This is a genomic window from Pseudomonas sp. TH31 (assembly GCF_016650815.1).
Lineage (GTDB): Bacteria > Pseudomonadota > Gammaproteobacteria > Pseudomonadales > Pseudomonadaceae > Aquipseudomonas.
Window position 1 is genome coordinate 180515 of sequence record NZ_JAEKEZ010000006.1, and the last position, 461373, is coordinate 641887.

Here is a 461373-nt window from a genome sequence, read left to right on the forward strand (position 1 = left end):
ACGAGGCTGCGTTGCGTGTCCGTAGGACCGCCCTCGGGGGCCGCTTCGCAGCCCGACGCAGCCTCGTACCTCGGCAGCTGCTACAAGGAATCGTTGTTCAAGTGGGCTTATTCGCCCCAGACGTCTTTCAAGACGTTGACCCAGTTCTCGCCCATGATCTTGCGGACCACGCGCTCGGAATGGCCGCGCTTGAGCAGCGTCTCGGTCAGGTTCGGGAACTCGCCGACGGTGCGGATGCCCAGCGGGTTGATGATCTTGCCGAAGCTGGTCAGACGGCGGGCGTAGCCTTTGTCGTGGGTCAGGTATTCGAAGAAGTCCTGGCCATGGCCCTGGGTGAAGTCGGTGCCGATGCCGATGGCGTCTTCGCCGACGATGTTCATGGTGTATTCGATGGCTTCGGCGTAGTCGTCGATGGTCGAATCGATGCCCTTGGCCAGGAACGGCGCGAACATGGTCACGCCGACGAAACCGCCGTGATCGGCGATGAACTTCAGTTCTTCATCGGATTTGTTGCGCGGGTGGATTTTCAGACCCGACGGCAGGCAATGGGAGTAGCAAACCGGCTTCTTGGATTCGAGGATGACTTCTTCGGAAGTCTTGGAGCCGACGTGGGACAGGTCACACATGACGCCGACGCGGTTCATCTCGGCAACGATTTCACGACCGAAGCCCGACAGGCCGCCATCGCGTTCGTAGCAACCGGTGCCCACCAGGTTCTGGGTGTTGTAGCACATCTGCACGATACCGACGCCGAGCTGCTTGAACACCTCGACATAGCCGATCTGGTCTTCAAAGGCGTGGGCATTCTGGAAGCCGAAGAGGATGCCGGTTTTGCCCTGCTCCTTGGCTTTGCGGATATCGGCGGTGGTGCGCACCGGAATCACCAGGTCGCTGTTCTCGCGGATCAGCTTCTGGCTCGCGGCGATGTTATTGATCGTGGCCTGAAAGCCTTCCCACACCGACACAGTGCAGTTGGCTGCGGTCAGACCGCCCTTGCGCATGTCTTCGAACAGCTCGCGGTTCCACTTGGCGATAATCAGCCCGTCGATAACGATGCTGTCGGCGTGCAATTCGGCTGGGCTCATCAGGCAGTCCCCTATTAGCGATTCATGCGCCGAATCGTGTGCCGGCGCTTTGGGGCCAGCATATGCCTGAGGACCGGGGCAGCCGGGTGCAAAAACGACAGGGGGTTTGCCGAAAGCGTCAATCTGCGACAAAGGGTCGTCGCCGGGCGTCATCGCACACCTGTTCAAGGGCCTGCGCATGGGCCAGAATTCGGCGCATCACTGGATGCTTACTGGATTTAGGGCGACGCAATGAAATCGATCTTCCTGGCTTTGGCACTGATAGCGACTGGCGTACAGGCAGCTGAAGAGTCCGACAACAACCCCTGCGATGCGGTCGAAAACGACGTCCAGACCCTGGAATGCTCGGCCTACAGCAGAACCACCGCCGAGCAACTGCTCAAGGACAACTATCAGGGGCTGAACGAGCGTCTGCAGTCGGTTTACGGCAAGAACAAGGCACAGTTGAGCGACATCACTGAAAAGCTCAAGGTTGCCCAGCAGCAATGGTTGAAGACACGTGATGCGGATTGCGCGGTGGAAGCGTTCCCGGCGACGAGTGGTAGCAAGGCATTCACCATTGCGCAGAATGACTGTATGGCGCGGATGAGTGACGAGCGGTCGGAGTTTTTGGAGTCGATTTCGCAGGAATAAAAGACAACGTCTGGTCTTTTTTTCTGCAGGCCATCAGATCGCCAAGATCGCAGCCTTCGGCAGCGCCTACGCTGGACGTGCTCGCTGTAGGAGCTGCCGAAGGCTGCGATCTTTTCACTCCTCTCACCGCGGCCGACAATCCGCTTTGACCCTCGCTTCAAGGTGCGCGACCATCGCCCCCAATTCAACGTCCCCCAAGGCCCGACCATGAAAATCTGCGGCATCGAAATCAAAGGCAGCGAAGCGATCATCGCCCTGGCCTCCCTCGACGGTCAGGCGCTGAGCCACGTCGCCCTGGCCACCAAGAAAATCGCCCTGGACGATGACGACGAAGCCGCGAACGTCAAAGTCTTCGCCGCTCAGGTCGCGTCGTTTGTGCGGGAGAATTCGATTGATCGGATTGCGATCAAGAAGCGCAGCAAGAAGGGTGAGTTTGCCGGTGGGCCGACGACGTTCAAGATCGAGGGTGTTTTTCAGTTGCTGGAAAATTGCGAGGTGACGCTGTTGTCGCCGCAGACGATCAATGCGCAGGCTAAAAAGCACAACTTCGAACTGCCGGGGACGCTGAACAAGTATCAGCATGAGGCTTATAAGGCGGCATGTTCGGCGTTGGTGAAGAAATAACAGCGCAAGCAGATCTCCCTGTGGGAGCGGGCTTGCTCGCGAAAGCGGAGTGTCAGTCACTTCAAATCTAGACTGACACACCGCTTTCGCGAGCAAGCCCGCTCCCACATTGGTTTGTGTCTGGCTCAGACCTTCGCGGTGCGCCGGTCTTCCCGCGGACACCGCTCAAACCGAGCCCGATAACTGCGGGTGAAATACGACGGCGATTCAAACCCGCACGCAATGCTCACTTCCAGAACGCTCATATCGGTCTGGCGCAATAACTTCCGGGCCTTTTCCAGCCGTAACCGCAGGTAGAAGTTGCTCGGTGTGTCGTTCAGGTGCAACCGAAACAACCGCTCCAGTTGCCGCCGCGTCACTTTGATCGACTCCGCCAGTTCCAGCGTGCTCAGCGGCGGTTCGCTGTGCTGTTCCATCTCGCCGATCACGTGAACCAGCTTCTTGTTGCTGATGCCATAGCGCGTGGCGACTTCCATGCGCTGGTGGTCTTTGCGCGGGCGGATGCGCCCGAGTACGAATTGTTCGCTGACCTGGATCGCCAGTTCCGGGCCGTGGGCCTGGCCGATGAGGTCGAGCATCAGGTCGATGGAGGCGGTGCCGCCGGCGGAGGTGATGCGGCGGCGGTCGATCTCGAACAGCTCCTGGGTGACGCTGAGCTGTGGATAGGATTCCTTGAACGCGTCGATGGCTTCCCAGTGCAGGGTTAGGCGATGGCCGTCGAGCAGACCGGCTTCGGCGAGGACGAAGCTGCCGGTGTCGATAGCGCCGAGGGTCACGCCTTCGTTGTCGAGTCGGCGCAGCCAGTGTTCCAGCGCTGGCGTGGCGAATTTCAAAGGTTCGAAACCGGCGACCACCAACAGCGTCACGCCTTTTTTCAACGGCTCCAGCCCCGCGTCGGCGTTGACCGACATGCCATTACTCGCCAACACCGCCCCGCCATCGGCGCTCAAGACATGCCAGCGATACAACTCGCCGCGAAAGCGATTGGCGACCCGCAGCGGCTCGATGGCCGAGATAAACCCGATGGCCGAGAAACCCGGCATCAACAAGAAGTAGAAATCCTGGGACATGGAGCGCACTCGACTGGCAGGTAACGAGAGGGCGGGAAGCGTGTGGACGTTGATACGCCAGTTGTCGCCGGCATTCAAGGGCTCAGGTCGCTGCAGTGCAAGAGCTGGTCGCCGTAGTGCGTTTGTACGGGGGCTTAGCTGCGTAACTTGGCATCACCGGCGCACGAAGACACCGGGACCCACAATAACGACCTGCCGAGGAACCCACCATGAAACGACTGATCAGCAGCTGTGTTCTTGCACTCAGCGGTACCGCTTTATTGAGCGCCAGTGTCATGGCGGCCGAACCTGCTGCGTGCCAGAACGTGCGCATGGGCGTAGTGAACTGGACCGACGTGATCGCCACCAGCGCCATGACCCAGGTATTGCTCGATGGCCTCGGCTACAACACCAAACAAACCAGCGCGTCCCAGCAAATCATCTTCGCCGGGATCCGCGACCAGCGCCTGGACATGTTCCTCGGCTACTGGAACCCGCTGATGACCCAGACCATCACCCCGTTCGTGGATGGCAAGCAGGTCAAAGTACTGGAAGCGCCGAGCCTGAAAGACGCCCGCGCGACCCTCGCCGTACCGACCTACCTCGCCGACAAAGGCCTGAAAACCTTTGCCGACATCGCCAGGTTCGAAAAAGAACTGGGCGGCAAGATTTACGGCATCGAGCCTGGCTCGGGCGCCAACACCCAGATCAAGGCAATGATCGCCAAGAACCAGTTTGGCCTCGGTAAATTCCAGCTGGTCGAGTCCAGCGAGGCCGGCATGCTCGCGGCGGTGGATCGCGCCGTGCGTCGTAACGAAGCGGTGGTGTTCTTCGGCTGGGCGCCGCACCCGATGAACGTCAACGTGAAAATGACCTACCTCACCGGCAGCGACGACGCCCTGGGCCCGAACGAAGGCATGGCCACGGTCTGGACCGTCACCGCGCCGAAATACGCCGAACAATGCCCGAACGTCAGCCGTTTGCTGAACAACCTGACATTCACCGCCGCCGACGAGAGCCGGATGATGCAGCCGCTGCTGGATCACAAGGACGCCTTCGAATCGGCCAAGCAATGGCTCAAGGATCACCCGCAAGACAAACAGCGCTGGCTCGAAGGTGTGACCACATTCGATGGCAAACCGGCCGCTGACAACCTGAAACTGACCAGTAAATAAACCCGACATCAATAACCGACTCGCAGCCCGTGAAGGGCTGCGTCCGGACACATCACGCCTGCAAGGAACCCGCCTCATGAACCACGACGTCATCATCACCTGCGCACTCACCGGTGCTGGCGACACGACCGCCAGAAGCCCCCACGTGCCGGTCACCCCGAAACAAATCGCGGCGGCCGCCGTGGAAGCCGCCAAGGCGGGCGCCACCGTGGTTCATTGCCACGTTCGTGATCCCGAAACCGGCAAGTTCAGCCGTGACGTGGCGCTGTACCGCGAAGTGATGGAGCGGATCCGCGAGGCGGACGTCGACATCATCGTCAACCTCACCGCCGGCATGGGCGGCGACCTGGAAATCGGCGCGGGCGAAAACCCGATGGAGTTCGGCCCGAATACTGATCTGGTCGGCCCGCTGACCCGTCTGGCCCACGTGGAAGCACTGCTGCCGGAAATCTGCACCCTCGATTGCGGCACCCTGAACTTCGGCGATGGCGACACCATTTATGTCTCCACCCCGGCCCAGTTACGCGCGGGCGCCAAACGTATTCAAGAGCTGGGCGTGAAGGCCGAGCTGGAAATCTTCGACACCGGTCACCTGTGGTTCGCCAAGCAGATGATCAAGGAAGGCTTGCTCGACAATCCGCTGTTCCAGCTGTGCCTGGGCATCCCGTGGGGCGCGCCGGCCGACACCACGACCATGAAAGCCATGGTCGACAATCTGCCGGCGAACGCAGTCTGGGCCGGGTTTGGCATCGGTCGCATGCAAATGCCGATGGCCGCCCAAGCGGTGCTGCTGGGCGGCAACGTGCGGGTCGGGCTGGAAGACAACCTGTGGCTGGACAAAGGCGTGCTGGCGACTAACGGCCAACTGGTCGAACGCGCCAGCGAAATCCTCAGCCGCCTCGGTGCCCGAGTCCTGACGCCGGCGCAAGGCCGGGAAAAAATGGGTCTGACCAAGCGCGGCTGATCTCACTCATAACCCCTGTAGGAGCTGCCGCAGGCTGCGATCTTTTGATCTTGATCTTGATCTTGAAAAACAAAATCAAAAGATCGCAGCCTGCGGCAGCTCTACGAGGATCACCGAATTATTCAGGAAGTCGCCATGAGCTTTATCACCGAAATCAAAACTTTTGCAGCGCTGGGCAGCGGTGTCATCGGCAGCGGTTGGGTCTCCCGCGCCCTCGCCCACGGCCTCGACGTGGTGGCGTGGGACCCGGCGCCCGGTGCCGAAGCCGCGCTGCGCAAGCGTGTCGCCAATGCCTGGGGCGCGCTGGAAAAACAAGGCCTGGCACCGGGTGCATCACAGGATCGACTGCGCTTTGTCGCGACGATTGAAGAGTGCGTGCGCGATGCGGATTTCATCCAGGAAAGTGCCCCTGAACGCCTGGAACTGAAACTGGAATTGCACGGCAAAATCAGCGCGGCAGCCAAACCTGATGCCTTGATCGGTTCCAGCACCTCGGGGCTGTTGCCAAGCGAGTTCTACGAAGGTTCGACCCACCCAGAACGTTGCGTGGTCGGGCATCCGTTCAACCCGGTTTATCTGTTGCCGTTGGTGGAAGTGGTCGGCGGCAAAAACACCGCGCCAGACGCCATTCAAGCGGCGATAAAAGTCTATGAATCCTTGGGCATGCGCCCGCTGCATGTACGCAAGGAAGTGCCGGGGTTTATCGCCGACCGTTTGCTCGAAGCGCTGTGGCGTGAGGCACTGCACCTGGTCAACGACGGTGTGGCGACCACCGGTGAAATCGACGATGCGATTCGCTTTGGCGCCGGGCTGCGCTGGTCGTTTATGGGGACGTTTTTGACCTACACCTTGGCGGGCGGCGATGCCGGGATGCGGCACTTCATGGCGCAGTTTGGGCCGGCGTTGCAGTTGCCGTGGACTTATCTGCCGGCGCCGGAGCTGACGGATAAGTTGATTGATGATGTGGTGGACGGGACCAGTGATCAGTTGGGGACGCACAGCATTTCGGCACTGGAGCGCTATCGTGATGATTGCTTGCTGGCAGTGCTGGAGGCGGTGAAGACCACCAAAGAGAAGCATGGAATGGCCTTCAGCGAGTAACCAGTCAGCAGGCCTGGCCCCTTCGCGAGCAAGCCCGCTCCCACATTGGTTCTGCGTTGTGACATAGACAGTGTTCACACCACAATTCCCCTGTGGGAGCGGGCTTGCTCGCAAAGGCGGCAGCTCAGTCACCACCAACATCGGAACCTCACCCATGCCCACCCTCACCACCTACCAAACCAGAATCATCCCCGACTGGGTCGACTACAACGGCCACCTGCGCGACGCCTTCTACCTGCTGATCTTCAGCTACGCCACCGACGCGTTGATGGATCGCCTGGGCATGGACAGCAACAACCGCGAAGCCAGCGGCCATTCGCTGTTCACCCTCGAACTGCACCTCAACTACCTGCACGAAGTGAAGCTCGACGCCAACGTTGAGGTACACACCCAAATCATCGCCCACGACCAAAAACGCCTGCATCTCTACCACAGCCTCCACCTGGTGGGCAGTGACAAGGCACTGGCCGGCAACGAACAAATGCTACTGCACGTCGACCTCGCCGGGCCGCGCTCCGCACCGTTCAGCGCGCAAACCTTGAGTAAGCTGCAAACCATCGTCGCCGAGCAAACCGACCTGCCAACCCCCGACTACATTGGCCGAGTGATCGCACTGCCCCCACAAAAATAACAAGGAGATCGCCATGAACACCGCCGCCGCTTTTGCCGACTTCCGTACCTACCCGATGATCAGCGCATTATCCGCCGTGCACACCCTGGCGGACCGAGTTCAAGTGAAGTGGGCCGATGGCCGCGTCAGCCCCTTTCATCACCAATGGCTGCGGGATAATTGCCCGTGCCCGTTGTGCGTGTACACCGTGACCCGCGAACAAGTGCTGGAAATCGTTGATGTCGCGGAAGACCTGATACCCGGTGCTGCTCACATCGAAACGGATGGTTGCCTCCATGTCGACTGGCAGGACGGACATCTCAGCCGCTTCGATCCGGGCTGGTTGCGAGCGCACGCCTATGACGACGAATCCCGCGCCGAGCGCCAGGCAGGCAAGCCAAAATCCAGATTATGGAACAGCGTGCTAAAGCTGCCGGTGTTCGAGTATCAAGCACTGATGGACGACAGCGATGCCTTGCTGCAATGGCTGCTGGCAGTGCGGGATATCGGCCTGACCCAGGTTCGCGGCCTACCCACCGAGCCCGGCTCGCTGAAGCTGATCGCCCAGCGGATTTCCTTCATCCGCGAGAGCAATTTCGGCGTGTTGTTCAACGTGCAATCCAAGGCCGATGCCGACAGCAACGCCTACACCGCTTTCAACCTGCCATTGCACAGCGACCTGCCGACCCGGAGCTGCAACCGGGGCTGCAGTTTCTGCATTGCCTGGTCAATGACGCCGAGGGTGGCGAGAGTATTTTCGTCGACGGTTTTGCGATTGCCGAGGCGTTGCGCCAGGAAGATCCCGAGTCGTTCAAAGCCCTATGTGAAATCCCCGTGGAGTTCCGTAACAAGGACCGCCACAGCGACTACCGCTGCCTCGCGCCAATCATTGCGCTGGATGCGTTGGGGCAGGTCTCGGAAATCCGCATGGCGAACTTCCTGCGCGGGCCGTTCGATGCTTCGGTGGAGCAAATGCCGGCGCTGTATCGCGCCTATCGACGCTTTATTGCGATGACCCGCGAGGCGCGGTTTCGGGTGATGACGCGGCTTAATCCGGGGGAGTTGTGGTGCTTCGATAACCGCCGCACCCTGCATGCGCGCAATGCGTTCGACCCGGCTACCGGCGCCCGGCATTTCCAGGGGTGCTATGTGGACCGGGATGAGTTGTTGTCGCGGATTTTGGTGTTGCAGCGTTAGACCGCAAAAGATCGCAGCCTTCGGCAGCTCCTACAGGGGGATATCACGGATGTACCCGTTTCCTGTAGGAGCTGCCGAAGGCTGCGATCTTTTGCTTTTCAACAGGCCAAAAAAAGCCCCGATCAAGCCGTCACAGGATCGGGGCAGAGGGTAGTGTTGAGGAGCTGTTGCGCGAGGGTGACCAAACCTTCGTGAAGCCAGCTGAATCCAGTGTGCCTACTCCCGGCACCGGCGAGTTAGCCGAAAACGACCTGTTCATAGGTATTGCGGCCATTGCGACAAATCGTCCTTGCCGACACCCCGTGCCCCTACCAGAATCGAGCCACGACACCGTTCCCTGAAGAAGGATTGCGTCATGATGTACGCCGATTTGATTGACCAGGAAGACCTGCTGGGCCAGCTAAAGTCGTTGGGGTTCCAAGTACCGAGCGGCGCCACCGCCGAGCAGGCTTGCGAATGTGCAGTGCGAGGTTTGAACGATGAGCGGGCGATGACGCTGCGCACCATGGTCAAGCAGATGTACACCAGCAGCGCGACCATCCTGCCGGCCGTGCGCCAGGCGATCGACAAGCAATTGTTGCCGGCATTGGCGGTGTACCAGCAGAGCCGCAGCGTCTGATAGAAGATCAAAAGATCGCAGCCTTCGGCAGCTCCTACAGATCTACATCAATCCCTGTAGGAGCTGCCGAAGGCTCGGGCCGCGGTCGGACGATCTTGTCTAAAGGCCCCTCGGTTTAGAGCCTTACACTGGCGAAGGTCGATTCATTGCGCGCCTGACTCAACGCCGACAACGGCCCGGACAACGGCGACAGCACCAAGGCTTGCGGCAACGGCATCATCGCCACCTGTTGCGTGGTGTTCGAGCCTACGCGCTCGTCACGCGGCGGAATGCCGAAGTATTCGCGGTAGCACTTGGAGAAGTGCGGCGTGGAAACAAACCCGCACACCGACGCCACTTCGATGATCGACATCGGCGTCTGCTTGAGCAACTGCCGGGCGCGGATCAAGCGTAGCTTCAGGTAGTAGCGCGACGGCGAGCAGTGCAGGTATTTCTGGAACAGCCGCTCCAGCTGTCGGCGCGAAACGGCGACGTACACCGCCAGTTCGTCGAGGTCGATCGGCTCTTCCAGGTTGGCTTCCATCAGCGCGACGATTTCCTGCAACTTCGGCTGATTGGTGCCAAGCATGTGCTTGAGTGGTACGCGTTGGTGATCCTGCTCGTTGCGGATGCGCTCGTAGACGAACATCTCCGAGATCGCCGCCGACAACTCACGGCCATGATCGCGGCTGATCAGGTGCAGCATCATGTCCAGCGGCGCGGTGCCGCCGGAACTGGTGAAGCGGTTACGGTCGAGGGTGAACAACCGGGTGCTCATGGCCACACGCGGGAAAGCTTCCTGCATCGAGGCCAGGCATTCCCAGTGCACGCTGCAATCGAAGCCGTCCAGCAGGCCGGCGCAGGCCAGGGCCCAGCTGCCGGTGCAGACCGCGCCGAGGCGACGGGACTGACGGGCCTGGCTTTGCAGCCACGACACGTGTTCGCGAGTGACGGTGCGCTGGATACCGATACCGCCGCAGACCATGATGGTGTCCAGGGCCGGGGCTTTGTGCATGGAGCAATCCGGGGTGATTTGTAGACCGTCACTGGCCCAGACCTGACCACCATCAACGGTGAGTGTGGTCCAGCGATACAGCTCGCGGCCGGACAATTGGTTGGCCATCCGCAGGGGTTCTACTGCGGAGGCCAGAGAAATCAGCGTGAAATTGTCCAGCAGCAAAAAGCCGATGGATTGAGGCGCACGGTTCTGGGGTTGGGCCCCGGAGTTGAACGTCGTCATCGCGGTATCTCCTCACACAAAGCGGGTGATGGCCTCAGGCGGAGGCTCTTGTTATTGCCATCGTTCTCGCGTGGGAGACGGGCTTTGTAATGACAGAGCAATTGCCATGCCTAAAGTTGAATGGTCATTCAATAACTCCTGAAAACGACGTCGCGGCGTGTCTATATAAGCCGTGCGCAGAATGGGGGTTATAAGTGCCATCAACGCGAGCAAATGCGCTGCGCCGCAGGCTGTGAGCAAATCGGTAGCACTTGTGGGAACAGGGGCTGCGACGTGCTGGAGAAGAGTGTCACCGCAAGCACAGGTGACAGGTGGTAATGGCCAACTTGGATCCCGGATCCGGGGAAAGTCACTTGTCTGATTACGACGCGCTAAAAGGTGGCGCGTTTTGGAGCGTGTGTTCACTTAGCGCGCAGTTTTGACTGGTCTGGCGCCTTCGCGGGCAAGTCGGAACGCCGCCCGCTCGCTCCTACAGGGCCGATCACAAAATAGCTGATGACCGTAGGAGCAAAGCTTGCTCGCGATGCAGGCGCCTCGGTCTCAACACTCGACCGCGCTAACCGCCAACCCACCGCGCGATGTCTCTTTATATTTGTCATGCATGTCGGCGCCGGTATCGCGCATGGTGCGAATCACCCGATCCAGCGAGATAAAGTGCTGACCATCACCACGCAACGCCATCTGCGCCGCGTTGATCGCTTTCACTGCGGCAATCGCATTGCGCTCGATGCACGGCACTTGCACCAATCCGCCGACCGGGTCGCAAGTCAGGCCGAGGTTATGCTCCAGGCCGATTTCCGCCGCGTTGCACAACTGCTCAGGCGTAGCGCCAAGAATCTCCGCCAACCCGGCCGCCGCCATGGCGCACGCCGATCCGACTTCACCCTGGCAACCGACTTCGGCACCGGAGATCGATGCGTTCTTTTTACAGAGAATCCCCACCGCGGCGGCGCTGAGGAAATAGTCGACCACGTTGGCGTCAGTCACCGCCTCGCTGAATTTCATAAAGTAGTGCAACACCGCCGGAATGATCCCCGCCGCGCCATTGGTCGGCGCCGTGACCATGCGCCCGCCGGCCGCGTTCTCTTCGTTGACCGCCAGGGCGAACAGGTTGACCCATTCCATCGCGCTCAACGTCGAGCCGATCACGTTGGGCTTACCCAGCTCTTGCAGGCTGCGATGCAACCTGGCCGCGCGACGACGCACATTCAAACCGCCGGGCAGGATGCCTTCGTGCTTAAGGCCTTGGTCGACGCAATCTTGCATGGCACGCCACAGCTTCATCAGGCCGCTGCGGATGTCCTCTTCGCTGCGCCAGACCTTCTCGTTGGCCATCATCAACTCGGCCACGCGCAGGTTGTGCTTCTGGCAAAGCTCTAGCAGCTCTACCGCACTGGAGAAGTCATAAGGCAATACGGTGCGATCCAGATCGACCACACCGCTGGACGCTTGCGCTTCATCGACGACAAAACCGCCGCCAATCGAATAGTAGGTGTCGCGGTGCAGCTCGCCGTGATCGCCTTCTACAATTAAGGTCATGGCATTCGGGTGAAAGGGCAGATTCTCGTCGATCAGGCGCATGTCCCGAGCCCAAATGAATGGCACCGACAAGCGACCGTCGAGCAACAAGGTGTGGGTTTCGCGCAGGCTCTCGATGCGGATGCCGATCTGCGACGGGTCGATCGCGTCCGGCCACTCGCCCATCAGGCCCATGATCACGGCGTTATCGCTGCCGTGACCGATGCCGGTGGCCGACAACGAACCGTAAAGCTGAACTTCGACGCGTCTTACTTGTTCCAAAAGACCCTGCTCACGCAAACCTTGCACGAACAACGCCGCTGCCCGCATAGGCCCGACGGTGTGCGAGCTGGAAGGGCCAATACCGATTTTGAACAGGTCGAAAACGCTGATAGCCATTACTGCTGAACTCCTGGATGTGCCAACTCCGGACGCAAAAGCGCCCAGTGACGGAGCTGCTACGCTCAAGCTGCAATCCGCCGAGATGGCCGCATCATCAGGCTTTTGTCATGTCGCTCGACGTCTCACACCGACGCACTCATGTCCACCAACGCCGCGTGTCTTTTACGTAGCGCTTTCGCCGTTTTTTTGCGGTTCAGAGGGGAAAACAGGGCTGAAAAAAGCTGTAAACGACGTCACTGACACTGGATGCGACCATCCCTGTACTGGTTACGACGCACCCTGTAGGCGTCAGATTTTCACTGGTACATGATCGTATCGACTCGATTGCAAGGCGCCGTGGTAGAGCTGTCTCCAAAACGCCATCCAACCGCAACCCATAAGTGCGGTGGTCCAGTCGGAACACTGCCAAAAAAACACTAAGGAGTCCACCCATGAAAGGTTCCCCGTCGTTGTTGTTGGCCGCCATGCTGAGTCTGCCGTTACTGGCTCAAGCCGCAGAACCCGCTCAGTGCAGCACCGTAAACTTCTCCGATGTCGGCTGGACTGACATCACCGCCACTACCGCCACCACCAGCGTCGTGCTCGACGCCCTGGGTTACAAAACCAAGACCACCATGATTTCCGTGCCCGTGACCTACAAGTCCCTGGCCGATGGCAAGAACATGGACGTGTTCCTCGGTAACTGGATGCCGACCATGGAAAACGACATCAAGGCCTACCGCGATGCCGGTAGCGTTGACGTCGTGCGCACCAACCTCATCGGCGCCAAGTACACCCTCGCCGTACCGCAGGCGCTGTACGATAAAGGGCTGCATGACTTCGCCGACATCGCCAAATTCAAGAAAGAACTCGACGGCAAGATCTACGGCATCGAACCGGGTAACGACGGTAACCGCCTGATCCAGACCATGATCGACAAAAACGCCTTCGGCCTCAAAGACGCGGGCTTCAAAGTCGTCGAGTCCAGCGAAGCGGGGATGCTGTCGCAGGTCGACCGCGCCCAGAAACGCGATACCGCCGTGGTCTTCCTCGGCTGGGCACCGCACCCGATGAACAAGCGTTTCAAGATTCAATACCTGACCGGTGGCGATGACTTCTTTGGCCCGGACTTCGGTGCGGCCACGGTGGCCACCAACACCCGCAAGGGCTACGTCCAGGAATGCAGCAACGTCGGCACTCTGCTGAAGAACCTGGAATTTACCGTGGACATGGAAAGTTCGCTGATGGGCAACATCCTGGACGACAAGATGAAGCCTGACGCAGCGGCCAAGGCCTGGCTGAAAAAGAATCCAAAGGTGCTTGATACCTGGCTCGCTGGCGTGACCACCATTGACGGTAAACCAGGCCTGGAGGCCGTGAAAGCCAAGCTCGCACAGCCTTGAATTAAGGAGCATCGCTTACGCCGGGCGAGCTAGCTCGCCCGGGCAGTTCATTTCCTTGCATGCGGACGTTCACTACCATGCTGATTGATCAGAAAATCCCCTTAGGCCAGTACATCGCGAGCTTCGTTGAATGGTTGACGCAACACGGCGCCAGCACATTCGACGCAATCGCCGTGACACTGGAAACGATGATCCACGGCGTGACGTTTGCGCTGACCTGGTTCAACCCGCTGGCATTGATCGGCCTCATCGCGCTACTGGCACACTTCATTCAACGCAAGTGGGGACTGACCGTTTTCGTCATCCTCTCCTTTCTGCTGATCCTCAATCTGGGGTACTGGCAGGAAACCATGGAAACCCTGGCCCAGGTGCTGTTTGCCACCTTCGTCTGCGTGATCATCGGCGTGCCGTTGGGCATCGTCGCCGCGCACAAACCGATGTTCTACACACTGATGCGTCCGGTGCTCGATCTGATGCAGACCGTGCCGACCTTCGTGTACCTCATTCCGACCCTGACCCTCTTCGGGCTGGGCGTGGTCCCGGGTCTGATCTCGACGGTGGTGTTCGCGATTGCCGCGCCTATCCGCCTGACCTACCTGGGTATCCGTGATGTTCCCGCAGAACTGATGGACGCCGGCAAAGCCTTCGGCTGCTCGCGCCGTCAACTGCTCTCCCGTATCGAGCTGCCCCACGCGATGCCAAGCATTGCGGCCGGTATCACCCAGTGCATCATGCTGTCGTTGTCGATGGTGGTGATCGCGGCACTGGTGGGCGCCGATGGCCTGGGCAAACCCGTGGTCAACGCACTGAACACCGCCGATATCGCCCTGGGCTTCGAAGCCGGGTTGGCAATCGTACTGCTGGCGATCATGCTCGACCGTATCTGCAAACAACCCGACGCCAAAGTAGGGGGTGACGCATGAGCATTATTCGCTTCGAAGACGTCGATGTAGTCTTCTCCAAAGACCCGCGCGAGGCGCTCAAGCTCCTCGACCAGGGCATGACCCGCGACCAGATCCTGAAAAAAACCGGTCAGATCGTCGGCGTTGAAAAAGCCAGCCTCGACATCGAAAAAGGCGAAATCTGCGTGCTGATGGGCCTGTCCGGCTCCGGCAAATCCAGCCTGCTGCGTTGCATCAACGGTCTCAACACCGTCAGCCGTGGCAAGTTGTTCGTCGAGCACGAAGGCAAGCAGATCGATATCGCTTCCTGTACCCCGGCAGAACTGAAAATGATGCGCACCAAGCGCATCGCAATGGTGTTCCAGAAGTTCGCCCTGATGCCGTGGCTGACGGTGCGCGAGAACATCAGTTTCGGTCTGGAAATGCAGGGTCGCCCTGAGAAAGAACGCCGTAAATTGGTGGACGACAAGCTTGAGCTGGTGGGCCTGGCCCAGTGGCGCAACAAAAAGCCCGACGAGCTCTCCGGCGGTATGCAGCAACGTGTCGGCCTGGCCCGTGCGCTGGCGATGGATGCGGACATTCTGCTGATGGACGAACCGTTCTCGGCCCTCGACCCGCTGATCCGACAAGGCCTGCAAGACGAACTGCTGGAACTGCAAAGCAAGCTCAACAAGACCATCGTTTTCGTCAGCCACGACCTTGATGAAGCGCTGAAACTCGGCAGCCGTATCGCAATCATGAAAGACGGCCGCATCGTGCAGTACAGCGTGCCGGAAGAAATCGTATTGAACCCTGCGGACGATTACGTGCGGACCTTCGTGGCCCATACCAACCCGCTGAACGTGCTGTGCGGTCGCAGCCTGATGCGCACGCTGGACAACTGCAAACGCATCAACGGTTCGGTGTGCCTCGATCCGGGCGGCGATTCGTGGCTCGACCTGGCCGAAGGCAACACCATCAAGGGCGCTCGTCAGAACGGTGCCAGCCTGGACCTGCAGAACTGGGCGCCGGGGCAAGCGGTTGAAGCCTTGGGTCGTCGGCCAACGCTGGTGGACTCCAACATCGGCATGCGCGATGCGCTGCAGATTCGTTACCAGACCGGCAACAAACTGGTGCTGCACGACAACAACAAAGTGGTGGGGATTCTGGGCGACAGCGAGCTGTATCACGCGCTGCTCGGCAAGAACCTGGGTTAAGGCAACAGACACAAAAACGCCGCGAGAGGATCGCGGCGTTTTTGTTTGAGGGGCAAAGATCAAAAGATCGTCCGAACGCGGCCCGAGCCTTCGGCAGCTCCTACAGAGGAATGCGTTCGGCGTAGGAGCTGCCGAAGGCTGCGATCTTTAGAAAGGCAACGCGGTGCATCTGCTGCACCGCGCCCTCAACCTTTAGCTATAGACACGGCCAAGGAGCTGCCGATGGCTTTCAAACTGATCGAGCACGTCACGGGTGATCTGATCCTGAGCGAAACCCATCAAGTCGTAGTCCTGGCTGCCGTTGTGCAGGTACACCTCGGCGCGGTAGTAACGTGCACGCGGTTCATCGGCGCTTTCAGCCGACACCGTGTCACTCGCTGCGGCCAGGTAACCGTCCAGGCTCACTTCGTAGACAAAAGGGTTGCCCTCTTCCATCTCGACCCGCAGGCCCATGCAACGCTTGGACTTGCCCAGCAACGTTTGCACGTCCAGGCCCTGAGCGCGCAATTGCACCGCCGCATCTTCCAGCGCCGGGCTGACTTGCTTGTCCATGAAACGCTGAACGATCGACTGGTTCGGTTGCAGGTCCAGTTGAGTCAAACGCTCGCTGAAACCACGACGACCGCGCGCAGCCAACTCCGCTTGCTCCTGTTCGATCTGCACGTCCTGGCGCATGGCCTTGTGCAAACCGAACATGAAGAACACCAGCACCACCGAGAACGGCAGGCCGGCCAGCACCACCATGGTTTGCATGGCTTCGAAGTTACCGGCGAACAACAGGCCGATGGTTACCAGGGTAATCACCGCCGACCAGAAGATCCGCAGCCAGTGCGGCGCATCTTCGTCAACGTTGCCGCCCTTGCAGGAAAGGTTGGCCATCATCACCGCGCCGGAATCCGCCGGGGTCAGGAACAGCACGAAACCCACAAAAATCGACACTCCGATCACGATTTTCGAAGCCGGGTAGTGCTCAAGCAACTGATAGATCGCCATGGACGGCTGTTCGAGTGCCGTCTTCCCGAGCTCCGCCGCCCCATGGTTCATCACCAGGTCCAGGGCCGAGTTACCGAAGATCGACAGCCACGCCAGGGTGAAACCCAGCGGGATCAGCAGCACACCGGCAACCAGTTCACGCACCGTGCGACCGCGGGAAATACGCGCGATAAACATGCCCACGAATGGCGCCCAGGAAATCCACCAGGCCCAGTAGAACAGGGTCCACAGGCCCATCCAGCGTTCGGTCTTCTCGGCGCTGCCTTCGTACACATAGAGGTCGAAGGTTTTCAGCACGATGCCGTTCAGGTAGTCACCGATGTTCTGCACGAAGCCATTGAGCAGGTGCAGGGTCGGGCCGAACAGCAGCACGAAGATCAGCAGACCGCTGAACAGCACAATGTTCAGGTTGGACAGACGACGGATGCCGTTTTCCACACCGGACACGGCCGCGATGGTCGCCACGGTGCTCATCACGATGATCACGATCAGCAGGTTGGTGTTGCTGTGTTCCATGCCGAACAGGTTTTCAAGCCCCGACGACACTTGCAGCGAACCAATCCCCAGGTTCGTCACCAGACCCAGCAGGGTCACGAACATGCCAAAGCCATCCACCGCATGACCGGCCGCGCCTTTGACCCAACGCTCACCCACCAGCGGATACAGCGCCGAACGCAACGCCAGCGGTTGGTTATGACGGTAGGCAAAGTACGCCACGGCCAGACCGACCAATGCGTAGATCGCCCAGCCGTGCAGGCCCCAGTGCAGGAACGTCAGTTGAACCGCCTGACGCGCCGCCATGTTGCTGGCGGCCACGCCTTCCGGCGGGTTGAAGTAGTGGTCCAGCGGTTCGGACGCACCGAAGTACAGCAGCGAGATGCCGATACCCGACGAGAACAGCATCCCAGCCCAGGCGCCGTAGCTGAAGTCCGGGGTGTCGTCCTTGCTGCCCAGTTTGAGTTTGCCGTAGGACGAAAACGCCAGGCCGACCACGAACACCAGGTAAGCGGCAATCACCACCATGTAGTACCAGCCGAAGCTGCGGGCCAACCAGGCCTGGGCGATACCGAGCAATCTGCCGGCCTCTTGCGGGGCAATGATCAGAATGGCGGTCAACAACAGGATCAACGCGGTAGAGGTGTAGAACACCCAACCGTTGACCGTCACCTTCTCGGGTGGGGTCTTTATAAGAGAGGCAGAACTCATGGCACAGATGCTCCGGGCAGTGCGGGAGAAGAACACAAGGCAACGCGTTACCCGGCCAATCGGTTGGTTGGCAGCCGACCGGCGGGTGATATAAAGACACCCCGAAAAAGCCAGAAACCCTGAAAGCGCCGGGGCGTATAGGTTTCGAGCCGTTATTAGATGTCGAACAACGCCGCTCAGAAGTAGGAAAACTCTGTAAGTAGCGACGAATTGTCGCAGATCTTATTCTTTGTTGATTGAACGTTCAATCAAAACAAAATAGACTGGCCTTCAATCCGATAGACGTTTTTCGTCCGTCGGAAGGCCTAAGGAGATGTGCAAGATGCCCAAGGTCGGTATGCAACCCATCCGCCGCCAGCAATTGATCGAAGCCACATTGCAGGCTGTCGATCAGGTCGGAATGGGGGACGCCAGCATTGCGCTGATCGCCCGTTTGGCCGGTGTCTCGAATGGCATCATCAGTCACTATTTTCAGGACAAGAATGGCCTGATTGCCGCCACGATGCGGTATCTGATGAACGTCCTCAGCGAGAACGTCACCGCGCGCCGCCAGGCGCTGGCAGATGACAGCCCTCGGGCACATCTGCAGGTGATTATCGAAGGCAACTTCGACGCCAGCCAGGTCAATGGCCCGGCAATGAAAACCTGGTTGGCCTTTTGGGCCACCAGCATGCACCAGCCGTCTTTGCACAGGTTGCAGCGGATCAACGATCACCGTCTGTACTCCAACCTGTGCTGCCAGTTCCGCCGTGTATTGCCGCTTGATCAAGCGCGCAGTGCCGCCCGTGGCCTGGCAGCCCTCATTGATGGCTTGTGGTTGCGCGGCGCGCTGTCGGGAGACGCTTTCGACACCGGGCAGGCGCAACAGATCGCTTACGAATACATGGATTTCCAATTGGCCAAGCAGGTGAGTTAGAGCACACATAAACGCTCAACCCCTGAACTGCTGCTGATCGGTGTTGCCACAACCTTATGGCATCACTCCAGTGGTCACCGCCAACCAACTTATGCACTTGCGAGGACTATATGGCCCGTTTCGAACTGCAAAAACTCTACATCGATGGCGGCTACAGTGACGCCAGCAGCGACGCCACTTTCGAAGCCATCAACCCGGCTAACGGTGAAGTCCTCGCAAAAGTACAGCGTGCGACGAAAGAAGACGTCGAACGCGCCGTGGTCAGCGCTGAAAAGGGCCAGAAAATCTGGGCGGCCATGACCGCCATGGAGCGTTCGCGCATCCTGCGTCGTGCCGTTGATATCCTGCGCGAGCGCAACGATGAACTGGCTGCCCTGGAAACCCTGGACACCGGCAAGTCGTTCTCCGAAACCAAGTATGTCGACATCGTCACCGGCGCTGACGTGCTGGAATACTACGCAGGTCTGGTTCCGGCCATCGAAGGCGAGCAGATCCCGCTGCGCACCACTTCGTTCGTCTACACCCGTCGCGAGCCGCTGGGCGTTGTCGCCGGGATCGGCGCGTGGAACTACCCGATCCAGATCGCCCTGTGGAAGTCCGCACCCGCCCTGGCGGCCGGTAACGCAATGATCTTCAAGCCAAGCGAAGTCACGTCCCTGACCACCCTGAAACTGGCCGAGATCTACACCGAAGCTGGCGTTCCGGCTGGCGTGTTCAACGTCCTGACCGGCAGCGGTCGTGAAGTCGGCACCTGGTTGACCGAGCACCCACGCATCGAAAAAATCTCCTTCACCGGCGGCACCGACACCGGCAAGAAGGTTATGGCCAGCGCTTCCGCCTCGTCGCTCAAAGACGTGACCATGGAACTGGGCGGCAAATCCCCGCTGATCATTTTCGACGACGCCGACCTCGATCGCGCCGCCGACACCGCAATGATGGCCAACTTCTACAGCTCCGGCCAGGTCTGCACCAACGGCACTCGCGTGTTCGTACCGACTCACCTCAAAGCTGCTTTCGAAGCCAAGATTGCCGAGCGCGTCGCGCGCATCCGCATCGGCAACCCGGAAGACGAGAACACCAACTTCGGCCCTCTGGTCAGCTTTGCCCACATGGAAAGCGTATTGGGCTATATCGCCAAAGGTAAGGAAGAAGGCGCCCGCGTACTGTGCGGCGGCTCCCGCCTGACCGACGGCGACTTCGCCAAAGGCGCATTCGTGGCACCCACCGTGTTCACCGACTGCACCGACGAGATGACCATCGTTCGCGAAGAAATCTTCGGTCCGGTCATGGCCATCCTGACCTACGACACCGAAGAAGAAGTGATCCGTCGTGCCAACGACACCGACTTCGGCCTGGCGGCCGGCATCGTCACCAAAGACCTGAACCGTGCTCACCGCGTGATTCATCAACTGGAAGCCGGTATCTGCTGGATCAACGCCTGGGGCGAGTCCGACGCCAAGATGCCGGTCGGCGGCTACAAGCAATCGGGTGTTGGCCGTGAGAACGGCATCAGCTCGCTGAATAACTTCACACGCATCAAATCGGTACAGGTCGAACTGGGCGATTACGCCTCGGTTTTCTAAGACGCCAAATATGCGTCGCCTGTGATGCCGTCATCGCGGGCAAGCCATGCTCCTACAGGTTTTGTGTCGTGCACAAAACCTGCGCCAGACCTCGGTTCTGTAGGAGCAAGGCTTGCCCGCGATCGAGTGCGAAGCACTCGCAAGGCCTCAAGGCAATTTCGACCTGCAACCATTCAAAGAGGGTGCATTTAATGTCCCAAGAATACGATTACATCATCATTGGTGCCGGCTCGGCCGGTAACACCCTGGCGACCCGTCTGACTGAAGACGAAGGCGTCACCGTCCTGCTGCTCGAAGCAGGCGGCCCGGATTACCGTTTCGACTTCCGCACGCAAATGCCGGCCGCCTTGGCGTTCCCGCTGCAAGGCCGTCGCTACAACTGGGCCTACGAAACCGATCCAGAGCCACACATGGAAGGTCGCCGGATGGAATGCGGTCGCGGCAAAGGCCTCGGCGGTTCCTCGCTGATCAACGGCATGTGCTACATCCGCGGCAACGCGATGGATTACGACAACTGGTCGAAACTGCCAGGCCTGGAAGACTGGGACTACCTGAACTGCCTGCCCTATTTCAGAAAAGCGGAAACTCGGGACATCGGCCCGAACGACTACCACGGCGGCGAAGGTCCGGTCAGCGTGACCACGCCAAAAGCCGGCAACAACCCGCTGTTCCACGCGATGGTTGAAGCAGGCGTGCAAGCCGGTTACCCGCGTACCGAAGACCTGAACGGCTACCAGCAGGAAGGTTTCGGCCCGATGGACCGTACCGTGACGCCGAACGGCCGTCGCGCCAGCACCGCTCGCGGTTACCTGGACACTGCCAAGAAGCGTTCGACCCTGACCATCGTCACTCACGCCCTGACCGACAAGATCCTGTTCGACGGCAAGCGTGCGGTCGGCGTGCGTTACCTGATCGGCGCCGCTGAAGAGCGCGTTGAAGCCAAGGCCCGCAAAGAAGTGCTGCTGTGCTCCGGCGCCATCGCTTCGCCGCAGATTCTGCAACGCTCCGGCGTCGGCCCGGCCGAACTGCTGAACAAGCTCGATATCCCGGTGGTCCACGACCTGCCAGGCGTCGGCGAAAACCTGCAGGATCACCTTGAGCTGTACCTGCAATACGCTTGCACCCAACCGGTCTCGCTGTACCCGTCGCTGCTCTGGTACAACCAGCCAGCCATCGGTGCCGAGTGGCTGTTCAACGGCACCGGCATCGGCGCCAGCAACCAGTTCGAAGCCGGCGGTTTCATCCGCACCCGCGAAGAATTCGATTGGCCGAACATCCAGTACCACTTCCTGCCGGTCGCGATTAACTACAACGGCAGCAACGGTGTGAAAGAGCACGGTTTCCAGGCGCACATGGGTTCCATGCGTTCGCCGAGTCGTGGCCGCATCCAGGCCAAGTCCAAGGATCCGCGCGAGTACCCGAGCATCCTGTTCAACTACATGGCCACCGAGCAAGACTGGCAGGAATTTCGCGATGGCATCCGCCTGACCCGCGAAATCATGCAACAGCCTGCTTTGGACGCCTACCGTGGCCGCGAAATCAGCCCAGGCATCGACGTGCAAACCGATGAGCAACTCGACAAGTTCATCCGTGAACACGCCGAAACCGCGTTCCACCCGTCCTGCTCCTGCAAAATGGGCACCGACGACATGGCCGTGGTTGACGCTGAAGGTCGCGTGCACGGCATGCAGAGCCTGCGGGTGGTCGATGCTTCGATCATGCCGATCATCACCACCGGCAACCTGAATGCACCAACGATCATGATCGCCGAGAAAATCGCCGACAAGATCCGTGGTCGTCAACCGTTGCCGCGTAGCAAGGCTGCTTACTTTGTGGCCGGTGATGCACCGGTGCGTGGCAAGCCGATGCGGGATGTGAGCCCTACTGCTCAGTAAGACCGTTACACCGCGGCGCAGCCTTCGCGAGCAAGCCCGCTCCCATATTGGATCTCCAGTGAACACAGCATTTGTGAACACAGATAATCCAATGTGGGAGCGGGCTTGCTCGCGAAGGGGCCCGACCAGACAGCACATCTTCTCCTGACCCACCTCGGGTAAACCTTTCCTACACCGTTTCAAGCTTGATCCTACCCCCGCGCAGGCCTAATCTAGCGCCACGCAAACGTTTCACTCCCCCTCGCAGCACCGATACGCCGCTTCCCCTACCAAGGAGGTTCTCGAATGTTCGATTTCCACCCCCAGCTCAAGCAGCGTTTTGCTGCGTTGCGCACGGGCGCTGAATTCTTTTCGCTGCGTTATGTACGCGAGACCGGCCAATACCTCTCGGTGCGCAAGAATGTTGCCGAACCGCCGAGCCTGAGCCGTGACGAAGGCGCGATGCTGACCGTTCGGGTCAACGGCGTCGAAGCCTACGCGGCGACCAACGACCTGTCGCAACAAGGCCTGCAAGCCGCACTGCAGAAGGCCGAGCAACAAGCCCGCCGACTCAAGCCCCATGCCTTGCTCGACCTCAGCGCGCAAGTGGTCTCCAGCGACCGCGCCGATTATCTATCGCCGAACCTCGACCAGCCCTTCCCGTCCCTGAGCGATTGCTACCAACTGCTCGCCGCCGAATCCGCTGCCGTGCCCAAAGACGAGCGACTGGTGAACTGGCAGGTCAGCATCGGCATCACCAACGTCGAACAGATCTACCTCAGCAGCGCCGGCGCCGAACTGCGCCAGGCCCAGCGATTTGTCTACCCGAGCCTGGAAGTCACCGCCTACGACGGCAGCGACAGCCAGACCCGCACCCTGGGCCGCGAGAACTTCGGCCAACAGGGCGGTTTTGATGTGATCAGCCGCTGCGGCCTGGTCGGCGCCGCACCGAAAATCGCCGATGAAGCACTGCAATTGCTGCTGGCACCCAACACCCCGCAGGGCCCGCGCGACCTGCTGCTGATGCCGGACCAGATGATGCTGCAGATCCACGAGTCCATCGGTCACCCGCTGGAGCTGGACCGCATCCTCGGCGATGAGCGCAATTACGCCGGCACCAGTTTCGTCAAGGCCGAAGACTTCGGCAGCCTGCAATACGGCTCCAAACTGCTCAACGTGACCTTCGACCCGGACATTCCCGAGCAGCTTGCCAGCTACGGGCATGACGACGACGGCACCGCCGCCAGCAAGCAATTCCTGATCAAGGAAGGCCTGTTGCTGCGTCCATTAGGCGGCGCGCTCTCGCAATTTCGCGCCGGCATGGACGGTGTCGCCAACAGCCGCGCCTGCGGCTGGAACCGCCCGCCGATCGACCGCATGGCCAACCTGAACATCGAGTCCGGCGATCAACCGCTGGAGCAAATGATCGGCAACATTGAAAACGGCATCTTGATGCGCACCAACCGTTCCTGGTCCATCGACGATGCGCGCAACAAATTCCAGTTCGGCTGCGAGTGGGGCCAGTTGATCGAAAACGGCGAGCTTAAAGGCGTGGTCAAGAACCCGAACTACCGGGCGATCTCTGCACACTTCTGGAAAAACCTCAGCGCCGTCGGCAACGCCGACACCGTCAAGGTCCTCGGTACGCCGAACTGCGGCAAGGGCGAACCGAACCAGGTTATCCGCGTCGGCCATGCATCGCCTGCCTGCGTGTTCAGCCATGTTGATGTGTTTGGGGGAGATGCCTGATGAGCACTTCAAAAATCAGGCTGATGCGTTTAAAGCCTTGGTCCACTGGCTGCGCGATGCGATTCGCGAGCCGGAGCAATTCACCCTTGGCTACGCCGCCGAGTCCTCGGCCTTCGTGCGCTTCAACCATGCCAAGGTCCGTCAGGCCGGGCAGGTGCAGCAGGCGAGCGTCGGTTTCAAACTGATCAATGAGGGTCGCCACGCCGACCTGGATATCACCCTTTCCGGTGATGCTCAAACCGATGTCCAGCGTCTGGCCGAAGGTCTGCAACAGCTGCGCGAAACCCTGCCGCTGCTGCCGCCGGACCCGTACCTGATGCTCAATCAAAATGGCTGGCAGAGCAAAAACGTCCAGGACCATCCGTTGCCGGAGATCGAGCAGGTCGTGGCTGAAATCACCCAGGCCGCCGAAGGGCTGGATCTGGTGGGTTTCTACGCTGCCGGGCCGATCAGTCGCGGCTTCGCCAGTTCTTCGGGCGCGTTCGGCTGGCATCAGGCCAACAGCTTCAACTTCGATTTCAGTCTGTTCCATGCCAACGGCCAAGCGGTGAAAGCCAGCTACGCCGGGCACGACTGGAACAGCGAAGGGTTTGCCAAGCGCTTCCAGCAGGCCCGCGAGCAGTTGGCGTTTCTCGGTCGGCCATTGCGCACCTTGCCACCGGGTAACTACCGCGCTTACTTGGCTCCAGCGGCCATGGAAGAAATCATGGACATGCTCGGCTGGGGCGGTTTCTCGGCACAGTCGATTGCCAGCAAAGGCAGCCCGTTGCAGAAACTTTATGCGGGCGACCAATCGTTCAGCCCGCTGGTTTCGCTGGATGAAAAAGTCAGCGGCTCCCTGAGCCCGGCGTTCTCCGGCGAAGGTTATCCGCGCAGCGACCTGGGCTTGATCGTCGAAGGCAAGGCTGGCGCGCAAATGGTCAGCTCACGCAGTGCGGCCGAGTATGGCCTGACGGCCAACGGTGCCGGCGGTGGTGAAATGCCGAGCGCGCTGAACATGGCGGCCGGCACGTTGCCTGAAGCGCAGATTCTCAAGCAACTGGGCACGGGGCTGTACATCAGCAATCTCTGGTACCTGAACTACTCGGATCAACCGGCGGCGCGACTGACCGGCATGACCCGGTTTGCGACCTTCTGGGTCGAGAACGGCGAGATTCAGGCGCCGGTGAGCACCATGCGCTTTGATGACAGCGCCTACAGTCTGCTTGGTTCGCAGCTGGAAGCGTTGACCCAGGAGCGTGAGTTGCTGCTGTCGGCAAGTACTTACAGTCAGCGGGCGACGGCCTCGGCGGTGTTGCCGGGCGCGTTGGTCAGCCGACTCACTTTGACGCTGTAAACACTTTGTAGCAACTGGCGAAGCCTGCGTTCGAGGACGCAGTCCTCGCCAGCTCAGCAAAGGCGGGATTACAGACGGAACGTGGTTTCCGGTTTGCGAGGACTTCGTCCTCGAACGCAGGCTTCGCCAGCTGCTACAGGGTTTCATCAGCCTGCGGATTGTTTCATCTCACACTAACAAGAGGTCCCATGCCCAGCCGCCCGCCTCTCGACCCTGTCACCGCCCGCTGGTTACCGTGGGTCGTGGCCATTGCCTTCTTCATGCAGTCCCTCGACGGGACGATCCTTAACACGGCCCTGCCGGCCATGGCCCAGGACCTGGCGGAAAACCCGCTGCGCATGCAAGGCGTGATCATTGCCTACATGCTCACCGTCGCGCTGCTGATCCCCGCCTCCGGCTGGATTGCCGACCGCTTCGGCACCAAGAAAATCTTCTTCGGTGCAATTCTGTTGTTCAGCCTCGGCTCACTGCTCTGCGCCTTGTCGCCTAACCTGACGATGCTGATCGGTTCGCGGGTCATTCAAGGTCTGGGCGGTGCCTTGATGTTGCCGGTAGGCCGGCTGGTGGTGCTGCGGGCTTACCCGCGCTCGGAGCTGGTGCGGATCATGGGCTTCATCACGATTCCCGGACTGCTCGGCCCCTTGATGGGGCCAACCACCGGCGGCTGGATGGTGCAATACCTGTCGTGGCACTGGATCTTTCTGGTCAACCTGCCGGTGGGGCTGATCGGTTGCTACGCGGTGTGGAAATTCATTCCTGACCTGCGCGGTACCGAGCGTACCCGCTTCGACGGCGTCGGCTTTATGCTGTTCGGCGCTTCGATGGTGCTGATCACCATTGCCATGGAAGGTCTCGGCGAACTGCACCTGCCGCACTTGCGGGTGATGTTGTTGCTGGTGGCCGGCATGGCGTGCCTCGCGGCGTACTGGCTGCGCGCCGGGCGCATCGACAACCCGTTGTTCTCGCCGTCACTGTTCAAGACCCGGACCTTCGCCGTCGGCATCCTCGGCAACCTGTTCGCCCGACTCGGCGGCGGTGCGCTGCCGTTTCTGGTGCCGTTGCTGCTGCAAGTGGCACTGGGTTATTCGCCGTCACAGGCCGGGATGAGCATGCTGCCGCTGTCGGCGGCGGCGATGCTGGCCAAGTGGGTAGCGCGGCCGATCATCGAGCGTTTGGGTTACCGCATCGTGCTCACCGGCAACACCCTGTTTCTGGGGATTATGCTGGCCGCCATGGGCCTGGTCAGCGAACAGACACCGTACTGGTTGCTGCTGGCGATGCTGTCCATTCTCGGCGCGATCAACTCCCTGCAGTTCACCGCGATGAACACCGTCACCCTGATCGACCTCGACGATGCCAGCGCCAGCAGCGGCAACAGCTTGCTGTCGGTGGTCGCGCAATTGTCCCTGGGCCTTGGCGTGGCCTGCGCCGGTGCCCTGCTCGGAGGCTTCACGGCAGAGGTCGGAAATGATGGTGTGGACACCGTGCTGGGCGCGTTCCAACTGACCTTTGTGACCGTGGGCGTCATGGCGATGCTGGCCGCGACGATCTTCTCGCAACTGTCACCCACCGACGGCCGACGGATGGTCAATCGCGAGCACGACATAGAACACTGATGTAGCAGCTGCCGAGGCACGAGGCTGCGTTGGGGTGCGAAGCGGTCCCCTCGGGCGGTCCTGCGGACACGCAACGCAGCCTCGTGCCTCGGCAGCTGCTACACGCTGCCCGTCTGGAAACTTCGGGCGAATGGCCCCGGGACTGATACACTGCGCGACATTTTGTTTTGCAGGCCCGTCCCGTGACCACCATCGCCACCGCTTTTAATACTTTGCCGCTGTCCGCTGCCATGCTGGCTAACCTCGACTCCCTCGGTTATGCCCAGATGACGCCGATCCAGGCGCAAAGCTTGCCGGTGATCCTCAAGGGGATGGACCTGATCGCGCAAGCCAAGACCGGCAGCGGCAAGACCGCCGCCTTCGGTATCGGCCTGCTGAACCCGATCAATCCGCGCTTCTTCGGTTGCCAGGCGCTGGTCATTTGCCCGACTCGCGAGCTGGCTGACCAGGTCGCCAAGGAAATCCGTCGCCTGGCCCGCGCCGAAGACAACATCAAGGTCCTGACCCTGTGTGGCGGCGTGTCCTTCGGCCCGCAGATCGGTTCGCTGGAGCACGGCGCGCACATCATTGTCGGCACTCCGGGCCGCATCCAGCAGCACTTGCGCAAGGGTTCGCTGGTGCTGCATGGCCTGAACACGCTGATCCTCGACGAAGCCGACCGCATGCTCGACATGGGTTTCTACGATTCCATCGAAGAAATCATTGCCCAGACCCCGGAGCGCCGCCAGACCCTGCTGTTTTCGGCCACGTACCCGTCGGGTATCAAGCAGTTGGCCGCGAAGTTCATGCGCAACCCGCAGATCGTCAAGGCCGAGGCGTTCCACGACGACACGCAGATCGAACAGCGTTTCTACGAAATCTCCCCGGACGAGCGCATGAGCGCCGTGACCAAGGTGCTCGGCCACTTCCGCCCGGCGTCTTGCGTGGCGTTCTGCTTCACCAAGCAGCAGGTTCAGGAAACCGTAGATCACCTGACGTCCAAAGGCATTTCCGCCGTCGGCCTGCACGGCGACCTGGAACAGCGTGACCGCGACCAGGTGCTGGCGATGTTCTCCAACCGCAGTACTTCGGTACTGGTTGCCACCGACGTCGCCGCCCGCGGTCTCGATATCGATGCGCTGGACATGGTGATCAACGTCGAACTGGCCCGTGACTCGGAAATCCACATCCACCGTGTGGGCCGTACCGGCCGCGCCGGTGAGAAAGGCATCGCGATCAGCCTGGTTGCCCCGTCCGAAGCGCACCGTGCCCAGGCCATCGAGAAACTGCAACAGTCGCCGTTGAGCTGGGATCAGTTGGACAATCTCACCTCCCAGGGTGGCGGTCCGCTGCTGCCGGTGATGAGTACGTTGTGCATCGGCGCAGGCCGCAAAGACAAGGTTCGCCCGGGCGACATTCTCGGCGCATTGACGGGCGATGCCGGCATTCCGGGTGCCCAGGTCGGCAAGATCGCGATCTTCGACTTCCAGGCGTACGTGGCTGTAGAACGCGGGATTGCCAAGCAGGCCTTGCAGCGCCTGAACGACGGCAAGATCAAAGGCCGTTCGTTGCGCGTGCGTATCCTGTAAAACCGCCACCGCCCTGTAGGAGCAAGGCTTGCCCGCGATGAACGATGACGCGATCCTCTGACGGACCGCGGCGCCTCAATCGCGAGCAAGCTTTGCTCCTACCAGTCTCGCCAGGCCCTGAATTTTGTGTGAGGACACCGTTTTGCGCTCTACCGAAGTCGTGATCATTGGCGCTGGCGCCGCAGGGTTGATGTGTGCGCTGACCGCCGCCGGGCGCGGGCGCAAGGTGATGTTGCTCGACCACGCCAACAAGGCCGGCAAGAAAATCCTGATGTCGGGCGGTGGCCGCTGCAATTTCACCAACATGTACAGCGAACCTGGCAATTTTCTCTCGCAGAACGAGCACTTCTGCAAATCCGCACTGGCGCGCTATACCCAGTGGGATTTCATCGGCATGGTCGCCAAACACGGCGTGCCGTACCACGAGAAGAAACTCGGCCAATTGTTCTGCGATAACAAATCCAGCGACATCCTCGAAATGCTGCTCAACGAGTGCGATCAGGTCGGCGTCAGCCTGCACCTGGACACCTCGATCCAGAGCATCGAGAAACTCGAAAGTGGTTACCTGCTGGACACCACGCTTGGTCAGTTGACCTGCGAATCGTTGGTGATCGCCACCGGCGGCTTGTCGATCCCGACCCTGGGTGCGACCGGTTTTGGCTATCAGGTGGCCAAGCAGTTCGGCCACGACCTGCTGCCAACCCGCGCCGGCCTGGTGCCCTTCACCATCACCGATCAGCTCAAAGAGTTATGCACCGAGCTGTCCGGTACGTCGGTGGATTGCCTGGTGAGCTGCAACGAGCAGAGCTTTCGCGAGAACATCCTGTTCACTCACCGTGGCCTTAGCGGCCCGGCGATTTTACAAATTTCTTCGTTCTGGGAATCCGGCGATGCGGTTGAGATCAACCTGATGCCGGACCACGACGTGCCGAGCTGGCTGCAGCAGCAACAGGCCGAACGCCCGAACAGCGAATTGAAAACCCTGCTGGGGAAATCTTCACCAGGAAGATGGCCAACCTGCTGGCGGACAGCTGGTTCGTTTCCAAACCGATGAAGCAATACACCCACGCGGAAATTGCCGACATCGCCGAAAAACTGGCGAGCTGGACAGTCGTGCCCGCCGGCACCGAAGGCTACCGTACTGCCGAAGTGACCTTGGGCGGGGTCGATACCCACGAGGTGTCGTCCAAGACAATGGAATCGCTGAAAAGCCCTGGCCTGTACTTCATCGGTGAAGTACTCGACGTCACCGGGCACCTGGGCGGCTTCAACTTCCAGTGGGCCTGGGCTTCAGGTTACGCGGCGGCACAATACGTCTGACCCCACCGCCCCTGTAGGAGCTGCCGAAGGCTCGGGCCGCGTTCGGACGATCTTTTGATCTTGAAAAGCAACGTCAAAAGATCGTCCGAACGCGGCCCGAGCCTTCGGCAGCTCCTACAGGGGATTTCATTTCAAGTTGATAAACCCATGTTCGCCACGCAAGGAACAGATTTTGCTGTCAGATGTGATCGACGCCATTGCGTCGGCGTCATTACTGGCTCAATTTAGCGTCATCGCCTCGGAAGGCCCTCGCACTTCATGTCATCGACCCCATTCAGTCAGTCTCTGCGTCGCCTCTGGGCGCTGGATAAATTCAGCTACAGCGTGCGGGTGTTCATCGCCCTGACCGGCAGCATGGCCGTTTGTTGGTATCAGGATGAAATGGGGCTGTTGATCCCGTTGTTCCTGGGCATCATCGCCAGCGCCCTGGCCGAGACCGACGACAGCTGGCAGGGCCGCCTCAACGCGCTGGCCGTGACACTGGTGTGTTTCAGCATTGCCGCGTTCTCGGTCGAATTGCTGTTCCCCTACCCCATCATCTTTATCATCGCCCTGGCGCTGGCCGCCTTCGGCCTGACCATGCTCGGCGCCCTCGGCGAACGCTATGGCGCGATTGCCTCGGCGACGCTGATTCTGTCGGTCTACACCATGATCGGCGTGGACCAGCGTGGCGGCGCAGTGACTGATTTCTGGCACGAGCCGGTGCTGCTGGTGGCCGGCGCAGCCTGGTACGGTTTGCTCTCGGTGTTGTGGCAGGCGTTGTTTTCCAACCAACCGGTGCAGCAAAGCCTGGCGCGGTTGTTCCGTGAGTTGGGGTTGTACCTGAAGCTCAAATCGTCGCTGTTCGAACCGATCCGGCAAATGGACGTGGAAGCGCGACGCCTGGAACTGGCGCAGCAAAACGGTCGGGTGGTGGCGGCCCTGAACGTCGCCAAGGAAATCATCCTGCACCGAGTCGGCAACGGTCGGCCGGGCTCGAAAGTCAGCCGTTACCTCAAGCTGTACTTCCTCGCCCAGGACATCCACGAACGTGCCAGTTCCTCGCACTACCCTTACAACGCCCTGGCCGATGCGTTCTTCCACAGCGACGTGATGTTCCGCTGCCAGCGCCTGCTGCGCCAGCAAGGCAAAGCCTGCCGGGCCCTGGCCGAATCGATCCAGATGCGCCAGCCCTTCGTCTATGACGCCAGCTTCGCCGAAGCCCTGAGCGACCTGCACGCCTCCCTCGAACACCTGCGCATCCAGAGCAACCCGGCCTGGCGCGGGCTGCTGCGCTCCTTGCGCGCATTGGCTGCCAACCTCGGCACCCTCGACCGTTTGCTCAGCGACGCCAGCAACCCCGACGCCCTCGCCGACGCCACCGACAGCAGCCTGCTCGACCGTTCGCCGCGCAACCTCAAGGATGTATGGATTCGTTTGCGCACACAGCTGACGCCGACCTCGTTGCTGTTCCGCCACGCCCTGCGCTTGCCCCTGGCCTTGAGTATCGGCTACGGCATGGTGCATTTGATCCATCCGTCCCAGGGATACTGGATCATCCTCACCACGCTGTTTGTCTGTCAGCCGAACTACGGCGCCACCCGGCGCAAACTCGGCCAGCGGATTATCGGCACCGCCATCGGCCTGACCCTGGCCTGGGCGCTGTTCGATCTGTTCCCGAGCCCGTTGATCCAGTCATGCTTCGCCATCGCCGCCGGGGTGGTGTTCTTTATCAACCGCACCACCCGCTACACCCTGGCGACCGCCGCGATCACCTTGATGGTGCTGTTCTGCTTCAACCAGGTGGGGGACGGTTACGGGCTGTTCCTGCCGCGACTGTTCGATACCTTGCTTGGCAGCCTGATCGCCGGGCTCGCGGTGTTCCTGTTCCTGCCGGACTGGCAGGGCCGACGCCTGAACAAAGTGCTGGCCAATACCCTGACCTGCAACAGCATTTACCTGCGTCAGATCATGCAGCAATACGCCGCCGGCAAAAGCGATGACTTGGCTTATCGCCTGGCCCGACGCAACGCGCACAACGCCGATGCGGCGCTGTCGACCACGCTGGCGAACATGCTCATGGAGCCGGGGCATTTCCGCAAGGAAGCGGATGTCGGCTTCCGCTTTCTGGTGCTGTCCCACACGCTCTTGAGTTACTTGTCAGGCCTGGGCGCGCACCGCGAGACCCAACTGCCGCCGGATGTCCACGAGCAGTTGATCGACGGCGCCGGGGTCAGCCTGGCAGCGAGCATCGATGAGATCGCCCAAGGGCTGGCGAGCAAACTGCCGATTGCGATTCAGAGCGATGAAGAAGAAGCGCTGGCCAATACGCTGGAGCAGATGCCGGATGAGATTGATGAAGGTCAACGGTTGGTGCAGACGCAGTTGGCGTTGATCTGCCGGCAGTTGGGGCCGTTGCGCACGTTGGCGGCGCATTTGATTAAAGACACCAGCGAGACCTGAGATTTATAGTGGCTGGGCGGGCCTCTTCGCGAGCAGGCTCGCTCCCACAGCTGTACGCATTCCAAGGTGGGAGCGAGCCTGCTCGCGAAGGCAATATCAGCCACACCCCTACAACTGGATCAACCCGCCTCACATCCCATGCTGCCTCATCAACCGCTCATAACTCCCGTCCGCCTTCATCGCCGCAATCTCTCGATCAAAACCCGCCACAATCTGCTCATGCTCCGGGTTCTTCAGGCTGACCAGAATATGCAGGCTGTTTTCACTCAGCGGCTTGGGTAAAAATTCGACCGAGTTACGCACCTTGGCCGATTCACGCGCCAGGTAGTAGCGGGCGACGTACTCATCTTCCAGGGTCAGCTTGACCCGGTCAGCCGCCAGCATGCGCACGGCCATGGCGAAGTTATGTACAGGGACTTTCTGCAACGCTGCATCCTCATCGAATTCCGATGAGTAGGCGTAACCCCGCACCACCGCGATCGGGTAGGTGTGAAGTTGCTGAAGGTTGTTGTATTCGATCGGCGCGTCTTTGCGCTTGATGAAGCGCACGCGGTTGAGCAAGTACTCATCGGAAAACTGGCCAAGCTTGGTGCGCTCGTCGTTATACCAGGCGTTGACCAGCACGTCGTAACGGCCCTCACCCACACCCAGCAAGGCCCGCGCCCAGGGCACCTGCTCGAAATCGCTGGCATAGCCGGCCCGGGCCAGCGCGGTACTGACGATGTCCGTGGCCAACCCGCCATTGACCAGCGTGGCATCGGTAAAGGGCGGCCAGGCATCGGCCACCAGACGCAGCTTTTCCGCCGCCGCGTACTGAGTCAGCAACAGCAATCCAATCAAGGCAAAAGCTCGATGCAATCGCGGCATACTAGAAAATCCTTAGCGGGCGGGCTGCCCGGCGTATTTTTCAGCCAAAACTCCAAGACTTCGTTACCGACTTGCCGACACTGAACCTTAGCTCATTGAAGCCACTGCACAGCGCTTACTTGCAGATTACACAAAGAAGACAATGCCGCACGAAATGAATGATGGCATTTTGGCCTTTGTCACAGATTTCTCTGCCATCAAGACATCTTTCTTCAGGACGCTTAGTATCTGTAGGACGTTGTTCAAGGAATGTGAAGATGACAATCGAGTGGGTCTGCAAACATCACAGCGATCTGGGTAAAGAACAGCTGTATGCCCTTTTGAAACTGCGTGCCGAGGTGTTCGTCGTCGAGCAGCAGTGTGCCTACCAGGATGTCGATGGCCAGGATCTGGAAGGCGACACCTGCCATTTGATGGGTTGGGACGGGGAGCGACTGGTGGCTTATCTGCGTTTGCTCGACCCGCAGCTACAGGGCGGCGATGTGGTGATCGGTCGGGTGGTGACCGCGCCAGAAGGTCGTGGCCAGGGGCTGGGGCATGAAATGATGGACCAGGCATTGAAGCAGGCTGACAAACGCTGGCCTGAAGTGCCGATCTATCTCTCGGCCCAGGCACATTTACAGGGGTATTACGGGCGGTACGGGTTTGTTGTCGCCGGTGAGGAATATGTCGAGGATGGCATTCCGCACATAGGGATGCGTCGTTCCTGAAATCTCTATCGCGAGCAGGCTCGCTCCCACATTGGAATGCGATCCCCTGTGGGAGCGAGCCTGCTCGCGAAGACGCCGGAACAGACGCTGCAAATCTCAGGGATACTCCAACACCGCTTTAATCTGCCGCAAATTACGCTCAATCCACCCGCGATCAATCGCTCCCCAATCCCGAATCCGATAACGCCCGGCATGGTTACGCGCGCCGTCCTCCTGCTCGAACTCACAGACGATATCCAGATCCGCCAGTGCCGCGATGGTGTCCTGGGCTGTGCGCCGAGGCATGCCGGTCACTTCGGTCAATGTCGGGACGCTGCTGGCCAGCCCGCTGTCGATCAGGTACGCCACGTATAGCCGGCGGTAGAAGCTGCTTTTGGTCTTGCTGACATCCATCCATATGCTCCTGATTTATTAGAGATCAAGATCAAAAGATCGTCCGAACGCGGCCCGAGCCTTCGGCAGCTCCTACGCGCCTGTGCGCGCTGCCGAAGGCTGCGATCTTTTGATCTTTTATTGCATATCCCGCCAAGTCAGATAAACCCGCAAATCAAACTCGACCTGGTGATACCCCGGCAACATGTGTTCGCACAGCTTGTAGAACGCCTTGTTGTGATCCGACTCTTTGAAATGCGCGAGTTCATGCACCACGATCATTTTCAAAAACTCTGACGGCGCCTCCTTGAACAGCGAAGCAACGCGAATCTCCTTCTTGGCCTTGAGCTTGCCGCCCTGCACCCGGAAATCGTGGTGTGCAGGCCGAGGGCGCGGTGGGTCAGGTCCAGGCGGTTATCGAATAACACCTTGTCGATGGCCGGCGCGTTACGCAGGTATTCCTGCTTCAGGTCCAGGGCATAGGTGTACAACGCCTTGTCGCTTTGCACGCCGTGCTTTTGCGGATAGCGCTGACTCAGGTAGTCGCCCAGCCGACCTTCGGCGATCAGCTGGCGCACTTGGTCCTGCAACGCTGCGGGGTAGGCCTGGAGGTATTTCAACGCGGTCATTGGGCGGGCAACACGAATCACGAAAAGGTCGCCAGTGTAGCGAATTCAGCTGAGCAGCGCGCTCCAGTCGAAGGGCTGCACAAACTCGCCCGCATCTTCGGCCGTCAGCGGCCGCGCCACCAGGAATCCCTGTACACACTCGCAGCCATTGGCCTGCAGCCACTCGTATTGCGCAACCGTTTCCACGCCTTCGGCGATCACCAGCAGACCATACTCCTTGCACAGATCGATAACCGTGCGCACCAGCGCCGCATCACGCGACGACTCCGGCAACCGGGCAATCAGATGCCGGTCGAACTTGAGGGTGTCCAACTCCAGGTCACGCAGATGAGACAACGAGCACGGCCCCGAGCCGAAGTCATCCAACGCCACCCGAACCCCCAGATTGCGCAGCAAACGCAACTGCTTGCGGGTTTCCTCGGGATTTTGCAGCAGGGCTTCTTCGGTGACTTCGACTTCAATTTGACGCGGCTCCAGGCCATGGCGCTCCAGTACCTGGCGCAACTCGGTCACCAGGTTGGGCATGCCGAACTGCGTACTGCTCAAACTCACGCCCAGCACCAGATCCTCGGTAAACAAGGTTTCCCAGACTTTACGTTGCTTGGCACTGCGGTGGTATATCCAACTGCCCAGTCGACTGATCAGCCGTGCCTCTTCCAGCAACGGCAAAAACAGCCCCGGCGGAACATCGCCGACGCTTGGGTGCTGCCAGCGCAGCAACGCCTCGAAGCCGCGAATCTGTCCGCCATTGATTGCCACTTGCGGTTGATAGACCAGGTTGAAATCACGGTTCTCAATGGCCGTGCGCACGCTTTCTTCAAGCATCAAACGCGAGCGCGCCCGACCGTTCATTTCGTGGTCGTAAAAGCGATATTGCTGACGTCCGGCGCGCTTGGCTTCGTACATCGCAATGTCGGAGGCCCGCAGTAAACCGTCGAGGTTGGAACCGCAATCCGGGTACGTGGCTATGCCAATACTGGCGCCCAGAGCAATGTCCAACCCTTCGATCTGCTGACAGATCGACACTCGCTCGATCAGCTTCTCGGCAATCTTCGCTGCTTGTTCGGGGAACTCCAGATCCAGCAGCGCGGTGAACTCATCGCCGCCCATGCGCGCCAGAATGTCGAAGGGTCGCAAGCAGGCTTTCAGCTGTTCGGACACCCAGCGCAATACCCGGTCACCGGCATCGTGACCGAGGGAATCATTGACCCGCTTGAAACCGTCAAGATCGAGGTAGAGCAGCACCCAGGCGCTGTCTGAACGTTCGCCGCGCAGCAGCAGGTTTTCCACGGTCTGGTAAAAGCCCCGTCGATTGAGCAGCCCGGTCAGCGGATCGGTGACGGCCTGGAACTCCAGTTGCTGATGCAGGTGCCGCACCACCGACATGTCCAGCACCGTCACCACCATCGCGTGCTGCTCGGAGGGCAATGGCGCACAGGACAATGCCACCGGCACTTGCTGGCCCGGCGCTGTACGCAACAACGCATCATGCAGACGCAGGGTTTCGCCGCGTTTGTAACCAATATAAAGGTCGGACTCGGACCAGATCGGAATATGCGGCTTTTGCAGAAAATCCAGAAACTCCCGGCCCTGCAAATCCTTGATCGTGGCATTGAGCAGCCGCGACATCGCTGGGTTGGCAAAGCGAATGAGGCCGTCCTCGCCCACCACCAGAATGCCTTCGGCAGCATTGTCCAGCACCGAGGCATTGAAGGCGCGGGCCACCTCCAGATCATGGCTCAAGCGCTGCAACGCCCGACGGTTACGCTGATGCTCAAGCAACGCCTGGACCTTGGGCTTGAGGATCTGCGGGTCGAAGGGTTTGAACAGGTAATCCACCGCGCCACTGGCGTAACCCTTGATCACGGCGTCCTGCGACTGTTCGTTGGCGGTGAGGAAAATGATTGGCGTAAGGCGAGTGCGCTGACTGCCGCGCATCAACCGCGCGACTTCAAAGCCGTCCATGCCCGGCATCTGCACATCCAGCAGCACCAGGTCGACTTCGTGTTCAAGGAGCAAACTGAGTGCCTCGAAGCCCGAGGCGGCGGTCATGACCTGCCAGTCATGGCGCTGCAACAACGCGCGCATGCTGATCAGGTTTTCAGGGTAATCATCAACGATCAAAAGGACAGAGTTGCCTTCACCTGGCGTGGGTTGCGCGCATTCCATGCTGCTTCTCTTGTTCGGGGCGACAGGCCGGTTTCTCGTGAAAACCGGACAAATACTGAGCCTTCACTCTAGACCCGGATACGCAAAAGCAGTAGGTGTCATCGCGCCATCATTTAACCAAAGCGTCCATAAGCCGACTAACGGTCGGCTCTACAGCCCCCTGAAACCGGGAAAGATGGCCTTTTGACCGGATATTGACGCCAATTATCTGCCTGGCGGGCATTAACAAAAAGGCCGACTACGCTTATAAAGACTGCCTCCAAGGCCCGTGCTAGAGCTTCTGGCACGAGCGTGCAGCATGAATTTGTGGAAGCTTTGTCTATGATCGATCTCGCAACCTGGAACCTGAGCGTTCCCGTCGGCAATCCGCCGTACACCGTTGAAACAGCCAAACTGGTGGACGGTTTCAAGGACCAATACTTCCATTCCGATACCGGCACCCTGTTTTTCTGGTCACCGGTCACTGGCTCCAAAACCGAAAACGCAAAATACCCCCGCACCGAACTTCGCGAAACCTACAGCAACGGCACCCTGCGCAACTGGCTCTACCCGGAAGCCGACAATTCCCTGCGTGCCACCCTGGTGGTCAATCAGGTACCGAGTTCCGGTAAAATCGTCATCGGCCAGATCCATGCCTATGAAAGCCAGAAACCCTTGATCAAGCTTGAGTACCAATACAAGACGGGGGCTCAGACGGGCAACATCGTCGCCAAAGTGCGCATGCACCCCGATGACGACGAAGGCCGGGTCATCACCATCGCCACTGGCGTGAAACTGGATCAGGAGTTTTCCTACCTCATCCACTTGAGTCCTGGTGGTCAGTTGGGCATTAGTGCGGCGGGTTATCAGTGGGACACGGATATCAGCGCGACGTGGCGTGACAAGCCGCTGTACTTCAAGGCTGGGGTCTATGTGCAGGACAACACCGGGTATACGAGCGAGGGCGGGAAAGTGACGTTCAGCAAGCTGGATATTGATCACGATAAGTAGCGAAACCGTATTCACCGCCTTAAAAGATCGCAGCCTTCGGCAGCTCCTACGGTTTACGCGATCCCCTGCAGGAGCTGCCGAAGGCTCGGGCCGCATTCGGACGATCTTTTGATCCTCTCCTCCGAAACCCACGCAGCAATCTACCCCGCCCGCGCAAAGTTGCCAGCCAATTAAGAATCGATTTTCAGGCAATAAAAAACCCGCCTCTCGGCGGGTTTTTCATCAACACGGTTTAACGCTCAGGCTTAGTTAACCTTAGCGTTCAACTCACCTTTCAGGTAACGCTGATACATCGCTTCCAACGAGATCGGCTTGATCTTCGATGCATTACCAGCCGTACCAAACGCTTCATAACGTGCGATACACACATCACGCATTGCAGTAACGGTCGCGCCGAAGAACTTACGCGGGTCAAATTCGCTCGGGTTGGTGGCCATCAGGCGACGCATCGCACCGGTGGACGCCAGGCGCAGGTCGGTGTCGATGTTGACCTTGCGCACGCCGTGCTTGATGCCTTCGACGATTTCTTCAACCGGGACGCCGTAGGTTTCTTTGATGTCGCCGCCGTACTGGTTGATGATCGCCAGCCAGTCTTGTGGCACCGAAGAAGAACCGTGCATCACCAGGTGGGTGTTCGGGATGCGCTTGTGGATTTCTTTGATGCGGTCGATCGCCAGCACGTCGCCGGTAGGTGGCTTGGTGAACTTGTAGGCGCCGTGGCTGGTACCGATGGCGATGGCCAGGGCGTCGACCTGGGTGCGTTTGACGAAGTCAGCGGCTTCTTCCGGGTCGGTCAGCATTTGGCTGTGATCGAGCACGCCCTCTGCGCCGATGCCGTCTTCTTCACCGGCCATGCCGGTTTCCAGCGAACCCAGGCAGCCCAGCTCGCCTTCTACCGAAACGCCGCAGGCGTGAGCCATGGCCACGGTTTGTTGGGTAACGCGGATGTTGTAGTCGTAGTCGGTCGGGGTCTTGCCGTCTTCGCCCAGGGAACCGTCCATCATCACCGAGCTGAAGCCCAGTTGAATGGAGCGCTGGCAGACGTCAGGGCTGGTGCCGTGGTCCTGGTGCATGCACACCGGGATGTGCGGGAATTCTTCGATTGCCGCGAGGATCAGGTGACGCAGAAACGGGGCGCCTGCGTATTTGCGGGCACCGGCCGAAGCCTGGACGATCACCGGGGAGTCAGTCTTGTCAGCGGCTTCCATGATGGCGCGCATCTGCTCAAGGTTGTTGACGTTGAAGGCTGGAACGCCGTAGCCGAACTCGGCTGCGTGGTCCAGCATCTGGCGCATGCTGATAAGTGCCATTGTGTGTGTCTCTCCCGGTTTGGGTCGTTAATCATGCCAGCCTGCCGTAGCGGCGGCGGCTATTCAAGTTATTGCAGATCGGGGGTTGGTCCGGTCCGCTCATTCGGTGTTGCAAAATCTTAAGAACTCCACGTATCCCTTGTGGGAGCGAGCCTGCTCGCTCCCACATTGGCTCCGTGGTGTGTCAATTACTGCGTTTTACAACCGCGGCCAATCAAATCGTTGGTGGCGACCCAGTACACCAGGCCTTCCTCACCTTTTATGTGAAACGCCAGCATGTCATTGCTGTAAAGCGACCCTTCGGCGCCTGGTTCAAGCTTCAAGCGGTAGACCTGATCGGCTCCGCCGAGGCGCACGTCGACTTCCTTGCGGCTGTCGTCGGTGTAGCGCCAGAGCACTTTGGCCTGACTGTCGCAGGTCCAGGTGGTCCAGTTGTCCGCAGATGCCGACGCGTTGAACAGGTTCAAATTCAAACTTGAGCAACCTGCCAGCAGTGCCAACGCCATGACGGCGATAAAACCTTTCATCCGTGTTCCTCGACCGACGGCGCACGCCGCCGACCTTGAGTAAAGAGTCAGACCCGTCAAGGGCAGCCACGTTCCTTGGCCGGGGTCTGGGTCTCGTATTTTTCCAGGCCATCCGGCCCGGAACGCTTGTTGAGCACCGGGTTGGTTTCTGCCTGCCAGTCGGCCTGGTAGCAACCTTTATCCGACGCAGACGGCGCGGGTTCCGGCGTGGCTTTCGGGTTACTCCCGCAAGCCGCCAGGGAACCTGCGACGATCAACAGCGCTAGCGTCCTGACCATGTAAACACTCCTTTGCCTGGTCATTGGGGCGGCCTCAGGCCTTGGCCCGGCTTTCCAGGACTTCAACGGCCGGCAGCACCTTGCCTTCAACGAACTCGAGGAATGCCCCGCCGCCGGTCGAAATGTAGGAGATCTGATCCGCTACGCCATATTTATCGATAGCGGCCAGGGTGTCGCCGCCGCCCGCGATGGAGAACGCCGAGCTGTCAGCGATGGCCTGGGCCAGCACTTTGGTGCCGTTACCGAACTGGTCGAATTCGAACACACCGACCGGGCCGTTCCACAGAATGGTCCTGGACGACTTCAGCAACTCGGCGAAATTCGCCGCGGTCTGTGGGCCGATGTCCAGGATCATATCGTCGGCAGCCACGTCCGCGATCAGCTTGACGGTAGCGGTGGCGCTTTCAGCGAATTCCTTGGCAACCACAACATCCACTGGCAGCGGCACGCTGACTTTGGCGGCGATGGCGCGGGCGGTGTCCAGCAAATCAGGCTCGTACAGCGACTTGCCCACCGGGTGACCGGCGGCGGCCAGGAAAGTGTTGGCAATGCCGCCGCCAACGATCAACTGATTGCAGATCTGGCTCAGGCTATTGAGCACGTCGAGTTTGGTCGAGACCTTGGAACCGGCAACGATGGCCGCCATTGGCTGGGCCGGGGCGCCGAGGGCTTTGCCCAGTGCGTCCAGTTCAGCGGCCAGCAACGGGCCCGCAGCAGCGACTTTGGCGAACTTGGACACACCATGAGTCGAACCCTCGGCACGGTGAGCGGTGCCGAAGGCGTCCATCACGAACACGTCGCACAGGGCGGCGTATTGCTGGGCCAGTTCGTCAGCGTTCTTTTTCTCGCCTTTGTTGAAGCGTACGTTTTCCAACAGCACGATGTCGCCGGCCTTCACGTCAACGCCGCCCAGGTAGTCGGACACCAGCGGCACTTCGCGACCCAGGGCCTTGCTCAGGTAGTCGGCGACAGGCTTGAGGCTGTTCTCGGCCGAGAACTCGCCTTCGGTCGGACGGCCAAGGTGCGAGCAGACCATCACGGCCGCGCCTTTTTCCAGGGCCAGCTTGATGGTCGGCAGCGAGGCCAGGATACGCGCATCGCTGGTGACAACACCGTCCTTGATTGGGACGTTGAGGTCTTCGCGGATCAGTACGCGCTTACCTTGCAGATCGAGGTCGGTCATCTTCAACACGGTCATGGGTCGCAATTCCTGAGTTACTGTTTTGAAGTAGCTGGTTTTGAAGTGGCTGTTTGCAGATAGTGTTCCGCAACGTCCAGCATTCGGTTGGCAAACCCCCATTCGTTGTCGAACCAGGCCAGGATGTTCACCAGCCGTGGGCCGGAAACGCGGGTCTGACTGGCATCGACGATGGCCGAATGTGGATCATGGTTGAAATCACAGCTTGCATGGGGAGCTCGGTGTAGGCCAACAGGCCTTTGAGCGGGCCGCTGGTGGCGGCCTCACGCAGAATCCGGTTGACCTCGGTGGCGTCGGTGTCGCTCACGGTCTGCATCGTAATGTCGAGGCAGGACACGTTCACCGTCGGCACCCGTACCGCTTTGGCCTGAATTCGCCCGGCAAGTTCCGGCAGCAGGCGTTCGATGCCACGCGCCAGACCAGTGGACACCGGGATCACCGACTGGAACGCCGAGCGGGTCCGGCGCAGGTCTTCGTGGTGATAGGCGTCGATCACCGGTTGATCGTTCATCGCCGAGTGGATGGTGGTGATCGACACGTATTCCAGGCCAATGGCCTGGTCCAGCAGGCGCAACAGCGGCACGCCGCAGTTGGTGGTGCAGGACGCGTTGGACACCAGCAGTTCGTCGCCGGTCAGGCAATCCTGGTTCACGCCGTAGACGATGGTGGCGTCGACATCTGCCTCGCTGGCCATCGGCTGGGAAAACAGCACCCGCGGGGCGCCGGCGTCGAGGAAACGCTGGCCGTCTTCACGGGTGTGGTAAGCGCCGGAGCACTCCAGCACCAGATCGACGCCCAGGGACGCCCAATCGATGCCTTCGGGGATAGCACTGCGCAGGACCTTCACGCAGTTGCCTTGAATATGCAGACAATCGCCCTCAACCCGCACTTCGCCGGGGAAACGCCCGTGAGTGGAGTCGAAGCGTGTCAGGTATTCGATGCTGGCCATGTCAGCCAGATCGTTGATCGCGACAATTTCAAACCCGGCCATCGAGCCTCGCTCAAACAACGCACGCAAGACGCAACGACCAATCCGGCCGTAGCCGTTGAGTGCAACTTTGTAGGGACGCGGTTGAGGCATGGGGTTCTCGATAGACGCAGGCAGACGAATACTCGTTAACAACACAATCCCCTGTAGGAGCCGGTAGGAGCCGGTAGGAGCTGTCGAGTGAAACGAGGCTGCGATCTTTTGATCCTGATCTTAAAAAACAAGATCAAAAGATCGCAGCCTCGTTTCTCTCGGCAGCTCCTACAGGGGAACGCGGCAGCCAGGGCCACCGCGTCGTGCTTAGTCTTCCAGCAGCTCTTCAGCCTGACCCAGGATGTTTTCCAGGGTGAAGCCGAACTCTTCGAACAAGGCTGGCGCAGGCGCCGACTCGCCGTAGGTGGTCATGCCAATGACGCGACCTTCCAGGCCCACGTACTTGTACCAGTAGTCCGCGTGAGCAGCTTCGATGGCGATACGGGCGCTGACTTGCAACGGCAGAACCGATTGCTTGTAGCCGGCGTCCTGGGCATCGAACACGCTGGTGCACGGCATCGAAACAACACGCACCTTGCGACCTTGCTCGGTCAGCTTGTCGTAAGCCTGAACCGTCAGGCCCACTTCCGAACCGGTGGAGATCAGGATCAGCTCAGGCTCACCGGAGCAGTCCTTCAACACGTAACCGCCACGGGCGATGTCGGCGATCTGGCCGGCATCACGGGTTTGGTGCTGCAGGTTCTGACGCGAGAAGATCAGCGCCGAAGGGCCGTCCTTGCGTTCCAGAGCCAGTTTCCAGCAAACCGCCGATTCAACGGCATCAGCTGGACGCCAGGTGTCGAGGTTCGGGGTGCTGCGCAGGCTGGTCAGTTGCTCGACCGGCTGGTGAGTCGGGCCGTCTTCGCCCAGACCGATGGAGTCGTGTGTGTAGACGAACACCACGCGCTTCTTCATCAGCGAGGCCATGCGTACCGCGTTGCGCGCGTATTCCATGAACATCAGGAAGGTCGCGCCGTAAGGCACCAGGCCGCCGTGCAGGGACACGCCGTTCATGATCGCGCTCATGCCGAACTCGCGAACGCCGTAGTACATGTAGTTGCCGCTGGCGTCTTCAGCCGAAACACCTTTGCAACCTTTCCACAGGGTCAGGTTGGAGCCGGCCAGGTCAGCGGAGCCGCCCAGCAGTTCAGGCAACAGCGGGCCGTAGGCATTCAGTGCGTTCTGGCTGGCTTTACGGCTGGCGATGGTTTCGCCCTTGGCCGCGACTTCAGCGATATAAGCCGAGGCTTTTTCCGCGAAGTCAGCTGGCAATTCACCGCTCAGACGACGAACCAGCTCATTGGCCAGCTCAGGGAAAGCCGCGGAGTAAGCAGCGAAACGCTGATCCCATTCGGCTTCCGTCGCGCGGCCAGCTTCCTTGGCGTCCCACTCGGCATAAATGTCGGCCGGGATTTCGAACGGTGCGTAGTTCCAGTTCAGCGCCTTGCGGGTCAGAGCGATTTCCGCGTCACCCAGCGGGGCGCCGTGGCAGTCTTCCTTACCTTGCTTGTTCGGCGAACCGAAACCGATGGTGGTCTTGCAGCAGATCAGCGTTGGCTGAGTGCTTTTACGAGCGGTTTCGATCGCCATCTTGATCTCTTCCGGGTCGTGACCGTTGACGTTGCGAATCACTTGCCAGTTGTAGGCTTCGAAACGTTTCGGCGTGTCATCGGTGAACCAGCCTTCGACTTCGCCGTCGATGGAGATGCCGTTGTCATCGTAGAAAGCAATCAGCTTACCCAGGCCCAACGTACCGGCCAGGGAGCCGACTTCGTGGGAAATGCCTTCCATCATGCAGCCATCACCCAGGAACACGTAGGTGTGGTGGTCAACGATGTTATGCCCCGGACGGTTGAACTGCGCCGCCATGACTTTTTCTGCCAGGGCAAAACCCACACCGTTGGCCAGGCCCTGGCCCAGTGGACCGGTGGTGGTTTCAACGCCAGGGGTGTAGCCGAATTCCGGGTGACCCGGGGTACGGCTGTGCAGTTGGCGGAAGTTTTTCAGGTCATCGATCGACAGGTCGTAGCCGGTCAGGTGCAGCAACGAGTAGACCAGCATCGAACCATGACCGTTGGACATTACGAAGCGGTCACGGTCGGCGAACGATGGATTACTCGGGTTGTGCTTCAGGTAGTCACGCCAAAGTACTTCGGCGATATCCGCCATACCCATAGGGGCACCGGGATGGCCGCTGTTGGCTTTTTGCACGGCATCCATGCTGAGGGCACGAATGGCGTTGGCACGCTCACGACGGCTTGGCATCGCTGATCTCCTGAGGTTTGAATAAATTGAAACGGAAAAAAGGCGAGTATTTTCCCTCACCCACCCGCCTCGGGGCAATGACAGATAGTCATCTGGAGGCGTTTTTCCGGCGGATAAAGTCGCATTCGCCTGGTGAAACCTTTCCGCACACGTTTTGTATGAGGTCCCTTTACCCGAGAAGTGCCATCTATCGAGCAATATCAAAACTTTTTGATATTGCTCTTGCAGGGTTTTCTGACCGTCACTAGACTGCTGGCCTTATGAATTTACGTGTGCCTTCCATTCAACATGACGATTGCGATGAGCTGGCGGCCCTGTGCAAGGCCGGCGGCGACCCTCTGCGGCTGAATGTATTGCGCGCGCTGGCCAACGATTCGTTTGGCGTGCTGGAACTGGCGCAGATCTTCGGCATGGGGCAATCCGGCATGAGTCACCACCTCAAGGTGCTGGCCCAGGCCGATCTGGTGGCGACCCGCCGTGAAGGTAATGCGATTTTCTACCGTCGCGCCCTGCCCCACACCGACCTGCTGGGCGGCAAGCTGCACGCAGCCTTGCTGGAAGAAGTGGATAACCTGACCCTGCCGGCCGATGTACAGTCGCGGATCGCTCAGGTACACGGGCAACGGGCGGCCGCCAGCCAGGACTTTTTCTCACGGGTAGCGGAGAAGTTTCGCGCCCAGCAAGACTTGATCGCCGGCCTGGCGCAGTACCGCGAAAGCGTGGTGGCGCTGCTCGACAAGCTGAGTTTCAGTGAAGGCGCCACTGCCATAGAAGTTGGCCCAGGCGATGGCGGTTTTCTGCCGGAACTGGCTCGCCGCTTCACCCAGGTGACCGCGCTGGACAACAGCACGGCGATGCTCGAACTGGCGCGCCAGGTCTGCGAACGTGAAACGCTGACTAATGTCAGCCTGCAATTGGCCGATGCACTGAACGGTGTAAGCCTTACCGCCGATTGCGTTGTACTGAACATGGTGCTGCACCATTTTGCCGCGCCGGCCGAAGCGCTCAAGCACATGGCCGGCTTGCTGCAACCAGGCGGTAGCCTGTTAGTGACAGAGTTATGTAGCCACAACCAGAGTTGGGCCAGGGAGGCCTGCGGTGATCTGTGGTTGGGGTTTGAACAGGACGATTTGGCCCGTTGGGCCACCGCTGCGGGACTCGTTCCCGGGGAAAGCCTCTATGTAGGCTTACGCAATGGTTTCCAGATCCAGGTCCGCCATTTTCAGCGACCGGCTGGCGACACTCACCATCGGTAAATTCAGGAAAACATCGAGATGAGCGAATACTCCCTCTTCACCTCCGAGTCCGTGTCTGAAGGGCATCCGGATAAAATCGCCGACCAGATTTCCGATGCAGTGCTGGACGCCATCATTGCTGAAGACAAGTTCGCCCGCGTGGCGTGCGAAACCATGGTCAAAACCGGCGTAGCCATCATCGCAGGTGAAGTCACCACGTCGGCCTGGGTCGACCTGGAAGACATCGTCCGTAACGTGATTCTCGATATCGGCTACAACAGCTCCGACGTCGGCTTCGACGGCGCGACCTGCGGCGTGATGAACATCATCGGCAAGCAGTCCCCTGACATCAACCAGGGTGTTGACCGTGCCAAGCCTGAAGATCAGGGTGCCGGCGACCAGGGCCTGATGTTCGGCTACGCCAGTAACGAAACCGACGTGCTGATGCCTGCACCGATCACCTTCTCGCACCAACTGGTTCAGCGCCAGGCCGAAGCCCGTAAATCCGGCCTGCTGCCTTGGCTGCGCCCGGACGCCAAGTCGCAAGTGACTTGCCGTTACGAAGGCGGCAAGGTTGTCGGTATCGACGCCGTTGTACTGTCGACCCAGCACAACCCTGAAGTGTCGTACAAAGACCTGCGCGAAGGCGTGATGGAACTGATCGTCAAGCACGTACTGCCTGCCGAGCTGCTGTCCAAGGACACCCAGTTCCACATCAACCCGACTGGCCAGTTCATCATCGGCGGCCCGGTTGGCGACTGCGGCCTGACCGGTCGCAAGATCATCGTCGACAGCTACGGCGGCATGGCTCGCCACGGCGGCGGCGCGTTCTCCGGTAAAGATCCATCGAAGGTTGACCGCTCGGCGGCCTACGCCGGTCGTTACGTGGCCAAGAACATCGTTGCGGCCGGCCTGGCCGAGCGTTGCGAGATTCAGGTTTCCTACGCGATCGGTGTGGCTCAGCCTACGTCGATCTCGTTGAACACCTTCGGCACTGGCAAAATCAGCGATGACAAAATCGTCAAACTGGTTCGCGAAGTGTTCGACCTGCGTCCATACGCAATCACCACCATGCTCGACCTGCTGCACCCGATGTACCAGGAAACCGCAGCGTACGGCCACTTCGGTCGCACCCCGCAAACCAAGACTGTTGGCGAAGATACTTTCACCACCTTCACCTGGGAAAAAACCGACCGCGCCGACGACCTGCGTCTGGCTGCCGGCCTGTAAGACTTCCCTGGCGGTACCAAAAGCCCCGCACGGTTCGCCGTGCGGGGCTTTTTTATGATGAATGTCTCGTCCTGAAATGGGTGTAAACCTATTTCAGGACGATCTTTTGATCTTAACTCTCTCGAAACACCCCGCAAAACACCCCCCGACCACAACATTTGAAGACCAACTAGCCTTCCAGCATCCCAATGAGCAAGGACGCTCTCGATGCGCCCCAACCTGCACCTGTTTTTCGCCCTCCTGCTGACATCCCTGACCACCAACGCCACCGAATGCCCCGACTGGCCACCCACCCGCGCCCTAGCCGAAATCACCACCCTGCAAGAAAAAATCGACCTCTGGGATGACAGCTACCACCGCAACGGCCGCTCACTGATCGCCGACGAACTCTACGACCAGTCCCGCGTGCGGCTGACGCAATGGCGCAATTGCTTCAACCTCGGCTCATCCGTCGAACCGCTGCGGACGGCGCGCGGCAAGGTGCCTCACCCGATCGTCCACACCGGCCTGGAAAAACTGCACGACGAACCTGCCGTCGAAGACTGGCTGCGCAACCGCGAGGACGTCTGGATTCAACCCAAGGTCGATGGCGTGGCGGTGTCATTGATTTACCGCAACGGTCGGCTGCATCAAGCGATCAGTCGCGGCGACGGAATAAACGGCCAGGACTGGACCGTCTCGGCAAGCCAGATCGCCGGTATCCCCCAACAACTCACACAACCGCTGGATGTGTTGCTGCAAGGTGAACTCTATTGGCGCCTGAGCGATCACGTACAAGCCAAGGACGGCAGCCTCAATGCCCGCGCCAACGTGGCCGGGTTGATGGCGCGCAAGTCACTGAGTGCCGAGCAGGCCGCCGGGATCGGATTTTTGTCTGGGACTGGCCACAAGGCCCTGCAAGTCTGCCGGCCCGGGTGGCAGCGCTGGATGAAATGGGGTTTGCGACCACCCAGCCATACAGCCAACCGATCAGCACATTTGCCGATGCGCAGCGCTGGCGCGATCACTGGTATCGCTCGCCGCTGCCCTTTGCCAGCGATGGCGTTGTCCTGCGCCGGAGTCAGCGCCCACCCGCCGAGCGCTGGCAGCCCCGGCCACCTTATTGGAGCGTCGCCTGGAAGTACCCCTTTGCCCAGGCGCTGGCCGAGGTGCGAAAGGTCAACTTCAAGATCGGCCGGACCGGGCGGATCACGCCGGTACTGGAGCTTTCGCCGGTGAAGCTCGATGACCGGCAGATCAGGCGTGTGAGTGTCAGTTCGCTGCAGCGCTGGGAGCAAATGGACATTCGCCCCGGGGATCAGGTGGCCATCAGCCTCGCAGGCCTGACCATTCCCAGGCTCGACGGCGTGGTGCTGCGCAGCACCGAACGCCCTGAAGTGCACGCACCGTTGGCGTCGGATTTTCATCCATTGAGCTGCTGGCAGCCGACACCTGGGTGCGAGAGTCAATTCCTCGCGCGGCTGACCTGGCTCAGCGGCAAGCAGGGCCTGGCCCTGCCCCATGTTGGTCCCGGCGCCTGGGAGAAACTTCTCGAAACAGGCCGCCTCAACAGCCTGCTGGATTGGTTGACCCTCGATGCTCAAGAGCTTGCTAACATTGCCGGCTTCGGCGAGCACCGCAGTGCTCGTCTTTTAAACAGCTTTGCAAGCGCCCGGCAACGGCCCTTCGCTCGCTGGCTCAAAGCCCTGGGCTTGCCACCGACGGGCCAGGCACGGCTTGCCGATTCATGGCAGGCATTGGCGCAACGCAGCAACGAACAATGGCAGGCCGAGGCAGGCATCAGCCCAGGACGCGCAGCGCAATTGAGCGCGTTTTTCCGCGATCCGCAGGTCCTGGCCTTGAGTGAAACATTACGCATTGCGGGGGTTGACGGTTTTTAGCGACCAACAATGCCTGTCAGCCTGGGAACCCAATGGTGGCGCTGCGCTCAAACAGCCCATTGCCACATCGACCCGATTGCCTCTTCGCATGGAGCTTTTATGAAATTTCTTTCACCGCTCGCCCTGCTGACCCTTTGCAGCGTGCTGGCCGCTCCACTGATGGCTGCTGAAGAAATCCCGGAACTGACCGGCTGCGCGGCCAAAAAACAGGGCATCGTCAACCAGATCGAACTGGCCAAGAGCCACGGCAACGCCGATCAGCAGGCCGGACTGGAGAGAGCCCTGAGCGAAGTCACCGCCCACTGCACCGACGCCTCCCTGAAGAAAGAACGTGAAAACAAGGTGCTCGACGCCAAGCATGAAGTCAGCAAGCGTCAGGCTGATCTCGACAAGGCCATGAAAAAAGGCGACGCCGACAAGATCAACAAACGCAAAGACAAACTCGCCGATTCCCGCAAGCAATTGCAGGATGCGTTGGACGAATTGGATAAATAAAAAATCGTTTAAAGATCAAAAGATCGCAGCCTTCGGCAGCTCCTACCCTGCGATCTTTTAAAAATCAATGATCCCGAAACTGTTTATGGCACGCACTGCAGGCATCTTCGACTTTCTGCACCGCTGGCCCAAGGTTGCTGGCCTGGTAAGGCTGAACCTTGCTGGCAACCACCAACTCACCGGTGGCGCCTTCAAGGTTGCGGGCCATTTCCTGGAAGCGTGCCTGCTGCTGCCACACAGAGTCCTTGGCGCTGGTGTGATCTTCCTCGCGTACTTGCGGGAAATGTTTCCACGGTTCGTGGGACAGCGAATCGAGCTTCACCGCACCGTCGGCAAATTTCGGCCCGTCGAACGGAATGCGTCCACGCAACATGCCACCCAGGTCTTCGCCGGTCTTGAGCATTTGTTTGAAAATCGCCTTGCGCTGACCCAACGGCGAGTTCGGGTCAACACCGCCGCAGGCGGACAGAGTCAGGCAGGCCAGCAATACAACAGAAAGTCTTTTAAGAGTCATGGTGGCTTCAGGTCACGGGGAACGGCGGCCAGTATCCTCGCGTCATCGTTAAAGACCAATAGCCCTATTATCAATAAGGGTTGCTTGAGCGCATGGAGCACTCAGGCAACCGTCAAAGGAATTACTCCATGAACAGCCGTTTCAAGGCTTGGCAATATCGCCTGGCCTGGACCCTTCCGATGGTGGCCGTGCTCGCAGGCTGCACCGGGGACGACAACAAGCCGAAAACCCACGCGCTGGCCACTTACACCAGCGCCACGTGGGAAGCGCTACCGGCCGTGTCAGACAACGACCTGGTGGCCGGCTTCGGTTCCTGGCGCAGCGCCTGCACCCGACTCAAGGCCGACCCGGTCTGGGGATCGACCTGCGCGGCATCCGCGACGGTGCCGCAAACCGCCGATGACATTCGTGGTTTCCTCAAGCAGAACCTGGAGGTCTACGGCCTGCGTGCCGCCAATGACAATCCCAACGGCCTGATCACCGGCTACTACGAACCGGTGTACCCCGGCAGCCTGACCCAGACTGAAGTAGCGAACATCCCGGTGTACGGCGTGCCCGAGGACATGATCATTGTGTCCCTGGACAGTATTTACCCGGAACTCAAGGGCAAACGCCTGCGCGGGCGACTCGAAGGTCGCGTGCTCAAGCCTTATGACGACGCCGCCACCATCGAGAGCAAAGGGGTCAAGGCACCGGTCGTTGCCTGGCTGACCGACCCGATGAACCTGCAGTTCCTGCAAATCCAGGGCTCCGGGCGTATCCAGCTCGACGACGGCCGTCAACTGCGCATCGCTTATGCCGACCAGAACGGCCACCCCTATCGACCGATCGGGCGCTGGCTGGTGGATCAGGGCGAGCTGAAAAAAGAAGACGTGACCATGGACGCTATCAGCACTTGGGCTAAAGCGAATCCGTCTCGTATTCCGCAACTGCTGGGCAGCAACCCGAGCTACGTGTTTTTCACCCGTAATCCGGATAGCAATGAAGGGCCGCGTGGTTCGCTGAACGTACCACTGACTGCGGGTTACAGCGCAGCGGTGGATCGCAAGGTGATTCCGCTGGGCAGCCTGTTGTGGTTATCGACCACTAAACCGGACGGCACCGCACTGGTACGCCCGGTGGCAGCTCAAGATACCGGCGGTGCGATTGCTGGCGAGGTTCGCGCGGACTTGTTCTGGGGCACAGGCGAGGCGGCCGGGCAACTGGCCGGAGACATGAAACAGCAAGGGCAGATCTGGATGTTGTGGCCAAAAGGCGCGGCGTTACCGCAAGTGCCGCAGGTGGCCGATACACCTTAAAAATCAAAAGATCGCAGGCTTCGCCAGCGCCTACATGGACCGTGTTTGCAACATCGATCCCCCGTAGGAGCTGCCGCAGGCTGCGATCTTTTGATCTTGATCTCAGATCGACACAAAAAAGAAACTGGCAATCAACCCCATCCCCACAAACCACACCAGCGACCGCAAAATCGCCCAGTCCGCCAGGTAGCAAATGATGTACAGCAGGCGGCTGGTGATAAACAGCACCGCCAGCACGTTAACCGTCACCAACTGCGCCGTCCCCACCAAATGCGCCACGATCACTGCCGCCGCGAACGCCGGAGTCACTTCAAAACTGTTCAACTGCGCCGCATGCGCACGCCGACCCAAACCATTAAGCGACTCGAGAAAGTCCCGGGGATCATGGTTGTCTTTCAACCCAAACCCGCCACTGGCCTTGGCGACGCCCGTGCAGATATAAGGCAGGAAAATCGCAATCATCACGCACCACAGAGCAACCGTCATAAAGCAGTCCCTTCTTCAGTTTTTAGAAATGTGGGGGTCGTCAAAATTTCATCACCAGCATGCCGATCAGCACCAGCCCACAAGCTAAGAGCCGTGGCCGGCCGAAAGGTTCTTTCAGATAGCGCATGCCAAACAGCACCACCAGAATCACACTGATCTCACGCAGCGCTGCCGCCTCGGCAATCGAACCGAGTTGCATCGCCCACAGCACCAAAGCGTAGCTGAACAACACACAGAACCCGACCGCCAACCCCAGCCACCACTGTTCACGCCAGAACAACATGAACGCCGGCCGCTTGCGTACCAACGCCAGCAACGGGAACGGCCAGGCGCTGAGCAGCGTGACCCAGACCAGATAGTCCAGCGGATGAGACCAGCGCCGTAACGCCTGGCCATCGATGAAGGTGTAGCAGCCGATACACAGACCGATCAGCGCCACCACCGGCAGCATCGACCACGGCAGCCGCGCACCGCCTCCGCCCTGCCAGAGCAGGCACAGCATGCCGAACGGGATCAGCAAAATGCCGAATATCTGCTGATTCGTCAGCACTTCACCGGCGAAGATCAGTGTCAACGCCAGCACCACCAATGGCGACAAGCCGCGCATCAGCGGATAGACCAACCCCAGGTCACCGACTCGATAGGCCTGAATCAATAGATAACGATAGAGCAGCTCGAACGCCGCCGACGCCAGAATCCATGGCCAGATTTCCATCGGCGGCAGACTCACGAACGGCAGCATCACCGCGACAAACAGCATCGCCACGCTGTCCATGCAAGCCACGACCAACAGCCGTTCGGCGCTGAATTTGATCAGGGTATTCCACGCCGCGTGCAACAGCGCCGCCACCAACACCAACACTGTTGCAAGCACGGCTTACTCCTTTTTTTGACCTCCTCGCCCCTGTAGGAGCATGGCTTGCCCGCGATGGCGTTCTCGAGGCCGTCATCGCGGGCAAGCCATGCTCCTACAAGAAGCCGGTCAGATAATTGATTCGCCATATGTCCGCAGCTGTTTATACTGCAAGCGACCACGCCGCACTCAGTTGCGCACAGACCAATACCAATAATTTCTGCCACCGCCCGCGCTCATCGAGCACGGTCGTCGGCCTGCGTATGCCTGATCAGAGCGTCAAGACTACCGACGAGACCTTGCGCATGCCACTCGCCTTGCTTGCCCTTGCTGTTGCCGCGTTCGGCATCGGCACCACTGAATTCGTCATCATGGGCTTGCTGCCCGATGTCGCCCGCGACCTCGCCGTGAGCATTCCCCACGCCGGCCTGCTGATCACCGGCTACGCCCTGGGCGTGGTGTTCGGCGCACCGATCCTGGCGATCGGCACCGCCAACATGCCGCGCAAAGCCACGCTGCTGGGGATGACGTTGATGTTCATCCTCGGCAACATCCTCTGCGCCCTGGCGCCGAACTACGCGACGCTGATGGCCGCGCGGGTGGTCACCGCGTTGTGCCACGGTGCCTTTTTCGGCATCGGCTCGGTGGTCGCGGCAGGCTTGGTGGCACCAAACAAACGGGCCCAGGCGATTGCCATGATGTTCACCGGCTTGACCCTGGCCAACGTGCTCGGCGTGCCATTGGGCACGGCGCTCGGGCAATATGCCGGTTGGCGCTCGACGTTCTGGGCGGTGTCGGTGATTGGCGTGATCGCCGCCATTGCCCAGTGGGTGTGGTTGCCGAAAGACATCGCCATGGACAAGGCCAACCTGGCCAGCGAGTTCAAGGTGCTGGGCAAGGTCAATGTGCTGCTGGCCCTGGGCATGAGCGTGCTGGCGTCCACCAGTCTGTTCAGCGTGTTCACTTACATCGCGCCGATCCTGCAAGACATCACCGGCGTCAGCCCGCACGGCATCACCATCATGCTGCTGTTGTTCGGCGTAGGCCTGACCGCGGGCAGTATGCTCGGCGGCCGGTTGGCGGACAGTCGTTTGCTACCTTCGCTGGTCGGCATGGCGCTGGCTGTCGCGGTGGTGTTAGCGGCGTTCAGCCAGACCAGCCACTCGGTGATTCCGGCGGCGATTACGTTGGTGCTATGGGGCATATTTGCGTTTGCCCTGTGCCCGATTCTGCAATTGCTGATTATCGATCAGGCGCATGAGGCGCCAAATCTCGGCTCAACGTTGAACCAAAGCGCATTCAACCTCGGCAACGCGGCCGGTGCGTGGATTGGCGGGCTGGTGGTTGCCAGTGGCGCGGACCTCGCGGACTTGCCGTGGACGGGCGCGCTGGTCAGTGGGTTGACGGTGCTGACGGCACTTTTCTACATCTATCTGCAACGCCGGGGCGCGTCTGCGGTCAATGTGTCCGGCTAAGTCATTGAGTCGCCCGTGACATTGCTTTCTCGAGCAGGCTCGCTCCCACAGGACATGCGCTGTCCATGTGGGAGCGAGCCTGCTCGCGAAGAAGTCGACGCCGTGTAACGACCCAACCCCATTTTTCCTCCCCCATCCAAAGGACCCCGGATGCTTGAACTTGTCGCTGCGTTTATCTGCCTCACCTCCCTGCTCACCTACGTGAATTTCCGCTTCATCGGCCTGCCCCCGACCATCGGCGTCATGGTCACCGCGCTAATGTTTTCCCTGCTGTTGCAAGGCCTGAGCTTCATCGGCTATCCCGGTCTGGAAGAGCGCGTGCAACAGCTGATCGGCCAGATCGATTTCGGCGATCTGCTGATGAACTGGATGCTGTCCTTCCTGCTGTTCGCCGGCGCCCTGCACGTCAACCTCAATGACCTGCGCAGCTACCGCTGGCCCATCGGCTTGCTGGCGACGTTCGGTGTGTTGATCGCCACGGCTGTAATCGGCAGCCTCGCCTATTACATTTTTGCCCTGTTCGGCTGGCACGTGAGCTTCCTTTACTGCCTGTTGTTCGGCGCGCTGATTTCCCCGACCGACCCGATTGCGGTGCTCGGCGTGCTGCGGACCGCCAATGCGTCAAAGCCACTGAAAACCACCATCGTCGGCGAGTCGCTGTTCAATGACGGCACGGCCGTCGTGGTGTTCACCGTGTTGCTGGGCATCGCGCAATTGGGCGAAACCCCGACCGTCGGCGCCACGGCCATGCTGTTCGCCCACGAGGCGATTGGCGGCGTGGTGTTTGGCGGGCTGATTGGTTATCTGGTGTACCTGATGATCAAGAGTATCGAGCAGCATCAGATCGAAGTGATGCTGACCCTGGCGCTGGTGATCGGCGGCTCGGCCATGGCCTCGGAGCTGCACGTTTCCGCACCGATCGCGATGGTGGTCGCCGGCCTGATCATCGGTAACCTGGGCCGCAACCTGGCGATGAACGACATGACCCGAAAGTACCTGGACGGTTTCTGGGAACTGCTCGATGACATGCTCAACGCCCTGCTGTTCGCGCTGATTGGCATGGAGCTGTTGCTGCTGCCGTTCAACTGGCTGCACGTGCTGGCCGCGAGCTTGCTGGCGTTGGCGATCCTGCTCTCGCGCCTGCTGACCGTGGCGCCGGCCATCATGCTGCTGCGGCGTTGGCGCACGGTTCCGCGCGGGACAATCCGGATTCTGACCTGGGGTGGTTTGCGCGGTGGTGTGTCGGTGGCGTTAGCCTTGGCATTGCCGCTGGGTCCGGAGCGCGATCTGATTTTGAGCATCACCTACATCGTGGTGCTGTCGTCGATCCTGTTGCAGGGCTTGAGCATCGGCAAACTGGTCAAGCACGTGACCAGGGACGAGCCTGCGCCAACGGCCCAGGCTGAGCATCACTGATCATTTTTTGATCTTCTGCGGCTCGGGCTCTGCGGCCTGATCCGCAGACTTCTTCGGCGCGCCGCTTTCGCTGCGAATCTGCGCATGGCTGATCAGCGCAAAGATGAAGCTGCCGCCAATGATGTTGCCCGCCAGCGTCGGCCCGGCAAACACCAGCCAGAAATCCTGCCACGGCAACTCGCCGGCAAACACCAGATACGACACTTCCGCCGAACCGACGACAATGTGGGTGAAATCCCCCAGCGCCATCAGGTAGGTGATGAGGATGATGATCAACATCTTGGCGCTTTCCATGGACGGAATCATCCAGACCATGGTGGCGATCATCCAGCCGGAAATGATGCCTTTGGAAAACATCTGGCTGGCGCTGTTTTCCATGATTTTGCGACCGATATCGAGGAAGGCCAGGTCGGTCTTGGTGTCGAAAATCGGCAGGTGCAACATTACGTAAGCCACCAGCAACGTGCCGCACAGGTTGCCGAACAGCACCACGCTCCACAACCGCAGCAGCCGACCGACATTACTCAGTGTGGGTTTACTCATGATCGGCAGCACGGCCGTCAGGGTGTTTTCGGTGAACAGTTGCTGGCGCGCCAGAATGACCGCGAGAAAACCGGCGCAGTAGCCGAAACTGGCAATCACCTTGAAGCCGTCACCGGCAGGCAGGCGGGAGTTGAGCAGCCCCATGGCCATTAGCGACAGGCCCATGGTCAGGCCGGCAGCGAGGGCTGACCACCAGAGCGCGGCGACACTGCGCTCGAGTTCCTGATCGCCCTGGGTGCGGATGATTTCGTGCAGCACCGCCGCGCGAGGCGGCTGGTTGCGGTCGGCTTCGTGTTGTTCTTCAGCCGAGAGGTTCGGGGTTTTGCCGTCTTTTTGAGTGTCCATGGAGCTCCGCAACCGTGGCGTGTCATTTAAGTACGACACGCGGGGTTCGGATTCCGTTCTGTAGGAGCTGCCGAAGGCTGCGATCTTTTGATTTTGACGTTGACTTTGGCGTTGTCACCGAAGATCAAGATCAAAAGATCGCAGCCTTCGGCAGCTCCTACGGGGCTCGCATTACTCGCTGATGCCATCACCCTTGAACTGGTCTTTGACGTACATGATCTCGGTCCGGCCGTGCGGTGCGGGCAAGCCGTCTTCGCCCAGATTCACGAAGACCATCTTCTCTACGGTCAGGATGCTTTTGCGAGTGATCTTGTTGCGCACTTCGCAGGTCAGCGTGATTGAGGTGCGGCCGAACTCGGTGGCGGTGATGCCCAGTTCGATGATGTCGCCCTGGCGCGAGGCGCTGACAAAGTTGATTTCGGAAATGTACTTGGTCACCACGCGTTGATTGCCCAGCTGGACGATGGCGTAGATCGCTGCTTCTTCGTCGATCCAGCGCAACAGGCTGCCGCCGAACAGCGTGCCGTTGGGGTTGAGGTCTTCGGGTTTTACCCATTTGCGGGTGTGGAAATTCATGTTCACTCCTGAGCGTCTGGCCGAATGGTGGGCGCCATGATGGCAGAGCCCGACCTAGAGCTCTATTAAGCATCCACTATGGTCTCGATTACCGTTCAGAGATTGATCAACAGAAAGGCTTTGGAAGATAAGAATAGCCCGCTATAATCGCCACCGTTTCAGAACGGTAACTTTGCACTGATACCGTTTTCCCGCCACCTGTCCGAGGGGCGCTGCAGCAGGTTCGACCTGTCAGGCTCGGATGGGGCGTTGACTGGCCCAGGCCAGACACTAAACGCACAACGGCGCCCATTCGCATACATTACGAATGGAGGCTCATCATGAGCGCTGTTATCACGCCCGCAGATTTTACCGATTACAAAGTGGCCGACATGTCCCTGGCTGCCTGGGGTCGTCGCGAAACCATCATCGCCGAATCCGAAATGCCAGCCCTGATGGGTCTGCGCCGCAAGTACGCCGGTGAGCAGCCGCTCAAAGGCGCCAAGATTCTCGGCTGCATCCACATGACCATTCAGACTGCCGTGCTGATCGAAACCCTGGTTGCCCTGGGTGCCGAAGTACGTTGGTCGTCCTGCAACATTTTCTCGACTCAGGATCAGGCCGCCGCCGCTATCGCCGCTGCCGGCATCGCGGTTTACGCCTGGAAAGGCGAGACCGAAGAAGAGTACGAGTGGTGCCTGGAGCAAACCATCCTGAAAGATGGCACGCCATGGGATGCCAACATGATCCTCGACGACGGCGGCGACCTGACCGAGCTGCTGCACAAGAAATACCCGGCGATCCTGGACCGCGTCCACGGCGTTACCGAAGAAACCACCACCGGCGTTCACCGCCTGCTGGACATGCTGGCCAAGGGCGAGCTGAAAATCCCGGCCATCAACGTCAACGACTCGGTGACCAAGAGCAAGAACGACAACAAGTACGGCTGCCGTCACAGCCTGAACGACGCAATCAAGCGCGGTACCGACCACCTGTTGTCCGGCAAGCAAGCGCTGGTCATCGGTTACGGTGACGTGGGCAAGGGCTCGGCCCAGTCCCTGCGTCAGGAAGGCATGATCGTTAAAGTCTCCGAAGTCGACCCGATCTGCGCCATGCAAGCCTGCATGGACGGTTTCGAACTGGTTTCGCCATTCATCGACGGCATCAACACCGGCACCGAAGCCAGCATCGACAAAGCGCTGCTGGGCAAGATCGACCTGATCGTGACCACCACCGGCAACGTCAATGTTTGCGACTCGAACATGCTCAAAGCCCTGAAGAAGCGCGCCGTTGTCTGCAACATCGGCCACTTCGACAACGAAATCGACACCGCTTTCATGCGCAAGAACTGGGCATGGGAAGAAGTGAAGCCACAGGTTCACAAGATCCACCGTACCGGTCCTGGCGCGTTCGACGCCCAGAACGACGACTACCTGATCCTGCTGGCCGAAGGCCGCCTGGTTAACCTGGGTAATGCCACCGGTCACCCAAGCCGCATCATGGACGGCTCGTTCGCCAACCAGGTACTGGCTCAGATTTTCCTGTTCGGTCAAAAGTACGCCGACCTGTCGCCAGCCCAAAAAGCTGAGCGCCTGACCGTTGAAGTACTGCCGAAGAAACTCGACGAAGAAGTGGCCCTGGAAATGGTCCGCGGTTTCGGCGGCGTTGTGACTCAACTGACCAAGACCCAGGCCGACTACATCGGCGTGACTGTCGAAGGTCCGTTCAAGCCGCACGCTTACCGCTACTGATCGGCTGAGCGTCGACGCGGTGCGCCTGGCACACCGCGCTGCCTGACTGGCGCTGCTTGACCGCTTTTGTAGGAGCTGCCGCAGGCTGCGATCTTTTGATCTTAAAAGATCGCAGCCTGCGGCAGCTCCTACAGGGGCAGCGTCCGGCTTACGAGTTACCAAGGATATGACCATGTCCCAAGATCGTCGCTTCAGCTTCGAGTTCTTCCCGACCAAGACCGATGCTGGGCATGAAAAACTGCTCGCCACTGCCCGTCAACTGGCGACTTATAACCCCGATTTCTTTTCCTGCACCTATGGCGCTGGCGGTTCTACCCGTGATCGCACCATCAACACCGTGTTGCAGCTTGAAAGCGAAGTAAAAGTCCCTGCCGCACCGCATTTGTCTTGCGTTGGCGACAGCAAGGACGACCTGCGCGGCCTGCTGACACAATACAAGGCAGCCGGCATCACCCGTATCGTTGCCCTGCGCGGCGACCTGCCTTCGGGCATGGGCATGGCCAGCGGTGAACTGCGCCACGCCAACGACCTGGTTGAATTCATTCGTGAAGAGACCGGCGATCATTTCCACATCGAAGTCGCCGCTTACCCGGAAATGCATCCGCAGGCGCGCAATTTCGAAGACGATATCGCCAACTTCGTGCGCAAGGCCAACGCTGGCGCCGACAGTGCGATCACCCAGTACTTCTTCAACGCCGACAGCTACTTCTACTTCGTCGAGCGTGTACGGGCAGCGGGTGTGAACATCCCGATCGTGCCGGGGATCATGCCGATCACCAACTACAGCAAACTCGCGCGCTTCTCTGATGCCTGCGGTGCGGAAATCCCGCGCTGGATCCGCAAGCAGCTGGAAGCCTACGGCGACGACACCCAGAGCATTCAAGGCTTTGGTGAGCAAGTCATCACCGAGATGTGCGAACGCCTGCTGCAAGGTGGCGCTCCCGGTTGCATTTCTACACGCTGAACCAGGCTGAGCCGAGCCTGGCGGTGTGGAACAACCTGAAGTTGCCGCGGTAAAAAGCGTTAAAGCAAGATCAAAGATCGCAGCCTTCGGCAGCTCCTACAGGGTGTACGCAATCCCATGTAGGAGCTGGCGAAGCCTGCGATCTTTTGCGTTCAGCGCCCCTTTATTGGGCAGCAACACACTGAGTTAGAGCTTCTGAAGCCAGTTTCTGGCTCTTTCCGGTTTCTCGTCGTAATCTCAAGTCATGCCTTTGATCGCGCAGTTCATGACCCTGCTTCTTTTCACTTGCCTGAGCTTTGCCGCCCGGGGCGAGAAATTGCGCATTGTCACAGAACCATGGGCACCGTACGTGTATGAGGAAAACGGCAAATCCCTGGGCCTGGACTACGAAACCACCGCCATTGTATTCAATCGCCTGGGCATCGAAGTGGAATGGCAGTTCCTGCCCTGGAAGCGCTGCCTGTCGATGCTCGACACCGGCCAGGCCGACGGCGCACTGGACATCTTCCACAGCGACGAACGCGATGCCACCCTGCTCTACCCCAGCGAACCGCTCTCGGAAGTCCAGTTCGTGATGTTCTACGCCAATGAACGCCCTCATCCGTTCAGCACACTCGACGATCTGAAAGGCCTGACCATTGGCACCTCGCCGGGTTATCTCTACAGCGCGGACTTCAGCGACTCGACGCTGTTTACCCGCGAGCCGGCGCCGACCCATGAAGCCAACTTCGGCAAACTGGTACGCGGGCGCATCGACCTGTTGATCACCGACCGGCGGGTCGGCCAGCATCTGCTGGATGAGCTGAACATTCGTGATCAGATCACCGAAAACCCCACGGTCATCAGCCACCAGAGCCAATACCTGGCGGTACGCCGCAACGCCGGCATGGATTTGCTGGTGCAGCGTTTCGGGGCCGAGCTCAAGCGCTTCAAGCGCGAGCCCGCCTACGCTGAGCTGAGCGCTCGCTATGGCGCCAGCCCGGCTCCCGATGTGCAAGCGACAAGCGCCAGCGCCACCCGCGCAAAAACCGTTGAGCAGCAGGAAAGCGGCGCGCAGTGATTGCTCTGTTATACTCCGGCCTTCCCGCCAGGCTCACGCCCGGACGCTCGGACTTGTTCAAGGCATCTCGACCCCGCTACAGCGCAGCTTTTCAGCCCGCGCGAGCGCTCCAGACGAGCCGTCAAGCCCCAGCAGGACCGGACGGGATTGCGTCCTCTTAAACGCCATTCGCGCCAGGCAAGACTCCCATTGGGCCAAGCCCTAACTAAAACAGGATTACTCATGTCCTTTGCTTCCCTCGGTCTCTCCGAGGCTTTAGTCCGCGCCATCGAGGCAGCGGGCTATACCGAGCCTACTCCGGTGCAACAGCGGGCCATTCCCGCCGTGTTGCAAGGTCGCGACCTGATGGTCGCGGCACAGACAGGTACTGGTAAAACCGGCGGCTTCGCCCTTCCGATTCTGGAGCGGTTGTTCCCTAACGGTCACCCGGACAAATCCCAGCGTCACGGCCCGCGCCAACCGCGCGTGCTGGTTCTGACCCCTACCCGCGAACTCGCGGCGCAAGTACACGAGAGCTTCAAGGTCTATGCCCGTGACCTGAAGTTCGTCAGCGCCTGCATTTTCGGCGGCGTCGGCATGAACCCTCAGGTTCAGGCCATGTCCCGTGGTGTTGACGTGCTGGTGGCCTGCCCTGGCCGCCTGCTCGACCTCGCAGGCCAAGGCAGCGTCGACCTGTCCCACGTGGAAATCCTCGTGCTGGACGAAGCCGACCGCATGCTCGACATGGGCTTTGTCCATGACGTGAAAAAGGTCCTTGCCCGTCTGCCGAGCAAACGCCAGAACCTGCTGTTCTCGGCGACCTTCTCCAAAGACATCACCGACCTCGCCGGCAAATTGCTGCACAACCCGGAACGCATCGAAGTTACGCCGCCGAACACCACGGTCGAGCGTATCGAACAGCGCGTATTCCGCCTGGCGGCCAGCCACAAGCGTTCGCTGCTGGCGCACCTGATTACTGCTGGCGCCTGGGAACAGGTTCTGGTCTTCACCCGTACCAAGCACGGCGCCAACCGCCTGGCCGAGTACCTGGACAAGCACGGCCTCAGCGCCGTCGCAATCCACGGTAACAAGAGCCAGAACGCTCGCACCAAAGCCCTGGCCGACTTCAAGGCCGGTGAAGTGCGCATCCTGGTCGCCACCGACATCGCCGCTCGCGGCCTCGACATCGACCAGTTGCCACACGTGGTCAACTTCGAACTGCCGAACGTCGACGAAGACTACGTGCACCGTATCGGCCGTACTGGCCGTGCCGGTCGTTCGGGCGAGGCCATCTCTCTGGTTGCCCCGGACGAAGAAAAGCTGCTGAAAAGCATCGAGCGCATGACCAAGCAGAAGATTGCCGACGGCAACCTGATGGGCTTCGACTCCAGCGCTGTAGAAGCCGAGAAGCCTGAAGTCCGCGAGCGTCCGGATGTGCGTAACCCGCGCAACCCACGTGGCCCGCGCGGCGACGGTCCGAATGGCACTGGCGGTGGCGGCGGTCGTAAAGACAAAGGCAAGGACAAGGGCGGCAAGGAAAAACCTGCTGCCACTGGCCGTGGCGATCGTCCGGCTCGTGAACACAAGCCGCGCGAAGGCACCCCCGCTCGCGAACAACAGCGTCCGGCACCACGCGCTGCCGCCGCTGATCGTGCTCCGGACGAGTTCCTGGACGATGACGTGGATAACTTCGGCAACCGTGTTGACTACGTGCCTCAAGCCAAACCGGCCCAGGGTCGTGGTCGTCGTCCGAGTACTCCGGCACAAGGCACGGCCGCTGCTGGCGCCGGCGCAGGTGCTCCACGCACCGGCGGCAAGCCACAAGGTCGTCAAAGCGGCCCGCGCAGCAGCGACGGCGCAACCACCGGCACGCCGCCGGCCAAGCGCAGTGGCCCACGCAACGGCGCTCCACGTGACGGTCAGGCCCGTCGCGAAGAGTCCCGCAACCGCCGCCCGGCCCGTACCGACGACCAGCCTCGTTCGGAACCCGCCGTGCAGAACCCGCGTGGCCCGGCACCGAAGATTATCCATAAAGAGTCGAAAACCGATCGTTTCCCGACTCCAGAGCAACTGGATCAACTGCCAGGCCGTCCGCGCGGCGAGAAGCCAGCGTTGCTGACCCGCAATCGCTAAGTTTTTGAAGTAACCAAAAAATGCCCCGGATCGCGAGATCCGGGGCATTTTTGTTTTCCGGGATGAACATAAATCCCCAACCCACCGGAGATCCCCTGCGGAAGCGAGCTTGCTCGCGATAGCGTTAAAACAGTCAGTAGAGATGCGGAATGTTAATCCCCCATCGCGAGCAAGCTCGCTCCCACAATGGATCTTCAGTGAACACAGATTTTGTGTACGACAGGGATCAAATGTGGGAGCGGGCTTGCTCGCGAAGGCGTCGTGTCAGTCGACATCAATGTTGAATGCTCAACCGCATTCGCGAGCAAGCCCGCTCCCACTTGGGGTTTGCGGCGGTCATGGAGATTTTGGCAGGCAATAAAAAACGCCCCCGATCGTGAGATCGGGGGCGTTTTTGTGGGCGCAGCGAAAAGCTTTTGTAGGAGCTGGCTAAGCCTGCGATCTTTTGATCTTAAAAGATCGCAGCCTGCGGCAGCTCCTACGGTCTCAGCATTACTTCGCTTTAACACCTTCAAACGTGATGTACAGATCAACAGCGTCGGACTGTGGACCCAGGTCCATCATCTTGCCGAAATCAGAGCGCTTGATGCTGGTGGTGCCTTCGAAACCGGCACGGTAGCCGCCCCATGGATCCTTGCCTTCACCCAGGAACGTGGCTTTGACCACGATTGGCTTGGTCACGCCGTGGATAGTCAAATCACCCGCCACGTCGGCAGTAACTTTGCCATCGGCATTCTTGCCGGTGGTTTTGACGCTGGTGGAAACGAACGTGGCCTTGGCGAATTTATCCACTTCCAGGAAGTCTTTGCTGGAGATGTGCTTGTCGCGCTCGGCATTGTTAGTGAAAACGCTGGCGGTGTTCACGTTGAACTCTATCTTGCTGTCTTCCGGCTTGGCAGCGTCAAAGCTGAACTTGCCGTCGATGTCCTTGAAAGTACCGGTGATGTAGCTGTAACCCAGGTGGCTGATCTTGAAGTCGACGAAGGCGTGCTGGCCTTGTTTGTCGACGGTGTAGTCAGCGGCCATTACGTTAGCGGACAGCAGAGCAGAACCGATTGCCAGAGCGGCGAGAGTCTTCTTCAACATGTTTTGTATTCCTAGGGGGCTAGTGGAATGTCAGGCCTTGCGACCGAGCATTCGTTTCAGAGTCACATCACGGTCGATAAAGTGGTGCTTCAATGCTGCCAACGCATGGAGACCGGAAAAAATTACCAGTGCCCACGCCAGATACAGATGAATCGCACCGGCGGTATCTGCCTGATCCGGTAGTCCGGAAACCAGTGCAGGTACTTCAAACCAGTCAAACACCGGAATCCCGACGCCTTCTGCGGTGGAAATCAGGTAACCGGCAATCATCACAGCGAACAAACAGAGGTACAGAAAACCATGGCCGAACTTGGCGCCAAGGCGCGTCATGCGGCTATAGCTGGTCAGAGTTGGCGGCGGTGGGCTGATGAAGCGCCACAACACGCGCAACACCATGAACCCAAGTAGCAGCAAACCGATGCTCTTGTGGATATCCGGGCCTGCCTTGCGCCAAGGGTCGTAGTAGCCGAGATCGACCATCCACAGGCCCAAGGCGAACATACCGAACACTGCCAGCGCTATGCCCCAGTGCAGAAAGATGCTGACCCAGCCATAGCGAGAAGTAGAGTTTCGTAGTTGCATTGCCGAGTCCCTGTAAGTGCTGGCCCAAGACTATCGAGTTATCTATCGATTTAAAGCGGAAAATTTCGCTTTGAAATATCGAGAAATACGATCAAGAGTCTGAAATAGCCAAGTTAAGGAGAGATTAAAGACCAATGTGCAATAAAAAATGAACACCTACCAAAGAACACCTCGGCGTTCAGGTTTATTCGATGCTTGATGTCGGTTTTCTTCGGGCATAAAAAAACGCGGCATTTACGCCGCGTTTCTTTAGTCCCAACGCTTACTGCGCTTTAGTGTCAGTGGCTACCGGGGTCGTTGCTGCCGGGGCGGTTGCGGCAGGCTTGGCCGCCGGTTTCTTCGCGGGCTCGGCTTTCTTCGCTGCCGGTTTGGCCGCAGCCTTTTTGGCCTCGGTTTTAGTCGCAGGCTTCTTCGCCGCCGGTTTGGCCGCTGCTTTTTTGGCCGGCTCGGCTTTCACCGGTGCTGCAGGCTTAGGTGTTTCAACCGGTGCAGGAGCTGGCGCAGGTACTGGCGCGGGTGCCGGAGCAGGCGTTACTGGCTCTGGCGCCTTGGCCGGTGCTGGTTTGTCGTCGGAACCACCGAACAGATTGGTGAAGAAATTACCTTTCTTCGCCACTACCGCGCCCGCCGCCGCAGTCGCTACCGCCGCCGGAACAACTTTCACCGGCTCAAACGACTTGCCTGCTGCGAGGTCTTCAACCTGACTGGCCGCACGTTCACCAGTGCGCAATGCACCTTCCAGGGTGCCTGGGTACAAGGTGTCGGTGTGTTCACCCGCAAAGGCTACGCGTTGCAGTGGACGCTCCCACAGACGCCAGTACTTGCTGATCTGACCCGGACCGAAGGCCAGGTAAGCGCCGCCCATCGACGGGTCGGTGCTGTAGCGGCGGATTTCATAACCGGTGAACGAGCCGCGGGCCTGTGGGTAAAACGCGTGCAGGCGAATCAGTACCTGATCGGCCATCTGCTTGTCGCCGAAGGCCTGCATCACCCGTGCGTTGTCGCCGGAAATATTTATCACCACGTTGGCGCCGCCCTTCAGCGCCGGCTCTATCCACAGCATGCCCAGACCGGCGTTGCTGTAAATCTCACCGGACATCCGCGACTTGCTTTCCCATACCGGCGTCTTGAACTTCAGCATGATCTGGTCACGCCAACCGTAGTTGGTGCCTTTGATCGCGCCCATGTGCTGGGCATCCAGCGCCGGGATCATGTCGATCTTGCTCAGTGCACGCAATGGCACCGCCAACACAACGTAATCCGCCTGGTAGCCGACGCTGCCGACTTTGACGGTCACGCCGTCCTTGTCCTGGATGACCGAAGAGACCGGGGAGTTGGTCTTGATGGTTTTCAGCTGTTTGACGAAGGCCTGGGCCAGCACCGGGCTGCCACCGATCAGGCGCGCAGCGCGCAGGTCACGGTCGGAAATGCCACGGTACACACGGCTCTGTTGTGCGAAATACAGCAGCGACAGGCGCGAAGGTTCGTCATAACGGCTACGAATCTGTTGATTCACCAACTGACGAGCCGTGGCCGGCAGGTTCAGGCGATCGAGCCAGTTGGACACGTTGATCTGGTCCAGGGCGAACAGTGTGCTGTTGGCCGCCGGGTTCTGCGGATCAGTGATCGAGCTCGCCAGATCATCCAGCGTCTTTTCGTAGCGCTTGAGTGCATCGGCAGTGGCTGGCTGCTTGGTCGCAAGGTCCGCGGCGGTGAAGTATTCGCCGTCGATCAGGTAGCTTGGCGTGCGCACGAATTCAGGGGCCGGCGTGGTGCCCAGCTTGAAGGTCGAGACGTATTTGTTCAGGACCGGTTGGGTCTTGTCGTTGCCGATCCACTCGCTGGTGGCCATGCCGGAGCGACCGCCCAGGCTGGGCTTGGCTTCCAGCACGGTGACCTGCCAGCCTTTGTTTTGCAGCTCATAAGCGGCGGTCAGGCCCGAAAGCCCGCCGCCGATCACGATCGCGGTTTTATCCTTGGCCAGCGCCGAAACGCTGAACAGCCCCAACATCACCAGCGCACAGGCGCGCAGCCAACCAGCAGACATTCAGCGAACTCCGGAAAATACACGAGAAAAAAGCAGTTTTACGGGCCAAACGGCCCAAAGAACCGCGAAGAATACGTTAGCCATCAAAACGCCGCCAGCGACGTCTACTGCCCCCTACAAAGTAGCTCAATCGACACAATGGGTTGTCCCGGCGCGATGCATTGCATAGGCTAGCGCGATTGTTTGCCCGCGCCTGCCGCGGACCGCCTCGAGGAGACTGTAAATGGGCCTGAATAATCAGTGGATGCAACGGGACCTGGCCGTGTTGTGGCACCCCTGCACCCAGATGAAAGACCACGAACAGCTGCCGCTGATCCCGATCAAGCGCGGTGAAGGCATCTGGCTGGAAGACTTCGAAGGCAAACGCTACCTCGACGCCGTCAGTTCCTGGTGGGTCAACGTGTTCGGCCACGCCAACCCGCGGATCAACCAGCGCATCAAGGACCAGGTCGATCAACTGGAACACGTGATCCTCGCCGGTTTCAGCCATCAGCCGGTGATCGAGCTGTCCGAGCGCCTGGTGAAGATGACCCCGGAAGGCCTGACCCGGTGCTTCTACGCCGATAACGGTTCGTCCTGCATCGAAGTCGCGCTGAAAATGAGCTTTCACTACTGGCTCAACCGCGGCCAGCCGAACAAAAAGCGTTTCGTCACCCTGACCAATGGCTACCACGGCGAGACCATGGCGGCGATGGCAGTCGGCGACGTGCCGCTGTTCACCGAAACCTACAAAGCCCTGCTGATGGACACCATCAAGGTGCCGAGCCCGGACTGCTATCTGCGCCCTGAAGGCATGAGCTGGGAAGAACACTCGCGCAACATGTTCGCCGCCATGGAACAGACCCTGGCCGAGAACCACGACACCGTCGCCGCCGTGATCCTCGAGCCACTGATTCAAGGCGCGGGCGGCATGCGCATGTACCACCCGGTGTACCTGAAACTGCTGCGCGAGGCTTGCGACCGCTATGGCGTGCACCTGATCCACGACGAAATCGCCGTCGGCTTCGGCCGCACCGGGACGATGTTCGCCTGCGAACAGGCCGGCATCCGCCCGGACTTCCTCTGCCTGTCCAAGGCCCTGACCGGCGGCTACCTGCCGTTGGCCGCGGTGTTGACCACCGATGATGTCTACAGCGCGTTCTACGACGATTACCCGACCCTGCGCGCCTTCCTGCACTCCCACAGCTACACCGGCAATCCGCTGGCGTGCGCGGCGGCATTGGCGACGCTGGATATCTTCGAAGAAGACAACGTTATCGAGAACAACAAGGCCCTGGCGCAGCGCATGGCGACGTCCACCGCGCATCTGGTAGATCACCCGAACGTCGCGGAAGTGCGCCAGACCGGCATGGTGCTGGCCATCGAGATGGTCAAGGACAAGGCCACCAAGGAAGCCTATCCGTGGCAAGAGCGACGTGGTTTGAAAGTGTTCAAGCATGCGCTGGAGCGCGGTGCTTTACTTCGACCGCTGGGCAGCGTGGTGTATTTCCTGCCGCCGTACGTGATTACGCCGGAGCAGATCGACTTTTTGGCCGAAGTGGCCAGTGAAGGGATCGATATCGCGACCCGCAATAGCGTCAGCGTCGCCGTACCGCAGGACTTCCACCCAGGCTTCCGTGATCCGGGCTAACAGACCGCACGATGCAACCAATGTGGGAGCGAGCCCGCTCGCGAAGACGTTAGACCAGTCGATATCATTGTTGAATGTGCCGACCTCTTCGCGAGCAGGCTCGCTCCCACAGAGAGCACCACCCATTCAAATGATTCACACCCTTTCCAGAGACCCAAGATGAGACTGTCCCGCTTCTTTATCGACGCCCCCCTGAGCACCGGCGAACACGAGTTGCCCGAAGCCCAGGCGCATTACATCAGCCGCGTGCTGCGCATGGCCGAGGGCGATGCGGTGCAACTGTTCGACGGCTCGGGCCAAGAGTTTCGCGGCACGCTGGCGCAAGTGGGCAAGAAACACGTCACGGTGCAGATCGATGAAAGCTTCGCCGGGCAGCTCGAGTCGCCGCTACAGATCCACCTCGGCCAGGGTTTGTCCCGTGGCGAGCGGATGGACTGGGCGATACAGAAAGCCACCGAACTGGGCGTCACTGAAATCACCCCGATCTTCACCGACCGCTGCGAAGTCCGCCTCAAGGACGAACGCGCCGACAAACGCCGGCTGCATTGGCGCCAGGTAGCGATCAGTGCGTGCGAGCAGTGCGGGCGCTCAACGGTGCCGGTGATTCATCCGCCGTTGCTGTTGGCCGATTGGTTGAAGCAGACTCAGGCTGAATTGAAGTTGGTGCTGCACCCGGTGGCGGAGCCGTTGGTGAGTCATGCCAAGCCCGGGACGCTGGCATTTCTGATTGGCCCGGAGGGTGGGTTGTCTGATGTTGAGGTGGATCAGGCCAAAGGGACTGGTTTTCATGCTGCCCGGCTTGGGCCTCGGGTGTTGCGCACTGAGACTGCGCCGGTCGTTGCGTTGGCGGTGGCCCAGCAGTTGTGGGGTGACTTCTAAAAAGATCGCAGCCTGCGGCAGCTCCTACAGGTGATCGCGTTCAAACTGTAGGAGCTGCCGCAGGCTGCGATCTTTTGATCTTATTGCACCGGGTCACTCACCGGTTTGGCGATAATCGCTTTCAGTTCGCTGGTCATCGGAAACTCCAGGTTCAGGCCCTTGGGCGGAATCGGCTGCTCGAACCAACGATTGTAGATGCCGTTGATTTCCCCTGAGCGGTACAGATCGGCAAGCGTCGAATTCACCAACTCGAGAAATTGCGGGTCGCCCTTGCGCACCATGCAGCTGTAGATTTCCCGCGATTGCTCCTCGCCCACCACGACCCAGTTATGCGGATCGCGAGCCTTGGCCCGCTCGCCATAGAGCAGCGCATCGTCCATATAGAACGCCGCCGCCCGCCCGGACTGCAGCATCTGGAACGCTTCGCCATGGTCCTTGGCACTGATCACGAACATATCGATCTTGTGATCGACGTTGTAGCTCTTCAAAAACCGCTCATTGGTGGTGCCGGCGGTGGTTACGACATTCTTGCCGCGCAGGTCGGCGAAGCTTTTGATGCCGCTGTCCCTGGCCGTGAGCAACTGACCCTTCACATAAATAAACCCGTAGGAAAACGCCACTTGTTGCATGCGCTCGGCCGTCACCCCGGTGGAGCCGCACTCAAGGTCGACCGTACCGTTCTGCACCAACGGAATACGGGTTTGCGAGGTCACCAGGTTGTACTTCACCTGCAGGTTCGGCTGATCGAGTTTTTGCTTGATGCGCTCGACTATCTTGCTCGCCAGATCCACCGAGTAGCCCATCGGCTGCCCCGATTGATCACCCACGTAGGAGAACGGCACCGACGCATCGCGATAGCCCAGCGTGATGCTCTTGGCACTGGCGACCTTGTTCAGCGTGCCGGTCAGCGGCGCCTCAGTGGCCTGGACCTGACTGGCGAGCAGCAGGCCGAGGGTGCAGCCGATCAACGTGATTTTTTGCATTGTTATTCTCCGTTGTGGGTGGATCGATTAGCGGCGGGCGGCGATCACGGTGATTTCCACCAGAATCTCCGGACGGGCCAGTTGCGCCTGCAATGTGGTGCGGGTCGGCGCCTTGCCCGGCGAAAACCAGTGTGACCAGACCTCGTTCATGGCCGCGAAATCGCGGCCAATGTCGCTCAAGTAAATGGTCGCGCTGAGCAGGTGGTCCTTGTCGCTGCCAGCCTCGGCCAGCAGCGCATCGATTTTCGCCAGCACTTCGGCGGTTTGACCGCTGATGTCGCGGCTGTCACCCGGCACCTGCCCGGATAAAAACACCAGTTCGCCAAAGGTCAGGGCGCCAGAGAGTCGGTTGTTGCTGTTGATTCGGCTGATGCTCATCGGTGCTTCCTTTTCAAGTCAGGCGACGCGAGGCGCGAGGCCATGCATTTCAATCGAAGGTGCGCGCTGGGTCATCAAATCGCTGAGCAGCCGCGCGCTGCCGCAGGCCAACGTGAACCCCAGCGCACCATGGCCGAGGTTGAGCCAGAGGTTGCGGTACGCCGTGGCGCCAATCAACGGCACGCCGCTGGGGGTGGCCGGGCGCATGCCGGCCCATTCGATGGCGTCATCGTATGTGCCAGCATTGGGCAAGGTTTCCTGCGCCTGGTGTTTGATCAGCGCCAGGCGCTTGGGATCGAGCGCCGGGTCGAAGCCGACAATATCGACCATCGCCGCCACGCGCAGTTGAGCACCGATGCGGGCATAAACGATCTTGCGGTTGTAATCGGTGATGCTCAGGTCCGGCGCGCGATGTTCGGCGCGAATGGGCATGGTCAGGCTGTAGCCCTTGAGCGGGTACAGCGGCAAGCTCATACCGGGCAACGCCAGCGCCGGGCTGCGATGCCCGGCGGCGATCACCAGTTGCTCGACCGGCAACACCTGCGAGCCCATTTCGATGGCCTGCACCGCGCCGTCCGTGTGGCGAATGCCGGTGACCTGTTGGCCGAGCAAAAACTCGCAACGCCCCGACGCCTTGAGCCGGGCCACCAGTTGCTGGCAGAACGCGTGGCAGTCGGCGACTTCTTCATCGGGTGTGTAAATCGCGCCCACGAACGGCGCCTCGGCGAGCGCCGGCTCCAGTTCGGCGCATTCGGCCCGGGACAACACTTGTTGCTGCTGCGGATCAGCCAGGCCGTGGCGCGCATGCTCAAAGCTCGCGGCTTCACGAAACGTCACCAGTTTGCCGTTGCACCGCCAATCGAAACCGTCGAGGCGATCTTCGTCGCGCCAGCCTTGCAGCGTGGCCTGGCTCAGCAGCGCCAGGCGCAGCAAATGCGCGCCGTTGCGCTGATTCACCGAACGCCGGCAGGCTGCCAGAAAGGATGCCATCCAGCGCCATTGCGCCGGGTCCAGCCGTGGGCGCAGCTTCAGGGGCGAGTCACCACGCAGCATCCAGCCGATTGCTTGCAGCGGTACGCCGGCATCGGCCAATGGCGCGACGTAACGGTAGGACAACTGGCCGCCGTTGGCGAAACTGGTTTCGCTGGCCAGCGAATCCCGGGCCTCGACCAGCGTCACGTCAATGCCGTCGCGAACCAGTGCGTAAGCCGTTGTCAGCCCGATGACGCCGCCGCCAATGATGCAAACCCGCTGAGCCATGTCTGTCCTTAACCGTTGTTGAAACAGGCCTCAGGTTAGGACCAGGTGACAGCCGTTGAACAATGCATAAAGATGGCTGACCCATAAACAAAGGTTATGGACTCGCCATGCGCCTGCGTCACATCGAGATTTTCCAAGCCATTCGCCAGACCGGTTCGGTCAGTGGCGCCGCACAGTTGCTGCACGTCTCGCAGCCGGCAGTGAGCAAAGTGCTGCAACACGCCGAACAGCAATTGGGCTTTGCGTTATTCCTGCGGGTGCGCGGTAAATTGCAGGCCACGCCCGAAGCGCTGGAGCTTGAGCGCGAAGTCGATAAAGTCACCGAAAGCCTGCAAGGCGTACGGCGCCTGGCCCAGAGCCTGCGCCGCGAGCCGGGCCACAGCATGCGGATCGGTGCGATCCCGGCGTTGGCACTGTCGCTGCTGCCACCGGCGATTAATGAATGGACACAACGTTACCCGGACATCGTCTGCGAACTGTCCAGCGCCCACAGTCGTGAGCTGATGCAGAACCTGTTGATGCGCGAAGTGGATATCGCCCTGACGTTGCAGCCGCCGGATCATCCAGGGCTGAAGGCTCAGGCTCTGGCCAGCGCAATGCTGGTGGCGCTGGCGCCGCTGGGCTATTGGCCCGACGGCAGCCACGGTCAACCGTTGCCATTGATTGAACTCGCCGGCGCGCCGCTGATCGGTCTGTCCAGTGCCGACCCGCTAGCCGCCAGGCTCGACAGCTACCTTGAAGCGGTTGATCCGCCACCACGGGTGCGCATCGCCGTGCAGACCTATTCGCTGGCACGGGCGATGGTGGAATCCGGCGCCGGGTTGGCGGTCATCGACCCGTTCACCGCGCTCGGCGCCTCCCCCGCCACCACGGCGATTCGCCCCCTGGCGCCGGCGCTGCCGATCACCCTGTACGCCGTGACCCGCGCCGACGAACCGCCGCCCCACACCTTGAGCGCCTTGTTGCAGGTCTTCAGCCGACGGGCGCAGGCGCAACTGGATCGCCTGATTCCGTAGCGTGTCGCTGTGGGAGCGAGCTTGCTCGCGAAAGCGTCAGGTCAATCGACATCATCGCTGACTGATCCACCGCATTCGCGAGCAGGCTCGCTCCCACAGGTTTTTCAAATAGCGGTAGTACGATCTACAAGACGTAAAACAAAATCGCCACAAAGTGCAGCAAACTCCCGGCAATCACGAACAAATGCCAGATCCCGTGGGCATGCCGCAACCGATGGTCCAGGGCAAAAAAGATAATCCCCACGGTGTACAACACCCCGCCCGACGCCAGCCAGACAAACCCGGCAGTGCCCAGCGCCGCAAGCAGCGGCTTGACCGCCACCAGCACGATCCAGCCCATCACCGCGTAGATCACGATCGACAGAATCCGCGCTTCCGAACGCGGCTTGATCTCTTGCAGGATGCCAATCAGCGCCAGGCCCCAGACGATCCCGAACAACGTCCAGCCCCACGCCCCGCGCAAGGTCACGAGGCAGAATGGCGTATAGCTGCCGGCGATCAGCAGATAGATCGAAAAGTGATCAACCTTCTGCATGATCTCTTTCTTGCGCCCGCGCACACTGTGGTACACGGTCGAGGCGCTGTAGAGCACCAGCAAGGTGAACCCATAAATCGCCACGCTGACGATCTTCCACGGGCTGCCGTCCATGCTGGCGATCACCAGCATCCACACCACCCCGACAAACGCCGCCACCGCCCCGACCAAATGGGTCCAGGCGTTCAATCTTTCCCCGTGATACATGTAGCGCTCACCTCAAAATTCGTTGCCGCATTGCCCAAGGCTCAGCCCTTGAGACTAAAAGCGCAATGTTTCAAGACACGTGTCCCCCGGCCGTCCCTCTCTGGAGCCCGCAGGAGCTGCGTAGGAGCTGTCGAGAGAAACGAGGCTGCGATCTTTTGTTCTTGCTTTTCAGCACCCTTGAATACGCCAAAGATCAAAAGATCGCAGCCTTCGGCAGCTCCTACAAAGGTCTGCGTGCGCCGGAGGATTTGGGCACAATCGAGCCATTCGAATAAGAGTCCGGCCCAGCCCTTGAGACTAAAAGCGCAATGTTTCAAGACACGCGTCCCCCGGCCGTCCCTCTCTGGCGCCCGCAGGAGCTGCGTAGGAGCTGTCGAGAGAAACGAGGCTGCGATCTTTTGATCTTGCTTTTCAGCACCCTTGAATACGCCAAAGATCAAAAGATCGCAGCCTTCGGCAGCTCCTACAAAGGTCTGCGTGCGCCGGAGGAATTGGGCACAATCGAGCCATTCGAATAAGAGTCCGGCCCATGCTGATCGACGAAGAGTTGACCCTGAAAAAGCTCGAGGTGTTCCTCGCCTTCATGCGCACCGGCAACCTGGCCCGGGCCGCCGCCGAGTTGCAGACCAGTAATGTCAGCGTACACCGGGCGATTCACTCGCTGGAAAGCGCCCTGCGCTGCCCGCTGTTCAAGCACGAAGGTCGCAACCTGACGCCGCTGGAGAGCGCCTACGTGCTGGAAGAGCGGGCACAGAAGCTGATTCAGGACGTGGTTGAGACAGTACGCCTGACCCGCGAAGCCGCCGGGTTCTCGGCGGAACGCTTCAAGCTTGGCTCGCTGTATTCGCTGACGGTGAAGACCGTGCCGCAGCTGATCATGGGCCTGAAGATCCGCCGCAGCGAACTCAACATCGACCTGATCCTCGGCTCGAACATCGACCTGCTGTACAAGCTCAAGAACATGGAAGTCGACGCGATCCTGGTGTCCCTGGACGACAGCGTCAACGACCCGGACTGCGAGCATATCCAACTGTTCTCCGACGATATCTTCCTCGCCACCCCGGCGGATTCGAAATTCGCCCAACGGACTGAGGTCGACCTGGCGCAAGTGCGCAACGAAACCTTCATCACCCTGACCCAGGGCTTCGCCACACACCAGGACGGGATCCGGGTGTTCAAGCAGGCGGGGTTCGAGCCGAAGGTGGCGATGCAGGTCAACGACATCTTCACCCTGCTGAGCATGGTCAGCTCGGGGGTGGGTTATGCGTTGCTGCCAGGAAGGATTGCGGCAGTGTATGAGAACCGCGTGAAGCTGATTCCATTGCAGGAAAAGTATCGGTTGCAGCAGCACATCGGCGTGGTGTTCTTGAAGGCCAAGGAACGCGATCCGAACTTGCTGGCGCTGTTGGCGGAGTGTCGGATGTATGCCAATCGCCAGGCTTGAGACCGTGTTGCCTGCATCGCGGGCAAGCCTTGCTCCTACGGATTTGCGTATGCCATAGATTGGGCCACAACACATAACCTGTAGGAGCGAGGCTTACCCGCGAAGGCGTCGGTACAGTCAACGAAGATCCCGCGGCTTAACCCACAATCGCGCGAACAATGAAGTACAACAACGAAGGCCCCAGCAAGCACCCAAGCCCGGTGTGGAACGTTGCCGTCAATGCCCCATAAGGCACCAACCGCCGATCCGTCGCCGCCAGCCCGGCCGTGACGCCGCTGACCGTCCCGGCCAACCCGCCAAACACCATCGCCGAACGCGGGTTATCCAGCCCCATCCACTTGGCTGCCATCGGCGTGCCGACCATCACCAGAATCGCCTTGATCAACCCGGTGGCAATCGACAGCGCCACCACATCGGAACTGGCGCCAATTGCCGCACCGGTCACCGGCCCGACGATGTACGTCACCGCCCCCGCACCGATGGTGGTCATGCTGATCGCATCGCGATAGCCGAACGCCCAGGCAATGCTCGCGCCGACAATGAACGGCAGGATCGTTCCCAGCAGCAGCGCGATCACGCCGATCAGCCCGGCCTTTTTCGCTTCGGTAGCCTGCACTTCAAACGCCGTGGCGACGATGGCAAAGTCCCGCAGCATCGCACCGCCCATCAAACCGATGCCGGAGAACAACGTCAGGTCCGCCAGGCCTTTTTGCCCGCCGGTCATGGTGCCGCCGACCCAGGCCAGCACCAGGCCAATGACGATGGCAATCGCCGAGCCGTGAATCCGCCCGAACGTCAGGCGTTTGGACAACACCACCGACACCCACATGATGATGCCGACAAACGCGAACGCGGTGACCAGGCTGTTATTGGCCAGGCCTTTCTCGATGAGTTCCCACATATCAGCGGCCTCCTACTGGCGTGCCAACCGGCGTGACTTCGGCCGGTTCATCGGGCAACGGTTCGCCTTTGTGAGTCCGACTGATCAGGGCAATGGTGCAGCCGCAGACCACCACCGAACCGATGGCCGCCAGCACCGCCACCGGGCCACCGTGCAAGGCAGTCACGACGTTTTGTTGTGCGGCCATCGCCACCACCACCGGAATGTACATCGCGCCCCAGAAGCCGACGCCCATCTCGCAGTCCTTGGTCATGCCGCCGCGTTTTTGCATCCACAACCGTGCGCAGATCAACAGGATCATCGCGATCCCGACTCCACCGACATTGGATTTGACACCCAGTAGCAGGCCAAGCGCATCGCCCATGATCACCCCTGCCAGCGTACAGATCGCCAGCAGCGCCACACCGTAAATAATCATTGTTGTAGTCCTCAAAGTGCATCGTCGAAGTTGTTGTTTTTGTGCTTCGCAAGCCTGAGTCGGTGTTCTAGTGTCCTGTCTCGCAAATACTGTTCCTTTTTGACGGCGTCTGTTGCCGTCATGCTGCGTTGCCGCTCCTCGCCATAGCGGGCTATGACTCGTCGCGGCGCCTTGCCTGACGACAACAGCCACTCGTCAAAAGAGGAACGTATTGGTGAGACAGGACACTAGGATTGGCGGCTTCCCTCCTCACGCAGCAACGCTTGCAAGGTATCCAGGCGAGCACCGTCGTAGGCAATCACGGTGCCCTGCTCGAACACCCGGCGCGCCATTCCGGTCAGTACTGATCCGGGCGGCAGTTCGATTTGTAGACGGACACCGCGCTCGTAGGCGCTTTGCACCGTGCCGCGCCAATCAACGACTCGGCACATGTTGAAAGCGAGGTCGTCGCGCAACGCTTCAAGGTTGATGATGGGCCGGGCACGACTGCCGCTCAGGTAGCCCATCGTTGGCGTTTTCAATGTCACGTTGGCGAAGGCTTCAGCCAGGGTTTTCGCTGGTGCATCCAGTAGTGGACAGTGCGACGGCACGCTGACCGCCAGACGTTTGGCCAGGGCTGCGCCGTGATCTTTCGCCAGCGTGACAAGCGCTTTCATCGCCCCGTCGCTGCCGGCAATCACCACCTGGTTATCAGCGTTGATATTGGCCAGATACACCGGCGTGTCGACGCGGTGAACCTGCGCCAGCAAGCCTTCCACTGTGGATAAATCGAGACCGATGATCGCGGTCATGCCGTAGCCCTGTGGATAAGCCTGTTGCATCAGCTCACCGCGCAGGCTGACCAGATGCAATGCATCACTGAAGTCCAAGGCACCCGCAACCACCGCTGCCGGGTAGGCACCGATGGACAATCCCGACACGTAGTCAGCCGTCGCAGACAACTGCCTTGAAGCAGCCACTGCGGCGATCAGCAGGCAAAGCTGAACCGCCCTCGTCGATTTCAACGCCTCGGCAGAATCCAGCAGCAAAACATCTTCGCCGAGGACTTCACTTGCCTCGTCCACAGTTTCCCGAGGCCAGCGATGAAGCATGCCCGGCTGCTGCGCGCCCTGACCGGGAAACACCAGCAAGCTGCTCACGCTGCTTGCTCCTGAGGGTTCCAGGGATCAAGCACCAGACAGGCTTCAACAGCGTTTTTCAGCAGGACTCGCGGTGAAGGGCCGGCCCATTCGCGCAAGGCGATGGCGCCGCGAGGTGTCTGCAATTGCATGTCCACTCGGCACGCCGCGGTATCAAAAATCTTCACCAGTTCCTGAGCCTGTTCACGGCCCAGCGGCTGCGGTGTGCGCAGAATCAAGTCGAGATCACTGCGCTGATGCAACGCCTCAACACCACTGGCCAATTCAAACCCCGCGCTACCGCCGATACCCCAAACCCAACCGCAGGCATCCAGCATCGCGCGCAATTGAGTCAGGGCACGCAATGCCGGCAGATCCCGATCAATCGAGACATGACAAAGATCTTCGGGTTTTACCCGACGCTGAATCCCATCGACCGACATTGCCGTCGCATAACGCTGTTCACGCAACGACCCGCGCACGCCGACCGCGACCTGACCCGGCGCGCTCAACGCACGCCGAACCACCACAGGCTGACCCGCATTGAGCGATTCGATCACCCACCCAGGCGCAGCCGCAGGCAACTGCTCCGAGGTCATGCCCCAGAGCAGATCGTGGGCCAGAAACGTGTTCACCACTGCGCTCTCAGGAGTTCGCGAACCCTGCTCGACGCCGCCCGGTTACTGGCGCCCAAACGACTGCTCAGATCACGGCCCTTCGCGGCGACATCACTGATCGCCAGGCTCAGACATTCAGTCACTCGCGTCAGATCCTGCACCGTAGGCTGCTCAATCTGTTCCACCGACAAGGTTTCCCAGAGCAACCCAAGGCTCGCATAGCTGTCGATGTCATACGCCATCGGCGGCACGCTCGCGGCCAACGCTTCAAGCTCTTCGACACTGCGCAACGTCACCCGCGCCGCCGATGCCTTGCCCATCGCATGCACCATCACGCCCGGATCACGCAGGGCGATCAGTCGATTGGCCTGATAACCATGCGCCAGAAACGCCCCGGACATCGCCTTGCCCACCAGCAAACCGATCACCGCATGGCCAGCCAATCGGGCGCGAGCGTAACTGTCCGCCGCACCGGCCAACGCCTGGTGAATGCCGAGGGCTTCTTCACGGCGACCGTAGGCCTGGCTCGGCACATCGACGATCGCGATCAAGGCGCGTTTGTTCGGTTTATCAACGTCAGCGGCGATGACTTCATCCACCGCCCTGGCCAAACCCCAGCCTTCCAGCAGACCGACTTCGCCATTGCAAGCGCGGGCGAAGCGATTCTCGGGATCAGCCACTACGGCGATAAACCGCACGGGTTGATCAGCCAAAAATCCGTCAGCCACTTTCAACGACGCCGGTAAACCTTCGACCGGTTTCGCCCCGGCGCTCAACGCGTTGAACCAGCTCAAACCTCTCAGCGAATACGTGCTCATGCGCCCTCTCCCTGATACAGATCACGAACCACTGACGGCTCGATTTGCGGCTCGGCATCCAGTCGGGCCAAGCGTTGCAAGAACAGCTGCGACTGTTGGCTACGTTGTTGCGCCGGCAAACCCTGCTTGAGCAACTCACTGACCTGCTGCTGAATCTGCGCCACGTCATCAGCGACATAACGATCCACCAAGCCACTGGCGAACCGCTGCTCGCCACCGGTCAGGCTCCAGATAAAAGGACGATCCCGAGAGTCGTATTCCTCAATCCCGGCCTCCTGTTCGATCACCTGCGGACCGTTCAGGCCAAGTCGCGCTTCCTGGGTCACCAGCAAATAACTGCACAACCCGGCGGCAATCGACATCCCGCCAAAGCAACCGACGCTGCCGGCCACTACGCCAACCACCGGTTGGTACTGGCGCAGATCGACAATCGCCGCATGAATATCGGCAATCGCTGCGAGCCCGAGGTTAGCTTCCTGCAACCGCACACCACCGGTTTCCAGCAGCAGTACGGCGCGAGTTGGAATGCCCTTGCGGTTATCTTCGGCGGCCAGTTCCAGCGCACCAGAAATCTTCGCCCCGCCGACTTCACCGAGGCTGCCGCCCTGAAATGCACCTTCAATCGCGGCGATCACCACCGGCAATCCACCGATGCTGCCCTTGGCGATCACCACGCCGTCATCGGCCTGCGGCACTACGCCTTGACGCGAGAGCCACGGCGACATGACGCGTTGAAACGGGTCAAGCAATTCGCGAAAAGTACCGGCATCGAGCAAGGCTTTCGCCCGTTGCCGAGCGCCGAGTTCGACGAAGCTATGTTTGTGGAGAAGATCAGTCATGGCCAATCTCCTCAAAGCCTTGTTCCAGGCGCAAGCGCACCACGCCCGGCGTTGCGCCGAAGTCGTGAATATCGATGGCCATGGCCGGCGGTGTCTGACCGTCAAACATCCGCGCAAACAGATGCTGCCAGCGCTGTTCGGCGCCATTCACCGAGGTTTGCACCTGGATGGTCAGCTTGCCGGCCTGACCCGGCTCGATCAGCACTTCCAGATCGCCCGAGCCGACACAGCCCACTAGCGTGCGGCCCTTGGGCGGCTGCCCGGCGGGGAATTCAAAGGATAAGGTTTCCATCAGAAAGCTCCGGACTCGATGCGGTCGATAAACAGGCAGGCGGCGAGCAAGTCGGCGGCGCCACCGGGCGAGGCATTCAACGCAATTAATTGTTCATCCAACTCATGCAACCGACGGCGACCGGCGAGGCTGGCACTGCCGCCCGCGTCGAGTACGGCTTGGGCACCGAGTTGCATGGTCTGCAAACCCGCTTCGCCGGCGCGGTAGAGCACGCAGGTGTCGGCCAGTCGGGTCATGATCGCCAACAAGGCGTCGAGGCGAGCGTTCTGTTCGCCGTGGCCCAAGGCGCGGCTGCGTTTGAGTTGTGGCAGCGCGCGTTGCAGCACTGCCGGGAAACCCAGCTGCGCTTCTTCACGGGCACCGCGTGCGCCATAACGTTGGGCGACTTGGGCGCCGTGGCTCAACGGACGCGGGGCGTAACGGTCGTCGAGCAAAGCAAGGCGTGCAGCACGCAAAGTCACTGCGCTTGCTTTGGTGTTCGTGGATACCAGCGCTGCGGCAGCTACCAAAAGCCCCAAGGCCCAAATCGCCCCGCGATGGGTATTCACGCCATTGGTGGTGGCGAGCATCGCGTGCTCCCCTTCCCGACCAATCCGCCCGAGGGCTTCGCGCAGCGGCAAACCGACGTCGCCAAACTCGATGGCCGCTTCGGCCATTTCCTTGAACGCCGGCCACAACGACAGTGCCGAGGCATGCATCAGCCCAAGGTGCAAATCGGTATGCGCGCCATTGCCGCGACGGTCTACCAGTGCCGGCTTCGGCGACAGGTCCGCCTCGTCGATCAGCGCGTCCACCGCCAGGTCCGCCAGCCGCTCGGCCAGGCTTAAAGTCTTCGGTTGCAGGTTAAGTGCGTGCATTTACCAGCTCCTGAACTTGGCAGGCGGGTTGTAGAGGCCGCCGGACCACTCCACCAGATCGGCCACGCTTTTCGCAGCGAGCAGTTCGCGGGTGGCGTCGGTGCGGCGGATGCCGAGGTCTTCGGGCAAGGCGATCAAGCCTTCGCGGCGCATGCGGGCGGTGTCTTTCGGGTTGTGGCGCAGGCCGATGACGGTGACGCCAGCGACGGCGGCGATCATCGCCTGGCGTTCTTCCAGTGAACGGGCCTTGTACAAATAGGCGATGCCTTCTTCGGTCAACAAGTGCGTGACGTCGTCGCCGTAGATCATGATCGGCGCCAGCGGCATGCCGCTTTTGCGCGCCACTTCCACCGCGTCGAGGGTGTCGACGAAGGTCGGTTTGCCGCCCTCCTGGAAGGTCTCGACCATTTGCACCACGAGTTTCTTGCCGCGCTCGAGCAACGCTTGCGGTGCATCGTCGTGGCGCATGTCGAGCCAGGCCGGTGTGCCGTGGCGGCGACCGCGCGGGTCGTGGCCCATGTTCGGCGCACCGCCGAAACCGGCCAGCCGTCCGCGAGTCACAGTGGAGGAATGACCGTCGCCATCGACTTGCAGGGTCGCGCCGATAAACAGGTCCACCGCGTACTGTCCGGCCAATTGGCAGAACATCCGGTTGGACCGCAGCGAGCCGTCGCGCCCGGTGAAGAACACGTCGGGCCGGGCGGCGATGTAGTTTTCCATCCCCAGTTCAGTGCCAAAGCAATGCACGCTTTCGACCCAGCCGCTTTCGATGGCCGGGATCAGGGTTGGGTGAGGATTGAGCGTCCAGTTGCGGCAGATCTTGCCTTTGAGGCCGAGGGATTCGCCATAGGTTGGCAGAATCAATTCGATGGCGGCGGTGTTGAAACCGATGCCGTGGTTCAGGGACTGGACGTTGTGTTTTTCGTAGATCCCGCGGATCGCCATCATCGCCATCAGTACGTGCACAGGCTTGATGTGCCGTGGGTCCCGGGTAAACAGCGGTTCGATGTAGAACGGCTTGTCCGCCACCACGACGAAATCGACCCAGGACGCGGGGATATCGACGCGGGGCAGATCAGTGACGTCGTCCACCAATTGGTTGACCTGAACGATGACGATGCCATCGCTGAACGCCGCCGGTTCGATCAATGCGGGCGTGTCTTCGGTGCTCGGGCCGGTGTAGATGTTGCCGGCGCGGTCAGCCATGAAACCGGCCGAGAGCACGACGTTGGGAATCAGGTCCACCACCAGCCGCGCGTAGAGCTCGATGTAAGTGTGGATCGCGCCGATTTCCAGCAAGCCGTCTTCCAGCAACTGGCTGATGCGCAGGCTCTGGGTGCCGGCGAAGGAGAAGTCGAGCTTGCGGGCGATACCGCGCTCGAACAGGTCCAGGTGTTCGGCGCGACCGACGCTGGGCATGATCATGTGCAGGTCATGCAGCTTGGCCGGATCGGCCTTGACCAGCGAGCGAGAAAGGAAATCCGCCTGTTTCTGGTTATTGCCCTCCAGCACCACACGGTCGCCGGGCAGGATCAACGCCTCCAGCGCCGCCACGATCTTGTCGGTGGGCAGGACCACACCGTCAGCCAGATCCTTGACCAACGCCAGACGCCGCTGCTTCTCGCTGCGCCGCCGCGTCCATCGCGAGTCGGGGGTTATTGTTGTTGTCATGACCACTCCACGGGTTCGCTGTCGTGGGGTCACCTTAGGAGGGTCGGGGGCGGGGTATCAATCAAGCAGAGCGTTGGATCGTTACGGTTAGGGTAATGGTTGATCGGGCCTATTCGCGGGCAAGCCTCGCTCCTACAGGGGGTGCGTAAACCCTGTAGGAGCGAGGCTTGCCCGCGAATAGGCCCATCAGACGAGCCCGGCACCCACCAACAACTCCTCGAGCGCCAGCAAGTCAGGCACCTTCGCCACTTGCTCACCCACCTGCACCGCCGCCTGTTCCAGCGAACACAACGGCACATCGACATAGCTCAACTGGCTATCGAGCTTGTAAGACCGCGGAATCCCCTGCACCAGCAGCGCAATAAACTTCAACTCAGCCCGCCCGCCCAGTGCATTGAGGATGACGATCCGCGCCCGTTCGCCAATCACCACTTTATTCCCACACGCCGACTCAAAGCTGAGCAACGGAATCTGCCGATCCCGCCACGCCACCAGCCCCAAGTACCACGGTGGCGTATCGAGGTCGAACGCCCGGGTTGATAGTCGATCAACTCCGCAACGGCGACGTTGGGCAGGATCAGGTTGCGATCCACCAAGGGCAGCAGCAGCCCGGTGAGGTTGTCGGTGCGCTGGTAAAAATGGTGATCAAGCATGGGTTTTGCTCCACAACGCGATGCTTTCGAGCAACACCGACTCCTGGTACGGCTTGCCGAGGTAGTCGTTGACGCCGATGGCCATGGCACGGTCGCGGTGTTTCTGGCCAGTGCGCGAGGTGATCATGATGATCGGCAGGTGCTGCAAGCGTTCGTCGGCACGCACCTGGGTCGCCACTTCAAAACCGTCCATGCGCGGCATTTCGATGTCCAGCAGCATCAGGTCGGGTATGTGTTCTTCGAGCAGCAGCATGGCGTCGACCCCGTCCTTGGCGGTCAGCACGTTCATGCCGTGGCGCTCAAGCAACCGGCTGGTGACCTTGCGCACGGTGACCGAGTCGTCGACCACCAACACCAGCAGCGGCTTGTGCGGCTCAGCCTCAATCCCTTGAGTCACCGGCCGCTGCGGCAGTCGCGCCTGCATGGCGCGGATCGGCGCCAGCAGGTCGAGAATCAGCACCACCCGGCCGTCCCCGAGGATCGTCGCCCCGGACAAGCCCTGCACCGCCGCAAATTGCGGGCCGAGGCTTTTGACCACAATCTCGCGGGTGCCGGCCATCGAGTCGACCTGCACCGCGATGTGCCGTTCGTTGCATTGCACCAGCAACACCGGCAGCGGCAGGCTCTGGCCCAACAGTTTCGGGCGAGTGCTGGTTTTCAGCAGTTCGCCGAGGTAGCACAGTTCATAGTGTTGCCCGGCGTACTTGTAGGTTGGCGGATCGAGCCGGTAATGCCCTTCCAGTTCATTGGGCAGCACGCGGACGATGCCGTCGATGGTGTTCAGCGGGATCGCGTATTGATCATCAAAGCACTGCACCATCAGCGCCCGGTTGACCGACACCGTGAACGGCAGGCGAATGCGGAAATGCACGCCCTGCCCCGCCGTCGAGTCGATGCTCATCGTGCCACCGAGTTGCCGCACCTCTTCATGCACCACGTCCATGCCGACGCCACGCCCGGAGATCTGGGTGATTTTCTCGGCAGTGGAGAACCCCGGTTGCAGGATGAATTGCAGCACGTCGCGGTCGCTGATATCGCTGTCGGGCGCCAGCATGCCGCGCTTGATCGCCTTGCGCCGCACCGCGTCCAGCGGCACACCGGCACCGTCGTCGCGGATGTCGAAAATGATGTCGCCGCCCTCGCGGGACAAGTCGAGGGTGATCCGCCCCTGGGCCGGTTTACCCGCCGCGATCCGCGCTTCGGTGGATTCCAGACCATGATCCACGGCGTTACGCAGCATGTGTTCCAGCGGCGCAGCCATGCGTTCCAGCACGTTGCGATCCATTTCGCCTTCAGCGTTGCCGACGACGAACTCCACGTCCTTGCCCAGTTCGCTGGACACCTGGCGGACGATACGCTTCAAACGCGGCAGCATCCGTTCGAACGGCACCATGCGCGTGCGCATCAGGCCCTCCTGCAATTCGGTGTTGATGCGGCCCTGCTGTTGCAGCAGGTTTTCCGCGTCCTGATTGCGCCGGTCGAGGGTTTCCTTGAGATCGAGCAAATCGGAGGCGGATTCGAACAGTGCTCGGGACAGTTGCTGCAATTGCGAATGACGGTCCATTTCCAACGGATCGAACTCTTCGTAGCCCAGGCGTTCGGCTTCGACCTGCTGACGACTGAGAATCCGCCCCTGGGTTTCGGTGTCGAGGCGACGCAACTGGTCGCGCATCCGCTCGATGGTGGTTTCCATCTCGCTCAGGGCCACTCGGGCATCGTTGACCTGCTGCTCGATACGGCCACGGAAGATCGAGGTTTCACCGGCCAGGTTGACCAGATCATCGAGCAACTCGGCCGATACCTTGACCATGTCGGCGCCGGCATCAGGCGCCGGGTTCTCCATTTTGGCGGTGGCTGGCGCGACGACTGGCGCCTCGGGCACCGCCGGATGGCTGAAGTTTTTGATCGCATCGATCAATCGATCCGCTGGCGGGCAAGGCTGCCCGGCACGAGTAGCGTCAAGCATCTGCGCCAGTCGATCATGGCTGCTTTGCAACAGCGTGAACAGCGCCGCCGCCGGTTGCAGCACGCCGGCCGACAGGCCTTCGTAGAGAAACTCCAGTTCGTGGGCCAGGTCGCCAATCGCGGCGATTTCCACCATCCGCGCACCGCCCTTGAGGGTGTGCAGGTCACGCAGCAGGGTTTCGACTTCCTGACGGCTCGACGGTTCGGCCTGCCAGCGCACCAGCGCTGCGCCGGAGTTTTCGATGATGTCGAAACCTTCCTCGAGGAAGATCTCCAGCAGCTCCGGGTCGTGGCCGGGCGAATCATGATCGTGCGTCGGTTCGACGGTTTCAGCCGTACCGGCATTGCCCTGGCGGAACGCGCGTATCGCTTCGATCAGTTCGTTCGGGTCGCCCAGAGGCTTGTGCTTTTGCAATTGTTCAAGCAACACCGCCAGTCGGTCATGACTGGTTTGCAGCAACTGGGCCAGTGCTTCGCTGTGGCTGTAGCGGCGGTCCACCAGTCCTTCGTAAAGGTTCTCAAGTTCATGAGCCAGGTTACCGACAGGCACGATGTCGGCCATCCGCGCGCCCCCTTGAGGGTGTGCAAATCCCGCTGCAAGGACGATAGCGGCGCGGCGTTGTCCGGGTCGCTCAACCAGCGCTGCAAAGCCTGGCCGGCGCTTTCAAGGATATCCACCGCTTCTTCGAGGAAGATCGAAACGATCTCGTCGCTCTGCTCACTCCGAGTCGAGGACTGCGTCATCTCGGCGGTGGCACTGCCCAGTTCACGAATGCTCAACGTCCGGCTGCCGTCGCTGCGGATCAGGCCCGTGGCCGACGGATCGAGGCTGGTATCGAGCAAATCGCGCAAGGCCCGGACGCGCTCCGGTTGCGGGCTGACTTCCTGGCCGGCGGCCAGTTCGTCGAGCATGTTGATCAGCGCTTCATGGGCACTTTGCGCTTCATGGAAAAATCCGTTGCTGACCGCCAGGCTGCTTTCTTCCACAGCGCCATACAGGTCGAGCAGCGCTTCGCAGAGTTCATCCACCGGGTGCAGGTCGGCGAGGTGCGCGCCTTCGCCGAGGGTGGTCAATTCATCCAGCAGCGCGCTGAGTTCCTGGCGCTCGCCGGGGTGTTGCTGCCAACCGCGCAGCAGGCTTTCGGCATCCAGCAGGATGTCCATGCCCTGGGCCAGGAAGTTGTTGACCAGTTGTGGATCACGCTTGATCCGCAAGCCGCGGTTTGGCGCGGTGAGAATGGAATGCAGGTGTTCTTCCAGCAACTCGTGGGTGCGTTCGATCAACGAACGGGCACCAGGAATTTCGCCCAGCGGATCAGTCTTGAGTTGGCGCAATCCGAGGCGGAACAGCCCTTCGGCCTCCAGCAGCAACTCGACTTCATCCAGGTCCAGGGCGATCAGGTGCGCCTTGTACTCGCGGGCCAGTTGATCCAGCGGCGCCGCCAGTTCGACAATCGGCAACACACCGGCCATCGAGGCGCTGCCCTTGAGCGTATGCAAGGCACGCTGCAACTCGTCGCTGGCTTGCAGCGGTACATGTTCGGCGGCCTGATCGAGAAAACGATTGAGGCTGGCGAGATGGGTTTCGGCCTCTTTGCGGAAGATCTCCAGCAACAACGGATCAAGGGCGGCGACGTCTTGCGTGTCCTCATCCGACAGCGCCTCATCGCCCTTGGCCAAGGCGTGCGCCCGAGCGGCCAAGCGGTCTACATCGTCGCGTTGACGCTGGGCATTGGCGGCAAATTCGGCCACCAGTTCCGGCAGCAGGTCCAGCGCATCGTTCAGCAATTGCTGCACCGCGGGCCCCGGTTCGACGCTGTGCTCCAGCACCCGGTTCAACAGGTTTTCCATCGCCCAGGCCAATTCGCCCAGCACCAGCGCGCGGACCATCCGGCCACTGCCCTTCAAGGTGTGGAAGGCCCGGCGCAGCTCACTTAATGCGCCTGTGTGATCAGCATTGGCCGGCCAGCGCGGCAGGTATTCGCGCAAGACTTCCAGGACTTCGTCAGTTTCTTCGAGGAAGACGTCCCGTAGTTCATCGTCCACCGGTTCTTCGCCCGACGGCGGCGGCAACAGGCTGCCCGGGGTGTTCAGGGCGGGCGGATTGACGGCGCAAACCGGGCTGGCCAGCACAGCGGCCAACGACTGCAAGGTATCGGGATCGTCCAGTTCCTGCAGATCCTGCATGACCTGGGCTTCATTGGGACTGAGCACGTCTTCGAGCACCGGCACCCGTTTTTCGCTGGGGAAGAACCCGAGCGCTGCCAGGCTCTTTTGCGCCACGTCGAGCAGTTGTTCGCCGGACGTTTGCGGGTCGTCGTTGAGCCGCTCCAGGTAATATTCGATGCTGGTGATGACGTCGGCCAGGCGGTCCAGTTGCTGCCAACCGGGATGATCGGTGTCCACCAGCAGGTGTTCGCGAATGAAGCCGTTGCACGCTTCGATCAGGCTCGCGGCACGGCTCAGCGGAATCATCGCCAGCGCACCGCGCACCTGGGTCAGCAACGCCGGCAACGGCTGGAGTTGCTGGCGATCCCAGTCGGCGTCGATGTAGTCGACGATCATGTCCTTGGCTTGTTGCAGGCAGATGCGTGCTTCACGGATCACGATCTGGTGGATCTGGGTCAGGTCGATGGTCGGCAGGCGACTTTCTTCCTGGCTCTCCGTTTCCACGGTGCCGACCATCCCGGCCAGCGTCGCTTCGACGTAGAGCAAGGCGCCGGCCACGTCCATCAGGATCGCGTCGTTGGGTTCGCGCTGACCCTGGGCGAGGCTCAGCAGCACCGCCAGTTGATCGATGATGACTTTGCGCGGCTGGCCGAAACCGAGCACCGCCAGGGTATCGGCGATTTGCCGCAGCGGCGCCAGCAGGCTTTCGAGGTCCGAGGTGTGCTGGCGGTCGCTGCGCACAAACAGGTCCAGGCGCTCCTTGACCCGCACCAGCTCTTCGCACAGGGCGCAGAGCACCGAGCGCATGGCGTCGCGGTCAGGGCCGGCCAGCCGTGCGCGTTCTTCGTCGACCATCGCGCTGTCGGGCAGCGCATCGTCCAGTCCGTAGCGATCTTTCATGGTCAGCATCTGCCCGGTGGGATGTTCGGCTTTGGCAATGTAGAACAACAAGCTTTTGAACAGCTCTGGCGGTGGCGCCTGATTGACGCCGGACATGCCCTGTTCCAGCAAGCGTTTGAGTTCTTTGTCGGCGTCCTTGAACAGGCTGCGAAGCGCCGGACTGTTGGCAATCGAGCCACCGCGCATGCCGTCGACCAGCGCCGAAGCGACCTGCCACAACGGGCTCAGAGGCGCGTCACTGCACAACGCTTCAAGCCTGGCGAAGACTTTGGTCAGGTAGTCGAGATTGGTCTCGCCATCCTGTTCACGCAATAAACCGACCAGCGCCATCTGCAATATCTGCCGCAACTTGCGCAGCACATTGGGTAATTGCGCCGGCTCCAGCAGCGCCAGGGCTTTCTCGTCCAACGCTGGCAAATGCGGCAGTTGCGGGCTGAACAGGCTGGTTTCCGACAGCAGACCTTCACCCGGGCACTGCGCAGATCGTTGATCAGCGGCAGCACCACCAGCGGCAAGTCACGTCGGGCGCCCTGCACCCGGTCGAGGTAGATCGGCAGTTGTCCCAGTGCCTGTCTTAACAGGTGGATGGCTTCATCGCGATGATTGACACGGTTTTGTTGCAAGGCGGCGGTCAGTTGTTCCATTTCTTCGGCGAGCAGGGCCGCGCCGTAGAACTCGACCATCTGCAAACTGCCGTGAACCTGATGGATACACACCAGGCACTCGTCCAGCGCAGATGTCGCCTGCGGGTCATCCAGCAAGGTTTCCAGTGCCTGATGAGCCTGCTTCAGCGTTTCGGCAATCTCGCCCTTGACCCACTCGAGGGCCACATAGTCGTGCCGATCACCCATAACCACTCCAATCCCCACTTCACTCAAAATGCAGTCGCCCGCAGGCGGTTCAAGCTTTGTCCGTGGCCTCGGCCGGCGCGGTCGGCAAGGTGAAACCCGATACCGAGCGCCGCAGCTGGCTGGCCATTTTTGCCAGGTTGCCGATGCTTTCGGCCGTCGCCGTGGAGCCGGACGAAGTCTGCGTGGTGATCTGCTGGATCACGTTCATCGTCAGGGAAATCTGCCCGGCCGACGATGTCTGTTGCTGCGCGGCGTTGGAAATACTCTGGATCAGTGCCGCCAGGGTCTTCGAAACGCCTTCAATTTCTTCCAGAGCCACACCGGCATCCTGCGCCAACCGCGCACCGCGCACCACCTCGGTGGTGGTCTGCTCCATCGAGATCACCGCTTCATTAGTATCGGTCTGGATCGCCCGCACCAGGGTTTCAATTTGTCGGGTCGCAGCGGACGAGCGCTCGGCCAGGCGCTGCACTTCGTCCGCCACCACGGCAAACCCGCGCCCGGCATCACCGGCCATCGAGGCCTGGATCGCCGCGTTGAGGGCGAGGATGTTGGTCTGGTCGGCAATGTCGTCGATCAGGCTGACGATGTCGCCGATTTCCTGGGAAGACTCGCCCAGACGCTTGATCCGTTTGGCGGTGTCCTGGATCTGCTCGCGGATGTTATCCATGCCGTGGATGGTGTTGTGCACCACCTCGTTGCCCTTGTTGGCGATTTCCACCGAACGCTCGGCCACCGCCGAAGACTCGGCGGCGTTGGCCGAGACTTGATCGATGGACTGCGCCATGTCGTTGATCGCCGTGGAAGCTTCGCAAATCTGCTGCGCCTGATGCTCCGAGGCCTGGGCCAGGTGCATGGCAGTGGCCTGGGTTTCCTGCACGGCGGCGGCGACCTGGCCGGCGGTGAGGTTGATGGTCGCCACCAGGTCGCGCAATTGGTCCACGGAATAGTTGATCGAGTCGGCGATGGTCCCGGTGAAGTCTTCAGTCACTGAAGCGGTCACGGTCAGGTCGCCGTCGGCCAGGTCTTCGATTTCGTCGAGCAGGCGCATGATCGCGTTCTGGTTGCGCTCGTTCTTCTCGGCGGTTTCCTGGAGCTGACGATTGGTTTCGCGGACCATCACCAGGCCGATAAGGATGATCGACATCAGCGCCAGCAAGCCCAGTACATAGCCGCCGATGGTGTCGGTGCTGCGCCCGCCCGCGAGGTTTTCGAAACCGCTGGCCAGGTGCGAGGCTTCGTCGAGCAGGGTTTGCGACAGGGTGAAGATAGTGGTCGCCGATTCGCGAACCTTGAACAGCTCCGGCGAGGTTTCGAGGATTTCATCCACCGAGCCCGAGACGAATTCGAACAGCTCGGCAATTTCGCTCAGTCGGGCGCGTGCATCCTTGTCTTCGACCTGGCTGATTTTCAACGCCGGGTTGCCCTGGAGCATGCCGTTGAGCACCTGGCCGAACCGCGCCGCATCGCGACCGAAGGCGTCGGCGGCCTGTTGCGAGTTTTCGTCGCCGGACAACACCGTGTTCACCGCACCCAGAATCCGCTCAGCCAACAACGACTGACGCTGAGCCAGCACCACCTGGGCCGCCGGGGCGCCGCGCTGGAGGAGGATCTCGACGACCTTCTCGTACTCCACCTGCAACTGCGGCACGGTTTCGGCCAGGGTCGCGGCGACTTGATGCAGGGACAGTACGGTCTGCTCACTGGAGAGAATGGCATCGGTATTTTTCAGCAGGCGCTCCCAGTCCAGCTGCACGGCGCGCATTTCCGGGCGCACGGTGGACGGGGCTGGCGGCAGGCCGGTGCTCGAATCGCCTTTTTTCAGGTAACCCCAGCGCTGGGCAAAGTCGTTGCGCGCATCGCCGAGCAACTTGAACGCGGCAGCCTTGCCGGCAGCGGCTTCGGTGGCGTTCTTGGCGATGCGCTGGGACAGCACGCGCAGCTCTCCGGCGTGACCGATGTACTGTTTGTCGTAGGTTGCCTGGGTGTTGAGGTGAGCGAAGTTGGCGAACAGCAGCATGATGAAGACGATCAGCGCGATAAACAGCACGATAATCTGCGAACGGCTGCGCGATCCTTCTGGCTTGCCTGTTTTTGCTTTTGTCATCAGTCCTCGCCTGAACAGCTGAATTATCTGTGGCCGCCAATCACTCGACGCCTACGCGGTTCCTTGTAGCAGCTGGCGTAGCCTGCGTCCGGCCGCGAAGCGGTCGTAAACCCTGGCGCCGCGGTGTATCTGGAAAACTGCGGGGCCTGATCATGCGAGGGCTTCGCCCTCGAACGCAGCCTTCGGCAGCTGCTACAGAAGAGCAACGCGTTCGGACCTACACCGCGACGTTCATGAAGCCCTGCGACTGCGCCAGCGCAAACGGGCTGAACACTTGCCAGCTCTGCTCACGCTGGAACCGGCCTTTGACGAAAGCACCGATCGGGCCGTTCAGCTCGTTCGGCGGCACCGGCTCCAGGCTGTCCTGGGCAAAGTGCTGCAAACCGTAGACTTCATCGACCATCAACCCGGCAAACACATCGTTGTATTCCACCACCAGCACCCGCCGCTGCTTGCGCACCACTGACAGCTCATGACCAAAGAAGCCGCACATATCCATGATCGGCAACAACCGCCCACGCAGGTTGGCCACGCCCTTGACCCAGGGCTTGACCCCCGGCAGCTGGGTGAAGCGCGGTTCATGCAGGACTTCGCTGACTTCGCCCATCGGCGCGACATACCAGTGCTCGCCCAGGCGAAAACCGATGCCGCTCCAGCTGTCCTGTCGGGTCGGCTGGGACGGCAAGTCTGCCGCCAGCACGCGACAACGCTGGTCAATCTGCAGCAGCAGTTCGAATGCCGTCAGCGACTCGGTCATGGCCGCACGATCAACCGGCCAGCACGTTGTTCAGGGTTTTGATCAGGGTTTCTTCATCGACCGGTTTGGTCAGGTAGTCCTTGGCGCCCTGGCGCGTGCCCCAGACCTTGTCGGTTTCCTGATCCTTGGTGGTGATGATGATGACCGGGATGTGCCCGGTTTCCGGGTCTTTGGTCAACTGACGGGTCGCCTGAAAACCGTTGAGGCCGGGCATGACGATGTCCATCAGCACGGCGTCGGGTTTTTCCTGACGGGCCAGGGCCACGCCATCGGCGCCGTTTTCGGCTTTCAACACTTCATGACCGTGCTTTTCCAGCATGCCGGTCAGTTTGTACATTTCGGTCGGCGAATCATCGACGATCAGAATACGTGCCATGGTCTTCCCCATTCTTCTTGTCGACGCCGGGCCCGCTGGCCGAGCGTCACTGTGCGTGTCCTACTGCGGCAAAACGGCGGCAAAGCCCGGTACATGGGCCTGGATCGCGTTCAGCAGTTCTTCCTTGCTGAAAGGCTTGGTCAAAAACTGGTCGGAGCCGACGATGCGCCCCTTGGCCTTGTCGAACAGCCCGTCCTTGGACGACAGCATAATCACTGGCGTGGACTTGAACGCACTGTTGTTCTTGATTAAAGCGCAGGTCTGATAACCATCCAGGCGCGGCATCATGATGTCGACAAAGATAATGCCGGGGTGATGGTCGGCAATCTTGGCCAGCGCATCGAAACCATCGATGGCGGTGATCACTTCACAGCCCACGTTCTTCAACAGCGTTTCGGCGGTGCGGCGAATCGTCTTCGAATCGTCGATCACCATGACCTTCAAGGCGCTGGAATGCTGTTCCATAAATGCTCTACCGTCGCCTTTGCGAATCAATTTGTCCGTTTGACGGCTCGAAACCCTTGATACTCAAGGGCCAGCACCATATGGCAGCCTTTTTAGCACAGTCTCCAAATCCAATCTATCGGGCGACCTTTGCGGTGGTTTTTCCTTGACCGGGAACACACTCAGCGCCACTCTGACGCCACTTTTTCTGGCCTTGCGCCTACCCAAATTTCGAGGAAATACCCATGAGCGTTCGCGTCGGGATTGTCATGGACCCAATCGCCAGCATCTCCTATAAAAAGGATAGCTCGCTGGCCATGCTGCTGGCCGCGCAAAAGCGCGGCTGGGAACTGTTCTATATGGAACAGCGGGATTTGTACCAGGGCGAAGGTGAAGCACGGGCGCGGATGCGGCCACTGAAGGTCTTCGCCAACCCGCAAAAGTGGTTCGAGCTGGAAGCCGAGACCGATGCGTTGCTGAGCGATCTGGACGTGATCCTGATGCGCAAGGATCCGCCGTTCGACATGGAATTCGTCTACTCCACGTATCTGCTGGAGCAAGCCGAGCGCGCGGGCGTGCTGGTGGTCAACAAGCCGCAAAGCCTGCGCGACTGCAACGAAAAGCTGTTCGCCACACTGTTCCCGCAGTGCACGCCGCCGACCGTGGTCAGCCGCCGCGCCGACGTGCTGCGTGAATTCGCCGCCAAGCACGGCGACGTGATCCTCAAGCCGCTGGACGGCATGGGTGGCACCTCGATCTTCCGTCACCGCGTGGGTGATCCGAACCTGTCGGTCATCCTCGAAACCCTGACCGCGCTGGGCACCCAGCAGATCATGGGCCAGGCTTACCTGCCGGCAATCAAGGATGGCGACAAGCGCATCCTGATGATCGACGGCGAGCCGGTGGATTACTGCCTGGCGCGGATTCCTGCCGCTGGCGAAACCCGTGGCAACCTGGCCGCCGGTGGCCGTGGCGAAGCCCGACCGCTGACCGACAAGGATCGCTGGATTGCCGCCCAAGTCGGCCCGACCCTGCGCGAGAAAGGCCTGCTGTTCGTCGGCCTGGACGTGATCGGCGAAAGCCTGACCGAAATCAACGTCACCAGCCCGACCTGCATTCGCGAGATTGATAACGCGTTTGGCACCGACATCGGCGGCCTGTTGATGGATGCCATCGATCAGAAGCTCAAGGCCCGTTGATATAGAACAGCCAAGGTGAATCCAACATTGCGTTATCATGCGCGGCCTGTGAAAAACGCGATGTTGGTTTTCTTGTCATGACGCTCCCGTCCGATCTGCCCGCTGAACTCGCCCATCGTGGCGTGCGCCCGGCCGATCGCCTCGGTTTTACCCTGTTTCTGGCAGCGCTGATTCACCTGGCCTTGCTGTTGGGCGTCGGGTTCACCATGGTCGAACCCAAGCAAATCAGCAAAACCCTGGAAATCACCCTCGCCACTTTCAAAAGCGAAACCAAGCCGAAAAAAGCTGATTTCCTCGCTCAAGACAATCAGCAAGGCAGCGGCACCCTGGATAAGAAGGCGATTCCCAAGACCACCGAGGTCGCGCCGTTCCAGGACACCAAGGTGCAAAAAGTCACCCCGCCGCCGGCCGCCAAGCCTGAAGTACAGGCCGCCGCGCCCAAGGCTGCCGTGACGACCATCGCGCCGAAGCCGAAAAAAGCCGTCGCCAAAAACGAAGAACCCAAGACTGAACCCAAACCCGCCGTGGCCGCGCCGACGTTCGACAGCTCGCAACTGTCCAGCGACATCGCCAGCCTCGAAGCGGAACTGGCCAACGAACAACAGCTGTACGCCAAACGCCCGCGTATCCACCGTTTGAGCGCGGCCTCGACCATGCGTGACAAGGGCGCCTGGTATAAGGACGAATGGCGCAAGAAAGTCGAGCGCATCGGCAACCTCAATTACCCCGACGAAGCACGGCGCAAGCAGATCTACGGCAATTTGCGGCTGATGGTTTCGATCAACAGCGACGGTTCGCTGTTTGAAGTGCTGGTGCTGGAGTCGTCCGGGCAACCGTTGCTGGATCAGGCAGCGCAGCGGATTGTGCGGCTCGCGGCGCCGTTTGCACCGTTTACCGGGGATTTGTCGGATGTCGACCGGCTGGAAATCATCCGCACGTGGAAGTTTGCCCGTGGGGACAAGTTGTCGAGTAATTAGGGGGCACGCGGTCTGTGTAGCAGCTGGCGAAGCCTGCGTTCGAGGACGTAGTCCTCGCAAACCCGCGAAACGCGGTCATCCTGAAGAAATGATGTATGGTTATTTACGACTGCTTCGCAGCCGAACGCAGGCTTCGCCAGCTGCTACAGGGGTGTGCGACACCATTTCCTGTGCATCCCCAGCTTGTCAGTTCGCCCCTCCAACGCCACACTAGCGCTCATGAAGAACGTCAGCCCCAGCTACCTCAAGCATCACTTCCTGATCGCCATGCCGCACATGGCCGACCCGAACTTTGCGCACACCTTGACCTACATCGTCGAGCACACGGCCAATGGTGCCATGGGGCTGGTAGTCAACCGCCCACAAGAACTGAACCTGGCCGATATCCTCGAGCAACTGCGCCCGGACATCGAGCCGCCGATGCTCTGCCAGCATGTGCCGATCTTTATCGGCGGTCCGGTGCAGACGGATCGCGGGTTTGTCCTGCATCCGTCGGGAAAAACCTTTCAGGCCACCGTCGAACTCGACGGCGAACTGGCCCTGTCGACCTCCCAGGATGTGCTGTTCGCCATCGCTGACGGCGTCGGCCCGGCGAAAAGCGTGATCACTCTCGGCTATGCCGGCTGGGAAGCCGGGCAACTGGAGGCCGAACTGGCCGACAACGCCTGGCTGACCTGCCCTTACAACGCCGACATCCTGTTCAACACCAGCAGCGAACTGCGCCTCGAAGCGGCGGCCAGGCACCTGGGCGTCAATCTCAGCCTGCTGACCAGCCAGGCGGGCCACGCCTGATGGCCCTGCGACTGATTTTGGGATTTGACTACGGCACCAAACAGATCGGCGTAGCGGTCGGCCAGGTGATTACCGGCCAGGCCCGCGAGCTCTGCACCTTGAAGGCACAAAACGGTATTCCCGACTGGAATCAGGTCGAAGCCCTGATCAAGGAATGGAAGCCCGACGCCGTGGTCGTCGGACTGCCGCTGAACATGGACGGCACGCCAAGCGACATGTGCCTGCGGGCCGAAAAGTTCGCCCGCCGCCTCAACGGTCGTTACAACCTGCCCTTCTATACCCACGACGAGCGCCTGACCACGTTCGAGGCCAAGGGCGAGCGGCGTGATCGTGGCGGCCAGAAAGGCAGTTACCGCGACAACCCGGTCGATGCCATCGCCGCCGCCCTGCTGCTGCAAGGCTGGCTCGACGAAAACACCGCACTGTTCGAATCCTGAAGAGCCGCCCCGGCGTCTCTATTAGCTACAACCCGAGCCACCACTCAAGCACCACTCGGTTCGGGCCCAAGAAGGAGCAACCATGAGCCTGCCCAATCCCGTTGAACTGATCAGCCAGATGGCGACCCGGCTTGACGCCTATCTGGCCAAACGTGGCATCAGCGAACCGCGCTATATCGGTATTCGTACCGGCGGCGTCTGGGTCGCCCAGGCGTTGCTCGATGAACTGGGCAGCGATTCTCCGCTCGGCACCCTGGACGTTTCCTTCTACCGCGACGACTTCAGCCAGAACGGCCTGCACCCGCAAGTGCGCCCCTCGGCCCTGCCGTTCGAGATCGAAGGCCAGCACCTGGTGCTGATCGACGACGTACTGATGAGCGGCCGGACCATCCGCGCCGCCCTGAACGAACTGTTCGACTATGGCCGACCGGCCAGCGTAACGCTGGTGTGCCTGCTGGACCTGGACGCCGGCGAGCTGCCGATCCGCCCGAACGTGGTGGGCGCGACCTTGTCGCTGGCCGCCCACGAGCGGGTGAAGCTGTCCGGTCCGGAGCTCAAGCTCGAACTGCAAGACCTTGCCCTTTAACTCGCCCTATTGAGAGTCCCCCTCGCGATGACGCCTCTAGAAACCAAGCGCCCGCTGCAGCTCAATGATCAGGGCCAGCTGCGCCACTTCCTCTCGCTCGACGGTTTGCGCCGCGAGCTGCTGACGGAAATCCTCGACACCGCCGACTCGTTCCTCGAAGTCGGCGCCCGGGCGGTGAAGAAGGTCCCGTTGCTGCGCGGCAAGACCGTGTGCAACGTGTTCTTCGAGAACTCCACCCGCACCCGTACCACTTTCGAACTGGCGGCCCAACGCCTGTCTGCGGATGTGATCACCCTGAACGTGTCGACGTCGTCGGCGAGCAAGGGCGAAACCCTGCTCGACACCTTGCGCAACCTCGAAGCCATGGCCGCCGACATGTTCGTCGTGCGTCACGGTGATTCCGGCGCGGCGCACTTTATCGCCGAACACGTGTGCCCACAGGTGGCGATCATCAACGGCGGCGACGGCCGTCACGCCCACCCGACCCAGGGCATGCTCGACATGCTCACCATCCGTCGACACAAGGGCGGCTTCGAAAACCTCTCGGTGGCCATCGTTGGCGACATCCTGCACTCGCGGGTGGCGCGCTCGAACATGCTCGCGCTGAAAACCCTCGGCTGCCCGGACATCCGTGTGATCGCGCCAAAAACCCTGCTGCCGATCGGCATCGAGCAATACGGCGTGAAGGTGTACACCGACATGACCGAAGGCCTGAAAGACGTCGATGTCGTGATCATGCTGCGTCTGCAGCGCGAACGCATGACCGGCGGCCTGCTGCCGAGCGAAGGCGAGTTCTACCGCCTGTTCGGCCTGACCACCGCGCGCCTGGCCGGGGCCAAACCCGATTGCATCGTCATGCACCCGGGGCCGATCAACCGAGGGGTGGAGATTGAGTCGGCGGTGGCCGACGGCCCGCACTCGGTGATCCTCAACCAGGTCACCTACGGTATTGCGATTCGTATGGCCGTGCTGTCCATGGCCATGAGCGGGCAGACTGCCCAGCGCCAATTCGAGCAGGAGAACGCCCAGTGAAGCTCAGCATTCTCGGCGCCCGCGTCATCGACCCCACCTCGGGTCTGGATAAAGTTACCGACATTCACATCGAAGCCTGCAAGATCGTCGCCCTTGGTGCTGCGCCGGCCGGTTTTGTCCCGGTCGAGACCATCGACGCCAAAGGCCTGGTGGCCGCGCCTGGCCTGGTTGACCTGAACGTCGCCCTGCGCGAGCCGGGTTACAGCCGCAAAGGTTCGATTGCCAGCGAAACCCGCGCTGCGGCGGCCGGTGGCGTGACCAGCCTGTGCTGCCCGCCAAAGACCAAACCGGTGCTGGACACCTCGGCCGTGGCCGAATTGATCCTCGACCGCGCCCGCGAAGCCGGCAACACCAAAGTCTTCCCGATTGGCGCCCTGAGCAAAGGCCTGGACGGCGAACAGCTTGCAGAGCTCGTTGCACTGCGCGATGCCGGCTGCGTGGCCTTCGGCAACGGTCTGGAGAGCTTCCGCAACACCCGCACGCTGTGCCGGGCGCTGGAATATGCAGCGACCTTCGATCTGACGGTGATTTTCAACTCGCAGGATCATGATCTGGCCGAAGGTGGCCTGGCCCACGAAGGCCCGACCGCCAGTTTCCTTGGCTTGCCGGGGATTCCGGAAACGGCTGAAACCGTGGCCCTGGCCCGAGATCTGTTGCTGGTCGAGCAAAGCGGCGTGCGTGCGCACTTCAGCCAGCTCACCAGCGCTCGCGGCGTGGCCCTGATCGCCCAGGCCCAGGCCCGTGGACTGCCAGTGACCGCCGATGTGGCGTTGTACCAACTGATCCTGACCGACGAAGCACTGATTGGCTTCAGCAGCCTGTATCACGTCCAGCCGCCGCTGCGCACCCGCGCTGACCGCGATGGCCTGCGTGCGGCAGTGAAGTCGGGGGTGGTTTCGGCCATCTCCAGCCATCACCAGCCTCACGAGCGCGACGCCAAACTGGCGCCGTTCGGTGCCACCGAGCCGGGCATCAGCAGCGTCGAGCTGTTGCTGCCGCTGGCAATGACGCTGGTGGAGGACGGTTTGCTCGATCTGCCGACACTGTTGACGCGTCTCAGTGCCGGACCTGCCGAGGCGTTGCGCCTGCCAGCGGGTAAATTGACCGTCGGTGGGGCGGCGGACATCGTGCTGTTCGACCCGGCGGCTTCGACCGTGGCCGGCGAAACCTGGCTGTCCAAGGGTGAGAACTGCCCGTTTATTGGCCACAGCTTGCCGAGCGTGGTGCGCTACACCTTGGTGGATGGGCGGATTAGCCACCAGGCCTAAAAGCAAAAGATCGCAGCCTGCGGCAGCTCCTACAGGGAAACGCATATCTCGTGTAGGAGCTGGCGAAGCCTGCGATTTTTTGATCTTTACTTAACGGCTCTGCGCGTTACGCACTGAAACCTAAAAAGCAAAAGATCGCAGCCTGCGGCAGCGCCTACAGGGAAACGCATATCTCGTGTAGGAGCTGGCGAAGCCTGCGATCTTTTGATCTTTACTTAACGGCTCTGCGCGTTACGCACTGAAACCTAAAAAGCAAAAGATCGCAGCCTGCGGCAGCTCCTACAGGGAAACGCATATCTCGTGTAGGAGCTGGCGAAGCCTGCGATCTTTTGATCTTTACTTAACGGCTCTGCGCGTTACGCACTGAAACCTAAAAAGCAAAAGATCGCAGCCTGCGGCAGCTCCTACAGGGAAACGCATATCTCGTGTAGGAGCTGGCGAAGCCTGCGATCTTTTGATCTTTACTTAACGGCTCTGTGCGTTACGCACTGAAACCTGGTCGTTCAGCGTCCAGAAGTCATACAGCACCCCCACGAAGAACAACCCGCCCGTCACCAGGTACAGCAACCCGCTGATCCACTTCCCTTGATACATCCGGTGCACGCCGAACACCCCAAGGAATGTCAGCAGAATCCACGCCACGCTGTATTCGAGCGGCCCGGCGGTAAATCGCAGGTCGGCTTCCCGGTCCATGGCCGGAATCAGAAACAGGTCGATCAGCCAACCGATGCCCAGCAAACCAAACGTGAAGAACCAGATCGTCCCGGTCACCGGCTTGCCGTAATAGAAGCGATGAGCCCCGGTAAAACCGAAAATCCACAACAGGTATCCGATCACTTTGCTGTGGGTGTCTTGCTGCGCTCCAGACTGTTGATAGGTGTTCATGAAGGACCTCGATTCACACGATAGATAAATATTGTTGAATTCTTTGTGACTTTTTTACAGGCGTCCGACGTATGGCAAATGCTACCTTCACTCCCGTCAAAGCCTTATAACACCTGACCTCTGTCCGACAATTGCCTCCAACTGCCGCTTATTTGCCTCAGTTGACCGCCAGGTTCAATCGACCAACGGCCTCGGAAGGGACAAAAAAGCTGTTATAAAGTTGCGCGCTAACCCATATGAGCCTTGCCTAATGCGTCCATTTTTCAAGACATGGCTAACCATTTGCCTATTAATGCCACTGGCCGCCCACGCCACCAATCGTGAGCAACGTCTTCCTAACGTTAATGGTTACACCCCTAAATCCCATGTTTCTGCTCCTTCGAGCAAAAACAAACAAACTGCAAAAAATTCCACCCACCTGGCCACTGCCAACAGCAAGCTGGTTCCGCCGATGGCGACCAAGCAAAGCAGCAACGTGTTGAGCCGTGCCGTGAATGTCCTCGGCACTCCTTACCGTTGGGGCGGCAGCAGCCCAAGTAAAGGGTTCGACTGCAGTGGCTTGGTGAAATACGCGTTTAACGACGCCACGTTCGACCTGCCACGGACTTCCAACGCCATGGCCAGCGGTCATGGGCAGAAAGTCGAGCGCAAGGATCTGAAGCCGGGCGATCTGATTTTCTTCAATATCAAGAGCCGCAAGGTCAATCACGTTGCCATCTACCTGGGCAACGACCGCTTCATCCACGCACCGCGCCGTGGCAAGTCGGTGACCATCGATACGCTGAAGAAGCCGTACTGGGAAAGCCACTACGTGGTGGCCAAGCGGGTTCTGCCGAAAGAACCGCATCAGATGCGCGTCGTTCAGCGCTGATTTGAAGCAAGATCAAAAGATCGCCGCCTTCGGCAGCTCCTACAGGGAAACGCGTATCCCTGTAGGAGCTGCCGAAGGTTCGGGCTGCGTTCGGACGATCTTTTGCTTTAAGGCTTAAAAATTATCCGGCGACCGCGCCTTCTCCCGCGCATGCTCACGGCTGATCAAGCCCTTGGTCACCAACTCCTTCAAACACATATCCAGCGTCTGCATCCCCAGGTTGCCCCCGGTCTGAATCGACGAGTACATCTGTGCCACCTTATCCTCGCGGATCAGGTTACGGATCGCCGACGTACCGAGCATGATTTCGTGCGCCGCAATCCGCCCGCCGCCGATCTTCTTGACCAGCGTCTGGGACACCACCGCCAGCAACGACTCGGACAACATCGAGCGCACCATCGACTTCTCATCCCCCGGAAACACGTCCACCACCCGGTCTATGGTTTTCGCCGCCGACGTGGTGTGCAGCGTGCCAAACACCAGGTGGCCAGTCTCGGCAGCCGTCAGGGCCAGGCGGATGGTCTCCAGATCGCGCATCTCCCCGACCAGAATCACATCTGGGTCTTCCCGCAGGGCCGAGCGCAGGGCGGTGGCGAAGCTGCGGGTATCTCGATGGACTTCGCGCTGGTTGATCAGGCATTTACGCGATTCATGGACGAACTCGATCGGGTCTTCGATGGTGAGGATATGGTGATGGCGATGGTTGTTCAGGTAATCGATCATCGCCGCCAGGGTGGTGGATTTGCCGGAACCGGTCGGACCGGTCACCAGCACCAGGCCACGGGGCGCTTCGGTAATCTTGCGAAACACATCTCCCATGCCCAAGTCGTCCATGCTCAGGACCTTCGAAGGGATGGTCCGGAACACCGCGCCGGCGCCACGGTTCTGGTTGAACGCATTGACCCGAAAACGCGCCACACCCGGCACTTCAAAGGAGAAGTCGGTTTCCAGGTGCTTCTCGAAGTCCACCCGCTGGGTGTCGTTCATGATGTCGTAGATCAGCTCATGCACCTGCTTGTGGTCCAGGGCCGGCAGGTTGATGCGCCGCACGTCGCCGTCGACGCGAATCATCGGTGGCAGGCCGGCAGACAGGTGCAAGTCGGACGCGCCCTGTTTGGCGCTGAATGCCAGCAGCTCAGTGATATCCATAGCGCTCCTCAATTCCAGTAGAATGCCGCGAACCTTCAGACCAGCGGCGCCTCTTGATGTCCACGATAGCAGACAACATTCTCCAGGTTAGTTCGCGCATCCAGGCAGCGACCCAAGCGGCTCACCGCGACGAGCACAGCGTCCAGCTGCTGGCCGTGAGCAAGACCAAGCCTGCCGAGGCCCTGCGTGAAGCCCATGCCGCCGGGATCCGTGACTTTGGCGAGAACTATCTGCAGGAAGCCCTGGGCAAACAGCTCGAATTGACTGACCTGCCCTTGATCTGGCACTTCATCGGCCCCATTCAATCGAACAAGACTCGCGCTATCGCCGAGCACTTCGCTTGGGTGCATTCCGTGGATCGTTTGAAAATCGCACAACGCCTGTCCGAACAACGTCCTGCCGAGCTGCCCCCGCTGAACATCTGCATCCAGGTCAACGTCAGCGGCGAAGACAGCAAGTCCGGCTGCACCCCGGCCGACCTGCCGGCCCTCGCCACTGCCATCTGCGCCCTGCCGCGCCTCAAGTTGCGCGGGTTGATGGCGATTCCCGAGCCGACTGAAGATCGCGCCGCCCAGGACGCTGCTTTTGCGGCGGTGCAACGCCTGCAAGCCAGCCTCAATCTGCCGCTCGACACACTTTCCATGGGCATGAGCCACGACCTTGAGTCGGCCATTGCCCAAGGCGCCACCTGGGTCCGCATTGGTACGGCCCTGTTTGGCGCCCGTGATTACAGTCAACCGTGAACCATGGCTGACTTCTCTCTTGATAAGGACCTGACATGAGCAAGACTCGTATTGCCTTTATCGGTGCCGGCAACATGGCCGCCAGCCTGATCGGTGGCCTGCGCGCCAAAGGCCTGGACGCAGCCCACATCCGCGCCAGCGATCCGGGCGCTGAAACCCGCGCACGCGTGAGCGCTGAGCACGGCATCGAAGTATTCGCCGACAACGCCGACGCGATTCAAGACGCCGATGTGGTCGTGCTGGCGGTCAAACCCCAGGCGATGAAAGCCGTGTGCGAAGCGATTCGCCCGAGCCTCAAGCCGAATCAACTGGTGGTGTCCATCGCCGCCGGCATCACCTGCGCCAGCATGAACAACTGGCTCGGCGCCCAGCCGATCGTGCGCTGCATGCCCAACACCCCGGCGCTGCTGCGCCAGGGCGTGAGCGGTTTGTACGCCACGACTGAGGTGAACGCCGAACAACGCCAGCAGGCCCAAGAGCTGTTGTCCGCCGTCGGCATCGCGCTGTGGCTGGACGAAGAGCAGCAACTGGACGCGGTGACCGCCGTTTCCGGCTCGGGCCCGGCGTACTTCTTCCTGTTGATCGAAGCGATGACCGCTGCAGGTGTAAAACTCGGCCTGCCCGCAGAAATCGCCGCACAACTGACCGTGCAAACCGCCCTGGGCGCCGCCCATATGGCGGTCGCGAGTGACGTCGACGCCGCCGAACTGCGTCGCCGCGTGACTTCGCCGGCCGGCACCACGGAAGCGGCCATCAAGTCGTTCCAGGCCGGGGGCTTCGAAGCCCTGGTCGAAAAAGCACTCGGCGCCGCCGCCCACCGTTCAGCCGAGATGGCCGAGCAACTGGGTCGCTAATCAGCTCTTACAAAGGAATCAATAATGCTCGGACTCAATGACGCTGCCATTTTCATCATTAAAACCCTGGGCAGCCTGTACCTGCTGATCGTGCTGATGCGCTTCATCCTGCAACTGGTTCGGGCGAATTTCTACAACCCGCTCTGCCAGTTCATCGTGAAAGCCACTCAACCACTGCTCAAGCCTCTGCGCCGGGTTATCCCGAGCATGTTCGGGCTGGACATGTCGTCACTGGTGCTGGCGCTGATCATTCAAATGGCCCTGATCGCGATCATCCTGACGCTCAAGGGCTTCCAGGTCGACTGGCTGTTCTTGATCCCTTGGGCACTGATCGCCCTCTTCGCGCTGTTTTTGAACATTCTGTTCTACGCGATGATCATCAGCGTGATTCTGTCCTGGGTCGCACCGGGCAGCCACAATCCGGGCGCCGAACTGGTGGCTCAGATCACTGAACCGGTACTCGCGCCGTTCCGCCGGATCCTTCCGAGCCTCGGCGGCCTCGACATCTCGCCGATCTTCGCGTTTATCCTGATCCAGTTGCTGCAAAGCTGGGTGATCCCGCGCCTGGCTTACTTCGCCTTCATGCCGCAGGGTCTGCTCGGGCTGATCTGATGAGCTACTTTCGCTGGGACGGTGATGACCTGATTCTGGAGTGTCACCTGCAACCGGCGGCCCGCAGCGATGATTTCTGCGGGCTGCACGGCGATCGATTGAAGATCCGCCTGACCGCGCCGCCGGTAGAGGGCAAGGCCAATGCGTACTTGATGGCATTTTTGGCCAAGGCGTTCGGGGTTTCCAAAAGTCAGGTGAGTTTGCTCAGCGGCGAATTGAACCGGCAGAAACGGGTGCGGATTTGTTCGCCGAAGAAGTTGCCGCAGTTGCCTGGCTTGATGCGGTAGAACTGATAAACCGAGGCGTTGCATTCGCGAGCAAGCCCGCTCCCACAAGGGAATGCGTACCCCTGTGGGAGCGGGCTTGCTCGCGAATGGCGCACCTCGGTCTGACTGAATGAAATCAAGCCCGGCCTTTGCTTGCCGCTAGCCACACTGGTCTTTAGACTTACGCCTCATTTCAACGAGAGCAGGGTCGATGCCAACTGCCTTTCCCGCCGATTCTGTTGGCCTGGTGACGCCGCAAGTGGCGCACTTCAGTGAACCCCTGGCCCTGGCCTGCGGCCGTTCGCTCCCAGCTTATGACCTGATCTATGAAACCTACGGCACGCTGAACGCCACGGCGAGCAATGCCGTGCTGATCTGCCACGCGTTGTCGGGTCACCATCACGCTGCCGGCTTCCACAGCCCCGACGAGCGCAAACCCGGTTGGTGGGACAGCTGCATCGGCCCCGGCAAGCCGATCGACACCCGCAAGTTCTTCGTGGTCAGCCTGAACAACCTCGGCGGCTGCAACGGCTCCACCGGTCCGAGCAGCATCAACCCGGAAACCGGCAAGCCGTTCGGCGCCGACTTCCCGGTGCTGACCGTGGAAGACTGGGTGCACAGCCAGGAGCGCCTGTCCGACCTGCTCGGCATCCGCCAGTGGGCGGCGGTGATTGGCGGCAGCCTCGGCGGCATGCAGGCCTTGCAATGGACCATCACCTACCCGGACCGCGTGCGGCATTGCCTGGCCATCGCCTCGGCGCCCAAGCTGTCGGCGCAGAACATCGCCTTCAACGAAGTCGCGCGCCAGGCGATCCTGACCGACCCCGAGTTCCACGGCGGTTCATTCCAGGAAGCGGGCGTGATCCCCAAGCGCGGCTTGATGCTGGCGCGAATGGTCGGGCACATCACCTACCTGTCCGATGATTCCATGGGCGAGAAATTCGGCCGTGGCCTGAAGAGTGAAAAGCTCAACTACGACTTCCACAGCGTCGAGTTCCAGGTCGAGAGCTACCTGCGTTATCAGGGCGAAGAGTTCTCCGGGCGTTTCGACGCCAACACCTACCTGCTGATGACCAAGGCGCTGGACTACTTCGACCCGGCGGCGAACTTCGACGATGACCTGGCAAAAACCTTCGCCGGAGCCACCGCCAAGTTCTGCGTGATGTCCTTCACCACCGACTGGCGCTTCTCCCCTGCGCGCTCGCGGGAACTGGTGGATGCGCTGATGGCGGCCAAAAAAGACGTCTGCTACCTCGAGATCGATGCTCCGCAAGGCCACGACGCCTTCCTGATTCCGATCCCGCGCTACTTGCAGGCGTTCAGCAACTACATGAACCGTATTAGTTTGTGAGAAAGCCATGAGAGCTGATCTGGAAATCATCCAGGAATGGATTCCCGCCGGTAGCCGCGTGCTCGACCTCGGTTGCGGCGACGGCGAACTGCTGACCTGGCTGCGGGACAACAAGCAAGTCACCGGCTACGGCCTGGAAAACGACCCGGACAACATCGCCGAGTGCGTGGCCAAAGGCATCAACGTGATCGAGCAGGACCTGGACAAAGGCCTCGGCAACTTTGCCAGCAACAGCTTCGACGTCGTGGTCATGACCCAGGCGTTGCAAGCCGTGCACTACCCGGACAAGATTCTCGACGAAATGCTGCGGGTCGGGCGCCAGTGCATCATCACCTTCCCCAATTTCGGTCACTGGCGTTGCCGCTGGTACCTGGCGAGCAAGGGCCGGATGCCAGTTTCCGAGTTCCTGCCGTACACCTGGTACAACACGCCGAACATCCACTTCTGCACTTTCGGCGACTTTGAAGAGTTGTGCCGCGAACGTGAAGCGAAGGTCATTGATCGGCTTGCTGTGGATCAACAGCACCGACACGGGTGGGCCAGTAAGCTATGGCCTAATCTATTAGGTGAGATCGGTATCTACCGCGTCAGCAGCCCCGGGCTGCAAGACCACAAGGTCGCGGTCTGAACCACGCCATTTCAAGGAGAACGATCATGGGTCGTCTAGCACTGTTTCTACTTACTGCCTGCCTGAGCGTCACCGCCATGGCCGCCGACGTTATCAAAGGCGAGCGTCAGGAAACTTTTGGCGACGTGACGGTGCACTACAACACCTTCAATTCCACCTACCTGACGCCGGACATTGCCAAAGCGGCGGAGCTGATCCGCAGCAAGAGTCAGGGCGTGATCAACGTTTCGGTAATCAAGGACGGCAAACCGCTGATCTCTCAGGTCAGCGGCACGGTCAAAGACCTGACCAGCCAAAGCGTCCCGCTGAGCTTCAAACAGGTGACTGAGCAAGGCGCGGTTTACTACATTGCCCAGTACCCGGTGCCTCAGCAGGAAATCCGCACGTTCGAGATCAAGGTCCAGAACGGCGACAAAATCAACACCATCAATTTCAACCAAGAGCTTTTCCCCGGCGAATGATGAACTTCACGCAACTCGTACTGGCCAGCCATAACGCCGGCAAACTCAAGGAACTCCAGGCCATGCTCGGCGAATCGGTGCAACTGCGCTCGATCGGCGAGTTCAGCAGCGTCGAGCCGGAAGAAACCGGCCTGTCGTTCGTCGAGAACGCCATCCTCAAGGCGCGCAATGCCGCGCGCATCTCAGGTTTGCCGGCGCTGGCCGATGATTCGGGGCTGGCGGTGGATTTCCTTGGCGGTGCGCCGGGGATCTACTCCGCGCGTTACGCCGACGGTCAGGGTGATGCGGCGAACAACGCCAAGCTGCTCGACGTGCTCAAAGACGTGCCTGAGGCCGAACGCGGTGCGCAGTTCGTCTGCGTCCTGGCGCTGGTACGGCATGCCGACGATCCGTTGCCGATCCTTTGCGAAGGCCTGTGGCATGGGCGCATTCTGCCGGCGGCCAGCGGCCAGCACGGTTTTGGCTACGACCCGCTGTTCTGGGTGCCCGAGCGTGACTGCTCCAGCGCCGAGCTGAGCCCGAGCGACAAGAACCTGATCAGCCACCGCGCCCGTGCAATGGATCTGCTGCGCCAGCGTCTGGGCCTGAAATGACCCACGACTCATCCGCGTCGCCGCTGATCTTCGGCGGCGCCGCCCAATCGCCTCGGGCTGCGCTCCCCACACTGCCGCCCTTGGCGCTGTATATCCATATCCCGTGGTGTGTGCGCAAATGCCCTTATTGCGACTTCAATTCCCACACCGCCAGCCCGGTGCTGCCGGAAGAAGAGTATGTCGACGCATTGCTGGCCGACCTCGATCAGGACCTGCACGCGGTTTACAGCCGTGAGCTGAGTTCGATTTTCTTTGGTGGCGGCACGCCAAGCCTGTTCAGCGCCGGGGCCTTGGGCCGTTTGCTCAAAGGCGTGGAGCAGCGCATTCCGTTTGCCAGCGACATCGAAATCACCCTGGAAGCCAATCCCGGGACGTTCGAGCAGGAGAAGTTCGTCGCCTACCGGGCGCTGGGCATCAATCGCCTGTCGATCGGCATCCAGAGCTTCCAGGAAGAGAAACTCAAGGCCCTGGGGCGGATTCACAACGGTGACGAGGCGGTGCGTGCCGCCGGCATGGCCCGTCAGGCCGGGTTCGACAACTTCAACCTGGACCTGATGCACGGTTTGCCCGATCAGTCGCTGGACGACGCCTTGAGCGACCTGCGCCAGGCCATCGCACTGAAACCGACCCACTTGTCCTGGTATCAGCTGACGCTGGAGCCGAACACGGTGTTCTGGAACCAGCCGCCAACGCTGCCGGAAGACGACACGTTGTGGGATATCCAGGAGGCCGGCCAGGCGCTGCTGGCCGAACACGGTTACGCGCAATACGAAGTCTCGGCCTATGCCCAGCCTGGTCGCCCGGCGCGGCATAACCTCAATTACTGGAGTTTCGGCGACTTCATCGGGATCGGCGCTGGCGCCCACGGCAAGCTCAGCCACCCGGACGGGCGCATCGTCCGTACCTGGAAGACCCGCTTGCCGAAGGACTACCTCAACCCGGCCAAAAGCTTCAAGGCCGGCGAGAAAGCCCTGACCAACGACGAACTGCCATTCGAGTTCCTGATGAACGCCTTGCGCCTGACCGAGGGCGTGGAATCTCGCCTGTATCCGGAGCGCACCGGGCTCGCGCTGGAAAGCCTCGCCGAAGGTCGCCGTGAAGCCGAACAAAGCGGCTTGTTGCAGGTCGAACCGTCACGTCTGGCGGCGACGATGCGCGGACAACTGTTTCTCAACGACTTGCTGCAGACATTTCTGAGCTGATTTCAGCCTTAAGGGAAAACCAATGGATTTGATCCTCGACCTGCTCGCCACCGTGTCCCGCTGGAGCCGTAGCAACCTGTCGGAAATCTCTCTGGCACTGGTGGGCTGCCTGCTGGTGCTGTTTGGCGCGGACATCAAAGGCTGGGTCGAACAGCGCCTGGGCGGCCTCGCCGGCGCCTTGCGCGTCCCAATGATGGCCCTGCTGTGCATGGTCGGCAGCGGCCTCGCGCTGATCTACGCCACGCCATGGATCATCAAAGGCCTGAGCCAGTTCAACAACTACAGCCTCGCGCCCGTGTTGCTGGTGGTGCTGGTGTTGATCGGCGTAGTCGCCGACCGCCGCTGAATTTCGAAACACCACAAAACAACTGTGGGAGCGGGCTTGCTCGCGAAGGCGCCGTGTCAGCCGACATTAGAGTTGAATGACACACCGCTTTCGCGAGCAAGCCCGCTCCCACATTGGATATTGCGTAGGGCTCAGGACTGCTTTTCGAACTTCAGGTCCCACACGCCATGCCCAAGCCGTTCGCCGCGGCGTTCGAACTTGGTGATCGGGCGCTCGGTCGGGCGCGGGACGCATTTGCCGTCTTCGGCAAGGTTGCGATAACCCGGCGCAACGTTCATCACTTCCAGCATGTACTCGGCGTACGGCTCCCAGTCGGTCGCCATGTGCAACACACCGCCGACCTTCAACTTGCTGCGCACCAGCTCAGCGAACGACGCTTGAACAATGCGGCGCTTGTGATGGCGGCTCTTGTGCCACGGGTCCGGGAAAAACAGCATCAGACGATCAAGGCTGTTATCGGCCACGCAGTTGTTGAGCACTTCGATCGCGTCGCAATCGTAGACCCGCAGATTGGTCAGGCCCTGAGTCAGCACGCCATTGAGCAGCGCGCCAACACCCGGACGGTGAACTTCCACACCGATGAAATCCTGCTCCGGCGAAGCGGCAGCCATTTCCAGCAGCGAATGGCCCATGCCGAAACCGATTTCCAGGGAACGCGGCGCCGAACGGCCGAACACCTGGTCGAAATCCACCGGCGCATCGGCCAGCGGCAGGACGAACAGCGGGGTGCCCTGCTCCAGGCCTTTTTGCTGGCCTTCGGTCATGCGCCCGGCGCGCATCACGAAACTCTTGATGCGGCGGTGTTGGCGTTCTTCGCCTTCTGCAGGCGTGACAGGCGTGTCGTTTGATTCAGTCATCAATGGCTCTTACTTGATCAGACCATCCAGCGGCGAGGAGGCGCTGGCATAGAGTTTTTTCGGCATGCGGCCGGCGAGGTAGGCCAGGCGGCCTGCCACGATGGCGTGTTTCATGGCTTCAGCCATCATGATCGGCTGCTGGGCATGGGCGATGGCCGAGTTCATCAGCACCGCCTCGCAACCCAGTTCCATGGCGATGGTGGCGTCGGAAGCAGTACCGACACCGGCATCCACCAGCACCGGAATCCTGGCTTCTTCGAGGATGATCTGCAGGTTGTACGGGTTGCAGATCCCCAGGCCCGTGCCGATCAGACCGGCCAGCGGCATGACTGCAATGCAGCCGATTTCCGCGAGTTGACGGGCGATGATCGGGTCATCGCTGGTGTAAACCATCACGTCGAAACCTTCCTTGACCAGCACTTCGGCGGCCTTGAGGGTTTCGATCACGTTGGGAAACAGGGTTTTCTGGTCCGCCAGCACTTCCAGCTTCACCAGGTTGTGGCCGCCGAGCAGTTCACGGGCCAGGCGACAGGTGCGCACAGCCTCGGTAGCGTCGAAGCAACCGGCGGTGTTAGGCAGGAAGGTGTAGCGATCCGGCGACAGCACTTCGAGCAGGTTCGGTTCGCCCGGTTCTGGCCGAGGTTGGTGCGGCGCACGGCGAAGGTGACGATCTCGGCACCCGAGGCTTCGATGGCCAGGCGGGTTTCTTCCATGTCGCGGTACTTGCCGGTACCTACCAGCAAACGCGACTGGTAAGTACGACCGGCCAGGACGAAGGGCTTGTCGCTACGAACGATGCTCATGGGAAATCCTCTGTAGGGGTGAGGTTCTTGCAGAATTCTGTGCCCTTGCGGGCCTGGCGACTAGCCGCCGCCGATGGCGTGCACGACTTCGACGCTGTCGCCGTCGTTCAGCGTGGTGTCGGCATGCTGGCTGCGCGGGACGATATCCAGATTGAGCTCGACCGCCACCCGGCGTCCGGTCAGATCCAGACGGGTCAGCAGGGCCGCAACGGTTTCACCGTCGGGCAGTTCAAGGGATTCGCCGTTCAACTGAATGCGCATGCCGGATGCCGCCATCATTTTTAGGGGCTGGCATTCTAGCCCGATCGGTCAGGCTGACCCAAGCCATTCGTCTTGAAACACGATCCGTAGGAGCTGCCGCAGGTTCGGGCCGCGTTCGGACGATCTTTTGATCTTGCTCTTTTGAAGATCAAAAGATCGTCCGAACGCGGCCCGAACCTGCGGCAGCTCCTACAAGGTCAAGTCAAGCGCCAGGCGGCAAGGCCCAGGCAAAACCAGCCGACAAGGAATGCCAGGCCACCGAAAGGCGTAATGATGCCCAGCTTGCTGATGCCGGTGATGGTCAGCAGGTACAGGCTGCCGGAGAACAGCAGGATACCGATGGCAAAGGACGCACCGGCCCAAGTGATCAAGCGCCCCGGAATCTGCGTAGCCAGCAGCGCCACACCCAGCAACGCCAGGGTGTGTACCAGTTGATAGGTGACGCCGGTGTGGAAAATCGCCAGGTACTCGGGCGTCAGGCGGTTTTTCAAGCCATGGGCGGCAAACGCGCCAAGGGCAACGCCGGTGAAACCGAAGAAAGCGGCCAGCATCAGAAAGCCACGCAGCATGAAGAACTCCAGTCAGTTTCGATCAACAGGGTCTGTATAATGGCCCGCTCAACGGGTTCGGCCAAGCCATCTCTATGCTGCGTTTAATTTTCCGTCGTTTCACGAAGGCCCTGCTCTGGTTCGCAGGCGGCAGCATATTGCTGGTGCTGATTTTTCGCGTGGTACCGCCACCGGGCACGGCGCTGATGGTCGAGCGCAAGGTCGAATCCTGGTTCGACGGCGAGCCCATTGACCTGCAGCGCACCTGGCAACCCTGGGATCAGATTTCCGACGACCTGAAAGTCGCGGTGATTGCCGGCGAGGACCAGAAATTCCCGGAGCATTGGGGTTTTGACTTTGGGGCGATCCAGGCGGCCCTGGTCCATAACGAACTCGGCGGCTCGGTTCGGGGCGCCAGCACCTTGAGCCAGCAGGTCTCGAAGAACCTCTTTCTTTGGTCCGGTCGCAGTTGGCTGCGCAAAGGGCTGGAAGCCTGGTTTACCGGGCTGATCGAAGTGTTCTGGCCCAAGCAGCGGATTCTCGAGGTCTACCTCAACAGCGTCGAGTGGGATGACGGGGTGTTTGGCGCCGAAGCGGCGGCCCGGCATCACTTTGGAGTCAGCGCCAAAGGCCTGAGTCGCCAGCAATCGAGCTTGCTGGCCGCTGTATTACCGAACCCGCGGGTGTGGAGTGCGAGTCACCCGACCAACTACGTCGCACGCCGGGCCGGCTGGATTCGGCAGCAGATGAGTCAGTTGGGTGGGGACAGCTATTTGCTTGGCCTCAACGATTCGCGTCGGGCGCCTTGGTCTCAGTGATCCCGAAAATCAAAGATCGCAGCCTTCGGCAGCTCCTACAGGTGTACGCATTCCCATGTAGGAGCTGCCGAAGGCTGCGATCTTTTGATCTTAAAAACAAAAACGCCCCGATCATCACTGATCGGGGCGTTTTTTATTGCCGGGGCGCGGGTCAGGCGGCGATCGACAACTTGAGCTTGTTCATCGCGCTCTTTTCAAGCTGACGAATACGCTCGGCCGACACGTTGTACTTCTGCGCCAGGTCGTGCAGCGTGGCTTTTTCTTCTGCCAGCCAGCGCTGGTAGAGGATGTCACGGCTGCGATCGTCCAGCACTTCCAGCGCTTCGTGCAGGTTGTGGTTGGAATTGTCGCTCCAGTCGGCATCTTCCAGTTGACGGGCCGGGTCGTACCGGTGGTCTTCCAGATAGTTGGCCGGCGATTGGAAAGCACTGTCGTCATCCGCTTCTGCGGCCGGGTCGAAGGCCATGTCATGGCCTGTCAGGCGACTTTCCATCTCGCGCACTTCCCGCGGCTCCACCCCGAGGCTTTCCGCCACACGGTGGACTTCCTCGTTGTTCAGCCACGCCAGACGTTTCTTCTGGCTGCGCAGGTTGAAGAACAGCTTGCGCTGGGCCTTGGTGGTCGCGACTTTCACAATGCGCCAGTTGCGCAGGATGAACTCGTGAATTTCCGCCTTGATCCAGTGCACGGCGAACGAAACCAGACGCACACCCATTTCCGGGTTGAAGCGTTTTACCGCCTTCATCAGGCCGACGTTGCCTTCCTGGATCAGGTCAGCCTGGGCCAGGCCGTAGCCGGAATAGCTACGGGCAATGTGTACAACAAAACGCAGGTGGGCGAGCACCATCTGCCGAGCCGCCCCCAAATCCTGCTCATAATAGAGACTCTCGGCCAGTTCACGCTCCTGCTCCGGTGTCAGCAATGGAATGCTGTTCACGGTGTGCACATAGGCCTCCAGGTTTGCGCCTGGGACCAGAGCATAAGCAGGTTGCAAAGAAGTGGTCATACGAAAAAACCTCCGACTTACATAACTCGTGCAGTTCAGCACTGCGAAAATTGACCGGAAACCGTTGAGCAAGTTCCCTTAAAAACCGAAAGGTCAATACGCGCAAAAAGATACTACTTCGGCGCCAGCTCCCTGAGATGGCGTGCGACTGCAATCCATGCACCGATATAACCCAACAGCACCGCGCCAAGCAAGAGCGACAGACCATCGGCAACTGGCACTCCGGCCAGTGCAAAATTACTGCCGTACAAGCCGGCCAATCCAACCACCGCGTCGTTCAGCCAATTCAGGCCGAACGCCAGGACACCCCAGGAAAGAATCCCCGCACCGAAGCCATAAAGCGCGCCCATGTACAGAAAGGGCCTGCGCACATAGCTGTCCGTGCCGCCGACGAGTTTAATCACTTCTATCTCTGTGCGGCGGTTTTCAATATGAAGACGAATGGTATTGCCTATCACCAAAAGTAATGCAGACACCAAAAGCACGGTCAGACCGAAGACAAATCGGTCGCCCAGCTTGAGGATGGCGGCCAGACGCTCGACCCAGACTAGATCAAGTTGCGCCTGTTGTACCTTCGGCAGTTCGGAAAGTTTTTGTCGTAATGCTTCAAGGGTCGGCTTATCGACCTCTTTTGGCGTTACCAGGACCACGCCTGGCAGCGGGTTTTCCGGCAACTCCTTGAGCGCCTCACCCAGGCCCGACTGCTGCTGGAACTCTTCCAGTGCCTGATCACGACCGACATATTCAGCATCCGCTACGCCGGGCATGCCTTTGATCTGCTCGCGCAACGACTCGCCCTGTTCCGGGCTGGCGTTGAGTTCCAGATACAAGGAAATCTGCGCCGCACGCTGCCAGGAGCCGCCGAGTCGCTCGACGTTATTCAGCAAAAGTGACAGGCCCATCGGCAAACTCAGGGCCACCGCCATCACCATGCAGGTGAAAAAGCTGCCGATCGGCTGTTTACCCAACCGGCGCAGACTGTCCACCAGGCTGGCGCGATGGCTTTCGATCCAGGCACGCAACAGCGTGGCGAAATCCGGGCCGTCGTCATCGTCGCGTTTTTCTTTTTCGGTTGCTGATCGGCAGCCTTGGGGGCTACGCGCTCGGAAACCTTGGGGCTGCGTGTCGCACTCATACGCCGGCCTCCCCGTCACCGATCAATCGGCCGCGCTGCAAGGTCAGCATGCGATGGCGCATACGGGCGATCAGTGCCAGGTCGTGACTGGCGATGAGTACGCTGGTACCCAAGCGGTTGATGTCTTCGAACACACCCATGATCTCGGCCGCCAGACGCGGATCGAGGTTACCGGTCGGTTCGTCCGCCAGCAGCAAGGCCGGACGGTGGACGATGGCGCGGGCGATGCCGACGCGCTGTTGTTGACCGGTGGACAGGTCGCCGGGGTACAGATCGGTCTTGTCCGAGAGCGCCACGCGCTCCAGGGCCGAGTCGACACGCTTGGCGATCTCGGGCTTGGACAGGCCGAGGATCTGCAACGGCAGCGCGATGTTGTTGAACACCGTGCGATCGAACAGCAGTTGGTGGTTCTGGAACACCACGCCGATCTGCCGCCGCAGGTACGGAATCTGTGCGTTGCTGATGGTGCCCAGGTCCTGTCCGGCCAGCAGCAATTTGCCGGTGGTCGGACGCTCCATGGCCAGCAACAGCCGCAGCAAGGTGCTTTTACCGGCGCCGGAATGGCCGGTCACAAACAAGAATTCGCCCCGACGGACTCGAAAGCTCAGCTCATGCAAGCCGACGTGACCATTCGGGTAGCGTTTACCGACCTGTTCGAAACGAATCATGAACGCTCCCGCTCGGCAAACAATGCCTGGACAAAGGGTTCTGCTTCAAAAGTACGCAAGTCGTCGATGCCTTCACCGACGCCGATGTAGCGAATCGGCAGGCCAAACTGCTTGGCCAGGGCGAAAATCACCCCGCCCTTGGCGGTGCCGTCGAGCTTGGTCAGCGCCAGGCCCGTCAACTGCACGGTCTGGTTGAATTGCTTGGCCTGGTTGATGGCGTTCTGACCGGTACCGGCGTCGAGCACCAACAGCACTTCGTGCGGCGCGTCGGCGTCAAGTTTGCCGATCACCCGACGAACCTTCTTCAGTTCTTCCATCAGGTTGTCTTTGGTGTGCAGGCGACCGGCGGTGTCGGCGATCAGCACGTCGATGCCCCGGGCCTTGGCGGCCTGCACGGCGTCGAAGATCACCGAAGCCGAATCGGCGCCCGTGTGCTGGGCGATCACCGGGATCTTGTTGCGCTCACCCCAGACCTGCAATTGCTCCACCGCAGCGGCGCGGAAGGTGTCACCGGCGGCGAGCATGACTTTCTTGCCCTCCAGCTGGAGCTTCTTCGCCAGTTTGCCGATGGTGGTGGTTTTGCCGGCGCCGTTGACGCCGACCACCAGAATCACGAACGGCTTGGTCTGCGAGGTGATTTTCAGTGGCTGCTCGACAGGCTTGAGCATCGCTGCCAGTTCCGCTTGCAGGGATTTGTACAGCGCATCGGCATCGGCCAGCTCCTTGCGCGCGACTTTCTGGGTCAGGCGCTGAATGATCACCGACGTCGCTTCGACGCCAACGTCAGCCGTCAGCAGACGGGTTTCGATGTCTTCGAGCAACTCGTCATCGATGATCTTCTTGCCCAGGAACAGGCTGGCCATGCCTTCGCCGATGCTGGCACTGGTCTTGGACAGGCCTTGCTTGAGGCGAGCGAAGAAACCGGCTTTGGTTTCTTCGGTGCGCGGCAGCTCGGCCGGAGTTTCAACGATGGCCACGGGCGCCGCGGCAACCGGCGCGATAACCGGCACAGGCGCGGGCTCTGGTGCTTGAACAATCGGGACAACCGGGGCAACGAATGCTGGCGCTACAGGCGCAGGAATTACCGGCTCGGGCTCGGCCACAACCACTGGCACAACAACCTCAACCACTGGCACATGAACCGGCGCAGGGGTAAACGCAATCGGGGATGGAATGGGCGGCGCGACGTGAGGCGCCTGCTCGTCTTCGACCAACGCCACCGGCTCTTCCGCTACCGGCAGGGTCAGCCAGGGCGCAGCGGCCGGCGTCACTGGCAACTCGGCCACGACTTCGACTTGGGGTTCCGGTTCAGGCTCGGCAACCGGTTGCAACACCGGCTCGGCAATCGCCAGGACAATCGGCGCCGGCTCTTCTTCTATTACCGGCTCAGGAATTGGCTCAGGCAGTGGCTGTGGCTGTTCGACGACGGGTTCCTGCGGCTTTTTGCGCAGCCATCCGAACAGGCTTTTCTTCTCGCCAGCCGCAGCTGGGGTCTTCTTGTCGTCGTTGGAACCAAACATGGAGGACGGCTATCTCACGGTAGCGACGCGCCAAAGGGCGCCCCGGCAAATAAATATTCGATGCAGAACAGACTGCGATTCATCCAGCTTGTTCACGCGCAACTATTTGTCGAGGCACCCACGGCACCTCAAAGGTCGACTAATACGAAGGACTGGACCGGCATCGTCGGCGAAAACGCAGAGTTTAGCTGACAAACTGAAAGCTTCTGCCGAGAACCCATACAACCTGCAGGCCGATTAATGGCCTGATAGGCGTGGCCGCCAGTAAAACGGATCAGTATCCTAGCACCTCCTCGCCCGCCTAGGCTAAGACCAAGCGGGCAGCTCAACAGGTTTAAAAACGTATGAATGCTCTAGCCCGCCGCGCCGCAGGCCTACTGCTCAGCACAGTTTGTCTGCCCCTCTCGGCCCTGGCTGCCGATCCACAACCCACCCACGAATTCACCCTCGACAACGGCTTGAAGGTCGTCGTGCGCGAAGACCATCGTGCGCCGGTGGTGGTTTCCCAGATCTGGTACAAGGTCGGCTCAAGCTACGAGACGCCAGGGCAGACCGGTTTGTCCCACGCCCTGGAACACATGATGTTCAAGGGCAGCGAGAAGGTTGGCCCCGGCGAAGCGTCGCTGATCCTGCGCGACCTCGGCGCCGAAGAGAACGCTTTCACCAGCGACGACTTCACCGCGTACTACCAAGTGCTGGCCCGTGATCGCCTGGGCGTGGCCTTCGAGCTGGAAGCCGACCGCATGGCCAACCTGCGCCTGCCGGCCGACGAGTTCAGCCGCGAGATCGAGGTTATTAAAGAAGAACGTCGCCTGCGCACTGACGACAAGCCAATGTCCAAGGCCTACGAACGCTTCAAGGCCATGGCCTACCCGGCCAGCGGCTATCACACGCCGACCATCGGCTGGATGGCTGACCTCGACCGCATGAAGGTCGAGGAACTGCGCCACTGGTACAAGTCCTGGTACGTGCCGAACAACGCCACCCTGGTGGTGGTCGGCGACGTGACCCCGGATGAAGTCAAAGCCTTGGCCCAGCGTTACTTCGGCCCGATCGCCAAGCGCGACGTACCGCCAGCGAAAATCCCGCTGGAACTGGCCGAGCCCGGCGAACGGCAGATCACCCTGCACGTGCAAACCGAACTGCCGGCCCTGATGCTGGCCTTCAACGTGCCCAGCATCGCCACCGCCGAAGACAAGCGCTCGGTGAATGCCTTGCGCCTGATCTCGGCCCTGCTCGACGGCGGCTACAGCGGACGTATCCCGACGCAACTGGAACGCGGCGAAGAGCTGGTGTCCGGCGGCTCGTCGAGCTATGACGCCTACACCCGTGGCGACAGCCTGTTCACCCTGTCGGCCAGCCCGAACACCCAGAAAAACAAAACCATGGCCCAGGCTGAGGCCGGTCTGTGGAAGCTGCTCGAACAGCTGAAAACCACCGCGCCATCGGCGCAAGAGCTGGAGCGCGTGCGGGCGCAGGTCATTGCCGGCCTGGTCTACGAACGTGACTCGATCACCAGCCAGGCCACCTCGATCGGCCAACTGGAAACCGTCGGTCTGTCGTGGAAGCTGATGGACACCGAACTCGCCGATCTGGAAAGCGTCACCCCCGAAGACATCCAGAAAGCCGCCAAGCTGTATTTCACCCGCGAACGTCTCAGCGTCGCCCATGTACTTCCACTGGAGACGACTCATGAGTGAGCGTAAAAAACCGCGCCTGGCCCTGATTGGCCTGATCGCTGTCGCCCTGATCGGCTCGGCCGCTTTCTACCTGTCCAAAACCGATGAATCCAAGGCCAGCGAAGCCCTCGATAAAGCCAAGACCAGCCAGAAGCTGCAATCTCTGGCCGAACTCGACGGCAAGGCGCCGGGCCATCGCAACATGAACGTACAGTCCTGGACCACCGCCGAAGGCGCCAAGGTATTGTTCGTCGAAGCCCGGAGCTGCCGATGTTCGACATGCGCCTGATCTTTGCCGCCGGCAGCAGCCAGGACGGCAATGCGCCCGGCCTCGCCCTGCTGACCAATGCCATGCTCAACGAAGGCGTGGCCGGTAAAGACGTCGGCGCCATCGCCCAGGGCTTTGAAGGCTTGGGTGCAGACTTCGGCAACGGTGCTTACAAAGACATGGCGATTGCGTCGCTGCGCAGTCTGAGTGCTGCGGACAAACGCGAGCCGGCCTTGAAGCTGTTCTCTGAAGTCATCGGCCAACCGACCTTCCCTGCCGACTCGTTCGCGCGCATCAAGAACCAGTTGCTTGCCGGCTTCGACTACCAGAAGCAGAACCCCGGCAAACTGGCGGGCCTGGAGTTGATGAAGCGTCTCTACGGCGATCACCCTTACGCCAGCTCCAGCGACGGCACGGCGAAAACCGTCCCGGCGATCACCCTGGCGCAGTTGCGGGCCTTCCATGAAAAAGCCTACGCCGCTGGCAACGTGGTGATTGCGCTGGTCGGTGACCTGTCCCGCGCTGAAGCCGAGGCGATTGCCGCACAAGTCTCCAGCGCCCTGCCAAAAGGCCCGGCCCTGGCGAAGATTGCGCAGCCGACCGAACCGAAGGCCAGCCTCACCCACATCGAATTCCCGTCCAAACAAACCAACCTGATGCTCGCGCAACTGGGTATCGACCGTGACGACCCGGACTACGCAGCACTGTCCATGGGCAACCAGATCCTTGGCGGCGGTGGTTTCGGCACGCGGTTGATGAGCGAAGTGCGCGAGAAGCGTGGCCTGACTTATGGCGTGTCCTCGGGCTTCACCCCGATGCAGGCTCGCGGCCCGTTCATGATCAACCTGCAAACCCGCGCCGAAATGAGCGAAGGCACCCTGAAACTGGTGCAGGACGTACTCGCCGACTACCTTAAAACCGGTCCGACCCAGAAAGAACTCGACGACGCCAAGCGTGAACTGGCCGGCAGTTTCCCTCTGTCGACCGCCAGCAATGCCGATATCGTCGGCCAACTCGGCGCCATGGGCTTCTACAACTTGCCGCTGAGCTATCTCGAAGACTTCATGCAGCAGTCCCAGAGCCTGACCGTCGAGCAGGTCAAAACCGCACTGAACAAACACTTGAGCACGGACAAAATGGTCATCGTCACCGCTGGCCCGACCGTGCCACAAAAGCCGTTACCGGCCCCATCTGATAAACCCACCGAGCAGCCGCTCGGGGTTCCGGAGCATTAATGGCCAGTCCATCGCGTCCTAAAAAACCTGTTCACAACGTGCATAACGGCGTGAACCAACTGCGCATCATCGGCGGTGAATGGGGCAGCCGAAAGCTGAGCTTCCCCGATGCGCCTGGCTTGCGCCCGACGCCGGACCGGGTGCGTGAAACCCTGTTCAACTGGCTGGCGCCGTATGTCGCCGGGGCCAAGGTGCTGGACCCGTTTGCCGGCAGCGGCGCGCTGTTCCTTGAAGCCCTGTCCCGTGGCGCTGCCATGGGCCAGGCGCTGGACGCCAGCAACATCGCGGTCTCCAGCATCAAGGAACACTTGGGCACCCTGCGTTGCACCACCGGCCAGGTCCAGACCGCCGACGCCTTGCGCTATCTGGAAACCCAGACCGCAACCGCGTACGACGTGGTGTTCCTCGACCCGCCGTTCAACCAGAACCTGTTGCCGGGCGTTTGCGCCTTGCTCGAAGAGCGTCAGTGGCTGGCCGACGAGGCGTGGGTCTACACCGAAAGCGAAAACGCGCCGTCATCGCTCGGTTTGCCGGGCAACTGGCGCCTGCACCGCGAGCAGAAATCCGGGCGGGTTTACTATGCGCTGTGGCAACGTATGGCAGTGATCGCTGGCTAATCGACTAGCCTGAAAAAGGTGCGCACCCGTTGCGCACCGCTGCATCGAGAGCAATCGTGGCCCTTGCACCCAATCGCTTCACCCCGGCCTTCGGCCTCAGTAACCCGCACTTGCAAACCTTGTGGGGGCCGCTGTGGCGCAAAACCACGCATATCGAGCGCACACGCGAACGGCTTTGGCTCGAGGACGGCGACTTCCTCGACCTCGACTGGCACGGCCCGCACACCGCCAACGCCCCCTGGTGCTGGTGTTGCACGGGCTGACCGGCTCGTCGAACTCGCCTTACGTGGCCGGCCTGCAAAAAGTCCTGGGAGATCAAGGTTGGGCCAGTGTTGCGCTGAACTGGCGCGGCTGCTCGGGCGAGCCAAATCTGTTGCCGCGCAGCTACCATTCCGGCGCCAGTGAAGACCTGGCCGAAGCCATCAAGCACCTGAAAGCCAAACGACCGCTCGCGCCGTTGTATGCCGTCGGCTATTCCCTGGGCGGCAATGTGTTGCTCAAACACTTGGGCGAGACCGGCAGTGACAGTGGCGTGCTCGGCGCCGTGGCGGTGTCGGTGCCGTTTCGCCTCGATCAGTGCGCCGACAGGATCGGCCAGGGATTTTCCAAGGTCTACCAGGCGCACTTCATGCGCGAGATGCTGGCCTACATCAAGAACAAGCAGCGCCAGTTCCAGCACGACGGACGCCATGAGGGCCTGGCTGAATTGGCCGCGCTGGGTTCGCTGAAAAACCTGCGCACCTTCTGGGATTTCGATGGCCGGGTCACCGCGCCGCTGAATGGTTTCGCGAACGCCGAGGATTACTATCGCCGCGCCTCGAGTCGCTATTTCCTCGGCGAAATCCGCACGCCAACCCTGATCATCCAGGCCGCTGACGACCCGTTCGTCTTCCCTCACAGCCTGCCCGAAGCCAGCGAGTTGTCCGCCTGCACCCAATTCGAGTTACAGGCCAAGGGCGGGCATGTCGGCTTCGTCGACGGTTCATTCCGGTATCCGGGTTACTACCTGGAGCGGCGCATTCCCCAATGGCTGACCGCTGCGGGTCGTGAGTAACGCCATGGACAACGATCAGGGCGAGTCGATTCGGTTCTGGCAAACGGCGCCACTGGCCGGGGTCGAACTGTTGTCCGCACGCTACATCGAACACCGCTTCGCGCCCCATGTGCATGACGGTTATGTGATCGGACGATCTTTTGATCTTTATTCGCCGGTCGCGACGCCTCGCGCCGGTTCATTGATCCACTCGCTCCACGACCCGGCATACAACGATCCCAACGGATAACCCGCCAGGCACAACGCAAACAGGTTGTGGCACGCCGTCACGCCAGAGCCGCAATACGCGACCAACTCCGTTGGCGGACGATCACCGAGCTTTCCGGCAAAGCGTTGCTTGAGTTGATCGGCCGGCAGGAAACGCCCATCACTGCCCAGGTTGTCGGTGAACGCGGCGCATTGCGCACCGGGGATATGCCCGGCAATCGGATCGATCGGCTCCACTTCACCCTTGAAGCGCGGCAAGCCCGGGCGTCGAGCAGGGTCAGCGATGGCTGGCCGAGACGCTGCTGGAGTTGATCAGCGCTGAGCAACAACGAAGCATCCGGCGCACCGCTGAAGGTGCCATGGATAACCGACGGTGCATCGAGACTCAACGGCAACCCGGCCGCATGCCAGGCCTTGAGCCCGCCATCGAGGATAAACACGCCGTCGCGCTTGCCCAGCCAGGCCAGCAACCACCAGGCCCGCGCCGCATAGGCACCGGGCCCGTCGTCGTACAGCACCACTTCGCTGTCGGCATTGATACCCCAGGCTTGCAGGCGTTCGATCAAATCTTCGGGCTCAGGCAGCGGATGGCGCCCGGTGACGCCCTTGATGATCGCCCCGCTGAGATCACGCTCCAGATCGGCAAAAATCGACCCGGCGACATGCCCGTCCGCGTAGCTGCGCTGCCCGTAATCCGGGTCCTCGAGGGCAAAACGACAATCCAGAATCACCAGCCCCGGCTGCTCCTTCTTCAGGTCCAACGCTTGCGGGCTGATCAGTTGCGCAATGGGCATAACGGGCTCCTGTGATTAACTCGGTATTTGATCCTGCGGCCCATCTTCCAGGGCTTGGGCCAGAGGCACGTAAAACTCCTCGAACAGTGCATTCACCTCAGCGCGAGACTGATCGGAGACAAAACCGGCTTCCAGCACCAACACCTGATAAACCCCACGCTTAATCGCTTGTTCGCTCAAGTGATTGGAGTTTTCCCGCGTGGTGCACAGAAAACGCACCCAGGACGTGAGGATGATCCAGGCATTGATGGTCAGGGATTCAATCTGCACCCGGTCCATGTTCAGGATGCCAGCCTCGACGAACCCTTTGTAGATGGCCGTGCCCTGAATCACGCAGCGCTGGGAAAAGCGCCGGTAACGGGCGGCCAGGTCAGGGTCGCTTTCGAGCAGGTGTTCGAGGTCACGGTGCAAAAACCGGTAGCGCCACATCGCCGACAGCAGTTCCTTGAGGTAGTAACGCTTGTCCTCAACCGTAGCGGCGCGGCCCTGGGGCGGGTGCAGGAAGCTGTCCACCAGGCTTTCGTACTCACTGAACAACACGGCGATAATCGCCTGCTTGTTGGGGAAGTGGTAGTAAAGGTTGCCCGGGAAATTTCCATGTGGGCAGCAATGTGGTTGGTGCTGATGCTGCGCTCGCCCTGCTGATTGAACAGCTCCAGGCTGTTCTGCACGATGCGCTCGCTGGTTTTGATCCTTGGGGCCATGGCTTGAGCTTTAATTCAGAGTGCGGTGACGGGCATCTTACGACCTATCCGCGAACGGATAAAACAAAGCTGCGCCAGGATGTCATTTGACTTTCTAGAGCACAAACTCTAAAAAGCTCCTTATTACAATAAATCCGGAGCCGACCATGACTGCCGACATCGCCTACCTGCAGAACCTACAGCAGCCTCTGGACGAACTCCAAACACTGTTTGATGCGCAGCGGGCCGCCTACGCCGCCAACCCGATGCCATCCGCCGCCCAACGCCAGCAATGGCTCAAGGCATTGCGGGATCTGCTGAGCAATGAGCGCCAGGCGTTGATCGACGCCATCAGCCAGGATTTCAGCCACCGCAGCGCCGATGAAACCCTCCTCGCCGAGCTGATGCCGAGCCTGCACGGCATTCATTACGCCAGCCAACACCTCAAAGGCTGGATGAAACCGTCGCGGCGCAAGGTTGGCATCGCCTTTCAACCGGCATCCGCCAAAGTCGTTTATCAACCGCTCGGCGTGGTCGGCGTGATCGTGCCCTGGAACTACCCGCTGTACCTGGCCATCGGGCCGCTGGTGGGGGCGTTGTCGGCGGGTAATCGGGTGATGCTCAAACTCAGCGAGTCGACCCCGGCCACCGGCTTGCTGCTCAAGGAATTGCTCGGCCGAGTGTTCCCGCAAGATCTGGTCTGCGTGGTGCTGGGCGAGGCTGATATCGGCGTCGCGTTCTCCCGGCTGCGTTTTGATCACTTGCTGTTCACCGGCGCCACCAGCATCGGCAAACACGTCATGCGCGCGGCGGCGGAAAACCTGACACCGGTGACCCTGGAACTGGGTGGCAAGTCCCCGGCCATCGTGTCCCGCGACGTGCCGCTCAAGGACGCTGCCGAACGCATCGCTTTCGGTAAAACCCTTAACGCCGGGCAAACCTGCGTGGCGCCGGACTACGTGCTGGTGCCCGAGGATCGTGTCGGATCGTTCGTCGAAGCCTATCGCCAAGCGGTTCGCGGGTTTTATCCGACCCTGGCCGACAACCCGGACTACACCGCCATCATCAATGACCGACAACTGGCGCGGCTCAACGGTTACCTCAGCGACGCCACCAGCAAGGGCGCGCTGTTGATTCCGCTGTTCGACCAGGGCCAGGGCCGGCGCATGGGCCACAGCCTGCTGCTGAATGTCAGCGACGATATGACGGTAATGCAGGACGAAATCTTCGGCCCGGTGCTGCCGATCGTGCCGTACACCGATTTGGATCAGGCGTTTGCCTACATCAATCAACGGCCTCGTCCGCTGGCGCTGTACTACTTCGGCTACGACAAGCGCGAGCAGAATCGCGTACTGCACGAAACTCATTCCGGCGGCGTGTGCCTGAACGACACGCTGCTGCACGTCGCCCAGGACGACATGCCGTTCGGCGGCATCGGCGCCTCGGGCATGGGCCATTACCACGGCCACGAAGGTTTCCTGACCTTCAGCAAGGCCAAGGGTGTGCTGATCAAACAGCGGTTCAATGCGGCAAAGTTGATTTACCCGCCGTATGGCAAGTCCATCCAGAAACTGATTCAGAAGCTGTTTATCCGCTAACAATCCTCACCGCCGGGTAATAACAATAATGAGCCCAAGCCTGTCCGATACACCCGCGCTGTCACGGCGCGGCCTGCTCAAATTCAGCCTGGGCGCCAGCGCCTTTCTCGCCACCGCCGGCCTGGGCGCCAGCCTCAGTGGATGCTCGTCGAGCATTGCGGCCAACGGTTTTGCGATTCTGCGCAGCGCTGACCTGCTGTTTTTGCGGGCGCTGATCCCGGTGATGCTCGATGGCGCCGTGGCCGCAGGGAACATGCCGACGGCCGTCGATGGCACCCTTAAAAACCTGGATAGCGGCCTTAATCACCTGTCGCCGCAAATGCTCAAACTGACTCAACAGCTGTTCGATGTGCTCGGGATGGCCGTGACTCGTGGACCACTGACCGGGATCTGGGGCAGTTGGGAAAACGCCAGTGGCGATGAGATCCGGCATTTCCTTGAGCGTTGGGAAAACAGCTCGTTGAGCTTGCTGCGCATGGGGCATAGCTCGTTGCTGCAACTGGTGATGATGGCGTGGTACAGCCGGAAGGAGTCATGGGCGCATTGCGGGTACCCGGGGCCGCCTGTCGTTTGAGAATGGCGCCAGCCGCTTCACCACCGCAACCAAAATAAAAAAGAGAACCTGAACATGCCCGTACCCGATCCGTTCCGCGAAGGCCTGGCCCGTGGCTGGAAAACCTACAACGGCGCGCAATTGACCCAGGACCTGACCCTGGAAGCCGACGTGGCAATCATCGGCAGCGGTGCCGGCGGCGGCACCACGGCCGAAATCCTCAGCGCCGCCGGCTACAAGGTGCTGCTGATAGAAGAAGGCCCGCTCAAGACCAGCAGCGACTTCAAGATGCTCGAAGACCAGGCCTATGCCAGCCTCTATCAGGAAGGCATCGGCCGCATGAGCAAGGATGGCGCGATCACCATACTGCAAGGCCGGGCGGTGGGCGGCACCACGCTGATCAACTGGACCTCGAGCTTCCGCACCCCGACCCCGACCCTGGAACACTGGGCCAAAGAGCACAACGTCAAAGGCCACAGCCCCACCGAGATGGCGCCGTGGTTCGAAAAAATGGAACAACGCCTGGGCGTCGCCCCGTGGATGATTGCGCCCAACGCCAACAACGACGTGATCCGCAAAGGCTGCGAGCAACTCGGCTATAGCTGGCACGTGATCCCGCGCAATGTGCGCGGCTGCTGGAACCTCGGCTATTGCGGCATGGGCTGCCCGACCAACGCCAAGCAATCAATGCTGGTGACGACCATTCCGGCGACCCTGGAAAAGGGCGGCGAACTGCTCTACCTGGCCCGAGCCGAGAAACTGTCGATCAAGGACGGCAAAGTCACCGGCCTCAATTGCGTGGCGATGGACGACCGTTGTGTTGCACCCACCGGGCGCACCATCACGGTCAAGGCGCGGCACTACGTGCTGGCCGGCGGCGGGATCAACAGCCCGGCGTTGCTGTTGCGTTCCGACGCACCCGACCCGCACAAACGGCTGGGCACCAGGACTTTCCTGCATTTGGTGAACATGTCCGCCGGGCTGTTCGACGAGGTGATCAACCCGTTCTACGGTGCACCGCAGTCGATCTATTCCGACCATTTCCAATGGCAGGACGGCACCACCGGAAAGATGTCCTACAAGCTCGAAGTCCCGCCGCTGCAACCAGCCTTGGCCGCGACCCTGCTGGGCGGTTTCGGCAAAGAAAACTCACAACACATGGAAAACCTGCCCCACACCCACGCCATGCTGGCGTTGCTGCGGGACGGCTTCCACCCGGACAGCCCCGGCGGCAGCGTCGAGTTGCGCGGCGATGGCACGCCGGTGCTCGACTACCAGGTTTCACCCTACGCCTGGGACGGCTTGCGGCGGGCGTTTCACAGCATGGCCGAGATCCAGTTCGCCGGTGGCGCCAAAGCGGTGATGCCGATGCACGCCGATGCGCGCTACGTAAAAACCCTCGCCGAGGCCCGGACCTTGATCGATGGTTTGAGCCTTGAGCTGTATCGCACGCGCCTGGGCAGCGCTCACGTGATGGGCGGTTGTGCGATGGGTGAAGACCCGAAAAGCGCGGTGACCGACAGCCTTGGCCGCCATCATCAGATCAGCAATCTGTCGATCCACGATGGCTCGCTGTTTCCCACCAGCATTGGCGCAAACCCGCAACTGTCGGTCTACGGGCTGACCGCGCAACTGGCGACTGCCCTGGCCGATCGCCTGAAAAACCCATGAAAAAACCAATTATCCCTATCGTCTATAGTGCTTTCTTACCCAACAGGCGACTTTCCCGACCGGGAAGGCTGCGATACCATCCGACTCCCCAACGGACTCCCGCCAGGACGACGCGATGAACCGAGTGTTGTACCCAGGTACCTTCGACCCTATTACCAAGGGCCATGGCGATCTGGTCGAACGCGCCGCGCGCCTGTTCGATCACGTGATCATCGCCGTCGCCGCCAGCCCGAAGAAAAACCCGTTGTTTCCCCTGGAACAGCGTGTGGAGCTGGCCCGCGAGGTCACTAAACATCTGCCCAACGTTGAAGTCGTCGGCTTCTCGACGCTGCTGGCGCACTTTGCCAAAGAGAAGAACGCCAACGTGTTCCTGCGTGGTTTGCGCGCGGTATCGGACTTCGAATACGAATTCCAGCTGGCCAACATGAACCGCCAACTGGCGCCGGATGTGGAAAGCCTGTTTCTTACGCCTTCCGAGCGTTATTCGTTCATTTCCTCGACGCTGGTGCGTGAAATTGCTGCCTTGGGCGGCGATATCACCAAGTTTGTCCACCCGGCGGTGGCGGACGCCCTCACCGAACGCTTCAAGAAGTAGGAGCTGCCGAAGGCTCGGGCCGCGTTCGTACGATCTTTTGGGGCTAACACCCCAATTCTGGCAGTCATCGCAGCCTGCGATCTTTTGCCCTTGATCGCGCCCGCGTGCACTGCGGGCGCCAATGCGGCACAATTGCGCGCATTGGTTTATTGCGCCCGGGCCTGCCGCCCTGGCTGGAGTTAGCATGTCCCTGATCATCACCGACGATTGCATCAATTGCGATGTCTGCGAACCCGAGTGCCCGAACGCCGCCATTTCCCAGGGCGAAGAGATCTATGTGATCGACCCTAACCTGTGTACGCAGTGTGTCGGGCACTACGACGAGCCTCAGTGCCAACAAGTCTGCCCGGTGGATTGCATTCCGCTGGATGAAACGCATCCGGAGACTGAAGAACAGTTGATGGCGAAGTACCGGGTGATTACCGGTAAGGCTTGAGGACCAAAAAGATCGTCCGAAGGCTCGGGCCGCGTTCGGACGATCTTTTGATCTTGCTTCATTACTCGCGCTGCTCAAACCCATCCCCGGTACACCCCAGGCACCGCACAAATGCGGCTTTCGCCGGGTCAACCACCAACGCCTGCCCCGCATCGCCAACACCGCCACCCAACGCGGTAAACGGCAATGACACCACAAACACACCCGCACCGATCACTGTCGCCACCACCAATAGAGGTCGGGCAATCAGCAAATCGCCGATCATCGCGTAGGCCGGTGGGTTCTGGATGGTGTAACGGGGGTCGCCGCTGCCACTGCTCTCAGCCGCCAGCGTCGGCAGACCGACACTCAGCAGCAAAACAACGACAAAGGTTCGAAACGAATTCATGGCACGGTCCTTCGGCTAGGCAGTGAGAACACTGACTATAGACCGTAGGACGTATCAGCTCTGACAGCGTGGGCAAAAGACACTGGCGCGCTGCCCCAGGCGCACGTCCCGCAGCTCCGTGCCGCAGACTTTGCAGGGCTCACTGCCACGGCCGTAGACAAACAGTTCCTGCTGGAAGTAGCCCGGCTGGCCGTCACCGCCGATAAAGTCGCGCAACGTGGTGCCGCCCCGCTCGATGGCATGGGCGAGGATGCGTTTGATCTCGATCGCCAGTTTCAGGTAACGCGCCCGAGAAATACTTTTGGCTTCCCGGCGCGGGTCAATACCGGCGGCGAACAACGCTTCCGTCGCATAGATATTGCCGACCCCCACCACCACCGCGTTGTCCATGATGAACGGCTTGACCGCCATCGAACGACTACGAGACTGCTGGAACAAACGCTCGCCATCGAACAGGTCGGTCAACGGCTCCGGCCCCAGGCGAATCAACAGTTCGTGATTGAGCGGGTCGAGGCTCCAGAGCATCGCGCCAAACCGGCGTGGGTCGGTGTAGCGCAGGGCCAGGCCAGACTCGAGTTCAATATCCACATGCTCATGCTTGGCCGCCGGCGTGCCAACTTCGACCAGGCGCAAATTCCCCGACATGCCCAAATGACTGATCAAGGTGCCGACCTCGGCATTGATCAACAGGTACTTGGCGCGCCGTTCCACCAGCACAATGCGCTGGCCGGACAGCCGCACATCCAGGTCTTCGGGAATGGGCCAGCGCAAACGCCGGTCACGCACGATCACCCGGCTGACGCGTTGGCCTTCCAGGTGCGGGGCGATGCCCCGGCGGGTGGTTTCGACTTCTGGCAGTTCAGGCATGGTGTTCTCGAATCAGACGCTTTGATCAGGAAAAACCGCTCCCTCAGTGATGAGCGCCGAGGTCACGAATCGTTTGCTTGAGGGTCTCGAAATCGTAATCCGAGAGACCGACATAATCGAGTACCAAAGCCCCGATACTGTTCCACTCGTGGTCCTCGGACTGGTTACCCAGCACCCGATAGGACGCGCAAATGTGTTCGGCCATTTTCAGGATCGACAGCAGGTTTTTCAACTGACTGTTGCGCGAGGACTCATCACTGAAGATCGCCAGCGCATTGTGGTGATTGGCGATGGCGGCGCTGATGTGTTCCGGCAAGCGCCAGGACTTGGCGGTGTAATAACCGACCACGGCGTGGTTGGTGTTGAATACCCGGTTCTCGGTGTCCACTACCCGGCATTCGGCACTCGCGCTGGCATAGGCCTCTTCCAGGGTTTTCATGTAGTCCGGGAAACGCTTGAGCATCAGCGGCACGCCGCAGTCGTGAAACAAGCCCAGTGCGTAAGCCTCGTCGCCGGCCTGGGAGCCGATGCGCTTGGCCAGCGTGAGGCATGTCATCGCCACATCCTGAGCGGTGTCCCAGAACCGGTTCAGGGTCACGATGGTGTCATCGTTCATCTCGCCCTTGATCGACTGCGCGTTGATCAGGTTGATGATCGAACGGCTGCCCAGCAAATTCACCGCACGCTGGATCGAGGCAATCTTGTTACTCAAGCCGTAGTAAGGCGAGTTGACGATTTTCAGCAGTGCCCCGGAGAGACCTGGGTCCTGGGCAATCAGTTTCGCGATCACCTCCAGGTCCGGGTCAGGCATGTACTGCTCCATCTGCAGATCCACCATGATCTGCGGCTGGGCCGGCACACTGATGCCTTGCAGCGACTGTTGGATTTGTTCGCAGCTCAGCTCTTGGGACATAAGTACACACTCTGGGACAGGCAGGGATTCTAACCTTTAAAAAGTTGGATCCGACACATTGGCCGGCAGATCCCCGGAAATTTCATCGATTGCCAAACACAGGTGAGCGTCCTCGCCACAGGTCTATCTGCCAAGCCGAGGCCTTGCGCAACGCGCTATACTCCCGCTCTTTTTTCCGGAGCGACGTCATGTCCCTGCCTAGCCTGCGCCTCAAAGCCAACGCCGACCGTCGCCTGCGAAACGGCCACTTGTGGGTCTACAGCAACGAAATCGATGTAGCGGCGACCCCTTTGCACGGTTTCAAAGCTGGCGACCAGGCGATCCTCGAAGCCGCCGGCGGCAAGCCGCTGGGCATCGTCGCCATGAGCCCGAACAACCTGATCTGCGCGCGCCTGCTGTCGCGCGACATCAAGTTGCCGCTGGACAAGTCGCTGCTGGTGCATCGCCTGAACGTCGCCCTGTCCCTGCGCGATCGCCTGTTCGACAAGCCGTTCTATCGCCTGGTCTACGGTGATTCGGATCTGTTGCCAGGCCTGGTCGTCGACCGATTCGGCGACATCCTGGTGGTCCAGATCGCTTCGGCGACCATGGAAGCGCATAAAGAAGACGTGATCGCGGCGCTGACCCAAGTGCTCAAGCCAAGCGGCATTCTGTTCAAGAACGACTCCGCGGCCCGTGACGCCGAAGGCCTCAACCGCTACGTCGAAACCGTGTTCGGCCTGGTGCCGGAATGGGTTGCCCTGGAAGAGAACGGCGTGAAGTTCGAAGCACCGGTCATCCAGGGCCAGAAAACCGGCTGGTTCTACGACCACCGCATGAACCGCGCACGCCTGGCGCCGTATGCCAAAGGCAAGCGCGTACTCGACCTGTACAGCTACATCGGCGGCTGGGGCGTGCAAGCGGCCGCGTTCGGCGCCAGTGAAGTATTCTGCGTCGACGCTTCGGCCTTTGCCCTTGACGGCGTCGAGCGCAATGCCGCGCTGAACGGTGTCGCCGAAAAAATGACCTGCATTGAAGGCGACGTGTTCGAAGCCCTCAAAGAGCTGAAAGCCAGCGAAGAACGTTTCGACGTGATCGTAGCCGACCCGCCTGCCTTCATCAAACGCAAGAAAGACATGAAGAACGGTGAAGGCGCCTACCGTCGCCTGAACGAACAAGCCATGCGCCTGCTCAGCAAGGACGGCATCCTGGTCAGCGCCTCGTGCTCGATGCACCTGCCGGAAGATGATCTGCAGAACATCCTGCTGACCAGCGCCCGTCACCTGGACCGCAACATCCAGATGCTGGAGCGTGGCGGTCAGGGCCCGGATCACCCGGTGCACCCGGCGATTGCCGAGACACGGTACATCAAGAGCATTACTTGCCGGTTGTTGCCGAATAGCTAATAAGTCTAAAACCGCCATGGGTGGAATTTATCCATGGCGGATTAATCATGAGACTTGCCCTGAATAAAACCTGGCGCCCAACCATCTGCCGATGACGATAGCCATCGGTTTCAGCCTGTGGGGCTTAGTGACAAATGCGAGGGTCGGTCACTGATTGAGCGCCCTGCCGACCGGCTGATCCAAGCTTTCTTCCTGACGCCAGCGGTGTAGAATCGCGGGATTCATCGCCATTCATCCCCCGGCGGGTTTATGAGCTCAGGCTGAGGCAAGCGGCGATCCCGCAAAGTCATCGGCAACTTCCGGACACACGGCCATTTCTGAGTGTTCCAGACGTCAATAGAAGCTCACTCCCCTTTGATACCTGATTAGCCGCCCGGAGTGCTCCATGCCTGATTACCGCTCGAAAACATCCACCCACGGCCGCAACATGGCCGGCGCCCGCGCACTGTGGCGCGCCACCGGGATGAAAGATGACGACTTCAAGAAGCCGATCATCGCCATTGCCAACTCCTTCACCCAGTTCGTACCGGGCCACGTCCATCTCAAGGACCTGGGCCAACTGGTCGCCCGTGAAATCGAGCGGGCCGGCGGTGTAGCCAAAGAATTCAACACCATCGCCGTGGATGACGGCATCGCCATGGGCCACGACGGCATGCTGTATTCGCTGCCGAGCCGCGAGATCATCGCCGACTCCGTCGAATACATGGTCAACGCCCACTGCGCCGACGCCATCGTCTGCATCTCCAACTGCGACAAGATCACCCCTGGCATGCTGATGGCCGCCTTGCGCCTGAACGTCCCGGTGATCTTCGTTTCCGGCGGTCCGATGGAAGCCGGCAAGACCAAACTGGCCAGCCACGGTCTTGACCTGGTTGATGCCATGGTGATCGCCGCCGACTCCAGCGCGTCTGACGAGAAAGTCGCTGAGTACGAGCGCAGCGCCTGCCCGACCTGCGGTTCGTGCTCCGGCATGTTCACCGCCAACTCGATGAACTGCCTGGTTGAAGCCCTGGGCCTGGCATTGCCGGGCAACGGTTCGACCCTGGCCACCCACAGCGACCGCGAGCAGCTGTTCCTGCAAGCCGGGCGCACCATCGTCGACCTGTGCAAGCGTTACTACGGCGACAACGATGAGTCGGTATTGCCGCGCAACATTGCCAACTTCAAGGCGTTCGAAAACGCCATGACCCTGGACATCGCCATGGGCGGTTCCACCAACACCATCCTGCACTTGCTGGCCGCCGCCCAGGAAGCCGAGATCGACTTCGACCTGAAGGACATCGACCGCCTCTCCCGCCACGTGCCGCAACTGTGCAAAGTCGCGCCGAACATCCAGAAGTACCACATGGAAGACGTGCACCGCGCCGGCGGGATCTTCAGCATCCTCGGCTCGCTGGCCCGTGGTGGCCTGCTGCACACCGAGCTGCCGACCGTGCACAGCAAGACCATGGCCGAAGGCATCGCCAAGTGGGACATCACCCAGACCACCGACGAAGCCGTGCATCACTTCTTCAAGGCCGGTCCTGCGGGCATCCCGACGCAAACCGCGTTCAGCCAGTCGACCCGCTGGGAAACCCTGGACGACGACCGTGAAAACGGCTGCATCCGCAGTGTCGAGCATGCTTACTCGCAAGAAGGTGGCCTGGCCGTTCTGTACGGCAACATCGCCCTGGACGGTTGCGTGGTGAAAACCGCCGGCGTCGACGAGTCGATCCACGTCTTCGAAGGCAACGCGAAGATCTTCGAAAGCCAGGACAGCGCCGTACGCGGCATCCTCGCTGACGAAGTGAAGGCCGGCGACATCGTGATCATCCGTTACGAAGGCCCGAAAGGCGGCCCGGCATGCAGGAAATGCTATACCCGACGTCCTACCTGAAATCCAAAGGCCTGGGCAAAGCCTGTGCGCTGCTCACCGACGGTCGTTTCTCCGGTGGCACCTCGGGCCTGTCCATCGGTCACGCTTCACCAGAAGCCGCTGCCGGTGGCGCGATTGGCCTGGTGCAGGATGGTGACAAAGTGCTGATCGACATTCCGAACCGCTCGATCAACCTGTTGATCAGCGATGAAGAACTGGCTGCACGCCGGGTCGAGCAGGACCGCAAAGGCTGGAAGCCAGTAGAGAAGCGTCCGCGCAAAGTCACTACCGCGCTCAAAGCCTACGCCCTGCTGGCCACCAGTGCCGACAAGGGTGCCGTGCGTAACAAGGCGATGCTCGACGGGCTGTAAGGCTTAACCGTCGGATAAAAAATGCCCCGCCAAGTGCGGGGCATTTTTGTTTGCGCAGATATTCTGTAGGGGCGAGCCTGCTCCGGGCGGCGTTCCGACGATGCTCGTCAACGATAATGCTGAAAGCCTGACACCGCGCGGCGCTCTCAGGTTTTTCGCGAGCACGCTCGCTCCTGCAAAGGGGGATTGGCGTTAATCCTGCGGGTCGAGGTTATCCAGCGCCTGATTGACCGCCAGCTCGCCCAGCATGATGACCTGCGCAATCCCCAACATCGTGCTGCGCTGCGTGCCTTCCAGGTGTGCGGCGAAATCACTGGCCATGATGCTGGCTGAGGAGAGGGATTCACAGGCGTGGGCCAATAGGCTTTCCGTGTCGATACCGGGGGCGATCATGAATGTTCTGCGGGGTTTGCGAGGGGTGGCGTTGATGCGCTCGGACAGGTTGTCCGATTCTGGCGGATCGGGGGTGATTTTTAGCATTGATGGATCTCCTGAAAACATAAGGAGCCAGCACCCTCGCTACCAAACGAAGGGTGGCGGCCATACGCAGGTTGGTAGACCGGTTCAGGAACCCGGCGCGCCCGAAAGCGCCCTACGCATGGCCACCATGAAAGCAGAGACGGAAAACCTGCTAGGGGCAGAACCATGCGCCTGAAAACCCGGGCTACCAAACCCGATCGCTGATGTTCAGCGACGCGGAAAACGATAGAGCCCGAGACTTAGACGCACAAGCGGCGGATTCTGAAGTAGTCGTAGTACGTTACGCAAGGATGCGTAGGAAGTGAGAGTGTCTGGAGATATCGATCAGCAGAGGTTTTCATTGCGCCTGCTGGCCTCTTCGCGAGCAGGCTCGCTCCCACAGGGATCTACTGTGAACGCGGGCCCCCTGTAGGAGCTGCCGGAGGCTGCGATCTTTTGATCTTTTTTAGGGCAAGATCAAAAGATCGCAGCCTCCGGCAGCTCCTACAGGGGGGCCGACGATCCGGGGAATCAGGGGAATCCGACGATCCGGGGAAGTCCAGAGGAGCCAGCGGTTACTGAATCTCTTCCGGCTTGACGATCACCCAGTTCTTGTCTGCCGTCACCGGCAAGCCTTCTTTGGCCTGGGCCGCTGCGTGCTTGGCCATCATGCCGTTGAGCTGGGTCATGTATTTGTCTTTGCGGTTGACCCACAAATGAATGCCACCCTTGGCCACATCAACACTGTGGAACAGCATGTAGCCATCGCTGGTCGGGGTATCGCCACCCACCAGCACCGGTTTTTTCCACTCATCGATGTAGGTCAGGATCGCCGCTTGCTTGCCGGCCATCCAGGTTGCCGGGGTCCACAGGTACGGGGTCAACTCGAGGCCAAGGTTGGCCTTCTCGTCATACTTGCCCGCGGTGATTTGCTTGCGCGCCGTGGTCAGTTCGCCAGTCTTGCGGTCCTTGAGCAGCGTGCTCACGCCAATCACGTTCTGCGGTTTGACGTTGTAGCCGTACTTTGGATCGGCAGCGACCATGCGCACCAGCTCTTCGGAAGCGGCGGTCATTACGTAGACCTCAATGCCGTTTTCCATCAGCTTGTTATACAGCTCAGCCTGGCCGGTGAAGACCTTCGGCGGCTGGACATCGATGTTCTTGACCACATCACCGTCGTAATAAGTGCTGGGCACCGGTTTGCCGGACGCCATCAGCTCATCGACATACCCCTTGAGCTCTTGAAGGGTGAAGCCTGCGAACACTTGGGCGACCCATGGATAGCAAACCATGTCGTCGATTTCACAGAGGCGATAGTAGTAGCTGAACAGGCTTTCCTTGTGGTCGGCGGTGTCCTTGAACGGAATCAGTTTCAGGGAGGGGTCGAGAGTCTCGCGGGTAATCAGGCCCTTGTTTTCCAGGAACGGCAGCAACGACTCTTCAAGGTCGTAGCGGTAACTGGTGTTGTCCATGTCGAACACCGCGAAGTTACCTTTGTTGGCATTGGCGGCGATCATCACGTCCAGTGCCTTGGCCTGATCGGCTGGCCAGTGTTTCAGGTCAGTTGCGAATGCTTGGCCAGCAAGGCCGAAGCAGATTGCGGCAGCGAGCATTTTCGGTGCGAATTTCATCTGCTATTTCTCCCCGGATCAAAGAGATCGACGCTAACAAAAAAGTGTGACAGTTCTCGTCTGCCCGCGACCGCTTGCGTCCTGATTCCGTCAGCGGCATTCCCCTGCGCGGCATCGGCTTATTCCAAAAACGACAGTCCACCTCTGTTTTTGGTATTAATTCATTAGATATCAAACTGTTAGGCTTGCCGGTTCGCAGTCACACAAGAAGGTGGCTGGCACAAGTCTATGGAGTCCTTATGAATCTGCCGCTGATTCTCAATCTGCTGGTATTCCTCGCCCTGCTCTTCGGCCTGGCGCAAACACGTCACACCTCTTGGAGCCTGGCCAAGAAAGTCTTGCTTGCACTGGCCTTGGGCGTGGGTTTCGGCGTGGCGTTGCACGCCATTTACGGTGACGGCAACCCGGTGCTCAAATCCTCGATCGGCTGGTTCGATCTGGTCGGCAACGGTTACGTGCAGTTGCTGCAGATGATCGTGATCCCGCTGGTTTTCGCCTCGATCCTCAGCGCCGTGGCCCGTCTGCACAACGCCTCGTCGCTGGGCAAGATCAGCTTCCTGACCATCGGCACGCTGCTGTTCACCACCGCCATCGCAGCGCTGATCGGCATCGGCCTGACCAACCTGTTCGGCCTGACCGCCGATGGCCTGGTGGCCGGCACTCAGGAAATGGCCCGCCTGCAAACCATCCAGACCGACTACGCCGGCAAGGTCGCTGACCTGAATGTGCCGCAGTTGCTGCTGTCGTTCATCCCGCAGAACCCGTTCGCCGACCTGGCCCGCGCCAAGCCGACGTCGATCATCAGCGTGGTGATCTTCGCGGCCTTCCTCGGGGTCGCGGCGCTGCAACTGCTCAAGGATGATGTCGAGAAAGGTCAGAAAGTGATCAACGCCATCGACACCCTGCAAGCCTGGGTGATGCGCCTGGTGCGCCTGGTGATGAAGCTGACCCCATACGGCGTTTTGGCGCTGATGACCAAAGTGGTCGCCGGCTCCAACCTGCAAGACATCATCAAACTCGGCAGTTTCGTGGTGGTGTCCTACATCGGCCTCGGCCTGATGTTCGTCATCCATGGCCTGCTGGTATCGGCGTCCGGGATTAACCCGCTGCGCTTCTTCCGTAAAATCTGGCCCGTGCTGACCTTTGCCTTCACCAGCCGCTCCAGCGCAGCAAGCATTCCGTTGAGCATCGAGGTGCAGACCCGGCGCCTGGGCCTCCCGCAGTCCATCGCCAGTTTTGCCGCCTCGTTCGGCGCGACCATTGGCCAGAACGGCTGTGCCGGCCTGTACCCGGCGATGTTGGCGGTGATGGTCGCGCCGACCGTGGGCATCAACCCGCTGGATCCGCTGTGGATCGCGACGTTGGTGGCGATTGTGACCCTGAGTTCGGCCGGTGTGGCCGGGGTCGGTGGCGGCGCGACGTTTGCCGCGTTGATCGTGCTGCCGGCCATGGGTTTGCCGGTGTCACTGGTGGCGTTGCTGATTTCGGTCGAGCCGCTGATCGATATGGGCCGCACGGCGTTGAACGTCAGCGGGTCGATTACGGCAGGGGCGATTACCAGCCAGATCATGCAGCAGACGGATAAAGAGCTGCTGGATGCGGATGAGCATGCGCAGTTGGCGCAGGCGTAGGAGCTGCCGAAGGCTGCGATTTTTTCGCGGCTGATAAAGATCAAAAGATCGCAGGCTTCGCCAGCTCCTACAGGGCTCTACGCTGAATCTGTAGGAGCTGCCGCAGGCTGCGATCTTTTCGTGGCTGATAAAGATCAAAAGATCGCAGGCTTCGCCAGCTCCTACAGGGTTCTACGCTGAGTCTGTAGGAGCTGCCGCAGGCTGCGATCTTTTCGTGGCTGATAAAGATCAAAAGATCGCAGGCTTCGCCAGCTCCTACAGGGCTCTGCGCTGAATCTGTAGGAGCTGCCGAAGGCTGCGATCTTTTCGCGGCGGGTAAAAATCAAAAGATCGCAGGCTTCGCCAGCTCCTACAGGGCTCTGCGCGGGACCTGTAGGAGCTGCCGCAGGCTGCGATCTTTTAGGCCTTCTCCCAAACCTCAAAGCTGTAAGCCGGCTTATCCCCCTCCGCCGGATTCGGCACATTCGACACCAGTTTCCACTGGTTCAAATCAAACGCCGGAAACCACGCATCGCCTTCCGGGCTCAACGCGACCCGCGTCAGGTACAGCCGATCGGCCTGTGCCAAGCCCTGGGCATACAACTGCGCCCCGCCGATCAGCATCAGCTCATCAACGCCCTGCTCCTTCGCCCAAGCCTCGGCGCGAACAACCGCAGCCTCCAGCGACGGATAAACCTCCGCGCCCTCCAGCACCAGATCCGCCCGGCGGCTGACCACGATGTTCAACCGGCCCGGCAGCGGACGACCGAGGGAATCCCAAGTCTTGCGACCCATGATGATCGGCTTGCCCAGGGTGGTGGCCTTGAAGTATTTGAAGTCCCCCGGCAGGTGCCAGGGCATGCTGTTGTCGACGCCGATCACCCGGTTTTCACCGAGGGCTGCGATCAGGCTGAGGGGGAGTGATTTAGTCATGCCGCGAGGATACCAGAGCCTCCCTTTCCCCGATAAGCGCCACAGCGGTTATGCTCACCGTTCATTTAAGCGACGGGATGCCGCGTGACTGAACTGAATAACCTCTGGCTGACGGAAACCATCCGTCTGCGCGAAGAACATGCCGGGCCACTGGACGATCTGGAAGCCAACCGACTGGCCCGCACGGCTGGCGGCGACCTGCCGACACGGATTCAACGCCGTGCCCTGTGGCTGGCCGAGCGCGATGGACTGAGCAACGCGCTCACCCACTGGCTGCAAGGTGCGCGACTGGCATTGCTGGTGCTGGCAATACTGGCCGTGGTCAGCGGTGCCGGCCTCGCGTTTGCGGCGCTGAGCGACGGGCAAATGGCAGTGAATGTGTTCTGGGCCCTGGGCAGTTTGCTCGGGCTGAACCTGATTCTGCTACTGAGCTGGGCCTTGGGCCTGGTGTTTGCCGGTGAACACGGCGCCACCCTCGCACGCTTATGGCTGTGGCTCAGCGAAAAACTCGCCCGCGACGCCAAAGCCGCACAACTGGCCCCGGCCCTGCTGCTGTTGCTGCAACGGCACAAACTCAATCGCTGGGCCATCGGCGTGCTGGTCAACAGCTTGTGGCTGTTGGCGATGCTCAGTGCCCTGGCGATTCTGCTGACGCTGATGGCAACGCGGCGCTACGGCTTTGTCTGGGAAACCACCCTGCTCAGCGCCGACACCTTTGTCGCCATGACCCAAACCCTCGGCACCCTGCCGGCGTTGTTCGGTTTCAACGTGCCGAGCGTGGACATGATCCGCGCCAGCGGCGACACCGCGCTCAACATCGAAAGCGCCCGTCAGGCCTGGGCAACCTGGCTGGTCGGCGTCTTGGTGGTTTACGGCGTGGTGCCGCGCCTGCTGCTGGCGCTGTTTTGCCTGTGGCGCTGGAAAACCGGCCAGGCTGCCTTGCGTCTGGACCTGAACCTGCCCGGCTACGCCCAATTACGCGAACGCCTGATGCCCACCAGCGAACGCCTGGGCATCAGCGATGCCGCCCCGGATCAGCTTCACCGCGTCGAAAGCAGCGTCAGCGAATTGCACAGTGATGGCGCGCTGCTGGTGGCCATCGAACTGGACGGTCAACGTCCATGGCCGCCACAACTGCCGAAAACCGTGAGCGATGCCGGCATCCTCGACAGCCGCGAGTCGCGCAACAAACTCCTCGAACAGCTCAGCCGCTTCCCCCGGCTCGCCTGTTGATTGCCTGCGACCCACGCCGTTCACCGGATCGCGGCAGCCTGGCGTTGATCGCCGAACTGGCGCGCAACGCCAGCGCCACCCGCGTCTGGCTGCTGCAAGCGCCGCCCGGCGAAGCGCTGGATGCCGAGCGACTGGGTGACTGGCACGCCGCGCTGCAACAGCTTGAACTGCCATTCGCTGATTGCGCGCCGATGAACTGGCTGGAGGCCGGTTATGACTAAGCCGTTGAAACTCGCCGTCGTCGGCCACACCAACGTCGGCAAGACCTCGTTGCTGCGCACCCTGACCCGGGACGTCGGTTTCGGTGACGTGTCCCATCGGCCCAGCACCACCCGCCACGTCGAAGGCGCGCGGTTGTCGGTGGACGGTGAGCCGCTGCTCGACCTCTACGACACGCCCGGCCTGGAAGACGCCATCGCCCTGCTCGATTACCTCGAACGCCTGGAACGCCCCGGCGAACGCCTCGACGGCCCGGCACGTTTGGCGCGATTCCTCGAGGGCAGCGAGGCCCGACAGCGGTTCGAACAAGAGGCCAAGGTGCTGCGCCAACTGCTGGCCTCGGACGCCGGGCTCTATGTGATCGACGCCCGGGAACCGGTGCTGGCCAAATACCGCGACGAACTGGAAGTGCTGGCCAGTTGCGGCAAACCGTTGCTGCCGGTGCTGAATTTCGTCAGCAGTGCCAACCATCGCGAGCCGGATTGGCGCGAAGCGCTGGCGCGGCTGGGTTTGCATGCGTTGGTGCGCTTCGACAGCGTTGCTCCGCCAGAAGATGGCGAACGCCGACTCTATGAAAGCCTCGCCCTGTTGCTGGAAAACGCCCGCGAGCCGCTTGAACGGCTGATCGCCGATCAACAGGCCCAACGCCTGGCCCGCCAGCAAAGTGCAGCGCAGCTGATGGCTGAATTATTGATCGATTGCGCCGCGTGCCGGCGCAGCGTGGCGAGTAAACCTGAGCTGGAACAACAAGCGATCAACGAACTGCGCAAAGCCGTTCGGCAACGGGAACAACGTTGCGTCGAAGCGTTGCTTAAGCTCTACGCCTTCCGCCCACAGGACGCGGCAGCCAGTGACTTGCCGCTGCTCGATGGCCGTTGGGGCGACGACCTGTTTAACCCGGAAACCCTCAAGCAATTGGGCGTGCGAGTTGGCAGCGGCATCGCGGCCGGCGCGGCGGCGGGGGCTGGCGTCGATCTATTGGTGGGCGGCCTGACCCTCGGCGCAGCGGCACTGGCCGGTGCGATTGCCGGCGGCGCCCTGCAAACCGCGCGCAGCTATGGCGGCCGGTTGCTGGGCAAGATCAAAGGGCAGCGGGAGCTGACTGTCGATGACAGCGTGTTGCGGTTGCTGGCGTTGCGTCAGCGGCAACTGGTACAGGCCTTGAACCAGCGCGGACATGCGGCGATGGACAGCATCCAGGTCGCCACGCCTCAGGACAAGACCTGGCGCGAAGGCAAACTGCCCGAAGCCCTGCACAAGGCTCGGGCGCATCCGCAGTGGTCGTCACTCAATCCGCAGGCGAAGTTAAGTCAGGGGGAAAGGCAGGAACAGGTTGAGGTGTTGGCGCAGCAGCTGTAGACATACAGTGTTGGTGCCGGCCCCTTCGCGAGCAAGCCCGCTCCCACAGGGGAACGCATTCCAATGTGGGAGCGGGCTTGCTCGCGAAAGCCGCACCTCGGTCTTGGGGCCCTACGCAACCAACAGCCGCAATGCCTTTTCCTTCAAGACGCCAAGGTCCATCACCGGCACCCACTCTTCCTTGGCCAACTCATCCCAGTGCCGCATCCGCAAACTGACGGCACACAACGGGTCCTGCTCAAACGCCTCAGCCTCGGCCACCGTCATCACCCCACCCTGATACGCCAGCGTCCGGCGACTGGCTTCGCTCAAACGCTCGTGGTACCCCGGTTCCTTGAGCGTCAGATAACGCTTGGCCTGAACGTGATACTCCACCAGCCGCGCCATCCGCTCGCTGAAACCGGCGCGACGCAAGTAGTCCGCGCCGAGGCGCTCGTGGCTGACCACGCCAAACCCGCCCATGTTCTCGGCATCTTCAGCACAGATATGCCCGATATCGTGAAAGAACGCCGCCAACACCACTTCATCGTCAAAGCCCTCGGCCATGGCCAGTTCGGCGGCCTGGGACATGTGCTCGATCTGCGACACCGGCTCGCCGATGTAGTCGCTGTCGCCAAAGCGCTCGTACAGCGCGAAGAGCTCGGCGATCGCGTGTTCGTTGCGCGCCATCAATCCTCTCCCAGCAACAGGGCCACGTTACGTTCGGCCATCGCCGGTCCGACGCTCATGCCGACGCCAGTGTGCATCAACGCCACATTCACACCCGGAGCCGGGCGCAGGAACGAGAACGGCCCCGGCCCGCGTGAACCGTAGACACCCTGCCAGCGCTCAAGCACTTGCACCTTACAGCCCAACGTTTGCTCGGCCAGCTCGATCATCCAGTCGTCCACTTGCTCGGCGTTGAACGGTGAAGGGTCGCTGCCGTAATGGTGGGAGTCGCCGATGATCAATTCGCCATAAGGCGTCGGGCTGATCAGCAGGTGAATGCCGTTCTCTTGCAAGTGCGGCGCCTCCCGCAGAATCTGCGCGTGCACCGCCGCCGCTTCCGGCAGGTCGGCAAACGCGCCGTAATGCACGCAACTCAATCCGGTGAGCAACGCGTGCTGCAAGTTGAGGTCGATCTGCGGCCGGGCGCGGAGCATTTGCAGTCGGCAGATTTGCGGGTTCAGCGCGGCGATCGGCTCGGCAAGCAGGGTCTGATAGTCGTGGCCGGAGCAGACGATGATCTGCTCGGCGCTGAAGCTGCCGGCGGTGCTGTACAAGCGACCGGGCTCGATGTCGCGCACCAGGGTGGAAAAGTGAAACCCTACGCCCAATTCGCGGCGCAGGTAGTCGATCAGCGCTGGAATCGCGACCCGGGAATACAGCTGCTGATCGTCCTTGCCGTGCAATGCGGCACGGTGATGGCCGAACTGGCCGCCGTACAAGTCCCGCAATGGCGCGCCGCGCAGCAACTCGACGTTGTAGTTGTGTTCCACGGCGCGGCCATTGCAAAAGGCATGCAGCAGGTGTTCTTCAGCTTCGGTGCGGGCGAACAGGTATGAGCCGTTGCGCTTGAGTTGCAGGCCGGCCAACTCCGCCCATTGGCCCCAGATTTCGCGGCTGGCCTTGGCCAGTTCAAGCATCTGGCCCGGTGGCTGGCCGGTGACCAGGGCTTGGCCGAAGTTGCGGACCGAAGCGCCCAGGGGCGTTTCGCTGCGTTCGAAAACCGTGACCTTGAGGCCGCGTTTGGCGGCGGCGTAGGCGTGGGACAGGCCCAGGATGCCGGCGCCGACGATCAGCATGTCGTTGTGTTGTGTCATTAAGAGTTGTCCTGAATTCGAAGCCGCCTTCGCGGGCAAGCCTCGCTCCTACAGGTGTTGTATCGGACGCAATATTTGCGAACGACATAAATCCGTAGGAGCAAGGCTTGCCCGCGAAGGGGCCCTGTCAGCCGATAGAGATCTTACTTGGCGACCACCTTCTCGGACTTGCCGTCATAGCGCTTGCGCCACTCGGTCAAAATCTCGTCGCGATTCTTCGAGGCCCAGGCAAAGTCGTTCTTGATCAAACGCTGCTCGTAATCCGCCGGCAATTCGGTCTGCGGCTTGGCAATACCCGGTTGCGCGAGCACCGCGAAGTTCTCTTTGTACAACTCCATCGCCGCCGGGCTGGCCGAGAAGTCCGCCAGTTTCTTCGCCGCGTCTTCGTGCTGCGTGCCCTTGATCACGGCGGTGGCTTCAATCTCCCAGCCCAGGCCTTCCTTGGGCAGGATGATGTCCAGCGGCGCACCCTGACGCTTCAACTGAACCGCCGGGTATTCAAAGGAAATACCAATCGGGAATTCGCCTGAGGCCGCCAGTTTGCAAGGCTTGGAGCCGGAGTGAACGTACTGGCCGATGTTCTGGTGCAAGTCGTCCATGAACTGCCAACCCTGCTTCTCGCCAAAGGTTTGCAGCCAGGCGCTGACGTCGAGGAAACCGGTGCCGGACGAGGCCGGGTTGGGCATGACGATCTTGCCTTTGTACTCAGGCTTGGTCAGGTCTTGCCAGCTCACCGGTTTGCTCAGGCCCTGCTTCTCGGCTTCGACGGTGTTGAAGCAAATGGTCGCGGCCCAGACGTCCATACCGACCCAGGCTGGCGGGTTGGCGGCGTCGCGGTAGTTGCCGCCGATCTTGGCCAGGTCCTTCGGCGCGTAGCTTTGCAGCATGCCTTGTTGATCGAGGATCGCCAGGCTCGATGCGGCCAGGCCCCAAACGGCATCGGCCTGCGGGCGGGCTTTTTCAGCCAGCAGCTTGGCGGTGATGATCCCGGTGGAGTCACGCACCCACTTGATCTCGACGTCCGGGTTGGCCTTTTCGAAAGCATCCTTGTAGGTCTTCAGTTGTTCGGCTTCGAGGGCGGTGTACACCGTCAACTCGGTTTTCGCCGCGAAGGCGTTCAGGCTGAAAGCGGTGAGCACAGCAGCGGCCAGGGCCAAAGGCTTGAACATGATGCATTTCCTGTTTGAGTTGAGGGCTTTGGGGTGGAGGAGTAGCGAATCAGTTGCCGGGCGCGGTCTGCCGCCAGGCCTGGGAGCGGCGCAGCAAACCGCGCGAGGCCCAGGCCAGCAGCAGGGACACGCCCGCCGAGGTGAACAGAATCAGAGTCGACATCGCTGCCGCGCCACCGACGTTGCCGGCGTCGTCCATATTCAGCACCGCCACCGCCGCGAGGAGGGTGTCGGGGCTGTAGAGGAATATCGCCGCCGAAACAGTGGTCATGGCCGAGACGAACAGGTAGCGCACGATGTCCAGCAAGGCAGGCAGGCAGATCGGCACGGTGACCCGCAGGTAATGCCGATACAGCGGCGCCTTGAGCGACAGCGCGGCGGCTTCGAACTCGGCGTCGAGTTGGCGCAGCGCGGTGGTGGCGGACATTTGCGCGGTGGTCAAATAATGAGCAATGGTGCAGACCACCAGCAGGGTCATGGTCCCGTAGAGCACATGCAACGGGTTGCCGTTGAGGTTGAAAAAGAAGACGTAGCCCAGGCCCAACACCAGACCCGGCACCGCCATCGGAACGAAACTGAGCATGCGCAGGGTCAGATTCAGTCCGCGCTGGCCCTTGGTTTTTTCCATCAGGTAAGCGCCAGTGAAAATCAGCCCGCTGCCGATCAACGCCGTGCACAGGGCCATCTTCACGCTGTTGCTGTAGGCCAGCCAACCGCCGCCCGCGGTGTCGTTGAACTGATAATGGTTGAGCGACAGCGACAGGTTGTACGGCCAGAATTTCACCAGCGACGAGTACACCGCCATGCCGAACACCAACAGCAACACCGCGCAGATCAACAACACGATGGCCAGGTAGCAACCGTCGCGCAGCTTCGACGGCGCGGGTTTAAAGACTTGCGCCCGGCCGCTCATGGAATCGCCGTGACGCCGACGCAACCAGGCATCGACGCCGAAACTGAATAGCGCCGGCAGCAGCAGAACCATACCGATCAACGCACCGCGACCGAATTGTTGCTGGCCGACCACGGCTTTGTAGGCTTCCAGCGCCAACACCTGATAGTCGCCACCGACCACCACGGGTACGCCGAAGTCGGTGATGGTCAGGGTGAAGACCAGACAGAACGCGGCGAACACGGCCTGACGGGTCGCCGGCCAGGTGATGCTGCGAAAGGCTTTCGCTGGGCTGGCGCCCATGCTTGAAGCGGCATCGAACAGTCGCGCATCCGCCAGGGACAGCGCCGACAGAAGAATCATCAAGGCGTGCGGGAAGGTGTAGATCACCTCGCCGAGCACAATGCCCCAGAAACCGTAGATATTGTCCGAGAGCAAACCACGCAACATGCCCTGGTTGCCGAACAGGTAAACCAGCGCAATCCCCGGCAGCATCGACGGCGCCATCAGCGGCAACAGCGACATACCGCGCCAGATGCCTTTGCCCGGAATCAACGTACGTTGCAGGGCGTAGGCAAACAGGTAAGCCAGCGGTACGACGATGGCCGCGACGCTCAGGGAAACTTTCAGACTGTTGCCGAGCAACCAGTGGAAATTCGCACTGGTGACCAGTTCACGGGCGGCCACCCAACCACCGCCCTGCCCGGCCTCAGAGCTAAAACCGCGCCAGAAGATCGCCAGCAACGGCATCAACACCGCGACACCCAGCAACACCAGCAACAGCACTTTGCCGCCGACCACAAACACCCGGTCGCCGATTTCGGCGCGGGAGGTCTGCCGAACCTGCTTGTGCGGTATCGGCAGCGCGAGGTTCGCGCTCATCAGGTAAACACCTGCAGGCTACGCGGTGGCAAGGCAACCATGATCTGCTGCGCGCCGAGGCGCGGCATGTCTTGCGGCGCCAGTTCCGCCAGCAAAGCGTGACCCGGCAGTTGATCGAGTTCGAAACTCATGCGGCAGCGATTGCCGAGGAAAGTGATTTCGCGAACCTTGGCCGGGAACAGGTTTTCTTCATGCACCGGCGGGTTGACGTTGATTGCCTCCGGGCGGCAGAACAGTCGGCCGGACGCGGTTTTCGCACTGCCTTCGGCCAGGCGCATGTTCATCCCACCGACCTGGGCGTGGCTGTCGCTGCTGCGGCGGAACGGCAGCCAGTTGCCCTGGCCGACGAACTCCGCCACAAACGGCGTCGCCGGGCGGTCGTAGATTTCCTGCGGCGTGGCGTACTGCTCGACTCTGCCGTTGTTCATCACCGCAATGCGGTCGGCCATCAGCATCGCTTCGTCCTGATTGTGGGTGACCATCAGGGTGGTGACGCCGAGGTTGCGCTGCAATTGGCGCAACTCGGTGCACAAATGCTCGCGAACCCGGGCGTCGAGGGCCGACATCGGTTCATCCAGCAGCAACAACGATGGCGCCGGAGCCAAGGCGCGAGCCAGCGCAACCCGCTGTTGTTGGCCGCCAGACAATTGACCGGGGTACTTTTTCTCGCTGCCGAGCAAGCCGACCAGTTCCAGCATCTGACCGACACGCTTGCGCACTTCATCGCGACCACTGCCGGCAAGGCCGTAGGCAATGTTCGCTTCGACGGTCAGATTGGGGAACAGCGCGTAGGACTGGAACAGAATGCCGTAGTCCCGGGCTTGCGGTGCCAGGTGGGAAACGTCGCGATCACCGAGGTACAACTCGCCGCTGTCCTGTTTCTCCAGACCGGCGATGCAGCGCAGCAAGGTGGTTTTGCCACACCCCGACGGGCCCAGCAGACACACCAGCTCACCAGCCGCCACGTCGAGGGAAACGTTATCCAGCGCGGTGAAGGCGCCGAAGCGTTTCTGCACGCCGCGCACCTTCATGGGTACGCCGGGGTTGGTCAGGGCAGTTGCGATCGAGTGGTTCATGGACAGGCCTCATCAAGCAGATGAAGGCCATCCTAGGTTTGTAATGCGTCCGTCATGTGGCAGTGAGGCAAAAACGGCTGATAGTGGTATTCGGGGATTTTGGTTGACCTCAAAAGATCGTCCGATCGCGCGCCTTTGCGCTCCTTCAGGCAATACAAATACTCCGGAATCCTGATCTGCCGCCATCGCGAGCAGGCTCGCTCCCACATTGGAATGCGTTCTCCTGTGGGAACGAGCTTGCTCGCGATGAAGAATTCAAGGCTTGGGAAGGTCCATTTTGTAACCCGCCCCAGGCGTACCTTCGTGCATCGCTGCCTGAATGTCCGCATACAAGGCGTTCGCCTCAGCGGTCGTGATTGATCGCGAACAATCACGCAGCACTACTCGCAGCAGGACATTCTCCTGGCCCGGCAACAGACCGAGACGTCCAATGGCCTGCACGGGTAAATCGGAGAATCCCCAACGCCCCTTGACCTGCATCTCCTCAATCCAGTCAGAGCAGTCACCGGCAGCCTGCAACATTCTTTCGGTCAATACTTCCTCACTCAACCCCGGTGTTAGCGCCAACGAAATGTCACGGGCAATCGACGGCAAACGTGATACCGGAGTCCATGGATTCAAATCATGCATCTGCGCCTGTACTCGCACATTCTGATCGCGCAGCAAGCGAATATCAGGGATGCCTTTGCGCAACATGGTCAAGCGATCCAAGCCCATCCCGAGTGCCAGTCCTGCATGTCGCAACGGATCTATCTTCAAGCGCTCCAACAAAGACCTCGCAATGCGACCGCATTCCAGCACCTCGACCGGCGCACCGTCGTTCAACACATTCACTTCGATTCCGCCCTCCGTATAGTGATGCGGACTGTCGCTGTAGACCCAAGGCTTTTCGGGAACGGCGGATTCAAGGATGTCGCTGACCAGACGCAACAGATGTTCATGCGTAGACAATTGCGGATCACCCAGCACCCAGATGTCCATTTGATGCGGTTCCGCGCAATGCCACCTGTCCCGACTGTCGCGACGGAAAGTGATACCTGGCGCGGCCAGCAAGATCGTCTCTCCCGGTTGCCGCACCTCAGCTGCTCGCTGAAGCGCCGCCGGAATCTGACTGGTGGTTTGTGTTCGCAACAAAGAACACTCATCGACCCATCGGGTGTGCTCGCTCCCAAGCGTGACTTCTGCCGGGTCATACCCCAGCAAACCGTAATTTTCCTCCGCGGACACAATCCGCGGCCCCGTTTGCAGTTTCGCCTGGGGCCAGCCTTTTTCTGCGAGTCCTTGAAGGATTTCATTGAGCATCAATCGGACGGCGTGCTCAGGAGCGCTTGTTTCGGTCAGATCAACCAGTAAAAGGGCCTGATGGACAGACGTGTCGGCTAAATATTTCTTTGATGCTTGCACTCCGTAATCCTCAACCTGTAGTTGGACATCGAGCTAAAAAAAACAAGCCCATAAATAAACCTAACGACGAAAGTTCATCGACTGCAATCATAAAAATCAAAAAACCAAATTTTCAGAACAGGACTACAGACGCAACTTACACAAATAACCCATTGAACTTACCAAAAATCAAGACAGCAGAATTCATTCTAAAAATCGCCTAACAACTCATTTAACACATCAAAAAATCTGTATTAATAATTCCACTCCCAAGCACTGCCGGGAGCAACAAAAACCAAAAAAACGAAAAAGTAATATCAAATGAAAAATAAAAAACTCGTCAAATACAATCTTAACCGGATCACTTCCGGACCGGAAAACTTCGGGTGGGCGCCGCTGGCATGGGCTCATACTGAAGAGTAAATAATACCAATGCGCGGCAAGCATCGTGCCGCGCATTGGAAATCTGGAGGTATTTATGTCGTCAGCTAATATGATATCTACGCTCTTCGGCAATGAAAAATTTTCGATCATTGCGGATTCCAGGGAGTTCCTCGGAGACTGTGAGCATTTAGGCTTCGATACTGCCCATATTTCAGAATTAGAAAGCCTTCCAACAAACAGTATTATTTTTTCTTTTAGCAATGACGCTGCAAAAATGACTTTTGAGCTAGCCAAAAAAACAGAAAACAAGAAAAGCGTTTTCTGCGCGACTCAAGTGTTTGAGCCCTCTGTAGCGAACGCGCTCTATAGCCTGAAGCTTTTGCTGAGCAGCAATTTCGAGCACGCTTTGAGCACGCAGCGCTCGGTACTAAACATGCTCAATTCAAACGAATCATTTTTTCTTTCAGGTAACTAAGCCAATGCACAAGTCGCGCTTTTGCCGCACGCCCAACCTTACGCCCTCCTTACAGAAGATGTGTCAGGCAACTTTGTTCAGTCGGTAGCGGAGTTTTTTGAAGTGCATTACGCACACATGAACCCACATGAACAATGCCCATTTTCCTTTAGCGGCACGCTGAAGATTGAAGGAATACTAACGATACTAAGAAAGCATAACCCTGAACTGCCAGATGGCCTTAAAATTTCGCTTAAATGTTTAAGTGATCGCATCTCTCAACACAGTGCAACCTTAGTAGTCAGGGACAACATCATCACTTCATTAAAAACAAATAACGAGGAACATATAAAGCCTCTGAATCTTGCGACTGGCGCTCGAGGACTAAGACTTACGGAGTTTGCGATCGGAGTAAACGACGCTATCGCACCAACTATTGACTACAAAATAAACTCACAAATGAATGAAGGCATACGTGGAGTACATGTGGCTATCGGCGATGGTTCTTCCGGGTATCACATAGACTTTCTTAGCCCAGCTGTAACCGTACGCCCAACGCATTAAAAACATCGTTCTTAACTTTCGAGTTAATACGCGCGATTTTCTATTTTTTTGCAATAGTAGGTCGGCTTTTAAACCAATATCAGGTGCCGGCACCCACAGGAGGGGAATGCGTCGCCTGCATGAGCGACGTTTGCCCAAGAAGAGACTAGTCAGGTCGCCGCAGTTTTCTGATAGTGATATTCGGGGATTTGGGGTGGGGTCAAAAGATCGCAGCCTTCGGCAGCTCCTACGCCGAACGCATTCCCATGTAGGAGCTGCCGAAGGCTCGGGCCGCGATCGGACGATCTTTTGATCTTAGGCCGGAGCCATCTCCTGCGCCAACCCCAGAAACGCCGCCGGCAACCGCGCGCCCTTTCGCTCCTTGAGGCAATACAAATACTCGGGAATCTGCGGTGCATTCTCAATCGTCAGTACCCGCAACTGCGGGTCATGCGGCACTTCCTGCCGGGCGATGATGCTGATGCCGATATTGCGCAGCACCGCTTCACGAATCGACTCACGGCTACCGATCTCCAGCAAGGGCCCGAAACTCACCCCGGCACTGGCCAGCAACTCTTCGGTCAGCCGCCGAGTGGTCGAGCCCGACTCCCGCATCAACAAGGTATGCCCGGCCAAGGCACTGAGCGGCACATGATCATGCACGGCCAGCGGATGATTGCGATGCACCGCCAGCACCAGCGGATCGCTGCCGAGCACCCGGCGAATCAACCGCGCATCGTCGAGTAACTGCGAGGACGCGGCGACATCGACCCGGTAATCCTCCAGCGCTTCGAGCACTTGTTGGGAGTTGCCGATTTCCACCGATACCTCCACTTGCGGCAAACGCTCGCGGAAGGTCTTCACCAGATCGAGGATGTAGTAAGGCGCCGTGGCGGCGATGCGCAACGTGCCCTGGACCTGGCCACTGTTGCGCAGGAAGAACTCGATGTCGGCTTCCTGCTGCAACAGCGTCTTGACCATCGGCAGCAACCGCGCGCCTTCATCGCTGACGCTGAGGCGGCGGCCGCCACGGTAGAACAGCTCAACCGAGTACTGACTTTCCAGATGGCGAATCTGGGTCGTCACGGTGGGTTGGCTCAGGCCGAGCTTCTTGGCCGCCAGGGTAATGCTGCCCAAGCGGGCCACCATGTAAAACGCCTTTAGCTCGGCACTCAGCACAGCCGTTCCTCATCGCTTACTTGCGCAACAGGCGCAAACCGTTGAACACCACCAACAGGCTGACGCCCATGTCAGCGAACACCGCCATCCACATGGTGGCGATCCCGGCGAAGGTTACCCCAAGAAAGATAGCCTTGATGACCAAAGCGAGGGCGATGTTCTGTTTCAGGATGGTGGAGGTCTGGCGCGACAGTCGAATGAATGCGGGGATCTTGCGCAGATCGTCGTCCATCAGGGCGACATCAGCGGTCTCAATGGCCGTGTCGGTGCCAGCCGCCGCCATGGCAAAACCGATTTCGGCCCGGGCCAGCGCCGGGGCGTCGTTGATGCCGTCGCCGACCATGCCGACGTTATGACCCTTCGCACAAAGCGCTTCGATGGCTTGCAACTTGTCGGTCGGCAGCAGGTCGCCCTTGGCTTCGTCGATGCCGACTTGCGCGGCGATAGCCTGGGCGGTGTGGACGTTGTCGCCGGTGAGCATCAGGGTTTTGATGCCCAGCTCATGCAATTGCTGGATCGCTTCGCGGCTGGACTCTTTCACCGTGTCGGCCACGGCAAACAGCGCCAAGGGGCCGGACTTGTCGAGCAGCAGCACCACCGATTTGCCCTGTTTCTCCAGGGCGAACAGTTTTTCTTCCAGCGCTGGCGAGCAGAGGTTCAGCTCTTCAACCAGTCGATGGTTACCCAAGTGGTAGACCTGGCCATTGATCTCACCGCGGACACCGCGACCGGCCAAGGCTTCGAAGTTATCCACAACCCGCGGCGCCAGTTGTTTATCCACAGCGGCGTTGGCGATAGCCAGCGATACCGGGTGATCGGAACGGCCCGCCAACGCCGCCGCAATGGCTGGCGCGGTTTCATCGGCGGTCGGGTCGAGGGACAGATAATCGGTCTGTACCGGTTTGCCGTGGGTGATGGTGCCGGTCTTGTCCAGGGCCAGGTAATCGAGCTTGTAACCGCCCTCCAGATAGACGCCGCCCTTGACCAGAATCCCTTTTCGCGCCGCTGCCGCGAGGCCGCTGACGATGGTCACCGGGGTGGAAATCACCAGCGCACATGGGCAAGCGACTACCAGCAACACCAGTGCCCGGTAGATCCAGTCGAACCACAGCGCGCCCATGAACAATGGTGGAATAACGGCGACTGCCAGGGCGAAGATGAACACTGCCGGGGTGTAGATTTTCGAGAACTGATCGACGAAACGCTGGGTCGGTGCCCGCGCGCCCTGGGCCTGCTCGACGGCATGAATGATTCGCGCCAGGGTCGAGTTGTTGGCCGCAGCGGTCACGGTGTATTCCAGCGAACCCGCCTGGTTGATGGTGCCGGCAAAGACTTTATCGCCCACAGTCTTCTCGATCGGCAGGCTTTCACCGGTGATCGGTGCCTGATCGATGGTTGAAGTGCCGGAAACCACTTGGCCATCGAGGCCGATGCGTTCGCCGGGACGCACCCGCACCCGCGCGCCCAGTTCGATGATTTTGACCTCCTGTTCGACCCAACTACCGTCAGCCTGCTGCACCGTGGCCTGTTCCGGGGTCATCTGCATCAGCCCGCCGATGGCGTTGCGGGCGCGGTCCAGGGACTTGGCTTCGATCAGCTCGGCCACGGTGAAGAGGAACATCACCATCGCCGCTTCCGGCCATTGGCCGATCAACACCGCGCCGGTCACCGCGATGCTCATCAGCGCGTTGATGTTCAGGTTGAGGTTCTTGAGGGCGATCCAGCCTTTCTTGTAAGTGGTTAGGCCACCGCTGAGGATCGAGATCAACGCGATGATCGCCACCACCCAGGTCGGTGCGGCGTTGGTGAAGTGGATCACTTCAGCCGCCAGCGCACCGACGCCGGACAGCGCCAACGGCCACCAGTGTTTCTTCTCGGCGGCCGGCGCGGGGGCTTCGACCCCCTGTTCCAATGGCTCCGCGACCATGCCCAGCGACTTGATCGCCTCGATGATCGGCGCAGTGCTCGGCAGGTCGTGGGTCACGCCCAATACCCGGTTGATCAGGTTGAATTCCAGTTGCTGCACACCCGACAGCTTGCCCAGTTTGTTCTGGATCAGTGTCTGTTCGGTCGGACAGTCCATCGCGTCGATGCGGAAACTGCTCAGCCGCGCGCCGTCGGTCGGCTTGTCGCTCAGCTTGATCAGCGATGGCGCTGCCACTTTGGAGGAACAGCAGGAATCTCCGTGACCGCCATGGTCATGCTTCTTCTGCACAGGCTGCAGCTTGTGGCTGTGATCGTGATCGTGATCGTGATCGTGACCAGCCTCGGGTTTGTGGGTGTGAAGGGAATCGCTCATCGGGTTGCGTCCATAAAGATGCCTGTTGCCAAGTAAAGACCCTGTAGCCACTATAGGGTCAAGCAACCTTTTGGAGATTGTCGCGATGAAGATCGGAGAACTGGCCAAACTGACCGATTGCGCAGTGGAAACCATCCGCTATTACGAGCGCGAAAACCTGCTCCCGGAGCCGGCCCGCAGCGATGGCAACTACCGCGTCTACACCCAGGCCCACGCCGAGCGGCTGACCTTTATCCGCAATTGCCGCACCCTCGACATGACCCTCGAGGAAATCCGCAGCCTGTTGACCCTGCGCGACAGCCCGCAGGATCAGTGCGAAAACGTCAATGCACTGATCGACGAACACATCCACCACGTCAAGGCGCGGATCGACGGTTTGCTGGCCTTGCAGACACAACTGCTCGACCTGCGCCAACGTTGCAGCGAAAGGCCGGATATCGATCAGTGCGGGATTTTGCAGCGGCTGGAGGTCAGTGGCGGGGTTGTCGCGACGGAGGTGGAGCACTCCCATGTGGGCCGCAGCCACGGCCACTAAGACCACCGCATAACCCTGTAGGAGCTGCCGAACGCGGCCCGAGCCTTCGGCAGCTCCTACATTGGGATCGCGGTGAAGGCTTAGACCGCCATCGGCGCCGTCATCGGCGCATGGTGCTGATAACCCTCAAGCGAGAAATCGCCCGGTTCGATCAACTCCAGCCACTCCGGCTGGTACTCGCCCGTCCTGGCAAATTCCGGCACACGATCACTGATCACCAATTTCGGCATCGGGAACGGCTCGCGGGTGAGCTGTTCATTCAGCATGTCCAGGTGGTTTTCGTAGACGTGGGCGTCACCGATGAAATAGGTGAACCAGCGCGGCGTGTAACCGGTCAGGCGCCCGATCAGGCTCAGCAGTGCGGCGCCTTCGGTGAGGTTGAACGGTGTGCCCAGGCCCAAATCATTGGAACGGATGTAGAGGGTCAGGGAGATCTCCCTGGTCTCGACATTCGGGTGGAACTGGTACAGCAGGTGGCATGGCGGCAAGGCCATTTCATCGAGCTGGGCGACGTTCCAGCCGTGGAACAGGATGCGACGGCTGCCCGGGTCTTTGATGATGGTGTCGACACACTGGCGAATCTGGTCGATCGCCTTGTACAGCACCACGTAGGCCTGACCGTCTTCTTCGCCTTCAGCAATCTGCCGATAGCCTTGCTTCAGGGTCTGCTCGATGGCCGCCGGGTTGCTGAGCGGGATCTGCTTGTACGCCGGCCATTTGCGCCATTGCACGCCGTAGATCTCGCCGAGGTCGTCTTCGCCCTGACGGAATGGGTTGGCCAGCCACTGCGCGTTTTCGTTGGCGTTCTGGTCCCAGACCTTGCAGCCGAGTGCCCGGAATTCGGCGGCGTTGTTCACCCCGCGCAGGAAACCGCACATCTCGCCGATGGCCGATTTGAAGGCCATCTTGCGGGTGGTGATCGCCGGAAAACCTTCCTTCAGGTCATAACGCAGCATCGCGCCAGGGAAACTGATGGTGTTGACGCCGGTACGGTTGGCCTGTTTGGTGCCGTTCTTGATGACGTGAGCCACCAGATCGAGATATTGCTTCATGAGTTACCTGTGTCCTTGAATCCGCAGCCGTGGCTGCGGATTCGAATCTAAAGCGCGGCGTCTTAAGCGGCCGAAGTCACTGGGGTCTTTGGCTCGCGATGATAAGCCAGCCAGATCAGGAATAGACCGGCGACGATCATCGGGATGCACAGAATCTGCCCCATGGTCACCCAACCGAACGCCAGGTAACCGAGTTGCGCATCAGGTACGCGAACGAACTCGACAACAAAACGGAAGATTCCGTAGAACAGGGCGAACATGCCGGACACCGCCATGGTTGGCCGTGGCTTGCGCGAGAACAACCAGAGAATCAGGAACAGCGCGACGCCTTCCAGTGCGAACTGGTACAGCTGCGAAGGATGGCGCGGCAGTTGCGCCGGATCGCTGAACGGAGGAAACACCATCGCCCATGGCAGATCGGTCGGCTTGCCCCACAACTCGGCGTTGATGAAGTTACCGATACGCCCGGCGCCCAGACCAATCGGCACCATCGGCGCGACGAAGTCCATCAGTTGGAAGAACGACTTGCCGTTGCGGCGACCGAACCACCAGGCCGCGATCATCACCCCGATAAACCCGCCGTGGAACGCCATGCCGCCCTTCCACACTTCGAAAATCAGCGTCGGGTTGGCCAGGTAAGCGCTCAGGTCGTAGAACAGCACGTAGCCCAAACGGCCACCGACAATGACCCCCATCGACAACCAGAAGATCAGGTCGGAGAGTTTTTCCTTGGTCCAGGTCGGGTCGAAGCGGTTCAGCCGACGGGACGCCAACAGCCAGGCGCCGCCGATGCCGATCAGGTACATCAGACCGTACCAGTGGATTTTCAGCGGACCGATGGCCAGGGCCACCGGGTCGATCTGCGGGTAAGGCAGCATTGCGACTCCTCGTTAGAGTTGAAACCTTCAAAATTCCCAGGGGACGCTGCCACCTCAGGATTAAGCCAGGATTGCGATGGGCGTCAGAGCAGGAAATTCAGCCCGACGCAGAACAGCAAAGCGGCGAATAGTCTTTTGAGCAAGCGCGGCGACAAATTGTGAGCCAGTCGCGCACCGAAGCGGGCAAAGAACATGCTGGTCAGGGCAATCCCCAGCAACGCCGGTAAATAAATAAAACCGAGACTATGGGCCGGCAACAACGGATCGTGCCAGCCCAGAATCATGAAACTTAATGCACTTGCCAGGGCAATCGGCAGCCCGCAGGCCGACGATGTGGCCACCGCCTGTTGCATCGACACGCTGCGCCAGGTCAGGAACGGCACGGTCAACGAACCACCGCCAATCCCGAAAATCGCCGATGCCCAGCCAATCACGCTACCGGCCACGGTCAGACCGACTTTACCCGGCACCGTTCGGCTGGCCTTGGGTTTGAAGTCCAGGGCGAGCTGAGCGGCGACGATCAAGGCGAATACGCCGATGATCTTCTGCAAATTCGGGCCGGAGATCGCTTCAGCGGTCAACGCGCCGAAACCGGCGCCGATGAGAATGCCGACGGTCATCCAGGCAAAAATCGGCCAGCGCACGGCGCCACGGCGGTGATGCTCGCGAACCGCATTGACCGAGGTAAAGATGATCGTAGCCAGTGAAGTGCCGATGGCCAGGTGCGTAAGGATCGACGGATCGAAGCCTTGCAGTTTGAAACTGAACACCAGCACCGGGACGATGATGATCCCGCCACCTACCCCGAACAGCCCGGCCAGCACGCCCGCACAGGCGCCGAGCGCCAGGTAGAGCAGAAATTCCACGACCGTATCCTCACACATCCCCAAAAACAGGTGCGGCATGGTAACGGATGCATGGCCTCGAGCTCTACTACGCAAGCCGATGGATCGACGGGCGATGTCTGCGTAGAGTGAGCAAAAAACACACAAGGACCACCTTATGTGCCTGATTGTCTTTGCCTGGCGGCCCGGCCACGCCCAGCCGCTGATCGTGGCGGCCAACCGCGACGAATTCTATGCCCGGCCTACCTCGCCCCTGGCCCAGTGGCCGCATGCGCCCCACGTGCATGCCGGCCGGGACCTGGAAGCGGGCGGTACCTGGCTCGGTGTGGGGGCCAACGGGCGCTTTGCCGCGCTGACGAATATCCGCGATCCGCATCAACCTCCGTCGCGCAAGTCACGGGGTGAGCTGGTCGCGGAGTTTCTCAGCGGAGACCTGTCGATTGATCACTATTTGAGCGACGTTGTCGGACGTTCGCTGGAATATGCCGGGTTTAACCTGCTGATCGGCAATACCAACGAGCTGTGGTACTTCAATGCGCGGGAAACCGCGGCGGTGATGCTCGCGCCTGGGGTTTATGGATTGTCGAATGCCGGGCTGGATACGCCGTGGCCGAAGGTGCTCAAGGCCAAGGCTGCGTTGAGTGAAGTGCTGGACGATCCGCGGCCCGAGGCGTTGTTGGCGATTTTGAGTGATTCGCAGACGGCGCCGTTTGCGCAGCTGCCGGATACCGGGGTGGGCTTGGCCACCGAGACGTTGTTGTCGAGTGTGTTTATTGCCAGCCCGACGTATGGGACACGGGCGAGTACGGCGTTGATTGTTCAGGCGGATGGGTCGCGGGTGATGGTGGAGCGCAGTTTTGGGCCGTATGGCGGGCATTTGGGGGAAGTGGAGTTGACGATTTAGATTGGTGTTATCTGGGCGGACGCCTTCGCGAGCAAGCCCGCTCCCACATTTGGAATGCATTTCAAATGTGGGAGCGGGCTTGCTCGCGAAGAGGCCGCAGCAGGTTTAGAGGGTCTTGACCGAAGCCGGATTTATCATCCGCGCCAACCCAAGGTTCTTCAGCGCCAGTTGCAGCGAGCTGTGAATCACTTGCGGGTTGTCGATGGTCATCAACTCAGCCAGCAATTCCTTGGCCTTGCTCAGGTTGATCTGGCGCAGCATCCACTTCACCTTCGGCAAGTTGGTGGCGTTCATCGACAGGCTGTCGAAGCCCATCGCCATCAACAACACCGCTGCCGCCGGGTCGCCGGCCATTTCGCCGCAGATACTCACCGGCTTGCCTTCGGCATGGGCGTCACGCACCACGTTCTGCAAGGCTTGCAGCACTGCCGGATGCAGGTAGTCGTAGAGGTCGGCCACTCGCGGGTTGTTCCGGTCCACCGCCAGCAGGTATTGGGTCAGGTCGTTGGAGCCAACCGACAGGAAGTCCACCATCCGCGCCAGTTCCTTGGTCTGGTACACCGCCGCCGGAATCTCGATCATCACGCCAATCGGCGGCATCGGCACGTCGGTGCCTTCGTCTCGGACTTCGCCCCAGGCCCGGTGAATCAGGTGCAGGGCTTCTTCCAGCTCATGAATACCGGAGATCATCGGCAGCAGAATCCGCAGGTTGTTCAAGCCTTCGCTGGCCTTGAGCATCGCGCGGGTCTGGACCAGGAAGATTTCCGGATGGTCGAGGGTGACGCGAATCCCGCGCCAGCCGAGGAACGGGTTGTCTTCCTTGATCGGGAAGTACGACAGCGACTTGTCGCCGCCGATGTCCAGGCTGCGCATGGTCACTGGTTGCGGGTGGAACGCGGCGAGCTGCTCGCGATAGATCGCCAGTTGCTCTTTTTCGCTCGGGAAGCGCTGGTTGATCATGAACGGCACTTCGGTGCGGTACAGGCCCACGCCTTCAGCGCCACGCTTCTGCGCCCGCGCCACGTCCGCCAGCAGGCCGGTGTTGACCCACAGCGGCATGCGATGGCCATCGAGGGTCACGCACGGCAAGTCGCGCAGCGCATCAAGCCCGAGGGACAGTTGTTTTTCTTCCTCGACCACTTCGGCGAACTGCTTGCGCAGCAAATCGCTCGGGTTGGTGTAGACCTCGCCGTGGTAGCCGTCGACGATCATCTGGATGCCGTCGACCTTGGCGTACGGCAGGTCGACCAGGCCCATCACCGTCGGGATGCCCATGGCACGGGCCAGGATCGCGACGTGGGAGTTACCGGAACCAAGTACCGAGACCAGACCGACCAGCTTGCCTTCCGGCACCTCGCCGAGCATCGCCGGCGTCAGTTCTTCGCTGATCAGAATGGTGTTGTCGGGGTAGACCAGGGTCTGCTGGCGCTCTTCCTGCAAGTAGGCGAGCAGACGGCGACCGAGGTCCTTGACGTCCGAGGCGCGCTCACGCAGATAGGCGTCGTCCATCAATTCGAAACGGTTGACGTGCTCGGTGACCACCTGACGCAACGCGCCCTGGGCCCACTGGCCGGTCTTGATCACGGTGGTGATTTCGCTGCCCAGCGAGGCATCGTCGAGCATCATCAGGTAGACGTCGAACAGCGCGCGCTCTTCCGGGCGCAACTGGGTCGCGAGCTTGGCGGACAAGGCACGCATGTCGGCGCGCACGCCTTCGATGGCGGTCTTGAACAGCCCGAGCTCGGCGTCGATGTCGGTGATGGTCTTGTCCGGCACCACGTCCAGATCGGCGGGCGGCAGCATGACTACTGCCGTACCGACCGCCGCACCCGGCGAACCCGGCACGCCGACGAACTTGGCTTCCTGGATACCTTTGCCCTGGCGGCCCAGGCCACGGATCGACCCGGTGGCCTCGGCGTGGGCGATAACGCCCGCCAGTTGCGCGCTCATGGTCACGAGGAAGGCTTCTTCACCTTCATCGAACTGGCGGCGTTCTTTTTGCTGAATGACCAGCACGCCGACAACGCGACGGTGGTGAATGATCGGCGCCCCGAGGAATGAGGCGTAGCGTTCTTCACCGGTCTCGGCGAAGTAACGGTAGCGCGGGTGATCCGCGGCGTTTTCGAGGTTCAGGGGTTCTTCACGCGTGCCGACCAGACCAACCAGACCTTCGTTGGGTGCCATGCTGACTTTGCCGATCGAGCGCTTGTTCAAGCCCTCGGTGGCCATCAGCACGAAGCGGTTGGTCTCTGGATCAAGCAGGTAGACCGAGCAGACCTGGCTGCCCATGGCCTCTTTGACGCGCAACACAATAATCCCCAACGCCGCCTTGAGATCCTTGGCGGAGTTAACTTCCTGGACGATCTTGCGCAGCGTATTGAGCATGGCTCGGGGTCGAACTCCGTCGTCAGTCGCGCGTTAAAAGGCGCGGGGCAAGCTCTTTGAGAGCGCGTCGATACACCTCGCGCTTGAATGTCACCACCTGGCCCAACGGATACCAATAGCTGACCCAGCGCCAGCCATCGAATTCCGGTTTACCGGTCAAATCCATCCGCACCCGCTGCTCGTTGGAGATCAGGCGCAGGAGAAACCACTTCTGTTTCTGGCCGATGCACAGCGGTTGGCTGTGGGTACGGACCAGACGTTGCGGCAAACGATAGCGCAACCAGCCCCGGGTGCAGGCGAGAATTTCAACATCTTCGCGCTCCAGACCCACTTCTTCGTTCAACTCGCGGTACAAGGCGTCTTCCGGCGTCTCCTGGGGGTTGATCCCACCCTGTGGAAACTGCCAGGCATCTTGATTGATACGGCGAGCCCATAGCACCTGGCCGGCATCATTCGTGAGAATGATCCCGACATTGGGGCGGAAACCATCGGGGTCGATCACGGCAACAACCTCGCAAACGCATGTCGCCGCATTGTTCCACAAAGGTTGTGAAGGCAGCAACGAGCCGGCCCACCTTATGTGCACTCTTGTGAAAAGTACGTATTCTGGGGGCCTTTCTACAGACTTTTCAGCGAGTAACTGCAATGCGGCTGGCTTTATTCGACTTGGACAACACCCTTTTGGGCGGCGACAGTGACCATGCCTGGGGCGATTACCTGTGCGAACGCGGCTTTCTCGATGCCGTGACGTACAAGGCACGCAACGACGAGTTCTACCAGGATTACCTGGCCGGCAAGCTGGATAACGCCGAGTACCTGAACTTTTGCCTGGAAATCCTCGGCCGCACCGAAATGGCGACGCTGGATCAGTGGCATTCGGACTACATGCGCGACTGCATCGAACCGATCATGTTGCCCAAGGCCATCAAACTGCTGGCCCAACACCGCGAAGCCGGCGACAAACTGGTGATCATCACCGCCACCAACCGCTTCGTCACCGGGCCGATTGCCCAGCGTCTGGGCGTCGAAACCCTGATCGCCACTGAATGCGAAATGGTCGATGGCCGTTATAGCGGGCGCAGCACCGACATTCCGTGCTTCCGTGAGGGCAAGGTGACGCGGTTGAATCGCTGGCTGGAAGAGACCGGGCATTCGCTAGAAGACAGCTATTTCTACAGCGACTCGATGAATGATCTGCCGTTGCTGGAGCAGGTGGCGAATCCGGTTGCGGTCGATCCGGATCCGAATCTGCGGGCCGAGGCCGAGAAGCGTGGTTGGCCGGTGATGTCGTTGCGCGATTGAAAATCAAAGATCGCAGCCTTCGGCAGCTCCTACGGGTGTACGCAAAACCCTGTAGGAGCTGCCGAAGGCTGCGATCTTTTCTGGTTAAACCGGCTTGGCGCCCATCAACCCCGCAATTGCGATAAAACAGACAAAACTGAACAGCGCCAAGGCAAAGGTAAATTTACCCACGCCACCCGGCGCCTTGCGCAGTTTGTTGAGGCGCACCAGCAGCCAGAACCACGCCAGCGCCGCCACGGTGTAGAGCACGCTCGACGCCAGAATCCACGTCTGCCCCAGCGGCCAGCCCACCAGATGCACCATCCACCAGCCCGTGAACGGCATGCTCAGCAACGCCAGGCCCATCAGCAGCCAAACAAACACCCAAGGCCGCTGCAACGTGCGACTTCCCGCCGTTGCGTCCCCCTTGCGCCGCGCCAGCCAGACCCGGATCGCCAGACCCAAGGCACTGGCCAGCAGCAACACCGTTGCCACCATATGCGCCATTTTCAGGGCGGTTAACGTTTCCATTGTTCTATTTCCTTATGACGTGCCCATCAGCGTAGCCGCTCAGCCGAGAAACAGCTTATAGGCCGGGTTGTCGCTTTCGTCCCAGTATGGGTAACCGATTTCTTCCAGCGCTGCAGGCACCAGATGACGCTCATCGTGGGGCACTTGCAGGCCGGCGACCACACGACCGTCGGCCGCGCCGTGGTTGCGGTAGTGGAACATCGAAATATTCCAGCGCCCGCCCAGTTTGTTGAGGAAGTTGAACAGCGCTCCCGGACGTTCCGGGAACTCGAAGCGCAGAATCACTTCATCGACCACATGGGCCGCACGACCACCGACCATGTGGCGGATGTGCAACTTGGCCAGTTCGTTGTCGGTCAGGTCGAGTACAGGGAAACCCTGCTCGCTCAGGCTGGCGATCAACGCACTGCGCGGGTCGGTTTCCGGGTGCGTCTGCACGCCAACGAAGATGTGCGCTTCGCTGCCGGTGTTGTAGCGGTAGTTGAATTCGGTGATCTGGCGCTTGCCGATGGCCTCGCAGAACGCCTTGAAGCTGCCCGGTTTCTCGGGGATGGTCACGGCGATGATGGCTTCGCGACCTTCGCCGAGCTCGGCGCGCTCGGCAACGTGGCGCAGGCGGTCGAAGTTGACGTTGGCGCCGGAGTCGATGGCCACAAAGGTGTGCCCGGTAACGCCATTCAGCTCGACGTACTTCTTGATCCCGGCGACACCCAGCGCGCCCGCAGGCTCGGTGATCGAGCGGGTATCGTCGTAGATATCCTTGATCGCCGCGCAGATCTCGTCAGTGCTGACGGTGATCACATCATCGACATAGTCTTTGCAGATATCGAAGGTGTGCTGGCCGATCTGGGCCACTGCAACGCCATCGGCGAAGATGCCCACAGTCGGCAGGATCACCCGCTCGCCAGCGGCCATCGCAGCTTGCAGGCAGTTGGAATCGTCCGGCTCGACGCCGATGATCTTGATTTCCGGGCGCAGGTATTTCACGTAGGCCGCGATACCGGCGATCAGGCCGCCGCCGCCCACCGGGACGAAAATCGCATCCAGACGCCCCAGGTGCTGACGCAGAATCTCCATGGCCACCGTGCCCTGCCCGGCAATGGTGTGGGGATCGTCGTACGGGTGGATGTAGACGTAGCCTTTTTCGTCGACCAGTTTCAGCGAGTAGGCCAGGGCTTCCGGGAATGAATCACCGTGCAGCACCACTTTGCCGCCACGCGAGCGCACGCCTTCGACTTTGATCTCGGGGGTGGTCTTGGGCATGACGATGGTCGCTTTCACGCCCAACACCTTGGCCGCCAGGGCCAGGCCTTGCGCATGATTGCCCGCCGAAGCAGTGACCACGCCGCGCGCGCGCTCTTCATCGCTCAACTGGGTCAGCTTGTTGTAAGCGCCGCGAATCTTGAACGAGAACACCGGCTGCAAGTCTTCGCGCTTGAGCCAAATATTATTGCCCAGCCGCTCGGAGAGCTGGCGAGCAGTCTGCAATGGGGTTTCTACGGCAACGTCATAAACGCGCGAGGTGAGGATCTTCTTGACGTACTGTTCGAGCATCGGAAAGCATCACTGAGCGGGTTGGGCAGGGCCAAGGAGTCTAACCCGGCTTTTACCTGAGCGACCACACTAAACAGGTGGTTTTAGGTCTGTCGGAAAAGATCGCAGCCTTCGGCAGCTCCTACAGGGACACGCGATCATTCTGTAGGAGCTGCCGAAGGCTGCGATCTTTGACCTGCCAATCGGGCAATGACCTTCCCCGCCCCGAAGCCTATAATGCCGGCCTTTCCGTTCTCTCCTTGCCCGCTTCGGAGCCCGCATGACCCAGGATCAACTCAAACAGGCAGTGGCTCAGGCCGCCGTCGACTTCATCCTTCCGAAACTCGACGACAAGAGCGTCGTCGGTGTCGGCACCGGCTCCACCGCCAACTGCTTCATTGATGCACTGGCCAAGCACAAGGGCGCTTTCGATGGCGCCGTCGCCAGTTCCGAAGCCACCGCCGCCCGCCTCAAGGGCCACGGTATTCCGGTGTATGAGCTGAACACCGTCAGCGACCTGGAGTTCTACGTCGACGGCGCCGACGAAAGCGACGAACACCTGAACCTGATCAAGGGCGGCGGCGCCGCGCTGACCCGCGAGAAGATCGTTGCGGCCGTGGCCAAGACCTTCATCTGCATCGCCGATGGCAGCAAACTGGTGCCGGTACTCGGCGCATTCCCGCTGCCGGTGGAAGTGATCCCGATGGCCCGCAGCCACGTGGCCCGCGAGCTGGTGAAACTGGGCGGCGACCCGGTTTACCGTGAAGGCGTGCTGACCGACAACGGCAACATCATCCTCGACGTGTTCAACATGCAGATCACTAATCCAGTGGAGCTGGAGATGCAGATCAATGCGATCGTCGGCGTGGTCACCAACGGTTTGTTTGCGGCGCGTCCAGCGGATTTGCTGTTGTTGGGCACCAGTGATGGCGTGAAAACCCTAAAAGCCTGAGGACTCCATGCCTCTGTAGGAGCTAAGCTTGCTCGCGATGGCGGTGTATCTGACGCATCACGTTATCGTTCATCGCGAGCAAGCTTTGCTCCTACAACTTCCTCAAAGCCGGTTTTTTGAAGGTGTAGAACAGGTTGGGTTCGCTGACGAGGTACAAGGTGCCGTCGTCGTCCATCGCCATCCCTTCCGCCTGCGGCACAGTCTTTTTCAGGCCCTGACGCCCCTTGCTCAATGACATCGTGCTCAACGGCCGACCGTCGATATCCAATTCCAGAATCAGCCGCGACTCATCGGACAGCGCCATCAAGTGGCCGCTGCGCTCGTCGTATTGCAGGCTCGACAGGTCTCGCACAAACATCCCCGCATCGCGTTTGGGGTTGTTGACCACGTGCACGGCGTAGGATTTCTCCGGATTGTAATGCGGGAAGCCCTGCACTTCGTAGATCAGCATCGGGTCGCGCTCCTTGGCGACAAACAGCCGCTTGCCCACCGAGTCATACGCCAACCCTTCAAAGCCCTTGTTGCCGCTCATGTGCACGCCAAGGGTCATTTGCTCGGCGTCCGCGGCATCGAGGAACGTCGTGTCCTTCTCCAGATGAATCTTGATCAGCCGCTGCTGGCGTTCATCGGTCACCACGTAGGTGTCGGCACTGATGAACTCCACCGCCTCCGGGTCACCGAAGCCGATCAGCGCCACCCGCCGCAGGATCTTGCCGTCCAGCGACAGCTCGATCAGCTCGGCGTTTTTGTTGGTCACGGTGAACAGGCTTTTGCGCACAGGATCGAAGGTCAGCGCCGAGACGTCGTCGTTCAACCCGTCAATGACGTGCGCCTCAACCATGACTTGATACTGATCAAGGCCAATCGACCGGGCATTTTCCGGCAGCCAGACCGTCTGAAGGTTGAACCAGGCACGCTCGAACAGACGCAAGTACTGGCCCACCGCGACGAGCACGCTCAGCGCAATCACCGACAGGATCAAAATCAGGGGTTTGGGGCGGGCAAGTCGACGCATTCAGGCAAGCTCGGAAACAGGGCGGTCGGATGAAATACCACGACCGTCTGAATTCAAGCTTAATGGCCAGTGGCCTTGAACCACAACCGCCAGCGTAGGAGCTGCCGAAGGCTGCGATCTTTTGATCTTGATCTTCGCCAGTCCCGCCTCACCCAAAGATCAAAAGATCGCAGCCTTCGGCAGCTCCTACGCGGGGGAATGCTGCTATTTTTGTTTTTCGAAGCGATAGAACAGGTTCGGCTCGCTGACCATGTACAGCGTGCCCGCTTCGTCCATGGCCACGCCCTCGGCGCGGGGGATGGTTTTCTTCAAGCCGTTGAAACCGCCCAGCAGGGTCATGAAGCTGACCTGATCGCCCTTCTCGTCCAGCTCCAGCAGCAGGTGCGAGTCGGCGGACAGCACCAGGGGGTGACCGGTGCGCGGGTCGATGGCCAGGGCCGACAGGTTGCGGATGTCCAGATCGTTATTGATCAGTTTCTCTTTGTCGCCCTTGAGGGTCTGGCTGCCATCGCTCTTCCAGCGGAACAGTGCCGGCGGGCGCTCTTCACCCAGCAAAAGCTGGTGATTGCGCGGGTCCCAGGCGACGGCTTCGAAGGCCTTGTTCTGGTCTTTTGACGGGCCCAGATCGTATTTCGGGAAGTTGTCGCGATTGAGTTCGCGGGTAGTGGCGTCGACCTTGATGATGGACAGCATGTGCTCTCGCTCATCGGTGATGGCCAGCAGACCGTTGCCCATCACCGTCACGCCTTCCGGATTGACCCAACCCACCAGCGGCATCTTGCGCAGCACGTCGCCTTGCAACGTCAACTCGACCAGGAACGGGTTCTTGCCCATGACCGAAAACAGGGTTTTTGTCTGGGGGTCGTAGGACAGGTCCGAAGCTTCGTCCTTTTCCATGCCCGGCAGCAGCTTGGCGTCGATCACCGCCCGGTAATCCGGCAGCCAGACACTTTGCTGGCGTTCGGCCGGGCTTTCGAAGCTCTCCTTGACCCAATGCACAGCGCGGTTGTCCCAATGCATCGCGAACGCCAGGCCATAGCCCGCCGCCGCAGCCAGCAACAGCCAGTAATACCAGCGCATGAGGAATCGTGGACGACGAGAGGTTTTCAGGGGCGGGAGCGGTTGCGTTGCCATCAGGGGATGCGTTCCAGAAATTCAGACTAAAGGTAATAGCACAAACGGGCAGGCTCAGACGCCAGGAGCCGCGGAATTATCCAGACAGGAGGTGAAAAAACGGGAAATGGCCGCAAAGCCCTGTACGGGCAATCACAAAACCAATGTGGAGCGAGCCTGCTCGCGATGAGGCCAGAACATCCAACAATGATGTTGAATGACAGACCGCTATCGCGAGCAGGCTCACTCCCACAGGGTTCAGCGATGTTTCGACTAGCGGACGCTGCTGGTGAAGCTGCTTGCACCTGCCAATTCCAGCACCAGGTCGTCACCCACATTCAGCGGGCCAACACCCACCGGCGTACCGGTCAGAATCACATCACCGGCCTGCAGCGAGAAGCAGCCGGCCATGTACTGGATCATCGGCACGATCGGGTTGAGCATGTCCTTGCTGTTGCCATCCTGGCGAACCTCACCGTTGATGGTCAGGCGGATGCCGATATCGGTCAGGTCGGCAAAGGTGCCGGCGGACACGAACGGGGCAATCACTGCCGCGCCGTCGAAGGACTTGGCGATTTCCCACGGCAAGCCCTTGGATTTCAGCTCGGCCTGTTTGTCCCGCAGGGTCAGGTCCAGGGCCGGAGCGAAACCGGAGATCGCGTCGAGCACTTCTTCACGGCTCGGCTTGGTCGACAGCGGCTTGCCGATCAACACCGCGATTTCTGCTTCGTAGTGCACCGAGCCACGCTCGGTCGGAATGGCAAAACCGCCTTCCAGCGCTACCACGCAACTGCCCGGCTTGATGAACAGCAACGGCTCGGTAGGCACCGGATTGTCCAGTTCCTTGGCGTGTTCGGCGTAGTTGCGGCCGATGCACACCACTTTCCCGAGCGGGAAGTGAATACGCGTACCGTCGACATACTGGTGCTGATAGCTCATTACCGCCTCCTGCCTCGTGGATTCTTAAAACTCGCGGATCACACCGCGAAGATCTTGCCCGGGTTCATGATGCCGTTCGGGTCGAACACCGCCTTGACGGCTTTCATGTACTCGATCTCAACCGGGGAACGGCTGTAGGTCAAGTAGTCACGCTTGGTCATGCCCACGCCGTGCTCAGCGGAAATCGAACCGTTGTACTTCTCGACGGTTTCAAATACCCACTTGTTCACCGTAGCGCACTTGGCGAAGAACTCGTCCTTGCTCAGGTTATCCGGCTTGAGAATGTTCAAGTGCAGGTTGCCGTCGCCGATGTGGCCGAACCAGACAATTTCGAAGTCCGGGTAATGTTCGCCGACGATCGCGTCGATTTCCTTCAGGAACGCCGGGACTTTCGATACGGTGACCGAAATATCGTTCTTGTACGGCGTCCAGTGGGAGATCGTTTCGGAGATGTATTCGCGCAGTTTCCAGAGGTTCTGCAACTGGGTTTCGCTCTGGCTCATCACGCCGTCCAGCACCCAGCCCTGCTCGACGCAGTGCTCGAAAGTTTCCAGGGCATGGTTGGCCACTTCTTCGGTGGTCGCTTCGAATTCCAGCAGCGCGTAGAACGGGCAATCGGTTTCGAACGGTGCCGGCACATCGCCGCGGCCCATGACCTTGGCCAGGGCCTTGTCGGAGAAGAATTCGAACGCGGTCAGGTCCAGTTTGCTCTGGAACGCATGCAGTACCGGCATGATCGAGTCGAAATCGGTGGTGCCGAGGACCATCGCGGTGAGGTTTTTCGGCGCACGGTCCAGACGCATGGTCGCTTCAACCACAAAGCCGAGGGTGCCTTCGGCGCCGATGAACAGCTGGCGCAGGTCGTAGCCGGTAGCGTTCTTGATCAGGTCGCGGTTCAGCTCCAGCAGATCGCCCTTGCCGGTGACGACTTTCATGCCGGCCACCCAGTTGCGGGTCATGCCATAGCGAATCACCTTGATCCCGCCGGCATTGGTGCCGATATTGCCGCCAATCTGGCTCGAACCTGCCGAGGCGAAGTCCACCGGGTAGTACAACCCGTGCTCTTCGGCCCTGTTCTGCAACTGTTCGGTGACCACACCCGGCTGACAAACGGCCGTACGGTCAGTGAGGTTCACGTCGAGGATCTGGTTCATGTAGTCGAACGAGACGACCACCTCGCCATTGGCCGCCACGGCAGCGGCAGACAGCCCGGTGCGACCGCCGGACGGCACCAGCGCGACCTTGTGCTCATTGGCCCAACGGACAATCGCCTGGACCTGCTCGGTGGTCTTGGGAAACACGATGGCGGTGGGGGCCGGGGCGAAATGCTTGGTCCAATCCTTACCATAAGCATTCAGGGAGTCGGCGTCGGTCAGGACCTTGCCAGGCTCAACCAGGGTCTTCAGCTCTTCAATCAGGGCAGGATTGGTCATCGACAGAACTCTCGAACAATTCATGGTCATCCTGAGAACGCTTCACGTCGCAGGAATGAGTGTTTAGCGGGGTGCGTATGCTAGCATACCGACCCCGCAGGGTAGTGCCCAAAGGCTATTCTGCGGTGACGGCATTGTTGCCGTCCGGGTCAGCATCCAGTGCCCTGCCTTACACGTACGTTCCTCTTTGACGAGTGGCAGTTGTCGTCATGCAAGGCGCCGCGACGAGTCATAGCCCGCTATGGCGAGGAGCGGCAACGCAGCATGACGGCAACAGACGCCGTCAAAAAGGAACGTACGTGCAAGGCAGGGCACTTTGACTACTTCCTGCCATTTTTCTCCGGGATACAGGTTTACGCAGATGAGCAAGACTTCTCTCGATAAGAGCAAGATCAAGTTCCTTCTTCTCGAAGGCGTCCACCAATCGGCTGTCGACGTTCTCAAGTCGGCTGGCTACACCAGCATCGAGTACCTTACAGGTTCTCTGCCGGAAGCCCAGTTGAAGGAAAAGATCGCTGATGCGCATTTCATCGGCATTCGCTCTCGCACTCAACTGACCGAAGAGATCTTCGATCACGCGAAGAAGCTCGTGGCTGTAGGGTGTTTCTGCATCGGCACCAACCAGGTTGACCTGAACGCTGCCCGCGAACGCGGTATCGCGGTGTTCAACGCGCCGTACTCCAACACTCGCTCCGTTGCCGAGCTGGTGCTGGCCGAAGCGATCCTGTTGCTGCGCGGCATCCCTGAGAAGAACGCTTCCTGCCACCGTGGCGGCTGGATCAAGAGCGCGGCCAACTCCTTCGAGATCCGTGGCAAGAAGCTCGGCATCGTCGGTTACGGCTCGATCGGTACGCAACTGTCGGTCCTGGCGGAAGGCCTGGGCATGCAGGTGTACTTCTACGACACCGTGACCAAGCTGCCATTGGGCAACGCCACTCAGGTCGGCAAGCTGACCGATCTGCTGGGCATGTCCGACATCGTCACCCTGCACGTTCCGGAAACCGCAGCCACCCAGTGGATGATCGGCGAGAAGGAAATCCGCGCCATCAAGAAGGGCGGCATCCTGATCAACGCCGCTCGCGGCACCGTGGTCGAACTGGACGCCCTGGCGGACGCGATCAAGGACAAGCACCTGATCGGCGCGGCCATCGACGTATTCCCGGTGGAGCCTCGCTCCAACGACGAAGAGTTCGAGAGCCCGCTGCGTGGCCTGGACAACGTGATCCTGACCCCGCACATCGGTGGTTCCACCGCTGAAGCGCAAGCCAACATCGGCCTGGAAGTGGCAGAAAAACTGGTCAAGTACAGCGACAACGGTACGTCCGTATCGTCGGTGAACTTCCCGGAAGTGGCCCTGCCGGCTCACCCTGGCAAGCACCGCCTGCTGCACATCCACCAGAACATCCCGGGGTGATGAGCGAGATCAACAAGGTCTTCGCCGAAAACGGTATCAACATCTCCGGTCAGTTCCTGCAGACCAACGAGAAAGTCGGCTACGTGGTTATCGACGTAGACGCCGACTACTCGGAAATCGCCCAAGAGAAACTGCAGCACATCAACGGCACCATTCGTTGCCGCGTGTTGTTCTGATAGCGATTTGAGCGACAAAAAAAGGGAACCCTCGGGTTCCCTTTTTCATACCGGCAGAAAAATTATTTCACCGTCACGGTGATCTTTTCCGAGACGATTGGCGGATCGAAAGCCATGTGGTTCTTGTCGCCCAGTTCGAGCTGCAACGTGTGCTGGCCTGGGGTCAATGTCACCTCGGTTTCAGTCTGAGCCTTACCGAAGTGCACATGATTGGCGTCTACCGGGATCACCGAACCGGCAGGAACGATTTCCTTGGCGTCGATCAGCAGGTGGTGGTGGCCGGTGTTCGCGGTGCTGTCGCCCGCCGGAGCCAGAGCAATACCTTTTACTTCAAACTTGACCTTGAAAGTCTTGCCAACAGATTCGCCGCTTGTTGGCGAGCCGATGTTCACTGCAGCACCTTGCGGGGCCGGGGTAGCCGCGCTGGCCATCATCGAAGCCCCCAGCAAAAGGGCCGCCAAAGCAGCACGTGACATGAATGTTTGCATTCTCTTCTCCAGTTTTTCCGTAAAATCCGCTTGGCCGTGACAACTTCACGGCTATTCGTTGTCGAAGGACCTTGATAACCATAGCAAAGCGCGCCTGAACCAGAGCGACGCGATAATGAATTCAAAGGAGTGACCATGCGTTTTTTGCCTGGCCTGATCTGCCTGCTACCCCTTTTGAGCCCTCTGGCTCATGCCGAACTGATTGATGACGTTAACGACCGTGGCGAATTGCGCATTGCCCTGGAAGCCAATACACCGCCATTCAATTTCAAGGACGACGGCAAACTCACCGGGTTTGAAGTCGAGCTGGGTCAGTTGCTGGCCAATGAACTCGATGTGCGGGCCGACTTCGTTGTCACTGAGTCCGACGATCTGCTGCCAGGCGTTGAAACCGGCAAGTACGACGTCGCCATTAACCACATAGCAGAGACCGCGGATCTGAAGGATCGTTTCGACTATAGCGAACCTTACAGCCACACGGATGCGCAATTGATCACGCACAAGGAAGAAGCGCCACGCTCGATGCTGCTGGTGCAGTCGTTGAAAGAAGAGGCGCCGAAGGCGAGCCAGCCAGTGAGCCTGGTGATTCCGTTCCAGAAAGGAAACCCGGCGTTCCACGCCAGCTTCGACAATGCGTTGCAGCGGATCAAGGCGGATGGTCGGTTGGAGGCGTTGACGCAGAAGTGGTTTGGGGCGGATACCAGCGTAGAGCCGAAACCTTGATCAACCCGCAATAGATCAAGTGCTGGAGATCCAATGTGGGAGCGGGCTTGCTCGCGAATGCGGTGTGTCATTCAATGATGATTGCTGACTGATCCACCGCTTTCGCGAGCAAGCCCGCTCCCACAGGGGTTTTGTGTAAGTCGTCAGTTTTGCGCGATTAATGCAGCGGCGGCCTGCGGCAATTCCAGTTCACTGAACACTTGAACCCCATGGCGCTTGAGCAACGCCGCCGTCACCCCTTCGCCACTGATCTTCACCCCACTGAAACTACCGTCATAGGTCAGAAAATTCCCGCAAGACGGGCTGTTAGCCTTCAAAACGGCGATGCGAATGCCGTGCTTTTGCACCAGCTCCAACGCCTGATAAGCCCCCGAAAGAAACTCCGCGCTGACATCCTCACCCGCGGTAGTGATCACCTGCGCATGGCCATCCAGCACCTCACCACCCTGCCCGCCCGGAATTTCCGCCGCAGCCCTTGGCGTCGGCAACCCGCCGGCCACTTCCGGGCACAACGGTACGATTCGCCCTTCGGCTATCCATTGGTCCAGCAAATCGAACGGCCCGCTGGCCCCGCCGTCATAACGCACGCGATGGCCCAGCAGGCAGCGACTCACCAGAATCTTTTGCATGATCAGAACGGCTCGTTGCCGCGACGGCGGAACCAGCCCGTCAACGACAGGCGTTCCCGGGTCGCAGGCAGGACTTCGTGGGGCACTTCGCCCGACAGGAACACCACCAGGCAGCCACCGGTAGGCACGACGTTGTGTTCGACGCCGCCCTCCAGGTACATGCGCAGCTCGCCGCCATGTTCGGGCAGCCAGCCATCATTGAGGTAGATCACCGCCGAGACCATGCGCCGGTCGTCATCGCGAAAACGGTCCACATGCTTGAGGTAGAACGCACCGGGCGGGTACAGGGCAAAGTGGCTTTCGAAATCTTCAAGGCCGAGGAACAACCCGCGATTCATCGCCTCGCGCAGGCTGTCCATCAAGCTCAGGTAGCTGTCGCAGGCCACGGTTTCGCCGGGTTCAAGCCACTGAATGTGGTCGCCGCGAATGCCTTCGCGAATCTCTGAACTCGGCCCACGGCCTACCGCCGCCGGCGCCAGCTCACCCTCGGCCGCACGTTTACGGCACTCAGCCGCCAGTTCCCGGGTCAGACCCAGAGGCAGGAAAATATTCTGCCGCGACCAACCCCGTTCGGCCAGGTCGTCGACGATACGTAACAGCAGCGGGTGATCAGAGGGTATTTGCATGGTGCGCATAGTATTCCTGTGCCTGCAAATCCGACAGAGCCGCGCAGCGGGCTGATACGAATTCTCGACAAGTTCTTGTACCGCACGGAGAATAGTCGCCTGCTGACAGGAGTCCCTATGCGCCGTTTGCTTTTTTCACTGTTGATGTTCTGTGTTTTGCCCGCTTGGGCAGACGGCCACGACCAGTTGTACAAGGTCGCCGGTTGGCCAGACCAACGCGCGCATTTCAACGACGCCCTCTCGGCCGCTCAGCAGCGCTACCAGAACAGCCTGCCGCCAGCGGTGTTTCAGGCATTGGTGAATAACAGCAACCAGCGCTTCGCCCCCAGGCCATGGACCAGCGCGCCGAAGCACAACTGCGCAAGACCCTCGCTGACCCGAAACCGGCCCTGACGTTCTTCCAGACTCCGCTGGGCAAGAAAATCGTCGCGGCCGAGTTGCTGGCGACCCGGCGCGATCAACTGGCGAAAAACGCCAAGGGTTTGCCCAAGATCGAGGCCAGCGACACCCGTCTGCTGATCATCGGCCATCTCGCCCAAGCCCTGCCCGCGCGCGAAGCCGGTGCCGAAGTCACCTTGGCGATTGCCGGCATCGCGGCCGACAGTTTGAGTTCAATGATCCCCGGCTTGCTCGGTGGCGGTCAGGCGCCAGGGATGTTGAATGGTCAGCGCCAGCGCTTGATGGATCAGATTGGCACCGACCTCAACAACACGCTGCTCTACGTTTATCGCGACTTGTCGGATGACGAACTGGAAGAATTCGCCACGTTTGCCGAGTCGGCTGAGGGCAAGGCGTATTACCAGGCGGCGCTGGCGGCGATACGCGCGGGGTTGGCGGTGGGGCAAAGTACCTCGAACCTTGGCCAGTAATCTTCAGTACCTGATCAATCGCTATCGCGAGCAAGCTTTGCTCCTACATTTGGAATGCATCCCCCTGTAGGAGCAAGGCTTGCCCGCGATGGGGCCGCCACGCTCGTTAGAGATTCCGCCCCTTGATCCGCTTCGTCAAAAACCCGAAATACTCCTCCCGCAACGCCGGCGTCTCGTTCGCCAGATGATGCCGCGCATCAGGCAGCATCAACACCTGCGGCCGATCAAACTTGGCCTTCAACACCTCAAGGTTGTGCTCCCAATCCACCGTCATGTCCGCCTGCCCCTGCACGATCAGCGGCCGTCGTGGGCTGTTCGCCGACGCCTCGATACGCTTGATCCAGCGCCCCAGCGCGCCGACCCAGGCCGTCGGCAAACGCAGCGGCTGCAATGGGTCGGCTAACAGGAACGGCAAGAACGCCGGGTCATTGGAATTCTCGCTGAAGCGCCGGGCAATGCCTTTGACGAAGGGCTTGAGCAGGTAATAACTCAACTGCGACCAACCCCAGGCTCGCGGTCGTACCAGCGGCGACAGCAAAATCAACTGCCCCTGAGCCGGACTGTTCGCACCTTGGTTCAGCACATGATCAATCACGATCGCCCCGCCAGTGCTCTGCCCGCACAGGTGCCACGGCTGCGGCAAATCCAGCGACTGCGCTTCGGTGAACAAGCCTTGCAGGGTGTCCTGATACTCGGCGAAATCCTTGATGCTCGCGCGCTCGCCGCTGGACAGGCCATGCCCCGGCAAATCGCAGGCGATCACCGCAAACCCCTGATCGAGCGCCCACTCGATCACATGCCGATAGAGCCCGGTGTGATCGTAGAAGCCGTGAAACAGGAACAACGTCGCCTTCGCCCGCTCCGGCCACCAGACCTGGCTGGCGACCTCGTAACCATCGACCGCGAAACGACCGAGCCCCTTGCGCAGCGTACGTCCGGGAAAATCCAGCCCATAAAACGCCTGATAGGCCTGGCCCTCCGTCGACAACGGCTGCCACTGGGCCAATGGCCGCAGGCTGGCGCGTAAATGATCGGGGTCGAAAGTGGCAGGCATGGTTATTCCAGAACGTGAAACAGACTTTATGGGCCTGCGATATTCATCTGTCGCGGCAAGCATGGCAAGCTAGCCGACCTTCGAGGATTGAAACCCATGCGCCCGGCCTACCGCACCACACTGCTTGCCAGCCTGCTCGCCCTCGTGTGTGCGGGCGTGTTGTGGGCGGCGTACGACTGGTTTCAAGGTCGCTACCTGCGGGCGTTCAGCGAGCACACGGCGGTGTTTTCCGGCGACCCATTGCGCCTGCCCGACAACCTCGCCGGCCCCGGCGCCATCCGCCTCGTACATTTCTGGGACCCGGCCTGCCCGTGCAACGTTGGCAATCAACAGCACCTCACCGAACTGGTTGAGCGCTATGCAGCGCAGGGCGTCGAGTTTTACTCGGTACAAAAACCCGGCAGCCACGGTCAGTTGCCCAGTACCTTGAGCAGCCTGAAAACCATCACTGTACTGCCCGGCTCCGAGCAGATCCCCGCCAGCCCGGCGGTGGCGATCTGGGACCGCGCCGGCAAGCTCGCCTATTTCGGCCCGTACAGCGAAGGCCTGACCTGCAACTCGAGCAACAGCTTTATTGAACCAATCCTGCAAGCGCTGAACGACGGCCGCACGGTGAATGCTACGCACACGCTGGCGGTGGGTTGCTACTGCCCGTGGGCGGTGGAAGTGAAGTAAGGCATTCCGGACTATTCAAGGACGGCAGGTGCCCGGCACAGAAAGTCTGTGCTACATGTTTGCAGCCCACACGGGCGGCAACCGAAGAAGAACAAGGAGTCACCATGAAACGCGTCCTGACCGTACTTGCCTTGCTGATCATCGCGCTCGCCATCGGCGTGGGCGGCTACATCTACAGCAAGCAGCCGACGCGCCAAGGCCAGGTGGAGCTGCAACACCTGCATGGTTCGGTGACCGTGCGCTACGACGAGCGCGGCGTGCCGCATATTCGCGCCGAGAACGAAACCGACCTCTACCGCGCCCTCGGCTACGTGCACGCCCAGGACCGCTTGTTCCAGATGGAAATCATGCGCCGGCTGGCCCGTGGCGAGCTGGCGGAAGTCCTCGGCCCGAAACTGGTCGACACCGACAAACTGTTCCGCAGCCTGCGCATCCGCGAGCGTGCCGAGAGTTATGTGGCCGCGCTGGATCGTCAGTCACCGGCGTGGAAGGCCCTGCAAGCCTACCTGGACGGCATCAACCAATATCAGGACAGCCACGCTGCGCCCGCCGAGTTCGACGTACTGGGGATCCACAAGCGCACCTTCACCGCCGAAGACAGCATCAGCGTCGCCGGCTACATGGCCTACAGCTTTGCCGCCGCGTTTCGCACCGAGCCGTTGCTGACCTACGTGCGTGATCAGCTCGGCCCTGACTACCTGAACATCTTCGACCTCGACTGGCAGCCCAAAGGCGTGCTGGCCAAGACTCGCGCCAAGCCCGGCCCGGCGTTGGCCGCCAGCGACTGGAAAGACTTGAATGCCCTCGCCCGCCTGAGCGAACAGGCAATGACCGACAACGGCCTGCCGCAGTTCGAAGGCAGCAACGCCTGGGTCATTTCCGGTAGCCGCAGCAAAAGTGGCAAGCCGCTGCTGGCCGGTGACCCGCACATTCGCTTTTCGGTGCCGTCGGTGTGGTACGAGGCGCAACTCTCGGCGCCGGGTTTCGAGCTCTACGGCCACCATCAGGCGCTGGTGCCGTTCGCGTTCCTGGGGCACAACCTGGATTTCGGCTGGAGCCTGACCATGTTCCAGAACGACGACCTGGACCTGATCGCCGAGAAGGTCAACCCGGACAATCCGAACCAGGTCTGGTATCGCGGCAAATGGATGGACATGCTCAGCACCGAGCAGCAGATCGCCGTGAAGGGCCAGGCGCCGGTCACCCTGACCCTGCGTCAGTCGCCCCACGGCCCGATCATCAACGACGTGCTCGGCACCGCCGCCGGCAAGACGCCGGTCGCGATGTGGTGGGCGTTCCTCGAAACCCCGAACCCGATCCTGGAAGGTTTCTATCAGCTCAACCGCGCTGACACCCTGGCCAAGGCCCGCGCCGCAGCGGCCAAGGTTCAGGCGCCGGGGCTGAACATCGTTTACGCCAACGCCAAGGGTGATATCGGCTGGTGGGCCTCGGCCCTGCTGCCCAAGCGCCCGGCCGGGGTGAAGCCCGGTTTCATCCTCGACGGCAGCACCAATCAGGCGGACAAGGATGGCTTCTACCCGTTCAGCGCCAACCCCCAGGAAGAGAACCCGGCGCGGGGCTACATCGTCTCGGCCAACTTCCAGCCGGTTTCGTCCACCGGCATGGAGATCCCCGGTTACTACAACCTGGCGGATCGTGGTCAGCAGCTCAATCGCCAACTCAGCGACAAAAACGTGAAGTGGGACAACGACGCCAACCAGAAGCTGCAACTGGGCACCACCACCGGCTACGGTCCGCGCTTGCTGGCGCCGTTGCTGCCGGTATTGCGTGAAGTGGTCACTGACCCGGCCGAGCTGAAACTGGTGGAGCAACTGGCCCAGTGGCCCGGCGATTACCCGCTGGACTCAATCAACGCGACGGTGTTCAACCAGTTCCTCTACAACCTGGCCGACGCGACGATGCGCGATGAGTTGGGCAACGACTTCTTTGAAACGCTGCTCTCGACCGGGTGATCGACGCGGCATTACCGCGCCTGGCCGCCAGCCCGGATTCGCCGTGGTGGGACAACCGCAACACTCCGGCCAAGGAAACCCGCGCCGACACGGTCAAAGTCGCGTGGCAGGCGAGCATTGCGCACCTCAAGACCACGCTGGGTACTGATTTCACCCAGTGGCAGTGGGGCAAGGCGCACACGCTGACTCACGGTCATCCGCTGGGGATACAGAAGCCTTTGGAGCGGATTTTCAACGTTGGCCCGTTTGCCGCCCCCGGCAGCCACGAAGTACCGAACAACCTCTCGGCCAAGATCGGCCCGGCGCCATGGCCGGTGGCTTACGGCCCGTCGACCCGGCGGCTGATCGACTTCGCCGACCCGGCCCACAGCCTGACCATCAACCCGGTCGGCCAGAGCGGCGTGCCGTTTGACAGCCACTATGACGACCAGGCGGAGGCGTATATCGAAGGCATGTACTTGCAGGCGCATTTCAGTGATGAAGAAGTGACGGCCAATACTCGCAGTACGTTGAAGCTGTTGCCGGCACGGGCTGCGCAATAGTTCTGTATTGCCCGGGCGGCCGCTATCGCGAGCAAGCTCGCTCCCATAGGTGATCTCCAGTGATCACAAATACAATGTGGGAGCGAGCTTGCTCGCGATGAGGCCATCACTGACAACCAAAATCTAAATCCCCCGCCGCACTCTCCCCGGCGCCTCACCATAAGTCTCCTTGAATTTCTTGCTGAACGCCGCCTGCGATTGATACCCAACCTGCAGCGCAATATCGCTCAACCCCAAGTGCGACTGACTCAGCAAACTGAACGCCAACTCCATCCGCACCTGCGTCAGCAACACCCACGGCGACACGCCAGCCACCTTCACAAACGCCCGCATGAACGTCGCCCGGGACATGCTCGCCGTTTTCGCCAGGCCTTCGATGGTCCACTCATGGGCCGGATCGGCCAGCATCGCCTGCCACGCGCGGCCCAGGCGTTTGTCGCCGAGTAACGCCAGTGTGCCGCTGGCCTGACCCAGCGTTGCCAGGTGCGCCCTCAGCATCAGGGTGAACAACGCCTGGGACAGTGCGTCGAGCAAAAACTTCGCCCCGGCCTGATTGCCTTCCGCCTCCCCGCGCAACACCTCGACCAGCGCCGGCAACGGCCCGTTGACCGACAGTGCGCCGCTGGGGATCACCAGGTAATCGGGCAACGCGGCAAACAGCAGCGAGGCACGGTTGTAGTGGAAGTTTCCGCAAAGCATGTCCAGATCTGCGCTGGCGCCACCAATGCGATGCACCGGCAACGCACCACCGACGATGATCTTCGGCGCCGTGGGCGCGACGGTTTTTCCAGGGCTGTGGATAACGTGGGGGTGCCGCCTGGCAGCAACAGAATGTCGCCGGCACGCATGGGCAGGCGCTGGCCCTCAGGAAACTCGACGCGACATTCACCCGCGAGCACGATGTGATACGGCGCCATGCCCAGCGCCTCTTGCTCGTGCTCCAGCGCCCAGTTGCCCTGGAATTGGCAACGTAAATCCAGACTGCCGCGAACGTTGGCCAGCGTGATGAGCTTATCGATCGAATTCATTTGAGCGCTTCGAGGAAATAACTGAGCGGATCGAGCAAACCCGAACCGAGCCAAAGGGTAAGACTGAACGTGTCGAAACAGTACACCCAACCTGCCGAGGAGTTAACGCAATGTTCAATAACTGGTCCGAACTGCTGCCCACTATCCAGAAAGCCTTTGGCGCTTTAGGTAAGAGCAACCCGAAAATGGTCAAGGCCTACATGGCCCTCGGCGAAGCCGCTGCTGAAAACGACGTGCTGGATGCCAAGACTCGCGAACTGATCTCCATCGCCGTGGCCATCACCACCCGTTGCGACGGTTGTATCGCCGCGCATACCGATGCGGCGATCAAGGCTGGGGCCAGTCGCGAGGAAGTCGCTGCAACGCTGGCAACAGCGATTTCGCTGAATGCGGGGGCGGCGTACATCTACTCGCTGCGCACGCTTGAGGCGTATGACACGCTGAAGAAATAGTTGCCCTTGAGCTTCAACCCAAGCCCTGCACACCTGAGTGCCGGGGCTTTTTTCATGGCCGCGCAACAGCCCTTCCAGGTTGAGACGATCGAACAATAACTTGAGCGCGACGCACAAAAGCAGGACCCACCAACAAACCAGACTGGCACCACGTTCAAATCGTCTGGAGAAGTCTGATGCGCAATTCCTTTACGGTCGGCCTGCAGGTGATCGGCAAGCTCGACACCCTTGGCACGCATCTCATGCGTGTGGCCATCGCTGTGGTTTTCCTATGGATCGGCGCGCTCAAATTTGTCCCTTTTGAAGCCGACAGCATCACCCCGTTTGTCGCCAACAGCCCGTTCATGTCGTTCTTCTACGAACACCCCATGGACTACAAGGCGCACCTGACCCATGAGGGTGAACTGGACCTGAACAAGCGTGCCTGGCAGACAGCTAACAACACTTACGGCTTTTCCCATGGACTAGGCGTGGTCGAGATTCTGATCGGGTTGCTGGTGCTCTCCAACCCGCTCTCACGCCGCACCGGCTTGCTCGGTGGCGCCCTGGCCTTCGGCACGCCGTTGGTGACGTTGAGTTTTTCTGCTCACGACCCCAGAAGCCTGGGTACCCGCCCTCGGCGATGCACAGCACGGCTTCCCCTACCTCTCCGGCGGCGGACGCCTGGTGCTCAACGACGTTCTGATGCTGGCCGGCGCCCTGCCGGTGATGGCCGACTCCGCTCGCCGATTGCTGCAAGAACGCAACGCCTGAACTCGTCTTTTACTCTGGAGCAATACCCATGAAAACCTTGATCATTTTGTTTTTGAGCATCGCTGCCAGCAGCGCATATGCCGCCTCTGATGTGGCGACTATAGGCACTGGCACGCCACTGGATGTGGCGAAAACCATCAGCATCACCGACACCGGCAATGCCTGTGGGATTGTCCCGGTGGAGTGGACGTATGAGGACTCCCAAGGGCAGCGGCATACCGTGAGTTATCAGGTATGGGGAAATGGGTGCGGTGGCGGTTGAACGCCGATCAGCCACTACACCATCACCGCAAAGTTCAGCCTGAACTGCTGCGGCGTCACGCCCAGCCTGCGGTTGAACACGCTGCGCATGTGCTGGGCATCGCGAAACCCGCACTGGTACGCCACGGTCTTGAGCGGCGAACGCGTGCTTTCCAGCAGCACCCGCGCCGCATCCACCCTCGCCCGTTCGACGAACTCCGCCGGGGTCACTTTCGCGTCCTTGGCGAAGACCCGGGAAAAATTGCGGGCGCTCATGTTGGCCGCGCTGGCCAGGTCGGCGATGGTCAGGTCGCCATTGAGGTTGGCCAGCACATAGAGCTGCACCAGCGCCACCGCCGAAGTCGGTTCGGCATGCGGCGTGAGGAACGGGCTGAACTGCGATTGTCCGCCCGAGCGCTGGGTGAACACGACCAGGCGTTTGGCAACGCTGAGCGCGACTTCCGGGCCGTGATCACGCCCCAGCAGGTACAGCGACAGATCAATCCCCGCCGTGACCCCGGCCGAGGTATACAGCTCGGCGTCCTGCACGTACAAGCGATCAGCCTCCACCTGAGTCGACGGACACAATGCCGCCAACGCCGCTGCATCACCCCAATGTGTGGTGACGGTCCGCCCTTCGAGCAATCCCGCCCGGGCCAGCATGAACGCCCCATTGCAAATCGAACCAAACCGCCGCGCCCGCGCGCAGGCATCCCGCAGCCAGGCGTCGAACGCCGCACCGAAATCCATGAACGGCAACTGCGGCCCACCGGCCACCAGCAGCAAGTCATAAGCCTGCAGCGCTTCACTGAAATGCCGGTGAGCGTTCAAGGACAGGCCGTTGGAGCACGGCATCACCCCGCGCTCCACGCCGATCACTTCCAGCCGATAGTGATCCTCCGGCGCCAGAAAGCGATTGGCCTCGGCGAACACATCCATAGGCCCGGTGACGTCCAGCGACTGGACGCCGGAAAACACCACGATGGCGACGGTTTTTTGCATGGTTCGGGTTCACCTTGAATGTAAAAAAGATCGCAGCCTTCGGCAGCTCCTACAGGGGATCGCATACCAATGTAGGAGCTGCCGAAGGCTGCGATCTTTTCAGGAGTCCACGCCAACCCTAGCCAATCCAGCCCCAACAAGCGAGGTTGGCGCGATATGCACGCTCATTGGCCGGGATCGCAGCCACGGATCGTTTGTCCGCTTCCGGATGCAGGAACAGACTTTACCCATCAGCGCCGCCACGGCGTTCCCCATGAGGAAAGCACCATGAGCAGCATCATTGCCGGGATCAAAATCCCCGACAGCGCATTGGCCAAAGCCACCACCGAATACATCCGCGACGTCGAATCCGATCTGCTGTATCACCACTCGCGCCGGGTGTTTCTGTTCGGTGCCTTGAGCGGTGAACGCAAGCAACTGGCCTACAACCCGGAGTTGCTGTACGTCGGCGCGATGTTCCATGACTTGGGTCTGGTGGAAGGTCAGCGCAGTGATAACGAGCGTTTTGAAGTCGACAGTGCCAATGCCGCCAAGGCGTTCCTCAAGCCGTTCGGGCTGAGCGATGACGACATCGAACAAGTGTGGTTGTCGATTGCGCTGCACACCACGCCGGGCGTGCCGCAACACCTGCGGCCGAACGTGGCGCTGGTCACGGCGGGGGTCGAGATGGATGTGCTGGGCATCGATTACGCGGCATTCGCGACGGAACAACGCGAGGCGGTGGTGCACGCCCACCCGCGTGGCGAAGGGTTCAAGGAATGCATCCTGTGTGCGTTCGCCAACGGTTTCAAACACAAGCCGGACACCACATTCGGCACGGTGAACGCCGATGTGCTGGTGGACAGCGAACCGGGGTTCAAGCCGATGAACTTCGTCGAGATCATCCGCAAATCGCCTTGGGCTGCCTGACCCATAAAGTCAAAAGATCGCAGCCTGCGGCAGCTCCTACAGGTTTTGAGTACATCCGCAAAATGGCGGGTGTATCGATTTCTGTAGGAGCTGCCGCAGGCTGCGATCTTTGATCTACAGCAGTATTAAGCCGCTTCCGGCGCCTGCGCGCGACGCACGTCCGGTTGCTTCCAGGAATCGGCAGCACCTTCTTCGATCGCTTGCTGAATCGCCCGCTTGCGGCTTTCTTCGGCACGGCGGCTGAAGAACCAGACCATGAAGGTCACAATCGATACCGCCAGCAGGATCAGGCTGGCCACGGCGTTGATCTCAGGTTTCACACCCAGGCGCACCGCCGAGAACACTTCCATCGGCAGGGTCGTGGAACCCGGACCCGACACGAAGCTCGCCAACACCAGGTCATCCAGCGACAGCGCGAAGGACATCATCCCGCCCGCCGCCAGCGATGGCGCGATCATTGGGATGGTGATCAGGATGAACACCTTCCACGGCCGCGCGCCAAGGTCCATGGCCGCCTCTTCGATGGACAGGTCCAGCTCACGCAAGCGCGCCGACACCACCACCGCCACATACGCCGCACAGAACGTGGTGTGGGCGATCCAGATCGTGACGATGCCGCGTTCCCGGGGCCAACCGATCATCTGCGCCATGGCCACGAACAGCAGCAACAGCGACAGACCGGTGATCACTTCGGGCATTACCAACGGCGCGGTGACCAGGCCACCGAACAGCGTGCGGCCCTTGAAGCGGGTGATCCGGGTCAGGACGAACGCCGCCAGAGTGCCCAGCGCCACCGCCGCAATCGCGGTGTAGCAGGCGATCTCCAGCGAGCGCATCACCGAGCCCATCAGTTGGGTGTTGTCGAGCAGGCCGACGTACCACTTGATCGACCAGCCGCCCCACACCGTCACCAGCTTCGAGGCGTTGAACGAGTAGATCACCAGGATCAGCATCGGCGCGTAGATGAACAGCAAACCGAACACCAACATAAAGCTCGAGAAACTGAAGCGCTTCATTCCTTGCCCTCCATTTCTTTGGCCTGGCTACGGTTGAACAGGATGATGGGCACAATCAGGATCAACAGCATCACCACCGCCAGGGCAGACGCCACCGGCCAGTCACGGTTGTTGAAGAACTCTTGCCAGAGCACTTTACCGATCATCAGGGTTTCCGGGCCGCCGAGCAGTTCCGGGATCACGAACTCGCCCACCACCGGAATGAACACCAGCATGCAGCCGGCGATGATGCCGTTCTTGGACAGCGGAATGGTGATCTTCCAGAAGCTGTTGAAGGTACTCGAACCGAGGTCCGATGCGGCTTCCAGCAGGCTGTGGTCGTGCTTCACCAGGTTGGCGTACAGCGGCAGGATCATGAACGGCAGATAGGAGTAAACGACACCGATATAGACCGCCAGGTTGGTGTTGAGGATCTGCAGCGGCTCGTTGATCCAGCCCATGCTCATCAGGAAACCGTTGAGCAGACCGTTGTTGCTGAGGATGCCCATCCACGCGTAGACGCGGATCAGGATCGCGGTCCAGGTCGGCATCATGATCAGCAGCACCAGCACCGTTTGCAGCTCTTTACGGGCACTGGCGATGGCGTAGGCCATCGGGTAGCCGATCAGCAGGCAAAGGATGGTGCTGAAAAACGCCATCTTCAGCGAGCCGAGGTAGGCGGCGATGTACAACTCGTCGTCGCCGAGCATCGCGTAGTTGCCCAGGTTCAGCAGCACCTGGAGCTTCTGGTCGATGAAGCTGTAGATTTCGGTGTACGGCGGGATGGCCACGTCGGCTTCGGCGAAGCTGATCTTCAAGACGATGAAGAACGGCAGCATGAAGAACATGAACAGCCAGATGAACGGAACCCCGATGACCAGTTGGCGGCCACCGGGAATTATTCGATTGAGGCGGCGTTTGAATTTGCGCAGGTTCATGAGCGAAGTACCACGCCGCTGTCGTCTTCCCAGTACACGTAGACCTGGTCGCCCCAGGTCGGGCGCTGGCCACGGCGCTCGGCGTTGGCAACGAACGACTGCACCAGTTTGCCACTCGGCAATTCGACGTAGAACACTGAGTGGCCGCCGAGATAAGCGATGTCGTGGACTTTGCCGCTGGACCAGTTGTATTGGCAGGTCGGCATTTGGGCGGTGACCAGCAGTTTTTCCGGACGGATCGCGTAGGTGACCGACTTGTCCTGCACCGAGGTGCTGATGCCATGGCCGACGTAGATCTGGCGATCCAGGTCTTTGCAGGTGATGGTCGCGTGGCCTTCGGCGTCGTCGATCACTTCACCTTCGAAGATGTTGACGTTACCGATGAATTCGCAGACCAGGCGGCTGGTCGGGGTTTCGTAGATGTCGATCGGGCTGCCGATCTGGGCGATCCAGCCCAGGTGCATGATCGCGATGCGCTCGGCCATGGTCATGGCCTCTTCCTGATCGTGGGTCACCATGACGCAGGTTACGCCGACGCGCTCGATGATCTCGACCAGTTCCAGTTGCATTTGCGAACGCAGCTTTTTATCCAGTGCACCCATCGGCTCGTCGAGCAGCAACAGCTTCGGCCGCTTGGCCAACGAACGCGCCAAGGCCACCCGCTGACGCTGGCCACCGGACAACTGATGCGGCTTGCGCTTGGCGTACTGGCTCATCTGCACCAGCTTGAGCATTTCAGTCACGCGGGCATCGACTTCCGACGACGAGATCTTGTCCTGCTTGAGGCCGAAGGCAATGTTCTGCGCCACGGTCATGTGCGGGAACAAGGCGTAGGACTGGAACATCATGTTGATCGGTCGCTCGTACGGCGGCATCTCGGTGATGTCGACGCCGTCGAGGTAAATGCGCCCCTCCGTGGGCCGTTCAAACCCTGCGAGCATCCGCAGCAAGGTGGATTTGCCCGATCCCGAACCGCCGAGCAGGGCGAAGATCTCGCCTTTTTTGATTTCCAGGGACACATCGTCCACGGCAATCGTCTCGTCGAACTTCTTCGTGACCCGGTCGATTTTGACCAACACCTGTTTAGGTGATTGGTCGCCCTCGAGGGCTTTCTTATAGGCGCCGGAGGCAACTGCCATTTACGAAACTCCCAGAAAAAAGAGTGCAGTTCGCTCAAGGTGAGCCAACCTTGGATAGTTTGAGCCTTGAAGCTATTTACCCGACTTGACCTTGGTCCAGCTGCGGGTCATCAAACGTTGGATGTTCGGTGGTAACTCGACCGACACATAGGTCTTGTCGAGGACTGCTTGCGGTGGATAAACCGCTTCGTCGGTGCGGATGGACTGCTCCATCAGTTTGTCCGACCCCGGATTAGGGTTGGCATAGCCGACCGAATCACTGACCTGGGCAATCACCTCAGGTTTGAGCAAATAGTTGATGAACGCGTGGGCCTCTTTGACGTTGCTCGAATCCTTCGGGATCGCCAGCATGTCGAACCACAGTGCACCGCCCTCTTTCGGAATGACATAGGCGACGTTCACGCCTTTACCGGCTTCGGCTGCGCGGGACCGGGCCTGGAACATGTCACCGGAGAAACCGATCGCGATGCAGATGTCGCCGTTGGCCAGGTCCGAGATGTATTTGGACGAGTGGAAGTAGGTCACGTAAGGCCGCACCGCGAGCAGCTTGGCTTCGGCCTTTTTGTAGTCTTCGGGGTTGGTGCTGTTGGCGTTCAGGCCCATGTAGTTGAGGACCGTCGGCATCATTTCATCAGCCGAATCGAGGAACGCCACGCCGCAGCTGTGCAGTTTTTTGATGTTCTCTGGCTCAAACAGCACGCTCCAGGAATCGATCTTGTCGACACCGAGCACTGCCTTGATCTTGTCGACGTTGTAACCGATGCCGTTGGTACCCCACAGGTAAGGCACCGCGTACTGGTTACCCGGATCGTTTTGCTCCAGACGCTTGAGCAGCACCGGGTCGAGGTTGGCGTAGTTGGTCAGCTTCGAGCGGTCGAGCTTCTGGAACGCGCCGGCCTTGATCTGCTTGCCGAGGAAGTGGTTGGACGGCACGACCACGTCATACCCGGTACGCCCGGCCAGCAACTTGCCTTCCAGGGTTTCGTTGGAGTCGAACACGTCGTACACCGGCTTGATGCCGGTTGCTTTCTGGAAGTCCGCCAGTGTGGTCGGGCCGATGTAATCCGACCAATTATAAATATGCACCGTAGGGGCAGCCTGGACACTGACGGCAATCGTCAGCCCGGCGCCGACCAGCAGGGCATTGCGCAACAAAGAAAAAATAGGCAAGTGGTGGTCCTCTAAAATTAGTTGGGCCCAAGTTGCCCCGTGTTACATGACAGCCTTGGCTGCCCAACAACAAAACCGGCGCGCAACTTACCCTCGATAAACCGTTCCAGCAAAACTTTTATGCAGATACCTGTAGCAGCTGCCGAAGGCTGCGTTAAGGTCCGAAGGACCTTCCCGCGTTTTCAACGGCACAACTGCTTCGCCGTTGAACGCCGCCTGCGGCAGCTGCTACAGGGTTTAACGGCTTATTTACCGGATTTGATCTTGGTCCAACTGCGGGTCAGGTCACGCTGGGTGGCCGCTGGCAAATCAGCGATCGCATACAGCTTGGCCTGCACTTCGGCGGACGGGTAGATGCCCGGGTCCGAAGTGATTTCCTTGTTCACGTACTGAGTTGCTTCGGCGTTACCGTTAGGGAAGCGCACGGCGTTGGTGATGTCGGCCATCACTTTCGGCTGCAACAGGTAGTTCATGAACTTGTAGGCACCGTCGACGTTTTCCGCGTCTTTCGGAATAGCGACCATGTCGTAGAAGCTGCCAGCGCCTTCTTTTGGAATGGCGTAGCTGACTTTCACTTTGTCACCGGCCTCAGCAGCGCGGGACTTGGCTTGCTGGACGTCACCCGAGTAACCGACGGCTACGCAGATGTTGCCGTTGGCCAGGTCCGAGATGTACTTGGACGAGTGGAAGTAGGTGACCGAAGGACGAATCTTCAGGAACAGATCTTCGGCTTTCTTGATGTCTTCTTTCTTCTGGCTGTCGGTAGGCAGGCCCAGGTAGTGCAGCGCGACCGGCAGCATTTCGGTCGGCGAATCGAGGAAGCTCACGCCGCAGCCTTTGAGCTTGGCGATGTTTTCAGGCTTGAACAGGATGTCCCAGGAATCGATCGTGTCGACGCCCAGCGCAGCCTTGACCTTCTCGGGGTTGTAACCGATACCGATCGAGCCCCACATGTACGGGAAGGCGTGTTTGTTGTCCGGGTCGCTGATGGACACCGCTTTAAGCAGCGATTTGTTCAGGTTGCCGTAGTTGGACAGCTTGGACTTGTCCAGCTCCTGGTAAACCCCGGCCTTGATCTGCTTGGCGAGGAAGTTGTTCGACGGCACGACGACGTCGTAGCCGGACTTGCCTGCCAGCAACTTGGCTTCGAGGGTTTCGTTGCTGTCGAAAACGTCGTACACCACCTTGATCCCGGACTCTTTCTCGAAGTTCGCGATGGTGTCCGGTGCGATGTAATCGGACCAGTTGTAGATATGCAGCACCTTGTCATCGGCCTGTACTGCACCCGCCATCACGCCCATCAGGGACATGGCGAGGAGGGTCTTGCCAGCTATCTTCATACCTAATGCCTTCATGGGTAATGCTCCAATTTTTTCTTTTTAACCACGTGCTCAGCGGCCTGTTACTGGGCATCCGAACAAACGGTAGTCTGGCAAGTTACAAGGCAGGCTTTCAAGGAAAGACCCATCCTTTGTTTGCTCCGGGCGAAGTGCCGACTTCGCACCCCGCCCAGAGCCTAGCACTTAGGCCTGCAACGCACTCAGGGTCAGGTCCAGGCACTTGCGCGCCTTGGCCACCAGCTCATCGATTTCAGCCGGTGTAATCACCAGTGGCGGAGCAATGATCATGGTGTCGCCCACGGCACGCATGATCAGGCCGTTGTCGAAGCAGAACGTGCGGCAAATCATGCCGACGCCCTTCCCTTCGTAACGCTTGCGAGTGGCCTTGTCCTGGACCAGTTCGATGGCCCCCAACAGACCAACGCCGCGCACTTCCCCCACCAACGGGTGATCGCTCAGTTCCCGTAGACGCTTTTGCAAATAGGGTGCCGTTTCTGCGTGAACGCGCTCGATAATTTTTTCTTCGCGCAGGATACGGATGTTTTCCAGTGCCACCGCCGCAGCCACCGGGTGACCGGAATAGGTGAAGCCGTGGTTGAAATCGCCGCCCTCATTGAGCACCGCCACCACGTCGTCACGCACGATCAGGCCACCCATCGGGATGTAGCCGGACGTCAGGCCTTTGGCGATGGTCATCATGTCGGGCTTGAGGTCGTAGTAATCGCTACCGAACCACTCACCGGTACGGCCGAAACCGCAGATCACTTCGTCGGCCACGAACAGAATGTCGTACTTGGCGAGGATTTCCTTGATGCGCGGCCAGTAGCTTTCAGGCGGAACGATCACGCCACCGGCACCCTGGATGGGTTCGGCAATAAAGGCACCGACGTTGTCCACGCCGACTTCCAGAATCTTCTCTTCCAGCTGATTGGCGGCCCAGATCCCGAATTCTTCCGGGCTCATGTCGCCACCTTCACCGAACCAGTACGGCTGGGCGATGTGGACAATGCCCGGGATCGGCAAGTCGCCTTGTTCGTGCATGTAAGTCATGCCACCCAGGCTCGCGCCAGCCACGGTGGAACCGTGATAGCCGTTCTTGCGGCTGATGATGACTTTCTTCTTCGGCTGGCCTTTGATCGCCCAGTAGTGGCGAACCATGCGCAGCATGGTGTCGTTGCCTTCGGAACCGGAACCGGTGAAGAACACGTGGTTCATGCCTTGCGGTGCGATGTCGGCGATGGCTTTGGCCAGTTCCAGCACCGGCGGGTGAGCGGTCTGGAAGAACAGGTTGTAATAAGGCAGCTCGCGCATTTGTTTGCTGGCCGCGTCGGCCAGTTCGTCACGACCGTAACCGATGGCAACGCACCACAGGCCGGCCATGCCGTCGAGGATCTTGTTGCCTTCGCTGTCCCAGAGGTAAACGCCCTTGGCGCTGGTGATGATGCGCGGGCCTTTCTCTTTAAGCTGTTTGAAGTCGCTGAACGGCGCCAGGTGGTGATCGTTGCTCAGGGCCTGCCATTCACGGGTTTGCGGGTTATTGCTGGTCATGCGAATTCTCCTTGTTATTGGTTAGAGCGCCGCCAAAAGCAGCGGCGCCCGGCGTATCAGACGGCGAAGAGCAGGAATTCCCGCTCCCACGAACTGATCACGCGCTTGAAGTTTTCATGCTCGGCCCGCTTGACCGCGACGTAGCCAGTAATGAATTTCTTGCCCAGGTATTTCTCGATGGTCGCGCTGTGTTCCATCCGGTCCAGCGCGTCTTCGATGGTCAGTGGCAGGCGCAGATTGCGGCGTTCATAGCCTCGACCCACCACCGGCGCACTCGGGTTCAAGCCTTCGACCATGCCGACATAACCGCAGAGCAGGCTCGCGGCAATCGCCAGGTACGGGTTGGCGTCGGCGCCCGGCAGGCGGTTTTCCACCCGACGGTTTTGCGGGCCGGCATCCGGCACCCGCAGGCCCACGGTTCGGTTCTCTTCGCCCCATTCCACGTTCACCGGTGCCGAGGTGTCCGGCAGGAAGCGGCGGAACGAGTTGACGTTCGGGGCGAACAGCGGCAACAGCTCCGGGATCAGCTTCTGCAAGCCACCGATGTGGTGCAGGAACAACTGGCTCATGGTCCCGTCTTCATTAGAGAAGACGTTCCTGCCGGTCTCGATGTCGATGATGCTTTGGTGCAAGTGCATCGCACTGCCCGGCTCGCCGGTCATGGGCTTGGCCATGAAGGTCGCCGCCACGTTGTGCTTGAGCGCGGCTTCGCGCATGGTGCGCTTGAACACCAGGATCTGGTCGGCCAGGGACAGGGCATCGCCGTGACGGAAGTTGATTTCCATCTGCGCCGTGCCGTCCTCGTGGATCAGCGTGTCGAGGTCCAGCTCCTGCAGTTCGCACCAGTCATAGACGTCTTCGAACAGCGGATCGAACTCGTTCGCCGCTTCAATCGAGAACGACTGGCGACCGGTTTCCGGGCGACCGGAACGGCCAATCGGCGGTTGCAGCGGGAAGTCCGGGTCTTCACAACGCTTGGTCAGGTAAAACTCCATTTCCGGCGCCACGATCGGCTGCCAGCCCCTGTCGGCATAGAGTTTCAGGACCTTCTTGAGCACGTTGCGCGGCGACAGCTCGATCGGGTTGCCTTGCTTGTCGTAGGTATCGTGGATCACCTGAGCGGTGGGCTCGATAGCCCACGGCACCAGGAACACCGCGTTTTGGTCGGGGCGGCAGATCATGTCGATGTCGGCCGGGTCGAGCAGTTCGTAATAGATGTCGTCTTCGACGTAGTCGCCGGTCACGGTCTGCAACAGAACACTCTCGGGCAGGCGCATGCCTTTTTCAGCAATGAACTTGTTGGTCGGCGAAATCTTGCCCCGGGTGATCCCGGTCAAGTCGGCGATCATGCATTCGACTTCTGTGATCTTGTGGTCTTTCAACCAATCGGTGAGCTGGTCGAGGTTGTTACTCATAAATGCCTCTAGGCTGAGTTTCCTGACTCTTATAAGTCAGGCATTGTTTGACGCGTCGGCGTCGCGTGATACAGATTGCCACTGCAATGGCCGGGCACAAATACCCGTCGCAACCCTGGAGAGGGTCAGCGAAAGCGTAGATGCGCGTGCAGAATCATGAGCAGGGCCAAGCGTATTGGCTGGGCTGCCAGGCAGAAACGGTTCTATATTGGAGGGAGCGCCGGTAAAGAGAATGCCGTCCAGACCGTCCAGAATATCGGACGGGGCCAGCAAATCCGCCAAGGACGGAATAATCAACGGCAGGCCATTGGCAACTGAAGCCACGGCATGTACGTATTTGTCGCCACTGATGTGATAAGCATGCAGACCGATCTGCCTGGAGCAGATGGTGACGCCGATTAACGGCAGGCGAGACATGAAGCACCCCGGTATTATTGCTGTTATGGGTTTGAATCGAGCTTAGCCTTGTTCATTTTTTTACACAACACCCCCGTAAAAAATACAACACGGCCCGCTCAAGCCCGCGGACGCCAAAGCGTTCAAAGGCAAAAAAACGCCCCAAAGTGCCTCAAAAAAGCCCTGCGAGCGCTTTTTTAGGGCAAAAAAGGCCTCGCTTGACTTCGGCATGCCGTTCGGGTTGACTGAAACCCGAAGAGATCAATGATTGATATTTTTAACAACAAAGGTGTTGCATCATGTCGGTACCCCCGCGTGCCGTTCAGCTTAACGAAGCGAACGCGTTCCTTAAGGAACATCCTGAGGTTCTGTACGTTGACCTTCTGATTGCGGATATGAATGGTGTGGTGCGCGGCAAGCGCATTGAACGCACCAGCCTCCACAAGGTTTACGAGAAAGGCATCAACCTGCCGGCCTCTCTATTTGCTCTGGATATCAATGGCTCTACGGTGGAAAGCACCGGCCTGGGTCTGGACATCGGCGATGCTGACCGAATCTGCTATCCAATCCCCGACACCCTGTGCAATGAGCCCTGGCAGAAGCGCCCTACCGCGCAACTGTTAATGACCATGCACGAAATCGAAGGTGAACCTTTCTTCGCCGATCCTCGCGAAGTCTTGCGTCAAGTCGTGACCAAGTTCGATGACCTGGGTCTGACGATCTGCGCCGCGTTCGAACTGGAGTTCTACCTGATCGACCAGGAGAACGTTAACGGTCGACCGCAACCGCCTCGTTCGCCGATCTCCGGCAAACGCCCGCATTCGACACAGGTCTACCTGATCGACGACCTCGACGAATACGTCGACTGCCTCCAGGACATTCTGGAAGGTGCGAAAGAGCAAGGCATCCCGGCCGACGCCATCGTCAAGGAAAGTGCCCCGGCGCAGTTCGAAGTGAACCTGCACCACGTGGCCGACCCGATCAAGGCTTGCGACTACGCGGTATTGCTCAAGCGCCTGATCAAGAACATCGCCTACGACCATGAGATGGACACCACCTTCATGGCCAAGCCTTACCCAGGCCAGGCGGGTAACGGTCTGCACGTGCACATTTCGATTCTCGACAAAGACGGCAAGAATATTTTTGCCAGTGAGGATCCCGAGCAGAACGCCGCATTGCGTCACGCGATCGGCGGTGTGCTCGAGACCCTACCGGCGCAGATGGCTTTCCTCTGCCCGAACGTCAACTCGTACCGTCGTTTCGGCGCACAGTTCTATGTGCCGAACTCGCCGTGCTGGGGCCTGGACAACCGCACCGTAGCGATTCGCGTACCGACCGGCTCTTCCGATGCCGTACGTATCGAACACCGCGTTGCCGGCGCCGATGCCAACCCGTACCTGTTGATGGCGTCGGTCCTGGCCGGTATTCACCACGGCCTGACCAACAAGATCGAGCCGGGCGCGCCCGTAGAAGGCAACTCCTACGAGCAGAACGAGCAAAGCCTGCCGAACAACCTGCGCGATGCATTGCGTGAGCTGGACGACAGCGAAGTCATGGCCAAGTACATCGATCCGAAATACATCGATATCTTTGTGGCCTGCAAGGAAAGTGAGCTGGAGGAGTTCGAACACTCCATCTCCGACCTTGAGTACAACTGGTACCTGCATACCGTTTAAGCGGTTGCGGTAAAAAAGAAACGCCGTCGGCCTTACAGCTTGCGGCGTTTTTTTATGGCCGCCTGCGGCGGATCGCGGGCAAGCCATGCTCCTACAGGTTTTGTGTCGAACCAAAAATCCGTTGACCAACACGATCCCGTAGGAGCAAGGCTTGCCCGCGATGGCGTCTGGGCAGACAACACACAACCCGCCTCGTACAATGCCCGCTGCCCCGCAGGAGATTCCAATGACGCGCCCCGCCCCTATTCGCAAACCCCGCGCACGCAGCCAGGCGCGGATCGACTCGATACTCGATGCCGCCCGCACGCTGCTGGCCGCCGAGGGCGTGGCCAGCCTGTCGATCTACAGCGTCGCCGAGCGCGCGCAGATCCCGCCGTCCTCGGTCTACCACTTCTTCGCCAGTGTCCCGGCCCTGCTCGAAGCCTTGACCGCCGACGTCCACGCGGCATTCCGCGCCTGCCTGCAAGCACCGATCAACCAGGAAACCCTCCACGGCTGGCGTGACCTGTCGCGACTGGTGGAACAGCGCATGCTCGACATCTACGGCGAAGACGCGGCCGCCCGCCAACTGATCCTCGCCCAGCACGGCCTGACCGAAGTCACCCAGGCCGACCGCCAGCACGACATCGAACTGGGCGACCTGATGCACAAACTGTTCAACCATCACTTCGAGCTGCCAAGACTGCCGATCGATGTCGACGTGTTTGCCTTGGCCATGGAGCTGGGGGATCGGGTGTATGCGCGCTCGGTGCAGTTGCATGGGCAGATCACACCGCGCATGGCTGAGGAAGGGATGCGGGTGTTTGATGCGTATCTGGGGCTGTACCTGCCGCCGTATTTATCGAAGCGGTCAGTTGCAAGCTGATGCTTAATAATTTTTCCCGCCAGTTGGTTTCCCGCGTCTTTCTTCAAATGACCGGAGTAATATTTTATCAATGGAGTGATCTGGTGACTTCTTGACAATCAGACTCGCCCTATCACGGGAGGGCAGTATGTTTTCAACTAGGTTTTTAAAGTTGACTCGATTCCAAGTATCGCACGCCATTGAAACAGCTTCATCGTCCGTCAAGTATTTGAACTTGTTGAAGTAAGATTCAGAAGACTGAAAGGCCGTATTCTTAAGCTGGACAAACCGTTCGAGATACCACTTTTTGATTGACTCTGCTGAGGCATCGATATAAATGGAAAAGTCTACAAAATCCAAAATATTCAAGCCCGGGTTTTTATTCTCCTGCAAAACATTCAATCCTTCTAAAACAATAATGTCGGACGCCTGGACTTGCTGCATTTCGTTGGGAAGTATGTCGTATCGTACATGAGAATATATCGGGATCTGAACCGCTTGCCCTTCATGGCGCACCAAGTGCAAAAAATCAAGAAGACTAGATGTATCGTATGACTCCGGAAACCCCTTTCTATGCAGAATATTTTTCTCCTCTAGCGTCGCCAGAGGGAAGAGAAATGAGTCAGTGGTTACCAATTGCACACTTGGCGAACCAGGCCAGGATGATAAGAGTGCCGACAACACCCTGGCGAAGCTGCTTTTGCCTACCGCGACACTACCGGATATACCGATAACATAGGGTTGCTTGAGGAACGGTACGCCCATAAATTCGGCGTGTACCCGACTGAAAGACTGAGCGGAAGCAGAATGCAGATTCAGCAGGCGCGACAGAGGAAGTAATATATTCATTACCTCCTCCGTAGTGATGGGCTGAGTAGCACTATTCAGCGCGCTCATTTCCGAAGAAGATAGACTCGTCGCCACCTCATCCCGAAAGGAGGACCACTGCTCGCGACTAAACTCCCAATACCCGTGATGGGCTTGGGAAAACGCTAATGCATCCTGCTGTATCCTCATATTCTTCCTGTATATGGCTAGCACAAAGCAGGAAACATATCAGATCTGATCGTTGTATCCAAATCGATACTTCGCAAACCCCTCAGGAAAAACACGATGCTCATGAGGATTTATCCAGACGCGATGCAATAACCTGTTCGTCGCTACGTTAGGGCTGCTCACAAACGGCGTACGCGCGTGTAAGGTAGCGTTGTTGTCGTAAAAGACAATATCGCCAGGCTCCATTTTAAAAGAAACATAATTAGCCGGATCCTCACATAACCGAGTAAAAAGTGCGAGCGCGTCGAGTTCGGCTTTACTCGGCTTGAGCCGCATTTTTTCAAGTCCAGGCAAAACATAATCGCTCAAATAAAAGCGACAACTCAGCTTATTATCTTTATGATAAAAAACCGAATTGCGATAAGCAGGAGGTAATCCGAGATTTTCTTCGCCGCGGTTATCGTATAAAAAACCATGATAGAAAAGTGATAAAAATTCTTTATGTTCTGCTAGGATCAAATTGTGGATATTACCAGCACTGACCACCAACGAGTCACCGCCTTCTTGCGAGTTATGAATACACAACAGGCCCGTAATGTCTGATGAATCACTGTGAAAACTCAAACCCTGATCTGTGTTATAAGCTCGCACGTTCAAATCAGCCAAAGTACCAGACATCTTATTTGATACACTAACAACTTTATCACCCTTGTGATTTTGTGAAACCAACGTACCAATTCGACTGGAGAGTGCAAGATAAAAACGCAGCAATTGTTCTTCGCTATAGTCTTGAGTCGACAAACCTTTCAACACCGCAAAACCCTGCCCGCTCTCGCAAATATCGGTGATACAGACTGCAAGATCCCTAATTGCGTCGTGGCTCTCGAATGATGTATCCGATGTTTCCAGCAGTGCATGCCATTCACCTACAAAAAAATCGCTCAATTTGAGAAGTGATTCTTTTGAATCATAGGTTTTTGACGTCCAGCAGTGGCGACCTTCCATTTTATTCAGCAACATACTTGAATCTCCCTAAGCTCTCCCATCTTGAGGTGGGCATCCTTACAGACCGCTTCTACTCTGATGTATTAGCCACTCAAATCAAAAATTTAGTACAACTGAAGGAACTTGAATTCGCATGGGTAACATCTCATGCGAATCAAGTGAGTCAAAAGGATTAGTGTTATGCAGTAGCGCTGTAGGACGACGGGTGAAAAATATCAACATATCACGAGTTGCCTCTTGGCTTTTATCTAAAGCGTAGACCGGCGACAGACTATGTTTTTTTTCGCTATCCATAATTAACAAAGTGTCGAGAAAGTGCCTGTGCTGAACTTTTCCCAGCAGATAGTACTCGCGAGCATTATCCCAACTGACACCGTTGTCCTCCCGCGCATCATGGATAAAGGTAACAGCACTGTCAGACGACATATTCTTCGTTCCCAACAAGGTAGTCATCGTATGTTCCACGCCATCACTATGCACCCCCTCAAGTGCCGGCTCACCTAGTAAATTCGGCGTGGTGAGTGTCCTGAGGTTAAACACGGTGCAGACATTACGATGCCGATCCGGAAGCAGATTTTTCCGGGGATGGATATAAACTTTATTAATAATCATAGATTTGATACAAAGCAACGCCTGAAACGCCGTATTCAATTGTAGGTCATCATTTATTTCATCGAAGGACCTTAGTTTATTTGAATCGAAGCGGACAAAATCCTCATCGTGCGAAAGTACGAAAGGCTGATACTCTAGCCTGGAGATACTGGAGCGATGATAGTCAAACAAAAACCGACCATTTCGCGATTTCCTGAAAGGCAGCGTGGGATCAGATTGCAGATTCTCACTAACGCGCTGCAACGACGCGATATCGGAGTCGCTTGCGCCAAGACAACGAAGATAACCCTGCAACTTATGACCTTCAATAAAAATAAATCGATCACGTATATATCGAGTTCTCAACTGCGCGAGCTCAATACAGATCCAAGTCGGCAAATTATTCATGATCGCTCATCCCGAATATAAGTTTTTTTCATTCGCCAAACATGAAATGCCTTGGCGGAACATGACTGGCCAGATGTAAGCACGCTCCTAAGCATCCGTCACCTGTACCTTGAGGCAGGTTGTCATTGCCGGTACGTTTATGACATAAATTTTCCAATGTCTCGGCACAAAGAAGGCGTCTAAGAAGACGACAAACGAGTTTTTATCATCGTTTTCTACTCTTCTTATGATGGCCTCCGTCGAGATGAAGGCTCTCACAAGGTAACTTGTGCACCTATGAATATATACTGGGATATCTATAAATGCGCACTGTTCTGCACGCCAAGCTTCATAACGCCATTGTGACCGAGGCGAACCTTGCTTACGTTGGATCCATTACCATCGACCAAAATATTCTGGACAAAGTTGATATTTGGGCCGGCGAAAGAGTCATGGTCGTTTCAAACACGTCTGGGGCGAGACTGGAAACCTACGTCATTTCAGGGGAACGAGGTAAAAAAGACATTTGCGTGAACGGTGCGGCAGCACACCTTATTGGTAAGGATGAGCAAGTCATCATTATGGCCTTCCGGACCAGCGACAAACCTGTTGAAGCAATGGTCGCGATATTGGATAAAACCAATACTGTTATCCAGATGCTTCATGAAAAACCCAACATGGTAGCTCCTGTCTAACACCGCAACGATCCTGCTGACTATGGAATTAAAGCCATGACGCTTTCTAATTATCACGCTATCAGCTTTGACTGCTTCGGAACGTTGGTCGACTGGGAGTCCGGTATTATCAATGCCTTGCGAAATGCCAGTGATGATAAACTTGAGCTGGTTTCCGATGCACAACTAATAGCTTGCTTCCTCAAACAGGAATCTACGATTCTTGCCGACGCACCGGGCATACCATATCCGGTGGCACTGGGTAAAACGTACGCGAGCATCCTAGCCGAACTCGAAAAACCTTGCGACACGATTCAAGCGATGCGTTTTGGAAGCTCTGTCGGTGAATGGCCAATATTCAACGATACGATCAAGGCGTTGGCATATCTTCAGCGCCATCATAAATTGATAATTTTATCCAATATCGATGACGCCTCAATCGAAGCGACCAAAACCCGACTGCTTTGTAACTTCTACCGCACCTATACGGCGCAGGCAATCGGTTCATTCAAGCCTGCCCTTAACAACTTTGATTACTTAGTTCGTCACCTCGAAGAGCTCGGTATTAAAAAACAAGAATTATTGCACGTGAGCGTCAGCAGGTTTCACGACATCGAACCCGCCGCCGTGACCGGTATTGACACAGTATGGATTAACCGCGCTAACACCTTGAACGGGACATTGTCCATTCAAGCCGAGTTCTCCCCGAGTATTGAGCCAACCTATAAATTTAGGTCACTTGCAGAAATGGTCAACGAGCACAAAGCGGGATACTAATACCCGCCCCTTTTATTTATATGAGAAATGATAATGGACGTCATCCAAACCATTAATGAATTGAGAACCCGCCTGAAGCGGGAGCGTAATAGCGGAAACAGTATAAGCTTTATTTCAACAATGGGAGCCTTGCACGCAGGCCATATCAGTCTGGTGTTGCATGGAAAAGGTATCAGTGATATTACCGTCGCCGGGATTTTCCTTAACCCTTCTCACTTTGTCGAAGGAGAAGACTATGACAAGTATCCACGGACGCTCGAGATCGATTGCTCTAAGCTAGAAGCCTCCGGTTGCGATATTGTGTTCGCGCCTTCCGTCAAGGAAATATACCCACTTGGACTGAGCTACCAGGCAACTGTCGAAGTTCCATTTCTGAGTGAGAGATTCTGCGGCAAAACACGGCCGCATTTTTTCAATGCAATCGCGACAGTTGTCACTAAGCTTCTAAATATAGTTCAACCAGATTTCGCCTTGTTTGGCGAGAAAGACTTTCAACAGCTGGCAGTTTGCCGCCGCCTGGTGGAGACATTAAATATTCCAACTCAAGTCGTTGGAGTTCCGACCGTCAGGGATGATAACGGTTTAGCCTTGAGCTCACGAAATGGGTATTTGAATGAGGCCGAAATAGAGCAAGCTTCTCATCTTTACCAAGTTTTACTCAATGCCAAACGGAAAATCCTAGAACACTCATCAAACTACTCCGAAATCGAGAGCGAAGCCATAGAGGCCTTGACCCGATTTGGTTTCACCCCCGACTATTTCAGTTTCGCCGATGCACTGACGCTTGAGCCGGCATCTGATGATACAACTAATGTAGTCATCCTCTGCGCGGTTTATCTCGACTCCGTGCGCTTGATTGATAATATCTCCTTCTCAAAATAAAAAATCGGTACACCTGCGTTTATTTGATCCTTCACCCAAGATCAGGTCTTTTGGCCTGAACTTTAACTAGTTGAATACATACCAAACTCAGTAAGGCTTACCTATGAACAGGCTCCTTCTAGCAGACGTTCTTGCAATTTGCGAACGTATCGGTATCTTCAGGTCTTCGTGTTCGATATACGGAGGTATGCCTGGCCTCTTCGACTATGGCCCCTTAGGTGCTGAAATAAAAATCCACCTAAGAAAGGCATGGTGGCAAGCAGTTGTCTACGGCAGGAATGATGTTCATGGTATCGAGTCAGCGCTTCTAACCTCGCCCTTATTGCATGAACACTCCGGCTTTCTTGGGGCCAACTATGAAGAGTTTGGCGTATTCGAGACCCTAATCAGAGATAAGAACAACAACTTAACTGCTTGTCACTTACGGGTAACAACTGCCCAGCATAGCTACGCCAACTTTGATAATATTGTGGGATGGAACAACCCCTCTCTTCCATTTGGTATTGCACAGATAGGCAAAGCCTTTCGTAACGAACAACAAGTGACCGACTTTCCCGTGCGCATGAGGGAGTTCGAGCAGATGGAACTTCAGTATTTTGTTCCCGCCGAAAACTCCCGAGAGTGGCACGACTTCTGGCTAAAGCAAAGACTGAATTGGTGGGAGCAGCAGGGAATCAGCTTACAGAATCTGCTCGTGGATGATGTAGTTGGTAGCGAATTGGCACATTACTCTAGTAAAACCTATGACATTCATTATAAACAACCTAATGGGGATATCTTTGAAATAGAAGGTATTGCCGATCGTGGCGACTATGATTGCGGCTCTCACAGCGGATCTCAAGACAAACTTAACATTCGTTCTTCGGTCCTGCCAAACAGCGTATCCACTGCACTCATGGCCATAACACAACCAGACACTGGAGCATTAGTTGCACCTTCTGCCATTGAGCCTGCTGCAGGCGTGGATCGGGGATTGATGGCAGTTCTCTTCGAATCGTTTACCCGCGTTCATTCACCCGATGGCACAAGCCGAATCGTACTGCGGATCAAGCCACATTTGGCACCTATCAAAGCATGCTTATATATTTCAAACTCGGATGCGCACCTATCTATAGAAATGGCGAATGTAATAAAACACAGATTACAACGTCTCGCAGCAGGGAAGATTGTTATAACGATTGGCGACGACAAGCAAGAAACGACAATACATCATGACGAAGTCGGCACTCCGTTTTTCCTCACCCTCGAAGATAACATGCTGAGCGAGAACATAATTATCGTTAGAGAAAGAGATACGGGAATCACAGAGCAAATGTCCTTAGTGCAGTTTTATACTCTTTTTGAGTCAACCTATTTCTAACTTCGGCAATAGCGCTTCATTCAGTTAACGCTGCGCCCACAGCGTTAACTTTAGCCAGCTGCCAAGGCGAAAATTATAATAATGAAAGAAACCAAAATTAGACGCCATCATGACACAGCACACGAGGAAGCATTAGCTCGCGTCAGAATCCAGCTGTGCCTGAGCAATGTAAAAAGCCAAAAACTTATAATTTTTTATTTATCCATTCTCGCAATGCTTTTTGTTACGAATGATATTTCTCAACCGTCGACAACATCCAGCAACCATCCCATATACTTGGCATTATCCGTTGTATTTGTTTGTGCCTCGACCGCCCTTTTACGTCGAGAGCGCCGCGCCGAAGAGAAGGCCTGCCGTGACTTGTCTCTTTATCTCTCTACACTACCTGGACCAACAACACTGCTATCTTATAAGTATATCCAGCATCTCAGGGTTCATATACTTAATATTGAATGCCATGATCGAGATAAATACACTTTGCATTATATCGTTCAACTATCTGCTGAGGCTGGCCTGGAGATTATCGAATCAAGAAAGCATGGACCTCACTACCACTAAACAGAACCAGCGTTATGACCCCCCTGCCTCTGGCGCTTAGCTAATCCTCAGCCCCTTCACAGGGACAATATTCAGCCCTATATAAAAAACTACGACTACATACTCTAATCAGTCACTCACATCAGGTTACCCCTATATGGATATAGATAACAAACCATACGACAACAACTCAACCGAGTTGATTTCGCGTGTCCAAACAAATCTTGAACTTGAGCTGAGACGTAAAGGTTTTCGGCGCTTCACCTACTTTATTGCAAGAAAAGCAAATATTCGAAAAGCCTTCCTAATGAGCAACTTCCCCCTCCACTGGATAAAACAATATAAACTGGGGAGCCTTCACCTTACAGATCCTATCATTCAATTCGGACTTCGTGCGACTGCGCCCTATTCCTCCGCTGAAATCCAATCTATGACAGCCGCAGCATTTAAGTTTTTCGAGAAAGTAAAACGCTACCCTATTACCGACGGTTATTGCTTTACACTTCATGATGCCAACGGCTGTTTCTCACTCCTTAGTGTTTGCAACAGGTTGGACCCTGCGCGCGGCCACCTCCTCGAACAGCATAAAGCCGAGTTGCAGATGCTGCTCATCCGAGTCCATCAACTGATGGTCGCCAGCCCGCAATTACTGGATCTCATATTTGATGAAAATTCGACCAAGCCACTGACTCAACGTGAACACGAAATTCTGAAATGGGCGAGCATCGGCAAGACTTATTCTGAAATCTCTCTAATAACCAGCATTAGCGTACGCACGGTAAAGTTTCACATGCGCAACATTGTAGAAAAACTTGATGTTGCCAATGCCAAGCATGCTATATCCAAGGCTCAACAAGATGGTCTGTGTCTGCAGATATATTAGAGGTACTTGGACGCTGCACATAAAAAACCCCGAAGGGCTTGCACCGTCCAGGGCTGTATGTGACGCATCAATCACAACTTCGCGATCGACACCTCGGTCGATTTCACGAACGCGATCACTTCGCTGCCGACCACCAGTTCCAGCTCTTTCACCGAGCGAGTGGTGATGACAGAAGTGACGATGCCGGAAGCGGTCTGTACGTCGATTTCCGACAGCACGTCACCCAGCACGATTTCCTTGATCGAGCCTTTGAACTGGTTACGAACGTTGATGGCTTTGATAGTCATGATGTTGATTCCTGTCGTTGAGATGAGACGTGAGTTATTGCGCCCAGCGCAGTTGCGTAGGCAATGGTGAAACAGGTTCCGGTTCCGGCGGTTCGCCGGGCAGTGACAGCACGCGATTGAGGACTTCGGTTTCCAGCGCCGCCAGCCTATGGGAGCCACGTACCCGAGGGCGCGGCAGTTCCACGTGCAGGTCGAGGCCGACTTCACCCTCTTCGATCAGGATCACCCGATCGGCAATGGCCACCGCTTCACTGACGTCGTGGGTCACCAGCAACACGGTGAAGCCGTGCTTTTGCCAGAGCCGTTCGATCAGTTGCTGCATTTCAATTCGGGTCAGGGCATCGAGGGCGCCCAGGGGCTCGTCCAGCAACAGCAAGCGCGGTTGGTGGATCAGCGCGCGGGCCAGGGCCACACGTTGCTTCTGGCCACCGGACAAGGCCGCCGGCCACTCATTGGCGCGATCCGCCAGGCCTACCGACTCCAACGCATCCAGTGCTTGTGGCCGCCAGTTGCCCTTGAGCCCGAGGCCGACGTTGTCGATAACTTTTTTCCACGGCAGCAGACGCGCTTCCTGGAACATCAATCGCGTGTCTTCCCGGGCATCACTCAGCGGTGCAGAACCGGCGAGCAATTCGCCGCCCGTCGGCAGGTCGAGACCGGCGAGCAAGCGCAGCAAAGTGCTTTTGCCGCAACCGCTGCGACCGACCACGGCGACGAATTGACCGGCCGGAATGTGCAGATCGATCTCGCGCAGCACTTGCCGCGAACCAAAGGTCTTTTGCAGCTTGCGCACCGCCAGCGGGATCCCGCGCAGCAGGCGTGGAGGTTGTTGAGCAGTCATGCGGCACCTCCTTTAGCGACCTGATACGCCGGATGCCAGCGCAACCACACCCGTTCAAGTCCTCGGGCCGCGAGGTCGGCCAGTTTGCCGAGCACCGCGTACAACAGAATCGCCAGCACCACCACGTCGGTCTGCAAGAACTCCCGGGCATTCATCGCCAGGTAGCCGATGCCGGAACTCGCGGAAATGGTTTCGGCAACGATCAACGTCAGCCACATAAAGCCCAGCGCGAAACGCACACCGACCAGAATCGACGGCAACGCTCCCGGCAGGATCACCTGGCGGAACAGACTGAAACCGGACAAGCCATAACTGCGCGCCATCTCCACCAGCGCCGGATCGACGTTGCGGATGCCGTGATAGGTATTGAGGTAGATCGGGAACAACGTGCCCAGAGCCACCAGGAAAATCTTCGCCGACTCATCGATGCCAAACCACAGGATCACCAGCGGAATCAGCGCCAGGTGCGGCACGTTGCGGATCATCTGCACCGAACTGTCGAGCAAGCGTTCGCCCCACTTCGACAAGCCGGTGATAAAGCCCAACGCCAGACCAATGCCGCCGCCAATGGTGAAACCCAGCGCCGCGCGCCAGCCACTGATGGCGAGGTGGGTCCAGATTTCGCCGCTGCGCACCAGGCTCACGCCGGCTTCGATCACCGCGATGGGCGCCGGCAGAATCCGCGTCGACAACCAGCCCGCCGACACCGATAACTGCCACACCGCCAGCAACAACACCGGCAACGCCCAGGGCGCGAGGGTGTGGATAATTTTCTTCATGGCGGCGCCTCAGCTCTGGGACGCGGCTTTGGGAAGGATGTCGTTGGCCACCATCTCGCCAAACGGGCTGACGTAGTTGGCACCTTGCGGCAATTCCGGGCGTTGGACGTCGATGTGCGGGAACAGTAATTCGGCGACGCGGTAGGCCTCTTCCAGGTGTGGATAACCGGAGAAGATGAACGTGTCGATACCCAGGTCTGCGTATTCCTTCATGCGCGCGGCCACGGTCGGGCCATCGCCCACCAATGCGGTGCCGGCACCGCCACGCACCAGACCGACACCGGCCCAGAGATTGGGGCTGACTTCCAGGTTGTCGCGGCTACCGCCATGCAGTGCGGCCATGCGTTGCTGACCCACCGAATCGAACCGCGACAGCGAAGCCTGGGCCCGAGCGATGGTCTCGTCGTCCACATGCGAAATCAGCCGATCCGCCGCTTGCCACGCTTCTTCGTTGGTTTCACGAACGATCACATGCAGGCGAATGCCGAAGCGTACGGTACGACCGAGCTTCGCGGCTTTGGCCCGCACTTGCTCAATCTTCTCGGCGACAGCGGCCGGTGGTTCGCCCCAGGTCAGGACCATTTCCACCTGTTCGGCGGCCAAGTCCTGTGCAGCGTCTGAAGATCCACCGAAGTACAGCGGCGGACGCGGTTGCTGGATTGGAGGGTAGAGCAACTTGGCGCCCTTCACGCTGATGTGCTGGCCGTCGTAATCAACGGTTTCGCCTTCCAGTACACGGCGCCAGATGCGGGTGAATTCCACCGAAGCCTGATACCGCTCTTCGTGGCTGAGGAACAAACCATCGCCGGCCAGCTCATCCGGATCACCACCGGTCACCAGGTTGAACAGCGCACGACCGCCGGACAAGCGATCCAGGGTTGCCGCTTGCCGCGCCGCCACCGTCGGGGAAATGATCCCGGGGCGCAGGGCGACAAGGAACTTCAAACGCTGGGTCACCGGGATCAGCGACGCGGCCACCAGCCATGAGTCTTCGCAAGAGCGACCGGTGGGAATCAGCACACCGCCGAAACCCAGGCGATCCGCCGCCTGGGCGATCTGTTGCAGGTAACCGTGGTCAACGGCGCGAGCGCCTTCGGCGGTGCCAAGGTAATGGCCGTCGCCGTGGGTAGGCAGGAACCAGAAAATATTGAGGCTCATGGAGTGGTCTCCTTGGGAAATCGAATTACTGCGCTTTGGCAACGGCTGCCGGTGGCGTCCAGATCACGTCTTTGATGCTCAAGGGCTTGGGAATCAGCTTGAGCAGGTAGAAGCTGTCGGCAATCTTCTGTTGGGCGGCGACCACTTCCGGCGTGAGGAACAGCGCACCGTAGCCCTGGCGTTTGACCGAGGTCAGGGTGATGTCTGCCGGCAGGCCGAGCAGAGGCGAAACTTGTTTGGTGACGTCTTCGGGATTGGCCTTGGACCATTCGCCGACCGCGCGCACTTCTTCGACGAGGGCCTTGATCACCCCGGGATTTTTCTGCGCGTAGGGTTTGGTCGCCAGGTAGAACTGGTGGTTGTCGACGATGCCCTGGCCATCGCGCAGGGTGCGCGCTTGCAGTTGCTGTTCGGCGGCAGCCTGGTACGGGTCCCAGATCACCCAGGCATCGACACTGCCGCGCTCGAACGCGGCGCGGGCATCGGCGGGCGGCAGGAATACGGTCTGGATGTCGGTGTATTTGAGGCCGGCATCTTCCAGCGCACGAACCAACAGGTAGTGAACGTTGGAGCCTTTGTTCAGGACGACTTTCTTGCCCTTGAGGTCCTGCACCGATTTGATCGGCGAGTCCTTCGGCACCAGGATCGCTTCGCTGTGCGGTGCTGGCGGTTCGTAGGCGACGTAGAGCAGATCGGCGCCGGCCGCCTGGGCGAATACCGGAGGCGTTTCACCGGTGACACCGAAGTCGATCGAGCCGACGTTCAGGCCTTCCAGCAGCTGCGGGCCGCCGGGAAACTCAGTCCATTGCACGTCCACGCCTTGGGCGGCGAGGCGTTTTTCCAGGGTGCCTTTGGCTTTGAGCAGCACCAGGGTGCCGTACTTTTGATAACCGATTCGCAGCACGCCTTCATGGGTAGAAAGCGCTTGAGCTTGGGAAATAACGCCGAAGGCGGCCGCAGCAAACAGAGCGACCAGACCACGACGCAAAATGACAGTGCGCATAGCGCTCTCCTATTTGCTGTTGGGTTTTGGCTGCACCTGCTTGGCCGTTAGCGGCTGAGTAAGGTGAGGACTTCAAATTCAGGGGTGGCTTAAGTGCCGGCTTAGCCGGCTTAAATGCTCCAGCGAGCACTCAACAAACGTTCGTTCAGCAGGTTCGGATCGATCGGCTTGGGCCGTCGCGCCATGGCGCTGAAAAACAGCTCCAGTGATTCATTCAGTCGTTCTTCCAGCTCGGGCGCCAACTGCGCCTGGCCGCTGCCTTCACCGTAAGCGATCTGGCTGTCCACGGCGAAAATCCCGTGGAGCATTTCCTGGGCTTTCAATGCCGAGAGAACTGGTTTGAGTGCGTAATCCACTGCCAACATGTGGGCGATGCTGCCGCCGGTGGCCATTGGCAACACCACTTTGTGGGCCAGGGCACGCTCGGGGAGCAGATCCAATACGGTTTTCAATGCGCCGGAGAACGATGCCTTGTAGACCGGCGTTGCGATCAGCAGGCCATCGGCGTTTTCAATCTGTTGCAGCAGGTCGATCACCTTCGGGCTGTCGAAGCGGGCATGCAGCAAGTCTTCAGCCGGGAAGTCCCGCACCTGATAACTCACCACTTCCACACCTTGTTCCTGCAACCAGCGTTGCGAACGCTCCAGCAGCACCCCGGAACGAGAGCGTTGGCTGGGGCTGCCACCGAGTGAGACGACCAGCATTCAGATGATTCCTTGAGCGGTGTTGGCGATTCGCCGTGCGCGATCTCGCTTTGATGGGAGTGACCTTAACAGGTGATTTATATATCCATAAATCATATTTATTCATTTAGTTATTCTTTACAGATCTATACAGACCACCTTTTCCCAGGCAAAAAAATAGGCCGTGAAAACGGCCTGAAATCCCCTGCTTTGTGGATGCCTTGAAAAGATCGCAGCCTGCGGCAGCTCCTACATAGATCGACGAACCCCCGTAGGAGCTGCCGAAGGCTGCGATCTTTTGATATTCAACGATTGGGCTGCGGCGTCAGGCGCAGGTACGGTTTCACCGCGCGGTAGCCCTTGGGAAAGCGTTTCTTGATTTCGTCTTCGTCCTTGAGCGACGGCACGATCACCACTTCATCACCGTCCTGCCAGTTGGCCGGGGTAGCCACTTTGTAGTTATCGGTGAGTTGCAGCGAGTCGATCACCCGCAGGATTTCATGAAAGTTGCGACCGGTGCTGGCCGGATAAGTGATGGTCAGCCGAACCTTCTTGTTCGGGTCGATCACGAACAGCGAGCGCACGGTCAGGGTGTCGTTGGCATTCGGGTGAATCAGGTCGTACAGGTCCGAGACCTTGCGATCAGCGTCGGCCAGGATCGGGAAGTTGACGATCGTGTTCTGGGTTTCGTTGATGTCCTCGATCCACTTGTGGTGCGAGTCCACCGGGTCGACGGACAGCGCGATGGTTTTTACCCCGCGCCGGGCAAATTCATCCTTGAGCTTGGCGGTGAAGCCCAGTTCGGTGGTGCACACCGGGGTGAAGTCCGCCGGGTGGGAAAACAGCACGCCCCAGCTATCGCCCAGCCATTCATGGAAACGGATGGTGCCGGCGCTGGAGTCCTGTTCAAAGTCGGGGGCGATGTCGCCAAGTCTGAGGCTCATGGTGCTGCTCCTGGTGAGTGCTTGATGAGCTCAACTGTGCCTGTGTTTTTTATGGTTTAAAAAGAATAAATATCGATTTATTTAGATCATAAATGAATATTAAAGATCTGTTCACTGGACCTGCACGGTCATCGAGACGAACATCGCTCACAAGGTTCGAGAAGGCCTTGAGTAGCTGCACAGCGGGAAAGTTTCGAGGCGGGATTACGGGGGTGACTCCGCCTTGAAAACGCAAAAGCCCCGCTCGGCGTGGTGCCGGGCGGGGCTTTTCTTTACTCAGGCTTACAAGGTCACGCTATTACAACAGCGGGATCGAGTAGCTGACGATCAGGCGGTTTTCGTCCTGGTCGCGAGTAGCGATGTCGGTGCGCCACATAGCGTTTTTCCAGGCAACGCCGAGGTTTTTCAGCGGGCCTTGTGGAACAACATAACCTACGGTCAGGTCACGTTCCCACTCGGTTTTGTCGCCAGTGGAAGTGGCGATGTTGCTACCACGCAGGTAGATCACACCAGCGGTCAGGCCTGGCAGGCCGACTTTGGCGAAGTCATACGCGTAGCGAGCTTGCCAGGTACGTTCGCCAGCACGGGCAAACTTCTGGATCTGCATGTCGGTGATGGTGCTGTTGGACGAACCGTCACCCTGGTTCAGCCAAGGGAAATCGCTGTCGCCCTTGGTGTACTGGTAGCCGCCGCCGAAGGTGTGACCTTCAACCGAGTACAAGGCCAGGTAGCTGTACAGGTCGTTGTCGACTTTACCTGCAGTTTTGGTCTTGTTGTCCGGATAGTAACCGGAGGTGAAGTAGGCAGAGGTATCGCCGTTGGCACCGTTGTCGCGGCTGCGGTAGTAACGCAGGTCACTTTTCAGGATGCCAGGACCGATGGACCAGTTGTGCACCAGGCCCAGGAAGTTCTGCGAGTAGAAGTCTTTCAGCTCACCGAAGTAGTACGAAGCGGTCAGATCCTTGGTGATCTTGTAGTCAGCGCCAGCGTAGTAGAACTTGTTGCTGAACTGGCCGGTGTCGTAGTTGGAGCCTTTGTTGGCGCCAGCGATCGACAGATCTTCGTCGTTGCTGGAGTTACGGCCTTTGGCCGACTCGATTTGACCAGCGGTCAGGGTCAGGTCTTTGATTTCGTTCGAAGTGAGCTGACCGCCGGTGAAGGTTTGTGGCAGCAGACGACCATCGTTGTACTTGATGACCGGGTTGTTCGGCATCAGGGTGCCGACTTTCAGTTCGGTCTGGGAGATCTTGACCTTACCGGTCAGACCCAGGCTTGCGAAGTCTGGAACAGCACTGTTGCCATCGCTCGGGAACACGGTGCCGCCAGAAGAAGTGCCACTGGAGTTACCGCTCTTGGCCGGGCTGGAATCCAGACGCACGCCGTACAAGCCGATCGCATCAACGCCGAACTGAACAGTGCCTTGGGTGTAACCCGAGATGAAACGCAGATCGAAGCCTTGGCCCCACTCTTCGTTCTTGTTCGCGCCAGTGCCATCGCGGTTATCGGTATTGATGTAGAAGTTACGCAGACCCAAGGTAGCCTTGCTGTCTTCGATGAAACCGGCGGCGCCTGCCTGCTGCGCCAAAACCCCCACGGCCACAGCCAGGGCCAAAGTGGACTTGTTCATTGTTTCGCTCCTCTCGTTCTAATTCTTGTGTATCTGGTCCCGGGTCGTATGCCCTGGATCCGAAGATGCGCGATTAGCGCCAGACCGTGACTGACAAGTCAATCGTAACCTTATGTGTCTACGACTAAGGTCTAATCGCAGTGATTTGGTCCCTGCAGGGTAATGAATTTCTCATAAACCCAAAAAGAATTATTTCATTCTTTTTCATACCACTATGGAATATAGCTTATCAACGCGAAACCGCATCGGGACATCGGATATCGGCTAATAAGCTAATTACTAAATGGTATTTATTAGCCTTTTTTTAGATCGATTAGCTTTGACGCATCTTCAATTCGTCAACCCCTATCGAAAAGGCGACGCCATGATGGCCAAACGCGCACTATCCAGTCAAATTGTTACAGTTTGTATATCGATATTAATTTCCTGTGGTGCTCAGGCAGCCAACCTCACAGTCGGCTATCAGACCGGTATCGACCCGAGCAAAGTACCTCAGGCAGATGGCACTTATGAGACAGCCATTGGACAGAAAATTGACTGGCGGCGTTTTAATAGCGGCCCGGAAGTGGTCACCGCCATTGCCTCCGGCGATGTGCAGATCGGCAACCTGGGTTCCAGCCCCTTGGCCGCGGCCGCTTCACGCAACCTGCCAATCGTCGCGTTTATCGTATCCGCCCAGATCAACGCCGCCGAAGCCTTGGTTGTGCGTAATGGCAGCGGCATCAATAAACCGGAAGATCTGATCGGCAAGACCATCGCCACGCCCTTCGTTTCAACGTCCCATTACAGCCTGCTCGGCGCACTGAAGCATTGGGGTCTGGATGCTTCAAAAGTCAAAGTGGTGAACCTGCAACCTGCTGAAATCGCCGCGGCCTGGAAGCGTGGCGACATCGACGGCGCGTTTGTCTGGTCGCCGGCACTGGGGGAAATTCGTAAGACCGGCAAGACCTTGACCGATGCGGCGCAGGTCGGCCAATGGGGTGCGCCGACCTTCGAGGTCTGGGTTGCTCGCAAGGATTACGCCGAGAAGCATCCGGAAGTGCTGGCCAAATTCGCCAAGGTCACCCTGGACTCCTTCGCCGACTATGCCGCCCATAAAGACAGCTGGACCGCCGACTCGGTGCCGGTCCGGAAAATCGCCAAACTGACCGGAGCCAATGCCGCCGACGTGCCGGAGTTGCTGGCCGGCTCCACCTTTCCGGACGCCAAGGCACAACAGACCACCGCACTGCTGGATGGCGGCACAGCCAAGGCAATGGGTGAGACCGCGAGGTTTTTGAAGGAGCAAGGGAAGGTCGAAACGGTGCTGCCGGATTACTCGCCGTATGTCAGCGCGAAGTTCGTACAGGAATAAACGCTCCCCCTGTAGGAGCTGCCGGAGGCTGCGATCTTTTGATCTTCCTGCGATGTCATGATCGCCAAAGTCAAAAGATCGCAGCCTTCGGCAGCTCCTACAAGGGGCGATGTCCTCAGAGGCTCTTTTCGAAGATCTTCGAATTACGCTGATAGTTGTACAGCGACGCCCGCGCCGACGGCAGACGCTCGACGCTACTTGGCTCAAAGCCGCGTTCGCGGAACCAGTGAGCGGTCCGGGTGGTCAGCACGAACAAGGTTTTCAGCCCCTGCGCCCGAGCACGGGTTTCGATCCGCTCCAGCAATTCATCGCCACGACCGCCATGGCGATACTCCGGGTTCACCGCCAGACAGGCCAGTTCGCCGGCATCCGAATCGGCAATCTGATACAGCGCCGCGCAGGCGATGATCATGCCTTCGCGCTCGACCACGCTGAACTGCTCGACCTCACGCTCCAGCACTTCACGGGAACGGCGTACCAGAATCCCCTGCTCTTCCAACGGGCTGATCAAGTCCAGCAAGCCGCCGACGTCTTCAATCGCCGCTTCGCGCACCAGCTCGAATTGTTCCTGGGCCACCAACGTACCGCCACCGTCACGGGTGAACAGTTCGGTCAGCAGCGCACCGTCTTCGGCGTAGCTGACGATATGGCTGCGCGCCACGCCGCCACGACACGCTTCAGCCGCCGCATCCAGCAACTCAGCCTGATAGTTGCTGCCCAGGCGCTGCAGATGCGCCGGCACCTGTTGTGGGCGCAACTCGCGAACCAGGTGACCGTGTTCATCGATCAAGCCCAGGTCGGCGCCGAACAGCAGCAGTTTGTCCGCGCCGAGGTCGATGGCCGCACGGGTGGCGACGTCTTCACAGGCCAGGTTGAAAATCTCACCGGTCGGCGAGTAGCCCAGCGGCGACAGCAACACGATGGAACGCTCGTCCAGCAGGCGATTGATGCCCTTGCGGTCGACCCGGCGCACTTCGCCGGTGTGGTGATAGTCGACACCTTCGAGCACGCCGATTGGCCGGGCCGTCACCAGGTTGCCGCTGGCCACCCGCAGCCGCGAGCCCTGCATCGGCGATGAGGCCAAGTCCATGGACAACCGCGCTTCAATGGCGATGCGCAGCTGACCGACCGCATCGATCACGCATTCCAGGGTCGCGGCATCAGTGATCCGCATCCCGTGGTGGTAATGCGGGATCAAGCCGCGTGCGGCGAGGCGGGTTTCAATTTGCGGACGGGAACCATGGACCAGCACCAGTCGCACGCCGAGGCTGTGCAACAGCACCAGGTCGTGGACGATATTGCCGAAGTTCGGATGCTCCACACCGTCGCCGGGCAGCATGACGACGAACGTGCAATCGCGGTGGGCATTGATGTAAGGAGACGCGTGACGAAGCCAATTAACGTAGTCGGGCATGAACCTGGGCCTGTAATAAATAGCAGCCAAAAAATGGGCGGAACACAAAACGCACAACGGGCTGGTGGTTATCGTCGGAACAGGCTTGGCAACACGCGAGCTCTCCTCATGAATACGGGTTTGGACACTGGCAATTTATACGCGCCCCCGTAGGAGCTGCCGAAGGCTGCGATCTTTTGATCTTGTTTTTAAGATCAGGATCAAAAGATCGCAGCCTCCGGCAGCTCCTACACGGTTTGCGTTCAACCGACAGGCGTTTGTGCCGGTGTCAGGCAGTAATGTTCAATCAGTTGTCTTAATAGATGCACGGTAGGCTGCAAACGTGACATTTGGAGGTATTCCCCCGGTTGGTGAGCGCAGGCGATGTCGCCCGGGCCGAGCACCAGTGTTTCGCAGCCAAGACGCTGAAGATAAGGCGCTTCCGTGCCGAACGCTACTGCTTCGGCACGATGACCGGTGAGCTTTTCTGCGACCCGGACCAATTCGGCGTCTTCGGCCTGCTCGAACGGCGGCACTTCGGGGAACAGCGGCGCGTAATCGATCTTCACCTGATGCCGCTCGGCAATCGGCTTGAGCTTCTGCAAAATCGCCGTGCGCAGGGCATTCGGGTCCATGCCCGGCAACGGTCGCAGGTCAAATTCCAGCGAACACTGGCCACAGATACGGTTGGGGTTGTCACCGCCGTGGATGCAGCCGAAGTTCATCGTCGGTTGCGGCACGCTGAACTGCGGATTGCGGAATTCGCGTTGCCACCGCAGGCGCAAGCCGCGCAGTTCGCCAATCGCGTCGTGCATGGCTTCGAGAGCACTGTGCCCCAGGCTTGGGTCCGAGGAATGGCCGCTGCGACCGAGAATATCGATGCGTTCCATCATCACGCCTTTATGCAGGCGGATCGGCTTCAGGCCAGTCGGCTCACCAATCACCGCCGCCCGGCCCAGCGGGCGGCCAGCGGCGGCCAGGGCACGCGCTCCGGACATCGAGCTTTCTTCATCGCAGGTGGCGAGGATCATCAAGGGCTGCTTGAACGGCTGGTCGAGCAGCGGGATGACCGCTTCGATGGCCAAGGCGAAAAAGCCCTTCATGTCACAACTGCCGAGGCCGACCCAGCGGCCGTCCACTTCCGTCAGTTTCAAGGGATCGGTCTGCCACAACGCGCCATCGAACGGCACGGTGTCGCTGTGCCCGGCCAGCACCAGCCCGCCGGGGCCGGAACCAAAACTGGCGAGCAAGTTGAATTTGCCGGGGCTGACCTGCTGGATATCGCAGGCAAAACCCAAATCACCGAGCCAGGTCGCCAGCAAATCGATCACCGGACGATTGGTTTGATCCAGGCTCGGCTGGGTACAACTGACCGACGGCGCAGCGATCAGCGCAGCGAACTGATCTTTCATGGACGGCAAAGGCATCGCTGACTCCCAACTCCCGATTTGAAGTCCATCATAGAACCATCCTGCTTCAGGAATAAACCGCCGCGGACCCTATCGCGGACGAGTCCTGTACACTGCACGACCTTGGCAGCCACACATTCCCCCGGCTGCGCTCCCGATCCTGGATTTTCCGGCCATGCAGAAAGAAACCGAAATCAAACTCCGCGTCAGCCGCGAAACCCTCGCTGCCCTGCGCGAGCACCCGCTACTGAAAAAACGCAACAAAAGTGGCTGGGAACGCCGTGAGTTGATGAACCAGTACTTCGACACGCCTGAGCGCGACCTGGCCCGCGCCAAGGTTGCCCTGCGCCTGCGCCGCGATGGCGAAGAAGTGATTCAGACCCTCAAGACCCGAGGCCAGAGCATTGCCGGTCTGTCCGAGCGTAACGAATACGACTGGAACCTGCCCAAAGCCAAGCTCGACGTGAAGAAACTCGACGGCGAATGCTGGCCTGCAGAGCTGGCCGAGCTGGACAAGAAAACCCTGAAGGCCATTTTCACCACCGATTTCGTTCGCGAACGCGCGGAAATCGCCTGGGGCCGTGGCAAGACCAAAGTGGTCATCGAAGCGGCGCTGGACTTCGGCCATGTCGTGGTCGGCAAGCAGAAGGAAGAAATCTGCGAGCTGGAACTGGAACTGCGTGAAGGCGAACCTGCCGCGCTGCTGGAACTGGCCGCCGAACTGGCCGCGACCCTGGCCCTGATGCCGTGTGATATCAGCAAGGCCGAGCGCGGCTATCGTTTGTACGACGCCAACAGCTACTCGCTGAGCCTGCCGGCGCCGCAAATCACTGCCGAAATGCCACTGGACGACGCTTTCGCCGCCCTGAGCTGGCACTTGCTCGGCAGCAGCCAGCGCCTGGCCGAACAATATCGTTTCAACGGCCACTGGCGCCTGTTGCAGGACTGGGTCGAAAACCTCGGTGAACTGCGCGCGCTGCTCAGCAGCCTCGGTCAGGCCGCACCGCGTCAGTCGACTCACGACCTGCGTGTTGCGCTCGACGCCTTGCTGGAAGACTGGCGTCCGCTGGTTCAAGCCGGCCTGGACGACGAAGACGTGCGCAAAGCCGCGCCGGAGCAGTTCCTCGAAGAACTGGAAGACCCGCGCTGGGGCCTGTTCTCGCTGAACACTTCGCGCTGGTTGCTGGCTCGTACCTGGGCAGCTGATCGCAACGTGCGCGGCAATCGCCAGGGCGCTGCGCAACTGGCCAACTGGTTGCCGCGCCTGCTGGGCGAAGAAGCCACGTCCCTGCAATTGCAGCGCTATCAGCAACAGCCGGAAGACCTGGCCGAGCAACTGCCGCGCATCGAGCGCATCCAGGCCTGGATGCACCATGCCCGTGGCGTGCTGGACATCCCGGAAATGGATCGCCTGTACGGTGAGCTGAACAAACTGGCGCAACTGGCCAACGAGCCGATCACCGACGAAAGCCTGGATGCGCGCAAGCAGCAGGCCATCGCGGTGTATCAGAACCGTGCCTGGAAAATGTTGTTGCGTATGTAACACCGCCAAAAGATCGCAGCCTTCGGCAGCTCCTACGGGTGTACGCATTCCCCCTGTAGGAGCTGCCGCAGGCTGCGATCTTTTGCTTTAGCGCAACACCGGCAAACTCGTCGTGGACTTGATCTCCGATAACGCCACGATCGAGTTCACCTCCTGAATCCCCGGCACCATCGACAGCTTCTCGAAGAAGAAGCGCTCATAGGCCTCGATGTCCGCCGTGACGATCCTCAGCAAAAAATCCACCGACCCCATCAGCACATAACACTCCAGCACTTCGGGAAAGCCGCGAATCGCCTCGGTGAACTCTGTGAAGTTCGAACGCCCGTGGGCGTTGAGTTTGATCTCGGCGAAGATCTGCGTGTTCAGGCCGATTTTCTTGCGGTCGAGCAGGGTTACCTGACCGCGAATGATCCCCTCCTCCTTCATCCGCTGAATCCGCCGCCAACACGGCGACTGTGACAGTCCCACTTGCTCGGCGATCTGTGCGCTGGAGAGTGAGGCGTCCTCTTGCAGCAACGCGAGAATTTTGCGGTCGTAGCCATCCAGTTCGGCGCGCATAGAAAAACCTTTGATTGATAGCTTGTTGAATCAAACGATTCGATAAATCGCCAACTAGCCCAATCATAGATAAGAAATGCCGGACACCGAATGTAAAAATTCCTCCAATGATTTTGGAGATCGAGCATGCCGCATCTTGAAGCCGTGAATACCCCACCAGCCCGCGCCGACGTGTGGAATGTCAGCAACGCCCATTGCCGCGTTCAATACCAACTGCTGGCCGAGGCCGAACCGGATCTGCTGTGCCGTGCACTCAACCTGTTCGCCTTGCAGTTTCTGACCCCGGAACAGGTCAACGTGCAGCGCATGGACGACCTGCTGTCGATCGACGTCGTCATCGACGGCCTGAACTGGCACCGTGCCGAAGTGATCGCGGAAAAACTACGTAACCTGATCAGCGTCTGCTCGGTGACCCTGCAAAGTGCCGATGCGACGTGGGATAAGCAGGCACAAGCGGCGGGATGAAATAACTGAAAACGGCTTTGTCAGGTAGTGGCCCAACGGTCTGCGGGTCCGCGACTATCCTTGGCACACTGCGGTCTAGATCGCTGTTTGCAGGATTGTTCATAAGGAACCCGCATGTCCGTTCAACTTGCCACTCAGGACCGCTGGCTGGATCTCAATGATTTGCTACGAGAACTGGTCGCCCAGGGCTATATCAATCAGGACTCGGCCGAACTCGCGCTCAACGCCCGCCGCCGGCATGCCGCCAATGGCCAACTGCACCCGCTGGAGTATATTGCCAGCCAACACCTGGACGACCTCAGCCGTCCCGGCAAACACCTCGACCTCGAAAGCCTGACCCTGTGGTTGTCCCAACAGGCCGGTCAGCCTTATCTGCGTATCGACCCACTGAAGATCAACGTCGCGGCCATTACACCGCTGATGTCCTACGCCTTCGCCCAGCGCCACAAGATTCTCGCCGTCTCCATCGACCGCGACGCCGTGACGGTCGCCAGCGCGCAGCCCTACGTCACTGGCTGGGAAGCCGACCTGACCCACGTGCTGAAGCTGCCGATCAAGCGTGTGGTGGCCAACCCGGTGGACATCCAGCGCTTCAGCGTGGAGTTTTTCCGCCTGGCCAAGTCGGTTACCGGCGCCACCAACGCCGATCAACAGACCAGCACCCTGGGCAACTTCGAACAACTGCTCAATCTCGGCGCCAGCGATCAGGAGCCGGACGCCAACGACGCGCACATCGTCAACATCGTCGACTGGCTGTTCCAGTATGCGTTCCAGCAGCGGGCCAGTGATATCCATATCGAACCCCGGCGCGAGCAAGGCACGGTGCGGTTTCGCATCGATGGCGTGTTGCACAACGTCTATCAATTCCCGCCCCAGGTGACCATGGCCATCGTCAGCCGCCTGAAAAGCCTGGGCCGGATGAACGTCGCCGAAAAACGCAAACCCCAGGATGGCCGGGTCAAGACCAAGACCCCGGACGGCGGTGAAGTCGAACTGCGGCTGTCGACCTTGCCCACTGCGTTCGGCGAAAAAATGGTGATGCGGATCTTCGATCCGGAAGTGCTGCTCAAGGACTTCGATCAGTTGGGCTTCTCCACCGATGACCTGCGTCGCTGGCAAGACATGACCCGCCAGCCCAACGGTATCATCCTGGTGACCGGGCCGACCGGTTCGGGCAAGACCACCACCCTCTATACAACCCTGAAAAAACTGGCGACCCCGGAGGTCAACCTCTGCACCATCGAGGACCCGATCGAAATGGTCGAGCCGGCCTTCAACCAGATGCAGGTCCAGCACAACATTGAGCTGACCTTCGCGGCCGGGGTGCGTGCGCTGATGCGGCAGGATCCGGACATCATCATGATCGGCGAGATCCGCGACCTCGAAACCGCCGAAATGGCGATCCAGGCCGCCCTCACAGGTCACTTGGTGCTTTCGACCTTGCACACCAACGACGCGCCGAGCGCAATCAGCCGCCTGCTGGAACTCGGCGTACCGCATTACCTGATCAAAGCCACGGTGCTCGGCGTCATGGCCCAGCGCCTGGTCCGCACCTTGTGCCCCCACTGCAAGGCACCGCTGACCCTTGAGGAAGAGGATTGGCAAACCCTGACCCGCCCCTGGCAAGCACCGCTGCCGAACAATGCCCATCGCGCCATCGGTTGCCTGGAATGCCGCGACACCGGCTATCGCGGCCGCGCCGGGGTCTACGAAATCATGCAACTGACCGACAGCATCAAAGCGCTGATCACCCCCGATACCGACTTGCTGGCGATTCGGCGCCAGGCGTTCAAGGAAGGCATGCGCAGTTTGCGGTTGTCGGGGGCGCAGAAAGTGGCGGCAGGGCTGACGACCATCGAGGAAGTGTTGCGGGTGACACCGCAGAGCGAGCAGAAATGAAGCCTTTTATGTCTCCTGATGATGCAAGGAGTGACTAACCGGTATTGCTACCCGACCCGCGCCGCTACACTCCAACCATCGCAATTTCATTGATCAACAGGGAATCGTTATGCAGATCGGTAGTGTGCTTTTACTGTTTGTCGGCCTGGTCGTCGCCATTCTGTTCATGGGTTTCAAGGTCGTTCCCCAGGGCTACCAGTGGACGGTCGAGCGCTTCGGTCGTTACACCAACACCCTCAAGCCAGGCCTGAACATCATCATTCCGGTGATGGACCGCATCGGTCGCAAGATCAACGTGATGGAAAGCGTGCTGGATATTCCGCCTCAGGAAGTCATCACCTCCGATAACGCCACGGTGCAGATCGACGCCGTGTGCTTCTTCCAGGTGGTCAACACTGCGCAGGCCGCCTACGAGGTGAACAACCTCGAACACGCCATTCGCAACCTGCTGCAAACCAATATCCGTACCGTGCTCGGTTCCATGGAGCTGGATGCGATGCTCAGCCAGCGCGACGGTATCAACGAAAAACTGCTGCGCACCGTCGATGAAGCCACGGCGCCGTGGGGCATCAAGATCACCCGGATCGAGATCAAGGACATCAGCCCGCCAGCGGACCTGATGGCTGCCATGTCTGGCCAGATGAAGGCCGAGCGGATCAAGCGCGCACAAATCCTCGAAGCCGAAGGCCTGCGCGCTGCGGCGATCCTGACTGCCGAAGGCAAGAAGCAGGCACAGATCCTCGAAGCCGAGGGCGGTCGTCAGGCGGCTTTCCTCGAGTCCGAAGCCCGGGAGCGTCAGGCCGAGGCGGAAGCCCAGGCCACCAAAGTGGTGTCTGAAGCCATCGCTAACGGCAACGTGCAGGCAGTGAACTACTTCGTCGCGCAGAAGTACATCGATGCCCTGGGCAAGCTGGCCTCGGCCAACAACAGCAAAGTGATTCTGATGCCGCTTGAGGCCAGTTCGATGATCGGCGCAGTCGGCGGCATCGGCGAAATCGTCAAGGCAACGTTCGATAACAAGAAAGCCTGAGGCTCGCCATGTGGGCATTCCTGCAACATTTGTCGTTCTGGGACTGGCTGGCACTGGGCACGGTGCTGCTGATTCTTGAAGTGTTCGGCGCCGGCGGTTATCTGCTGTGGATCGGCATGGCGGCGGCAGCGGTTGGCGTACTGACCTTTGTGCTGCCAAGCCTGTCCTGGGAAATGCAGGTTCTGCTGTTCGGCCTGCTCTCGATTACCACTGCCCTGTACTGGTGGCGACGCCAGCGCAGTGCCGTAAGAGAGAGTGACCAGCCCAACCTCAATCTGCGGGGCCAGGAACTGATCGGCAAAACCTTTGTGGTACATGAAGCGATAGTCGACGGCCACGGCAAGATCAAGGTCGCCGATGGCGTGTGGATCGCCCGTGGACCTGATGCCCCGTTTGGCAGCCGGGTTCGGGTGGTCAGCCAGCAAGGGGCGATTCTGCTGGTGGAACCGGCTGACTGAGTGGTCATGGAACTCGATTGGGTAAATGGCGATCCAACCCCGTAGTTAATATCCAGTGGAGTCACCCATCATGCGTCTCAAACTTGCTGTCGCTACCCTTGCCATGCTGTCCCTACCCGTTGGTTCAGCGATGGCCGACAGCTTTTGGCGTAACGTCATTTCGTCCGGTGCGACCACCGGTTCGACCTACCTGACCTTCAAGGATCACAAGCTGATCGTCGCGGCCCAGGACGATGCCGGCAGCTTCGTCGCCAGTGACGGCGGTATCCGCGGCCCATACCTGGAAGCCGCCATGCAGAAAGTTCGCGCCGACAACCCGGGTCTCAAAGCCACGGACATGGAACTGGCGAATGCGATCCTGGCGAAGAATGCCGTCGCCTCGGACTAAGCTTTAACAGATGTAAAAATGCCGCTCACATGAGCGGCATTTTTTTGCCTGGCCTATACCCCCTGTGGGAGCGAGCCTGCTCGCGAAAGCGGTATGTCAATCGACATCAATGTTGCCTGACACGGCGCCTTCACGAGCAGGCTCGCTCCCACATTTGTTTTTTATTGCCTGGAAGATCAGCGGTACTCATCCACCGGCACACACGCGCAAAACAGATTCCTGTCGCCGTAGACGTTATCGACGCGGTTCACCGCCGGCCAATACTTGTGCGCCTTGGTGTGAGCATCCGGCGTCACCGCTTGTTCGATGGTGTAAGGCCGCTCCCAGACCCCGGTGATATCAGCCAGGGTATGCGGCGAGCGTTTCAACGGATTGTCCTCAGCGTCCCAATTGCCGTTTTGCACTTCGGTGATTTCTGCGCGAATGCTCAGCATCGCCGCGATAAAGCGGTCCAGTTCAGCCTTGGATTCGCTCTCGGTCGGTTCGACCATCAACGTCCCCGGCACCGGGAACGACATGGTCGGCGCGTGGAAGCCGTAATCCATCAGGCGCTTGGCCACGTCCTCCTCGCTAATCCCGGTCAGTGCCTTGAGCGGCCGCAGATCCAGAATGCATTCATGGGCTACCCGCTCGTTACGCCCGGTGTAGAGCACCGGGAAAGCGCCGGACAAATGTTGCGCCAGGTAATTCGCGGCCAGAATCGCCACCTCGCTGGCATCCGCCAATTGCGGCCCCATCATGGCGATGTACATCCAGCTGATCGGCAAAATACTCGCACTGCCCCAGGGCGCGGCGCTGACTGCACCGTTCTGCGGCAGCGGACCGTCAATCGGCACCACCGGGTGATTGGCCACAAACGGTGCCAGATGTGCGCGCACACCAATCGGCCCCATGCCCGGCCCGCCGCCGCCGTGGGGAATGCAGAAGGTTTTGTGCAGGTTCATGTGGGACACGTCGGCGCCAATATCGGCCGGCCGCGCCAAACCGACCTGGGCATTAAGGTTGGCACCGTCCATGTAAACCTGGCCACCATGGCTGTGGATAACTTCACAGATCTCGCTGATGCCTTCCTCATAGACGCCGTGGGTCGAAGGATAAGTCGCCATCAGGCAGGCAAGTTTGTCCCCCGCTGCTGACGCTTTGCCCTTCAGGTCGTCCAGATCGACGTTGCCCGCCTCGTCACACTCAACGATCACCACCCGCATCCCGGCCATTTGCGCCGAGGCCGGGTTGGTGCCGTGGGCCGAGGACGGGATCAAACAGATATCCCGGGCGCCTTGCTGCCGACTCTCGTGATATTTGCGAATCGCCAGCAATCCCGCGTATTCCCCCTGGGCGCCGGAGTTGGGTTGCATGCAGATCGCATCAAAACCGGTGATCGCGCAGAGCCAGCGCTCCAGCTCCTCGATCATCAGCGCATAACCCGCCGCCTGCTCCTTGGGCACAAACGGGTGCAGGTTGGCGAATTGCGGCCAGGTGATGGGGATCATTTCGCTGCTGGCATTGAGTTTCATGGTGCAGGAGCCCAGCGGGATCATCGACTGGTTCAGCGCCAGGTCCTTGTTCTCCAGTTGCTTGAGGTAGCGCAGCATCTCGGTTTCGCTGTGATGGGCGCTGAACACCGGGTGACGCAGATAAGGTGTGGTACGCAACAGTCCGTCAGGAATGCCGCAGACCAGGGTTTCAGCGTCGAGTTCGTCGACGTTGAGCCCATGATCGGCACCGAGGAACACATCGAACAGCTTCGCGACAGTGGACTCATCGCACGTTTCATCAAGACTCAGGCCCAATTGCCCGCGCCCGAGAATACGCAAATTGATCTGCGCCGCCTGGGCGCTTTCGATGATCGCGGTTTGCGTTCCGCCGACTTCCAGGGTCAGGGTGTCGAAAAACTGTTTGTTAAGGCGGGTAATGCCATGGCGCTCCAGGCCGGCGGCGAGGATACACGTCAGCCGATGCACGCGTTGGGCAATCCGTTTCAGCCCTTCCGGGCCATGGTAGACCGCGTAGAAACTGGCGATATTGGCCAGCAGCACCTGGGCGGTGCAGATGTTCGAGTTGGCCTTCTCGCGGCGAATATGTTGCTCGCGGGTTTGCAGGGCCATGCGCAGGGCAACGTTGCCACGGGCATCTTTCGACACGCCGATGATTCGTCCGGGAATCGCCCGTTTGTACGCGTCACGGCTGGCAAAAAACGCCGCGTGCGGGCCGCCGTAACCCATGGGCACGCCAAATCGCTGGGATGAACCAAACACCACGTCGGCACCCAACTCCCCCGGCGGCGTCAGCAACAACAGGCTCAGCAGATCGGTCGCCACACACGCTAGCGCCTGCTGGGCATGCAGGTGATCGATCAACGGCCGTAAATCGCGGATCTCGCCGTGAGTGTCGGGATACTGCAGCAACGCACCGAAAACCTGGTGCTGCTTCAAGTTATCCACAGCGTCGATGATCAACTCGAAACCGAAACCTTCGGCCCGGGTCCGGACCACGGAAATGGTCTGTGGATGGCAGTTCTCGTCGACGAAAAACAGATTGCTCCTGGACTTGGCGACCCGCTTGGCCAACGCCATGGCTTCAGCGGCAGCCGTGGCTTCATCCAGCAACGAGGCATTAGCCAGTTCCAGGCCAGTAAGGTCGATGGTCAATTGCTGGAAATTGAGCAGTGCTTCGAGCCGACCCTGGGCAATCTCCGGCTGATAAGGCGTGTAAGCGGTGTACCAACCGGGATTTTCCAGCACGTTGCGCAGGATGACGGTCGGTGTAAGGGTGCCGTGGTAACCCATGCCGATCAGGCTGGTCCAGACCTGGTTCTGTTCGGCATAACCGCGCAGCTTGGCCAGCGCCGCTTCTTCGTCGAGGGCCGGCGGCAAGTCCAGTTCACGGTTGAGGCGAATGCCGGGCGGCACGGTTTGCTCGATCAGTTCGACCCGGCTGCCGAGGCCCAGGCTGTCGAGCATTGCCTGTTGTTCGGCGGTATCGGGCCCCAAGTGGCGACGCAGGAAAGTATTGGGGTCACGTAACTGGCTCAAGGACGGCAATTGGGACATGACGGGCTCTCTCTTGACTGGCGCTCAGCGTCGATGCAACACGGTCAAACCAGCATAGCAGTCGATACCCGAGCGGATGGCGTGGCGCCTTCGCTCAAACCGGATCATCATGTCCGGCGCATGCCTAATGTCCGCTAATCAGGTGTCTACTGTTTATGAGCCAACTGCCATTTTTGCCGTTTTCCAAACCCACCATCGACGAAGCCACGATTGCGGCGGTCGGTGATGTATTGCGTTCGGGCTGGATCACCAGCGGCCCCAAGGTCCAGGCGTTTGAAGCGCAACTGTCGGAGTTCTTTGGCGGGCGCCCGGTGCGCACGTTCAACTCCGGCACCTGCACCATGGAAATCGCTTTGCGCGTCGCCGGTATCGGGCCGGGCGATGAAGTGATCACCACGCCGATTTCCTGGGTCGCCACCGCCAACGTGATTCTGGAAGTGGGCGCCACGCCGGTGTTTGCCGACATCGACCCGATCACCCGCAACATCGACCTGGATCAGTTGGAAGCCGCGATCACCCCGCGCACCAAAGCGATCATTCCGGTTTACCTCGCCGGTTTACCGGTGGACATGAGCCGTCTGTACGCGATTGCCAAAAAGCACAGCTTGCGGATTGTCGAAGACGCGGCCCAGGCCCTGGGTTCGAGCTGGAATGGCCAACGCATCGGCGCGACAGGCGACTTCGTGTCGTTCAGTTTTCAGGCGAACAAGAACGTCACCTCGTCGGAGGGCGGTTGCCTGGTACTGAACACGCCTGAAGAAGTGCGGTTGGCGGAGAAGTACCGTTTGCAGGGCGTTACCCGCACGGGTTTTGATGGTCTGGACGTGGATGTGCTGGGCGGCAAGTTCAACATGACCGATGTTGCGGCGGCCATTGGCCTGGGGCAATTTGCTCAGATCGAGGCGATCACTGCTCATCGTCGTGAGCTGGCCAAGCATTATTTCGCCTGTTTCGGCGCCGATTTCGAAGCGCAGTACGGGGCGCAACTGCCGCCGGCAGATTTCGAGAACAGCAATTGGCACTTGTTCCAACTGGTGCTGCCTGAGCGCAAGGACGGCCAACCGGCACGGGCCACGTTCATGGAGCAAATGCAGGTACTGGGCGTCGGCATCGGCTATCACTACCCGCCGATCCACCTGCTGAGTCTTTACCGCGAGCGCGGTTTCAAGGAAGGCATGTTCCCGGTGGCAGAACGCGTCGGCCGTTTGATCGTTTCGTTGCCGATGTTTACGGCCATGAGCAAAGCGGATGTCGAGCGGTCGGTGGCAGCGGTCAAAGCGGTATTGAAGCCTTGAATCGCCCCCTGTAGGAGCACGGCTTGCCGGCGATGGAGATTTTGAAGACGCCATCGCGGGCAAGCCTTGCTCCTACAGGGCGAGGATTACTCGCCGATGGCGGCTTTGTAGCCGGCTGCGTCGAGCAGTTTTTCCAGGTCAGCGGTGTTGCTTGGCTTGAGCTTGAAGATCCAGGCGCCGTACGGGTCGGCGTTGAGCGACTCGGGGTTAGCGCTCAAGTCTTCGTTGATCGCGATCACTTCACCAGCAATCGGGGAGTAGATGTCGGAGGCGGCTTTAACCGATTCAACGACACCGGACTGATCGCCAGCGGCAAACACATTGCCGACTTCGGTCAACTCAACGAACACCACGTCGCCCAAGGCTTCCTGAGCGTGATCGCTGATGCCCACGGTGACGGTGCCATCGGCTTCCAGGCGGGCCCATTCGTGACTTTCGGCGAAACGCAGGTCGGCAGGGATATCGCTCATGTTCTGTGTCCTCAAGAAGAATGTCAGCGGTCGTTGCCCGCCGGAAAAGTTTAAATCAAGGTTTTGCCATGGCGTACGAAGGTCGGTTTGACCACTCGGACCGGGTACCACTTGCCACGGATTTCCACTTCAGCGCGGTCGGCTGTCGCCATCGGCACGCGCGCCAGTGCAATCGACTTGCTAAGCGTAGGAGAGAAACTACCACTGGTGATCTCCCCTTCGCCAACATTGGCGATACGGACGACTTGATGAGCACGTAAAACCCCACGCTCCTCAAGCACCAGACCGACCAGTTTGTGCTGTACGCCGTTGGCCCTTTCGGCTTCCAGGGCCGCACGACCAATGAACTGGCGAGTGGCCGGTTCCCAGGCAATGCTCCCGGCCATATTAGAGGCCAGCGGTGAGACGTCTTGATGAATGTCCTGACCGTAGAGGTTCATCCCGGCTTCGACACGCAAGGTGTCCCGGGCGCCAAGACCGATAGGAGAGATGCCCGCGCCGACCAGATCGTTGAAGAAACCGGGTGCCTGGTCCGCTGGCAAAACGATTTCCAATCCGTCTTCGCCGGTGTAACCGGTGCGCGCGATAAACCAGTCGCCATCAGGCTGACCTTCGAAGGGTTTGAGTAGCTGGATCAGGTTGCCGCGGGACTGGGTGACCAGTTCGGCAATCTTGTGCCGGGCCTGCGGACCTTGAATAGCCAGCATCGCCAACTCGGAACGCTCATGGAGTTGCACATCGAAACCGCCGAGATGCGCCTGCATCCAGGCCAGGTCCTGATCGCGGGTGGAGGCGTTGACCACCAGCCGATAACCGTCGTCGAGACGATAGACGAGCATGTCATCGACAATGCCGCCGTGCTCGTTGAGCATGGTGCTATAGAGGGCACGGCCGGAGCTGTGCAGGCGTTCGACGTCATTGGCCAGCAACTGCTGGAGCCAGGCCTTGGCCTGGGGGCCGTCGACATCGATCACGGTCATGTGGGATACATCGAAAACCCCGCAATCGCGGCGCACCTGGTGGTGTTCCTCGACCTGCGAGCCGTAATGCAGTGGCATATCCCAACCGCCAAAATCGACCATCTTCGCGCCGAGGGCGAGATGAAGGTCATACAGAGGCGTACGCTGTCCCATGGGTTTCTCCTTCCGGGCGTGGCGAAGGTGCGGACAAGCACTGCACGGGTGAAAGCCTTGAAATAGAAGGCCTGCAGCCGATTTCAGCTACTTGATCTGTCAGACGGACCGCACCGAATGCCGCGCATTGTAGCCGCAAGGTGTAGGACTGGCACCTAGGCGTTTCGATGCGCCGAACGTCGAATCAATCCGATCACCGGTAACAGCCCGACCAAAACCAGCGTCAGCGCCGGCAACGACGCCCTCGCCCACTCGCCTTCACTGGTCATTTCGAAGATCCGTACCGCCAGCGTGTCCCAGCCAAACGGGCGCATCAGCAGGGTGGCGGGCATTTCCTTGAGCACATCGACGAACACCAGCAACGCGGCGCTCAAGGTGCCCGGCAGCAAAAGCGGCAGATACACTTTGAAAAACAGTCGTGGCCCACTGACCCCAAGACTACGTGCCGCTTCAGGCAAAGAAGGCCGTATACGCGCCAGGCTGCTTTCCAGTGGTCCATACGCCACCGCGATGAAACGCACCAGATAGGCCAGTAATAACGCCGACAGGCTGCCCAGCAGCAATGGCTTGCCCGCGCCGCCAAGCCAACCCGACAGCGGAATCACCAGCTCGCGATCCAGGTAACTGAAGGCCAACATGATCGACACCGCCAGCACCGAACCGGGCAAGGCGTAGCCGAGGTTGGCCAGGCTGACGCCGGCACGGATCGCCCGGTCGGCGCCAGTCGTCGGGCAAACGCCAGCAGCAGCGCAACGCTGACGGTGATCAACGCCGCCATGCCGCCCAAATACAGGGTGTGGACGATCAGCCCGGCGTAACGCTCATCCAGGTCGAAGCGCCCGCGCTGCCAAAACCACACCACCAGTTGCAGCATCGGAATGACAAAGGCGCAGGCGAACACCAGACCGCACCAACTCATCGCCGCCAACGCCTTGAAGCCGCGCAGGTGATACAGCGCCTTGACCCGTGGCCGCTCGTTACTCGCCCGATTCGCGCCCCGGGCGCGGCGCTCGCCGTACAGCACGACCATCACCACCAGCAGCAACAGGCTGGCCAGTTGCGCGGCGGTCGAGAGGCTGAAAAAGCCGTACCAGGTCTTGTAGATGGCGGTGGTGAACGTGTCGAAGTTGAACACCGATACCGCGCCGAAATCCGCCAGGGTTTCCATCAGCGCCAACGCGACGCCCGCACCGATGGCCGGGCGCGCCATCGGCAATGCCACCCGCCAGAACGCTTGCCATGGCGATTGCCCGAGAACCCGGGCGGCTTCCATCAGGCCTTTGCCCTGAGCCAGGAACGCAGTGCGCGCCAAGAGGTAAACGTAGGGGTAGAACACCAGCACCAGAACGAGGATGACACCGCCGGTGGAACGCACCCGCGGCAATCGTAGCCCGGCGCCAAACCATTCCCGTAGCAAGGTTTGCACGGGACCGGCGAAGTCCAACAGGCCGACAAAGACGAACGCCAACACATACGCAGGTATCGCAAAGGGCAGCATCAGCGCCCAGTCGAGCCAGCGCCGGCCAGGAAATTCGCAGAGGCTGGTGAGCCAGGCCAGGCTTACACCCAACAGTGTCACGCCGACACCGACGCCGAGCACCAGCGTCAGGGTATTGCCCAGCAGGCGTGGCATCTGGGTGTCCCAGAGGTGAGACCAGATCTGTTGATCGATGGTTTGCCAGGAGAAAAGCAGAACGCTCAGGGGCAGCACGACCAACGCGGCGATGACGAAGACCAGGGGATACCAGCGGCGTTGGGCGGGGTGGGCCAAGGAAAAGCTCTCGCGAGAATCGTGAAGTGTGGGGAGAACGCAAAAGATCGCAGCCTTCGGCAGCTCCTACATTGAGATGACGTTCACCCTGTAGGAGCTGCCGAAGGCTGCGATCTTTTGATCTTTCAAAGCGGAAAAATCAGTTCCAACCCGCCCGATCCATCATCCGAATCGCTTCAGCCTGGCGCTTGCCAGCAATCTCGACCGGCAAGGTATCGGCGACAAATTTGCCCCAGCTCGCCACTTCAGCCGATGGCAGAACCGCCGGGTTGGCCGGGAACTCCTGATTCACATCGGCGAAAATCTTCTGCGCCTCAGGTGTGGTCATCCACTCCACCAGAGCCTTGGCTGCTTCCGGGTGCGGTGCATGCCTGGTCAGGCCGATGCCCGACAGGTTGACGTGCACGCCACGGTCGCCCTGGTTCGGCCAGAACAGCTTCACTGCCAGATCCGGCTTCTGCTTGTGCAGGCGGCCGTAGTAGTAGGTGTTGACGATGCCGACATCACACTGGCCGGCGTTGATCGCCTCCAGCACCGCAATGTCATCGGAGAACACGTCGGTGGACAGGTTGCTCACCCAGCCCTTGAGGATCTGTTCGGTTTTGGCGGCGCCGTGGACTTCGATCATGGTGGCGGTCAGCGACTGGTTGTAGACCTTCTTCGCCGTGCGCAGGCACAGGCGACCTTCCCACTGCTTGTCCGCCAGCGCTTCGTAAGTGGTCAGCTCACCCGGCTTTACCCGGTCCGTGGAGTAAACGATGGTCCGCGCCCGCAAGCTCAGGCCGGTCCAGGCGTGGGAGGACGCACGGTATTGCAACGGGATGTTGGCGTCGATGGTTTGGGAGGTGAACGGCTGGAGAATGCCCATCTGCTCGGCCTGCCAGAGGTTGCCGGCGTCAACGGTAAGCAGCAGGTCGGCGGTGGCGTTTTCGCCCTCGGCCTTGATGCGCTGCATCAGCGGCGCTTCCTTGTCGGTGATGAACTTCACCTGCACACCGGTTTTCGCGGTGTAGGCATCGAAGACTGGCTTGATCAGTTCGTCGATGCGCGAGGAGTAAACCACCACCTCGTCGGCGGCCTGGGCGGCGGAGCTGCCGATCAGGGTCAGGGCCAGTGCGGTCAGTAGACGCTTCGATGCCAACATGGGAGCGGACTCTCGATTGAAAAATGAGGCCAAATGATAAGGAGTCACATTTGCCTTCTCAATCGAACAGTTCGCGGGTGAGTTACCAGATGTTGCATGGTTCAAAAATAGTGGACTCACCGCCGCCCTGTAGGAGCTGCCGAAGGCTGCGATCTTTTGATCTTTGGCGATTCCAGCATCGCCGTAGATCAAGATCAAAAGATCGCAGCCTTCGGCAGCTCCTACAAAGGCATGCGCGAAAATCTCAAGCCTTGGCGAGTGCCGGTAAATCCCCGGTCAACCCCAGCGCCTCACGCACAAACAACGCCTTGGCCTCAGGTATTTTCTCGACCAGCTTCAACCCGGCGTTACGCAACCAGCGCACTGGCAGCGGATCGGCCTGGAACAACCGTTCAAAGCCTTCCATCGCCGCCATCAACGCCAGGTTGTGGGGCATGCGCCGACGCTCGTAACGGCTGAGGACTTTGACATCCGCCAGGCGCTCGCCGCGTTCAGCCGCTTGCAGCAACACTTCGGCCAGCACCGCCGCATCGAGGAAACCAAGATTTACACCTTGCCCGGCCAGCGGGTGAATGGTGTGCGCCGCATCGCCGATCAGCGCCAGACCCTCAGCCACATAGCGTTTGGCATGGCGCTGACGCAGTGGCACGCACAGACGCGGATCGGCGCTGATTACCGTGCCCAAGCGCCCCTCGAAAGCCCGCTCCAGTTCACGGCAGAAGCTCTCGTCGTCCAGCACCATCAGGCGTTCGGCTTCGCTCGGCGTGGTCGACCAGACAATCGAACACCAATCCTGCTGACCGTCCCGCTCCAGCGGCAGGAAGGCCAGCGGACCGTTGTCGGTAAACCGCTGCCAAGCCGTCATTTGATGCGACTTGGAGCTGCGCACGCTGGTCACGATCGCGTGGTGCAGGTAATCCCACTCGCGCGTTGCCACGCCAGTCAGGCGCCGCACCGCCGAATTGGCACCGTCCGCCGCGATCACCAACGGCGCGCGCAGCGTGCGACCATCGGCGAGGGTCAGCAGCCAGTCATCGCCGGAGCGGCGCATCTGTTCCAGGCGCGCATTGGCCAACATACCGAGGTCGCAATCGTGCAAACGATCGAGCAAGGCGTCCTGAACCACGCGGTTTTCGACGATGTGCCCCAGCACGTCGGCGTGCACACTGGCCGCCGAGAAGTGGATTTGCCCGGTGCCGCTACCGTCCCAGACCTGCATGTCGGTGTACGGACTGCTGCGTCGGCTGGCTATGCCATCCCAAACGCCAAGGCGTTCGAGGATGCGCTGACTGGCGGCCGACAAGGCGCTCACCCGCGGCTCGAAAGGCGCGTCGCCGTCGAAAGGTTTGACGCTCATGGGGCTGCCGTCCAGCAGCAGGACTTCCAGCCCACTGTCTTGCAACGCCAGCGCCAGGGCGCTACCGACCATTCCGGCCCCGACAATCAGCAGATCTGCGCGCATGTCCATGCTTTAAGCCTGTCTCTGCTTGCGGCTTGAGCCGCACGTAAAGGGTTTTTTCGACCCGCGCCACCAAGGTGCCGGCGCCGTCGTGAATATCGACCTGCAACTGCGGCAGGTATTTTTCGCCATCGGCGGTCTGCCGGCGGATGTCGTCGAGCAAGGTCTCGTCGATGTTGAAGCGCGCGAACACCGGGCCTCTGCCCGGCGAAATGAAGTCGATATCGGCCGCCTTGTCCCAGACGATGTACCGATGCCCGAGGTTCTCCATCAGCATCAGCATGTAGAACGGGTCGACCATCGCATACAGGCTGCCGCCGAACTGGGTGCCCACGTAATTGCGGTTGTACCAGCCCAACCCCATGGACACCCGGATGTCGCGGAAGTCATCGCTGATGTGCCGAACCCGAACACCGGAGCCGAGGTACGGCGGGTAAAACGTCATGACCCAGCGCATCAACCGCGCCTTGCCGAATTTTGCGGTCAGCCACTTAAGCATCAGGACGCGTACCCAAACCCATGGCCTGGCGGGCGAACCAGCGCTTGGCGGGTGGCAACAAATCAAGGCCAAGCAGGCCGATGTTGCGCCCCAGGGACACCAGCGGTTGAGTGCTTCCGAACAACCGGGTGACCTGATCGGAGAAGCCCACGGTAAGGTTCTGATCCATGCGCTGGCGTTCGCGATAAGCCTGCAAGGTCGCGAAGTCACCGGGCGAAGTCTCGCTGGCCAACAACGCGTCGGCCAAGGCCTGGGCGTCGCGCAAGGACAGGTTGAAGCCCTGGCCGGCAATCGGGTGCAGGCTGTGGGCCGCATTGCCGAGAATCGCCAGATGCGGACGCACCTGCTCTTCGGCCTCGATCAAGGTCAGCGGGTACAAATGCCGCGCGCCGACCTGCTTCAAGGTGCCGAGGCGATAACCGAACACACCTTGCAACTCGCTGAGGAAGCTCTTTTCATCAAGGGCCGCCAGCCGTTGCGCGTCCATGCCCAGACGGGTCCAGACCAAAGCGCAACGGTTGTCCGGCAGCGGCAACAACGCCATCGGGCCTTCGTCGGTGAAACGCTCGAACGCCATGCCGTTATGGGATTCGCTCGGGGTGATATTGGCGATCAGCGCGCTCTGGTTGTACGGGCGCTTCTTGATGCCGATCCCCAGTTGCTCGCGCAGGCCGGAACGGCCGCCATCAGCGAGCACCGCGAGGTCGCATTCCAGAGTGGTTTCGTCATTGAGGGTCAGGCGATAGCCGTCGGTCAGCGGTTCCATTCGGGTGACTTCCGCCGGGCAGCGCCAACTGATCACGTCCTTGTCCAGACCTTGCCAGAGGCATTGGCCGAGCCAGGCGTTTTCCACCACGTAACCCAACGCCGGAACACCCTCCTCCATCGCCGACAGCCGCGCCGTGGAAAAACGCCCACGGTCGGACACATGAATCTGCTTGATCGGTTCGGCGCGGCGGGAGATTTCCTGCCAGACGCCCAGCCGCTGATAAATCTGCCGAGCGCCGTAGGACAGCGCCGAAGATCGGGCGTCGTAGCTCGGTTGGTAGGTGTCGCCGGGGGCGAACGGTTCGATCAACACGATCTTCCAGCCTCGGGCCTTGGCCCCGGCTTGCAACGCCAACGCCAGACTCGCGCCGACCAGGCCGCCACCGATGATTGCCAGATTGACTCGACTCATGCCGCTTGTGTCCGTGCTTGTGCCATCAAGGCCTCGATGTCGGCGACCGTTTTCGGCACGCCTTTCGTCAGGATTTCACAACCGGTTTTGGTCACTACCACGTCGTCCTCGATGCGCACGCCAATGCCACGCCATTTCTTCGCCACGTTCTGGTTGTCCGGGGAGATGTAGATCCCTGGCTCAACGGTCAGCGCCATGCCGACTTCCAGCACGCGCCATTCGCCGCCGACCTTGTACTCGCCGACATCGTGCACATCCATGCCCAACCAGTGGCCGGCGCGGTGCATGTAAAACGCTTTATAGGCTTCGCTGGCGATCAGTTCGTCGACGTCACCCTTCAACAGGCCCAACTTCACCAGACCGGCGGTAATCACCCGGACCGTGGCTTCGTGGGCCTGATTCCAGTGTTTGTTCGGGGCGATTTCGGCAAACGCGGCTTCCTGAGACGCCAGCACCAACTCGTAGATCGCCTTCTGCTGCGCTGAATATTTGCCGCTGACCGGCCAGGTGCGAGTGATGTCGCTGGCGTAGCAGTCAATCTCGCAACCGGCATCGATCAACACCAGGTCGCCGTCCTTGAGCACCGCGTCATTCTGCTGGTAATGCAGGATGCAGCTGTTGCGCCCCGAGGCGACAATCGAGCCGTAAGCCGGCATCTTCGCTCCGCCCTTGCGGAATTCGTAATCGAGTTCGGCTTCGAGGCTGAATTCATGCAGCCCGGCCCGGCTGGCCTGCATCGCCCGGATATGCGCCTGGGCGGAAATCCGTGCGGCTTCGCGCATCACCTTCACTTCTGCCGCCGATTTATACAGGCGCATGTCGTGAAGCAGATGATCCAGGGCAACGAATTCGTTCGGCGGCTGGGCGCCGAGGTGCGCTTTAGAGCGGATCACGTTGATCCAGTCCATCAGGTGCCGGTCGAACTCCGGGTTGCTGCCCATGGCCGAATAGACCCGGTCGCGACCTTCGATCAGGCCCGGCAGGATGTCGTCGATGTCGGTAATGGGGAAGGCGTCATCGGCGCCAAAGTCGCGGATCGCGCCTTCCTGACCGGCGCGCAGACCGTCCCACAATTCTCGTTCGGCATTGCGTTCCCGGCAAAACAGCACGTATTCACCGTGCTCACGGCCGGGCATCAGGACGATGACGGCTTGCGGCTCGGGGAAACCGCTGAGGTACTGGAAGTCGCTGTCCTGGCGGTAGACATGCTCGACGTCGCGGTTGCGAATGGCCACTGCGGCGGCGGGCAGGATCGCGATGCTGTTGGGTTCCATCTGCGCCATCAAGGCCTTGCGGCGACGGCTGTATTCCGATTTCGGGATATGGATCATGGGCAGATGGCTTTCCCTGGCAGGCGATTAATGCAACGACGGTTTGGCAGCCGCCGGCTCGGCAGGTTTCTTGGTTTCAGTGAACAGCAACAGCGGCGCAACGCGCAGGTACTCCATGACTTCCATGTAGTCGCTTTCGCCGTCGTCGGACTCTTCCAGGGCATCTTGCACTTGAGCAATGGCGGCCAGATCCTGAAGGACCTCGGTCGCTTCAGTGCTCAGCGCGTTGTCGCGGTAGGTCAGGCCGAAGCCGGCGAGGAAGCCCTGGCACCATTGGCCCAGCGCGGCGGCGCGGTCCGCCAGCGGTGCGTCGTCGGTTGGCAACAGCAGAACGACGGTCATGTCGTCGCCGGTCAACTCACCCTTGACCATCTCTTGCAGGCCGATCAGGGCGTTGCGAACGTTGTCTTGTGGCTCGCCTTCGAGCAGCTCGGCGGCGTCGGCCAACCAGCTGTCGGCTTCGAAGCCGGCACCGGCGCAACTGCGGCCGAGCAACAAGCCATGCAGTTCGGCAGGCGAGACGGAATGGCCGCTGGTGTTCAGCAGGGTGGTGAAGGCTTGGTACGGGGAATTCTGAATGGGCATGGGCAGCTAGGCGCCAGACGGCGCTATGTCTAGAATGAAGGCCTTGTATCCTACATCGACAGACTCGCCAAGACTATTAAAGGCTGTCCTGCAGCTACCCACCATCAGACACAAATTCAGTGGACATAATGGAAGACACCGATCTGCAAGCACTGATGGCCAGACTCGAGCTGTTAATTAGCCGGGTCGAGCAACTAAAGAGTCAAAACGGACTCCTATTAGCTCAGGAAAAGACCTGGCGCGAGGAACGCGCTCACCTCATTGAAAAAAACGAAATCGCCCGGCGTAAGGTCGAATCGATGATTTCGCGCCTCAAGGCCCTGGAGCAAGACTCATGAGTTCAAGCAATAGCGTTACCGTGCAGATCCTCGACAAAGAATATTCGATCATCTGCCCCCAGGAAGAGCGCAGCAACCTGGTGAGTGCCGCCCGTTACCTGGACGGCAAGATGCGCGAAATCCGCAGCAGCGGCAAAGTCATCGGCGCCGACCGCATCGCCGTAATGGCCGCGCTGAACATCACCCACGATCTGCTGCACAAGGAAGAACGGCCGGACGTCCAGGCCAACGGCTCGACCCGTGAGCAGGTTCGCGACCTGCTGGACCGTGTCGATCTGGTGCTCGCGACTGATCCGGACGTCACCAAGGGCTGATTCGTGGAACCGCTTGGGGTATACTCGCGTCACTCCCTGGGGTGCTTGCCAGTTGACGATGTCCCTGAGCCGATTCGCACTACCCTGGAGGTTGCACGTTGGGCTGGTGTGCATGTCCGCTAGACGGAAAGCCTTAAAGCCTACTGCATCTTCCACCTTGAACTTTCGGGTTCAAGGGCTAAGTCAGCAGCGGTTCATCCGGGGAGCCTGATTCCAGTCCGATGCCGGTTTAAATACCGGCATCGGCTTTTTTACGAGTACGCTTTGTGTACCCGCCCCGCGAGCCCGAATTCATGACCGAACCTGCGCTGCTTCCCCGCCCGCAACTTCGACGCATGCTGCGCAAGGCCCGCCGCGCACTGACACCCAGTCAGCAGCGCCAGGCCGCTCGCGGGCTATACAAGCAATTGGCCCAGCACCCGCTGTTTCGCCGCGCCAGACACATCTCTCTCTATTTACCCACCGACGGCGAAATCGACCCGCGTCTGCTGCTGCGTGCTGCACAACGCCGGGGCAAAGCCACCTACCTGCCGGTGCTCAGCGCCTGGCCACGAACCAAAATGGTGTTCCAGCGCATTCGACCGGGCGAAAAGCTCAAGCCCAACCGTTTCCGCATTCTGGAGCCGCAAGCCAACCTCGGCCGGCAACGCAAGGTTTGGGCATTGGACCTGGTGTTGCTGCCATTGGTCGGGTTTGACGATGTGGGTGGGCGTTTGGGAATGGGCGGGGGTTCTATGACCGCAGCCTGGCGTACCTGGCGCGACGCAAAACCTGGCGCAAGCCGACACTGTTGGGGCTGGCCCATGAATGTCAGAAGGTCGAACGATTGGCTCAAGCGAGCTGGGATGTGCCGTTGCAAGGAACGGTGACCGACAGGGCGTGGTATTTCGCGGGCTTCTCACTGTAGGAGCAAAGCTTGCTCGCGATAGCGGTCTTTCAGGCACATGGATGTTGAATATGCCGCCGTCATCGCGAGCAAGCTTTGCTCCTACGGGTGCGGCGTCCAGCAGACAGGTTCAGCGCTTGAAGGCCGACGGCTGCAGTTGGTGTTGTTGCTGCTGCGCGATCTCGATCGGCGCGTCGGTCTTGTTGTTCCACAGGCTTTGGGCATAGCCGGTGGTCACGACGCCGAGGCCAAACAAAATAACCAAAATCCATAGTAAATCCGGTTTGCGTTTCATCGATTGCCCCCAAAGGCATATCAACACGATGACAGCAGCGGTTTCCGTTGTAGGCCGTGCAGCAGCGTCAAGCTTAGAAGGCCGGCATTTTGCGGCAACGTGAAGCGACACGCAAACACTGGCGTCAACCGACCGTCGGTTTGTCATAAAATCGCCAGACAACTTGCCCAATCACTTCGCAAGGAGCAAAACCCATGGCCTATTGGCTGATGAAATCCGAGCCCGACGAACTCTCGATCAAAGATTTGGCGAAGCTTGGCAACGCGCGCTGGGACGGGGTTCGCAACTATCAGGCGCGCAATTTCTTGCGGGCCATGGCGGTCGGCGATGAGTTTTTCTTCTATCACTCCAGTTGCCCGGTGCCCGGAATTGCCGGGATTGGCAAGATTATCGAAGCCGCGTACCCCGACCCGACGGCCCTTGAGCCTGAAAGCCATTACTACGATCCGAAGGCTACTCAGGAGAAAAACGCCTGGAGCGCCATCGATGTGGCCCACGTCGAAACGTTCGCCAACGTCCTGAAGCTCGATCACCTGAAACAGCAAACCGCACTGGCTGAAATGCCGCTGGTGCAGAAAGGCTCGCGCCTGTCGGTGATGCCCGTCACCGCCGAGCAATGGGCGGCGGTGCTCGCTTTACGCTAAATAAAGCAGAACCACCCGGTCATCCTCCTTCCTCCGCGCAATCAGGTTACGCTTGGCCCCCTGTAGGAGCTGCCGAAGGCTGCGATCTTTGATCTTGATCTTGATCTTCATCGCCAAAGATCAAAAGATCAAAAGATCAAAAGATCAAAAGATCAAAAGATCGCAGCCTGCGGCAGCTCCTACGGGTTATTCACCCGCATGGAACTCTATGCAAGTTGACTGGCATCAAACCGCCCCGGCGCTCGACCAGCCAGACTAGGACGCAACAGCCGCAGGATGCCCGCATGTCTACGCACAGTCGCTCTTCGATTTTGTTCGCCAGCTCTTTGATGGTTTTGCTGCTGGGCGCCGGTGGTTTCGGTTACTGGAAGTCGATGCATGACCGTCTGCCCGAAGGCTTGTATGTCGGTAACGGCCGCCTCGAAGCCACCGAAGTGCAGATCGCCAGCAAAACGCCGGGGCGACTGGCTGAAGTGCTGGTCGATGAAGGCGACAAGGTCAGCAAGGGCCAGCTACTCGCCCGCATGGACACCCGCACCCTCGAAGCCCAGCGCAACCAGGCTGAAGCCGAAGTGCTGCGCGCCCGGAAAACCTCTCCGCCGCCCAGGCCAACGTGCAACTGCGCCAAAGCGAACAACTGCTCGCGCAACAGGAACTCAAGCGCTCCCAGGAACTGTTCAAACACGGTTTCGTCAGTGGCCAGATCATCGATCAACAACAAGCGCGTCTCGACACCGGCAGCGCGGCGGTCGCAGCATCCCGGCCCAGGTCTCGGCCGTCGGCGCGGCGATTGGTGCGGCGCAAGCCCAGGTCGCAATGCTGACCAGCGAAATCGATGACAGCAGCTTGCGCGCGCCGATCGACGGGGTGATCCAGTTGCGCATGGCCGAACCCGGCGAAGTACTCGGCGCGGGCGGACGGGTGCTGTTGTTGATCGACCCTAACGACCAGTACATGAACCTTTACCTCCCGGCCTCGGTGACCGGGCGCGTGGCGGTGGGCGATGAAGCGCGAATTTTGCTCGACGCCTTGCCCGATCACCCGCTACCGGCAAAAATCAGCTTTGTTGCGGGCAAATCGCAGTTCACCCCCAAAGAAGTCGAGACCCGCGATGAACGCCAGAAACTGGTGTTCCGCGTCAAACTGCGGCTGACCGACCCAAGCGCCCTGCCCCAGGCCAAGCCGGGCATGCCCGGCGCCGGTTACGTGCGCACCGCTCCTATTGGCTGGCCGGCCAACCTGCAATGACCGGCCTGGCGCTGCAAGCGACCGGCATCCATCACCGTTACGGTAAACAGCAGGCGCTGAGCGATATCACGTTCAGCCTGCCCGCTGGCACACGCTGCGGACTGATCGGGCCGGATGGCGCCGGCAAGTCGAGCCTGTTGGGGCTGATCGCCGGGGTGAAAACCCTGCAACAAGGTCAGTTGGAAGTGTTGGGCGGCTCGATCCAGGATCGCCGCCATCGCAATAGCCTTTACCCGCGCATCGCCTTCATGCCCCAGGGCTTGGGCGGCAACCTGTATCCCGAATTATCGATCAGCGAGAACATCCTTTTTTTCGCCACGCTGTTCGGCCTGTCGAATGCCGAATGCAATCAGCGCATGCACAGCCTGCTGCTGGCCACCGACCTGCTGCGCTTTGCCGATCGCCCGGCCGGTAAACTCTCGGGGGGCATGAAGCAGAAGCTCGGACTCTGCTGCGCGCTGATCCATGAACCGGACCTGCTGATCCTCGACGAACCGACCACGGGCGTCGATCCCTTGTCCCGACGGCGCTTCTGGGAACTGGTCGACGATGTACGCCGCCAGCGTCCGCAACTGACGCTGCTGGTCGCCACTGCCTACATGGAAGAAGCAGAGCAATTCGAACACTGCCTGATGCTCGACGGCGGCAAACTCATCGCCACGGGCCTGAGCAGCGAACTGGGCGCTGCGACCCCCAACGGCAAACTCGACGAAGCGTTCACCCACTTTCAGGGCGACAGCGGCCACGACAACCAGCCACTGGTGATTCCACCGCAGACCGGGGCCAATACTGATATCGCCATCGAAGCCCACGACCTGACATTGCGCTTCGGCGACTTCACCGCTGTGGACAAGGTCAGCTTCGCCATCGGACGCGGAGAGATTTTCGGTTTTCTCGGTTCCAACGGCTGCGGCAAAACCACCACCATGAAAGTCCTCACCGGACTGATGCCGGCCAGCGAAGGTAGCGCCACGTTGCTGGGCAACCCGGTGAACGCCAAGGACCTGGCCACCCGCAAACGGGTCGGTTTCATGTCCCAGAGCTTCTCGCTGTATGGCGAACTGAGCGTGCGGCAAAACCTCGACCTGCATGCCCGGTTGTTCGACTTGCCCAAGGCTGACAGTGCCCGGCGGATCGATGAACTGATCCAGCGTTTCAACCTGGGCGGCGTCGCCGATCAACAGTCCGGCGCCCTGCCCTTGGGTCTGCGCCAACGATTGTCCCTGGCCGTGGCGGTACTGCATCGCCCGGAAGTGCTGATCCTCGATGAACCGACCTCCGGCGTCGACCCGGCAGCGCGGGATGACTTTTGGCGATTGCTGATCGAGTTGTCCCGCGACCAGGGCGTGACGATCTTCCTCTCCACTCACTTCATGAACGAAGCCCAGCGCTGCGACCGCATTTCGCTGATGCACGCCGGCAAGGTGCTGGCCTGCGACACGCCGACGGCGCTGCAACAGCAATTCAAGGGCGAAACGCTGGAAGCGGCGTTCGTCACTTGCCTGGAACAGGCCCAAGGTCCGGCAGAAACACCAATGCCCGCTGCTCCCGCCGACGCACCTGTCACGCCCGCCGCACCGATGAAGGAGCGCGGCTTCAGCATCGGCCGCCTGGTAGCGGTGGCCAGTCGCGAAGGCAAGGAGTTGCTGCGTGACAAGGTGCGGATGGCGTTCGCCCTGCTCGGGGCGATTTTCATGATGGTGATCTTCGGCTACGGCATCTCACTGGATGTGGAAAAACTCGCCTTCGCCGTGTTCGACCAGGACCAGACACCGCAAAGCCGTACCTATCTTGAGGCCTTCCGCAGCTCGCGTTACTTCGCTGAACAAGCACCGATCCGCGACAGCAAAGAGCTGCATCGACGCCTTCAGCGCTCGGAAATCAAACTGGCACTGGAAATACCTCCGGGCTTTGGCCGTGACCTGTACGCCGGACGCCAACCTACCGTGGCGGCGTGGCTGGATGGCGGCATGCCGTTTCGGGCCGAGACCAGCCGCAACTATGTGGAGGCGGTGCATCAGGGGAATATCGAGCAATTGGCCGAGCGGAGCAGCGCCGCGCTGAACCATCAGGCGGCGGCCAAACTGGAAACCCGATTCCGCTATAACCAGGACGTGGTCAGCGTGAATGCCATTGGCCCCGGAGTGATGGCGCTGATCCTCGCCTTCATCCCGGCCATGCTCACCGCGCTGGGGATCGTGCGGGAGAAGGAGCTGGGTTCGATCACCAACTTCTACGCCACTCCGCTGACCCGACTGGAATTCCTGCTGGGTAAACAGGCGCCATATCTGGCCATCAGCCTGGTCAACCTCGCGGTACTGGTAGCGATGAACCGCTGGCTGTTCGGCGTGCCGTTCAAGGGCAGCGGCGTGACCCTGGCCTTCGGCGGATTGCTCTACGTACTGGCCACCACCAGCATGGGCCTGCTGATCTCGGCGTTCACCCGGACCCAGATCGCCGCGATCCTCGGCACCATGATCATCACCAGCCTGCCGACCATCCAGTTTTCCGGGCTGATCGTGCCGCGCTCGTCCCTCGAAGGCGCGGCGGCGGTGATGGGCATGCTGTTTCCGGCCGGGTACTTTCTCGACATCGCGGTCGGCACCTTCACCAAAGCGCTGGACCTGCGACAGTTATGGCCGCAATGCCTGGCGCTGTTCGGGTTCTTTCTCGGGTTCACCGGGCTCAGCCTGGTCATGCTTAAAAGCAGGAGGCCTGATGCACAAGCTTGCGCATATCTTGCGACTCGGCCTCAAGGAACTGACCAGCCTGCGCCATGACAGCGTGTTGCTGCTGTTTCTGTTCTATGCCTTTACCGTGGCGATCTACATGCCGGCCGCCGGCTCGGTGATTGGCGTGCACAACGCCAGCGTGGCGGTGGTGGATGAAGATCATAGCCACTTATCGCGGCAATTGGCCCAGGCCCTGCAACCGCCGGAGTTCCAGCACCCGGTATTGCTGCCGTACGGGCAACTCGATCAGGTCATGGACAGCGGCCAGTACACGTTCGTGATCAATGTGCCGGCGAATTTCCAGACGGACTTGCTGGCCGGTCGTCAACCCGCGGTGCAGGTCAACGTCGATGCCACGGCGATGAGCCAGGCGTTTATGGGCGCGGGTTACATCGGGCGGATTTTCCAGCGTGAACTGCTGACCTACAGCGGCCAGAACGATCCCGCCAGCCAAGCGCCGGCGCTGCTGACCACACGCTCGCTGTTCAATACAAATCTGGAGGGTGGCTGGTTCCTGGCGGTGATCCAGATCGTCAACAACATCACCATCCTCGCCATCATCCTGACCGGCACGGCGCTGCTGCGCGAGCGCGAACATGGCACCCTCGATCATTTGCTGGTGCTGCCGCTGACGGCGCTGGAAATCATGCTGGCGAAAATCTGGAGCAACATGCTGGTGGTGGTGCTGTGCACCTGGATCTCGCTGGAGGTGATCGTCAAAGGTGCGCTAGGCGTACCGCTGGCCGGCTCCATGACCCTGTTTTTGCTGGTGACTGCGGTTTATCTGTTCGCCAGTACGGCGTTGGGGATATTTCTGGCGACCCTGGCCCGCTCGACGCCGCAGTTCGGCTTGCTGGCGATTCCGGTGATTATCCCGATGTTGCTGCTGTCCGGTGGCAGCACGCCGCTCGACAGCATGCCGCAATGGTTGCAATGGGTGATGCAGGGTTCGCCGTCGACGCATTTCGTCAGCCTCAGCGCCGCGATTTTGTTTCGCGACGCCGGGTTGAGCGTGGTCTGGCCGGACTTGCTGGCGCTGACCGGCATAGGGCTGGTGTTCTTTGCGATTGCGCTGATGCGGTTTCGCAAGAGTCTGGCGTCCTGAAGGACCGAGTCGCCCCCTTCGCGAGCAAGCCCGCTCCCACATTGGTTTTGTGAACGCCACAGATCCAATGTGGGAGCGGGCTTGCTCGCGAAGAGGCCCGCCCAGACAGCACAAGTCTTATTGAATGATCAGGTTATTGAACAACAGATCCTCAACCACCGGCTTGCCGGTTTCGTCGTTCATCACTTGCTGGGTCTGTTTCAGGGCTTCCTGACGCAGCTTTTCCTTGCCATCGATGCTGTTCATCGCCTCGGTGGTTTGCTGGGTGAACAACGCCACCAGCTGGTTGCGAATCAACGGCTCGTTGGCCTTGACCGCTTTGATCGACTCTTCACCAGTGACTCGCAGCGCCACGTCAGCCTTGAAGACTTTCAACTTCGGCGTGCCGTCCAGTCCATAGTTGCCCACGAACGGCGGACTCAGGGTGATGTAGCTGACTTTCGGCGCCTCGCCTTCTTTGGCGGCTTCTTCGGCCATGGCTGCCATAGGCAGAGACAGGGCCAGCATCAACATGATCCACGCTTTCACAATTCGCTCCTTATCCGGTTTGCGGCCTAGCATAACGACCCGCCACGCAAGCACAAGCTTATGGCTGACTATCAGGGCCGGGCATGCTCGTTGACCCAATGACTCACACACCTACACTTATCGGCCATCACTCCCAAAGGAATAGCCCTGATGAAAGCCGTGCTATGCAAAGCCTTCGGCCCCGCCGAATCGCTGGTGCTGGAAGAGGTCGCCAGTCCTGTCGCGAAGAAGAACGAAATCCTGCTGGACGTGCACGCCGCCGGGGTCAATTTCCCGGACACGCTGATCATCGAGGGCAAATACCAGTTCAAGCCGCCCTTCCCGTTCTCGCCGGGCGGCGAAGCGGCGGGCGTGGTCAGCGCGGTAGGCGAGAAGGTCAGCCACCTCAAGGTCGGTGACCGGGTCATGGCCCTGACCGGTTGGGGCAGTTTTGCCGAACAGGTCGCCGTGCCGGGCTACAACGTGCTGCCCATCCCGCCGTCGATGGACTTCAACACTGCCGCCGCGTTCAGCATGACCTACGGCACCTCGATGCACGCGCTCAAGCAACGCGCCAACCTGCAACCGGGTGAAACCCTACTGGTGCTCGGCGCGTCCGGCGGTGTCGGCCTGGCCGCCGTGGAAATCGGCAAAGCCATGGGCGCCCGGGTGATCGCGGCGGCCAGCAGCGCCGAAAAACTCGCCGTGGCCAAGGCCGCGGGCGCCGATGAGCTGATCAACTACAGCGAAACCAGCCTCAAGGACGAAATCAAACGCTTGACCGACGGCCAGGGCGCCGACGTGATCTACGACCCGGTCGGCGGCGACCTGTTCGACCAGGCCGTGCGCGCCATCGCCTGGAACGGCCGCTTGCTGGTGGTCGGCTTCGCCAGCGGGCGGATTCCCGAATTCCCGGTGAACCTCGCCCTGCTCAAAGGCGCGGCGGTGGTCGGGGTGTTCTGGGGCTCGTTTGCCCAACGCCAGCCGCAAGACAACGCGGCGAACTTCCAGCAGTTGTTTGGCTGGTTTGCCGAAGGCAAGCTGAAGCCACTGGTGTCGCAGGTGTATCCGTTGGGCGAGGCGGCGCAGGCGATTAATGATCTTGGCCAGCGCAGGGCGGTCGGGAAAGTGGTGGTGCAGGTTCGTTGAATCCGTGAAGCGGTCTGGAAGGCAAAAACTGTTAGCCGGATCGCTCCCTCTTTTTTAAATGAATGAAGGACATTTCCCAAAGCCTCGTCCTATTCCGGATTAGAAAACCGCGCAGAGGCTCATCAGTAATCTTTCCGACACAGCCCTACACTTACACCTGAGCGACATGTTCATAAAGGAACACTCGAACTCGCACATTTCCGCTGTTTTGCCAATGCGAACCGGTGCTATTTTCGGTAACGAAACTGTAACATTCGCATCCGCAGTCAAAACAAGAAATTTGGAGCTCTTGAATGTTTGCTTTCTTTCGACCTGCCGTCCATCAGGCTCCCTTGCCTGAAGAACAAATAGACGACACCTACAAACGCCTTCGCTGGCAAATCTTCGCCGGTATTTTCATTGGCTATGCGGGTTACTACCTGCTGCGCAAGAACTTCTCGCTGGCGATCCCGGATCTGATCACCCAAGGCTACACAAAGGGCCAGCTAGGGGTCGCTATGTCGGCGATTGCAATCGCCTATGGCCTGTCCAAGTTCCTGATGGGGCTGGTCTCGGACCGCTCCAACCCGCGCTACTTTCTGCCCTTCGGACTGCTGGTGTCCGCTGCGGTGATGTTCGTCTTCGGTTTCGCACCTTGGGCAACGTCCAGTGTGACCATGATGTTCGCGCTGCTGTTTATCAACGGCTGGGCGCAAGGCATGGGATGGCCGCCGAGTGGCCGAACCATGGTGCACTGGTGGTCGCAGAAAGAACGCGGTCGCGTGGTTTCCGTATGGAATACCGCACACAACGTCGGTGGTGGACTGGTCAGTCTGCTGGCGATGGTCGGCATGTGGATGTTCGGCGAGTGGCATAGCGTGTTCTATGTGCCTGCGGGCGTGGCCGTCGTCGTGGCTATTTATGCGTTCTTCGCGATGCGTGACACGCCGCAGTCAGTTGGCCTGCCGCCGATCGAGAAGTACAGGAATGACTATCCGCCGGGCTACGATGCCAGCCATGAGCAGGAATTCAGCGTCAAAGAAATCTTCGTCAAATACGTGCTGCGCAACAAAATGCTCTGGTTCATCGCACTGGCCAACGTCTTCGTCTACTTACTGCGCTACGGCATCCTCGACTGGGCGCCGACTTACCTCAAAGAGGTGAAGCACTTCGACTTCGACAAGACGTCGTGGGCGTATTTCCTGTACGAGTGGGCAGGCATTCCGGGCACGCTGCTGTGCGGCTGGATGTCGGACAAGATCTTCCGCGGCAACCGTGGCCTGACCGGCATGGTGTTCATGGCGTTGGTGACGGTTGCAACGATCGTGTATTGGCTGAATCCACCGGGCAATCCGATGATCGACATGATCTCGCTGTTCGCGATCGGCTTCCTGATCTACGGTCCGGTGATGCTGGTTGGCTTGCAAGCGCTGGAACTGGTACCGAAGAAAGCCGCCGGCACAGCAGCTGGTTTTACTGGCCTGTTCGGTTACTTGGGGGGTTCAGTCGCGGCCAGTGCCCTGATGGGCTACACCGTGGACTACTTCGGCTGGGATGGCGGCTTCATCCTGTTGGTGGCCGCTTGTTTGCTGGCGATGGCATTCTTGGCGCCCACTCTGGGGCACAAACAAATCGCCAGTCAGACCCGCGAAGAAGCGATCGCCTGATCAGACTTTGATTTGCAGCGCTTGAGCCGCGCCTCCAGATTCCGGTCTGGCATGGCGTGGCTACGCAAGGCGTTGGCGGTCTGCTCGACATAATCGCGAGTGGTGCCGTAACGCCCGCAGGCGCTTTCGAATACCTGGCGCAGTACGTGATCCGGCAAGTTGCCGGCATAGCTGGGCAGGTGCCGCTCCAAAACGAACCCCAATGCTTGAACCTGGCTTCCATCCTCAAGACGGCAGTTAAGCCAGTGTGGGCGGTAGGAAGGGAATGGCATTTCGCGTTGCCACAAGGCGTAAAGCGAGGCTTCGAGTTGTTCTTCAGGCAAGCGATAGGCGAAACCGCTGCAGGAGCCGCCACGATCCAGGCCAAACACCAGACCCGGTACTTCCGGCGTGCCGCGGTGTTCGTGGGACCACAGGTACAATCCGCGGTGGTAGCCATGAACCCGACCACGTACGCGCTCCACCGCCGCGCATTCAGGGCGCCAGATCAGCGAGCCGTACGCGAACAGCCAGACCGGCCCACCCTTGTGGCGCGCCATGGTCGATTGCATCGAGCTGAGCAATTGTTCGTGCGTAAGCTGCGGCCCCAGATCGAGCCGCGGAGGGTAAGCCAGATTCAGAAAAGCAGATTCGATGGCTGTCATGGTGGAAGTGTTCGGCCCCACAAGTATTACAAGATGTAAGCAATATTCGCTTCATAGAACATATAGCAGTAACCGTAAAACGAAAAGTGCTAAAGGATGTATGACAGTTGTGATACCAACAAATAGTGCTTATCACTGCCAGCGTTACGTTTTATATAGCCTAATACCATTTTGGAAATGTCTTAAATACCTGAATGACATATGCATAAGCATTCGATTCATTCAGCTTCCATTCATGAAGGCCAAGGAAATTTCCTACTAAACTCTCGGACTTTCCACCTTTTCCATTGTCAGACGCCCACGTATAACGGCCTCTTTCAGGCGCAAGCCATCTGCTTAACAGGGCTCCATGATGAAAAAACCAGGGCGTTACGCCATGTTGTTAATGATCCAGGCCGGCCTCGCCGTGGCGCAGGATGACGCGCAACAAGACAAGGGCTTCTGGTATGCACAGACCAGCGTCTATACCAAACATTACTCGCCGGATCCCGAGCACAATAACAATCAGGACCTGATTGGCATTGAACGTAACGAAGCGTCCGGCTGGGTATTTGGCGGGGCGACGTTTCGCAACTCTTTCAGTCAGCGTTCGTACTATGCCTATGCGGGCAAGCGTTATGAGAGCGCCGATTATCCGGTGTATGTGAAGTTGACTGGCGGATTGCTCCAAGGCTACAGCGGCGACTACAAGGACAAGATCCCGCTCAATCACTTCGGCGTGGCGCCGGTGATCATTCCATCCATTGGCGCTCACTACGGCCCGTTGGCCCCCGAGCTGGTGTTTCTCGGCGCCAACGCGGCAATGGTGACTACGGGTGTGCGTTTCTAGAAAGAACGGCTTGCTGACCTAAGATTGCGGATCTTGATCAATGATCAATGATCAAGATCGCGGATCAAGATCGCGGCGCGTACGCAAACACGTCGGCGCGCATCTGATGAGCATCCATCCCCGCGTCAACCAGGGCGTCCAGCGTGCCGTAGACCATGGCCGGAGAGCCGCTGGCGTAGACATGCAGAGGCTTCAGATCGGCGAAGTCTTCGCACACGGCTTCATGCAGCATGCCGCAGCGCCCTTCCCAACCACATTGATCGCTGACGACTTTATGCAGGAATAGATTGGGCAGTTTCAGCCATTCGTCCCAATGCTCGATTTCATAAAAATCTTCAGGACGGCGAACGCCCCAATACAGATGCACCGGATGCTTGAAGCCGGTGGCGCGGCAATGTTCGATCAGGCTGTGAATCTGGCCCATGCCAGTGCCCGCAGCGATCAGCACCAACGGCCCGTCCGGCAGTTCAGCCAGGTGGGTATCGCCGAATGGCATCTCGATCCGCACCATGGCATTGCGTCGCAGCTGTTCGATCAGGCTCAACGCACTGCTTTCACGCGCCAGTACGTGGATCTCCAGGTCACGCCCACCATGGGGTGCGGAGGCCAGGGAGAACGCAGACTTCTCACCGTTCTCGCGCTCGATCATCAAGTACTGACCGGCGTGATAGCGCGGCGGCTTGCCGGCCGGCGCCCGCAGGCGAACCCGCCAGGTATCGCCGCCGACATCCCTGCACTCAATGACCTGACACGACAAGCTGCGCACCGGCAGTTCTCCCAGCGCGAGCACGCCATCCCACAGCACAATGCAGTCTTCCAGCGGCTCTGCTATGCAAGTGTAGAACTCGCCATGGTCGCGCACATTGCCCGCCTGTTCCACCCGTCCTTCTACCAGCAGCGCCGCGCAGACATGGCAATTGCCGTTGCGACAGCTTTGTGGGCATTCGTAGCCCAGGCGCCGCGCGCCATCGAGAATCCGCTCGCCGGGCAATATCTCAAGCACTGCTCCGGAGGGCTGCAAAGTTACACGCATCAATCTATTCCTAACTGATTCCAGATGGCATCGATCCGTTGGGTAACGGCGTCATCCTTGACGATTACCCGGCCCCACTCGCGAGTGGTTTCGCCGGGCCATTTATGCGTGGCATCGAGCCCCATCTTCGACCCCAGGCCGGAAACCGGCGAGGCGAAGTCCAGGTAGTCGATCGGCGTATTGTCGATCATCACCGTGTCGCGCTTAGGGTCCATGCGCGTGGTGATGGCCCAGATCACGTCGTTCCAGTCTCGCGCGTTGATATCGTCGTCAGTGACGATAACGAACTTGGTGTACATGAACTGTCGCAAAAACGACCAGACACCGAGCATTACCCGCTTGGCGTGGCCCGGATACGACTTCTTCATGGTCACGATGGCCATGCGGTACGAGCAGCCCTCGGGCGGCAGGTAGAAGTCGGTGATCTCCGGGAACTGCTTCTGCAGGATCGGCACGAACACTTCGTTCAGCGCCACACCGAGAATCGCCGGCTCATCCGGTGGACGGCCGGTGTAGGTGCTGTGGTAGATCGGCTTGATCCGGTGGGTGATGCGCTCGACGGTGAACACCGGGAAGCTGTCGACTTCGTTGTAATAGCCGGTGTGGTCGCCGTATGGGCCTTCGTCAGCCATTTCGCCCGGATGGATCACGCCTTCGAGGATGATCTCGGCGGTGGCCGGCACTTGCAGATCATTGCCACGGCACTTCACCAGTTCGGTGCGGTTGCCGCGCAGCAGACCGGCGAAGGCGTATTCGGAGAGGCTGTCCGGCACCGGCGTCACTGCACCGAGGATAGTCGCCGGGTCAGCGCCCAACGCCACGGACACCGGGAACGGCTGGCCGGGGTGCTTCTCGCACCACTCACGATAATCCAGCGCGCCACCACGGTGACTCAGCCAGCGCATGATGACCTTGTTGCGGCCAATGACTTGCTGACGGTAGATCCCGAGGTTCTGGCGGTCCTTGTTCGGGCCTTTGGTGACGGTCAGGCCCCAGGTGATCAGCGGGCCGACGTCACCGGGCCAACAGGTCTGCACCGGCAGCATCGCCAGGTCGACGTCATCACCTTCGATGACCACTTCCTGGCAAACCGCGTCTTTGACGACTTTCGGCGCCATGGCGATGATCTTGCGGAAGATCGGCAGCTTGGACCAGGCATCCTTCAAGCCCTTCGGCGGCTCGGGTTCCTTGAGGAACGCCAGCAGCTTGCCGATCTCGCGCAACTCGCTGACCGCCTCGGCCCCCATGCCCATGGCCACCCGTTCAGGGGTGCCGAACAGGTTGCCGAGTACCGGGATGTCGTAGCCGGTAGGGTTCTCGAACAGCAGCGCCGGGCCTTTGGCCCGCAGCGTGCGATCACAGACCTCGGTCATCTCCAGCACTGGAGAGACAGGGATCTGGATGCGTTTCAACTCTCCGCGCTGCTCAAGCTGCTGCACGAAATCCCGAAGATCCTTGAATTTCATTGATGATGGCACCCGTAAAATAGGCGTACATCCTACCTGCTCTGCCGGCCGCTGGCAGCTTATCGCTGCTTACTTGGCCGCATTCACGTTGCCATTGCCAAGGGTTGCCTGGGCTTGCAGGTGCTTGAACAGCGGCTCAAGTACCGGTGCAACGAACCGCGCGCCGATCTCCGACAGGTGATTGTCGTCGGTATACAGCGAATGGCCGTTGAGCTCCACCCGGCACAGGCCCGATGAATCACACAACGCCGGGGCCGGATCGACCACGGTCACGCCCGAATTCGCGGCCGCAATTTGCGCGAACAACTGGCTGATGAACGCCTGGCGCTTGAAGTGCTCCGTCACCGCCAGGCCCACATCATCGGTCGGACGATGCAACATCGCCAATCGGCTGAGGCGGTAAGGCGGGCTGAACGGCTGCAGCGGCACTTCCTTGACCAGCCAGACACTATGGCCGCCGTCCCGCAGCTTTCGCACTGTTGCCCGTAATCCTTCGGCCAGTCGTTGTTCGACGCCGGCTCTTTCATAACGACCACTGGAATTCCTCAGCGCGTGCCCGAGATCGCCTTTCGCATCGCCATACAGATAGAGGCTCCAGCGCGCGACCAGCACCACATCGCCCACCGATTGCGGCTTCAAGGCCTGCTCGACCCGGCGATTGAATCGGGCACACGTTTGATCGAACTCCAGACCTTCAACCGGAAGGCAGCCGGGGGAACTGGCAAGGATCACGCTGACGCCATGCTTTTGCGCCCCATCATCGAACACCGGGATCAGCGCCGTGGCATGACTGTCACCCCAGACCAACGCCTTTGAAGCGGTTGGCGCTTGAGCCCCGTAGTGACAGAAGAGCTTGTCGTCAGGGGTTTTATCATTGGCCAGGCAGCGCATCAGTTCCGACCGCCATTCCTTCCCTTTGGCGTACTGCAAGGCTTGATCAGGCAAGCGCCAGGGTAAGCCATCGGTCCAGCGCAGCGTTTGACCGGCCAGACCCAGCACCAGCACGCCGACACCTGCCGCCAGCAATATCTGCCGACGCCCCGCCAACAACCGCCGCTCGCGAAACGGCGTTTCGACGAAGCGCCATGACAGGTACCCCAGCACCAGGCTGAGCAGAATCAAGCCTGAGATATCAAACAGACCAGGCTCATCAACGCTGGCATAGCTGGAGAACACAAAGACCGGCCAATGCCACAGGTACCAGGAATAGGAAATCAGCCCGAGCCCCACCAGTACACGGCTGGCAAGCAGCCCACCGACCAGGGTTTGCCGATGGCCGTTGGCCCAGATCAGCGCAACCACGCCCAATGCCGGCAATAGCGCCGCTGCGCCAGGGAATGGCGTGCTTTTGTCGTAGCAGAACACCGCCAGCAGAATCAGCCCGAAGCCGCCCAGGCTGACAATTTGAGCGCCCATTGGTGTCAGGCGCCACTTGCCTTTGGGCATAACCGCCAGCATGGCGCCGGCCAACAATTCCCAGGCACGCATCGGCAACAGGAAAAAGCCTTTTCCGGGTGATGCGTCACGGCCCAGACGCCGAGCCCGAACGACACCAGCAACACACCGAACAGCGCCAGCCGCCAATACTTGAGGCGACTCGACAAAACCGTCAGCAGCAGCGGAAAGACAATGTAGAACTGCTCTTCAACCGCCAGCGACCAAGTGTGCAGCAACGGCTTGAGGTCGGAGGCCACATCGAAATAACCCTCCTGGCGCATGAACAGGAGGTTGGACACGAACATCACCTGATAGCGCACCGAGCGCCCCAGTTCCTCGTAATCCTTGGGGGCCAGCAGGAACCAGCCCACCGCCAGCACCGCGATGATCATAACAAACAGCGCCGGCAGGATCCGCCGGGCACGCCGGGCCCAGAAATCGACAAAGCTGAAACGCCCGGCCTGCCGCTGGTTCCAGATGATCGAGGTGATCAGGAAACCGGAAATCACGAAAAAGATGTCCACACCGACGAAGCCGCCGGAGAAGCCAGGAATACCAAAATGAAACAGCACGACAGCAATCACAGCGATTGCGCGCAAGCCGTCGATATCCCTTCGATAAGCAAGAGAGCTCATAAACAACAAGGCCAGTCAGTTGAAAGTTTTTGGGGCGCATGCCCATTTCGTTTCTGTACTGACCAACCGTAGTCGCAAACCTCCCCTTTTTTTGCAAAAAATGGCGTCCCGAAGGACGCCATTTTTAGCGGTTAAAAAACCGTCTTACTTACGCTTCATCGACAAGAAGAACTCGTCGTTGGTCTTGGTCGTTTTCAGCTTGTCGACCAGGAACTCGATGGCAGCGATTTCGTCCATCGGGTGCAGCAGCTTGCGCAGGATCCACATGCGCTGCAACTCGTCGTCGGCCGTCAGCAACTCTTCGCGGCGGGTACCGGAACGGTTGATATTGATGGCCGGGAAGACGCGTTTTTCAGCGATACGACGGTCCAGAGGCAGTTCCATGTTGCCGGTGCCTTTGAATTCTTCGTAGATCACTTCGTCCATCTTCGAGCCGGTTTCAACCAGCGCGGTGGCGATGATGGTCAGCGAGCCGCCTTCTTCGATGTTCCGTGCAGCGCCGAAGAAACGTTTCGGTTTCTCCAGGGCGTGGGCATCGACACCACCGGTCAGAACCTTGCCGGAGCTCGGGATCACGGTGTTGTAGGCGCGAGCCAGACGGGTGATGGAGTCGAGCAGGATCACCACGTCTTTCTTGTGTTCGACCAGGCGCTTGGCCTTCTCGATCACCATTTCGGCAACCTGCACGTGGCGGGTTGGCGGCTCGTCGAACGTCGAGGCAACCACTTCGCCGCGCACGGTGCGCTGCATTTCGGTTACTTCTTCCGGACGCTCATCGATCAACAATACGATCAGGTGAACTTCAGGGTTGTTACGCGCAATGTTGGCCGCGATGTTCTGCAGCATGATCGTTTTACCGGCTTTCGGCGGTGCAACGATCAGACCGCGCTGGCCTTTGCCGATCGGGGCGCACAGGTCGATGACACGACCGGTCAAGTCTTCGGTGGAACCGTTGCCGGCCTCCATCTTCATGCGCACGGTCGGGAACAGCGGGGTCAGGTTCTCGAAGAGAATCTTGTTTTTCGCGTTCTCGGGACGATCGTAGTTGATCGTGTCGACCTTGAGCAGCGCGAAATAACGCTCGCCTTCCTTTGGAGGGCGGATCTTGCCAACGATGGTGTCACCGGTGCGCAAGTTGAAGCGACGGATCTGGCTCGGCGAGACGTAGATATCGTCCGGGCCGGCGAGATAGGAAGCGTCAGCGGAGCGCAGGAAGCCGAAGCCGTCCTGGAGAATCTCCAGCACGCCATCACCGGAGATTTCCTCGCCGCTTTTCGCGTGCTTTTTGAGCAGGGAGAAAATCACGTCCTGCTTGCGCGAACGGGCCATATTTTCTATGCCCATCTGTTCGGCCAATTCGAGCAGTTCGGTAATCGGCTTTTGCTTGAGTTCAGTCAGATTCATATAGGAATGACGTAATCATTTATGGAGGGGGGGAAATTAAGCTTTTGGCTTAATGAGGCCGCGCCGCAGAGAAGGCGACAGGATCGCGTACTTATTCGAAAAGGAGTGCGTCGGCGACGGCTAGCAGGGGGCAGTGGAGAAACCAGTGCGGGGCCGAATGTACCACCTGAGTTTCGGAGCGTCTAGCCCTGAATACGCAAAAAGCCCCGCAATTTGCGGGGCTTTTTAATACAACGTCGCCGACTTAGATGTTGGCGTCGAGGAATGCAGCCAGTTGCGACTTGGACAGTGCGCCAACCTTGGTAGCTTCAACGTTGCCGTTCTTGAACAGCATCAGCGTCGGGATACCACGCACGCCGTGCTTGGCCGGGGTTTCCTGGTTTTCGTCGATGTTCAGTTTGGCAATGGTCAGCTTGCCAGCGTAGGTGCCAGCAATTTCGTCCAGAACCGGGGCGATCATTTTGCAAGGGCCACACCACTCAGCCCAGTAGTCAACGAGCACAGGGCCGGCAGCCTTAAGTACTTCTTCTTCGAAGTTAGCGTCGGTGACGTGCTTGATAAGATCGCTGCTCATGGATGTCTCCGGGGTTGTAAGCAAAAAAAAACGTGGCCCATCATAGCTGCCCTTCCCTCGTTCAGGAAGGTGCAGATGATTGAGTCTCGCTATGGTGGCGCATGAGTTTGGGTATAGCTCAAGTCACGAGGTGACGGGAGCGACGAAGGCGATTCCGGTGCGCAGTGCGGCATTGCGCACATGTTCCTGCATGGCCTTCTGCGCCGCACCGGACGCCCGGCGCGCCAATGCGCGGAGGATTTTGCGGTGTTCCTGCCAGGTTTCCATGGCCCGCTCGGCCCGGATGAACGGTAACTTCTGGCTCTCCAGAAAGATCTCGGCGCTGGCGGTCAGGATGCTCAACATCGCCTGATTACCGCTGGCCAGCAGGATGCGCCGATGAAATTCGAAGTCCAGCCGCGCCGCGGCATCGAAGTCGCAGGCCTTTAATTCGTTGCGCATCGCGGCGACGTTATCTTCCAGGGCATCGAGCTCATCAGTGCTCAAGGTTACGGCAGCCAACCCTGCGGCGAACCCTTCCAGGGCATAGCGCAACTGGAATATATCCAGCGGCGAAGCCTGGGACGCAAATGACCAACTCAGCGCCCCATCGCCGCACGGCAAATCCACCGGCGCCTGGACGAAAACGCCCTTGCCCGGCTGGATACTGATCACGCCCAGCGCACTCAGGGACGACAACGCCTCGCGAAGCGACGCCCGGCTAACCCCCAATTGCACCGCCAAATCCCGTTGCGAAGGCAAGACATCCCCCGGCCCGAAGCCCTGTTCGGTAATCAGTTTGCGGATGGCTTGCAGCGCCACTTCAGGTACGGCGCGAGAGATCGAGTTCATGGTTTTTCAGACGAACCAGGCCAATGAGCGGCTAGTTGTAAAGCTATTCGCGGCGCCCGGCAAGTCGTGCCCCACCGGGGTTCGGTGATCAAAGGCAATGCGCTTTCGAGGTGCGAAATGCGACCTGACTGTTCAGACCAGTAAGACCGACCAACACCAGTAAAACCGCGGCCTGCCACCCGCAAAGCCCAATGTTGGCATGGCCCGTGCTCTGTCGAATCGCAGAAATCACTTCTCGCCGATTCGGAGATTTGCCATGACCCAGCGTTACAGCGCCCTCCTCGCCGCCCTGTTTGCCAGCCTGATGCTGAGCCAGGCACCCGCCCACGCCGACAGCCTGGAGGATGTGGTCAAGCGCGGCACCCTCAAGGTCGCCGTACCGCAGGACTTCCCGCCATTTGGCTCGATTGGCCCGGACATGAAACCACGTGGCCTGGATATCGACACCGCCAGGCTGCTGGCTGACCGGCTCAAGGTCAAACTCGAACTGACCCCGGTCAACAGCACCAACCGCATCCCGTTCCTGACCACTGGCAAGGTCGACCTGGTGATTTCCAGCCTCGGCAAAAACCCCGAGCGTGAGAAAGTCATCGACTTCTCCAGTGCCTACGCGCCGTTCTACCTCGCCGTGTTCGGCCCGCCAGACGCCGCTATCAAGACCCTGGACGACCTCAAGGGTAAAACCATCAGCGTCACCCGGGGCGCCATCGAAGACATCGAGCTGACCAAAGTCGCCCCTGAAGGCGTGACCATCAAGCGCTTCGAAGACAACAACTCGACGATCGCCGCCTACCTTGCCGGCCAGGTTGACCTGATCGCCAGCGGCAACGTGGTCATGGTGACCATCAGCGAACGCAACCCGAAACGTATTCCGGCGCTGAAAGTGAAGCTCAAGGATTCGCCGGTCTACGTCGGCGTGAACAAGAACGAACCGGCGCTGCTGGACAGGGTCAACCAGATCCTCGCTACCGCCAAAACCGACGGTTCACTGGAGAAAAACTCCCGGACCTGGCTCAAAGAGCCGCTGCCGGCCGATCTCTGATCGCCAGCCGGGAGACTCAATATGGCTTATCAGTTCGACTTTATGCCGGTGGTGCAAAACACCGACCTGTTGCTGCGCGGTGCGCTGTTCACCCTTGAACTGACGGCCATCGGCGCGGTGTTCGGGGTTGGCCTGGGCATCGTCGGGGCACTGGTACGGGCCTGGAACATCCGTCCGTTTTCCGCGCTCTTCGGGGTCTACGTCGAGTTGATCCGCAACACGCCGTTTCTGGTGCAGTTGTTTTTCATCTTCTTCGGTTTGCCGTCGCTGGGTGTGCAGATCTCCGAATGGCAAGCGGCGGTGCTGGCGATGGTCATCAACCTCGGCGCCTATTCGACCGAAATCATCCGCGCCGGCATTCAAGCGATCCCACGGGGCCAGCTGGAAGCCGCGGCGGCATTGGCGATGAGCCGTTTCGAAGCTTTTCGCCACGTGGTTCTGCTGCCGGCGCTGAGCAAAGTCTGGCCGGCGCTGAGCAGCCAGATCATCATCGTCATGCTCGGCTCGGCGGTTTGCTCCCAGATCGCCACCGAGGAGCTGAGCTTCGCCGCCAACTTCATTCAGTCACGCAACTTCCGCGCCTTTGAAACCTACACCCTGACCACGCTGATCTACCTGTGCATGGCGCTGCTGATCCGCCAGCTGTTGAACTGGATCGGCCGTCGCTACATTGCGAGGAACAGCCAATGAGCGATTTCACCTTCTGGGACATCGTGCGCAACCTGCTCACCGGCCTGCAATGGACGTTGGCACTGTCGCTGGTGGCGTTTATCGGCGGTGGCTTGATCGGTTTGCTGATCATGGTCATGCGCATTTCGAAAAAAGCCCTGCCGCGCAACTTCGCCCGCACCTACATCGAACTGTTCCAGGGCACGCCGCTGTTGATGCAGTTGTTTCTGGTGTTCTTCGGCGTGGCGCTGGCCGGGCTGGAGATTTCCCCGTGGATGGCCGCGGCCGTGGCGCTGACGCTGTTCACCAGCGCTTACCTGGCGGAGATCTGGCGCGGTTGCGTCGATTCGATCCCCAACGGCCAGTGGGAAGCCTCGTCGAGCCTGGCGCTCAACCCGCTGGAGCAATTGCGCTACGTGATCCTGCCGCAAGCCCTGCGCATCGCCGTGGCGCCGACCGTGGGCTTCTCGGTGCAAGTGGTCAAAGGCACCGCGGTCACCTCGATCATCGGCTTCACCGAACTGACCAAGACCGGCGGGATGCTCGCCAACGCGACGTTCGAACCGTTCATGGTCTACGGCCTCGTGGCTCTCGGTTACTTTTTGCTCTGCTACCCCTTGTCCCTCAGTGCGCGCTATCTGGAAAGGAGACTGCATGCCTCTGCTTAGAATTTCGGCCCTGCATAAATATTACGGCGACCACCACGTGCTCAAAGGCATCGACCTGAGTGTCGAGGAAGGCCAGGTGGTGGCGATCATCGGCCGCAGCGGCTCGGGAAAATCCACGTTGCTGCGCACCTTGAATGGCCTGGAGTCGATTAACGACGGCGTGATCGAAGTCGACGGCGAATACCTGGACGCCGCCCGCGCGGACCTGCGCAGCTTGCGGCAGAAAGTCGGGATGGTATTCCAGCAGTTCAACTTGTTTGCGCACCTGACGGTTGGCGAGAACGTGATGTTGGCGCCGCAAGTGGTGCCCAAGGCAAAAGCCAAAGAACTGGCAAAAGAGATGCTGGAACGGGTCGGACTTGGGGAGAAGTTTGATGCGTTCCCCGATCGCTTGTCCGGCGGTCAGCAGCAGCGCGTGGCGATTGCCCGGGCGTTGGCGATGTCGCCGAAGGTGTTGCTGTGCGACGAGATCACCTCGGCACTGGACCCGGAACTGGTCAATGAAGTGCTGAGCGTGGTCCGGCAACTGGCCAGGGAAGGCATGACGCTGATCATGGTCACCCACGAAATGCGCTTCGCCCGGAGGTTGGGGATAAGTTGGTGTTCATGCATCAGGGCAAGGTGCATGAGGTGGGGGATCCGAAGGTTTTGTTTGCCAATCCACAGACGGTGGAGCTGGCGAATTTTATCGGGACGGTTGAAGCGGCGGCGGGCTGAAAGATCTTTAGTGCTTGTAAGGCCTCTTCGCGAGCAAGCCCGCTCCCACATTTAACCGAGTACCTCAGCAAGAACGCGGTCAACTGTGGGAGCGGGCTTGCTCGCGAAGAGGCCATCAGCCACGGCGCAGGTACCCCGCGCTGAAAGATCGCAGCCTTCGGCAGCTCCTACGCGTTGGCGCCAGCGTTTGATCGTGGCACGATGTCGAGGTTATCGACCGAGACCCCCTGACCATGCCGCAATCCCAAGCCAAGAATCTGTCCCTGATCGCCGCAATCGACCTGGGCTCCAACAGCTTTCACATGGTCGTGGCCAAGGCCCAGAACGGCGAAATCCGCATTCTTGAGCGCCTCGGCGAAAAGGTCCAACTGGCCGCCGGCATCGACGACGAGCGCCAGCTCAACGAAGAATCCATGCAGCGCGGGCTCGATTGCCTGAAGCGTTTTGCCCAACTGATCAACGGTATGCCCCCGGCGCCGTGCGGATCGTCGGCACCAACGCCCTGCGTGAAGCCCGTAACCGGGCCGAGTTCATCCACCGCGCCGAAGAAATCCTCGGCCACCCGGTGGAAGTCATCTCCGGCCGTGAAGAAGCGCGCCTGATCTACCTCGGCGTCTCCCACACCCTCGCCGACACCCCAGGCAAACGCCTGGTGGCCGACATCGGCGGCGGCAGTACCGAATTCATCATCGGCCAGCGCTTCGAGCCTCTGCTGCGCGAAAGCCTGCAAATGGGCTGCGTCAGCTATACCCAGCGCTATTTCAAGGATGGCAAGGTCACCCCGGCCCGTTACGCCCAGGCGTACACCGCGGCGCGGCTGGAGATCATGAGCATCGAGCACGCCCTGCACCGCCTGACCTGGGATGAAGCCATCGGCTCCTCGGGTACCATCCGCGCCATCGGCCTGGCGCTGAAGGCTGGCGGTCACGGCACCGGCGAAGTGAATGCCGAAGGCCTTGCCTGGCTCAAGCGCAAGCTGATCAAGCTGGGTGATGCCGAGAAAATCGACTTCGAAGGCATCAAGCCCGACCGCCGCGCGATCTTCCCGGCGGGCCTGGCGATCCTCGAAGCCATCTTCGACGCCCTCGAACTGCAACGCATGGATCACTGTGAAGGCGCCCTGCGTGAAGGCGTGCTCTATGACCTGCTGGGCCGCCATCATCACGAAGACGTCCGTGAGCGCACCCTCAGTTCGCTGATGGAGCGTTACCACGCGGATCTGGAGCAAGCCGCGCGAGTTGAACGCAAGGCCCTGCATGCTTTCGACCAAGTCGCCGCAGACTGGGACCTGGACGACGGCGTCTGGCGCGAATTGCTGGGTTGGGCCGCCAAGGTCCATGAAGTCGGCCTGGACATCGCCCACTATCACTACCACAAGCACGGCGCCTACCTGATCGAGCACTCGGACCTGGCAGGATTCTCCCGCGAAGACCAGCAAATGCTCGCGCTGCTGGTGCGCGGTCACCGCCGCAATATTCCCCGGGACAAGTTTGCCGATTTCGGCAAAGACGGCATCAAGCTGATTCGCCTTTGCGTGCTGCTGCGCTTTGCGATCCTGTTCCACCACATCCGTGGCACCCAGGAAATGCCCCAGGTAGTGCTCAAGGCCAATGGCGACAGCCTGGATGTGTTGTTCCCGGAAGACTGGCTGGACGAAAACCAGCTGACCCAGGCGGATTTCGCGCTGGAAGCGGAATGGCTGACGCGGGTGGGTTTCACACTTAACGTTAGCTAATTGCGCAATACCCCGTAGGAGCTGCCGAAGGCTGCGATCTTTTGATCTTGATCTTGTTGGTACCGCTGAAAAGCAAGATCAAAAGATCGCAGCCTTCGGCAGCTCCTACGGGGGACGGTTTTCACATAAACGTCCGGTGAAAACAAAAATGGCGATCCGCAGGGATCGCCATTTTTTATGAGCCGACGTTTGGGTTAACGCACCGCCAGAATCGGGCTGCCCAGCCGCTCCAGCAACGTTGCCTGGGCACTGCGCGGGTTCTGGTTGCCGGTCGGTGTGTTGCGGATGTAACGACCGTCCGACTGCAGGCTCCAGCTGTGGGTGTTATCGGTCAGATAAAGCTCCAGCTCTTTCTTGACCCGCATGATCAGCTTCTTGCCTTCCACCGGGAAGCAAGTCTCGACGCGCTTGTCGAGGTTGCGCTCCATCCAGTCGGCACTGGAGAGGAACATCTGTTCTTCGCCGCCATTGAGGAAGTAGAAGACCCGGGTGTGTTCCAGGAAGCGGCCAATGATCGAGCGCACGTGGATGTTGTGGGAAACCCCCGGGATGCCCGGACGCAGGCAGCACATGCCACGCACCACCAGATCGATGCGCACACCGGACTGGCTGGCCTTGTACAGCGCGCGGATGATCTTCGGATCGGTCAGCGAGTTGAACTTGGCAATGATGTGCGCCGGTTTGCCGTCGAGGGCGAACTGAGTTTCCCGGGCAATCATGTCGAGCATGCCCTTCTTCAACGTGAACGGCGCGTGCAGCAGCTTCTTCATGCGCAGGGTCTTGCCCATGCCGATCAACTGACTGAACAGTTTGCCGACGTCTTCGCACAAGGCGTCGTCGGAGGTCAGCAGGCTGTAGTCGGTGTACAGGCGGGCGTTGGCCGCGTGGTAGTTACCGGTGCCCAAGTGCGCGTAACGGACAATCTCACCGGCCTCGCGACGCAGGATCAGCATCATCTTGGCGTGGGTCTTGAAGCCGACCACGCCGTAAATCACCACCGCACCGGCCGCTTGCAGACGGCTGGCCAATTGCAGGTTGGACTCTTCGTCGAACCGCGCACGCAATTCGATTACCGCCGTGACTTCCTTGCCGTTACGCGCAGCGTCGACCAGCGCATCAACGATTTCCGAATTGGCGCCGGAGCGGTACAGGGTCTGACGGACCGCCAATACATGCGGGTCCTTGGCCGCCTGGCGCAGCAAGTCGACCACCGGGGTGAACGACTCGAACGGGTGCAGCAGCAGGATGTCCTGCTTGCTGATCACACTGAAAATGTTTTCGCTGTTCTGCAGCAATTTCGGGATCTGCGGCGTGAACGGCAAGTATTGCAGCGCGCGCTGACTGTCCAGGCCAGTGATGCTGAACAGGCGGGTCAGGTTGACCGGACCGTTGACCTGATACAGCTCGGTCTCGTGCAGGTTGAACTGCTTGAGCAAGTAGTCGGACAGGTGTTTCGGGCAGGTGTCGGCGACTTCCAGACGCACCGCATCGCCGTAGCGACGGGAGAACAACTCGCCGCGCAGGGCGCGAGCCAGGTCCTCTACATCTTCGGTATCGACTGCCAGGTCGGCGTTTCGGGTCAGGCGGAACTGGTAGCAACCCTTGACCTTCATGCCCTGGAACAGGTCATCGGCGTGAGCGTGGATCATCGACGACAGGAATACATAGTTGTCGCCAGCGCCGCCGACTTCTTCCGGAACCTTGATGACCCGTGGCAGCAGACGCGGTGCCGGGATGATCGCCAGGCCGGAATCGCGACCGAAGGCGTCGATGCCTTCGAGTTCGACGATGAAGTTCAGGCTCTTGTTCACCAGCAACGGGAACGGGTGCGTCGGATCGAGGCCGATCGGGGTGATGATCGGCGCGATCTCGTCGCGAAAATAACGGCGAACCCAGGTCTTGAGCTTGGTCGTCCAGTAACGGCGACGGATGAAGCGGACCTGATGTTTCTCCAGTTCCGGCAACAGAATGTCATTGAGGATCGCGTACTGGCGGTCAACGTGACCGTGTACCAGTTCGCTGATCCGGGCCAGGGCCTGGTGCGGTTGCAGACCATCGGCGCCGGCCTGTTCACGGGCAAAGGTGATCTGCTTCTTAAGGCCGGCCACGCGAATCTCGAAGAACTCGTCCAGGTTGCTGGAGAAGATCAGCAGAAATTTCAGCCGCTCCAGCAACGGGTAGGACTCATCCAGCGCCTGCTCCAGCACGCGGATGTTGAACTGCAGTTGCGAGAGCTCGCGATGGATGTACAGGCTGCTGTCATCCAGGCCGGGAATGGCAATCGCTGCCGCCGGCGCCGCAGCAGCGGGCTCGGCCACTACTGGGGCGGGAGCTGGCTCCACGTCCGGCGGGGTTTCGTCGATTTGCTCCACCACGGGTTGAGCTTCCTTTTCAGCAACTTCAGAGAGTCCTTCGGTATTCATCGAATGTTCCTGGGAGGGCTATTTTTGCTCTCGTAACAATTGGGCGGCGCGCACGGCAAAGTAAGTCAGGATGCCATCTGCGCCTGCACGTTTAAAAGCGGTCAGGGATTCGAGAATAACCCCTTCGCTCAACCAGCCATTCTGGATCGCCGCCATGTGCATGGCGTATTCGCCGCTGACTTGGTAAACAAACGTCGGCACTTTGAATTCTTCTTTGACCCGGTAAAGGATGTCCAGATACGGCATGCCTGGCTTGACCATGACCATATCCGCACCTTCTGACAAGTCCGCCGCCACTTCGTGCAGGGCTTCGTTGCCGTTGGCCGGGTCCATTTGATAGGAGGCCTTGTTGGCCTTGCCCAGGTTCAGCGCCGAACCGACCGCATCGCGGAACGGGCCGTAATAGGCGCTGGCGTACTTGGCCGAGTAGGCCATGATCCGCACATTCACCTGATCGGCCAGCTCGAGGGCTTCGCGGATCGCCTGGATGCGACCGTCCATCATGTCCGACGGGGCCACCACCTGAGCGCCGGCTGCGGCGTGGGACAGGGCCTGCTTGACCAGTGCGTCGACGGTGATGTCGTTCTGCACGTAGCCTTCTTCGTCGAGGATGCCGTCCTGGCCGTGGGTGGTGAACGGGTCAAGGGCGACGTCAGTGATGACGCCCAGCTCCGGAAACCGATCGCGCAGGGCGCGAGTGGCGCGTTGGGCGATGCCGTTCGGGTTCCAGGCTTCGGCGGCATCCAGCGACTTGAGCTCTGGCGGCGTGACCGGGAACAATGCGACTGCCGGAATCCCCAGTTCGACCCACTTGGCCGCCTCGATCAGCAACAGATCGATGGTCAGGCGTTCAACGCCCGGCATCGACGCCACCGCTTCGCGACGGTTTTCACCGTCCAGCACGAACACCGGCAGAATCAGGTCATCGACGGTCAAAACGTTTTCACGGACCAGTCGACGCGAAAATTCATCACGACGGTTACGACGCAGGCGGGTTGCAGGAAACAAACGGTTGGCGGGGGTAAAGCTCACGGCAGACTCCTGAGCCCGCGCTGGCGGGCGAGCGTGACAGTTATAAGCGGCCATTATGACGAACACATGACGGTTGTGCTTAGCCCTGCGTCACGTAGCCGCATTCCATTGTCGTTGTAGGAATTGTTCACGTCGAGACACATTTGGACACTTTCATGAATGTGCACGAAGGGTTAGGCTGCGCGTTCATTTCGCTAGCACCCAGACAATGCTCCAACAATTTCTGCATGACTTCGGCTACTTTGCCCTTTTTCTCGGCACATTCTTCGAAGGCGAAACCATCCTGGTGCTCGCGGGCTTCCTCGCGTTTCGCGGATACATGGACATCAATCTGGTCGTCGTCGTGGCGTTCTTCGGCAGTTATGCCGGTGATCAGCTGTGGTACTTCCTGGGGCGCAAGCACGGCCGCAAATTACTGGCGCGCAAACCGCGCTGGCAAATGATGGGTGACCGGGCGCTGGAACATCTCCGCAAGCACCCGGACATCTGGGTCCTGAGCTTCCGCTTTGTCTATGGTTTGCGCACGGTGATGCCGGTGGCGATCGGCCTCTCGGGCTATCCGCCGGGACGTTATCTGCTGCTCAACGGGATTGGTGCCGCGGTCTGGGCCAGCGCCCTGGCGGCGGCGGCCTACCACTTCGGTGCGGTACTTGAAGGCATGCTCGGCAGCGTCAAGAAGTACGAGCTGTGGGTGCTGGGTGCCCTGTTGATCCTCGGCCTGGTCCTGTGGCTACGCCGGCGGTTCAAAAATGCTCGCCTGGCGAAGAAGATCTACGCCGACGAGCAGGCTGAACTGGCCCAGACCGCCGAGGCTAAGACGCCAGTCGAGTGAAACGGTTTCTACAGCAGTAGAGACCGATGCCACTGAGCAGGCTGTAACTGATCAGGCCGGCCCAGCCCTGCGCGCTGGCCGGCCACAGCCCGACCAGCGGCGCCAGCCATACCAGCGGCACGTTCGACGCCAGCCGCAGCAGCTCCAGCTTCCACGCCCACGGGCGATTCTCCAGGGCCACGCCCAGCGTAAACAAACCCAGCGCCATCGCACTCCAGCCGAGCACCATGGCGGTGGTCGGCAGGCTCTGTTCCAGACTCATCAAATAGCTGCCCAAGGCGATGTAGACGCAGAACTGCAGCGCCACATACAGCTGCTGCCGGCCGTCCAGCGGCACTTCGAATTTGCGGAACTGGTTCAGGTCCGGCTTGTTCATCGGGTACTTGGCCGCCACGTCCGCCGGCCGCCAACCGGTGCGCATAAACCAGATTCGCAGCTTGTCCCACTGGCTCTGCGCCCGCCGGGCGTCATCCCACAATTGCACATAGAACTGCAGATTGGCCCACAGCGGATTCCAGCTCGCCAGTGGCGTGGTCACGCCGAAAATCACCGGTTCGCTGTCGTCTTCTTCCTGGAAGGAGCCGAACAGACGGTCCCAAATAATGAACACCCCGCCGTAGTTGCGATCCATGTAGAGAGCGTTCTGTGCATGGTGGGCCCGATGATTGGACGGCGTGACGAAAAACCACTCGAACCAGCCGAGCTTGGGAATGTGTTGGGTGTGTACCCAGAATTGATACAGCAGGTTCAGCGCCGCGACGCTGACGAACACCAGCAGCGGCACGCCGAGCACGGCCATGGGCAGATAGAAGATCCAGCCCAGCAGAAACCCGGTACTGGTCTGGCGCAGGGCCGTGGAGAGGTTGTAGTCCTCGCTCTGGTGATGCACCGAATGCGCCGCCCAGAGGATGTTGCGCTCGTGGCCCATACGGTGCAGCCAGTAATAGCAGAAGTCGTAGAGGACGAAGGCAAGCACCCAGACCCAGGCACTGTCGCCCGAGAGTTTGAACAGCGCCAGATGCTCGAGCGCAAACGCATACGTCAGCAGCCCCACACCCTTGGTCAGCAGGCCGGTGGTGGTCGACAACACGCCGGTGCTCAGGCTGTTGATCGCGTCAGCCACGCGGTAGTTGCTCACTGCGCGCCAACGGTCGGCCAGCAGTTCGACGGCTATCAACACAAAGAAAAACGGCACCGCATACAGAATGAAATTCATGACGCGACCTGATCGCAATGGTGATGACTGATCCTGGGTGTAACCGCGAATTAACTCTATGGCAACCCGCGACAAATTAGTGGACATTTAACGCCATGAATCTGGAGAAAAGCCCATGAGCAAAAAAATTGCAGTGATCCTTTCCGGCTGTGGCGTGTACGACGGCGCCGAGATCCACGAAAGCGTGATTACCTTGCTGCGACTGGACCAACGCGGTGCCCAGGTACAGTGTTTTGCACCGAACATCGCCCAGATGCATGTGATCAACCACCTGACCGGCGAAGAAATGCCCGAGTCGCGCAATGTGCTGGTGGAATCGGCGCGCATCGCCCGAGGCAACATCAAGGACATCCGCGAGGCCAGCGTCGAAGACTTCGATGCGCTGATCGTGCCCGGCGGTTTCGGGGCGGCGAAGAACCTCTCCAACTTCGCGGTCGAGGGTGCCGGGTGCTCGGTCCAGCCGGACGTTCTGGCCCTGACGGAAGCCTTTGCCGAAGCCGGTAAACCCGTGGGGTTGATCTGCATTTCGCCAGCGCTGGCGGCGAAGATCTACGGGCCGGGCGTGACCTGCACCATCGGCAACGACGCCGAAACGGCAGCGGCGGTGAACAAGATGGGCGCGACCCACGCCGATTGCGCGGTGAGCGATATTGTCGAGGACAAGGCGCGCAAGCTGGTGAGTACGCCGGCGTATATGCTGGCGCAGTCGATCAGCGAAGCGGCTTCGGGGATTAACAAGTTGGTCGACCGGGTGCTCGAACTGACCCACGAAAATGACGCTTAAAGCAGCAAGATCAAAGATCGCAGCCTTCGGCAGCTCCTACAGGGGTTGGCGTTGACCGTCGGTCGCGGTCAATGTAGGAGCTGCCGAAGGCTGCGATCTTTTCAGGGTTTTCGGGTCAAACGGGTCAAAATCCGGTCCAGCGCATTGGCAAACGCCTGTTTCTCCCGTTCGCCAAACGGCGCGGGCCCACCGCTCATCTGGCCCTGCTCTCGCAGGTCGGTGAACAGGTTACGCACCGCCAGCCGGTCTCCCATGTTCTGCGCGTCGAACTCTTTGCCGCGCGGGTCCAGCGCTGAAACGCCCTTCTTCACCAAGCGGTCAGCCAGCGGCACATCGCTGCAAATCACCAGCTCGCCGGGTACTGCGTGTTCCACCAGGTAATCGTCGGCCGCGTCCGGGCCGCTGGGCACCACGATCAGCTTCACCAGCGCCAGACCCGGTTTGATCTGCGGCTGACCGGCCACCATCACCACTTCGAACTGGCGCTTGAGGGCGAACTTCACCACCAGATCCTTGGCTGCCCGTGGGCAGGCGTCGGCATCGATCCAGACACGCATTTTATTAACCTCTTAAAAACAAAAGATCGCAGGCTTCGCCAGCTCCTACATGAGATCAACGTACACCCGTAGGAGCTGGCGAAGGCTGCGATCTTTTAAAGAATCACTCGGTCAGGAGACTTGCACCCGCCGCTTCTCGGCCATCCGGCTACGACTGTAAAGCACGACAATCGCAATGATCGCCACCGCCTGCGCACTCAGCGAATACGCATCAGCGTGGATGCCGAGCCAGTCGAAGTCAAAGAACGGCACCGGCCGGGTGCCGAAGATTCCGGCTTCCTGCAACGCCTTCACGCCGTGGCCGGCAAACACCACCGACAACGCGCACAGCAACCCGGCGTTGATACCGAAGAACAGCGCCAGTGGCAGTTTTGCCGAGCCACGCAGGATCACCCAGGCCAGACCGACCAACAGCACCATCGCCGTCGCGCCGCCCGCAAGCACCGCGTTATGCCCGGCAGGGCCCGCCTGCAACCACAGGGTTTCGTAGAACAGGATCACTTCAAACAGTTCGCGATACACCGAGAAAAACGCCAGGATCGCAAAACCGAAACGTCCGCCGCCGCCCACCAGGCTGCTCTTGATGTAATCCTGCCAGGCTGCCGCATGGCGACGGTCGTGCATCCACACGCCGAGCCACAACACCATGACGCTGGCGAACAGCGCCGTGCAGCCTTCCAGCAGTTCACGCTGGGCGCCGCTGACATCAATCACGTACGCTGCCAGCGCCCAGGTCCCCAGGCCCGCCAACAGCGCCAGCCCCCAACCGACGTTGACACTGCGCACCGCCGATTGCTGGCCGGTATTGCGCAGGAACGCGAGGATCGCCGCGAGCACCAGAATCGCTTCCAGGCCTTCGCGCAGTAGAATCAACAGGCCAGAGATGTAGCTCAGCGACCAGCTCAAACCATCGCTGCCGAGCAGGCCAGCCGACTCCTTCAACTTGGCCTTGGCCGCGTCCAGGCGCTGTTCGACCTGAACCACCGGCAAGCCATCCTGCAACGACTGACGGTAGGCCATCAGGGATTTTTCAGTGTCTTTGCGCACGTTGGCGTCGACGTTATCGAGGGAGCTTTCGACCAACTCGAAGCCTTCCAGGTACGCCGCCACCGACAGGTCGTAAGCCTGATCGTGTTCGCCGGCACGGTAAGCGGCAATGCTCTTGTCCAGAGTTGCCGCGGTGTAGTCGAGCAACTGTGCCGGGCCACGCTTGACCTGCGGCGGTTGCGCCCGTTGTGCGCGGAAGGTTGCCAAGGCTTGCGGACCCTCGGCGGCCAGTACTTCGGCCGGTGTCTGGCGGGCCAGGTCGGCGATGTTGTAGGTCTTTTCGGATTTGGCCGCGGCCGGGTCGGCGCTGAAGCCAGCGATGTAGGTGGCCAGGTCCCAGCGTTGACGATCATCCAACTGATCGGCAAAGGACGGCATATCGGTGCCTTCGACGCCTTGACCGAGGGTGCTGTAGATCGCGTAGAGGCTGAGGCGATCCAGTCGCGCCGCATCACGCAGGTTGGCCGGTGGCGGCGTCATGCCAACGCCTGCCGGGCCGTCACCGACACCCGCGTCGCCGTGGCACACCGAGCATTGCTGCGCGTACAGCGGCGCACCGCGAGTCGGGTCCGGGGTAATCACCGGAGCCTGGCTGACTTCATACGCGACGGCCAGTTTCGCGCCGAGTTGGCGAGCCTGTCGGGCAACGTCGGTGCCGTCCATGCGTGCAGCAATCGCGGTGCGCAGGTTGTTGACGCCCAGCTCCAATTCGGCGCGCTCGGGTTTGGCCGGCAACTCGGCGATCAAACCTTGCAGAACACCCAGAAATTCCTGCTGCTCGAGGTATTCAGACTCGTCGATAACCTTGCCCGCTTCGACCGCCATCGGGTAATCAGCACCAATGTAATCGAGCAAATGCAAGGCCTTTGGCGCGCCTTCGGCAGTTTCGGCCTGCGCATTGAGGCTGCAGAACGCAATAACCGGCAGCACTAGCCACGCCAGAAAACGGGAGGAGGCAGTCATGAATGAATCTCAAGGGTAAATACGAAGTAATACATTGTTCACTTCCAATGACTTTCACTCAAGCTTTGTTGGTATTTCCTGTTCAGCTGCGCATACATTCAACGGCGAATTGCCACCTCCTCGCCGCATCCGCTCAGGGAAGAATCATTGTTGATGCGCGCCTCTTTTTCTCGCTGCCGCAGAGCTGCGACCATCAAGTGGTCATCCTGCGCACAATAAACACCGTGGCATTCGTCGTCGTAAAGACAGAAGTACAGACTTCGCTGGCGCCCGTATCAGGCCAGAAACAAGTAGTGGCACGCCGTGAAAATACGCAATTAAAAAGCCACTACATAGCCAGCATCCGCGCTTATAATGCCACGCCCTCGCGATAGCGAATCGGCATTTAAGCTCCTCTTTTTGAGGAATTGGCAGGAAGCCAGACTCCCTGCCGATAGGTCCCAACAGCCCGACCAGCAAGCGCGGCTGCCTATACTCAGGGAAGAAGTACCCCCCTATGGCCTCTCGCGCCCTTACCTCGATCGCACTCAGCGCGGTCACCTTGCTCTGCGGTTGTACGGCATTTCGCAACTACGACTCCGAACTCGCGCAAACCAATCAGCAACTGGCCGCCGGCAACGTCGATGCCGCGCTGACCCTGCTGGAAAAGAACAACACCGGCCCGGACAAAGACCTGCTTTATTACTTCGAGAAGGGTGAACTGCTGCGCGCCAAGGGCGACTTGTCCGGCAGCCAGAATGCCTGGAGCAGCGCCGATCAGGTGGTGGGCAAATGGGAAGACTCGGTCAAGTTCGATACCGACAAGTACCTGGCACAGTTCGGCAGCTTCCTGGTCAACGACAAGGTCCGTCGCTACGAAGGCTACGACTACGAAAAAGTCATGCTGACCACCCAGATGGCGCTCAATCTGCTGGCAGTGAACGACTTCGACGGCGCGCGCATGTCGATCAAGAAGACCCACGAACGCGAAGCGGTAATCGCTGATCTGCGGGACAAGGAATACCTCAAGAGCGAAGACGATGCCGAGAAACAAGGCATCAAGACCCAATACAAAGACCTGCAGGGTTATCCCGTCGCCAGCCTTGACGCGCCGGACGTGGTCAGCCTGAAAAACAGCTACCAGAGTGCGTTCAGCCATTACCTGGCCGGTTTCGTCTACGAAGCATTGGGTGAAAAAGACCTCGCCGCGCCGGGTTATCGCAAGGCCGCCGAGCTGCGCCCGAACACGCCACTGCTCGAACAGGCACTGGTCAACCTCGACAAGCCTGCCAAGGATGACGACAGCGATATTCTGATCGTGGTGCAAAGCGGTCTGGCGCCATCCCGGATTCGATCCGCATTCCGCTGCCATTGCCGATCAGCAACCAGATGGTGATCACCCCGCTGTCGTTCCCGATTATCAAGCCGGACACCTCGACTGCCATCCTCACCCAGATCGGTGTGGACGGTCAGCAGTTGAACCTGACTCAACTCAACAGCACTACCGCCATGTCCCGCCGCGCCCTGCGTGACGACATGCCAGGCATCATCCTGCGCACCACCGTACGTGCCGTGACCAAAGGCGTGGCACAGAAGAAGATCAACGAAACCAACCCGCTGGCGGGTCTGGCAGTCGGTATTTCTTCAGCGGTGCTTGAAGGTGCCGATACCCGTACGTGGCGCACCTTGCCGGACTACACCCAAGTGGTACGCCTGCGCTTAAAGAAAGGCGAGCACCAAGTCACTCTGCCGAGTGCCGTGGGCGGTTCGGTGGTCAAGGTGACTGTCGATCAGCGCTATCAGGTCATCAGCTTGCGCGCCGTGGGTAACCACGTATTCGCCAGCGGCCTGGCCGCGCACGTGATCCAGAGCGCCAACCCAACCGCAGTAGCCAGCCTCAAACAACCTTAAGAACGGAGTCTTTGCATGCGCTTCAAAATCATCGCTGTCGCCGCCCTGGCCTTGCTGGCCGGTTGCGCTACCCCGCCACCGCCGGAGCCAGGCAGCGCTGCGAGTAAAGTCGTGGCCATGGGCCCGCTCAAGAACATCGTGGTCGGCGCCATGCGCGTCGCCCGGGAAAATGGCTTCATGACAGTCAATGTGCAGTTGAGCAACACCCTTAACAGCAACAAGACGTTCTACTACCGCTTCGCCTGGCTCGGCCCCGAAGGTTTCCCGGTTGCCGATGAAGAAGTCTGGAAAAGCATGACGATGTATGGCGCGCAGACCAGCTTCATTCAGGCCATTGCGCCAACCGCCAAAGCCGTGGATTTGCGTCTCGAAATCAAGACGCCTTAAGCCCCACACCCTATTCGTTCAGTTCTAGAGAGCATTCCCATGTTTGCACGCTTTTCGTTCATCGCCATCCTCGCCCTGCTGGCCAGCGGCTGCGCCAACACCTCGCCAACGCTGGGTAGCAAGAACATCAGCTACGGTGACACCAAGGCTGTGGAAACCGTGACCAACGAGTTCGGTTCCACCGACCTGCAGATGATCGCCGAGTCCATGACCCGTTCCCTGGCCCAGTCCGGCATCATGCAGGGTCGCCCGGTGGTTCAGGTCTACGACGTGAAGAACAAGACCAGTGAGTACATCGATACCCGCGAAATCACCACCAGCATCAAGACTCAACTGATGAAGAGCGGTGTGGCACGTTTCGCCAGCGATAACACCGCGATGCAGAGCCAGGTTGACCAGCTGAAGCTGCAAAACCAGAGCGGCCTGTACAAGAAAGCGACCGTGGCCAAGACCGGCAACATGATCGCTGCCAAATACCGTCTTGAAGGCTCGATCAGCTCGATCGTCAAGCGCAGCAGCGACTACAAGGACGTCTTCTACAAATTCAGCCTGCAATTGATCGACGTTGAAAGCGGTCTGGCCGAATGGATGGACGAAAAAGAGATCCGCAAAACCACGGAGCGTTAATCAATGCGCACATGGATTGGCATGATAGCCCTGGCTTGCACGCTCAGCGTGCAAGCGGCCCCGAAAGTGGCAGTCACGGATCTGGCGTATCAGGAACGTGTGGAGCAATACATCCACACCGTCTCGGCGCAGAGCAATTACCGCGAGGGTTACTACAGCGCCAGCGGTTCTTCGAGCTACAACGAGTACGAGGCCAGGACCAGCTACATCGAGCAGACCGAGCTGCGTAAATTCACTGGCGACATCAAGGGTGAAATCCTGCGCACCGGCATGTTCCAGCTGATTCAGGGCACGCCTTATACCGCTTCGTCCAAGGGTGACATCTACGATGTGATCAAGCGGATCAAGGCCGGTAACTTCAAGGGCGCGGATTACGTGCTGTTCGGCACGGTGTCGGACATCGACTTCACCCAGGACACGAACGAGCTGGCGAACACCGACAGCTATTCAGCGGTGCTGGCGTTGACCCTGGTGGCGGATTTCAGCCTGATCAACACCAAGACCTTCGAAATCACCTCGGCCTTCACGGCGATGGGCGAAGGCCAGGACACCAAACTGGTGAATGGCCGGGACATCAAGATTTCGCTGAACCGTCCGCGGGTGGTGCGTGACGTATCCAAGGCATTGGGCGAGGACGTGGCCGGGCAACTGAGCCAACATCTCGGCGGCGGCAGTTACGAGAAGCCGGGGCAAGCCCCGCAGCGTAACAACCTGCCACGGGATACGGCGCCGGTTATTTTACGCTGAATCTGACGCTGATCGTTCCCACTGCGTAGGAACGATCAGGCGCCCCGAAGAGGTTAATTCCGATCAGTTAAGAACATCTCAAGGTGACACGCGCTCTTTGTAGCAGCTGGCGAAGCCTGCGTTCGGCTGCGCAGCAGTCGTTAGATCAGCTCCCCGGTTCTTTCAGGCAAACCGCGTGTGCAGGATTTACGACTGCTTCGCAGCCGAACGCAGGCTTCGCCAGCTGCTACAGATCGCGTTTAGCTTAACTGATCGGCATTACCTGAAGAGGTCGCCTTTTTGTGCCCAAGGGTTTACATCACCGCTTTGCGCAGCGTCGCCATGAACGCCGCAGCACCGATGAACAGCCCGGCAAACGTGCGGTTCATGCGTTTCTGCTGTTTGGGGGTGCGCAACAGTCGCAGCACTCGGGACGCCAGCCCGGTGTAGCCGGCCATGACGATCAGGTCGACACAGATCATCGTCGCACCGAGGATCAGGTACTGAGCCACCAACGGTGCGTGCGGGTCGATGAACTGCGGCAACACCGCCAGCATGAACACCAACGCCTTGGGGTTGCTGATGTTCACCAGGAAACCACGGAATACCAGCGCCAGCGGCTTACCGATCTGGCGCACAGACGCCTCATCGCTCATGTCGCTGGGCAGCGCACGCCATTGCTTGACCGCGAGATAAACCAGATAAGCCACACCAAACCATTTGATCGCATAGAACGCGGTAGCCGAAGCTGCGAGGATCGCACCGACACCGGCCGCTACAATCGCAATCTGCAACGCCAGGCCCAGTTGCAAGCCCAGGGCATTCCAGTAGCCGCGCCAGAAACCGTAGCGCAGGCCGCTGGACATCGACGCAATCGCGCCGGCACCGGGAGACAGACTGATCACCCAGCAGGCAGCAAAAAACGCCAGCCATGTTTGAAGCACCATCGCACACCTCGACTCAGACTCGTGACAGACGTCTAAACTAATGCGGCTTTGGCGCAATGACTACCGATTTTTGTCGGAGGGCCCTTTCGCGAGCAGGCTCGCTCCCACAGTAGATCGGTGGCGCTCACAAATCCCCTGGGGGAGCGAGCCTGCTCGCGAAAGCAATGTGTCAGGCAACAGAAGGCTTATTTTTCAAACCCGCTCGAAGGAAACACATCACTCCCGCGCCAGCGTCGAACCGAGCGCTGGAAGAACAGGCTGTTAGGCACTTGCACCATCGCGCTGCCAGTTCCCGCCTCTTCAGCTTCGATCAACGTGGTGAAGAGCAAATTGATCGCTACCACCCGGCCTTTGACGCCGGGCTTGTCGAGGGTGTCCACCAACTCGACCACATCACCGATGCGGAACGGGCCGACAGTGAAGATCAGGATCGCGCACAGCAGATTGGAGAGCACGCTCCACATGGCGAAGAACGCCACCGCAGCCACCGCGACGAACCCGGACAGCGCGGTCCAGAGCACCGTGGCCGAAACGCCGAGACGTTCCAGTACAAAAATCAGCGCGCTGCCCATGATCAGCCAGCGCAGACCACCACGCAGCGGCATCAGCAGTTGCGGCGGAAACGGGTAACGATCGCCCAGTCGGGTCAGGCCTTTGGCGACGAAGCGCTGGGCAAAATACCCGGCCAACAGGATCAGCAGGATTTGCACGCCGAGCCAGATCGGCTCGACCCACATCGCCGGCAGCGGCAGCTTGAAGGCGTCCATCAGGACAGCGCCTCCAGCTCCGCCTGCATGCTTTCCAGCAGTTCCAGGGCTTCCATCCAGGATTCTTCCAGTTGCGCTTCACGCACCTTCAGCTTGGCCTGTTCGGCCAGCAGATCACGCAATTCGTTCTTGCGCGCCGGCTCATAAATATCGCTGTCGCCGAGGCTGGCATCGATCTTCGCCAGCTTCTCGTGCAGCTTGCCCAGCTCGGCTTCGAGCTTGTCGGCTTCACGCTTGTGCGGCGCCAGTTGCTGACGCAACGCAGCGGCAGCCTGGCGCTGAGCCTTCTTGTCGGTCTTGTCCGGGTTCACCGGCGTGTTGCTGACCGGGGCGTTGCGCTGGCGATACTCCACCAGCCAACGGGTGTAGTCCTCCAGATCGCCGTCGAACTCTTCGACTTTGCCGTCCGCCACCAGATAGAAGTTGTCGGTAGTGCTTTTGAGCAAATGACGATCGTGGGAGACCACCAGTACCGCACCGCTGAATTCCTGCAACGCCATGGTCAGCGCCAGGCGCATTTCCAGGTCCAGGTGGTTGGTCGGTTCGTCGAGCAGCAACAGGTTCGGCCGCCCCCAGGCGATCAACGCCAACGCCAGACGGGCCTTCTCGCCACCGGAGAAGTTCAGCACCGGCTCATCGATACGCGCACCGCGGAAGTCGAAACCGCCGAGGAAGTCGCGCAAGGTCTGCTCGCGCTCGGTCGGCGCCAGGCGCTGCATGTGCAGCAGCGGGCTGGCTTTGGAGTCCAGAGAATCGAGCTGATGCTGGGCGAAGTAGCCGACCACGGTGTTCTCGCCACGGGTCAGGCGACCGGACAAGGGCTCGAGCTCACCGGCGAGGTTTTTGATCAGGGTCGATTTACCGGCACCGTTGGGGCCGAGCAAACCGATGCGCGCGCCGGGGGTCAGTTGCAGCTTGACCTTCTCCAGCACGGCTCGTTCGCCATAACCCAGGCGAGCATCGGAGATATCAATCAACGGGCTGGATATTTTGTGCGATTCGCGAAAAACGAAGTCGAACGGCGAATCGACGTGAGCGGCGGACAGCTCTTCCATCCGCTCCAGCGCCTTGATCCGGCTCTGGGCCTGACGGGCCTTGGTGGCCTGGGCCTTGAAGCGGGCGATGTAGCTTTCCATGTGCGCGCGTTGCGCCTGCTGCTTCTCGTAGGCCTGCTGTTGCTGGGCCAGGCGTTCGGCACGGGCGCGTTCGAAGGCGCTATAGCCGCCGCGGTACAGGGTGATCTTGCGCTGATCGACGTGGGCCACGTGATCGACCACGGCGTCGAGGAAGTCCCGGTCGTGGGAGATCAGCATCAACGTGCCGGGATAGCTCTTGAGCCAGTCTTCGAGCCAGATGATGGCGTCGAGGTCCAAGTGGTTGGTCGGTTCGTCGAGCAGCAGCAGGTCCGAGGGGCACATCAATGCCTGCGCCAGGTTCAGACGCATCCGCCAGCCACCGGAGAAATCGCCGACCTGACGATCCATCTGATCGTTGGTGAAGCCCAAACCGGCCAGCAGCTTGCGCGCCCGGGCGTCGGCGGTGTAACCATCGGCGCTGTCGAGTTCGGCGTGCAGGCGCGCCTGGGCGGCACCGTCATGGGCTGCTTCGGCGGCGGCGAGGTCGCGTTGCACCTCACGCAGGCGCAGGTCGCCATCGAGCACGTAGTCGACCGCGATGCGATCGAGGGTGTCGATCTCCTGGCGCATGTGGGCGATACGCCAGTCGCCCGGCAGCAAGCAGTCGCCCGAGTCCGGGTGCAGGTCACCCAGGAGCAAGGCGAACAGGCTCGATTTGCCGGCGCCGTTGGCACCGATGAGGCCGGCTTTGTGGCCGGCGTGCAGGGTCAGCTCGGCGTCTTCTAGCAGACGTTGCGGGCCACGCTGTAAAGTCAGGTTCTGAAGTCGAATCATAATGGCGGCGGAGTCTACCAGCTTCGCTCGCAACTGGCGCGAGTAGCACTATGTCCTCTGACCTGTGGAGCTTTTCCCTTGGCACTTACGCCCGCCCCGGCGTTGAAAGCCTGTGCCTGCAATTGCAGTCGGCGGGGGCAAATGTCTGCCTGCTGCTCTGTGGCCTATGGCTGGAACAACGGGGTGTGGGCTGCAGCGAGCAACGCTTGCAGCAACTTTTTCAGGTGGCCGGGCCTTGGGAGGTGAATGTCGTGCAACCGATGCGCACGTTACGCCAGCAATGGAAAGCTGCCGCCGCTGACGACGCCGAACTCAATGCGTTACGCGAGCAAATCAAGGCGCTGGAGCTGGAGGCCGAACGGCATCTGCTATTGCAACTGGAACGCACGGCCCAAGGCTGGCCGCAAGGTGAGGTGACCGAACCATCGGCCTGGCTGGAAGGTGTGGCGGCTGGCGCCGCCAACCTGGACCGCGACGCGCTGCTTCAGCTGCGCGTCGCGGTAAGCGGCACTTAGGAAGCGCTGGTTGGGGTGGTTGCAGTGCTCGACGTCGTTGCCGGGGTTGGCGCAGCGGTGGCTGTCGAGGTAGTTGCGGCCGGAGCAGACGATGCTGCAGAAGCCGGGGTAGCAGGCTTGGCGACTGGCGCGGCAGCCGGTTTGGCGGCGACTGGTTTTTTCACTGCTGGTTTCGCAGCCGGTTTTGCAGCAGCAGGTTTTGCAGCCGGTTTTGCAGCAGCAGGTTTCGCAGCCGGTTTCGCAGCCACTGGCTTCGCAGCGGGCTTGGCGGCGCTGGCGGTAGCCGGTTTTGCAGCAGCCGTTTTAGCAACCGGCTTGGCGGCTGGTTTGGCGGCCGCCGTTTTGGCCGCTGGTTTTGCTGCAGGCTTGGCCGGTGCTTTTGCAGCAACCGGTTTGGCAGCGGTTTTAGCCGCAACTGGCTTGGCGGCCGGTTTGGCAGCGGGTTTTGCAGCAGCGGTTTTAGCCGCTGGTTTAGCGGCTGGTTTTGCAGCGGCAGTTTTTGCAGCAGCCGGTTTGGCAGCCGTTGCTTTAGCCGCGGGTTTCGCAGCGCTGGCAGCGACCGGTTTTTTTGCTGCAGGTTTTGCTGCGGCTTTGGCCGGCGCTTTGGCAACCGGTTTGGCGGCAGGCTTGGCGGCTGCTTTTGCAGCAACCGGTTTGGCAGCGGCTTTCTTGGCAGGTGCCGCAGCTGGCTTGGCCGAACGCAGGGACAACGCCTTGCTGACAGCCTCTTGTACGCGACCGACGCCCTGGGCCAATTTCAGGCTTTCTTGAGCATCACGCTTGAGTTGCAGAATGTAGCCGCGGGTCTCGGACTGACGATCCTTCAAAGCATCGAGCAGGTCTTCGAGCTGCTTCACTCCGTCCTTGGCCTTGGCTTGTGCCTTGGCTTTGCCGGCCGAAGCAGCGTCCTGCAATTTGGTACGGGATTTGTGCAGTTTTTCTTGCGCTTTTCCGCGCTGCTTTTCCAGTTTGGCGAGCAGTTTTTCAGCATCAGCCAAGGCTTGGGAACAAGCGGTTTCCAAATGCTCGAGCAGGCTGCCCGAAAGTTGTTGGAGTAAGTGCAACGGAGTATTTACAGGCTTCTTGGTGGCCGACATGGTTTACCTCCTGGCTGACGTGAATGCGGCTCATACTAGACCTCTGCTGACACCGCCGCTAGGTCATGTTGACAGTATCGAAAGCGTGGCGTTGCAGCGGATTGAAAATGTTCTGCGTCTGCGTAAAAGCAGTTCACCGTTTAACCCATTCTCGCTGGCATAATCCCCCGCATCTGAGGTCGGAGAGTACCCATGCCGCGCTACCTTTTTTTATCCCTGCTCGTGTGTTTTTCCACCGTTCAAGCCGCCGAAAAAACCGCTGAAAATGATGCTCACGATCTCGCTTACAGCTTGGGTGCAAGTCTGGGCGAACGCTTGCGCCAGGAGGTTCCCGACCTGCAACTTCAGGCGCTGGTCGATGGCTTGCAGCAAGCCTATCAGGGCAAACCCCTGGCACTGAAGGACGCGCAGATCGAACAGATTCTTGCCGACCACGAAGCCCAGATCGCCTTGCAACCGGCCGCGCCACAAAGCGAAGAAGCCCTGGAAAAAGAGCAACGCTTTCTCACCGAAGAAAAAGCCAGGCCCGGGGTTCATGAATTGGCCGATGGTGTGTTGATGACAGAACTGGCGCCAGGCACCGGCGCGAAGGCAGGTCCGAATGGCAAGGTTCAAGTCTTGTACATCGGTCGATTGCCTGACGGCACGGTGTTCGATCAGAACAGTCAACCGCAGTGGTTCAGTCTCGACAGCGTGATCACTGGCTGGCGCAGCTCGCTGCAAAATATGCCGGTGGGGGCAAAATGGCGCCTGGTGATTCCATCGGCCCAGGCCTATGGCGCCGACGGTGCCGGCGATCTGATCGCACCGTTCACCCCGCTGGTATTCGAAGTCGAATTACGCGGCGCCACCAGCTGATAGCACAAACGAAAAACGGCGCGCAAAGCGCACCGTTTTTTAGCGTGTTGCCGGAAAGGGTTCAGGCCTGAACCGAATCCTCTTCCTTGTGAGCGGTGTGCAGCACTTCGATCAGGCAATCTTCCAGCTCGAAGCGTTCGTGCAGCAGGCCACCCAGTTCCTTGAATCTCTCGGCTACGCACTGGCCTGCATCACACAGGTCGTTGAACGCCAGCAGCTTCTCGGTGATGACGTCGATGCGCGGATAGATCGTCTCGGCCAACTCCAGGCCACGAGTGTCACCAAAGGCCTTGGCTTCACCGGTGAGCTGTTCGTAGATTTCGAAATGCCCCGCCGATACGTAGTCGACCAGCACCCCGCAGAATTCCTGCAACGGCTTGCGGTTCTCGCCCAGAGCCTCAGGCTTGGCGCCGAGAGCATCATAGGCCCAAACCAGTTCGTGACGCTCCTGCAACCAGCGGTCGATCAGCAGATGCACTCCACCCCAGCGTTCCTGAGCATTCTGACAACTTTCGAGCATGGCGATCTCTCTTCCCTATGTGGGTCATGCTGCTCTACACCTGCCGCACTCTTGAAGGGTCAAGGATCGGCCAGGCAGAGCGTCATCGAGCAACACAATTCCAACGACACGTGCGGGCCAGATTATGCCCGCACGACAATGGCTTCAAGGTACGCAGGAGATAAAGTTCATACAAGTGTTTAATCACCCGTCCCGACCCGGTGCGACGACTCGCCGCTGGGCGGTCCCTGACAGGCGATCCAGACGTGGCGCAGCACCTGATAACTCCCCAGGATCAGCATCGCGACGAAGAACAGCAGACTCCATTCGGGGATGCTCAGATCAAATAAGGTCCACGAGATCTCGGCGCAGTCGTCAGCGCCCTTGAACAGCCCTTGTACGACGTAACCCCAGGGCATATTCCCGAACCAATCATCCAGATTGAACGAACAGAACGCGAGTTGTTGTTGCGGATCACTCTGCAACAGCACCTGCCGCCACGCCGCGACAGTCCCACCCAGACTGGCGGACAAACCCAACAACCAATAGACGAAAGAACCGAATCGCCGCGGACCATGAACCGAAGCCACCAGGCAAACAACCATGAGCAACGCCAGGCAACCGCGCTGCAATAAACACAGCCCGCAGGGTTTGAGCCCGACCACATATTCGAGGTAACAGGAAACGCCCAAGGCCAGGGCACCTGCAGTGAAAGCCAAGAAAAACAAGGAGCGTGTGCAGGCCAATGACATGGCTAATCCGTAACAGTAGAGACAGGCGGTTACGGTAGAGGAAAGCGCGCCAGCCTTTCAAGGCAGGCCGGCACGGACACTTCACCAGAGGTGTAGGGAATTCCCGACAGAGTAGAGAGGATAAGATGCAATCCTATGTAGGACGCTTCCGATACAAGTCTACAAAGGTAAACATTCGGCGAAATCCGTCGACGGGTTCGCGACTTAAACAACGCTCTGTAGCAGCTGCCGAGCCTGCGAGGCTGCGTTCGGCTGCGCAGCAGTCGTGAAACCTGAGTACGCAGTTTGCCTGACATACCGTGCTGCCTGATTTCACGACTGCTTCGCAGCCGAACGCAGCCTCGCAAGCTCGGCAGCTGCTACAAGTGACGGTCGGATCAGGCGCGAACCGCTACCGGCAGCGGTGCCGCCAGCAGGCGCTCGTCCAGCAGGCCAAGGCCTTCCTGGAACAGTTGGTTGCTGCGCTCGGTATCGCCCAACTGCGCCAGCAACCTGGCCAGCTCCGCACAGGCTTCCGGGTTGCGCTGCAGGCGCAGGCTGCTTTCCAGATAGTCCCGGGCCTTGCCCCACAGACTGCTTTGCAGGCACAGACGGCCCAGGGTCAGCAGCAGACTCGGGTCGGCCGGGTGATCCTTGAGCCAGCCCTCGGCAGTTTGCAACTGCCGCGCCGGATCGCTGCCGCGTACCAGCCCGTAAAGACGAGCCAGATGACTGTCATAGTTGCGCTTGAGTGCCGCACGCAGGATTTCTTCAGCCTCGACCTGGGCACCTAATTGGCGCAGTTGTTCGGCATAGGCCAGCACCAGTTGCGGTTCCTGACGCTGGCCGTTGGTGAGCTGTTTCCAGGCGCGAGTGAGCGACTGCAACCCGACCGTGCCATCTTCTTCTCCACGCGCCGCAAGGCTGAGGTTTTGGCCCCAGGCCCGACGCTCCAGCTCAGCCAGTTCGGCGACAGGCAGGACTTTGTCCTTGCGCAACTCCGGCAGCAGGCGAATGACCGCCGACCAGTCGCCCCGCTGCTGATGCAGGCGCTGTAGCTGACGCAGAGTCTGCACGTTGTGCGGGTGACGCTCGTGCATGGCTTCCAGGGTCGCCAGGGCGCCTTCGGTATCACCACGATCGGTCTGCAATTGCGCGTGACTCAAGGCAATCGCCAACTCGGCCTGGGGCTGGCGCTCAAGGGCGCGCTCCAACAGGTTGTCGCATTCCTCGTAGTGACCTTGTTCGTTGGCGGCACGTGCCGCACCGAGGTAGTACAGCAGTGGCTGACGCTCGGCTTCTGCAGCCCGGTACAGATGGCGCTGGGCACTGGCCCAGCGACCTTCGGCGAGGTCCAGCTGGCCATGCTCGATGGCGACTTGCACCCGGCGGCTGCGATTGCGACGGGACCACGGATTGACCACGCCGCTGGAAGTCGTCACCAACTCGATCAACGCCTTGATACCCCAAAACACCAGCCAGAGCACGGCCAGCAAGGCCAGGGTCGCCCACAGGCTCGACTCGTAACGGAAGCTCTTGTAGGCGATCAATACGTAGCCCGAGTGCTCGGCAATCGCCAGCCCCAGCACCCCGGCGGCGGCGATGACCAGAAACAGGATCACATAGAGGCGTTTCATGGCGTGGCCTCCTGCGCGGTGTTCGCGGCAGGTTTGGCCAGCGGCTTGATCGAGTCCTCGGCACTGACATTGCGTCGTTCAAGATAGGCCTGGACCGAACTCAACGTGCCCGTCAGGTCAGGCGTAACGACCGTAACCGGCTGCGTGCTCAACTCGCCAACCTGCTCAAGCATCACCTTGCTCTGCGGGTTGTCCGCATTGAAGTTGCCCTTGAGCACATCCCGCGCTTCGGCCAGCGCCTGGGTATACACCGGCGCCTGACCATTGAGCGCAGCCCACTGCGCCTGCTCCAGCGCCAGACTCAAGGCCAGCCGTACCTGGCTCAAACCCTGCCCGGCCAACAGGGGGCGAACATTCTTTTCGGCATTGAAGTCGATGCGGATGTAACGCGAAACCTGATCCCACCATTGCGCCCAACGACTGGCGCCGTCGCCATCGGCGGTCAGGCCCAACAGCGATTCGCCACGGTCCTTGTACTCCGGCGCCAGCTCGGTGAGGTTGATCACCTGGTCACGCAAGGCGCCCAGTTTCAGGAACAACCCGGTGCGGTCCGGCTGCCCGGTGCTGCGCAAGGCCACCAGGGTCTTGGCCACTTGCTCGCGGGCGGCAAAGGCGCCGGGGTCGTTCTGTTCTCGGAGAATTTCGTCGGCGCCCTGCACCAGGGCCTGGGCGCTGCTGATGTCCTGCAATGCCGAAAGACGCAGGCTGGCCAGACGCAGCAAGTGCTCGGCCTCGGCCAGACGCCAATCCTTGCGGCTGGCGCCGAGGACGCTTTCCAGCTTTTGATTCAAGCGTTGTTGATCGCCTTGCAACTGCGTCACCAGACGGCGGCGGTCTTCCAGCTCGTCGGCGGCAGGCAGTTGCTCCAGGCGTGCGGTCAGGCGCTGATCACTGAGTTTCAGGCTTTGTGCCTGATCGCTCAAGGCCTGGACCTGACTCAACTGCGCTTGAGTATTGGCTTGCAGGTGACGTACCTGCCAGACACCCCAGCCCCCCACGGCAACCCCTGCGGCACCCAACAACAGTGCAACAATTGCCAGGCCATTGCCTCGGCGCTGCACAGCAGCAGGTGGTGGTGTTTCAACAGGTGCATCAAGCACCGGCTGGATGTCATCTTCAGGCAAGGCTGTTTCGCTCACGTATCCATCCTTTGCATTAGAGAACGGGTACGGGTTGCTCCCGTAACGCCGTCAGCAAAGCCGCGGCGTTCGCGCCACGACAATCCACAACTGTTTGAGCCCCGGCGGCACGTGCCAGCTCGGCGACTCTTGGGCTTGGAACAAACAACGGCAACCGCGCCAACCTTGGCCAGGCATCGCCTGCCAATTGGTGCAGGTGCTCGAAACCCTGTCCACTGCTGACCACCAGCCCGTTCAAGCGTTCCGCTTCGATCCGGTCCGGCAACGCAGCCGTCGCATAGCGCGGCAAGCCGCGACGGTACAACTCCAGATAATCGACACTAGCACCAAGCTCGCGTAAACGCTCAGCCAGCAACTCGCGCCCACCCTCCCCGCGCATGATCAACACACGTGGATCGGGCCGGGCGATAGCCTCGCGCAACTCAGGAAGTTCAAGCAAGGCTTCGCTGTCATCGCCCTCGGCCGAGAAGCTCACCTCCAGCCCGAAAGCCTCAAGGACGTATGCCGTCGCGGCGCCCACGCTGAACCACTTCAGCTGAAGCGGCCGCGGCCAACACTGGCTGAGCAGATCGATGCCGATTCTGGCGGCCGGCTTGCTGACCACAATCACCGCACAGTAGCGATCCAGACCTGCTATCACTGCGCGCATTGTGTCAGAGGGCGCAATCGGCTCTATCTCCAAAAGCGGCAGACAGCTGCTGAAAATCCCCTGCTCGGCCAGCACGCAGCTCAGCGCCGCCGACTCATCCGCAGGGCGCGTCAGCAGCAGGCGCCAGCCGGTCACTCGTGACCTGCCTCGCCGTAGACCGCTTTAAGAATGTCGCCGGCGCCCTGGCTCAGCAGATCTTCGGCGACCTGCACACCCAGCGCTTGAGCTTCACTGCGCGGCGCACGGGCCTGGGCGTTAAGCAGCAGGCCACCACTTGGATCGCCCACCAGCCCACGCAACCAGATCTGATCGCCTTCAAGCACGGCGTAGCAGGCGATCGGCACTTGGCAGCCGCCATTCAGATGTTTGTTGAGGGCACGTTCGGCTGTAACGCGGGTGGCGGTGTCCTGGTGATGCAGGGGCGCGAGCAAGGCGTGGATTTCGCTGTCGACGCTGCGGCATTCGATACCGACCGCACCTTGGCCGCCGGCCGGCAGGCTGTCGTCGACGCTGATGGCCGAGGTGATGCGATCTTCGAAACCCAGGCGAATCAAACCGGCGGCGGCGAGGATGATGGCGTCGTATTCGCCGGCGTCGAGCTTGGCCAGACGCGTGTTGACGTTGCCGCGCAGGAAACGGATTTCCAGGTCCGGACGCCGGGTCAGCAACTGGGCCTGACGGCGCAGGCTGGAGGTCCCGACGATGCTGCCCTGAGGCAACTCATCCAGGCCGGCGCAGGTGTTGGAAACGAACGCATCGCGTGGGTCTTCGCGCTCGCAGATGCAGAACAGACCGAGGCCTTCAGGGAAGTCCATTGGCACGTCTTTCATTGAATGCACGGCGATGTCGGCTTCGTTTTCCAGCAGCGCGGTTTCCAGTTCCTTGACGAACAGCCCCTTGCCGCCGATTTTCGACAGTGGCGAGTCAAGCAGCTTGTCGCCGCGACTGACCATGGGCACCAGCGTTACCAGCAAGCCCGGTGGGCTTCTTCGAGGCGAGCTTTAACGTATTCGGCCTGCCATAGGGCCAGCGCACTTTTACGGGTGGCGATGCGGATTTCGCGAGAGGACATGGATCAATCCGTACTGAATAGATACGGCGGATAATAACAGCTCAGTCAAATCCACTTTGACTTGTATCAGGAACTGCACGGCCTCCCTGGCCTTCGACATCCGGCAATCGGGTGTGAAATCCGCCTGTGAATGGCGGATTAAAGCTGCTGCATCATTTTGCGCACGCCGGCCACGTGACGGCGGCTGACAATCAGCGCGTCGCCGTTCAGGCCTTTGAGGAACAGCTGGAAATGCCCCAGCGGCGTACGTTGCAGGCGCTCGATACGTTCGCGGGCAACCAGGGCGTTGCGGTGGATCCGCACGAAACGGTCGCCGAATTCATCTTCAAGAGCCTTGAGCGGTTCATCCAGCAACACTTCGCCGCCTTCGTGGCGCAAGGTCACGTACTTGTGGTCAGCAATGAAATAGACCACCTGGCCCAACGGGATCAGCTCAATGCCTTTGCGGGTGCGCGCACTGATGTGGCTGCGCGGGCCGCTACCGGTTTCGGCGGCCGGGCGAGTCAGGGCGGCAAGCTGGACGCGATTGGGCCGCTCGGCCTTCTTCAAGGCCTCGAGCAATTGCTCGACGCGCGCCGGCTTGACCAGATAACCGACACCGCTGGCCTGCAAGGCCTCCACGGCGAATTCATCGGGGCCGGTGCAAAACACCACGGCTGGCGGTGTTTCGCGCTCGCACAATCGTGCAGCCACTTGCAGACCATCAAGGCCTGGCATGCGGACATCGAGCAGCACGATATCCGGCTTGTGGCTGTCGATCAGCGCCAACGCCTCTTCGCCGTTCGTGGCGCCGGGCTCCATGACACTGTATCCCTCGAGTTCGCCGACCATTCGGCTCAGGCGCTCGCGGGCTAGGGGTTCGTCATCAACGATCAGGACATTCATATTGCGCTGGATTCCTGCGTGAGTCTCGCACAAGGATAGCGTAGACAGGTGAAGTGACATCCGTCACCGCGATCCACGCTAAGACTGGCGCGAGGGCCAAAAAGTGCCGCGAGACCGGCGGCTAAATTTTCATCTGCCGGGCGATTGGCGGCCCGGGCCCGCGTTGGCGAGGCATCGCCGTAGGGATTGCTGATACACAATATGAACACCCCCCTCTTCTTATAGTCAGCCGCAGCGTAAAGAAGTGCGCTGTTCCTACTGTCCAACTGTAGACGGTTGCCGGCGCGATATTGCTCAAATGAAAAATATCGTTGCGCAATTCCCTCCGGGGTTGCCCCGAGTATGGGCCTGTACATGAGAAAAAAACGTATCGACCAGTGTCAGCGACAGGATTGGCAACCCTGTTATTATCCGCCACAGCGTTCAACGCCAACTTTCTTCAAGCCGATACGAGCGAATTCATGAGCACTGACAAGACCAATCAGTCCTGGGGCGGCCGCTTCAGTGAACCCGTCGACGCCTTCGTCGCCCGCTTCACCGCCTCCGTCACTTTCGACCAGCGCCTGTATCGCCACGACATCATGGGCTCGATCGCCCACGCCACCATGCTGGCCAAGGTCGGCGTGCTGAGCGATGCCGAGCGCGACAGCATCACCGATGGCCTGAAGACCATCCAGGGTGAAATCGAGGCCGGCCAGTTTGACTGGCGCATCGACCTCGAAGACGTGCACATGAACATCGAGGCGCGCCTGACCGACCGCATCGGCGTGACCGGTAAAAAGCTGCACACCGGCCGTAGCCGCAACGACCAGGTCGCCACCGACATCCGCCTGTGGCTGCGTGACGAGATCGACCTGATCCTGGCCGAAATCACTCGCCTGCAAAAAGGCCTGCTGGAGCAAGCCGAGCGCGAAGCCGGCAGCATCATGCCGGGCTTCACCCACCTGCAAACCGCGCAGCCCGTGACCTTCGGGCACCACATGCTGGCCTGGTTCGAAATGCTCAGCCGCGACTACGAGCGTCTGGTGGACTGCCGCAAGCGCACCAACCGCATGCCTTTGGGCAGTGCCGCGCTGGCCGGCACCACCTACCCGATCGACCGTGAGTTCACAGCGCAGTTGCTGGGTTTCGACGCTGTCGGCGGCAACTCCCTGGACAACGTCTCCGATCGCGACTTCGCCATCGAGTTCTGCTCCGCCGCGAGCATCGCGATGATGCACTTGTCGCGCTTCTCCGAAGAGCTGGTGCTGTGGACCAGCGCACAATTCCAGTTCATCGACCTGCCGGATCGCTTCTGCACCGGCAGCTCGATCATGCCGCAAAAGAAAAACCCGGACGTGCCGGAGCTGGTTCGCGGCAAGACCGGTCGCGTATTCGGTGCACTGATGGGCCTGCTGACCCTGATGAAAGGCCAGCCATTGGCCTACAACAAGGACAACCAGGAAGATAAAGAGCCGCTGTTCGACGCCGCCGACACCCTGCGCGACTCGCTACGGGCCTTTGCCGACATGATCCCGGCGATCAAACCCAAGCACGCAATCATGCGCGAAGCGGCGCTGCGCGGTTTCTCCACCGCCACCGACCTGGCGGATTACCTGGTGCGCCGCGGCCTGCCGTTCCGTGACTGCCACGAAATCGTTGGCCACGCGGTGAAGTACGGCGTGGAAAGCGGCAAGGACCTGGCGGAAATGAGTCTGGAAGAGCTGCGCAAGTTCAGCGACCAGATCGATCAGGACGTGTTTGCCGTGCTGACCCTGGAAGGCTCGGTGAATGCCCGTGACCATATCGGCGGGACTGCACCGGCGCAGGTCAAGAAGGCAGTGGTTCGCGGCCAGGCGTTGCTCGCCAGCCGCTAAATCGCCAAAGCTTCGCGAGCAAGCCCGCTCCCACATTAGTTCGGTGGTGAACACACAGGTTGTGAACACCAGAGATCCAATGTGGGAGCGGGCTTGCTCGCGAATGCGATCTTGTAAACGCTACAAAAACCTACTTCTTGGACGCGATCATCGCCAAAAACCCTGGCATTGCCGCATCCTTGTCCGCGGCTATCCGCTGCACATGCGGGTTCTGCTCCAGACGCTCCAGCAGCGCCTTGGCCGCCGGTATCTCGGCCAACAGATCGATACCGAACAGCTTCTGCCCGACCGCACAGGCCAACGGCACGCTGTAGAGGAAATACAAATCCGCAATGCTCAGGCTGTCACCCGCCACGTAAGGGGCGAACTTGGCGTGCCTGCCCAACGAAGCAAAGCCCAGCAGCAACTCGGCCTTGGTCTTGTCCTTGATCGCCTCAGGCACGGTCATGCCGAAAAACGCTTCGGGATAGCAGGCGCGACCCGGCAATTCGATGTACAGCTCGATTTCCTTGGCCAGCGCCAGCACCCGCGACCGCTCAAAGGGATCGCCCGGCAGCAGTGGCGTGCCTTTCTGGCTTTGTTCGAGGTACTCGAGGATCACGCTGGTTTCGTTGACGAAGCCCTGTTCGACGCCCAGCACCGGAACCTTCCCGCGCGGGCTGATCAGCAGCGCCTCAGGGCTCGGCCCCGGGTAAAACAGGACTTCTTCGAACGGCAGTCCCTTCTCCAGCAGCGCCAGCTTCACCATGTTGTAGTAGTTGCTGACGGAAAATCCATAAAGCTTGAGCATCACTAGCCTCCAGGCCGTGCGGGGTTGGCAGGTGCCTTTTATAGAACGCTCAAGCGTTTCTTGCCAGCAGCATCACAGCGTTGAATGCAGGTAAACTGCCCGTCTTAACTTGAGGAGCCTGCCATGAGCGAGCCAACCGACATCGATAGCGACGAAGAAGAGTTCACCGAAAACACGCTGATCGAAGCGATTGAAAACCAGATTGAAAGCGACAACCCGCCGGCCGCCAAGGCGACCTTCAACAAGCTGACCCTGGTGGGTTACGAGCGTGAAGAGATCCTCAACCTGATGGCCCACGTGCTGGCAGTGGAAATCGACGCGATCCTTGAAGAAGACCGCGCGTTCAACACCGAATGGTACGAAACAGCCCTGCGCGCGTTGCCAGAGCTGCCGCCGGAAAAGAAGTAAGCCCAAAGATCAAAAGATCGCAGCCTTCGGCAGCTCCTACAGGGGATCGCATTTCAAGTAGGAGCTGCCGAAGGCTGCGATCTTTTTATTTCAGGCAACCGTTTTTCAGACCCTGACTACACTGTTACCCACCCCGTTATCGGGGAATGTTTCCCGAGGCGAAAAAACCCTGATGCAAGCACTGGACATGCCGCACGAGTGGGCTCACCTTAGGGGCGCTGTCGTCTAATTCCTAGAAAGTCTGGAGTCCTTATGTCGCTTACCCCTGAGTTGGTTGCCGAACTGGAAATCCTCGCCCTCTTCAACCTGGACAGTTCCCAGGAAGGTTTGAAAATCCATCAGACCGCTGCCCCGAAAGCGATTGCCGCCGCCCAACGCCTGTACGAAAAAGACCTGATCGACCAGCCCGATGGCGGTTACCTGACCAGCCTGGGTCGTGACGCCGCGCAAAATGTACAAACCGTCCTGACCATTCTGAGCGTCCAGGAAACAGCCTAAGCACCACCGTATCGCCCCCGGAAACCCCTTCCATGGGATTTCCGCGGGCATTCTGTCGCCTCGCGATAGGAATCTGACGCCAGAAACACAAATTCAGCTTAAAAGTCCCGGGGTCGAGGCGCTAAACTGCCCGTCATCCGCAGTCCCCCACGTCCGAGCCTCGCGAGCCGGTTTGAGCTGACATGACCCGCACCCATGAAATTCGCCCCGATCTGGACGAGGGAATCGACCGTAAGGTTCTCAGTCAGTTGCGCGCACGTTTTCTGAAGCTTAATGAAGGCCGCATGGCCCGGGCCATGGAAGGGTTGTCGACGCGCCAGCAAGGGGTGTTGACCCTGCTGCCGCTGTTTTTCCACGTCAATCATCCGCTGCTGCCGGGCTACGTGTCCGGTAGCACCCCGGCCGGGCTGTCGAACTACGAACCCGACAACAATGTGCTCGCCGAAGCCCAGCGACTGACCCGTTCGTTTTCCTACAAGCCACGCCACGGCAGCAATCCGCCGCGGCCGATTCACGGGCTGTTTTTGATGGGTAGCCTCGGCACCCTCGCCCAGGCCGATCAAAGCGACATGGACGTGTGGGTTTGCCACGCCCCGGACCTGAGCGAAAACGAACTCGCCGAACTGCGCAAGAAATGCCAGTTGCTCGAAGTCTGGGCCGCCAGCCAGGGTGCCGAGGCACATTTCTTCCTGATCGACCCGACCCGCTTCGTGCGCGGGGAGCGGGATACGCAGTTGAGTTCGGAAGACTGCGGCACCACCCAGCACTATCTGCTGCTGGACGAGTTCTATCGCACCGCAATCTGGCTGGCCGGGCGCACACCGATCTGGTGGTTGGTGCCGGTCTACGAAGAGGCAGGTTACGACCAGTACACCCACACGCTGATTTCCAAGCGCTTCATCCGTGCCGACGAAACCCTGGACCTTGGACATCTGGCGCACATTCCGCCAGGCGAATTCATCGGCGCCGGACTCTGGCAGTTGTTCAAGGGCATCGAGTCGCCCTACAAGTCGGTGCTCAAGCTGCTGTTGACCGAGGTTTACGCCAGCGAACACCCCAAGGTCCACTGCCTGAGCCTGCGCTTCAAACAGGCAGTGTTCGCCAATCGGCTGGACCTCGATGAGCTGGACCCGTACATCGTGGTCTACCGGCGCATCGAGGAATACCTGGCTGCCCGTGGCGAGCCGGATCGCCTGGAACTGGTGCGCCGCGCGCTATACCTGAAGGTCAATCGCAAGCTGACCGGCAGCAGCAGTCGCACCGCGAGTTGGCAGCGTTCACTATTGGAACGGTTGGCCAACGAATGGCGCTGGGATCAACGGCAACTGGCGCTGCTCGACAGCCGCAGCCAGTGGAAAGTCCGCCAGGTCAGTGCCGAACGCCGGGCCCTGGTCAATGAGCTGAATTACAGCTACCGCTTCCTGACCCAATTCGCCCGCACCGAGCAAACCGTCAGCCTGATCAACAAGCGCGACCTCAATGTGCTCGGCCGAAGGCTGTACGCAGCGTTCGAGCGCAAGGCCGACAAGGTCGAATTCATCAACCCGGGCATCGCCCCGGACCTGGCCGAAGACACCCTGACGCTGGTGCAGGCGCCGAACAAGAAAGAGCCCGGGCAAACCCAATGGGGTTTGTACAACGGCAGCCTGGCGGCCCATGAGTGGGAACATTTCGCGCCGATCAAACGCAGCCGCCAGTTGCTGGAGCTGTTGACCTGGAGCCACCGCAACGGCGTGATCGACAGCAGCACCCGCCTGGCCTTGCACCCCGGCAGCAGCGACCTGAGCGAGTTCGAACTGTTCAACCTGCTTGGCAGCCTGCAACAGACCATCGCCCTGCCCCTGACCACCGTCGCCGAGGAGGCGTTATTGCGCCCCAGCGTGCCCAGCGAAGTGCTGATTCTGGTGAACGTCGGCGTCGATCCGCTCAAGCATCATCGCGACCTGAACATCCTGATGACCACCGAGCGCACCGACTCCCTGAGTTACGCGGGCGTGCGGGAGAACCTGGTGCTGACACTCGACCAGGTCACCCTCAACAGTTGGAACGAAGTGCTGGTCAGCCGCTATGACGGCCCTCACGCCCTGCTCGACTGCCTGCGCGACTACCTCAATAACCTGCCCAAAGGGCCACAGCAGCCGCGCTTGCGGGTCCGTTGCTTCTGCCACAACCGCGCGCAATTCATCGCCCAGCGGGTCGAGGCCATCATCGACACCGCGCATAACCTGCTGTTGAGCAAGCTCAATCATCGCTACCTGTTTCAGGTCCAGCAGCATTACCACGTGCTGGAACTGGTGCCCGGCCAGGTCAACCACGTCGCCCTCGCCACCCTGCCGGCGCTGTTCGACTACCTGGGCGAAGAGCTGGCGAGCTACAGCCCGCTGCACCTGGACCCGATGGCCCTCGAAGAACAAGACCTCGCGCTGCTGCTGCCGATGGGTCAGCCCGAGTGCATTCAAGTGTTCTACCGGATCACCGAGCAGCAGGCCGATCTGTACGTGCTGGATGAATTCAACGCGCTGTGGCAGCAGCGCCTGCCGTATCACGACGAACAAAGCCTGCTGGTGCCGCTGCAACGCTTCCTGCAATCGATCCTGTATCGCCGCGACGCTTTGCTGCCGATGGACGCCGCCCAGCCGCTGAGCCTCGACACGCTGTATTACCAACTATTGCCGTCCGGCCCCGGCCGGGCACGGCGGGTTGAAGCCCGGCCAGCGCCGCAAACCCCGGTCAACAAACCGTTCTATGACGTCCAGGCGATCATCGGCAAGGCCGCACCGGGGCAGGTGCAGGTCACGCTGTATTGCAATCAACGGGAGTTTTCGGAGTTGGAGTATGGCGACCAGCTGTTCAGCGTCGTCGCCCGGGAGATCATCGACCAGCGCCGCGAGACTGAACGCTACCGCTGCTACATCACCGACCTGGACCTGTCGGGCCTGCTCGGTGATGGTCAAAGCTCAAGCAATCTCTACCTGCGCTACAAGGCCGACCTGGAGCGCGCCTTGAACGAAGCGCTCGAGCAGGTCTGAGCCGTTTTATTCCGGAAACGCACCGCCATTGGCTGGCTGCGATTCAACTTCCAGCAGCGTTAGTTTCAACGCTTTGCCACCGGGCGCGGGCCAGTCGATGTGCTGCCCAACCTTAAGCCCCAGCAGCGCGCTGCCGACCGGCGCCAGAATGGAAATCTTGCCTTCATCGGCATTGGCATCCTTGGGATAAACCAGCGTCAGGTGATAGTCCTTGCCACTGACTTCTTCGCGGCAATGCACGCGCGAATTCATGGTCACGACATCAGCGGGCACTTCATCGTGACCGACCAGTGTTTCGGCGCGATCCAGTTCGGTTTGCAGCGCGATAACGCCCGGCAGCGTGTCATCCAGGCTGTCGATCAGGCGCTCCAGACGTTGCACGTCCAGACGGGTAAGGGTGATGGAAGGTACGGTCATGATCCAGGCAGACTCCTTTCTTCTGCACAAAAAAAGCAAAACCCCGCCAGAAAAAGGCGGGGTTTTCACGGGCCTCGATGGGTTGAGGCGTTTCCGGACACTATCACAGCTCAATAAATATACAAGCCGGCACCGGACGGCCTGCGCAATCCCCCTTCGCATCACCCGCAGAGGGAATGGCGTACAGCCAAAAGGGTCGCCATCGCGAGCAGGCTCACTCCCACAATTGGATCGAGTGCATCCGAGGGAGATTGGTTGGCTGTCAGGCCGCCATCGCAGGCAAGCCAGCGCCTACAATTGGACCGAGTACATCTGAGGGAGATTGGTTGGCTGTCAGGCCGCCATCGCAGGCAAGCCAGCTCCTACAATTGGACCGAGTACATCTGAGGGAGATTGGTTGGCTGTCAGGCCGCCATCGCAGGCAAGCCAGCTCCTACAATTGGACCGAGTGCATCTGAGAGAGATTGATCGGCTGGCAGGCCGCCTTCGCAGGCAAGCCAGCTCCTACAATTGGACCGAGTACATCTGAGGGAGATTGGTTGGCTGTTAGGCCGCCTTCGCGAGCAAGCTCAGCTCCTACAATTGGACCGAGTGCATCTGAGGGAGATTGGTTGGCTGTCAGGCCGCCATCGCAGGCAAGCCAGCTCCTACAATTGGACCGAGTGCATCCGGGAGAGATTGATCGGCTGGCAGGCCGCCTTCGCAGGCAAGCCAGCTCCTACAATTGGACCGAGTACATCTGAGGGAGATTGGTTGGCTGTTAGGCCGCCTTCGCGAGCAAGCTCAGCTCCTACAATTGGACCGAGTGCATCTGAGGGAGATTGGTTGGCTGTTAGGCCGCCTTCGCGAGCAAGCTCAGCTCCTACAATTGGACCGAGTGCACCGGGAGAGATTGATCGGCTGGCAGGCCGCCATCGCGAGCAAGCTCAGCTCCTACAATTGGACCGAGTGCATCCGGGAGAGGTTGGTCGGCTGTCAGGCCGCCTTCGCGGGCAAGCCTCGCTCCTACAAAAGCAGAATCAAAAGCAGAGCGGCGTACACCGCCCCGCTCTTCACCACTCATTTAGGCCGAGCGTTAGCTCGCCTGCTCTTGACCTTGCTCTGCCCGCCCCTTCGGGAGGCTGAGTGGAGGTGTTCATCTGGGGGGCGCGTAGCGCCGTGCGGCGAAGCCGCACACATCGAGAGGAGGTCGTCGCGAAGCAGACCGTAGGCGATGCCCCCAGATGAATACCGGAACGAAGGCACGCCGAGCCTAAGCGAGGGGCCGGACGCCGGGGCGAGCCTTTTTGGGTACTTTTTTGGCGTTTGAAAAAGTGCCTCGCCGTAAGGGCGAAACCCTAAGTAGCCGTTACCGCAGAAATGGATATGTACCCGGTCACCCATCAACATGGTCGGCCCAAAGGCCGCCAAGTCCAAGAGCCCAAGAACCCAAGAACCCCAGTCAGCCGATACTTTTGCGATCAGCGGCCTGGGCACAGATAACCCGCCGCCGATCATCGTCAGCCGAGCGCCACTCACGGATGTCTTCGACATGGCGAAAACACCCCAGGCAGACCTTCTGTTCATCCAGCCGGCACACCCCGCTGCACGGCGACGGGACCGCCGGGCTGATATTGCTGTAAAGCGGCTTGGGCGGCCGGACAGGTGCAGGCTGAGTCACGGTTTCACAGACCTTCGAAATCGAGTTCAGCGCCCGCTTGCTGCTTGACGATGCGTTCAAGCATCTCGCCCAGTTGCTCTTCGCTCTTGTCACACATCCAGCGCTCGCTCTCTTCGTCATAGTCGAAGTGGAAGCCGCCGGACACGGCCGCCAGCCACAGCTGACGCAGCGGCTCCTGACGGCTGAAGATCAACTGGCTGCCGTTTTCGAACTTGACGGTGAGGACACCGGCCGAGCTCTCCAGGTCGAGATCCTGATCGCTGTCATCGAAAATATCCTCCAGCATTTGCTGGGTGGCATCGACCAGGTCGTGGAAACGGGCTTCGGTCAAACTCATTGCTGGAACCTCAAAAAGTGTCTACTCACGCTCAAGCGCCGCAAGATACGGGCGAGCCCCAGTGATTGCAAAGGATAACGATCAAGGGCCCGGTAGCGTTATGAAATATCGACGCAAGACTTGATAGAACCGAAACCTAATGTGGGAGCGGGCTTGCTCGCGAAAGCGCCGTGTCAGGCGACATCTATGTTGAATGATTGACCGCATTCGCGAGCAAGCCCGCTCCCACATTGGATTGCACATAACTGCCGGCATCGGGCGAAGCCCCGCCGGACGGGAGCCGCGTTACATAGGCAAGCTGCCGGGTGGCCGGTATACTCCGGCGCAATTAACGCATTTTCAAGGATTTCGCCATGAAGCGCCTGATCTCTTCCCTTGCTGCGCTCGCTTCGCTCGTCGCTTTTGCCAGCTTATTATCGGCCTGTGGTCAAAAAGGCCCGTTGTATCTGCCCGATGACAACCAGGACCCTGCCGAGCAGGCGAAGTCGTCGCAACAGACCCCTGCATCCAAAGCACACAAGCACGACGTCTACCAATAAGGGAACGCCATGGACGCTTTTAACTACCGTGACGGTGAGCTGTTCGCGGAAGGCGTGGCCCTGTCCGCCATCGCCGAACGCTTTGGCACGCCGACCTACGTCTACTCCCGCGCCCACATCGAAGCCCAGTATCTGGCGTATGCCGATGCGCTGGCCGGCGTGCCGCACCTGGTGTGCTTTGCAGTCAAGGCCAACTCCAACCTGGGTGTACTGAATGTCCTGGCCCGTCTCGGCGCCGGTTTTGACATCGTCTCCCGTGGCGAACTGGAACGCGTGCTGGCCGCTGGCGGCAGCGCCGACAAGATCGTGTTCTCCGGTGTCGGCAAGACCCGTGAAGACATGCGTCGTGCCCTGGAAGTCGGCGTGCATTGCTTCAACGTCGAGTCCACCGATGAGCTGGAACGCCTGCAAGTGGTTGCCGCCGAGCTGGGCGTTCGTGCGCCGATCTCGCTGCGCGTGAACCCGGACGTCGATGCCGGCACCCACCCGTACATTTCCACCGGTCTTAAAGAGAACAAGTTCGGCATCGCCATTGCCGACGCCGAAGACGTGTACATACGCGCCGCACAACTGCCTAACCTGGAAGTGCTCGGCGTCGATTGCCACATCGGTTCGCAACTGACCAGCCTGCCACCGTTCCTCGATGCGCTCGATCGCCTGCTGGGCCTGATCGATCGTCTGGGCGAATGCGGCATTTACCTGCGCCATATCGACCTCGGTGGCGGCGTCGGCGTGCGTTATCGCGATGAGGAGCCGCCACTGGCGGCCGACTACATCAAAGCCGTGCGCGAGCGCTGCGAAGGTCGCGAACTGGCCCTGGTGTTCGAGCCGGGCCGCTACATCGTCGCCAACGCCGGCGTGCTGCTGACCCAGGTCGAGTACCTCAAGCACACCGAACACAAAGACTTCGCCATCGTCGATGCGGCCATGAACGACCTGATCCGCCCGGCGCTGTACCAGGCCTGGATGGACGTCAGCGCTGTGCGCCCGCGCGACACCGCGGCTCGCGCCTACGACATCGTCGGGCCGATCTGCGAGACCGGCGACTTCCTGGCCAAGGATCGTCAGCTGGCCCTGGAAGAAGGCGATCTGCTGGCCGTGCATTCGGCCGGTGCCTATGGGTTTGTCATGAGTTCCAACTACAACACCCGCGGGCGTACCGCCGAAGTGTTGGTGGACGGTGATCAGGCATTTGAAGTGCGTCGCCGTGAGACGGTAGCCGAGTTGTTTGCTGGCGAAAGCCTGCTGCCGGAGTAAAACCATGCTGCTGCGTTTTACCAAGATGCACGGCCTGGGCAATGACTTCATGGTCCTCGACCTGGTCAGCCAACACGCGCACATCCTGCCCAAGCACGCCAAGCAATGGGGCGATCGGCACACCGGCATCGGTTTCGACCAGTTGCTGATCGTCGAAGCGCCAAGCAACCCGGATGTGGATTTCCGTTACCGGATCTTCAACTCCGACGGTTCCGAAGTGGAGCAATGCGGCAACGGTGCGCGCTGCTTCGCCCGCTTCGTGCTCGACAAGCGCCTGACTGCCAAACGGCAGATTCGTGTCGAGACCAAAAGCGGCATCATCGAACTGGATATCCGCAGCGACGGCCAGATCAGCGTCGACATGGGCGCACCGCGCCTGGTGCCGGCCGACATCCCGTTCGAAGCCGAGGGCCAGGCTTTGAGCTATCAGCTCGAAGTCGACGGCACCACCGTCGAACTGGCGGCGGTGTCCATGGGCAATCCCCATGCGGTGCTGCGGGTCAACGACATCAACAACGCACCGGTGCATGAACTGGGACCGAAAATCGAACACCATCCGCGCTTTCCGTCGCGGGTCAATGTCGGTTTTCTCCAGGTCATCGACCGCAACCGTGCGCAGCTGCGCGTCTGGGAACGCGGGGCCGGGGAAACCCAGGCCTGCGGCACCGGCGCCTGTGCTGCGGCAGTGGCCGCGATCAGCCAGGGGTGGATGGATTCGCCGCTATTGATCGACCTGCCCGGCGGGCGTCTGTCCATTGAATGGGCAGGCCCTGGCCAACCGGTCATGATGACCGGCCCGGCAGTACGCGTTTATGAAGGACAAGTGCGTCTTTGAGAGAGCCAAATCCATGAAAGACAAGCCTCAGGTTCCCGCCCTACAGCCCGACGAATCCCCTTCCGAAAGCCTTGAGGCGGCGGCAATTGCCGCGTACCTGGAGGCTCATCCGGATTTCTTCATCGAGCACGAAGAACTGCTTCCGGCCTTGCGTATCCCCCACCAGCGCGGCGACACCATCTCGCTGGTGGAGCGCCAGATGACCATCCTGCGCGACCGCAACATAGAGTTGCGTCATCGCCTCTCGCACCTGATGGACGTCGCCCGCGACAACGACCGTCTCTTCGAAAAAACCCGCCGCCTGATTCTCGCGCTGATGGATGCCACCAGCCTCGAAGACGTGGTGATCGGTGTCGAAGACAGTCTGCGCCAGGACTTCCAGGTTCCCTTCGTCAGCTTGATCCTGCTGGGCGACAACCCGATGCCAGTGGGTCGCTGGGCGACTCATGCCGAAGCGCAAACCGCTATCGGCGGCCTGCTCTCGGAAGACAAAAGCGTCAGCGGCAGCCTGCGTGAGCACGAACTGGACTTCCTGTTCGGCGAAGAACAACGCAAACAGATCGGCTCCACCGCCGTCGTCGCCATCAGCCATCAAGGCATCCACGGCGTCCTGGCCATCGCCAGTCGCGATCCGCAGCACTACAAGAGCTCGGTCGGTACGCTGTTTTTGAGCTACATCGCCGAAGTCATGGGCCGCGTACTGCCACGGGTCAATAATTCCCTACGCTCGGTACGCTGATCGTGGAACGACAACTGGACGCTTACTGCGAACACCTGCGCAGTGAGCGTCAGGTGTCGCCCCACACGCTATACGCTTACCGCCGCGACCTCGACAAAGTGCTGGGCTGGTGCGTCAAACAGAACATCGACAGCTGGGCCACGCTGGATATTCAGCGCTTGCGCAGCCTGATCGCTCGCCTGCATTCCCAAGGTCAATCGTCCCGCAGCCTGGCACGCCTGCTGTCAGCGGTGCGCGGGCTCTATCACTACCTCAATCGCGAAGGCTTGTGCGATCACGATCCGGCCAACGGCCTGGCGCCGCCCAAGGGCGAACGTCGCCTGCCGAAAACCCTCGACACTGACCGCGCGCTGCAACTGCTGGAAGGCGCGGTAGAAGATGATTTCCTGGCGCGTCGGGATCAGGCGATTCTGGAGCTGTTCTATTCCTCCGGGCTGCGGCTTTCGGAGCTGACGGGGTTGAACCTGGATCAACTGGACCTGGCCGACGGCATGGTTCAGGTGCTCGGCAAGGGCAGCAAGACTCGCCTGCTGCCCGTTGGAAAAAAGGCTCGGGAAGCGCTGGAGTTGTGGCTGCCGCTGCGGGCCATGACCAACCCCACGGACGATGCGGTGTTTGTCAGCCAGCAAGGCCGGCGCCTGGGCCCTCGAGCGATTCAGGTGCGGGTCAAGGCTGCAGGCGAGCGTGAGCTGGGGCAAAACCTGCACCCGCACATGTTGCGGCACTCCTTCGCCAGCCACTTGCTTGAATCCTCTCAGGATCTGCGCGCCGTGCAGGAATTGCTCGGCCACTCGGACATCAAGACCACCCAGATTTACACCCACCTGGACTTCCAGCACCTGGCAACGGTCTACGACAGCGCCCATCCGCGGGCCAAACGCATTAAAGGCGATGAGTCATGAGAATCCAACTGATCACCTTCGACCTCGACGACACCCTGTGGGACACCGCCCCGGTGATCGTCAGTGCCGAAGCCACCTTGCGTGAATGGCTGACCGAGCATGCGCCGAATCTGGGCGCTGTGCCGGTGGAGCATTTGTGGGCCATTCGTGAACGCGTCCTGAACAACGAACCGGGCCTCAAACACCGCATCAGCGCCCTGCGTCGGCGCGTGCTGTTTCATGCGCTGGAAGAGGCCGGTTACGACCATCACCAGGCTTCAGACCTGGCGGATCAGAGTTTCGAAGTGTTTCTGCATGCCCGGCACCAGATCCAGGTGTTCCCCGAGGTCGAGCCGACGCTGGAGATCCTGGCCAACCATTACGCCCTCGGCGTGGTCACCAATGGCAATGCTGATGTAAGCCGGTTGGGATTGGCGGATTACTTCAAGTTTGCGTTGTGCGCCGAAGACATCGGCATCGCCAAGCCCGATGCGCGACTGTTTCACGAGGCCTTGCAGCGTGGTGGGGCGACGGCCGAGACGGCGGTGCACATTGGCGATCATCCGGGAGATGACATTGCTGGCGCCCAACAGGCAGGGTTGCGGGCGATCTGGTTTAACCCGGCGGGCAAGGCCTGGGAAGCGGATCGGTTGCCGGATGCGGAAATTCGCAGCCTGACCGATTTGCCGGCGCTGTTAGCCCGTTGGAACGCCACCTCAGCCTGACACAATCCCCGTAGGAGCAAAGCTTGCTCGCGATGAGGCCGTCACCTTCAACATTGGTGTTGGCTGATATGCCGTCATCGCGAGCAAGCTTTGCTCCTACAGCTCGGTGCCTCGGCTTTTGCTTCACCCATGAAAAAGCCCGCAGCGACGGCGGGCTTTTTCGACAAGCAAGTAGCAGGCGCTTAGATAGGCCGGCTGCCGTACTTGTTGTCAGGCTTCTTGGGCGGATCGGCGACCACATTGGCCTCCACTTCCTGCACCTTGCCACCTTTGGCCAGGAACTCTTCCATGGCCTTGGCCAGGGCGTCGCGTTCCTTGTTTTTGGCTTCGACGCTCGGCAGCTCATCGACCGACACAGCAGCCTTGGCCTTGCCTTTGGCGGTCGGCGCCGGCGTATCACCGCCGTCGTCGTCAGCAACGTCTTCCGCTGCTGCTTCCAGGCTTTCTTCGGCCTCGTCTTCGTCGCCTACTTCGAGGTCGTCGTTTTCCAGATCATCGTCGCTCATGTTCTACCTCATGACTTGCGAAAAGCAGATTAGTTATAGCCCAGCTTCGCCATCTGTCGAAGGCGGCCGGGAAAAATTCTACAACCGCCGGTAACCAGCGGTTTATGCCCCTTCACCGTGCACGGTGGCGAGGACTTTACGGGCACCGCCAAAATCACGGTGCTCGCCCAGATAAACGCCTTGCCAGGTCCCCAACGCCAGTCGGCCTGCCGAAATCGGCAAACTGAGCTGACAGCCAAGCACGCTGGCCTTGAAGTGCGCCGGGAGGTCGTCCAGGCCTTCGTCGTTATGCTCATAGCCGTCTGTGCCTTGTGGGATCAGACGATTGAAAAATCGTTCGAAGTCGCGACGTACCGCCGGATCGGCGTTCTCGTTGATGGTCAACGACGCCGAGGTATGCTGCAGCCACAAATGCAACAGACCGACCCGGCACGCCTTGAGTTCAGGCAGGCCGGCGAGTAACTCGTCCGTTACCAGATGAAAGCCCCGGGGCCTTGCCCGCAGGGTAATCAGAGTCTGTTGCCACATACAGTTCTCCGCACGTTCGGGGCGCATTCTAGCGCGCTCTGGGAAAAAACAAAGGCCCTAATATTCCTGCCATGCTGTAAGTCTTTCGCCCCGGAAAAACGCCCGGCGTAAACACGACTTAAGCCGCAGGAAAAAACCTTTCAGCCATGCCATTACTGACAAATTCCGGACAAAAAAATGCCCGGCAAGCCGGGCAGTTTTTTTGAGCGCGTCTTACAAGTTGTAGCCGCGTTCGTTGTGTTGTGCCAGGTCGAGGCCAACCGACTCTTCTTCATCGGTCACACGCAGACCCATGACGGCGTCCAGAACCTTGAGGATGATGAAGGTAACGATCGCGGTGTAGATCACCGTGAAGCCCACGCCTTTGGTTTGAATCCAGACTTGTGCGGCAATGTCGGTGACGGTGCCGAAGCCACCCAGGGACGGTGCAGCGAACACACCGGTCAGGATCGCGCCGAGGATACCGCCGATACCGTGCACGCCGAAGGCGTCCAGGGAGTCGTCATAGCCAAGTTTGCGTTTCAGGGTCGTAGCGCAGAAGAAGCACACCACCCCAGCCGCCAGGCCGATGATCAGCGAGCCCATCGGGCCCACGGTGCCGGCAGCCGGAGTAATGGCGACCAGACCGGCCACCACACCCGAGGCGATACCCAGTGCGCTTGGTTTGCCGTGGGTGATCCACTCGGCGAACATCCAGCCCAGTGCAGCGGCGGCGGTCGCGATCTGGGTGACCAGCATCGCCATACCGGCAGTGCCGTTGGCCGCAGCAGCGGAACCGGCGTTGAAGCCGAACCAGCCGACCCACAACATCGCCGCGCCCATCAGGGTGTAACCGAGGTTATGCGGTGCCATCGGGGTGGTCGGGAAGCCTTTACGCTTGCCCAGTACCAGGCAGGCAATCAGGCCCGCCACACCGGCGTTGATGTGAACCACGGTGCCGCCCGCGAAGTCGAGCACGCCCCAGTCGCCCAACAGCGAACCCGGACCGCTCCAGACCATGTGCGCGATGGGCGCGTACACCAGGGTGAACCAGATGCCCATGAAGATCAGCATCGCGGAGAACTTCATCCGCTCAGCGAACGCACCGACGATCAGCGCCGGGGTGATGATCGCAAAGGTCATCTGATAAGTCACAAACACTGCCTCTGGGAACAGCGCCGTCGGGCCCGTAATGCTGGCAGGCGTGATGCCCGCGAGGAAGGCCTTGGCAAAGCTGCCGACAAAGGAGTTGAGGTTGACGACGTTGACTTCCATCCCCGTGGTATCGAACGCCATGCTGTAGCCATAAATGAACCACAGGATGGTGATCAGGCCGGTAATGGCGAAGCACTGCATCATCACGGAAAGAATGTTTTTGGAGCGAACCATACCGCCGTAGAACAGCGCGAGGCCAGGAATGGTCATGAACAGTACAAGGGCAGTCGAGGTCAACATCCAGGCGGTATCGCCGGAATTGAGGACTGGAGGCGCCACCGGATCTGCCGCCATGGCCAGGCCGGGCATTACGATGGACAACAGGGCTCCGAGCCCTGCGAATTTACGCAGAGTCATATTGTTTTCTCCTGGGGCGTTGGGTGTGTGGCGGCTTAGATTGCGTCGGTATCGGTTTCGCCGGTACGGATGCGAATCGCCTGTTCCAGATTGACCACGAAGATCTTGCCGTCACCAATCTTGCCGGTGTTGGCTGCCTTGGTTATCGCCTCGATAACCCGGTCAAGATCCTTGTCGTCAATGGCGACATCAATCTTCACCTTGGGCAGAAAATCGACCACGTACTCCGCGCCGCGATACAGCTCGGTGTGACCCTTCTGCCGACCGAAGCCTTTGACCTCAGTAACGGTAATGCCCTGCACGCCGATCTCGGACAACGACTCGCGTACATCGTCCAGTTTGAACGGCTTGATGATGGCAGTGACTAGCTTCATGAAAACTCTCTCCCGAATTGGTGGACTTGCCCCAGGAAAACAAACCCGACTCAAGTCTAAGCGCAGTGCCTGGCTTTGTAACGCATCGTCGGCCCAACCTGCCCGTCCGACGCCAGCTAACCACTCCGTGCGAAACTTCCCCGTTCCACGTGGCGCACTGCATTCGTCACAGCGACTGCATCAGTGCATGGGTCACTAGCAACTAAGCAGAAAGCTTGCCATCTCGCCAAAACCCACTGAATTCAGTCCCTTGGTCGCTGCTGCAAGCCGCTTCCCACAAACGCCGATGACATTACGCACAACAACAGTGCGCTGCCGTCCGTCCGCCTGCGCGAAAAGCGTGCATCCGTGCCTGCGGATTTGACTATAGACACTGCGTGATACACTGCCCGCCATTGTTTCCAGGACCTTCCCCATGCTCGCGCCCAAAGACTTCCTCGACGCCCTGAGCGGCACCGCCTCCCGCCTCTTCAGCGGCGAAACCCCGCTGCCGAAAAGCGAAATCGAAAGCCAGTTCAAAGCGCTGCTGCAAAGCGGCTTCAGCAAGCTGGATCTGGTGAGTCGCGAAGAGTTTGATAGCCAGATGGTGGTATTGGCCCGGACCCGGGCGCGCCTGGAAAGTCTTGAAGCGAAAGTGGCGGCGCTTGAAGCGAAGCTCGATCCGCCAACCGAGTAACCACCGCCCTTCTGGAGCGGACTTGCTCCGGGCGGCGTTCCGATGAACGCCGCCAACGGTAACGCTGGAAGCCGGGCACCCGGCAGCGCGCTAAAATTGTCCGCGACGTCCTTCGCAAGCGGGGCGAAAAATAGATCACTCGCTTTTATTAATGGCCCTATCCGCAAGCTCAAGCAAGTTTCCATCACTGTACGGCAACGGGGCGGTGCCGAGCTTTACCCGTGGCGCGACAACGGACGAAAAGCCCAACCGCTCTCTCATCTTCAATATTTCAGCATCAACATCAGCCGGTTCAATCGGTTTGAACCTGATTGAATCAATCGACGCCACTTCTAACAGATGAACTTGTGCAGCAACCTCGGCGCAGCTATCGGCAGCACTTGCGGGCACCTTGGTACTTGTGCACGGGAAGATTTTTTGCGCACTCAGAGTGATCGCAACTTCGTTAACTGTAGTTGCCACTGCAATATGCTTAAGGCGACCATACTCATATCCGGCCTGTTTTTCAGCTTGGTCAGCCGCCAGATTATCCTGCCGCAGACTCTCCTCGGTGCGGCGCGTACGCAACGATTTCTGATAACTCAGCCAATCAGCACCAACCGCGGTATTCATCAACTGATGAGCGTCATGATTAAAGCGATCCTTTTTGATTTTATCTTCATGTTTTTTTCTTTGAATAACCATATCTGCTTCGGGCATCGCTTTGGCAGATCGACTGTGTTGCGCCAGAACGTTATCAACACATACCAGAATCTGCGGTACATGCTTGTCGAACACGTCGTAGAAAGTAGTGACAGGGGTCAATGCCAGCCCATCCGGTTGTATTTGCGAGGCATGATTTCCTGCGCCAAGCCCTGTGAACTTCAGCTTGGCTTTTCCCACGCCCATCAATGAAGACAGCTGCAAGCCCACATCCCGCTTCATGCGCTTCTTAAGCGAGATCTGCGCGTCGGGCACTCCAAACAATGGGCGAGCATCAAGTTGTTCCGCCAAGCTCGGGGCACCTGATGGGGCCTGGTTAAACGCTGTGAGCAAAAGAGCGCGGACCTCCTTGTCTATTTCAGGATGAGCACTGCGCAGAATCTGTGCCGGTAGCGTGACAAAAACAAGTTCCGCCAAGGCCTGTACTTGAATCAACGCACGATAGGGGGCTAATGCACCTGCAGGAGAAACTTGATCTATCAAAGGCTGGTACATAAGCCCAATGGCCGTCTCGCAAGACAGTTTCCCTTCATTGAGTGCCCGCAGCGTGGCAGCCACAAAAAAATGCAGCGGTGCCAAAGCGACGGAGGCGGCTACCCTGATTGCGTCGTTTGTAGTGGCGGGGGAAATAACAGAAATGTATCGGGCATAGGCCGCGCCCGTTTCCTTTTTGAAAATACTGCCTTTTTCTAGCGTATCGAACCATTCAAGAGGGTTGGCCTGAGCCCGTTGGTCCAGCGTGGCGATGTGTTCAACAGCAGCGGAAAACGGCAACCCATCAAAGCTCTTTTGCCCCCCATAATACTCATCGAATAGTTGGCAAAGACGTACCACTTTTTCATCGCCAGGTATCGATGCGTGCCAGGTCAAATCTGGCCTGATCGCCAAATCCTTAGCCGCTTTTGGCATCGGAAAATTACCGTCGCAGTTCCCTGAGTTATTGAATGAGAATGCATTGACAGCAGGGTTGCAAGGCATGGGTAATGGCGACGGGCCAACGCGCGTTTTTTGGGCTGACGGCTCACGCCGGTAAATGAATTTACCGGCACTCGACTCCACAGAAAAAACACATTCCTTCGGCAGCTCCCCAATTTGTAAATGACCAAGCTGCCCGACAAAAAAACCTCTTCTTCCTTATTATTTAACTGATAAAGCGCTGATATCAACTCCAAAGGTGTAATCCGCCCTTGCCTTAACAGGCTTCCCGCATGCTTCACAATCAACTGTGGGGTGGTCATCACGTACGGCCGGACATGCGCCGGCAGGGCGTTAATATTAATACCCAGTAATACTTTGTCCCCCCCATGAATTTTTTAGACACTTTTTTATTAGCACTGAACGACAGGATTGAACCCGCGCTGCCGCAACTGGCGGTATGCCGGATAACATGTGCAATATAATCGTCGACGCTATCTGTAGCGCCCCGTGCATTATTTCTGAGTACGTCCACATTACCCGTAGAGTTTGCAGGCGCTTTGTGTGCGCGAAAGATCTGCCCCTTGGAAATCGGGTAATCTCTCTTGCGCAGGGCTGCCACAGAGTCCGGAATACTTTCCCGATGAAATGTATCCTTTAGTTTGCCAACAATTGTAGAGCGCTTGATTTCCTTTTCAAAGGCCCTATGTGCATCAAACTCCGCCGAGTTGAAAAAATCTTTCAGGTGCTTTTCATCTTCGGCAGTGGATTTTTGGCGATCGACTGTCGCGTATACATTATTTGTATTCATGACGCCTGACAAAGCAGTGGCAGTCCTCGATTTTTGATGGTCACTCAGGCTAACCGCTGCTCGGCTGTCTGGGGGATTCGATGTCACTGAAGACGATGGAAATACGTTCATGTTATTGCTCTCCAGAGGTTATGGAATAATCCAAAAGCGTGGAACTAAACCTGAACCCTGAAAGCAAGTGCAACGTTTGAAAAAAGAAGTAATAATCCCGAACCTTATTTGCCAATAAACCCTGTTTTCAGGCCTTTTCAAACATGATTTGAAATACCTTGTCGTGCATCTGGCCAACAACTTTGCGTCGCTGACGAGGGTGGGGTTACTCGCAAGCGCAGTTCAATCCCCCGCTCCCCCCGGAGTGGAAAGGGGCTCGCTCGCGAATGGACGTTGCAACGGCCTGCGCGATTTCAGATTGCGCCACACGACACGATCTCCTAAGCTCGCCCATTGCTGAACATTCAGCACTGGGTTTGGCGACCCACAAGCAAAAGGAACACGACGACCATCCGATGGCGGGTTACCCCGCAACATCGAGTCATGGCGGTTGTGCGTGGGAGACCTTCGGGTCTGCCGGGTTCCTTTTGCTCCGGTTCGCCAACCCGCGTACAACTGCCACCCATTCGTTTGGCGACGACTGCTGGCAGCCCATTGAGCAAAAGGAGCTGTATCAATGAACTGCGATGAAGCTTATCTGCCCCCCCAACTCTTCACCCGCCACAAACGCCCTCTCCACGCCCTTCTGCTGGAAAACCAGCCTTGGTTCAGCGCCCGGGACCTCGGTCGATTGCTACGGCTTTCCCTCGACGAACGCACCCTGCGTAAACTCGATCCCGACCAACACCAGTACGCACCAATACTGCTCAATGGCAGCCTCGAAAACACGCTGCTGATCAGTGAATCCGGCGTCTATGCACTGCTGGTCTATCACTACTGCCCCGAGTACCGAAGCCTGCGCGAATGGCTGACCCACGACGTGGTACCCGCCCTTAGGGACGCCAGACAACCCGATACACCAGAACGCCCAATCCTGAGCCGGCTGAACTGGCCGGAAATGTCGTTGAGCTTGCTGCACTGGAATAACCAGCCGTGGATTCGCTTGCAGGATGTTCCGCACATGCTGGCGGAGGGTGAACGCCCCCAGCGTGCGGTCAATGCGCGGTGGTGGAAGCGTGCTACGCGGGCACTGCAATCGCTTTAAGTACTTGAAGCGCAACCACGTTCGATTTCGGCTTTGCGCAGATCGTAAATCGATTGCAGGTTCAGCCAGAACTCGGGCGTGGTGTTCAGGCAACGAGATAACTTCCTCGCTAGCTCAGCACCGACCCAACGTTGGTGCTTCACGATTTCGTTGACCGCTTTCAACGGGTCGTCGAGCGAATGGGCAAAAGCTGATTCTGAAATGCCTAACGGCTCAAGAAACTCCTCATGAAGAATTTCGCCAGGATGAACCGGCCGCATTCCGCTACTACTCATTTCCGTCTCCAAGCTCAGCGATCAATGGATGATCATAAGCAGCCTGCTCAAGCAGACAAGAACGCTCGTACCTTTTCACCGCCGTCCTTCATTAATCCAGGCAAGGTCCTACAAAAACATCCTCCCGCGACTGATTACGTCGGCACTCCACGCTCGCTTACGCCTCACCCACCAGCAAGACACCCGCAACATCCTGCGTCAGGTCCGGCGCTGGTGTCGGTTTTCAAAATAGCTGCGCAATTTTCGAAAAAAATGCGACTCATTGAGCCTGCGATTTGTCCCAGTGCTGCTGGGTAGAGCAAAGAGCGGTGTGTATCGGAAGTATTTACAGATATTCATTCCGACTCCTTAACATGCGTCCAGCATCGCGTTACTTCATTAAGGGCCCTGCAAATCCCAGCAGTCATTGAGATTTCAATCCTTAAGAGGATCATCAAGTCCTTTGTTTGCGTCGAGCGAAAAAATGCTGCCCCACATGGCGCCATGTGGCGCTCAAAGAATTAAAAAGGCCGTATATGACCACTAAAAACTTTTTTGTCGCTTAAAAAGGTCATATATGACCTTTTTTATTTCCGAGGAGATCCTTGGCGCATCGAAATTTTCGATAATGGCCATATATGATCTATATAGTCCAATTTTAGGCTAAAATTGGTCATATATAGACCTTATAAAAAATTGCAGGTAGCCAGACCATGTCGTTCATGCATCTGCTTTATTCGCCCGCCGAAGTTGCAAGAGAGGTCGGTCAAAACGCGAAAACCCTTCGTCTCTCGAAGAACCTCTCCCGAAAGACGCTCGCCGAAAAATCGGGGGTTTCGGAGTCGACGATCAAGCGATTCGAGATGACCGGGGTGATAACCCTTGAGGCGTTGATCTTGGTGGCCAGCGCGCTCGATGAACTGTCCTCTGTGATCAAGCTCTTCAAACCCGAGCATCCGAACTCATACGACGAACTGAAGAATGCCAAACGCAGACGGGGGATGAAGTGATGCCAAAGGAATTCAAGCACACAGAAGCCCTCACCGTGCTGAAAGAAGGAGTCAAGGTCGGGGATCTCTACAGAGCCGAAGGGAAGGGCATTTACTTCACTTACGACCCGGGATGGATCGCGACTGGATTCAATCTCTCTCCGATTACAATGAAGTGGGATAGCCAACCTCAATTGCCCATGGAGCGCAGCCTTTTCGACGGCCTGCAGGGGCCTTTTGCTGACTCCCTCCCGGACGGCTGGGGCATGTTGCTGATGGACAGGTTTTTCAGCAGCACCTTCGGCGATGGTACCCATTACACCCTGACGGCACTTGATCGCCTGGCTTATATGGGGGATCGAGGCATGGGGGCCTTCGAGTACCAGCCGAAATCGGAAAAAGCCAAGCTGACGGGTTCTATGAGTATCAGCCAGTTGTACCAAGACGCTATCGAAGTCCAAGAGGGTGAAACATCAGCAGTGCTGACCACGCTACGCCTCGCGGGCGGGTCACCAGGCGGTGCCAGGCCGAAAGCTATCGTCGCGATGAGTGAGGATGGACGAAAAGCCACCTCAGCGTTTGGCCCGCTGCCCGAAGGATATGCACACTGGATCGTTAAATTCAGAGCGCTCGATGAGCCAATCGAGACAGGCGCCATTGAATTTGCTTATGCAGAAATGGCGAGGAATGCCGGGGTAACGATGGCCGATTCGTGCCTGGTGAACCTGATCAAGCCCGGCAGGCCCAATGAGAGCTTTTTGCAACGAAACGGTTCGACCGGGAAGGCAATCGCAAGATTCACATGATGACCGTGTCTGCGCTCATGTATGCCGATTACCGAACTCCATCGACAATCGACTACCCGAACCTGCTAAAGCTCACGAATGCGATAACAAAGAGCTCAGTGGAGGTAGAAAAAATGGCCCGACTGATGATCTTCAACGCCTTGGCACACAACTACGATGACCACCTGAAGAACTTTGCCTTCCTCTGTCATGAGCCGCCGGCACCGGGAGAGAAGGAGACTTGGACACTTACTCCGGCCTACGACGTGACGTTCTCCACCGCCACGGGTGAACACACGACCGATTTCGGTGGTCGCACCCCTGCCAAGCCAACCAGGAAGCGGATCCTGGAGATCTGCAGTGAGTACAAGTATCTGAAGGCGAATGACTACATCGAACAGACCCTGACAGCACTATCAGGGTGGAAAGAGGTCTTCGACAGCATAGGAATCGCCCACAAAGCGGGTGAAGGCATCTTTAATGTCCTGAAAAAGGTGCATAAAGACTTCGAGTCATAACAAGGTTCAGGCGTTGCCGGTGAGTTTGCTGATCATTGGCCTTGGTGTAGGACTGTATGGTGAGTGTATCCGCTGAGGATGTGCAGGCCTTGGCCTCACCGAAGCCTGCAAATAAAAAACCGCCTCCTCAAGGCGGTTTTTTTTCGCCTTCGATTCAGCTTTCGCCACCGTCCTTCATTGATCCAGGCAACGCCCTACAACAACCTCATCCCGCGACGAATGACGTCGGCACTCCTCGCTCGCTTACGCCTCACCCACCAGCAAGACACCCGCAACATCCTGCGAAAATTCGGTGCCTGTGCCCTCACGCGACCCGGCTACCCTTCAAAAACCGCAGGAAGCGGTTCCCGTATAGCTCAAGGAACGACCATGTCCCTCTCCATCGTCCACAGCCGCGCCCAGATTGGGGTAGATGCGCCCGCCGTTACCGTAGAAGTCCATTTGGCCAACGGCTTGCCGTCGCTGACGATGGTCGGTTTGCCAGAAGCCGCGGTGAAGGAAAGCAAGGATCGGGTGCGCAGTGCGATCATCAATTCAGGGCTGCAATTCCCGGCACGACGTATCACCTTGAATCTCGCCCCGGCGGATTTGCCGAAGGACGGTGGGCGGTTCGATCTGGCGATTGCCTTGGGGATTCTCTCGGCCAGCGTGCAAGTACCGACGCTGACGCTGGATGACGTGGAATGCCTGGGGGAGTTGGCGCTTTCGGGCGATGTGCGGGCCGTACGTGGGGTGTTGCCGGCAGCGTTGGCGGCGCGCAAGGCCGGGCGGATGCTGGTAGTGCCGCGGGCGAATGCCGAAGAGGCCTGCCTGGCGTCAGGGTTGAAGGTGATTGCGGTGGATCATTTGCTTCAAGCCGTGGCGCACTTCAATGGCCACACGCCGATCGAGCCGTACGTATCCAATGGTTTGCTATACGCCAGCATGCCGTATCCCGATTTGAATGAGGTGCAGGGCCAACTGTCAGCCAAACGCGCGCTGCTGATTGCGGCGGCAGGCGCGCATAATTTGCTGTTCAGCGGGCCGCCGGGGACGGGAAAAACCCTGCTGGCCAGTCGTTTACCAGGGCTTTTGCCGCCGCTGGCCGAGAATGAAGCACTGGAGGTTGCGGCGATTCAATCGGTCGCCAGTTGTGTGCAGTTGAGTCACTGGCCGCAGCGACCGTTTCGTCAGCCCCACCACTCGGCCTCAGGTCCGGCACTGGTCGGCGGCGGCTCACGACCACAACCCGGCGAAATCACCCTCGCCCACCACGGTGTTCTGTTCCTCGACGAACTTCCGGAGTTTGATCGCAAGGTCCTGGAGGTTTTGCGCGAGCCGCTGGAGTCCGGTCACATCGTGATATCCCGCGCCAAGGACCGCGTACGCTTCCCGGCGCGTTTCCAATTGGTGGCCGCGATGAACCCCTGCCCCTGTGGATATCTTGGCGAGCCGAGCGGCAGATGCAGCTGTACACCGGACATGGTCCAGCGTTACCGCAACAAACTGTCCGGGCCACTGTTGGATCGCATCGATTTGCACCTGACCGTCGCTCGGGAAGCGACTGCATTGAACCCTGCCCCCCAACCTGGCGACGACACGGCAACCGCGGCAGCACTGGTTGCCGACGCAAGAGAACGGCAACACAAACGCCAGGGCTGCGCCAATGCATTCCTCGATCTGCCGGGCCTGCGCAAGCACTGCACGTTATCCACAGCCGATGAAAACTGGCTGGAATCCGCTTGCGAACGTCTGACATTGTCACTGCGAGCAGCGCACCGACTGCTCAAGGTAGCCCGTACTTTGGCGGATCTTGAACAGGTCGATGGCATTAGCCGCGGGCATCTGGCCGAAGCGCTGCAGTACCGGCCGACTGCCAACGGATGACTTTACTCCTTGGTCAGGTCCACCAGAGGCATCTGCCGAACCTCAGTTTCGCGCCCACCTTGAATATCACTCACCCGCTGCAACGCGTTATCCACAGCCCCCTTATCCGCCAGCAAGCTGTAGTGGATCTGGAACTGCTTGCTCTCCTTCACCCCAATCATCGGCACCAAACCCAGCGGCCGCTGATACCGACGGTTGTAGGAAAAGCTCGTCCCAGGCTCCAGCCCCGTCACATACCCCTGCCCCTGGGTATCGGTGTTTTTCCACAACGAGAACACCGGCAACTGCTGAGTATTGAAGCCAACGGAAACCCCAAGGCTGCCGGCCTTGTTATGCAGCACGGTTAGCGTGTCGCCCTTGGCATCGCCATACGGCACGACGTTGTAGACCGTCTCGTCGTAATCCTTGGTCGGCGCGCGGTAGGTCTGCCAGTCCGACAAGTCCGCTTTGGCCTTGTCGTTGAATGGCGAAACCTGCTTCACCGGTGCAGCAAAACGGGCACCCTGTTCCAGGAACGGGGTACTGAAGTTGCTGTGGTACAGCGCCTGGTATTCTTTCGGGTAGTCGCCGTTGTTGGTCAACGTGTCGTTGAGGGCAAACGCCACGCTGCCTGGCTCGGTGACCAGTTCGGTCTGCACCGAGAAGTCGACTTTCTTGAACGCCTGCTCCTTCAACTCGCCGCGCAGGCTGATGGCGTACGGCGGTTTTTCGTCGATGTGCAGGGTGACTTTGCTGGCCGGAATGTTGGCGGCGCGGCCGTGCAGGGTCAGCAGTTCGCCGTTGTCCATGCCCGGATGGCCGACCCACTCGTAGCCGCAGCGGGCGACGAGTTCGTTGAAGCCTTCCAGCCAACCCAGGCCGCCGCGACCATTGAGTTCGATGAAGGACGGATTGACCACGTCCTTGACCGGCGAGTCCCAGCCCATGCGCACATTGCCGACAGAGGCTTGCAGGACGTTCATCCCGCGGGTAGGCACCACCGAGAGTTTCAGCGCGCCGTTATCGATGTCGACGATGCTGACGCCCTCCTGCCGACCACCGTGCAAGGTGCGCAGGGTCACGGAGAAGGGTTTGTCGGTTTTCACGCCGAGTTGCTGGCTGGTGATCTGCCAGTTTTGGGCGGCTTTGTCGGTGTCGAGCAGGACGTAATCCCAGGCCATGGCGTGGGAGGCAGCGGACAGCGCGCCGAGGGCAACGACGAGTTTGAGCGGGGTCATGGAGGCAGCCTTTCTTGGAGTTGTGCCATTTTTATAGACTTGAAGAAACGATTCAGCAAGCTGTAAAGCAGCATAACTTCGCAAAACAGGAGCAAATGATCGTCCGAACGCGGCCCGAGCCTTCGGTAGCTCCTACACGGTTGCGTGTTTTTCAATGCTCAGCAGCAATGCAGCGACTTCCATCACCTCATCGAGCGCTGCCGTAGCGGCTTCGAACGATGGTTGCAGCAACAAATCATCGGCATACCCCATGGTCTGGGCGAAGATCTGCCGCGCGGCCCGCTCAGGTGAAGCGCAACGAAACACCTGCGTCGCCACGCCCTGCTCGATGATCTCGGCCAGCATCGACTGCCACTGTGCGTTGACGACCAGGTAGGCCGCCGCCAAATCAGCGTCATGCATCGCCTCATCCCAGGCATCCAGCCACAACGCCCAACCGGCATCTGCCGAGGACGGCAGGCAATCAGTCAGGAACCCCAGCAACGCTTGCCGTGGTGGCAAATCCGCCAGCGGTGCGCGGACTTCCTCAAGTTGTTCATTGGCAAACCGCACAAACGCTTCGCGGCGCAGTTCCTTCCAGTCGGTGAAGTAGTGATAGACGTGGCTGCGGGACAGCCCGGCGTGTTCAGCCAGGTCGCGGGTGGAGACGTCGGCGAAACCCTTGCTGCGAAACAGCTCCAGGGCGGCGGCGATGATCTGGTCTTTGCGGTCGATACGCGACATTTGGACATAACCTCGTGGCGCCGGCAGATCGACGGCGCTTGCTTCTTGAGCGACTGCTCAAGGATACTTGAGCAGTCGCTCAATAATAGCGTTTATCTTCCTCTCGGTGCACCCATGACAGCCGTTACCCCACACATCCTGATCGAACAAAGCAAAAAGATCGGGCAACAATCCGCCAGCCAGACCCTCAAGGCCATCGCCAGGGCTTACCCCGGCAAACTGCTGTTTACGATGTCGCTGGTGGCGCTGGAGAACGCGCTGTTGCTGGCGTACCCGCTGTTCGCCGGGTTTGCCGTGGACTCAATCATCCGCGGCGATGCCACCAGCGCGCTGTTTTATGCGCTGGTGGTCCTGGCATTTTGGGTGGTCGGGGCAGCACGCAGGGCGGTGGATACGCGCACATTTACGCGGATCTATGCCGACCTCGCCGTGCCGGTGATCCTCAACCAACGCCTGCAAAACCAGAGCACCTCCACTTCGGCGGCGCGGGTGGTGCTGGCCCGGAGTTTGTGGATTTCTTCGAGAAACATGTGCCGACCATTGCCACGGCGCTGGTGTCGATTGTCGGGGCAGCGGTGATGTTGCTGGTGATCGAGCCGTGGATTGGCCTGGCCTGTCTGGCGGCATTGCTGCTGTGCATGACCTTGCTGCCACGGTTTGCCCGGCGCAATCAGGAGCTGCATGAGCGCTTGAATGACCGGCTGGAAAAAGAGATCGGGCTGGTCGAGAAAGTCGGCGCCGATACGTTGCAGCGCCACTATCGAGTCCTGTCGCGGCTGCGAATCTGGCTCTCGGACCGCGAGGCGACGGCCTATCTGTTTGTAGGCTCGGTGGCGGCGGTATTGTTTGTGATCGCCATCAGTCAGTTGGCGCTGTCGCCGGCGGTGAAGGCCGGGCATGTGTATGCGGTGATGACGTATTTGTGGACGTTTGTCAGCAGCCTGGATGAAGCGCCGTCGATGGTGGATCAGTTGGCGCGGTTGCGGGACATTGGCAAGCGGGTTGATCCGGGGCTTGGGGACAGGGCTGAAAATTGAGGTGCTGCCTTCGCGAGCAGGCTCGCTCCACATTGGATCGGCGGTGAACACCAAAGATCAACTGTGGGAGCGAGTCTGCTCGCGAAGGCTATTTCAAAGGCACCTCAACGAAACCGGTCAACCTCATGTCGCAAGTCCGCCGCCAGCGACTCCAGCTCCTTAGCGGTAATCGCCAGGTTCGATACCACTTCGCGCTGCTCGCTGTTGGCCAGCGCAATGCTTTGCAGGTTGCTGCTGAGCAAGGTTGCGGTGCTGCTCTGCTCCTGGGTTGCGGTAGTGATCGCGGCAAACTGCTGCCCCGCCGAACGGCTTTGCTCATCAATCCGCGCCAGGGCCGACGCGACATTAGCGTTGCGCGACAGGCCTTCTTGCATCAGCACGTTGCCCTGCTCCATGGTACTGATGGCGTTGCCGGTTTCCTGCTGGATGCTCTGGATCATGCCGGAGATTTCGTCCGTCGCTTCGCGGGTCCGCGACGCCAGATTGCGGACCTCATCCGCCACCACCGCAAACCCACGGCCCTGCTCGCCCGCACGGGCGGCTTCGATCGCGGCGTTCAGCGCCAGCAGATTGGTCTGATCGGCAATCGCGGTAATCACCCCGACAATGCCGCCGATTTCCTGGGACCGCTGGCCGAGGGTATTGATCACCGTCGCGGTGCTGTTCAACGCACCGGCAATTTGTTCCAGAGAAGCGGACGCTTCCTCCATGGACGTACGACCGATCTGGGTTTGCTGTGCGTTTTCCTGGGCCAGACGCTGGGTGCTGCCCATGTTGTCGGCAATGTCCAGGGACGTGGCGCTGAACTCTTCCACAGCGCCGGCCATGCTGGTGATTTCGCCGGACTGCTGTTCCATCCCTTCATACGCGCCACCGGACAGACCGGACAGGGCCTGGGCACGGCTGTTGACCTCTTCCGACGCCTTGCGGATGTGCTCGACCATGGTCGACAGCGCCTGGCTCATCTGGTTGAAAGCCCGGGCCAACTGACCTATTTCGTCATTGCTCGACACGTTCAGGCGCACGCTCAAATCACCGGCGCCCAAGGCTTCAGCCTGACGGACCAGGTCGCCTAACGGCGCCAGTTTGCTGCGCAGCAACCAAACGGCCGAACCCACGGCGATCAACATCGCCAGCAAACTGCCAATCGCCAGTTGAATACCGACGCTCCAGGTCACGGCGCTGATTTCGTCTTGCGGCATGCTCGCCACGACCGACCATGGGCCGCCATCGAATGGCACGGCGACGCTGTAGAAATCTTCCGACTTGTCGCTCCAGAACTCGCCCTTGCCCGGCTTCTTCGCCAGCGCAACGATGGCCGGCACGGCTTGATCCAGCGCTTGCACACCGGCGATCGGCACCAGCCATTTGTTCTGTTCGTCGAGCAGGGCCAGGGAGCCGGTCTGGCCGATGCGGAAGCGTTTGAGGTTCTCGAACTGGGCGTTCTGCGCGTCGGTGTAATCGAATCCTACGAACAGCACGGCAACCACCTTACCGCTGCTGTCACGTACGGGGGTGTACTGAGTCATGTAGGAGCGGTCGAACAGCAAGGCACGACCGACGTAACCCTGGCCTGCTATCAGGTGTGCATAGGCCGGGTGAGCGTGATCCAGCATTGTGCCGATGGCCCTGCTACCGTCCTGTTTGGCCAATGAAGTGCTGACCCGAATAAAGTCCTCGCCGCTACGCACGAACAACGTCGCCACCCCGGCGGTCATTTGCTTGAACTCGTCGACTTCCTTGAAGTTGTTGTTCAACACTTCGCTGCCCAGGTGCAGACCCGGGGTTTGCACGCCCGCGACAGTCACCGGTTCATCCGCGTGCACGGTGAGGCCCGCGCTGAAGCGCTTCTCGAACAGGCCGCTCAAGCGCTGAGTGCTTTCACGCAACGTGCCGTGGAACGTACTCAACTGATCGGCCAGCAACCGGGCCTCACTGGCCAGGTGTTCTTCGCGGGTGGCGAGGTTGGCGGTGTCCAGCGAGCGCAAGGCGAACACGGTGCTGCCGCTGATGACAATCGCCAGAATCACGGCTAGCGCAAGACCAAGCTGTGAGGCGATCCGGGCACGGGGTTGAGACATGACAGCTCCTGGCCGAGCGACCGGATCCTCCTTGATCCGGCTCTACGCTCAGCAAAATTTCTAATAATGGGAAAAAACGCGAAACCGGCACGAAGGTTCCACAAGCAGATTTTCGGCGGCAACGCTGAATACTTGAGTTATTAACCCGGTTATTGCGCAAGGCCTAATGCCAGTCAGTTACGCCGTAACGCGATCTGTAGCAGCTGGCGAAGCCTGCGGTCGGCGGCGAAGCCGTCGTGAAATCAGGCAACGCGGTGCTTCAGGAAGAACATTTATCCAGGTTTTACGACTGCTTCGCAGCCGAACGCTGCCTCGCGTTGCTCGTCAGCTGCTACAAAGAGCGTGTTTCGCCTGAGATTTTTTTAACTGATCGGCATGAGGCGCGGGGCCACTCTATCGATTCAGCTCAGGCGTTCGACATCCGGCAATTCCATGACCCGGACTTCCCCTTGCAGGAAATCGCTGAGCCGGCGCAAACGTTCGCCACCAGGACGGGTTTTCGGCCAGACCAGGTAGTAATTCTCACCACTGGCGACGGCGGTCGGCCACGGCAAACTCAGACGCCCCTGCGCCACGTCCTCGGCCACCATCAGCAGATCCCCCATCGACACGCCGTAGCCTCGGGCGGCCGCGATCATGCCCAGCTCCAGGGTATCGAACACCTGCCCGCCCTTGAGCGAGACCTGATCCGACAAGCCCATGCGCTCCAGCCAACTGCGCCAGTCGCGACGGTCCGGCGTCGGGTGCAGCAACTCGGCGCTGGCCAGGCGCGCGACGTCCCACGGCTGATCCTTCAAGAGATTCGGCGCGCCCACCGGAATCAGCTCTTCGGGGAACAGGAAAGTCGCCTCCCAGTCCGGAGGAAAATTCCCGTTGCTGAGGATGACGGCGCAGTCGAACGGCTCGTGGTTGAAGTCCACGGAGTCGATGTCCATCCAGGCGCTGGTCAGCTGTACCTCGTTGCCCGGTTGCAGATGCCGAAAGCGACTGAGCCGCGCCAGCAACCAACGCATGGTCAGGGTCGATGGCGCTTTCATACGCAGGATGTCGTCTTCGGCGCGCAAGGCATTGCAGGCGCGCTCCAGGGCCGTGAAGCCTTCACGGATACCCGGCAGGATCAGCCGCGCCGACTCGGTCAGTTGCAGGTTGCGCCCGCTGCGGTGAAACAGCCGACAGGCGAAATGTTCTTCCAGCGTACGAATATGCCGACTGACCGCGCTTTGGGTGATCGACAGTTCTTCAGCGGCGCGGGTAAACGAACTGTGCCGCGCCGCCGCTTCGAATGCGCGCAGGGCATACAAGGGAGGAAGACGACGTGACATGGAGAAAGCTCCTGTAGCGGGATTCGGCAAACTTATCAGAAACGACCCTGGATGAGTTTTAATCATGCCACCCATCCTTTTTATCCCTTTGTGCAAACCCCGCAGAGCGCCGAGAATCGTGCCTTTCCAGTTCATTTCATAAGGGAGCGTGATGACCATGCAGCATCCAGCACGTATCGAACTCTGGGCCATCCTGCGGCTGGCGGGGCCGTTGATTGCCTCGCAGTTGGCGCACATGCTGATGGTCCTCACCGACACCTTGATGATGGCGCGCCTGAGTCCCGAGGCGTTGGCCGGCGGTGGGCTGGGCGCGGCGACTTACTCGTTCGTGTCGATTTTCTGCATCGGCGTGATCGCGGCGGTCGGCACGTTGGTGGCCATCCGTCAGGGCGCGGGGGACATTGTCGGTGCGGCGCGCCTGACCCAGGCAGGGCTTTGGCTGGCGTGGATCATGGCGCTGGTGGCCGGGCTGTTGCTGTGGAACCTCAAGCCGGTGTTGCTGCTGTTTGGCCAGACTGAAACCAACGTCCACGCCGCCGGGCAGTTCCTGACGATCCTGCCGTTCGCCCTGCCCGGCTACCTGAGCTTCATGGCCCTGCGCGGGTTCACCAGCGCCATCGGCCGGGCGACACCGGTGATGGTGATCAGTCTCTGCGGCACCGTGGCCAACTTCGTCCTCAACTACGCCTTCATCACCGGGATGTTCGGCTTGCCGAAAATGGGTCTGGTGGGGATCGGCCTGGTGACCGCGATTGTTGCCAACCTGATGGCCGTGGCGCTGGCGCTGCATATTCGCCGGCATCCGGCCTACGACGCTTATCCACTGCGCCAGGGCCTGTCGCGGCCGAACCGTCAGTACCTGAAAGAACTGTGGCGCCTGGGACTGCCGATTGGCGGCACCTACGCGGTGGAAGTCGGTTTGTTTGCCTTCGCAGCGCTGTGCATGGGCACCATGGGCAGCACGCAATTGGCGGCGCACCAGATCGCGCTGCAGATTGTCTCGGTGGCGTTCATGGTGCCGGCGGGGCTTTCGTATGCGATCACCATGCGCATCGGCCAACACTACGGTGCCGGGCAACTGCTCGATGCGCGGCTGGCCGGTCGGGTCGGGATCGCGTTTGGCGGTGCCTCGATGCTCGCCTTCGCCATGGTCTTCTGGCTGCTGCCGAATCAGTTGATCGGCTTGTTCCTCGACCACAACGACCCGGCCTTTCGCCCGGTCATCGACCTGGCGGTGAGCCTGTTGGCGGTGGCGGCGTGGTTTGAGCTGTTCGACGGCACGCAAACCATCGCCATGGGCTGCATTCGCGGGCTCAAGGATGCCAAGACCACGTTCCTGGTCGGGCTCGGTTGCTATTGGCTGATTGGCGCGCCGGCCGCGTGGATGATGGCCTTCCATCTGAACTGGGGGCCGACGGGCGTCTGGTGGGGGTTGGCGCTGGGGCTGGCGTGCGCGGCGGTAAGTTTGACGCTGGCGTTTGAGTGGAAGATGAAGCGGATGATTCGGCGTGAGCCGTCTTCTGGGGCAAGCTTTCAGGTAGCTCAGGCGGATTAAGATCAAAAGATCGCAGCCTTCGGCAGCTCCTACGGGTGTACACATTCCCATATAGGAGCTGCCGAAGGCTGCGATCTTTTAAATGGCCTCCACAACTGCCTGCTGGCTGCTGCCAAACGTCAAATACTCAACCAACTCCGCCAACGGCAGCGGCTTGCTGATCAAATACCCCTGCACCTGATCGCAGCCAAACCCGCGCAACAAGTCCAACTGCTCCGGGGTTTCCACGCCTTCGGCCACCACTTCCAGATTGAGGTTGTGCGCCAGGTTGATCATCGCGTGCACCAGTTTGCGGTTCTCTTCGCGCTCCTCCATGCCACCGACGAAGCTCTTGTCGACCTTGAGCAAGGTGATCGGCAGGCTGTTGAGGTGCACGAACGAGGAGAACCCGGTGCCGAAGTCGTCGAGGGAGAAGCGCACGCCGAGTCGACCGAGGGCATCCATGGTTTGCTTGACCAGATCGCTACGGCGCATCACTGCGGTTTCAGTCAGTTCGAACTCCAGCCATTGCGCCTCAACGCCGCGCTCGATGATCAAGCGACTGAGGGTCGACAACAATTGGCTGTCCTGAAACTGCCGGAACGACAGGTTGATCGCCATGTGCAGCGCCGGCAAACCCCGTTCGCGCAGCGCCTGCATGTCACGCAAAGCCCGGGAAATCACCCAGTAACCCAGCGGCACAATCAAACCGCTCTGCTCGGCCAGCGGCACGAACTCGCTCGGAGGCAGCAAGCCCCGTTCGGCATGACGCCAGCGCACCAACGCTTCGAGGCCGACGATCTGGCCGTCTTCAAGGTTCAGGCGCGGCTGGTAATGCAGTTCCAGCTCATCGCGACGCAAGGCCCGGCGCAGCTCGCTTTCGAGGTCCGCCATACTGCGGGCATTGCGGTTGATGCGTTCGTTGAAGATGTGAAAGGTGCAGCCCTGAGTGCTCTTGGCCTGCTGCATGGCGATGTGCGCGTGCCACATCAGCGGATCGGCGCCGGCCTGGGCCCGGGCATGGGCGATCCCAAGGCTGGAGCCGATCAACAGGCTCTCGCCATCGACCCAATAAGGCTCGGACAGCGCTTCGGTAATGCGTTCGGCCATCCATTCGGCGCGTTGCGGCGCGCGGCGGGTGTCGATCAGCAAGGCGAATTCATCGCTGCCCAGCCGGGCCAGTTGATCGCCGGCCTCAAGCTGGCTTTTGAGCCGCGCGACCACTTGCAGGATCAATCGGTCGCCGGCCTGATGGCCGAGGGCGTCGTTGGCGTGGCGAAAGTTATCGAGATCGAGGTGGCCAAGGGCTAAACCGCGGCCGTCGTTTTCCGCCAGACGCGCCGTCAACAGGGTCTGGAAACCCTGGCGGTTGGCGATGCCGGTCAGCGGATCCTGCTCGGCCAGGCGTTGCAGGGTATTTTCCAGCACGCCGCGCTCGCGCACATGGCGCAGGCACCGGCGCAACATGCCGGCATTGAGCATATCGCGCACCAGCCAGTCACTCACACCGTCGGGCGCGGTCACGGGCTCGTGTTCGAGCAACATCACCGTCGGCAGGCTGCAACGGCCAGGCAGCGGCTGAAGGGCCGGGATCGTCAACAACACCGCACTGCGGTTGTCTTCGAACAAACTGCTGACCGACTCCCAACTCGGCGCGCTGATCAGCACTGCCGAGCTCCCCATTGGAGCCAGACACTCGCGCAACAACGCTGCCCACGCTGGCTCTTCGGCCAGTAGCAGCAAACGCAAGGGTTCGACAGGCGTAGACAAGCTAGCTCCCTAGACTCTGCTAATGATGTAGGCGGCGGGCATTATGCCGCGCCGATAACCAATGACCAACTGACCTGGGTTAGCAAACGCGGTTTTGTATCTCGAATACGAACATTAGACGCAAAACCCCCGCGCATCCTGCGTGAAAGTATCAAAACCGGCAAATAGAGATCGCGTGCTGCGTCACAAGTCGGAGAGAGCAGCACAATTCGCTGAGCCTGTTAAAATGCCGGCCCATTTCGCAAATGACTCCCTGATTCCGTATGTCCCGACTCAATCCCCGGCAGCAAGAAGCCGTGAACTACGTCGGCGGCCCTCTATTGGTGCTCGCCGGTGCAGGCTCCGGCAAGACCAGTGTGATCACGCGCAAGATCGCGCACCTGATCCAGAACTGCGGCATCCGCGCCCAGTACATCGTCGCCATGACCTTTACCAACAAGGCGGCGCGCGAGATGAAGGAACGGGTCGGCACCCTGCTCAAGGGCGGCGAAGGCCGTGGCCTGACGGTGTGCACCTTCCACAACCTGGGCCTGAACATCATCCGCAAGGAACACGTGCGGCTGGGCTACAAACCGGGCTTCTCGATCTTCGACGAGACCGACGTCAAAGCCCTGATGACCGACATCATGCAGAAGGAATACGCGGGCGACGATGGCGTCGACGAGATCAAGAACATGATCGGCTCGTGGAAAAACGACCTGATCCTGCCGCCCGAAGCCCTGGAAAACGCGCGCAACCCCAAGGAACAGACCGCCGCCATCGTCTACACCCACTACCAGCGCACGCTCAAGGCGTTCAACGCGGTGGACTTCGACGACCTGATCCTGCTGCCGGTGAAGCTGTTCCAGGAACACGCCGACATCCTCGAAAAATGGCAGAACAAGGTCCGCTACCTGCTGGTGGACGAATACCAGGACACCAACGCCAGCCAGTATTTGCTGGTGAAGCTGCTGATCGGCACGCGCAACCAGTTCACCGTGGTCGGCGATGACGACCAGTCGATCTACGCCTGGCGCGGCGCCCGGCCGGAAAACCTGATGCTGCTCAAGGACGACTACCCTTCGCTGAAAGTCGTCATGCTGGAGCAAAACTATCGCTCCACCAGCCGCATCCTGCGCTGCGCCAACGTACTGATCTCGAACAATCCCCACGAGTTTGAAAAACAACTGTGGAGTGAGATGGGCCACGGCGACGAGATCCGCGTGATCCGCTGCCGCAACGAAGACGCCGAAGCCGAGCGCGTGGCCGTCGAGCTGCTGACCCTGCACTTGCGCACCGACCGGCCTTACAGCGATTTCGCGATCCTGTATCGCGGTAACTACCAGGCCAAGCTGATCGAGCTGAAGCTGCAGCACCACCAGATTCCGTATCGACTGTCTGGCGGCAACAGCTTCTTCGGTCGTCAGGAAGTGAAAGACCTGATGGCCTACTTCCGGCTGATCGTGAACCCGGACGACGACAACGCCTTCCTGCGGGTGATCAACGTCCCACGCCGGGAAATCGGTTCGACCACCCTGGAAAAGCTTGGCAACTACGCCACCGAGCGCAAAATCTCGATGTACGCCGCCACCGACGAAATCGGTTTGGGCGAACATCTGGATACTCGGTTTACCGATCGCCTGTCGCGTTTCAAGCGCTTCATGGACAAGGTCCGCGAGCAGTGCGCCGGCGAAGACCCGATTTCGGCCCTGCGCAGCATGGTCATGGACATCGACTACGAGAACTGGCTGCGCACCAACAGCTCCAGCGACAAAGCCGCCGATTACCGCATGGGTAACGTCTGGTTCCTGATCGAGGCGTTGAAGAACACCCTGGAGAAAGACGAAGAAGGCGAGATGACTGTCGAAGACGCCATCGGCAAACTCGTCTTGCGCGACATGCTCGAACGTCAGCAGGAGGAGGAAGATGGCGCCGAAGGCGTGCAGATGATGACCTTGCACGCCTCCAAAGGCCTGGAATTTCCCTACGTGTTCATCATGGGCATGGAAGAGGAAATTCTCCCGCACCGTTCCAGCATCGAAGCCGACACCATCGAAGAAGAACGCCGTCTGGCCTACGTCGGGATTACCCGGGCGCGTCAGACTCTGGCCTTCACCTTCGCCGCCAAGCGCAAGCAATACGGCGAGATCATCGACTGCGCGCCGAGCCGCTTCCTCGATGAGCTGCCGCCGGACGACCTGGCGTGGGAAGGCAATGACGACACCCCTGTTGAAGTCAAAGCCGTGCGCGGCAATACCGCATTGGCGGATATACGCGCGATGTTGAAGCGCTAGAATCGACTACTTTTTAACCAGCCCTGGACGCACAGCCGTCCTTAGAGGAAAGCTTCATGGAAGCACTGCACAAGAAAATTCGCGAAGAAGGCATCGTGCTTTCCGACCAGGTCCTGAAAGTCGACGCCTTTCTGAACCACCAGATCGACCCGGCCCTGATGAAGCTGATCGGCGACGAATTCGCCACGCTGTTCAAGGATTCGGGCATCACCAAGATCGTCACCATCGAAGCCTCGGGCATTGCGCCGGCGATCATGACCGGGCTGAACCTAGGCGTGCCGGTGATTTTCGCCCGCAAGCACCAGTCCCTGACCCTGACTGAAAACCTGCTGTCGGCGACCGTTTACTCGTTCACCAAGCAAACCGAAAGCACCGTGGCCATCTCTCCACGCCACCTGACCAGCAGCGACCGCGTGCTGATCATCGATGACTTCCTGGCCAACGGCAAAGCGTCGCAAGCGCTGATTTCGATCATCAAACAGGCCGGCGCGACCGTGGCTGGCCTGGGGATCGTGATCGAGAAATCGTTCCAGGGTGGCCGTGCGGAACTGGATGCGCAGGGTTATCGGGTTGAATCGTTGGCTCGGGTGCAATCCCTGGCTGGCGGCGTCGTGACCTTCATCGAATAATCCACACCGCAAAACCCATGTGGAGCGGGCTTGCTCGCGAAAGCGCAGTATCAGTCAATGTTGATGTCGACTGACACACTGCCTTCGCGAGCAAGCCCGCTCCCACATTTGATTTCTGTTTGCATTTATTGCGCGGTGGCCTTGAGGCCGGCGAGCAGCAACCGCTGAAACAAATCCTCTTTCAGCCCTTCCGGGTTAGTCAGTTGCATCCGCTCCAGATGTTCCGGATATTGCGATGCCTCAGGCGCATCCAGCGCAGCCTTGCCCAACTCCAGAATCTCGGTCAGCTTGAACTTGCTCTTCAACCAGTTCAGCGCCCGCAACAAATCCCGCTCCACCTCCGTGAAATCACACCCCAGCGGATACTCCGGAAACAGGTTCGAGTGCCGCGCCTGAATCGCCTGCAAACGCTGAGGGCTGTTGTCGGTGAAGCGCGGATCAATCCGGAAATGCTTCGGCAACTTGCCAACGGCCTGAGCCTGTTCGATCAGCCCTGGCTGGAAACGTGAATCGCTGATGTTGAGCAATGCCTCGATCACCGCCGCATCGTTCTTGCCCCGCAAGTCGGCGATGCCGTATTCGGTGACGACGATGTCCCGCAGGTGTCGCGGGATGGTGCAGTGGCCGTACTCCCAGACGATGTTCGAATTGACCTCACCACCCGACTCGCGCCAGCTGCGCAGGATCAGCACCGAGCGCGCGCCTTCCAGCGCATGGCCCTGGGCGACGAAGTTGTACTGCCCGCCAACACCGCTGAGCACCCGCCCGTCTTCCAGCTGATCCGCCACGCCGGCGCCCATCAAGGTCACGGTGAACGCTGAGTTGATGAACCGTGCATCAAGGCGCTGCAAGCGTTTGAGTTCTTCCTGGCCGTACAGCTCGTTGATGTAGCTGATGCGGGTCATGTTGAATTCGAGGCGCTTGCTCTGGGGCAACTCGCGCAGGCGCTCGTAGAAACTGCGCGGCCCGAGAAAAAACCCGCCATGCACCGAGATGCCGTCGGTTTGTGCGGCTTCATCGAGGACCCCGTCGTTGGCCTGTTGCTGGGTCGCTACGTCCGGGTAGACCTTGCGCCGTACGATCCCGGCATCGGCCAGCACCAGCAAGCCGTTGACGAACATTTCGCTGCAACCGTACAGGCCCTTGGCGAACGGCTCGACGCCACCTTCGCGATCAATCAACTGCGCCCACTGACTGAGATTCAGATCCGTCAGCAACGCCTGGTAACCGGCGTTATCGGCCTGACGTGCCAGCAATGCCGCCGTCAATGCATCACCCATGGAACCGATGCCGATTTGCAGCGTGCCACCGTCGCGTACCAGCGTACTGGCGTGCAAACCGATGAAGTGGTCCTGGAAACCCACCGGCATGTTCGGCGTAGAGAACAGCGTGGTGTGGTCCTTCTCGTCGATCAGCAAGTCGAAGGTGTCGATGCCGATTTCCGCGTCCCCCGGCATGTAAGGTAAATCGTTGTGCACTTGGCCGACGATCAGCACCGTCTCCCCGCCGCCCGGCGTTTGGCGATCATCGGAAACAGGTCGAGGGTGATGTCCGGGTTGCAACTCAGGCTCAAGCGGTCCGGGTGTTCGGCATGGCTGGCCACCAGTTGCGCCACCAGGTTCAGGCCGGCGGCGTTGATGTCCCGGCGGCGTGGCTGTAGTTGCTGCTGACGTAATCCTGCTGGGCCTGGGCGCTGTGCAGCAGGCTGCCGGGTTGCATGAAGAATTGCTCGACGTGGATGTTGGCCGGCAGGTCGTCCTGGTGAAGATCGGCGAGGAAATCCAGCTCTGGATAGTCGCCGAAGACCCGTTCAATGAACGGTTCGAGGAAGCGCTTTTGCAAGCCATCGCCCAAGGCAGGCCGACCGAGGCACAGCGCGGTGTAAATCGTCAGCCGCCGCTCGGGCAATTGCACAATGCGTTGGAACAGCGCATTGACGAAGTGGTTGGGTTTGCCCAGCCCCAACGGCAAGCCCATGTGAATATGCGCCGGCAACCGCGCCAGTACGTCATCGACCGCCTGCTCGATAGAACACAACTGCACCATCTGATCCTCCCGCACGTTCCGTGAATTGGGGTTGGACCGAGCTTGCCGGGTCTTTGCTGCATTGACCACAAAAAAGCTGATCGGCCAGCACCAAACCCTCTGTAGGAGCTGCCGCAGGCTGCGATCTTTTGGTGTTGATTGCTAAAAACAAGATCAAAAGATCGCAGCCTGCGGCAGCTCCTACAGGGGATCAGCAGGCACAAAAAAGCCGCTCGTAAGCGGCTTTTCGCTGAAAATGGGGCTTATTTCAAACCAGACATTTTCTCGATTGCGCCTTTGAGCTCAGGATCGGAGCAATCGGCACAGGTGCCTTTTGGCGGCATGGAGTTGATACCGGTGATGGCTTTGGCCAGCAAACCGTCAAGCCCGCCTTGTTCTTTGGCACGTTTGCCCCAGTCCGCCGCGTCGCCGATTTTCGGCGAACCCAACAGGCCGGTACCGTGGCAAGCGTTACAATGTTTTGCAATGACTTCGTCAGGGGTCTTGGCCCCACCGCCGCCTGCCGAAGCGGCGACTTCCATCCCTTTGCACTCTTGACCCGTTACACAGACCTGGCCGACTGGCTCAAGGCGCTTGGCGATGTCGTCGGTAGTAGAAGCTTGTGCGCTCACTGCCCATAGGGCCAATACAGTTGCTGGTGCAGCCAGCATTTTCATAATTAGGTTCACGCGTTCACCCTCAATGGTGGCTATTCACGCCCGCGGCCACGGTTCGCAGGCGGGCGCAAGTATAACGGCAAGCCCGCCACACTGAAACAACCCCAAAGTCGAAGGGGTCTTGTTGTGTGGTGTAAAACTGCTCGGGCGCCTCGGCAGTGCTGGCAGGACGCCTCTTTTCTTAGAAATTCGCCGGCGTGGCTGCGCTGATTAGTCGCGCCGGCACGTCGAACGGATTCCGGAAACGGTGCGGCTTGGTACTTTCAAAGTAGTAGCTGTCGCCGGCTTCGAGCACAAAAGTTTCAGCCCCGACCACCAATTCCAGCCGACCTTCGACCAGAATCCCGGTTTCCTCACCCTCGTGGGTGAGCATCTCGTCACCGGTATCGGCGCCTGGCGGGTAGATTTCATTGAGGAAGGCGATAGCCCGGCTCGGGTGGGCCCGGCCGACCAGTTTCATGGTCACGGCGCCATCGGAAATATCGATCAGCTCGTTGGCCTTGTAGACGATCTGAGTCGGTTTTTCCTGCAGGATCTCTTCGGAAAAGAACTCGACCATGGACATGGGAATCCCGCCCAACACTTTGCGCAGCGAGCTGATCGAGGGGCTGACGCTGTTCTTCTCGATCATCGAAATCGTGCTGTTGGTAACACCCGCACGTTTGGCGAGCTCGCGCTGCGAAAGGCCTTTGAGCTTACGGATCGATTGCAGTCGTTCACCGACGTCCAATGCTTGCGCCTCCAGGGATTCAGGTTGTTGGAATAATGAGCGTTATCATGGCGACAGCGTTCAGTATTTACAACACTTGGGCCTGAATCCTGTTCAGCGAGGCGACTTCCAGTGCGCAGTGCCTTGCCTCAAGCCCCGGAATAGAGCAGCGGCACCCGGCGCAGGTTGCAGAAGATCTGATAAGGAATCGTATCCGCAGCAGCAGCCACGTCACTGGCAAGGACGTTTTTGCCCCACAACTCGACGGTCGAACCGAGGCCGGCTTGCGGCACGTCGGTCAGATCGATGCAGAGCATGTCCATCGACACCCGGCCGATCAACTGGCTGCGCTGCCCGGCGACCATCACCGGCGTGCCGGTCGGTGCCTGACGCGGGTAGCCATCGGCGTAACCCATGGCCACCACGCCAACGCGCATCGGCTTGGGCGTGATGAATTTGGCGCCGTAACCGATCGGCTCGCCGGCCGGCAGTTCACGGACACAAATCACTTTCGATTCGAGGGTCATCACCGGTTGCAGGCGCGACGCCAAGGCGTTGGCTTCCTCGAAAGGGGTGGCGCCGTAGAGCATGATGCCCGGACGCACCCAATCGCTTGGAATCTGCGGCCAACCGAGTACCGCCGGCGAGTTGCGCAGGCTGACCTCGGCGGACAAACCCTGGCGCGCCGCTTCGAACACCGCGACCTGTTCGGCACTGCTTTGCTCGTGCAATTCGTCAGCCCGGGCGAAGTGGCTCATCAAGACGATTTTTGCCACTTTGCCGCTGGCCAGCAGCCGTTGGTAAGCCGCCTGATAATCAGCCGGATGCAAGCCCACCCGGTGCATGCCCGAGTCGAGCTTGAGCCAGACCGTGATCGGCTTGCTCAACGCGGCTTTCTCGATCGCTTCGAGCTGCCACAGCGAATGCACCACGCACCAGAAGTCATGTTCGACAATAAGCGGTAGCTCATCGGCTTCGAAAAAACCTTCCAGCAACAGCACCGGCGCACGAATGCCCGCAACGCGCAGCTCTAAAGCCTCTTCAATGCACGCCACCGCGAACCCGTCCGCCTCGGCTTCCAAAGCTTGGGCGCACCGCACCGCACCATGGCCGTAGGCATCGGCCTTGATCACCGCGAGGGCCTTGGCCCCCGTGACTTCACGGGCGATTTGGTAGTTGTGACGCAAGGCTTGGAGGTCGATCAGGGCACGGGCAGGACGCATGGCGGCAGACTTCTAGGCGGTCATGGGAATAAAAACCGGCGCTGGTTGACGGCGTGAACCGCCAACAGCACCGGGAGAGGGATCGTTATTAACAGGTAGTTGCGGCGCGTTACGGCAGCGCGGCAACCACCGACAGCTCAACCAGGATTTGCGGTTCGCACAGCTTTGACTCAACGGTGGCACGAGCCGGGGCGACGCCTTTTGGCAGCCACTTGTCCCAAACCGAATTCATGCCTTGGAAATGCGCGTCGATGTCTTTCAGGTAAATCGTCACCGACAGTATGTGGCTCTTGTCGGTGCCAGCCAGATCAAGCAAACGCTCAATGTTGGCGAGGGTTTCACGGGTCTGCTGTTCAATCCCGGCGCTCATGTCATCGCCGACCTGCCCTGCCAGGTACACAGTACCGTTGTGGGCGACGATCTGACTCATGCGTTCATTGGTGAGCTGGCGCTGGATTGCCATGGTTTGCGGACTCCTGGATTTTGTGACCGTAACGGGAAATATCGAGGCCTTCGGCGCTGATCTGTGGGGTTTTCTTCGCCATCAGGTCAGCCAGCAAACGACCGGAACCACAGGCCATGGTCCAACCGAGCGTGCCGTGGCCAGTGTTCAGGAACAGGTTGCTGAACGGTGTCGCGCCAACGATCGGCGTGCCGTCCGGGGTGGTCGGGCGCAAACCGGTCCAGAAACTCGCCTGGGCCAGATCGCCGCCCTGAGGATAAAGGTCGTTGACGATCATCTCCAGGGTTTCGCGCCGACGCGGGTTCAGCGACAGGTCAAAACCGGCAATCTCCGCCATGCCGCCGACGCGGATGCGGTTGTCGAAACGGGTGATCGCGACCTTGTAGGTCTCGTCGAGAATGGTCGACGTCGGGGCCATCGCCGGGTTGGTGATCGGCACGGTCAGGGAGTAACCCTTGAGCGGATACACCGGCGCCTTGATGCCCAGCGGCTTGAGCAGTTGCGGCGAGTAGCTGCCGAGTGCGAGAACATAGCGGTCAGCGGTTTCCAGCTTGCCGTCGATCCACACGCCGTTGACGCGGTCACCGGCGTGATCGAGGCGCTGGATGTCCTGGCCGTAGCGGAACTCCACACCCAGCTTCACGGCCATTTCGGCCAGGCGGGTGGTGAAGATCTGGCAGTCGCCGGTCTGGTCGTTCGGCAGGCGCAGGGCACCGGCGAGGATGTCGGTGACGCTGGCCAGTGCGGGTTCGACGCGGGCAATGCCAGCACGGTCGAGCAGTTCGAACGGCACGCCGGACTCTTTCAGCACGGCGATGTCTTTCGCGGCGCCGTCGAGCTGAGCCTGGGTGCGGAACAGTTGGGTCGTACCGAGGCTGCGGCCTTCGTAGGCAATGCCGGTTTCGGCGCGCAATTCGTCGAGGCAGTCACGGCTGTACTCGGACAGACGGACCATGCGTTCCTTGTTCACCGCGTAACGGTTGGCGGTGCAGTTGCGCAGCATCTGCGCCATCCACAGGTATTGGCCGATGTCGGCAGTGGCCTTGATCGCCAGCGGCGCGTGGCGCTGCAGCAGCCATTTGATCGCCTTGAGCGGCACGCCCGGCGCGGCCCACGGCGAGGCATAGCCCGGGGAGACTTGTCCGGCGTTGGCGAAACTGGTCTCCATGGCCGCAGCCGGCTGACGGTCCACGACCACCACTTCAAACCCGGCACGGGCCAGATAGTAAGCACTGGCGGTACCGATGACGCCGCTACCCAAGACCATGACGCGCATTTTATATCCCTCATCGCGGCGTGCCGCTGACGTTTGATGTTCAGACCGAAGATGTGGGCAGTTTAAAAAAGATTAGCCAGTGCTTTTCACTATATAAGTGCCTATATTTGGCGACAATTCTCGGCAAAAACCCTTTTCACGGAGGCGCATCCCCTATGCGTACCAACACTCAGACCAAACGAGAGCTGGACAAGATCGACCGCAACATCCTGCGGATCCTCCAGGCGGACGGGCGTATCTCCTTCACCGAGCTGGGGGAAAAGGTCGGCCTGTCGACCACGCCCTGCACCGAGCGGGTCCGCCGGCTGGAGCGCGAAGGGATCATCATGAGCTACAACGCCCGGCTCAACCCGCAGCACCTCAAGGGTAGTCTGCTGGTGTTCGTCGAGATCAGCCTCGACTACAAATCCGGCGATACTTTCGAAGAGTTCCGACGCGCGGTGCTGAAACTGCCCCATGTGCTGGAGTGCCATTTGGTGTCAGGGGATTTCGACTACCTGGTGAAGGCGCGGATTTCCGAGATGGCTTCGTACCGTAAATTGCTCGGCGATATCCTGCTCAAACTGCCGCATGTGCGCGAATCCAAGAGCTATATCGTGATGGAAGAAGTGAAAGAGAGTTTGTGTTTGCCGATTCCGGATTGAAGATCAAAAGATCGCAGCCTGCGGCAGCTCCTACAGGTGTACGCGCGCGTCTTTTGTGTGTGCCGATTCCGGCTTGAAGATCAAAAGATCGCAGCCTTCGGCAGCTCCTACAGGTGTACGCGCGCGTCTTTTGTGTGTGCCGATTCCGGCTTGAAGATCAAAAGATCGCAGCCTTCGGCAGCGCCTACAGGTGTACGCGCGCGTCTTTGTGTTTGCCGATTCCGGATTGAAGATCAAAAGATCGCAGCCTGCGGCAGCTCCTACAGGTGTACGCGCGCGTCTTTTGTGTTTGCCGATTCCGGATTGAAGATCAAAAGATCGCAGCCTGCGGCAGCTCCTACAGGTGTACGCGCGCGTCTTTTGTGTTTGCCGATTCCGGCTTGAAGATCAAAAGATCGCAACCTTCGGCAGCGCCTACAGGTGTACGCGCGCGTCTTTTGTGTTTGCCGATTCCGGCTTGAAGATCAAAAGATCGCAGCCTTCGGCAGCTCCTACAGGTGTACGCGCGCGTCTTTGTGTTTGCCGATTCCGGATTGAAGATCAAAAGATCGCAGCCTGCGGCAGCTCCTACAGGTGTACGCGCGCGTCTTTTGTGTTTGCCGATTCCGGATTGAAGATCAAAAGATCGCAGCCTGCGGCAGCTCCTACAGGTGTACGCGCGCGTCTTTGTGTTTGCCGATTCCGGATTGAAGATCAAAAGATCGCAGCCTGCGGCAGCGCCTACAGGTGTACGCGCGCCCCTGTAGGAGCTGCCGCAGGCTGCGATCTTTTGCTCGCGACGCCTAAACCAAGACCTGTCGGGTACTGGTCATGTACTCATGAATCTGCTTCTCCACCCGCGGATGAATCAGCTCCACCGGCCCGCGCCCGTTGGGGCATGGCAAGGTCTTGGTGGTGCCGAACAGCCGGCAGATCAGCGGCCGCTCGCCATACACGGTGCAGCCGTCAGGCCCCAGATGTACACAGTTCAACTCATCCATCGCCGCATCCTGTTCGGCGCGGGTCTTGCGCGGCAAGCGGGACATTTCTTCTGGCGAGGTAGTCACCGGCCCACAGCAGTCATGGCAGCCGGGCACGCACTCGAACGAGGGAATTTGCTGGCGCAGGGTGCGAATTTTCTGACTGTTGCAGCTCATCGAAGCAGTGACCAAAAGCGGAATAGACCGGGATTCTGACGCAAAAGCCCCGATCCAGACAGCAGCAACCGACCAGTGTTGCCCGTGCCGGAAGGTCCGGCTTATGCTCCGTCAACTTTTTCAAACACACGCATCCGGATGACGCACATGAACGCCCGTGTTCAGCAACCTGCCCCGAATCACCGGCACGCCGCCTCTTATTACGCCGCCAGCAGCCTGCCGCCGCCCGAGCATCCGGTGCTTCAGGGCGAGTTGATGGCCGATGTGTGCGTGGTCGGCGGCGGGTTTTCCGGGTTGAACACGGCGCTCGAACTGGCTGAACGCGGACTCAGCGTGGTGCTGCTGGAAGCACGCAAAATCGGCTGGGGGCCAGTGGGCGCAACGGCGGGCAATTGATTCGTGGCGTCGGCCATGGCCTCGATCAGTTCGCCAACATCATCGGTGCCGACGGCGTGCGTCAGATGAAACTCATGGGCCTGGAAGCGGTGGAAATCGTCCGACAACGGGTCGAGCGTTTTCAGATCCCCTGCGACCTGACCTGGGGCTACTGCGACCTCGCCAACAAGCCCCGCGACCTCGAAGGTTTTGCCGACGACGTCGAAGAGCTGCGCGGCCTCGGTTACCGCTACGAAACCCGGCTGCTGCAAGCCAACGAAATGCATTCGGTGGTCGGCTCCGACCGTTATGTCGGTGGCTTGATCGACATGGGCTCCGGGCATTTGCATCCGCTGAACCTGGCGCTTGGCGAAGCGGCGGCCGCGCAGCAATTGGGGGCAAAACTGTTCGAACAGTCGGCGGTCACCCGCATCGATTATGGCACCGAAGTGAAGGTTCACACCGCCCTGGGCTCGGTCCGCGCCAACACCCTGGTGCTGGGTTGCAACGCTTACCTCAATGACCTCAATCCTGAACTCAGCGGCAAAGTGCTGCCCGCCGGCAGTTACATCATCGCCACCGAACCGTTGAGCGAAGCACAGGCTCACGCATTGCTGCCGCAGAACATGGCGGTCTGCGACCAGCGCGTGGCACTGGATTACTACCGGCTCTCGGCGGATCGGCGCTTGCTGTTCGGTGGCGCCTGCCATTACTCAGGACGCGACCCGAACGACATCGCCGCGTATATGCGGCCGAAGATGCTCGAGGTGTTCCCGCAACTGGCCGGGGTGAGGATCGACTATCAATGGGGCGGCATGATCGGCATCGGCGCCAATCGCCTGCCGCAGATCGGCCGGCTCAAGGGCCAACCGAATGTGTATTACGCCCAGGCCTATTCCGGTCACGGGGTGAATGCCACGCACCTGGCAGGCAAGCTGTTGGCCGAGGCCATCAGCGGCCAGCACAGTGGCGGGTTTGATCTGTTCGCCCAGGTGCCACACATCACCTTCCCCGGAGGCAAGCATTTGCGTTCGCCGCTGCTGGCGCTGGGGATGTTGTGGCATCGGCTTAAAGAGTTGGTTTGACGCCTTTCACTGTCTTAACGCTATCCCTGCCGAAGGCTGCGATCTTTTGATCTTGTTTTTAAGAGCAAGATCAAAAGATCGCAGCCTTCGGCAGCTCCTGCAGGGGACCGCGCTTTATTTCACAGGCGCCAGAAAGGCTTAAGCCCCTCCTCCAGCGCCTCTTCCCGACTCAACCCGACATCCCTGAGCTGCTCCGGCGCCAGGCTCAGCAACGCCTTGCGCGAGTGCAGACGATGCCAGAACAGGCCCCAGCGCCCAAGGCAGGACGGCGCGTTGCGCAGGCGCGCCTCACGTGTGCCGTGGTTCTGCCCTGCTGCCAGTTCCTGACTGTGTAACGTCAGCCGCACATCGCTCAAGCCATTCATTTTGATCGCTCCTGTTTACTTGGGTAGCCAGAGCTTTCATGATGCGCGGGCGGCGAAAAGCATTACAGATTCAAAGTCGCTGTATTAATTCCATACAGAGTTGGCCTGAACGCTCTGAATCCTGTATTTTCGGCCCATCTGTATCGGTTAACCGAACCACCTGTATCGAGACAGTGCCATGACCCTTTACGTCAATCTCGCCGAATTGCTCGGCACGCGTATCGAACAGGGCTTCTATCGCCCCGGCGACCGGCTGCCCTCAGTGCGGGCGTTAAGTGTCGAACACGGGGTCAGCCTGAGTACGGTTCAGCAGGCTTATCGGGTGCTCGAAGACAGCGGGTTGGCGACACCAAAACCAAAATCCGGGTACTTCGTGCCGGTCAGCCGCGAGCTGCCGGAACTACCCGCCGTCGGCCGCCCAGCCCAACGCCCGGTGGATATTTCCCAGTGGGATCAGGTGCTGGAATTGATCCGCGCCGTGCCACGCAAAGACGTGGTGCAACTGGGCCGCGGCATGCCGGACATCACCACGCCGACCATGAAACCGCTGCTGCGTGGGCTGGCGCAGATCAGTCGACGCCAGGACATGCCCGGCCTGTATTACGACAACATCCACGGCAACCTCGAACTGCGCGAACAGATCGCCCGGCTGATGCTCGATTCCGGCTGCCAATTGAGCGCCGCCGACCTGGTGGTGACCACCGGTTGCCACGAAGCGCTGTCCACCAGCATTCGCTCCATCTGCTCGCCCGGCGACATCGTCGCGGTGGATTCGCCAAGCTTTCACGGCGCCATGCAAACCCTCAAGGGCCTGGGCATGAAGGCCCTGGAAATCCCCACCGACCCGATTACCGGCATCAGCCTCGAGGCGCTGGAACTGGCCCTGGAACAATGGCCGATCAAGGTCATACAGTTGACCCCCAACTGCAACAATCCCTTGGGCTATATCATGCCGGAGGCGCGTAAACGCGCGTTGTTGAACCTGGCACAGCGCTTCGACGTGGCGATCATCGAGGACGATGTGTATGGCGAACTGGCCTACACCTACCCGCGACCCCGCACGATCAAATCCTTCGACGAAGACGGCCGCGTCCTGCTTTGCAGCTCCTTTTCCAAGACCCTGGCGCCAGGATTGCGCATCGGTTGGGTGGCACCCGGCCGTTATCTGGAACGGGTGCTGCACATGAAATACATCAGCACCGGCTCCACCGCGCCGCAGGCGCAGATCGCCATCGCCGACTTTATCAAGGGCGGGCACTTCGAACCGCATTTGCGGCGGATGCGCACCCAGTACCAGCGCAATCGCGATGTGATGATCGATTGGGTGACACGCTACTTCCCCGCCGGCACCCGGGCCAGTCGGCCCCAGGGCAGTTTCATGCTCTGGGTCGAGCTGCCGGAAGGCTTCGACACGTTGAAACTGAATCGTGCACTGCATGATCAGGGCGTACAGATTGCCGTCGGCAGTATCTTCTCGGCCTCGGGCAAGTACCGAAATTGCCTGCGGATGAGCTACGCTGCCAAGCCGACAGCGCAGGTCGAAGACGCGGTGCGCAAGGTCGGCACCGCGGCCATCAAACTGCTGGCTGAAACTGATTGCATCACCGACTGACCTTTATCCGCAAACCTGCGTCCATATGCCGACAATTGCCAATCGGAACGATCCCACGTGACAGTCAGACAGCCCCTGCTCGCGCTTCTGTTACTCGCCTCGTTCCTGGGTGGTTGCGCCAACCTCGACGTGCCGCGCCCACCGAGCCAGGCCCTGCCGGCGGCAGACTCCAGCTTCGGGCGTTCGATCCAGGCCCAGGCCGCGCCCCATCAAGGGCAATCGGGCTTCCGCCTGCTCTCCAACAGCACCGAAGCCTTCATGGCCCGCGCCGAGTTGATCCGCAACGCCCAGACCAGCCTCGACTTGCAGTACTACATCGTCCACGACGGCATCAGCACCCGCATGCTGGTGGAGGAATTGCTCCAGGCAGCTGATCGCGGCGTGCGGGTGCGGATCCTGCTCGATGACACCACCAGCGATGGTCTGGACCAGATCATTGCGACCCTGGCGGCACACCCGCAGATTCAGATCCGCCTGTTCAACCCGCTGCACCTGGGCCGCAGTACCGGCGTGACGCGAAACATGGGCCGACTGTTCAACCTGTCGCTGCAACACCGGCGCATGCACAACAAGCTGTGGCTGGCGGACAACAGCGTGGCCATCGTCGGCGGTCGCAATCTGGGCGATGAGTATTTCGATGCCGAGCCCAACCTGAATTTCACCGACATCGACATGCTCAGCGTCGGGCCGGTGGCCGAGCAGCTCGGCCACAGTTTCGACCAGTACTGGAACAGCGCCCTGAGCAAGCCGATCGACGAATTTTTCTCGGGCAAACCGACGGCCAAGGACCTGCAAAACACCCGTACGCGCCTGGAAGAATCTCTGGAAGAAACCCGCAAACAGAACCACACGCTGTATCGACAGCTGATGACGTACACCAGGCATCCGCGCATGGACATCTGGCGCCGAGAGCTGATCTGGGCCTGGAACCAGGCGTTGTGGGATGCACCGAGCAAAGTGCTGGCCAAGGGCGAACCTGACCCGCAGCTGTTGCTGACCACGCAATTGGCACCCGAGCTCAACGGCGTCAGCAAAGAGCTGATCATGATTTCCGCCTACTTTGTGCCCGGCCAACCGGGGCTGGTGTACCTGACCGGGCGCGCCGATGCCGGGGTCTCGGTGAGTTTGCTGACCAACTCACTGGAAGCCACCGATGTGCCGGCGGTGCACGGTGGTTACGCGCCCTATCGCAAGGCTCTGCTGGAGCATGGCGTGAAGCTGTTTGAACTGCGGCGCCAGCCCGGTGCCGGCGGCGGCAGTGGCCCGCATCTGTTCCGGCGCTCGGCTTATCAGGGCTCGGATTCAAGCCTGCACAGCAAGGCGATGATCTTCGACCAGCAGAAATCCTTTATCGGTTCATTCAACTTCGACCCGCGTTCGGTGCTGTGGAACACCGAGGTCGGCGTGCTGGTGGACAGCCCGGAACTGGCCGCGCACGTGCGTGAGCTGGCCCTGCAAGGCATGGCGCCGCCGCTGAGTTATGAAGTGAAACTGGACAACGGCCAGCTCGCCTGGGTCACCGAAGACGACGGCAAACTGCACACGCTGACCAAGGAGCCGGGGAGTTGGTGGCGACGGTTCAATGCGTGGATGAGCACCACCGTGGGCCTGGAGCGGATGTTGTAAGCGAGGCTTCCATTGCCAAGATCGCAGCCTTCGGCAGCTCCTACGGGTGTACGCGATCCCAATGCAGGAGCTGCCGAAGGCTCGGGCCGCGTTCGGACGATCTTTTGATCTATGCGGGCTCAGCCACCGCGCCAAACGCCCCCTGGCGCATCAGCAGAATCACCAACCCCAACGCCCCGACCGCCATCAACAACGGCAACGCATGCCCGCTGATCCACTGACTGCCCGCCCCGGCCGCCAATGGCCCGACCAGGCAGCCAATCCCCCATAGCTGCGCGATGTGGGCATTGGCCCGCACCAGCGCATCATCGCGATAGCGCTCGCCAATCAGGATCAGCGACAAGGTAAACAAACCACCGGCACTCGCACCGAACAGCACCCACAACGGCCAGATCAACAACGTATCGATCAGCAGCGGAATCGCCAGGCTCGACACCAACAGGACCACGGCGCACCCGGTGAACAACGTACGCCGGGGCAGTCGATCCGCCAGCGCGCCGATGGGCAGTTGCAGCAAGGCATCGCCGACCACCACGGTGCTGACCATCGCCAAGGCGATCTCTGCGCTGAAGCCCTGACGCAGGCAATACACTGGCAACAAGGTCAGGATCATCGCTTCGAACGCGGCGAACAGCGACACCGCCCAGGCAATCGCCGGCAAGCCCCGGCAGAAGTTCAGCAAATCGCCGAAGGTCACGCTGCTGGCTTCGCTGCTCGGTGCGCCGCTACGGCCCAGCAGCAGCAACGGCGCCGTCAGCAACAAACCGACGCCGACCCAGAAGCCGTAATCCTGCTCGGTACCCAGCGCGCCCAGCAACAGCGGCCCGCCCAGCTGGCTCAACGCGTAGCTGCTGCCATACAGCGCTACCAGTCGCCCGCGCCATTTCTCGACCACCAGTTGGTTGATCCAGCTTTCGCCGAGGATGAAGACGAGGGTCAGGATCACCCCGATCATCAGCCGCAACACCAGCCAGATCGGATAGCTCGGCAACAGCGCCAGCAAGCCGATGGACACCGCACCGGCCCACAGGCACAGACGCATCAGGTTGGCCGTGCCGAAACGCGCCGCCAGATGGCTGGAGATCTTCGCCCCCAGCAATACACCGATGGCCGGCATCGCCGCCATCACGCCGATGGCGAACGAGCCATAGCCCCAGCTTTCGAGGCGAAACGACACCAGCGGCATGCTGACGCCCAGGGCCAGCCCGACACTCAAGACAGACGCCAACACGGCGAAATAAGTCGCCCAACGCATGTTCCACGCTCCTGTGGATATTATTTTTCACAGACGACACAAAACAAATGTGGAGCGGGCTTGCTCGCGAAGAGGCAGTAACAGCCAACGATGATGTTGGATGTAATGGCCTCTTCGCGAGCAAGCCCGCTCCCACAGGGGATCTTCGTTGTGTAGTGCTTACAACTTGATCCAGGTTGCCTTCAGTTCGGTGTACTTGTCGAACGCGTGCAGCGACTTGTCGCGACCGTTGCCCGACTGTTTGAAACCACCGAACGGTGCAGTCATGTCGCCGCCGTCGTACTGGTTGACCCACACGCTACCGGCACGCAGTGCCTTGGCGGTCAGGTGAGCCTTGGAGATGTCCTTGGTCCACACCGCTGCGGCCAGGCCGTACGGCGTGTCGTTGGCGATCTGGATAGCTTCCTCGGCGGTATCGAAAGCAATGACCGACAACACCGGGCCAAAGATTTCTTCCTGGGCGATTTTCATCGCGTTGCTCACGCCATCGAAAATCGTCGGCTCAACGTACGTGCCACCGGTTTCCTGCAGAATGCGCTTGCCGCCAGCCACCAGTTTGGCGCCGTCGGTATGCCCGGACTCAATGTAGGACAGCACGGTGTTCATCTGCTGAGTGTCCACCAGTGCGCCGACGTTGGTCGCCGGGTCCAGCGGGTTGCCCGGCTTCCAGGTTTTCAGCGCTTCGATCACCAGCGGCAGGAAGGTGTCCTTGATCGAACGCTCGACCAGCAGACGCGAACCGGCGGTGCAGACTTCGCCCTGGTTGAAGGCGATGGCGCCGGCAGCCGATTCAGCGGCGGCTTGCAGGTCCGGGGCATCGGCGAACACGATGTTCGGGCTCTTGCCGCCGGCTTCGAGCCAGACGCGCTTCATGTTCGATTCGCCGGAGTAGATCAGCAGCTGCTTGGCGATCTTGGTCGAACCGGTGAACACCAGGGTGTCCACGTCGTTGTGCAGGGCCAGGGCCTTGCCGACGGTGTGACCGTAGCCTGGCAAAACGTTCAGCACACCTTTCGGGATACCGGCTTCAACGGCCAGCGCCGCGATGCGGATGGCGGTCAGCGGCGATTTTTCCGATGGTTTGAGGACTACCGAGTTACCGGTGGACAACGCCGGACCGAGTTTCCAGCAGGCCATCATCAGCGGGAAGTTCCACGGCACGATGGCCGCGACCACGCCAACCGGTTCGCGAGTCACCAGACCCAGTTGGTCGTGCGGGGTGGCGGCGACTTCGTCGTAGATCTTGTCGATGGCTTCGCCGCTCCAGCTCAGGGCTTGCGCCGCGCCGGGAACGTCGATGTACAGGGAGTCGCTGATCGGCTTGCCCATGTCGAGGGTTTCAAGCAGGGCCAGTTCTTCGGCGTGCTGTTTCAGCAGGCCGGCAAAACGAATCATGGTGGCTTTGCGTTTGGTCGGCGCCAGGCGCGACCACACGCCGGAAATGAAGGTGGCGCGGGCGTTTTCCACAGCGCGCTGGGCGTCGGCGGCGTCACAGCTGGCAACTTTGCCCAGCAGACGGCCATCGACCGGGCTGATGCACTCGAAGGTCTCGCTGGAGACGGCATCGGTGTATTCGCCATTGATGTAGGCGCGGCCTTCGATCTTCAGATCGCGAGCCCGTTGTTCCCAGTCGGCACGAGTCAGGGTGGTCATACGAGTGTCCTCCTCTTGTTGAATACGAGTGCCCCGCGTTCTTCGCGGGTGCTGTCAGGAATTCTGCCCGGCCAGCCTGCTATCGGCCCAAGGCACCTGCCACCCTAAACCAGTGGCCGGGGTTGTTTCAATATATTTGACACAAGGTCGGTAAACGGCCTTGCGGTGTTCATTTTAATAAACATAGACTTTGGGTCTTTCCAGCCATCGCGCCGCAATCACGGGGAATTACAACCATGAACATCCAGGATGTCGTCGACTTCAGCCAAGCCACCACGCAGCCTGATCGCTATCGGCCTGACCCGGCGAAAGTCCTCAAGGGCGACCCTGAGCAAGCGGTGTACAACCACTACAACAGCCCGTGCGGCCAGTTGAATGCAGGTGTTTGGGAAGGCGCCGTCGGCCAGTGGCTGGTGAACTTCACCGAGCATGAATACTGCGAAATCGTGCAGGGGGTTTCAGTGCTGCGCGACAACGATGGCAACAGCAAGACGTTGCGGGTGGGGGATCGCTTTGTCATCCCGGCCGGGTTCCGCGGCACCTGGGAAGTGCTGGAGCCGTGCCGCAAGATTTATGTGGCGTTTGAACAGAAGGCTTGAGGAGCTGTGTTGTCCGGGCCGAGGCCATCGCGAGCAGGCTCACTCCCACAATGTCAGTGTTCACACCGATCAAATGTGGGAGCGAGCCTGCTCGCGATGAGGCCTGAAAGGGCAACACATAACCCAGGCAACAAAAAGGCCCGTATCTCGCGATACGGGCCTTTTTCGTAAGTTGGAAAAATCAATTACTTGATTTTGCCTTCTTTGTAGATCACGTGCTTACGAACAACCGGATCAAATTTCTTGATCTCGATTTTGTCCGGAGTAGTGCGCTTGTTCTTGTCGGTAGTGTAGAAGTGACCAGTACCGGCGCTCGAGATCAAACGAATCAATTCACGCATGATTATCTCCCTTAGATCTTGCCAGCTTTGCGGATTTCGGCCAGCACGACAGTGATGCCACGCTTGTCGATGATACGCATGCCTTTGGCAGATACGCGCAGACGCACGAAACGTTTCTCTTCTTCAACCCAGAAGCGATGATGCTGCAGGTTCGGCAGGAAACGACGACGGGTTTTGTTGTTTGCGTGGGAAATGTTATTCCCAGTCACCGGACCCTTACCGGTAACTTGACATACTCTCGACATGCCTCAGCCCTCTAAAACCACATGCCCAACCCGGCATGGGTTGGCCGCTTAATCTCTCAGTCATTTGGCGCCAGGCGCCGCGTTTCTTTAGAGGTCTTACCGGCTACACCTACAGTGAAGGAACCGGGCCCCTAGAAAAGAGCGCTGCTTTATACCAGAAAGACTGGAGAGCAACAACATTCAGTGTGCGTTGAATTAGCAAAAAGCCCATTTTCCTGGCTACGAACGCCTTGGACAAAGGCTATCGCCGATGCCGACCGCTCGTCGCAGAGCGTCGAGCAACGTGCCAATCCAAAGGTTTTCTCAACCGCTGCACAGCCAAAACTGGCGCCTATAGTCCCCCCAAAATGCAAAAGGGGATAGTCATTTGCAAAAGAGCCCACTAGGGTAAGCCTTTTCCAGACTGCACTTGCAGATGGGCCTTCGATCTGTAAAGGAATCCGACCATGCGCCTCGCTGCCCTACCGCTGTTGTTTGCCCCTCTGCTGCTGAGCCCGCAGGCTTTCGCCGCCGCCCTCACCGTCTGCACCGAGGCCAGCCCCGAAGGGTTCGACGTGGTGCAATACAACTCGCTGACCACCACCAACGCCTCGGCCGATGTGCTGATGAATACGTTGGTGAACTTCGATACCGCCAGCGGCAAAGTGGTCGCCAGCCTCGCGGACAGCTGGGAAATTTCGCCCGACGGCCTGAGCTACATCTTCAAATTGCACCCGCAGGTGAAATTTCACAAAACCGAATACTTCAGCCCGACCCGCGACTTGAGCGCCGAGGACGTGAAGTTCAGCTTCGACCGCATGCTCGACCCGGCCAACCCGTGGCACAAAGTCGCCCAGAGCGGCTTCCCCCACGCTCAGTCGATGCAGTTGCCGGCGCTGATCAAAAAGATCGACGCCCTGGACCCGCTGACCGTGCGCTTCACCCTCGATCACCCGGATTCGACCTTCCTTGCGACTTTAAGCATGGGCTTTGCGTCGATCTACTCGGCCGAATACGCCGATCAGTTGATGAAGGCCGGCACCCCGGAAAATCTCAACAGTCAGCCGATCGGCAGTGGCCCGTTCATCTTTACGCGTTTCCAGAAAGACGTGGCGATTCGCTATAAGGCCAACCGAGATTACTTCGGCGGCAAGCCGTCGGTGGACCCGCTGATCTTCGCCATTACCCCTGACGCCAACGTGCGCCTGCAGAAATTGCGCCGCAACGAGTGCCAGATCGCCCTGTCGCCCAAACCTCTGGATGTGGTGGCCGCACGGCAAGAACCGACGCTGAAAGTGGAAAAGACCGACGCCTTCATGACCGCATTCGTCGGCATCAACAGTCAGCATCCACCACTGGACAAGCCCGAAGTGCGCCAGGCGATCAACCTCGCCTTCGACAAGGCCAACTACATCAAGGCCGTGTTCGAAGACACCGCCGAAGCGGCGAACGGCCCTTATCCGCCGAACACCTGGAGCTATGCCAAAGGCTTGCCGGGCTATCCGCATGACGTCGAAAAGGCCAAGGCACTGATGGCCAAGGCCGGCCTCAAGGATGGTTTTCAGACCACCATCTGGACCCGCCCTTCCGGCAGCCTGCTGAACCCCAACCCAAGCCTCGGCGCGCAACTGCTGCAATCTGATCTGGCGGAAATCGGCATTCAGGCCGAGATCCGGGTGATCGAATGGGGCGAACTGATTCGCCGTGCAAAGGCGGGCGAACATGACCTGCTGTTCATGGGCTGGGCTGGCGACAATGGCGACCCGGACAACTTCCTCACGCCGCAGTTTTCCTGCGCAGGGGTCAAGTCCGGGACCAACTTCGCCCGCTACTGCAACCAGGACCTGGACAAGCTGATCAGCGCCGGCAAGACCACCAGCGAGCAAGGTGTGCGTACCAAGCTCTACGAACAGGCCCAGGCGCAGATCCAGCAGCAGGCATTGTGGCTGCCACTGGCGCACCCGACTGCGTTCGCGTTGACGCGCAAAGATGTGCAGGGTTATTCGGTCAGCCCGTTTGGTCGGCAGGATTACTCGAAGGTCAGCCTCAAATAACCCTGCCTCCGTAGGAGCTGCCGAGTGAAACGAGGCTGCGATCTTTTGATCTGAAAAGCAAAATCAAAAGATCGTCCGAGCGCGGCCCGAGCCTTCGGCAGCTCCTACAGATGGAGAACGCCCGCTAATGCTTACATCCAGCCGTACTCGGCCATGGACAGCGGCTCCCCGTCGCCGATGATGAAATGGTCAAGCACCCGCACATCTATCAGCTCCAGCGCCTCTTGCAGACGCCTGGTCAGCATTCGGTCAGCCTGGCTGGGGTCGGTATTGCCCGATGGGTGGTTGTGGCACAGGATCAGCGCTGCGGCGTTGTGAGCCAGGGCGCGCTTGACCACCTGTCGCGGATAGACGCTGGTGCTGTCGATCGAGCCGCGAAACAGCGTTTCAAACGTCAACACTCGGTGCTTGGAATCCAGAAACAGGCAGCCAAACACCTCGTGGGGCTCATGACGGAGCATCGCCTTGAGGTAGTCGCGCACTGCCTGTGGATTTTCCAGCGCCGACTTCTGGCGCGAGTGCTCAGCCAGATGCCGCCGGCCCATTTCTTGAGCCGCCTGCAACTGCGCGAATTTCGCGGGTCCGAGCCCTAATTGTTTGCTGAATGTTTTTTGATCAGCCTCCAGCAGCGAACGTAAGCTGCCGAACTGACTCAACAAGTGCCGCGCCAGATCGACCGCACTTTTGCCGGAGACGCCGGTACGTAAAAAAATGGCCAGCAGTTCAGCGTCCGAAAGACTCGCCGAGCCCAACTCCAATAACCTCTCCCGCGGCCGTTCCGCCGCCGGCCAATCACGAATACTCATAGCACCTCCCTGGTATTTGGGCGCCGCTGTTCCGTAGCGGACGCTGTGATATCGTAGCCCATCTTTTTTGCGAGCGATTTCGCCCCTGGGGAGGGGGTATCGCCACGCAGTCATCAACGAAATGAAAGGCAGACCTATGCAGCGGCTGTATCGGAAACGCATCGTTCTGGGCGTCGGCGGTGGCATTGCTGCCTACAAGAGCGCAGACCTGGTTCGCCGCCTGATCGACCAGGGCGCCGAAGTGCGCGTGGTCATGACCCGTGGCGGCAGCGAGTTCATCACCCCGCTGACCATGCAGGCCTTGTCCGGGCACCCGGTTCACCTCGACCTGCTGGACCCGGCGGCCGAAGCGGCCATGGGCCACATCGAGCTGGCCAAATGGGCCGACCTGGTGCTGATCGCCCCCGCCACCGCGGACCTGATCGCCCGTCTGGCCCAAGGCATTGCCAACGACCTGCTGACCACGCTGGTGCTCGCCACCGACGCCGTGGTCGCCGTGGCCCCGGCGATGAACCAGGCCATGTGGCGCGACCCGGCAACCCAGGCCAACCTGCAATTGCTCGAAAGCCGCAGCCTGAAAGTCTTCGGCCCGGCCTCCGGCAGCCAGGCCTGTGGCGACGTCGGCATGGGCCGCATGCTCGAAGCCATCGACCTCGCCCAGTGCGCAGCGGACTGCTTCCAGCGCCAGGCGCTGACCGGCAAGCACGTACTGATCACCGCCGGCCCGACCCAGGAAAACATCGACCCGGTGCGCTACATCACCAACCACAGCTCCGGAAAAATGGGCTTTGCCCTGGCGCAAGCCGCGGTGGAAGCCGGCGCTCGCGTTACGTTGATCACCGGGCCAGTGCATTTGCCGACCCCGGATCGCGTCACCCGCATCGATGTGGTCAGCGCCCGCGACATGCTCGCCGCCTGTGAAGCCGCGATCCCCTGCGACCTGTTCATTGCCTCGGCAGCGGTCGCGGACTACCGTCCGGAAGTCGTCGCCCCACAAAAACTCAAGAAAGACCCTACGAACGGCGACGGCTTGTTGCTACAGATGGTGCGTAACCCAGACATCCTGGCCACCATCGCCACGCGCCCTGATCGTCCGTTCAGTGTCGGTTTCGCCGCTGAAACAGAACATCTGCTCGATTACGCTGCCCGCAAGTTGAAAGACAAGAACCTCGATTTGATCGTCGCCAACGACGTCGCCAACCCGAGTATTGGCTTCAACAGCGAAGAAAACGCCTGCAGCGTGATCGACCGCGAGCTACACGCCACACTTTTCGCCCAGACCAGCAAGAGCAAGATTGCTCGCCAGCTGATCACTTTTATCGCCGACCGTCTGAACCAGGTTTAATTTACATGCACGCTTTGCAAGCCAAGATCCTCGACCCCCGCATCGGCACCGACTTCCCGCTGCCGCAGTACGCCACCCCCTGGCTCCGCCGGCCTCGACCTGCGCGCCATGCTGGAAAAAGACACCGTGATCAAGCCGGGCGAAACCCTGCTGATCCCGACCGGCCTGTCCGTCTACATCGGCGATCCAGGTTTGGCGGCGCTGATTCTGCCGCGCTCAGGCCTGGGCCATAAGCACGGCATCGTGCTGGGCAACCTGGTCGGTTTGATCGACTCCGATTACCAGGGCCCGTTGATGGTTTCGTGCTGGAACCGTGGTCAGACCGATTTCAATATCGTGGTTGGCGAGCGTCTGGCTCAACTGGTTTTGGTGCCGGTAGTTCAAGCGCACTTCGAAATGGTCGAAGAGTTCGTTGAAACCGAGCGCGGCGCTGGCGGTTTCGGGCATTCCGGCACCAAGTGATTCGGTAAAACGCTACACTCCTGTGGAGCTGCCGAAGGCTGCGATCTTTTGATCTTGATCTTAAAAAGCAAAATCAAAAGATCGCAGCCTTCGGCAGCTCCTACAAGGGAAGCGGGAGCAAGCTTCCTCGCACAAATTGCACAGACGTCATCTGGAAGGTTTACCACTGGAAATCAAGGCATTGGCCGGTCGTGACCGCGCAAACGCAGGCGGCATGGCCTTTACACACCACGAACTCTCTGTGGAAAACACCGTCATACCCTTCAGTTTGAGCCTGTCGACCCGTAGTTCGCAGGCAGGTCCAGCCACTTTCGAAATGGAGCATTCCCACAGATGAGCAGCCCAGCCCAAGTCGCACCCAAGTTCCCCGACAGCATCTTCCGCGCCTACGACATTCGCGGCACCGTCCCGGAATTCCTCAACGCTGAAACCGCTTACTGGCTCGGCCGCGCCATTGGCGCCCAGAGCCTGGCCCAGGACGAACCGAACGTTTCCGTTGGACGCGACGGCCGCCTGTCCGGCCCGGAACTGGTCGAACGCCTGATTCAAGGCCTGGCCGACAGCGGTTGCCACGTCAGCGACGTCGGCCTGGTACCAACGCCAGCCCTGTATTACGCCGCCAACGTATTGGCCGGCAAATCAGGTGTCATGCTCACCGGCAGCCATAACCCGTCGAACTACAACGGCTTCAAGATCGTCATCGCTGGCGACACCTTGGCCAACGAACAGATCCAGGCCCTGCACGAACGCCTCAAGACCAACAACCTGAGCAGCGGCGAGGGCAGCATCACCAAGGTCGAGATCCTAAATCGCTACAACACCGAAATCGTCCAGGACGTCAAACTGGCCCGTCGCCTGAAAGTGGTGGTCGATTGCGGTAACGGCGCGGCCGGCGTGATCGCCCCGCAGTTGATTGAAGCGCTGAACTGCGAAGTCATTCCGCTGTTCTGCGAGGTCGATGGCAACTTCCCGAACCATCACCCGGACCCGGGCAAGCCTGAAAACCTGGTCGACCTGATCGCCAAGGTCAAGGAAACCAACGCTGACCTGGGCCTGGCCTTCGATGGCGACGGCGACCGTGTCGGCGTAGTGACCAACACCGGCAGCATCGTCTTCCCCGACCGCCTGCTGATGCTGTTCGCCCGTGACGTGCTGGCGCGCAACCCGGACGCGGAGATCATCTTCGACGTCAAATGCACCCGCCGCCTGACCCCGCTGATCAAGGAATACGGCGGTCGTCCGCTCATGTGGAAGACCGGTCACTCCTTGATCAAAAAGAAAATGAAACAAACCGGCGCCCTGCTGGCCGGCGAAATGAGCGGGCACATCTTCTTCAAAGAGCGCTGGTTCGGTTTCGACGACGGCATTTACAGCGCCGCGCGGCTGCTGGAGATCCTCAGCAAGGAAAAATCCACGGCCGAAGAGCTGTTTGCGACCTTCCCGAACGATATTTCTACGCCGGAAATCAATATCCATGTGACCGAAGAGAGCAAATTCAGCATCATTGATGCATTGCACGATGCGAAGTGGGGCGAAGGCGCCAACCTGACCACCATTGACGGCGTGCGAGTCGACTACGCCAAAGGCTGGGGCCTGGTGCGCGCCTCCAACACCACACCGGTGCTGGTGCTGCGTTTCGAGGCCGATGACGAGGCTGAATTGCAGCGCATCAAAGACGTTTTTAAAGTCCAGTTGAAGCGTGTTGCCCCTGATCTCCAATTACCGTTTTGAATTTTTGAAGCACCCGGAGCCCTGAATGACCCTCGAACGCGAAGCCGCCGCCAACACCGCCAAGGTCCTGTCCGAAGCGCTGCCTTACATTCGCCGCTATGTCGGCAAGACGCTGGTGATCAAATACGGCGGCAACGCGATGGAAAGCGAGGAGCTGAAAACCGGCTTCGCCCGCGACATCGTGCTGATGAAGGCCGTGGGCATCAACCCGGTAGTGGTGCACGGCGGCGGCCCGCAAATCGGCGACCTGCTCAAGCGTCTGTCGATCGAGAGCCACTTCATCGATGGCATGCGCGTGACTGACGCGCAGACCATGGACGTAGTGGAAATGGTCCTCGGCGGCCAGGTGAACAAGGACATCGTCAACCTGATCAACCGTCATGGCGGCAGCGCCATCGGCCTGACCGGTAAAGACGCCGAGCTGATTCGTGCGAAAAAGCTCACCGTCACCCGTCAGACGCCGGAGATGACCCAGCCGGAAATCATCGACATCGGCCAGGTGGGCGAAGTGGTCGGGATCAACACCGACCTGCTGAACCTGCTGGTCAAAGGCGATTTCATTCCGGTGATCGCGCCCATCGGTGTCGGTGCCAACGGCGAGTCGTACAACATCAACGCCGACTTGGTGGCGGGTAAAGTGGCCGAAGCACTGAAAGCTGAAAAGCTGATGCTGCTGACCAACATCGCCGGCCTGATGGACAAGTCGGGCACGGTCCTCACCGGCTTGACCACCCAGCAAGTCGACGACCTGATCGCCGACGGCACCATCTACGGCGGCATGCTGCCGAAGATCCGTTGCGCGCTGGAAGCGGTACAGGGCGGCGTGGGCAGCTCGCTGATCATCGATGGCCGGGTGCCGAATGCGATTCTGCTGGAGATCTTCACCGATACGGGTGTGGGTACTTTGATCAGTAACCGCAAGCGTCCGTAAGCAACACCTACAAAAAGACCCCGCTCAGCCTGGCTGAGCGGGGTCTTTTTTTGCCTGCGATCCCTGCGACAATTCACCTATTGTGACAAAGGAGCTTGTCGCTCCCTGTAGGAGCTGCCGAAGGCTGCGATCTTTTGATTTTAGCTTCTAAAAACAAGATCAAAAGATCGCAGCCTCCGGCAGCTCCTACAGGGGGAATTGCGTCAGACGCCGAACTGGGCGCGGTAGGCTTCTACGGCCGGCAAATGCTGCTTGAGCTGCGGATCATCCGCCAGGAATTGCAGGACCTGGGTCAGCGAAACAATGCTGATTACCGGGATCTTGAAGTCACGCTCCACTTCCTGGATCGCCGACAACTCGCCGTTGCCACGCTCCTGACGGTTCAGGGCGATCAGCACGCCGGCGGCCCTGGCGCCGTCCTGGGAAGCGATGATCTGCATCACTTCACGGATCGCGGTGCCAGCGGTGATCACGTCGTCGATGATCAGCACATCGCCGGTCAACGGGGCACCGACCAGGCTGCCGCCTTCGCCGTGGGCCTTGGCTTCCTTGCGATTGAAGCACCATGGCAGGTCACGGCCGTGATGTTCGGCCAATGCCACCGCCGTGGTCGCCGCCAACGGGATGCCTTTGTACGCCGGCCCAAACAGAACGTCGAAGGGAATGCCGCTCTCGACAATGGCTGCCGCGTAGAAACGACCCAACTGCGCCAAGGCCGAACCGGTGTTGAACAGGCCGGCATTGAAGAAGTAAGGACTGGTGCGCCCGGACTTCAGGGTGAACTCACCGAAGCGCAAAACGCCGCGATCGATGGCAAAACGAATGAAATCGCGCTGATACGCTTGCATGAAAAAACCCCAAATACCACGGATTTAGCTAATTAGGTTGACGCCGTGTATCATACACGCACGCGATTTTTGGGGCCATTTATGCGGATCATCAGTGTGAACGTCAATGGTATTCAGGCTGCAGTCGAGCGTGGTTTGCTCAGTTGGCTGCAAGCACAGAATGCCGACGTCATCTGCCTGCAGGACACCCGCGCCTCCGCCTTTGAACTGGACGATCCAGCTTTCCAACTGGATGGCTACTTCCTTTATGCCTGCGATGCCGAAGTTCCCGCCCAAGGTGGCGTGGCTTTGTATTCGCGGTTGCAACCGAAGGCTGTCATCAGTGGTCTCGGCTTCGAGACGGCCGACCGCTACGGGCGCTACCTGCAAGCCGATTTCGATAAGGTCAGCATCGCGACCTTGCTGCTCCCTTCGGGGCAGAATGGCGATGAAGACTTGAACCAGAAGTTCAAGCTAATGGACGATTTCGCCCGTTATCTGGATAAACAGCGACGCAAACGTCGCGAGTACATTTATTGTGGCTCGCTGTACGTGGCGCAACAGAAGCTGGATATCAAGAACTGGCGCGACAGCCAGCAATCTCCGGGTTTCCTGGCACCTGAACGTGCCTGGATGGACGAGATTGTCGGCAACATGGGTTATGTCGATGCCCTGCGCGAAGTCAGCCGTGAAGGCGACCAGTACAGCTGGTGGCCGGACAACGAACAGGCTGAGATGCTCAACCTGGGCTGGCGTTTCGACTACCAGTTGCTGACCCTGGGCCTGCGCCGCTTTGTACGCAGCGCGCGCCTGCCACGTCAGCCACGGTTCTCGCAACACGCACCGCTGATCGTGGACTACGACTGGACGCTGACCATCTAGGCGTCGTTTCGCAGATACAAAAAAGCCGACATCGCTGTCGGCTTTTTTGTGGGCGCTGATATCCGACTGTGGGAGCGGGCTTGCTCGCGAAGGCGTCGTGTCAGGCGACATCAATATCGACTGATCCACCGCATTCGCGAGCAAGCCCGCTCCCACAATGGATTTGCAGCGTCGATTACTTGATCAACCGCCAGGTGAACGGATACCGGTAAGGCACGCCGTCATTGGCTTTGACGCCAGCGATAATCGTCAGCACCAACGCCCCAATGGCGATCAGACCAAACAGGAAGAACCCAATGATCACGAACATCAGAAAGAAGCTGATGGTGGAGGCAATGGCGACGGTGAGCTGAAAGTTCAGCGCCTCCTTGCCTTGCGCATCGATGAACGGGTCCAGCTCGCGCTTCATCTGCCAGAGAATCAGCGGGCCGATCAGCGTACCGAACGGAATCCAGATCCCCAGCAAGGCGGACAAGTGACAAAACATCGCCCATTGACGAACCTCATGGCTCGGCTTGGGCAGCGGCAGTTGCTCGTCACTCATGGCGTCCTCCTTGCGTGGAGCAGTCCGATCAGTCAGCCAGTGCGGCTTTCTGCAGTTCGAAGATTTCGTTCATGCCTTTCTTGGCCAGCTCCAGCATCGCCGTCAGCTCTTCCGGCTGGAACGGTGCGCCTTCGGCAGTGCCCTGGACTTCGATGAAGCCGCCAGTGCTGGTCATGACGACGTTCAGGTCGGTCTCGGCAGCCGAATCTTCCGGGTAGTCGAGGTCAAGCACAGGCTCACCCTGGTACATGCCCACCGAAACCGCGGCGATCATTTGCTTGAGCGGGTCGCCGCCTTTCAGGCCGCCGCGCTTCTTGATCACTTTCAAGGCATCGACCAGTGCAACCATCGCGCCGGTGATGGACGCAGTACGGGTGCCGCCGTCAGCCTGGATCACGTCGCAGTCGACGTACAGGGTGACATCGCCCAGCTTGGACATGTCCAGCGCCGCGCGCAGGGAACGACCGATCAGACGCTGGATTTCCAGGGTACGGCCGCCTTGCTTGCCGCGGCTCGCTTCACGCTGGTTACGCTCGCCAGTGGCGCGCGGCAGCATGCCGTATTCAGCGGTCAACCAGCCCTGGCCCTGGCCCTTGAGGAAACGCGGCACGCCGTTCTCGACGCTGACGGTGCAGATGACTTTGGTATCACCGAATTCGACCAGTACAGATCCCTCGGCGTGTTTGGTGTAGTTGCGGGTAATGCGGATCGAGCGGAGCTGATCGGCAGCGCGACCACTTGGACGTTTCATAGGGGATACCTGTACGGGGGACGGAAAACTGCCGAGCATTATAGAGCCGCTGGCCGCGCCTGGGCACGTCTAAAAAATCCAGCCGACGGCTGAAGGCCGCGAAAAGTCTTTAACCGACGGCCTGCAGCCCTTTGTCACACCGTGTGTTTGGGCGCATCCACCCCACTGCGCTACAATCCTGCGCCTTGCTGCCCGTCGGCTTAAATTCATTGATATCAGGTCCGCGAAACCCAAGGGTTTTGCGCCGGCCTGCATTGCGAGGTACCTCCATGGTGCACAGCATGACCGCCTTCGCCCGCGTCGAAAAAGCCGGCGTCCAAGGCACCCTGAGCTGGGAACTGCGCTCGGTCAACAGCCGCTACCTGGAACCGCACCTGCGTCTGCCGGAATCGTTTCGCGACCTCGAAGGCGCCGTCCGCGAGGCCCTGCGCCAGGGATTGTCCCGAGGCAAACTGGAATGCACCCTGCGTTTCACCGAAGAAAGCACCGGCAAACCCCTGCAAGTGGACCGCGACCGCGCCGCGCAACTGGTTGCTGCCGCCGAGACGATTGCCAGCCTGATCAAAAACCCGGCCGCGCTGAACCCGCTGGAAGTCCTGGCCTGGCCCGGCGTGCTGGTGGGCGACGCGACTGACCCGCAAGCCCTGAACGCCGAGGCACTGGCGCTCTTCACCCAGGGTCTGAAAGAACTCAAGGCCGGCCGCGAGCGTGAAGGCTCCGAGCTGGCACGGTTGATCAACGAGCGCCTGACGTCCATTGAAGAAGACGTCGTGACCCTGCGTGAGCTGGTTCCACAGATGCTCGCCACCCAGCGCCAGAAAGTCCTCGACCGCTTTGCCGACATGAAAGCCGAGATGGACCCGCAGCGCCTGGAACAGGAAATGGTCATGCTTGCTCAAAAGAGCGACGTCGCCGAAGAACTGGACCGCCTGAGCACCCACATCATCGAAGTACGCCGGGTACTCAAGTCCGGCGGCGCTGCCGGCCGGCGCCTGGACTTCCTGATGCAGGAGCTCAACCGCGAAGCCAACACACTGGGCTCCAAAGCCTTCGACCCGCGCAGCACGCAGGCGGCGGTCAACCTCAAAGTGTTGATCGAGCAGATGCGCGAACAAGTGCAGAATATTGAGTAAGGCTACCCCGACATGACCCATAGCACTGGCACCCTGTACATCATTTCTGCCCCTTCGGGCGCGGGCAAGAGCAGCCTGGTCAAGGCCCTGACCGACGCTGATGAGGAGATCCGCGTCTCGGTCTCCCACACCACCCGCGCCATGCGCCCCGGTGAAGTGAACGGTGTGAACTATCACTTCGTCTCACGTGAAGCGTTCGTGAAGATGGGCGAACATGGTGACTTCCTCGAGCGCGCCGAAGTGTTCGGCAATCTCTATGGCACCTCGCAAAGCCACCTGCAGCAAACCCTGGACGCAGGCCACGACCTGATTCTGGAAATCGACTGGCAGGGTGCCGAACAAGTACGCAAGTTGATGCCCCAGGCCCGCTCGATCTTCATTCTGCCGCCGTCCCTGCAGGCCTTGCACCAGCGCCTGACCAATCGCGGCCAGGACAGCGACGAAATCATTGATGGCCGGATGCGTGAAGCGGTCAGCGAGATGAGCCATTACGTCGACTACGACTACCTGATCATCAACGACGATTTCGCCCATGCACTGCACGATCTGAAGGCGATTTTCCGTGCCAATCAGCTGCATCAGAAGCGTCAGCAGCAGTTGCACGGAAAACTTTTGGCCGAATTGCTCGGCTAAACAGCTCTTCCCAAAACCGCTGCAAGGGCTTTACATTGGCACTTGTAGCGCGTTGAAGGGCCTGGTCAAAAAATCAGCGCTTCCCTAATCGCTGGTGATTTTTTAAACTGTTGAGTCCGCTCGCCCAACCGGGCAGCGCGCATATTGCATTCGCTCCGAGGAATACCATGGCCCGCGTAACCGTTGAAGACTGCCTGAACCACGTGGAAAACCGTTTTGAGCTGGTCATGCTGTCCACCAAACGTGCCCGTCAACTGGCCACCGGCGGCAAAGAGCCACTGGTTCAGTGGGAAAACGACAAGCCTACCGTTGTAGCGCTGCGTGAAATCGCTGAAGGCCTGATGAGCTACGAGTTCATCGCCAATGCTGAAATCGTCGAAGACGAACCGCTGTTCGCAGCGTTCGAGGACGAGTCCAACGAGGCCGTCTAAGCCTATGCCTGGTCGACGTAGCACGGCGCGGGGTCACAACGAACGGCAGGAGTCATCATGCCGAGCATAGACGCCCTCGCCGATCGCTTATCGACCTACCTCGGCAATGACCAGGTCAACCTGGTCCGCCGAGCGTATTTCTACGCCGAACAAGCCCACGACGGCCAACGCCGCCGCAGCGGCGAGGCGTACGTCACGCATCCTCTTGCGGTGGCGAATATTCTTGCCGACATGCATATGGACCATCAGAGCCTGATGGCAGCCATGCTGCATGACGTGATCGAAGACACCGGTATTGCCAAGGAAGCACTGCAAGCGCAGTTCGGCGAAACCGTGGCCGAACTGGTCGACGGGGTCAGCAAACTGACCCAGATGAACTTCGAGACCAAGGCTGAAGCCCAGGCCGAAAACTTCCAGAAAATGGCCATGGCCATGGCGCGCGACATTCGCGTGATCCTGGTCAAGCTGGCCGACCGTCTGCACAACATGCGGACCCTGGAAGTGCTGTCCGGCGAAAAACGCCGGCGCATCGCCAAGGAAACCCTGGAAATCTATGCGCCCATCGCCAACCGGCTGGGCATGCACGCCATCCGCATAGAATTCGAAGACCTCGGCTTCAAGGCCATGCACCCGATGCGTTCCGCGCGGATCTACCAGGCGGTCAAACGCGCCCGGGGCAACCGCAAGGAAATCGTCAACAAGATCGAAGAGTCCCTGAGCCACTGCCTGGCGATTGATGAAATCCAGGGCGAGGTCAGCGGGCGCCAGAAACACCTCTACGGCATCTACAAGAAAATGCGCGGCAAGCGTCGGGCCTTCAACGAGATCATGGACGTCTATGCGTTCCGGATCATCGTCGACAAGGTCGATACCTGCTACCGCGTGCTGGGCGCTGTGCATAATTTGTACAAGCCGTTGCCGGGGCGCTTCAAGGATTACATCGCGATCCCCAAGGCCAACGGCTATCAGTCGCTGCACACCACGTTGTTCGGCATGCACGGCGTACCGATCGAGATCCAGATCCGCACCCGTGAAATGGAAGAGATGGCCAACAACGGCATCGCCGCGCATTGGCTGTACAAGTCCAGCGGCGACGAGCAGCCAAAAGGCACTCACGCCCGCGCCCGCCAGTGGGTCAAGGGCGTGCTGGAAATGCAGCAACGCGCCGGCAACTCGCTGGAATTCATCGAAAGCGTGAAGATCGACCTGTTCCCGGACGAGGTCTACGTGTTCACGCCAAAAGGCCGGATCATGGAGCTGCCCAAAGGCTCCACGGCGGTCGACTTCGCTTACGCGGTGCACACCGACGTCGGCAACAGTTGCATCGCCTGCCGGATCAATCGTCGTCTCGCACCGCTGTCCGAACCGCTGCAAAGCGGCTCCACGGTCGAGATCGTCAGCGCTCCTGGCGCACGGCCGAACCCGGCGTGGCTCAACTTCGTGGTCACCGGCAAGGCGCGAACCCACATCCGCCACGCGCTGAAACTACAACGTCGCTCCGAATCCATCAGCCTCGGCGAACGCCTGCTGAACAAAGTGCTCAACGGTTTCGACAGCACGCTGGAAAAAGTCCCGGCCGAGCGCGTCAAGGCAATGCTCACCGAGTACCGCCTGGAACTGATCGAAGACCTGCTCGAAGACATCGGCCTGGGCAATCGCATGGCCTATGTGGTCGCCCGCCGCCTGCTGGGCGAAGGCGAACAACTGCCGAGCGCGGAAGGTCCGCTGGCGATTCGCGGCACCGAAGGCCTGGTGCTCAGCTACGCCAAGTGCTGCACGCCGATTCCGGGCGACCCGATTGTCGGGCACCTGTCCGCCGGCAAAGGCATGGTCGTGCACCTGGACAATTGCCGCAATATCAGCGAAATCCGCCACAACCCGGAAAAATGTATCCAGCTCTCGTGGGCCAAGGATGTCACCGGCGAATTCAACGTCGAGCTGCGCGTCGAACTGGAACATCAGCGCGGCCTGATCGCCCTGCTGGCCAGCAGCGTCAACGCGGCCGACGGCAATATCGAAAAAATCAGCATGGATGAGCGCGATGGTCGCATCAGCGTGGTCCAACTGGTGGTCAGCGTGCACGACCGTGTGCACCTGGCCCGCGTGATCAAGAAACTGCGCGCCTTGACCGGGGTGATTCGCATCACCCGCATGCGTGCCTAAGCCCACTATTACAAGGAGTCATTCATGACCAAGACCGTTATCACCAGCGACAAGGCCCCGGCCGCCATCGGTACTTATTCCCAGGCGATCAAGGCTGGCAATACCGTTTACATGTCGGGCCAGATTCCTCTGGACCCAAAAACCATGGAACTGGTTGAGGGCTTCGAAGCCCAGACCGTCCAGGTGTTCGAGAACCTGAAGGCCGTGGCTGAAGCTGCCGGCGGTTCGTTCAAGGACATCGTCAAACTGAACATCTTCCTCACCGACCTGAGCCACTTCGCCAAGGTCAACGAGATCATGGGCAAATACTTTGACCAGCCGTACCCTGCCCGCGCCGCCATCGGCGTTGCAGCCCTGCCAAAGGGTTCACAGGTAGAAATGGACGCCATTCTGGTCATCGAGTAATACACCCGGCGCAGCCTCTCAGGCTGCGCCGACTTCGCTTTGAAAGGATTCCACCATGCGCCAAGCGCTTGCCCTCTCCTTGCTCGCCGTTTTCCTCGGCGGCTGTGCCAGTAACCCTGCCGACCGCGACATCAGCGGCACCTGGATCAACCAGGTGGCCATCGATGCTGCCTCCAAGGGCGGCCCCCTGCGCGAAGCGTTGCAGGCTTACGGCCCGAATCTGGAATGGGACGTCAACACCAAGGCCAGTCAGGCCCGCTACACCAACGGTTTTGAAAACGTCGAAGGCAAGCTGCTGGGCGACAAGTCCGGCGCCTGGAAAGTCGACTTCTATGGCAGCTCTGCCAGCGAACTGAAACGGGACGGCAAGCAACTGAGCCAGGCCGCCAACGATAACGAACCGGCACAAGTCTTCGACCGCGCGCTGATTCCGGTTCCGGATGGCGCGCCAATCGGCGCCAGCTTCGAGCGAGCACTGTATTCGTCGTACATGGGCGGCAGCTGGAAAGTCGTCAGCGGCCCGGGCGAAGGCAACACCGTGCAGTTTCAGGCTGATGGGCAAGTGGCCGGCCTACCGGGCGCAGACCGTTATGCACTGTGCCTGGCGGGCGATTGCGCGTCGATGAGCGGCGGCAACGACAACATCTGGCTGCAAGTGAATGGCCAGGGCAACACCTGGATCTTCGCGCGCAAGGGCAAAGAGCTGGAGATCTTCCACACCGTGAACACGGCGCAGGCGGATGAAATGCCGTCGTTCACGCCGGGCCAGCGGCAGTGGTTGCTCGAGAAGCAGTAACCCGGCTCTAACTGCAAAGAAGATCCCCTGTGGGAGCGGGCTTGCTCGCGAAAGCGGTATAACAGTCAACGAAGATGTTGAATGTTATGGCCCCTTCGCGAGCAAGCCCGCTCCCACAGTTGGTTTGTGGTGACTGGAACTCAGCAACGACCTTCGAGAATCGCGGCGTAGCCTTCGCGATAACTCGGGTACTTCGGCACCCAGCCCAACGCTTTCGCCCGGGCATTGCTGCAACGCTTGCTGCCAGTGCGGCGTACGCTCGCGTCCTCGGCCCATTCGGTCACGCCCAGGTACTCACGCAGCCAGCCGACCACTTCGGCCAATGGCGCAGGCGCATCGTCGACACCTATGTAGACGTCATCCAGCACCACATCACGATGATCCGCTTCAAGCAGAAACGCCATCAACCCGGCCGCGTCGTCGGCATGAATGCGGTTGCCGTACAGCGGTGGATCAGTCGCCACGCGATAACCGCCGCGCACCTGGGTCAGCAATCTTTCGCGGCCAGGGCCGTAGATCCCGGTCAAGCGCACGATGCTCGCAGGGATGCCGCTGCCGAGCGCCACCTGCTCGGCCTCCAGCATCAGTCGCCCCGAGAAACCACTGGCCGCCGTCGGCGAGGTTTCATCAACCCACTCGCCACCCTCCTGACCATAGACGCTGCTACTGGAGACAAACAGCAAGCGTTTAGGTACCTGCCCGTAGTCGTTCAACCACTCAAGTACATACTGCAAGCCCTGGACATAGGCAGCGCGGTACCCGGCTTCATCGTGATCGGTAGCCGCCGCGCAATACACCAGGTAATCCACCGCACCGATTGGCCAGGTTGCCGGACAGTCTTTATTGAACAAGTCGCCGGCAACGCCAATCACCCCTTTGGGCAGGCGTGAGACGTCACGCCGCAAGCCGTGAACCTCCCACCCGCAAGCCAACAATTGTGTGGCCAGACGACTGCCGACATCACCGCAACCGGCGATTAAAACAGATGGCGCGGACATCAGAAAACTCCCTCAGTAAAGGTACAGACTAGCGCCAGCAAAGGACGAGCGGCTAGCAATGGAGGAAAAAAAGAGACGCTATTACTTTTGTTAACAAGAATTACTTGCAATAATGCCTGCCACTTTTGTTCTCGGCCTTACGAGGCCTGGAAGAACATTTACCGTATTTTTCTCTCAGGTCCGGCCAGCATGACACGCAATCTATTCCCCGCTTCGCCAACCAAACGACCTCGCGCCTGGAGCGCTGTGGCCGCCCTGCTGCTCAGCCTGATGCTGGCGCCGACCGCCGCTTTCGCTGATGCACAAGCGCCCGCCACTCCGGCAGCCGCAACTGCTCCGGCCCCTGTTGATCACGCCGCTCCGGCTGCTGCACCGGTCGCAACCGACCCGGCTCAAGCCGTGGACGCCACTGCTGACGACGCACCTGAAGTCCTCGAACCCGACAACACCCTGGGCATGGCCCACGACCTGTCGCCATGGGGCATGTACCAGAACGCCGATATTATCGTGAAAATCGTGATGATCGGCCTGGCCATCGCCTCGATCATCACCTGGACCATCTGGATCGCCAAGGGCTTCGAGCTGATGGGCGCCAAGCGTCGCCTGCGGACCGAAATCGTCCACCTGAAGAAAGCCACCACCCTTAAAGAAGCCAGCGCTTCGGCGACCAAGCAAGGCACCCTCGCCAACCTGCTGGTTCACGATGCCCTGGAAGAAATGCGCCTGTCGGTCAACAGCCGCGAGAAAGAAGGCATCAAGGAACGTGTTGCCTTCCGTCTTGAGCGTCTGGTTGCAGCCTGCGGTCGCAACATGAGCAGCGGCACCGGCGTGCTTGCCACCATCGGTTCCACCGCGCCATTCGTCGGCCTGTTCGGTACCGTATGGGGCATCATGAACAGCTTCATCGGCATCGCCAAAACCCAGACCACCAACCTCGCCGTTGTGGCCCCCGGCATTGCCGAAGCCTTGCTGGCCACGGCACTGGGCCTGGTTGCGGCGATTCCTGCCGTGGTCATCTACAACGTCTTCGCCCGCTCCATCGCCGGTTACAAGGCGCAGGTTTCCGATGCGTCGGCAGAAGTCCTGCTGCTGGTCAGCCGCGACCTGGATCACCTGCCGCCCGAGCGCAGCAGCTCGCAACCGCACATGGTGAAAGTGGGGTAATCGGCCATGGGCCTGCATTTGAAAGAAGGCGCAGACGACGATCTGGCCGAGAACCATGAAATCAATGTCACGCCGTTTATCGACGTGATGCTGGTGCTGTTGATCATCTTCATGGTGGCCGCTCCGTTGGCCACGGTGGACATCAAGGTCGACCTGCCCGCCTCCAGCGCCAAACCGGCGCCTCGGCCAGAGAAACCGGTGTTCCTCAGCGTAAAAGCTGACCAACGCCTGTTCCTCGGCGAAGACGAAGTGAAAGCCGAAGCCCTCGGCGCCACACTCGACGCCAGGACCAAGGGCAAGAAAGACACGACGATTTTCTTCCAGGCCGATAAAGGTGTGGATTACGGCGACCTGATGAGTGTGATGGACAACCTACGCTCTGCCGGTTACCTGAAGGTGGGTTTGGTCGGTCTCGAGTCGGCAGTCAAGAAATGAACACAACGCGCCATAAGCTGACGCGTTACGGCGCGAGCCTGGCCGTGGTGCTGGGCGTCCATGCGCTGGCCATTGCGCTGGCGTTGAACTGGACGGCACGCCCACCGATCGAGCTGCCACCGCAGGCGATGATGGTGGAGTTGGCGCCGGTTCCGGCCCCGCCACCGCCCGCACCGCCAAAGGTCATTACACCGCCACAGCCACCGGCCCCGGTGGAAGAGCTGCCGATACCGAAACTGGCTGAAGCACCGAAGGCCGAGATAGCCGTGCCGAAACCGGTTAAGCCCAAGCCCAAGCCGCAACCGCCCAAGCCTGTGGAGAAAAAACCGGAGCCGCCGAAGGAAAAACCGTCCGAGGAAAAACCGAGCGACGCGCAACCGACCCAGGCACCGACCGAAAAGTCCGCGCAGCCAGCTCCGGGCCCATCGCCCGCCCAGCAGGCCGCCAAGGCCAGTTGGCAAGGCACCCTGCTCGCGCATTTGGCCAAGTACAAAAAGTACCCGGCCAGCGCGCAGTCCCGGGGCAAGGAAGGCCTGAACCGTCTGCGTTTCGTGGTCGATGCCGAAGGTAACGTGTTGTCGTTCGAACTGGTGGGCCGCTCCGGCAACGCCGATCTGGACCGGGCCACCCTGGACATGATCAAGCGTGCCCAACCGCTGCCCAAGCCACCGGCCGACATGCTGAACAACGGCTCCATCGAAATCGTCGCACCGTTTGTTTACTCGCTGGAAAAACGCCGGCGTTAAGACAGTAGAGCAAAAGATCGCAGCCTTCGGCAGCTCCTACAGGGTGAATGCAATCCCGTGTAGGAGCTGCCGAAGGCTGCGATCTTTTTGCAAAGGCCCCCGAAAAAGTGCCTTTTGCATATCCGCCAGCGGCAAACCTGCATTGCCCTGTGTCACTCAGCACACTCAGTCTGATAACGTGCGTCTATCGATTGCAGCCGGTATGCTTGGCCCGCAACTTCATGGACGCCCGCTATGACTCTTACAGAATTACGCTACATCGTTACCCTCGCCCAAGAGCAGCACTTCGGCCATGCGGCCGAGCGTTGCCACGTCAGCCAGCCGACCCTGTCGGTGGGCGTGAAAAAGCTTGAAGACGAACTCGGTGTGCTGATTTTCGAGCGCAGCAAGAGCGCCGTGCGCCTGACCCCGGTCGGCGAAGGCATCGTGGCCCAGGCGCAAAAAGTCCTGGAACAGGCCCAAGGTATCCGCGAACTGGCCCAGGCCGGCAAGAACCAGCTGACCGCCCCGCTGAAAGTCGGCGCGATCTACACCGTCGGCCCATACCTGTTCCCGCACCTGATTCCACAACTGCACCGGGTCGCCCCGCAGATGCCGTTGTACATCGAAGAAAACTTCACCCACGTGCTGCGCGACAAACTGCGCAACGGCGAGCTTGACGCGATCATCATCGCCCTGCCGTTCAACGAAGCCGACGTGCTGACCCTGCCACTCTACGACGAGCCGTTCTACGTCCTGATGCCGGCCCAGCACCCGTGGACCCAGAAAGAAACCATCGACGCCGCCCTGCTCAACGACAAGAGCCTGCTGCTGCTCGGCGAAGGCCACTGCTTCCGCGATCAAGTGCTGGAAGCCTGCCCGACGCTCGGCAAAGGCAACGACGGCGCCAAGCACACCACGGTGGAATCCAGCTCGCTGGAAACCATCCGCCACATGGTCGCCTCCGGCCTCGGCATCTCGATCCTGCCGCTGTCGGCAGTGGACAGCCACCATTACGCCCCTGGCGTGATCGCCGTGCGTCCACTGTCGCCGCCGGTGCCGTTCCGCACCGTGGCCATCGCCTGGCGCGCGAGCTTCCCGCGACCGAAGGCGATTGAAATCCTCGCTGACTCCATTCGCCTGTGCTCGGTGGCCAAGCCCGCAGCGCCGGTGGTTGCGGGTTAAGTCGCGACCATGACCGAGTTGTCGCAGGTGTCGGTGACGGCACTCAAGGGTGTCGGCGAAGCCATGGCCGAGAAATTGGCCAAGGTTGGCCTGGAAAATCTCCAGGACGTGCTGTTTCACCTGCCGTTGCGTTATCAGGACCGCACTCGCGTGGTCCCGATCGGCCACTTGCGACCCGGGCAAGACGCCGTGATCGAAGGTACCGTCAGCGGCGCCGACGTGGTCATGGGCCGGCGCCGCAGCCTGGTGGTGCGGATACAGGACGGCACCGGCGGGCTCAGCCTGCGTTTCTACCATTTCAGTAACGCCCAGAAAGAAGGCCTCAAGCGCGGCACGCGGATTCGCTGCTACGGCGAGGCGCGGCCCGGTGCTTCCGGGCTGGAGATCTACCATCCGGAATACCGCGCCATCACCGGTGACGAGCCGCCGCCGGTGGATGAAACCCTGACGCCGGTCTACCCGCTCACCGAAGGCCTGACCCAACAACGCCTGCGCCAACTGTGCATGCAAACCCTGACCTTGCTCGGCCCCAGCAGCCTGCCCGACTGGCTGCCGACCGAACTGGCCCGGGACTATCAACTGGCGCCGCTGGCCGATGCGATCCGTTACCTGCATCACCCGCCCGCCGATGCCGACGTCGACGAACTGGCCCTCGGTCATCACTGGGCCCAGCATCGCTTGGCCTTCGAAGAACTGCTGACGCATCAACTGTCCCAGCAGCGCCTGCGCGAAAGCATGCGCTCCCTGCGCGCGCCGGCGATGCCAAAAGCCACCCAGCTGCCGCCCAAGTACCTGGCCAATCTCGGCTTCACGCCGACCGGCGCCCAACAACGGGTCGGTAACGAAATCGCCTACGACCTCAGTCAGCACGAACCGATGCTGCGGCTGATCCAGGGCGACGTCGGCTCCGGTAAAACCGTGGTCGCCGCCCTCGCCGCGCTGCAAGCACTGGAAGCCGGTTATCAAGTCGCGCTGATGGCGCCCACCGAGATCCTCGCCGAACAACACTTCATCACCTTCAAGCGCTGGCTCGAACCGCTGGGCATCGAAGTCGCGTGGCTGGCCGGCAAGCTCAAGGGCAAGAACCGCGTCGCCGCACTGGAACAAATCGCCAGCGGCACGCCGATGGTGGTCGGCACCCACGCGCTGTTCCAGGAAGAAGTGCAGTTCAAGAACCTCGCGCTGGCGATCATCGACGAACAACACCGCTTCGGCGTCCAGCAGCGTCTGGCGTTGCGGCAAAAGGGCGTTGGCGGGCGGATGTGTCCGCACCAACTGATCATGACCGCCACGCCGATTCCACGGACGTTGGCCATGAGCGCCTACGCCGACCTCGACACCTCGATCCTCGACGAATTGCCGCCCGGCCGCACCCCGGTCAACACCGTGCTGGTCACCGACACCCGGCGCGTCGAAGTCATTGAGCGAGTGCGCGGCGCCTGTGCCGAAGGCCGTCAGGCCTATTGGGTTTGTACGTTGATTGAGGAGTCTGAAGAGCTGACTTGCCAGGCTGCCGAAACCACGTATGAAGACCTCACCGCCGCCCTCGGCGAACTGAAAGTCGGGCTGATCCACGGCCGTATGAAGCCTGCCGAAAAAGCCGCGGTCATGGCCGAATTCAAGGCCGGCAACCTGCAACTGCTGGTCGCCACCACGGTGATCGAAGTCGGCGTCGACGTACCGAACGCCAGCCTGATGATCATTGAAAACCCCGAGCGCCTTGGCCTCGCGCAACTGCACCAGTTGCGCGGTCGCGTCGGTCGCGGCAGCGCCGCCAGCCATTGCGTGCTGCTCTACCATCCGCCGCTGTCACAGATCGGTCGTCAGCGCCTGGGCATCATGCGCGAAACCAACGACGGTTTTGTGATCGCCGAAAAAGACCTCGAACTGCGCGGCCCCGGCGAAATGCTCGGCACGCGCCAGACCGGCCTGCTTCAATTCAAGGTCGCCGACCTGATGCGCGACGCCGACCTGCTGCCCGCCGTACGTGACGCGGCTCAGGCATTGCTGGAACGCTGGCCGGATCACGTCAGCCCGTTGCTCGATCGCTGGCTACGTCATGGGCAGCAATACGGCCAAGTGTGAGCAGCGTCTCAGTTTCTGGACCATCGTTCCGAGCAAGCTGGTTATACTCCTGCAATTGTTTCAAAAACGGATACACACCATGACCGAAGCTGCCCTCGTCCCAGAACCCCCGCATGCTCCGTCTGCAATTCGGCTGCTGCTCGGCAAACTGGGCATCGCCTACGAAGAAGTTCTCGACCATCACGGCCTGAACGCCGCGCGCAAAGTGCAGGCCGTTTTGCTCGATGATGCGGTCGGCGCGCTCATGGTGCTGTTCCCGCAAAGCCAATTGCTGGACCTCAATCGCCTCGCCGAACTGACTGGCCGCCGATTGACCGCTGTCTCGACCGGACGCCTGGAGAAGATGCTCGGCAAACACAGCCTGAGCCTGCTGCCCGGCCTGCCGGCGCTGACCAGTTCGCCGTGCCTGTACGAAGAAAGCCTGCTGCGCGAACCGACGTTGCTGATCAACTCGGGCGAGCCTGGCGTACTGCTGGAAATCAGCAGCGAAGCCTTCAAGTCCATGCTGACCAAAGCCAGCGCGGCCAACTTCGGCGAAGCCCTGACCAGCATCCGCCCGAACCTCGACCGCCCCGACGATGACCGCGAGGAAATCATCCAGGCCGTTCACGCGTTCACCGCGCGGCGCATCCAGCAACGCCTGGAAGCGACCATCGAGATTCCGCCGCTGGCCGAAACCGCGCAGAAGATCATCAAGCTGCGCGTAGACCCGAACGCTACCATCGACGACATCACCGGCGTCGTCGAAACCGACCCGGCCCTCGCCGCCCAAGTCGTGAGCTGGGCGGCTTCGCCGTACTACGCCTCGCCGGGCAAGATTCGTTCAGTGGAAGACGCGATCGTCCGGGTGCTGGGCTTTGATCTGGTGATCAACCTGGCGCTGGGCCTGGCCCTGGGCAAAACCCTGAGCCTGCCCAAAGACCACCCGCAACACACCACGCCGTACTGGCAGCAATCGATCTACACCGCCGCCGTCATCGAAGGCCTGACCCGCGCCATGCCCCGCGCCCAGCGCCCGGAAGCCGGCCTGACCTACCTGGCCGGCCTGCTGCACAACTTCGGCTACTTGCTGCTGGCCCATGTCTTCCCGCCACACTTCTCGCTGATCTGCCGCCACCTGGAGGTCAACCCGCACCTGTGCCACAGCTACGTCGAGCAACACCTGCTCGGCATCAGCCGCGAACAGATCGGCTCCTGGCTGATGCGCTACTGGGACATGCCCGACGAACTGGCCACCGCGCTGCGCTTCCAGCACGATCCGGGTTATGACGGTGCGTATGCCGAGTATCCGAACCTTGTGTGCCTGGCGGTGCGTTTGCTGCGTAGTCGCGGAATTGGCTCCGGGCCGGATGAAGACATTCCGGATGCGCTGCTGGAGCGGGTGGGTTTGACTCGCGACAAAGCCAACGATGTCGTCAGCAAAGTGCTTGAAGCTGAAGTACTGCTGCGCGAATTGGCTTCGCAATTCACCCCAGCCTAAAAGCTTCGCGGGCAAGACTCGCTCCTACGGATCACCTAATCCTGTAGGAGCAAGGCTTGCCCGCGAAGAATCCACCTCGGTCTACCTGACAGACCTCAAGCCTTAGGCTTGGCCTTCCTCGGCTTCAAATACTTGGTCAACCCCTGGAACCAGATCACCAGCGCCGGGTTGCCCTTGATCTGAATCGACTTGTCCTGAATCCCCGTCATAAACGCCAACTGTTTGTTCTTCGCCTGCATCGTGGCAAAGCCGTACGCGGCATCTTTAAAGGCAATCGCAAACGCCGGCTCGGCATACACGCCGGACTTACTGGTAATGCGCTGATCCTTCACCAGGAAATGCCGCGCCACTTTTCCGTCCAGGGTCTGTAATTGGAATACAAGCTCCTTGTCACCCAACTGCTGTTGAAATGCAGGATTGGTCCGACTGGCCTTACCCATCAACAAACCCAGCATCCACAGAAGAAAACGAAATTTCATGCGCAAAGCCTCAAAGGAAAATGAACGGCTGGCGGAGTGTAGCGGCTTCAAGCAATAACAACACCATCAGCTTGCTTTAGGAGAAGATGTCACGCTTTTTGACGCCAATGACCGCCAAGTCACGCTATTCATCTCACGAAACACGCCCCATGTAGGAGCTGCCGAAGGCTGCGATCTTTTGATCTTAATGCTCTCTCCCCGGATCGTTTAAACCGGCTCAGGCGCGCCGTACTCCAACCCCTTGTTCTTGGACCTCGGGATGGGAATCACACACCAACGTCAACTCACCATCCCGATACAACACCTCACACCCCTTCCACGCCACATCGACATGCGGCAAAACCGCCGAAGGCTTTCGCAACTCCCGTAACAAAGTAGAACCATGCGACAAACGCCCACCCATCCGCGCAATCACCGCGCGCGCGGCCTGATAGTGCGCATGCCGTCCAGGGTCCAGGGTGTCTTCGAGCAAAATGTCGTCACCCAAAATGCCCTGCACCTGCCCCGGATAAATCATGAAGCCCGTCGCTTGTTCGGTGCCTTCGCGGCCGTCCTGCCAGAAGCTCCCATCGCGGGTGCGAATATCCGGATGCGGTGCGAACCAATGCGCTCGGTCGGCCATAGGCATGGCGTGATGCAGGCGAAAGAAGATCCGCATCAGGTTGTCGCGGTACCACTCGCGCACTTGCAGGTAGTAGCCGCGCAGGCCCGGCAGGCCGGCTGAATGGGCGATGCGAATAAACCCGGACCATTGCGGGAAGGCTTGCAACGGCAGGTCGGTCTGGGACGGGCGTGACGTCGCCGGGTCGGTTTCCCACGGCAGCCGATGCGGGCTGTTTTCTAGGTCGTCATACGCGGTTGGCGGCCGGCCCAGCAGGTCGCCGCCGCCACTGGCCAACGAGGTTGCGATGCACAGGTTGCCCTGCACCACGAACACATAAAACCGGGTGAACCAATCCGCCAATCGCTGGCCGTCGGCACTTTGGGTGATGAGTTCAGAGAGTTCCTGATCGAAGCACTGCAAACCCCGTTCAAGCGTCAGCAAATGCCCACGTGCGATGCGTTGCATGCGCAGAAACAATGGCAGCGAACGCAGCATTCGTAGCGGTCGCCATGGCAGGTGCGGTGTCGCGCCACCGACTTCTCCGGCATAGCTGCTGGCGGAGATGCCCCAGTCGGCGAGGCGCGCGAGAAACAAATCATTGTTGATGTACGAAGCACCGCCAAACACTGCAGTGAACGGCTCGTTGTCCTGCAAAACCCGCGAATCCCAGCGCGCCATGATCGCCGGAATACTTCCCGCTGCACGACGCTGGGCGTACTCCACAAACACGCTCGGTTGCGGCGGCAGGATCTCGGCGATGTTCGCGGCGGTCAGGTGCCGGCGCCAGCCGTAGTCGCTGATCGGCCGGTATTGCAGCAACCAGAGTTGCTGGCCATCCCAGGCCCATTCGACGTCACCGGGCACGTAGTGGAAGACCCGCAACACGCCTTGCAAAAAGCGCCACAACAGCTCTGCCGTCAGGCCATGGGACGGCTTGAACGTGTCGCTGCGCCACGACTCGCCGAGGCGGGAAAGGATCGCGCGTTCGGGGCTGACCTGACCGTCGGCCAGCGCCTCCAAGTGACCTTCCACCCATTCCAGTTCGACCGACAGATGCCGCACAAACCCGATGCCGGACAGCTGCGGCGTGATGAAACGCTGCACCACCACTTCTTCCACACCCGCCGCGCTCAGCTCGGCAATCCGTGCCGACACGTTCGACGTTGGTTCGCGCAAAAACGTGGTGCTCAACCCGGCATTCGCCGCGTCGGCCTGATCCTCGCCATAACTGGAAGAACGCACCGCCCACGTGGCGTCCGGTTGGCTGGCGAGAAACGTCGGCAAACGTAAGTCGTGGCAATCGTTGAGCGACAACGCCGGCGGCACCGCTTGCCCGGCCAGCTCCGCCAGACGCAAACGACCGCCCTTGGTGTGTGCCACAAATCCACGCTCACCCGACTCCAGCCACGCGGCGAATTCGGCCGGCGAGTCGATCCACGGGTAATGACCCCAACCGGTTTTCAAGCAGATAGTCAGATCAGCACGGGCCAGAATCGCTGACCACGCCGCAGCCTGCGCGATACCGAGCACATTGTCCTGATCGCCCCACACCAGCTCAACCGGATCAGTGATCCACTCCAGCAACGGCAACGCGGTATCGGCGCGCACCAGATCCCAGTGCGGCACAAACGCGCGGCACCGCGCATACCCGGCGCCCATGCGCTGGTACTGCGCGGGCGTCCAGGTCTGGTTGGAGAATTTGTGTTTGAACAGCGCAGGCTTATTCGCCAGCAACCAATGAATGGTCTTGCGAATCGGCAGCGGCGACATCAACGCCGGCAGCCGTCGCTGCCACAAAAACGCCCCGACCGGCGCCAACAACACGCTGCGACAAAAATGGCCCGGCTGACGTTGCAGCGCGTGCAACACCAGCAACGCGTTGACCCCGACCGCCATGATCGCGCGGCCCTTCACCGTCATCGCCAGCAACGCTTGAGCGTACGCCGCGAGGTCTTCGCACGGCGCCTGTGGATTGCTGCCGAAGCCCGGCAATTCCAGCGGCACCACGTGGTAGCGCTGAAAGTGCGGCAGCGCGTCATCCCACCAATCGGCGGCGCCACCGTTGCCGGCCAGCAGGTACATCACAGGCTTGCTCATCAACAGTCCTCAGGCCAGATCGCGCAGGGCAGCGTCGAGGGTCGGGTAACGGAACGTGTAACCGGCCTCGGTCAACCGGCTCGGCACCACCCGTTGACCGTCGAAAAACAACTGCGCCATCTCGCCGGCCAGCGCCCGCACCGGCGCCGCTGGAATGTGGAACCACACCGGGCGCTTCAGGGCTTTGCCGACACGCTCGGCGAACACCGCCTGACTCACCGCATCCGGTGCCACCAGGTTGTAAGTGCCGCTGAGACTGCTGTCGTCGAACGCCCGGCAATCACTTGAATCACATCGTCGCGATGCACCCAGCTCATGATCTGCCGGCCATCGCCCATGCGCACGTAGATGACTTGGCCGGACGCATACGATCCACCCGTTTGATGGCATGTTTGGGATAGGCCTTGCCAGACATGAATCGACCCAGTCCTGTCAGCGTCAGACGACGGCCTTTCAGTAATGAACTGACACAACACATCAGCGTTTTCAGACGATGGGAATGGACAGTGGGAAGTGATTGAGCGAGCGCGCTGTGTAAGAATCGGATTGCCTGCATGGGATCGGGATCTTGTTTTTGTGTGGTGCAATACAAGCTGCCGACCCATGCAGGTCTCTTCAATTCCCAACTTCTTGATTTCTCGTAGGAAAAAGCGGGGATTTCTCAGAACCCGTCCCCTTTTGCATAGAAGAAGGAGAACAGATTAATTTATAGGATAGACGAAGCTTCTATCGACCGAAATAAATCTGTCCCTTTACTCCTTATGACTAAATAATCCTTATCCTTTGCGACACAATTAAAAATTTACGTAGCTGTGGAAGTACGCTCAAATACTCGCGAGGGAATCTTTGACTTTTTATTCTCCGCCATCATCAGCCTTTTATATTCTGCATATTGTTTTGCAGCGTCATTCTTTTCGCCAATCGCCCAGTTAGAATCCGCCAAATTCAACCAAGCTACGGCTCTTTTCGGTTGAGCCGCCACGACATCATTCAAGAACGGAATAGATTCCAACGCCTGATTATTTTCTTGTAGAAAATAGGCATAATCATTTATCGCCGAAATCATGGCACTGCCCAACTCTTTATCTGACAGCCATGCTTTTTGATAATTTTCGGCATAAGGAGACAGCTCCATAATTGCTTCTCCCCTCTGCCCTTTCTTAAATAAGTACAGAGCATCCGCATGAGCAAGACCGATCATTTCCGCGAATACATGTTTATGTCGATTATCTGCAGGCGGCAATTGCTCGTACCGATTAATCAAACTGCTATCTAACGCACATATGCCAACATAGTCCGCATCATTTATAGTAATCGAATTATTACTATATTCAATCTGTAGCCTTTTCCCTTGCGCCTGCTCACCACCATAACTGGTAAGTGCCGTATTGACCGGAATAAACTCCCCTTCAAACCCCCTTTTACAGCCGTCAGGCTTGCCGCGATCACGCAACTACCTGAAGTAGCTGCACCAGCATCGTTCCCACCTGCAACAACAAGTAGTGAAGTACTTCCTTTATGCTCAGTTATAGCCGCACTTCCTGAAGAGGAGGCGTACAGTGACAAACTATCTTGAGCTACTGAAACACCGATAAAAAACAGTGCAAAAGCAAGTATGAATAATTTAGTAACCGCTTTCATCTTTTAGACGCCCCTGTGCTTTTGGTTTTTCTGAGTCGAATCGATCTGCTACGCCCTGCTGCACCGCAACGGAGTTTTTTGCAAAATAGAATAACTGTCCATTTTTCTCGCCCCCTACAATTTTTCTTCCTCGTTCTTTATAAATAGCATCAATTAATTTTTCATCGTAAGCCTTTGTTTCCTCGTGAGCTATTCCGAGACTATTTATTGCATTTACAACAATTGAGGCGCTTGGCCCCTGCTGGACAGCGGTGGACCAAACTACGTCATTCATAGTGTGTGAGTGATATCTCAAATCGATTCCGGTATCCGTAAGAACTTTTTTCATCTGAACATCAAAATGCGTGACTTTGATGAATTCATGCTCTACATCAACAAACTCCTGACCTTTGCTTTCCACCAACTCTTTCCACTTACTGGTGAATGCAGCAGACCCCGGTGTTAGCCCGACAAACTCGCTTTTCCATGGCATGTCACTCCAATTCACAAATTGCTTAACCGTTCCCCCGATAATTACTGTGAATGTTCCATCGGCATTCTTAATCTTAGTTTGACTCGTCATTTGATAAGCACCATAGGACGCCCCACCTGCGTCACCCGCGCCTCCAGATACCACGATTGACCCACGGCCGCCGGTTTCATAATGGCTAGATAAACTGCCTAAATCGTAGTCTCTTCTCATGCGGGAAACAAAGAAATTGCCTAATATACCTACCGGGTGAAAATGCCAAACATTACCATCCCCTGTTATGGCTTGTTTACTTGCCAGTTGGGTCCACCAAGATAATTTTTCAATCCGTTTCTTTTCGACTATCCAATCTGGATTGGCCACGCCTGGAGACTCCTCCATAAGAGAGTCAAGCTCGGACCATTTGCTTTCACTCCAAAGCCATTCGCTTTCATACCTAGTCACCAGTTGGGAGACTGGTTGAGCGATCCAAAATTTTGCAAGAGCCGCTTTAATTTCGCCAACGGACAACTTGTCATCGGAGTCTGTATTTATTACTTTGTAGAGCCATTCGCGAACTGGGCCTCCATCAGCCGCATTTAACTGCGCGCTGTAATTTTTCACTTCAGCTTCGGTCAAAGAGCTTTGGGTATCCAAATGGCCTGCCAAGTTCTCAGCATTAGTGACTGTTTCTTTCAAGTATTGGAATCCAACCCACTCCCACCCGCTATGCCTAGTGGTGATCAACGTTTGTTCATGCAGCCATCCATTTAAAGGTTGGCCCGCATCATTGGCAAATTTATTTTCCACTCTCCACCAGTGAGATTCAGCTCCAGCAGTTCCGCCTCCGGTCTTTATCTTTCTGTCCGCTGGCAATCTATCCAGCGTGTCGACAGAGATAATCACATCAACCCCCGCCGTAGGTGAGGAGGCCGAAGCTACCGGTGGATGATTGTTGTTGATCCCATCTGAGTGAGGAACAATTTGACTGGCCCCCTTATGAACCATCAGCAACTTTTTCTGATCATCTTGTTGGCTCGCTCCGATAGGCTTACAACTTTCAATAAAAGCGGGTACGTCTTCACTACTAAAAACTTCCAAGTGCAATAAATTTTTGCTAGCGACATCTCCATTATTTTGATATCTACCAACATGCCCAATCCGTTCTCCTGCCTTAATTTTTACTGGCCGAGGAAGTACAAAGACATCACCCAGCGGGGTCTGAGGTTCATTTAGTTCTTCTAAAGAATCAGCGTAGATTTTTCCAAACCCAGCAGGATTAACGTTACTTGTTAATTTCGGCACGACCTCTCCGCTGACAACCTCTAACAACTTTTTATACTTCCCAGGCCCTTCTGCTACTTTTATTTGCGTTCCTGGCGGCAAAAAACCGATTACATTTCCCGAGACCAAATCACGGAGATTTGCTCCGTTTTTGTATTCTGGAATTGGGTCCTTTGCTTCTTTATCAACGATGTATTGATCCGCGGCCAAATGCCGTAGTTCCTTCTTAAAAACCCATCCGGTATTGGCCTCCAAGCCGGATAATGCGGGTGACACACTGATAATTTTCAACCATTTATTTGTACTTGGAGCAGGTTCTGTTGTGACTGTTGTACCGCGAGGGATTACAGCTAACTCTTGCGATTGGGACGAACCCTCACTACGGACACGGAGCCCTAACAATGAGTCTGGAGCATTCGTTTTAACTCTAAAAAGCCCTCCCCCCCAATATGCTGGCCTTTTGAGTGATGGGGTTTCTTTATAGGTCTTCCAATCCAGAAGGTGCATATAGAGACTATAAAAAGTAAGACTTGGTCCAGAAGCAGTCGCTGCGGGTGACGGAGTCGAAGGAGTACTTGGGGCTGGTGGCTTCAAGATATGCTTAACAAGCACGAACCCCGTCGAAAATTGCGCCGCTGGCGTACCTGAATAGTCGGAGGTTGGATAGCTATCATCAATACGGTAAGCGACCACTTCTCCATCAGCAATGCACCTCACTTCAGTCAGGTCTTTTACTAAGAGAGTGTCTTCATCAAAGTGAATACCACCATGCCAAAGGCCATTCCCACCCACCGGATAGAAACCCGCTTTGGCTTTTGCCAACGCATCGTAATACTGCTGCGGGTCTGTCGGCTCTACTTCCCCAACCTTGAGCGGATACGACCATTTCTCTACTTTGATTATTGTTGTCTCAGTCATTACTAATTACCTGAATCCTGATCCCTAGAGGCGTGTAGCGCCGTTGGTGTCTATTAGCCGGAAAAATTGAGCATTCGTTTGGGTTTGCGTTTGACCTGTTCTTCCGGCGTATTCCCCAACGCCTGATCCATCAAACTCCCCGCCTTATCCTGATCCGCAGCCCCCGGCAGTACCGGCGGTTTAATCCCAATCCCTGTCCCACTCCCCGCCGAACCACCCGCATTAATCTTGATCACCGGCCCAACAACTGTAATCCCGCCAGCATCCAGCTTGATAAAGCTCCCACCCGCCTTAACCGTCAGCTCCATCCCGGCTTCGATAACAATCTTGTCCCCAGCCTTCAGATGTATCTCTTTCCCCACACTCGTCAGCTGCGCAGTCCCCAGCTTCACATGCTGGTTCTGCCCAATCGTCAGGTGGTCATCCATCCGCGTTTCAGTCTTTCGATCAGCAATCGTGGTGCGGTGCTCCTCAGCCTTCAACTCGGTGTAGGTGTTCTTTTCCACCGTGTCGTGGCGTTCATTCCCCACGCGGATCTTCTGGTCGTGCTCGATGTTTTCATCCCAATCCCGTTGGGCATGGAGGTAGATCTGTTCCGCGCCTTTCTTGTCTTCAATCCGCAGCTCGTTGTACCCGCCGCCCCCCGGTGAGCTGAGGGTTTTGAACACGGTGCGGGTTTTGTTGGCCGGCAGGTCGTAGGGAACCTGGTTTTCCTTGTGGTACAGGCAACCGGTCACCAGTGGCTGATCGGGGTCGCCTTCGAGGAAGGTGACGAGGACTTCCATGCCGATGCGCGGGATGGCGATGGCGCCATAGCGGTCGCCGGCCCAGGAGCTGGAGACACGCATCCAGCAGCTGGTTTTGTCGTCGGCCTGGCCTTCGCGGTCCCAGTGGAATTGCACCTTGATGCGGCCATATTGGTCGCAGTGGATTTCTTCGCCCTTGGGGCCGGTAACCAGGGCAGTCTGGCTGCCGAGGACGCGGGGCTTCGGGTGTTCGAGGGCTGGGCGGTAGAACACGTTCCATGGCGTCGCCAGGAAGCGGTTGCGGTAGCCCTGGTGGAAGTCGTCTTTGTTGTCGGTGGTGTCGCTGGTCACTGACTCTTCGAGGACTTGGGGTTGTTTGCCTTCGTGGAAGATTTCGGTGAGCAGCCAGAGGTCGTTCCACTCGGTGCGCGGGTGGTCGGAGATTTCCAGGAAGTGGCCGCTATTGAGCGTGGTCTGGTCGCCCCAGCCTTCGGCTTGTTGGTAATCCGCGCGGTGACGTTCCAACGCTCTCTGGCTGAGGAATTTGCCGCGCGCGCGGTCGATGAAGCGGCCGGGGTAGTCGTAGTCTTCGAGGTCTGGCTCGGTGCTTTCGCCATCGGGCTTGTATGCCGCTTCGAGTTGCAGGCGTGGTTTTTCGAAGTCGTAGTCGCGACGGGTCGTGCGGCTGGTGCGGGTTTCCAGACGCAGCTTGAAGCCTTTGATCACCGGCTCATCGGCAACCAGGCCGCTGCCTTGCACATAGGCGGTTGGCTGGCCGAGTTTCGGGAACACGGTCTGGTCGTCGCCGAACACCAGCAGGTGGGCTTTTTCGCTGTGCTGGAAGTGGTAGTGAATGCCTTCTTCTTCACACAAGCGCTGAACAAAATGTAGATCGGTTTCGTCGTACTGCACGCAGTAATCACGGTCCGGGCACGTAACGCTTAACTGGAAGCTGTACGCGTTGCCCTTGATGCCATGCTCATCGAGGATCAGCGCGATGATTTTCGGCACGGACATCTGCTGGTAGATGCGCTGGTTGGTGCGGTGGTGCAGGTATTGCAGTTGCGGCACCAGGGAGATTTTGTAGCGGGTCAGGCGTTTTCCGGCATCGCCCTGGGCGACGCGGTAGATCTGGCCGTGGATGCCACTGCCCTGCGGGTCGAATGCCAGGAACGCCTGTTTGTGCAGGAGTTTTTCCAGGTCCAGGTCCGGGTTTTCGCTGACCAGTTCCAGGTCGAAGCGATACGGCTGGCTGATGCCTTCGGTGCCGCGGAACGACAGCACTTGCAGGTCGCCTTCGTAGTCTTCGACTTTAAGGCTGAAATGGGTTTCGTTAGCTGGGTTGAACATGGCTAGCTCCCTGTTCGGTAGTCATCCGTTACGCCCGACGTCGCAGGCGTTGCAGCAAAGACGAAGTGGCGCCCAAGGCGTCACGCAATTGGGCCGCAGTGATCGTTCGATCAGCCGCGTTGAAGGTCAGCGCTTTTCGCAGGGCCGGCCAGCAGTGTTTCGGTAAGTTCTTCGGTGCGTGCAGCTCGCGCTCCAGGCGCTCGTCGCGGGCCTGGGTCGAGGGCAAGCGGCGGAACGGGTGTTTGCCGCCCGCCAATTCGTAGAGCACGCAGGCCACGCCGTAGACATCGGCGCTGGCGGTCAGCGGCTGGCCTTCGAGCAGTTCCGGGGCGGCGTAGCCGGGGGTCCAGGCGTTGAAGCGGCTGCGGCTCAGGTGCGGCAGGCCGGGCAAGATGCCCTCCTCGGCCTGGCCGAGGCCGAAGTCGAACAGGCGCACGCCCTCCTCGCTGAGCATCACGTTGCTCGGCTTCATGTCACCGTGCAGCACGCCGCGAGCGTGGGCGTAGGCCAGCGCGTTGAGCAGCGGCAGCGCGATGTCGCGCAGTTCTTTCCACGGCATGCCCAGGGGCCGCTCGCAGAGTAATTTGTCCAGGGTCAGCCCACGCATGAGTTCCATGGTGATGAAGGCGCGCTGGCAGTCGGTGTCGACTTCAAAGGTGTGAAAGCGCAGCACGTTATCGTGGCGCAGGCGTCGGGTCAGGGCGAACTCGCTGTAGAGCAAGGCACTGGCGTCCGGCGATTCGGCAAATTCTTCGCTGAGGATTTTCAGCGCGATGTAAGGGTCGGGATCGCCGAACTGTTCGTTCAGCAAGTCCCTTGCACGGTAAACCGCGCCCATGCCACCGGCACCGAGCAGGCGCTCGATGCGGTAACGGCCTGCGAGCACGTCGGGCAGTTCGCCAACGCTGGCCCGGTCGGCGCCAGCGCAGGTGAAGCCTGATTGGGCTTGGCAAACGCAAAGTAGGTCAGGTTGTTGTCCTGCTCTTCGCTCACCAGCAGGTCGTCGATCGGTCGCATGAGTTCAGTCATTGGCGGATCACCACGGCAGTCAGGTTGTCCCGTGCCGAGCCACGCAGGGCGCCGTCGAACAGACGCTCCAGCGCAACGTGCGGCGCGGTCAGGCTCAGGGCGTTGCCCAGGGCATCGCTGCTGAGCCCCTGGTACAAACCGTCGCTGCACAACAGGAACGTATCGCCGGGGTAAACCTCGAGTTCGAGCACGTCCAGCGTCAGCACATCGGCTGCCCCGACCGCACGGGTCAAGGCATGGGCCGAAGGATGGGCGCGGGCGTCTTCGACGCTCATGTTTTGCTCGTCGATCAGTTGCTGTTGCAGCGAATGGTCCTTGGACAGCTGATACAAGCGCTGGCCACGCCACAGGTAGCAACGGCTGTCGCCGGCCCAGATGCAGGCCGCGCGACTGCCGTCTACCAGCAGCGCCACCACGGTGCTGCCCATGATGCTGTCGTGTCGCCCGGCAGTGACGGTCAACTCCTGGCCCAAGCGGCGATTGATCCAGTGCAAGCACTGGCGAATGCCTTTGAGTCGTTCGTCGAAGTCGTCCTGCACCGGCAATTCCGCCAGGCTGGCGACGATCAACTGGCTGGCGATGTCGCCCCCCTGATGACCGCCCATGCCGTCCGCGACCACCCACAGCCCCTGCTGTGGCGAGTCGAGAAAGGCATCTTCGTTGCGCGCCCGAACCTTGCCCGGATCGGTACGCGCAGCGCTGCGCCAGGGGCTGACAACCAGCATCAGAGCTGCACCGGCATACGGAAGGTACGCAGCACGCCCATGTCGAACGGGTTCGGCGTGCGCTGGCTCGACAGCAAGTAGTTGGCGCGCAGGCCACCCACATCAGCTTTGAGCACCAGCACGTCGCGACCGCTCAGGTACTCGGTCTGCATCAGGTCGAACAGCCGGAACAGCGACCATGGGCCGGTGTTCTTCTCGATGCCGATCGGGCGGCCGGCCATTTTGTCGAGGACCAGGCTGGTGCGACCGTCTTCAGCATCGGTCGGCCATTTGAACGACACCGGCACGATTGGGCCGTGACGGTATTCGATGGTCTTGTCGCCAAACTTGAACTCGGAACGGCTGACGGCCGGGTCGAGGGTGTACGGCTCGAGTTTGAACTGCACTTGCGGCTCGGCCGGGTTCTCGGCGAAGAAGCTCTGGCGAATGGTTTGGGCCGCGGCCATTTGGTCGAGGTAAACCTTGGAGATCGGCAGGCTGTGACCGTCGACGCTGCGCATGCGGTAGTTACCCGGATCGCCACTGACGAATGGACGCATGTAGGTGTCGAAGAAGCGATCGACGATGCCCTGGGCCTTGAAGAACTCGCGGAAGTCGCTGATCGCCACGTCGCTGGTGCTGTGGGCGCTGAACGGGTAACGCTTGTTGATCGCCTTGCCATAGAAGCCGTACAGCTCGCTCTGGTAGCGCTGGTTCAGGTACGCGTAGGAATCGTTGAGCACCAGACGCCAGGTGTCTTCGGCCAACACGTTGAACCAGACACTGACCGGACGCGGCAAGCGGTTGGACGCATTGCGCAAGTTGCTCAGCGCATCACGCTGGCCGCCCATGCGGGTCTTGGCCATTTCGAACGCGGCTTGTTCCGGCGAACTGGCGCGGGCCAGGCTGGCGACTTGCAATTGCAGGTCGTTGAGCGCTTGCAATGCAGGGGTCAAATCAGCGGCCGGGCCGTTGTTGTCATCCAGCAGACGGTGCAGCGGTTCGAAGCGCCGTTGCAGGGACTTCTTCGCGGTGTCCGGCAGGTTCTTGGCCGCAGCCATGTCCGACGCCTTGTCCGCAGCAGCCGCCGCCAGTTTGCCGAGCTTGCCCAACTTGCCTTTCTGGTCTGCCAGTGCGCCAGCAGCATCAGCCGCCTGATCAGCCGGTTCGGCTTCTACCGGAAACCGGGTGTTCTCGCGCACTTCCACCAGCAGTTGCAGCACCGGGGAGTTGGCCGAGGTCAGGCCCGCCAGTTGCTCGGCGCCTTCACTGAAGTCGCTGATCGCAGGCAATGCAACCTGGCCCACGGCTTCGCTCCAGAAGTTGGCGTAGTCGCGGAAGTACAGTTGCTCCAGTTCGACCATCAGGCGACGCAAGTCCATGCCGCTGATGCCCGAGCCTTCGCCCAACACCCAGTTGTCACGCAGGATATCGCTGACCAGCGTAGCGCCCTGGACCGAGAAGTACTGCTGATAACCCTGTTGGGTGTAGAACCCCGGGATCACGTAATCGGTGCCGACAAACAGCGAACCCTGTGGGCCCAGGTGTTGGCTCAAACGATAGTCCGGCAGGTTGCGGGCCTGCTCGCGCAGCATCCGGTAAACCACGTTGGCCAGGGACTCGCTACGCAAGACCTGACGTGCCTGGGCCACCAGTTGATCGTTCAGCGGGTAGACAAACGGCTGCAGCAGCAAACGCTCGAAGTGGGTGTTCAAGCCGTTCTGCACGGCGGTGTTGCCGGCGTAGCGCTGGGACCACTCGGTGGCGACCCAATCCTTGAGCCAACCCGCATCGCGGCGATCCTTCATGTTCAGCATCAGGTACGCACGCAGGCTGTTGAGCAAGCGTTCGCGGTCCTGCATGTTGGCGCGGATCTGCCCTTCCAGCAGCGTCGCGACCCGTGGCAACAGTTGCGCTTCGAGCTCACGCTCGTAGGCTGCCTTGACCACCGGGTTGGTGTCTTCGCCCTGGTACAGACCGCCGCGCTCGTGGTAACCCACGTCACCTTTTTCGGGAAGACCTGGGTCGCCGCGTAGCTGGTGTCGAGTGTCTTGAGCACGCCCATGGAGTCATCACGGGCGGTCAATGCCGAGCGCGATTGGGTCCAGTTTTGAGCCAGGGAACGCAGGTTTTCCAGACGCTCATAGTTGGCAGAGAAACCGCCCGCCCACAGCAGACCAAACAGACCCAATGCCGCCAATGCGCCCACGTACAAGGCACGCTGGCCCCAGTGGATGCGGCTGCGTTCGCGCTTGTCCAGACCGGCCAGATCGGCCTCCGGGAAAATCACCCGGCTGAGCAAATGGTGAATGAAGCGCGAACGGCCGCTGCGCAGGGTTGGCAGCATGCCGGCGTTCATCCCCAGATTGGCGCCGATGCCGGCGGTGGCCGGGTCCATCTCTTGAGTCAGATGCGGTGCGCTGGTCAGGTAGAAACCGCGCAACTGGCTGACACGCTGGTAGCGGTTGCCGGTGAACGCCATGTCGACGAACAGGCACAGACGCTCGCCGATCTGCCCCAGTTGATGCGGGAAGTCGAGGATGCGGCCACGGCGCTGGGTGTCGCGCTCCTGGTGCATGCGCATGATCACTTGGCTGTTCAGGCGACGCAGCAGCTCTTCGAACTCGGCGCGCAGGACGGCAACGTCGGTGCCGCTCTGCTCTTTGCGGAAGCTGGTGCCGAGCACCTGATCGCTTTCTTCGCGGGTCAGTTGATCGAAGAACTCGTCGAACCCGAGCAGGCGATCAGCCTTGCTCAATACGAGGTAAATCGGCACGTCGACGTGGAGTTTTTGATGCACGTCTTGCAAGCGGGCACGGACCTGACGCGCGAGGGTGTCGAGGTCTTGCTCACTGCCGCCCAGCAGGGTTTCCACTGGAATGGTGACCAGCACGCCGTTCAACGGACGGTTGCGACGACGCTTGCGCAGCAGGTCGAGCAAGGTGCTCCAGGCGCTGCCATCGACGTCGGCATCCGGCTGTGTCAGGTAACGGCCAGCGGTGTCGATCAACACGCCGTGGTCGGCGAAGTACCAGTCGCAATGACGGGTACCGAGGGTGTCGCGGGTCAGTTTGCGGTCGATCTTGTTGATCGGAAACTCAAGGCCCGAGAAGTCCAGCAAACTGGTCTTGCCGCTGCCCTGTGGACCGATCAGCAAGTACCAGGGCAAATCACTGCGCCAGCGCTCGCTGCGACCGCGATACAGGCTCGAGGTCTTCAGGGTTTTCAGCGCGTCCTTGAAACGCACTTTCAGCTCTTTCTGCTCTTCGTCGATCAGCTCTTCACGGCGGATACGATCCTGGCCGTCTTCAGTGTCTTCCACAGCCTTTTTACGCACACCGGCGCGCCAGCTGACGAAGACCATGGTCAGGCCCCAGATCAGGAACAGCACACTGATGGTCAGCAGGCGGGAGGTCGAGCCTTCCCAGAACTTGTAGTCATCAACGGCCAGCAACGGCCCGACGAACCACACCAGCAGCGCGACGAACAGCACCAGCAGCAGGGTCCAGACCCAGGTCTTGCGCAAGAATGCGCCGACTTTCTTGAAAAACTTTTTCATCACACGTCCCTGTTTACGGCTGCGACTGCGGCTGGACCGCGGCCGGATCTAGCTGCTGATAAGGTTGCAGAACGGTTTCGCGTTGCTCGCCCAGTACCCAGGCAAAACCCGAATACATCACCACCAGGCAGACCACGGTGAACAGCACCACCATCCACGCCGGCACGATGCGCACCAGGTTGCGGCGCTGATCGTTCAAGCCTTCCCAATGCGGTGACAGCTCACGTGGCACGTCGCCGCGCAGTTGACGAATCTGGCGATACAAGGCGTCGCGGATGCCTTCGAGCTCGAGCATGCCGCGGGCTTGCACCCGGTACTTGCCTTCGAAGCCCAGGGACAGGCACAGGTACATCAGCTCCAGCATCGGCAGGTGTTTGACCGGGTTTTTCGACAAGCGATCCAGCAGCTGGAAGAACTTCTCGCCGCCGAAAGTTTCGTTGTGGAAGCTACTGAGCAAGCTCATCTGCGACCATTCGCTTTCGTTGCCCCACGGCGTGGTCACGACAGCTTCGTCGACCACGGTGCAGAGCACGTAACGGGCGGCCATCACCTGGCTGCTTTCGGCGCCGTTGTGCAGCGCACGCACTTCAAACAGCTTCAGCGCGGAGGTCAGTCGCTCGTTGAGCGCGTACATGTCTTCGCGGGTGTCGCTGTGCTTGAGGCGCACCACTTCCGACAGCAAGTCGCAGGCCGCGGCCACCAGCGAGTTGAGGCTGATGTTGAAGGCTTCGGCCGGGCGCAGGCGCGCGGCGTAGATCATCCGCTCTTCAAGCTGCTCGAAACGCGGCGGTGCGGCGAAGTCAGTCAGCGGACTCGAAGCAGGGCCGTGGCCCTGGCGGTCGAGCAGGACGGTTTTGTCGTCCTGGTTGTGTTCCATGTCCTTAATCATATCGATCAGTTCCTGATGGCCCAGAATTTCAGTTCAAGCTCGGCAAATTCGCCGGACACGTGGAACGCGAAGCCGCCGGAGCGCTCGAGTTGCGCCAGGTCTTCGGAACTGAGTTCAAGAATGAAATAGGTTTTGTTGGAGTGGAACGCGATCTGCCGCGGGGCCACCGGCAACGGTTTGACCTTGATGCCTGGCAGATGCAGGTTGACCAGTTGGCGAATACGCTCCACCGGGCCGACCTTGAGGTGCGCCGGCAAGCGATGGCGCAGTTCTTCGGAGTCGCAGTTGGCACTGGCCGCCAGCACGAACGACGCCGAGCCCAGCAGTTTGTGGTCGTGCAACGGCGACACGATGATCCCGTACTGACGCGCTTGCAGGACCAGTTCGATGGCGTGCTGTTCGAGCACCATCGACAGCACCTGACGAATCGCTTCCATCAGTTTGCGAAAGCTCGCGCCCTGATCGCTGTGCTGGTAACGGCTGTCCAGGCGCGGGCGTTTGCTGTCGCTGGAGAAGGTCGCCAGATCGCCGAGCATGGTCAGCAGCGTGCGGTACAACTCTTCCGGGTGAACCTGCTCCAGACCCAGGTAATGGCGCAGCAGCAATTCGGTGCGGTTGATCAGTTGCAGCATCATGAAGTCGCCGACTTCCGCGCCACCGACCTTGCCGTTGGAGCGGATCCGGTCGGCGATGGTGTCGCCCCGGTGGCCGAGCATGCTGATGACTTCTTTGAGGCACGACAGCAAGTAGCTGGAGGAATGCGCCTGAATGTAGGTCGGCACGAAGTCCGGGTCGAGGCTGATCACGCCGTCGGGCGTGGTGTCGAGCACTTCGCAGATCTTCAGCTTCACGTAGGCCTGGTCGCTCTGCTGCTCGCCGAGCAGCAGTTTGAAGTCCGGGCGGGCGCAACTGACCTGGCTGGCAGAGTCGTCGCCGGCGTTGGAGTCGGCCACTTCAGCGTCGTACGCGGTGTAGCGCGCCAGCACGTCGGATTGCTCCGGGCGACGGGACTCGATGTGATTACCGGTGACCAATGGCAGCGCCAGGTAGATCGGCGTGTTGCCGGTGTTCGGCGGCACGTCCAGGGCCAACGGCTCGGTGTTGCCGCCCAGTTCGAACAGGCTGCCATCCGGCAGAATCCCCGAGGCCTGGCTGATCACCAGTTTGCCCATGTTGAGGAACTGCAAGTCGATGTCCAGGTTCAGGAAGCCCCAGGTGTAGCTGCCCAGCAACTGGGTTCGGGTCTTCATCTGGTGGTCGTAGTAACGATCGTTGTGCTGGAAGTGCTGCGGACGCAGCAGCATGCCTTCCTGCCAAATGACTTTATGGGAGTTCATGATCAGTCAACCGCCTTGGCGAGCGTTTCATGGGTGTTGCGGATGCCGGACTGGTCGAGGGTCAGATCCGCCTCGGTGAGCGCCACCGGGGTGATTTGCACCGTGTAGCGCCACTTGGTTTCCGGCAGGTCGCGGTAGGCGGCGAGCACGCCGACGTAGCGACTGCCCTCTTCCACGCTGAGCTTGAGCTCGACGGTTTCGCCCGGGCGCAGCTCCAGCTCTTCGCTGGCGACCATGTCCGGGGCCAGGGATTCCTTGGCGCGCTCGTACAGGCTGAAGAAGTCGGCGTTCTCGAAGGCCACCGGGTGCTTGAGTTCAAACAGGCGCACGACGATCGGCGACGGACGACCGTTGAGGTCCGGGTTCAACTGATCGCTGGCGGTCAGCTTCAGGTTGAGTTTGGTCACGGTGGAATACGGCGACAGCGACGAGCAGCCGGCCAGCAGCACCAGGGCAGCCAGCGCTGTCAGCGTCTTGAAAAAAGCGGTCGAGCAGCGAGACATGCGCATCATCCTTGGTGGTCGTTGTGAAGGGAGGAAATCAGGCGGATCTGTTCTTCGTAAGCCTGGGCGAAGTCGCGAGCCAACAGGCGCTCGCTCCAGTCATCGTCCTGACGCAGGGCCTGGTGATAACGCCCGTAGGCTCTCCAGCGGCTGCCGGAGGTGGCCAGGATCGGCTTGTTGTCGCGTTCAAAGCGCAGGGTCAACTGCTCGGGCGAGAAATGCTCCAGCGTGCCGCGCACCGCGGCGCGGCTGGCGGTCAGCAAGGCCACCTGGTGCGCCTGCAAATCACGGAACGAACGGGAAATCGCCTGCTCGGCCGGCAACTGGCCCGGCTTGTTCGGCTGCAACAAGATGCCCAGCGCTTCACCGGCATCGACGGCGAATTTCAGCGGGTTTTTGTTGTTGCCCTGAACGATGGTCTGGGCCAGGCGCAGTTCGTTTTTCAGCTCGCTGCGGGTACGCAAGCTCTGCTGCAAACCGCCGACGCTTTGCTTGAGCAGGCGCGCAGCGTTCAGCGCCAGGGCTTCGCGGGCATCGTGGTCGAGACCTTTGAGGTCCACGCCCAGCGCGACACCAAAGTGCTCCCAGAAACCGTCGCTCTGACGCTCGAGCGCTTTCGGTGCCGGGGCTGGTGCGGGCTCAGCCGGGGCTTCGATCAGCTCCGGGACCATCAGGCTTTCCATGTCGATGCGCGCGTAGTCGGCGCGTTGACGGGTGTCTTCGGGCGCGTTACGCGGGGAGATCAGCTCGTCGATTTCCGAGTACACGCGCTCTTGCTGATCGAGTGCGTTCAGCGGGTCGAGGTCGAGGAACGCATCATCGGGAATGATGCTGCCCGCCGCCTGCGGACGGCCGACTTCCACGTCGAAGGTCGCCGGGTCGCGCACCAGCCGCGCACGGATCTCGAAATCACCCAGCACGTAGACGCTGCCGTGCTCGATGCGCATGGCTTCGCCCTTGCGCAGGCGCGCGCCGCTTTCGCTGTCCTGGATACCGTTGCTACTGGTATCGGTCAGGTAAAACGTGCCTTCGCGGTAGCTGATCAACGCGTGATGGTTGGACAGGTGACGCTTGCGGTCCGGAATGATCCAGTCGCAATCCTCGCCCCGACCAATCACGCCACCGGCCTGTTTGAAGGTCTTCTGGCACAAATCCGTGGGCACGAACTGCTTGGTGTTCAGCATTTCGAAAACCAGTTCCATGATGATGCTCCTTGCGGTCACTTGCCGCGATTGACCGCCTGCGGATCACCCAATGGGCGATAGGTGTTGTCGTTGAATTTGTAATTGCCGCTGCAGCCGCCGAGGCCGCATAGAACGACGAGGGTCAGCAGGACGGCTTGCCAGTGACGAACAGACATCAGAGGGTCTCCAGGGGTAGACAAAGTACAAAGCGCCAACCCTTTCGGGCGGCGCTGTCAGAAGCGAATGAGGTGAAATCGATGATCTTTTGCCTATCCATCGAAATCACCCAAATTGATATTCAGGCGCCCGAGGCGGTACAGCAGCGTGCGGCGTGGCAGCCCTAATTCACGGGCGGCAAGGGTCTGGTTGCCGTCGTTTTTGCGCAGGCAATCGAGCAGCAGGCTGCGTTCAACCTGCTCCAGACGTTCGCGCAGGTTCAGGCCGCTGTTGTCTTCGGGCATGGCTTCCATGCGCAGGGAGAAATGTTCGGCCAACAGTTCGCCACCCTCGCACAGCAGTACGGCGCGTTCGACCAGGCCCTTGAGTTCGCGCACGTTGCCCGGAAAGGCGTAGCCGGACAGGTGCTCCAGCGCCGCCTCGGACCAACGCACCGCGTCCCGTTGCAAGAACGAGCAGGCCTTATCAGCGAAGTGCCGGGCCAGGTCGAGGATGTCGCCTTCGCGCTGACGCAGGGCCGGCAGCTCAATCGGAAATTGCGCGAGGCGGTAGTACAAGTCCTCACGAAACTTGCCTTCGCTGACCAACACCGCCAAATCCCGGTGGGTCGCGGCGATGATCCGCACGTCGATCTTGTGGGTGTCGTTGGAGCCCAACGGACGGATTTCGCCTTCCTGCAAAACGCGCAGCAACTTGGCTTGCAGGGACAGCGGCATGTCGCCGATTTCATCGAGCAACAACGTGCCGCCGTTGGCCGCGTCGAACAGCCCGGCGCGGTCGCGATCTGCGCCGGTGAAGGCGCCTTTGCGGTAGCCGAACAGCTCGCTTTCCAGCAGGTTCTCGGGGAATGCCGCGCAGTTCTGCACGATAAACGCCTGGGAGCGACGCGGGCCGCAATCGTGAATCGCCCGCGCAACCACTTCCTTGCCGGTGCCGGTTTCGCCGCGCAGCAGCACGGTGTACGGGCTGTGCAGGACTTTGCTGATCAGCGAATACGTCTGGCGCATGGCCGCACTCTTGCCAATCAAGCCGTAGCCGCTAATGCTCGGGACACTGACCGGGCTCGGCAGCACTTCGCTCATTGGCCGCCGCAAACGCTGCAGCAAATGCAGTTGGCCCAGCACGAACGAACCGAGTTGCCCAAGGGAATCGGCAAAGCCTTTAAGGTCGATGTGCCGGTGACTGGCGCACAGCAGCAGACCTTCAACAGCCTTCTGCTGATTGACCAGCGGCACGCACAGCAGCGATTGCCATGCCGTGGCCTGGGTCGGTAGAAACGAAGTTTCGTGCAGGCTGCCGCTCAATTCGCCGAGGCACACCACGCGGTTCTGGCACAGGGCGAATTGCAGCAGTTGTTCACCGTTGTAATCCGCCGGCAGGCTCGCCGCTTCCCGGGTTGCAGGGTGCCATTGAGGCACTCGGCATTCATCCCCAGGCACGTGTGAGTCGCGTCCAGCAGGTACAACTGGGTCAACTCGCAACCGCTGAGCTGGGTCAGACCGCGCACGAAGTCACCCAGCAACGCAGCACCGTCCGCCGCCCGCGACAGGCTGGCGAACTGCGCCAGCAAGGCTTCGGCATAGACCAGTGGTTGCGGTACTTGAGTGAACATCACACCCACCTCAGGCGAACTCGCAGATCACGCTGGCGTTGCCATCGAGCGTTGCGTGAACGCGCTTGAGGCTTTCGCCAGTGGCCATCGCGTCGAGCAAGCGGTCAGCCACCAGTGGCAACACGTGCAGGTCCAGCAAGTGGTCGATCAGGCGCGCGCCGCTGTCGCTTTGGGTGCAACGCTCGGCCAGGTGGTCGACGAGGTTCTGGCAGTAGGTGAAGTCGAGCTGACGACGGTTCAGGCGCTCGCCCAAACGGCCGAGTTTGATTTCGATCAGCTCGCGCAAGACCGGGCCACCCACCGGGTAGTAAGGCACTACGCGCATCCGCGCCAGCAGCGCCGGCTTGAAATGCTTGCTCAGCACCGGGCGAATGGTTTCTTCCAGCACCTCAGCCGATGGCCGCGCACCGTTTTCGCAGAGTTCGGTGATGCGGTCGCTGCCCAGGTTCGAGGTCATCAGGATCAGCGTGTTGCGGAAGTCGATCTCGCGCCCTTCGCCATCGTTGGCCACGCCTTTGTCGAAGATTTGGTAGAACAGGTTGAGCACGTCCGGGTCGGCCTTCTCGACTTCATCGAGCAACACCACCGAGTACGGCTTCTGGCGCACGGCTTCGGTGAGCATGCCGCCCTCGCCGTAACCGACGTAGCCTGGCGGTGCACCGATCAGGCGCGACACGGTGTGCTTTTCCTGGAATTCGGACATGTTGATGGTGGTGATAAAACGATCACCGCCGTACAGCAGGTCCGCAAGGGCCAGCGCGGTTTCGGTCTTGCCGACGCCGCTCGGGCCGACCAGCAGGAACACGCCCACCGGTGCATCGGGTTTGTTCAGGCCGGCAGCGGTGGCGCGCATCGAGCGATCCAGCGCGTGAACCGCTTGTTCCTGACCCCGGATGCGGGTGCGCAGGTCGGTGGCGAAGCTCGCAACCTTGGCGTTGTGCTCACGGGCCAGTTGCGCCAATGGCACACCGGTCCAGGCGCTGATCACTTCAGCCACCAGACGCGGGCACACTTCGAAGCTCACCAGCCGTTCTTTGACTTGCAACTCGGTCAGGGCTTTGTGGGTTTCGTTGAGCGCGGCTTCCAGGGTTTCGACGCTTTGCGCTTCATCCACCGGCACTTCGAGGGTTTCGATCACAGTGCCTTCGGCGTCTTCTTCAACCGTGACGGTTGGTTCGACGGCAGCGGCCTCACGGGCCTTGGCCAGTTGCTGACGCAGGTCCAGCAGGCGCTCGGCGAGTTCTTTCTGTTCGGTCCACAGCGCTTCCAGCGCGACCATTTCGTCTTCGGCTTCGGCCAAACGATCTTCCAAAGCGTCCAGCGCTTCGTGATCGATCAACAGACCGGCTTCGGCATCACGGCGCAGGGCCTGGCGTTGACGGCCACCTTCAGCCAGTTCGCCACGCAGGCGTTCCAGGCTTTGCGGAGCGGCGGCGAGGCTGATGCGTACACGGGCGCACGCGGTGTCAAGTACGTCGACAGCCTTGTCCGGCAGTTGACGGCCGGCGAGGTAACGCGCCGACAATTCGGCCGCTGCCACCACCGCGTCATCGCGCAGGTAGATGCCGTGGCTCTTCTCGTAGACCTGAGCCAGGCCACGGAGGATGGTCACTGCTTCGCTGACAGTCGGTTCGTGCAGTTGCACCGGTTGGAAACGACGGGCCAGGGCCGGGTCTTTTTCGAAGTATTTCTTATACTCCGCCCACGTCGTGGCAGCGATGGTGCGCAACTCGCCACGGGCCAGGGCCGGCTTGAGCAGGTTGGCTGCATCGGAACCGCCGGCATTGCCGCCCGCGCCGATCAGGGTGTGGGCTTCGTCGATGAACAGGATGATCGGTTTCGGCGAGGCTTTGACTTCGTCGATCACACCTTTGAGGCGACGTTCGAACTCACCTTTGACGCTGGCGCCAGCCTGCAACAGGCCCATGTCCAGCGACAGCAATTCGACGCCTTTCAGTACTTGCGGCACTTCACCGGCAGCGATGCGCGAGGCCAGGCCTTCGACGATGGCGGTTTTACCGACGCCGGCTTCACCGACCACGATCGGGTTGTTTTTGCGGCGACGGGCGAGGATGTCGACCATCTGGCGGATCGCGCCATCGCGGCACAGCACCGGGTCGAGTTTGCCGTCACGGGCCTGTTGCGTCAGGTTATGGGTGAAGCGCTGCAACAGCGATTCACCCGGCACAGCCGGTTTGCCGGTGGCCGGTTGTTCTTTCTGCGACAGGGCGAATTCTTTCAGGCGCTCGATGTTCAGCTTGGCCAGCAACGACTGGTAGCGGCTGCCGGCGTAGCGCATCGGGTTGCGCAGCAGCGCGAGGATCAGCGCGGCTTGCTCGACCTGGCTCTGACCCAGTTCAAGGTTGGCCACCAGCAAGGCGTCCTGCAGCCATTGCACCAGTTCCGGGGCGAACACCGGGTTGCGCGAAGCGCTGTGCTCAACCCGCGATTGCAGGGCGGCGCTCAGTTCACCGGCATCCACTTCGGCATCTTGCAGCGCGCGTGCGAGCAAGCCTTGCGGGCGCTCCAGCAAGCCCAGCAGCAGGTCTTCGACGAGGATTTTGCTACCGCCACGGGCGACGCAACGTTCGGCCGAACTTTCCAGATCACGGCGGGTTTCGGCGTCCAGCGCCTGAATCAGTTGTTGCAGGTCTACGTTGATCATGGGTCATCTGTCCTTAATGAATTTTGCTGCCGAGGGTCACCACGCCGTCCGCTTTTTCGCGGCCGAGCCAACTGGTCCACCCCAGGCGACAGGCGTTCTGCTCACCGATTCGCAGTTCGCGGATTTCTTCCTGGCGCAGGACCAGGCGAATGTCGTAATCGAGCGGGTCACGCAAGGTGAACCGCACCAGCGCGCACAGCGGCTGGTAGCCGAAACCGATTGGCAGGAACTCGTGAAAGCGCAGCCAGTCGAGCTCGCGGATGTGAATCCGGAACTTGCCGCTGCGGTCGCGCACGTGTTCGCCCATCACCAGGTCTTCGCCGAGCATGCTGTTGGCACGACCGAGGCGATTGCGCTGCTCCTCGAGAATTTCCACACGACGCTCGATGCACTGCTCGATGGTCAGTTCGGCGTGTTTGAAGTAGTAACGCAGCACCGCTTCGATCAGCGCCGCCGAGTGCGCCCGCAAGCTGAGCAGGCCGAGGTACGGCAGCAGGCGTTTCCAGTTCAGTTCCTGAGCGCGGCGGATCTCTTCACCACCCAGGCCGATCAGCGCAAACAACTGCGAGGAAAACGGGTCGAGGGCGCCGCTCTGGAAGCTCGCGCGGTAGCGGTACTTCTGCCAGATCGGCAGCATCAGCCGTTGCAGGCGATGGTGAAACAGGTCAAGGAAGTTGCGGGTCGGGTTGCCGTCTTCGCTGTCGCCCAGGGCTTGTTCGCCGTAGAACGCCGGCAGCGGCGAGCCCGAGCCGACCAGGCCGATCAGGTTGAAACGCAGGCGCGCGCGCAGGTGGCCGTGCTCGGTAAAAACTCCACGCGATCAACGTCACTGCCAGGGAAACCCAGGCTCGGGTTGGCCTGGAATTCCAGCTGGTCGTACAAATCGTCCTGGCTCAGGTGCGGGTGGGCCTCGCGCAGCCGGTCAACCACCAGCAGCACGGCCTGAAACAGCGAGTACTCGCGTATTCCTCGGGTCAGCCCGCTTAAAGCAGCGGCTGAAGGCCCATACGTGGTGTCCATTGGTACACCTCTCCCTGTGTGCTTTTTACCCGCAGCTCGTGGTACGAATTGAGACTGGCGTAAAGCGCGAAAAACTCGTTAAGAACCGAAGCGAAAACGAACAGGTCGCCCTCGCCGATATACCCTTCCGGGTCGATGGTCAGCTCGGTGCGCAACCCGCGTACCGGCAACCCTCGGTGCAGTCGATCGACGTGCTGGTGCTTGATCGACTTGAGCCCGCCCAGCAGGCGTTTGCTGACTTTTTCAGCGTGTTGGTCGTAATAGCGCGGCAGGTCGTAGGTTTCGAGAATCACCTTCAACGCATTGACGTCGGCCAGGGACAGATAGTTAAGCGACATGTTGCTGATCAGCTTCCAGAGGAAGTCACGGTTCAGCGGTGGCGCATAGCTCGGGGTGGCCGGGGTGATGTTGCGGAAACTCAGGAACTCCGGCGTCTCTTCGCAGGCCTCACTGATGTCGCCGAGCTTGAGCTTGCGCGGCAGGTTCTGGTTGGTGCACATCAGCTCGATCGACAGGGTTTCGTGGGCTTCGGTGTGACGGATACCGAAGCTCAGGTAGGTGTCGAGGCCGTTGTGCAACGAGGACGAACGCTGGCGAATGCTGTAGTGCGGACGGCTGTTGGGCACGTCGAAACTCGGGTCGTGCTCGAAGGACTCGAACGGCACGTACTCCTGATAACCGAGGCCACCGGGCTTCCAGCCGGTAACGGTTTCCACCGAAAACACGCCACAGTTTTCCAGGCCGAATTCGGCCGGCAACAACAGGTATTCGTCTTGCTTGCCGTCGAGACGAATCGGCAACGCGTCGTGCTTGAACAGGTTGACGATCGGCGTGCAGTAGAGCTTCACGTTGTCCAGGGTCGGACGCAGGCGCTGGATGCCGCTTTTACGAATATCGAAGCGCAACTCCAGGCCGCGCACTTGCTTGAGGGTGTCTTCCGGCAGCGCCTTGAGCAGGTCCAGACCGTTGATATCGACGAACAGGAATTTGTCCTGGAAGGCGAAGTATTCCTGCAAGTAACGGTAGCCACGGAAGGTGTTCAGCGGATACGGGATCAATGCTTCTTCTTCGGCAAAACCCACCGGCTGCACGCGATCGCCCGGCATCTTGAACGCCATCGGCGTGCCGTTGGCGCCGTTGATGGGTTTACCGGCGCCGTCCAGCGGGATCAGTTCGATACCTTCCAGGTTGCGCAGCAGGCTCAGGTAAAGCATCTGGCTGATATAGCGCTCGCCGGCGAAGTGCAGGCGCAGGCGACTCAGCTCCAGTTCACCGAGGTGACCGTCGGCGCTCATCTCCAGACGCAGGCTCAACAGCGAACCGGCGCCCTTCACCGAGTACGTCAGCGCAGCCAGGTCCAGCGGCAGGACTTCGGTCGGGTAGCAAGTGCGGAAGCGGCAACGCACGTCATCGATGGGCACGCTTTCCACCGGCGTGTCGCGCTCGACCATCAGCGCAGGCCCCGAACGCTTCAGCGGATCGAACTGCAAAATGCTGAACGCCGGCAGCGGCCGCATGTAGTTGGGCCACAGCAGGTGCATCAGCGAATGGCTGAGCTCCGGCAGCTCGTCATCAAGCTTCTGGCGCAGGCGCCCGGTCAGGAAGGCGAAGCCCTCAAGCAACCGCTCCACGTCCGGATCCCGCCCGGCCTGACCCAGGAAAGGCGCCAACGCCGGGCTACGCTCGGCGAATCGACGACCTAACTGGCGAAGTGCGGTGAGTTCGCTTTGGTAGTAGTGGTTAAAGGACACGGGTTACCTGCCTGGTATGAAATCTCATGAATAAAACGTCCTGTAGAGCGCAACCGTCAGCCCGGAAATGACGTAGCCGACGACCAGCAGGTAGGGCAAAAACGCCACCCACGCCACCATCATTACGAGCCCGGAAAGTTGCCCAAAAAGCAAAAGACCCAGCCCGCCGATCACCCATGGCGTCGCGTAAAAGGGATGAATATCAGCGGCGCGCACCAGATTTTCTTCACGATCTGTTGTTCGGTTGTCCTGCTCAGCCTTCGGGTTGTCCACGCGGCAAAAGCGATATACGCCAGGGCCCCGAACGCGAGGACGTGCATCGTCAGGAACTGCTCCCAGTTGAATACACTCGGGGACCACACGTTCGAATCGAAATGAAGCAGAACCTCGAACGCGATGATCGGCACCCAGAGGGCGGTCGTCAGAAATAGGCGACGGCTCGGATTGATCACTGGCACACACTCATGGCAGGACTCTGTCCAAGGCGACGGACTAACGCTCTCGGAATATTCGTGACAGCCCATGCTTGTAAATTCATGAAGGGTTGCTACTTCGCTTTGGCTTTATCGGCACTAAGGACTTTTTGCTGCTGAAGATAAATGACGCCCTCGCCCTCGAAGAACAACACATTATCGGCAGTAAATGGCTCACTATTTTCATCGCCAAACTTCAGCCAACCTTCATCCCACAACGACCCATCATCATTTCGGATCTGGACGAAATAATACGGCCGCTCAGATTTGGTTATTTCTACAAACTGCCCACCATCGGCACCACCTCTCCAGTGGGCATTAGGGTATTCGTTCAATACGTGCGGCTTATCTTTTGAAAAACCCATAAAATATATAACTCCTAACGCCACCAATAAGGAAAGCGCGCCAACAACCATTAGAAAGCGCTTCAACAAAATCAATCTTTTATCTCCAGCGAGTCGGTGCCAAATATATAATCCAAATCCGGCTTAACTGCCTGAAACTCTTCCATATAGTCTTTCGGAATCACGGCAAAATATGATCTTTTTGGCGCACCGAGATTGAGGCTATCGACTAAATCGGCCACAAATGTCATGCAATTATGGTTTCTCAAGTCGTAGGGTTCCCTGTCCAGGGCTTTGTTTTCTTTTGCTTTATTTTTTAGCCATTTTTCGGCCTCAGCATAAGCAGCACCACGGAGCACTACCCCGGATACATTGCTGGACTGGCCGAACTCCACAGACATTTTTCTCAGGGTTTTCTTGAGCGACAGCTCCGTAATTGCGCCAGCTTTAATCGTAACGTTAGGCACCGCGCGCACCCTGACTACTCCTGGAGGCCCGGCTTCCCCATGGTAGCGTCCATATTCCCCATACATCGTCAGTCCGGTTTTGCCGTTGACGATTAAAACACCGGCATGCCCTAGATTCGAAAATCCATGGCTGATGCCCATCATTTCGACTTGAATCTTGTAATCTGGAAATACGACAGGAATGACGAAATCGTGATCGCTCACCAAATAAATTTGAACTGGCGTCTTATCCTTGGCAGGAGTGGTCGCGACAGTGGCAACTTTTACGGCCTGAGGCATTTCACTCTCCTCTGGCCAGCCAATGAGGCTTAGCGGCAATGTCGATATTCTGAACTTGACCTTTTGTCCCTAATGATTTCGAAAGACCAGAACCATCAGTTACACCATGAATTTCTGAACCATCTTCAAGAGTAGCCGTATAAGCCATATTCTTAAGTGGCTCACCAGATACGGGATCCATTAGTTGGACTCGTACATTAAATCCAAATATCTCTAAAGGAACCGGAGGAACAAACGGCACCGCCGAATGCGAATTCCCAATAATCACCGTCCCGGACCCGGCAACAACCTTATTGCCATGAGTCCCAACAGAATCAACCGTTGCCGCCGGTTTCCCGTTAATCAAAACCGTCGTCGCCAACCCGTCCGACATCGCACCACCACACGCCGAGGCATCACCTTGGCGGGCGGCCGCGAGGCCGTCGAAGAAGACATCGCCCGAGCCTGCGGCAATCGGGTTGGTGCCGTGGCCGGAGATTGGGCAAGCGGTGGGGTCGGATACGCGGGCTGCGGGCTTACCGGACATACGAGTCTCCTTAGGTGACCTTGACTTGACCGCTGCCATCCAGGCGCGCGGCGAAACTGACCTGACGCTTGACCCCCTCAACTTCCAGCAGGCCTTCGATGCTGAAGGACAGGCGAAGCTGATCGTGGTCACGCGGCAGGGAAATGACACGCACATTGCTCAGGCGTGGCTCGTAGGCTTCGATGAAATTTTCGATGGCCAGACGGGCCTGACTCAGGGAGTCGTGCAGGCTCAGACGCATGTCATTGAGATCGGGTAGCCCGTAATCGGACAGCGTTTGCACGCTGCCCGCACGGGTGCTGAGCATCTTGGCCAGATGGGCAGCCACGGACGCCATGGCGGAGACCTCGCGGCTCCAGCCGACGCGTTTGTCCGCGTCGCCACCCAGGCGTTCGAAAAGGCTGCCGTATCCAGTCATGAGTTAGCTCCGCTTACTCTTTGTCCAGCTTGCCAACCAGCGACAGGGTGAAATCGGCACCCATGTACTTGAAGTGCGGACGCACGTTCAGGCTGACGCGGTACCAGCCAGGCTCGCCTTCGACATCGCTGACGATGATCTGGGCCGCGCGCAGTGGACGACGGCCACGGACTTCGGCGCTTGGGTTTTCCTGGTCGGCCACGTACTGGCGGATCCACTTGTTGAGTTCCAGCTCGAGGTCGGTACGTTCTTTCCACGAACCGAGTTGCTCGCGCTGCAGCACTTTCAAGTAGTGAGCCAGGCGGTTGACGATCATCATGTACGGCAGTTGGGTGCCGAGCTTGTAGTTCAGCTCTGCAGCCTTGCCTTCTGCGCTGATGCCGAAGAACTTCGGCTTCTGCACCGAGCTGGCGGAGAAGAACGCCGCGTTGTCGGAGCCTTTACGCATGGTCAGGGAGATGAAGCCTTCCTCGGCCAATTCGTATTCACGACGGTCGCTAACCAATACCTCGGTAGGAATCTTGGTTTCGATTTCGCCCATGCTTTCGAAGTGGTGCAACGGCAGGTCTTCAACCGCGCCACCGCTCTGCGGGCCGATGATGTTCGGGCACCAGCGGAACTTGGCGAAACTGTCGGTCAGCTTGGTGCCGAACGCGTAGGCGGTGTTGCCCCACAGGTAGTGCTCGTGGCTGTTGGCGACGGTTTCTTTGTACACGAACGATTTGACCGGGTTTTCTTGCGGGTCGTACGGGTTACGCAGCAAGAAACGCGGAACGGTCAGGCCAACGTAACGGGAGTCTTCCGACTCGCGGAAGCTCTGCCATTTGGCGAATTGCGGGCCTTCGAAGTGATCTTTCAGATCCTTCAGGTCCGGCAGGCCGGTGAAGCTTTCCAGGCCGAAGAATTTCGGGCCGGCCGCGGCAATGAACGGCGCGTGGGACATGCAGGCTACGCTGGACACGTACTGCATCAACTTCACGTCCGGCGAGCTTGGGGACATGTAGTAGTTAGCGATGATCGCGCCAACTGGCTGACCACCGAACTGACCGTATTCAGCGGTGTAGATGTGCTTGTACAGGCCAGCCTGCATCACTTCCGGCGAATCTTCGAAATCGTCCAGCAGGTCTTCTTTGGAGACGTTGAGGATTTCGATCTTGATGTTTTCGCGGAAGTTGGTGCGATCGACCAGCAACTGCAGGCCACGCCACGACGACTCCAGCGACTGGAAGTCCGGGTGGTGCAGGATTTCGTCCATCTGACGGCTGAGCTTGGCATCGATCTCGGCGATCATGCGGTCGACCATGGCCTTCTTGACCGGCTCACCGTTGTTCTGCGGCTTGAGCAGCTCTTCGATGAATGCCGACACACCGCGTTTGGCGATGTCGTAGGCTTCGTCGTCCGGCGTCAGGCGGGTTTCGGCGATGATGCTGTCGAGAATGCTGTATTCGCCGCTCTCTTTGCTCTTTTGCTGTGCTGCGCTAGTGCTCATTGTCTTGGCTTCCTTGGCTGATAGAGGACTCAGGCGTCCTGGGCTGCGGCGTTCAAGCCCAGCTCACCCAGTACGCGACCGCGGGATTCGTCGTCGGCGAGAACGCCTTCGATGGCTTTGCGGAACGCAGGCGCGTTACCCAGCGGGCCTTTGAGGGCCACCAGCGCGTCGCGCAGTTCCATCAGTTTTTTCAGCTCAGGCACTTGCTCGACCAGGCTGGCCGGGTTGAAGTCCTTCATCGAGTTGACGCGCAGTTTCACGGCCAGTTCTTCAGTGTCGCCTTCTTCCTGAAGACGGTTCGGCACACTCAGCGTCAGGCTCAGCTCTTGCTTGGCCAGCACTTCGTCGAACGTCATTTTGTCGATGCTGATCGGCTTGCGATCTTCGACTTTGCGTTCGTCCTTGCGGTGGGTGTAGTCACCGATTGCCAGTAGTTTCAACGGCAGTTCGATCTCTTCCTGTGCACCACCGGTGGCAGGTTTGAAGGTGACGTTGATGCGTTCCTTGGGGGCTACCGAGCCTTCTTTGGCCATGGCTTTTCTCCTTGCGGTTGTGGCCCTGGGGCCTATTCGAGTACCACTTCGAGATCGAGGTGGCACAGCCTGCGATAAATCTCTTCCTTGCGTTCACGTACGGCATGGTTCTGCGGTAACAACTCGCAGCAGCTATGCAGCAAATGCAGCACTTCCAGCGCAAGATCGGGCTCCCAGGCGTGCAGGCCTGAGTCCTGTAATGTTTGGTCGAGGGTTTCGAGTTGGGTCCTGGCCAGTTCGTACTTCTTGGCCATGAAGCACAGCCGCGCCAGGGCGAACTGCCAGAAAAATCGCGTCCGCCCGCCTTGGGCGCCTTGCAGGCCCTGCTTAAGGATCTGCACGGCGGCCTTGAGGCCGTCCTTGCGCAAAATCGGCAGGACTTCTTCCAGGGCCACTTCCCAGGCCGGCTGGTTATCGGCGACCTCGACCTTGCGCGGCGCGCTGGCGCTTTGCAGGTGCGGCATGACGTTGGCGGCGACCCAGGCGCGGGTGGCCGGGTCGGCAAACGGCGCGCCGTCATGGAAGCGCAATTCGATAATGCCGGGCAGGCGCTGAATCAAAAGCGCGAAGTGGATTTCCACTTCGCGCATTGCCATCTCGGCGTTCAGCCCCTGGAGGCATTCCCAGACCATTCGCTGGCCATCGAACCAGAACGGCGCCTTCGCCAGACTCGCCTCCAGCTCTACCAACAGGTCGGCGTACTTGGCCTGGTCGTAACGGTCCTGATAGGCCTTGAGCTTGTCCGCCGGCAACCCGCGCAAAACGGTGATCTGCTCGGCGTTGCGCTCGGGCACCGCGTCGATGGGCAACCACAGCAGCGTGCGGTTCAGGCGCAGGGCTCGCAGGTCAGTGGCTTTCTGCTTGAGCCACCAGGCGCACAGCGGACGGGCGTTTTCCTGCTGGGCGCGCAGGGCCTTGTGGGCTTCTTTCTCGTTGTCGATCGGTGCGCCGGGGGTGAACAGCTGCGTCGCGGCCTGCTTGACCTGGGCGACTGCGGCCCCGACTACACCGGGTTCTGGCTGGTTGTCGGCGGCGCGCTGCACCATGTTTTTCAGGCGACGGGAGATCGGCAGCAGCAATGGCGCGTCGTCGCCCAGGTGCTCGGTGCAAGCGGCATCGAGACCTTCAAGGTGCTCCACCATCCGGCGAAACAGCGGCAGTTGTTCTTTGATCGCGACGTTTTCGGTCAGCACCTGCTCAAGACGCGGCACCAACCAACTGATGGCCGCGGATCGGGTGCGATCCTTGCTCGGGTGAACCTCGGCCCAGTGATTTTCCGACAAGTGGTGCAGCAAACCGAGGCCCGCCAGCAGCCCCTGGAAGGACTCGCGCTGGTACAACGCCCATGTCAGCCAGGCGCCAACCCGCAAATCCTTGGACTGGGTACGCAGCAGGTTTTCGCTGTTTTCACGGATTTTCAGCCAGTCGATCTGACCGGCTTCGTGCATCGATTGGGCTTTGGCGAGCTCACTTTCCAGGGCCTCATATTCGCTCGAAAAGCGAACATCCTCGCCCGCGAAATTCTCTTTGGAAACAGAGGCTTTTGCGAGGTCAAGGTAATGAGCAGAAAGTTTGCTTGAGTAGGACATCCCTGGCCTTTAATTAGGATTACGGTCACACGCCAATTGGTGATCCAACAACGGCGGACAGTATCAAAGAGCTGCGATGAATCTCATCCAATTGAGTTCGTGCTCTTTCAAGTGGGCGCATCGTACTCACGATGATGGCCACTAGCAAGCATCCAATCAAACAGCAAGTCGGACTGGTCTGTTTTTCTCGTAGGAGATTTCCTTATATCTGCCAGGGGCTGCCCTGATGGCAGTTTAATATTCAATTTGTCAGGAAAATGCCCAGAAACCCTTGAGCTAGAGCGGCTACCGAAGTCCGTCATAACTATTGGCGATTCGGTCCATGAGGCGGGAGCAAAGCATGAAAAAAATTAAAAATGATAAATGTGGAAATCTCTGGAAGGCTGCACACATCTATGGACAAAGTGACGAGTGACAACAGCCAACTAAAAAAGTGCCATCGATATGATGGCATTTAATATAGGAGTGAAAGCACGGTACGTAGCCACGGATAACTCCGGTAATACACTCTGCTTCCAGAGTGTATTAATCAGTCCGTAATACTCTGCATATAGGCAGAAGACAGCGCCCATAAAAAATGGGCCTCCGACTTAATCGGCAGGCCCACTTTTCAATACAGTTCTCCCCGTTATTCAGGGAGTTCGCCGCAATTATGGATTAACGCTGTCTTTCAACGACTTGCCTGGCTTGAACGCAACAGTGTTGCTGGCCTTGATTTTGACGGGCTCACCGGTTTGCGGGTTTTTGCCGGTGCGGGCACCGCGATGGCGTTGCAGGAAGGTACCGAAGCCCACCAGCGTGACGCTGTCCTTGCGGTGCAGAGCGCCGGTAATTTCTTCGAGAACAGCGTTGAGAACGCGGTTGGCCTGCTCTTTGGTGAGATCTGCTTTTTCAGCGATTGCAGCGGCGAGTTCTGGTTTACGCATTAGTGAAGCCCCTTTGACGGTTTTTTGTTGTTATGTCCGTGCTGTTCTCGTTGGAACAGCGCCCAAGGCGCCGCAGGTGCTCTACTCTGCGGCAGACGGGAGTGAGGATGGCACGCACGGAAGAGCCGCGCCAGTCTCGGCGCGACGTTTGTAGGGGCAAAAGCGGGGTGATTCCGACAGAACGACCGGTATTTACGCCAGCAAGGCCGGAAGCTCTTTGTTCAACGCGAGTTTTTCCATGACCGCCGCGCCTGTCAGGACATAACCGAGCAATTTGCCTGCACCATCACGGCATAGCACCTTGATGTCGGCGCCCTGCCCTTCCACGGTCCAGACGCCCTCGGCGCCCCGTGGCGGCGGCGAAACCACCAGCGGGCAGACCGGGGTTTTCACCGTGATCGGCATCGGGCCGTAGCTGACGGCCGTCGGGTTGCCGGCCAACGTTTGGGCCAGCGCCCTCGCACAGCTCATCAGGGGCATCACGTACAACAGATTCAGCCCATCGACCTCGGCGCAGTCACCCAAGGCGTAGATATTGGCGTGGGAAGTCTTGAGGTAACGATCGACCACCACACCGCGATTGACCTGCACGCCGGCCGCGGCGGCCAAATCGATACGCGGGCGCAGGCCAATGGCCGAGACCACCACATCGCACGGGATGACCTGGCCGTCGGACAGGTGCGCTTCCAGCCCGTCTGCCACCCGTTGCAGGCGATTGAGCACCGGCCCGAGGTGGAAACGCGCGCCAAGGCTTTCCAGCCCGGCCTGGACCGCAGCGGCGGCTGCCGGGTGCAGCAGGGTCGGCATGACCTGTTCGCACGGTGCCACCAGTTGCACTTCGTAACCACCGAGGATCAGGTCGTTGGCGAACTCGCAACCAATCAGGCCGGCCCCCAGCAACAACACCCGACGTTTGCCGGCCGCGGCCGCACGAAAGCGTGCGTAGTCTTCCAGATCATTGATCGGGAACACCGCGTCCACCCCGTCGCCTTCGATTGGCACGCGCACGGTTTCCGCGCCCCAGGCCAGGATCAGATCACGGTAGATCACCGATTCCTCACCGATCCACAGGCGTTTGTGGCCTGGATCGATGCCGCTGATGCGGGTGTGGGTGCGCACTTCGGCTTTCAACTGCTCGGCCATGGCGCCCGGTTCGGCCATGCTCAGGCCGTCGGCGTCTTTGTTTTTGCCAAAACCGGTGGAGAGCATCGGCTTGGAGTAGGAACGTCCGTCATCGGCGGTAATCAGCAGCAACGGCGTTTCGCCATCGAGTTTGCGAAACTCCCGGGCCAGGTTGTAGCCCGCCAGGCCGGTACCGACGATCACGACAGGTGCGTTCATTCCTTACTCCTCTTTTTTTCTTAGTTGATTTCGATCATTTCAAAATCCATCTTGCCCACGCCGCAGTCCGGGCACAGCCAGTCTGCCGGCACGTCTTGCCACAGGGTGCCCGGCGCAATGCCGTCATCCGGCCAGCCGTCGGCTTCGTTATAGATCAGGCCGCAGACCACACATTGCCACTTTTTCATTCAGTTACTTCCTCAGGATTCAGACTATTGCCGGCGCGAACGGTCGATGGGTAAAGCGCTGCCGTGCGGCTCAGGGGCGTTTTGTACTGATCGAGGCCGGCAGATGCAAGCGTGTTCGGCGCAACGGCGGCCCGGATCAATCAACATCGCAGGCTGACATGGTAAGCTCGCCGCCTCATTTGCTGCCAATAATGACTCACTGTGCCGCACTCAAAATCCCCCTGCCCGACCGCGCCGTGGCGGCTTCAAAGCCAATTGGCGCACCGCCCCGATGCCTCTACCCTCGACTGGCTGTTCGACGAAGGCTCCCTGACCCGACGCCTGATCCGTCTGTCGAATGAGCGCTTCAGCGTCACGCCGTTGTTCGAGGGCTGGCAAGCGCTGCGCGCTGACGAATGTGCGGCGCTGGAGCTGGCCAAAGGCAGCGAAGGCTGGGTGCGCGAGGTGTATTTGCGCGGTCATGGCGAGGCATGGGTGTTCGCCCGCAGCGTTGCATCACGCAGCGCATTGCAAGGTGACGGCTTGCACATGGACGAATTGGGCAGCCGCTCGTTGGGCGAATTGCTGTTTTGCGACCAGGCATTTCAGCGCCGGGCGATCGAGGTTTGTCACTATCCTCAGGAATGGCTGCCGGCAGAGGTCCGGGCGCCCGAACTGTGGGGCCGGCGCTCGCGTTTCGACCGCGGCGCGCTGAGCGTGCTGGTGGCCGAGATTTTCCTGCCGACCTTGTGGCTCGCCACCTACGCTCATCCGGAGAACTGCTGATGTACCAGAGCCTGCTCAAGTCCCTGAATCGCCTGAACCCACGGGCCTGGGATTTCATTCAGCTGACCCGCATGGACAAGCCGATCGGCATTTACCTGCTGCTGTGGCCGACCCTTTGGGCGCTGTGGATTGCCGGCAAGGGCTCGCCGTCTCTGGCCAACATGGTGATTTTTGTCCTCGGCGTGGTGCTGACCCGCGCCGGCGGCTGCGTGATCAATGACTGGGCGGATCGCAAAGTCGACGGCCACGTGAAACGCACCGAACAGCGGCCACTGGTGAGCGGCAAGATCAGTTCCAAAGAGGCCCTGGTGTTTTTTGCGCTGCTGATGGGGGTGAGTTTTCTGCTGGTGCTGTGCACCAACGCAGCAACGGTCTGGTTGTCGCTGGGCGGTTTGGCCCTGGCCCTCAGTTATCCCTTCATGAAGCGCTACACCTATTACCCGCAGGTGGTGCTGGGTGCGGCGTTTTCATGGGGCATGCCGATGGCGTTCACTGCCGAGACGGGTGAATTGCCGGCGGCGGCATGGTTGCTGTGGATGGCCAACCTGCTGTGGACCGTGGGTTACGACACCTATTACGCGATGACTGACCGCGACGACGACTTGAAGATCGGCGTGAAATCCACGGCGATTCTGTTTGGCGACGCGGACCGGGTGATCATTCTGACGTTGCAGGGTCTGGCGCTGGGTTGCCTGTTGCTGGCCGGGTCGAAATTCCAGCTCGGCGGCTGGTTCCACCTTGGGCTGCTGGCGGCGGCGGGATGCTTTGCATGGGAGTTCTGGTACACCCGTGGCAAGGACCGGATGCGTTGCTTCAAGGCGTTTTTGCACAACCACTGGGCCGGGTTGGCAATTTTTGTCGGGATCGTGCTGGATTACGCGCTGCGTTGAGCATGCTAAAAGATCGCAGCCTTCGGCAGCTCCTACATGGGATCGTATTTCAACGTAGGAGCTGCCGAAGGCTGCGATCTTTTAGCGGTTCAAATCCATGCCCAGGGATCAATGCTTCGGCATGTGCCACATATCCTTGAAGCCTTCGCCCTTCATGTCTCCAGGCTTTTCATCCTTCATGAAGGTGTACAACGGCTTGCCGTCGTAGGCCCACTGCATCATGCCGTCGTCCCGCTTGATCGGCATAAACTTGCCTTCGGCCTTGGCGCCTGCCGGGGCCATCATCGGTGGCCACATCTTCATGCAATCACCGTTACACATCGATTTGCCACCCATGTCCTTGTCGAAGGTGTAAACCGTCATGCCCTTTTGATCAGTCATCATCCCGCCTTTCATCATCACCGGGTCGGCAGCGAAGGCCATTGCGGGTAAAGCCAGGGCAGCGGCCAACATCAGGGCCTTGAAGGATTGCGTGTATTGAGTCATGGAAACCTTCTCTTGTGGTTGTCAGGATTCGGACTTAGAGCTTAGTTCAGGTTCGTGACAATCGCAGGGCGACTAAAATACTGTCACACGACTGCAATAATTCCGTTATCTAATGCGGCGCAAGACAGTTAAATGACAAGAGGATTAAGGCATGGTTGGCAGGAGCATTCTGATCGTCGACGACGAAGCGCCCATTCGCGAAATGATCGCCGTTGCGTTGGAAATGGCCGGCTATGACTGCCTGGAGGCTGAAAACTCCCAGCAAGCCCACGCCATCATCGTCGACCGCAAGCCGGACCTGATCCTGCTCGACTGGATGCTGCCAGGCACCTCCGGCATCGAGCTGGCCCGGCGCCTCAAGCGCGATGAGCTGACCGGGGACATCCCGATCATCATGCTCACCGCCAAGGGCGAAGAGGACAACAAGATCCAGGGCCTGGAAGTCGGCGCCGATGATTACATCACCAAGCCGTTTTCCCCCGTGAGCTGGTGGCGCGCCTCAAAGCCGTGCTGCGCCGTGCCGGCCCGACCGATGGCGAGGCACCGATCGAAGTCGGCGGCTTGCTGCTCGACCCGATCAGCCACCGCGTGACCATCGATGGCAAACCGGCCGAGATGGGCCCGACCGAATACCGCCTGCTGCAATTCTTCATGACCCACCAGGAACGCGCCTACACCCGTGGCCAGTTGCTGGATCAGGTCTGGGGCGGCAACGTCTATGTTGAAGAGCGCACCGTCGACGTGCACATCCGCCGTCTGCGCAAAGCCCTCGGCGATGCCTACGAAAATCTGGTACAAACCGTGCGCGGCACCGGCTACCGGTTTTCCACCAAGGCCTGAGCTGACCGCCCGGCTCGCTGACAAGGACGCATGTTTACGTGAACCAAAACTGGCATGGCACCCTGATTCGCCACATGCTGTTACTGGTCACCGCCTGCCTGGTGATCGGCCTGATTTCCGGCTACTACGGCTGGAGCCTCGCCGCAGGCCTGGGTCTTTACCTGGCCTGGACCCTCAAGCAACTTTCACGTCTGCACGAATGGCTGCGCCTGCATAAACCCGATGAAGCACCGCCCGATGGCTATGGCCTGTGGGGCGAAGTGTTCGACAGCATCTACCACCTGCAACGCCGCGACCAACGAGTACGCGGGCGCCTGCAAGCGGTGATCGACCGGGTCCAGGAGTCCACCGCCGCACTCAAGGACGCGGTGATCATGCTCGACAGCGATGGCAACCTGGAGTGGTGGAACCGCGCCGCCGAAACCCTGCTCGGCCTCAAGACCCCACAAGACAGCGGCCAGCCAGTGACCAACCTGGTGCGCCATCCGCGCTTCAAGGAATACTTCGAGCAGGACAGCTACGCCGAGCCATTGGAAATCCCTTCGCCAATCAATGATCGCCTGCGCATTCAGCTGTACATCACCCGCTACGGTAACAACGAACACTTGATGCTGGTGCGCGACGTGACGCGCATTCATCAGCTGGAGCAGATGCGCAAAGACTTCATCGCCAACGTTTCCCACGAGCTGCGCACGCCGCTGACGGTGATCTGCGGCTACCTGGAAACCCTGCTCGACAACGTCGAGGACGTGAACCCGCGCTGGACCCGCGCCTTGCAGCAAATGCAACAGCAAGGCGGGCGCATGCAAACGTTGCTCAACGACTTGCTGCTGTTGGCCAAACTGGAAGCCACCGATTACCCGTCGGATAACCAGCCAGTGGTCATCGATGGCCTGCTCAAATCGATCAAGAGCGACGCTCAGCAGCTGTCCGCGCAAAAGAATCAGCGCATCACCCTGGAAGCTGACCCGACGGTCCTGCTCAAGGGCAGCGAAGCCGAATTGCGCAGTGCGTTCTCCAACCTGGTGTTCAACGCGGTGAAATACACCCCGGCCGAAGGCAATATCCGTATTCGCTGGTGGGGCGATGAACAAGGCGCGCACCTGAGCGTGCAGGATTCCGGGATCGGCATCGACAGCAAACACCTGCCACGCCTGACCGAGCGCTTCTACCGCGTCGATTCCAGCCGCAACTCCAATACCGGCGGTACGGGCCTTGGGCTGGCGATCGTCAAACATGTGTTGTTGCGTCACCGCGCGAGGATGGAAATCAGCAGCGTGCCGGGGCATGGCAGCACCTTTACCTGCCATTTCGCGCCGGCCCAGGTGAGCAAAACCCGGGTTATCAGCGCGGCCGACTAGTACCGGCCAGCACTCGCCACTAGTCAATCCACATGTCAGCCGCTACATTGGCTGACTTGTGCCTGCCCTTCAGGCACCGCATTTCCCCTTTTTTGAATACACGGAAACCGCAAAACCCCATCATGGACCCATCCCCTGGCTTGACCCTCGCGACACTCTTCGCCGATTTCGGCATGATTCTTTTTGCTCTGATCCTGGTTTTGCTCAACGGATTTTTCGTTGCGGCCGAATTTGCCATGGTCAAACTGCGCTCGACCCGGGTCGAGGCCATCGCTGAAAAAACGGCTGGCGCGGACACATCCTGCGCACCGTGCACAGTCAGCTCGATGCGTACCTCTCTGCGTGCCAATTGGGTATCACCCTCGCCTCCCTGGGCCTGGGCTGGGTCGGTGAACCCGCGTTCGCGCACATCCTCGAACCGATGCTCAGCGCGGTCGGCGTGCAGTCGGCCGAAGTGATCAAAGGCGTGTCGTTCTTCGCTGCGTTCTTTGTCATCTCGTACCTGCACATCGTGGTGGGTGAGCTGGCCCCGAAATCCTGGGCCATCCGCAAACCGGAGCTGCTGTCGCTCTGGACCGCCGTGCCGCTGTACCTGTTCTACTGGGCCATGTACCCGGCCATCTACTTGCTCAACGCCAGCGCCAACACGATCCTGCGCATTGCCGGCCAGGGCGAGCCCGGCCCGCATCACGAGCACCATTACAGCCGTGATGAACTGAAACTGATCCTGCACTCCAGCCGTGGCCAGGACCCGAGTGACCAAGGCATGCGTGTTTTGGCTTCCGCCGTGGAAATGGGCGAACTGGAAGTGGTGGACTGGGCCAACTCCCGCGAAGACCTGGTGACGCTGGAGTTCAACGCGCCGCTCAAGGAAATCCTCGCGCTGTTCCGTCGCCACAAGTTCAGCCGTTATCCGGTGTACGACAGTGACCGTCAGGAGTTTGTCGGCCTGCTGCACATCAAGGATCTGCTGTTGGAATTGGCCGCTCTGGACCACATTCCAGAGTCGTTCAACCTGGCCGAGCTGACCCGCCCGCTGGAACGCATCTCGCGGCATATGCCGCTGTCGCAATTGCTGGAACAGTTCCGCAAGGGCGGCTCGCACTTCGCCGTGGTCGAAGAAGCCGACGGCAACATCATCGGCTACCTGACCATGGAAGACGTGCTGGAGGTGTTGGTGGGCGACATTCAGGACGAACACCGCAAGGCCGAACGCGGGATCCTCGCGTACCAGCCGGGCAAGCTGCTGGTGCGCGGCGATACACCATTGTTCAAGGTTGAACGCCTGCTGGGCATCGACCTGGACCACATTGAAGCCGAAACCCTCGCCGGGCTGGTCTACGAAACCCTGAAACGGGTGCCGGAAGAGGAAGAAGTGCTGGAAGTCGAAGGGCTGCGGATCATCATCAAGAAGATGAAAGGGCCGAAGATCATTTTGGCCAAGGTGTTGATGCTGGATTAAGTGCAATGCGGGGAACCGCATTGCCCCAAAGATCGCAGCCTTCGGCAGCTCCTACAGGGAAATGCATTCCAAATGTAGGAGCTGCCGAAGGCTGCGATCTTTTGCTTTATGGCCTCACTGCTTACCCAACGCAAAGTTGGGCAACGCGCCTACCGGTTGATTGAATTGGTACGGAATCGACACCAACCCCAGCCCGGTATTGCGCTGCACCACAAAATGCAGGTGCGGCCCGCTACTGTTGCCGGTGTTGCCCGATAGCGCCAACGCACTGCCCACCACCACCCGCTGACCTTCGCGCACGCACACCGAGCCTTGCTTGAGGTGCAGGTACACGCCCATGGTCCCGTCATCGTGCAACACCCGCACGAAATTGCCCGACGGATCATTGCCGCGGCCGTTCTGGCCATTCTCGGTTTTCACCACCCTGCCGGCTCGCGCCGCAATGATCGGCGTGCCTTCAGGCATGGCGATGTCCAAGGCGTAGCGGTTCTTGGCGCCAAAGTGGCTATATTGGCCATTGGCGCCCTGGCTCAAGCGAAAAGGACCACCGCGCCACGGGAAGGGATAGCGGTAGCTCTGAGCGGCACCTGAAGGGTCGCCCAGGGAGTATTGGAAGCTCGGGGTATACACCAGCGGCTTGCCACCGGTAATCGCCGTGAGCAGCGCCAGCCGCGAGTTGCTGCGCGCCGGCAAGACCCGGCGTATCGGCTGGCTCGGCGCCCCCTTGACGTTACTCAACCCGGCAAAGCTCAGCTCGACCTCCACTGGCGCATACAAGTCGTTGCGCACAAACACCACGTCCACGCCCTTCTGCTTCTTGATGTCGAGGTACACCTGGCGCTCGAGGTGCTCGACCATCCGGTCCCGAAAGACGAACACCTGAGAGCCTTTCGTGGGTTGGTCGCTGTAGGAGACCACGCCATTGGCATTGGTGGATTTGTAAATGGTCATGGCCACAGCCGAGGTGGAGGCCATGAAAAGACCACAGAAAAACAGCAGGCGCGCGAGCATGGGCAAGAGTCTGTCGAGGAAGGCCTGGGGAGGAGCCTAGCAGCTGAGATGGACCCGCGTAGTTGGCAGATGTTTCAAATGATCATTCCCACACGGCGCGTGGGAATGCAGCCGGGGACGCTCTGCGTTCCATACGAAGAGGATGCGGAGCGTCCAAAGAGGCATTCCCACACAGAGCGTGGGAATGATCGGATCAGGGGGAGGAGCGCTGAGTTTGATGGCTCCTTCGCGAGCAAGCCCGCTCCCACATTTGAAATGCATTCCAATGTAGGAGCGGGCTTGCTCGCGAAGGCGAACTGGCAGGCGACGAAGATTACGCGCCCGGTACGAAATGCTTCTGCGCCGTACCACGGGCAATCAGGCGGGAGATGTAATCGAGCTTCTGCGCGTCCTGATCGACAAAGCGGAAGGTCAGTTGCAGCCAGTCGCTGTCAGGTTTTTGCTCGTGGGCAACGATGGCATGCAGGTAACCATTGAGGCGAGCGGTTTCAGCGTTGTCGCCCTGCTCCATGTCGAGCACCGCGCTTTCGAGGACTTGCGGCAGGATGTCGTCGCGCTTGACCACCAGCAGTGCTTCCTTGAGGCTCAAGGCCTTGATCACGCAAGGCTGGGTGCCGCTCGACAGGCGCAACTGGCCCTGGCCACGACCACCGGTAGAAGCTGGCGCAGCAACCGGCGCCTTGACCGGCGGGCTGTTGAGCAAACCACGGGACGGCGCAACGGCGGGCGCCGGAGCGGCAACGGCGACGGGCTTGGCGAACGGGTTGACCGGAGCGGCCGAGGGCGCGGCCACTGCAGCCTTGCCGCCAGTCAATGCGCTCAGGGAGTCGTTGCCGAATGCCGAGTTCATTTTGGTCGGGGCGCTGTTCATCAAGGTGTCGAGTTTGCCGACCTTGTTCAGGGCCTGCTTGACCTTGGTCAGCAGTTGCTCGTTGGTGAATGGCTTGCTGACGTAGCCGGAAACGCCGGCCTGAATCGCCTGGACCACGTTCTCTTTGTCACCACGGCTGGTCACCATCACGAACGGCATGGTCTTGAGGTTGTCTTGTTCACGGCACCAGGTCAGCAGTTCCAGGCCGGACATTTCCGGCATTTCCCAGTCGCACAGCACCAGGTCGAACGCTTCTTTGGCCAGCATCGCCTGGGCTTTTTTACCGTTGACGGCGTCTTCGGTCCGGATACCCGGAAGTAGTTGCGCAGGCACTTCTTTACCAGGTCACGAATGAACGATGCATCGTCCACGACCAACACACTGATCTTGCTCATCCAACACCCCTATAAAAATCCCGGCAAGCATAACGCTGGCTGATGGCACATTGCCAAAACTCTTCAGTCACGCCGGGACTTTTCGTTCGCGGGTGCTGCTGTTTAATTCGACCTCACAAACAAAAACGCCCGGCCAAAAGGCCGGGCGTTTTACTCAGGCAATCTTACTTATCGTCAGCTTTGCCCGGAACATTAGCGGTTTCACCACTTGTGCCTTCAACTTCTTCTTTCATGCGCTTGAGGCCCAGGTGACGTACATCGGTGCCGCGCACCAGGTAAATCACCAGCTCGGAGATATTGCGCGCGTGGTCGCCGATCCGCTCCAGGGAGCGCAGCACCCAAATGATGCTCAAGACCCGTGAAATAGAGCGTGGGTCTTCCATCATGTAGGTGGCCAGCTCGCGCAGGGCGGTTTTGTATTCGCGATCGATGATCTTGTCGTACTGGGCCACCGACAACGCCAGATCAGCGTCGAAGCGCGCAAAGGCGTCCAGCGCATCGCGAACCATGTTGCGCACCTGATCGCCGATATGGCGCACCTCGACGTAACCGCGCGGGGCCTCGCCTTCTTCGCACAACTGAATGGCGCGGCGGGCGATCTTGGTCGCTTCGTCACCGATGCGCTCCAGGTCGATCACCGATTTGGAGATGCTGATGATCAAACGCAAGTCGGACGCTGCCGGCTGACGACGGGCCAGAATGCGCAGGCATTCTTCGTCGATGTTGCGTTCCATCTGATTGATCTGGTCGTCGATCTCGCGCACCTGCTGAGCCAGGCCGGAGTCGGCCTCGATCAGCGCGGTCACCGCGTCGTTGACTTGCTTCTCCACCAGCCCGCCCATGGCCAGGAGGTGGCTGCGCACTTCCTCAAGCTCAGCGTTGAACTGTGCGGAAATGTGATGGGTAAGGCCTTCTTTACTAATCATCTGTTTCGCTCCGCGAAAGTTGCAAGCTTCAAGCTGCAAGCTTCAAGCAGTTATGTATGAGTCCTGGTATCGCACCGCTTCTTTCTTGCCGCTTGTAGCTTGACGCTTGCGGCTGTACGGCTAGCCGTAGCGACCGGTGATGTAATCTTCGGTCTGTTTCTTCGCCGGATTGGTGAACAGGGTGTCGGTGTCGCCGAATTCCACCAGTTTGCCCATGTACATGAACGCCGTGTAATCGGAAACCCGGGCGGCCTGCTGCATGTTGTGGGTCACGATGACGATGGTGAACTTGGATTTCAGTTCGTAGATCAGCTCTTCGACTTTCAGCGTGGAGATCGGGTCGAGGGCCGAGCACGGTTCGTCGAGCAGCAGCACTTCCGGCTCCACGGCGATGGTGCGGGCGATCACCAGACGTTGCTGCTGACCACCGGACAAGCCGAGCGCCGACTCGTGCAGACGGTCTTTGACTTCGTCCCACAGCGCCGCGCCTTTCAACGCCCACTCAACGGCTTCGTCGAGGATGCGCTTCTTGTTGATGCCCTGGATGCGCAGGCCGTAGACCACGTTTTCGTAGATGGTTTTCGGGAACGGGTTCGGCTTCTGGAACACCATGCCGACGCGACGACGCAGCTCGGCCACGTCCTCGCCCTTACGGTAGATGTTGTTGCCGTAGAGGTTGATCGCACCTTCAACGCGGCAGCCATCCACCAGGTCGTTCATGCGATTGAAGGTGCGCAGCAGCGTGGACTTGCCGCAGCCGGACGGGCCGATGAAGGCCGTCACGCGCTGTTTCGGGATGTTCATGCTGACGTCGTACAGCGCTTGTTTGTCGCCGTAGAACAGGCTCAGGCCCGGCACTTCGATGGCCACGGTTTCCTGTTCGAGACTCAGGCTCTGCTTGTCGCGGCCCAGGGCCGACATGTTGATGCCGTGAGTATGTGTTTCGTGCTGCATGGGAGGCTCCCTGTGCTAACAAATTCGGTTCGGAACGCCGCTTCGCGGCAGGCCAATAAATGTCCGGTGGAACGCGGACTACTGTGGGAGCGGGCTTGCTCGCGAAGACGTCGGTACATCCAGCAAAGATGTGACTGACAGATCGCTTTCGCGAGCAAGCCCGCTCCCACAAGGTCCGTGCCAACCCGTTAACTATCCAGCGCTTTGTATTTCTCGCGCAGGTGGTTTCGAATCCACACCGCCGACAGGTTGAGCGTCGCAATCACCAGCACCAGCAACAGCGCCGTGGCGTACACCAGTGGTCGGGCGGCTTCGACGTTCGGGCTCTGGAAGCCGACGTCATAAATATGGAAGCCCAAGTGCATGATCTTCTGGTCCAGGTGCAGGTACGGGTAGTTGCCGTCCACCGGCAGCGACGGCGCCAGTTTCACCACACCTACCAGCATCAGCGGCGCCACTTCACCGGCGGCGCGGGCCACGGCGAGGATCATGCCGGTCATCATCGCCGGGCTGGCCATCGGCAGCACGATCTTCCACAGCGTTTCAGCCTTGGTCGCGCCGAGGGCCAGCGAGCCCTCACGCACGGTGCGAGGAATTCGCGCCAGGCCTTCTTCGGTGGCCACGATCACCACCGGCACCGCCAGCAACGCCAGGGTCAGCGAGGCCCAAAGCAGGCCCGGCGTACCGAAGGTCGGTGCCGGCAAGGCTTCGGGGAAGAAGATCCGATCCACCGAGCCGCCGAGTACGTAGACGAAGAAACCCAGACCGAACACGCCGTAAACGATCGCCGGAACGCCTGCCAGGTTGTTTACCGCGATGCGGATAATCCGCGTCAGGGTGTTCTGCTTGGCATATTCACGCAGGTACACCGCCGCCAGTACGCCGAACGGGGTCACGATCATCGCCATGATCAACGTCATCATCACGGTGCCGAAAATCGCCGGGAAGATCCCGCCTTCAGTGTTGGCTTCACGCGGGTCGTCGCTGAGGAACTCCCAGACCTTGCCGAAGTAGAAGCCCACCTTGGTGAAGGTGCTCATGGCGTTCGGCTGGTAGGCGTGAACCACTTTGCCGATGCCGATTTCGAGCCCTTTGCCGTTGGCATCACGAGCGGTCAGGCTGTCGCGGTTGAACTGGGCATGCAGGTCGGACAGGCGTGCTTCGATGTCCTGATAGCGCGCATTCAGTTCCGCGCGTTCGCCGTCCATGTCAGCTTGAGCAGTGGCGTCGAGTTTACCGGCCAGTTCAAGTTTTCGACCGTGCAGACGGATACGTTCGAGACCCGCGTTGATCGCGCCAATGTCCGATTTCTCAAGGCTCTTGAGCTGTGCCGCGAGTTTGTTGACGCGATCCACACGAGCCTGCAACTCCGGCCAGGCGGCCTCGCCCTCGGCGATGACCTTGCCGTCCTGTTTGACGTTGACCAGGTAGCCGTAGAAGTTGCCCCACTCGCGACGCTCGATAGTCATCAGTTCTCGTGGCGTCGCCTGGTTGGTCAGCCACTCGCCGACGATCCAGGTGAAGTCGTTGCCGTTCAAGTCACGGTTGCCGACCTTGATCAGCTCACGGGTCATGAATTCCGGGCCCACATCGGGCACCGGCAGGCCAGCGGTTTTCAGGCGCTCGCGCGGCACTTCCTCTTTCTGCACCACTTCGCCGATGAGCAGGTGATTGGCCTGGCCCGGTACATCGTAGTTGGCGTGGATAAGGTCTGCCGGCCAAAAATGGCCCAGACCGCGCACGGCAATCACTGCCAGCAAGCCAATGGTCATGATGACCGCGATGGACACCGCGCCACCGCTGATCCAGACGCCGGGGGCGCCGCTCTTGAACCATCCATTCAGGGAGTTCTGTTTCACAGACTTCTACCTTTCTTAAAGCGACGAGTATTTCTTGCGCAGACGCTGACGAATCAGTTCCGCGAGGGTGTTCATGACGAAGGTGAACAACAGCAGCACCAGCGCCGAGAGGAACAGCACGCGGTAGTGGCTGCCGCCGACTTCCGACTCCGGCATTTCCACCGCAACGTTGGCCGCCAAAGTCCGCAGGCCTTCGAACAGGTTCATTTCCATGACCGGGGTATTACCGGTGGCCATCAGCACGATCATCGTTTCACCGACCGCACGGCCCATGCCGATCATCAGCGCCGAGAAAATGCCCGGCTGGCGGTGAGAATCACCACGCGAGTCATGGTCTGCCACGGCGTGGCACCGAGAGCCAGGGAACCGAGGGTCAGGCCGCGCGGCACGCTGAACACGGCGTCTTCGGCAATGGAGTAGATGTTCGGGATCACCGCAAAGCCCATGGCCAGACCGACTACCAGTGCGTTGCGCTGGTCGTAGGTGATGCCCAGGTCGTGGGAAATCCACATGCGCATGTCGCCGCCGAAGAACCAGGTTTCCATGTACGGGCTCATGTACAGCGACAACCAGCCTACAAACAGGATCACCGGGATCAGGATCGCGCTTTCCCAGCCGTCCGGCACTTTCAGGCGGATGGACTCAGGCAGCCGACTGAAGGCGAAACCGGCGACCAAAATGCCGACCGGCAGCAGCATCAGCAGGCTGAAGATGCCCGGCAAATGCCCTTCGACATAAGGTGCGAGGAACAGGCCGGCGAAGAAACCGAGGATCACCGTCGGCATCGCCTCCATCAGCTCGATCACCGGCTTGACCTTGCGGCGCAGGCTCGGCGCCATGAAGTAGGCGGTGTAGATCGCCGCGGCGACGGCCAGTGGTGCGGCCAGCAGCATGGCGTAGAACGCGGCCTTGAGCGTACCGAAGGTCAGTGGCGCCAAGCTCATCTTGGGTTCGAAATCGGTGTTGGCGGCGGTCGATTGCCAGACGTATTTAGGCTCGTCGTAGTTCTCGTACCAGACCTTGCTCCACAACGCGCTCCAGGAAACTTCCGGGTGCGGGTTGTCGAGCAGCAGCGGTTGAATCTTGCCGCCGGCTTCGACGATCACGCGGTTGGCCCGTGGCGACAGACCGAAAATGCCTTGGCCATCGACCACCTGATCCACCAGCAAGGTGCGGTGCGCGGTGCTGTGGAACACGCCGAGCTTGCCGGAGGCATCGAGGGCGATGAAGCCTTTGCGACGTTCTTCGGCGGTGATTTCAACGATCGGCGTGGTGCCCATCTGGAAAGTGCGGATCTGCTTCAGGCGCAGTTCGCCATCCGTGTCGCGGGCCATGAACCACTGGGCCAGGCCACCTTTCGAATCGCCCAGGATCAGCGAGATACCGCCCACCAGTTGGGTACTGGCGGTGATTTGCGCTTCGCCGTCTTCAAGCAGTTTATAGCGACCGTTGAGGCTCTTGTCGCGCAGGCTGAACACGTCGGCCTGGGCGCGACCGTTGATCACGTACAACCATTGCTGGCGCGGGTCGACGAAGATGTTTTTCACCGACTCGGTCATCTGCGGCAGATCGATACGCTTCTGCTCGTTGGTGACTTCACCGGTCATCATGTTTTCTTCGCTGGTCAGCGACAGCACATTGAGTTGCGAACCGGTGGAACCGACCAGCATCAACGAGGTGTCGCTGGCGTTGAGGCTGACGTGCTCCAGGGCACCGCCCGCTTCGTTCAACGCAATCGGCGTCTCGCCATACGGGTACTCGATAGCCGGCGTGATGGTTTTCTTGCCGTCCGGGTAGCTGACTTTATAGGTGTGACGGAACACCAGCGCCTGGCCGTTGGACAAGCCCACCGCCACCAGAGGATGGCCCGGCTGGTCTTCACCGATGGAGGTCACGGTGGTGCCGGCCGGGATCCGCAGATCGACGCGCTTGAGTTCGGCGCCACTGTCGATATCGAAGAACAGCGCCTGGCCCTTGTCGGAAATCCGCATGGCGACCTGGTTCTGCTCTTCCAGGGAGATCATCAGCGGCTTGCCGGCGTCTTGCATCCAGGCTGGCGTGATGGCGTCCTTGGCGGTCAGGCTGGCACCCTGGAACAGCGGCGCAACCACATAGGCAAGGAAGAAGAAGATCAGCGTGATCGCGCCGAGGACGGCGAGGCCGCCAATGAGGACGTACCAGCGGGTCAGGCGATCTTTGAGCGCGCGAATGCGGCGCTTGCGTTTCAACTCAGGCGTATTGAAGTCAATTCGCTTGGGGGGATTGGTAGTCATGGGGGAATTGGCCAGATCATTCATGCGCACACCCTAGCGATCCTGTATGACAGAAAGATGACAATGCAGTGACGCAACAAATCCGCCGCCGGTGGGAACTGGCAGAGGATCGAAAAATTGGGGGTTGTAGGAGCTGCCGAGGGAACCGAGGCTGCGATCTTTTGATCTGGCTTTGTAACTGCAAGATCAAAAGATCGCAGCCTCGGTTCCCTCGACAGCTCCTACACAGGTCCGGATTTACCCCGGACCTACGGTGTTACTTTTTTGCGACTTCAGCGCCGCCTTCCGCCAGACCCAGGTCAGCCAGTGCTTTTGCAGCAACCTTGGCCGGCAGTGGGATGTAGCCGTCTTTCACTACAACTTCCTGACCCTGTTTGGACAGAACCAGCTTCACGAACTCGGCTTCCAGCGGGGCCAGAGGCTTGTTCGGGGCTTTGTTGACATAAACGTAGAGGAAACGCGACAGCGGGTATTTGCCGTTCAGTGCGTTTTCTTCGCTGTCTTCGATGAACTCGGTGCTGCCCTTTTTCGACAGGGCCACAGTTTTCACGCTAGCGGTTTTGTAGCCGATGCCCGAGTAACCGATGCCGTTCAGCGAAGAGCTGATCGACTGCACGACCGAAGCCGAGCCTGGTTGTTCGTTGACGTTTGGCTTGTAGTCGCCTTTGCACAGGGCTTCTTCTTTGAAGTAGCCGTAGGTGCCGGATACCGAGTTACGACCGAACAGTTGAACCGGCTTGTTGGCCAGGTCGCCGGTCACACCCAGGTCGCCCCAGGTTTTGACTTCGGATTTAGCGCCGCACAGACGAGTGGACGAGAAGATCGCGTCGACCTGTTCCATGGTCAGGTGCTGGATCGGGTTGTCTTTGTGCACGAACACAGCCAGGGCGTCCACGGCAACCGGGATAGCGGTTGGCTTGTAGCCGTACTTCTGCTCGAAGGCAGCCAGTTCGGTGTCCTTCATTTTGCGGCTCATCGGGCCCAGGTTAGAGGTGCCTTCAGTCAACGCAGGTGGCGCGGTGGCGGAGCCAGCGGCCTGAATCTGGATGTTTACGTTCGGGTATTCTTTTTTGTAGTTCTCAGCCCACAGGGTCATGAGGTTGGCCAGGGTATCGGAGCCGACGCTGGACAGGTTGCCCGACACACCAGTGGTCTTGGTGTAGCTCGGGATCGACGGGTCAACAGCGGCGAACGCGTTGGCGGTCGCAACGCCAGCAGCGACAAAAGTCATTGCCGCCATCAAACGCTTCAGTTTCATGCCTTACTCCTAGCAGATAGGGTGTGTTAAGTCGGGGCCAAGTATCAGCAGGCCGTGTGAACACTCTATGGCTGAAATATGACAATTGGATGAAAGGCCAGCATTCAGGTTTTTGCAGGTCTACCGCGTTATCGTTCTTCGCGAGCAAGCCCGCTCCCACATTCGACCGTATTCTTCTGGGGGAACTCGGTTAACTGTGGGAGCGGGCTTGCTCGCGAAGGCGTCAGTACAGTCGATACAAAGAGCCGGTTTAGCGCCCCTTCTTCCAAAGATAAGCCCCCACCAACATCCCGACCCCACAAATGATCGCCACGTAATAGGCAGGCCCCATCGGGCTTTCCTTGAGCAGCAACGTCACGATCATTGGAGTCAACCCGCCAAAGATCGCGTAGGCCAGGTTGTAGGAGAACGACAGCCCGCTAAAGCGCACCACCGCCGGGAAGGCTTTGACCATCACGTACGGCACGGCGCCGATGGTGCCGACCAGCATTCCGGTCACGGCGTACATCGGGAACAGCCATTGCGGGTGATTGAACAGGCTGTGGTAGAAGGTCCATGAGCTCAGCAGCAGCAAACCGCTGCCAAACACAAATACCCGCCCCGCACCAAAACGGTCAGCCAGTGCGCCAGACGCCACACACCCCAGGCTCAGGAACACAATCGCCAGGCTGTTGGCCTGCAACGCGATGGTTGGCGAGAAGTGGTAAACGGTCTGCAACACGGTCGGGGTCATCAGGATGACAACGATGATGCCGGCCGACAGCAGCCAGGTCAGCAGCATGGAAATCAGGATCGCCCCGCGATGGTCACGCAGCACCGCACGCAGCGGCACTTCTTCGGCCAGGGCCTTGCGCAGTTGCAGCTCGGCGAACACCGGGGTTTCGTGGAGCCAGCGGCGCAGGTAGACCGAGAACAGGCCAAACACACCGCCCAGCAGGAATGGAATCCGCCAGGCGTAATCCGCCACTTCCACCGGGGTGTAAATGCTGTTGATCGCCGTGGCCACCAACGAACCCAGCAAGATGCCAGCCGTCAGACCGCTGGTCAGGGTGCCGCAGGCATAGCCAATGTGCTTGTGCGGCACGTGTTCGGAAACGAATACCCAGGCGCCGGGCACTTCACCGCCAATCGCTGCGCCCTGGATCACCCGCATCAGCAGCAACAGAATCGGCGCCCACATGCCAATCTGGGCGTACGTTGGCAGCAACCCCATGATCAGGGTTGGCACCGCCATCATGAAAATGCTCAAGGTGAACATCTTCTTGCGCCCCAGCAGGTCGCCGAAGTGCGCCATGACGATGCCGCCCAACGGCCGAGCCAGATAGCCAGCAGCAAAGATGCCGAACGTTTGCATCAGGCGCAGCCACTCGGGCATGTCGGCCGGGAAGAACAGCTTGCCAACCACTGTGGCGAAGAACACGAAGATGATGAAGTCGTAGAACTCCAGCGCGCCGCCCAGGGCAGACAGCGACAAGGTCTTGTAATCGTTGCGGGTCAACGGACGTGCGGATTGCGTTGGCTGCGCAGTGCTCGAGGGCGCTGTGGTCATGGCAAGGGCTTCTCTTATAGTCAGATCTGCAACCCCAACAACGCTGGCGGAGGCTTGGGCAGGATCGGCACGATAGCAAATTGTTCGAAAAAGCACATAGAGGTGCTTATTTGACGGTCAAAATGAGAACCCGACGGTCGTCTCGGAGTCTACCGACCGATATACTCGCAACCTTGCACCTGCTTGTAAGGGGTTGCTGTGCGAAAACGTCGTTGGCACCGGTCAGCCGATTTCGCAGAGTTTCCCTTTAGGCGCCTTACGAAAAACGTGACGAACGTAGTATGTTCGGGGCTGAATCGTTTTTTCTGAGACGGCTATTCACCTGAAAGACCAACGTAGAGTCACGGGTCAGAGGCACCCCCGGCATGATAGAGCTCGAACAAGAAGATCCAATCCCGCAAGGCGACCTGGCCCTGCAAATCACCGCGCTCCCACGCGAAACCAACGGCTTTGGCGATATTTTCGGCGGCTGGCTGGTGGCGCAGATGGATTTGGCCGGCACCGCAATGGCCAGCAAAGTCGCCGGTGGCCGCGTCGCGACCGTTGCGATCGACCGCATGGCGTTCCTGGTTCCGGTGGCGGTGGGCGCGCAGCTCTCCTTCTATACCCAGGCCCTGGAAATCGGCCGCAGCTCGATCCAGATGATGGTCGAGGTCTGGAGCGACGACCCGTTGTCCAGCGAGTGGCGCAAAGTGACTGAGGCCGTCTTTGTGTTCGTGGCCATCGACGGCAGCGGCCGCACTCGCTCGGTTCCACCACGCGCGCGTTAAACGCGGGGGCCGTTTTGCGGTCCATAGCAGTCATTGTTCCTGATTGAGAGTTGCCCCATGAACACGCCCAACGTTGAAGCCGTCAAACTCGATGAACTGAACTGCTGGCGCATTCGCCACGGTCAGGCCGAATTGCTGGTGGCCCAGCAAGGCGCGCACATCCTCAGTTATCAGTTGGCCGGGCAACCACCGCTGATCTGGCTCAACGACGATGCCGTGTTCAAGACCGGCAAAAGCATCCGCGCCGGCGTGCCGGTGTGCTGGCCATGGTTCGGCAATTTCCCGCGCAACCCGCAGAGCGTTCAAGCGATGCGCGTCAGCAATGAGCCGCCGACCGCCCACGGGTTTGTGCGGGCGATGGATTGGGAACTGGGCGGCATCGAGGCCGAGGGTGAAAGCCTGACGGTGGAGTTTGTCCTGCCCTACCCCGAAGGTGGCTTTGCGGGCTGGCCGCATCGGGTGGATTTGACGTTAAGCATCCGTCTGGACGAGCAACTGCATATCAGCCTGACCAGCCACAACCGCGGCGCTGAATCCGTGTCCATCAGCCAGGCATTGCACAGCTATTTCGCGGTGAGCGACGTACGCAACGTGCACGTCGAAGGGTTGGATGGCTTGAGCTACATCGATACGACTGATGACTGGAACACGGCCACTCAGGCCGGCGATCTGGTTTTCACCGGCGAGACTGACCGCATCTACCTCAATACCCCGGCGAAGCTGAGCATTGTCGACCCGACATGGGAACGACGCGTCGAGCTGACCAGCAGCGGTTCACGCTCGACGGTGATCTGGAACCCGTGGATCGAACGCGCAGCAGCATTCAGCGACATGGCCGATGATGGCTGGCAGCACATGCTGTGCATCGAGACGGCGAATGTGATGGACGATGTGGTGAATCTGGCGGCGGGTGCCAGCCACACCCTTGGTGTCAGTATCGGTAGCAAACCGCTTTAAGATCAAAGATCGCAGCCTTCGGCAGCTCCTACAGAGATCGGTGTAGGCGCTGCCGAAGGCTGCGATCTTTTTGCGTTATACGCGATTACAAATCCGACTCTTTAACCGCCCGTACCTTCGCCGCATCCAGCGCATACGCCGCGTCAGCCAGGTCGTTGTTGACCTTCTCGATCTTCAACGTGCCGGTGACCCACAGCGGCGTGTAGATGTCGTCCAGCTTCAAGCCTTTGGGATAACGCACCAGCACCAACTGGTTTGGTGGCGGTGGCGGCACGTGGATGCAGGCGCCTGGGTACGGCACCAGGAAGAACAACGTGCTGCGGCCCTTGGCATCGGTTTCCAGCGGCACCGGGTAACCACCGATGCGGATATTCTTGTCGTTCATCGACGGCACGGTTTTGGTCGAGTACATCACCGCCGGCAACCCCTTGCTCTGCTTCATGCCACCCTTTTGGGTAAAGGTGCCATTGCCTTCGGGAGAGTTGTGGTCGATTTCGGGCATGTCTTCGAGGGCTTTCTGGTCCGACTTGGGCATCAGCTCCAGCCAGTCGGTTTCCGGCAGCTCGCCGGCATGGGCAAGGCCCGCACCCAGTAAAAGGAAAGTCAGTAGTAGACGGCGCATGGAAATGCTCGACAAAGGAAAGGATGGCGTAATGGCGAGCATTCTAGCCCTCTGCGCGTGCGCCGCGCAGAGGGCTTTGTCGCTTGAATCAGTTCTTCTTGATCAGGCCGTAAATCACCAGCAGCACGATCGCACCCACCAGCGCGCCGATGAAGCCTGCGCCCTGGCCCGCCTGGTAAATGCCCAGAGCCTGGCCGCCGTAAGTGGCCGCCAGCGAACCGCCGATACCGAGCAGGATGGTCATGATCCAGCCCATGCTGTCATCGCCCGGTTTCAGGAAACGCGCTAGCAGGCCGACGATCAAGCCGATAAAGATGGTTCCGATAATTCCCATGGCATTTCCCTCTGATTGGTTTGGTGAGACAGGACACCTAGCCCAAGCCTAGTCAGACTTTGGCATCCTGCCATCAGAGAACGGCGGACACTGAAGGTTCCGCCACTGCCACATGAAACTATTCGGCGATGAGCGCTTCGACCTTGAGGATCTGCGCCGCCAGCGTCTCACGGTCTGCACAACGCAGATTGGCGTGACCGACCTTGCGACCGATCTTGAATGCCTTGCCGTAGTGGTGCAGGTGGCAATCAGCAATGGCGATCACTTTCTCCACCGGCGGAACCACACCGATGAAGTTGAGCATCGCGCTCTCACCGACCTTGGCCGTCGAACCCAGCGGCAAACCGGCAACGGCCCGCAAGTGGTTTTCGAACTGGCTGCACTCGGCGCCTTCAGTGGTCCAGTGCCCGGAGTTGTGCACACGCGGGGCGATTTCGTTGGCCTTGAGGCCGCCATCGACTTCAAAGAACTCGAACGCCATCACGCCGACGTATTCCAGCTGCTTGAGCACACGGCTGGAGTAATCCTCAGCCAAGGCTTGCAGCGGGTGATCGGTGCTGGCTACGGACAACTTGAGAATGCCGCTGTCGTGGGTGTTGTGAACCAGCGGATAAAACTTCGTTTCACCATCGCGAGCACGCACGGCGATCAGCGAGACTTCACCGGTGAACGGCACGAAGCCTTCCAGCAGGCAGGCGACGCTGCCGAGTTCGGCGAAGGTGCCGACCACGTCTTGCGGTTTGCGCAGGACTTTCTGGCCCTTGCCGTCGTAACCCAAAGTACGGGTTTTCAACACGGCCGGCAGACCGATCGAAGCCACGGCCGCGTCCAGATCCGCTTGCGACTGGATGTCGGCGAACGCCGGGGTAGGAATCCCCAGGTCCTTGAACATACTCTTCTCGAACCAGCGATCACGGGCGATGCGCAGGGCTTCGGCGCTCGGGTAGACCGGGACGAACTGCGACAGGAACGCCACGGTTTCGGCCGGGACGCTTTCGAATTCGAAGGTCACCAGATCGACTTCATCGGCCAGTTGACGCAAGTGCTCCTGATCGCCGTAATCGGCCCGCAGATGCTCGCCCAACGCGGCGGCGCAAGCGTCCGGCGCCGGGTCCAGGAAAGCGAAGTTCATGCCCAGCGGAGTGCCCGCCAGCGCCAACATGCGGCCCAACTGGCCGCCACCGATTACACCGATTTTCATCGTCAACAACCTCAGGCGATGCGTGGGTCTGGATTGTCCAGGACGCTGTCTGTCTGCTCAGCACGGAAAGTTTTCAGCACCGCGTGGAACTGCGGGTGCTTGGCGCCGAGGATGCTCGCCGACAACAAAGCAGCGTTGATCGCGCCGGCCTTGCCGATGGCCAGGGTGGCAACCGGAATGCCCGCAGGCATCTGCACGATGGACAGCAGCGAATCGACGCCCGAGAGCATCGATGACTGCACCGGCACGCCCAGCACCGGCAGGTGGGTCTTGGCCGCACACATGCCTGGCAGGTGGGCTGCGCCACCGGCACCGGCGATGATCACCTCGATGCCACGCGCCTCGGCCTCTTCGGCGTACTGGAACAGCAGGTCCGGGGTGCGGTGGGCAGAGACCACTTTCACCTCGTAAGGAATGCCGAGCTTTTCCAGCATATCGGCGGTGTGGCTAAGGGTGGACCAATCGGACTTGGAGCCCATGATCACGCCAACCAGTGCACTCATCGTCGTGCCTCTTCTCTCTGGGCGCCCGCAGGCGCGTCAAAAACAACAAGCCACGCAGAAATGCGTGGCTTGATTGTACGAAAAATGGCCGGACGAACCGGCCGAAGGCCGCGCAGTATACCTCAATGAAGCAGATAAACAGCCCCCGAAACGACCATCTGTCATACGGCGCAAAGTGCCGGTTTTATTGACTCGAAGGTCAGCCTGAAAGATCAAAAGATCGCAGCCTTCGGCAGCTCCTACAGAGATCGGGGTAGGCGCTGCCGAAGGCTGCGATCTTGGCGTCCGTGGATACAGCCCAATTTATGAACTCTGCGCAGCACCACCTTCCAGCTTGCGCCACAACAACCGCACATTCGCCTTGCGCACCAGCGCACAGCGATACAGGCGAATCTCCAGCGGCACATGCCATTGCGGGCCGCCGCACACCACCAGTTCACCCCGCGCCAGTTCTGCGCGCACGCTCAGTTGTGGCACCCAGGCAATGCCCAGGCCTTCCAGTGCCATGCTTTTCAGGCTGTCGGCCATGGCGGTCTCATAGATAGTGGTAAAGCGCAGGGCGCGCTGGCGCAGCAACATGTTCACCGAGCGCCCGAGAAACGCGCCGGCGCTATACGCCAGCAACGGTACGCTGGCCTCGCCTTCCAGATCGAACAGCGGGTTGCCTTCGGCGTCCGCCGCACACACCGGCAGCATTTCAGTCTGGCCAAGGTGCAGGGACGGGAAGATTTCCGGGTCCATCTGCATCGCCGCATCCGGGTCGTAGAACGCCAGCATGAGGTCGCAGCCACCCTCACGAAGCGCGTGCACGGCGTCGCCGACGTTGGTCGCCACCAGGCGCGTGGCAATGTTCAGGCCTTCATTACGCAACTGCGCGATCCAGCGCGGAAAGAAACCCAGCGCCAGTGAGTGAGCCGCCGCCACCTGCATCACTTCACCCTGCCCGCCTTCCAGGTGATGGAGATGGCGCAGCACTTCGCCGAGCTGCTCGACCACTGTCCGCGCGGTAACCAGAAACAATTGCCCCGCCGCCGTCAGCTCGACTGGCGTGCGCGAACGGTTGACCAGTTGCAGCCCTAACGCAGCCTCAAGGCTGCGGATTCGCCGGCTAAATGCAGGCTGGGTCACGAAGCGTCGTTCGGCAGCCTGGGAGAAGCTGCGGGTCGCGGCCAGGGCACTAAAGTCCTCCAGCCATTTGCTTTCCAGATTCATCACGTCCTCCCGGACACGCACCAATTTAGGTCACACGCTCGCCGCACACACGACGTCACATGGGTATTATGCCGAATGTGCATAGGCTAGTGCTTAACAGCATTGGCCCAAAATTCTTCACAAGCCTAGCATTTGCAGCGTTCCGGCACAGACCGGGTCCCTATCGAGATGATTTCTATCATGTCCTCCGCTGCATCTTTGCGCACAGAAAAAGACCTGCTTGGCGTACTCGAAGTACCCGCTCAAGCGTATTACGGCATCCAGACCCTGCGAGCGGTGAACAACTTCCGTCTCTCCGGCGTCCCGATTTCGCATTACCCGAAGCTGGTTGTCGGGCTGGCCATGGTTAAACAAGCCGCCGCTGACGCCAACCGCGAGCTGGGTCATCTGAGCGATGCCAAGCACGCTGCCATCAGCGAAGCCTGTGCACGTTTGATCCGCGGCGATTTCCACGAAGAGTTCGTAGTGGACATGATTCAAGGCGGCGCTGGCACTTCGACCAACATGAATGCCAACGAAGTCATCGCCAACATCGCACTGGAGGCCATGGGTCACCAGAAGGGCGAATACCAATACCTGCACCCGAACAACGACGTGAATATGGCGCAGTCGACCAACGACGCCTACCCGACGGCGATCCGTCTGGGCCTGTTGTTGGGTCATGACGCGCTGCTGGCCAGCCTCGACAGCCTGATCCAGTCGTTCGCCGCCAAGGGTGTAGAGTTCAACCACGTCCTGAAAATGGGCCGTACCCAGCTGCAAGACGCCGTTCCGATGACCCTCGGCCAGGAATTCCGCGCCTTCGCCACCACGTTGAGCGAAGACCTGGCACGCCTGAAGACTTTGGCGCCTGAGCTGCTGACCGAAGTAAACCTGGGCGGCACCGCGATCGGTACCGGCATCAACGCCGACCCGCGTTACCAGCACCTGGCCGTTCAGCGCCTGGCCCTGATCAGCGGTCAACCGCTGGTGCCAGCCGCCGACCTGATCGAAGCCACCTCCGACATGGGCGCCTTCGTGCTGTTCTCCGGCATGCTCAAGCGCACTGCGGTCAAGCTGTCGAAGATCTGCAACGACCTGCGCCTGCTGTCCAGCGGCCCACGCACCGGCATCAATGAAATCAACCTGCCGGCGCGTCAGCCAGGCAGCTCGATCATGCCCGGCAAGGTCAACCCGGTTATCCCGGAAGCGGTTAACCAGGTGGCGTTCCAGATCATCGGTAACGACCTGGCCCTGACCATCGCGGCCGAAGGCGGCCAGCTGCAACTGAACGTGATGGAGCCGCTGATCGCTTTCAAGATCTTCGACTCGATCCGTCTGCTGCAACGCGCCATGGACATGCTGCGCGAGCACTGCATCGTCGGCATCACCGCCAACGAAGAGCGCTGCCGCGAACTGGTCGAGCACTCGATCGGCCTGGTCACCGCACTGAACCCGTACATCGGCTATGAAAACGCCACCCGCATCGCCCGTATCGCCCTTGAAAGCGGCCGCGGCGTGCTGGAACTGGTGCGCGAAGAAGGCTTGCTCGACGACGAAATGCTCGCCGACATCCTGCGCCCGGAAAACATGATCGCTCCGCGTCTGGTCCCGCTCAAGGCTTGATCGAACGCCCGGCTCTTGCTCTCTTAACGAAGAGCATGGAGCCATGCTCACCAGGTCGAGGGACTAGACACCTCTCACCTTTTGAGGGCTTGGGGATTTATCTCCAAGCCCTTTTTTTTAACTCTTTTGCGGATTTTACCCAACATGTTGCGTGTTTTTGATTCCGCCAAGATCGCAGCCTTCGGCAGCTCCTACATCGTTTGACGTACACCTGTAGGAGCTGCCGAAGGCTGCGATCTTTTGATCTTGCAGCACCTCGTTTCGTCGCTTGCACCACAATCGTGCAGACGGGCACCGCACTGATAGGTATAGTGCCGCCCCTCTTCGCGTGAGCGGTCGTCGGTAACGAGGCCTAAACACATGCGAAACCCGACCTAATAACAACCCGCGATATGGAATCGGGACGAACCTTCGCCTTACCTGTTATGCCCAGCGCAAACCGGTGTAACGCGATGTGTCTGCCCTTCCAGCATTTGCTTAAACAAAAAACAGCGAGGAATAATCCATGCTCGAAGTCATCAACGACTTCCTCTCAGGGAAAGTACTGATCGTGCTCATTGTCGGGCTCGGTAGCTACTTCACGATCCGCTCGCGTTTCGTTCAATTGCGCCACTTCTTCCATATGTTCGCGGTGTTCCGCGACAGCCTCAAAAGCAGCGCCGGTCAACTCAGCTCGTTCCAGGCCTTGATGCTCAGCCTTGCTGGCCGCGTCGGTGCAGGCAACATCGCAGGTGTCGGCATCGCCGTGACCCTCGGTGGGCCAGGTGCAGTGTTCTGGATGTGGGTGACCGCGCTGGTCGGCATGTCCAGCAGCTTCTTCGAATGCTCCCTCGGCCAGCTCTACAAGCGCTGCGATTCCGACGGCACCTACCGTGGCGGCCCGTCCTATTACATCCAGCATGGCCTGCAGAAACGCTGGTTGGGGATGATCATGGCGTTCCTGCTGCTGATCACCTTCGGCTTCGCCTTCAACGGCCTGCAATCCCACGCCGTGACCCACTCGCTGCAGAACGCATTCCAACTCGACCCGACGTACACCGGGGCGGCATTGGCAGTGTTGCTGGGCCTGGTGTTCATCGGTGGTATCAAGCGGATCGCCAAGGTTGCCGACCTGCTGGTACCGGTGAAAACCCTGGTGTACATCGGCGTGACCGTCTACGTGATCGTGCTGCAATTCGATCACGTTCCAGCGATGCTGATGACCATCGTCAAAAGCGCCTTCGGTCTTGACCAGGCGTTCGGCGGCCTGATCGGCAGCGCCATCGTCATGGGCGTGAAGCGTGGCGTGTTCGCCAACGAAGCGGGCCTGGGCAGTGCGCCTAACGTGGCAGCCGTCGCGTCGGTCGAGCACCCGGTTGCCCAGGGCGTGGTTCAGGCGTTCAGCGTGTTCCTCGACACCTTCGTGATCTGCACCTGCACCGCGTTGCTGATCCTGCTCTCGGGCTTCTACACCCTGGGCTTCGAAGGCGACGGCATTGCCCTGACCCAGAACTCCCTGGCCGCCGTGGTCGGTGACTGGGGCCGCAGTTTCATCTCCGTGGCCCTGTCGTTGTTCGTGTTCACCTCGATCCTCTACAACTACTACCTGGGCGAGAGCAACCTGCGCTTCCTGATCGGTGAAAACCGCGCAGCGCTGATCGGCTACCGCGCACTGGTACTGGTGTTGATCTTCTGGGGTGCCATTGAAAACCTCGGTACGGTGTTCGCCTTCGCCGACATCACCATGACGATGCTGGCGTTCGTGAACCTGATCGCGCTGTTCCTGTTGTTCAAGATCGGCATGCGCATCCTGCGTGACTACGATGACCAGCGTGCTGCCGGCATCAAGACCCCAGTGTTCGATTCGAGCAAGTTCCCGGATCTGGACCTGGACCTGAAAGCCTGGCCCGCCAACCCGCCAGCTGCTGCCACCAAGGCCGAAGCTGAGCCGCAAGGCGTGACCGCAGCGCAACGCTGATCGGTTAAAGTGCGGTATCCCATGTGGGAGCGGGCTTGCTCGCGAAAGCGGTGTATCAGTCAACGATGATGTTGGATGTTACGACCTCTTCGCGAGCAAGCCCGCTCCCACATTAGGAATGTCATCGTTTCGGAGAACCTCCATGAATTCCTCGACCTATCCTGCCGCCCAGCACGTCATGGTGCTCTACACCGGCGGTACCATCGGTATGCAAGCCAGCGCCAACGGCCTGGCTCCGGCGTCCGGTTTCGAAGCGCGGATGCGCGACTACCTGCACAGCCAGCCTGAACTCGTGGTGCCGCAGTGGCGCTTTCGCGAGATGAGCCCGCTGATCGACAGCGCCAACATGACCCCGACCTACTGGCAGCAGCTGCGTGAAGCCGTGGTCGATGCCGTGGATGTGCAGGGCTGCGACAGCGTGTTGATCCTGCACGGCACCGATACCCTCGCCTACAGCGCGGCGGCCATGAGCTTTCAATTGCTCGGCCTGCATGCCCAGGTTTGCTTTACCGGTTCGATGCTGCCGGCCGGCGTGACCGACAGCGATGCCTGGGAAAACCTCAGCGGTGCGCTGGTTGCTCTGGGCCATGGCCTGGCGCCGGGCGTTCATCTGTACTTCCACGGCGAACTGCTGGACCCGACCCGTTGCGCGAAGGTGCGCAGTTTTGGTCGTCATCCGTTCAAGCGGCTTGAGCGTCAGGGCGGTGGTGTGAAGGCCACTTCAATACCGACACCTTTGACGTACAACCAGCCCAAGCAACTGGCGAAAGTTGCTGTGCTGCCGCTGTTCCCCGGCATCAGCGCCGACGTACTGGGCGGCCTGCTTGATAGCGGCATTCAGGGCCTGGTGCTGGAGTGCTATGGCAGCGGTACCGGGCCGAGCGATAACCCTGAGTTTCTCGCCGCTCTGGCACGGGCGCGGGACAACGGTGTTGTGGTGGTCGCGGTGACGCAGTGCCACGAAGGTGGCGTTGAGCTGGACGTGTACGAGGCGGGGAGCCGCTTGCGTGGGGTTGGTGTTCTGTCGGGTCGCGGCATGACTCGCGAGGCAGCGTTCGGCAAGCTCAATGCACTGCTGGGCGCGGGCCTGGATAACGCTGAAGTGCGGCGCCTTATCGAACTCGACCTCTGCGGTGAACTAGCCTGACACTCCATAAACCCTGTAGGAGCTGCCGAAGGCTGCGATCTTTTGATCTTAATAAGCAAGATCAAAAGATCGCAGCCTTCGGCAGCTCCTACACAGGTTCATCGCTCGGCATATAACTTGCTCCATTCCAGCATCCAATGGCTGGAAGCCGCCCATGCTCCACTCCCACCTCACCACCCTCAACGCTGTCTCCCTGGTACTCAACACCTTCAAGGCCGAAGGCCTGTCCAGCGAAGCGTTGCTGGCGGGAAGCGGCATCAGCGCGGCGGACCTGAGCCGGGCGGACACGCGGATTACCACCAACCAGGAGATGCTGGTCTGCGCCAATGCCGTCGCTTTGCGCCACGACATTGGCCTGGAATTGGGCCGGCGAATGCATGTGTCGTCCTACGGCATGCTCGGGTACGCCTTACTCACCAGCGCCACTTTAGGTGACGCCTTGCGCCTGGCGCTGCGCTATCCGGCGTTATTGGGAACACTGTTCGAGCTGAGCCTGGAAGAAGATCACGAACGCATCTGGCTCACCGCTGGCGACTATCGGGAAAACCCTGCACTGGCACCGTTCAATGTCGAGTTTTGCCTGGTCTCGATGAAAGTCATCTGCGAGGACCTGCTCGGCCATCCGTTGCCACTGCTTGGCGCCCGCTTCGAATACCTCGCACCCATCTATCAGGCACGTTATGCCGAACGTTTCGACTGTCCGTTGCAGTTCGATGCGACGTCCAACGCCTTTGCCTTCGATAAAGCCTGGCTGGAACAGCCCCTGCCGCTGGCGGACGCCATCACCCACCAGGCCATGGCCGAACGCTGCCGCAAGCAGAACACCGAGTTCACCGGGCGCCAAGCCTGGTTGGGGCGGATTCGCCAATTGCTTGCCGCACAGTTGAACGCGGCGCCGGGCCTGGAGGGTTTGGCACAACAGCTGAACTGCTCGGCGCGCACGTTGCGTCGGCATCTCAAGGATCTGGGCTGCAGCTATCAGGAACTGCTCGATGAGCTGCGGTTTGAGCAGGCCAAACGCATGCTCTGCGAGGATCAACTGCCGATCTACCGGATTGCCGAAGCGCTGGGGTTCAGCGAAACCGCGAGCTTCCGGCATGCGTTTGTACGCTGGAGTGGCGTGGCTCCCAGCCAATTCCGGCCTTGAATACGCTTCCTCTGTAGGAGCACAGCTTGCTCGCGATGGAGGCACCGCGGTGTATCTACAAAAACGCGGTGATGCCATCGCGAGCAAGCTTTGCTCCTACAAAGAGGAGGCGCTCCAAGCAGGGGCACCATCGCGCCAATAAGGGGCGAATTTCGGTCAAACCTTTTGGCCATATAGATCCCCTTTTGGCCTTTCCTGCCGTTCTCCCAAACGCTGCGCCCCGCAAGACTGTGTTCAACCGAATCAGCCTGCGGAGAACAAGAAATGCTGACGATCTACTCGGACGATCACCACCTGCACCACGGCCGTTGTGAATTGATGGACGGGCAATTGATGCCCTGCTTCGAAATGCCTTCGCGTGCCGACCACGTGCTGCAACGCGTGCAGTACCGCAACCTGGGCCCGGTGGAAGTACCACAGGATTTTGGCCTCGGGCCGATCCAGCGCGTTCACGATCGCGACTACCTCGAATTCTTCAAAGGTGCCTGGGCACGCTGGACCGAATTCGGCACCGACGGCGACTTGCTGCCCTACACCTGGCCGGCCCGCACCTTGCGGCGGATCATGCCGACCAGCCTGCACGGCCAACTCGGTTATTACAGCTTCGACGGCGGCGCGCCGATCACTGCCGGCACCTGGCAAGCGGCCTACAGCGCAGCGCAAGTCGCATTGACCGCCCAAGCGGTGATCCAGCGCGGCGCCCGCAGTGCCTTCGCGTTGTGCCGGCCACCGGGACACCACGCCGCCAGCGACTTGATGGGCGGTTATTGCTACCTCAATAACGCCGCCATCGCCGCCCAGGCATTCCTCGACCAGGGCCATAAAAAAGTCGCGATCCTCGATGTCGACTACCACCACGGCAACGGCACCCAATCGATTTTCTACCCACGCAGCGACGTGCTGTTCACCTCGATCCACGGCCACCCGGAAGCCGAATTCCCGTTCTTCCTCGGCTACGAAGACGAGCTCGGTGAAGGCCGGGCGAAGGCTTCAACTTCAACTACCCGCTGCCCGCCGGCACGGATGGGACACCTGGAGTGCCGCGCTGGACCAGGCCTGCAAAGAGATCGAGAAGTACGGCGCCGACATTGTCGTCGTGTCCCTGGGCGTCGATACCTTCAAAGACGATCCCATCTCCCAGTTCAAGCTCGACAGCCCGGATTACCTGGCGATGGGCGAGCGCATCGCGAAGCTCGGCAAGCCGACGCTGTTCGTGATGGAAGGCGGTTACGCAGTAGAAGAAATCGGCATCAATGCCGTGAACGTTCTCGAAGGTTTTGAAAGCGCCCAATGAGGAATTAGGACAATGAACAGACTCAAGCGTTTTATCGCACCAGCGCTTTGCGCCACGGTGCTCAGTGGTGCCGTTCACGCAGAAGATCGAACGTTGCGCGTCTACAACTGGTTCGACTACATCACCCCAAAAGCCCTGGAAGACTTCAAGGCCCAGAACACCCAGACCAAACTGGTCTACGACATCTTCGACACCAACGAAGCGCTCGAGGCCAAGCTGCTGACCGGCAACTCCGGCTACGACGTGGTGGTGCCGTCCAACGTGTTCCTCGCCAAGCAGATCGAAGCCGGCGTGTTCCAGCCGCTGGACCGCAGCAAGCTGGCGAACTGGAACCACCTCGATCCCAAGCTGATGAAGCTGATCGAGGCCAATGACCCCGGCAACAAATTCGCCGTGCCGTACATGTACGGCACCATCCTGATCGGCTTCAACCCGGACAAGGTCAAGGCTGCGCTGGGTGCCAACGCGCCGGTCGACAGCTGGGACCTGATCTTCAAGGAAGAAAACATCAGCAAGCTCAAGCAGTGCGGCGTTGCCCTGCTCGACTCGCCGTCGGAGATCCTGCCGCTGGCCCTGCAACACCTCGGCCTGGACCCGAACAGCAAGAATCCGGCGGACTACGACAAGGCTGAAGCACTGTTGATGAAGATCCGTCCGTACATCACTTACTTCCACTCGTCCAAGTACATGGCCGACATCGCCAACGGTGACATCTGCGTGGCGGTGGGGTATTCCGGCAGCTTCTCCCAGGCCGCCAACCGCGCCAAGGAAGCCAAGAACGGTGTGGTGGTGGACATGCGCCTGCCCAAGGAAGGAGCGCCGATCTGGTTCGACATGCTGGCGATCCCCAAAGGCGCGAAGAACCCGGACGATGCCTACAGCTTCATCAACTACCTGCTGCAACCGAAGGTGATCGCCCCGGTCAGCGACTTCGTCGGCTACCCGAACCCGAACAAAGACGCCACGGATCTGGTCGATCCGGCGATCCGCAACAACCCGAACCTGTATCCGACCGAGTCGGCGATGAGCACGCTCTACACCCTGCAACCGCTGCCGCGTGATGCCGAACGTGCGCGGACCCGGGCCTGGACCAAGATCAAGTCCGGTACCTGATAGCCAACCTCGCTGCGCTGAAGACCCGGCCTGCTGCTTAATGCCGGTCAGCTAAGCGAAAACGCTATCTGTAGCAGCTGGCGCAGCCTGCGTTCGGTTCGGGCCGCGTTCGGACGCAGCCGTCGTGAAATCAGGGCACGCGGTGCTTCAGGAAGATCGCGCGCTCAGGTTTGACGACGGCTGCGTCCGAACGCGGCCCGAACCGAACGCAGGCTTCGCCAGCCGCTACACCAGGTGTGTTTCATCCCAGTGGTACTAATTGAACCAGGCGGAACGCAAGCGCCTCAGCGCCGATTCGATGTCAGCCTCTGGCACGGCGGCGAATCCCAGAACCAGCCCGGCGCGCTGATCCGGCGGCCTGGTTGAATCCGGTAGCCAGTAGCTGCTCAACCCGTTGATTTCAACTTCGACGCTGGCGGCTTTTTCGATGAGTTGCTGTTCGCGCGCCACGTTCTCGACCGGGACCGTCAAATGCAGTCCGGCCGCCACACTGGGCAGGCTGCCCACACCGGGAATATCCGTCGGCCAACCGGCCATCAGTGTATTGCGGCGACTCAAGGCTGCCCGGCGCATGCGCCGGATATGTCGCTGAAAATGCCCGCCCGCCATGAACTCGGCCATCACCGCTTGAGTGCTGACCTCCGAGTGCCGCACATCCACGGCACGCCTTTGAGAGAACGCATCCACCAGCCCTGGCGGCAACACCAGATAGCCCAAACGCAACGCCGGGAACGCCACTTTGCCGAACGTGCCGACGTACAACACGCGCCCCTGGCGATCCAGCGCTGCCAATGGCGCCAGCGGAGCGCCGCTGTAGCGGTACTCACCGTCGTAGTCGTCTTCTACGATCCAGCCGTTGGTGCGTTCGGCCCATGCCAATAATTCCAGGCGCCGCGCCAGGCTCATGATCACTCCGGTCGGGTATTGATGGGATGGAGTGACATAGGTCAGTCGGCAATCACTCAACCCCGCCAGTTCCGAGCAGTTGATGCCTTCGCTGTCCACCGACACACCGTGCAATCGGCCGCCGGCCACGGCAAAGGCGTGACCAGCCGCTCGATACCCCGGATTCTCGATTGCCACGCCGTCGCCCGGCTCTACCAGCAGCTGTGCACAAAGGCTAATTCCTTGCTGTGCGCCACTGGTGATCACAATTTGCTCAGCCGTGCACTGCATGCCCCGGAACTGCGCAGGTACGCGGCAACCATCCCGCGCAAACGCGCATCGCCCGCCGGGTCGCCGTAGCACAGCTGCTGTAAATCCGGTTTGCGCCAGAAAGCCGCATTCAGCTTGGCCCACACCTCGAACGGAAACAGATCGAATGCCGGTACCCCCACCCGAAAAGCCTTGGGAGGGCCACTCGGCGGCATGGCCAAATGGTTCTTTTCAACCCGCTCCAGCGCACCATTGTGGATAACTTTACTGGATGAAATCACAGGTAAATCCAGCCAATTTGTGGATAAGGCTGTGGATAACCCTGTTGAAAACCCTGTGGATAGTTTTGTGGATAGTTTTTTTGCCGGTAACGCGGCTTGAGGCAATTGCGCGACATAAGTCCCATCACCCACCCGCCCTTCGATAAACCCTTCGGCATAGAGCTGATCGTAGGCGCGGACCACACTATTACGGGAAATCGATAACGCAGCCGCGAGATCACGACTGGCCGGCAACCGTGTGCCGCTGGCCAGTCGCCCGTCGAGCACCCGAACCCGCAAAGCCTGATAGAGCTGACGACTCAACCCCTGGCGGCGATCGAGTTCGATGCCGGCCGGGTTGAAGGACAAGGACAGTGGTTCGCTGGTCATCGCCTGCACCTGAAGAATGGACCTATGAAATTTGTCAGTAATGGCTCTTACAACAGACCAATAGCCTGCCTAGGATGCAGACATTCGCCAAGGGAAATTTCCATGTACACGCCAAGCGCTTTTGCCATCGACGATTTGCATGAACTGCATCAGCAGATACTCGCCACCCGCCTCGCCGTGCTGGTGACCCATGGCGAACAAGGCCTGCAAGCCAGTCATATCCCGCTGCTGCTGGACGCCGAGCAAGGCCCCAATGGCACCCTTTACGGGCACCTGGCCAAGGCCAATCCACAATGGCAGGAACTGCAAAACGGTGCCGAGGCGCTGGTAATCTTTGCCGGTGCCGACGCTTACGTCAGCCCGGGTTTTACCCGAGCAAAGCCGAGCACGGCAAAGTCGTGCCGACCTGGAACTACGTAGCGGTGCACGCTTACGGCAAGGCTGAAGTGTTCAGTGATGCCCATCGCCTGCGCAATCTGGTGAGTGCCCTGACTGACCGCCACGAAGCGAGCCGCGCCAAGCCATGGAAAGTCAACGACGCTCCCGCCGACTACATCGACGGCATGCTCAAGGCGATCGTCGGTTTCGCCTTGCCGATCCAGCGTCTGGAAGGCAAACGCAAACTGAGCCAGAACCGCAATGCCGCCGACATCGCCGGTGTGCGCGAAGGGTTGGCTGCCAGCCCCGACATGCAGGACCAGGCCCTCGCCCATTTGATGCGTTAAGGAATGAACATGAGTCAGATCCAGATTCGCCAGGTCAGCGCCGACGACCACGCCGCGTGGTGGCCGTTGTGGCAGGCCTACTTGAGCTTCTACAACAGCGAATTGCCCGAGGCCGTCAGCCAAAGCACCTGGCAGCGCATGCTGGACCCAAGCGAAACCACCCACTCGGCCCTGGCCTGGGCCGATGGCAAAGCCGTGGGGATGGTGAATTTCATCTACCATCGCTCGAACTGGAGCATCGAAAATTCCTGCTACCTGCAAGACTTGCTGGTCGTCCCCGAAACCCGAGGCACCGGCGTCGGTCGGCAGTTGATCGAATTCGTCTACGCCACCGCCAAGGCGGACGGTTGCTGCAAGGTTCACTGGTTGACCCACGAAACCAACGCCACCGCGATCCAGCTCTACGAGCGCATCGCCGAGCGCCCCGGCCTCATCCAGTTTCGCAAAGCCCTTTAAGGTTCAAGGAGAACAACAATGACAACTTCACTCGCGGACTGGAAAGGCGTCCCGGCCCCCTCGGCGCAACTGATCGAAGGGCGCTTCATTCGCCTGGAAAAACTCGACCCGGCGCGCCACGCAGATGGCTTGTTCAAAGCCCTGCAAGGCCCCGGCGCTGATCCAAAACTCTGGGATTACTTGCCTTACGGTCCTTTCCCGGAGCGCAGTGTTTTCAATGATTGGCTGAACAACCATGCAGCCAACAGCGACCCGTATTTCTTCGCGGTGATCGACCGTACCAGCGGTGAGGTGCAAGGCATGCTCAGCCTGATGTCGATTGTTCCGGCCCAGGGTCGGATCGAAATCGGCCACGTGACGTTCGGCGCACCGATGCAGCGTTCGCCGAAAAGTACCGAGGCGGTTTACCTGCTGGCCAAAGAATCGTTCGCCATGGGGTACCGGCGTCTGGAGTGGAAGTGCAACAACGGCAACGCCCGCTCCAAGTATGCGGCCGAGCGTTTGGGCTTCAGCTTTGAAGGCGTGTTCCGCCAGCACATGGTCGTGAAGGGACAGAACCGCGATACCGCGTGGTACTCGATTCTGGATTCGGAATGGCCGGTGGTTGGGGCTGGGTTTGAGCGGTGGCTTTCGGATGAAAACCAGACGGAATCCGGGCAGGTGAAAACCTTGGCGGAGTGCCGCACCTAAAAGCAGCAAAAGCAAAAGATCGCAGCCTTCGGCAGCTCCTACAGAGTGATGTGTACACCCGTAGGAGCTGCCGAAGGCTGCGATCTTTTGATCTTTCTTTTAAGCCAGTTTCTGGGCAAGCACCGCAATATGCTCCGGCCCAATCCCGCAGCACCCGCCCAAATGACTGGCCCCACGCTTCTGCCAATCGGCGGCCCAGTGTAGATAACCCGGTGGGTCCAGATCCTCGCGCAACGGGTCGAGCCCGTCGTTGGCCGTCGCCTCTTTCGGTTGCGGCGGGAAGGCATTGGCGTACGCGCCGATATGAATATTCACCCCCAAGCGCTCGAACGTTTGCCGCGCCACATCTATCGCCGCGCCGATCACTTCCGGCTGGCTGCAGTTGAACAGCAACGTCTCGACGCCCAGCTCAGCCGCCACTGCCGCCGCCTCGGCCACCGGCTCACCGGAACGCAAACGCGGCACCTCGTCGGTGTCTTCATCCTTCAAGGTAAACGACAGCCAGAACGGCTTGCCGTCCTTTGGCAGACCGGCGTGGATCGCCCGCGCCTCGACGATTGAGCTCTGGGTTTCCGCCAGCCACAAGTCAACGTGCGGCGCGAGTCCCTTCACCAGTGGCGTCAGCAATTCAGTGACACGATCAGCGTTGAACAAGTCAGGACGGTAAGAACCAAAAAGCGGCGGCAATGACCCGGCCACGCGTACCGGTTTGCCAGCCGCCTCGACTGCACGCCGCGCCAACTCACCGGCCAATGCCGCGAGAGCCTGACCTTCAGCGGCAAAACGCTCTTCGCCAATATGGAACGGCACCACCGCGTAGCTGTTGCTGGTGATGACGTTCGCACCGCTCTCGATGTAAGCCGCGTGCACCGCCTCTACCGCTTGCGGTGCTTCGCTCAAGGCCAGTGCCGACCATTCGGGCTGGCGGAACGGCGCACCTGCGCGCTGCAGCTCTCGGCCCATGCCGCCATCCAAAATCACTGTGCTTGCTGCGCTCATATGCTTTTCACTCATATGCTTATGAAAATAACTCACTACCAGAGTAGTTCTTATAACTATTTAATACGCACCATTCGGTTAATAACAACCATTTTTTATCAGGGATCGACTGTGAAATTCCAACCGCTACTGGCCCTGGGCCTGACGATTCTGGCTGCCTCCACCCAAGCCTTCGGCGGCGCCACGCTCGATCGCGTCGAGCAAAAGAAAGAACTGGTGGGCGTGTTGATGGAGAGTTATCCACCATTCTCGTTCCTCAATGACCAGAACCAGCTCGACGGTTTCGACGTCGATGTGGCGAAAGCCGTGGCTGAGAAACTCGGGGTGAAACTGCGCCTCGAAACGCCGTCCTGGGACGTGATTGCCGCCGGTCGCTGGAGCGGTCGCTACGACATTTGCATCTGCTCCATGACCCCGAGCAAGGCCCGCGCCGAAGTCTTCGACTTCCCGGTGGAGTACTACGCTTCGCCGGCGGTGATCGTGGTCAACGCCAAGGATGATCGCATTCACAACGCCAAGGACCTGAGCGGCAAGAAAGTCGGACTCACCAGCGCTTCCAGCTACGAAAGCTACCTGAACAAAAACCTGGTGATCGAAGGCGCCGAAGACACGAAATTGCAGTACCCGTTCGAGGACGTGCAGATCGCCCCGTATGACACCGACAATGTCGCCTTCCAGGACCTGGGCCTGGGTGCCGGTGTTCGACTGGACGCGATCCTCACCAACCTGGTGACCGCGCAACCGCGCCTGAACGAAGACCAGCGCTTCAAACTGGCCGGCGACCCGCTCTACTCGGAGCCAAACTCGGTGGCTATCGAAAAGGGCGACGCGCAGTGGGACGACAAAGTGCGGGCAGTCTTCGCCCAGCTGAAACAGGACGGCACGCTGAGCAAGCTCTCGCAAAAATGGATCGGCGCCGATATCAGCCAATGACTTCTTTCCCGACACCTCCCCAGCCACCGCAACCGGTGGCTGAGTCGCGGCTGCAACGGCTCTTCGGTTTCCGCACGCGTCTGTACCTGACCTGGGCGGCGATGCTCGGCTTGTTCGCCAGTTTCTTCCTGAGCTTCGACCTGAAGTTCTCGATCATCCTCGACAAACTTCCGAACCTCGTCGGCCTGCACCTGGCGCCCAACGGCTTTCTGCAAGGCGCGGCGCTGACGTTGTTTCTGTGCCTGTGCTCGATCGTCGCCTCGTCACTGCTGGGGTTCATCACCGCCCTGGCGCGGCTGTCGAAAAGCGCCGTGGCGTTCGGGGTTGCGAGTTTCTATGCCTCGTTCTTTCGCGGCACGCCGCTGCTGATCCAGATCCTGTTGATCTACCTCGGCCTGCCGCAGCTGGGCGTCGTGCCGGGCGCCATCGCGGCCGGGGTCATCGCCCTGTCGCTGAACTACGGCGCCTACCTGAGCGAAATCTTCCGCGCCGGCATCCTCGGCGTCCCCCACGGCCAACGGGAAGCGTCACTGGCGCTGGGCATGCGCGAAACCGTGATCTTCTGGCGCGTCACCCTGCCCCAAGCCATGCGCACCATCATCCCGCCGACCACCAACCAATTCATCTCCATGCTCAAGGACTCGTCGCTGATCTCGGTGATGGGGGTTTGGGAAGTGATGTTTCTGGCGCAGTCGTATGGGCGGTCGAGCTATCGCTACATCGAGATGCTAACGACCGCAGCGGTGATTTATTGGGTGATGTCGATTGGATTGGAGCTGGTTCAGGCAAGGATGGAGCGGCACTACGGGAAGGCGTATTTGCATAACCGATAACCCCCTTTATTCGTGGTGACTTGGTAACAGTGACTCGGCTAAAAACACGCAAAAAAGGGGAGCACATGCCCCCCGAGGTTTAAAGCGCTGTATCGAGGCCGTTATCTCAGCCTTCGATCTCAATCAGGATTTCGCCCGGATTTACCCGGTCGCCCTTGGCCACGTGGATGGCGATGACCTTGCCGGCGATGGCCGCCTGGACTTCGGTTTCCATCTTCATTGCTTCGGTGATCAGCACGGCTTGCCCGGCTTTCACGGTGTCGCCTTCCTTAACGAGCACATCGACGATGTTGCCCGGCATGGTGGTGCTGACGTGACCCGGTGCCGTGGCTTGCTTGCGCTTACTGCTGCCGCCGCTGACGAATTCGTTAAGCGGTTCGAACACCACTTCTTCCGGCATGCCGTCGATGGTCAGGTAGAAGTGACGCTTGCCTTCAGCCTTGACGCCGACACCGGTGATGTCGACGCGGTAGGTTTCGCCGTGGACGTCGATGACGAACTCGGTCGGTACGCCTTCGCCGCCGACCGAGGCCACGCTGCCGGTTTCAGGAATCGGCAACAGTACTTCCGGGGTCAAGGTGCCGGCGTTGCGTTCTTCGAGAAACTTGCGACCGATGTCCGGGAACATGGCGTAGGTCAGCACGTCTTCTTCAGACTTGGCGACAGCACCGATTTCGGCACGCAGCTTGGTCATTTCCGGCTTGAGCAGGTCGGCCGGACGAACGTCGATCACCTCTTCGCTGCCGATGGCCTGGCGACGCAGTTTCTCGTTCACCGTGCCCGGCGCTTTGCCGTAGCCGCCTTGCAGGTAAAGTTTCACTTCGTTGGTGATGGTTTTATAGCGCTCGCCGGCCAGCACATTGAAGAACGCCTGGGTGCCGACAATCTGCGAGGTCGGGGTCACCAGCGGCGGGAAGCCGAGGTCTTCACGAACCCGCGGGATTTCCGCCAGCACTTCGCTCATGCGGTTCAGCGCGCCCTGCTCTTTCAACTGGTTTGCGAGGTTGGAAATCATCCCGCCCGGCACCTGGTTGACTTGAACACGGGTATCGACAGCGGTGAACTCACTTTCGAACTGGTGGTACTTCTTGCGTACGGCGTAGAAGTACAAGCCGATCTCTTGCAGCAGTTCCAGGTTCAAACCGGTGTCGAACTCGCTGCCTTTAAGGGCGGCGACCATCGATTCGGTGCCCGGGTGGCTGGTGCCCCAGGCGAAGCTGGAGATCGCGGTGTCGATGTGATCGGCACCGTTTTCGATGGCCTTGAGTTGGCACATCGCGGCCAGACCCGCAGTATCGTGGGAGTGGATGAACACCGGCAACGATTGCTCGCTTTTCAGTGCCTTGACCAGTTCGCCAGTGGCGTAAGGGGTCAGCAGGCCGGCCATGTCCTTGATCGCCACCGAGTCGCAACCCATGGCCTCCATTTGCTTGGCTTGCGCCACGAACGCCCCAATGGTGTGCACCGGGCTGGTGGTGTAAGCGATGGTGCCCTGGGCATGTTTGCCGGCGGCTTTCACCGCTTCGATGGCCACGCGCAGGTTACGCACGTCGTTCATCGCGTCGAAAATGCGGAACACGTCGATGCCGTTGACCGCTGCTTTAGCGACGAAGGCTTTGACCACGTCGTCGCTGTAATGGCGGTAACCCAGCAGGTTCTGGCCACGCAGGAGCATTTGCAAGCGCGTGTTAGGCAACGCCGCGCGCAGTTGGCGCAGGCGCTCCCACGGGTCTTCTTTAAGGAAGCGTACGCAGGCGTCGAAGGTCGCGCCGCCCCAGCACTCCAGCGACCAGTAGCCGACTTTGTCGAGCTTGTCGCAGATCGGCAGCATGTCTTCGGTGCGCATGCGGGTGGCGAGCAGCGATTGGTGGGCGTCGCGCAGGATGGTGTCGGTTACGAAGATTTTTTTACTCATTGTTCTATTCCTCACAGGCCTGCGTGGGCGGCGATGGCGGCAGCGATGGCCAGGGCCAGCTCTTCGGGTTTGCGCTTGATCGAGTAGTTGGTCAGTTCAGGGTGGCTTTCAACGAAGCTGGTGTTGAACTGGCCGCTACGGAATTCCGGGTTGCGCAGGATTTCCTGGTAGTACGCGGCGGTGGTCTTGACCCCTTGCAGACGCATGTCGTCGAGGGCGCGCAAGCCACGGTCCATCGCCTCTTCCCAGGTCAACGCCCACACCACCAGTTTCAGGCACATGGAGTCGTAGAACGGCGGAATGGTGTAGCCGGTGTAGATCGCCGTGTCGGTCCGCACGCCGGGGCCACCGGGTGCGTAGTAACGGGTGATCTTGCCGAAGCTCGGCAGGAAGTTGTTTTTCGGGTCTTCGGCGTTGATCCGGAATTGCAGCGCGAAACCACGGTGCTGGATGTCTTCCTGTTTCACCGAAAGCGGCAGGCCGGACGCGATGCGGATCTGCTCACGCACAATGTCGATACCGGTGATTTCTTCGGTGATGGTGTGTTCCACCTGCACCTGGGTGTTCATCTCCATGAAGTACACCTCACCCTCGGCGAGCAGGAACTCCACGGTACCGGCGTTCTCGTAACCCACAGCCTTGGCCGCACGCACCGACAGGTCGCCGATGTAGGCGCGCTGCTCCGGGGTCAGTTGCGGGCTCGGGGCAATCTCGATCAGCTTCTGGTTACGGCGCTGGATCGAGCAATCACGCTCGAACAGATGCACGACGTTGCCAAAGCTGTCGCCGAGGATCTGCGCTTCGATGTGCTTCGGATTGACGATGCATTTTTCCAGGAACACTTCCGCCGAACCAAAGGCCTTGGTTGCTTCGGAAATAACCCGTGGAAAAGCTTGTTCGAGATCTTCGCGGCTGTCGCAGCGACGGATACCACGACCACCACCACCGGAGGTGGCCTTGAGCATGACCGGATAACCGATACGGTCGCCTTCGACCAAGGCTTCGGCGATGTCCGCGACGTTGCCTTCGGTGCCCGGCGTGACCGGCACACCGGCCTTGATCATGCTGCGACGTGCTTCTGTCTTGTCGCCCATGCGGCGAATGACTTCAGCCGATGGACCAATAAACTTGATGCCGCGCTCTGCGCAGATATCTGCCAGTTCAGCGTTTTCCGAGAGAAATCCGTAGCCGGGATGCAACGCATCACAACCGGTTTCCACCGCCAGGTTCACCAATTTTCGCGCATTCAGATAACCGGCCAGTGGCTCGGCACCAATGCTGTGGGCCTCATCCGCACGCTTGACATGCAAGGCATGGCGGTCGGCGTCGGAATAGATCGCGACCGAGCGAATGCCCATCTCGGCGCAGGCACGCACGATGCGTACGGCAATCTCACCACGGTTGGCGATCAGGATCTTTGTTATCACTTGGAGGTTCCCTTGAGCCGGTGGTACCCACGACCTGCTAGACCAGGTCGACGCGTGACTAAATGTTTCAATTTAGTCGCAGCCCCACACTAGCCCCCATGAGGGATTAACAAAAATGATTAATAATTGGGTCAGGCATAAGTAAAGACTTATAGTTGATTCACCGGCCCGTGGTGAGAGCACCTATAAAATGCGTAAGTCCTTGATGCGTATGACATTACGTCAATTACAGATCTTCAATGAAGTCTGTGATTTGAGGTCCTACAGCCGCGCGGCTGATGAAATGTCCCTTACACAACCTGCCGTGAGCCTACAGATTCGTCAACTCGAGGAGCTGATTGGCCAGCCTTTGTTCGATTACGTCGGCAAAAAACTCTACATGACCGAGGCGGCCGAAGCCCTTCAACGCGCCAGCCGGGACATTTTCGGGCGCCTGGAAAACCTCGACATGCAGCTATCGGACATGCAGGGCTCGCTGCAGGGCCAACTGAAACTCGCGGTGGAGTCCAGTGCCAAGTATTTCGTGCCGCACTTGTTTGCCGCGTTCAAGCGCCAGCACCCGGAAGTGAACCTGCACCTGACCGTCGTGAATCGCGGCCAGGTCATCCGGCGCCTGTCGGACAACCGCGATGACCTGGTCATCATGTCGATGGTGCCGCAGGACATGGGCCTGGAGTTCCTGCCGTTCCTTAATAATCCGATCGTGGCCGTGGCGCCACCGGATCATCCGCTGTGCCACATGGGGCCACTGCGCTTGCAGGATCTGGAGCCTTACACGCTGCTGATGCGCGAACCAGGGTCCGGTACGCGGATGGCGTGCGAAGAGTATTTCAAAGAGAAGCGCGTGCACTTCACACAGACCCAGGAGGTCGCGTCGGCTGAAGCCCAGCGTGAGTGCGTACTGGCCGGCCTGGGCGTCGCGCTGTTGACGCGCCACGCCCTGAACCTGGAGTTGGCGACCGGCGGACTCATTGAGCTGCCGGTCGAAGAGCTGCCGCTGTATCGCAGCTGGTGCCTGGTGCAGGCCAAGGCTAAACGCCTGTCACCGGTGGCTCACGCGTTCCTTGCGTTTATCCGCAGCGAGCGGGTGCAGATCAGCGCGCTGGTTGAGCGTTTCGACGGGAAGCTACGGGAGCTGCCTGCCAATAGTTAAGTTCCAGCTCATCAGGAAAATCGCCAATCTCGGCTAGAAGCTGACGACGTTCGCAGCGATCTTCGATAGCGCGGCGAAATTCCATGCGACGCTGGTCTTCTTGCTGACGACGGGTTTTCAGGGCGCTGTTGCGTTCTTCGTAGGGCTGGGCCATTTCGAGTCTCCCAAGGCGAGTACGGGAGTTACACGATGAACGCGGGGGATGACGGTTTGGCGGCGGGCGGGTTACAGGGATGTGAATATTGGCGGGTTATGCAGGCAGCCCAAAAGCAAAGATCGTCCGAACGCGGGCCGCGTTCGGACGATCTTTGATCTTAGTCGTCCAGCGCTTTCACCGACTTGGGCGACAGCCGCAGGCTACGAAGGCTGCGCTTGACGCTCTTGAGGTGGTTAACCAGGCTCGGCCCACGTGCCATGGCCACGCCCATGGCCAATACGTCGATCACCACCAGGTGAGCGATCCGCGAGGTCAACGGCGTGTAGATTTCGGTATCTTCGTGCACGTCAATCGCCAGGTTGACGGTCGACAGCTCGGCCAGCGGCGTCTGGCTCGGGCACAGGGTGATCAACGAGGCGCCGCTTTCACGCACCAGGTTGGCCGTGATCAACAAATCCTTGGAACGCCCGGACTGGGAAATACAGATTGCCACGTCGGTCGGCTTCAACGTTACCGCCGACATTGCCTGCATATGCGGGTCGGAATAGGCCGCTGCAGTCAGCAGCAATCGGAAGAATTTGTGCTGGGCGTCAGCCGCCACTGCACCCGACGCGCCAAAGCCATAGAACTCGACGCGCTGGGCCTGAGACATGAGCGACACCGCCCGCTGCAACTCGACCGGATCAAGCTTCTCGCGAACCTCCATCAACGTGTGCAACGTGGTGTCGAAGATTTTCAGGCTGTAGTCAGCGACCGAATCGTCTTCATGAATCGCGAACTGCCCGAAGCTCGCTCCGGCCGCCAGGCTCTGTGCCAGCTTCAGCTTCAAGTCCTGGAAACCGGAACAACCGATGGCGCGGCAAAAGCGCACGATGGTCGGCTCGCTGATGCCCACACTGTGGGCCAGGTCGGCCATGGAGCTGTGCATCACCGCCGCAGGATCAAGTAGCACATGGTCGGCGACCTTGAGCTCCGACTTGCGTAACAGGTGGCGTGACTGGGCGATGTGTTGCAGCAGATTCAAAGGGGTCGACTCTTTGTTATTGGCAGGTGCCGGGGATGTAGCACGCTTGTAGTTATACTACATGAATCGGCTTTTTGCCTGCTCAATGCGTAACTCGATGTCCCCATTCCACACGTCATACACCCCATGTAGCACCTTTGGCCCTCGTAGCAGCTGGCGCAGCCTGCGTTTGGTTCGGACCGCGTTCGGACGCAGCAGTCGTAAACCTGAGCAGCGGATTTTCCTGTTAAACCACGTAACGCCCATTCACGACTGCTTCGTCCGAACGCGGCCCGAACCAAACGCAGCCTTCGGCAGCGGCTACAGGAGATTCGTGTCGTGACGCAGGAGCTCAGCCAGATCGGCGGCTTCCACCGGCCGACTGATCAAATAACCCTGCACTTCATCGCAGTGCTCGGCCTTCAAAAACGCCAGTTGCTCTTCTCGCTCCACACCTTCAGCCACGACCTTCAGCGACAAGCCGTGAGCCATCGCGATGATCGCCCGGGTGATCGCCGCATCCTCACCGCCCTCCCCCACCCCACGGATAAACGCCTGATCGATCTTCACGTAATCCACCGGAATGCGCTTGAGGTAGCTCAGCGACGAATACCCGGTGCCAAAATCGTCGATCGCCAGCTTTACGCCCAGATCGCGCAACTGCTGGAAGGTCGCGATGATGTGTTCGACGCTGTCCAGCAACTGGCTTTCGGTGAGTTCCAGTTCCAGGTAATGCGGCGCCAGGCCTGTCTCCTCAAGCACCTGACGCACCAGGCTGACCAGTTTGCCCTGACGCAACTGATGCACCGACAGATTGACCGACACGCGGATCGGCTCAAGCCCCTGTCGCTGCCACTCGCAGGCTTGCCAGCAGGCCTGACGCAACACGAACTCGCCAATCGGGCCAATCAGCCCGATTTCCTCGGCCAGCCCGATGAAATCCCCCGGCGGCACCCGGCCCATGGTCGGATGGTCCCAGCGCACCAGGGCTTCGGCAGCATTCAGCCGGCCGGAGGCGAGGCACAGCTTCGGCTGGTAAAACACCTTTAGCTGCTTTTCTTCGATGGCTTTGCGCAGTTGGTTTTCCAGCTGAAAACGCTCAAGGGTGCTGGCTTGCAGGCTGTCGGTGTAGAACTGGAAGTTGTTGCCGCCCAAATGTTTGGCATGTTGCATGGCCATGTTCGACTGACTGACCAACGCGGAAATTTCTCGCGCGTTGTCCGGCAACATGCTGATGCCCATGGACGCGCTGACCACCAGCTCATGGCCGTCGATCGTTATTGGCAAGCGCAGCTTGGTCGACAAGCGAGTCGCCACCCGTGCCAGGCTCGACAGGTTGCCGTAGGCATCGAATAGCACGGCGAACTCATCGCCGGAGAGCCGTGCAATGGTGTCCGCCTCGGGCAACGCATTGACCAGTCGCCGAGCCATTTTCTGCAACAACTGGTCGGCAACTTCATGGCCAAGACTGTCATTGAGCAACTTGAAACGATCGAGATTGATGTGCAGCAGTGCCAGACTGCGCCGGCCGCCCTGACGCACTCGCAGATGGGCCTCGCGCAACCGTTCGCGGAACAGCGAGCGGTTGGCCAGGCCCGTGAGTTCGTCGTAACGGGTCAGGTAGCGCATGCGTTCTTCGGATTCGCGCCGGGCGGAAAGATCGGCGAAGAAGCCGACAATATGACTGACCTTTCCCCGGGAGTCGCGCACAGCATTCAGTTGCAGCCACTGCGGATAGAGCTCGCCGTTCTTGCGGGTTTCCACCAGCTCGCCTTGCCAACTGCCCTGTTGCTCCAGCGCCTGATGAATGGTCGTGTAGTGCCGGCGGGCATCCCGGCTGCAAGGCAACTCGACGACATTACGTCCGAGCATGTCTTCGATGTCGTAGCCAGTCACCCGGCTGAAGGCTTGGTTAATGGCGATCAGCGCGTAATTCGGGTCGAAGATCACAATGCCTTCGCTGGCCGCTTCGAACACCGTCGCCGCCAGTTGCCGTTGCTCCTCCTGGACTTTGCTGGCACTGATGTCGCGGCGGGTGCCAACCATACGGATCACCCGGCCATTTTCACTTCGCTCCACCGCCCGGCCACGGTCTTCGATCCAGACCCAATGGCCGTCGCCATGCCGCACGCGGTATTCGATCTGATAATCCTCGGTGCGACCCTTCAAGTGCTCGACCAGCGCGCGTTTGAGGGACGGTACGTCGTCAGGGTGCAGCCGCGGCCGCAGATGGCTGAGCATGGCAGTCACGTACTCCGGCGCCAGGCCGAACAGTTCCTGAATCTGGGTGTGATGGACCTCATCGGTTTGCAGGTTCCAGTCCCACAGCCCCAGTTCGCTGGCCTTCAGTGCCAACGCTAGACGGGCTTCGCTCTTGCTCAAGGCTTGGGTGGCGGCGCTGAGCTCATGACCGCGCTCGGCAACGCGATTTTCCAGTTCGACCTGGGCTTCACGCAATTCGTCTTCGGCGCGGCGGCGCTGGTCGATTTCCTTGGCCAGTTCATGATTGAGTTGGTCGCCCTGGCTTTGAGCGAGCTGCAAATGCTCGATCAACGCCTGATTCTGGAAGCGCCGCAACAAGCCGCGATCAATCAGCCGATTGACCTGCCAGGCCACCACGCTCAACGCCCCCAGCAGAATCAGCCCGAACCAGCCCCACCCATGCTGTTGTTCATCGCCGCCCCAAAACATATAGCCAATGGCCGGCAGCAGACAGGGTAGGGTAAAGGAGAGAAACGCCGGCAGGCTGACCGCGTAGGCCACGCTGGCCGAGAGTGCCGCAGCGCCGATCAGGCCGAACACCCAGGCTTGCTGGATAAACGTGTCGGCGGGCACCAGGGCAATGCCGGCACCAGCAAGGGTCAGGCCCGTCATGGCCGAGCCCAGCAAAAACATACGAATCCAGATCGGATGGGCCTGACGATTGGGAATCGCCGAATCAAAGGCTGCCACTTGGATCACGCGCAGCGCCACCAGCGACAACAACCAGACCAGCCAGATGCTGACCAGGAAATAGCGCTGCGGGCTCCAGAGCAAACCGGCGCAGACCAGACCGTTGATCAGCATGAACAGCGTCGGCAACAGCGAGCCCTGGTAAAGCAGGCGCGTGCGTTCGACCGCCATTTCCATGGCGTACTGTTTGCGGATGACCCGGGCTCCACAGAAGGGCCCGACAGGTCGGTGCTGAGGGTCATAGGCAATTTTCTTGTTCTTATAATGAGCGTGGTGAGCCCGAATTGTGCACGGAGCATACACAAGCAATGGCCGGGACCAAACTGCCCCGGATCATAAAATCGACAAAATTCCGCTCTCCGGTTACCCCCTCAAAACCCTGGGAACGAGCCCCGCCCACGCCTGCAGCCAGTGACCGACCGGTCGTCCTCCCTTCATCTTTCATCGGCTAAATCAAAGCGGGGTTTGCCCGGTGTGGCGCTGCCCCCTAGAATGCCCCGATGCGCGATGATCTCTCCCTTCTGCTGAACTCCCTCAACGATGCCCAACGCCAGGCCGTAGCTGCCTCCGTGGGTCGTCAGTTGGTCCTGGCCGGTGCTGGTTCCGGTAAAACCCGAGTGCTGGTGCACCGTATCGCCTGGTTGATCCAGGTCGAAAACGCCTCGCCCCACTCGATCCTGTCGGTGACTTTCACCAACAAGGCCGCTGCCGAGATGCGTCATCGCATCGAGCAGTTGATGGGTATCAACCCGGCCGGCATGTGGGTCGGCACCTTCCACGGCCTGGCGCACCGCTTGCTGCGGGCGCACTGGCAGGAAGCCGGGCTGAGCCAGACTTTCCAGATTCTCGACAGCGACGACCAGCAGCGGCTGGTCAAGCGGGTGATCCGCGAGCTGGGCCTGGATGAGCAACGGTGGCCGGTCCGTCAGGCCCAGTGGTTCATCAACGGGCAGAAAGACGAAGGCCTGCGTCCGCAACACATTCAAGCCAGTGGCGACCTGTTCCTGGCGACCATGCGCAGCATTTATGAAGCCTACGAGGCCGCGTGCCTGCGCGCCGGCGTTATCGACTTCTCCGAACTGCTGTTGCGTGCCCTCGACCTGTGGCGCGATAACCGGGTTTGCTGGCGCATTATCAAAAGCGCTTCCGGCACATTCTGGTGGACGAGTTCCAGGACACCAACGCCGTGCAGTACGCCTGGTTGCGGCTGCTGGCCAAGGGCGGCGACAGCCTGATGGTGGTCGGCGACGACGACCAGTCGATCTACGGCTGGCGCGGGGCGAAAATCGAGAACATCTATCAGTACTCCGACGACTTCCCGGATGCTGAAACCATTCGTCTGGAGCAGAACTACCGTTCCACCGCCGGCATCCTCAAGGCTGCCAACGCCCTGATCGCCAACAACACCGGGCGCATGGGAAAAGAGCTGTGGACCGATGGCGGCGAAGGCGAAGCGATCAACCTGTATGCCGCATTCAACGAACACGATGAAGCACGCTACGTGGTGGAAACCATCGAAAGCGCGCTGAAAACCGGCTTGGCTCGCAGCGATATCGCGATTTTGTACCGCTCCAACGCCCAATCGCGCGTGTTGGAAGAAGCCTTGCTGCGCGAGCGCATTCCGTACCGCATCTATGGCGGTCAGCGCTTCTTCGAACGGGCGGAAATCAAAAACGCCATGGCCTACCTGCGTTTGCTGGAAGGTCGTGGCAACGATGCAGCGCTGGAGCGGGTGATCAACGTACCGGCCCGCGGCATTGGCGAAAAAACTGTCGAAGCGATTCGCGACCACGCGCGTCATAGCGATGTGTCGATGTGGGAAGCCATGCGTTTGCTGGTTGCCAACAAAGGCCTGACCGGTCGTGCTGCGGGCGCCTTGGGTGGATTTATCGAGCTGATCGAGAACCTCGCCGCCAAGTGCATGGACATGCCACTGCACCTGATGACCCAGACGGTCATCGAGCAGTCCGGGCTGATCGCTTATCACGAAGCGGAAAAAGGCGAGAAGGGCCAGGCCCGGGTAGAAAACCTTGAGGAACTGGTCAGCGCTGCGCGCAATTTCGAGAACGCCGAAGAAGAAGACGAGGACCTGACGCCTCTAGCGGCGTTCCTCGGCCACGCGTCCCTGGAAGCCGGCGACACTCAGGCCGACGAGCACGAAGACAGCATTCAACTGATGACCCTGCACAGCGCCAAAGGCCTTGAGTTCCCTTACGTGTTCCTGGTGGGCATGGAAGAAGGTCTGTTCCCGCACAAGATGAGCCTGGAAGAACCCGGCCGTCTTGAAGAGGAACGCCGCCTGGCCTACGTCGGCATCACTCGGGCCATGCAGAACCTGGTCATGACCTACGCTGAAACGCGACGCCTGTACGGCAGCGAGACCTACAACAAGGTCTCGCGTTTCGTACGTGAAGTGCCAAAAGGCCTGATTCAGGAAGTGCGGCTGTCCAACAGCGTCAGCCGTCCGTTCGGCGGTGGCCAGCAGCAGAGTTCCAGCAGTTTGTTTGGCGGCAGCGAAATCCCGGACACCGGCTTCAGCCTCGGCCAGGCCGTTCGGCATTCGGTGTTTGGCGACGGCGTGATCCTGAACTTCGAAGGCGCCGGGGCCCAGGCTCGGGTGCAGGTGAATTTTGGCGAAGGCAGCAAGTGGCTGATGCTTGGCTATGCCAAGCTGGAAGCCATATAAGGCTAAAAAGATCGCAGGCTTCGCCAGCTCCTACGGGGTTCGCATATACCTGTAGGAGCTGCCGAAGGCTGCGATCTTTTCCAAGGCCACCTCTCTTCTCTTGAAGGACGACAATGCTCATGGGCTCAGGCTTCTTTTCTTCCTGGACATTCTGGGCCCTGTTGTCAGCGGCATTCGCCGCCATGACGGCGATTTTCGCGAAGATCGGCATCGAAAACGTCAACTCCGACTTCGCCACCCTCCTGCGCACCATTGTGGTGTTGGTCAGCCTGGCCTTGATTTTGTACGCCACGGGCCAATATCAGTCATTAGGATCGATCTCTGCCAAGAGTTACCTGTTCCTGCTGCTATCGGGACTGGCAACCGGTGCCTCATGGATTTGCTACTTCCGCGCGCTGAAACTCGGCCCGGCCTCGCTGGTCGCTCCGGTGGACAAGCTCAGCGTGGTACTGGTGGCCGTCCTCGGCGTGATCCTGCTGGACGAGAAGCTCGACCTGCGCCAATGGGGCGGTATCGGTCTGATCACAGCCGGAGTGGTCATGCTGGCGTTGCGACGCTGAGCAAACTTCCGGCAGAACCTATCCACTTTTCCTACAGACAAAAGTACATGGCCTTCTTGCCCCGACTTAGCTGAACGCAACCTGTCAGGCAAAAGCCCGAAACACTCTGCCGCTAGCCAGTGTCACTTCAGCTGTGCAACATGGCGCGCGTGCCATCCACAAATGGGAATTCCCTTTATGAAACGTTTTCTTAGCATCGCCATGGCGCTGTGCATCGGCCTGACGATGAGCCTCGACGCCAACGCCAAGCGCTTTGGTGGCGGCAAAAGCGTCGGCGCTGCGCCGACCCACCAAACCAGCCAAATGGCCCCTTCTTCCGCCGCGGGCGGCGCTGCGGCGACCGCTGGTGCTGCCGGTGCCGCGGGCGCTGCGGCCAAGGCCGGCGGTGCTTCGCGCTGGCTCGGTCCTCTGGCCGGTATCGCTGCCGGTGGCCTGCTGGCCTCCATGTTCATGGGTGGCGGCTTCCAGGGCATGCAAATCTTCGACATCCTGATCATGGCGGTCATCGCCTTCCTGATCTTCCGCTTCATCGCCGCCCGTCGCCGCAAGCAACAGGAGCACCTGGCTCCGGCTGGCGCGCCGATGCAGCGTGAAGTGTTCGAGAACCAGCCTGCCGGCGGTTCGATCTTCGGCGGTTCGGCTGCACCTGCTGCCGCTCGTCCGGTGATCAATGCTCCGGCCTGGTTCAATGAACAGAGCTTCATCGAAGCAGCCCGCAACCACTTCCAGTCCCTTCAGCAGCACTGGGACGCCAATGAAATGGACAAGATTGCCGAGTTCGTGACCCCGCAAATGCTGGAGTTCCTCAAGCGCGAGCGTGCCGATCTGGGCGAAAGCTTCCAGTCCACCTACATTGATAACCTCCAGGTACAACTGGACGGCGTGGATGATCGGGCGGACAAGACTATCGCCACCCTGACCTTCAGTGGTGTGTCGAAGACTTCGCGTTTCGACCAGGGCGAAGTGTTCAGCGAAAGCTGGAACATGGAACGTCCGCAGGGCGAAAACCAGCCTTGGCTGGTCGCCGGTATCCGCCAGAACGGCTGAACCGACGCGCGTTAAACCTGTCGCAATATTGGCGCAATCAAAACCCCGGCCTCGGCCGGGGTTTTCTATTTCGCGGTTGCATCTATAGCGAGCTACTGTATAAACCGCCCCAACTAAACCGCGCCATCAAGCAAGAGGATCCCGGACGTGGAAGAAATCATCGAACAACTGCGTGAAGCCAACGAACCGGTACCGGTCCCCTTGGAGTTGCCCGACGAAGATCAGATCGTGGAAATCGAAGAACAACTGTTCATCGACATTCCGTTTGTCTTCAGAGAATTTTTGCTGACCGTCAGTGATGTGGTCTACGGTAGCCTGGAGCCGGTGACTGTCACCGACCCGCAATCCCACACCTACCTGCCGGACGTTGCCGCCAACGCCTGGGACGCTGGCGTTGATCGCAGCATGATCCCGATCTGCCAGGACGGTGACGACTACTACCTGGTTGAAGAAGACGGCACCGTGGTGCTGTGGCAGGCCGAAGAAGAGCTGATCGCCGAAGAAACCTGGGAATCGGTGTGGCACTGGGCGCGGGACGTCTGGCTGGAAAGCTGATCGAGCCTGACCTCTACCCGTAGCAGCTGCCGAAGGCTGCTACAGGGCAACGTTAATGCCCGGACGGGTCCTTGTGGTTGTCCAGGGTTTCCAGCAATGCCACCTGCATGCGTGTGTGCACCCGGATGAACCAGCGCCAGAGCAGCGCCGCCACGGCGGCCGCGACGACGGCGATCAGTACCAGCAACTTGTTGGTCGGCAGAATACTGGCCGACAAGGCTGCCAGCAGCAGGAAAATCACCAGCAGCGAGAGGATCGGGATCACTTCGGCGATCACCCGACGTACTCGCTGCGTGTGGCGGCCCGCCATCTCTGGCTTCACACCCATTTCTGCCAATAGCATCGACAGTGCCTTGAGCTTGCGATAGGCCGCGATCAGGAACGGCAGCGACAACAGCAACGCCCCACCCCAGATCAACGCTTTCTGCCAACTCGGGTCACTGATCCAGCCTTGCAGGTAGGCCGACATGCGCTCGGCGAAAAACGCGCCCGAGAAGAAAATCGCGATCACCAGCGCCAAATTTACGCCTACCTGCAACAGAATCCGCCGAATCATCGACGCCAGCAGCGCGCCCTCGCCGTGTGGCTGAATGCTGCGCAGCCATTCGCCATACATCCCCAGCACGCGGCTCAGGCGCCGCGGCATGACCGCCGCCAGCTTGATCGACAGTGGGTCGGCCGCGCGGATCAGGTATGGCGTCAACAGCGTGGTCAGGACCGAGACCGCCACGGCCACCGGATAAAGGAAGTTGCTGGTGACCTGCAAGGTCATGCCCAGCGCGGCGATGATGAAGGAAAATTCGCCAATCTGCGAAAGCCCCATCCCGACCCGCAGTGAAGTGCGTCCGTCATTACCGGCGATAAAGGCGCCGAGGCCACAGGACAACATCTTGCCCAGCACCACCGCCACGGTGATTACCGCAATTGGCCAGGCGTATTGCAGCAGGATCATAGGGTCGAGCATAAGCCCGATGGCGACGAAGAAGATCGCGCTGAACAGATCACGAACCGGCTCGATCAGTCGCTCAATCTTCAACAACTGCCGGGACTCGGCCATGATCGCGCCAATCAGGAAGGCCCCGAGGACCATGCTGTATTCAAGCTTGACCACCAGTAGGCAAAAGCCGAAACACAGGCCCAGCACGGTGATCAGCAGCATTTCATTGCTTTCGAATTTGGCCACGTAGGCCAACAGCCGCGGCACCAACAAGATGCCGATGACCAGTGCAACGATCATGAACAGCGAGAGCTTGCCGACGGTCGAGAACACTTCGCCGGAACTGACCGTACCGCTGACTGCGATACTCGACAGCAAGGCGATGATGCCGATGCCGAGGATGTCTTCGACAATCAGCACACCGAAGATCAACTGGGCGAAGCGCTCGTTCTTCATCTTCAAGTCGTTGAGGGCCTTGACGATGATGGTGGTCGAGGAAATCGCCAGGATCGCCCCCAGGAACAGCGAATCCATGGTATTCCAGTCAAACCAGCGACCGATTTCGTAGCCGATCCAGATCATCAGCACGATTTCCAGGAACGCCGCGATAAACGCCGTGGCTCCGACCTTGAACAGCTTGCGCAGGCTGAACTCCAGGCCCAGGCAAAACATCAGGAAAATCACCCCCAGCTCGGCGAGGGTCTTGATGGTTTGTTCATCGTGGATCAGGCCGAACGGCGGCGTGTGCGGGCCGATAATGAAACCGGCGACGATATAACCGAGAACCACCGGTTGTTTGAAACGATGAAAGAGCACGGTCACCACGCCCGCGACCAACATGATCACTGCCAAATCCTGAATGAAGCTGATGGCATGCATGGTATGGCGCTCCTTGAGTGTTAGTGCTCAAACGACAGACGCAGGAAAGGTCTGTTGAACCAGAGTAAAAATCTGCTTATGGCGTAGGAATTGCCTTTGGGATGGGCTTTTGAAGGGTAACACCGCGACTTCCGGCAGAAAGGCGGTGCAATATATGGAAACAGATCGATCAAGGCGTGACGGCAGCCCCCTGCCTGGCGTCCCGATACTGTTGGTTTTGAAAAGCCGACCATGCACCCGCAGAGGTGCGCTCCCGAAAACCTGCCTTGACCCGTGAGAACGCTATGGAACCCGGAAACGCCCAACTGTCGATGACGGTATTGATGACCCCCGACATGGCCAACTTCTCTGGCAATGTCCACGGCGGCACCCTGCTCAAATACCTCGACGAAGTGGCCTACGCCTGCGCCAGCCGTTATGCCGGCCGCTACGTGGTGACCCTGTCGGTGGATCAGGTGATTTTCCGCGAGCCGATCCATGTCGGCGAGTTGGTGACATTCCTGGCATCGGTCAACTACACCGGCAACACCTCGATGGAGGTGGGCATCAAGGTGGTGACCGAGAACATCCGCGAACGCTCGGTGCGCCACACCAATAGCTGTTTCTTTACCATGGTCGCGGTGGATGACCAGCGCAAACCGGCCGTCGTCCCGCCGCTGCAACCGCAGAACAGCGAAGACAAGCGCCGCTTCATGCAGGCCCAGCAGCGCCGACAGATTCGCCAGGAGCTGGAAAAGCGTTATCAGGAAATCAAGGGCGACGCTTAAAGCAAAAGATCGCAGCCTGCGGCAGCTCCTACGGAGTACGCATTGCCCTGTAGGAGCTGCCGCAGGCTGCGATCTTTTCCGCCGCGCTTGCGTTACAAACTGATCGGCGTCGCCTCAAACCGCACTCGCGGATGGGCGATCCGGTCCTGCGCCCGTACCAGCTCCAGCTCATAGCTGGCGCACGCCTGAGTTTCCAGCAGCACCTCATGCACCGCTGCTGCGGTGAACTCGAACGCCGCCACCAGGCTGTCGCCCAGCAGCACGCGAGCCAGGAACAGCCCGGACGTCAGGTCGCCCACGCCCACCGGCTGCCGCGGGAACGCCAACAATGGCCGACGCAGGTGCCAACTCCCTTCAGCCGTCACCAGCAGCATCTCGAAAACCTCCTCCGGTTTGCCGGGATAGTCCAGATGCTTGACCAGCACAGCCTTCGGCCCACGCGCCAACAGCGCCCTGGCCATGGCCAGGCAATCGAACAACGACTGCGGCTTGCGCCCCGAGAAGCTGTCCAGCTCCAGCTGATTCGGGCACATGAAGTCGGCTACGGCCGCCGCTTCCTCCAGCAGGAAGTCACTGACCTCGACCGGCACGCTGCAGCCCTTCTCCGGGTGCCCCATCACCGGATCGCACAGATACAGCGCCTTGGGGTTGATCGACTTGATCCGCGCCACGCCCGTAAGGATCGCCCGGCCCTGAGCCGCACTGCCGAGGTAGCCCGACAAAACGGCATCGCAGTTGCCCAGCTCACCAATCGCCGCGATGCCTTCCACCAGTTCGGGAATCTGATGCGGCGGCAGTATTTCACCCGCCCACTGCCCGTATTGCGTGTGGTTGGAGAACTGCACGGTATTGAGCGGCCAGACATTCACCCCGACCCGCTGCATCGGGAAAACCGCGGCGCTGTTGCCAGCATGGCCGAACACCACGTGGGACTGGATGGCGAGCAGATGGGGCGTACGTTTCATGCGGTGAGTTTTCCGTAAAACGAATGAAATTCGAGCCGCGCAGTATGCGACTAAACACAGCCTGTACGACAGACCAGCGACGCAGTTAAGCTGGCACTATCTTGTTGGAGCACCCTGTTGATGCTGACCCTCGGAAATATCTTCGTGCTGATGCTGCTCGCCACCGGCGGCGCCTGGCTGTGGCACAACCACGGCTTGCGCGAACGTGCGCTGGAGCGGGTCAAACAGCATTGCGCCAAACTCCAGATCGAACTGCTGGACGGCAACGTGGCGTTGAGAAAATCGGTTTTATCAAAGATGCGAACGGACGTCGACGCTTGGCGCGTGTGTATAACTTTGAATTCACCGTAACCGGCGAGACCCGTCATAACGGGACCATTACCCAATTCGGCGCCCACAGCGCGCAGATCGAACTGGCGCCCTACCCGATGCCGTTTGACGACACCCCGGCGGTGGTTGATGTGGTGAGGCCTCGCGCGGAAGTCATTGAGCTGAGCCAATGGCGGCAGGAACACACGAAGTGGCGGCCATAGATCAAAAGATCGCCGCCTTCGGCAGCTCCTACATTTGAAAAGCGATCCCCTGTAGGAGCTGCCGAAGGCGGCGATCTTTAGATCTTCAACCCATCCGACAGTCGGCCAAACTTCTTTGCAGCGATTCAACATCTTGAGGCTCACTGAAGATCAGCTCAATCCGCGAATCCTGACGCCATTCGCTCGGCTGCCAATCCAGCACCGAGTTATCCACCGCATTCGCTGAAACCCAACCATCGACGCTGTGGATAACCAGCTTCGCCCGCCGCCAGGCAAGGCTTTCAAGCCAGTTGCCAACAAGTGCGGCATCGAATGTCTGGCTTGGATGCCAACGCCAGCCAATGCTCCAGCCACCCTCCTGCACCTGACTCAAGCAAATCGGCAGCGCGGCATCGCTCCAGATAGCCGGCATTTGCGCCAATCCCTTGGGGACGATGAAGTTATCCACACCTGCGAAAGCCCGACTCCCAAGCCCCGGTAACTCGCTCAACGGCATGACCGCTTGCTGCGTCCAGAACATCGGACGATCCGGCAACTGCGCCACAATCCGCTGACGATCATCCTCTTCAAGGCCTTCTGACTTGTTCAGCAGCAACAAACCCGCGCTGTTCAACGCCTCCTGTTGCGCCGCCGGCAGCGGTTTCCCGGCGGCGAGCGCCTGGGCGTCAAGCACCAGAACACACGGCTGGACCACCAGCACGCCTTGCCAAGGCGACTCGCTCAATTGCCGGAGCAACTGAGCTGGATGCCCCAACCCCGAGGGTTCGATAAACAACCGATCCGGCCGCGCCTTGCGCAACAACCGGCCGAGGCCGATCTGAAACGGCGCGCCATTCACGCAACACAAACAACCCCCGGCCACTTCACCCAGTGCGATACCATCGGCGTCCTGGGTCAGCAGCGCGGCGTCGAGGCCGATCTGGCCGAACTCATTGATCAGCACCGCCCAGCGCTCGTTCGCCGGGCGCTGCGCCAGCAGGTGCTTGATCAGGCTGGTCTTGCCGGCGCCCAAGGGACCGGCAATGACGTGAGTGGGGATGTTCTGCAACATGGTCGAAGTTTTCTGAGGAGGTAAGGGATGCGGTTGATGGGATTGTCGTTGTTGCTGGCGCTGATATCGGGCGAGGTGTTGGCCCAGGCGTGCGTGGTACATAGCACGGCGGAACGGCTCGACGTGAAAGTCTGCCAACAGAACCGCAACATCCCGGAAAAACTCTTCGCCGATGGTTTTTGCCAGCCGAACCTTCCCGGGCAAAAAGTCGACGTGCAGTACGTCGCCCAATGTCCCAGCGGCGCCTTCGGCGTGTGCAGCAATGCCCAAGTCGCCAATATGCCCTACCGCCAGGATATTCACTATTACGGCGTGGCCACCGATGCGGCGTATTTGAAGCCGTTTTGCGAGGCACAGAGCCAGGGAAACTGGCTAAAACCCTGAGCCACTAGCTCAGCCAGTCGAGCGTCAGGATTAACCGGCGCTCACCCAACGCCAGTTGTGGCGAGCGGTGGATCAGGCCGAAGCCTTCATTACCATGCCACTTCTCCCCTTTGAACAGCGCCACGTCACCACTGCTGACTTGCTGGATCGACGACTGGGGTTCTGCCTCGGGTTTGCCCAGTTTCCGGCGATCCATCGCCCCTTCTTTCAGCCATTGGCTGCCAATGCCTGCATACGTGGTGATCAGCCGTACCGGCACATGGTCAACGTGAAAGCGTGGGCACATGGCAGTGTCCAGCACGCGCAAACGCAGGCCGATGCGCCTGGCGCCGAGCAAACAGGCAAAAGCGCTGACCAGCCAGGAGACGTCGGCAATGAAGCCTTCGTAGCCTTCAAGATCGCGGAAGCTTGAGGCCAGTCCGTTGAGGTTGGGCTCGGCGTCTTCGTTAGCGATTTCCAGGGACAGCGACTCCGCCAGCGGTTCGTTCAGGGACAGAAGTAAACTGGCGAAATCCGCGATGTGTAACGGGAGTTGGCGCTGCCAGACGGCGAGATTGGCGTCGTCGTGGAGAATGTTGGCCAGGACTTTTGGGGTTGTTCCGTGATGCTGACGTATTGGCCGTACGGACGCCTTCGCGAGCAGGCTCGCTCCCACAGGGTTGAGTACGAGCATCAGGCAGCCTCTTCGTGCCAGGGGCCGAATGGGTCCGCCAACTGGCGCCAGCCTTCAATGCCTTGGGCCATTTCATCGTCGGTGAGCAGGCAGCTATCGAGTTCGCCAGTGAGTTGCGCGAAGTCGATGTTCTGGCCAATGAACACCAGTTCCTGACGGCAATCGCCAGTGGTCGCAGTCCAGTTCTCCATGATCCCGGCGGTACTTTCTTCGTCCTGCGGCCATTGGGTTTTTGGCACAAAACGCCACCAGCGTCCGGCGAAACCGTGGCGCATCAAGCCACCGGCCTGGGACCAACTCCCGGCGTCCATGTGCTTGCTGGCCAGCCAGAAAAAGCCTTTGGAGCGCAGCAGCTTGCCATTCACCCAAGGGCGGTCGATAAAGCTGAAAAACCGTTGTGGGTGGAACGGACGACGCGCGCGATAGGCCGTCGAAGCGATGCCGTACTCTTCAGTTTCCGGCACGTGTTCGCCGCGCAACTCCTGCAACCAGCCCGGAGCCTGGGCGGCTTTTTCGAAGTCAAAGCGTCCGGTATTGAGGATTGTGTTCAAAGGGATTTCTCCCATGACCATCGGGATGATTTGCGCTTGGGAGTTGAGCCGTTCAAGGATCGCAATCAATTCCTGGCGCGCGCTGCTGCTGATCAAATCGATCTTGCTGATCACAATCACGTCGGCGAATTCGATCTGCTCGATCAGCAGGTCGGTGATCGAGCGCTCATCCTCCTCGCCCAGGGTTTCGCCACGGGACGCCAGGCTCTCGGCAGCCTGGTAATCGAGCAGGAAGTTCATGCCGTCGACCACGGTGACCATGGTGTCGAGCCGGGCGATGTCGGCCAGGCTTTGGCCTTCTTCGTCGCGGAAGGTAAAGGTTTCCGCCACCGGCAGTGGTTCGGAAATGCCGGTAGATTCGATCAACAGGTAATCAAAACGACCGTCCTTGGCGAGCTTGCTGACTTCTTCCAGCAAATCTTCGCGCAAGGTGCAGCAGATGCAGCCGTTGCTCATTTCCACGAGTTTCTCTTCGGCACGGTTCAGGCTGACGTCGCGCTGAACTTCGCTGCCATCGATGTTGATCTCGCTCATATCGTTGACGATCACGGCGACCCGCAGGTTTTCGCGGTTACGTAGTACGTAATTAAGCAACGTACTCTTGCCGGCGCCGAGAAAGCCCGACAGGACGGTCACGGGGAGACGATTGGGCATCAGGTATTCCTCACAGGATGTGGCCGGTCAAATCGCCCGTTGATGGCGTTCGCGCAGCTCTTCACGTTCTTTGGCTTCGATACACAGGGTGGCGGTGGGCCGCAGCAGCAAGCGCTTGAGGCCGATCGGCTCGCCGGTTTCGCGACACCAGCCGTATTCACCGCGGGCCAGGTGTTCGAGGGCTTCGTCAATCTTGTCCAGGAGCTTCTTTTCCCGCTCCAGCAGGCGCAGTTGCCATTGGCGCCGTTCTTCGGTGCTGCCGACGTCGGCGGGATCGCTGCCAGGTTCCTGTTCGCGCAACATGTCGAACTCTCCGGCAATGCGCGCTTGCAGCTCGCAGCGTTGAGCAAGCAACAAGTCACGGAAGAAACCTTGCTGGGCGTCGTTCATGTAATCGGCGGCGGGTTGGGCCAGGAGGTCTTGTTCAGTCATGGGAGGATCACAAGGGCGGGGCGTATTTCAATGTTATAGTATAACAACACAAATAAACCACTCCCCTCTTGTTCGCCACGACAAAGGGCACGATGCTTGAGCCCGTTCGGTCCTTGAGAAATGCCATGGGAAACGCCCTGAAGTGTGCGCTGCTGAGTCTTTCGCTATTGATCACCGTCGAGGCCCGGGGACAAATCCCGAGCCTGGCCACGTGCACCCGCAGCGCCAATCTGCTCGCGTGTGTCGACCATGACGGCAACGCATACAGCGTCAACACTGTCGGCAGCACGATCTATCTGCGCGGTTTTGAAGTGACTGGCAAACGCTATTGGGCGCAGACCAGCAGTCGCTACGGACAACTGACGTTTTTTACCGGCCTCGCCTCCGATGGCGAAGCCTGGGTCGGCTACACCCGCCGTGTGGGCTGGACCACCATCAACCGGTTTTCCAGCTCCGGCGGCAGCAGCGGCAAATTCACCTGTAGCCGGATTACCGGCTGCTAGACCTGGGCTTTTTTCTGCTCCTGCTGCCAGGCGACATAGCTGTTGAGCGGCGGATTCTTCTGGAAATAGCGCTGTAGGCCTTCGAACAAACCGTCAGCCACGGCCTGCTGATGCCGCGCGGTGACCAGCCGCTGACTGTCGCGGGCGTTGGAGATGAAGCCGGTTTCCACCAGGATCGACGGCACGTCCGGCGACTTCAGTACCGCGAATCCGGCCTGTTCCACGCGCTTCTGATGCAGGGTGGTGATGCCCGCCAGGCTGCCGAGCACGGTGCTGCCCAGCTGCAAACTGGCGGCAATGGTCGCGTTCATCGACATGTCGAGAATCACCCCGGCGAGCATCGGGTCCTTGTCCTTGAGATTGAGCAGGCTGGTGGCGCCCAACAGGTCCGCGCCGTTCTCGCGCTGCGCCATAAATCTTGCCGTGGCCGAGGTCGCGCCACCTTCAGACAGGCAATACACCGACGCGCCGGACGCTGTGAGTCGTGGCGCGGCATCGGCATGCACCGAGATGAACATGTCGGCGTTGTGCTTGCGGGCAATCTCCACGCGTTTGCGCAGCGGGACGAAGAAGTCATCGTTGCGCACCAGTTTCACGTCGTAGCCCTTCTCGCGTTTCAATCGCTTGGCCAACAACTGTGCAATCGACAGCACCACGTCTTTTTCCCGCTCACCTTTGGCGCCGACCGCGCCTGGGTCTTTGCCACCGTGGCCGGGGTCGACCACCACGATGATGTCGCGCTTGGGGTGAGCCTTGTCGATGATCGGCTTACGCATCGGCGCAGCTGCAATCTGTAATGGCGCAGCGGTTTTAAGGTCGAGCACCAATCGATGGCCCTGCCCGTCCTGGGGCGGCAGCAGAAAACTGTTGAGCTGCACCGTCCCGCTGAGATCGAGGACGATTCGTGTATCACCCTGACCGTAGTGACCGGAACGAATGGAACGGATCACCGTGTTGTTCAGCGCCAACTGACTGAAATCACCGCTGAGGTTGGCGCCACTCAAATCGATGATCAGCCGCTCGGGGGCGCTCAGGGAAAAAGTCTTGTACTGCACCGGTCCGCTCAGATCGAACACCAATCGCAGCTTGTCATCCGAACGCCAGAGCCGCGCGTTGCGAATCTGCGTGGCCGAAACACTAAAGGGCAACGCGAAGGCCGCGCTGGCCAGAATCAAGTTGAGCAAGTGACGTCTGTGCATGGTGAAAGCCCGCTCGCGAAAAAGGCATCGTCGATTTAGATGTAATAATATAACATGCCAAATCAACTCCCACGATGGACCTGCTCATGAATGCGCTGACTCTGCCGGATATCGCCGCGCAGGCCTCACGCCAAGCCCTGCCACTGGAGTGGGTGGGCATGTGCGGCATTGCTCTTCCTGTTTTATTTGATGGCCAACAGCTGAGCGCAAAGGCTGATGCCGGTGTGAGTCTCGACGATGGTGAGGCGCGCGGCATTCATATGTCGCGACTCTATCTCGCGTTGGAAATGCTTGAACAGGAAAGCCTGACGCCGGAGTTACTGCGCAGAGTTTTGCAGCGCTTTCTCGACAGTCATGAAGGATTGTCCTCAAACGCTTACCTGAAAATTCACACCGATTTATTGCTCAAAAGACCGGCACTAATCAGTCCTTTGGCCGGCTGGAAAACCTATCCAGCGAGCATCGAAGCGCGATTGAAAAACGATATGTTCCACGTGGAACTAAAAATAGACGTTCCTTATTCCTCTACGTGTCCGTGTTCAGCAGCGTTGTCGCGCCAACTCATCCAACAGCAATTCCTTGATGATTTCGCCAATGCACCACTGCAACACGCCGATGTCATGGCCTGGCTCGGCTCCACAAAAGGCATCGTCGCAACACCGCACAGCCAACGCAGCACCGCGCATTTGCAGCTGCACCTGGACGACTATCTCGATGACTTTCCATTAATCGCCGTCATCAACGACGCCGAAGCCGCCCTCGGCACCGCCGTGCAAACCGCCGTGAAACGTGCCGACGAACAAGCCTTCGCCTTGGCCAATGGTCAAAACCTGATGTTCTGCGAAGACGCCGCGCGACGCTTGAACCTGGCCCTGAAACGCTCCCCTGGCATCAATGGATTCCACGTCCGAGTCGTACACGCCGAAAGCCTCCACGCCCACGACGCCGTTGCCGAAAGTCGCTGGAACTGGGAGGCAGCCGCATGATCCGCTGCCAATCCCTACGCTGGGGCGCTCCCGGCCAACCACTCACACCCGCCGTAGATTTCGAACTGCCCGAGGGTAGCCTGACCGCCGTAATCGGCGCCAACGGCTCGGGTAAAAGCAGCTTGCTGAAAGTCATCGCCGGACTGCAAAAACCACTGGCCGGCAAAACCGTGCTGGATGTTCCACGCAAGGGCGGCCTCTCGTTCCTGCCCCAGCAACAACACCTGGACCGGCAATTCCCCATCAGTTTGCAAGAGTTGGTGGCCGCCGGTTTCTGGGGCAGCAAGCAATCGCCAGACGTGCGCAGCCAACGCCTGAAAAACACCCTTGAAGATTGGTGTTTGACAGGCCTGGAGAATCGCCCGCTGATGGCACTCTCCGGCGGCGAGTTGCAGCGCGCCCTGCTCGCCCGATTGAGCCTGGCTCAAGCCCCCTTGCTACTGCTCGACGAACCGCACGCCGCCCTCGATGAACTCGGCCAGGAACTGCTCTGGAAACACATCCACACGTGGCACGCCAACGGTCGAACCCTGGTCGTCGTGTGCCACGACCTGGCCGCAGTTCGCCAACACATCCCGCAAACCCTGCTGATCAAAAACACCGGCTGCACGCTCGGACCGAGCACCGACCTGATTCGCCAACAACCCCAAACGCAGGTGGCCTGATGATCGCGGCCGCACACCTTTGGCAACCGTTCCAAGAGTTCGTGTTCATGCGCCGGGCTTTACTCGGCGGTCTGGTTTTGGCGTGCAGTACTGCGCCACTTGGGGTGTTTCTGATTCTGCGCCGCATGAGCCTGATCGGCGATGCGGTCGCTCACGGCATCTTGCCCGGCGCCGCGCTGGGCTTCTGGTTCGCCGGCCTGAGTCTTCCAGCGCTGACCATTGGCGGCCTCGGCGCCGGTCTGAGCATGGCCGGGCTCGCGGCGTGGATCACCCGCCGTACCGGCCTGCGCGAAGACGCCAGCCTCGCCGCGATCTACCCGATCTCCCTGGCCAGCGGTGTACTGATCCTCGGCATCGCCGGAAAACGTCTGGACCTCTTGCACCTGCTGTTCGGCTCGGCATTGGCAGTCGATGGGCCGACATTGACCGGCATGCTCTGGGTCTCCGGCTTCAGCCTGATCGCCATGGCCCTGATCTATAAACCGCTGTTGCTGGACACCCTTGATCCGCTGTTCCTGCAAACCGTCAGCCGTCTCGGGCCACTCGCCCACGGGGTGTTTTTGACCCTGGTGGTGCTGAACCTGGTGATCGGATTCCAGGCCATCGGCGCGCTGATGGTGGTCGGTTTGATGATGTTGCCGGCCGCCGCTTCACGCTTCTGGAGCCGCCGTTTGCCGGCGCTCATAGCAATCGCCGCCGTGCTCGGCTGCCTCTCGGTGTGGTTCGGTTTGCTGCTGTCGTTCTATTACTCGCTGCCTAGCGGCCCGGCCATTGTGCTGGTGGCTGGTGGTTTGTATCTGCTGTCCGTGGTGTTCGGTCCGGTGCACGGCTTGCTGCGCCGCCCGCCTTTGCTCACATCCCAATGAGGTGTTTCCCGATGCGCGCTTTACTCGTGCTGTTCAGTTTGATGCTGTCGATGTCGCTGTCTGCAGCTGAAAAACTGCAGGTGGTCACCAGTTTCAGCATCCTTGCCGACATGACCCATCAGGTCGGCGGAGATCATATCCAGATCACCAACATGGTCGGCCCGGACGCCGATGCCCACACCTACGAGCCGACCCCGGACGATGCCAAGGCCTTGCTCAAAGCCAGGCTCATCATCAAGAACGGCCTTGGTTTCGAGCCGTGGCTGGATCGCCTGGTGACCAGCACCGAAACCAAAGCACCGGTGATCAGCGCCAGCCACGGTGTAATTCCTCGCTCGCTGGATGAAGACGGCGAAACCATTCCCGACCCACACGCCTGGCACAACCTGGCAAACACCGAGTTGTATATCGCCAACATCACCAAGGCACTGATTGCCGCCGACCCGGCGAACAAAGCCGACTACCAGCGCAACAGCCAGGCTTACCTGAAACAGATCTACGCCCTGCTCGCCGAAGCCAAAGCCAAGCTCGGTTCGCTGCCCCCAGGTAACCGCAAGATCGTCACCTCCCACGACGCGTTCGGTTATCTCGGTCAGGCCTACGGCATCGACTTCATGGCCCCTCAAGGCCTGTCCACCGAGCGCGAACCTTCCGCTGCGGAAGTGGCGGCACTGATCACCCAGATTCGCCAGGCCAAGGTCAAAGCGGTGTTCATGGAAAACATCAAGGACGCTCGCTTGCTGAAGCAAATCGCCGATGAAAGCGGCGCACATATCGGTGGCACGTTGTACTCCGATGCACTCGCGGCAAGCGGACCGGCCAGCACTTTCGCCGGGCTCTTCGAATACAACCTCAACACGCTGTACGACGCGTTGAGCAAGCCATGATCCGAAAGAATCCCTCAGGTGATCTGCCAGTGATTGCGCAGACCGCGTACGTGGATAAAACCGCGATTATCTGCGGCAAAGTGGTGATCGGCGAGAACGTCTTCGTTGGTCCCTACGCGGTGATTCGCGCCGACGAAGTCGATGCCTCGGGCGAAATGGAGCCGATCACCATCGGCGCCAACTCGAACATCCAGGACGGCGTGGTGATCCATTCCAAGTCCGGCGCAGCGGTGACCATCGGCGAGTTCAGCTCAATCGCCCACCGCTCCATCGTTCATGGCCCGTGCACCGTCGGCAACCGGGTGTTCATCGGTTTCAACAGCGTGTTGTTCAACTGCGTAGTCGGGAATGGCTGCGTGGTGCGGCACAACTCGGTAGTCGACGGCCGGGACTTGCCCGATGCCTTCTACGTGCCGTCCACTACGCGTATCGGCCCCGGCACCGACCTGTCGCAGTTCCCGCCGGTGAGCGTCAGTGCCTCGGAGTTTTCCGAAGACGTGGCGCGCACCAACGTCGATCTGGTGCGCGGCTACAAAGCACTGCAGAACGAGTTCTGACCATGAACAGCGTGCTGATTCGCAATGC

General features: G+C 59.8%; 384 protein-coding genes, 1 other RNA gene, 51 pseudogenes and 1 riboswitch (1 of these 437 running past the window's edge). Of the genes and pseudogenes, 204 read left to right on the forward strand and 232 right to left on the reverse strand.

Going from position 1 to position 461373, the window contains the following annotated elements; translation table 11 throughout:
* Positions 1 to 107 precede the first annotated feature (107 nt).
* A complete protein-coding gene (locus tag JFV26_RS03930; RefSeq protein WP_201189894.1) occupies positions 108 to 1085 on the reverse strand; it encodes a dipeptidase in 978 nt (325 codons plus the stop codon).
* Positions 1086 to 1316: 231 nt separating this feature from the next.
* Between JFV26_RS03930 and JFV26_RS03935 the strand changes: the two genes are divergently transcribed.
* The gene (locus JFV26_RS03935) at positions 1317 to 1718 is read left to right on the forward strand and encodes a lysozyme inhibitor LprI family protein (protein ID WP_201189896.1); all 402 of its coding nucleotides are present in this window, start codon (positions 1317 to 1319) and stop codon (positions 1716 to 1718) included.
* Positions 1719 to 1925: 207 nt separating this feature from the next.
* On the forward strand, positions 1926 to 2342 hold the full coding sequence (locus JFV26_RS03940) for a DUF3010 family protein (RefSeq protein WP_201189898.1): 417 nt from the start codon (positions 1926 to 1928) through the stop codon (positions 2340 to 2342).
* 125 nt (positions 2343 to 2467) lie between these two features.
* Here the strand turns inward: JFV26_RS03940 and JFV26_RS03945 are convergent, their stop codons facing one another.
* Positions 2468 to 3412: a GlxA family transcriptional regulator gene (locus JFV26_RS03945; protein WP_201189900.1), complete on the reverse strand. Its 945-nt coding sequence runs from the start codon at positions 3410 to 3412 to the stop codon at positions 2468 to 2470.
* 209 nt (positions 3413 to 3621) lie between these two features.
* On the opposite strand from JFV26_RS03945, the gene choX reads away from it, so the two are divergent.
* From choX to JFV26_RS03975, 6 genes and pseudogenes are all read left to right on the forward strand, one after another.
* The gene (gene choX / locus JFV26_RS03950; protein WP_201189907.1) at positions 3622 to 4566 is read left to right on the forward strand and encodes a choline ABC transporter substrate-binding protein; all 945 of its coding nucleotides are present in this window, start codon (positions 3622 to 3624) and stop codon (positions 4564 to 4566) included.
* Positions 4567 to 4642: 76 nt separating this feature from the next.
* Positions 4643 to 5530 carry a 3-keto-5-aminohexanoate cleavage protein gene (locus JFV26_RS03955; RefSeq protein WP_201189909.1) on the forward strand — a complete coding sequence of 296 codons (888 nt, stop codon included), beginning with the start codon at positions 4643 to 4645 and terminating at the stop codon, positions 5528 to 5530.
* 135 nt (positions 5531 to 5665) lie between these two features.
* Complete coding sequence (locus JFV26_RS03960; RefSeq protein WP_201189911.1) at positions 5666 to 6631, forward strand: L-carnitine dehydrogenase; 966 nt, start codon at positions 5666 to 5668, stop codon at positions 6629 to 6631.
* Positions 6632 to 6785: 154 nt separating this feature from the next.
* Positions 6786 to 7262: a thioesterase family protein gene (locus JFV26_RS03965; RefSeq protein ID WP_201189913.1), complete on the forward strand. Its 477-nt coding sequence runs from the start codon at positions 6786 to 6788 to the stop codon at positions 7260 to 7262.
* Positions 7263 to 7275: 13 nt separating this feature from the next.
* Positions 7276 to 8438, forward strand: a pseudogene (locus JFV26_RS03970) (gamma-butyrobetaine dioxygenase).
* A 355-nt stretch (positions 8439 to 8793) separates the two neighbouring features.
* The gene (locus tag JFV26_RS03975; RefSeq protein ID WP_201189914.1) at positions 8794 to 9057 is read left to right on the forward strand and encodes a hypothetical protein; all 264 of its coding nucleotides are present in this window, start codon (positions 8794 to 8796) and stop codon (positions 9055 to 9057) included.
* A gap of 115 nt (positions 9058 to 9172) precedes the next feature.
* Here the strand turns inward: JFV26_RS03975 and gbdR are convergent, their stop codons facing one another.
* Positions 9173 to 10276, reverse strand: a complete 1104-nt coding sequence (gene gbdR, locus JFV26_RS03980) for a choline metabolism transcriptional regulator GbdR (protein WP_201189916.1) — start codon at positions 10274 to 10276, stop codon at positions 9173 to 9175.
* 540 nt (positions 10277 to 10816) lie between these two features.
* On the reverse strand, positions 10817 to 12193 hold the full coding sequence (locus tag JFV26_RS03985) for an L-serine ammonia-lyase (protein WP_201189918.1): 1377 nt from the start codon (positions 12191 to 12193) through the stop codon (positions 10817 to 10819).
* A gap of 434 nt (positions 12194 to 12627) precedes the next feature.
* Here JFV26_RS03985 and JFV26_RS03990 point away from each other — a divergent pair, with 434 nt between their 5' ends.
* The 3 genes from JFV26_RS03990 (at position 12628) to choV (ending at position 15676) form a co-directional block, all read left to right on the forward strand.
* Positions 12628 to 13578 (forward strand): choline ABC transporter substrate-binding protein, encoded by a 951-nt coding sequence (locus JFV26_RS03990; RefSeq protein WP_201189920.1) that lies wholly within the window; start codon positions 12628 to 12630, stop codon positions 13576 to 13578.
* Positions 13579 to 13655: 77 nt separating this feature from the next.
* Positions 13656 to 14501 (forward strand): choline ABC transporter permease subunit, encoded by an 846-nt coding sequence (gene choW / locus JFV26_RS03995; protein WP_201189922.1) that lies wholly within the window; start codon positions 13656 to 13658, stop codon positions 14499 to 14501.
* The gene (gene choV, locus JFV26_RS04000; protein ID WP_201189924.1) at positions 14498 to 15676 is read left to right on the forward strand and encodes a choline ABC transporter ATP-binding protein; all 1179 of its coding nucleotides are present in this window, start codon (positions 14498 to 14500) and stop codon (positions 15674 to 15676) included. The genes choW and choV overlap by 4 nt, the downstream gene beginning before the upstream one ends.
* 192 nt (positions 15677 to 15868) lie before the next feature.
* Here choV and JFV26_RS04005 read toward each other — a convergent pair whose 3' ends face one another.
* A complete protein-coding gene (locus tag JFV26_RS04005; RefSeq protein WP_342215427.1) occupies positions 15869 to 17818 on the reverse strand; it encodes a BCCT family transporter in 1950 nt (649 codons plus the stop codon).
* A gap of 379 nt (positions 17819 to 18197) precedes the next feature.
* On the opposite strand from JFV26_RS04005, the gene betI reads away from it, so the two are divergent.
* The 9 genes and pseudogenes from betI (at position 18198) to yccS (ending at position 32279) form a co-directional block, all read left to right on the forward strand.
* Positions 18198 to 18791: a transcriptional regulator BetI gene (gene betI / locus JFV26_RS04010; RefSeq protein ID WP_201189928.1), complete on the forward strand. Its 594-nt coding sequence runs from the start codon at positions 18198 to 18200 to the stop codon at positions 18789 to 18791.
* A 110-nt stretch (positions 18792 to 18901) separates the two neighbouring features.
* Entirely contained in the window at positions 18902 to 20374 is a 1473-nt protein-coding gene (gene betB, locus JFV26_RS04015; protein WP_201189930.1) for a betaine-aldehyde dehydrogenase, read from the forward strand.
* Positions 20375 to 20565: 191 nt separating this feature from the next.
* Positions 20566 to 22269: a choline dehydrogenase gene (gene betA, locus JFV26_RS04020; RefSeq protein WP_201189938.1), complete on the forward strand. Its 1704-nt coding sequence runs from the start codon at positions 20566 to 20568 to the stop codon at positions 22267 to 22269.
* 285 nt (positions 22270 to 22554) lie between these two features.
* Positions 22555 to 23997, forward strand: coding sequence for a TldD/PmbA family protein (locus tag JFV26_RS04025; protein WP_201189940.1), 1443 nt, complete (start codon positions 22555 to 22557; stop codon positions 23995 to 23997).
* Positions 23990 to 25333, forward strand: a complete 1344-nt coding sequence (locus JFV26_RS04030; RefSeq protein ID WP_201189942.1) for a TldD/PmbA family protein — start codon at positions 23990 to 23992, stop codon at positions 25331 to 25333. Before JFV26_RS04025 ends, JFV26_RS04030 begins: the two co-directional genes overlap by 8 nt.
* A gap of 188 nt (positions 25334 to 25521) precedes the next feature.
* The gene (mdtD, locus tag JFV26_RS04035; protein WP_201189944.1) at positions 25522 to 26949 is read left to right on the forward strand and encodes a multidrug transporter subunit MdtD; all 1428 of its coding nucleotides are present in this window, start codon (positions 25522 to 25524) and stop codon (positions 26947 to 26949) included.
* A gap of 230 nt (positions 26950 to 27179) precedes the next feature.
* Positions 27180 to 28517 carry an ATP-dependent RNA helicase DbpA gene (gene dbpA / locus JFV26_RS04040; RefSeq protein ID WP_242487746.1) on the forward strand — a complete coding sequence of 446 codons (1338 nt, stop codon included), beginning with the start codon at positions 27180 to 27182 and terminating at the stop codon, positions 28515 to 28517.
* Between the two features lie 142 nt (positions 28518 to 28659).
* Positions 28660 to 29837, forward strand: a pseudogene (locus JFV26_RS04045) (NAD(P)/FAD-dependent oxidoreductase).
* Positions 29838 to 30095: 258 nt separating this feature from the next.
* On the forward strand, positions 30096 to 32279 hold the full coding sequence (gene yccS / locus JFV26_RS04050) for a YccS family putative transporter (RefSeq protein ID WP_201189948.1): 2184 nt from the start codon (positions 30096 to 30098) through the stop codon (positions 32277 to 32279).
* Positions 32280 to 32408: 129 nt separating this feature from the next.
* On the opposite strand, the gene JFV26_RS04055 is transcribed toward yccS, so the two are convergent.
* Entirely contained in the window at positions 32409 to 33146 is a 738-nt protein-coding gene (locus JFV26_RS04055) for a substrate-binding periplasmic protein (RefSeq protein ID WP_201189950.1), read from the reverse strand.
* A gap of 257 nt (positions 33147 to 33403) precedes the next feature.
* Here JFV26_RS04055 and JFV26_RS04060 point away from each other — a divergent pair, with 257 nt between their 5' ends.
* Positions 33404 to 33856, forward strand: a complete 453-nt coding sequence (locus JFV26_RS04060; protein WP_201189952.1) for a GNAT family N-acetyltransferase — start codon at positions 33404 to 33406, stop codon at positions 33854 to 33856.
* A 96-nt stretch (positions 33857 to 33952) separates the two neighbouring features.
* Here the strand turns inward: JFV26_RS04060 and JFV26_RS04065 are convergent, their stop codons facing one another.
* The 3 genes and pseudogenes from JFV26_RS04065 to JFV26_RS04075 all read right to left on the reverse strand — a co-directional run bounded on the left by JFV26_RS04065 (position 33953) and on the right by JFV26_RS04075 (position 37026).
* The gene (locus JFV26_RS04065; RefSeq protein ID WP_201189954.1) at positions 33953 to 34249 is read right to left on the reverse strand and encodes a winged helix-turn-helix domain-containing protein; all 297 of its coding nucleotides are present in this window, start codon (positions 34247 to 34249) and stop codon (positions 33953 to 33955) included.
* Positions 34250 to 34366: 117 nt separating this feature from the next.
* Positions 34367 to 34857 (reverse strand): annotated as a pseudogene (locus tag JFV26_RS04070) (M48 metallopeptidase family protein).
* A 45-nt stretch (positions 34858 to 34902) separates the two neighbouring features.
* Positions 34903 to 37026 (reverse strand): putative bifunctional diguanylate cyclase/phosphodiesterase, encoded by a 2124-nt coding sequence (locus JFV26_RS04075; RefSeq protein ID WP_201189956.1) that lies wholly within the window; start codon positions 37024 to 37026, stop codon positions 34903 to 34905.
* A gap of 321 nt (positions 37027 to 37347) precedes the next feature.
* Between JFV26_RS04075 and JFV26_RS04080 the strand changes: the two genes are divergently transcribed.
* Complete coding sequence (locus JFV26_RS04080) at positions 37348 to 38016, forward strand: polysaccharide lyase family 7 protein (protein ID WP_201189958.1); 669 nt, start codon at positions 37348 to 37350, stop codon at positions 38014 to 38016.
* A gap of 245 nt (positions 38017 to 38261) precedes the next feature.
* Here the strand turns inward: JFV26_RS04080 and fba are convergent, their stop codons facing one another.
* The 6 genes and pseudogenes from fba to tkt all read right to left on the reverse strand — a co-directional run bounded on the left by fba (position 38262) and on the right by tkt (position 44615).
* Complete coding sequence (gene fba / locus JFV26_RS04085) at positions 38262 to 39326, reverse strand: class II fructose-bisphosphate aldolase (RefSeq protein ID WP_054044249.1); 1065 nt, start codon at positions 39324 to 39326, stop codon at positions 38262 to 38264.
* A 188-nt stretch (positions 39327 to 39514) separates the two neighbouring features.
* Positions 39515 to 39853, reverse strand: a complete 339-nt coding sequence (locus tag JFV26_RS04090; protein ID WP_201189960.1) for an MliC family protein — start codon at positions 39851 to 39853, stop codon at positions 39515 to 39517.
* A gap of 56 nt (positions 39854 to 39909) precedes the next feature.
* Positions 39910 to 40131 (reverse strand): hypothetical protein, encoded by a 222-nt coding sequence (locus tag JFV26_RS04095; protein WP_201189962.1) that lies wholly within the window; start codon positions 40129 to 40131, stop codon positions 39910 to 39912.
* Positions 40132 to 40165: 34 nt separating this feature from the next.
* Positions 40166 to 41329, reverse strand: a complete 1164-nt coding sequence (locus tag JFV26_RS04100) for a phosphoglycerate kinase (protein WP_201189964.1) — start codon at positions 41327 to 41329, stop codon at positions 40166 to 40168.
* 17 nt (positions 41330 to 41346) lie between these two features.
* Positions 41347 to 42410: pseudogene (gene epd / locus JFV26_RS04105) on the reverse strand (erythrose-4-phosphate dehydrogenase).
* Positions 42411 to 42617: 207 nt separating this feature from the next.
* On the reverse strand, positions 42618 to 44615 hold the full coding sequence (tkt, locus tag JFV26_RS04110) for a transketolase (protein ID WP_201189972.1): 1998 nt from the start codon (positions 44613 to 44615) through the stop codon (positions 42618 to 42620).
* Positions 44616 to 44875: 260 nt separating this feature from the next.
* Here tkt and JFV26_RS04115 point away from each other — a divergent pair, with 260 nt between their 5' ends.
* The 4 genes and pseudogenes from JFV26_RS04115 (at position 44876) to JFV26_RS04130 (ending at position 49455) form a co-directional block, all read left to right on the forward strand.
* The gene (locus JFV26_RS04115) at positions 44876 to 45871 is read left to right on the forward strand and encodes an ArsR/SmtB family transcription factor (RefSeq protein WP_201189978.1); all 996 of its coding nucleotides are present in this window, start codon (positions 44876 to 44878) and stop codon (positions 45869 to 45871) included.
* Between the two features lie 18 nt (positions 45872 to 45889).
* Positions 45890 to 47080, forward strand: a complete 1191-nt coding sequence (gene metK, locus JFV26_RS04120; protein ID WP_123404278.1) for a methionine adenosyltransferase — start codon at positions 45890 to 45892, stop codon at positions 47078 to 47080.
* 207 nt (positions 47081 to 47287) lie between these two features.
* A pseudogene (gene ligB, locus JFV26_RS04125) lies at positions 47288 to 48960 on the forward strand (NAD-dependent DNA ligase LigB).
* Positions 48961 to 49059: 99 nt separating this feature from the next.
* Positions 49060 to 49455: a DUF1090 domain-containing protein gene (locus JFV26_RS04130; RefSeq protein WP_201189979.1), complete on the forward strand. Its 396-nt coding sequence runs from the start codon at positions 49060 to 49062 to the stop codon at positions 49453 to 49455.
* Between the two features lie 64 nt (positions 49456 to 49519).
* Here the strand turns inward: JFV26_RS04130 and JFV26_RS04135 are convergent, their stop codons facing one another.
* Positions 49520 to 49969 (reverse strand): c-type cytochrome, encoded by a 450-nt coding sequence (locus JFV26_RS04135; RefSeq protein ID WP_201189981.1) that lies wholly within the window; start codon positions 49967 to 49969, stop codon positions 49520 to 49522.
* Between the two features lie 128 nt (positions 49970 to 50097).
* Between JFV26_RS04135 and mltA the strand changes: the two genes are divergently transcribed.
* Positions 50098 to 51267 carry a murein transglycosylase A gene (gene mltA / locus JFV26_RS04140; RefSeq protein WP_201189982.1) on the forward strand — a complete coding sequence of 390 codons (1170 nt, stop codon included), beginning with the start codon at positions 50098 to 50100 and terminating at the stop codon, positions 51265 to 51267.
* A gap of 102 nt (positions 51268 to 51369) precedes the next feature.
* On the opposite strand, the gene JFV26_RS04145 is transcribed toward mltA, so the two are convergent.
* Both JFV26_RS04145 and JFV26_RS04150 read right to left on the reverse strand, forming a co-directional pair.
* Positions 51370 to 51753, reverse strand: coding sequence for an MAPEG family protein (locus tag JFV26_RS04145; RefSeq protein ID WP_201189984.1), 384 nt, complete (start codon positions 51751 to 51753; stop codon positions 51370 to 51372).
* Positions 51754 to 51793: 40 nt separating this feature from the next.
* Positions 51794 to 52627 carry an EamA family transporter gene (locus tag JFV26_RS04150; RefSeq protein ID WP_201189985.1) on the reverse strand — a complete coding sequence of 278 codons (834 nt, stop codon included), beginning with the start codon at positions 52625 to 52627 and terminating at the stop codon, positions 51794 to 51796.
* Positions 52628 to 52911: 284 nt separating this feature from the next.
* On the opposite strand from JFV26_RS04150, the gene JFV26_RS04155 reads away from it, so the two are divergent.
* Both JFV26_RS04155 and JFV26_RS04160 read left to right on the forward strand, forming a co-directional pair.
* A complete protein-coding gene (locus tag JFV26_RS04155) occupies positions 52912 to 54081 on the forward strand; it encodes an MFS transporter (protein WP_201190669.1) in 1170 nt (389 codons plus the stop codon).
* 150 nt (positions 54082 to 54231) lie between these two features.
* Positions 54232 to 55497: a cation:proton antiporter gene (locus JFV26_RS04160; protein ID WP_201189986.1), complete on the forward strand. Its 1266-nt coding sequence runs from the start codon at positions 54232 to 54234 to the stop codon at positions 55495 to 55497.
* On the opposite strand, the gene JFV26_RS04165 is transcribed toward JFV26_RS04160, so the two are convergent.
* Together JFV26_RS04165 and JFV26_RS04170 are read right to left on the reverse strand one after the other, a co-directional pair.
* Positions 55498 to 56385, reverse strand: coding sequence for a formate/nitrite transporter family protein (locus JFV26_RS04165; RefSeq protein ID WP_201189987.1), 888 nt, complete (start codon positions 56383 to 56385; stop codon positions 55498 to 55500). It abuts the gene before it with no gap.
* 171 nt (positions 56386 to 56556) lie between these two features.
* Entirely contained in the window at positions 56557 to 56961 is a 405-nt protein-coding gene (locus JFV26_RS04170; RefSeq protein WP_201189988.1) for an acyl-CoA thioesterase, read from the reverse strand.
* A gap of 198 nt (positions 56962 to 57159) precedes the next feature.
* A riboswitch (S-adenosyl-L-homocysteine riboswitch) is annotated at positions 57160 to 57258 on the forward strand.
* 23 nt (positions 57259 to 57281) lie between these two features.
* On the opposite strand from JFV26_RS04170, the gene ahcY reads away from it, so the two are divergent.
* The 4 genes and pseudogenes from ahcY (at position 57282) to JFV26_RS04190 (ending at position 62827) form a co-directional block, all read left to right on the forward strand.
* The gene (gene ahcY / locus JFV26_RS04175; protein WP_201189989.1) at positions 57282 to 58691 is read left to right on the forward strand and encodes an adenosylhomocysteinase; all 1410 of its coding nucleotides are present in this window, start codon (positions 57282 to 57284) and stop codon (positions 58689 to 58691) included.
* A 172-nt stretch (positions 58692 to 58863) separates the two neighbouring features.
* Positions 58864 to 59708, forward strand: a pseudogene (gene metF / locus JFV26_RS04180) (methylenetetrahydrofolate reductase [NAD(P)H]).
* Positions 59709 to 59899: 191 nt separating this feature from the next.
* The gene (locus tag JFV26_RS04185; protein ID WP_201189990.1) at positions 59900 to 60715 is read left to right on the forward strand and encodes a substrate-binding periplasmic protein; all 816 of its coding nucleotides are present in this window, start codon (positions 59900 to 59902) and stop codon (positions 60713 to 60715) included.
* A gap of 222 nt (positions 60716 to 60937) precedes the next feature.
* Positions 60938 to 62827: a DEAD/DEAH box helicase gene (locus JFV26_RS04190; RefSeq protein WP_201189991.1), complete on the forward strand. Its 1890-nt coding sequence runs from the start codon at positions 60938 to 60940 to the stop codon at positions 62825 to 62827.
* A 492-nt stretch (positions 62828 to 63319) separates the two neighbouring features.
* On the opposite strand, the gene JFV26_RS04195 is transcribed toward JFV26_RS04190, so the two are convergent.
* From JFV26_RS04195 to JFV26_RS04205, 3 genes are all read right to left on the reverse strand, one after another.
* Complete coding sequence (locus JFV26_RS04195; RefSeq protein ID WP_201189992.1) at positions 63320 to 63913, reverse strand: YceI family protein; 594 nt, start codon at positions 63911 to 63913, stop codon at positions 63320 to 63322.
* A gap of 30 nt (positions 63914 to 63943) precedes the next feature.
* Positions 63944 to 64495, reverse strand: a complete 552-nt coding sequence (locus tag JFV26_RS04200) for a cytochrome b (RefSeq protein WP_201189993.1) — start codon at positions 64493 to 64495, stop codon at positions 63944 to 63946.
* Between the two features lie 262 nt (positions 64496 to 64757).
* On the reverse strand, positions 64758 to 66542 hold the full coding sequence (locus JFV26_RS04205; RefSeq protein ID WP_201189994.1) for a flavin monoamine oxidase family protein: 1785 nt from the start codon (positions 66540 to 66542) through the stop codon (positions 64758 to 64760).
* A gap of 223 nt (positions 66543 to 66765) precedes the next feature.
* Between JFV26_RS04205 and JFV26_RS04210 the strand changes: the two genes are divergently transcribed.
* Positions 66766 to 68172 (forward strand): adenosylmethionine--8-amino-7-oxononanoate transaminase, encoded by a 1407-nt coding sequence (locus JFV26_RS04210; RefSeq protein ID WP_201189995.1) that lies wholly within the window; start codon positions 66766 to 66768, stop codon positions 68170 to 68172.
* 159 nt (positions 68173 to 68331) lie between these two features.
* A complete protein-coding gene (locus JFV26_RS04215) occupies positions 68332 to 69051 on the forward strand; it encodes a 16S rRNA (uracil(1498)-N(3))-methyltransferase (RefSeq protein ID WP_201189996.1) in 720 nt (239 codons plus the stop codon).
* Positions 69052 to 69131: 80 nt separating this feature from the next.
* Here the strand turns inward: JFV26_RS04215 and JFV26_RS04220 are convergent, their stop codons facing one another.
* The 3 genes from JFV26_RS04220 to JFV26_RS04230 are packed head-to-tail and all read right to left on the reverse strand — an operon-like array spanning position 69132 to position 71672.
* On the reverse strand, positions 69132 to 70034 hold the full coding sequence (locus tag JFV26_RS04220; RefSeq protein ID WP_201189997.1) for a transporter substrate-binding domain-containing protein: 903 nt from the start codon (positions 70032 to 70034) through the stop codon (positions 69132 to 69134).
* Positions 70035 to 70061: 27 nt separating this feature from the next.
* The gene (locus JFV26_RS04225; RefSeq protein ID WP_201189998.1) at positions 70062 to 70412 is read right to left on the reverse strand and encodes a RidA family protein; all 351 of its coding nucleotides are present in this window, start codon (positions 70410 to 70412) and stop codon (positions 70062 to 70064) included.
* Between the two features lie 18 nt (positions 70413 to 70430).
* A complete protein-coding gene (locus JFV26_RS04230) occupies positions 70431 to 71672 on the reverse strand; it encodes a D-amino acid dehydrogenase (protein WP_201190000.1) in 1242 nt (413 codons plus the stop codon).
* A 107-nt stretch (positions 71673 to 71779) separates the two neighbouring features.
* On the opposite strand from JFV26_RS04230, the gene JFV26_RS04235 reads away from it, so the two are divergent.
* Positions 71780 to 72688: a LysR family transcriptional regulator gene (locus tag JFV26_RS04235; protein WP_201190002.1), complete on the forward strand. Its 909-nt coding sequence runs from the start codon at positions 71780 to 71782 to the stop codon at positions 72686 to 72688.
* Positions 72689 to 72812: 124 nt separating this feature from the next.
* Here JFV26_RS04235 and trhA read toward each other — a convergent pair whose 3' ends face one another.
* Positions 72813 to 73430: a PAQR family membrane homeostasis protein TrhA gene (gene trhA, locus JFV26_RS04240; protein ID WP_201190004.1), complete on the reverse strand. Its 618-nt coding sequence runs from the start codon at positions 73428 to 73430 to the stop codon at positions 72813 to 72815.
* A 529-nt stretch (positions 73431 to 73959) separates the two neighbouring features.
* On the opposite strand from trhA, the gene JFV26_RS04245 reads away from it, so the two are divergent.
* Complete coding sequence (locus JFV26_RS04245; protein ID WP_201190006.1) at positions 73960 to 74874, forward strand: LysR family transcriptional regulator; 915 nt, start codon at positions 73960 to 73962, stop codon at positions 74872 to 74874.
* A 136-nt stretch (positions 74875 to 75010) separates the two neighbouring features.
* Here JFV26_RS04245 and madM read toward each other — a convergent pair whose 3' ends face one another.
* From madM to pilG, 15 genes and pseudogenes are all read right to left on the reverse strand, one after another.
* On the reverse strand, positions 75011 to 75775 hold the full coding sequence (gene madM / locus JFV26_RS04250) for a malonate transporter subunit MadM (RefSeq protein WP_201190008.1): 765 nt from the start codon (positions 75773 to 75775) through the stop codon (positions 75011 to 75013).
* A gap of 1 nt (position 75776) precedes the next feature.
* Complete coding sequence (gene madL, locus JFV26_RS04255; RefSeq protein ID WP_201190010.1) at positions 75777 to 76193, reverse strand: malonate transporter subunit MadL; 417 nt, start codon at positions 76191 to 76193, stop codon at positions 75777 to 75779.
* 227 nt (positions 76194 to 76420) lie between these two features.
* Positions 76421 to 77332, reverse strand: coding sequence for a malonate decarboxylase subunit epsilon (mdcH, locus tag JFV26_RS04260; RefSeq protein WP_201190012.1), 912 nt, complete (start codon positions 77330 to 77332; stop codon positions 76421 to 76423).
* A complete protein-coding gene (locus JFV26_RS04265) occupies positions 77329 to 77949 on the reverse strand; it encodes a malonate decarboxylase holo-ACP synthase (protein WP_201190014.1) in 621 nt (206 codons plus the stop codon). Before JFV26_RS04265 ends, mdcH begins: the two co-directional genes overlap by 4 nt.
* Positions 77943 to 78746: a biotin-independent malonate decarboxylase subunit gamma gene (mdcE, locus tag JFV26_RS04270; protein WP_201190016.1), complete on the reverse strand. Its 804-nt coding sequence runs from the start codon at positions 78744 to 78746 to the stop codon at positions 77943 to 77945. Before mdcE ends, JFV26_RS04265 begins: the two co-directional genes overlap by 7 nt.
* The gene (locus JFV26_RS04275; RefSeq protein ID WP_201190021.1) at positions 78743 to 79585 is read right to left on the reverse strand and encodes a biotin-independent malonate decarboxylase subunit beta; all 843 of its coding nucleotides are present in this window, start codon (positions 79583 to 79585) and stop codon (positions 78743 to 78745) included. Before JFV26_RS04275 ends, mdcE begins: the two co-directional genes overlap by 4 nt.
* Complete coding sequence (locus JFV26_RS04280) at positions 79578 to 79877, reverse strand: malonate decarboxylase subunit delta (RefSeq protein WP_201190022.1); 300 nt, start codon at positions 79875 to 79877, stop codon at positions 79578 to 79580. Before JFV26_RS04280 ends, JFV26_RS04275 begins: the two co-directional genes overlap by 8 nt.
* The gene (locus JFV26_RS04285; protein WP_201190023.1) at positions 79877 to 80734 is read right to left on the reverse strand and encodes a triphosphoribosyl-dephospho-CoA synthase; all 858 of its coding nucleotides are present in this window, start codon (positions 80732 to 80734) and stop codon (positions 79877 to 79879) included. The genes JFV26_RS04280 and JFV26_RS04285 overlap by 1 nt, the downstream gene beginning before the upstream one ends.
* Positions 80735 to 82405: a malonate decarboxylase subunit alpha gene (gene mdcA / locus JFV26_RS04290; RefSeq protein ID WP_201190024.1), complete on the reverse strand. Its 1671-nt coding sequence runs from the start codon at positions 82403 to 82405 to the stop codon at positions 80735 to 80737.
* Positions 82406 to 82591: 186 nt separating this feature from the next.
* A pseudogene (locus tag JFV26_RS04295) lies at positions 82592 to 83058 on the reverse strand (chemotaxis protein CheW).
* Positions 83051 to 88943: pseudogene (locus tag JFV26_RS04300) on the reverse strand (Hpt domain-containing protein). The pseudogenes JFV26_RS04295 and JFV26_RS04300 overlap by 8 nt, the downstream one beginning before the upstream one ends.
* Positions 88944 to 88992: 49 nt before the next feature.
* A complete protein-coding gene (locus tag JFV26_RS04305; RefSeq protein ID WP_201190026.1) occupies positions 88993 to 91050 on the reverse strand; it encodes a methyl-accepting chemotaxis protein in 2058 nt (685 codons plus the stop codon).
* Positions 91051 to 91267: 217 nt separating this feature from the next.
* Entirely contained in the window at positions 91268 to 91807 is a 540-nt protein-coding gene (locus tag JFV26_RS04310) for a chemotaxis protein CheW (protein WP_201190028.1), read from the reverse strand.
* Positions 91808 to 91817: 10 nt separating this feature from the next.
* Positions 91818 to 92183: a twitching motility response regulator PilH gene (gene pilH, locus JFV26_RS04315; protein WP_008068134.1), complete on the reverse strand. Its 366-nt coding sequence runs from the start codon at positions 92181 to 92183 to the stop codon at positions 91818 to 91820.
* A gap of 60 nt (positions 92184 to 92243) precedes the next feature.
* Positions 92244 to 92648 (reverse strand): twitching motility response regulator PilG, encoded by a 405-nt coding sequence (gene pilG, locus JFV26_RS04320; protein ID WP_150711282.1) that lies wholly within the window; start codon positions 92646 to 92648, stop codon positions 92244 to 92246.
* A 224-nt stretch (positions 92649 to 92872) separates the two neighbouring features.
* Here pilG and gshB point away from each other — a divergent pair, with 224 nt between their 5' ends.
* The 7 genes from gshB to JFV26_RS04355 all read left to right on the forward strand — a co-directional run bounded on the left by gshB (position 92873) and on the right by JFV26_RS04355 (position 98918).
* Positions 92873 to 93826, forward strand: a complete 954-nt coding sequence (gene gshB, locus JFV26_RS04325; protein ID WP_201190029.1) for a glutathione synthase — start codon at positions 92873 to 92875, stop codon at positions 93824 to 93826.
* A 77-nt stretch (positions 93827 to 93903) separates the two neighbouring features.
* A complete protein-coding gene (locus JFV26_RS04330) occupies positions 93904 to 94803 on the forward strand; it encodes an energy transducer TonB (protein WP_201190031.1) in 900 nt (299 codons plus the stop codon).
* Positions 94804 to 95022: 219 nt separating this feature from the next.
* Positions 95023 to 95595 (forward strand): YqgE/AlgH family protein, encoded by a 573-nt coding sequence (locus tag JFV26_RS04335; protein ID WP_201190033.1) that lies wholly within the window; start codon positions 95023 to 95025, stop codon positions 95593 to 95595.
* Positions 95595 to 96032, forward strand: a complete 438-nt coding sequence (gene ruvX / locus JFV26_RS04340) for a Holliday junction resolvase RuvX (protein ID WP_005792259.1) — start codon at positions 95595 to 95597, stop codon at positions 96030 to 96032. Before JFV26_RS04335 ends, ruvX begins: the two co-directional genes overlap by 1 nt.
* An 82-nt stretch (positions 96033 to 96114) precedes the next feature.
* Positions 96115 to 96618 (forward strand): bifunctional pyr operon transcriptional regulator/uracil phosphoribosyltransferase PyrR, encoded by a 504-nt coding sequence (gene pyrR, locus JFV26_RS04345; RefSeq protein WP_033060467.1) that lies wholly within the window; start codon positions 96115 to 96117, stop codon positions 96616 to 96618.
* Positions 96619 to 96645: 27 nt separating this feature from the next.
* Positions 96646 to 97650, forward strand: a complete 1005-nt coding sequence (locus JFV26_RS04350) for an aspartate carbamoyltransferase catalytic subunit (RefSeq protein ID WP_007897943.1) — start codon at positions 96646 to 96648, stop codon at positions 97648 to 97650.
* Complete coding sequence (locus tag JFV26_RS04355; RefSeq protein ID WP_201190035.1) at positions 97647 to 98918, forward strand: dihydroorotase; 1272 nt, start codon at positions 97647 to 97649, stop codon at positions 98916 to 98918. Before JFV26_RS04350 ends, JFV26_RS04355 begins: the two co-directional genes overlap by 4 nt.
* A 465-nt stretch (positions 98919 to 99383) precedes the next feature.
* Here the strand turns inward: JFV26_RS04355 and JFV26_RS04360 are convergent, their stop codons facing one another.
* Entirely contained in the window at positions 99384 to 99803 is a 420-nt protein-coding gene (locus JFV26_RS04360) for an NINE protein (RefSeq protein ID WP_201190037.1), read from the reverse strand.
* A 250-nt stretch (positions 99804 to 100053) separates the two neighbouring features.
* Here JFV26_RS04360 and JFV26_RS04365 point away from each other — a divergent pair, with 250 nt between their 5' ends.
* Positions 100054 to 100674 (forward strand): C40 family peptidase, encoded by a 621-nt coding sequence (locus tag JFV26_RS04365; RefSeq protein WP_201190039.1) that lies wholly within the window; start codon positions 100054 to 100056, stop codon positions 100672 to 100674.
* A 114-nt stretch (positions 100675 to 100788) separates the two neighbouring features.
* On the opposite strand, the gene JFV26_RS04370 is transcribed toward JFV26_RS04365, so the two are convergent.
* Positions 100789 to 101823 (reverse strand): type IV pilus twitching motility protein PilT, encoded by a 1035-nt coding sequence (locus JFV26_RS04370; RefSeq protein ID WP_201190041.1) that lies wholly within the window; start codon positions 101821 to 101823, stop codon positions 100789 to 100791.
* A gap of 56 nt (positions 101824 to 101879) precedes the next feature.
* On the opposite strand from JFV26_RS04370, the gene JFV26_RS04375 reads away from it, so the two are divergent.
* From JFV26_RS04375 to JFV26_RS04420, 10 genes are all read left to right on the forward strand, one after another.
* Positions 101880 to 102566: a YggS family pyridoxal phosphate-dependent enzyme gene (locus tag JFV26_RS04375; protein WP_201190043.1), complete on the forward strand. Its 687-nt coding sequence runs from the start codon at positions 101880 to 101882 to the stop codon at positions 102564 to 102566.
* A 35-nt stretch (positions 102567 to 102601) separates the two neighbouring features.
* Positions 102602 to 103420: a pyrroline-5-carboxylate reductase gene (gene proC, locus JFV26_RS04380; RefSeq protein ID WP_201190045.1), complete on the forward strand. Its 819-nt coding sequence runs from the start codon at positions 102602 to 102604 to the stop codon at positions 103418 to 103420.
* Between the two features lie 24 nt (positions 103421 to 103444).
* A complete protein-coding gene (locus JFV26_RS04385) occupies positions 103445 to 104032 on the forward strand; it encodes a YggT family protein (RefSeq protein WP_201190047.1) in 588 nt (195 codons plus the stop codon).
* Positions 104032 to 104319, forward strand: coding sequence for a DUF167 domain-containing protein (locus JFV26_RS04390; RefSeq protein ID WP_201190049.1), 288 nt, complete (start codon positions 104032 to 104034; stop codon positions 104317 to 104319). The genes JFV26_RS04385 and JFV26_RS04390 overlap by 1 nt, the downstream gene beginning before the upstream one ends.
* 190 nt (positions 104320 to 104509) lie before the next feature.
* Positions 104510 to 105649, forward strand: coding sequence for a homoserine O-succinyltransferase MetX (gene metX / locus JFV26_RS04395; protein WP_201190051.1), 1140 nt, complete (start codon positions 104510 to 104512; stop codon positions 105647 to 105649).
* 7 nt (positions 105650 to 105656) lie between these two features.
* On the forward strand, positions 105657 to 106277 hold the full coding sequence (gene metW / locus JFV26_RS04400) for a methionine biosynthesis protein MetW (RefSeq protein ID WP_201190053.1): 621 nt from the start codon (positions 105657 to 105659) through the stop codon (positions 106275 to 106277).
* 26 nt (positions 106278 to 106303) lie between these two features.
* Positions 106304 to 106738 (forward strand): DUF4426 domain-containing protein, encoded by a 435-nt coding sequence (locus tag JFV26_RS04405; RefSeq protein WP_201190055.1) that lies wholly within the window; start codon positions 106304 to 106306, stop codon positions 106736 to 106738.
* On the forward strand, positions 106735 to 107331 hold the full coding sequence (gene rdgB, locus JFV26_RS04410; protein WP_201190064.1) for an RdgB/HAM1 family non-canonical purine NTP pyrophosphatase: 597 nt from the start codon (positions 106735 to 106737) through the stop codon (positions 107329 to 107331). The genes JFV26_RS04405 and rdgB overlap by 4 nt, the downstream gene beginning before the upstream one ends.
* A complete protein-coding gene (hemW, locus tag JFV26_RS04415; protein WP_242487735.1) occupies positions 107328 to 108533 on the forward strand; it encodes a radical SAM family heme chaperone HemW in 1206 nt (401 codons plus the stop codon). The genes rdgB and hemW overlap by 4 nt, the downstream gene beginning before the upstream one ends.
* A 22-nt stretch (positions 108534 to 108555) precedes the next feature.
* On the forward strand, positions 108556 to 108879 hold the full coding sequence (locus JFV26_RS04420) for a DUF3392 domain-containing protein (RefSeq protein ID WP_201190067.1): 324 nt from the start codon (positions 108556 to 108558) through the stop codon (positions 108877 to 108879).
* Positions 108880 to 109010: 131 nt separating this feature from the next.
* Here the strand turns inward: JFV26_RS04420 and trmB are convergent, their stop codons facing one another.
* The 4 genes and pseudogenes from trmB to JFV26_RS04440 form a co-directional block, all read right to left on the reverse strand.
* Positions 109011 to 109736 (reverse strand): tRNA (guanosine(46)-N7)-methyltransferase TrmB, encoded by a 726-nt coding sequence (gene trmB, locus JFV26_RS04425; RefSeq protein ID WP_201190069.1) that lies wholly within the window; start codon positions 109734 to 109736, stop codon positions 109011 to 109013.
* 9 nt (positions 109737 to 109745) lie between these two features.
* A pseudogene (locus JFV26_RS04430) lies at positions 109746 to 110539 on the reverse strand (thiazole synthase).
* A gap of 60 nt (positions 110540 to 110599) precedes the next feature.
* The gene (gene thiS / locus JFV26_RS04435; RefSeq protein ID WP_054044430.1) at positions 110600 to 110800 is read right to left on the reverse strand and encodes a sulfur carrier protein ThiS; all 201 of its coding nucleotides are present in this window, start codon (positions 110798 to 110800) and stop codon (positions 110600 to 110602) included.
* 197 nt (positions 110801 to 110997) lie between these two features.
* A complete protein-coding gene (locus JFV26_RS04440) occupies positions 110998 to 111369 on the reverse strand; it encodes a DUF423 domain-containing protein (protein ID WP_201190071.1) in 372 nt (123 codons plus the stop codon).
* Between the two features lie 74 nt (positions 111370 to 111443).
* Here JFV26_RS04440 and mtgA point away from each other — a divergent pair, with 74 nt between their 5' ends.
* The gene (gene mtgA, locus JFV26_RS04445) at positions 111444 to 112166 is read left to right on the forward strand and encodes a monofunctional biosynthetic peptidoglycan transglycosylase (protein WP_201190073.1); all 723 of its coding nucleotides are present in this window, start codon (positions 111444 to 111446) and stop codon (positions 112164 to 112166) included.
* A gap of 151 nt (positions 112167 to 112317) precedes the next feature.
* On the opposite strand, the gene rpoH is transcribed toward mtgA, so the two are convergent.
* From rpoH to ftsY, 4 genes and pseudogenes are all read right to left on the reverse strand, one after another.
* Positions 112318 to 113172, reverse strand: coding sequence for an RNA polymerase sigma factor RpoH (gene rpoH / locus JFV26_RS04450; RefSeq protein WP_003176698.1), 855 nt, complete (start codon positions 113170 to 113172; stop codon positions 112318 to 112320).
* Positions 113173 to 113285: 113 nt separating this feature from the next.
* A pseudogene (ftsX, locus tag JFV26_RS04455) lies at positions 113286 to 114307 on the reverse strand (permease-like cell division protein FtsX).
* Positions 114304 to 114975 carry a cell division ATP-binding protein FtsE gene (gene ftsE / locus JFV26_RS04460; RefSeq protein ID WP_201190075.1) on the reverse strand — a complete coding sequence of 224 codons (672 nt, stop codon included), beginning with the start codon at positions 114973 to 114975 and terminating at the stop codon, positions 114304 to 114306. Before ftsE ends, ftsX begins: the two are co-directional and overlap by 4 nt.
* Positions 114972 to 116495 (reverse strand): signal recognition particle-docking protein FtsY, encoded by a 1524-nt coding sequence (ftsY, locus tag JFV26_RS04465; protein WP_201190077.1) that lies wholly within the window; start codon positions 116493 to 116495, stop codon positions 114972 to 114974. The genes ftsE and ftsY overlap by 4 nt, the downstream gene beginning before the upstream one ends.
* Positions 116496 to 116839: 344 nt before the next feature.
* Between ftsY and JFV26_RS04470 the strand changes: the two genes are divergently transcribed.
* The 5 genes and pseudogenes from JFV26_RS04470 to JFV26_RS04490 all read left to right on the forward strand — a co-directional run.
* The gene (locus JFV26_RS04470) at positions 116840 to 118195 is read left to right on the forward strand and encodes a M16 family metallopeptidase (RefSeq protein ID WP_201190079.1); all 1356 of its coding nucleotides are present in this window, start codon (positions 116840 to 116842) and stop codon (positions 118193 to 118195) included.
* Positions 118188 to 119677 (forward strand): annotated as a pseudogene (locus JFV26_RS04475) (M16 family metallopeptidase). The gene JFV26_RS04470 and the pseudogene JFV26_RS04475 overlap by 8 nt, the downstream one beginning before the upstream one ends.
* Positions 119677 to 120294 (forward strand): 16S rRNA (guanine(966)-N(2))-methyltransferase RsmD, encoded by a 618-nt coding sequence (gene rsmD, locus JFV26_RS04480; RefSeq protein ID WP_201190088.1) that lies wholly within the window; start codon positions 119677 to 119679, stop codon positions 120292 to 120294. Before JFV26_RS04475 ends, rsmD begins: the two are co-directional and overlap by 1 nt.
* 56 nt (positions 120295 to 120350) lie before the next feature.
* A pseudogene (locus JFV26_RS04485) lies at positions 120351 to 121348 on the forward strand (hydrolase).
* Positions 121349 to 121352: 4 nt separating this feature from the next.
* Positions 121353 to 121481 (forward strand): annotated as a pseudogene (locus JFV26_RS04490) (AraC family ligand binding domain-containing protein); the annotation flags it as partial.
* A gap of 14 nt (positions 121482 to 121495) precedes the next feature.
* Here the strand turns inward: JFV26_RS04490 and JFV26_RS04495 are convergent.
* Both JFV26_RS04495 and JFV26_RS04500 read right to left on the reverse strand, forming a co-directional pair.
* Positions 121496 to 122349: pseudogene (locus JFV26_RS04495) on the reverse strand (sulfurtransferase).
* A gap of 15 nt (positions 122350 to 122364) precedes the next feature.
* A pseudogene (locus tag JFV26_RS04500) lies at positions 122365 to 123041 on the reverse strand (TetR/AcrR family transcriptional regulator).
* Between JFV26_RS04500 and JFV26_RS34385 the strand changes: the two are divergent.
* The 6 genes from JFV26_RS34385 (at position 122949) to JFV26_RS04525 (ending at position 127885) form a co-directional block, all read left to right on the forward strand.
* A complete protein-coding gene (locus JFV26_RS34385) occupies positions 122949 to 123143 on the forward strand; it encodes a hypothetical protein (protein WP_342215429.1) in 195 nt (64 codons plus the stop codon). The pseudogene JFV26_RS04500 and the gene JFV26_RS34385 overlap by 93 nt on opposite strands.
* Positions 123144 to 123199: 56 nt before the next feature.
* The gene (locus JFV26_RS04505; RefSeq protein ID WP_201190089.1) at positions 123200 to 124630 is read left to right on the forward strand and encodes a coniferyl aldehyde dehydrogenase; all 1431 of its coding nucleotides are present in this window, start codon (positions 123200 to 123202) and stop codon (positions 124628 to 124630) included.
* Between the two features lie 28 nt (positions 124631 to 124658).
* Positions 124659 to 125204 carry a twin-arginine translocation pathway signal protein gene (locus JFV26_RS04510; protein WP_201190091.1) on the forward strand — a complete coding sequence of 182 codons (546 nt, stop codon included), beginning with the start codon at positions 124659 to 124661 and terminating at the stop codon, positions 125202 to 125204.
* A gap of 54 nt (positions 125205 to 125258) precedes the next feature.
* Complete coding sequence (locus JFV26_RS04515) at positions 125259 to 126854, forward strand: GMC family oxidoreductase (RefSeq protein WP_201190093.1); 1596 nt, start codon at positions 125259 to 125261, stop codon at positions 126852 to 126854.
* A 115-nt stretch (positions 126855 to 126969) separates the two neighbouring features.
* Complete coding sequence (coaD, locus tag JFV26_RS04520) at positions 126970 to 127449, forward strand: pantetheine-phosphate adenylyltransferase (RefSeq protein ID WP_007945531.1); 480 nt, start codon at positions 126970 to 126972, stop codon at positions 127447 to 127449.
* A gap of 184 nt (positions 127450 to 127633) precedes the next feature.
* A complete protein-coding gene (locus JFV26_RS04525) occupies positions 127634 to 127885 on the forward strand; it encodes a YfhL family 4Fe-4S dicluster ferredoxin (RefSeq protein ID WP_201190100.1) in 252 nt (83 codons plus the stop codon).
* 61 nt (positions 127886 to 127946) lie between these two features.
* Here the strand turns inward: JFV26_RS04525 and JFV26_RS04530 are convergent, their stop codons facing one another.
* Genes JFV26_RS04530 through JFV26_RS04540 form a run of 3 tightly spaced genes read right to left on the reverse strand, consistent with a single transcriptional unit; the run spans position 127947 to position 129999 of the window.
* Positions 127947 to 128273, reverse strand: coding sequence for a multidrug transporter (locus tag JFV26_RS04530; RefSeq protein WP_201190102.1), 327 nt, complete (start codon positions 128271 to 128273; stop codon positions 127947 to 127949).
* Positions 128274 to 128327: 54 nt separating this feature from the next.
* Positions 128328 to 129140: a bifunctional DNA-formamidopyrimidine glycosylase/DNA-(apurinic or apyrimidinic site) lyase gene (gene mutM / locus JFV26_RS04535; RefSeq protein WP_201190104.1), complete on the reverse strand. Its 813-nt coding sequence runs from the start codon at positions 129138 to 129140 to the stop codon at positions 128328 to 128330.
* A gap of 43 nt (positions 129141 to 129183) precedes the next feature.
* Positions 129184 to 129999, reverse strand: a complete 816-nt coding sequence (locus JFV26_RS04540; protein ID WP_201190673.1) for an HDOD domain-containing protein — start codon at positions 129997 to 129999, stop codon at positions 129184 to 129186.
* A gap of 242 nt (positions 130000 to 130241) precedes the next feature.
* Between JFV26_RS04540 and JFV26_RS04545 the strand changes: the two genes are divergently transcribed.
* On the forward strand, positions 130242 to 131438 hold the full coding sequence (locus JFV26_RS04545; protein WP_201190106.1) for a class I SAM-dependent rRNA methyltransferase: 1197 nt from the start codon (positions 130242 to 130244) through the stop codon (positions 131436 to 131438).
* Positions 131439 to 131823: 385 nt separating this feature from the next.
* Positions 131824 to 133664, forward strand: a pseudogene (ilvD, locus tag JFV26_RS04550) (dihydroxy-acid dehydratase).
* Between the two features lie 192 nt (positions 133665 to 133856).
* On the opposite strand, the gene JFV26_RS04555 reads toward ilvD, so the two are convergent.
* Positions 133857 to 134144: a DUF6124 family protein gene (locus tag JFV26_RS04555; RefSeq protein ID WP_201190108.1), complete on the reverse strand. Its 288-nt coding sequence runs from the start codon at positions 134142 to 134144 to the stop codon at positions 133857 to 133859.
* A 554-nt stretch (positions 134145 to 134698) separates the two neighbouring features.
* Positions 134699 to 135754, reverse strand: a complete 1056-nt coding sequence (locus JFV26_RS04560; RefSeq protein WP_201190110.1) for a haloacid dehalogenase-like hydrolase — start codon at positions 135752 to 135754, stop codon at positions 134699 to 134701.
* Positions 135755 to 135993: 239 nt separating this feature from the next.
* Here JFV26_RS04560 and JFV26_RS04565 point away from each other — a divergent pair, with 239 nt between their 5' ends.
* Positions 135994 to 137385 carry an L-cystine transporter gene (locus JFV26_RS04565; RefSeq protein ID WP_201190112.1) on the forward strand — a complete coding sequence of 464 codons (1392 nt, stop codon included), beginning with the start codon at positions 135994 to 135996 and terminating at the stop codon, positions 137383 to 137385.
* Between the two features lie 399 nt (positions 137386 to 137784).
* Here the strand turns inward: JFV26_RS04565 and JFV26_RS04570 are convergent, their stop codons facing one another.
* Positions 137785 to 138297, reverse strand: a complete 513-nt coding sequence (locus JFV26_RS04570; protein ID WP_201190114.1) for a dihydrofolate reductase — start codon at positions 138295 to 138297, stop codon at positions 137785 to 137787.
* Positions 138298 to 138663: 366 nt separating this feature from the next.
* Here JFV26_RS04570 and JFV26_RS04575 point away from each other — a divergent pair.
* A pseudogene (locus JFV26_RS04575) lies at positions 138664 to 139751 on the forward strand (DUF2868 domain-containing protein).
* Positions 139744 to 141108, forward strand: coding sequence for a GTPase/DUF3482 domain-containing protein (locus tag JFV26_RS04580; protein WP_201190116.1), 1365 nt, complete (start codon positions 139744 to 139746; stop codon positions 141106 to 141108). Before JFV26_RS04575 ends, JFV26_RS04580 begins: the two are co-directional and overlap by 8 nt.
* Before the next feature lie 111 nt (positions 141109 to 141219).
* Here JFV26_RS04580 and JFV26_RS04585 read toward each other — a convergent pair whose 3' ends face one another.
* From JFV26_RS04585 to srmL, 6 genes are all read right to left on the reverse strand, one after another.
* Complete coding sequence (locus JFV26_RS04585) at positions 141220 to 141777, reverse strand: phosphonate degradation HD-domain oxygenase (protein WP_201190118.1); 558 nt, start codon at positions 141775 to 141777, stop codon at positions 141220 to 141222.
* On the reverse strand, positions 141777 to 142910 hold the full coding sequence (locus JFV26_RS04590; protein WP_201190120.1) for a TIGR03364 family FAD-dependent oxidoreductase: 1134 nt from the start codon (positions 142908 to 142910) through the stop codon (positions 141777 to 141779). Before JFV26_RS04590 ends, JFV26_RS04585 begins: the two co-directional genes overlap by 1 nt.
* 143 nt (positions 142911 to 143053) lie before the next feature.
* Positions 143054 to 144079 carry a putative 2-aminoethylphosphonate ABC transporter substrate-binding protein gene (locus tag JFV26_RS04595; RefSeq protein ID WP_201190121.1) on the reverse strand — a complete coding sequence of 342 codons (1026 nt, stop codon included), beginning with the start codon at positions 144077 to 144079 and terminating at the stop codon, positions 143054 to 143056.
* Positions 144080 to 144128: 49 nt separating this feature from the next.
* On the reverse strand, positions 144129 to 145853 hold the full coding sequence (locus tag JFV26_RS04600) for a putative 2-aminoethylphosphonate ABC transporter permease subunit (RefSeq protein WP_201190123.1): 1725 nt from the start codon (positions 145851 to 145853) through the stop codon (positions 144129 to 144131).
* Complete coding sequence (locus JFV26_RS04605) at positions 145853 to 146929, reverse strand: putative 2-aminoethylphosphonate ABC transporter ATP-binding protein (protein WP_201190125.1); 1077 nt, start codon at positions 146927 to 146929, stop codon at positions 145853 to 145855. Before JFV26_RS04605 ends, JFV26_RS04600 begins: the two co-directional genes overlap by 1 nt.
* A 255-nt stretch (positions 146930 to 147184) precedes the next feature.
* Positions 147185 to 148333 carry a PheS-related mystery ligase SrmL gene (gene srmL, locus JFV26_RS04610; protein ID WP_201190127.1) on the reverse strand — a complete coding sequence of 383 codons (1149 nt, stop codon included), beginning with the start codon at positions 148331 to 148333 and terminating at the stop codon, positions 147185 to 147187.
* A 457-nt stretch (positions 148334 to 148790) separates the two neighbouring features.
* On the opposite strand from srmL, the gene JFV26_RS33320 reads away from it, so the two are divergent.
* Both JFV26_RS33320 and JFV26_RS33325 read left to right on the forward strand, forming a co-directional pair.
* Positions 148791 to 149171, forward strand: a complete 381-nt coding sequence (locus JFV26_RS33320) for a hypothetical protein (RefSeq protein WP_242487736.1) — start codon at positions 148791 to 148793, stop codon at positions 149169 to 149171.
* 21 nt (positions 149172 to 149192) lie between these two features.
* On the forward strand, positions 149193 to 149714 hold the full coding sequence (locus tag JFV26_RS33325; RefSeq protein ID WP_242487737.1) for a hypothetical protein: 522 nt from the start codon (positions 149193 to 149195) through the stop codon (positions 149712 to 149714).
* A gap of 294 nt (positions 149715 to 150008) precedes the next feature.
* Here the strand turns inward: JFV26_RS33325 and JFV26_RS04620 are convergent, their stop codons facing one another.
* The gene (locus tag JFV26_RS04620; RefSeq protein WP_201190130.1) at positions 150009 to 150872 is read right to left on the reverse strand and encodes a LysR substrate-binding domain-containing protein; all 864 of its coding nucleotides are present in this window, start codon (positions 150870 to 150872) and stop codon (positions 150009 to 150011) included.
* Between the two features lie 16 nt (positions 150873 to 150888).
* Entirely contained in the window at positions 150889 to 153171 is a 2283-nt protein-coding gene (locus tag JFV26_RS04625; RefSeq protein ID WP_201190131.1) for a heavy metal translocating P-type ATPase, read from the reverse strand.
* A gap of 85 nt (positions 153172 to 153256) precedes the next feature.
* On the opposite strand from JFV26_RS04625, the gene cadR reads away from it, so the two are divergent.
* Complete coding sequence (gene cadR / locus JFV26_RS04630) at positions 153257 to 153706, forward strand: Cd(II)/Pb(II)-responsive transcriptional regulator (protein WP_201190138.1); 450 nt, start codon at positions 153257 to 153259, stop codon at positions 153704 to 153706.
* Positions 153707 to 153786: 80 nt separating this feature from the next.
* Here cadR and JFV26_RS04635 read toward each other — a convergent pair whose 3' ends face one another.
* The 3 genes from JFV26_RS04635 to JFV26_RS04645 form a co-directional block, all read right to left on the reverse strand.
* A complete protein-coding gene (locus tag JFV26_RS04635) occupies positions 153787 to 154758 on the reverse strand; it encodes a thymidylate synthase (protein ID WP_201190140.1) in 972 nt (323 codons plus the stop codon).
* Positions 154759 to 154820: 62 nt separating this feature from the next.
* Entirely contained in the window at positions 154821 to 155636 is an 816-nt protein-coding gene (gene lgt / locus JFV26_RS04640; protein ID WP_201190142.1) for a prolipoprotein diacylglyceryl transferase, read from the reverse strand.
* 83 nt (positions 155637 to 155719) lie between these two features.
* Entirely contained in the window at positions 155720 to 156502 is a 783-nt protein-coding gene (locus JFV26_RS04645; RefSeq protein ID WP_201190144.1) for a TSUP family transporter, read from the reverse strand.
* 136 nt (positions 156503 to 156638) lie between these two features.
* Here JFV26_RS04645 and JFV26_RS04650 point away from each other — a divergent pair, with 136 nt between their 5' ends.
* The gene (locus tag JFV26_RS04650; RefSeq protein WP_201190151.1) at positions 156639 to 157385 is read left to right on the forward strand and encodes an NRDE family protein; all 747 of its coding nucleotides are present in this window, start codon (positions 156639 to 156641) and stop codon (positions 157383 to 157385) included.
* A gap of 105 nt (positions 157386 to 157490) precedes the next feature.
* Here the strand turns inward: JFV26_RS04650 and ptsP are convergent, their stop codons facing one another.
* Positions 157491 to 159770 (reverse strand): phosphoenolpyruvate--protein phosphotransferase, encoded by a 2280-nt coding sequence (gene ptsP, locus JFV26_RS04655; protein WP_201190153.1) that lies wholly within the window; start codon positions 159768 to 159770, stop codon positions 157491 to 157493.
* Positions 159771 to 159792: 22 nt separating this feature from the next.
* Positions 159793 to 160272: an RNA pyrophosphohydrolase gene (locus JFV26_RS04660; protein ID WP_007945562.1), complete on the reverse strand. Its 480-nt coding sequence runs from the start codon at positions 160270 to 160272 to the stop codon at positions 159793 to 159795.
* 143 nt (positions 160273 to 160415) lie between these two features.
* On the opposite strand from JFV26_RS04660, the gene JFV26_RS04665 reads away from it, so the two are divergent.
* Positions 160416 to 161072, forward strand: coding sequence for a histidinol-phosphatase (locus JFV26_RS04665; RefSeq protein WP_201190155.1), 657 nt, complete (start codon positions 160416 to 160418; stop codon positions 161070 to 161072).
* A gap of 84 nt (positions 161073 to 161156) precedes the next feature.
* Here JFV26_RS04665 and JFV26_RS04670 read toward each other — a convergent pair whose 3' ends face one another.
* The gene (locus JFV26_RS04670; protein ID WP_201190156.1) at positions 161157 to 161582 is read right to left on the reverse strand and encodes a DUF2269 family protein; all 426 of its coding nucleotides are present in this window, start codon (positions 161580 to 161582) and stop codon (positions 161157 to 161159) included.
* 39 nt (positions 161583 to 161621) lie between these two features.
* Positions 161622 to 163136 (reverse strand): threonine ammonia-lyase, biosynthetic, encoded by a 1515-nt coding sequence (gene ilvA, locus JFV26_RS04675; protein WP_201190159.1) that lies wholly within the window; start codon positions 163134 to 163136, stop codon positions 161622 to 161624.
* 259 nt (positions 163137 to 163395) lie between these two features.
* Here ilvA and rpiA point away from each other — a divergent pair, with 259 nt between their 5' ends.
* Positions 163396 to 164067 (forward strand): ribose-5-phosphate isomerase RpiA, encoded by a 672-nt coding sequence (gene rpiA / locus JFV26_RS04680; RefSeq protein ID WP_201190161.1) that lies wholly within the window; start codon positions 163396 to 163398, stop codon positions 164065 to 164067.
* Positions 164068 to 164158: 91 nt separating this feature from the next.
* On the opposite strand, the gene JFV26_RS04685 is transcribed toward rpiA, so the two are convergent.
* The 4 genes from JFV26_RS04685 to JFV26_RS04700 all read right to left on the reverse strand — a co-directional run bounded on the left by JFV26_RS04685 (position 164159) and on the right by JFV26_RS04700 (position 168567).
* Complete coding sequence (locus JFV26_RS04685) at positions 164159 to 165082, reverse strand: SdiA-regulated domain-containing protein (RefSeq protein ID WP_201190162.1); 924 nt, start codon at positions 165080 to 165082, stop codon at positions 164159 to 164161.
* 204 nt (positions 165083 to 165286) lie between these two features.
* The gene (locus JFV26_RS04690; protein WP_201190164.1) at positions 165287 to 166216 is read right to left on the reverse strand and encodes an SdiA-regulated domain-containing protein; all 930 of its coding nucleotides are present in this window, start codon (positions 166214 to 166216) and stop codon (positions 165287 to 165289) included.
* Between the two features lie 252 nt (positions 166217 to 166468).
* Positions 166469 to 167134, reverse strand: a complete 666-nt coding sequence (locus tag JFV26_RS04695; RefSeq protein ID WP_201190166.1) for a fumarylacetoacetate hydrolase family protein — start codon at positions 167132 to 167134, stop codon at positions 166469 to 166471.
* Between the two features lie 38 nt (positions 167135 to 167172).
* Positions 167173 to 168567, reverse strand: coding sequence for an FAD-binding oxidoreductase (locus JFV26_RS04700; RefSeq protein ID WP_201190168.1), 1395 nt, complete (start codon positions 168565 to 168567; stop codon positions 167173 to 167175).
* A gap of 361 nt (positions 168568 to 168928) precedes the next feature.
* Here JFV26_RS04700 and serA point away from each other — a divergent pair.
* Positions 168929 to 170157 (forward strand): annotated as a pseudogene (gene serA, locus JFV26_RS04705) (phosphoglycerate dehydrogenase).
* Positions 170158 to 170219: 62 nt separating this feature from the next.
* On the opposite strand, the gene JFV26_RS04710 reads toward serA, so the two are convergent.
* Positions 170220 to 170645: a DUF4399 domain-containing protein gene (locus JFV26_RS04710; protein WP_201190170.1), complete on the reverse strand. Its 426-nt coding sequence runs from the start codon at positions 170643 to 170645 to the stop codon at positions 170220 to 170222.
* 135 nt (positions 170646 to 170780) lie between these two features.
* Between JFV26_RS04710 and JFV26_RS04715 the strand changes: the two genes are divergently transcribed.
* The gene (locus tag JFV26_RS04715; RefSeq protein WP_201190173.1) at positions 170781 to 171368 is read left to right on the forward strand and encodes a transporter substrate-binding domain-containing protein; all 588 of its coding nucleotides are present in this window, start codon (positions 170781 to 170783) and stop codon (positions 171366 to 171368) included.
* A gap of 143 nt (positions 171369 to 171511) precedes the next feature.
* Here JFV26_RS04715 and JFV26_RS04720 read toward each other — a convergent pair whose 3' ends face one another.
* Both JFV26_RS04720 and JFV26_RS04725 read right to left on the reverse strand, forming a co-directional pair.
* Positions 171512 to 171997: a DUF523 domain-containing protein gene (locus tag JFV26_RS04720; protein ID WP_201190175.1), complete on the reverse strand. Its 486-nt coding sequence runs from the start codon at positions 171995 to 171997 to the stop codon at positions 171512 to 171514.
* A 2-nt stretch (positions 171998 to 171999) separates the two neighbouring features.
* On the reverse strand, positions 172000 to 172632 hold the full coding sequence (locus JFV26_RS04725) for a 2OG-Fe(II) oxygenase (protein WP_201190177.1): 633 nt from the start codon (positions 172630 to 172632) through the stop codon (positions 172000 to 172002).
* A gap of 108 nt (positions 172633 to 172740) precedes the next feature.
* On the opposite strand from JFV26_RS04725, the pseudogene JFV26_RS04730 reads away from it, so the two are divergent.
* Positions 172741 to 173492: pseudogene (locus JFV26_RS04730) on the forward strand (DUF2059 domain-containing protein).
* Between the two features lie 106 nt (positions 173493 to 173598).
* Here the strand turns inward: JFV26_RS04730 and JFV26_RS04735 are convergent.
* The gene (locus JFV26_RS04735; RefSeq protein ID WP_201190179.1) at positions 173599 to 174546 is read right to left on the reverse strand and encodes an alpha/beta hydrolase; all 948 of its coding nucleotides are present in this window, start codon (positions 174544 to 174546) and stop codon (positions 173599 to 173601) included.
* 96 nt (positions 174547 to 174642) lie between these two features.
* Here JFV26_RS04735 and JFV26_RS04740 point away from each other — a divergent pair, with 96 nt between their 5' ends.
* Together JFV26_RS04740 and JFV26_RS04745 are read left to right on the forward strand one after the other, a co-directional pair.
* Positions 174643 to 175221 carry a DUF6436 domain-containing protein gene (locus tag JFV26_RS04740; protein WP_201190181.1) on the forward strand — a complete coding sequence of 193 codons (579 nt, stop codon included), beginning with the start codon at positions 174643 to 174645 and terminating at the stop codon, positions 175219 to 175221.
* Positions 175222 to 175325: 104 nt separating this feature from the next.
* Positions 175326 to 177736 (forward strand): annotated as a pseudogene (locus JFV26_RS04745) (penicillin acylase family protein).
* Between the two features lie 123 nt (positions 177737 to 177859).
* Here JFV26_RS04745 and JFV26_RS04750 read toward each other — a convergent pair.
* Positions 177860 to 178764, reverse strand: a pseudogene (locus tag JFV26_RS04750) (AraC family transcriptional regulator).
* Positions 178765 to 178874: 110 nt separating this feature from the next.
* Here JFV26_RS04750 and JFV26_RS04755 point away from each other — a divergent pair.
* The 3 genes from JFV26_RS04755 (at position 178875) to JFV26_RS04765 (ending at position 180231) form a co-directional block, all read left to right on the forward strand.
* Positions 178875 to 179216 carry a carboxymuconolactone decarboxylase family protein gene (locus JFV26_RS04755; protein WP_201190183.1) on the forward strand — a complete coding sequence of 114 codons (342 nt, stop codon included), beginning with the start codon at positions 178875 to 178877 and terminating at the stop codon, positions 179214 to 179216.
* A gap of 176 nt (positions 179217 to 179392) precedes the next feature.
* The gene (locus tag JFV26_RS34680) at positions 179393 to 180001 is read left to right on the forward strand and encodes a DUF417 family protein (RefSeq protein WP_446739896.1); all 609 of its coding nucleotides are present in this window, start codon (positions 179393 to 179395) and stop codon (positions 179999 to 180001) included.
* Complete coding sequence (locus JFV26_RS04765) at positions 179998 to 180231, forward strand: DUF2790 domain-containing protein (RefSeq protein WP_201190185.1); 234 nt, start codon at positions 179998 to 180000, stop codon at positions 180229 to 180231. Before JFV26_RS34680 ends, JFV26_RS04765 begins: the two co-directional genes overlap by 4 nt.
* A 14-nt stretch (positions 180232 to 180245) precedes the next feature.
* On the opposite strand, the gene JFV26_RS04770 is transcribed toward JFV26_RS04765, so the two are convergent.
* Positions 180246 to 181211, reverse strand: coding sequence for a GlxA family transcriptional regulator (locus tag JFV26_RS04770; protein ID WP_201190187.1), 966 nt, complete (start codon positions 181209 to 181211; stop codon positions 180246 to 180248).
* Between the two features lie 267 nt (positions 181212 to 181478).
* On the opposite strand from JFV26_RS04770, the gene JFV26_RS04775 reads away from it, so the two are divergent.
* A complete protein-coding gene (locus JFV26_RS04775; protein WP_201190189.1) occupies positions 181479 to 182120 on the forward strand; it encodes an HD domain-containing protein in 642 nt (213 codons plus the stop codon).
* A gap of 125 nt (positions 182121 to 182245) precedes the next feature.
* On the opposite strand, the gene JFV26_RS04780 is transcribed toward JFV26_RS04775, so the two are convergent.
* The 8 genes and pseudogenes from JFV26_RS04780 to JFV26_RS04815 form a co-directional block, all read right to left on the reverse strand.
* Positions 182246 to 183136: an ABC transporter permease subunit gene (locus JFV26_RS04780; protein ID WP_201190191.1), complete on the reverse strand. Its 891-nt coding sequence runs from the start codon at positions 183134 to 183136 to the stop codon at positions 182246 to 182248.
* On the reverse strand, positions 183133 to 184053 hold the full coding sequence (locus tag JFV26_RS04785; protein ID WP_207203841.1) for an ABC transporter permease subunit: 921 nt from the start codon (positions 184051 to 184053) through the stop codon (positions 183133 to 183135). The genes JFV26_RS04780 and JFV26_RS04785 overlap by 4 nt, the downstream gene beginning before the upstream one ends.
* A complete protein-coding gene (locus JFV26_RS04790) occupies positions 184050 to 185192 on the reverse strand; it encodes an ABC transporter ATP-binding protein (protein WP_201190193.1) in 1143 nt (380 codons plus the stop codon). The genes JFV26_RS04785 and JFV26_RS04790 overlap by 4 nt, the downstream gene beginning before the upstream one ends.
* 72 nt (positions 185193 to 185264) lie before the next feature.
* A complete protein-coding gene (locus JFV26_RS04795; RefSeq protein WP_201190195.1) occupies positions 185265 to 186362 on the reverse strand; it encodes a polyamine ABC transporter substrate-binding protein in 1098 nt (365 codons plus the stop codon).
* Positions 186363 to 186607: 245 nt separating this feature from the next.
* Positions 186608 to 187702 (reverse strand): polyamine ABC transporter substrate-binding protein, encoded by a 1095-nt coding sequence (locus tag JFV26_RS04800; RefSeq protein ID WP_201190677.1) that lies wholly within the window; start codon positions 187700 to 187702, stop codon positions 186608 to 186610.
* Between the two features lie 183 nt (positions 187703 to 187885).
* Complete coding sequence (locus JFV26_RS04805; protein ID WP_201190197.1) at positions 187886 to 189250, reverse strand: aspartate aminotransferase family protein; 1365 nt, start codon at positions 189248 to 189250, stop codon at positions 187886 to 187888.
* Between the two features lie 56 nt (positions 189251 to 189306).
* On the reverse strand, positions 189307 to 190665 hold the full coding sequence (locus tag JFV26_RS04810; RefSeq protein WP_201190199.1) for a glutamine synthetase family protein: 1359 nt from the start codon (positions 190663 to 190665) through the stop codon (positions 189307 to 189309).
* Between the two features lie 99 nt (positions 190666 to 190764).
* Positions 190765 to 191082 (reverse strand): annotated as a pseudogene (locus JFV26_RS04815) (gamma-glutamyl-gamma-aminobutyrate hydrolase family protein); the annotation flags it as partial.
* Between the two features lie 278 nt (positions 191083 to 191360).
* On the opposite strand from JFV26_RS04815, the gene JFV26_RS04820 reads away from it, so the two are divergent.
* Together JFV26_RS04820 and JFV26_RS04825 are read left to right on the forward strand one after the other, a co-directional pair.
* A complete protein-coding gene (locus JFV26_RS04820) occupies positions 191361 to 192737 on the forward strand; it encodes a glutamine synthetase family protein (protein WP_201190203.1) in 1377 nt (458 codons plus the stop codon).
* Between the two features lie 226 nt (positions 192738 to 192963).
* Positions 192964 to 193602 (forward strand): TetR/AcrR family transcriptional regulator, encoded by a 639-nt coding sequence (locus JFV26_RS04825; RefSeq protein WP_201190205.1) that lies wholly within the window; start codon positions 192964 to 192966, stop codon positions 193600 to 193602.
* 3 nt (positions 193603 to 193605) lie between these two features.
* On the opposite strand, the gene coaA is transcribed toward JFV26_RS04825, so the two are convergent.
* The 3 genes from coaA to JFV26_RS04840 all read right to left on the reverse strand — a co-directional run bounded on the left by coaA (position 193606) and on the right by JFV26_RS04840 (position 196581).
* On the reverse strand, positions 193606 to 194598 hold the full coding sequence (gene coaA / locus JFV26_RS04830) for a type I pantothenate kinase (protein ID WP_201190207.1): 993 nt from the start codon (positions 194596 to 194598) through the stop codon (positions 193606 to 193608).
* 39 nt (positions 194599 to 194637) lie between these two features.
* Positions 194638 to 195597, reverse strand: a complete 960-nt coding sequence (locus JFV26_RS04835) for a TauD/TfdA family dioxygenase (protein ID WP_201190209.1) — start codon at positions 195595 to 195597, stop codon at positions 194638 to 194640.
* Between the two features lie 81 nt (positions 195598 to 195678).
* On the reverse strand, positions 195679 to 196581 hold the full coding sequence (locus tag JFV26_RS04840) for a 2OG-Fe dioxygenase family protein (RefSeq protein ID WP_201190211.1): 903 nt from the start codon (positions 196579 to 196581) through the stop codon (positions 195679 to 195681).
* A gap of 302 nt (positions 196582 to 196883) precedes the next feature.
* Here JFV26_RS04840 and panD point away from each other — a divergent pair, with 302 nt between their 5' ends.
* From panD to JFV26_RS04870, 6 genes are all read left to right on the forward strand, one after another.
* Entirely contained in the window at positions 196884 to 197255 is a 372-nt protein-coding gene (gene panD, locus JFV26_RS04845) for an aspartate 1-decarboxylase (RefSeq protein ID WP_201190219.1), read from the forward strand.
* Between the two features lie 36 nt (positions 197256 to 197291).
* A complete protein-coding gene (locus tag JFV26_RS04850) occupies positions 197292 to 198011 on the forward strand; it encodes an HAD family hydrolase (protein ID WP_201190221.1) in 720 nt (239 codons plus the stop codon).
* Between the two features lie 33 nt (positions 198012 to 198044).
* Positions 198045 to 198893, forward strand: a complete 849-nt coding sequence (panC, locus tag JFV26_RS04855) for a pantoate--beta-alanine ligase (RefSeq protein WP_201190223.1) — start codon at positions 198045 to 198047, stop codon at positions 198891 to 198893.
* Between the two features lie 187 nt (positions 198894 to 199080).
* Positions 199081 to 200253 (forward strand): aminoacyl--tRNA ligase-related protein, encoded by a 1173-nt coding sequence (locus tag JFV26_RS04860; protein WP_201190225.1) that lies wholly within the window; start codon positions 199081 to 199083, stop codon positions 200251 to 200253.
* An 81-nt stretch (positions 200254 to 200334) separates the two neighbouring features.
* A complete protein-coding gene (locus JFV26_RS04865; RefSeq protein WP_201190227.1) occupies positions 200335 to 200811 on the forward strand; it encodes a hypothetical protein in 477 nt (158 codons plus the stop codon).
* A 136-nt stretch (positions 200812 to 200947) separates the two neighbouring features.
* Positions 200948 to 201673 (forward strand): LuxR family transcriptional regulator, encoded by a 726-nt coding sequence (locus tag JFV26_RS04870; protein WP_201190229.1) that lies wholly within the window; start codon positions 200948 to 200950, stop codon positions 201671 to 201673.
* Between the two features lie 71 nt (positions 201674 to 201744).
* Here JFV26_RS04870 and JFV26_RS04875 read toward each other — a convergent pair whose 3' ends face one another.
* From JFV26_RS04875 to JFV26_RS04910, 8 genes are all read right to left on the reverse strand, one after another.
* The gene (locus tag JFV26_RS04875; protein WP_003229256.1) at positions 201745 to 201960 is read right to left on the reverse strand and encodes a TOBE domain-containing protein; all 216 of its coding nucleotides are present in this window, start codon (positions 201958 to 201960) and stop codon (positions 201745 to 201747) included.
* Positions 201961 to 201994: 34 nt separating this feature from the next.
* The gene (ssuB, locus tag JFV26_RS04880; RefSeq protein WP_201190231.1) at positions 201995 to 202801 is read right to left on the reverse strand and encodes an aliphatic sulfonates ABC transporter ATP-binding protein; all 807 of its coding nucleotides are present in this window, start codon (positions 202799 to 202801) and stop codon (positions 201995 to 201997) included.
* The gene (ssuC, locus tag JFV26_RS04885) at positions 202798 to 203580 is read right to left on the reverse strand and encodes an aliphatic sulfonate ABC transporter permease SsuC (protein ID WP_201190233.1); all 783 of its coding nucleotides are present in this window, start codon (positions 203578 to 203580) and stop codon (positions 202798 to 202800) included. Before ssuC ends, ssuB begins: the two co-directional genes overlap by 4 nt.
* Before the next feature lie 9 nt (positions 203581 to 203589).
* Complete coding sequence (ssuD, locus tag JFV26_RS04890) at positions 203590 to 204738, reverse strand: FMNH2-dependent alkanesulfonate monooxygenase (protein ID WP_201190235.1); 1149 nt, start codon at positions 204736 to 204738, stop codon at positions 203590 to 203592.
* 25 nt (positions 204739 to 204763) lie between these two features.
* A complete protein-coding gene (locus JFV26_RS04895; RefSeq protein WP_201190237.1) occupies positions 204764 to 205741 on the reverse strand; it encodes a sulfonate ABC transporter substrate-binding protein in 978 nt (325 codons plus the stop codon).
* Between the two features lie 110 nt (positions 205742 to 205851).
* Positions 205852 to 206445, reverse strand: coding sequence for an NADPH-dependent FMN reductase (ssuE, locus tag JFV26_RS04900; protein WP_201190239.1), 594 nt, complete (start codon positions 206443 to 206445; stop codon positions 205852 to 205854).
* A gap of 284 nt (positions 206446 to 206729) precedes the next feature.
* Complete coding sequence (locus JFV26_RS04905) at positions 206730 to 207368, reverse strand: peroxiredoxin (protein WP_201190241.1); 639 nt, start codon at positions 207366 to 207368, stop codon at positions 206730 to 206732.
* Positions 207369 to 207666: 298 nt separating this feature from the next.
* On the reverse strand, positions 207667 to 208995 hold the full coding sequence (locus JFV26_RS04910) for an OprD family porin (RefSeq protein ID WP_201190243.1): 1329 nt from the start codon (positions 208993 to 208995) through the stop codon (positions 207667 to 207669).
* Between the two features lie 367 nt (positions 208996 to 209362).
* Between JFV26_RS04910 and tauA the strand changes: the two genes are divergently transcribed.
* Positions 209363 to 210349 (forward strand): taurine ABC transporter substrate-binding protein, encoded by a 987-nt coding sequence (tauA, locus tag JFV26_RS04915; protein ID WP_446739900.1) that lies wholly within the window; start codon positions 209363 to 209365, stop codon positions 210347 to 210349.
* A 115-nt stretch (positions 210350 to 210464) separates the two neighbouring features.
* Here tauA and argA read toward each other — a convergent pair whose 3' ends face one another.
* Positions 210465 to 211763, reverse strand: coding sequence for an amino-acid N-acetyltransferase (gene argA, locus JFV26_RS04920; RefSeq protein WP_201190247.1), 1299 nt, complete (start codon positions 211761 to 211763; stop codon positions 210465 to 210467).
* 242 nt (positions 211764 to 212005) lie between these two features.
* A complete protein-coding gene (argE, locus tag JFV26_RS04925) occupies positions 212006 to 213169 on the reverse strand; it encodes an acetylornithine deacetylase (RefSeq protein ID WP_201190249.1) in 1164 nt (387 codons plus the stop codon).
* A 157-nt stretch (positions 213170 to 213326) separates the two neighbouring features.
* Here argE and JFV26_RS04930 point away from each other — a divergent pair, with 157 nt between their 5' ends.
* The gene (locus JFV26_RS04930; RefSeq protein WP_201190251.1) at positions 213327 to 214694 is read left to right on the forward strand and encodes a CYTH domain-containing protein; all 1368 of its coding nucleotides are present in this window, start codon (positions 213327 to 213329) and stop codon (positions 214692 to 214694) included.
* Between the two features lie 87 nt (positions 214695 to 214781).
* On the opposite strand, the gene JFV26_RS04935 is transcribed toward JFV26_RS04930, so the two are convergent.
* Positions 214782 to 215252 carry an Lrp/AsnC family transcriptional regulator gene (locus JFV26_RS04935; RefSeq protein ID WP_201190259.1) on the reverse strand — a complete coding sequence of 157 codons (471 nt, stop codon included), beginning with the start codon at positions 215250 to 215252 and terminating at the stop codon, positions 214782 to 214784.
* A 126-nt stretch (positions 215253 to 215378) separates the two neighbouring features.
* Between JFV26_RS04935 and JFV26_RS04940 the strand changes: the two genes are divergently transcribed.
* The 5 genes from JFV26_RS04940 to JFV26_RS04960 all read left to right on the forward strand — a co-directional run bounded on the left by JFV26_RS04940 (position 215379) and on the right by JFV26_RS04960 (position 219492).
* Positions 215379 to 215717: a hypothetical protein gene (locus tag JFV26_RS04940; protein WP_201190261.1), complete on the forward strand. Its 339-nt coding sequence runs from the start codon at positions 215379 to 215381 to the stop codon at positions 215715 to 215717.
* Positions 215718 to 215831: 114 nt separating this feature from the next.
* On the forward strand, positions 215832 to 217616 hold the full coding sequence (locus JFV26_RS04945; RefSeq protein ID WP_201190269.1) for a GspE/PulE family protein: 1785 nt from the start codon (positions 215832 to 215834) through the stop codon (positions 217614 to 217616).
* A gap of 109 nt (positions 217617 to 217725) precedes the next feature.
* Positions 217726 to 218646 (forward strand): SPFH domain-containing protein, encoded by a 921-nt coding sequence (locus tag JFV26_RS04950; protein WP_201190271.1) that lies wholly within the window; start codon positions 217726 to 217728, stop codon positions 218644 to 218646.
* An 8-nt stretch (positions 218647 to 218654) separates the two neighbouring features.
* On the forward strand, positions 218655 to 219104 hold the full coding sequence (locus tag JFV26_RS04955; RefSeq protein WP_201190273.1) for an NfeD family protein: 450 nt from the start codon (positions 218655 to 218657) through the stop codon (positions 219102 to 219104).
* Between the two features lie 67 nt (positions 219105 to 219171).
* Entirely contained in the window at positions 219172 to 219492 is a 321-nt protein-coding gene (locus JFV26_RS04960; protein WP_201190679.1) for a DUF2388 domain-containing protein, read from the forward strand.
* A 176-nt stretch (positions 219493 to 219668) separates the two neighbouring features.
* Here JFV26_RS04960 and gcvP read toward each other — a convergent pair whose 3' ends face one another.
* Entirely contained in the window at positions 219669 to 222542 is a 2874-nt protein-coding gene (gene gcvP / locus JFV26_RS04965) for an aminomethyl-transferring glycine dehydrogenase (RefSeq protein WP_201190275.1), read from the reverse strand.
* A gap of 155 nt (positions 222543 to 222697) precedes the next feature.
* Here gcvP and JFV26_RS04970 point away from each other — a divergent pair, with 155 nt between their 5' ends.
* Entirely contained in the window at positions 222698 to 223837 is a 1140-nt protein-coding gene (locus JFV26_RS04970) for a DegT/DnrJ/EryC1/StrS family aminotransferase (protein WP_201190277.1), read from the forward strand.
* A gap of 86 nt (positions 223838 to 223923) precedes the next feature.
* On the opposite strand, the gene gcvH is transcribed toward JFV26_RS04970, so the two are convergent.
* From gcvH to JFV26_RS05015, 9 genes and pseudogenes are all read right to left on the reverse strand, one after another.
* A complete protein-coding gene (gcvH, locus tag JFV26_RS04975; protein ID WP_201190279.1) occupies positions 223924 to 224307 on the reverse strand; it encodes a glycine cleavage system protein GcvH in 384 nt (127 codons plus the stop codon).
* Positions 224308 to 224357: 50 nt separating this feature from the next.
* Entirely contained in the window at positions 224358 to 225440 is a 1083-nt protein-coding gene (gene gcvT / locus JFV26_RS04980; RefSeq protein ID WP_201190281.1) for a glycine cleavage system aminomethyltransferase GcvT, read from the reverse strand.
* 155 nt (positions 225441 to 225595) lie between these two features.
* Positions 225596 to 227211, reverse strand: a pseudogene (locus JFV26_RS04985) (ABC transporter permease).
* 139 nt (positions 227212 to 227350) lie between these two features.
* Positions 227351 to 228355 (reverse strand): extracellular solute-binding protein, encoded by a 1005-nt coding sequence (locus tag JFV26_RS04990; RefSeq protein ID WP_201190283.1) that lies wholly within the window; start codon positions 228353 to 228355, stop codon positions 227351 to 227353.
* Positions 228356 to 228599: 244 nt separating this feature from the next.
* The gene (locus JFV26_RS04995; protein WP_201190681.1) at positions 228600 to 229817 is read right to left on the reverse strand and encodes a 2-octaprenyl-3-methyl-6-methoxy-1,4-benzoquinol hydroxylase; all 1218 of its coding nucleotides are present in this window, start codon (positions 229815 to 229817) and stop codon (positions 228600 to 228602) included.
* On the reverse strand, positions 229774 to 230313 hold the full coding sequence (locus JFV26_RS05000) for a DUF4442 domain-containing protein (RefSeq protein WP_242487738.1): 540 nt from the start codon (positions 230311 to 230313) through the stop codon (positions 229774 to 229776). Before JFV26_RS05000 ends, JFV26_RS04995 begins: the two co-directional genes overlap by 44 nt.
* Positions 230306 to 231493 carry a 2-octaprenyl-6-methoxyphenyl hydroxylase gene (gene ubiH / locus JFV26_RS05005; RefSeq protein WP_201190285.1) on the reverse strand — a complete coding sequence of 396 codons (1188 nt, stop codon included), beginning with the start codon at positions 231491 to 231493 and terminating at the stop codon, positions 230306 to 230308. Before ubiH ends, JFV26_RS05000 begins: the two co-directional genes overlap by 8 nt.
* Positions 231490 to 232824, reverse strand: coding sequence for a Xaa-Pro aminopeptidase (pepP, locus tag JFV26_RS05010; protein ID WP_201190286.1), 1335 nt, complete (start codon positions 232822 to 232824; stop codon positions 231490 to 231492). Before pepP ends, ubiH begins: the two co-directional genes overlap by 4 nt.
* Positions 232825 to 232851: 27 nt before the next feature.
* Positions 232852 to 233409 (reverse strand): YecA/YgfB family protein, encoded by a 558-nt coding sequence (locus JFV26_RS05015; RefSeq protein ID WP_201190288.1) that lies wholly within the window; start codon positions 233407 to 233409, stop codon positions 232852 to 232854.
* Between the two features lie 128 nt (positions 233410 to 233537).
* On the opposite strand from JFV26_RS05015, the gene JFV26_RS05020 reads away from it, so the two are divergent.
* From JFV26_RS05020 to JFV26_RS05035, 4 genes and pseudogenes are all read left to right on the forward strand, one after another.
* Positions 233538 to 233747, forward strand: a complete 210-nt coding sequence (locus tag JFV26_RS05020) for a TIGR02449 family protein (RefSeq protein ID WP_007942437.1) — start codon at positions 233538 to 233540, stop codon at positions 233745 to 233747.
* Entirely contained in the window at positions 233744 to 234061 is a 318-nt protein-coding gene (locus JFV26_RS05025; protein ID WP_201190290.1) for a cell division protein ZapA, read from the forward strand. The genes JFV26_RS05020 and JFV26_RS05025 overlap by 4 nt, the downstream gene beginning before the upstream one ends.
* Positions 234062 to 234091: 30 nt before the next feature.
* A non-coding RNA gene (ssrS, locus tag JFV26_RS05030) (6S RNA) lies at positions 234092 to 234270 on the forward strand.
* Positions 234271 to 234354: 84 nt separating this feature from the next.
* Positions 234355 to 234968 (forward strand): annotated as a pseudogene (locus JFV26_RS05035) (5-formyltetrahydrofolate cyclo-ligase).
* Positions 234969 to 235077: 109 nt separating this feature from the next.
* On the opposite strand, the gene JFV26_RS05040 reads toward JFV26_RS05035, so the two are convergent.
* Complete coding sequence (locus JFV26_RS05040) at positions 235078 to 235242, reverse strand: hypothetical protein (protein WP_201190292.1); 165 nt, start codon at positions 235240 to 235242, stop codon at positions 235078 to 235080.
* Between the two features lie 194 nt (positions 235243 to 235436).
* Here JFV26_RS05040 and JFV26_RS05045 point away from each other — a divergent pair, with 194 nt between their 5' ends.
* The 4 genes and pseudogenes from JFV26_RS05045 to JFV26_RS05060 all read left to right on the forward strand — a co-directional run bounded on the left by JFV26_RS05045 (position 235437) and on the right by JFV26_RS05060 (position 240971).
* Positions 235437 to 235886 (forward strand): EVE domain-containing protein, encoded by a 450-nt coding sequence (locus tag JFV26_RS05045; protein ID WP_201190300.1) that lies wholly within the window; start codon positions 235437 to 235439, stop codon positions 235884 to 235886.
* Between the two features lie 284 nt (positions 235887 to 236170).
* Positions 236171 to 237134: pseudogene (locus JFV26_RS05050) on the forward strand (HlyD family secretion protein).
* Positions 237131 to 239845, forward strand: a pseudogene (rbbA, locus tag JFV26_RS05055) (ribosome-associated ATPase/putative transporter RbbA); the annotation flags it as partial. The pseudogenes JFV26_RS05050 and rbbA, both read left to right, overlap by 4 nt.
* Before the next feature lie 7 nt (positions 239846 to 239852).
* The gene (locus tag JFV26_RS05060; protein ID WP_201190302.1) at positions 239853 to 240971 is read left to right on the forward strand and encodes an ABC transporter permease; all 1119 of its coding nucleotides are present in this window, start codon (positions 239853 to 239855) and stop codon (positions 240969 to 240971) included.
* Positions 240972 to 241088: 117 nt separating this feature from the next.
* On the opposite strand, the gene JFV26_RS05065 is transcribed toward JFV26_RS05060, so the two are convergent.
* Positions 241089 to 241499: a flagellar basal body-associated FliL family protein gene (locus JFV26_RS05065; RefSeq protein WP_201190304.1), complete on the reverse strand. Its 411-nt coding sequence runs from the start codon at positions 241497 to 241499 to the stop codon at positions 241089 to 241091.
* A 150-nt stretch (positions 241500 to 241649) separates the two neighbouring features.
* Between JFV26_RS05065 and JFV26_RS05070 the strand changes: the two genes are divergently transcribed.
* A complete protein-coding gene (locus JFV26_RS05070) occupies positions 241650 to 242627 on the forward strand; it encodes an NADPH:quinone oxidoreductase family protein (RefSeq protein ID WP_201190306.1) in 978 nt (325 codons plus the stop codon).
* Between the two features lie 293 nt (positions 242628 to 242920).
* The gene (gene glpT / locus JFV26_RS05075; RefSeq protein ID WP_201190308.1) at positions 242921 to 244273 is read left to right on the forward strand and encodes a glycerol-3-phosphate transporter; all 1353 of its coding nucleotides are present in this window, start codon (positions 242921 to 242923) and stop codon (positions 244271 to 244273) included.
* On the opposite strand, the gene JFV26_RS05080 is transcribed toward glpT, so the two are convergent.
* A complete protein-coding gene (locus tag JFV26_RS05080) occupies positions 244246 to 244917 on the reverse strand; it encodes a gamma-glutamylcyclotransferase (protein WP_201190315.1) in 672 nt (223 codons plus the stop codon). The genes glpT and JFV26_RS05080 overlap by 28 nt on opposite strands.
* Positions 244918 to 245269: 352 nt before the next feature.
* On the opposite strand from JFV26_RS05080, the gene JFV26_RS05085 reads away from it, so the two are divergent.
* Entirely contained in the window at positions 245270 to 245746 is a 477-nt protein-coding gene (locus JFV26_RS05085; protein WP_201190682.1) for a sn-glycerol-3-phosphate transporter, read from the forward strand.
* A gap of 64 nt (positions 245747 to 245810) precedes the next feature.
* Here JFV26_RS05085 and JFV26_RS05090 read toward each other — a convergent pair whose 3' ends face one another.
* The 6 genes and pseudogenes from JFV26_RS05090 to JFV26_RS05115 form a co-directional block, all read right to left on the reverse strand.
* Positions 245811 to 246779, reverse strand: coding sequence for a CDP-6-deoxy-delta-3,4-glucoseen reductase (locus JFV26_RS05090; protein ID WP_201190317.1), 969 nt, complete (start codon positions 246777 to 246779; stop codon positions 245811 to 245813).
* A complete protein-coding gene (gene ubiD / locus JFV26_RS05095; protein WP_007942423.1) occupies positions 246779 to 248245 on the reverse strand; it encodes a 4-hydroxy-3-polyprenylbenzoate decarboxylase in 1467 nt (488 codons plus the stop codon). Before ubiD ends, JFV26_RS05090 begins: the two co-directional genes overlap by 1 nt.
* 69 nt (positions 248246 to 248314) lie before the next feature.
* A pseudogene (locus tag JFV26_RS05100) lies at positions 248315 to 250317 on the reverse strand (acyltransferase family protein).
* A gap of 144 nt (positions 250318 to 250461) precedes the next feature.
* Positions 250462 to 251721 carry a transcription termination factor Rho gene (gene rho, locus JFV26_RS05105; protein WP_007942421.1) on the reverse strand — a complete coding sequence of 420 codons (1260 nt, stop codon included), beginning with the start codon at positions 251719 to 251721 and terminating at the stop codon, positions 250462 to 250464.
* 244 nt (positions 251722 to 251965) lie between these two features.
* Positions 251966 to 252295, reverse strand: coding sequence for a thioredoxin TrxA (gene trxA, locus JFV26_RS05110; RefSeq protein WP_201190319.1), 330 nt, complete (start codon positions 252293 to 252295; stop codon positions 251966 to 251968).
* A gap of 123 nt (positions 252296 to 252418) precedes the next feature.
* The gene (locus JFV26_RS05115; RefSeq protein WP_201190321.1) at positions 252419 to 253126 is read right to left on the reverse strand and encodes a FadR/GntR family transcriptional regulator; all 708 of its coding nucleotides are present in this window, start codon (positions 253124 to 253126) and stop codon (positions 252419 to 252421) included.
* A gap of 256 nt (positions 253127 to 253382) precedes the next feature.
* Here JFV26_RS05115 and JFV26_RS05120 point away from each other — a divergent pair, with 256 nt between their 5' ends.
* From JFV26_RS05120 to ppx, 5 genes and pseudogenes are all read left to right on the forward strand, one after another.
* Positions 253383 to 254168 (forward strand): transporter substrate-binding domain-containing protein, encoded by a 786-nt coding sequence (locus JFV26_RS05120; RefSeq protein ID WP_201190323.1) that lies wholly within the window; start codon positions 253383 to 253385, stop codon positions 254166 to 254168.
* A gap of 21 nt (positions 254169 to 254189) precedes the next feature.
* A complete protein-coding gene (locus JFV26_RS05125) occupies positions 254190 to 254858 on the forward strand; it encodes an amino acid ABC transporter permease (protein WP_201190325.1) in 669 nt (222 codons plus the stop codon).
* Positions 254855 to 255505: an amino acid ABC transporter permease gene (locus JFV26_RS05130; RefSeq protein ID WP_201190327.1), complete on the forward strand. Its 651-nt coding sequence runs from the start codon at positions 254855 to 254857 to the stop codon at positions 255503 to 255505. Before JFV26_RS05125 ends, JFV26_RS05130 begins: the two co-directional genes overlap by 4 nt.
* A pseudogene (locus JFV26_RS05135) lies at positions 255492 to 256222 on the forward strand (amino acid ABC transporter ATP-binding protein). Before JFV26_RS05130 ends, JFV26_RS05135 begins: the two are co-directional and overlap by 14 nt.
* A 233-nt stretch (positions 256223 to 256455) precedes the next feature.
* Positions 256456 to 257957 (forward strand): annotated as a pseudogene (gene ppx / locus JFV26_RS05140) (exopolyphosphatase).
* 194 nt (positions 257958 to 258151) lie between these two features.
* Here the strand turns inward: ppx and ppk1 are convergent.
* On the reverse strand, positions 258152 to 260380 hold the full coding sequence (gene ppk1 / locus JFV26_RS05145) for a polyphosphate kinase 1 (RefSeq protein ID WP_201190329.1): 2229 nt from the start codon (positions 260378 to 260380) through the stop codon (positions 258152 to 258154).
* Positions 260381 to 260398: 18 nt separating this feature from the next.
* A complete protein-coding gene (gene hemB / locus JFV26_RS05150; RefSeq protein WP_201190331.1) occupies positions 260399 to 261412 on the reverse strand; it encodes a porphobilinogen synthase in 1014 nt (337 codons plus the stop codon).
* A 208-nt stretch (positions 261413 to 261620) separates the two neighbouring features.
* Between hemB and JFV26_RS05155 the strand changes: the two genes are divergently transcribed.
* Positions 261621 to 262244 carry a DedA family protein gene (locus tag JFV26_RS05155; protein ID WP_201190333.1) on the forward strand — a complete coding sequence of 208 codons (624 nt, stop codon included), beginning with the start codon at positions 261621 to 261623 and terminating at the stop codon, positions 262242 to 262244.
* Here JFV26_RS05155 and JFV26_RS05160 read toward each other — a convergent pair.
* On the reverse strand, positions 262225 to 263460 hold the full coding sequence (locus JFV26_RS05160; RefSeq protein WP_201190334.1) for a sterol desaturase family protein: 1236 nt from the start codon (positions 263458 to 263460) through the stop codon (positions 262225 to 262227). The two genes, JFV26_RS05155 and JFV26_RS05160, sit on opposite strands and share 20 nt — an antisense overlap.
* A gap of 115 nt (positions 263461 to 263575) precedes the next feature.
* Here JFV26_RS05160 and elbB point away from each other — a divergent pair, with 115 nt between their 5' ends.
* Entirely contained in the window at positions 263576 to 264244 is a 669-nt protein-coding gene (gene elbB, locus JFV26_RS05165; RefSeq protein WP_201190336.1) for an isoprenoid biosynthesis glyoxalase ElbB, read from the forward strand.
* Positions 264245 to 264345: 101 nt separating this feature from the next.
* On the opposite strand, the gene JFV26_RS05170 is transcribed toward elbB, so the two are convergent.
* Together JFV26_RS05170 and JFV26_RS05175 are read right to left on the reverse strand one after the other, a co-directional pair.
* Positions 264346 to 264801 carry a YaiI/YqxD family protein gene (locus JFV26_RS05170; protein WP_123403905.1) on the reverse strand — a complete coding sequence of 152 codons (456 nt, stop codon included), beginning with the start codon at positions 264799 to 264801 and terminating at the stop codon, positions 264346 to 264348.
* Positions 264802 to 264912: 111 nt separating this feature from the next.
* Positions 264913 to 266811, reverse strand: a complete 1899-nt coding sequence (locus tag JFV26_RS05175) for an FTR1 family protein (protein ID WP_201190338.1) — start codon at positions 266809 to 266811, stop codon at positions 264913 to 264915.
* A gap of 2 nt (positions 266812 to 266813) precedes the next feature.
* Between JFV26_RS05175 and JFV26_RS05180 the strand changes: the two genes are divergently transcribed.
* From JFV26_RS05180 to JFV26_RS05200, 5 genes and pseudogenes are all read left to right on the forward strand, one after another.
* Positions 266814 to 267185 carry a hypothetical protein gene (locus JFV26_RS05180; protein ID WP_201190689.1) on the forward strand — a complete coding sequence of 124 codons (372 nt, stop codon included), beginning with the start codon at positions 266814 to 266816 and terminating at the stop codon, positions 267183 to 267185.
* Between the two features lie 122 nt (positions 267186 to 267307).
* Positions 267308 to 268701 (forward strand): annotated as a pseudogene (locus JFV26_RS05185) (COG3014 family protein).
* Between the two features lie 15 nt (positions 268702 to 268716).
* On the forward strand, positions 268717 to 269088 hold the full coding sequence (locus JFV26_RS05190) for a YcfL family protein (protein ID WP_201190340.1): 372 nt from the start codon (positions 268717 to 268719) through the stop codon (positions 269086 to 269088).
* Between the two features lie 39 nt (positions 269089 to 269127).
* Complete coding sequence (lpoB, locus tag JFV26_RS05195) at positions 269128 to 269715, forward strand: penicillin-binding protein activator LpoB (protein WP_201190342.1); 588 nt, start codon at positions 269128 to 269130, stop codon at positions 269713 to 269715.
* 3 nt (positions 269716 to 269718) lie between these two features.
* Positions 269719 to 270462 carry a penicillin-binding protein activator LpoB gene (locus tag JFV26_RS05200; RefSeq protein WP_201190344.1) on the forward strand — a complete coding sequence of 248 codons (744 nt, stop codon included), beginning with the start codon at positions 269719 to 269721 and terminating at the stop codon, positions 270460 to 270462.
* 293 nt (positions 270463 to 270755) lie between these two features.
* Here JFV26_RS05200 and JFV26_RS05205 read toward each other — a convergent pair whose 3' ends face one another.
* The 3 genes from JFV26_RS05205 to JFV26_RS05215 all read right to left on the reverse strand — a co-directional run bounded on the left by JFV26_RS05205 (position 270756) and on the right by JFV26_RS05215 (position 274065).
* Positions 270756 to 271388: a LysE family transporter gene (locus tag JFV26_RS05205; RefSeq protein ID WP_201190346.1), complete on the reverse strand. Its 633-nt coding sequence runs from the start codon at positions 271386 to 271388 to the stop codon at positions 270756 to 270758.
* A gap of 185 nt (positions 271389 to 271573) precedes the next feature.
* The gene (locus JFV26_RS05210) at positions 271574 to 272155 is read right to left on the reverse strand and encodes a mechanosensitive ion channel family protein (protein WP_201190348.1); all 582 of its coding nucleotides are present in this window, start codon (positions 272153 to 272155) and stop codon (positions 271574 to 271576) included.
* Positions 272155 to 274065, reverse strand: coding sequence for an ATP-binding cassette domain-containing protein (locus tag JFV26_RS05215; RefSeq protein ID WP_201190356.1), 1911 nt, complete (start codon positions 274063 to 274065; stop codon positions 272155 to 272157). The genes JFV26_RS05210 and JFV26_RS05215 overlap by 1 nt, the downstream gene beginning before the upstream one ends.
* A 50-nt stretch (positions 274066 to 274115) precedes the next feature.
* On the opposite strand from JFV26_RS05215, the gene JFV26_RS05220 reads away from it, so the two are divergent.
* Positions 274116 to 274580 carry a TIGR02444 family protein gene (locus tag JFV26_RS05220; RefSeq protein WP_201190358.1) on the forward strand — a complete coding sequence of 155 codons (465 nt, stop codon included), beginning with the start codon at positions 274116 to 274118 and terminating at the stop codon, positions 274578 to 274580.
* Here JFV26_RS05220 and JFV26_RS05225 read toward each other — a convergent pair.
* A complete protein-coding gene (locus JFV26_RS05225; protein ID WP_201190360.1) occupies positions 274577 to 275677 on the reverse strand; it encodes an AlgP family protein in 1101 nt (366 codons plus the stop codon). The two genes, JFV26_RS05220 and JFV26_RS05225, sit on opposite strands and share 4 nt — an antisense overlap.
* Positions 275678 to 275869: 192 nt before the next feature.
* Here JFV26_RS05225 and JFV26_RS05230 point away from each other — a divergent pair, with 192 nt between their 5' ends.
* On the forward strand, positions 275870 to 276535 hold the full coding sequence (locus JFV26_RS05230; RefSeq protein WP_201190362.1) for an FKBP-type peptidyl-prolyl cis-trans isomerase: 666 nt from the start codon (positions 275870 to 275872) through the stop codon (positions 276533 to 276535).
* 61 nt (positions 276536 to 276596) lie between these two features.
* Here JFV26_RS05230 and rsd read toward each other — a convergent pair whose 3' ends face one another.
* From rsd to JFV26_RS05265, 7 genes and pseudogenes are all read right to left on the reverse strand, one after another.
* Complete coding sequence (gene rsd / locus JFV26_RS05235; RefSeq protein ID WP_201190364.1) at positions 276597 to 277055, reverse strand: sigma D regulator; 459 nt, start codon at positions 277053 to 277055, stop codon at positions 276597 to 276599.
* Positions 277056 to 277234: 179 nt separating this feature from the next.
* Positions 277235 to 277786 (reverse strand): disulfide bond formation protein B, encoded by a 552-nt coding sequence (locus JFV26_RS05240; protein ID WP_201190366.1) that lies wholly within the window; start codon positions 277784 to 277786, stop codon positions 277235 to 277237.
* Between the two features lie 377 nt (positions 277787 to 278163).
* Positions 278164 to 279402 carry a heme biosynthesis protein HemY gene (locus tag JFV26_RS05245; RefSeq protein ID WP_201190368.1) on the reverse strand — a complete coding sequence of 413 codons (1239 nt, stop codon included), beginning with the start codon at positions 279400 to 279402 and terminating at the stop codon, positions 278164 to 278166.
* The gene (locus JFV26_RS05250; RefSeq protein ID WP_201190370.1) at positions 279399 to 280541 is read right to left on the reverse strand and encodes a uroporphyrinogen-III C-methyltransferase; all 1143 of its coding nucleotides are present in this window, start codon (positions 280539 to 280541) and stop codon (positions 279399 to 279401) included. The genes JFV26_RS05245 and JFV26_RS05250 overlap by 4 nt, the downstream gene beginning before the upstream one ends.
* Before the next feature lie 16 nt (positions 280542 to 280557).
* Entirely contained in the window at positions 280558 to 281325 is a 768-nt protein-coding gene (locus JFV26_RS05255; protein WP_201190372.1) for a uroporphyrinogen-III synthase, read from the reverse strand.
* Positions 281322 to 282262: pseudogene (gene hemC, locus JFV26_RS05260) on the reverse strand (hydroxymethylbilane synthase). Before hemC ends, JFV26_RS05255 begins: the two are co-directional and overlap by 4 nt.
* Positions 282263 to 282400: 138 nt before the next feature.
* On the reverse strand, positions 282401 to 283147 hold the full coding sequence (locus JFV26_RS05265) for a LytR/AlgR family response regulator transcription factor (protein ID WP_201190374.1): 747 nt from the start codon (positions 283145 to 283147) through the stop codon (positions 282401 to 282403).
* Positions 283148 to 283608: 461 nt separating this feature from the next.
* Between JFV26_RS05265 and argH the strand changes: the two genes are divergently transcribed.
* Positions 283609 to 285003, forward strand: a complete 1395-nt coding sequence (gene argH, locus JFV26_RS05270) for an argininosuccinate lyase (protein ID WP_201190376.1) — start codon at positions 283609 to 283611, stop codon at positions 285001 to 285003.
* 130 nt (positions 285004 to 285133) lie between these two features.
* Here argH and JFV26_RS05275 read toward each other — a convergent pair whose 3' ends face one another.
* Complete coding sequence (locus JFV26_RS05275; RefSeq protein WP_201190378.1) at positions 285134 to 285793, reverse strand: glutathione S-transferase family protein; 660 nt, start codon at positions 285791 to 285793, stop codon at positions 285134 to 285136.
* Positions 285794 to 285916: 123 nt separating this feature from the next.
* Between JFV26_RS05275 and JFV26_RS05280 the strand changes: the two genes are divergently transcribed.
* The 3 genes from JFV26_RS05280 to JFV26_RS05290 all read left to right on the forward strand — a co-directional run bounded on the left by JFV26_RS05280 (position 285917) and on the right by JFV26_RS05290 (position 289728).
* Positions 285917 to 286201, forward strand: coding sequence for a hypothetical protein (locus JFV26_RS05280; protein WP_123403861.1), 285 nt, complete (start codon positions 285917 to 285919; stop codon positions 286199 to 286201).
* 252 nt (positions 286202 to 286453) lie between these two features.
* Positions 286454 to 286699, forward strand: a complete 246-nt coding sequence (locus JFV26_RS05285) for a TIGR02647 family protein (protein WP_201190380.1) — start codon at positions 286454 to 286456, stop codon at positions 286697 to 286699.
* A 182-nt stretch (positions 286700 to 286881) separates the two neighbouring features.
* Entirely contained in the window at positions 286882 to 289728 is a 2847-nt protein-coding gene (locus JFV26_RS05290; protein WP_201190382.1) for a class I adenylate cyclase, read from the forward strand.
* Between the two features lie 6 nt (positions 289729 to 289734).
* Here JFV26_RS05290 and rnk read toward each other — a convergent pair whose 3' ends face one another.
* The 3 genes from rnk to cyaY all read right to left on the reverse strand — a co-directional run bounded on the left by rnk (position 289735) and on the right by cyaY (position 292142).
* Positions 289735 to 290145 (reverse strand): nucleoside diphosphate kinase regulator, encoded by a 411-nt coding sequence (rnk, locus tag JFV26_RS05295; protein WP_201190384.1) that lies wholly within the window; start codon positions 290143 to 290145, stop codon positions 289735 to 289737.
* Between the two features lie 1441 nt (positions 290146 to 291586).
* Entirely contained in the window at positions 291587 to 291805 is a 219-nt protein-coding gene (locus JFV26_RS05300; protein ID WP_201190387.1) for a DUF1289 domain-containing protein, read from the reverse strand.
* Between the two features lie 4 nt (positions 291806 to 291809).
* Positions 291810 to 292142: an iron donor protein CyaY gene (gene cyaY, locus JFV26_RS05305; RefSeq protein WP_201190389.1), complete on the reverse strand. Its 333-nt coding sequence runs from the start codon at positions 292140 to 292142 to the stop codon at positions 291810 to 291812.
* Between the two features lie 353 nt (positions 292143 to 292495).
* On the opposite strand from cyaY, the gene lptM reads away from it, so the two are divergent.
* From lptM to JFV26_RS05335, 6 genes are read left to right on the forward strand one after another with little or no spacing between them, the layout of a single operon-like run.
* Positions 292496 to 292681 carry an LPS translocon maturation chaperone LptM gene (gene lptM / locus JFV26_RS05310; protein WP_201190391.1) on the forward strand — a complete coding sequence of 62 codons (186 nt, stop codon included), beginning with the start codon at positions 292496 to 292498 and terminating at the stop codon, positions 292679 to 292681.
* A gap of 9 nt (positions 292682 to 292690) precedes the next feature.
* Entirely contained in the window at positions 292691 to 293938 is a 1248-nt protein-coding gene (gene lysA, locus JFV26_RS05315) for a diaminopimelate decarboxylase (protein ID WP_201190393.1), read from the forward strand.
* 4 nt (positions 293939 to 293942) lie between these two features.
* A complete protein-coding gene (gene dapF / locus JFV26_RS05320) occupies positions 293943 to 294773 on the forward strand; it encodes a diaminopimelate epimerase (protein ID WP_201190395.1) in 831 nt (276 codons plus the stop codon).
* Between the two features lie 13 nt (positions 294774 to 294786).
* Complete coding sequence (locus JFV26_RS05325) at positions 294787 to 295512, forward strand: DUF484 family protein (protein WP_201190397.1); 726 nt, start codon at positions 294787 to 294789, stop codon at positions 295510 to 295512.
* A gap of 2 nt (positions 295513 to 295514) precedes the next feature.
* Positions 295515 to 296414, forward strand: coding sequence for a tyrosine recombinase XerC (gene xerC, locus JFV26_RS05330; protein WP_201190399.1), 900 nt, complete (start codon positions 295515 to 295517; stop codon positions 296412 to 296414).
* Entirely contained in the window at positions 296411 to 297118 is a 708-nt protein-coding gene (locus JFV26_RS05335) for an HAD family hydrolase (RefSeq protein WP_201190401.1), read from the forward strand. The genes xerC and JFV26_RS05335 overlap by 4 nt, the downstream gene beginning before the upstream one ends.
* Positions 297119 to 297300: 182 nt before the next feature.
* Here the strand turns inward: JFV26_RS05335 and sutA are convergent, their stop codons facing one another.
* From sutA to glnK, 4 genes are all read right to left on the reverse strand, one after another.
* On the reverse strand, positions 297301 to 297624 hold the full coding sequence (sutA, locus tag JFV26_RS05340; RefSeq protein WP_201190403.1) for a transcriptional regulator SutA: 324 nt from the start codon (positions 297622 to 297624) through the stop codon (positions 297301 to 297303).
* A gap of 102 nt (positions 297625 to 297726) precedes the next feature.
* Positions 297727 to 298152 (reverse strand): secondary thiamine-phosphate synthase enzyme YjbQ, encoded by a 426-nt coding sequence (locus JFV26_RS05345; protein ID WP_033060691.1) that lies wholly within the window; start codon positions 298150 to 298152, stop codon positions 297727 to 297729.
* Positions 298153 to 298365: 213 nt separating this feature from the next.
* Complete coding sequence (locus JFV26_RS05350) at positions 298366 to 299703, reverse strand: ammonium transporter (RefSeq protein WP_201190406.1); 1338 nt, start codon at positions 299701 to 299703, stop codon at positions 298366 to 298368.
* A gap of 35 nt (positions 299704 to 299738) precedes the next feature.
* Complete coding sequence (glnK, locus tag JFV26_RS05355) at positions 299739 to 300077, reverse strand: P-II family nitrogen regulator (protein ID WP_002555808.1); 339 nt, start codon at positions 300075 to 300077, stop codon at positions 299739 to 299741.
* 415 nt (positions 300078 to 300492) lie between these two features.
* On the opposite strand from glnK, the gene JFV26_RS05360 reads away from it, so the two are divergent.
* A complete protein-coding gene (locus tag JFV26_RS05360; protein ID WP_201190408.1) occupies positions 300493 to 300753 on the forward strand; it encodes an accessory factor UbiK family protein in 261 nt (86 codons plus the stop codon).
* A 135-nt stretch (positions 300754 to 300888) separates the two neighbouring features.
* Here JFV26_RS05360 and JFV26_RS05365 read toward each other — a convergent pair whose 3' ends face one another.
* Both JFV26_RS05365 and JFV26_RS05370 read right to left on the reverse strand, forming a co-directional pair.
* Positions 300889 to 302364, reverse strand: a complete 1476-nt coding sequence (locus tag JFV26_RS05365; RefSeq protein ID WP_201190410.1) for a hypothetical protein — start codon at positions 302362 to 302364, stop codon at positions 300889 to 300891.
* A gap of 328 nt (positions 302365 to 302692) precedes the next feature.
* Entirely contained in the window at positions 302693 to 303292 is a 600-nt protein-coding gene (locus tag JFV26_RS05370; RefSeq protein WP_201190412.1) for a hypothetical protein, read from the reverse strand.
* A 556-nt stretch (positions 303293 to 303848) separates the two neighbouring features.
* Between JFV26_RS05370 and JFV26_RS05375 the strand changes: the two genes are divergently transcribed.
* On the forward strand, positions 303849 to 304376 hold the full coding sequence (locus JFV26_RS05375; protein ID WP_201190414.1) for a BRO-N domain-containing protein: 528 nt from the start codon (positions 303849 to 303851) through the stop codon (positions 304374 to 304376).
* Here JFV26_RS05375 and JFV26_RS05380 read toward each other — a convergent pair.
* Entirely contained in the window at positions 304373 to 304651 is a 279-nt protein-coding gene (locus JFV26_RS05380; RefSeq protein WP_201190416.1) for a HigA family addiction module antitoxin, read from the reverse strand. The two genes, JFV26_RS05375 and JFV26_RS05380, sit on opposite strands and share 4 nt — an antisense overlap.
* 692 nt (positions 304652 to 305343) lie before the next feature.
* On the opposite strand from JFV26_RS05380, the gene JFV26_RS05385 reads away from it, so the two are divergent.
* The 4 genes from JFV26_RS05385 (at position 305344) to JFV26_RS05395 (ending at position 308788) form a co-directional block, all read left to right on the forward strand.
* Positions 305344 to 305640, forward strand: coding sequence for a helix-turn-helix domain-containing protein (locus JFV26_RS05385; RefSeq protein WP_201190417.1), 297 nt, complete (start codon positions 305344 to 305346; stop codon positions 305638 to 305640).
* Positions 305640 to 306425 carry a type II toxin-antitoxin system HipA family toxin gene (locus tag JFV26_RS34095; protein WP_274610322.1) on the forward strand — a complete coding sequence of 262 codons (786 nt, stop codon included), beginning with the start codon at positions 305640 to 305642 and terminating at the stop codon, positions 306423 to 306425. The genes JFV26_RS05385 and JFV26_RS34095 overlap by 1 nt, the downstream gene beginning before the upstream one ends.
* Positions 306425 to 306922, forward strand: coding sequence for a HipA domain-containing protein (locus JFV26_RS34100; protein ID WP_274610328.1), 498 nt, complete (start codon positions 306425 to 306427; stop codon positions 306920 to 306922). Before JFV26_RS34095 ends, JFV26_RS34100 begins: the two co-directional genes overlap by 1 nt.
* 369 nt (positions 306923 to 307291) lie before the next feature.
* Positions 307292 to 308788, forward strand: coding sequence for a YifB family Mg chelatase-like AAA ATPase (locus tag JFV26_RS05395; protein ID WP_201190419.1), 1497 nt, complete (start codon positions 307292 to 307294; stop codon positions 308786 to 308788).
* A 2-nt stretch (positions 308789 to 308790) separates the two neighbouring features.
* Here the strand turns inward: JFV26_RS05395 and JFV26_RS05400 are convergent, their stop codons facing one another.
* Together JFV26_RS05400 and JFV26_RS05405 are read right to left on the reverse strand one after the other, a co-directional pair.
* Positions 308791 to 310005: an aldose 1-epimerase family protein gene (locus JFV26_RS05400; protein WP_201190421.1), complete on the reverse strand. Its 1215-nt coding sequence runs from the start codon at positions 310003 to 310005 to the stop codon at positions 308791 to 308793.
* 132 nt (positions 310006 to 310137) lie between these two features.
* Positions 310138 to 310728: a TetR/AcrR family transcriptional regulator gene (locus JFV26_RS05405; protein WP_201190423.1), complete on the reverse strand. Its 591-nt coding sequence runs from the start codon at positions 310726 to 310728 to the stop codon at positions 310138 to 310140.
* A 114-nt stretch (positions 310729 to 310842) separates the two neighbouring features.
* Between JFV26_RS05405 and JFV26_RS05410 the strand changes: the two are divergent.
* Positions 310843 to 311765: pseudogene (locus JFV26_RS05410) on the forward strand (ABC transporter six-transmembrane domain-containing protein).
* A 104-nt stretch (positions 311766 to 311869) separates the two neighbouring features.
* On the opposite strand, the gene JFV26_RS05415 reads toward JFV26_RS05410, so the two are convergent.
* Positions 311870 to 313846, reverse strand: a complete 1977-nt coding sequence (locus JFV26_RS05415) for a methyl-accepting chemotaxis protein (RefSeq protein WP_201190425.1) — start codon at positions 313844 to 313846, stop codon at positions 311870 to 311872.
* Between the two features lie 401 nt (positions 313847 to 314247).
* Positions 314248 to 315168, reverse strand: coding sequence for a LysR substrate-binding domain-containing protein (locus JFV26_RS05420; protein WP_201190427.1), 921 nt, complete (start codon positions 315166 to 315168; stop codon positions 314248 to 314250).
* Positions 315169 to 315325: 157 nt separating this feature from the next.
* On the opposite strand from JFV26_RS05420, the gene JFV26_RS05425 reads away from it, so the two are divergent.
* Positions 315326 to 316723, forward strand: coding sequence for a NorM family multidrug efflux MATE transporter (locus JFV26_RS05425; RefSeq protein WP_201190429.1), 1398 nt, complete (start codon positions 315326 to 315328; stop codon positions 316721 to 316723).
* Between the two features lie 78 nt (positions 316724 to 316801).
* Here JFV26_RS05425 and JFV26_RS05430 read toward each other — a convergent pair whose 3' ends face one another.
* Positions 316802 to 318472 (reverse strand): putative bifunctional diguanylate cyclase/phosphodiesterase, encoded by a 1671-nt coding sequence (locus JFV26_RS05430; protein ID WP_201190430.1) that lies wholly within the window; start codon positions 318470 to 318472, stop codon positions 316802 to 316804.
* A gap of 263 nt (positions 318473 to 318735) precedes the next feature.
* Here JFV26_RS05430 and rep point away from each other — a divergent pair, with 263 nt between their 5' ends.
* Together rep and JFV26_RS05440 are read left to right on the forward strand one after the other, a co-directional pair.
* Entirely contained in the window at positions 318736 to 320745 is a 2010-nt protein-coding gene (gene rep, locus JFV26_RS05435; RefSeq protein WP_092276241.1) for a DNA helicase Rep, read from the forward strand.
* 56 nt (positions 320746 to 320801) lie between these two features.
* On the forward strand, positions 320802 to 321374 hold the full coding sequence (locus JFV26_RS05440) for a xanthine phosphoribosyltransferase (RefSeq protein ID WP_020799401.1): 573 nt from the start codon (positions 320802 to 320804) through the stop codon (positions 321372 to 321374).
* Positions 321375 to 321499: 125 nt separating this feature from the next.
* On the opposite strand, the pseudogene JFV26_RS05445 reads toward JFV26_RS05440, so the two are convergent.
* The 6 genes and pseudogenes from JFV26_RS05445 to dadA all read right to left on the reverse strand — a co-directional run bounded on the left by JFV26_RS05445 (position 321500) and on the right by dadA (position 327747).
* A pseudogene (locus JFV26_RS05445) lies at positions 321500 to 323420 on the reverse strand (acetyl-CoA hydrolase/transferase C-terminal domain-containing protein).
* Between the two features lie 242 nt (positions 323421 to 323662).
* The gene (locus tag JFV26_RS05450; RefSeq protein WP_342215428.1) at positions 323663 to 324076 is read right to left on the reverse strand and encodes a c-type cytochrome; all 414 of its coding nucleotides are present in this window, start codon (positions 324074 to 324076) and stop codon (positions 323663 to 323665) included.
* A 181-nt stretch (positions 324077 to 324257) separates the two neighbouring features.
* Positions 324258 to 324806 (reverse strand): cupin domain-containing protein, encoded by a 549-nt coding sequence (locus tag JFV26_RS05455; RefSeq protein WP_030138196.1) that lies wholly within the window; start codon positions 324804 to 324806, stop codon positions 324258 to 324260.
* A 128-nt stretch (positions 324807 to 324934) separates the two neighbouring features.
* Positions 324935 to 326008 (reverse strand): alanine racemase, encoded by a 1074-nt coding sequence (alr, locus tag JFV26_RS05460; protein ID WP_201190432.1) that lies wholly within the window; start codon positions 326006 to 326008, stop codon positions 324935 to 324937.
* A 109-nt stretch (positions 326009 to 326117) separates the two neighbouring features.
* Positions 326118 to 326471, reverse strand: coding sequence for a RidA family protein (locus JFV26_RS05465; RefSeq protein WP_201190434.1), 354 nt, complete (start codon positions 326469 to 326471; stop codon positions 326118 to 326120).
* Positions 326443 to 327747 carry a D-amino acid dehydrogenase gene (dadA, locus tag JFV26_RS05470; RefSeq protein ID WP_201190436.1) on the reverse strand — a complete coding sequence of 435 codons (1305 nt, stop codon included), beginning with the start codon at positions 327745 to 327747 and terminating at the stop codon, positions 326443 to 326445. The genes JFV26_RS05465 and dadA overlap by 29 nt, the downstream gene beginning before the upstream one ends.
* Before the next feature lie 155 nt (positions 327748 to 327902).
* On the opposite strand from dadA, the gene JFV26_RS05475 reads away from it, so the two are divergent.
* The gene (locus JFV26_RS05475; RefSeq protein WP_201190438.1) at positions 327903 to 328391 is read left to right on the forward strand and encodes an Lrp/AsnC ligand binding domain-containing protein; all 489 of its coding nucleotides are present in this window, start codon (positions 327903 to 327905) and stop codon (positions 328389 to 328391) included.
* A gap of 782 nt (positions 328392 to 329173) precedes the next feature.
* Here JFV26_RS05475 and JFV26_RS05480 read toward each other — a convergent pair.
* A complete protein-coding gene (locus JFV26_RS05480) occupies positions 329174 to 329527 on the reverse strand; it encodes a YkgJ family cysteine cluster protein (protein ID WP_201190440.1) in 354 nt (117 codons plus the stop codon).
* Positions 329528 to 329674: 147 nt separating this feature from the next.
* Here JFV26_RS05480 and JFV26_RS05485 point away from each other — a divergent pair.
* Positions 329675 to 330987: pseudogene (locus tag JFV26_RS05485) on the forward strand (NAD(P)/FAD-dependent oxidoreductase).
* Between the two features lie 119 nt (positions 330988 to 331106).
* Here JFV26_RS05485 and JFV26_RS05490 read toward each other — a convergent pair.
* Positions 331107 to 331352 carry a DUF1127 domain-containing protein gene (locus JFV26_RS05490; RefSeq protein ID WP_201190442.1) on the reverse strand — a complete coding sequence of 82 codons (246 nt, stop codon included), beginning with the start codon at positions 331350 to 331352 and terminating at the stop codon, positions 331107 to 331109.
* Between the two features lie 178 nt (positions 331353 to 331530).
* On the opposite strand from JFV26_RS05490, the gene JFV26_RS05495 reads away from it, so the two are divergent.
* A complete protein-coding gene (locus JFV26_RS05495) occupies positions 331531 to 332964 on the forward strand; it encodes an aminotransferase-like domain-containing protein (protein ID WP_201190444.1) in 1434 nt (477 codons plus the stop codon).
* Positions 332965 to 333021: 57 nt separating this feature from the next.
* The gene (locus JFV26_RS05500) at positions 333022 to 334590 is read left to right on the forward strand and encodes a phospholipase D-like domain-containing protein (protein ID WP_201190446.1); all 1569 of its coding nucleotides are present in this window, start codon (positions 333022 to 333024) and stop codon (positions 334588 to 334590) included.
* A gap of 109 nt (positions 334591 to 334699) precedes the next feature.
* Here JFV26_RS05500 and JFV26_RS05505 read toward each other — a convergent pair whose 3' ends face one another.
* Both JFV26_RS05505 and JFV26_RS05510 read right to left on the reverse strand, forming a co-directional pair.
* Entirely contained in the window at positions 334700 to 335845 is a 1146-nt protein-coding gene (locus JFV26_RS05505; RefSeq protein ID WP_201190448.1) for an MFS transporter, read from the reverse strand.
* A gap of 159 nt (positions 335846 to 336004) precedes the next feature.
* Entirely contained in the window at positions 336005 to 337498 is a 1494-nt protein-coding gene (locus tag JFV26_RS05510; RefSeq protein WP_201190450.1) for an aldehyde dehydrogenase, read from the reverse strand.
* A 236-nt stretch (positions 337499 to 337734) separates the two neighbouring features.
* Here JFV26_RS05510 and JFV26_RS05515 point away from each other — a divergent pair, with 236 nt between their 5' ends.
* The gene (locus JFV26_RS05515; RefSeq protein WP_201190452.1) at positions 337735 to 338097 is read left to right on the forward strand and encodes a cupin domain-containing protein; all 363 of its coding nucleotides are present in this window, start codon (positions 337735 to 337737) and stop codon (positions 338095 to 338097) included.
* Positions 338098 to 338282: 185 nt separating this feature from the next.
* On the opposite strand, the gene rpmG is transcribed toward JFV26_RS05515, so the two are convergent.
* Positions 338283 to 338438: a 50S ribosomal protein L33 gene (rpmG, locus tag JFV26_RS05520; protein WP_007894709.1), complete on the reverse strand. Its 156-nt coding sequence runs from the start codon at positions 338436 to 338438 to the stop codon at positions 338283 to 338285.
* 11 nt (positions 338439 to 338449) lie between these two features.
* Positions 338450 to 338683 (reverse strand): 50S ribosomal protein L28, encoded by a 234-nt coding sequence (gene rpmB, locus JFV26_RS05525; protein ID WP_007894701.1) that lies wholly within the window; start codon positions 338681 to 338683, stop codon positions 338450 to 338452.
* A gap of 446 nt (positions 338684 to 339129) precedes the next feature.
* Here rpmB and JFV26_RS05530 point away from each other — a divergent pair, with 446 nt between their 5' ends.
* On the forward strand, positions 339130 to 340716 hold the full coding sequence (locus tag JFV26_RS05530) for an ABC transporter substrate-binding protein (RefSeq protein WP_201190454.1): 1587 nt from the start codon (positions 339130 to 339132) through the stop codon (positions 340714 to 340716).
* 131 nt (positions 340717 to 340847) lie between these two features.
* Here the strand turns inward: JFV26_RS05530 and radC are convergent, their stop codons facing one another.
* Positions 340848 to 341522 carry a RadC family protein gene (radC, locus tag JFV26_RS05535; protein ID WP_201190456.1) on the reverse strand — a complete coding sequence of 225 codons (675 nt, stop codon included), beginning with the start codon at positions 341520 to 341522 and terminating at the stop codon, positions 340848 to 340850.
* Between the two features lie 136 nt (positions 341523 to 341658).
* Between radC and coaBC the strand changes: the two genes are divergently transcribed.
* The 4 genes and pseudogenes from coaBC to argB all read left to right on the forward strand — a co-directional run bounded on the left by coaBC (position 341659) and on the right by argB (position 345991).
* On the forward strand, positions 341659 to 342867 hold the full coding sequence (gene coaBC / locus JFV26_RS05540) for a bifunctional phosphopantothenoylcysteine decarboxylase/phosphopantothenate--cysteine ligase CoaBC (RefSeq protein WP_201190458.1): 1209 nt from the start codon (positions 341659 to 341661) through the stop codon (positions 342865 to 342867).
* A gap of 5 nt (positions 342868 to 342872) precedes the next feature.
* A pseudogene (gene dut, locus JFV26_RS05545) lies at positions 342873 to 343329 on the forward strand (dUTP diphosphatase).
* A gap of 354 nt (positions 343330 to 343683) precedes the next feature.
* A pseudogene (locus JFV26_RS05550) lies at positions 343684 to 345060 on the forward strand (phosphomannomutase/phosphoglucomutase); the annotation flags it as partial.
* A gap of 25 nt (positions 345061 to 345085) precedes the next feature.
* Positions 345086 to 345991 (forward strand): acetylglutamate kinase, encoded by a 906-nt coding sequence (gene argB / locus JFV26_RS05555; RefSeq protein WP_109626724.1) that lies wholly within the window; start codon positions 345086 to 345088, stop codon positions 345989 to 345991.
* Between the two features lie 203 nt (positions 345992 to 346194).
* Here argB and pyrE read toward each other — a convergent pair whose 3' ends face one another.
* Positions 346195 to 346839: an orotate phosphoribosyltransferase gene (gene pyrE, locus JFV26_RS05560; RefSeq protein ID WP_201190461.1), complete on the reverse strand. Its 645-nt coding sequence runs from the start codon at positions 346837 to 346839 to the stop codon at positions 346195 to 346197.
* Between the two features lie 81 nt (positions 346840 to 346920).
* On the opposite strand from pyrE, the gene JFV26_RS05565 reads away from it, so the two are divergent.
* Positions 346921 to 347700, forward strand: a complete 780-nt coding sequence (locus JFV26_RS05565) for an exodeoxyribonuclease III (RefSeq protein ID WP_201190463.1) — start codon at positions 346921 to 346923, stop codon at positions 347698 to 347700.
* A 175-nt stretch (positions 347701 to 347875) separates the two neighbouring features.
* Here the strand turns inward: JFV26_RS05565 and JFV26_RS05570 are convergent, their stop codons facing one another.
* Positions 347876 to 348244, reverse strand: a complete 369-nt coding sequence (locus JFV26_RS05570) for a DUF4870 domain-containing protein (protein ID WP_201190465.1) — start codon at positions 348242 to 348244, stop codon at positions 347876 to 347878.
* A 28-nt stretch (positions 348245 to 348272) separates the two neighbouring features.
* Positions 348273 to 348995, reverse strand: coding sequence for a ribonuclease PH (gene rph / locus JFV26_RS05575; RefSeq protein ID WP_201190467.1), 723 nt, complete (start codon positions 348993 to 348995; stop codon positions 348273 to 348275).
* 269 nt (positions 348996 to 349264) lie between these two features.
* On the opposite strand from rph, the gene JFV26_RS05580 reads away from it, so the two are divergent.
* From JFV26_RS05580 to JFV26_RS05605, 6 genes are all read left to right on the forward strand, one after another.
* Positions 349265 to 350128, forward strand: a complete 864-nt coding sequence (locus JFV26_RS05580) for a YicC/YloC family endoribonuclease (RefSeq protein WP_201190469.1) — start codon at positions 349265 to 349267, stop codon at positions 350126 to 350128.
* Between the two features lie 12 nt (positions 350129 to 350140).
* Positions 350141 to 350761, forward strand: a complete 621-nt coding sequence (gmk, locus tag JFV26_RS05585; protein ID WP_201190471.1) for a guanylate kinase — start codon at positions 350141 to 350143, stop codon at positions 350759 to 350761.
* 167 nt (positions 350762 to 350928) lie between these two features.
* Complete coding sequence (gene rpoZ / locus JFV26_RS05590; RefSeq protein ID WP_007894670.1) at positions 350929 to 351192, forward strand: DNA-directed RNA polymerase subunit omega; 264 nt, start codon at positions 350929 to 350931, stop codon at positions 351190 to 351192.
* A gap of 57 nt (positions 351193 to 351249) precedes the next feature.
* A complete protein-coding gene (gene spoT, locus JFV26_RS05595) occupies positions 351250 to 353355 on the forward strand; it encodes a bifunctional GTP diphosphokinase/guanosine-3',5'-bis pyrophosphate 3'-pyrophosphohydrolase (protein WP_201190473.1) in 2106 nt (701 codons plus the stop codon).
* A 24-nt stretch (positions 353356 to 353379) separates the two neighbouring features.
* A complete protein-coding gene (locus JFV26_RS05600) occupies positions 353380 to 353760 on the forward strand; it encodes a RidA family protein (RefSeq protein WP_003229509.1) in 381 nt (126 codons plus the stop codon).
* A 55-nt stretch (positions 353761 to 353815) separates the two neighbouring features.
* The gene (locus JFV26_RS05605; RefSeq protein WP_201190475.1) at positions 353816 to 354556 is read left to right on the forward strand and encodes a hypothetical protein; all 741 of its coding nucleotides are present in this window, start codon (positions 353816 to 353818) and stop codon (positions 354554 to 354556) included.
* 140 nt (positions 354557 to 354696) lie between these two features.
* Here JFV26_RS05605 and JFV26_RS05610 read toward each other — a convergent pair whose 3' ends face one another.
* A complete protein-coding gene (locus JFV26_RS05610; RefSeq protein ID WP_201190477.1) occupies positions 354697 to 355554 on the reverse strand; it encodes an SDR family oxidoreductase in 858 nt (285 codons plus the stop codon).
* Between the two features lie 189 nt (positions 355555 to 355743).
* Between JFV26_RS05610 and exbB the strand changes: the two genes are divergently transcribed.
* The 6 genes from exbB (at position 355744) to JFV26_RS05640 (ending at position 362628) form a co-directional block, all read left to right on the forward strand.
* On the forward strand, positions 355744 to 356718 hold the full coding sequence (gene exbB, locus JFV26_RS05615) for a tonB-system energizer ExbB (RefSeq protein WP_201190479.1): 975 nt from the start codon (positions 355744 to 355746) through the stop codon (positions 356716 to 356718).
* Positions 356719 to 356724: 6 nt separating this feature from the next.
* On the forward strand, positions 356725 to 357153 hold the full coding sequence (exbD, locus tag JFV26_RS05620; RefSeq protein ID WP_201190481.1) for a TonB system transport protein ExbD: 429 nt from the start codon (positions 356725 to 356727) through the stop codon (positions 357151 to 357153).
* A complete protein-coding gene (locus JFV26_RS05625; RefSeq protein ID WP_201190483.1) occupies positions 357150 to 357899 on the forward strand; it encodes an energy transducer TonB family protein in 750 nt (249 codons plus the stop codon). The genes exbD and JFV26_RS05625 overlap by 4 nt, the downstream gene beginning before the upstream one ends.
* Before the next feature lie 234 nt (positions 357900 to 358133).
* Positions 358134 to 359063 carry a hydrogen peroxide-inducible genes activator gene (locus JFV26_RS05630; RefSeq protein ID WP_201190485.1) on the forward strand — a complete coding sequence of 310 codons (930 nt, stop codon included), beginning with the start codon at positions 358134 to 358136 and terminating at the stop codon, positions 359061 to 359063.
* Between the two features lie 9 nt (positions 359064 to 359072).
* The gene (recG, locus tag JFV26_RS05635) at positions 359073 to 361148 is read left to right on the forward strand and encodes an ATP-dependent DNA helicase RecG (RefSeq protein WP_201190487.1); all 2076 of its coding nucleotides are present in this window, start codon (positions 359073 to 359075) and stop codon (positions 361146 to 361148) included.
* 79 nt (positions 361149 to 361227) lie between these two features.
* Complete coding sequence (locus JFV26_RS05640) at positions 361228 to 362628, forward strand: aminoacyl-tRNA deacylase and HDOD domain-containing protein (RefSeq protein ID WP_201190489.1); 1401 nt, start codon at positions 361228 to 361230, stop codon at positions 362626 to 362628.
* 95 nt (positions 362629 to 362723) lie between these two features.
* On the opposite strand, the gene JFV26_RS05645 is transcribed toward JFV26_RS05640, so the two are convergent.
* From JFV26_RS05645 to JFV26_RS05785, 29 genes and pseudogenes are all read right to left on the reverse strand, one after another.
* Positions 362724 to 363107 (reverse strand): helicase, encoded by a 384-nt coding sequence (locus JFV26_RS05645; protein WP_201190491.1) that lies wholly within the window; start codon positions 363105 to 363107, stop codon positions 362724 to 362726.
* A gap of 217 nt (positions 363108 to 363324) precedes the next feature.
* Positions 363325 to 365808: an alpha/beta hydrolase gene (locus tag JFV26_RS05650; protein ID WP_446739897.1), complete on the reverse strand. Its 2484-nt coding sequence runs from the start codon at positions 365806 to 365808 to the stop codon at positions 363325 to 363327.
* 9 nt (positions 365809 to 365817) lie between these two features.
* Positions 365818 to 366149 (reverse strand): annotated as a pseudogene (locus JFV26_RS05655) (DUF1731 domain-containing protein); the annotation flags it as partial.
* Positions 366150 to 366610: 461 nt separating this feature from the next.
* A complete protein-coding gene (locus JFV26_RS05660; RefSeq protein ID WP_242487739.1) occupies positions 366611 to 367261 on the reverse strand; it encodes a hypothetical protein in 651 nt (216 codons plus the stop codon).
* Positions 367262 to 367432: 171 nt separating this feature from the next.
* Complete coding sequence (locus JFV26_RS05665; protein WP_201190494.1) at positions 367433 to 370099, reverse strand: VgrG-related protein; 2667 nt, start codon at positions 370097 to 370099, stop codon at positions 367433 to 367435.
* A gap of 53 nt (positions 370100 to 370152) precedes the next feature.
* On the reverse strand, positions 370153 to 372195 hold the full coding sequence (gene tssI, locus JFV26_RS05670; RefSeq protein WP_201190496.1) for a type VI secretion system Vgr family protein: 2043 nt from the start codon (positions 372193 to 372195) through the stop codon (positions 370153 to 370155).
* 28 nt (positions 372196 to 372223) lie between these two features.
* A pseudogene (locus tag JFV26_RS05675) lies at positions 372224 to 373224 on the reverse strand (serine/threonine-protein kinase).
* Positions 373221 to 373949, reverse strand: coding sequence for a PP2C family protein-serine/threonine phosphatase (locus tag JFV26_RS05680; RefSeq protein ID WP_201190497.1), 729 nt, complete (start codon positions 373947 to 373949; stop codon positions 373221 to 373223). Before JFV26_RS05680 ends, JFV26_RS05675 begins: the two are co-directional and overlap by 4 nt.
* Positions 373949 to 377487, reverse strand: a pseudogene (tssM, locus tag JFV26_RS05685) (type VI secretion system membrane subunit TssM). Before tssM ends, JFV26_RS05680 begins: the two are co-directional and overlap by 1 nt.
* A 13-nt stretch (positions 377488 to 377500) precedes the next feature.
* Entirely contained in the window at positions 377501 to 378376 is an 876-nt protein-coding gene (gene icmH / locus JFV26_RS05690; protein WP_201190505.1) for a type IVB secretion system protein IcmH/DotU, read from the reverse strand.
* 5 nt (positions 378377 to 378381) lie between these two features.
* Positions 378382 to 379713 (reverse strand): type VI secretion system baseplate subunit TssK, encoded by a 1332-nt coding sequence (gene tssK, locus JFV26_RS05695; RefSeq protein WP_201190514.1) that lies wholly within the window; start codon positions 379711 to 379713, stop codon positions 378382 to 378384.
* 2 nt (positions 379714 to 379715) lie between these two features.
* Entirely contained in the window at positions 379716 to 380216 is a 501-nt protein-coding gene (tssJ, locus tag JFV26_RS05700) for a type VI secretion system lipoprotein TssJ (RefSeq protein ID WP_201190516.1), read from the reverse strand.
* A 5-nt stretch (positions 380217 to 380221) separates the two neighbouring features.
* A complete protein-coding gene (tagH, locus tag JFV26_RS05705) occupies positions 380222 to 381418 on the reverse strand; it encodes a type VI secretion system-associated FHA domain protein TagH (protein WP_201190518.1) in 1197 nt (398 codons plus the stop codon).
* A gap of 17 nt (positions 381419 to 381435) precedes the next feature.
* The gene (locus JFV26_RS05710) at positions 381436 to 381576 is read right to left on the reverse strand and encodes a hypothetical protein (protein ID WP_008030659.1); all 141 of its coding nucleotides are present in this window, start codon (positions 381574 to 381576) and stop codon (positions 381436 to 381438) included.
* Positions 381577 to 381669: 93 nt separating this feature from the next.
* Positions 381670 to 383189, reverse strand: a pseudogene (locus tag JFV26_RS05715) (sigma-54 interaction domain-containing protein).
* 10 nt (positions 383190 to 383199) lie between these two features.
* A complete protein-coding gene (gene tssH / locus JFV26_RS05720) occupies positions 383200 to 385854 on the reverse strand; it encodes a type VI secretion system ATPase TssH (protein ID WP_201190520.1) in 2655 nt (884 codons plus the stop codon).
* A 13-nt stretch (positions 385855 to 385867) separates the two neighbouring features.
* Positions 385868 to 386874: pseudogene (tssG, locus tag JFV26_RS05725) on the reverse strand (type VI secretion system baseplate subunit TssG).
* Positions 386838 to 388625: a type VI secretion system baseplate subunit TssF gene (gene tssF / locus JFV26_RS05730; RefSeq protein ID WP_201190528.1), complete on the reverse strand. Its 1788-nt coding sequence runs from the start codon at positions 388623 to 388625 to the stop codon at positions 386838 to 386840. Before tssF ends, tssG begins: the two are co-directional and overlap by 37 nt.
* Positions 388626 to 388649: 24 nt before the next feature.
* On the reverse strand, positions 388650 to 388898 hold the full coding sequence (locus JFV26_RS05735) for a hypothetical protein (RefSeq protein WP_201190546.1): 249 nt from the start codon (positions 388896 to 388898) through the stop codon (positions 388650 to 388652).
* A 274-nt stretch (positions 388899 to 389172) separates the two neighbouring features.
* Positions 389173 to 389538, reverse strand: coding sequence for a hypothetical protein (locus tag JFV26_RS05740; RefSeq protein WP_201190549.1), 366 nt, complete (start codon positions 389536 to 389538; stop codon positions 389173 to 389175).
* Entirely contained in the window at positions 389535 to 390188 is a 654-nt protein-coding gene (locus JFV26_RS05745) for a hypothetical protein (protein WP_201190551.1), read from the reverse strand. Before JFV26_RS05745 ends, JFV26_RS05740 begins: the two co-directional genes overlap by 4 nt.
* Before the next feature lies 1 nt (position 390189).
* A complete protein-coding gene (locus tag JFV26_RS05750; RefSeq protein WP_201190553.1) occupies positions 390190 to 390714 on the reverse strand; it encodes a PAAR domain-containing protein in 525 nt (174 codons plus the stop codon).
* 10 nt (positions 390715 to 390724) lie between these two features.
* Positions 390725 to 391132, reverse strand: a complete 408-nt coding sequence (gene tssE, locus JFV26_RS05755; protein ID WP_201190555.1) for a type VI secretion system baseplate subunit TssE — start codon at positions 391130 to 391132, stop codon at positions 390725 to 390727.
* A 13-nt stretch (positions 391133 to 391145) separates the two neighbouring features.
* Positions 391146 to 392621 (reverse strand): type VI secretion system contractile sheath large subunit, encoded by a 1476-nt coding sequence (gene tssC, locus JFV26_RS05760; protein ID WP_201190557.1) that lies wholly within the window; start codon positions 392619 to 392621, stop codon positions 391146 to 391148.
* 29 nt (positions 392622 to 392650) lie between these two features.
* A complete protein-coding gene (gene tssB / locus JFV26_RS05765) occupies positions 392651 to 393154 on the reverse strand; it encodes a type VI secretion system contractile sheath small subunit (protein ID WP_010465292.1) in 504 nt (167 codons plus the stop codon).
* Positions 393155 to 393186: 32 nt separating this feature from the next.
* Positions 393187 to 394743, reverse strand: a complete 1557-nt coding sequence (gene tssA / locus JFV26_RS05770; protein WP_201190566.1) for a type VI secretion system protein TssA — start codon at positions 394741 to 394743, stop codon at positions 393187 to 393189.
* Positions 394744 to 395393: 650 nt separating this feature from the next.
* Positions 395394 to 395669 (reverse strand): HU family DNA-binding protein, encoded by a 276-nt coding sequence (locus JFV26_RS05775; protein WP_003213368.1) that lies wholly within the window; start codon positions 395667 to 395669, stop codon positions 395394 to 395396.
* Positions 395670 to 395861: 192 nt separating this feature from the next.
* Positions 395862 to 397010: an NAD(P)/FAD-dependent oxidoreductase gene (locus JFV26_RS05780; RefSeq protein ID WP_201190568.1), complete on the reverse strand. Its 1149-nt coding sequence runs from the start codon at positions 397008 to 397010 to the stop codon at positions 395862 to 395864.
* 20 nt (positions 397011 to 397030) lie between these two features.
* Positions 397031 to 397198: a rubredoxin gene (locus JFV26_RS05785; protein WP_103398534.1), complete on the reverse strand. Its 168-nt coding sequence runs from the start codon at positions 397196 to 397198 to the stop codon at positions 397031 to 397033.
* Between the two features lie 201 nt (positions 397199 to 397399).
* On the opposite strand from JFV26_RS05785, the gene JFV26_RS05790 reads away from it, so the two are divergent.
* A complete protein-coding gene (locus tag JFV26_RS05790) occupies positions 397400 to 397963 on the forward strand; it encodes a chorismate lyase (protein ID WP_201190570.1) in 564 nt (187 codons plus the stop codon).
* Positions 397963 to 398853: a 4-hydroxybenzoate octaprenyltransferase gene (gene ubiA, locus JFV26_RS05795; protein WP_201190572.1), complete on the forward strand. Its 891-nt coding sequence runs from the start codon at positions 397963 to 397965 to the stop codon at positions 398851 to 398853. The genes JFV26_RS05790 and ubiA overlap by 1 nt, the downstream gene beginning before the upstream one ends.
* A 108-nt stretch (positions 398854 to 398961) precedes the next feature.
* On the opposite strand, the gene JFV26_RS05800 is transcribed toward ubiA, so the two are convergent.
* Positions 398962 to 399339, reverse strand: coding sequence for a COG4315 family predicted lipoprotein (locus JFV26_RS05800; RefSeq protein WP_201190574.1), 378 nt, complete (start codon positions 399337 to 399339; stop codon positions 398962 to 398964).
* 151 nt (positions 399340 to 399490) lie between these two features.
* On the opposite strand from JFV26_RS05800, the pseudogene phoB reads away from it, so the two are divergent.
* The 3 genes and pseudogenes from phoB to JFV26_RS05815 all read left to right on the forward strand — a co-directional run bounded on the left by phoB (position 399491) and on the right by JFV26_RS05815 (position 403002).
* Positions 399491 to 400179, forward strand: a pseudogene (phoB, locus tag JFV26_RS05805) (phosphate regulon transcriptional regulator PhoB).
* A gap of 74 nt (positions 400180 to 400253) precedes the next feature.
* The gene (phoR, locus tag JFV26_RS05810; RefSeq protein WP_207203864.1) at positions 400254 to 401540 is read left to right on the forward strand and encodes a phosphate regulon sensor histidine kinase PhoR; all 1287 of its coding nucleotides are present in this window, start codon (positions 400254 to 400256) and stop codon (positions 401538 to 401540) included.
* A gap of 122 nt (positions 401541 to 401662) precedes the next feature.
* A pseudogene (locus JFV26_RS05815) lies at positions 401663 to 403002 on the forward strand (hemolysin family protein).
* Between the two features lie 114 nt (positions 403003 to 403116).
* Here JFV26_RS05815 and JFV26_RS05820 read toward each other — a convergent pair.
* From JFV26_RS05820 to JFV26_RS05855, 8 genes and pseudogenes are all read right to left on the reverse strand, one after another.
* Complete coding sequence (locus tag JFV26_RS05820; RefSeq protein WP_201190578.1) at positions 403117 to 404013, reverse strand: peptidoglycan DD-metalloendopeptidase family protein; 897 nt, start codon at positions 404011 to 404013, stop codon at positions 403117 to 403119.
* 313 nt (positions 404014 to 404326) lie between these two features.
* Positions 404327 to 405279, reverse strand: a pseudogene (locus tag JFV26_RS05825) (response regulator).
* Positions 405280 to 405443: 164 nt separating this feature from the next.
* Entirely contained in the window at positions 405444 to 406205 is a 762-nt protein-coding gene (gene phoU, locus JFV26_RS05830) for a phosphate signaling complex protein PhoU (protein WP_008150055.1), read from the reverse strand.
* A gap of 120 nt (positions 406206 to 406325) precedes the next feature.
* Complete coding sequence (pstB, locus tag JFV26_RS05835; RefSeq protein WP_007942698.1) at positions 406326 to 407159, reverse strand: phosphate ABC transporter ATP-binding protein PstB; 834 nt, start codon at positions 407157 to 407159, stop codon at positions 406326 to 406328.
* A gap of 188 nt (positions 407160 to 407347) precedes the next feature.
* A complete protein-coding gene (pstA, locus tag JFV26_RS05840) occupies positions 407348 to 409018 on the reverse strand; it encodes a phosphate ABC transporter permease PstA (RefSeq protein WP_201190580.1) in 1671 nt (556 codons plus the stop codon).
* 15 nt (positions 409019 to 409033) lie between these two features.
* Positions 409034 to 411315 (reverse strand): annotated as a pseudogene (locus tag JFV26_RS05845) (ABC transporter permease subunit).
* Between the two features lie 232 nt (positions 411316 to 411547).
* A complete protein-coding gene (locus JFV26_RS05850; protein WP_201190582.1) occupies positions 411548 to 412549 on the reverse strand; it encodes a phosphate ABC transporter substrate-binding protein PstS in 1002 nt (333 codons plus the stop codon).
* A 250-nt stretch (positions 412550 to 412799) separates the two neighbouring features.
* Positions 412800 to 414098, reverse strand: a complete 1299-nt coding sequence (locus JFV26_RS05855; protein ID WP_201190584.1) for an MFS transporter — start codon at positions 414096 to 414098, stop codon at positions 412800 to 412802.
* Positions 414099 to 414463: 365 nt separating this feature from the next.
* Between JFV26_RS05855 and JFV26_RS05860 the strand changes: the two genes are divergently transcribed.
* Entirely contained in the window at positions 414464 to 414868 is a 405-nt protein-coding gene (locus JFV26_RS05860; RefSeq protein WP_007896491.1) for an acyl-CoA thioesterase, read from the forward strand.
* Positions 414869 to 414925: 57 nt separating this feature from the next.
* Positions 414926 to 415825: a D-hexose-6-phosphate mutarotase gene (locus tag JFV26_RS05865; RefSeq protein WP_201190586.1), complete on the forward strand. Its 900-nt coding sequence runs from the start codon at positions 414926 to 414928 to the stop codon at positions 415823 to 415825.
* Between the two features lie 85 nt (positions 415826 to 415910).
* Here the strand turns inward: JFV26_RS05865 and JFV26_RS05870 are convergent, their stop codons facing one another.
* The 5 genes from JFV26_RS05870 to JFV26_RS05890 form a co-directional block, all read right to left on the reverse strand.
* Complete coding sequence (locus tag JFV26_RS05870) at positions 415911 to 416447, reverse strand: DUF3299 domain-containing protein (protein ID WP_201190588.1); 537 nt, start codon at positions 416445 to 416447, stop codon at positions 415911 to 415913.
* An 88-nt stretch (positions 416448 to 416535) separates the two neighbouring features.
* Positions 416536 to 416781 (reverse strand): GlsB/YeaQ/YmgE family stress response membrane protein, encoded by a 246-nt coding sequence (locus tag JFV26_RS05875; protein ID WP_003229635.1) that lies wholly within the window; start codon positions 416779 to 416781, stop codon positions 416536 to 416538.
* Positions 416782 to 416899: 118 nt separating this feature from the next.
* On the reverse strand, positions 416900 to 417982 hold the full coding sequence (locus JFV26_RS05880; RefSeq protein WP_201190590.1) for a 5-(carboxyamino)imidazole ribonucleotide synthase: 1083 nt from the start codon (positions 417980 to 417982) through the stop codon (positions 416900 to 416902).
* Between the two features lie 11 nt (positions 417983 to 417993).
* The gene (gene purE / locus JFV26_RS05885) at positions 417994 to 418485 is read right to left on the reverse strand and encodes a 5-(carboxyamino)imidazole ribonucleotide mutase (RefSeq protein ID WP_019694319.1); all 492 of its coding nucleotides are present in this window, start codon (positions 418483 to 418485) and stop codon (positions 417994 to 417996) included.
* Between the two features lie 303 nt (positions 418486 to 418788).
* Complete coding sequence (locus JFV26_RS05890) at positions 418789 to 419697, reverse strand: LysR substrate-binding domain-containing protein (RefSeq protein WP_201190592.1); 909 nt, start codon at positions 419695 to 419697, stop codon at positions 418789 to 418791.
* Positions 419698 to 419877: 180 nt separating this feature from the next.
* Between JFV26_RS05890 and aspA the strand changes: the two genes are divergently transcribed.
* The 6 genes and pseudogenes from aspA to JFV26_RS05920 all read left to right on the forward strand — a co-directional run bounded on the left by aspA (position 419878) and on the right by JFV26_RS05920 (position 427960).
* Positions 419878 to 421302, forward strand: a complete 1425-nt coding sequence (aspA, locus tag JFV26_RS05895) for an aspartate ammonia-lyase (RefSeq protein WP_201190594.1) — start codon at positions 419878 to 419880, stop codon at positions 421300 to 421302.
* A 505-nt stretch (positions 421303 to 421807) separates the two neighbouring features.
* The gene (locus tag JFV26_RS05900; protein ID WP_201190596.1) at positions 421808 to 423259 is read left to right on the forward strand and encodes an alanine/glycine:cation symporter family protein; all 1452 of its coding nucleotides are present in this window, start codon (positions 421808 to 421810) and stop codon (positions 423257 to 423259) included.
* Between the two features lie 142 nt (positions 423260 to 423401).
* The gene (locus JFV26_RS05905; protein ID WP_201190598.1) at positions 423402 to 424406 is read left to right on the forward strand and encodes an asparaginase; all 1005 of its coding nucleotides are present in this window, start codon (positions 423402 to 423404) and stop codon (positions 424404 to 424406) included.
* 154 nt (positions 424407 to 424560) lie between these two features.
* Positions 424561 to 425553: an AraC family transcriptional regulator gene (locus tag JFV26_RS05910; RefSeq protein ID WP_201190599.1), complete on the forward strand. Its 993-nt coding sequence runs from the start codon at positions 424561 to 424563 to the stop codon at positions 425551 to 425553.
* 348 nt (positions 425554 to 425901) lie between these two features.
* Positions 425902 to 426847: pseudogene (locus JFV26_RS05915) on the forward strand (histone deacetylase family protein).
* A 12-nt stretch (positions 426848 to 426859) separates the two neighbouring features.
* Complete coding sequence (locus tag JFV26_RS05920) at positions 426860 to 427960, forward strand: polyamine ABC transporter substrate-binding protein (protein WP_201190601.1); 1101 nt, start codon at positions 426860 to 426862, stop codon at positions 427958 to 427960.
* A 255-nt stretch (positions 427961 to 428215) separates the two neighbouring features.
* Here the strand turns inward: JFV26_RS05920 and pdxR are convergent.
* Positions 428216 to 429765 (reverse strand): annotated as a pseudogene (pdxR, locus tag JFV26_RS05925) (MocR-like pyridoxine biosynthesis transcription factor PdxR).
* Positions 429766 to 429867: 102 nt separating this feature from the next.
* Here pdxR and JFV26_RS05930 point away from each other — a divergent pair.
* From JFV26_RS05930 to JFV26_RS05940, 3 genes and pseudogenes are all read left to right on the forward strand, one after another.
* Positions 429868 to 430490, forward strand: a pseudogene (locus tag JFV26_RS05930) (FMN-binding negative transcriptional regulator).
* Positions 430491 to 430499: 9 nt separating this feature from the next.
* A complete protein-coding gene (locus JFV26_RS05935; RefSeq protein WP_201190602.1) occupies positions 430500 to 430946 on the forward strand; it encodes a GNAT family N-acetyltransferase in 447 nt (148 codons plus the stop codon).
* Positions 430947 to 430964: 18 nt separating this feature from the next.
* Entirely contained in the window at positions 430965 to 431636 is a 672-nt protein-coding gene (locus tag JFV26_RS05940; RefSeq protein WP_201190604.1) for a GNAT family N-acetyltransferase, read from the forward strand.
* A gap of 99 nt (positions 431637 to 431735) precedes the next feature.
* On the opposite strand, the gene JFV26_RS05945 is transcribed toward JFV26_RS05940, so the two are convergent.
* Positions 431736 to 432635: a homocysteine S-methyltransferase family protein gene (locus JFV26_RS05945; protein WP_201190606.1), complete on the reverse strand. Its 900-nt coding sequence runs from the start codon at positions 432633 to 432635 to the stop codon at positions 431736 to 431738.
* Between the two features lie 111 nt (positions 432636 to 432746).
* Between JFV26_RS05945 and JFV26_RS05950 the strand changes: the two genes are divergently transcribed.
* Both JFV26_RS05950 and JFV26_RS05955 read left to right on the forward strand, forming a co-directional pair.
* Positions 432747 to 433568: a transporter substrate-binding domain-containing protein gene (locus JFV26_RS05950; protein ID WP_201190608.1), complete on the forward strand. Its 822-nt coding sequence runs from the start codon at positions 432747 to 432749 to the stop codon at positions 433566 to 433568.
* A complete protein-coding gene (locus JFV26_RS05955; RefSeq protein WP_201190609.1) occupies positions 433565 to 434401 on the forward strand; it encodes an amino acid ABC transporter permease in 837 nt (278 codons plus the stop codon). The genes JFV26_RS05950 and JFV26_RS05955 overlap by 4 nt, the downstream gene beginning before the upstream one ends.
* Positions 434402 to 434507: 106 nt before the next feature.
* On the opposite strand, the gene oadA is transcribed toward JFV26_RS05955, so the two are convergent.
* Positions 434508 to 436316 (reverse strand): sodium-extruding oxaloacetate decarboxylase subunit alpha, encoded by a 1809-nt coding sequence (gene oadA, locus JFV26_RS05960; protein WP_201190616.1) that lies wholly within the window; start codon positions 436314 to 436316, stop codon positions 434508 to 434510.
* Positions 436317 to 436327: 11 nt separating this feature from the next.
* Positions 436328 to 437743 (reverse strand): acetyl-CoA carboxylase biotin carboxylase subunit, encoded by a 1416-nt coding sequence (locus JFV26_RS05965; protein WP_201190618.1) that lies wholly within the window; start codon positions 437741 to 437743, stop codon positions 436328 to 436330.
* Between the two features lie 190 nt (positions 437744 to 437933).
* Here JFV26_RS05965 and JFV26_RS05970 point away from each other — a divergent pair, with 190 nt between their 5' ends.
* Positions 437934 to 438896, forward strand: coding sequence for a LysR family transcriptional regulator (locus JFV26_RS05970; protein ID WP_201190620.1), 963 nt, complete (start codon positions 437934 to 437936; stop codon positions 438894 to 438896).
* Here the strand turns inward: JFV26_RS05970 and JFV26_RS05975 are convergent.
* The 3 genes and pseudogenes from JFV26_RS05975 to JFV26_RS05985 form a co-directional block, all read right to left on the reverse strand.
* Complete coding sequence (locus JFV26_RS05975) at positions 438838 to 439050, reverse strand: PA3496 family putative envelope integrity protein (RefSeq protein WP_201190622.1); 213 nt, start codon at positions 439048 to 439050, stop codon at positions 438838 to 438840. The genes JFV26_RS05970 and JFV26_RS05975 overlap by 59 nt on opposite strands.
* A gap of 160 nt (positions 439051 to 439210) precedes the next feature.
* A complete protein-coding gene (gene hexR / locus JFV26_RS05980) occupies positions 439211 to 440077 on the reverse strand; it encodes a transcriptional regulator HexR (RefSeq protein ID WP_008027445.1) in 867 nt (288 codons plus the stop codon).
* A 300-nt stretch (positions 440078 to 440377) separates the two neighbouring features.
* Positions 440378 to 443250 (reverse strand): annotated as a pseudogene (locus JFV26_RS05985) (EAL domain-containing protein).
* 258 nt (positions 443251 to 443508) lie between these two features.
* Here JFV26_RS05985 and uvrD point away from each other — a divergent pair.
* The 4 genes and pseudogenes from uvrD (at position 443509) to JFV26_RS06005 (ending at position 447856) form a co-directional block, all read left to right on the forward strand.
* Positions 443509 to 445694 (forward strand): annotated as a pseudogene (uvrD, locus tag JFV26_RS05990) (DNA helicase II).
* Between the two features lie 119 nt (positions 445695 to 445813).
* Positions 445814 to 446254, forward strand: a complete 441-nt coding sequence (locus tag JFV26_RS05995; RefSeq protein ID WP_201190686.1) for an EamA family transporter — start codon at positions 445814 to 445816, stop codon at positions 446252 to 446254.
* A gap of 177 nt (positions 446255 to 446431) precedes the next feature.
* Positions 446432 to 447301, forward strand: a complete 870-nt coding sequence (locus tag JFV26_RS06000) for a Tim44 domain-containing protein (RefSeq protein ID WP_201190624.1) — start codon at positions 446432 to 446434, stop codon at positions 447299 to 447301.
* Positions 447302 to 447448: 147 nt separating this feature from the next.
* On the forward strand, positions 447449 to 447856 hold the full coding sequence (locus JFV26_RS06005; protein WP_007943369.1) for an SMI1/KNR4 family protein: 408 nt from the start codon (positions 447449 to 447451) through the stop codon (positions 447854 to 447856).
* Positions 447857 to 447908: 52 nt separating this feature from the next.
* Here JFV26_RS06005 and JFV26_RS06010 read toward each other — a convergent pair whose 3' ends face one another.
* Entirely contained in the window at positions 447909 to 449672 is a 1764-nt protein-coding gene (locus tag JFV26_RS06010) for a cation:proton antiporter (protein ID WP_201190626.1), read from the reverse strand.
* A 284-nt stretch (positions 449673 to 449956) separates the two neighbouring features.
* On the opposite strand from JFV26_RS06010, the gene JFV26_RS06015 reads away from it, so the two are divergent.
* Positions 449957 to 450439, forward strand: coding sequence for an acyl-CoA thioesterase (locus JFV26_RS06015; RefSeq protein WP_034149366.1), 483 nt, complete (start codon positions 449957 to 449959; stop codon positions 450437 to 450439).
* A 92-nt stretch (positions 450440 to 450531) separates the two neighbouring features.
* Here the strand turns inward: JFV26_RS06015 and pdxY are convergent, their stop codons facing one another.
* On the reverse strand, positions 450532 to 451404 hold the full coding sequence (gene pdxY, locus JFV26_RS06020; protein WP_201190628.1) for a pyridoxal kinase PdxY: 873 nt from the start codon (positions 451402 to 451404) through the stop codon (positions 450532 to 450534).
* Positions 451405 to 451524: 120 nt separating this feature from the next.
* Between pdxY and JFV26_RS06025 the strand changes: the two are divergent.
* Positions 451525 to 451937, forward strand: a pseudogene (locus tag JFV26_RS06025) (DUF3301 domain-containing protein).
* A gap of 85 nt (positions 451938 to 452022) precedes the next feature.
* Here the strand turns inward: JFV26_RS06025 and JFV26_RS06030 are convergent.
* On the reverse strand, positions 452023 to 452988 hold the full coding sequence (locus tag JFV26_RS06030) for a CobW family GTP-binding protein (protein ID WP_201190630.1): 966 nt from the start codon (positions 452986 to 452988) through the stop codon (positions 452023 to 452025).
* Positions 452989 to 453015: 27 nt separating this feature from the next.
* On the opposite strand from JFV26_RS06030, the gene JFV26_RS06035 reads away from it, so the two are divergent.
* Positions 453016 to 453372, forward strand: coding sequence for an NADH:ubiquinone oxidoreductase (locus JFV26_RS06035; protein ID WP_201190632.1), 357 nt, complete (start codon positions 453016 to 453018; stop codon positions 453370 to 453372).
* Between the two features lie 4 nt (positions 453373 to 453376).
* Here the strand turns inward: JFV26_RS06035 and JFV26_RS06040 are convergent, their stop codons facing one another.
* The 3 genes from JFV26_RS06040 to dksA are packed head-to-tail and all read right to left on the reverse strand — an operon-like array spanning position 453377 to position 455682.
* A complete protein-coding gene (locus JFV26_RS06040) occupies positions 453377 to 454045 on the reverse strand; it encodes a DUF1826 domain-containing protein (protein WP_201190634.1) in 669 nt (222 codons plus the stop codon).
* Entirely contained in the window at positions 454045 to 455250 is a 1206-nt protein-coding gene (zigA, locus tag JFV26_RS06045) for a zinc metallochaperone GTPase ZigA (protein ID WP_201190635.1), read from the reverse strand. The genes JFV26_RS06040 and zigA overlap by 1 nt, the downstream gene beginning before the upstream one ends.
* Positions 455251 to 455277: 27 nt before the next feature.
* Positions 455278 to 455682 (reverse strand): RNA polymerase-binding protein DksA, encoded by a 405-nt coding sequence (gene dksA / locus JFV26_RS06050; RefSeq protein WP_201190637.1) that lies wholly within the window; start codon positions 455680 to 455682, stop codon positions 455278 to 455280.
* Positions 455683 to 455807: 125 nt separating this feature from the next.
* On the opposite strand from dksA, the gene JFV26_RS06055 reads away from it, so the two are divergent.
* Positions 455808 to 456185, forward strand: coding sequence for a glutamine synthetase (locus JFV26_RS06055; RefSeq protein ID WP_201190639.1), 378 nt, complete (start codon positions 455808 to 455810; stop codon positions 456183 to 456185).
* Here JFV26_RS06055 and JFV26_RS06060 read toward each other — a convergent pair.
* Positions 456182 to 457384 (reverse strand): N-acetylmuramoyl-L-alanine amidase, encoded by a 1203-nt coding sequence (locus tag JFV26_RS06060; RefSeq protein WP_201190642.1) that lies wholly within the window; start codon positions 457382 to 457384, stop codon positions 456182 to 456184. The two genes, JFV26_RS06055 and JFV26_RS06060, sit on opposite strands and share 4 nt — an antisense overlap.
* A gap of 86 nt (positions 457385 to 457470) precedes the next feature.
* Here JFV26_RS06060 and folE2 point away from each other — a divergent pair, with 86 nt between their 5' ends.
* The 6 genes in view from folE2 to JFV26_RS06090 are tightly spaced (at most 11 nt apart) and all read left to right on the forward strand, a layout consistent with a single transcriptional unit that may run on beyond the window.
* Positions 457471 to 458370 (forward strand): GTP cyclohydrolase FolE2, encoded by a 900-nt coding sequence (gene folE2, locus JFV26_RS06065; protein WP_201190644.1) that lies wholly within the window; start codon positions 457471 to 457473, stop codon positions 458368 to 458370.
* Positions 458367 to 459035, forward strand: a complete 669-nt coding sequence (locus JFV26_RS06070; RefSeq protein WP_201190646.1) for a metal ABC transporter ATP-binding protein — start codon at positions 458367 to 458369, stop codon at positions 459033 to 459035. The genes folE2 and JFV26_RS06070 overlap by 4 nt, the downstream gene beginning before the upstream one ends.
* A complete protein-coding gene (locus JFV26_RS06075; RefSeq protein ID WP_201190648.1) occupies positions 459035 to 459901 on the forward strand; it encodes a metal ABC transporter permease in 867 nt (288 codons plus the stop codon). Before JFV26_RS06070 ends, JFV26_RS06075 begins: the two co-directional genes overlap by 1 nt.
* 11 nt (positions 459902 to 459912) lie before the next feature.
* Positions 459913 to 460788 (forward strand): metal ABC transporter substrate-binding protein, encoded by an 876-nt coding sequence (locus tag JFV26_RS06080; protein WP_201190650.1) that lies wholly within the window; start codon positions 459913 to 459915, stop codon positions 460786 to 460788.
* Positions 460785 to 461345, forward strand: coding sequence for a gamma carbonic anhydrase family protein (locus JFV26_RS06085; protein WP_201190651.1), 561 nt, complete (start codon positions 460785 to 460787; stop codon positions 461343 to 461345). The genes JFV26_RS06080 and JFV26_RS06085 overlap by 4 nt, the downstream gene beginning before the upstream one ends.
* A 2-nt stretch (positions 461346 to 461347) precedes the next feature.
* Positions 461348 to 461373: the 5' portion of a dihydroorotase gene (locus JFV26_RS06090; RefSeq protein ID WP_201190653.1), read on the forward strand. 1312 nt of this gene lie beyond the right edge of the window; the window shows 26 of its 1338 coding nt (coding positions 1-26); it begins with the start codon at positions 461348 to 461350; the stop codon falls past the right edge of the window.

What these genes read in the sequence shown, in the direction of transcription:
- ppk1 (WP_201190329.1), bottom strand. Translation starts at nt 260,380, where the DNA reads ATGAATACCGAAGGACTCTCTGAAGTTGCTGAAAAGGAAGCTCAACCC.
- JFV26_RS05780 (WP_201190568.1), bottom strand. Translation starts at nt 397,010, where the DNA reads ATGAACGCACCTGTCGTGATCGTCGGTACCGGCCTGGCGGGCTACAAC.
- rdgB (WP_201190064.1), top strand. Translation starts at nt 106,735, where the DNA reads ATGATGAACTTCACGCAACTCGTACTGGCCAGCCATAACGCCGGCAAA.
- JFV26_RS04215 (WP_201189996.1), top strand. Translation starts at nt 68,332, where the DNA reads ATGAGACTGTCCCGCTTCTTTATCGACGCCCCCCTGAGCACCGGCGAA.
- hemW (WP_242487735.1), top strand. Translation starts at nt 107,328, where the DNA reads ATGACCCACGACTCATCCGCGTCGCCGCTGATCTTCGGCGGCGCCGCC.
- JFV26_RS04275 (WP_201190021.1), bottom strand. Translation starts at nt 79,585, where the DNA reads ATGACTGATCTTCTCCACAAACATAGCTTCGTCGAACTCGGCGCTCGG.
- JFV26_RS05940 (WP_201190604.1), top strand. Translation starts at nt 430,965, where the DNA reads ATGACAACTTCACTCGCGGACTGGAAAGGCGTCCCGGCCCCCTCGGCG.
- JFV26_RS05090 (WP_201190317.1), bottom strand. Translation starts at nt 246,779, where the DNA reads ATGCGTGTAACTTTGCAGCCCTCCGGAGCAGTGCTTGAGATATTGCCC.
- JFV26_RS05510 (WP_201190450.1), bottom strand. Translation starts at nt 337,498, where the DNA reads ATGACCACCCTGACTCGTGCCGACTGGGAACAACGGGCTCGCGATCTG.
- tkt (WP_201189972.1), bottom strand. Translation starts at nt 44,615, where the DNA reads ATGCCAAGCCGTCGTGAGCGTGCCAACGCCATTCGTGCCCTCAGCATG.
- lgt (WP_201190142.1), bottom strand. Translation starts at nt 155,636, where the DNA reads ATGCTGCCTTACCCGCAGATCGACCCGGTGGCCCTGGCCATCGGTCCG.
- dapF (WP_201190395.1), top strand. Translation starts at nt 293,943, where the DNA reads ATGCTGCTGCGTTTTACCAAGATGCACGGCCTGGGCAATGACTTCATG.
- rnk (WP_201190384.1), bottom strand. Translation starts at nt 290,145, where the DNA reads ATGACCGTACCTTCCATCACCCTTACCCGTCTGGACGTGCAACGTCTG.
- JFV26_RS06010 (WP_201190626.1), bottom strand. Translation starts at nt 449,672, where the DNA reads ATGCATGCCATCAGCTTCATTCAGGATTTGGCAGTGATCATGTTGGTC.
- JFV26_RS04335 (WP_201190033.1), top strand. Translation starts at nt 95,023, where the DNA reads ATGAAGAACGTCAGCCCCAGCTACCTCAAGCATCACTTCCTGATCGCC.
- madM (WP_201190008.1), bottom strand. Translation starts at nt 75,775, where the DNA reads ATGTGGGAACTCATCGAGAAAGGCCTGGCCAATAACAGCCTGGTCACC.
- JFV26_RS05565 (WP_201190463.1), top strand. Translation starts at nt 346,921, where the DNA reads ATGCGGATCATCAGTGTGAACGTCAATGGTATTCAGGCTGCAGTCGAG.
- JFV26_RS04775 (WP_201190189.1), top strand. Translation starts at nt 181,479, where the DNA reads ATGAGCAGCATCATTGCCGGGATCAAAATCCCCGACAGCGCATTGGCC.
- JFV26_RS05245 (WP_201190368.1), bottom strand. Translation starts at nt 279,402, where the DNA reads ATGAAACGCCTCTATGTGATCCTGTTTCTGGTCATCGCCGCCGCCGGG.
- JFV26_RS04385 (WP_201190047.1), top strand. Translation starts at nt 103,445, where the DNA reads ATGCTCGGACTCAATGACGCTGCCATTTTCATCATTAAAACCCTGGGC.
- JFV26_RS04865 (WP_201190227.1), top strand. Translation starts at nt 200,335, where the DNA reads ATGAAAGAAACCAAAATTAGACGCCATCATGACACAGCACACGAGGAA.
- JFV26_RS05080 (WP_201190315.1), bottom strand. Translation starts at nt 244,917, where the DNA reads ATGACAGCCATCGAATCTGCTTTTCTGAATCTGGCTTACCCTCCGCGG.
- trxA (WP_201190319.1), bottom strand. Translation starts at nt 252,295, where the DNA reads ATGAGCAGCGATCTTATCAAGCACGTCACCGACGCTAACTTCGAAGAA.
- choV (WP_201189924.1), top strand. Translation starts at nt 14,498, where the DNA reads ATGAGCATTATTCGCTTCGAAGACGTCGATGTAGTCTTCTCCAAAGAC.
- JFV26_RS05995 (WP_201190686.1), top strand. Translation starts at nt 445,814, where the DNA reads ATGGGCTCAGGCTTCTTTTCTTCCTGGACATTCTGGGCCCTGTTGTCA.
- metW (WP_201190053.1), top strand. Translation starts at nt 105,657, where the DNA reads ATGAGAGCTGATCTGGAAATCATCCAGGAATGGATTCCCGCCGGTAGC.
- betA (WP_201189938.1), top strand. Translation starts at nt 20,566, where the DNA reads ATGTCCCAAGAATACGATTACATCATCATTGGTGCCGGCTCGGCCGGT.
- rep (WP_092276241.1), top strand. Translation starts at nt 318,736, where the DNA reads ATGTCCCGACTCAATCCCCGGCAGCAAGAAGCCGTGAACTACGTCGGC.
- JFV26_RS05800 (WP_201190574.1), bottom strand. Translation starts at nt 399,339, where the DNA reads ATGACTCAATACACGCAATCCTTCAAGGCCCTGATGTTGGCCGCTGCC.
- JFV26_RS04375 (WP_201190043.1), top strand. Translation starts at nt 101,880, where the DNA reads ATGTCCACGATAGCAGACAACATTCTCCAGGTTAGTTCGCGCATCCAG.
- JFV26_RS05360 (WP_201190408.1), top strand. Translation starts at nt 300,493, where the DNA reads ATGCTCGCGCCCAAAGACTTCCTCGACGCCCTGAGCGGCACCGCCTCC.
- JFV26_RS04155 (WP_201190669.1), top strand. Translation starts at nt 52,912, where the DNA reads ATGCCACTCGCCTTGCTTGCCCTTGCTGTTGCCGCGTTCGGCATCGGC.
- JFV26_RS05045 (WP_201190300.1), top strand. Translation starts at nt 235,437, where the DNA reads ATGGCCTATTGGCTGATGAAATCCGAGCCCGACGAACTCTCGATCAAA.
- JFV26_RS04530 (WP_201190102.1), bottom strand. Translation starts at nt 128,273, where the DNA reads ATGAATTCGTTTCGAACCTTTGTCGTTGTTTTGCTGCTGAGTGTCGGT.
- rsmD (WP_201190088.1), top strand. Translation starts at nt 119,677, where the DNA reads ATGGCCAGTCCATCGCGTCCTAAAAAACCTGTTCACAACGTGCATAAC.
- elbB (WP_201190336.1), top strand. Translation starts at nt 263,576, where the DNA reads ATGAGCAAAAAAATTGCAGTGATCCTTTCCGGCTGTGGCGTGTACGAC.
- rpoZ (WP_007894670.1), top strand. Translation starts at nt 350,929, where the DNA reads ATGGCCCGCGTAACCGTTGAAGACTGCCTGAACCACGTGGAAAACCGT.
- tssE (WP_201190555.1), bottom strand. Translation starts at nt 391,132, where the DNA reads ATGACTGGATACGGCAGCCTTTTCGAACGCCTGGGTGGCGACGCGGAC.
- JFV26_RS04695 (WP_201190166.1), bottom strand. Translation starts at nt 167,134, where the DNA reads ATGAGCTATCAGCACCAGTATGTCGACGGTACGCGTATTCACTTCCCG.
- JFV26_RS04055 (WP_201189950.1), bottom strand. Translation starts at nt 33,146, where the DNA reads ATGCCGCGATTGCATCGAGCTTTTGCCTTGATTGGATTGCTGTTGCTG.
- tssA (WP_201190566.1), bottom strand. Translation starts at nt 394,743, where the DNA reads ATGTCCTACTCAAGCAAACTTTCTGCTCATTACCTTGACCTCGCAAAA.
- gmk (WP_201190471.1), top strand. Translation starts at nt 350,141, where the DNA reads ATGACCCATAGCACTGGCACCCTGTACATCATTTCTGCCCCTTCGGGC.
- JFV26_RS04100 (WP_201189964.1), bottom strand. Translation starts at nt 41,329, where the DNA reads ATGACCGTGTTGAAGATGACCGACCTCGATCTGCAAGGTAAGCGCGTA.
- JFV26_RS05395 (WP_201190419.1), top strand. Translation starts at nt 307,292, where the DNA reads ATGTCCCTCTCCATCGTCCACAGCCGCGCCCAGATTGGGGTAGATGCG.
- ptsP (WP_201190153.1), bottom strand. Translation starts at nt 159,770, where the DNA reads ATGCTCAATACGCTGCGCAAGATCGTCCAGGAAGTTAACTCCGCCAAG.
- JFV26_RS04285 (WP_201190023.1), bottom strand. Translation starts at nt 80,734, where the DNA reads ATGCACGCACTTAACCTGCAACCGAAGACTTTAAGCCTGGCCGAGCGG.
- JFV26_RS04090 (WP_201189960.1), bottom strand. Translation starts at nt 39,853, where the DNA reads ATGAAAGGTTTTATCGCCGTCATGGCGTTGGCACTGCTGGCAGGTTGC.
- JFV26_RS05855 (WP_201190584.1), bottom strand. Translation starts at nt 414,098, where the DNA reads ATGACCACAGCGCCCTCGAGCACTGCGCAGCCAACGCAATCCGCACGT.
- ssuD (WP_201190235.1), bottom strand. Translation starts at nt 204,738, where the DNA reads ATGAGCCTCAATATTTTCTGGTTCCTGCCTACCCACGGCGACGGCCAT.
- JFV26_RS05205 (WP_201190346.1), bottom strand. Translation starts at nt 271,388, where the DNA reads ATGGTGCTTCAAACATGGCTGGCGTTTTTTGCTGCCTGCTGGGTGATC.
- JFV26_RS04135 (WP_201189981.1), bottom strand. Translation starts at nt 49,969, where the DNA reads ATGACTCTTAAAAGACTTTCTGTTGTATTGCTGGCCTGCCTGACTCTG.
- JFV26_RS04970 (WP_201190277.1), top strand. Translation starts at nt 222,698, where the DNA reads ATGAGCCAACTGCCATTTTTGCCGTTTTCCAAACCCACCATCGACGAA.
- JFV26_RS04755 (WP_201190183.1), top strand. Translation starts at nt 178,875, where the DNA reads ATGTTCAATAACTGGTCCGAACTGCTGCCCACTATCCAGAAAGCCTTT.
- glnK (WP_002555808.1), bottom strand. Translation starts at nt 300,077, where the DNA reads ATGAAGCTAGTCACTGCCATCATCAAGCCGTTCAAACTGGACGATGTA.
- JFV26_RS04195 (WP_201189992.1), bottom strand. Translation starts at nt 63,913, where the DNA reads ATGTTGAAGAAGACTCTCGCCGCTCTGGCAATCGGTTCTGCTCTGCTG.
- JFV26_RS05640 (WP_201190489.1), top strand. Translation starts at nt 361,228, where the DNA reads ATGACCGAAGCTGCCCTCGTCCCAGAACCCCCGCATGCTCCGTCTGCA.
- JFV26_RS03935 (WP_201189896.1), top strand. Translation starts at nt 1,317, where the DNA reads ATGAAATCGATCTTCCTGGCTTTGGCACTGATAGCGACTGGCGTACAG.
- coaBC (WP_201190458.1), top strand. Translation starts at nt 341,659, where the DNA reads ATGCAGCGGCTGTATCGGAAACGCATCGTTCTGGGCGTCGGCGGTGGC.
- JFV26_RS04170 (WP_201189988.1), bottom strand. Translation starts at nt 56,961, where the DNA reads ATGAATTTCCACACCCGCAAATGGGTAAAACCCGAAGACCTCAACCCC.
- JFV26_RS04850 (WP_201190221.1), top strand. Translation starts at nt 197,292, where the DNA reads ATGACGCTTTCTAATTATCACGCTATCAGCTTTGACTGCTTCGGAACG.
- JFV26_RS04565 (WP_201190112.1), top strand. Translation starts at nt 135,994, where the DNA reads ATGAATCTGCCGCTGATTCTCAATCTGCTGGTATTCCTCGCCCTGCTC.
- JFV26_RS04545 (WP_201190106.1), top strand. Translation starts at nt 130,242, where the DNA reads ATGTCCCTGCCTAGCCTGCGCCTCAAAGCCAACGCCGACCGTCGCCTG.
- JFV26_RS05120 (WP_201190323.1), top strand. Translation starts at nt 253,383, where the DNA reads ATGACCCAGCGTTACAGCGCCCTCCTCGCCGCCCTGTTTGCCAGCCTG.
- JFV26_RS04510 (WP_201190091.1), top strand. Translation starts at nt 124,659, where the DNA reads ATGAGCCCAAGCCTGTCCGATACACCCGCGCTGTCACGGCGCGGCCTG.
- JFV26_RS05020 (WP_007942437.1), top strand. Translation starts at nt 233,538, where the DNA reads ATGGAAGACACCGATCTGCAAGCACTGATGGCCAGACTCGAGCTGTTA.
- JFV26_RS05890 (WP_201190592.1), bottom strand. Translation starts at nt 419,697, where the DNA reads ATGAATCTGGAAAGCAAATGGCTGGAGGACTTTAGTGCCCTGGCCGCG.
- gcvP (WP_201190275.1), bottom strand. Translation starts at nt 222,542, where the DNA reads ATGTCCCAATTGCCGTCCTTGAGCCAGTTACGTGACCCCAATACTTTC.
- JFV26_RS05570 (WP_201190465.1), bottom strand. Translation starts at nt 348,244, where the DNA reads ATGAGTGACGAGCAACTGCCGCTGCCCAAGCCGAGCCATGAGGTTCGT.
- JFV26_RS06070 (WP_201190646.1), top strand. Translation starts at nt 458,367, where the DNA reads ATGATCCGCTGCCAATCCCTACGCTGGGGCGCTCCCGGCCAACCACTC.
- phoU (WP_008150055.1), bottom strand. Translation starts at nt 406,205, where the DNA reads ATGATTAGTAAAGAAGGCCTTACCCATCACATTTCCGCACAGTTCAAC.
- ubiH (WP_201190285.1), bottom strand. Translation starts at nt 231,493, where the DNA reads ATGAGTCGAGTCAATCTGGCAATCATCGGTGGCGGCCTGGTCGGCGCG.
- JFV26_RS04685 (WP_201190162.1), bottom strand. Translation starts at nt 165,082, where the DNA reads ATGCGTCGACTTGCCCGCCCCAAACCCCTGATTTTGATCCTGTCGGTG.
- JFV26_RS03955 (WP_201189909.1), top strand. Translation starts at nt 4,643, where the DNA reads ATGAACCACGACGTCATCATCACCTGCGCACTCACCGGTGCTGGCGAC.
- dksA (WP_201190637.1), bottom strand. Translation starts at nt 455,682, where the DNA reads ATGACTGAACAAGACCTCCTGGCCCAACCCGCCGCCGATTACATGAAC.
- JFV26_RS04225 (WP_201189998.1), bottom strand. Translation starts at nt 70,412, where the DNA reads ATGAGCATCAGCCGAATCAACAGCAACAACCGACTCTCTGGCGCCCTG.
- yccS (WP_201189948.1), top strand. Translation starts at nt 30,096, where the DNA reads ATGTCATCGACCCCATTCAGTCAGTCTCTGCGTCGCCTCTGGGCGCTG.
- JFV26_RS03985 (WP_201189918.1), bottom strand. Translation starts at nt 12,193, where the DNA reads ATGGCTATCAGCGTTTTCGACCTGTTCAAAATCGGTATTGGCCCTTCC.
- JFV26_RS05015 (WP_201190288.1), bottom strand. Translation starts at nt 233,409, where the DNA reads ATGCCCATTCAGAATTCCCCGTACCAAGCCTTCACCACCCTGCTGAAC.
- JFV26_RS05820 (WP_201190578.1), bottom strand. Translation starts at nt 404,013, where the DNA reads ATGCTCGCGCGCCTGCTGTTTTTCTGTGGTCTTTTCATGGCCTCCACC.
- JFV26_RS04025 (WP_201189940.1), top strand. Translation starts at nt 22,555, where the DNA reads ATGTTCGATTTCCACCCCCAGCTCAAGCAGCGTTTTGCTGCGTTGCGC.
- cadR (WP_201190138.1), top strand. Translation starts at nt 153,257, where the DNA reads ATGAAGATCGGAGAACTGGCCAAACTGACCGATTGCGCAGTGGAAACC.
- JFV26_RS04600 (WP_201190123.1), bottom strand. Translation starts at nt 145,853, where the DNA reads ATGAGCGCGAACCTCGCGCTGCCGATACCGCACAAGCAGGTTCGGCAG.
- JFV26_RS04115 (WP_201189978.1), top strand. Translation starts at nt 44,876, where the DNA reads ATGAATTTACGTGTGCCTTCCATTCAACATGACGATTGCGATGAGCTG.
- JFV26_RS04210 (WP_201189995.1), top strand. Translation starts at nt 66,766, where the DNA reads ATGGGCCTGAATAATCAGTGGATGCAACGGGACCTGGCCGTGTTGTGG.
- JFV26_RS04785 (WP_207203841.1), bottom strand. Translation starts at nt 184,053, where the DNA reads ATGAACCTGCGCAAATTCAAACGCCGCCTCAATCGAATAATTCCCGGT.
- JFV26_RS05290 (WP_201190382.1), top strand. Translation starts at nt 286,882, where the DNA reads ATGACCCGCACCCATGAAATTCGCCCCGATCTGGACGAGGGAATCGAC.
- JFV26_RS05000 (WP_242487738.1), bottom strand. Translation starts at nt 230,313, where the DNA reads ATGCTTAAGTGGCTGACCGCAAAATTCGGCAAGGCGCGGTTGATGCGC.
- JFV26_RS05650 (WP_446739897.1), bottom strand. Translation starts at nt 365,808, where the DNA reads ATGAGCAAGCCTGTGATGTACCTGCTGGCCGGCAACGGTGGCGCCGCC.
- JFV26_RS05115 (WP_201190321.1), bottom strand. Translation starts at nt 253,126, where the DNA reads ATGAACTCGATCTCTCGCGCCGTACCTGAAGTGGCGCTGCAAGCCATC.
- argE (WP_201190249.1), bottom strand. Translation starts at nt 213,169, where the DNA reads ATGCCTTTGCCGTCCATGAAAGATCAGTTCGCTGCGCTGATCGCTGCG.
- JFV26_RS05420 (WP_201190427.1), bottom strand. Translation starts at nt 315,168, where the DNA reads ATGTCACGTCGTCTTCCTCCCTTGTATGCCCTGCGCGCATTCGAAGCG.
- exbD (WP_201190481.1), top strand. Translation starts at nt 356,725, where the DNA reads ATGGGCCTGCATTTGAAAGAAGGCGCAGACGACGATCTGGCCGAGAAC.
- JFV26_RS06085 (WP_201190651.1), top strand. Translation starts at nt 460,785, where the DNA reads ATGATCCGAAAGAATCCCTCAGGTGATCTGCCAGTGATTGCGCAGACC.
- JFV26_RS04690 (WP_201190164.1), bottom strand. Translation starts at nt 166,216, where the DNA reads ATGGCAACGCAACCGCTCCCGCCCCTGAAAACCTCTCGTCGTCCACGA.
- JFV26_RS04735 (WP_201190179.1), bottom strand. Translation starts at nt 174,546, where the DNA reads ATGCCTGCCACTTTCGACCCCGATCATTTACGCGCCAGCCTGCGGCCA.
- JFV26_RS05170 (WP_123403905.1), bottom strand. Translation starts at nt 264,801, where the DNA reads ATGCGTGTCTGGATCGATGCCGACGCCTGCCCACGGGCAGCCAAGGAT.
- spoT (WP_201190473.1), top strand. Translation starts at nt 351,250, where the DNA reads ATGCCGAGCATAGACGCCCTCGCCGATCGCTTATCGACCTACCTCGGC.
- tssH (WP_201190520.1), bottom strand. Translation starts at nt 385,854, where the DNA reads ATGATCAACGTAGACCTGCAACAACTGATTCAGGCGCTGGACGCCGAA.
- JFV26_RS04835 (WP_201190209.1), bottom strand. Translation starts at nt 195,597, where the DNA reads ATGTTGCTGAATAAAATGGAAGGTCGCCACTGCTGGACGTCAAAAACC.
- ssuB (WP_201190231.1), bottom strand. Translation starts at nt 202,801, where the DNA reads ATGACTGCTCAACAACCTCCACGCCTGCTGCGCGGGATCCCGCTGGCG.
- JFV26_RS04470 (WP_201190079.1), top strand. Translation starts at nt 116,840, where the DNA reads ATGAATGCTCTAGCCCGCCGCGCCGCAGGCCTACTGCTCAGCACAGTT.
- glpT (WP_201190308.1), top strand. Translation starts at nt 242,921, where the DNA reads ATGTTTGCTTTCTTTCGACCTGCCGTCCATCAGGCTCCCTTGCCTGAA.
- JFV26_RS04820 (WP_201190203.1), top strand. Translation starts at nt 191,361, where the DNA reads ATGTCGGTACCCCCGCGTGCCGTTCAGCTTAACGAAGCGAACGCGTTC.
- JFV26_RS05970 (WP_201190620.1), top strand. Translation starts at nt 437,934, where the DNA reads ATGCGTAAGTCCTTGATGCGTATGACATTACGTCAATTACAGATCTTC.
- tssI (WP_201190496.1), bottom strand. Translation starts at nt 372,195, where the DNA reads ATGTTCAACCCAGCTAACGAAACCCATTTCAGCCTTAAAGTCGAAGAC.
- gcvT (WP_201190281.1), bottom strand. Translation starts at nt 225,440, where the DNA reads ATGGGACAGCGTACGCCTCTGTATGACCTTCATCTCGCCCTCGGCGCG.
- JFV26_RS03990 (WP_201189920.1), top strand. Translation starts at nt 12,628, where the DNA reads ATGAAAGGTTCCCCGTCGTTGTTGTTGGCCGCCATGCTGAGTCTGCCG.
- JFV26_RS05480 (WP_201190440.1), bottom strand. Translation starts at nt 329,527, where the DNA reads ATGAGCTGCAACAGTCAGAAAATTCGCACCCTGCGCCAGCAAATTCCC.
- ubiA (WP_201190572.1), top strand. Translation starts at nt 397,963, where the DNA reads ATGTACCAGAGCCTGCTCAAGTCCCTGAATCGCCTGAACCCACGGGCC.
- JFV26_RS04245 (WP_201190006.1), top strand. Translation starts at nt 73,960, where the DNA reads ATGCTGATCGACGAAGAGTTGACCCTGAAAAAGCTCGAGGTGTTCCTC.
- JFV26_RS04235 (WP_201190002.1), top strand. Translation starts at nt 71,780, where the DNA reads ATGCGCCTGCGTCACATCGAGATTTTCCAAGCCATTCGCCAGACCGGT.
- argH (WP_201190376.1), top strand. Translation starts at nt 283,609, where the DNA reads ATGAGCACTGACAAGACCAATCAGTCCTGGGGCGGCCGCTTCAGTGAA.
- JFV26_RS05920 (WP_201190601.1), top strand. Translation starts at nt 426,860, where the DNA reads ATGAACAGACTCAAGCGTTTTATCGCACCAGCGCTTTGCGCCACGGTG.
- JFV26_RS05870 (WP_201190588.1), bottom strand. Translation starts at nt 416,447, where the DNA reads ATGCGCCGTCTACTACTGACTTTCCTTTTACTGGGTGCGGGCCTTGCC.
- JFV26_RS05665 (WP_201190494.1), bottom strand. Translation starts at nt 370,099, where the DNA reads ATGACTGAGACAACAATAATCAAAGTAGAGAAATGGTCGTATCCGCTC.
- JFV26_RS04940 (WP_201190261.1), top strand. Translation starts at nt 215,379, where the DNA reads ATGCCGCATCTTGAAGCCGTGAATACCCCACCAGCCCGCGCCGACGTG.
- JFV26_RS05070 (WP_201190306.1), top strand. Translation starts at nt 241,650, where the DNA reads ATGAAAGCCGTGCTATGCAAAGCCTTCGGCCCCGCCGAATCGCTGGTG.
- JFV26_RS04205 (WP_201189994.1), bottom strand. Translation starts at nt 66,542, where the DNA reads ATGTCTGCTGGTTGGCTGCGCGCCTGTGCGCTGGTGATGTTGGGGCTG.
- JFV26_RS03940 (WP_201189898.1), top strand. Translation starts at nt 1,926, where the DNA reads ATGAAAATCTGCGGCATCGAAATCAAAGGCAGCGAAGCGATCATCGCC.
- JFV26_RS05230 (WP_201190362.1), top strand. Translation starts at nt 275,870, where the DNA reads ATGCCGCGCTACCTTTTTTTATCCCTGCTCGTGTGTTTTTCCACCGTT.
- JFV26_RS04095 (WP_201189962.1), bottom strand. Translation starts at nt 40,131, where the DNA reads ATGGTCAGGACGCTAGCGCTGTTGATCGTCGCAGGTTCCCTGGCGGCT.
- JFV26_RS04305 (WP_201190026.1), bottom strand. Translation starts at nt 91,050, where the DNA reads ATGACAAAAGCAAAAACAGGCAAGCCAGAAGGATCGCGCAGCCGTTCG.
- metX (WP_201190051.1), top strand. Translation starts at nt 104,510, where the DNA reads ATGCCAACTGCCTTTCCCGCCGATTCTGTTGGCCTGGTGACGCCGCAA.
- JFV26_RS04625 (WP_201190131.1), bottom strand. Translation starts at nt 153,171, where the DNA reads ATGAGCGATTCCCTTCACACCCACAAACCCGAGGCTGGTCACGATCAC.
- tssK (WP_201190514.1), bottom strand. Translation starts at nt 379,713, where the DNA reads ATGAACTCCCATAAAGTCATTTGGCAGGAAGGCATGCTGCTGCGTCCG.
- ruvX (WP_005792259.1), top strand. Translation starts at nt 95,595, where the DNA reads ATGGCCCTGCGACTGATTTTGGGATTTGACTACGGCACCAAACAGATC.
- JFV26_RS06015 (WP_034149366.1), top strand. Translation starts at nt 449,957, where the DNA reads ATGGAACCCGGAAACGCCCAACTGTCGATGACGGTATTGATGACCCCC.
- JFV26_RS04910 (WP_201190243.1), bottom strand. Translation starts at nt 208,995, where the DNA reads ATGAACAAGTCCACTTTGGCCCTGGCTGTGGCCGTGGGGGTTTTGGCG.
- JFV26_RS04665 (WP_201190155.1), top strand. Translation starts at nt 160,416, where the DNA reads ATGCGGCTGGCTTTATTCGACTTGGACAACACCCTTTTGGGCGGCGAC.
- tssB (WP_010465292.1), bottom strand. Translation starts at nt 393,154, where the DNA reads ATGGCCAAAGAAGGCTCGGTAGCCCCCAAGGAACGCATCAACGTCACC.
- proC (WP_201190045.1), top strand. Translation starts at nt 102,602, where the DNA reads ATGAGCAAGACTCGTATTGCCTTTATCGGTGCCGGCAACATGGCCGCC.
- choW (WP_201189922.1), top strand. Translation starts at nt 13,656, where the DNA reads ATGCTGATTGATCAGAAAATCCCCTTAGGCCAGTACATCGCGAGCTTC.
- JFV26_RS04505 (WP_201190089.1), top strand. Translation starts at nt 123,200, where the DNA reads ATGACTGCCGACATCGCCTACCTGCAGAACCTACAGCAGCCTCTGGAC.
- JFV26_RS05680 (WP_201190497.1), bottom strand. Translation starts at nt 373,949, where the DNA reads ATGCTGGTTGTCAGCCCCTGGCGCAGCGCTGCGCGTACCGATCCGGGC.
- pdxY (WP_201190628.1), bottom strand. Translation starts at nt 451,404, where the DNA reads ATGAAACGTACGCCCCATCTGCTCGCCATCCAGTCCCACGTGGTGTTC.
- JFV26_RS05280 (WP_123403861.1), top strand. Translation starts at nt 285,917, where the DNA reads ATGAGCGAGCCAACCGACATCGATAGCGACGAAGAAGAGTTCACCGAA.
- alr (WP_201190432.1), bottom strand. Translation starts at nt 326,008, where the DNA reads ATGCGTCCTGCCCGTGCCCTGATCGACCTCCAAGCCTTGCGTCACAAC.
- JFV26_RS05945 (WP_201190606.1), bottom strand. Translation starts at nt 432,635, where the DNA reads ATGAGCGCAGCAAGCACAGTGATTTTGGATGGCGGCATGGGCCGAGAG.
- aspA (WP_201190594.1), top strand. Translation starts at nt 419,878, where the DNA reads ATGTCCTCCGCTGCATCTTTGCGCACAGAAAAAGACCTGCTTGGCGTA.
- JFV26_RS05385 (WP_201190417.1), top strand. Translation starts at nt 305,344, where the DNA reads ATGTCGTTCATGCATCTGCTTTATTCGCCCGCCGAAGTTGCAAGAGAG.
- mltA (WP_201189982.1), top strand. Translation starts at nt 50,098, where the DNA reads ATGAACAGCCGTTTCAAGGCTTGGCAATATCGCCTGGCCTGGACCCTT.
- phoR (WP_207203864.1), top strand. Translation starts at nt 400,254, where the DNA reads ATGCTGTTACTGGTCACCGCCTGCCTGGTGATCGGCCTGATTTCCGGC.
- thiS (WP_054044430.1), bottom strand. Translation starts at nt 110,800, where the DNA reads ATGCGCATTCAGTTGAACGGCGAATCCCTTGAACTGCCCGACGGTGAA.
- JFV26_RS04370 (WP_201190041.1), bottom strand. Translation starts at nt 101,823, where the DNA reads ATGGATATCACTGAGCTGCTGGCATTCAGCGCCAAACAGGGCGCGTCC.
- JFV26_RS04515 (WP_201190093.1), top strand. Translation starts at nt 125,259, where the DNA reads ATGCCCGTACCCGATCCGTTCCGCGAAGGCCTGGCCCGTGGCTGGAAA.
- JFV26_RS06080 (WP_201190650.1), top strand. Translation starts at nt 459,913, where the DNA reads ATGCGCGCTTTACTCGTGCTGTTCAGTTTGATGCTGTCGATGTCGCTG.
- JFV26_RS06075 (WP_201190648.1), top strand. Translation starts at nt 459,035, where the DNA reads ATGATCGCGGCCGCACACCTTTGGCAACCGTTCCAAGAGTTCGTGTTC.
- JFV26_RS05365 (WP_201190410.1), bottom strand. Translation starts at nt 302,364, where the DNA reads ATGCCAAAAGCGGCTAAGGATTTGGCGATCAGGCCAGATTTGACCTGG.
- JFV26_RS06000 (WP_201190624.1), top strand. Translation starts at nt 446,432, where the DNA reads ATGAAACGTTTTCTTAGCATCGCCATGGCGCTGTGCATCGGCCTGACG.
- JFV26_RS04860 (WP_201190225.1), top strand. Translation starts at nt 199,081, where the DNA reads ATGCCTGGCCTCTTCGACTATGGCCCCTTAGGTGCTGAAATAAAAATC.
- JFV26_RS04185 (WP_201189990.1), top strand. Translation starts at nt 59,900, where the DNA reads ATGCCTTTGATCGCGCAGTTCATGACCCTGCTTCTTTTCACTTGCCTG.
- JFV26_RS04950 (WP_201190271.1), top strand. Translation starts at nt 217,726, where the DNA reads ATGCAGATCGGTAGTGTGCTTTTACTGTTTGTCGGCCTGGTCGTCGCC.
- JFV26_RS04720 (WP_201190175.1), bottom strand. Translation starts at nt 171,997, where the DNA reads ATGCAAAAGATTCTGGTGAGTCGCTGCCTGCTGGGCCATCGCGTGCGT.
- JFV26_RS06030 (WP_201190630.1), bottom strand. Translation starts at nt 452,988, where the DNA reads ATGTTGCAGAACATCCCCACTCACGTCATTGCCGGTCCCTTGGGCGCC.
- JFV26_RS06040 (WP_201190634.1), bottom strand. Translation starts at nt 454,045, where the DNA reads ATGCTCGTACTCAACCCTGTGGGAGCGAGCCTGCTCGCGAAGGCGTCC.
- JFV26_RS33320 (WP_242487736.1), top strand. Translation starts at nt 148,791, where the DNA reads ATGTCGTCAGCTAATATGATATCTACGCTCTTCGGCAATGAAAAATTT.
- fba (WP_054044249.1), bottom strand. Translation starts at nt 39,326, where the DNA reads ATGGCACTTATCAGCATGCGCCAGATGCTGGACCACGCAGCCGAGTTC.
- JFV26_RS04200 (WP_201189993.1), bottom strand. Translation starts at nt 64,495, where the DNA reads ATGCAACTACGAAACTCTACTTCTCGCTATGGCTGGGTCAGCATCTTT.
- icmH (WP_201190505.1), bottom strand. Translation starts at nt 378,376, where the DNA reads ATGATTAAGGACATGGAACACAACCAGGACGACAAAACCGTCCTGCTC.
- JFV26_RS04585 (WP_201190118.1), bottom strand. Translation starts at nt 141,777, where the DNA reads ATGGCGCGCAACGAACACGCGATCGCCGAGCTCTTCGCGCTGTACGAG.
- JFV26_RS04740 (WP_201190181.1), top strand. Translation starts at nt 174,643, where the DNA reads ATGCGCCCGGCCTACCGCACCACACTGCTTGCCAGCCTGCTCGCCCTC.
- tagH (WP_201190518.1), bottom strand. Translation starts at nt 381,418, where the DNA reads ATGGAACTGGTTTTCGAAATGCTGAACACCAAGCAGTTCGTGCCCACG.
- argB (WP_109626724.1), top strand. Translation starts at nt 345,086, where the DNA reads ATGACCCTCGAACGCGAAGCCGCCGCCAACACCGCCAAGGTCCTGTCC.
- metK (WP_123404278.1), top strand. Translation starts at nt 45,890, where the DNA reads ATGAGCGAATACTCCCTCTTCACCTCCGAGTCCGTGTCTGAAGGGCAT.
- coaD (WP_007945531.1), top strand. Translation starts at nt 126,970, where the DNA reads ATGAACCGAGTGTTGTACCCAGGTACCTTCGACCCTATTACCAAGGGC.
- JFV26_RS05225 (WP_201190360.1), bottom strand. Translation starts at nt 275,677, where the DNA reads ATGTCGGCCACCAAGAAGCCTGTAAATACTCCGTTGCACTTACTCCAA.
- JFV26_RS05625 (WP_201190483.1), top strand. Translation starts at nt 357,150, where the DNA reads ATGAACACAACGCGCCATAAGCTGACGCGTTACGGCGCGAGCCTGGCC.
- JFV26_RS05040 (WP_201190292.1), bottom strand. Translation starts at nt 235,242, where the DNA reads ATGAAACGCAAACCGGATTTACTATGGATTTTGGTTATTTTGTTTGGC.
- radC (WP_201190456.1), bottom strand. Translation starts at nt 341,522, where the DNA reads ATGAGTATTCGTGATTGGCCGGCGGCGGAACGGCCGCGGGAGAGGTTA.
- ftsE (WP_201190075.1), bottom strand. Translation starts at nt 114,975, where the DNA reads ATGATTCGTTTCGAACAGGTCGGTAAACGCTACCCGAATGGTCACGTC.
- trmB (WP_201190069.1), bottom strand. Translation starts at nt 109,736, where the DNA reads ATGACTGAATCAAACGACACGCCTGTCACGCCTGCAGAAGGCGAAGAA.
- JFV26_RS04360 (WP_201190037.1), bottom strand. Translation starts at nt 99,803, where the DNA reads ATGAACACCTATCAACAGTCTGGAGCGCAGCAAGACACCCACAGCAAA.
- JFV26_RS04935 (WP_201190259.1), bottom strand. Translation starts at nt 215,252, where the DNA reads ATGCGCGCCGAACTGGATGGCTACGACCGCAAAATTCTCGCGTTGCTG.
- JFV26_RS05285 (WP_201190380.1), top strand. Translation starts at nt 286,454, where the DNA reads ATGTCGCTTACCCCTGAGTTGGTTGCCGAACTGGAAATCCTCGCCCTC.
- JFV26_RS05180 (WP_201190689.1), top strand. Translation starts at nt 266,814, where the DNA reads ATGAATCTCAAGGGTAAATACGAAGTAATACATTGTTCACTTCCAATG.
- tauA (WP_446739900.1), top strand. Translation starts at nt 209,363, where the DNA reads ATGGCCAAACGCGCACTATCCAGTCAAATTGTTACAGTTTGTATATCG.
- JFV26_RS04165 (WP_201189987.1), bottom strand. Translation starts at nt 56,385, where the DNA reads ATGGACACTCAAAAAGACGGCAAAACCCCGAACCTCTCGGCTGAAGAA.
- JFV26_RS05515 (WP_201190452.1), top strand. Translation starts at nt 337,735, where the DNA reads ATGAACATCCAGGATGTCGTCGACTTCAGCCAAGCCACCACGCAGCCT.
- betI (WP_201189928.1), top strand. Translation starts at nt 18,198, where the DNA reads ATGCCCAAGGTCGGTATGCAACCCATCCGCCGCCAGCAATTGATCGAA.
- oadA (WP_201190616.1), bottom strand. Translation starts at nt 436,316, where the DNA reads ATGAGTAAAAAAATCTTCGTAACCGACACCATCCTGCGCGACGCCCAC.
- JFV26_RS05200 (WP_201190344.1), top strand. Translation starts at nt 269,719, where the DNA reads ATGCGCACATGGATTGGCATGATAGCCCTGGCTTGCACGCTCAGCGTG.
- JFV26_RS04805 (WP_201190197.1), bottom strand. Translation starts at nt 189,250, where the DNA reads ATGACCAGCAATAACCCGCAAACCCGTGAATGGCAGGCCCTGAGCAAC.
- JFV26_RS05860 (WP_007896491.1), top strand. Translation starts at nt 414,464, where the DNA reads ATGATAGAGCTCGAACAAGAAGATCCAATCCCGCAAGGCGACCTGGCC.
- JFV26_RS04080 (WP_201189958.1), top strand. Translation starts at nt 37,348, where the DNA reads ATGATCGATCTCGCAACCTGGAACCTGAGCGTTCCCGTCGGCAATCCG.
- JFV26_RS04595 (WP_201190121.1), bottom strand. Translation starts at nt 144,079, where the DNA reads ATGTTCAAGCCTTTGGCCCTGGCCGCTGCTGTGCTCACCGCTTTCAGC.
- JFV26_RS05490 (WP_201190442.1), bottom strand. Translation starts at nt 331,352, where the DNA reads ATGAATGGCTTGAGCGATGTGCGGCTGACGTTACACAGTCAGGAACTG.
- gshB (WP_201190029.1), top strand. Translation starts at nt 92,873, where the DNA reads ATGAGCGTTCGCGTCGGGATTGTCATGGACCCAATCGCCAGCATCTCC.
- JFV26_RS04555 (WP_201190108.1), bottom strand. Translation starts at nt 134,144, where the DNA reads ATGCTAAAAATCACCCCCGATCCGCCAGAATCGGACAACCTGTCCGAG.
- rpoH (WP_003176698.1), bottom strand. Translation starts at nt 113,172, where the DNA reads ATGACCACTTCTTTGCAACCTGCTTATGCTCTGGTCCCAGGCGCAAAC.
- JFV26_RS04715 (WP_201190173.1), top strand. Translation starts at nt 170,781, where the DNA reads ATGCGTTTTTTGCCTGGCCTGATCTGCCTGCTACCCCTTTTGAGCCCT.
- pstB (WP_007942698.1), bottom strand. Translation starts at nt 407,159, where the DNA reads ATGCAGCACGAAACACATACTCACGGCATCAACATGTCGGCCCTGGGC.
- JFV26_RS04580 (WP_201190116.1), top strand. Translation starts at nt 139,744, where the DNA reads ATGACTAAGCCGTTGAAACTCGCCGTCGTCGGCCACACCAACGTCGGC.
- JFV26_RS04390 (WP_201190049.1), top strand. Translation starts at nt 104,032, where the DNA reads ATGAGCTACTTTCGCTGGGACGGTGATGACCTGATTCTGGAGTGTCAC.
- JFV26_RS34095 (WP_274610322.1), top strand. Translation starts at nt 305,640, where the DNA reads ATGCCAAAGGAATTCAAGCACACAGAAGCCCTCACCGTGCTGAAAGAA.
- JFV26_RS05955 (WP_201190609.1), top strand. Translation starts at nt 433,565, where the DNA reads ATGACTTCTTTCCCGACACCTCCCCAGCCACCGCAACCGGTGGCTGAG.
- JFV26_RS04875 (WP_003229256.1), bottom strand. Translation starts at nt 201,960, where the DNA reads ATGACTATCAAAGCCATCAACGTTCGTAACCAGTTCAAAGGCTCGATC.
- JFV26_RS05190 (WP_201190340.1), top strand. Translation starts at nt 268,717, where the DNA reads ATGCGCTTCAAAATCATCGCTGTCGCCGCCCTGGCCTTGCTGGCCGGT.
- JFV26_RS05425 (WP_201190429.1), top strand. Translation starts at nt 315,326, where the DNA reads ATGCAGCATCCAGCACGTATCGAACTCTGGGCCATCCTGCGGCTGGCG.
- JFV26_RS04405 (WP_201190055.1), top strand. Translation starts at nt 106,304, where the DNA reads ATGGGTCGTCTAGCACTGTTTCTACTTACTGCCTGCCTGAGCGTCACC.
- JFV26_RS04700 (WP_201190168.1), bottom strand. Translation starts at nt 168,567, where the DNA reads ATGACCAATCCTGCCCTGATTGAAGAGCTGAAGACCCTGGTTGAGCCT.
- panD (WP_201190219.1), top strand. Translation starts at nt 196,884, where the DNA reads ATGCGCACTGTTCTGCACGCCAAGCTTCATAACGCCATTGTGACCGAG.
- JFV26_RS05875 (WP_003229635.1), bottom strand. Translation starts at nt 416,781, where the DNA reads ATGGGAATTATCGGAACCATCTTTATCGGCTTGATCGTCGGCCTGCTA.
- ahcY (WP_201189989.1), top strand. Translation starts at nt 57,282, where the DNA reads ATGAGCGCTGTTATCACGCCCGCAGATTTTACCGATTACAAAGTGGCC.
- JFV26_RS03965 (WP_201189913.1), top strand. Translation starts at nt 6,786, where the DNA reads ATGCCCACCCTCACCACCTACCAAACCAGAATCATCCCCGACTGGGTC.
- JFV26_RS04350 (WP_007897943.1), top strand. Translation starts at nt 96,646, where the DNA reads ATGACGCCTCTAGAAACCAAGCGCCCGCTGCAGCTCAATGATCAGGGC.
- JFV26_RS05530 (WP_201190454.1), top strand. Translation starts at nt 339,130, where the DNA reads ATGCGCCTCGCTGCCCTACCGCTGTTGTTTGCCCCTCTGCTGCTGAGC.
- lpoB (WP_201190342.1), top strand. Translation starts at nt 269,128, where the DNA reads ATGTTTGCACGCTTTTCGTTCATCGCCATCCTCGCCCTGCTGGCCAGC.
- JFV26_RS05610 (WP_201190477.1), bottom strand. Translation starts at nt 355,554, where the DNA reads ATGTCCGCGCCATCTGTTTTAATCGCCGGTTGCGGTGATGTCGGCAGT.
- ssuC (WP_201190233.1), bottom strand. Translation starts at nt 203,580, where the DNA reads ATGAAGAAAATTATCCACACCCTCGCGCCCTGGGCGTTGCCGGTGTTG.
- JFV26_RS04365 (WP_201190039.1), top strand. Translation starts at nt 100,054, where the DNA reads ATGCGTCCATTTTTCAAGACATGGCTAACCATTTGCCTATTAATGCCA.
- JFV26_RS34680 (WP_446739896.1), top strand. Translation starts at nt 179,393, where the DNA reads ATGCGCAATTCCTTTACGGTCGGCCTGCAGGTGATCGGCAAGCTCGAC.
- JFV26_RS05450 (WP_342215428.1), bottom strand. Translation starts at nt 324,076, where the DNA reads ATGAAAATGCTGGCTGCACCAGCAACTGTATTGGCCCTATGGGCAGTG.
- JFV26_RS04220 (WP_201189997.1), bottom strand. Translation starts at nt 70,034, where the DNA reads ATGCAAAAAATCACGTTGATCGGCTGCACCCTCGGCCTGCTGCTCGCC.
- JFV26_RS05370 (WP_201190412.1), bottom strand. Translation starts at nt 303,292, where the DNA reads ATGAACGTATTTCCATCGTCTTCAGTGACATCGAATCCCCCAGACAGC.
- JFV26_RS05265 (WP_201190374.1), bottom strand. Translation starts at nt 283,147, where the DNA reads ATGAATGTCCTGATCGTTGATGACGAACCCCTAGCCCGCGAGCGCCTG.
- folE2 (WP_201190644.1), top strand. Translation starts at nt 457,471, where the DNA reads ATGAATGCGCTGACTCTGCCGGATATCGCCGCGCAGGCCTCACGCCAA.
- JFV26_RS05160 (WP_201190334.1), bottom strand. Translation starts at nt 263,460, where the DNA reads ATGAATTTCATTCTGTATGCGGTGCCGTTTTTCTTTGTGTTGATAGCC.
- JFV26_RS05405 (WP_201190423.1), bottom strand. Translation starts at nt 310,728, where the DNA reads ATGTCGCGTATCGACCGCAAAGACCAGATCATCGCCGCCGCCCTGGAG.
- mdcE (WP_201190016.1), bottom strand. Translation starts at nt 78,746, where the DNA reads ATGAGCACGTATTCGCTGAGAGGTTTGAGCTGGTTCAACGCGTTGAGC.
- rph (WP_201190467.1), bottom strand. Translation starts at nt 348,995, where the DNA reads ATGAAACGTCCAAGTGGTCGCGCTGCCGATCAGCTCCGCTCGATCCGC.
- JFV26_RS05975 (WP_201190622.1), bottom strand. Translation starts at nt 439,050, where the DNA reads ATGGCCCAGCCCTACGAAGAACGCAACAGCGCCCTGAAAACCCGTCGT.
- JFV26_RS04770 (WP_201190187.1), bottom strand. Translation starts at nt 181,211, where the DNA reads ATGCAAAAAACCGTCGCCATCGTGGTGTTTTCCGGCGTCCAGTCGCTG.
- JFV26_RS04870 (WP_201190229.1), top strand. Translation starts at nt 200,948, where the DNA reads ATGGATATAGATAACAAACCATACGACAACAACTCAACCGAGTTGATT.
- JFV26_RS05210 (WP_201190348.1), bottom strand. Translation starts at nt 272,155, where the DNA reads ATGGACGCCTTCAAGCTGCCGCTGCCGGCGATGTGGGTCGAGCCGATC.
- JFV26_RS05275 (WP_201190378.1), bottom strand. Translation starts at nt 285,793, where the DNA reads ATGCTCAAGCTTTATGGATTTTCCGTCAGCAACTACTACAACATGGTG.
- JFV26_RS05605 (WP_201190475.1), top strand. Translation starts at nt 353,816, where the DNA reads ATGCGCCAAGCGCTTGCCCTCTCCTTGCTCGCCGTTTTCCTCGGCGGC.
- JFV26_RS05345 (WP_033060691.1), bottom strand. Translation starts at nt 298,152, where the DNA reads ATGTGGCAACAGACTCTGATTACCCTGCGGGCAAGGCCCCGGGGCTTT.
- JFV26_RS05215 (WP_201190356.1), bottom strand. Translation starts at nt 274,065, where the DNA reads ATGATTCGACTTCAGAACCTGACTTTACAGCGTGGCCCGCAACGTCTG.
- ilvA (WP_201190159.1), bottom strand. Translation starts at nt 163,136, where the DNA reads ATGCTCGAACAGTACGTCAAGAAGATCCTCACCTCGCGCGTTTATGAC.
- JFV26_RS05505 (WP_201190448.1), bottom strand. Translation starts at nt 335,845, where the DNA reads ATGCGTTGGGCGACTTATTTCGCCGTGTTGGCGTCTGTCTTGAGTGTC.
- JFV26_RS04570 (WP_201190114.1), bottom strand. Translation starts at nt 138,297, where the DNA reads ATGACTAAATCACTCCCCCTCAGCCTGATCGCAGCCCTCGGTGAAAAC.
- JFV26_RS05710 (WP_008030659.1), bottom strand. Translation starts at nt 381,576, where the DNA reads ATGTCTGTTCGTCACTGGCAAGCCGTCCTGCTGACCCTCGTCGTTCTA.
- JFV26_RS05785 (WP_103398534.1), bottom strand. Translation starts at nt 397,198, where the DNA reads ATGAAAAAGTGGCAATGTGTGGTCTGCGGCCTGATCTATAACGAAGCC.
- JFV26_RS04525 (WP_201190100.1), top strand. Translation starts at nt 127,634, where the DNA reads ATGTCCCTGATCATCACCGACGATTGCATCAATTGCGATGTCTGCGAA.
- JFV26_RS05025 (WP_201190290.1), top strand. Translation starts at nt 233,744, where the DNA reads ATGAGTTCAAGCAATAGCGTTACCGTGCAGATCCTCGACAAAGAATAT.
- JFV26_RS04030 (WP_201189942.1), top strand. Translation starts at nt 23,990, where the DNA reads ATGCCTGATGAGCACTTCAAAAATCAGGCTGATGCGTTTAAAGCCTTG.
- JFV26_RS04895 (WP_201190237.1), bottom strand. Translation starts at nt 205,741, where the DNA reads ATGCGCACTGTCATTTTGCGTCGTGGTCTGGTCGCTCTGTTTGCTGCG.
- cyaY (WP_201190389.1), bottom strand. Translation starts at nt 292,142, where the DNA reads ATGAGTTTGACCGAAGCCCGTTTCCACGACCTGGTCGATGCCACCCAG.
- JFV26_RS05865 (WP_201190586.1), top strand. Translation starts at nt 414,926, where the DNA reads ATGAACACGCCCAACGTTGAAGCCGTCAAACTCGATGAACTGAACTGC.
- JFV26_RS05750 (WP_201190553.1), bottom strand. Translation starts at nt 390,714, where the DNA reads ATGTCCGGTAAGCCCGCAGCCCGCGTATCCGACCCCACCGCTTGCCCA.
- JFV26_RS05935 (WP_201190602.1), top strand. Translation starts at nt 430,500, where the DNA reads ATGAGTCAGATCCAGATTCGCCAGGTCAGCGCCGACGACCACGCCGCG.
- JFV26_RS05155 (WP_201190333.1), top strand. Translation starts at nt 261,621, where the DNA reads ATGCTCCAACAATTTCTGCATGACTTCGGCTACTTTGCCCTTTTTCTC.
- JFV26_RS03960 (WP_201189911.1), top strand. Translation starts at nt 5,666, where the DNA reads ATGAGCTTTATCACCGAAATCAAAACTTTTGCAGCGCTGGGCAGCGGT.
- ftsY (WP_201190077.1), bottom strand. Translation starts at nt 116,495, where the DNA reads ATGTTTGGTTCCAACGACGACAAGAAGACCCCAGCTGCGGCTGGCGAG.
- pilG (WP_150711282.1), bottom strand. Translation starts at nt 92,648, where the DNA reads ATGGAACAGCATTCCAGCGCCTTGAAGGTCATGGTGATCGACGATTCG.
- JFV26_RS05600 (WP_003229509.1), top strand. Translation starts at nt 353,380, where the DNA reads ATGACCAAGACCGTTATCACCAGCGACAAGGCCCCGGCCGCCATCGGT.
- JFV26_RS04930 (WP_201190251.1), top strand. Translation starts at nt 213,327, where the DNA reads ATGCAGAAAGAAACCGAAATCAAACTCCGCGTCAGCCGCGAAACCCTC.
- JFV26_RS04130 (WP_201189979.1), top strand. Translation starts at nt 49,060, where the DNA reads ATGAAATTTCTTTCACCGCTCGCCCTGCTGACCCTTTGCAGCGTGCTG.
- JFV26_RS05350 (WP_201190406.1), bottom strand. Translation starts at nt 299,703, where the DNA reads ATGACTCTGCGTAAATTCGCAGGGCTCGGAGCCCTGTTGTCCATCGTA.
- JFV26_RS05775 (WP_003213368.1), bottom strand. Translation starts at nt 395,669, where the DNA reads ATGCGTAAACCAGAACTCGCCGCTGCAATCGCTGAAAAAGCAGATCTC.
- JFV26_RS04990 (WP_201190283.1), bottom strand. Translation starts at nt 228,355, where the DNA reads ATGTTGGCATCGAAGCGTCTACTGACCGCACTGGCCCTGACCCTGATC.
- JFV26_RS04650 (WP_201190151.1), top strand. Translation starts at nt 156,639, where the DNA reads ATGTGCCTGATTGTCTTTGCCTGGCGGCCCGGCCACGCCCAGCCGCTG.
- pyrE (WP_201190461.1), bottom strand. Translation starts at nt 346,839, where the DNA reads ATGCAAGCGTATCAGCGCGATTTCATTCGTTTTGCCATCGATCGCGGC.
- JFV26_RS04060 (WP_201189952.1), top strand. Translation starts at nt 33,404, where the DNA reads ATGACAATCGAGTGGGTCTGCAAACATCACAGCGATCTGGGTAAAGAA.
- JFV26_RS04905 (WP_201190241.1), bottom strand. Translation starts at nt 207,368, where the DNA reads ATGAGCCTCAGACTTGGCGACATCGCCCCCGACTTTGAACAGGACTCC.
- rpmB (WP_007894701.1), bottom strand. Translation starts at nt 338,683, where the DNA reads ATGTCGAGAGTATGTCAAGTTACCGGTAAGGGTCCGGTGACTGGGAAT.
- JFV26_RS04440 (WP_201190071.1), bottom strand. Translation starts at nt 111,369, where the DNA reads ATGCTGCGTGGCTTTCTGATGCTGGCCGCTTTCTTCGGTTTCACCGGC.
- mdcA (WP_201190024.1), bottom strand. Translation starts at nt 82,405, where the DNA reads ATGACAACAACAATAACCCCCGACTCGCGATGGACGCGGCGGCGCAGC.
- argA (WP_201190247.1), bottom strand. Translation starts at nt 211,763, where the DNA reads ATGCCCGACTACGTTAATTGGCTTCGTCACGCGTCTCCTTACATCAAT.
- JFV26_RS04160 (WP_201189986.1), top strand. Translation starts at nt 54,232, where the DNA reads ATGCTTGAACTTGTCGCTGCGTTTATCTGCCTCACCTCCCTGCTCACC.
- JFV26_RS05440 (WP_020799401.1), top strand. Translation starts at nt 320,802, where the DNA reads ATGGAAGCACTGCACAAGAAAATTCGCGAAGAAGGCATCGTGCTTTCC.
- choX (WP_201189907.1), top strand. Translation starts at nt 3,622, where the DNA reads ATGAAACGACTGATCAGCAGCTGTGTTCTTGCACTCAGCGGTACCGCT.
- JFV26_RS04605 (WP_201190125.1), bottom strand. Translation starts at nt 146,929, where the DNA reads ATGAACCACTCGATCGCAACTGCCCTGACCAACCCCGGCGTACCCATG.
- trhA (WP_201190004.1), bottom strand. Translation starts at nt 73,430, where the DNA reads ATGTATCACGGGGAAAGATTGAACGCCTGGACCCATTTGGTCGGGGCG.
- JFV26_RS04590 (WP_201190120.1), bottom strand. Translation starts at nt 142,910, where the DNA reads ATGACACAACACAACGACATGCTGATCGTCGGCGCCGGCATCCTGGGC.
- JFV26_RS05880 (WP_201190590.1), bottom strand. Translation starts at nt 417,982, where the DNA reads ATGAAAATCGGTGTAATCGGTGGCGGCCAGTTGGGCCGCATGTTGGCG.
- JFV26_RS05415 (WP_201190425.1), bottom strand. Translation starts at nt 313,846, where the DNA reads ATGTCTCAACCCCGTGCCCGGATCGCCTCACAGCTTGGTCTTGCGCTA.
- JFV26_RS05465 (WP_201190434.1), bottom strand. Translation starts at nt 326,471, where the DNA reads ATGGCAATCCAGCGCCAGCTCACCAATGAACGCATGAGTCAGATCGTC.
- pepP (WP_201190286.1), bottom strand. Translation starts at nt 232,824, where the DNA reads ATGATCCATATCCCGAAATCGGAATACAGCCGTCGCCGCAAGGCCTTG.
- JFV26_RS04945 (WP_201190269.1), top strand. Translation starts at nt 215,832, where the DNA reads ATGTCCGTTCAACTTGCCACTCAGGACCGCTGGCTGGATCTCAATGAT.
- zigA (WP_201190635.1), bottom strand. Translation starts at nt 455,250, where the DNA reads ATGCCCAATCGTCTCCCCGTGACCGTCCTGTCGGGCTTTCTCGGCGCC.
- recG (WP_201190487.1), top strand. Translation starts at nt 359,073, where the DNA reads ATGACCGAGTTGTCGCAGGTGTCGGTGACGGCACTCAAGGGTGTCGGC.
- JFV26_RS05850 (WP_201190582.1), bottom strand. Translation starts at nt 412,549, where the DNA reads ATGAAACTGAAGCGTTTGATGGCGGCAATGACTTTTGTCGCTGCTGGC.
- JFV26_RS34100 (WP_274610328.1), top strand. Translation starts at nt 306,425, where the DNA reads ATGACCGTGTCTGCGCTCATGTATGCCGATTACCGAACTCCATCGACA.
- panC (WP_201190223.1), top strand. Translation starts at nt 198,045, where the DNA reads ATGGACGTCATCCAAACCATTAATGAATTGAGAACCCGCCTGAAGCGG.
- JFV26_RS06035 (WP_201190632.1), top strand. Translation starts at nt 453,016, where the DNA reads ATGCGGTTGATGGGATTGTCGTTGTTGCTGGCGCTGATATCGGGCGAG.
- JFV26_RS05175 (WP_201190338.1), bottom strand. Translation starts at nt 266,811, where the DNA reads ATGACTGCCTCCTCCCGTTTTCTGGCGTGGCTAGTGCTGCCGGTTATT.
- tssJ (WP_201190516.1), bottom strand. Translation starts at nt 380,216, where the DNA reads ATGTCTCGCTGCTCGACCGCTTTTTTCAAGACGCTGACAGCGCTGGCT.
- JFV26_RS05325 (WP_201190397.1), top strand. Translation starts at nt 294,787, where the DNA reads ATGAAAGACAAGCCTCAGGTTCCCGCCCTACAGCCCGACGAATCCCCT.
- mutM (WP_201190104.1), bottom strand. Translation starts at nt 129,140, where the DNA reads ATGCCTGAACTGCCAGAAGTCGAAACCACCCGCCGGGGCATCGCCCCG.
- gbdR (WP_201189916.1), bottom strand. Translation starts at nt 10,276, where the DNA reads ATGACGACGTTCAACTCCGGGGCCCAACCCCAGAACCGTGCGCCTCAA.
- JFV26_RS05910 (WP_201190599.1), top strand. Translation starts at nt 424,561, where the DNA reads ATGCTCCACTCCCACCTCACCACCCTCAACGCTGTCTCCCTGGTACTC.
- JFV26_RS04710 (WP_201190170.1), bottom strand. Translation starts at nt 170,645, where the DNA reads ATGCAAACATTCATGTCACGTGCTGCTTTGGCGGCCCTTTTGCTGGGG.
- JFV26_RS04790 (WP_201190193.1), bottom strand. Translation starts at nt 185,192, where the DNA reads ATGGCAGTTGCCTCCGGCGCCTATAAGAAAGCCCTCGAGGGCGACCAA.
- JFV26_RS05220 (WP_201190358.1), top strand. Translation starts at nt 274,116, where the DNA reads ATGTCCTCTGACCTGTGGAGCTTTTCCCTTGGCACTTACGCCCGCCCC.
- JFV26_RS03945 (WP_201189900.1), bottom strand. Translation starts at nt 3,412, where the DNA reads ATGTCCCAGGATTTCTACTTCTTGTTGATGCCGGGTTTCTCGGCCATC.
- JFV26_RS04780 (WP_201190191.1), bottom strand. Translation starts at nt 183,136, where the DNA reads ATGAAGCGCTTCAGTTTCTCGAGCTTTATGTTGGTGTTCGGTTTGCTG.
- JFV26_RS04310 (WP_201190028.1), bottom strand. Translation starts at nt 91,807, where the DNA reads ATGACCGAGTCGCTGACGGCATTCGAACTGCTGCTGCAGATTGACCAG.
- JFV26_RS05900 (WP_201190596.1), top strand. Translation starts at nt 421,808, where the DNA reads ATGCTCGAAGTCATCAACGACTTCCTCTCAGGGAAAGTACTGATCGTG.
- JFV26_RS06060 (WP_201190642.1), bottom strand. Translation starts at nt 457,384, where the DNA reads ATGCACAGACGTCACTTGCTCAACTTGATTCTGGCCAGCGCGGCCTTC.
- JFV26_RS04280 (WP_201190022.1), bottom strand. Translation starts at nt 79,877, where the DNA reads ATGGAAACCTTATCCTTTGAATTCCCCGCCGGGCAGCCGCCCAAGGGC.
- madL (WP_201190010.1), bottom strand. Translation starts at nt 76,193, where the DNA reads ATGATTATTTACGGTGTGGCGCTGCTGGCGATCTGTACGCTGGCAGGG.
- JFV26_RS05335 (WP_201190401.1), top strand. Translation starts at nt 296,411, where the DNA reads ATGAGAATCCAACTGATCACCTTCGACCTCGACGACACCCTGTGGGAC.
- pilH (WP_008068134.1), bottom strand. Translation starts at nt 92,183, where the DNA reads ATGGCACGTATTCTGATCGTCGATGATTCGCCGACCGAAATGTACAAA.
- coaA (WP_201190207.1), bottom strand. Translation starts at nt 194,598, where the DNA reads ATGAGGATACAGCAGGATGCATTAGCGTTTTCCCAAGCCCATCACGGG.
- dbpA (WP_242487746.1), top strand. Translation starts at nt 27,180, where the DNA reads ATGCTGGCTAACCTCGACTCCCTCGGTTATGCCCAGATGACGCCGATC.
- JFV26_RS04330 (WP_201190031.1), top strand. Translation starts at nt 93,904, where the DNA reads ATGACGCTCCCGTCCGATCTGCCCGCTGAACTCGCCCATCGTGGCGTG.
- rpmG (WP_007894709.1), bottom strand. Translation starts at nt 338,438, where the DNA reads ATGCGTGAATTGATTCGTTTGATCTCGAGCGCCGGTACTGGTCACTTC.
- JFV26_RS05085 (WP_201190682.1), top strand. Translation starts at nt 245,270, where the DNA reads ATGAAAAAACCAGGGCGTTACGCCATGTTGTTAATGATCCAGGCCGGC.
- betB (WP_201189930.1), top strand. Translation starts at nt 18,902, where the DNA reads ATGGCCCGTTTCGAACTGCAAAAACTCTACATCGATGGCGGCTACAGT.
- pyrR (WP_033060467.1), top strand. Translation starts at nt 96,115, where the DNA reads ATGAGCCTGCCCAATCCCGTTGAACTGATCAGCCAGATGGCGACCCGG.
- dadA (WP_201190436.1), bottom strand. Translation starts at nt 327,747, where the DNA reads ATGCGCGTCATGGTCTTGGGTAGCGGCGTCATCGGTACCGCCAGTGCT.
- JFV26_RS05645 (WP_201190491.1), bottom strand. Translation starts at nt 363,107, where the DNA reads ATGAAATTTCGTTTTCTTCTGTGGATGCTGGGTTTGTTGATGGGTAAG.
- gcvH (WP_201190279.1), bottom strand. Translation starts at nt 224,307, where the DNA reads ATGAGCGATATCCCTGCCGACCTGCGTTTCGCCGAAAGTCACGAATGG.
- JFV26_RS05375 (WP_201190414.1), top strand. Translation starts at nt 303,849, where the DNA reads ATGAACTGCGATGAAGCTTATCTGCCCCCCCAACTCTTCACCCGCCAC.
- JFV26_RS04190 (WP_201189991.1), top strand. Translation starts at nt 60,938, where the DNA reads ATGTCCTTTGCTTCCCTCGGTCTCTCCGAGGCTTTAGTCCGCGCCATC.
- JFV26_RS04145 (WP_201189984.1), bottom strand. Translation starts at nt 51,753, where the DNA reads ATGACGGTTGCTCTGTGGTGCGTGATGATTGCGATTTTCCTGCCTTAT.
- JFV26_RS04955 (WP_201190273.1), top strand. Translation starts at nt 218,655, where the DNA reads ATGTGGGCATTCCTGCAACATTTGTCGTTCTGGGACTGGCTGGCACTG.
- lptM (WP_201190391.1), top strand. Translation starts at nt 292,496, where the DNA reads ATGAAGCGCCTGATCTCTTCCCTTGCTGCGCTCGCTTCGCTCGTCGCT.
- JFV26_RS04230 (WP_201190000.1), bottom strand. Translation starts at nt 71,672, where the DNA reads ATGGCTCAGCGGGTTTGCATCATTGGCGGCGGCGTCATCGGGCTGACA.
- JFV26_RS05745 (WP_201190551.1), bottom strand. Translation starts at nt 390,188, where the DNA reads ATGCCTCAGGCCGTAAAAGTTGCCACTGTCGCGACCACTCCTGCCAAG.
- JFV26_RS05060 (WP_201190302.1), top strand. Translation starts at nt 239,853, where the DNA reads ATGCACAAGCTTGCGCATATCTTGCGACTCGGCCTCAAGGAACTGACC.
- JFV26_RS05630 (WP_201190485.1), top strand. Translation starts at nt 358,134, where the DNA reads ATGACTCTTACAGAATTACGCTACATCGTTACCCTCGCCCAAGAGCAG.
- JFV26_RS05380 (WP_201190416.1), bottom strand. Translation starts at nt 304,651, where the DNA reads ATGAGTAGTAGCGGAATGCGGCCGGTTCATCCTGGCGAAATTCTTCAT.
- rpiA (WP_201190161.1), top strand. Translation starts at nt 163,396, where the DNA reads ATGACCCAGGATCAACTCAAACAGGCAGTGGCTCAGGCCGCCGTCGAC.
- lysA (WP_201190393.1), top strand. Translation starts at nt 292,691, where the DNA reads ATGGACGCTTTTAACTACCGTGACGGTGAGCTGTTCGCGGAAGGCGTG.
- tssC (WP_201190557.1), bottom strand. Translation starts at nt 392,621, where the DNA reads ATGAGCACTAGCGCAGCACAGCAAAAGAGCAAAGAGAGCGGCGAATAC.
- JFV26_RS05475 (WP_201190438.1), top strand. Translation starts at nt 327,903, where the DNA reads ATGCGTACCAACACTCAGACCAAACGAGAGCTGGACAAGATCGACCGC.
- purE (WP_019694319.1), bottom strand. Translation starts at nt 418,485, where the DNA reads ATGAGTGCACTGGTTGGCGTGATCATGGGCTCCAAGTCCGATTGGTCC.
- sutA (WP_201190403.1), bottom strand. Translation starts at nt 297,624, where the DNA reads ATGAGCGACGATGATCTGGAAAACGACGACCTCGAAGTAGGCGACGAA.
- mdtD (WP_201189944.1), top strand. Translation starts at nt 25,522, where the DNA reads ATGCCCAGCCGCCCGCCTCTCGACCCTGTCACCGCCCGCTGGTTACCG.
- JFV26_RS06055 (WP_201190639.1), top strand. Translation starts at nt 455,808, where the DNA reads ATGGGAAACGCCCTGAAGTGTGCGCTGCTGAGTCTTTCGCTATTGATC.
- JFV26_RS04560 (WP_201190110.1), bottom strand. Translation starts at nt 135,754, where the DNA reads ATGAAATTCGCACCGAAAATGCTCGCTGCCGCAATCTGCTTCGGCCTT.
- JFV26_RS04840 (WP_201190211.1), bottom strand. Translation starts at nt 196,581, where the DNA reads ATGAATAATTTGCCGACTTGGATCTGTATTGAGCTCGCGCAGTTGAGA.
- JFV26_RS05905 (WP_201190598.1), top strand. Translation starts at nt 423,402, where the DNA reads ATGAATTCCTCGACCTATCCTGCCGCCCAGCACGTCATGGTGCTCTAC.
- rsd (WP_201190364.1), bottom strand. Translation starts at nt 277,055, where the DNA reads ATGCTCGAAAGTTGTCAGAATGCTCAGGAACGCTGGGGTGGAGTGCAT.
- JFV26_RS04800 (WP_201190677.1), bottom strand. Translation starts at nt 187,702, where the DNA reads ATGAAGATAGCTGGCAAGACCCTCCTCGCCATGTCCCTGATGGGCGTG.
- JFV26_RS03930 (WP_201189894.1), bottom strand. Translation starts at nt 1,085, where the DNA reads ATGAGCCCAGCCGAATTGCACGCCGACAGCATCGTTATCGACGGGCTG.
- JFV26_RS04065 (WP_201189954.1), bottom strand. Translation starts at nt 34,249, where the DNA reads ATGGATGTCAGCAAGACCAAAAGCAGCTTCTACCGCCGGCTATACGTG.
- JFV26_RS04995 (WP_201190681.1), bottom strand. Translation starts at nt 229,817, where the DNA reads ATGCGCGCAGATCTGCTGATTGTCGGGGCCGGAATGGTCGGTAGCGCC.
- JFV26_RS05125 (WP_201190325.1), top strand. Translation starts at nt 254,190, where the DNA reads ATGGCTTATCAGTTCGACTTTATGCCGGTGGTGCAAAACACCGACCTG.
- JFV26_RS05240 (WP_201190366.1), bottom strand. Translation starts at nt 277,786, where the DNA reads ATGTCATTGGCCTGCACACGCTCCTTGTTTTTCTTGGCTTTCACTGCA.
- JFV26_RS04670 (WP_201190156.1), bottom strand. Translation starts at nt 161,582, where the DNA reads ATGGAAACGTTAACCGCCCTGAAAATGGCGCATATGGTGGCAACGGTG.
- JFV26_RS04420 (WP_201190067.1), top strand. Translation starts at nt 108,556, where the DNA reads ATGGATTTGATCCTCGACCTGCTCGCCACCGTGTCCCGCTGGAGCCGT.
- rho (WP_007942421.1), bottom strand. Translation starts at nt 251,721, where the DNA reads ATGAATCTGACTGAACTCAAGCAAAAGCCGATTACCGAACTGCTCGAA.
- JFV26_RS04765 (WP_201190185.1), top strand. Translation starts at nt 179,998, where the DNA reads ATGAAAACCTTGATCATTTTGTTTTTGAGCATCGCTGCCAGCAGCGCA.
- JFV26_RS04635 (WP_201190140.1), bottom strand. Translation starts at nt 154,758, where the DNA reads ATGAAGCAATATCTCGATCTGGTGGCTCACGTCATCAAGAACGGCACC.
- JFV26_RS05580 (WP_201190469.1), top strand. Translation starts at nt 349,265, where the DNA reads ATGGTGCACAGCATGACCGCCTTCGCCCGCGTCGAAAAAGCCGGCGTC.
- ssuE (WP_201190239.1), bottom strand. Translation starts at nt 206,445, where the DNA reads ATGCTGGTCGTCTCACTCGGTGGCAGCCCCAGCCAACGCTCTCGTTCC.
- JFV26_RS05130 (WP_201190327.1), top strand. Translation starts at nt 254,855, where the DNA reads ATGAGCGATTTCACCTTCTGGGACATCGTGCGCAACCTGCTCACCGGC.
- JFV26_RS05400 (WP_201190421.1), bottom strand. Translation starts at nt 310,005, where the DNA reads ATGACCCCGCTCAAACTCGTCGTTGCCCTCGGCGCGCTGTCCGCTGCC.
- JFV26_RS04075 (WP_201189956.1), bottom strand. Translation starts at nt 37,026, where the DNA reads ATGGAATGCGCGCAACCCACGCCAGGTGAAGGCAACTCTGTCCTTTTG.
- mtgA (WP_201190073.1), top strand. Translation starts at nt 111,444, where the DNA reads ATGCTGCGTTTAATTTTCCGTCGTTTCACGAAGGCCCTGCTCTGGTTC.
- JFV26_RS05495 (WP_201190444.1), top strand. Translation starts at nt 331,531, where the DNA reads ATGACCCTTTACGTCAATCTCGCCGAATTGCTCGGCACGCGTATCGAA.
- JFV26_RS03975 (WP_201189914.1), top strand. Translation starts at nt 8,794, where the DNA reads ATGATGTACGCCGATTTGATTGACCAGGAAGACCTGCTGGGCCAGCTA.
- JFV26_RS04810 (WP_201190199.1), bottom strand. Translation starts at nt 190,665, where the DNA reads ATGAGTAACAACCTCGACCAGCTCACCGATTGGTTGAAAGACCACAAG.
- JFV26_RS04725 (WP_201190177.1), bottom strand. Translation starts at nt 172,632, where the DNA reads ATGCGCACCATGCAAATACCCTCTGATCACCCGCTGCTGTTACGTATC.
- exbB (WP_201190479.1), top strand. Translation starts at nt 355,744, where the DNA reads ATGACACGCAATCTATTCCCCGCTTCGCCAACCAAACGACCTCGCGCC.
- ubiD (WP_007942423.1), bottom strand. Translation starts at nt 248,245, where the DNA reads ATGAAATTCAAGGATCTTCGGGATTTCGTGCAGCAGCTTGAGCAGCGC.
- JFV26_RS04825 (WP_201190205.1), top strand. Translation starts at nt 192,964, where the DNA reads ATGACGCGCCCCGCCCCTATTCGCAAACCCCGCGCACGCAGCCAGGCG.